Source organism: Parahoeflea halophila (assembly GCF_900220985.1).
Taxonomy (GTDB): domain Bacteria; phylum Pseudomonadota; class Alphaproteobacteria; order Rhizobiales; family Rhizobiaceae; genus Hoeflea; species Hoeflea halophila.
Genome location: NZ_OCPC01000003.1, coordinates 114,096 through 567,870 on the forward strand (window position 1 = coordinate 114,096; position 453,775 = coordinate 567,870).

At 61.6% G+C, this 453,775-nt stretch carries 434 protein-coding genes, 3 tRNA genes, 1 other RNA gene and 4 pseudogenes (2 of these 442 only partly in view); 186 read left to right on the forward strand and 256 right to left on the reverse strand.

Annotation, left to right across the window (positions count from 1 at the left end):
- Positions 1–983 carry the 3' portion of an undecaprenyl-phosphate glucose phosphotransferase gene (locus CRO46_RS11060; RefSeq protein WP_179759030.1) on the forward strand. 583 nt of this gene lie to the left of the window's left edge, so 983 of the gene's 1,566 nt are visible here — the last part of the coding sequence; its start codon lies off the left edge, out of view; its stop codon occupies positions 981–983.
- Complete coding sequence (locus CRO46_RS11065) at positions 980–2,242, forward strand: O-antigen ligase family protein (RefSeq protein ID WP_425479266.1); 1,263 nt, start codon at positions 980–982, stop codon at positions 2,240–2,242. Before CRO46_RS11060 ends, CRO46_RS11065 begins: the two co-directional genes overlap by 4 nt.
- A gap of 55 nt (positions 2,243–2,297) precedes the next feature.
- Here CRO46_RS11065 and CRO46_RS11070 read toward each other — a convergent pair.
- Together CRO46_RS11070 and CRO46_RS11075 are read right to left on the reverse strand one after the other, a co-directional pair.
- A tRNA-Pro gene (locus CRO46_RS11070) sits at positions 2,298–2,374 on the reverse strand.
- A 93-nt stretch (positions 2,375–2,467) separates the two neighbouring features.
- The gene (locus CRO46_RS11075) at positions 2,468–3,145 is read right to left on the reverse strand and encodes a nitroreductase (RefSeq protein WP_097107844.1); all 678 of its coding nucleotides are present in this window, start codon (positions 3,143–3,145) and stop codon (positions 2,468–2,470) included.
- Between the two features lie 356 nt (positions 3,146–3,501).
- On the opposite strand from CRO46_RS11075, the gene CRO46_RS11080 reads away from it, so the two are divergent.
- Positions 3,502–5,187: a pilus assembly protein TadG-related protein gene (locus CRO46_RS11080; protein WP_179759031.1), complete on the forward strand. Its 1,686-nt coding sequence runs from the start codon at positions 3,502–3,504 to the stop codon at positions 5,185–5,187.
- Between the two features lie 181 nt (positions 5,188–5,368).
- On the opposite strand, the gene CRO46_RS11085 is transcribed toward CRO46_RS11080, so the two are convergent.
- Both CRO46_RS11085 and CRO46_RS11090 read right to left on the reverse strand, forming a co-directional pair.
- The gene (locus CRO46_RS11085; RefSeq protein WP_097107846.1) at positions 5,369–5,635 is read right to left on the reverse strand and encodes a hypothetical protein; all 267 of its coding nucleotides are present in this window, start codon (positions 5,633–5,635) and stop codon (positions 5,369–5,371) included.
- On the reverse strand, positions 5,635–6,870 hold the full coding sequence (locus CRO46_RS11090) for a GNAT family N-acetyltransferase (protein ID WP_097107847.1): 1,236 nt from the start codon (positions 6,868–6,870) through the stop codon (positions 5,635–5,637). The genes CRO46_RS11085 and CRO46_RS11090 overlap by 1 nt, the downstream gene beginning before the upstream one ends.
- A gap of 85 nt (positions 6,871–6,955) precedes the next feature.
- Here CRO46_RS11090 and CRO46_RS11095 point away from each other — a divergent pair, with 85 nt between their 5' ends.
- The gene (locus CRO46_RS11095; protein WP_097107848.1) at positions 6,956–7,954 is read left to right on the forward strand and encodes a LysR family transcriptional regulator; all 999 of its coding nucleotides are present in this window, start codon (positions 6,956–6,958) and stop codon (positions 7,952–7,954) included.
- A complete protein-coding gene (locus CRO46_RS11100) occupies positions 7,951–8,154 on the forward strand; it encodes a hypothetical protein (protein WP_097107849.1) in 204 nt (67 codons plus the stop codon). The genes CRO46_RS11095 and CRO46_RS11100 overlap by 4 nt, the downstream gene beginning before the upstream one ends.
- A 15-nt stretch (positions 8,155–8,169) precedes the next feature.
- Here the strand turns inward: CRO46_RS11100 and CRO46_RS11105 are convergent, their stop codons facing one another.
- The 6 genes from CRO46_RS11105 to CRO46_RS11130 form a co-directional block, all read right to left on the reverse strand.
- On the reverse strand, positions 8,170–8,712 hold the full coding sequence (locus CRO46_RS11105; RefSeq protein ID WP_097107850.1) for a MerR family transcriptional regulator: 543 nt from the start codon (positions 8,710–8,712) through the stop codon (positions 8,170–8,172).
- Positions 8,713–8,988: 276 nt separating this feature from the next.
- Positions 8,989–9,315, reverse strand: a complete 327-nt coding sequence (locus tag CRO46_RS11110) for an integration host factor subunit alpha (RefSeq protein ID WP_097107851.1) — start codon at positions 9,313–9,315, stop codon at positions 8,989–8,991.
- A 171-nt stretch (positions 9,316–9,486) separates the two neighbouring features.
- Positions 9,487–10,458, reverse strand: a complete 972-nt coding sequence (locus tag CRO46_RS11115; protein WP_097107852.1) for a beta-ketoacyl-ACP synthase III — start codon at positions 10,456–10,458, stop codon at positions 9,487–9,489.
- Between the two features lie 9 nt (positions 10,459–10,467).
- Positions 10,468–11,526: a phosphate acyltransferase PlsX gene (gene plsX, locus CRO46_RS11120; RefSeq protein WP_097107853.1), complete on the reverse strand. Its 1,059-nt coding sequence runs from the start codon at positions 11,524–11,526 to the stop codon at positions 10,468–10,470.
- A gap of 97 nt (positions 11,527–11,623) precedes the next feature.
- Complete coding sequence (locus tag CRO46_RS11125) at positions 11,624–12,184, reverse strand: YceD family protein (protein ID WP_097107854.1); 561 nt, start codon at positions 12,182–12,184, stop codon at positions 11,624–11,626.
- Entirely contained in the window at positions 12,184–12,732 is a 549-nt protein-coding gene (locus tag CRO46_RS11130; RefSeq protein ID WP_097107855.1) for a ubiquinol-cytochrome C chaperone family protein, read from the reverse strand. The genes CRO46_RS11125 and CRO46_RS11130 overlap by 1 nt, the downstream gene beginning before the upstream one ends.
- A gap of 134 nt (positions 12,733–12,866) precedes the next feature.
- Between CRO46_RS11130 and CRO46_RS11135 the strand changes: the two genes are divergently transcribed.
- Positions 12,867–13,376, forward strand: a complete 510-nt coding sequence (locus tag CRO46_RS11135) for an outer membrane protein assembly factor BamE (RefSeq protein ID WP_425479279.1) — start codon at positions 12,867–12,869, stop codon at positions 13,374–13,376.
- Positions 13,377–13,505: 129 nt separating this feature from the next.
- Here CRO46_RS11135 and CRO46_RS11140 read toward each other — a convergent pair whose 3' ends face one another.
- The 5 genes from CRO46_RS11140 to CRO46_RS11160 form a co-directional block, all read right to left on the reverse strand.
- Positions 13,506–15,659, reverse strand: coding sequence for a sodium-translocating pyrophosphatase (locus tag CRO46_RS11140; RefSeq protein WP_097107856.1), 2,154 nt, complete (start codon positions 15,657–15,659; stop codon positions 13,506–13,508).
- 255 nt (positions 15,660–15,914) lie between these two features.
- Positions 15,915–17,153, reverse strand: coding sequence for an MFS transporter (locus tag CRO46_RS11145; RefSeq protein ID WP_097107857.1), 1,239 nt, complete (start codon positions 17,151–17,153; stop codon positions 15,915–15,917).
- Between the two features lie 7 nt (positions 17,154–17,160).
- Positions 17,161–17,667, reverse strand: a complete 507-nt coding sequence (gene nusB, locus CRO46_RS11150; RefSeq protein ID WP_097108246.1) for a transcription antitermination factor NusB — start codon at positions 17,665–17,667, stop codon at positions 17,161–17,163.
- Between the two features lie 5 nt (positions 17,668–17,672).
- Positions 17,673–18,128, reverse strand: coding sequence for a 6,7-dimethyl-8-ribityllumazine synthase (gene ribH, locus CRO46_RS11155; protein WP_097107858.1), 456 nt, complete (start codon positions 18,126–18,128; stop codon positions 17,673–17,675).
- A gap of 169 nt (positions 18,129–18,297) precedes the next feature.
- Entirely contained in the window at positions 18,298–18,753 is a 456-nt protein-coding gene (locus CRO46_RS11160; RefSeq protein WP_097107859.1) for a PilZ domain-containing protein, read from the reverse strand.
- A gap of 223 nt (positions 18,754–18,976) precedes the next feature.
- Here CRO46_RS11160 and CRO46_RS11165 point away from each other — a divergent pair, with 223 nt between their 5' ends.
- A complete protein-coding gene (locus tag CRO46_RS11165) occupies positions 18,977–19,714 on the forward strand; it encodes a DUF2161 domain-containing phosphodiesterase (RefSeq protein ID WP_097107860.1) in 738 nt (245 codons plus the stop codon).
- Positions 19,715–19,962: 248 nt separating this feature from the next.
- The gene (locus tag CRO46_RS11170) at positions 19,963–21,330 is read left to right on the forward strand and encodes an O-antigen ligase family protein (protein WP_097107861.1); all 1,368 of its coding nucleotides are present in this window, start codon (positions 19,963–19,965) and stop codon (positions 21,328–21,330) included.
- Between the two features lie 42 nt (positions 21,331–21,372).
- Here the strand turns inward: CRO46_RS11170 and CRO46_RS11175 are convergent, their stop codons facing one another.
- From CRO46_RS11175 to CRO46_RS11205, 7 genes are all read right to left on the reverse strand, one after another.
- Positions 21,373–21,987, reverse strand: coding sequence for a riboflavin synthase (locus CRO46_RS11175; RefSeq protein WP_097107862.1), 615 nt, complete (start codon positions 21,985–21,987; stop codon positions 21,373–21,375).
- Between the two features lie 4 nt (positions 21,988–21,991).
- Positions 21,992–23,095, reverse strand: a complete 1,104-nt coding sequence (ribD, locus tag CRO46_RS11180; protein ID WP_097107863.1) for a bifunctional diaminohydroxyphosphoribosylaminopyrimidine deaminase/5-amino-6-(5-phosphoribosylamino)uracil reductase RibD — start codon at positions 23,093–23,095, stop codon at positions 21,992–21,994.
- Between the two features lie 4 nt (positions 23,096–23,099).
- Positions 23,100–23,582 (reverse strand): transcriptional regulator NrdR, encoded by a 483-nt coding sequence (gene nrdR / locus CRO46_RS11185; RefSeq protein ID WP_097107864.1) that lies wholly within the window; start codon positions 23,580–23,582, stop codon positions 23,100–23,102.
- 6 nt (positions 23,583–23,588) lie between these two features.
- Positions 23,589–24,884, reverse strand: a complete 1,296-nt coding sequence (gene glyA, locus CRO46_RS11190) for a serine hydroxymethyltransferase (RefSeq protein ID WP_097107865.1) — start codon at positions 24,882–24,884, stop codon at positions 23,589–23,591.
- Positions 24,885–25,114: 230 nt separating this feature from the next.
- On the reverse strand, positions 25,115–26,386 hold the full coding sequence (locus tag CRO46_RS11195; RefSeq protein ID WP_097107866.1) for a L,D-transpeptidase family protein: 1,272 nt from the start codon (positions 26,384–26,386) through the stop codon (positions 25,115–25,117).
- 406 nt (positions 26,387–26,792) lie between these two features.
- A complete protein-coding gene (ldtR, locus tag CRO46_RS11200; protein WP_097107867.1) occupies positions 26,793–27,317 on the reverse strand; it encodes a transcriptional regulator LdtR in 525 nt (174 codons plus the stop codon).
- A gap of 125 nt (positions 27,318–27,442) precedes the next feature.
- A complete protein-coding gene (locus CRO46_RS11205) occupies positions 27,443–27,889 on the reverse strand; it encodes a DUF6163 family protein (RefSeq protein ID WP_097107868.1) in 447 nt (148 codons plus the stop codon).
- A gap of 248 nt (positions 27,890–28,137) precedes the next feature.
- On the opposite strand from CRO46_RS11205, the gene hemB reads away from it, so the two are divergent.
- The gene (gene hemB, locus CRO46_RS11210) at positions 28,138–29,193 is read left to right on the forward strand and encodes a porphobilinogen synthase (protein ID WP_097107869.1); all 1,056 of its coding nucleotides are present in this window, start codon (positions 28,138–28,140) and stop codon (positions 29,191–29,193) included.
- 441 nt (positions 29,194–29,634) lie between these two features.
- The gene (locus CRO46_RS11215) at positions 29,635–30,066 is read left to right on the forward strand and encodes an RDD family protein (protein ID WP_179759058.1); all 432 of its coding nucleotides are present in this window, start codon (positions 29,635–29,637) and stop codon (positions 30,064–30,066) included.
- A 127-nt stretch (positions 30,067–30,193) separates the two neighbouring features.
- Here the strand turns inward: CRO46_RS11215 and CRO46_RS11220 are convergent, their stop codons facing one another.
- Positions 30,194–30,664: an Lrp/AsnC family transcriptional regulator gene (locus CRO46_RS11220; RefSeq protein ID WP_097107871.1), complete on the reverse strand. Its 471-nt coding sequence runs from the start codon at positions 30,662–30,664 to the stop codon at positions 30,194–30,196.
- A 126-nt stretch (positions 30,665–30,790) separates the two neighbouring features.
- On the opposite strand from CRO46_RS11220, the gene CRO46_RS11225 reads away from it, so the two are divergent.
- The 5 genes from CRO46_RS11225 to CRO46_RS11245 all read left to right on the forward strand — a co-directional run bounded on the left by CRO46_RS11225 (position 30,791) and on the right by CRO46_RS11245 (position 38,895).
- Positions 30,791–34,210 (forward strand): indolepyruvate ferredoxin oxidoreductase family protein, encoded by a 3,420-nt coding sequence (locus CRO46_RS11225; protein ID WP_097107872.1) that lies wholly within the window; start codon positions 30,791–30,793, stop codon positions 34,208–34,210.
- 225 nt (positions 34,211–34,435) lie between these two features.
- Positions 34,436–36,256, forward strand: coding sequence for an SLC13 family permease (locus CRO46_RS11230; RefSeq protein WP_097107873.1), 1,821 nt, complete (start codon positions 34,436–34,438; stop codon positions 36,254–36,256).
- Between the two features lie 19 nt (positions 36,257–36,275).
- Positions 36,276–37,025: an arginyltransferase gene (locus CRO46_RS11235; protein ID WP_097107874.1), complete on the forward strand. Its 750-nt coding sequence runs from the start codon at positions 36,276–36,278 to the stop codon at positions 37,023–37,025.
- Between the two features lie 82 nt (positions 37,026–37,107).
- Positions 37,108–38,019 carry a DMT family transporter gene (locus CRO46_RS11240; protein WP_097107875.1) on the forward strand — a complete coding sequence of 304 codons (912 nt, stop codon included), beginning with the start codon at positions 37,108–37,110 and terminating at the stop codon, positions 38,017–38,019.
- Between the two features lie 123 nt (positions 38,020–38,142).
- The gene (locus CRO46_RS11245) at positions 38,143–38,895 is read left to right on the forward strand and encodes a DUF3750 domain-containing protein (protein ID WP_244577865.1); all 753 of its coding nucleotides are present in this window, start codon (positions 38,143–38,145) and stop codon (positions 38,893–38,895) included.
- Here the strand turns inward: CRO46_RS11245 and parC are convergent.
- Entirely contained in the window at positions 38,888–41,134 is a 2,247-nt protein-coding gene (parC, locus tag CRO46_RS11250) for a DNA topoisomerase IV subunit A (RefSeq protein WP_097107877.1), read from the reverse strand. The two genes, CRO46_RS11245 and parC, sit on opposite strands and share 8 nt — an antisense overlap.
- A gap of 246 nt (positions 41,135–41,380) precedes the next feature.
- On the opposite strand from parC, the gene CRO46_RS11255 reads away from it, so the two are divergent.
- From CRO46_RS11255 to CRO46_RS11265, 3 genes are all read left to right on the forward strand, one after another.
- Positions 41,381–41,731: a YciI family protein gene (locus CRO46_RS11255; RefSeq protein WP_097107878.1), complete on the forward strand. Its 351-nt coding sequence runs from the start codon at positions 41,381–41,383 to the stop codon at positions 41,729–41,731.
- 4 nt (positions 41,732–41,735) lie between these two features.
- Positions 41,736–43,040 carry an RNA polymerase sigma factor gene (locus CRO46_RS11260; protein ID WP_097107879.1) on the forward strand — a complete coding sequence of 435 codons (1,305 nt, stop codon included), beginning with the start codon at positions 41,736–41,738 and terminating at the stop codon, positions 43,038–43,040.
- A 92-nt stretch (positions 43,041–43,132) separates the two neighbouring features.
- Complete coding sequence (locus tag CRO46_RS11265) at positions 43,133–44,338, forward strand: hypothetical protein (protein WP_143439015.1); 1,206 nt, start codon at positions 43,133–43,135, stop codon at positions 44,336–44,338.
- 152 nt (positions 44,339–44,490) lie between these two features.
- Here CRO46_RS11265 and aspS read toward each other — a convergent pair whose 3' ends face one another.
- The gene (gene aspS, locus CRO46_RS11270) at positions 44,491–46,278 is read right to left on the reverse strand and encodes an aspartate--tRNA ligase (RefSeq protein ID WP_097107881.1); all 1,788 of its coding nucleotides are present in this window, start codon (positions 46,276–46,278) and stop codon (positions 44,491–44,493) included.
- Positions 46,279–46,533: 255 nt separating this feature from the next.
- Here aspS and CRO46_RS11275 point away from each other — a divergent pair, with 255 nt between their 5' ends.
- The 4 genes from CRO46_RS11275 to CRO46_RS11290 all read left to right on the forward strand — a co-directional run bounded on the left by CRO46_RS11275 (position 46,534) and on the right by CRO46_RS11290 (position 50,314).
- Positions 46,534–47,817, forward strand: a complete 1,284-nt coding sequence (locus CRO46_RS11275) for an MFS transporter (RefSeq protein WP_097107882.1) — start codon at positions 46,534–46,536, stop codon at positions 47,815–47,817.
- A gap of 15 nt (positions 47,818–47,832) precedes the next feature.
- Complete coding sequence (gene rnd / locus CRO46_RS11280) at positions 47,833–48,978, forward strand: ribonuclease D (protein WP_097108247.1); 1,146 nt, start codon at positions 47,833–47,835, stop codon at positions 48,976–48,978.
- A 661-nt stretch (positions 48,979–49,639) separates the two neighbouring features.
- Positions 49,640–49,924 (forward strand): hypothetical protein, encoded by a 285-nt coding sequence (locus tag CRO46_RS11285; RefSeq protein ID WP_097107883.1) that lies wholly within the window; start codon positions 49,640–49,642, stop codon positions 49,922–49,924.
- A gap of 87 nt (positions 49,925–50,011) precedes the next feature.
- The gene (locus tag CRO46_RS11290) at positions 50,012–50,314 is read left to right on the forward strand and encodes a hypothetical protein (protein ID WP_097107884.1); all 303 of its coding nucleotides are present in this window, start codon (positions 50,012–50,014) and stop codon (positions 50,312–50,314) included.
- Between the two features lie 254 nt (positions 50,315–50,568).
- Here the strand turns inward: CRO46_RS11290 and CRO46_RS11295 are convergent, their stop codons facing one another.
- From CRO46_RS11295 to CRO46_RS11320, 6 genes and pseudogenes are all read right to left on the reverse strand, one after another.
- Positions 50,569–51,864: an SAM-dependent methyltransferase gene (locus tag CRO46_RS11295; protein ID WP_097107885.1), complete on the reverse strand. Its 1,296-nt coding sequence runs from the start codon at positions 51,862–51,864 to the stop codon at positions 50,569–50,571.
- Between the two features lie 431 nt (positions 51,865–52,295).
- Positions 52,296–53,822 (reverse strand): Ppx/GppA family phosphatase, encoded by a 1,527-nt coding sequence (locus tag CRO46_RS11300; protein ID WP_097107886.1) that lies wholly within the window; start codon positions 53,820–53,822, stop codon positions 52,296–52,298.
- 284 nt (positions 53,823–54,106) lie between these two features.
- Positions 54,107–56,248 (reverse strand): annotated as a pseudogene (locus CRO46_RS11305) (RNA degradosome polyphosphate kinase); the annotation flags it as partial.
- A gap of 129 nt (positions 56,249–56,377) precedes the next feature.
- Positions 56,378–57,082 (reverse strand): DnaA regulatory inactivator HdaA, encoded by a 705-nt coding sequence (gene hdaA, locus CRO46_RS11310; RefSeq protein WP_097107888.1) that lies wholly within the window; start codon positions 57,080–57,082, stop codon positions 56,378–56,380.
- Complete coding sequence (locus CRO46_RS11315) at positions 57,082–58,206, reverse strand: AI-2E family transporter (RefSeq protein ID WP_097107889.1); 1,125 nt, start codon at positions 58,204–58,206, stop codon at positions 57,082–57,084. Before CRO46_RS11315 ends, hdaA begins: the two co-directional genes overlap by 1 nt.
- A 46-nt stretch (positions 58,207–58,252) precedes the next feature.
- Positions 58,253–58,798, reverse strand: a complete 546-nt coding sequence (locus CRO46_RS11320; RefSeq protein WP_097107890.1) for a CDP-alcohol phosphatidyltransferase family protein — start codon at positions 58,796–58,798, stop codon at positions 58,253–58,255.
- A 203-nt stretch (positions 58,799–59,001) separates the two neighbouring features.
- Between CRO46_RS11320 and purM the strand changes: the two genes are divergently transcribed.
- The 3 genes from purM (at position 59,002) to CRO46_RS11335 (ending at position 62,131) form a co-directional block, all read left to right on the forward strand.
- Positions 59,002–60,072 carry a phosphoribosylformylglycinamidine cyclo-ligase gene (gene purM / locus CRO46_RS11325; RefSeq protein ID WP_097107891.1) on the forward strand — a complete coding sequence of 357 codons (1,071 nt, stop codon included), beginning with the start codon at positions 59,002–59,004 and terminating at the stop codon, positions 60,070–60,072.
- Positions 60,069–60,695 carry a phosphoribosylglycinamide formyltransferase gene (gene purN / locus CRO46_RS11330; protein WP_097107892.1) on the forward strand — a complete coding sequence of 209 codons (627 nt, stop codon included), beginning with the start codon at positions 60,069–60,071 and terminating at the stop codon, positions 60,693–60,695. The genes purM and purN overlap by 4 nt, the downstream gene beginning before the upstream one ends.
- Before the next feature lie 164 nt (positions 60,696–60,859).
- A complete protein-coding gene (locus CRO46_RS11335) occupies positions 60,860–62,131 on the forward strand; it encodes an SAM-dependent methyltransferase (RefSeq protein ID WP_097107893.1) in 1,272 nt (423 codons plus the stop codon).
- Positions 62,132–62,189: 58 nt separating this feature from the next.
- Here the strand turns inward: CRO46_RS11335 and CRO46_RS11340 are convergent, their stop codons facing one another.
- Positions 62,190–62,612 carry an organic hydroperoxide resistance protein gene (locus CRO46_RS11340; protein ID WP_097107894.1) on the reverse strand — a complete coding sequence of 141 codons (423 nt, stop codon included), beginning with the start codon at positions 62,610–62,612 and terminating at the stop codon, positions 62,190–62,192.
- A 120-nt stretch (positions 62,613–62,732) separates the two neighbouring features.
- Between CRO46_RS11340 and CRO46_RS11345 the strand changes: the two genes are divergently transcribed.
- Positions 62,733–63,203: a MarR family winged helix-turn-helix transcriptional regulator gene (locus CRO46_RS11345; RefSeq protein ID WP_097107895.1), complete on the forward strand. Its 471-nt coding sequence runs from the start codon at positions 62,733–62,735 to the stop codon at positions 63,201–63,203.
- Positions 63,204–63,339: 136 nt separating this feature from the next.
- On the forward strand, positions 63,340–63,801 hold the full coding sequence (locus tag CRO46_RS11350) for an SDR family oxidoreductase (protein WP_097107896.1): 462 nt from the start codon (positions 63,340–63,342) through the stop codon (positions 63,799–63,801).
- Positions 63,802–63,853: 52 nt separating this feature from the next.
- On the opposite strand, the gene CRO46_RS11355 is transcribed toward CRO46_RS11350, so the two are convergent.
- On the reverse strand, positions 63,854–65,992 hold the full coding sequence (locus tag CRO46_RS11355) for a molybdopterin-containing oxidoreductase family protein (RefSeq protein ID WP_097107897.1): 2,139 nt from the start codon (positions 65,990–65,992) through the stop codon (positions 63,854–63,856).
- A gap of 84 nt (positions 65,993–66,076) precedes the next feature.
- Between CRO46_RS11355 and CRO46_RS11360 the strand changes: the two genes are divergently transcribed.
- From CRO46_RS11360 to CRO46_RS11385, 6 genes are all read left to right on the forward strand, one after another.
- Entirely contained in the window at positions 66,077–66,928 is an 852-nt protein-coding gene (locus CRO46_RS11360; RefSeq protein ID WP_097107898.1) for a 23S rRNA (adenine(2030)-N(6))-methyltransferase RlmJ, read from the forward strand.
- A 74-nt stretch (positions 66,929–67,002) separates the two neighbouring features.
- On the forward strand, positions 67,003–67,425 hold the full coding sequence (locus CRO46_RS11365; protein ID WP_143439017.1) for a hypothetical protein: 423 nt from the start codon (positions 67,003–67,005) through the stop codon (positions 67,423–67,425).
- 7 nt (positions 67,426–67,432) lie between these two features.
- Positions 67,433–68,140 carry a ribonuclease T2 family protein gene (locus CRO46_RS11370; RefSeq protein ID WP_097107900.1) on the forward strand — a complete coding sequence of 236 codons (708 nt, stop codon included), beginning with the start codon at positions 67,433–67,435 and terminating at the stop codon, positions 68,138–68,140.
- Positions 68,141–68,177: 37 nt separating this feature from the next.
- A complete protein-coding gene (locus tag CRO46_RS11375; protein ID WP_097108248.1) occupies positions 68,178–68,774 on the forward strand; it encodes a glutathione S-transferase in 597 nt (198 codons plus the stop codon).
- The gene (locus tag CRO46_RS11380) at positions 68,771–69,157 is read left to right on the forward strand and encodes a diacylglycerol kinase (RefSeq protein ID WP_097107901.1); all 387 of its coding nucleotides are present in this window, start codon (positions 68,771–68,773) and stop codon (positions 69,155–69,157) included. The genes CRO46_RS11375 and CRO46_RS11380 overlap by 4 nt, the downstream gene beginning before the upstream one ends.
- A 147-nt stretch (positions 69,158–69,304) precedes the next feature.
- Positions 69,305–69,958, forward strand: coding sequence for a DsbA family oxidoreductase (locus CRO46_RS11385; protein ID WP_097107902.1), 654 nt, complete (start codon positions 69,305–69,307; stop codon positions 69,956–69,958).
- 93 nt (positions 69,959–70,051) lie between these two features.
- On the opposite strand, the gene CRO46_RS11390 is transcribed toward CRO46_RS11385, so the two are convergent.
- Complete coding sequence (locus CRO46_RS11390; protein WP_097107903.1) at positions 70,052–70,690, reverse strand: outer membrane protein; 639 nt, start codon at positions 70,688–70,690, stop codon at positions 70,052–70,054.
- Between the two features lie 276 nt (positions 70,691–70,966).
- Here CRO46_RS11390 and CRO46_RS11395 point away from each other — a divergent pair, with 276 nt between their 5' ends.
- The 8 genes from CRO46_RS11395 to CRO46_RS11430 all read left to right on the forward strand — a co-directional run bounded on the left by CRO46_RS11395 (position 70,967) and on the right by CRO46_RS11430 (position 77,596).
- Positions 70,967–71,905: a calcium/sodium antiporter gene (locus CRO46_RS11395; protein WP_097107904.1), complete on the forward strand. Its 939-nt coding sequence runs from the start codon at positions 70,967–70,969 to the stop codon at positions 71,903–71,905.
- 47 nt (positions 71,906–71,952) lie between these two features.
- Positions 71,953–72,717, forward strand: coding sequence for an SDR family oxidoreductase (locus tag CRO46_RS11400; protein WP_097107905.1), 765 nt, complete (start codon positions 71,953–71,955; stop codon positions 72,715–72,717).
- 101 nt (positions 72,718–72,818) lie between these two features.
- Entirely contained in the window at positions 72,819–74,906 is a 2,088-nt protein-coding gene (gene uvrC, locus CRO46_RS11405) for an excinuclease ABC subunit UvrC (protein WP_097107906.1), read from the forward strand.
- 120 nt (positions 74,907–75,026) lie between these two features.
- On the forward strand, positions 75,027–75,611 hold the full coding sequence (gene pgsA, locus CRO46_RS11410) for a CDP-diacylglycerol--glycerol-3-phosphate 3-phosphatidyltransferase (protein WP_097107907.1): 585 nt from the start codon (positions 75,027–75,029) through the stop codon (positions 75,609–75,611).
- Positions 75,608–75,865 (forward strand): molybdopterin converting factor subunit 1, encoded by a 258-nt coding sequence (moaD, locus tag CRO46_RS11415; protein WP_097107908.1) that lies wholly within the window; start codon positions 75,608–75,610, stop codon positions 75,863–75,865. The genes pgsA and moaD overlap by 4 nt, the downstream gene beginning before the upstream one ends.
- 1 nt (position 75,866) lies before the next feature.
- Entirely contained in the window at positions 75,867–76,367 is a 501-nt protein-coding gene (locus CRO46_RS11420) for a molybdenum cofactor biosynthesis protein MoaE (protein WP_097107909.1), read from the forward strand.
- Positions 76,364–77,053, forward strand: coding sequence for a uracil-DNA glycosylase (ung, locus tag CRO46_RS11425; protein WP_097107910.1), 690 nt, complete (start codon positions 76,364–76,366; stop codon positions 77,051–77,053). The genes CRO46_RS11420 and ung overlap by 4 nt, the downstream gene beginning before the upstream one ends.
- Before the next feature lie 87 nt (positions 77,054–77,140).
- Positions 77,141–77,596, forward strand: a complete 456-nt coding sequence (locus CRO46_RS11430) for a GFA family protein (protein WP_425479267.1) — start codon at positions 77,141–77,143, stop codon at positions 77,594–77,596.
- Positions 77,597–77,693: 97 nt separating this feature from the next.
- Here CRO46_RS11430 and ndk read toward each other — a convergent pair whose 3' ends face one another.
- Both ndk and CRO46_RS11440 read right to left on the reverse strand, forming a co-directional pair.
- On the reverse strand, positions 77,694–78,116 hold the full coding sequence (gene ndk / locus CRO46_RS11435) for a nucleoside-diphosphate kinase (RefSeq protein WP_097108249.1): 423 nt from the start codon (positions 78,114–78,116) through the stop codon (positions 77,694–77,696).
- A 136-nt stretch (positions 78,117–78,252) separates the two neighbouring features.
- On the reverse strand, positions 78,253–79,170 hold the full coding sequence (locus CRO46_RS11440) for a LysR family transcriptional regulator (RefSeq protein WP_097107912.1): 918 nt from the start codon (positions 79,168–79,170) through the stop codon (positions 78,253–78,255).
- A gap of 94 nt (positions 79,171–79,264) precedes the next feature.
- Between CRO46_RS11440 and CRO46_RS11445 the strand changes: the two genes are divergently transcribed.
- Both CRO46_RS11445 and CRO46_RS11450 read left to right on the forward strand, forming a co-directional pair.
- A complete protein-coding gene (locus CRO46_RS11445; RefSeq protein WP_097107913.1) occupies positions 79,265–80,293 on the forward strand; it encodes a glutathione S-transferase C-terminal domain-containing protein in 1,029 nt (342 codons plus the stop codon).
- Positions 80,286–80,861, forward strand: coding sequence for a hypothetical protein (locus CRO46_RS11450; RefSeq protein ID WP_097107914.1), 576 nt, complete (start codon positions 80,286–80,288; stop codon positions 80,859–80,861). Before CRO46_RS11445 ends, CRO46_RS11450 begins: the two co-directional genes overlap by 8 nt.
- A 12-nt stretch (positions 80,862–80,873) precedes the next feature.
- Here CRO46_RS11450 and CRO46_RS11455 read toward each other — a convergent pair whose 3' ends face one another.
- Complete coding sequence (locus tag CRO46_RS11455; protein WP_097108250.1) at positions 80,874–81,566, reverse strand: glutathione S-transferase family protein; 693 nt, start codon at positions 81,564–81,566, stop codon at positions 80,874–80,876.
- A 127-nt stretch (positions 81,567–81,693) separates the two neighbouring features.
- Between CRO46_RS11455 and CRO46_RS11460 the strand changes: the two genes are divergently transcribed.
- The 3 genes from CRO46_RS11460 to CRO46_RS11470 all read left to right on the forward strand — a co-directional run bounded on the left by CRO46_RS11460 (position 81,694) and on the right by CRO46_RS11470 (position 85,367).
- Positions 81,694–83,577 carry an ABC-F family ATP-binding cassette domain-containing protein gene (locus CRO46_RS11460; RefSeq protein WP_097107915.1) on the forward strand — a complete coding sequence of 628 codons (1,884 nt, stop codon included), beginning with the start codon at positions 81,694–81,696 and terminating at the stop codon, positions 83,575–83,577.
- 276 nt (positions 83,578–83,853) lie between these two features.
- Positions 83,854–84,615: an isocitrate lyase/PEP mutase family protein gene (locus CRO46_RS11465; protein ID WP_097107916.1), complete on the forward strand. Its 762-nt coding sequence runs from the start codon at positions 83,854–83,856 to the stop codon at positions 84,613–84,615.
- A gap of 224 nt (positions 84,616–84,839) precedes the next feature.
- Positions 84,840–85,367: a DUF922 domain-containing protein gene (locus CRO46_RS11470; protein WP_179759033.1), complete on the forward strand. Its 528-nt coding sequence runs from the start codon at positions 84,840–84,842 to the stop codon at positions 85,365–85,367.
- 42 nt (positions 85,368–85,409) lie between these two features.
- On the opposite strand, the gene CRO46_RS11475 is transcribed toward CRO46_RS11470, so the two are convergent.
- Both CRO46_RS11475 and CRO46_RS11480 read right to left on the reverse strand, forming a co-directional pair.
- Positions 85,410–85,859, reverse strand: coding sequence for a DNA polymerase III subunit chi (locus tag CRO46_RS11475; RefSeq protein ID WP_097107918.1), 450 nt, complete (start codon positions 85,857–85,859; stop codon positions 85,410–85,412).
- 8 nt (positions 85,860–85,867) lie between these two features.
- Complete coding sequence (locus tag CRO46_RS11480; protein WP_097107919.1) at positions 85,868–87,355, reverse strand: leucyl aminopeptidase; 1,488 nt, start codon at positions 87,353–87,355, stop codon at positions 85,868–85,870.
- A 355-nt stretch (positions 87,356–87,710) separates the two neighbouring features.
- On the opposite strand from CRO46_RS11480, the gene CRO46_RS11485 reads away from it, so the two are divergent.
- From CRO46_RS11485 to CRO46_RS11515, 7 genes are all read left to right on the forward strand, one after another.
- Positions 87,711–88,913: an LptF/LptG family permease gene (locus tag CRO46_RS11485; protein WP_179759034.1), complete on the forward strand. Its 1,203-nt coding sequence runs from the start codon at positions 87,711–87,713 to the stop codon at positions 88,911–88,913.
- Positions 88,910–89,998 carry an LPS export ABC transporter permease LptG gene (gene lptG / locus CRO46_RS11490; protein ID WP_425479268.1) on the forward strand — a complete coding sequence of 363 codons (1,089 nt, stop codon included), beginning with the start codon at positions 88,910–88,912 and terminating at the stop codon, positions 89,996–89,998. Before CRO46_RS11485 ends, lptG begins: the two co-directional genes overlap by 4 nt.
- Positions 89,959–92,361, forward strand: coding sequence for an LPS-assembly protein LptD (locus CRO46_RS11495; protein ID WP_425479269.1), 2,403 nt, complete (start codon positions 89,959–89,961; stop codon positions 92,359–92,361). Before lptG ends, CRO46_RS11495 begins: the two co-directional genes overlap by 40 nt.
- A gap of 127 nt (positions 92,362–92,488) precedes the next feature.
- The gene (locus CRO46_RS11500) at positions 92,489–93,424 is read left to right on the forward strand and encodes a SurA N-terminal domain-containing protein (RefSeq protein ID WP_097107921.1); all 936 of its coding nucleotides are present in this window, start codon (positions 92,489–92,491) and stop codon (positions 93,422–93,424) included.
- 10 nt (positions 93,425–93,434) lie between these two features.
- Positions 93,435–94,484, forward strand: coding sequence for a 4-hydroxythreonine-4-phosphate dehydrogenase PdxA (gene pdxA, locus CRO46_RS11505; RefSeq protein ID WP_280176265.1), 1,050 nt, complete (start codon positions 93,435–93,437; stop codon positions 94,482–94,484).
- Positions 94,484–95,314 (forward strand): 16S rRNA (adenine(1518)-N(6)/adenine(1519)-N(6))-dimethyltransferase RsmA, encoded by an 831-nt coding sequence (gene rsmA, locus CRO46_RS11510; RefSeq protein ID WP_097107923.1) that lies wholly within the window; start codon positions 94,484–94,486, stop codon positions 95,312–95,314. The genes pdxA and rsmA overlap by 1 nt, the downstream gene beginning before the upstream one ends.
- Positions 95,315–95,377: 63 nt before the next feature.
- The gene (locus CRO46_RS11515; RefSeq protein WP_097107924.1) at positions 95,378–96,079 is read left to right on the forward strand and encodes an aspartate/glutamate racemase family protein; all 702 of its coding nucleotides are present in this window, start codon (positions 95,378–95,380) and stop codon (positions 96,077–96,079) included.
- Between the two features lie 74 nt (positions 96,080–96,153).
- On the opposite strand, the gene gmk is transcribed toward CRO46_RS11515, so the two are convergent.
- From gmk to fabD, 7 genes are all read right to left on the reverse strand, one after another.
- Positions 96,154–96,810, reverse strand: a complete 657-nt coding sequence (gene gmk, locus CRO46_RS11520; RefSeq protein ID WP_097107925.1) for a guanylate kinase — start codon at positions 96,808–96,810, stop codon at positions 96,154–96,156.
- 2 nt (positions 96,811–96,812) lie between these two features.
- Entirely contained in the window at positions 96,813–97,700 is an 888-nt protein-coding gene (locus tag CRO46_RS11525; RefSeq protein ID WP_097107926.1) for a YicC/YloC family endoribonuclease, read from the reverse strand.
- Between the two features lie 55 nt (positions 97,701–97,755).
- The gene (mltG, locus tag CRO46_RS11530; protein ID WP_425479270.1) at positions 97,756–98,970 is read right to left on the reverse strand and encodes an endolytic transglycosylase MltG; all 1,215 of its coding nucleotides are present in this window, start codon (positions 98,968–98,970) and stop codon (positions 97,756–97,758) included.
- A 112-nt stretch (positions 98,971–99,082) separates the two neighbouring features.
- Complete coding sequence (fabF, locus tag CRO46_RS11535) at positions 99,083–100,348, reverse strand: beta-ketoacyl-ACP synthase II (RefSeq protein ID WP_097107927.1); 1,266 nt, start codon at positions 100,346–100,348, stop codon at positions 99,083–99,085.
- A gap of 100 nt (positions 100,349–100,448) precedes the next feature.
- Positions 100,449–100,685 (reverse strand): acyl carrier protein, encoded by a 237-nt coding sequence (locus tag CRO46_RS11540; protein WP_097108254.1) that lies wholly within the window; start codon positions 100,683–100,685, stop codon positions 100,449–100,451.
- Between the two features lie 277 nt (positions 100,686–100,962).
- A complete protein-coding gene (gene fabG / locus CRO46_RS11545; RefSeq protein WP_097107928.1) occupies positions 100,963–101,700 on the reverse strand; it encodes a 3-oxoacyl-[acyl-carrier-protein] reductase in 738 nt (245 codons plus the stop codon).
- 68 nt (positions 101,701–101,768) lie between these two features.
- Complete coding sequence (gene fabD, locus CRO46_RS11550) at positions 101,769–102,713, reverse strand: ACP S-malonyltransferase (protein WP_097107929.1); 945 nt, start codon at positions 102,711–102,713, stop codon at positions 101,769–101,771.
- Between the two features lie 275 nt (positions 102,714–102,988).
- Between fabD and CRO46_RS19980 the strand changes: the two genes are divergently transcribed.
- The 9 genes from CRO46_RS19980 to CRO46_RS11595 all read left to right on the forward strand — a co-directional run bounded on the left by CRO46_RS19980 (position 102,989) and on the right by CRO46_RS11595 (position 110,730).
- Positions 102,989–103,285: a hypothetical protein gene (locus CRO46_RS19980; protein ID WP_097107930.1), complete on the forward strand. Its 297-nt coding sequence runs from the start codon at positions 102,989–102,991 to the stop codon at positions 103,283–103,285.
- Between the two features lie 116 nt (positions 103,286–103,401).
- On the forward strand, positions 103,402–104,328 hold the full coding sequence (locus CRO46_RS11560; protein ID WP_097107931.1) for a calcium/sodium antiporter: 927 nt from the start codon (positions 103,402–103,404) through the stop codon (positions 104,326–104,328).
- Between the two features lie 102 nt (positions 104,329–104,430).
- On the forward strand, positions 104,431–105,474 hold the full coding sequence (locus CRO46_RS11565) for an aldo/keto reductase (RefSeq protein ID WP_097107932.1): 1,044 nt from the start codon (positions 104,431–104,433) through the stop codon (positions 105,472–105,474).
- A 368-nt stretch (positions 105,475–105,842) separates the two neighbouring features.
- Positions 105,843–106,244: a 30S ribosomal protein S6 gene (rpsF, locus tag CRO46_RS11570; RefSeq protein ID WP_097107933.1), complete on the forward strand. Its 402-nt coding sequence runs from the start codon at positions 105,843–105,845 to the stop codon at positions 106,242–106,244.
- Positions 106,245–106,255: 11 nt separating this feature from the next.
- Positions 106,256–106,504 carry a 30S ribosomal protein S18 gene (gene rpsR / locus CRO46_RS11575; protein ID WP_007196805.1) on the forward strand — a complete coding sequence of 83 codons (249 nt, stop codon included), beginning with the start codon at positions 106,256–106,258 and terminating at the stop codon, positions 106,502–106,504.
- 126 nt (positions 106,505–106,630) lie between these two features.
- On the forward strand, positions 106,631–107,590 hold the full coding sequence (locus tag CRO46_RS11580) for a DUF2232 domain-containing protein (RefSeq protein ID WP_097107934.1): 960 nt from the start codon (positions 106,631–106,633) through the stop codon (positions 107,588–107,590).
- Positions 107,591–107,612: 22 nt separating this feature from the next.
- Positions 107,613–108,206 carry a 50S ribosomal protein L9 gene (gene rplI / locus CRO46_RS11585; RefSeq protein WP_097107935.1) on the forward strand — a complete coding sequence of 198 codons (594 nt, stop codon included), beginning with the start codon at positions 107,613–107,615 and terminating at the stop codon, positions 108,204–108,206.
- Positions 108,207–108,373: 167 nt separating this feature from the next.
- Positions 108,374–109,264: a uracil-DNA glycosylase gene (locus tag CRO46_RS11590; protein ID WP_097107936.1), complete on the forward strand. Its 891-nt coding sequence runs from the start codon at positions 108,374–108,376 to the stop codon at positions 109,262–109,264.
- Between the two features lie 179 nt (positions 109,265–109,443).
- Positions 109,444–110,730, forward strand: coding sequence for an MFS transporter (locus CRO46_RS11595; RefSeq protein ID WP_097107937.1), 1,287 nt, complete (start codon positions 109,444–109,446; stop codon positions 110,728–110,730).
- A gap of 9 nt (positions 110,731–110,739) precedes the next feature.
- On the opposite strand, the gene CRO46_RS11600 is transcribed toward CRO46_RS11595, so the two are convergent.
- Both CRO46_RS11600 and CRO46_RS11605 read right to left on the reverse strand, forming a co-directional pair.
- Complete coding sequence (locus CRO46_RS11600; RefSeq protein WP_244577883.1) at positions 110,740–111,684, reverse strand: DMT family transporter; 945 nt, start codon at positions 111,682–111,684, stop codon at positions 110,740–110,742.
- A gap of 246 nt (positions 111,685–111,930) precedes the next feature.
- A complete protein-coding gene (locus CRO46_RS11605) occupies positions 111,931–114,228 on the reverse strand; it encodes a xanthine dehydrogenase family protein molybdopterin-binding subunit (RefSeq protein ID WP_097107939.1) in 2,298 nt (765 codons plus the stop codon).
- Between the two features lie 447 nt (positions 114,229–114,675).
- Between CRO46_RS11605 and pepN the strand changes: the two genes are divergently transcribed.
- Together pepN and CRO46_RS11615 are read left to right on the forward strand one after the other, a co-directional pair.
- Positions 114,676–117,318: an aminopeptidase N gene (gene pepN / locus CRO46_RS11610; protein WP_097107940.1), complete on the forward strand. Its 2,643-nt coding sequence runs from the start codon at positions 114,676–114,678 to the stop codon at positions 117,316–117,318.
- 280 nt (positions 117,319–117,598) lie between these two features.
- Positions 117,599–119,941: a PAS domain-containing sensor histidine kinase gene (locus CRO46_RS11615; RefSeq protein ID WP_097107941.1), complete on the forward strand. Its 2,343-nt coding sequence runs from the start codon at positions 117,599–117,601 to the stop codon at positions 119,939–119,941.
- A 52-nt stretch (positions 119,942–119,993) separates the two neighbouring features.
- Here the strand turns inward: CRO46_RS11615 and CRO46_RS11620 are convergent, their stop codons facing one another.
- The 7 genes from CRO46_RS11620 to CRO46_RS11650 form a co-directional block, all read right to left on the reverse strand.
- Positions 119,994–121,052 (reverse strand): zinc-binding metallopeptidase family protein, encoded by a 1,059-nt coding sequence (locus CRO46_RS11620; RefSeq protein ID WP_097107942.1) that lies wholly within the window; start codon positions 121,050–121,052, stop codon positions 119,994–119,996.
- 300 nt (positions 121,053–121,352) lie between these two features.
- Positions 121,353–123,170 carry a methyl-accepting chemotaxis protein gene (locus tag CRO46_RS11625; RefSeq protein WP_097108255.1) on the reverse strand — a complete coding sequence of 606 codons (1,818 nt, stop codon included), beginning with the start codon at positions 123,168–123,170 and terminating at the stop codon, positions 121,353–121,355.
- Positions 123,171–123,414: 244 nt separating this feature from the next.
- Positions 123,415–123,780 carry a response regulator gene (locus tag CRO46_RS11630; protein ID WP_179759035.1) on the reverse strand — a complete coding sequence of 122 codons (366 nt, stop codon included), beginning with the start codon at positions 123,778–123,780 and terminating at the stop codon, positions 123,415–123,417.
- A gap of 212 nt (positions 123,781–123,992) precedes the next feature.
- Entirely contained in the window at positions 123,993–127,019 is a 3,027-nt protein-coding gene (locus CRO46_RS11635) for a bifunctional [glutamine synthetase] adenylyltransferase/[glutamine synthetase]-adenylyl-L-tyrosine phosphorylase (protein ID WP_097107944.1), read from the reverse strand.
- Positions 127,016–128,416 carry a sensor histidine kinase gene (locus tag CRO46_RS11640; protein WP_097107945.1) on the reverse strand — a complete coding sequence of 467 codons (1,401 nt, stop codon included), beginning with the start codon at positions 128,414–128,416 and terminating at the stop codon, positions 127,016–127,018. Before CRO46_RS11640 ends, CRO46_RS11635 begins: the two co-directional genes overlap by 4 nt.
- On the reverse strand, positions 128,416–129,093 hold the full coding sequence (locus tag CRO46_RS11645; RefSeq protein WP_097107946.1) for a response regulator transcription factor: 678 nt from the start codon (positions 129,091–129,093) through the stop codon (positions 128,416–128,418). Before CRO46_RS11645 ends, CRO46_RS11640 begins: the two co-directional genes overlap by 1 nt.
- Positions 129,094–129,236: 143 nt before the next feature.
- Positions 129,237–130,793 (reverse strand): Do family serine endopeptidase, encoded by a 1,557-nt coding sequence (locus CRO46_RS11650; RefSeq protein WP_097107947.1) that lies wholly within the window; start codon positions 130,791–130,793, stop codon positions 129,237–129,239.
- Between the two features lie 292 nt (positions 130,794–131,085).
- Between CRO46_RS11650 and CRO46_RS11655 the strand changes: the two genes are divergently transcribed.
- The gene (locus CRO46_RS11655) at positions 131,086–131,484 is read left to right on the forward strand and encodes a GFA family protein (RefSeq protein ID WP_097107948.1); all 399 of its coding nucleotides are present in this window, start codon (positions 131,086–131,088) and stop codon (positions 131,482–131,484) included.
- A 151-nt stretch (positions 131,485–131,635) separates the two neighbouring features.
- On the opposite strand, the gene CRO46_RS11660 is transcribed toward CRO46_RS11655, so the two are convergent.
- The 28 genes and pseudogenes from CRO46_RS11660 to CRO46_RS11790 all read right to left on the reverse strand — a co-directional run bounded on the left by CRO46_RS11660 (position 131,636) and on the right by CRO46_RS11790 (position 156,999).
- Positions 131,636–132,865 carry a bifunctional alpha/beta hydrolase/OsmC family protein gene (locus tag CRO46_RS11660; protein WP_097107949.1) on the reverse strand — a complete coding sequence of 410 codons (1,230 nt, stop codon included), beginning with the start codon at positions 132,863–132,865 and terminating at the stop codon, positions 131,636–131,638.
- Positions 132,866–132,900: 35 nt separating this feature from the next.
- Positions 132,901–133,386 carry a cytochrome c-type biogenesis protein gene (locus tag CRO46_RS11665; protein WP_097107950.1) on the reverse strand — a complete coding sequence of 162 codons (486 nt, stop codon included), beginning with the start codon at positions 133,384–133,386 and terminating at the stop codon, positions 132,901–132,903.
- On the reverse strand, positions 133,386–135,371 hold the full coding sequence (locus CRO46_RS11670) for a heme lyase CcmF/NrfE family subunit (protein WP_097107951.1): 1,986 nt from the start codon (positions 135,369–135,371) through the stop codon (positions 133,386–133,388). The genes CRO46_RS11665 and CRO46_RS11670 overlap by 1 nt, the downstream gene beginning before the upstream one ends.
- A 41-nt stretch (positions 135,372–135,412) precedes the next feature.
- Complete coding sequence (ccmE, locus tag CRO46_RS11675; RefSeq protein WP_097107952.1) at positions 135,413–135,883, reverse strand: cytochrome c maturation protein CcmE; 471 nt, start codon at positions 135,881–135,883, stop codon at positions 135,413–135,415.
- A complete protein-coding gene (gene ccmI / locus CRO46_RS11680) occupies positions 135,880–137,532 on the reverse strand; it encodes a c-type cytochrome biogenesis protein CcmI (protein WP_097107953.1) in 1,653 nt (550 codons plus the stop codon). Before ccmI ends, ccmE begins: the two co-directional genes overlap by 4 nt.
- 268 nt (positions 137,533–137,800) lie before the next feature.
- A complete protein-coding gene (locus CRO46_RS11685) occupies positions 137,801–138,250 on the reverse strand; it encodes a hypothetical protein (protein ID WP_097108256.1) in 450 nt (149 codons plus the stop codon).
- Between the two features lie 155 nt (positions 138,251–138,405).
- Positions 138,406–139,788, reverse strand: coding sequence for an ATP-binding protein (locus tag CRO46_RS11690; protein ID WP_097107954.1), 1,383 nt, complete (start codon positions 139,786–139,788; stop codon positions 138,406–138,408).
- Positions 139,785–140,471: a response regulator transcription factor gene (locus tag CRO46_RS11695; protein ID WP_097107955.1), complete on the reverse strand. Its 687-nt coding sequence runs from the start codon at positions 140,469–140,471 to the stop codon at positions 139,785–139,787. Before CRO46_RS11695 ends, CRO46_RS11690 begins: the two co-directional genes overlap by 4 nt.
- 143 nt (positions 140,472–140,614) lie before the next feature.
- On the reverse strand, positions 140,615–140,899 hold the full coding sequence (locus CRO46_RS11700; RefSeq protein WP_097108257.1) for a hypothetical protein: 285 nt from the start codon (positions 140,897–140,899) through the stop codon (positions 140,615–140,617).
- Positions 140,900–141,010: 111 nt separating this feature from the next.
- On the reverse strand, positions 141,011–141,217 hold the full coding sequence (locus CRO46_RS11705; RefSeq protein ID WP_097107956.1) for a hypothetical protein: 207 nt from the start codon (positions 141,215–141,217) through the stop codon (positions 141,011–141,013).
- 29 nt (positions 141,218–141,246) lie between these two features.
- Positions 141,247–145,095 carry a baseplate multidomain protein megatron gene (locus CRO46_RS11710; RefSeq protein WP_097107957.1) on the reverse strand — a complete coding sequence of 1,283 codons (3,849 nt, stop codon included), beginning with the start codon at positions 145,093–145,095 and terminating at the stop codon, positions 141,247–141,249.
- 15 nt (positions 145,096–145,110) lie between these two features.
- Complete coding sequence (locus CRO46_RS11715; protein ID WP_097107958.1) at positions 145,111–145,578, reverse strand: NlpC/P60 family protein; 468 nt, start codon at positions 145,576–145,578, stop codon at positions 145,111–145,113.
- Between the two features lie 11 nt (positions 145,579–145,589).
- Positions 145,590–146,480: a DUF2163 domain-containing protein gene (locus CRO46_RS11720; RefSeq protein WP_097107959.1), complete on the reverse strand. Its 891-nt coding sequence runs from the start codon at positions 146,478–146,480 to the stop codon at positions 145,590–145,592.
- Positions 146,477–147,118 carry a DUF2460 domain-containing protein gene (locus CRO46_RS11725; protein WP_097107960.1) on the reverse strand — a complete coding sequence of 214 codons (642 nt, stop codon included), beginning with the start codon at positions 147,116–147,118 and terminating at the stop codon, positions 146,477–146,479. The genes CRO46_RS11720 and CRO46_RS11725 overlap by 4 nt, the downstream gene beginning before the upstream one ends.
- A gap of 15 nt (positions 147,119–147,133) precedes the next feature.
- The gene (locus CRO46_RS11730) at positions 147,134–147,718 is read right to left on the reverse strand and encodes a phage tail tape measure protein (protein WP_097107961.1); all 585 of its coding nucleotides are present in this window, start codon (positions 147,716–147,718) and stop codon (positions 147,134–147,136) included.
- A complete protein-coding gene (locus CRO46_RS11735) occupies positions 147,708–147,944 on the reverse strand; it encodes a rcc01693 family protein (protein WP_097107962.1) in 237 nt (78 codons plus the stop codon). The genes CRO46_RS11730 and CRO46_RS11735 overlap by 11 nt, the downstream gene beginning before the upstream one ends.
- A gap of 2 nt (positions 147,945–147,946) precedes the next feature.
- Entirely contained in the window at positions 147,947–148,360 is a 414-nt protein-coding gene (locus tag CRO46_RS11740; protein ID WP_097107963.1) for a gene transfer agent family protein, read from the reverse strand.
- A 7-nt stretch (positions 148,361–148,367) separates the two neighbouring features.
- A pseudogene (locus CRO46_RS11745) lies at positions 148,368–148,774 on the reverse strand (phage major tail protein, TP901-1 family).
- A gap of 49 nt (positions 148,775–148,823) precedes the next feature.
- On the reverse strand, positions 148,824–149,222 hold the full coding sequence (locus tag CRO46_RS11750; RefSeq protein ID WP_097107964.1) for a DUF3168 domain-containing protein: 399 nt from the start codon (positions 149,220–149,222) through the stop codon (positions 148,824–148,826).
- Positions 149,219–149,554, reverse strand: coding sequence for a phage head closure protein (locus tag CRO46_RS11755; protein WP_097107965.1), 336 nt, complete (start codon positions 149,552–149,554; stop codon positions 149,219–149,221). The genes CRO46_RS11750 and CRO46_RS11755 overlap by 4 nt, the downstream gene beginning before the upstream one ends.
- Entirely contained in the window at positions 149,554–150,120 is a 567-nt protein-coding gene (locus CRO46_RS11760; protein WP_097107966.1) for a head-tail connector protein, read from the reverse strand. The genes CRO46_RS11755 and CRO46_RS11760 overlap by 1 nt, the downstream gene beginning before the upstream one ends.
- 89 nt (positions 150,121–150,209) lie before the next feature.
- A complete protein-coding gene (locus CRO46_RS20150; protein WP_244577885.1) occupies positions 150,210–151,454 on the reverse strand; it encodes a phage major capsid protein in 1,245 nt (414 codons plus the stop codon).
- A 252-nt stretch (positions 151,455–151,706) separates the two neighbouring features.
- Positions 151,707–152,177, reverse strand: a pseudogene (locus CRO46_RS20155) (HK97 family phage prohead protease); the annotation flags it as partial.
- A 59-nt stretch (positions 152,178–152,236) separates the two neighbouring features.
- A complete protein-coding gene (locus tag CRO46_RS11770) occupies positions 152,237–152,563 on the reverse strand; it encodes a DUF6107 family protein (protein WP_179759036.1) in 327 nt (108 codons plus the stop codon).
- Between the two features lie 67 nt (positions 152,564–152,630).
- Complete coding sequence (locus CRO46_RS11775) at positions 152,631–153,824, reverse strand: phage portal protein (RefSeq protein ID WP_097108258.1); 1,194 nt, start codon at positions 153,822–153,824, stop codon at positions 152,631–152,633.
- Positions 153,825–154,061: 237 nt separating this feature from the next.
- On the reverse strand, positions 154,062–155,399 hold the full coding sequence (locus CRO46_RS11780) for a DNA-packaging protein (RefSeq protein WP_097108259.1): 1,338 nt from the start codon (positions 155,397–155,399) through the stop codon (positions 154,062–154,064).
- A gap of 215 nt (positions 155,400–155,614) precedes the next feature.
- Positions 155,615–156,193: a hypothetical protein gene (locus CRO46_RS11785; protein ID WP_143439019.1), complete on the reverse strand. Its 579-nt coding sequence runs from the start codon at positions 156,191–156,193 to the stop codon at positions 155,615–155,617.
- Positions 156,194–156,801: 608 nt separating this feature from the next.
- Positions 156,802–156,999, reverse strand: coding sequence for a hypothetical protein (locus CRO46_RS11790; protein ID WP_097107970.1), 198 nt, complete (start codon positions 156,997–156,999; stop codon positions 156,802–156,804).
- Positions 157,000–157,176: 177 nt separating this feature from the next.
- Between CRO46_RS11790 and CRO46_RS19845 the strand changes: the two genes are divergently transcribed.
- A complete protein-coding gene (locus CRO46_RS19845) occupies positions 157,177–157,743 on the forward strand; it encodes a hypothetical protein (protein WP_143439021.1) in 567 nt (188 codons plus the stop codon).
- 181 nt (positions 157,744–157,924) lie between these two features.
- Here the strand turns inward: CRO46_RS19845 and CRO46_RS11795 are convergent, their stop codons facing one another.
- The 4 genes from CRO46_RS11795 to CRO46_RS11810 form a co-directional block, all read right to left on the reverse strand.
- Entirely contained in the window at positions 157,925–158,191 is a 267-nt protein-coding gene (locus CRO46_RS11795) for an addiction module antidote protein (protein ID WP_097107971.1), read from the reverse strand.
- A gap of 11 nt (positions 158,192–158,202) precedes the next feature.
- On the reverse strand, positions 158,203–158,598 hold the full coding sequence (locus tag CRO46_RS11800; RefSeq protein ID WP_097107972.1) for a hypothetical protein: 396 nt from the start codon (positions 158,596–158,598) through the stop codon (positions 158,203–158,205).
- 197 nt (positions 158,599–158,795) lie between these two features.
- Positions 158,796–158,957 carry a DUF1328 family protein gene (locus tag CRO46_RS11805; RefSeq protein WP_097107973.1) on the reverse strand — a complete coding sequence of 54 codons (162 nt, stop codon included), beginning with the start codon at positions 158,955–158,957 and terminating at the stop codon, positions 158,796–158,798.
- 92 nt (positions 158,958–159,049) lie between these two features.
- Positions 159,050–159,502, reverse strand: a complete 453-nt coding sequence (locus CRO46_RS11810) for a YcgN family cysteine cluster protein (RefSeq protein ID WP_097107974.1) — start codon at positions 159,500–159,502, stop codon at positions 159,050–159,052.
- 145 nt (positions 159,503–159,647) lie between these two features.
- Between CRO46_RS11810 and CRO46_RS11815 the strand changes: the two genes are divergently transcribed.
- From CRO46_RS11815 to CRO46_RS11825, 3 genes are all read left to right on the forward strand, one after another.
- On the forward strand, positions 159,648–161,873 hold the full coding sequence (locus CRO46_RS11815) for a transglycosylase domain-containing protein (protein ID WP_179759037.1): 2,226 nt from the start codon (positions 159,648–159,650) through the stop codon (positions 161,871–161,873).
- Between the two features lie 185 nt (positions 161,874–162,058).
- Entirely contained in the window at positions 162,059–162,646 is a 588-nt protein-coding gene (locus CRO46_RS11820) for a DUF1214 domain-containing protein (RefSeq protein ID WP_097107976.1), read from the forward strand.
- Positions 162,639–163,193 carry a DUF1254 domain-containing protein gene (locus tag CRO46_RS11825; RefSeq protein ID WP_097107977.1) on the forward strand — a complete coding sequence of 185 codons (555 nt, stop codon included), beginning with the start codon at positions 162,639–162,641 and terminating at the stop codon, positions 163,191–163,193. Before CRO46_RS11820 ends, CRO46_RS11825 begins: the two co-directional genes overlap by 8 nt.
- On the opposite strand, the gene CRO46_RS11830 is transcribed toward CRO46_RS11825, so the two are convergent.
- A complete protein-coding gene (locus tag CRO46_RS11830; protein ID WP_097107978.1) occupies positions 163,152–163,568 on the reverse strand; it encodes a TetR/AcrR family transcriptional regulator C-terminal domain-containing protein in 417 nt (138 codons plus the stop codon). The two genes, CRO46_RS11825 and CRO46_RS11830, sit on opposite strands and share 42 nt — an antisense overlap.
- A 100-nt stretch (positions 163,569–163,668) precedes the next feature.
- Between CRO46_RS11830 and CRO46_RS11835 the strand changes: the two genes are divergently transcribed.
- The 3 genes from CRO46_RS11835 (at position 163,669) to CRO46_RS11845 (ending at position 166,396) form a co-directional block, all read left to right on the forward strand.
- Positions 163,669–163,974, forward strand: a complete 306-nt coding sequence (locus CRO46_RS11835) for a hypothetical protein (protein WP_179759038.1) — start codon at positions 163,669–163,671, stop codon at positions 163,972–163,974.
- 8 nt (positions 163,975–163,982) lie between these two features.
- Positions 163,983–164,681: a helix-turn-helix transcriptional regulator gene (locus CRO46_RS11840; RefSeq protein WP_097107979.1), complete on the forward strand. Its 699-nt coding sequence runs from the start codon at positions 163,983–163,985 to the stop codon at positions 164,679–164,681.
- A gap of 515 nt (positions 164,682–165,196) precedes the next feature.
- Positions 165,197–166,396, forward strand: a complete 1,200-nt coding sequence (locus CRO46_RS11845; RefSeq protein ID WP_143439023.1) for a hypothetical protein — start codon at positions 165,197–165,199, stop codon at positions 166,394–166,396.
- Positions 166,397–166,442: 46 nt separating this feature from the next.
- Here CRO46_RS11845 and CRO46_RS11850 read toward each other — a convergent pair whose 3' ends face one another.
- The 4 genes from CRO46_RS11850 to CRO46_RS11865 all read right to left on the reverse strand — a co-directional run bounded on the left by CRO46_RS11850 (position 166,443) and on the right by CRO46_RS11865 (position 170,520).
- On the reverse strand, positions 166,443–167,225 hold the full coding sequence (locus CRO46_RS11850; RefSeq protein ID WP_097107981.1) for an MOSC domain-containing protein: 783 nt from the start codon (positions 167,223–167,225) through the stop codon (positions 166,443–166,445).
- A 178-nt stretch (positions 167,226–167,403) separates the two neighbouring features.
- Positions 167,404–167,745, reverse strand: coding sequence for a DUF1491 family protein (locus CRO46_RS11855; protein WP_097107982.1), 342 nt, complete (start codon positions 167,743–167,745; stop codon positions 167,404–167,406).
- Positions 167,742–168,665 (reverse strand): peptidoglycan-binding domain-containing protein, encoded by a 924-nt coding sequence (locus CRO46_RS11860; RefSeq protein WP_244577868.1) that lies wholly within the window; start codon positions 168,663–168,665, stop codon positions 167,742–167,744. Before CRO46_RS11860 ends, CRO46_RS11855 begins: the two co-directional genes overlap by 4 nt.
- Positions 168,640–170,520: a sensor histidine kinase gene (locus tag CRO46_RS11865; RefSeq protein WP_244577869.1), complete on the reverse strand. Its 1,881-nt coding sequence runs from the start codon at positions 170,518–170,520 to the stop codon at positions 168,640–168,642. Before CRO46_RS11865 ends, CRO46_RS11860 begins: the two co-directional genes overlap by 26 nt.
- A 466-nt stretch (positions 170,521–170,986) precedes the next feature.
- Here CRO46_RS11865 and CRO46_RS11870 point away from each other — a divergent pair.
- Both CRO46_RS11870 and CRO46_RS11875 read left to right on the forward strand, forming a co-directional pair.
- Positions 170,987–171,271, forward strand: a pseudogene (locus tag CRO46_RS11870) (DUF5330 domain-containing protein); the annotation flags it as partial.
- 338 nt (positions 171,272–171,609) lie between these two features.
- The gene (locus CRO46_RS11875) at positions 171,610–172,053 is read left to right on the forward strand and encodes a SufE family protein (RefSeq protein ID WP_097107985.1); all 444 of its coding nucleotides are present in this window, start codon (positions 171,610–171,612) and stop codon (positions 172,051–172,053) included.
- A gap of 64 nt (positions 172,054–172,117) precedes the next feature.
- Here CRO46_RS11875 and CRO46_RS11880 read toward each other — a convergent pair whose 3' ends face one another.
- From CRO46_RS11880 to CRO46_RS11925, 10 genes are all read right to left on the reverse strand, one after another.
- The gene (locus CRO46_RS11880) at positions 172,118–172,942 is read right to left on the reverse strand and encodes a DUF6456 domain-containing protein (protein ID WP_097107986.1); all 825 of its coding nucleotides are present in this window, start codon (positions 172,940–172,942) and stop codon (positions 172,118–172,120) included.
- Positions 172,929–173,516, reverse strand: coding sequence for a helix-turn-helix domain-containing protein (locus CRO46_RS11885; protein ID WP_179759039.1), 588 nt, complete (start codon positions 173,514–173,516; stop codon positions 172,929–172,931). Before CRO46_RS11885 ends, CRO46_RS11880 begins: the two co-directional genes overlap by 14 nt.
- A 340-nt stretch (positions 173,517–173,856) precedes the next feature.
- Positions 173,857–174,279, reverse strand: a complete 423-nt coding sequence (locus CRO46_RS11890) for a Ros/MucR family transcriptional regulator (RefSeq protein WP_097107988.1) — start codon at positions 174,277–174,279, stop codon at positions 173,857–173,859.
- A gap of 268 nt (positions 174,280–174,547) precedes the next feature.
- Positions 174,548–174,880, reverse strand: coding sequence for a monovalent cation/H(+) antiporter subunit G (gene mnhG / locus CRO46_RS11895; RefSeq protein ID WP_097107989.1), 333 nt, complete (start codon positions 174,878–174,880; stop codon positions 174,548–174,550).
- Complete coding sequence (locus CRO46_RS11900) at positions 174,873–175,301, reverse strand: cation:proton antiporter (RefSeq protein WP_097107990.1); 429 nt, start codon at positions 175,299–175,301, stop codon at positions 174,873–174,875. Before CRO46_RS11900 ends, mnhG begins: the two co-directional genes overlap by 8 nt.
- Positions 175,298–175,771: a Na+/H+ antiporter subunit E gene (locus tag CRO46_RS11905; protein ID WP_097107991.1), complete on the reverse strand. Its 474-nt coding sequence runs from the start codon at positions 175,769–175,771 to the stop codon at positions 175,298–175,300. The genes CRO46_RS11900 and CRO46_RS11905 overlap by 4 nt, the downstream gene beginning before the upstream one ends.
- Positions 175,768–177,336, reverse strand: coding sequence for a Na+/H+ antiporter subunit D (locus CRO46_RS11910; RefSeq protein ID WP_097107992.1), 1,569 nt, complete (start codon positions 177,334–177,336; stop codon positions 175,768–175,770). Before CRO46_RS11910 ends, CRO46_RS11905 begins: the two co-directional genes overlap by 4 nt.
- An 11-nt stretch (positions 177,337–177,347) precedes the next feature.
- Complete coding sequence (locus CRO46_RS11915; protein WP_097107993.1) at positions 177,348–177,725, reverse strand: Na+/H+ antiporter subunit C; 378 nt, start codon at positions 177,723–177,725, stop codon at positions 177,348–177,350.
- The gene (locus CRO46_RS11920) at positions 177,725–178,144 is read right to left on the reverse strand and encodes a Na(+)/H(+) antiporter subunit B (RefSeq protein WP_097107994.1); all 420 of its coding nucleotides are present in this window, start codon (positions 178,142–178,144) and stop codon (positions 177,725–177,727) included. The genes CRO46_RS11915 and CRO46_RS11920 overlap by 1 nt, the downstream gene beginning before the upstream one ends.
- A gap of 1 nt (position 178,145) precedes the next feature.
- A complete protein-coding gene (locus CRO46_RS11925) occupies positions 178,146–180,530 on the reverse strand; it encodes a putative monovalent cation/H+ antiporter subunit A (protein WP_097107995.1) in 2,385 nt (794 codons plus the stop codon).
- 396 nt (positions 180,531–180,926) lie between these two features.
- On the opposite strand from CRO46_RS11925, the gene CRO46_RS11930 reads away from it, so the two are divergent.
- Complete coding sequence (locus tag CRO46_RS11930; protein ID WP_244577870.1) at positions 180,927–182,189, forward strand: aminotransferase-like domain-containing protein; 1,263 nt, start codon at positions 180,927–180,929, stop codon at positions 182,187–182,189.
- A 5-nt stretch (positions 182,190–182,194) separates the two neighbouring features.
- Here CRO46_RS11930 and CRO46_RS11935 read toward each other — a convergent pair whose 3' ends face one another.
- Entirely contained in the window at positions 182,195–183,076 is an 882-nt protein-coding gene (locus CRO46_RS11935) for a LysR substrate-binding domain-containing protein (RefSeq protein ID WP_097107996.1), read from the reverse strand.
- Between the two features lie 106 nt (positions 183,077–183,182).
- Between CRO46_RS11935 and CRO46_RS11940 the strand changes: the two genes are divergently transcribed.
- Positions 183,183–183,887 (forward strand): SDR family oxidoreductase, encoded by a 705-nt coding sequence (locus CRO46_RS11940; protein ID WP_097107997.1) that lies wholly within the window; start codon positions 183,183–183,185, stop codon positions 183,885–183,887.
- A gap of 21 nt (positions 183,888–183,908) precedes the next feature.
- A complete protein-coding gene (locus CRO46_RS11945) occupies positions 183,909–184,157 on the forward strand; it encodes a DUF6552 family protein (protein ID WP_097107998.1) in 249 nt (82 codons plus the stop codon).
- Positions 184,158–184,169: 12 nt separating this feature from the next.
- Here CRO46_RS11945 and CRO46_RS11950 read toward each other — a convergent pair whose 3' ends face one another.
- The 13 genes from CRO46_RS11950 to CRO46_RS12010 form a co-directional block, all read right to left on the reverse strand.
- The gene (locus tag CRO46_RS11950) at positions 184,170–185,402 is read right to left on the reverse strand and encodes an acyltransferase family protein (protein WP_097107999.1); all 1,233 of its coding nucleotides are present in this window, start codon (positions 185,400–185,402) and stop codon (positions 184,170–184,172) included.
- A gap of 219 nt (positions 185,403–185,621) precedes the next feature.
- Complete coding sequence (gene ilvC, locus CRO46_RS11955) at positions 185,622–186,641, reverse strand: ketol-acid reductoisomerase (protein WP_097108000.1); 1,020 nt, start codon at positions 186,639–186,641, stop codon at positions 185,622–185,624.
- Between the two features lie 125 nt (positions 186,642–186,766).
- Positions 186,767–187,363, reverse strand: coding sequence for a TetR/AcrR family transcriptional regulator C-terminal domain-containing protein (locus CRO46_RS11960; RefSeq protein ID WP_244577887.1), 597 nt, complete (start codon positions 187,361–187,363; stop codon positions 186,767–186,769).
- Positions 187,364–187,547: 184 nt separating this feature from the next.
- A complete protein-coding gene (locus CRO46_RS11965) occupies positions 187,548–187,994 on the reverse strand; it encodes an RpiB/LacA/LacB family sugar-phosphate isomerase (RefSeq protein ID WP_097108002.1) in 447 nt (148 codons plus the stop codon).
- Positions 187,995–188,017: 23 nt separating this feature from the next.
- A complete protein-coding gene (locus CRO46_RS11970; protein WP_097108003.1) occupies positions 188,018–189,292 on the reverse strand; it encodes a TRAP transporter large permease in 1,275 nt (424 codons plus the stop codon).
- An 8-nt stretch (positions 189,293–189,300) separates the two neighbouring features.
- On the reverse strand, positions 189,301–189,768 hold the full coding sequence (locus CRO46_RS11975) for a TRAP transporter small permease (RefSeq protein ID WP_097108004.1): 468 nt from the start codon (positions 189,766–189,768) through the stop codon (positions 189,301–189,303).
- Between the two features lie 59 nt (positions 189,769–189,827).
- Complete coding sequence (locus CRO46_RS11980; RefSeq protein ID WP_097108005.1) at positions 189,828–190,820, reverse strand: TRAP transporter substrate-binding protein; 993 nt, start codon at positions 190,818–190,820, stop codon at positions 189,828–189,830.
- A 28-nt stretch (positions 190,821–190,848) separates the two neighbouring features.
- On the reverse strand, positions 190,849–191,598 hold the full coding sequence (locus CRO46_RS11985; protein WP_097108006.1) for a FadR/GntR family transcriptional regulator: 750 nt from the start codon (positions 191,596–191,598) through the stop codon (positions 190,849–190,851).
- 408 nt (positions 191,599–192,006) lie between these two features.
- Entirely contained in the window at positions 192,007–192,507 is a 501-nt protein-coding gene (locus tag CRO46_RS11990) for a hypothetical protein (protein WP_143439025.1), read from the reverse strand.
- Between the two features lie 171 nt (positions 192,508–192,678).
- Positions 192,679–193,428, reverse strand: a complete 750-nt coding sequence (locus CRO46_RS11995) for a pyridoxine 5'-phosphate synthase (protein WP_097108008.1) — start codon at positions 193,426–193,428, stop codon at positions 192,679–192,681.
- Positions 193,429–193,600: 172 nt separating this feature from the next.
- Complete coding sequence (locus CRO46_RS12000; protein ID WP_143439027.1) at positions 193,601–193,876, reverse strand: hypothetical protein; 276 nt, start codon at positions 193,874–193,876, stop codon at positions 193,601–193,603.
- Between the two features lie 213 nt (positions 193,877–194,089).
- Positions 194,090–194,755, reverse strand: coding sequence for a DNA-3-methyladenine glycosylase I (locus CRO46_RS12005; protein ID WP_097108010.1), 666 nt, complete (start codon positions 194,753–194,755; stop codon positions 194,090–194,092).
- A 262-nt stretch (positions 194,756–195,017) separates the two neighbouring features.
- The gene (locus CRO46_RS12010) at positions 195,018–195,710 is read right to left on the reverse strand and encodes a hemerythrin domain-containing protein (protein WP_097108011.1); all 693 of its coding nucleotides are present in this window, start codon (positions 195,708–195,710) and stop codon (positions 195,018–195,020) included.
- Positions 195,711–195,828: 118 nt separating this feature from the next.
- Here CRO46_RS12010 and CRO46_RS12015 point away from each other — a divergent pair, with 118 nt between their 5' ends.
- From CRO46_RS12015 to CRO46_RS12025, 3 genes are all read left to right on the forward strand, one after another.
- Complete coding sequence (locus CRO46_RS12015) at positions 195,829–196,752, forward strand: LysR family transcriptional regulator (protein WP_097108012.1); 924 nt, start codon at positions 195,829–195,831, stop codon at positions 196,750–196,752.
- A gap of 223 nt (positions 196,753–196,975) precedes the next feature.
- Positions 196,976–198,172: an alkane 1-monooxygenase gene (locus CRO46_RS12020; RefSeq protein WP_097108013.1), complete on the forward strand. Its 1,197-nt coding sequence runs from the start codon at positions 196,976–196,978 to the stop codon at positions 198,170–198,172.
- Positions 198,169–198,753 carry an HD domain-containing protein gene (locus CRO46_RS12025; protein ID WP_097108014.1) on the forward strand — a complete coding sequence of 195 codons (585 nt, stop codon included), beginning with the start codon at positions 198,169–198,171 and terminating at the stop codon, positions 198,751–198,753. The genes CRO46_RS12020 and CRO46_RS12025 overlap by 4 nt, the downstream gene beginning before the upstream one ends.
- 188 nt (positions 198,754–198,941) lie before the next feature.
- Here CRO46_RS12025 and CRO46_RS12030 read toward each other — a convergent pair whose 3' ends face one another.
- The 7 genes from CRO46_RS12030 to CRO46_RS12060 form a co-directional block, all read right to left on the reverse strand.
- On the reverse strand, positions 198,942–199,616 hold the full coding sequence (locus CRO46_RS12030) for a spermidine synthase (protein WP_097108262.1): 675 nt from the start codon (positions 199,614–199,616) through the stop codon (positions 198,942–198,944).
- Between the two features lie 164 nt (positions 199,617–199,780).
- A complete protein-coding gene (locus tag CRO46_RS12035) occupies positions 199,781–200,902 on the reverse strand; it encodes an autotransporter outer membrane beta-barrel domain-containing protein (protein WP_179759040.1) in 1,122 nt (373 codons plus the stop codon).
- Positions 200,903–201,143: 241 nt separating this feature from the next.
- Positions 201,144–201,902: an ABC transporter permease gene (locus CRO46_RS12040; protein ID WP_097108016.1), complete on the reverse strand. Its 759-nt coding sequence runs from the start codon at positions 201,900–201,902 to the stop codon at positions 201,144–201,146.
- On the reverse strand, positions 201,899–202,693 hold the full coding sequence (locus CRO46_RS12045) for an ABC transporter ATP-binding protein (RefSeq protein WP_097108017.1): 795 nt from the start codon (positions 202,691–202,693) through the stop codon (positions 201,899–201,901). Before CRO46_RS12045 ends, CRO46_RS12040 begins: the two co-directional genes overlap by 4 nt.
- 2 nt (positions 202,694–202,695) lie before the next feature.
- The gene (locus CRO46_RS12050; protein ID WP_097108018.1) at positions 202,696–203,697 is read right to left on the reverse strand and encodes an ABC transporter substrate-binding protein; all 1,002 of its coding nucleotides are present in this window, start codon (positions 203,695–203,697) and stop codon (positions 202,696–202,698) included.
- Between the two features lie 230 nt (positions 203,698–203,927).
- Positions 203,928–205,055 (reverse strand): ATP-dependent DNA helicase, encoded by a 1,128-nt coding sequence (locus tag CRO46_RS12055; RefSeq protein ID WP_097108019.1) that lies wholly within the window; start codon positions 205,053–205,055, stop codon positions 203,928–203,930.
- Between the two features lie 230 nt (positions 205,056–205,285).
- Entirely contained in the window at positions 205,286–205,675 is a 390-nt protein-coding gene (locus CRO46_RS12060; RefSeq protein WP_097108263.1) for an RrF2 family transcriptional regulator, read from the reverse strand.
- An 86-nt stretch (positions 205,676–205,761) separates the two neighbouring features.
- Between CRO46_RS12060 and CRO46_RS19985 the strand changes: the two genes are divergently transcribed.
- Together CRO46_RS19985 and CRO46_RS12065 are read left to right on the forward strand one after the other, a co-directional pair.
- Positions 205,762–205,920: a hypothetical protein gene (locus tag CRO46_RS19985; protein ID WP_179759041.1), complete on the forward strand. Its 159-nt coding sequence runs from the start codon at positions 205,762–205,764 to the stop codon at positions 205,918–205,920.
- Complete coding sequence (locus CRO46_RS12065; protein WP_097108020.1) at positions 205,913–206,362, forward strand: group III truncated hemoglobin; 450 nt, start codon at positions 205,913–205,915, stop codon at positions 206,360–206,362. The genes CRO46_RS19985 and CRO46_RS12065 overlap by 8 nt, the downstream gene beginning before the upstream one ends.
- A gap of 11 nt (positions 206,363–206,373) precedes the next feature.
- Here CRO46_RS12065 and CRO46_RS12070 read toward each other — a convergent pair whose 3' ends face one another.
- Genes CRO46_RS12070 through CRO46_RS12085 form a run of 4 tightly spaced genes read right to left on the reverse strand, consistent with a single transcriptional unit; the run spans position 206,374 to position 208,709 of the window.
- Positions 206,374–206,772 carry a nitrile hydratase accessory protein gene (locus CRO46_RS12070; RefSeq protein WP_425479271.1) on the reverse strand — a complete coding sequence of 133 codons (399 nt, stop codon included), beginning with the start codon at positions 206,770–206,772 and terminating at the stop codon, positions 206,374–206,376.
- Positions 206,759–207,418: a nitrile hydratase subunit beta gene (nthB, locus tag CRO46_RS12075; protein ID WP_097108022.1), complete on the reverse strand. Its 660-nt coding sequence runs from the start codon at positions 207,416–207,418 to the stop codon at positions 206,759–206,761. The genes CRO46_RS12070 and nthB overlap by 14 nt, the downstream gene beginning before the upstream one ends.
- On the reverse strand, positions 207,415–208,089 hold the full coding sequence (nthA, locus tag CRO46_RS12080; RefSeq protein ID WP_097108023.1) for a nitrile hydratase subunit alpha: 675 nt from the start codon (positions 208,087–208,089) through the stop codon (positions 207,415–207,417). The genes nthB and nthA overlap by 4 nt, the downstream gene beginning before the upstream one ends.
- Positions 208,090–208,115: 26 nt before the next feature.
- Positions 208,116–208,709 (reverse strand): LysE family translocator, encoded by a 594-nt coding sequence (locus tag CRO46_RS12085; protein ID WP_097108024.1) that lies wholly within the window; start codon positions 208,707–208,709, stop codon positions 208,116–208,118.
- 121 nt (positions 208,710–208,830) lie between these two features.
- Between CRO46_RS12085 and CRO46_RS12090 the strand changes: the two genes are divergently transcribed.
- Positions 208,831–209,676, forward strand: a complete 846-nt coding sequence (locus tag CRO46_RS12090) for an aldo/keto reductase (protein ID WP_097108025.1) — start codon at positions 208,831–208,833, stop codon at positions 209,674–209,676.
- A 186-nt stretch (positions 209,677–209,862) separates the two neighbouring features.
- Here the strand turns inward: CRO46_RS12090 and CRO46_RS12095 are convergent, their stop codons facing one another.
- From CRO46_RS12095 to CRO46_RS12105, 3 genes are all read right to left on the reverse strand, one after another.
- Positions 209,863–210,822: a sensor domain-containing diguanylate cyclase gene (locus tag CRO46_RS12095; RefSeq protein ID WP_097108026.1), complete on the reverse strand. Its 960-nt coding sequence runs from the start codon at positions 210,820–210,822 to the stop codon at positions 209,863–209,865.
- A gap of 342 nt (positions 210,823–211,164) precedes the next feature.
- A complete protein-coding gene (ilvN, locus tag CRO46_RS12100) occupies positions 211,165–211,737 on the reverse strand; it encodes an acetolactate synthase small subunit (RefSeq protein WP_097108027.1) in 573 nt (190 codons plus the stop codon).
- 24 nt (positions 211,738–211,761) lie between these two features.
- Positions 211,762–213,537, reverse strand: coding sequence for an acetolactate synthase 3 large subunit (locus CRO46_RS12105; protein WP_097108028.1), 1,776 nt, complete (start codon positions 213,535–213,537; stop codon positions 211,762–211,764).
- A gap of 327 nt (positions 213,538–213,864) precedes the next feature.
- On the opposite strand from CRO46_RS12105, the gene CRO46_RS12110 reads away from it, so the two are divergent.
- Complete coding sequence (locus CRO46_RS12110) at positions 213,865–215,790, forward strand: ATP-binding protein (RefSeq protein ID WP_097108029.1); 1,926 nt, start codon at positions 213,865–213,867, stop codon at positions 215,788–215,790.
- 158 nt (positions 215,791–215,948) lie between these two features.
- On the opposite strand, the gene CRO46_RS12115 is transcribed toward CRO46_RS12110, so the two are convergent.
- Together CRO46_RS12115 and miaA are read right to left on the reverse strand one after the other, a co-directional pair.
- Complete coding sequence (locus tag CRO46_RS12115) at positions 215,949–216,722, reverse strand: GGDEF domain-containing protein (protein WP_097108030.1); 774 nt, start codon at positions 216,720–216,722, stop codon at positions 215,949–215,951.
- Between the two features lie 104 nt (positions 216,723–216,826).
- Positions 216,827–217,726, reverse strand: a complete 900-nt coding sequence (gene miaA, locus CRO46_RS12120; RefSeq protein ID WP_097108031.1) for a tRNA (adenosine(37)-N6)-dimethylallyltransferase MiaA — start codon at positions 217,724–217,726, stop codon at positions 216,827–216,829.
- On the opposite strand from miaA, the gene serB reads away from it, so the two are divergent.
- Together serB and CRO46_RS12130 are read left to right on the forward strand one after the other, a co-directional pair.
- Positions 217,725–218,615, forward strand: coding sequence for a phosphoserine phosphatase SerB (gene serB, locus CRO46_RS12125; RefSeq protein WP_097108032.1), 891 nt, complete (start codon positions 217,725–217,727; stop codon positions 218,613–218,615). The two genes, miaA and serB, sit on opposite strands and share 2 nt — an antisense overlap.
- On the forward strand, positions 218,612–219,166 hold the full coding sequence (locus CRO46_RS12130; RefSeq protein ID WP_097108033.1) for a GNAT family N-acetyltransferase: 555 nt from the start codon (positions 218,612–218,614) through the stop codon (positions 219,164–219,166). Before serB ends, CRO46_RS12130 begins: the two co-directional genes overlap by 4 nt.
- 54 nt (positions 219,167–219,220) lie before the next feature.
- On the opposite strand, the gene CRO46_RS12135 is transcribed toward CRO46_RS12130, so the two are convergent.
- The 9 genes from CRO46_RS12135 to CRO46_RS12175 all read right to left on the reverse strand — a co-directional run bounded on the left by CRO46_RS12135 (position 219,221) and on the right by CRO46_RS12175 (position 228,483).
- Entirely contained in the window at positions 219,221–221,002 is a 1,782-nt protein-coding gene (locus tag CRO46_RS12135) for a B12-binding domain-containing radical SAM protein (protein ID WP_097108034.1), read from the reverse strand.
- A gap of 318 nt (positions 221,003–221,320) precedes the next feature.
- Positions 221,321–222,796: a DegQ family serine endoprotease gene (locus tag CRO46_RS12140; protein ID WP_097108035.1), complete on the reverse strand. Its 1,476-nt coding sequence runs from the start codon at positions 222,794–222,796 to the stop codon at positions 221,321–221,323.
- Positions 222,797–222,900: 104 nt separating this feature from the next.
- Positions 222,901–223,083, reverse strand: a complete 183-nt coding sequence (locus tag CRO46_RS12145; protein ID WP_097108036.1) for a DUF2065 domain-containing protein — start codon at positions 223,081–223,083, stop codon at positions 222,901–222,903.
- A 20-nt stretch (positions 223,084–223,103) separates the two neighbouring features.
- A complete protein-coding gene (hflC, locus tag CRO46_RS12150) occupies positions 223,104–224,075 on the reverse strand; it encodes a protease modulator HflC (RefSeq protein ID WP_097108037.1) in 972 nt (323 codons plus the stop codon).
- Complete coding sequence (gene hflK / locus CRO46_RS12155; protein WP_097108038.1) at positions 224,075–225,187, reverse strand: FtsH protease activity modulator HflK; 1,113 nt, start codon at positions 225,185–225,187, stop codon at positions 224,075–224,077. Before hflK ends, hflC begins: the two co-directional genes overlap by 1 nt.
- A gap of 143 nt (positions 225,188–225,330) precedes the next feature.
- The gene (locus CRO46_RS12160) at positions 225,331–225,858 is read right to left on the reverse strand and encodes a dihydrofolate reductase (RefSeq protein WP_097108039.1); all 528 of its coding nucleotides are present in this window, start codon (positions 225,856–225,858) and stop codon (positions 225,331–225,333) included.
- Positions 225,859–225,866: 8 nt separating this feature from the next.
- Positions 225,867–226,661, reverse strand: coding sequence for a thymidylate synthase (locus CRO46_RS12165; RefSeq protein WP_097108040.1), 795 nt, complete (start codon positions 226,659–226,661; stop codon positions 225,867–225,869).
- A gap of 186 nt (positions 226,662–226,847) precedes the next feature.
- Positions 226,848–228,008 (reverse strand): WD40/YVTN/BNR-like repeat-containing protein, encoded by a 1,161-nt coding sequence (locus tag CRO46_RS12170; RefSeq protein ID WP_097108041.1) that lies wholly within the window; start codon positions 228,006–228,008, stop codon positions 226,848–226,850.
- 166 nt (positions 228,009–228,174) lie between these two features.
- Positions 228,175–228,483, reverse strand: coding sequence for a DUF2853 family protein (locus CRO46_RS12175; RefSeq protein WP_097108042.1), 309 nt, complete (start codon positions 228,481–228,483; stop codon positions 228,175–228,177).
- 116 nt (positions 228,484–228,599) lie between these two features.
- On the opposite strand from CRO46_RS12175, the gene ssrA reads away from it, so the two are divergent.
- The 4 genes from ssrA to CRO46_RS12195 all read left to right on the forward strand — a co-directional run bounded on the left by ssrA (position 228,600) and on the right by CRO46_RS12195 (position 230,248).
- Positions 228,600–228,973: a transfer-messenger RNA gene (gene ssrA, locus CRO46_RS12180) on the forward strand.
- 247 nt (positions 228,974–229,220) lie between these two features.
- Positions 229,221–229,778, forward strand: coding sequence for an SspB family protein (locus CRO46_RS12185; protein ID WP_097108043.1), 558 nt, complete (start codon positions 229,221–229,223; stop codon positions 229,776–229,778).
- A gap of 11 nt (positions 229,779–229,789) precedes the next feature.
- The gene (locus CRO46_RS12190) at positions 229,790–229,984 is read left to right on the forward strand and encodes a DUF4169 family protein (RefSeq protein WP_097108044.1); all 195 of its coding nucleotides are present in this window, start codon (positions 229,790–229,792) and stop codon (positions 229,982–229,984) included.
- 3 nt (positions 229,985–229,987) lie between these two features.
- On the forward strand, positions 229,988–230,248 hold the full coding sequence (locus CRO46_RS12195; RefSeq protein ID WP_097108045.1) for a ribbon-helix-helix domain-containing protein: 261 nt from the start codon (positions 229,988–229,990) through the stop codon (positions 230,246–230,248).
- A gap of 67 nt (positions 230,249–230,315) precedes the next feature.
- On the opposite strand, the gene CRO46_RS12200 is transcribed toward CRO46_RS12195, so the two are convergent.
- Positions 230,316–234,188, reverse strand: a complete 3,873-nt coding sequence (locus CRO46_RS12200) for an AsmA family protein (RefSeq protein ID WP_342170986.1) — start codon at positions 234,186–234,188, stop codon at positions 230,316–230,318.
- Between the two features lie 44 nt (positions 234,189–234,232).
- Positions 234,233–235,648, reverse strand: coding sequence for an FAD-binding oxidoreductase (locus CRO46_RS12205; RefSeq protein ID WP_097108047.1), 1,416 nt, complete (start codon positions 235,646–235,648; stop codon positions 234,233–234,235).
- Between the two features lie 159 nt (positions 235,649–235,807).
- On the opposite strand from CRO46_RS12205, the gene CRO46_RS12210 reads away from it, so the two are divergent.
- The 4 genes from CRO46_RS12210 (at position 235,808) to CRO46_RS12225 (ending at position 238,767) form a co-directional block, all read left to right on the forward strand.
- A complete protein-coding gene (locus tag CRO46_RS12210) occupies positions 235,808–236,305 on the forward strand; it encodes a thioesterase family protein (RefSeq protein ID WP_097108048.1) in 498 nt (165 codons plus the stop codon).
- A gap of 3 nt (positions 236,306–236,308) precedes the next feature.
- Entirely contained in the window at positions 236,309–237,946 is a 1,638-nt protein-coding gene (locus CRO46_RS12215; protein ID WP_097108049.1) for a chloride channel protein, read from the forward strand.
- A gap of 37 nt (positions 237,947–237,983) precedes the next feature.
- A complete protein-coding gene (locus CRO46_RS12220) occupies positions 237,984–238,238 on the forward strand; it encodes a DUF2164 domain-containing protein (RefSeq protein ID WP_097108050.1) in 255 nt (84 codons plus the stop codon).
- Between the two features lie 112 nt (positions 238,239–238,350).
- Complete coding sequence (locus CRO46_RS12225) at positions 238,351–238,767, forward strand: MAPEG family protein (RefSeq protein WP_097108051.1); 417 nt, start codon at positions 238,351–238,353, stop codon at positions 238,765–238,767.
- A gap of 175 nt (positions 238,768–238,942) precedes the next feature.
- Here the strand turns inward: CRO46_RS12225 and CRO46_RS12230 are convergent, their stop codons facing one another.
- Entirely contained in the window at positions 238,943–239,227 is a 285-nt protein-coding gene (locus tag CRO46_RS12230) for a Flp family type IVb pilin (protein WP_244577871.1), read from the reverse strand.
- 213 nt (positions 239,228–239,440) lie between these two features.
- Entirely contained in the window at positions 239,441–239,572 is a 132-nt protein-coding gene (locus CRO46_RS20255; protein ID WP_280176266.1) for a hypothetical protein, read from the reverse strand.
- Positions 239,573–239,668: 96 nt separating this feature from the next.
- Between CRO46_RS20255 and CRO46_RS12235 the strand changes: the two genes are divergently transcribed.
- Complete coding sequence (locus CRO46_RS12235) at positions 239,669–240,532, forward strand: LysR substrate-binding domain-containing protein (protein ID WP_097108052.1); 864 nt, start codon at positions 239,669–239,671, stop codon at positions 240,530–240,532.
- 404 nt (positions 240,533–240,936) lie between these two features.
- On the opposite strand, the gene CRO46_RS12245 is transcribed toward CRO46_RS12235, so the two are convergent.
- From CRO46_RS12245 to CRO46_RS12265, 5 genes are all read right to left on the reverse strand, one after another.
- Entirely contained in the window at positions 240,937–241,383 is a 447-nt protein-coding gene (locus CRO46_RS12245; RefSeq protein ID WP_244577872.1) for a protein rhiC, read from the reverse strand.
- Between the two features lie 87 nt (positions 241,384–241,470).
- Positions 241,471–242,052 carry a tail fiber protein gene (locus tag CRO46_RS12250; RefSeq protein WP_097108054.1) on the reverse strand — a complete coding sequence of 194 codons (582 nt, stop codon included), beginning with the start codon at positions 242,050–242,052 and terminating at the stop codon, positions 241,471–241,473.
- Positions 242,053–242,215: 163 nt separating this feature from the next.
- Complete coding sequence (locus CRO46_RS12255; protein WP_097108055.1) at positions 242,216–242,911, reverse strand: protein rhiA; 696 nt, start codon at positions 242,909–242,911, stop codon at positions 242,216–242,218.
- Between the two features lie 303 nt (positions 242,912–243,214).
- Positions 243,215–243,574, reverse strand: coding sequence for a helix-turn-helix domain-containing protein (locus CRO46_RS12260; protein WP_179759042.1), 360 nt, complete (start codon positions 243,572–243,574; stop codon positions 243,215–243,217).
- A gap of 204 nt (positions 243,575–243,778) precedes the next feature.
- Positions 243,779–246,289, reverse strand: coding sequence for an ATP-dependent helicase (locus CRO46_RS12265; RefSeq protein WP_097108057.1), 2,511 nt, complete (start codon positions 246,287–246,289; stop codon positions 243,779–243,781).
- Between the two features lie 282 nt (positions 246,290–246,571).
- Here CRO46_RS12265 and CRO46_RS12270 point away from each other — a divergent pair, with 282 nt between their 5' ends.
- Positions 246,572–247,129, forward strand: a complete 558-nt coding sequence (locus CRO46_RS12270; protein WP_097108058.1) for a glyoxalase superfamily protein — start codon at positions 246,572–246,574, stop codon at positions 247,127–247,129.
- A 101-nt stretch (positions 247,130–247,230) separates the two neighbouring features.
- Here the strand turns inward: CRO46_RS12270 and CRO46_RS12275 are convergent, their stop codons facing one another.
- The 3 genes from CRO46_RS12275 to CRO46_RS12285 all read right to left on the reverse strand — a co-directional run bounded on the left by CRO46_RS12275 (position 247,231) and on the right by CRO46_RS12285 (position 249,382).
- The gene (locus CRO46_RS12275; protein WP_097108059.1) at positions 247,231–248,118 is read right to left on the reverse strand and encodes a polysaccharide deacetylase family protein; all 888 of its coding nucleotides are present in this window, start codon (positions 248,116–248,118) and stop codon (positions 247,231–247,233) included.
- Between the two features lie 165 nt (positions 248,119–248,283).
- A complete protein-coding gene (locus CRO46_RS12280; protein WP_097108060.1) occupies positions 248,284–248,757 on the reverse strand; it encodes a YchJ family protein in 474 nt (157 codons plus the stop codon).
- Positions 248,758–248,947: 190 nt separating this feature from the next.
- On the reverse strand, positions 248,948–249,382 hold the full coding sequence (locus CRO46_RS12285) for a carboxymuconolactone decarboxylase family protein (RefSeq protein WP_097108061.1): 435 nt from the start codon (positions 249,380–249,382) through the stop codon (positions 248,948–248,950).
- A gap of 466 nt (positions 249,383–249,848) precedes the next feature.
- On the opposite strand from CRO46_RS12285, the gene CRO46_RS12290 reads away from it, so the two are divergent.
- Both CRO46_RS12290 and CRO46_RS12295 read left to right on the forward strand, forming a co-directional pair.
- Complete coding sequence (locus tag CRO46_RS12290; protein ID WP_097108062.1) at positions 249,849–250,727, forward strand: dienelactone hydrolase family protein; 879 nt, start codon at positions 249,849–249,851, stop codon at positions 250,725–250,727.
- A 151-nt stretch (positions 250,728–250,878) separates the two neighbouring features.
- Positions 250,879–251,235: a DUF2780 domain-containing protein gene (locus CRO46_RS12295; RefSeq protein WP_097108063.1), complete on the forward strand. Its 357-nt coding sequence runs from the start codon at positions 250,879–250,881 to the stop codon at positions 251,233–251,235.
- Between the two features lie 232 nt (positions 251,236–251,467).
- Here CRO46_RS12295 and CRO46_RS12300 read toward each other — a convergent pair whose 3' ends face one another.
- A complete protein-coding gene (locus CRO46_RS12300) occupies positions 251,468–251,659 on the reverse strand; it encodes a hypothetical protein (RefSeq protein WP_210421522.1) in 192 nt (63 codons plus the stop codon).
- A 311-nt stretch (positions 251,660–251,970) separates the two neighbouring features.
- On the opposite strand from CRO46_RS12300, the gene CRO46_RS12305 reads away from it, so the two are divergent.
- The 4 genes from CRO46_RS12305 to CRO46_RS12320 all read left to right on the forward strand — a co-directional run bounded on the left by CRO46_RS12305 (position 251,971) and on the right by CRO46_RS12320 (position 255,585).
- The gene (locus CRO46_RS12305) at positions 251,971–252,570 is read left to right on the forward strand and encodes an SH3 domain-containing protein (RefSeq protein WP_097108065.1); all 600 of its coding nucleotides are present in this window, start codon (positions 251,971–251,973) and stop codon (positions 252,568–252,570) included.
- A 63-nt stretch (positions 252,571–252,633) separates the two neighbouring features.
- On the forward strand, positions 252,634–254,034 hold the full coding sequence (locus CRO46_RS12310) for a TIGR03808 family TAT-translocated repetitive protein (protein WP_097108066.1): 1,401 nt from the start codon (positions 252,634–252,636) through the stop codon (positions 254,032–254,034).
- A gap of 370 nt (positions 254,035–254,404) precedes the next feature.
- Positions 254,405–254,824 carry a PRC-barrel domain-containing protein gene (locus CRO46_RS12315; protein WP_097108067.1) on the forward strand — a complete coding sequence of 140 codons (420 nt, stop codon included), beginning with the start codon at positions 254,405–254,407 and terminating at the stop codon, positions 254,822–254,824.
- Between the two features lie 401 nt (positions 254,825–255,225).
- Complete coding sequence (locus tag CRO46_RS12320) at positions 255,226–255,585, forward strand: hypothetical protein (RefSeq protein WP_097108265.1); 360 nt, start codon at positions 255,226–255,228, stop codon at positions 255,583–255,585.
- A 64-nt stretch (positions 255,586–255,649) separates the two neighbouring features.
- Here the strand turns inward: CRO46_RS12320 and hpbA are convergent, their stop codons facing one another.
- Positions 255,650–257,686 carry an N-methyl-L-proline N-demethylase HpbA gene (hpbA, locus tag CRO46_RS12325; RefSeq protein WP_097108266.1) on the reverse strand — a complete coding sequence of 679 codons (2,037 nt, stop codon included), beginning with the start codon at positions 257,684–257,686 and terminating at the stop codon, positions 255,650–255,652.
- Positions 257,687–257,801: 115 nt separating this feature from the next.
- Between hpbA and CRO46_RS12330 the strand changes: the two genes are divergently transcribed.
- Both CRO46_RS12330 and CRO46_RS12335 read left to right on the forward strand, forming a co-directional pair.
- Positions 257,802–258,449, forward strand: coding sequence for a TetR/AcrR family transcriptional regulator (locus CRO46_RS12330; protein ID WP_097108068.1), 648 nt, complete (start codon positions 257,802–257,804; stop codon positions 258,447–258,449).
- A 241-nt stretch (positions 258,450–258,690) separates the two neighbouring features.
- Positions 258,691–259,314 (forward strand): LysE family translocator, encoded by a 624-nt coding sequence (locus CRO46_RS12335; protein ID WP_097108069.1) that lies wholly within the window; start codon positions 258,691–258,693, stop codon positions 259,312–259,314.
- A 92-nt stretch (positions 259,315–259,406) separates the two neighbouring features.
- Here the strand turns inward: CRO46_RS12335 and CRO46_RS12340 are convergent, their stop codons facing one another.
- On the reverse strand, positions 259,407–259,673 hold the full coding sequence (locus CRO46_RS12340; protein ID WP_097108070.1) for a hypothetical protein: 267 nt from the start codon (positions 259,671–259,673) through the stop codon (positions 259,407–259,409).
- Between the two features lie 323 nt (positions 259,674–259,996).
- Here CRO46_RS12340 and CRO46_RS12345 point away from each other — a divergent pair, with 323 nt between their 5' ends.
- From CRO46_RS12345 to CRO46_RS12355, 3 genes are all read left to right on the forward strand, one after another.
- Positions 259,997–260,599: a superoxide dismutase gene (locus tag CRO46_RS12345; RefSeq protein WP_097108071.1), complete on the forward strand. Its 603-nt coding sequence runs from the start codon at positions 259,997–259,999 to the stop codon at positions 260,597–260,599.
- A 197-nt stretch (positions 260,600–260,796) separates the two neighbouring features.
- On the forward strand, positions 260,797–261,243 hold the full coding sequence (locus tag CRO46_RS12350) for a c-type cytochrome (protein WP_097108072.1): 447 nt from the start codon (positions 260,797–260,799) through the stop codon (positions 261,241–261,243).
- Positions 261,244–261,283: 40 nt separating this feature from the next.
- On the forward strand, positions 261,284–262,207 hold the full coding sequence (locus tag CRO46_RS12355) for a cytochrome c (RefSeq protein ID WP_097108073.1): 924 nt from the start codon (positions 261,284–261,286) through the stop codon (positions 262,205–262,207).
- 38 nt (positions 262,208–262,245) lie between these two features.
- On the opposite strand, the gene CRO46_RS12360 is transcribed toward CRO46_RS12355, so the two are convergent.
- From CRO46_RS12360 to CRO46_RS12375, 4 genes are all read right to left on the reverse strand, one after another.
- Positions 262,246–263,340 carry a vWA domain-containing protein gene (locus tag CRO46_RS12360; protein WP_097108074.1) on the reverse strand — a complete coding sequence of 365 codons (1,095 nt, stop codon included), beginning with the start codon at positions 263,338–263,340 and terminating at the stop codon, positions 262,246–262,248.
- Between the two features lie 335 nt (positions 263,341–263,675).
- Positions 263,676–264,896: a VWA domain-containing protein gene (locus CRO46_RS12365; protein WP_179759044.1), complete on the reverse strand. Its 1,221-nt coding sequence runs from the start codon at positions 264,894–264,896 to the stop codon at positions 263,676–263,678.
- A gap of 185 nt (positions 264,897–265,081) precedes the next feature.
- Positions 265,082–267,187: a S9 family peptidase gene (locus tag CRO46_RS12370; protein WP_097108076.1), complete on the reverse strand. Its 2,106-nt coding sequence runs from the start codon at positions 267,185–267,187 to the stop codon at positions 265,082–265,084.
- Positions 267,188–267,403: 216 nt separating this feature from the next.
- Positions 267,404–268,408: an asparaginase gene (locus tag CRO46_RS12375; protein ID WP_097108077.1), complete on the reverse strand. Its 1,005-nt coding sequence runs from the start codon at positions 268,406–268,408 to the stop codon at positions 267,404–267,406.
- Between the two features lie 385 nt (positions 268,409–268,793).
- Between CRO46_RS12375 and CRO46_RS12380 the strand changes: the two genes are divergently transcribed.
- Positions 268,794–269,417: a transglycosylase SLT domain-containing protein gene (locus CRO46_RS12380; RefSeq protein WP_097108078.1), complete on the forward strand. Its 624-nt coding sequence runs from the start codon at positions 268,794–268,796 to the stop codon at positions 269,415–269,417.
- A 311-nt stretch (positions 269,418–269,728) separates the two neighbouring features.
- Here CRO46_RS12380 and CRO46_RS12385 read toward each other — a convergent pair whose 3' ends face one another.
- The 3 genes from CRO46_RS12385 to CRO46_RS12395 all read right to left on the reverse strand — a co-directional run bounded on the left by CRO46_RS12385 (position 269,729) and on the right by CRO46_RS12395 (position 272,430).
- Positions 269,729–270,484, reverse strand: a complete 756-nt coding sequence (locus tag CRO46_RS12385; protein ID WP_097108079.1) for an SDR family NAD(P)-dependent oxidoreductase — start codon at positions 270,482–270,484, stop codon at positions 269,729–269,731.
- The gene (locus CRO46_RS12390) at positions 270,481–271,647 is read right to left on the reverse strand and encodes an acetyl-CoA acetyltransferase (RefSeq protein WP_097108080.1); all 1,167 of its coding nucleotides are present in this window, start codon (positions 271,645–271,647) and stop codon (positions 270,481–270,483) included. Before CRO46_RS12390 ends, CRO46_RS12385 begins: the two co-directional genes overlap by 4 nt.
- A gap of 174 nt (positions 271,648–271,821) precedes the next feature.
- Positions 271,822–272,430, reverse strand: coding sequence for a glutathione S-transferase family protein (locus CRO46_RS12395; protein WP_097108081.1), 609 nt, complete (start codon positions 272,428–272,430; stop codon positions 271,822–271,824).
- Positions 272,431–272,592: 162 nt separating this feature from the next.
- Between CRO46_RS12395 and CRO46_RS19850 the strand changes: the two genes are divergently transcribed.
- The 6 genes from CRO46_RS19850 (at position 272,593) to betA (ending at position 279,320) form a co-directional block, all read left to right on the forward strand.
- Positions 272,593–272,976 (forward strand): hypothetical protein, encoded by a 384-nt coding sequence (locus CRO46_RS19850; protein WP_143439029.1) that lies wholly within the window; start codon positions 272,593–272,595, stop codon positions 272,974–272,976.
- 65 nt (positions 272,977–273,041) lie between these two features.
- Positions 273,042–273,734, forward strand: coding sequence for a L,D-transpeptidase (locus tag CRO46_RS12405; protein WP_097108083.1), 693 nt, complete (start codon positions 273,042–273,044; stop codon positions 273,732–273,734).
- Between the two features lie 260 nt (positions 273,735–273,994).
- Positions 273,995–274,588, forward strand: coding sequence for a transcriptional regulator BetI (gene betI, locus CRO46_RS12410; protein ID WP_097108267.1), 594 nt, complete (start codon positions 273,995–273,997; stop codon positions 274,586–274,588).
- Positions 274,585–276,129 carry a choline-sulfatase gene (betC, locus tag CRO46_RS12415; protein WP_097108084.1) on the forward strand — a complete coding sequence of 515 codons (1,545 nt, stop codon included), beginning with the start codon at positions 274,585–274,587 and terminating at the stop codon, positions 276,127–276,129. Before betI ends, betC begins: the two co-directional genes overlap by 4 nt.
- A 29-nt stretch (positions 276,130–276,158) precedes the next feature.
- Positions 276,159–277,622, forward strand: coding sequence for a betaine-aldehyde dehydrogenase (betB, locus tag CRO46_RS12420; protein WP_097108085.1), 1,464 nt, complete (start codon positions 276,159–276,161; stop codon positions 277,620–277,622).
- Between the two features lie 21 nt (positions 277,623–277,643).
- Entirely contained in the window at positions 277,644–279,320 is a 1,677-nt protein-coding gene (betA, locus tag CRO46_RS12425; RefSeq protein ID WP_097108268.1) for a choline dehydrogenase, read from the forward strand.
- Between the two features lie 80 nt (positions 279,321–279,400).
- Here betA and cysQ read toward each other — a convergent pair whose 3' ends face one another.
- Positions 279,401–280,222, reverse strand: coding sequence for a 3'(2'),5'-bisphosphate nucleotidase CysQ (gene cysQ / locus CRO46_RS12430; RefSeq protein ID WP_097108086.1), 822 nt, complete (start codon positions 280,220–280,222; stop codon positions 279,401–279,403).
- Between the two features lie 226 nt (positions 280,223–280,448).
- Between cysQ and CRO46_RS12435 the strand changes: the two genes are divergently transcribed.
- Genes CRO46_RS12435 through cysN form a run of 3 tightly spaced genes read left to right on the forward strand, consistent with a single transcriptional unit; the run spans position 280,449 to position 283,725 of the window.
- Positions 280,449–281,285 (forward strand): phosphoadenylyl-sulfate reductase, encoded by an 837-nt coding sequence (locus tag CRO46_RS12435; RefSeq protein WP_097108087.1) that lies wholly within the window; start codon positions 280,449–280,451, stop codon positions 281,283–281,285.
- 20 nt (positions 281,286–281,305) lie between these two features.
- On the forward strand, positions 281,306–282,238 hold the full coding sequence (gene cysD / locus CRO46_RS12440) for a sulfate adenylyltransferase subunit CysD (RefSeq protein ID WP_097108088.1): 933 nt from the start codon (positions 281,306–281,308) through the stop codon (positions 282,236–282,238).
- Positions 282,238–283,725: a sulfate adenylyltransferase subunit CysN gene (gene cysN, locus CRO46_RS12445; protein ID WP_097108089.1), complete on the forward strand. Its 1,488-nt coding sequence runs from the start codon at positions 282,238–282,240 to the stop codon at positions 283,723–283,725. The genes cysD and cysN overlap by 1 nt, the downstream gene beginning before the upstream one ends.
- Before the next feature lie 148 nt (positions 283,726–283,873).
- On the opposite strand, the gene CRO46_RS12450 is transcribed toward cysN, so the two are convergent.
- Entirely contained in the window at positions 283,874–286,060 is a 2,187-nt protein-coding gene (locus CRO46_RS12450; protein ID WP_179759045.1) for a PAS domain-containing sensor histidine kinase, read from the reverse strand.
- A 248-nt stretch (positions 286,061–286,308) separates the two neighbouring features.
- On the opposite strand from CRO46_RS12450, the gene sthA reads away from it, so the two are divergent.
- Entirely contained in the window at positions 286,309–287,703 is a 1,395-nt protein-coding gene (gene sthA / locus CRO46_RS12455) for a Si-specific NAD(P)(+) transhydrogenase (RefSeq protein ID WP_097108091.1), read from the forward strand.
- 67 nt (positions 287,704–287,770) lie between these two features.
- Here the strand turns inward: sthA and CRO46_RS12460 are convergent, their stop codons facing one another.
- The 3 genes from CRO46_RS12460 to CRO46_RS12470 are packed head-to-tail and all read right to left on the reverse strand — an operon-like array spanning position 287,771 to position 289,924.
- Positions 287,771–288,199, reverse strand: a complete 429-nt coding sequence (locus tag CRO46_RS12460; RefSeq protein WP_097108092.1) for a Fur family transcriptional regulator — start codon at positions 288,197–288,199, stop codon at positions 287,771–287,773.
- Entirely contained in the window at positions 288,196–289,041 is an 846-nt protein-coding gene (locus CRO46_RS12465; RefSeq protein WP_097108093.1) for a metal ABC transporter permease, read from the reverse strand. Before CRO46_RS12465 ends, CRO46_RS12460 begins: the two co-directional genes overlap by 4 nt.
- Positions 289,031–289,924, reverse strand: a complete 894-nt coding sequence (locus CRO46_RS12470; RefSeq protein WP_097108094.1) for an ATP-binding cassette domain-containing protein — start codon at positions 289,922–289,924, stop codon at positions 289,031–289,033. The genes CRO46_RS12465 and CRO46_RS12470 overlap by 11 nt, the downstream gene beginning before the upstream one ends.
- A gap of 103 nt (positions 289,925–290,027) precedes the next feature.
- On the opposite strand from CRO46_RS12470, the gene CRO46_RS12475 reads away from it, so the two are divergent.
- A complete protein-coding gene (locus CRO46_RS12475) occupies positions 290,028–291,188 on the forward strand; it encodes a zinc ABC transporter substrate-binding protein (RefSeq protein WP_097108095.1) in 1,161 nt (386 codons plus the stop codon).
- Positions 291,189–291,407: 219 nt separating this feature from the next.
- A complete protein-coding gene (locus tag CRO46_RS12480; protein WP_097108096.1) occupies positions 291,408–292,346 on the forward strand; it encodes a DUF808 domain-containing protein in 939 nt (312 codons plus the stop codon).
- Between the two features lie 58 nt (positions 292,347–292,404).
- Here CRO46_RS12480 and CRO46_RS12485 read toward each other — a convergent pair whose 3' ends face one another.
- A complete protein-coding gene (locus CRO46_RS12485) occupies positions 292,405–295,515 on the reverse strand; it encodes an efflux RND transporter permease subunit (RefSeq protein WP_244577890.1) in 3,111 nt (1,036 codons plus the stop codon).
- Between the two features lie 74 nt (positions 295,516–295,589).
- Complete coding sequence (locus CRO46_RS12490; protein ID WP_244577874.1) at positions 295,590–296,828, reverse strand: efflux RND transporter periplasmic adaptor subunit; 1,239 nt, start codon at positions 296,826–296,828, stop codon at positions 295,590–295,592.
- 406 nt (positions 296,829–297,234) lie between these two features.
- Here CRO46_RS12490 and idi point away from each other — a divergent pair, with 406 nt between their 5' ends.
- Positions 297,235–297,759 carry an isopentenyl-diphosphate delta-isomerase gene (gene idi, locus CRO46_RS12495; RefSeq protein WP_097108099.1) on the forward strand — a complete coding sequence of 175 codons (525 nt, stop codon included), beginning with the start codon at positions 297,235–297,237 and terminating at the stop codon, positions 297,757–297,759.
- Positions 297,760–297,779: 20 nt separating this feature from the next.
- On the opposite strand, the gene CRO46_RS12500 is transcribed toward idi, so the two are convergent.
- From CRO46_RS12500 to CRO46_RS12520, 5 genes are all read right to left on the reverse strand, one after another.
- The gene (locus CRO46_RS12500; RefSeq protein ID WP_097108100.1) at positions 297,780–298,943 is read right to left on the reverse strand and encodes an MFS transporter; all 1,164 of its coding nucleotides are present in this window, start codon (positions 298,941–298,943) and stop codon (positions 297,780–297,782) included.
- Between the two features lie 402 nt (positions 298,944–299,345).
- Positions 299,346–299,422: transfer RNA gene (locus CRO46_RS12505), tRNA-Pro, on the reverse strand.
- Positions 299,423–299,513: 91 nt separating this feature from the next.
- A complete protein-coding gene (mog, locus tag CRO46_RS12510; protein WP_097108101.1) occupies positions 299,514–300,041 on the reverse strand; it encodes a molybdopterin adenylyltransferase in 528 nt (175 codons plus the stop codon).
- Between the two features lie 106 nt (positions 300,042–300,147).
- Positions 300,148–301,761, reverse strand: coding sequence for a GMC family oxidoreductase (locus CRO46_RS12515; protein WP_097108102.1), 1,614 nt, complete (start codon positions 301,759–301,761; stop codon positions 300,148–300,150).
- A gap of 212 nt (positions 301,762–301,973) precedes the next feature.
- Positions 301,974–302,699, reverse strand: a complete 726-nt coding sequence (locus CRO46_RS12520) for a Crp/Fnr family transcriptional regulator (protein ID WP_097108103.1) — start codon at positions 302,697–302,699, stop codon at positions 301,974–301,976.
- A gap of 193 nt (positions 302,700–302,892) precedes the next feature.
- Between CRO46_RS12520 and CRO46_RS12525 the strand changes: the two genes are divergently transcribed.
- Genes CRO46_RS12525 through CRO46_RS12535 form a run of 3 tightly spaced genes read left to right on the forward strand, consistent with a single transcriptional unit; the run spans position 302,893 to position 307,209 of the window.
- Entirely contained in the window at positions 302,893–303,621 is a 729-nt protein-coding gene (locus tag CRO46_RS12525; protein ID WP_097108104.1) for an ABC transporter ATP-binding protein, read from the forward strand.
- Positions 303,618–305,993 (forward strand): ABC transporter permease, encoded by a 2,376-nt coding sequence (locus CRO46_RS12530; protein ID WP_342170955.1) that lies wholly within the window; start codon positions 303,618–303,620, stop codon positions 305,991–305,993. Before CRO46_RS12525 ends, CRO46_RS12530 begins: the two co-directional genes overlap by 4 nt.
- A gap of 4 nt (positions 305,994–305,997) precedes the next feature.
- On the forward strand, positions 305,998–307,209 hold the full coding sequence (locus CRO46_RS12535) for an efflux RND transporter periplasmic adaptor subunit (RefSeq protein WP_097108105.1): 1,212 nt from the start codon (positions 305,998–306,000) through the stop codon (positions 307,207–307,209).
- Between the two features lie 2 nt (positions 307,210–307,211).
- Here CRO46_RS12535 and CRO46_RS12540 read toward each other — a convergent pair whose 3' ends face one another.
- The 6 genes from CRO46_RS12540 to CRO46_RS12565 all read right to left on the reverse strand — a co-directional run bounded on the left by CRO46_RS12540 (position 307,212) and on the right by CRO46_RS12565 (position 310,327).
- On the reverse strand, positions 307,212–307,826 hold the full coding sequence (locus CRO46_RS12540) for an SCO family protein (RefSeq protein ID WP_280176267.1): 615 nt from the start codon (positions 307,824–307,826) through the stop codon (positions 307,212–307,214).
- 3 nt (positions 307,827–307,829) lie between these two features.
- Positions 307,830–308,378, reverse strand: a complete 549-nt coding sequence (locus CRO46_RS12545; protein ID WP_097108107.1) for a copper chaperone PCu(A)C — start codon at positions 308,376–308,378, stop codon at positions 307,830–307,832.
- A gap of 173 nt (positions 308,379–308,551) precedes the next feature.
- Entirely contained in the window at positions 308,552–308,929 is a 378-nt protein-coding gene (locus CRO46_RS12550; RefSeq protein WP_143439031.1) for a hypothetical protein, read from the reverse strand.
- 94 nt (positions 308,930–309,023) lie between these two features.
- On the reverse strand, positions 309,024–309,383 hold the full coding sequence (locus CRO46_RS12555) for a cupin domain-containing protein (protein ID WP_097108109.1): 360 nt from the start codon (positions 309,381–309,383) through the stop codon (positions 309,024–309,026).
- A gap of 73 nt (positions 309,384–309,456) precedes the next feature.
- Positions 309,457–309,530, reverse strand: a tRNA-Gln gene (locus tag CRO46_RS12560).
- Positions 309,531–309,745: 215 nt separating this feature from the next.
- On the reverse strand, positions 309,746–310,327 hold the full coding sequence (locus CRO46_RS12565; RefSeq protein ID WP_097108110.1) for a biotin transporter BioY: 582 nt from the start codon (positions 310,325–310,327) through the stop codon (positions 309,746–309,748).
- Positions 310,328–310,501: 174 nt separating this feature from the next.
- Here CRO46_RS12565 and CRO46_RS12570 point away from each other — a divergent pair, with 174 nt between their 5' ends.
- Entirely contained in the window at positions 310,502–311,410 is a 909-nt protein-coding gene (locus tag CRO46_RS12570; RefSeq protein WP_097108111.1) for an MBL fold metallo-hydrolase, read from the forward strand.
- A gap of 9 nt (positions 311,411–311,419) precedes the next feature.
- Here the strand turns inward: CRO46_RS12570 and CRO46_RS12575 are convergent, their stop codons facing one another.
- A complete protein-coding gene (locus CRO46_RS12575) occupies positions 311,420–312,337 on the reverse strand; it encodes a DUF1499 domain-containing protein (protein ID WP_097108112.1) in 918 nt (305 codons plus the stop codon).
- A 178-nt stretch (positions 312,338–312,515) separates the two neighbouring features.
- On the opposite strand from CRO46_RS12575, the gene CRO46_RS12580 reads away from it, so the two are divergent.
- The 3 genes from CRO46_RS12580 (at position 312,516) to CRO46_RS12590 (ending at position 314,689) form a co-directional block, all read left to right on the forward strand.
- The gene (locus tag CRO46_RS12580) at positions 312,516–312,956 is read left to right on the forward strand and encodes a hypothetical protein (protein ID WP_097108113.1); all 441 of its coding nucleotides are present in this window, start codon (positions 312,516–312,518) and stop codon (positions 312,954–312,956) included.
- A 75-nt stretch (positions 312,957–313,031) separates the two neighbouring features.
- Positions 313,032–314,273, forward strand: a complete 1,242-nt coding sequence (locus CRO46_RS12585) for an aconitase X (protein ID WP_097108114.1) — start codon at positions 313,032–313,034, stop codon at positions 314,271–314,273.
- Positions 314,270–314,689: an aconitase X swivel domain-containing protein gene (locus CRO46_RS12590; RefSeq protein WP_097108115.1), complete on the forward strand. Its 420-nt coding sequence runs from the start codon at positions 314,270–314,272 to the stop codon at positions 314,687–314,689. The genes CRO46_RS12585 and CRO46_RS12590 overlap by 4 nt, the downstream gene beginning before the upstream one ends.
- Here the strand turns inward: CRO46_RS12590 and CRO46_RS12595 are convergent.
- The gene (locus CRO46_RS12595) at positions 314,673–315,761 is read right to left on the reverse strand and encodes a YeeE/YedE family protein (RefSeq protein ID WP_097108116.1); all 1,089 of its coding nucleotides are present in this window, start codon (positions 315,759–315,761) and stop codon (positions 314,673–314,675) included. The two genes, CRO46_RS12590 and CRO46_RS12595, sit on opposite strands and share 17 nt — an antisense overlap.
- Before the next feature lie 180 nt (positions 315,762–315,941).
- Positions 315,942–318,614 (reverse strand): pyruvate, phosphate dikinase, encoded by a 2,673-nt coding sequence (gene ppdK, locus CRO46_RS12600; RefSeq protein ID WP_097108270.1) that lies wholly within the window; start codon positions 318,612–318,614, stop codon positions 315,942–315,944.
- Between the two features lie 469 nt (positions 318,615–319,083).
- Between ppdK and CRO46_RS12605 the strand changes: the two genes are divergently transcribed.
- Complete coding sequence (locus CRO46_RS12605; RefSeq protein ID WP_097108117.1) at positions 319,084–320,226, forward strand: DegT/DnrJ/EryC1/StrS family aminotransferase; 1,143 nt, start codon at positions 319,084–319,086, stop codon at positions 320,224–320,226.
- On the opposite strand, the gene CRO46_RS12610 is transcribed toward CRO46_RS12605, so the two are convergent.
- The 4 genes from CRO46_RS12610 to CRO46_RS12625 all read right to left on the reverse strand — a co-directional run bounded on the left by CRO46_RS12610 (position 320,201) and on the right by CRO46_RS12625 (position 326,337).
- A complete protein-coding gene (locus tag CRO46_RS12610) occupies positions 320,201–321,205 on the reverse strand; it encodes an alpha/beta fold hydrolase (RefSeq protein WP_097108118.1) in 1,005 nt (334 codons plus the stop codon). The genes CRO46_RS12605 and CRO46_RS12610 overlap by 26 nt on opposite strands.
- A 118-nt stretch (positions 321,206–321,323) precedes the next feature.
- Entirely contained in the window at positions 321,324–324,788 is a 3,465-nt protein-coding gene (smc, locus tag CRO46_RS12615) for a chromosome segregation protein SMC (protein WP_097108119.1), read from the reverse strand.
- 87 nt (positions 324,789–324,875) lie between these two features.
- Positions 324,876–325,631: a DsbA family protein gene (locus CRO46_RS12620; RefSeq protein ID WP_097108120.1), complete on the reverse strand. Its 756-nt coding sequence runs from the start codon at positions 325,629–325,631 to the stop codon at positions 324,876–324,878.
- 193 nt (positions 325,632–325,824) lie between these two features.
- Positions 325,825–326,337, reverse strand: coding sequence for a DUF721 domain-containing protein (locus CRO46_RS12625; RefSeq protein ID WP_097108121.1), 513 nt, complete (start codon positions 326,335–326,337; stop codon positions 325,825–325,827).
- Positions 326,338–326,512: 175 nt separating this feature from the next.
- On the opposite strand from CRO46_RS12625, the gene mutY reads away from it, so the two are divergent.
- Complete coding sequence (gene mutY / locus CRO46_RS12630) at positions 326,513–327,610, forward strand: A/G-specific adenine glycosylase (RefSeq protein ID WP_097108122.1); 1,098 nt, start codon at positions 326,513–326,515, stop codon at positions 327,608–327,610.
- Positions 327,607–328,239 (forward strand): HAD family hydrolase, encoded by a 633-nt coding sequence (locus CRO46_RS12635; protein ID WP_097108123.1) that lies wholly within the window; start codon positions 327,607–327,609, stop codon positions 328,237–328,239. The genes mutY and CRO46_RS12635 overlap by 4 nt, the downstream gene beginning before the upstream one ends.
- Positions 328,240–328,367: 128 nt before the next feature.
- Here the strand turns inward: CRO46_RS12635 and CRO46_RS12640 are convergent, their stop codons facing one another.
- The 3 genes from CRO46_RS12640 to CRO46_RS12650 form a co-directional block, all read right to left on the reverse strand.
- A complete protein-coding gene (locus CRO46_RS12640; RefSeq protein ID WP_097108124.1) occupies positions 328,368–328,526 on the reverse strand; it encodes a DUF3309 family protein in 159 nt (52 codons plus the stop codon).
- A 77-nt stretch (positions 328,527–328,603) separates the two neighbouring features.
- On the reverse strand, positions 328,604–329,722 hold the full coding sequence (locus tag CRO46_RS12645) for an AI-2E family transporter (RefSeq protein WP_179759046.1): 1,119 nt from the start codon (positions 329,720–329,722) through the stop codon (positions 328,604–328,606).
- 446 nt (positions 329,723–330,168) lie between these two features.
- Positions 330,169–331,302 carry a site-specific DNA-methyltransferase gene (locus tag CRO46_RS12650; RefSeq protein WP_097108126.1) on the reverse strand — a complete coding sequence of 378 codons (1,134 nt, stop codon included), beginning with the start codon at positions 331,300–331,302 and terminating at the stop codon, positions 330,169–330,171.
- Positions 331,303–331,663: 361 nt separating this feature from the next.
- Here CRO46_RS12650 and CRO46_RS12655 point away from each other — a divergent pair, with 361 nt between their 5' ends.
- A complete protein-coding gene (locus tag CRO46_RS12655; protein ID WP_097108127.1) occupies positions 331,664–332,353 on the forward strand; it encodes an HAD family hydrolase in 690 nt (229 codons plus the stop codon).
- 36 nt (positions 332,354–332,389) lie between these two features.
- Here CRO46_RS12655 and CRO46_RS12660 read toward each other — a convergent pair whose 3' ends face one another.
- Complete coding sequence (locus CRO46_RS12660) at positions 332,390–332,947, reverse strand: hypothetical protein (RefSeq protein WP_097108128.1); 558 nt, start codon at positions 332,945–332,947, stop codon at positions 332,390–332,392.
- 155 nt (positions 332,948–333,102) lie between these two features.
- Here CRO46_RS12660 and thrC point away from each other — a divergent pair, with 155 nt between their 5' ends.
- The 4 genes from thrC to CRO46_RS12680 are packed head-to-tail and all read left to right on the forward strand — an operon-like array spanning position 333,103 to position 339,395.
- On the forward strand, positions 333,103–334,506 hold the full coding sequence (thrC, locus tag CRO46_RS12665; protein WP_179759047.1) for a threonine synthase: 1,404 nt from the start codon (positions 333,103–333,105) through the stop codon (positions 334,504–334,506).
- A gap of 18 nt (positions 334,507–334,524) precedes the next feature.
- On the forward strand, positions 334,525–335,823 hold the full coding sequence (locus tag CRO46_RS12670) for a M16 family metallopeptidase (RefSeq protein WP_097108129.1): 1,299 nt from the start codon (positions 334,525–334,527) through the stop codon (positions 335,821–335,823).
- Positions 335,824–335,844: 21 nt separating this feature from the next.
- Positions 335,845–336,468: a GNAT family N-acetyltransferase gene (locus tag CRO46_RS12675; protein ID WP_097108130.1), complete on the forward strand. Its 624-nt coding sequence runs from the start codon at positions 335,845–335,847 to the stop codon at positions 336,466–336,468.
- Complete coding sequence (locus CRO46_RS12680; protein WP_097108131.1) at positions 336,465–339,395, forward strand: EAL domain-containing protein; 2,931 nt, start codon at positions 336,465–336,467, stop codon at positions 339,393–339,395. The genes CRO46_RS12675 and CRO46_RS12680 overlap by 4 nt, the downstream gene beginning before the upstream one ends.
- A gap of 113 nt (positions 339,396–339,508) precedes the next feature.
- Here CRO46_RS12680 and CRO46_RS12685 read toward each other — a convergent pair whose 3' ends face one another.
- Entirely contained in the window at positions 339,509–340,138 is a 630-nt protein-coding gene (locus CRO46_RS12685; RefSeq protein ID WP_097108132.1) for a YqgE/AlgH family protein, read from the reverse strand.
- A 275-nt stretch (positions 340,139–340,413) separates the two neighbouring features.
- Between CRO46_RS12685 and CRO46_RS12690 the strand changes: the two genes are divergently transcribed.
- Both CRO46_RS12690 and CRO46_RS12695 read left to right on the forward strand, forming a co-directional pair.
- Positions 340,414–341,154: a protein-disulfide reductase DsbD domain-containing protein gene (locus tag CRO46_RS12690; protein ID WP_179759048.1), complete on the forward strand. Its 741-nt coding sequence runs from the start codon at positions 340,414–340,416 to the stop codon at positions 341,152–341,154.
- 92 nt (positions 341,155–341,246) lie between these two features.
- Entirely contained in the window at positions 341,247–341,732 is a 486-nt protein-coding gene (locus tag CRO46_RS12695; protein WP_097108134.1) for a peroxiredoxin, read from the forward strand.
- A 48-nt stretch (positions 341,733–341,780) separates the two neighbouring features.
- On the opposite strand, the gene rnhA is transcribed toward CRO46_RS12695, so the two are convergent.
- The 12 genes from rnhA to coxB all read right to left on the reverse strand — a co-directional run bounded on the left by rnhA (position 341,781) and on the right by coxB (position 351,221).
- Entirely contained in the window at positions 341,781–342,218 is a 438-nt protein-coding gene (gene rnhA, locus CRO46_RS12700; protein ID WP_097108135.1) for a ribonuclease HI, read from the reverse strand.
- Positions 342,215–343,195, reverse strand: a complete 981-nt coding sequence (locus tag CRO46_RS12705; RefSeq protein WP_097108136.1) for a homoserine kinase — start codon at positions 343,193–343,195, stop codon at positions 342,215–342,217. The genes rnhA and CRO46_RS12705 overlap by 4 nt, the downstream gene beginning before the upstream one ends.
- A gap of 2 nt (positions 343,196–343,197) precedes the next feature.
- Entirely contained in the window at positions 343,198–344,196 is a 999-nt protein-coding gene (gene ispH / locus CRO46_RS12710) for a 4-hydroxy-3-methylbut-2-enyl diphosphate reductase (protein ID WP_097108137.1), read from the reverse strand.
- Between the two features lie 31 nt (positions 344,197–344,227).
- Positions 344,228–344,593, reverse strand: coding sequence for a DUF1304 domain-containing protein (locus CRO46_RS12715; protein ID WP_097108138.1), 366 nt, complete (start codon positions 344,591–344,593; stop codon positions 344,228–344,230).
- Positions 344,594–344,658: 65 nt separating this feature from the next.
- Entirely contained in the window at positions 344,659–345,402 is a 744-nt protein-coding gene (locus CRO46_RS12720; RefSeq protein ID WP_097108139.1) for an SURF1 family protein, read from the reverse strand.
- A complete protein-coding gene (locus CRO46_RS12725; protein ID WP_097108140.1) occupies positions 345,395–345,778 on the reverse strand; it encodes a DUF983 domain-containing protein in 384 nt (127 codons plus the stop codon). Before CRO46_RS12725 ends, CRO46_RS12720 begins: the two co-directional genes overlap by 8 nt.
- Before the next feature lie 99 nt (positions 345,779–345,877).
- Entirely contained in the window at positions 345,878–346,753 is an 876-nt protein-coding gene (locus CRO46_RS12730; RefSeq protein WP_097108141.1) for a cytochrome c oxidase subunit 3, read from the reverse strand.
- A 62-nt stretch (positions 346,754–346,815) separates the two neighbouring features.
- Complete coding sequence (locus CRO46_RS12735; protein ID WP_425479275.1) at positions 346,816–347,424, reverse strand: cytochrome c oxidase assembly protein; 609 nt, start codon at positions 347,422–347,424, stop codon at positions 346,816–346,818.
- Positions 347,425–347,434: 10 nt separating this feature from the next.
- On the reverse strand, positions 347,435–347,584 hold the full coding sequence (locus CRO46_RS19990) for a DUF2116 family Zn-ribbon domain-containing protein (RefSeq protein ID WP_179759049.1): 150 nt from the start codon (positions 347,582–347,584) through the stop codon (positions 347,435–347,437).
- Between the two features lie 2 nt (positions 347,585–347,586).
- Complete coding sequence (locus CRO46_RS12740) at positions 347,587–348,534, reverse strand: heme o synthase (RefSeq protein WP_097108142.1); 948 nt, start codon at positions 348,532–348,534, stop codon at positions 347,587–347,589.
- Positions 348,535–348,671: 137 nt separating this feature from the next.
- A complete protein-coding gene (gene ctaD, locus CRO46_RS12745) occupies positions 348,672–350,327 on the reverse strand; it encodes a cytochrome c oxidase subunit I (protein WP_097108143.1) in 1,656 nt (551 codons plus the stop codon).
- Positions 350,328–350,345: 18 nt separating this feature from the next.
- On the reverse strand, positions 350,346–351,221 hold the full coding sequence (gene coxB, locus CRO46_RS12750) for a cytochrome c oxidase subunit II (protein WP_097108144.1): 876 nt from the start codon (positions 351,219–351,221) through the stop codon (positions 350,346–350,348).
- 433 nt (positions 351,222–351,654) lie between these two features.
- Between coxB and CRO46_RS12755 the strand changes: the two genes are divergently transcribed.
- A complete protein-coding gene (locus CRO46_RS12755; protein WP_244577891.1) occupies positions 351,655–352,131 on the forward strand; it encodes an invasion associated locus B family protein in 477 nt (158 codons plus the stop codon).
- A 14-nt stretch (positions 352,132–352,145) separates the two neighbouring features.
- On the opposite strand, the gene CRO46_RS12760 is transcribed toward CRO46_RS12755, so the two are convergent.
- Together CRO46_RS12760 and CRO46_RS12765 are read right to left on the reverse strand one after the other, a co-directional pair.
- The gene (locus tag CRO46_RS12760; RefSeq protein ID WP_179759050.1) at positions 352,146–352,577 is read right to left on the reverse strand and encodes a DUF1801 domain-containing protein; all 432 of its coding nucleotides are present in this window, start codon (positions 352,575–352,577) and stop codon (positions 352,146–352,148) included.
- Positions 352,570–352,875, reverse strand: coding sequence for a DUF6958 family protein (locus tag CRO46_RS12765; protein WP_097108147.1), 306 nt, complete (start codon positions 352,873–352,875; stop codon positions 352,570–352,572). The genes CRO46_RS12760 and CRO46_RS12765 overlap by 8 nt, the downstream gene beginning before the upstream one ends.
- A gap of 81 nt (positions 352,876–352,956) precedes the next feature.
- Between CRO46_RS12765 and tldD the strand changes: the two genes are divergently transcribed.
- The 3 genes from tldD (at position 352,957) to CRO46_RS12780 (ending at position 356,730) form a co-directional block, all read left to right on the forward strand.
- A complete protein-coding gene (gene tldD, locus CRO46_RS12770) occupies positions 352,957–354,372 on the forward strand; it encodes a metalloprotease TldD (protein ID WP_097108273.1) in 1,416 nt (471 codons plus the stop codon).
- 131 nt (positions 354,373–354,503) lie between these two features.
- Positions 354,504–355,460: an AEC family transporter gene (locus CRO46_RS12775; protein ID WP_097108148.1), complete on the forward strand. Its 957-nt coding sequence runs from the start codon at positions 354,504–354,506 to the stop codon at positions 355,458–355,460.
- Positions 355,461–355,662: 202 nt separating this feature from the next.
- Positions 355,663–356,730 carry a polysaccharide deacetylase family protein gene (locus CRO46_RS12780; protein ID WP_097108274.1) on the forward strand — a complete coding sequence of 356 codons (1,068 nt, stop codon included), beginning with the start codon at positions 355,663–355,665 and terminating at the stop codon, positions 356,728–356,730.
- Here CRO46_RS12780 and pdxH read toward each other — a convergent pair.
- Positions 356,721–357,335 (reverse strand): pyridoxamine 5'-phosphate oxidase, encoded by a 615-nt coding sequence (pdxH, locus tag CRO46_RS12785; RefSeq protein WP_097108149.1) that lies wholly within the window; start codon positions 357,333–357,335, stop codon positions 356,721–356,723. The genes CRO46_RS12780 and pdxH overlap by 10 nt on opposite strands.
- 164 nt (positions 357,336–357,499) lie before the next feature.
- On the opposite strand from pdxH, the gene CRO46_RS12790 reads away from it, so the two are divergent.
- The 4 genes from CRO46_RS12790 to CRO46_RS12805 all read left to right on the forward strand — a co-directional run bounded on the left by CRO46_RS12790 (position 357,500) and on the right by CRO46_RS12805 (position 360,780).
- Positions 357,500–357,832 carry an RT0821/Lpp0805 family surface protein gene (locus tag CRO46_RS12790; protein WP_179759051.1) on the forward strand — a complete coding sequence of 111 codons (333 nt, stop codon included), beginning with the start codon at positions 357,500–357,502 and terminating at the stop codon, positions 357,830–357,832.
- A gap of 245 nt (positions 357,833–358,077) precedes the next feature.
- Complete coding sequence (locus CRO46_RS12795; protein ID WP_097108151.1) at positions 358,078–359,112, forward strand: DnaJ C-terminal domain-containing protein; 1,035 nt, start codon at positions 358,078–358,080, stop codon at positions 359,110–359,112.
- 111 nt (positions 359,113–359,223) lie between these two features.
- Positions 359,224–360,036 (forward strand): enoyl-ACP reductase FabI, encoded by an 813-nt coding sequence (gene fabI, locus CRO46_RS12800; RefSeq protein WP_097108152.1) that lies wholly within the window; start codon positions 359,224–359,226, stop codon positions 360,034–360,036.
- A gap of 153 nt (positions 360,037–360,189) precedes the next feature.
- Positions 360,190–360,780, forward strand: coding sequence for a histidine phosphatase family protein (locus CRO46_RS12805; RefSeq protein WP_097108153.1), 591 nt, complete (start codon positions 360,190–360,192; stop codon positions 360,778–360,780).
- A 48-nt stretch (positions 360,781–360,828) separates the two neighbouring features.
- Here CRO46_RS12805 and CRO46_RS12810 read toward each other — a convergent pair whose 3' ends face one another.
- On the reverse strand, positions 360,829–361,089 hold the full coding sequence (locus tag CRO46_RS12810) for a DUF1344 domain-containing protein (protein WP_097108275.1): 261 nt from the start codon (positions 361,087–361,089) through the stop codon (positions 360,829–360,831).
- Between the two features lie 223 nt (positions 361,090–361,312).
- Here CRO46_RS12810 and aroC point away from each other — a divergent pair, with 223 nt between their 5' ends.
- Both aroC and ribB read left to right on the forward strand, forming a co-directional pair.
- Positions 361,313–362,407 (forward strand): chorismate synthase, encoded by a 1,095-nt coding sequence (gene aroC, locus CRO46_RS12815; RefSeq protein ID WP_097108276.1) that lies wholly within the window; start codon positions 361,313–361,315, stop codon positions 362,405–362,407.
- An 11-nt stretch (positions 362,408–362,418) separates the two neighbouring features.
- Positions 362,419–363,519 (forward strand): 3,4-dihydroxy-2-butanone-4-phosphate synthase, encoded by a 1,101-nt coding sequence (gene ribB / locus CRO46_RS12820; protein ID WP_097108154.1) that lies wholly within the window; start codon positions 362,419–362,421, stop codon positions 363,517–363,519.
- A gap of 103 nt (positions 363,520–363,622) precedes the next feature.
- On the opposite strand, the gene CRO46_RS12825 is transcribed toward ribB, so the two are convergent.
- Together CRO46_RS12825 and CRO46_RS12830 are read right to left on the reverse strand one after the other, a co-directional pair.
- Positions 363,623–364,396, reverse strand: coding sequence for a gamma-glutamyl-gamma-aminobutyrate hydrolase family protein (locus tag CRO46_RS12825; RefSeq protein WP_097108155.1), 774 nt, complete (start codon positions 364,394–364,396; stop codon positions 363,623–363,625).
- A gap of 152 nt (positions 364,397–364,548) precedes the next feature.
- On the reverse strand, positions 364,549–365,745 hold the full coding sequence (locus CRO46_RS12830; RefSeq protein ID WP_097108156.1) for a winged helix-turn-helix domain-containing protein: 1,197 nt from the start codon (positions 365,743–365,745) through the stop codon (positions 364,549–364,551).
- 181 nt (positions 365,746–365,926) lie between these two features.
- On the opposite strand from CRO46_RS12830, the gene CRO46_RS12835 reads away from it, so the two are divergent.
- From CRO46_RS12835 to CRO46_RS12870, 8 genes are all read left to right on the forward strand, one after another.
- Positions 365,927–366,934, forward strand: coding sequence for a hypothetical protein (locus CRO46_RS12835; RefSeq protein ID WP_143439032.1), 1,008 nt, complete (start codon positions 365,927–365,929; stop codon positions 366,932–366,934).
- A gap of 54 nt (positions 366,935–366,988) precedes the next feature.
- Positions 366,989–367,915 (forward strand): histone deacetylase family protein, encoded by a 927-nt coding sequence (locus CRO46_RS12840; RefSeq protein WP_097108158.1) that lies wholly within the window; start codon positions 366,989–366,991, stop codon positions 367,913–367,915.
- A gap of 4 nt (positions 367,916–367,919) precedes the next feature.
- On the forward strand, positions 367,920–368,165 hold the full coding sequence (locus CRO46_RS12845) for an exodeoxyribonuclease VII small subunit (RefSeq protein ID WP_097108159.1): 246 nt from the start codon (positions 367,920–367,922) through the stop codon (positions 368,163–368,165).
- A gap of 26 nt (positions 368,166–368,191) precedes the next feature.
- The gene (locus CRO46_RS12850; RefSeq protein ID WP_097108160.1) at positions 368,192–369,112 is read left to right on the forward strand and encodes a pirin family protein; all 921 of its coding nucleotides are present in this window, start codon (positions 368,192–368,194) and stop codon (positions 369,110–369,112) included.
- A 123-nt stretch (positions 369,113–369,235) separates the two neighbouring features.
- On the forward strand, positions 369,236–371,167 hold the full coding sequence (gene dxs / locus CRO46_RS12855; protein WP_097108161.1) for a 1-deoxy-D-xylulose-5-phosphate synthase: 1,932 nt from the start codon (positions 369,236–369,238) through the stop codon (positions 371,165–371,167).
- A 96-nt stretch (positions 371,168–371,263) separates the two neighbouring features.
- Positions 371,264–371,725 carry a hypothetical protein gene (locus CRO46_RS12860; RefSeq protein WP_097108162.1) on the forward strand — a complete coding sequence of 154 codons (462 nt, stop codon included), beginning with the start codon at positions 371,264–371,266 and terminating at the stop codon, positions 371,723–371,725.
- A 72-nt stretch (positions 371,726–371,797) separates the two neighbouring features.
- Complete coding sequence (locus tag CRO46_RS12865; protein ID WP_097108163.1) at positions 371,798–372,577, forward strand: TlyA family RNA methyltransferase; 780 nt, start codon at positions 371,798–371,800, stop codon at positions 372,575–372,577.
- Positions 372,574–373,833 carry a class I SAM-dependent RNA methyltransferase gene (locus CRO46_RS12870; RefSeq protein ID WP_097108164.1) on the forward strand — a complete coding sequence of 420 codons (1,260 nt, stop codon included), beginning with the start codon at positions 372,574–372,576 and terminating at the stop codon, positions 373,831–373,833. Before CRO46_RS12865 ends, CRO46_RS12870 begins: the two co-directional genes overlap by 4 nt.
- Positions 373,834–374,005: 172 nt before the next feature.
- Here the strand turns inward: CRO46_RS12870 and mcpU are convergent, their stop codons facing one another.
- From mcpU to CRO46_RS12890, 4 genes are all read right to left on the reverse strand, one after another.
- Positions 374,006–376,105 (reverse strand): methyl-accepting chemotaxis protein McpU, encoded by a 2,100-nt coding sequence (gene mcpU, locus CRO46_RS12875; protein ID WP_097108277.1) that lies wholly within the window; start codon positions 376,103–376,105, stop codon positions 374,006–374,008.
- A 402-nt stretch (positions 376,106–376,507) separates the two neighbouring features.
- Positions 376,508–377,833 (reverse strand): alpha/beta hydrolase family protein, encoded by a 1,326-nt coding sequence (locus tag CRO46_RS12880; RefSeq protein ID WP_097108278.1) that lies wholly within the window; start codon positions 377,831–377,833, stop codon positions 376,508–376,510.
- Positions 377,834–377,994: 161 nt separating this feature from the next.
- Positions 377,995–378,753 carry a crotonase/enoyl-CoA hydratase family protein gene (locus CRO46_RS12885; RefSeq protein WP_097108279.1) on the reverse strand — a complete coding sequence of 253 codons (759 nt, stop codon included), beginning with the start codon at positions 378,751–378,753 and terminating at the stop codon, positions 377,995–377,997.
- A gap of 36 nt (positions 378,754–378,789) precedes the next feature.
- On the reverse strand, positions 378,790–380,571 hold the full coding sequence (locus tag CRO46_RS12890; protein ID WP_097108165.1) for an acyl-CoA dehydrogenase family protein: 1,782 nt from the start codon (positions 380,569–380,571) through the stop codon (positions 378,790–378,792).
- Between the two features lie 250 nt (positions 380,572–380,821).
- On the opposite strand from CRO46_RS12890, the gene CRO46_RS12895 reads away from it, so the two are divergent.
- From CRO46_RS12895 to CRO46_RS12905, 3 genes are all read left to right on the forward strand, one after another.
- Complete coding sequence (locus tag CRO46_RS12895) at positions 380,822–381,796, forward strand: L-threonylcarbamoyladenylate synthase (protein WP_097108166.1); 975 nt, start codon at positions 380,822–380,824, stop codon at positions 381,794–381,796.
- A gap of 108 nt (positions 381,797–381,904) precedes the next feature.
- Positions 381,905–383,338, forward strand: coding sequence for an FAD-binding oxidoreductase (locus tag CRO46_RS12900; RefSeq protein WP_097108280.1), 1,434 nt, complete (start codon positions 381,905–381,907; stop codon positions 383,336–383,338).
- A gap of 184 nt (positions 383,339–383,522) precedes the next feature.
- Positions 383,523–384,089 carry a DUF6101 family protein gene (locus CRO46_RS12905; protein WP_097108167.1) on the forward strand — a complete coding sequence of 189 codons (567 nt, stop codon included), beginning with the start codon at positions 383,523–383,525 and terminating at the stop codon, positions 384,087–384,089.
- 176 nt (positions 384,090–384,265) lie between these two features.
- Here the strand turns inward: CRO46_RS12905 and ubiA are convergent, their stop codons facing one another.
- On the reverse strand, positions 384,266–385,240 hold the full coding sequence (gene ubiA, locus CRO46_RS12910; protein WP_097108168.1) for a 4-hydroxybenzoate octaprenyltransferase: 975 nt from the start codon (positions 385,238–385,240) through the stop codon (positions 384,266–384,268).
- 70 nt (positions 385,241–385,310) lie between these two features.
- Entirely contained in the window at positions 385,311–385,913 is a 603-nt protein-coding gene (locus CRO46_RS12915) for a BLUF domain-containing protein (RefSeq protein WP_143439034.1), read from the reverse strand.
- An 86-nt stretch (positions 385,914–385,999) separates the two neighbouring features.
- On the opposite strand from CRO46_RS12915, the gene purD reads away from it, so the two are divergent.
- Positions 386,000–387,277, forward strand: coding sequence for a phosphoribosylamine--glycine ligase (gene purD, locus CRO46_RS12920; RefSeq protein ID WP_097108281.1), 1,278 nt, complete (start codon positions 386,000–386,002; stop codon positions 387,275–387,277).
- Positions 387,278–387,427: 150 nt separating this feature from the next.
- The gene (locus tag CRO46_RS12925) at positions 387,428–387,961 is read left to right on the forward strand and encodes a plant virulence effector HPE1-like domain-containing protein (protein ID WP_097108170.1); all 534 of its coding nucleotides are present in this window, start codon (positions 387,428–387,430) and stop codon (positions 387,959–387,961) included.
- Between the two features lie 137 nt (positions 387,962–388,098).
- On the opposite strand, the gene glyS is transcribed toward CRO46_RS12925, so the two are convergent.
- The 7 genes from glyS to CRO46_RS12955 all read right to left on the reverse strand — a co-directional run bounded on the left by glyS (position 388,099) and on the right by CRO46_RS12955 (position 396,314).
- Entirely contained in the window at positions 388,099–390,267 is a 2,169-nt protein-coding gene (glyS, locus tag CRO46_RS12930; RefSeq protein ID WP_097108171.1) for a glycine--tRNA ligase subunit beta, read from the reverse strand.
- Entirely contained in the window at positions 390,267–390,395 is a 129-nt protein-coding gene (locus tag CRO46_RS20260; protein ID WP_280176268.1) for a hypothetical protein, read from the reverse strand. Before CRO46_RS20260 ends, glyS begins: the two co-directional genes overlap by 1 nt.
- A gap of 96 nt (positions 390,396–390,491) precedes the next feature.
- Complete coding sequence (locus CRO46_RS12935; RefSeq protein ID WP_097108172.1) at positions 390,492–390,977, reverse strand: fasciclin domain-containing protein; 486 nt, start codon at positions 390,975–390,977, stop codon at positions 390,492–390,494.
- A 232-nt stretch (positions 390,978–391,209) separates the two neighbouring features.
- Positions 391,210–393,141 (reverse strand): DUF2207 domain-containing protein, encoded by a 1,932-nt coding sequence (locus tag CRO46_RS12940; RefSeq protein WP_097108173.1) that lies wholly within the window; start codon positions 393,139–393,141, stop codon positions 391,210–391,212.
- Positions 393,138–394,403: a 3-phosphoshikimate 1-carboxyvinyltransferase gene (locus CRO46_RS12945; RefSeq protein WP_097108174.1), complete on the reverse strand. Its 1,266-nt coding sequence runs from the start codon at positions 394,401–394,403 to the stop codon at positions 393,138–393,140. Before CRO46_RS12945 ends, CRO46_RS12940 begins: the two co-directional genes overlap by 4 nt.
- A gap of 35 nt (positions 394,404–394,438) precedes the next feature.
- Positions 394,439–394,996: a LemA family protein gene (locus tag CRO46_RS12950; RefSeq protein ID WP_097108175.1), complete on the reverse strand. Its 558-nt coding sequence runs from the start codon at positions 394,994–394,996 to the stop codon at positions 394,439–394,441.
- Positions 394,997–395,360: 364 nt separating this feature from the next.
- Complete coding sequence (locus CRO46_RS12955; RefSeq protein WP_097108176.1) at positions 395,361–396,314, reverse strand: glycine--tRNA ligase subunit alpha; 954 nt, start codon at positions 396,312–396,314, stop codon at positions 395,361–395,363.
- A 177-nt stretch (positions 396,315–396,491) separates the two neighbouring features.
- Between CRO46_RS12955 and CRO46_RS12960 the strand changes: the two genes are divergently transcribed.
- Together CRO46_RS12960 and CRO46_RS12965 are read left to right on the forward strand one after the other, a co-directional pair.
- On the forward strand, positions 396,492–397,073 hold the full coding sequence (locus tag CRO46_RS12960; protein WP_210421523.1) for a TetR/AcrR family transcriptional regulator: 582 nt from the start codon (positions 396,492–396,494) through the stop codon (positions 397,071–397,073).
- Positions 397,074–397,100: 27 nt separating this feature from the next.
- Positions 397,101–397,388 carry a YciI family protein gene (locus tag CRO46_RS12965; RefSeq protein WP_097108282.1) on the forward strand — a complete coding sequence of 96 codons (288 nt, stop codon included), beginning with the start codon at positions 397,101–397,103 and terminating at the stop codon, positions 397,386–397,388.
- 1 nt (position 397,389) lies between these two features.
- Here CRO46_RS12965 and CRO46_RS12970 read toward each other — a convergent pair whose 3' ends face one another.
- The 4 genes from CRO46_RS12970 to CRO46_RS12985 all read right to left on the reverse strand — a co-directional run bounded on the left by CRO46_RS12970 (position 397,390) and on the right by CRO46_RS12985 (position 399,725).
- Complete coding sequence (locus CRO46_RS12970; protein ID WP_425479276.1) at positions 397,390–397,584, reverse strand: hypothetical protein; 195 nt, start codon at positions 397,582–397,584, stop codon at positions 397,390–397,392.
- A 122-nt stretch (positions 397,585–397,706) separates the two neighbouring features.
- On the reverse strand, positions 397,707–398,564 hold the full coding sequence (locus tag CRO46_RS12975) for a S49 family peptidase (RefSeq protein ID WP_097108284.1): 858 nt from the start codon (positions 398,562–398,564) through the stop codon (positions 397,707–397,709).
- A 104-nt stretch (positions 398,565–398,668) separates the two neighbouring features.
- On the reverse strand, positions 398,669–399,496 hold the full coding sequence (locus CRO46_RS12980; protein ID WP_244577875.1) for a tRNA1(Val) (adenine(37)-N6)-methyltransferase: 828 nt from the start codon (positions 399,494–399,496) through the stop codon (positions 398,669–398,671).
- Positions 399,480–399,725, reverse strand: coding sequence for a putative signal transducing protein (locus tag CRO46_RS12985; protein WP_097108179.1), 246 nt, complete (start codon positions 399,723–399,725; stop codon positions 399,480–399,482). Before CRO46_RS12985 ends, CRO46_RS12980 begins: the two co-directional genes overlap by 17 nt.
- A gap of 134 nt (positions 399,726–399,859) precedes the next feature.
- Here CRO46_RS12985 and CRO46_RS12990 point away from each other — a divergent pair, with 134 nt between their 5' ends.
- The 3 genes from CRO46_RS12990 to CRO46_RS13000 all read left to right on the forward strand — a co-directional run bounded on the left by CRO46_RS12990 (position 399,860) and on the right by CRO46_RS13000 (position 403,910).
- The gene (locus CRO46_RS12990) at positions 399,860–400,876 is read left to right on the forward strand and encodes a polyprenyl synthetase family protein (RefSeq protein WP_097108180.1); all 1,017 of its coding nucleotides are present in this window, start codon (positions 399,860–399,862) and stop codon (positions 400,874–400,876) included.
- Positions 400,877–401,110: 234 nt separating this feature from the next.
- Complete coding sequence (locus CRO46_RS12995) at positions 401,111–403,054, forward strand: tetratricopeptide repeat protein (protein WP_097108181.1); 1,944 nt, start codon at positions 401,111–401,113, stop codon at positions 403,052–403,054.
- Positions 403,041–403,910, forward strand: a complete 870-nt coding sequence (locus CRO46_RS13000) for a 4-(cytidine 5'-diphospho)-2-C-methyl-D-erythritol kinase (RefSeq protein WP_097108182.1) — start codon at positions 403,041–403,043, stop codon at positions 403,908–403,910. The genes CRO46_RS12995 and CRO46_RS13000 overlap by 14 nt, the downstream gene beginning before the upstream one ends.
- Positions 403,911–404,061: 151 nt before the next feature.
- Here the strand turns inward: CRO46_RS13000 and CRO46_RS13005 are convergent, their stop codons facing one another.
- Both CRO46_RS13005 and CRO46_RS13010 read right to left on the reverse strand, forming a co-directional pair.
- The gene (locus CRO46_RS13005) at positions 404,062–404,310 is read right to left on the reverse strand and encodes a hypothetical protein (RefSeq protein WP_097108183.1); all 249 of its coding nucleotides are present in this window, start codon (positions 404,308–404,310) and stop codon (positions 404,062–404,064) included.
- Between the two features lie 591 nt (positions 404,311–404,901).
- Entirely contained in the window at positions 404,902–405,417 is a 516-nt protein-coding gene (locus CRO46_RS13010) for a glycosyltransferase (RefSeq protein ID WP_097108184.1), read from the reverse strand.
- A 173-nt stretch (positions 405,418–405,590) separates the two neighbouring features.
- On the opposite strand from CRO46_RS13010, the gene CRO46_RS13015 reads away from it, so the two are divergent.
- On the forward strand, positions 405,591–406,748 hold the full coding sequence (locus CRO46_RS13015; RefSeq protein WP_097108185.1) for a PA0069 family radical SAM protein: 1,158 nt from the start codon (positions 405,591–405,593) through the stop codon (positions 406,746–406,748).
- A gap of 211 nt (positions 406,749–406,959) precedes the next feature.
- A complete protein-coding gene (locus CRO46_RS13020; RefSeq protein ID WP_097108186.1) occupies positions 406,960–407,604 on the forward strand; it encodes a ribonuclease HII in 645 nt (214 codons plus the stop codon).
- 107 nt (positions 407,605–407,711) lie between these two features.
- Here the strand turns inward: CRO46_RS13020 and CRO46_RS13025 are convergent, their stop codons facing one another.
- The 9 genes from CRO46_RS13025 to CRO46_RS13065 form a co-directional block, all read right to left on the reverse strand.
- Complete coding sequence (locus CRO46_RS13025) at positions 407,712–408,191, reverse strand: F0F1 ATP synthase subunit B (RefSeq protein ID WP_097108187.1); 480 nt, start codon at positions 408,189–408,191, stop codon at positions 407,712–407,714.
- A 15-nt stretch (positions 408,192–408,206) separates the two neighbouring features.
- Positions 408,207–408,791 (reverse strand): F0F1 ATP synthase subunit B, encoded by a 585-nt coding sequence (locus CRO46_RS13030; RefSeq protein ID WP_097108188.1) that lies wholly within the window; start codon positions 408,789–408,791, stop codon positions 408,207–408,209.
- 66 nt (positions 408,792–408,857) lie between these two features.
- Positions 408,858–409,085 (reverse strand): F0F1 ATP synthase subunit C, encoded by a 228-nt coding sequence (locus CRO46_RS13035; protein ID WP_007196430.1) that lies wholly within the window; start codon positions 409,083–409,085, stop codon positions 408,858–408,860.
- 65 nt (positions 409,086–409,150) lie between these two features.
- Positions 409,151–409,900: a F0F1 ATP synthase subunit A gene (locus CRO46_RS13040; protein ID WP_097108189.1), complete on the reverse strand. Its 750-nt coding sequence runs from the start codon at positions 409,898–409,900 to the stop codon at positions 409,151–409,153.
- Positions 409,901–409,936: 36 nt separating this feature from the next.
- On the reverse strand, positions 409,937–410,344 hold the full coding sequence (locus CRO46_RS13045) for an AtpZ/AtpI family protein (RefSeq protein ID WP_097108190.1): 408 nt from the start codon (positions 410,342–410,344) through the stop codon (positions 409,937–409,939).
- A gap of 344 nt (positions 410,345–410,688) precedes the next feature.
- Positions 410,689–411,867, reverse strand: a complete 1,179-nt coding sequence (locus CRO46_RS13050; protein ID WP_425479277.1) for a cell wall hydrolase — start codon at positions 411,865–411,867, stop codon at positions 410,689–410,691.
- Positions 411,868–412,010: 143 nt separating this feature from the next.
- Positions 412,011–413,519 carry a ribosome biogenesis GTPase Der gene (der, locus tag CRO46_RS13055; protein ID WP_097108192.1) on the reverse strand — a complete coding sequence of 503 codons (1,509 nt, stop codon included), beginning with the start codon at positions 413,517–413,519 and terminating at the stop codon, positions 412,011–412,013.
- A 49-nt stretch (positions 413,520–413,568) separates the two neighbouring features.
- Positions 413,569–414,240: a tetratricopeptide repeat protein gene (locus CRO46_RS13060; RefSeq protein ID WP_097108193.1), complete on the reverse strand. Its 672-nt coding sequence runs from the start codon at positions 414,238–414,240 to the stop codon at positions 413,569–413,571.
- A 131-nt stretch (positions 414,241–414,371) separates the two neighbouring features.
- On the reverse strand, positions 414,372–414,959 hold the full coding sequence (locus tag CRO46_RS13065) for an NnrU family protein (protein WP_097108194.1): 588 nt from the start codon (positions 414,957–414,959) through the stop codon (positions 414,372–414,374).
- Positions 414,960–415,111: 152 nt separating this feature from the next.
- Here CRO46_RS13065 and CRO46_RS13070 point away from each other — a divergent pair, with 152 nt between their 5' ends.
- Positions 415,112–415,447, forward strand: a complete 336-nt coding sequence (locus CRO46_RS13070; protein ID WP_097108285.1) for a TraR/DksA family transcriptional regulator — start codon at positions 415,112–415,114, stop codon at positions 415,445–415,447.
- A gap of 150 nt (positions 415,448–415,597) precedes the next feature.
- Positions 415,598–416,551, forward strand: a complete 954-nt coding sequence (locus CRO46_RS13075; protein ID WP_244577876.1) for a polysaccharide deacetylase family protein — start codon at positions 415,598–415,600, stop codon at positions 416,549–416,551.
- A gap of 30 nt (positions 416,552–416,581) precedes the next feature.
- Here CRO46_RS13075 and sbmA read toward each other — a convergent pair whose 3' ends face one another.
- Both sbmA and CRO46_RS13085 read right to left on the reverse strand, forming a co-directional pair.
- Positions 416,582–417,910, reverse strand: a complete 1,329-nt coding sequence (sbmA, locus tag CRO46_RS13080; protein ID WP_097108195.1) for a peptide antibiotic transporter SbmA — start codon at positions 417,908–417,910, stop codon at positions 416,582–416,584.
- 197 nt (positions 417,911–418,107) lie between these two features.
- Entirely contained in the window at positions 418,108–419,301 is a 1,194-nt protein-coding gene (locus CRO46_RS13085) for a YbfB/YjiJ family MFS transporter (protein WP_097108196.1), read from the reverse strand.
- A 17-nt stretch (positions 419,302–419,318) separates the two neighbouring features.
- Here CRO46_RS13085 and CRO46_RS19995 point away from each other — a divergent pair, with 17 nt between their 5' ends.
- From CRO46_RS19995 to xdhC, 6 genes are all read left to right on the forward strand, one after another.
- Positions 419,319–419,486 carry a hypothetical protein gene (locus CRO46_RS19995; RefSeq protein ID WP_179759052.1) on the forward strand — a complete coding sequence of 56 codons (168 nt, stop codon included), beginning with the start codon at positions 419,319–419,321 and terminating at the stop codon, positions 419,484–419,486.
- Complete coding sequence (locus CRO46_RS13090) at positions 419,483–420,256, forward strand: 3-hydroxybutyrate dehydrogenase (RefSeq protein WP_097108197.1); 774 nt, start codon at positions 419,483–419,485, stop codon at positions 420,254–420,256. The genes CRO46_RS19995 and CRO46_RS13090 overlap by 4 nt, the downstream gene beginning before the upstream one ends.
- Before the next feature lie 32 nt (positions 420,257–420,288).
- A complete protein-coding gene (locus CRO46_RS13095) occupies positions 420,289–421,362 on the forward strand; it encodes a patatin-like phospholipase family protein (RefSeq protein ID WP_244577878.1) in 1,074 nt (357 codons plus the stop codon).
- Between the two features lie 99 nt (positions 421,363–421,461).
- Positions 421,462–422,946 (forward strand): xanthine dehydrogenase small subunit, encoded by a 1,485-nt coding sequence (gene xdhA, locus CRO46_RS13100; protein ID WP_097108199.1) that lies wholly within the window; start codon positions 421,462–421,464, stop codon positions 422,944–422,946.
- A 2-nt stretch (positions 422,947–422,948) separates the two neighbouring features.
- Positions 422,949–425,333 (forward strand): xanthine dehydrogenase molybdopterin binding subunit, encoded by a 2,385-nt coding sequence (gene xdhB, locus CRO46_RS13105; protein ID WP_097108200.1) that lies wholly within the window; start codon positions 422,949–422,951, stop codon positions 425,331–425,333.
- Positions 425,333–426,163: a xanthine dehydrogenase accessory protein XdhC gene (xdhC, locus tag CRO46_RS13110; RefSeq protein WP_097108201.1), complete on the forward strand. Its 831-nt coding sequence runs from the start codon at positions 425,333–425,335 to the stop codon at positions 426,161–426,163. The genes xdhB and xdhC overlap by 1 nt, the downstream gene beginning before the upstream one ends.
- Positions 426,164–426,323: 160 nt before the next feature.
- On the opposite strand, the gene CRO46_RS13115 is transcribed toward xdhC, so the two are convergent.
- Genes CRO46_RS13115 through ugpB form a run of 4 tightly spaced genes read right to left on the reverse strand, consistent with a single transcriptional unit; the run spans position 426,324 to position 430,450 of the window.
- The gene (locus CRO46_RS13115) at positions 426,324–427,346 is read right to left on the reverse strand and encodes a sn-glycerol-3-phosphate import ATP-binding protein UgpC (protein WP_097108202.1); all 1,023 of its coding nucleotides are present in this window, start codon (positions 427,344–427,346) and stop codon (positions 426,324–426,326) included.
- A 6-nt stretch (positions 427,347–427,352) separates the two neighbouring features.
- Positions 427,353–428,189 carry a sn-glycerol-3-phosphate ABC transporter permease UgpE gene (ugpE, locus tag CRO46_RS13120; protein ID WP_097108287.1) on the reverse strand — a complete coding sequence of 279 codons (837 nt, stop codon included), beginning with the start codon at positions 428,187–428,189 and terminating at the stop codon, positions 427,353–427,355.
- An 8-nt stretch (positions 428,190–428,197) separates the two neighbouring features.
- Positions 428,198–429,079, reverse strand: coding sequence for a sn-glycerol-3-phosphate ABC transporter permease UgpA (gene ugpA, locus CRO46_RS13125; RefSeq protein WP_097108203.1), 882 nt, complete (start codon positions 429,077–429,079; stop codon positions 428,198–428,200).
- 60 nt (positions 429,080–429,139) lie between these two features.
- Positions 429,140–430,450, reverse strand: coding sequence for a sn-glycerol-3-phosphate ABC transporter substrate-binding protein UgpB (ugpB, locus tag CRO46_RS13130; protein WP_097108204.1), 1,311 nt, complete (start codon positions 430,448–430,450; stop codon positions 429,140–429,142).
- A gap of 294 nt (positions 430,451–430,744) precedes the next feature.
- On the opposite strand from ugpB, the gene CRO46_RS13135 reads away from it, so the two are divergent.
- Both CRO46_RS13135 and guaD read left to right on the forward strand, forming a co-directional pair.
- Positions 430,745–431,998, forward strand: a complete 1,254-nt coding sequence (locus CRO46_RS13135; protein WP_097108288.1) for a urate hydroxylase PuuD — start codon at positions 430,745–430,747, stop codon at positions 431,996–431,998.
- Positions 431,995–433,284, forward strand: a complete 1,290-nt coding sequence (gene guaD, locus CRO46_RS13140) for a guanine deaminase (protein ID WP_097108205.1) — start codon at positions 431,995–431,997, stop codon at positions 433,282–433,284. Before CRO46_RS13135 ends, guaD begins: the two co-directional genes overlap by 4 nt.
- 226 nt (positions 433,285–433,510) lie before the next feature.
- Here the strand turns inward: guaD and uraH are convergent, their stop codons facing one another.
- The 5 genes from uraH to CRO46_RS13165 form a co-directional block, all read right to left on the reverse strand.
- Positions 433,511–433,891: a hydroxyisourate hydrolase gene (gene uraH / locus CRO46_RS13145; protein WP_097108206.1), complete on the reverse strand. Its 381-nt coding sequence runs from the start codon at positions 433,889–433,891 to the stop codon at positions 433,511–433,513.
- Between the two features lie 14 nt (positions 433,892–433,905).
- Positions 433,906–434,436, reverse strand: a complete 531-nt coding sequence (locus tag CRO46_RS13150) for an ureidoglycolate lyase (protein ID WP_097108207.1) — start codon at positions 434,434–434,436, stop codon at positions 433,906–433,908.
- Between the two features lie 3 nt (positions 434,437–434,439).
- Entirely contained in the window at positions 434,440–434,937 is a 498-nt protein-coding gene (gene uraD, locus CRO46_RS13155; RefSeq protein WP_097108208.1) for a 2-oxo-4-hydroxy-4-carboxy-5-ureidoimidazoline decarboxylase, read from the reverse strand.
- On the reverse strand, positions 434,934–435,857 hold the full coding sequence (gene puuE / locus CRO46_RS13160; protein WP_097108209.1) for an allantoinase PuuE: 924 nt from the start codon (positions 435,855–435,857) through the stop codon (positions 434,934–434,936). The genes uraD and puuE overlap by 4 nt, the downstream gene beginning before the upstream one ends.
- Before the next feature lie 135 nt (positions 435,858–435,992).
- Entirely contained in the window at positions 435,993–437,177 is a 1,185-nt protein-coding gene (locus CRO46_RS13165; protein WP_097108210.1) for an NAD(P)/FAD-dependent oxidoreductase, read from the reverse strand.
- On the opposite strand from CRO46_RS13165, the gene mnmC2 reads away from it, so the two are divergent.
- Positions 437,176–437,937 carry a tRNA (5-methylaminomethyl-2-thiouridine)(34)-methyltransferase MnmC2 gene (gene mnmC2 / locus CRO46_RS13170; RefSeq protein WP_143439036.1) on the forward strand — a complete coding sequence of 254 codons (762 nt, stop codon included), beginning with the start codon at positions 437,176–437,178 and terminating at the stop codon, positions 437,935–437,937. The two genes, CRO46_RS13165 and mnmC2, sit on opposite strands and share 2 nt — an antisense overlap.
- A gap of 55 nt (positions 437,938–437,992) precedes the next feature.
- On the opposite strand, the gene CRO46_RS13175 is transcribed toward mnmC2, so the two are convergent.
- Positions 437,993–441,754 carry a PAS-domain containing protein gene (locus tag CRO46_RS13175; RefSeq protein WP_143439038.1) on the reverse strand — a complete coding sequence of 1,254 codons (3,762 nt, stop codon included), beginning with the start codon at positions 441,752–441,754 and terminating at the stop codon, positions 437,993–437,995.
- A 286-nt stretch (positions 441,755–442,040) separates the two neighbouring features.
- On the opposite strand from CRO46_RS13175, the gene CRO46_RS13180 reads away from it, so the two are divergent.
- Positions 442,041–443,639: a trimethylamine methyltransferase family protein gene (locus CRO46_RS13180; RefSeq protein WP_097108212.1), complete on the forward strand. Its 1,599-nt coding sequence runs from the start codon at positions 442,041–442,043 to the stop codon at positions 443,637–443,639.
- Here the strand turns inward: CRO46_RS13180 and CRO46_RS13185 are convergent, their stop codons facing one another.
- Positions 443,640–444,527 (reverse strand): DMT family transporter, encoded by an 888-nt coding sequence (locus tag CRO46_RS13185; protein ID WP_097108213.1) that lies wholly within the window; start codon positions 444,525–444,527, stop codon positions 443,640–443,642.
- Positions 444,528–444,806: 279 nt separating this feature from the next.
- Between CRO46_RS13185 and CRO46_RS13190 the strand changes: the two genes are divergently transcribed.
- The 4 genes from CRO46_RS13190 to CRO46_RS13205 are packed head-to-tail and all read left to right on the forward strand — an operon-like array spanning position 444,807 to position 448,718.
- Positions 444,807–446,201 carry a circularly permuted type 2 ATP-grasp protein gene (locus CRO46_RS13190; RefSeq protein WP_179759062.1) on the forward strand — a complete coding sequence of 465 codons (1,395 nt, stop codon included), beginning with the start codon at positions 444,807–444,809 and terminating at the stop codon, positions 446,199–446,201.
- 2 nt (positions 446,202–446,203) lie between these two features.
- Entirely contained in the window at positions 446,204–447,148 is a 945-nt protein-coding gene (locus CRO46_RS13195; RefSeq protein WP_097108215.1) for an alpha-E domain-containing protein, read from the forward strand.
- A 4-nt stretch (positions 447,149–447,152) separates the two neighbouring features.
- On the forward strand, positions 447,153–447,947 hold the full coding sequence (locus tag CRO46_RS13200) for a transglutaminase family protein (protein ID WP_097108216.1): 795 nt from the start codon (positions 447,153–447,155) through the stop codon (positions 447,945–447,947).
- Between the two features lie 36 nt (positions 447,948–447,983).
- Positions 447,984–448,718: a proteasome-type protease gene (locus CRO46_RS13205; RefSeq protein WP_097108217.1), complete on the forward strand. Its 735-nt coding sequence runs from the start codon at positions 447,984–447,986 to the stop codon at positions 448,716–448,718.
- 30 nt (positions 448,719–448,748) lie between these two features.
- Here the strand turns inward: CRO46_RS13205 and ureG are convergent, their stop codons facing one another.
- From ureG to CRO46_RS20000, 4 genes are all read right to left on the reverse strand, one after another.
- Positions 448,749–449,381 carry an urease accessory protein UreG gene (gene ureG, locus CRO46_RS13210; protein WP_097108218.1) on the reverse strand — a complete coding sequence of 211 codons (633 nt, stop codon included), beginning with the start codon at positions 449,379–449,381 and terminating at the stop codon, positions 448,749–448,751.
- Positions 449,378–450,070, reverse strand: a complete 693-nt coding sequence (locus tag CRO46_RS13215; RefSeq protein ID WP_179759053.1) for an urease accessory protein UreF — start codon at positions 450,068–450,070, stop codon at positions 449,378–449,380. The genes ureG and CRO46_RS13215 overlap by 4 nt, the downstream gene beginning before the upstream one ends.
- On the reverse strand, positions 450,039–450,578 hold the full coding sequence (locus CRO46_RS13220; RefSeq protein WP_097108220.1) for an urease accessory protein UreE: 540 nt from the start codon (positions 450,576–450,578) through the stop codon (positions 450,039–450,041). The genes CRO46_RS13215 and CRO46_RS13220 overlap by 32 nt, the downstream gene beginning before the upstream one ends.
- A gap of 399 nt (positions 450,579–450,977) precedes the next feature.
- Complete coding sequence (locus CRO46_RS20000) at positions 450,978–451,145, reverse strand: hypothetical protein (protein ID WP_179759054.1); 168 nt, start codon at positions 451,143–451,145, stop codon at positions 450,978–450,980.
- Between the two features lie 370 nt (positions 451,146–451,515).
- Between CRO46_RS20000 and CRO46_RS13225 the strand changes: the two genes are divergently transcribed.
- Positions 451,516–452,472, forward strand: coding sequence for a tripartite tricarboxylate transporter substrate binding protein (locus CRO46_RS13225; protein WP_097108221.1), 957 nt, complete (start codon positions 451,516–451,518; stop codon positions 452,470–452,472).
- Positions 452,473–452,618: 146 nt separating this feature from the next.
- Positions 452,619–453,775 carry the 5' portion of a tripartite tricarboxylate transporter permease gene (locus CRO46_RS13230; protein WP_097108222.1) on the forward strand. Its footprint extends 358 nt past the window's final position, so the window shows 1,157 of its 1,515 coding nt (coding positions 1–1,157); its start codon is at positions 452,619–452,621; its stop codon lies beyond the right edge, outside the window.

Below are 453,775 nucleotides of genomic sequence, written 5' to 3' on the forward strand. Positions count from 1 at the left end.
CGGTTATCGTGGGCGGCGGCGAAATCGCAAAGGCCCTGATCCGCTCGGTGGAGCAGGATGAGGACAACGACATCCGCATCTGCGGCTTTTTCGACGATCGTGACGACCAGCGGTCACCGCCCATGATCGCAGGCTACCCGAAGCTCGGAAATATCGACGCGCTGGTGGAGTTCGCCCGGATCGCCCGTATCGACATGCTCATCATCGCCATGCCGCTGAACGCGGAATCACGAGTTCTCGAACTGTTGAAGAAATTGTGGATCCTGCCGCTCGACATACGGCTTGCAGCCCATGCCAACAAGCTCAGGTTCCGTCCCCGCGCCTATTCCTATGTCGGCGCGGTTCCGATGCTCGACATCTTCGACCGGCCGATCACGGACTGGGACTCGGTTGCCAAGCGGATCTTCGATGTCTTCTTCTCCATGCTTGCCATAGCCGCGCTGTGGCCGGTGATGCTCGGCACCGCCATTGCCATCAAGCTCGATTCCAAGGGGCCGGTGCTGTTCCGGCAAAAGCGTCACGGCTTCAACAACGAGGTCATTGACGTGCTCAAGTTCCGCTCGATGTACACCGACCAGTGTGACCCTACAGCGCGTGCTGCGGTGACCAGGGGCGACCCGCGGGTAACCAAGGTCGGCCGGTTCATCCGCAAGACATCGATCGACGAGTTGCCGCAGTTCTTCAACGTCTTGCGCGGCGACCTGTCTCTGGTGGGGCCGCGGCCACATGCGGTTGTCGCTGCCGCGCACGACCGTCTGTTTGCCGAAGTCGTGGATGGTTATTTCGCCCGCCACCGGGTCAAGCCCGGGGTCACCGGATGGGCCCAGATCAGCGGCTGGCGTGGTGAGATCGACAATGACGAGAAGATCAAGCAGCGCACCGCCTGCGATCTCTATTACATCGAGAACTGGTCCTTGCTGTTCGATCTCAAGATCCTGTTGCTGACCCCGCTGAAACTGCTCAACACGGACAATGCGTATTGACCAGCGCCGCCCTGACAGCCCCTGCCCCGTTTCTGCCGCAGCGCGCGGCGATCTCCATCATCGCCTCGTTGATGGTGGCGTTCGGGGTGTTTCTGTCGGGCTTCGTGATCAACGAGCCGGCGCCCTACGAGCTGTTCCTGGTGGTGCTTATCGGTGTCTGGGCGGTGTTCGGGCTGAGGCTGTCGAAACACATCGCACCGCTGATTGCGCTCTATGTGCTGTTCAATATCGGCGGAATGTTCTCGATCCTGACCATGGACGATGTCAAGGGCACGCCGATGTACATGGCGGTGTCGCTGTTTCTGGCCTTCACCTCGATGTTCTTCGCCGCCATCATCGAGGCTGATCAGCGGCGGTTGACACTGATCTTCCGCGCCTATCTGGCGGCAGCCATCATCACCGCGCTGCTCGGCATTCTGGGTTATCTGGGCATCCTTCCGAACGGCGAGGTGTTTACCCGCTATGGCCGTGCGATGGGCGCGTTTCAGGACCCGAACGTGTTCGGGCCATACCTGGTGCTGCCCGCGCTCTACCTCATGCACGGGTTGCTGACCGGGACGCTGAAGACCGCACCTCTGCGCGCCTTCGGCCTGACGATCCTGGTGCTAGGAGTGTTCTTCTCGTTTTCCCGCGCCGCGTGGGGCCTGCTCGCCATCTCCATAGTGCTTCTGGTGATAACCATGCTGATCAAGGAGCGCACCGGCGCGTTCCGACTGAAAATCCTGGTGATGACGCTGATCGGCGCGCTGCTGCTTGTCGGCGCCATCATCATTGCGCTGCAGTTCGACCAGATTGCCGACCTGTTCTCCGACCGCGCCAAGCTGGTGCAGGCCTATGACGGCGCCCGGCACGGCCGTTTCGAACGTCACGCTATCGGCTTCCTTATGGCGATGGAGCATCCGCTGGGCATCGGACCGCTGGAATTCGGACTGATGTGGGGCGAGGACACGCACAATATCTGGCTCAAGGCGCTGATGGATTACGGCTGGCTCGGCTTTGTCAGCTACGTCACGCTGATGGGCTGGACATTGCTGCTGGGCTTTCGCTTCCTGCTACGCGACCGGCCATGGCAACCCTATCTCATGATCGCCTACATCGTGCTGATCGGACACACGATGATCGGCAATGTCATCGACACCGACCACTGGCGGCATTTCTACCTGCTGATGGGGATTGTCTGGGGCTGCATCGCACTGGAAATGCGTTGGCAGGCTGGCTTGCGCAAGACCGGGCAAGCTCACGTGCCCCTGCCCGCCTGACCAGCAGCATCAAGGGCGCCGGGGCACAGGTTCGGTTACAGGACGAATTGAAAAATGGTCGGAGCGGCGGGATTCGAACCCACGACCCCTTGTCCCCCAGACAAGTGCGCTACCGGGCTGCGCTACGCTCCGACTGGGGACAGGGATTAGATCATCAGTGTTTTGCGGGCAAGGACAAAATCGCCTGACCGGAGGAAAAACCCAGAAAAGCCGGCACCACCCGTCTCAGTCGTCGAAACCTACAAACCGGGTCACGTTTTCGACCGGGCGGCGGCGGGAGACGACGGCGTTGGCGACAAAGTCCTCGTCGGGCCAGCCGAGCGCAACGCAGGTCAGGATGACCTGATCCTCAGGGATGCCCGCCACTTCCCGCACCACCGGGCTTTGCATGATGCCTTGGCCATTGATGACCGCGCCAAGCCCCTTGCTCCATGCGGCCAGAACGAGGCCATAGGTCATCGCACCGGTGTCGAAATGGGCGATCGTGTTGCCCAGCAGATCGCGGTCGAAACACACCACCACGGAGACCGGGGCATCGAACTGCCGGAATCCGCGCATCACCCAGTCCTGCCTGCGCTCGGCATCATGGCGTTCGATGCCCATGGCTTCAAACAGCTGCACGGCAATCTCGATCTGGCGCTTGCGGTGTTCTCCCTGATAGGCGGCGTAATCCTCGATCTCACGGCTCGGCGTCACGCCAGCAAGCATCCGCTCGGTGTTGCCCTGGCGCACTTTCTCCAGCGGCTCACCGCTCAGCACATGCAGATGCCAGGGCTGTGTGTTCATCGACGATGGCGCCCGGTTTGCCAAAGCGATGATCTCTTCAAGCAGTTCCCGGGGAACCGGCTTGTCGAGAAAGCCGCGGATGGACCGCCGCTCCTGCATGGCTTGATCAAGTTTCATTTCGCTGCCTCTCGAACGGCACCGAAGGAATTCGTGCCTTGGTCATGGATGCAATTCCCGCCACAGTTAGCTGACCCGCACCTCAATTTCAAAGCTAAAGGGCTGGCACCACTGCAAGGATGATCACCCCCACGTCACCAACGCGGCGGAAAAGAAGGACCGCGTCGCCGGTTTTGGAAACCCGCCAAGCGGCGAGCCGACAGCACTCGCGGGCCGCCGAAGCGAAACGCTCTGTTTGTTCAATCTGTTCGAATATTAGAAACAGGATTTTTAACCTTTTCACCTACAATCCAAGAAACAATGATGGTCGAGCGCCATCAAGAATACCTCAGTCAGCCAACTCAGGAGCGGAAGAAATGATGAAGAACAGGTTCCCGATCTGGACAGACAAATCTGGCAATTTCGCTTTGACATTCGGCATTCTTACCGTGCCTGTCATGCTGGCCGGTGGTCTTGCCGTCGATTATGTCAGCTTGAGCATGGAAAAGGGCGAACTGCAGAATGCGGCGGACTCCGCCGCGCTCGCCGTCGCACGCGAAGGCAAGATCACCAAAGCCTCGGCGCTCGAGGTCGCGCAAAACATCTTCGTCGCCAACTACGGTTTGACGGGTGCCCAGGTCTCGGTTGACCTTAATGACGGTGTAGCCACCGTCGAGGCCACCGTCGACAAGCCTCTGGTCTTTGGTGGTTTCATGGGACGGAAAACCGCACCGGTGTCCGTCACATCGGAAGCGACCTATGCCTTTACCAAATACGAAATCGCGCTCGTGCTCGACACCACCGGCTCGATGAAGGGCGGCAAACTGGCCTCCATGCAAGACGCAGTCATCGGACTCGTGAAAGGCATGGAAGACATGAAGCTGGACAAGGAGCAGATCAAGTTCGCACTGGTGCCTTATGCAGGTTTCGTCAATGTCGGGCCAGACTTTGGTCCGAAGGTCGACAAGTCTGGCCTGTACAAGAAACGCGGTGCGGAATGGCTCGACCACGACGCTGTTACGCCCATTCCTCAGTCGGATCTGCCAGCAGGGTTCAGCCGCTTCGCAATGTATGAACACCTGGGCGAGAAATGGCCGGGATGCGTCGAAACACGGGTGCCGCGCAAGCGGGCAGCCCACGATGTGGATGACACCGAACCGACCCTGAGCGACCCGAAGTCACTGTTTACCCCCTTCTTCGCCATTGATGAACCGGACGATCCACGCCGTTATGCCAATTCTTACCTTCCCGACGATGGTGTCCCGGTCAAGGAACGCAAGAAAGCCAAAAAGGGCGGTCGCGATGACGATGACGACGATGATGATGATGATGATGATGGTGAGAACAGCGCAGCGGTGAAGCGGTTGGAGCGCTATGGCAAAACGGGCGATTACCATGATCCCAAGGACGTGTGGGACGCCCTTGCAATGACCATCAAATGGAAAAAGCCGAAGATCGACGACTCGCCATCCTCGCTGTTTTACTCCCTGAGGCATCCTAAAGGCCCCGGTTTCGGCTGCGAAGTCGAGCCGTTGGTACCGCTGACGACAAAAGGGTCCGACATTATCAAGGTCGTGAAGAAGCTCGAGGCAAGCGGCTCCACCAACATGCTCGAGGGCGTCATGTGGGGTTGGCGGGTGCTGTCAAGCCGCGAGCCATTCACCGACGGCGCCAGTGAAGGCGACAGCTCGGTCGAAAAGATCATGATCTTTCTCACCGACGGCAAGAACTCGTTTGGCAACCTCAACAATTCCCTGGGTTCGCTCTATACCAGCATGGGATATCTGGTCGATGGTCGGCTGAACGGCCTGACGGCGGCCTCGAGCAGGCAGACCAACACTGCGCTCGACGAGAAGACCCTGACCGCGTGCACCAACGCCAAGAAAGACGGAGTTGAGATATTTACAATCCGTCTTGAGGAGTCAGACAGCGATACGGGCAGGCTGCTTTCGGAATGTGCCTCGAGCAAGAGCCACTATTTCGATGCCCCGTCGAGAAGCGATCTCGAGCCGATATTCGACACCATCAAGAAGGGCGTCGTCAAATTGCGGCTGAGTTCGTAAGCGACGCTAGCGCGCGTCCGCATACATCAAATACGGAAGGCCGGGATCACGCAGCGATCCCGGCCTTTCTTTTGGTTGGCAAGCTTTCCCGGCCCGCCGCCCCTTCGGGGTGAATAAAACCGGGCAGGCGCGCCGCGTGCGGTGGCGTCAACCCTGCGCCCGCCCGGTAAACCGCTGGTCGTTAGGCTTCCCCGGCGGTTTTGGAGTTCAGAACGAAGACATTGTCGCTTCGTTCTGAAAACGCGAGTTTCATTTTGAGCCGCAACAGCGCCTCGAGATTCGTATCGGAGACCTTGGAAGGCTCTTCGCCCTCCCAGTCCAGCGCCGTCTGCAGCACGGCCATGTTGATGAGCCGGCTGAGATCCCCCAACTTGAGACGATCGGCCTCTTCGCGGCAGGTGACGAGGGTGCGGATGATCCACGCGTAGGATCCGGTATCAGACATCATCAGTGCTCCGCTTCCAGTTGGGACCTTTCAGGCAACCGGGGTTTGCGAAGTGCCGAAGCCTCCAGCGGTCCACCGACATGCCAGGCACCTTCTGGCCGGATCAGCCGGTAGGGATCGTCCTTGAGCGACAGCGCGGTCGGTGACGGTTCGATGTCGTCGACCATCTCGACAAACAGGTGGTCGGAGAAGGCGAACGGTGCGCCGTTTTCCTTCAGCTTGAACCCGAAATGCTGCCAAAAAGCGAGATAGTCCTGGCGGGCGTGGCCGTAGATTCGCCGGAAACCCTTTTCCTTGCACAGGGCGACGCTGGCGCGCACCAGTTGGAATGCGGTGCGCGAGTTGCGAAACTCACGGCGCACGGCGAGACGTTCGAGCTTGGCAAAATCACCGAAAAATCTCAGCCGCATGCAGCCGGCAGGCTCATTGTTGACCAGCGCCAGCAGATGGGTGGCGGCCAGGTCGTTGCCGTCAAACTCCTCGTCATAGGGACAGGTCTGCTCGCCGATATAGACCGCCGAGCGCACCGCGGCGACGCGCATCATGTCCTCAAAACCAGTGACCACCTTGATGCCGGTGGGGCGCAGGGCCCGGTCATAGGTGGCATAGACCGGCTGCCGGGCAGCCAGCGTCCGGGGCCGGCGCGGGATCATATAGAAGTTCTTCAGCAGCCGCCCCTCGTGCAATACCCCCTCCTCGAAGCCACGTCGCACCATGGCGCGATGACCTCGCAAGGTGAAAGAGGTCGAAATGATGTCGGCCTCGCAATAGTGGGGGGAATCGAAGCGGTCCATCACCCGGTTGATACCCGCCGCAAGGACGCCGGGCGTGAAACTGGCCCAGACATAGATCGCAGCCGGGCGTTCATGCTGGCTGACCAGATACTGATCTTGCGGATCGAGCAGGTTCAGCGATCCATCAAACAGCGCCGTCCGGCCTGCCTCATTGAGCAGCAGGGCCGACATGAAGCCTTCCGGCCTGTTCCTGCCGCGGCGCATGAACAGCCACACCGCATCGGCGTTCTTATTGGCTACGCGGATGACGGTTTCCGGCGAGGCCAGGCGGCCGATCACGTTTCCGGCCGCCTCAAGAAGGCGCGGAACCTCCTGCTGTTCCAGGCGATTGGTGACGGTCACCATGGCGGCCGCACGTTGCATGCGCTCGGCTTCCAGCGCGGCTTCGGCAGCCAATGCACTTGCATTTGCTGAAGAAAGACTATTCTGTGATGTGACTGACATGATCGGGCATCCCTTCTAGTGGCTTGAGGATAACCAGGGTGTCCCGATTTGACTTTGGCAAAGAGTGTAACAGAGAGTTCCACCCATGGAACACCATTGGCGCAACGCCGATTGGAACAGTATTCGAGTTTTCCTGGCTGTCGCGAGAGATCACAGTTTCCGCAAAGCTTCGGAAGAGCTTGGCATGTCCGTCAATACGGCGCGGCGTACAATCTCGCGGCTTGAAGATCAGCTCGGTTACCCGCTTCTGTTTCGCGAATCCGAGGGCGTACGCCTGACCGATGAGGGCCGCCGGGTCGTGCTTGCCGCGCGCGATGTCGAAAACTCTGTCTCTGACATGTGGCGCGTGGCGGCCATGGCGGAACGCGAGGCAACCGGTCCAATTCGTCTTGCCATCACCGAAGGCCTGGGAAGCTTCTGGCTGACCCCGCGCATTGTCGAGTACATGAACGACACCCGCGCCCAGAACCGGATTGAACTGCAATGCGCCATGCGCTCGGTTGACGTGCTGCGCATGGAAGCCGATATCTCAGTCCAGCTGGAGATGCCCAACCGACCTGAACTCAAGGTCAAGCGGCTTGGCTATCTGCATCTGGTACCTTTTGCCAGCAGCAGTTACCTGGACCGGTTCGGCCGGCCCAAAACCGTTGCCGACATGGTCAATCATCGCGTGGTGGAACAGCAGACCGACCAGCTGCGCGGCTATGAGCTCGACAAGATCTTCGGCTCCAAGATCGCCGAGCGTATGGTGCGGATGAAGACCAACTTCTCATCCGCCCATTACTGGGCGGTCGCAAAGGGTGCCGGTATCGGACTGATGCCAAATTATGCGAAAGCCATCGGCGGCGATGTCGAGCATGTCGACCTGGGCTTCGATTTCCGTGTCGAGATCTGGCTCGCCACCCATCCGGAGGTGGCCAAAAGTGCAAGGCACCGCGCGTTTATCGACTTTTTGACCGAGAGTTTCGACGACCGGAGATACCCCTGGTTCGGGGCCGAAACGATGGCGCCGTCGGAAATCGAGAAACAATTTTCACGCGAGGATCTCAGATCCTATTTCGAGGGATTCACAGCTCGCTCATGACCCTTCGCCGCCAGCCCCGTGCCGTTCCGGAAACCGTCACTTTGGCGACGCAGGACGAACATGACCGTGTAGCAATGGTGATCATGCAGCTTGAAATGGCGCTGGCGCTGGCCAAAACCAAGAAACTCTCACAATTGTCATCGCATCTCGAGGCTGCGCTGGTGGAAGCGCGCAGCGTGCACGACAGACTGATCAACTAGACCAGCGGCTGCAATTCAGCGGACCTGATCAAGCAACCGCTTGCATTCAAGAAGATCATAAAGCGCTTCCTGAAGCAGCGCCCTGTCGTCGCGCTTGAGGCCGCCTCCCCCGTTCTCCTGCGCGTCGGCTCCGGGTTTGCCACTGTCTCCGCCAAGACCGAAGAAACGTCGCGTCGAAGGCGGCTTTGCCCTGCCGACCAGTTGATCCTCCTCACTGGCCTGCTTGGGGGGAGAAGGCATCTCTTCGGACATGCTGGCCGAAAGTGCCTCGGCCGCAGCCAGATCGCCGCTGCCGATGGCGATGACAAACTTGTTGCCGTTCTGCTTGAGAAGCTTCTGCACGCCCTTGATGGTGTAACCCTGGTCATAGAGCAGAATACGGATCCCCTTGAGCAGCTCGATGTCGTCCGGGCGATAGTAACGCCGGCCGCCACCGCGCTTCATGGGCTTGATCTGGCTGAACCTGGTCTCCCAGAAACGCAGCACGTGCTGCGGCAGATCCAGGTCTTCCGCCACCTCCGAGATCGTCCGGAATGCATCCGGGCTCTTGTTATCCATCAGGCAACTCCGTTTCATGAAGCTTCGCGCCGCCGAATGGTGGCATATGGCTTGGCAATGCAACCGACCTGCCCCCGATCGCTTCTACGAGGACCCGGATGGCACAGGCTATTGTGACGCTCCCATGACAGGGCGAATCGCATCGCAAAGCGCCCCTGCGGGAGACATATCAATGGTTTGGGATCGGAATATCAAGTGCTGCCCAAGCTGGCAAACCGGCTACGCACCGGTTTTCGCGCATTTCCAGACGCCCGGGCAAGACGCCTCCTCCGGTACTCAGGCCTTGTTTGCCTTGCCCTTGCGGCCAAGGTGGCCTTTGAGAACGCGGTTCTTGAGCACGTTCGACGCCTTGAAGGTCATCACGCGGCGCGGGCTGATCGGCACTTCCTCGCCGGTCTTGGGGTTGCGACCGATCCGCTCCTTCTTGTCGCGCACCTGAAAGGTCGCGAAGGAGGACAGCTTGACGCTGTCGCCACGCACGATGGCATTGCACACTTCGTCAATGACCATCTCGACGAGTTCAGCAGACTCTGTTCGAGAAAGCCCGACTTTGCGAAAAACAGCCTCCGCAAGATCAGCTCTGGTAATCGTTTTGCCGCTCATTTTATCCAACCAGACCGGTCAGCTTCCCCGCCGCCCATAAATGCAATTCGGTAACTTTATGGATCATGGCTCACAAGGTCAAGCAACTCGCATCCTCGTGGTCGTCGTGCCCTGTCACTATCCCGGCTGCCACTCCGGGTAGTTAATGGTCCGTTATGCAACGGCACTTCACTACCAGCGCAATATCACCGAACCCCAAGTGAATCCGCCGCCCATCGCTTCGAGCAAGACCAGATCACCTTTCTTGATCCTGCCATCGGCGGCTGCTTCACACAGCGCCAGCGGGATGGAGGCGGCAGAGGTGTTACCGTGGTGATCGACGGTGACAACCACCTTGGAATCATCGATACCAAGCTTGCGGGCCGACGCATCGATGATGCGGCGGTTGGCCTGATGGGGAACGAACCAGTCGATGTCGTCAGAGCTCACGCCGGTTGCAGCATAGGCCGCCTCGATCACATCGATGATCATGCCGACCGCGTGCTTGAACACTTCGCGGCCCTGCATGCGCAGATGACCGACGGTGCCGGTGGTCGAAGGTCCGCCATCGACATAAAGCTTCTCACGGTGGGCGCCGTCCGAACGCAGGTGCGTGGTCAGCACGCCGCGGTCGGCAGTGGTCCCCTCGCCGTTTTCAGCTTCGAGCACGATGGCGCCCGCGCCATCGCCAAACAACACGCAGGTGGTGCGGTCACTCCAGTCAAGGATGCGGGAGAATGTTTCCGCGCCAATAACCAGCACCCGCCTGGCCAGGCCCGACTTGATGTAGCTGTCCGCCGTGGTCACCGCAAAGATGAAGCCCGAACACACGGCCTGAACGTCAAAGGCCGCACCGTGGTGCATGCCGAGACGGTTCTGAATGTTGACCGCGGTGGCAGGAAAAGTGTTGTCAGGCGTCGATGTCGCGCAAATGATCAGATCGATATCTGCCGGTGTCATGGCGGCACGTTCGAGTGCCGCGCGGGCAGCCATCTCGCCCAGGAAAGCGGTCGTTTCGCCCTCGCCTGCAATGTGGCGCTGGCGGATACCTGTGCGTTGAACGATCCATTCGTCGCTGGTTTCAACCACGCCTTCCATATCACTGTTTTTCATGATGCGTTCGGGGAGATGAGCCCCGAAACCACGTACGACGGACCGGATCATGCTGGCATCCTAGCTGGAAGAAGTGTCGCCAACCGGAACGGCAAATGCTGCCCGGCGGTTGTGATAGAGTTTGAGATCATGTTCGATTTTGGCCTTGAGACCATTACGGGCCATATCGTAGCCAACGTCGACAGCAGCGGCAAAACCTTCCGCATCGGCTCCGCCGTGGCTCTTGATGACGATGCCGTTGAGGCCAAGAAATACACCGCCATTGACCTTGCCGGGATCCATTTTCTCACGCAGCAGGTCAAAGGCCCCCTTGGCGAACAGGTATCCGATGCGCGCCATCAAGGTCCGCGACATCGCCGCGCGCAGGTAAGAACCGATCTGGCGGGCCGTGCCTTCGGCTGTCTTGAGCGCGATGTTGCCGGAAAATCCTTCGGTCACCACCACGTCGACGGTTCCCTTGCCGATGTCATCGCCCTCGACGAAACCGAAGTAGTCAAAGCTCGGCATCGCCGCCTCGCGGATCAGGCGTCCGGCTTCCTTGACCTCTTCCTGGCCCTTGATTTCCTCGACACCGATGTTGAGGAGGCCAATGGTGGGTTTTTCGATCTCGAACAAGGCGCGCGCCATGGCGGCGCCCATCATGGTGAAATCGATCAGCTGCTGGGCATCGGCACCGACCGTAGCCCCGACATCAAGGACGATGCTCTCGCCGCGCATCGTCGGCCAGATCGCCGCAATCGCCGGCCGGTCGATATTGGCCATGGTGCGAAGGCAAAACCGCGACATTGCCATCAAGGCGCCGGTGTTGCCGGCGGAGACGCAGACATCGGCATCACCGGTTTTCACCGCCTCGATGCTCCGCCACATGGATGACCGGTAGCGGCCGTGCCGCAGCGCCTGGCTCGGCTTGTCGTCCATGCTGACCGCGACTTCGCATGGCACGAAGGTCGAAGCCTCACGCAGCGCCGGATGCTTGTCCAATACTCCACGGCATTCTGTCTCGAGTCCAAACAGGGTGAAGCGGATGTCCGGATGACGCTCCAACGCCTTTCCGACGCCGGGCACAACAACCTCGGGGCCATGGTCGCCCCCCATCAAATCAACCGCAATCCTGATCACGCCCCGTCCTTTATCCCCCGGCTCTAAGGGCCGGATTTGTGAGCAGAAAATACCCGTTTTCGCGCGCGGTACAACCGCTTTGTCATTTCGACGCGGCCTAGCCGTCGGATTTACCGCCCTTCAGACCCTGCAAAACCGCAAAAGGTGACGGTTTTTTGTCCGTCGATGAATCGCTTTCGATCCGGTCGGCGTACTCCAGCCCTTCCTTGCGGGGGTAGGCATCAATGGAAAGTGCCGCGAACTCTGCAGCTACAGCACCGACATCGATCGAATCGCCGCTGAATAACTCGGGCAGATCCGGGCCGTCGGGATCCAGGAACATCTCGCCATTGACATCAAGCGTGCGCTTGGTGAGCCGCGAATTCTCTGGCAGGAAAATGGTTTCGACCTCCTCTTCGATAGTCTGGGTGACGGGATCGAGTGTCACCACACATTCCTGAACGATGGTGGAGCGGACATGGCCTTTCACACGTACGCCGTCACGCTTCCAGCGCCCCAGTTCCAGTTCGGTTTCGAAGCTTTGCACCTCCGGCACGTGCCATTGCCGCGCCAGGCGTTCGAGATCGGCCGCATCAGCGGAAATCTTCACACTGATCGGATTGGCCGATACGTGGCTGACCTTGACCTCGTAACTGAAAACATCGTCCTGTTCACCCATTACATCACCTCTCTGTCGACCGGTCCGAATTCCAGCCCACCGGCTGCCAGCGTCTCGTCCGAAACCTCCTCAAGCGCGCGCGCCGTGGCAAAGGTCCAATCGGCAAGAGGCTCCATCGACGGCGCATCCTCGCCACGCTCAGGGTGGATGTTGCGCTTGAGCGCTTCGGCCAGGGCCTGCCGGTCACCGGCGTCGAGCGCCTGACTGTAGGATGTCACCCGCCCGTAGAACATCTTGGCGAGCTTTTTCATCCGCTTTGGCACGCCCATGTCGCCAATGCCTAATTCCCTGATCGAATGATCGACGTCTTCGAAAAACGCATCGACCAGATCCTGCGCAAGCCCCCTGGCGGCCTCGCCGGCCGAGCCGGTACGGCGCAGGTAGAGGAAAAGATGCAGCGAAATCATCTCGAAACGGCCCATCACGGTGTCGGGCACGCCCATTGCCTCGTAAAACACCTCTGACCGGGCAGCCGCGGTGATTTCGGCATACTGCTTCTCAACCAGAGCCTGATTGGCCTTTTTTCGCTTGAACAGGTTCCAGATCATGAAAATGCCTTCAATTGCCGATGGATATCACCGCACCTGCGGTCGACTGGCGTGTTGCATCCGTGCGGAAGCTGGTTTACCGAATGGGACGCAAAACGCAATGGCTGCGGCTGGCTGGTCGCATGCCAAAGGAGATGTCGTTGACGATAAGAGTTTTCAAGGCAACCGGACGGAAAATGCGTCTCGGCGCGGCTATTGCAGTTGTCTCAACGATTGCACTTGGCGGATGCACCACCAGTGAAGTCCTCAATCAGGGCTATGTGGTCGACGAGACAGCGCTGGCGCTGACACCGGTCGGTTCGAGCCGCGAGCAGGTCCTGCTTTCTCTCGGCACACCGTCGACCACGGCGACGTTCGACAATGAAGTGTTCTATTACGTGTCGCAAAAACGTGTCCGCGGGGCCATGTTCATGAAGCCCAAGCTGGTCGACCAGACCGTGCTTGCGGTCTATTTCGATGAGGAAGGCACGGTCAAGCAGATCGCAAATTACACGCTTCAGGATGGACGCGTGTTCGACATGATTTCGCGGACGACGCCCACCGGCGGCGTCGACAAGTCGTTCCTGGCCCAGGTGATGGAAGGGGCGACCAGCACGGAAGCCTCGCAGAACATGGCACGCAACATTCTCGGTGGCGGCAACTGACGGATCAAACGTGGCACGGTTGCGGGTTTTCCGCCCGGCTCTGGTTTCTGATCTGAACTGGCTATGTAAAAACCCCGCGGAGATTGCTCTCCGCGGGGTTTTCCATTCAGTGCGATTGCGCCATGCTTATCAATGCGCGAGCACCGCCAGCAGCAGCAGGGCCACGATGTTGGTGATCTTGATGGCCGGGTTAACGGCCGGACCAGCGGTGTCCTTGTAGGGGTCACCGACAGTGTCACCGGTCACCGAAGCCTTGTGGGCTTCCGAACCCTTCTCGTGCTTGATGCCGTCCTTGTCGACGAACCCATCCTCGAAGGACTTCTTGGCGTTGTCCCACGCGCCGCCACCCGAAGTCATCGAGATGGCGACGAAAAGGCCATTGACGATAACGCCCAGAAGCGATGCGCCGAGTGCTGCAAAGGCGGATGCCTTGGAGCCGGAGATCAGCAGCACACCGAAATAAACGAACAGTGGCGCCAGGACCGGCAGCAGCGAGGGCACGATCATCTCGCGGATCGCTGCCTTGGTCAGGATGTCCACCGCACGGCCGTAGTCAGGTTTTTCGGTTCCGGCCATGATGCCCGGCTTGGACTTGAACTGGGCCCGGACCTCTTCCACGATCGAACCAGCGGCACGCCCCACGGATGTCATGGCGATGCCGCCGAACAGGTAGGGAATGAGTCCACCGAAGATCAGGCCGGCGACGACATAGGGGTTGGACAGATCGAACGAGATCTCACCCATGTCCTTGAAGTAGGGATAGAGCGTCGAGCCTTCGGCGTTTGCCTTGGCGGCAAAGAACTTCAGGTCGTTCGAGTAGGCCGCAAACAGCACCAGCGCGCCAAGACCGGCGGAACCGATGGCATAGCCCTTGGTGACGGCCTTTGTGGTGTTGCCGACCGCGTCGAGCGCATCGGTTGCCTGGCGCACTTCCGGCGGCAGACCCGACATTTCGGCAACGCCGCCGGCATTGTCGGTGACCGGACCGAACGCATCGAGCGCCACAATCATGCCAGCGATTCCGAGCATGGCGGTGACCGCAATGCCGGTTCCGAACAGGCCAGCAAGCTGGTAGGTCGAGATGATGCCGCCAACGATGACGATCGCAGGCAGTGCCGTCGATTCAAGCGAAATGGCTAGTCCCTGGATCACGTTGGTGCCGTGCCCGGTGACCGATGCCTGGCTGATCGAGTTAACCGGACGCTTGTTGGTGCCGGTGTAGTACTCGGTGATCACCACGATCAGCGCGGTAACAATCAGACCGATGACGCCACAGGCAAACAGTGCCGTACCGGTGATGGACATGCCGTCGATCACCGCGATCTCATCCCAGCCGATGGTCAAAGAAGTGGCGGCGCCAAGCCCGACGATCGACAACAGGCCGGTGGCAATCAGGCCCTTGTAGAGAGCGCCCATGATCGAACCGTTTTGGCCGAGCTTGACGAAGAAGGTGCCAACGATCGATGTAAGGATCGACACGCCGCAGATGGCCAGCGGATAAAGCATGGCCGAACCAAGCACGTCCGTCCCGCCGAAGAAGATCGCCGCCAGAACCATGGTGGCAACGACGGTCACCGCATAGGTTTCAAACAGGTCGGCGGCCATGCCTGCGCAGTCACCGACATTGTCACCGACATTGTCAGCGATTGTCGCCGGGTTGCGGGGGTCGTCTTCAGGAATGCCGGCCTCGACCTTGCCGACCAGGTCCCCGCCGACGTCGGCGCCCTTGGTGAAAATGCCGCCGCCGAGGCGGGCGAAGATGGATATCAGCGAGGCGCCGAAGCCAAGCGCGACGAGCGCGTCGATGACCTGACGGCTGTCGGAGGCCAGGCCCATCGGGCCGGTGAGAACATAATAGTAGACCGCCACACCCAGGAGCGCGAGACCCGCCACCAGCATGCCGGTGATGGCGCCTGCCTTGAAGGCGATATCGAGGCCGCCGGCCAAGTTGACCGCCGAGGCCTGTGCCGTGCGCACATTGGCACGGACCGAGACATGCATGCCGATAAAGCCTGCCGCCCCCGACAACACCGCACCAATGAGAAAGCCGATTGCGGCGGTGGCGCCGAGCAACAGCCAGGTGATGACGAAGACGACTGCACCAACGATTGCGATGGTGGTGTACTGGCGGTTCAGATAGGCCTGAGCGCCCTCACGAATGTATCCTGCGATTTCCTGCATGCGTGCATTGCCCTGGTCGGCTGCCATCACCGATCTGGTCGCCCAGATGGCGTAGACAACGGAAAGCAATCCACAGGCGATCACAGCAAATAGAATTGTCATGCTGATATCCCTCCAATATGGCCGGAAACCTCCCCCCGGCCAGTCATTTAGCGGCGAAAGGAGCATGAACCACACGTCCGCACACCCTGCCGCATCGGGGCGGATGATTGCGACAGAGGTGGGGTGCCGTCAAGGGCGCATATGGCGTTAATGCCGGGGCGCAGCCAATATGCCGCTTGAAACGGTGGACAAGCGGCAACTGCATTCCCGATCTGCCAGTCACGGATACCATCCGGCCTGGCCGGCGGTAGTGCCTTACAGCGACCGGCGGCGTTCCCACAGGATCTGCGTGCCCAGCGCCAGCAAACAAAACAGCGCGACGGGCCAGAACAGGCTGTTGAGCGCATCCCAGCCCCAGGCATTGAGCACCTTGCCCGACATCAACGACGAAAAGGCAACGATGCCGAACAGGGTCACATCGTGGAAGCCCTGCACCTTGTTCTTCTCCGAGGGTCGGTAGGTCATGGTCACCATTGTGGTGGCGCCGATGAAGCCGAAGTTCCAGCCGATTCCGAGCAGCACCAGGGCGAGCCAGAAGTTCCACAGCTCGATCCCCATATGGGCGACCACGGCGCATCCGAGCAGGATCACCAGGCCCGCAGCGGTGATGGTGTCACGGCCAAAGCGGGCGATCAGCTTGCCTGTGAAGAAACTTGGCGCGAACATCGCCATCACGTGCCACTGGATACCCAAGGTTGCGAGTTCGGGAGAAAAGCCGCAGCCGACCATGGCCAGCGGCGCCCCGGTCATCATGAAGGTCATCAGAGCAAAGGTGCCGACACCACAGATCATGGCCGTGATGAAGCGCGGCTGGCTGATGATTTGCGCGAGCGGGCGGGCCGGTGTCTCGTCGTGCCCCTCGTCGCCCGGCCGCGTATCATTGGGGATGCGCAGGAACCACAGGATTGCCATCGTGATCATCGCCAAAGGCACCAAGGCCACGAAAGAGCCTGCGAACATCACCGGATCGAACAGCTCGCGGGTAAAGATCACCGTCTGCGGTCCGATGATGGCAGCGAAGACGCCACCGGCCAGGACCCAGGAGATCGCCTGCGCCTTGAAGTTGGCAGGCGAACCGTCAGCGGCGGCAAACCGGTACTGCTGCACGAACGAGCCACCAAAGCCGATGAAAGCCATACCAAGGGCGAACAGCCAGAAATCATGGCGGAACAGGGCAATGGCGGCGATGATACCGCCAAGCGCGGTCATTGCCATTCCCGACAGGAAACCGTGACGTCGGCCGATCTGGCGCATCAGCCAGGCCGCAGGAAGCGCTCCAATGGCCACGCCGAGGTTGAAGCCGGTTACCGGCGCGGTGGCGAGCGACTTGTCTGTGCCCAGAAGATAGAAACCGGCGAGACCTCCCATCGAGATGGCAATCGGTGCCGCCGAGCCGCCGAAGGCCTGAGCTCCGGACAGCAACAGCGCATTGCGCCGCGCAAGATTTTCGGCGTCCGTCGCACCGGCCAGGCCGACCCTGTCGAGAAACGCCATCGGGGGCTCAGTCCTTTTTGGGCTTCTGGTCTTCGCGGTACTTGCGCGCCAGGCGATCAAGCACCGCATTGACGATCTTGGGCTCTTCGCCGTCGAAGAAAGCCCGCGCAACATCGACGTATTCGGTGACGATGACCGCGACAGGGACATCCTTCTTGTTCGAAAGTTCCCATGCCCCTGCCCTCAGGATGGCACGCAGGGTTGCGTCCAGACGCGACAGCGGCCAGTCCTCGGTCAGGCCGGAGCGGATCACCGGATCAAGCGCACGCTGGTTTTCAACCACGCCGGAGACGACGGCGCGAAACCACGCAGGATCAGCCGGCCGGTACTGTTCGCCGTCGATTTCGCCGCCCAGCCGGTGGGCTTCATACTCGGCAACGATCTCGAGCACACCCGCGCCACCGATATCCATCTGGTAGAGCGCCTGAACAGCCGCCAGCCGGGCCGCTCCGCGCTGGTTTGCGGACTTGAATTCGGGTTTCGGTTCCGCTGATGGGGGGGTCTGTTCTGTCACCGTAATCAACCTGCCAGCTTGTCTTTCAGCGCGATCATCGTCAGCGCCGCACGGGCCGCGAAACCGCCTTTGTCGAGCTTGTCCATCTTGACCCGCTCCCAGGCCTGCGCAGCGTTCTCGGTGGTCATGATACCATTGCCAAGCGCGAGGGATTCCGAGATCGACAAGGTCATCAGGCCGCGCGCGGATTCATTGGCGACAATGTCGAAATGGTGGGTTTCGCCGCGGATAACCACGCCCAAGGCGACAAAACCGTCATATGCGGTGCCGCCTTCGTCCATCGCATCAAGCGCCATTGCGATGGCGGGCGGGATTTCCAGTGCGCCTGGCACAGTCACAACATCATAGGTCGCACCGCCCGCATCAAGCGCTGTTTTGGCGCCTTCGAGCAACGCATCGGACATGTCGTCGTAAAAACGCGCTTCGACAATGAGCAGGTGCGGAATCTTTGGCTTGGCCATGGCGAATTTCCTATTAGCGGGCAAGTTTGCCACGCGCGGGGTCCCAGCGGGACCCGGGAATTGGATCGGATCAGAGCGCGGTCAAACCATTTTGTCTGCGGCTTGGCAAGGAAAAAACCGCCCCTTGGCGATGCCGGGTCGGTTTTCGGTGCCCTCTGTCCGTCCGAGCCTACTTACGCGGAAGGATTCTGTTGTATTTCCACGGATTGCGCGGCTTAAAGGTGCGCGCGCCGCGCTGCTCCATCCCGGCGATTTTTTCAACCAGTTTTTCACTGATCGGCCGATCAAATTCGACAGCCGCTGTGAAGACGCCAACCCTGCGTATGGTGGCAATCCGGAGCAGATTCGACCAGGGCAGATACACCTTGCATGTGGTCTCGATAGTCGAGTACACGATTTCGTCAATATTGGACGGTTCAACATTTCTCCAAGGCAGATGCTCGCTCAGGATCAAGCAACCACCGAGCGATATGTTGATGAGACGCCCAATTACGGAAGCATATTGGGGCGTCTCGCTGAGATAGATCTCCAGGACGACCGGACAATTCGCATCAAGCCGGGCGTGAAGCCGGCGTTCATGCTCCGCTGGTGTCGAAACCGCCAGTCTTTCGCGAATAATGTCCACAACAGGCCTCCATCATACTGAGCTGGTTTCAATCAGTGATTGTTGCCTGCATTTGTTAATAAAAGTATGAATTGGGCGCTGATGTTTTAGATGATTGCGTTCGATCGAGGTCTTCCTGAACAGATATCAACTGCGGTTTCTGCACCTCGCGAGAAACGAGATGCCCTGCCCGTTGAGCGGGTTGGCATTTGACGTTCACGCGAGCCGGGCTATACCGCGTCGCATGAGCACACCTAAACCGCGCGAAACAGATCTCTATCTTCCCGTGAAAGCCCTGCTTGAGGCTCAGGGCTATACCGTCAAGGGCGAGGTCGGGGCGGCTGACATTGTTGCCGTGCGTGGCAAAGAGGATCCTGTCGTTGTCGAACTCAAGACCGGGTTCTCGCTGTCGCTGTTTCACCAGGGTATCGAACGGCAGGCGATCACCGACACCGTCTACATTGCCGTGCCGCGTGGCAGCGGACGGATGTTCCAGAAGGCAATTGCTGCCAATACCTCGTTGTGCCGCAGGCTGGGCCTGGGCCTGATGACCGTTCGGCTGAAAGACGGGTTGGTGGAAGTGCATGTCGACCCCTCCCCCTACAAGCCGAGAAAATCGAAAATCGAAAAGGCCCGGCTGCTGAAGGAATTCAACAGGCGAACCGGCGATCCGAATACCGGTGGCGCGACGAGGCAAGGTCTGATGACGGCCTATCGCCAGGACGCGCTTCGGTGTGCCCGCGTACTGCGCGAGCTCGGGCCGACCAAGGCCGCGCTGGTTGCCAAGGCCTGCGGGGTGGAACGCGCCAGAACACTGATGGCCGACAATCATTACGGCTGGTTCGAGCGGGTGGCGACAGGAATCTACGGGCTTTGCGCAAAGGGTGAGGAGGCGCTGGCCATGCTGGGGGACCCGGACGTTGCCTTGCCCACGCCGGACGAGAGAGCTGACGCAGACCCGCCACCCCACTTGAACGACTGAGACGTTATCCTCCCGCCAGCACCCGGCCAGTGAAGGTTGAACAGATCTGGACGCCCAGGAATTCAGAACGTCTGACACACGCCGGCGCGATTTTCCTTGCAATCAGCAAAGACAACAAGCCCTATCCACAACACTACGCCGAAAGGCACCTCGATCAGAGCCTTTCGAGATAGCAGACCGTTTTTTTACGCTCGGTTAACCATAAGTGGGGATGCTCGGAATCTCGAACTTCTTTCCCGGGCATCGGCATGCGCCACGTATCACCGTACATCTCCGGACCCCAGCGCCGGCAGGTTGCCTCCGCGCTGCAGGGCGGCATCGGTTTTGCACGGGCTGATGTGGTCTCTCCCGGGCTTTTGAGGCTGTCGGCGATTGTTCTGTCGGCGGCTGGGCTGGCATTGATGCTGATTTCGTTTCAGCCTTTCGCGCATTCGAGCCTGGTCAGCGAGACCGGGGGCGACGGCAATGTCGTCAATCAGGTCGGTTTTCTCGCAGCCGGACTGGTATTTGCGCTCTCGATGATGTGCCTGGCGAACCGCAGGGTGCTGGCCAGCCTGTTCACACCAGGTTTTCTGCTGCTGGCGATCGTCATAGCCTACATGGTTGCGACATCGCCTGATCCCGACGATGTCTTTCGTGGTGTCTCCTTGACGTTGATCGGCATGTTCATCGCCTTGTCCACCATCGTTCTGCCGCGCAGCGCATACGATCTTCAGCTGGCGCTGCTTGCCGGTTCGGCTGCGGTGCTGGCCATGTCCTATGGTGGTTTGCTGCTGGTGCCCGATCTGGCGACACATGGCTATGACGTCTATGAGCCACAGCACTCCGGGCTGTGGCGCGGCCATTTCAGCCATAAGAACATAGCCGGTCCGGTGATGTGCGTGATCGCCATCTTCGGGATTTATCTGGCCCGGTCGGGTCATCGTCTTGCCGGCTGGATAATTTTCCTGGCCGGGGCCCTGTTCGTGCTTGAGACCGGATCGAAGACCACGAGCGGGTTCTTTCCAATATCGATCATGATCGTCTGGATGGCGACCCTGTTCGGACGCAGCAGCGCAGCGGTTGTATGTTTCGTGCTCGCGCTTTGCACAGTTGCCGCGGTAACCCTGGGGTCTCTCTACAGCGATGCGATCCTGGCCATGATAGGCAACCTGCTCGGCGACGACACCTATACTGGCCGTGCCACCCTTTGGCAGTTCAGCATTTCCAAGATCCCGGAAGAGCCGTGGCTCGGGTTCGGGCTCTACAATTTCTGGAGCACCGACAACGTGTTTCTGCTGGACAAGCCGTTCGAAGACGCGTGGGACTACCGTTTCATTGTCCACGGCCACAACAACTACCTCGACATCCTGCTCAATCTGGGCCTTGTCGGCGGATCGGTGCTGATGTGGGTGCTTTATGTCGCCCCGGTGATCAATTACGTACGTGCTCGGAAAATTCGCGAAAACCGCAAACTCGCCGACATGTTCTTCACCATCGTGGTATTCATGGCGCTGCTGTCGTTTCTGGAAACATTCTTCCTGGCGCGCAACGACCCGCTTTGGCTGATGCACATCTTCGCCGTCTTCGGTCTGCATCTTGCAGCCCGCTTCAGCCTCGGCCAGATGCAGCGATGACGCGATGACAGACAAAACTACGCCCGGGCCTGGGCGCGACGATCAACCTGACGCCGCGGTTTCGGCCAGGCGGGCGGCATAGCGCGCCATCTGGTCGACCTCGAGATTGACATGATCGCCGGCCGCGCGCTGCCCCCAGGTGGTAACCGAGAGCGAATGTCGGATCAGCAGTACGTCGAAGTCGGCTCCCTTGACCGCGTTGACGGTCAGGGAGGTGCCGTCGAGTGCCACCGAACCCTTGGGGGCGATGAAGCGGGCCAGCGGCGCAGGGGCGCGCAGGGTGAAACGGCGGGCCTCGCCTTCATCCTTGATGGAGATGATCTCGGCTTGCCCGTCGATGTGCCCGGAGACCATGTGGCCACCGAGTTCGTCGCCCATCTTCAGCGAGCGTTCAAGATTGACCGGCGAGCCGACTCTCCAGCTCCCGATTGTGGTCAGGCGCAGCGCCTCTTCCCAGGCCTCGACCTCGAACCAGCGGGAGCTGTCGCCCTGTTCCGGCAGGGCTGTGACAGTGAGGCAGACGCCAGAACAGGCGATCGATGCCCCGATGTCGATTCCGGCAGGATCCCAGGCGGTCTCGATGCGCAGGCTCACGCCCTGGTCGAGCCTGGTCAGCGCGGCCACCCGGCCAATATCGGTGATAATGCCGGTAAACATGGTGTCAGGCCCTCTCGTATTCATCCATCTGGTCGGACCCGTATCTCATGGATGCGACCGGCCGGAAAGGCTCGGGCACGGTTTGCCGTGTGACCGGTGCGTTCACCGCATCGCCCTCGATCACCTCCTCGCCTGTCAGAATGATCAGGCGGTCGACAAGATCCTCGTCGAGGAAAGCCTGGGCCACTTCCGCTCCGCCTTCGACAAACACCGTCGAGAGCCCGCGCGCGGTTATGTCCTCAAGCAATTCGGGCAATGCCAGCCGGTCATCAAGCGCTTCACAGGCCAGGAACTCTGCGCCGGTTGCAGCAAGTTCCGCCCGGCGCGGATCGTCGGCATCGGCGGCTGTCGCGATCCACAGGGGAACATCGCGCGCTGTGGCCGCGAGCCTCGCGCTGACCGGCAGCCGCAAATGTGTGTCGAGCACCAGGCGCACGGGAGACCGGTGCTTCAGGCCGGGCAACCGGCAGGTCAGATCAGGATCGTCATTGATGGCGGTACCAACACCCACGAGGATCACGTCTGACTGGGCACGCAGGGCATGAACCTGGCTCCGGCTCACTTCGCCGGTAATTGCCACTTGCCCGCCGTCGCGGCGTCCGATCTTTTCATTGGCCGACACCGCGAGTTTGAGCGTCACGTGGGCGCGGTTGCTGGTGCGGCGCTTGAGATAACCGGCGAGATCACGCTCGGCTTCGCGAGACAGCACGCCCTCCACCACCTCGACCCCGCTAGCGCGCAGGATTTCATAGCCGCGTCCCGATACCCGCTCGTCGGGATCGGTGGCGGCCGCCACCACGCGGGCAACACCGGCAGAAACCAGCGTTTCAGCGCAAGGCGGAGTGCGGCCGTGGTGGGCGCAGGGTTCGAGCGTCACATAGGCGGTCGCGCCGCGGGCCAGCTCACCGGCTTCGGCAAGCGCCTGGGGCTCGGCATGAGGGCGGCCACCGAGAGCGGTGACACCGCGCCCGACGATGACCGGCACGCCGTCGATCTGACGCACGATCAAGGTTGCCACGGAGGGATTTGAACCGGTGCGGCCCTCATGCCAGCGCGCCAGGCGGATTGCCGCTGCCATGTAACGACGATCGAGCGCGCTTGCGGTCATGATCTCAATGATCCCCCACCTTGCTGTCCCCGGCAATGCGGGCCGTGAGTTCGGCAATGGTCCGCTCGAAATCCTCGGGACCGGAAAAATCCCGGTAAACCGAGGCGTAGCGGACAAAGCCGACATCATCGAGCGCCTTCAATGCCTCGAGCACCAAGAGGCCGATGCCGTCAGTGGCAATCTCGGTCTCCCCCGAGCTTTCCAGCCGGCGAACGATCCCCGAGACCGCGCGATCGATCCGCTCGGGATCCACCGGGCGCTTGCGCAGCGCGATATGGAACGACTTCGCCAGCTTCTCACGGTCGAACGGCACCCGCCTTCCGGTTTTCTTGAGCACCTGCAAATCGCGCAACTGCACGCGTTCGAAGGTGGTGAAGCGGCCACCGCAATCAGGACACACGCGCCGGCGCCGGATCGCGGAGCCGTCTTCGGCGGGCCGCGAATCCTTCACCTGGCTGTCTTCAGAACCGCAATAGGGACAACGCATCTGACCTTACCCGAGATGCGGGTAGAGCGGGAACCGATCGGTCAGCGCCATGACCTTGGTCTTAACCGCGGCCTCGACCTGGGCGTTGCCCTCTTCGGAATTCGCAGACTTGAGACCGTCGAGCACCTCGAGGATCAGCGCCCCGACCTCTCGGAACTCGGCCTGGCCGAAGCCGCGCGTGGTTCCGGCCGGCGTACCAAGACGGACACCCGACGTGATGGTCGGCTTCTCCGGGTCGTTGGGGACACCATTCTTGTTGCAGGTGATAAAGGCGCGGCCAAGTGCTGCCTCGGAGGCTTTGCCGGTCAGGTTCTTGGGGCGGAGGTCAACCAGCATCAGATGGGTGTCGGTGCCGCCGGAGACGATTTGCAGGCCGCCAGCCACCAGGGTTTCAGCCAGGACTTGCGCATTGAGCACGACATTGCCGATGTAGTCCTTGAATTCCGGCGTCAGGGCCTCGCCGAAGGCCACAGCCTTGGCGGCAATAACATGCATCAGCGGACCGCCCTGCAGACCCGGGAACACCGCCGAATTGATCTTCTTGGCAATATCCTCGTCATTCGTCAGCACGATGCCTCCACGGGGACCGCGCAGGGTCTTGTGGGTGGTCGAGGTTGCGACATGAGCGTGCGGGAACGGGCTTGGATGCGCGCCAGCGGCGACCAGGCCTGCGAAATGGGCCATGTCGACCCAGAGAATGGCGTCGACCGAGTCGGCAATTGCCCGGAATCGGGCGAGATCGATCTGCCGCGAATAGGCCGAGCCGCCGGCGATGATGATGCGTGGCTTGTGCTCCTTGGCCAAGGCTTCAACCTGGTCATAGTCGATGATACCGGTTTCCAGATCGAGCCCGTACTGCACGGCATTGAACCACTTGCCAGAGAGGTTGGGCCGGGCGCCGTGCGTGAGGTGGCCGCCTGCATCCAGGCTCATGCCGAGCAGCGTGTCGCCCGGCTTGGCCAGCGCCAACAGCACCGCCTGATTGGCCTGCGAGCCGGAATTCGGCTGCACGTTGGCGAAGTCGCAATCGAACAGCTTCTTGACCCGATCGATTGCCAGTTCCTCTGCGATATCAACGAAATGACATCCACCGTAATAGCGGCGGCCGGGATAGCCCTCGGCATATTTGTTGGTCATCACCGAGCCCTGCGCTTCCAGCACGGCCCGCGAGACGATGTTCTCGGAAGCGATCAACTCGATCTCGTGACGCTGGCGACCCAGCTCGCTCTCGATCGAGCCAAAGAGTTCGGGGTCTGCTTCGGCGAGCGGTCGATTGAAGAGGTCAGAAGTCGCGTTGGACATATTCCAGGTTCCTTGTCTGGCTCGGGTCTGGCAGGGCGGCCGCGCGGTTGTGGCGGCGCTTCGGGAAGTGCTCGAATCCGGCTTGGGTGGAGTGTCAGGCCGGAAGCGGCTGTTTACCCGTGTCGCACGGCAAGGGCAATATCCGCCGTCCCGATTGCGTCATTGCAGCGCGCCAACGAAAAAGGCCGCCCTCTCGGGGGCGGCCTTGATATCGTCTCGGGAACGAATGTTCAGCGCAGCGCCAGCTCCTCGACGCCATCGCGCTGATAGACATCGTCGCGGAACTGGACGACGCCATCTCCCGATGCCCAGGCCGAGAAATAGACGAAATAGACCGGCACTGGCGTCGACAACGCGATCTCCGTATTCTCGCCCGAAGCAATGGTGGCCTCGATCGCCTGACGGTTCCAGCCGGGCGTGTCGCGCAGCAGCCAGGTGTTAAGATCGCGGACGTTCTGCACCCGGACGCAACCCGATGATTCAAAGCGCATCAGCTTGTTGAAGACGCCCTGCTGCGGGGTATCGTGCATGTAGACGGCGTGCGGATTGTGGAAGTTGATCTTGGTCGAGGACATGGCATTGCCCTTGCCCGGGTCCTGGCGGAACATCAGATCCGGCGCCTTCTCGGCATGCCAGTCGACCATTTCCGGCGGCACTTCGTTGCCCTGATTGTCGAACAGGCGAATGTTGTTGCGCGCCAGATAGGTAGGATCCTTGCGCATCAGCGGAACGATGTCCTTTTCGATGATCGAGCGCGGCGAGGTCCAGTACGGATTGAGGATGATCTCGTGGATCTTCGAATTGAGGATCGGCGTCTGGCGGTCGATCTTGCCGACGATGGCCGTGTGACGCAGCACAACGGAGCCGTTTTCCACCGCCTCGATCTGGGCCGCCGGAATGTTGACCATGACATAACGGTCACCGAGGAAGCCCGACATCGAGCGCAACCTCACCAGGTTGGTTTCGAGTTGGCCGAGACGCACATCGGCAGACACGTTGAGGGCCTGATAGGTGTAGTTGCCCATAACGCCATCCGGCGGCAGGCCGTGACGCGCCTGGAACTTCTTTACCGCGCCATCGACATAGGAATCGAAGGCATTCGAAAGCCCGGCGCTGCGGACCAGATCGCCCGATGCGATCAGGCGCTGGCGCAGGATCTGGACTTCGGGCTCGGAAACGCCCATGCGCAGCTTCTTGGTCGGCGGCACGAACGGCCAGCCGCCCTGTGCGACGAGATTCTGGTAATCGAAGATGGCGCGTTCGACAAAGGCGATGGTGTCGGCACTTGCGATCGGATGCCGGGTTACCGTCGCCGCCACCGAACGCGAGCTCTTGGCATCAAACTGGTCGTCCCAGGCGCCGCGCCGCGGCGAATTGATGATTTCCTCGATCGCGGTCTGAGCCAACGCCGGACCTGCAGCCACTGTCGTGGCCGCCAGTGCTGCGGCGCGGCCAATGAAGCGGCGGCGGGAGATCGAGTAAGGACGGGTCGGGTTGCTCATGCGTTTTCCACCATGCATTCAGGTCTAGCGTTTGATCCTGCCACACCGGGTAGCATGATTAACGTTAAAAATTGGGGACCAGAACCGGTCCTTCAAGCCTGCCGCAGCACTTACGCTTGCACACGCGGAGAGAAGAAAAACCGATTGATCGGCTTCCTGATTTCAGGCTTTTTGATAGCACACTTGCTCCCACGGCAATATGGCTAATTCATGATCCGGGAAGGAATACCGGCCAGGCCCCTGCCCCCGCGCAACCTGCCCCTGCTTCCAGTGCATATCCCACGCACCGGTTTTCGTGGCCGTGCCGGTCTCGCGGCCGCTGGAACTTGAATCGGACAACGTCAAAAACCGAAAAGGCGGCAGGTTTCAGCCCGCCGCCATTAGGGTGCATATTATTTTTGCCGGTTTACAGGCGGTACTGGATCTGGTCGTTCCAGAACCGGTCGAGACGCTGCATCAGCTTGTTGAGTTCCTCGAACTCGTTGGTGCCGATGCCGCCGACCTTGGCGATCGAGCTGATGTGCCGGTCATACAGGGCCGCGACGGTTTCGGCGATTTCCACGCCGTGCTCGGTCAGGCTGATGCGCACCGCGCGGCGGTCGACCCGCGAACGCTGGTGGTTGATATAGCCCAGATCCACCAGCTTCTTGAGGTTGTAAGAGACGTTGGAGCCTAGATAGTAACCGCGGCTGCGCAATTCACCGGCCGTCAGCTCGGAATTGCCGATGTTGAACAGCAACAGGGCCTGGATGGCGTTGATGTCGGTGCGGTTGGCGCGGTCGAACTCATCCTTGATGACGTCGAGAAGGCGGCGGTGGAGCCGCTCGACCAGCTGGAGCGATTCAAGGTAGAGATCGCGCAGGACTTCGGAGTCGTCGTTTGCAACGGCCGGTTTCGACCCGGTGGCGACTGCTGAATTGGTATATGACATGATGACTGCCTCACTGTTTGTTGTGGCGGCTTTTGTTCCCGCCTTGAGACAGACCCTATCGAATACGGCTAAAATACTACTTAAAATGCAGGCTTAACAGGGGGTTACCGGCTTGCGAGTGGCCATCACGGTGAATCAGTCCTTACCTGCAGGGCATCGTGTCGGCGCTTGACGAACAACGCTACGCGAAAGCCTATATAGACGCAGACGACCACGGCATGGGCGATGACCAGCATCGGACGCTCGCCAAACCACAGCGGCAGCCCCCTGTGCATGATCGCCTCGGAGCCGGCAGCAACCACCCACAGAACCGGCCCCCACGAGACCTGCATCCACAGCCCGACCGCCGCCACCGGCAGCAGCACCGCCAGCGAGGCGGAGGCCAGTTGCCAGTAGGACGGAATGAGGTCAAAGCGGAAAGCGCCACCCTCGGAGTAGCCGATCAGCCGGCCCCAGTACTGCACCCCGGCCAGCAGGCAGCTCAGCGCGACCAGCCGCAGGAACAGCCGGAAACTGGCTTCGAGCGCACCGGTGCCAACTTCCGGCGAAGTGCCGATCTGCAGTATCGCCATGCAAGGCGTCTCCTGTTTTGGGGCCGGGGTTACTGTGGGGCTCCGGCGCATTCGAGGTCCGGCCACCCCGGCCGCGGTGCAGTCATAACCAATCGGCTGCTTGCGGCGCAAGCCCGCAGCCCTGGCGGGCTGGCCGCGAGGTCATTGCCCTGCTTGACCGCCCTGCCCTCGGTGGGGTCTAAAGCAGCGGACACAAACCGGGCGAGTCCGGACGGACACCGCGGGCACGGCAAACTGAGGACAGGACAATGGGCGAGAAACCGAGCAACACCGCGGCAGGACTGGCGGCAGCAGCGGCGAGCGACGTCGACGAGATCACCGGCCATCGCCGCATGCGTCGCACCCGGGTGACCGACTGGTCGCGCCGGCTGACCCGCGAGACCCGACTGACGGTCGACGATCTGGTCTGGCCGATCTTTGTTGTTCCGGGCACCAATGTGCTCGAGCCGATCAAGGCCATGCCCGGCGTCAACCGGATGAGCGTGGACCGGGCCGTGGAGGCCGCGAGAATGGCAGCGGATCTCGGCATTCCCGCCCTTGCCACCTTCCCCAATGTCGAGATGGACAAGCGCGACGACACCGGCTCGCATATTCTCGCACCGGACAATCTGATCAACCAGACCACCCGCGCAATCAAGCAGGCTGTCCCCACGATAGGCATCATCACCGATGTGGCGCTGGATCCGTTTACCAGCCATGGCCACGACGGCATTCTGCGCGACGGCGAGATCCTGAATGACGAGACCGTGCGGCAAATCGCGGCGGGTGCGGTGCACCAGGCCGACGCGGGCGCTGACATCATCGCACCTTCGGACATGATGGACGGGCGCATTGGCGCCATCCGCCGAGCGCTGGATGCGGCAGGCCACCATAACGTCGCGGTCATGTCCTACGCGACCAAGTTCGCGTCAGCCTGTTACGGCCCCTATCGTGAGGCGATCGGCACCTCGGGGCTGCTCAAGGGCGACAAACGCACCTATTATCTTGATCCGGCCAATGCCGTGGAAGCGATCCGCGACGCTGGCATGGACGTCGAGGAAGGCGCGGACATGCTGATGGTCAAGCCGGGCCTGCCCTATCTCGACATCTGCCGGGCGCTGAAAGACACTTACGGCCTGCCGACCTTTGCCTACCAGGTGTCGGGCGAATATTCGATGATCAAGGCCGGCGATGCCGCGGGCTATATCGACGGTGAGCGGGTGATGATGGAAAAGCTGCTGGCGTTCAAACGCGCAGGCTGTGACGGAATCCTCACCTATTTCGCCCCGGAAGCGGCAAGGCTGCTTGCCAAGGGTGGCTGGTGAGAGGTGGGCGAGCGGTTGAGCCTTTTACGGTCTTGAACAGCCCGGCCACTCCTCGATTCCCGTCATTCCGGCCTCCGAGCCGGAATCCAGCCACCGCGCGTCGGCGCGGTGAGAGACTCTCCTAGCCAAGCTGTCGGATCGGAGTGCGCACAAGTCCTCCGGCTCGCGGACGCTCGCCTGCCGGATCCCGGAGGCAACGACGTCGCTTCGCTTGTCTGGCTCAAGGCCGGGATGACGGCTGAAGATATGTCGGACTTTTCACCCCTAGCATTGCGGAGAGCTCACAATAGCCCAACCTGCCAAATCTTGTCGAACCAGCCAAACCCTTTAATTCCGGCATCTCAAATCCTACATCAGGGTGAACGCGAGCCCTTTGCCCGCGCCCGTTGACAGGAGAAACCGATGAGCCAGCCGATCCGCGAGAGTGCAGACAATCACGCCATGGGCGCGTATGACGACATCGCGCTTTATGACGGTGTCCGCACCAAGCGCGTGCTGGCGTTCTTTGTTGATTACGCCCTGGTTCTGGCACTGTGTGTGCCGGTGGCGATCCTGGTCTTCTTCATCGGCGTCTTCACGCTGGGGCTCGGCTTCCTGCTCTATCCAATCCTGTTCCTGCTGGTCGCCATTCCCTATATCGGCCTGACCATGGGCGGACCGAAGCAGGCCACGCCCGGGATGCGGCTGATGGGCATCCGCCTCGCCCGCCTCGACGGCCGCCCGGTCGACTTCATGCTCGCCGTCGTCCACGGGGTTCTGTTCTGGGCGTTGAACGCCGTACTGACCCCCTTCATCCTGCTCGCCACGCTGGTGCTCGACCGCAAGCAGACCGTGCACGACTGGATGCTCGGGACCGTGGTGGTGCGGAGCTGAGCTTTCCCGACGCGATACCTTTTCCTATCGGAACGGATCCTCAACTCCGTCATCGCGGACCTGAACCAGATACATTGTTGCCTCCGCGATCCAGCCACCGCGGGTCGGCGCTGCGCATGCCTCCGCCTCACACCTGCACCCGCGTCTCGTGCTTCAGCTGCCGCAGGATCAGATTGGTCTTGACCGTCGAAACGCCTTCCAGCGCGAACATGAAGCCTTCCAGAAATGCATTGTAGGCAGCCAGATCGCGGCAGCGGACACGGAGGTGGTAGTCGGCGTCGCCGGTCGTTGCGAAGCAGTCGAGGACTTCGGGACGGGTCATCACAGCGTCGATGAAATTCTCGACATGGCGGGCCTGATGGCGCGACAGCACCACGTGGACCATGGCGTGGAAACCGAGGCCGACGGCTTCGGGATTGACGAGTGCCGTGTAGCGCTCGATGACGCCGGCCTCCTCCAATGCCTTGACCCGCCGCCAGCAGGCCGAGGCCGACATGCCGGCGCGCTCGGCCAGGTCCTGATTGGACATGCGGCCATCGTTTTGCAGGGCGTTGAGAACCTGGCGGTCAACCTGCTGGATCTCGACCTTCTCCGTCATTCTGGACAATCCTTTCACCTGAATACTGTTCTTCGTAATTTCTTACCGAACTGATGCCTCAGAGCGGCCAATCTGGCAAGCTCTACCCCTAGAGCCGTGCTATGATCGCGGGCGGAGGACCTGCCCATGACATTTCACACATCCGCGCCATCCAGTTACGCCCTGTCCGACCGCTACACGCTTTCGAGCGGCCGGGTCTTCATGACCGGCACCCAGGCGCTCGTCCGCGCAGTGTTTGATCAGGCCCGGCGCGACCGCGAGGCGGGGCTGAAGACCGGCGGTTTCGTGTCGGGCTATCGTGGTTCGCCGCTCGGCGGTCTCGACATGGAATTGTGGCGGCAGAAATCACGGCTGGCAAAGGACGGGATCGAGTTCCTGCCTGCGGTCAACGAGGATCTGGCGGCAACCGCGGTGCTCGGCTCGCAGCAGGTGGAAACCAATCCGAACCGCACCGTCGAGGGCGTGTTCGGGCTCTGGTACGGCAAGGGGCCGGGGGTCGACCGGGCCGGCGACGCGCTCAAACACGGCAACGCCTATGGCTCCTCGCCGCACGGCGGGGTTCTGGTGGTGGCGGGCGACGATCATGGCTGCGTCTCCTCGTCGATGCCGCACCAGTCGGATGTGGCCTTCATGGCCTGGTTCATGCCGACGCTCAATCCGGCGAGCGTTGCCGAATATCTGGAATTCGCCGAATACGGCTACGCGCTGTCGCGCTATTCCGGCATGTGGGTGGGCTTCAAGGCAATCTCCGAGACCGTAGAGGGCGCCAGCTCCTTCCTGCTCAAGCCCGACCGCGTGTTTGCCAAACCTGATTTCCAGCCCCCCGCCACCGGCCTGCACTACCGGTGGCCGGATCTGCCGGGCCCGCAGATCGAGGAGCGCATGGAGGCCAAGAAGCATGCAGCCTTTGCCTTTGCCGAAGCCAACCCGATCGACCGGGCTATCTACGGCATCAGGGAGGCGCGCTTCGGTTTCGTAACCACCGGCAAGGCGCATCTCGATCTGATGGAGGCGCTGAGGCTGCTCGGGCTCGACGAAGCCCGCTGCCGGGCGCTCGGCATTGACATCTACAAGGTCGGCATGGTGTGGCCGCTGGCCCGGCGCGCCGCACTCGATTTCGTCCGCGGCAAGCGCGAAGTGGTGGTAATCGAGGAAAAGCGCGGCATCATCGAAAGCCAGTTCAAGGAGTATTTCTACGACTGGCCCGGCGACAAGCCGCAGCGCATGGTCGGCAAGCATGACGAGACCGGACGGCGCTTGATACCCTGGACCGGCGAACTGTCACCGAAACAATTGCTGCCGCTGATCGCCAAGCGGCTCGACGGCGTGTTCCGCGGCGAGAATTTTGCCGCCCGCGCCGCGGAAATCGTGGCCGAGCCGGCGGTCGCACTCAGCGATCCGGGCGCGACGCGAACGCCCTATTTCTGCTCCGGCTGCCCGCACAACACCTCGACCAAGGTGCCGGAAGGCTCAAAGGCGCTGGCCGGCATCGGCTGCCACTTCATGGCCAGCTGGATGGGCCGGGAAACATCCTCGCTGATCCAGATGGGCGGCGAAGGCGTCAACTGGGCGGCTTCCTCGCGCTTTACCGGCAAGGACCACATCTTCCAGAACCTCGGCGAAGGCACCTGGTACCATTCGGGCTCGATGGCGATCCGCCAGGCGATCGCGGCAAGGGCCAACATCACCTACAAGATCCTTTACAACGACGCCGTCGCCATGACCGGCGGGCAGCCGGTGGACGGGCCGGTGAGCGTGCAGGCCATCGCCCATATCTGCCGCGCCGAGGGCGTCGAGCGGATCGCCCTGGTCTCGGATGATCCGGACAAGTTCGCAGCCGGAGATTTCCCGCGCGGGATCACCATCCATGCGCGCGGCGAGATGGACGCGGTGCAACGCGAGTTGCGCGCGGTTCCCGGCGTCTCGGTGCTGATCTATGAGCAGACCTGTGCGACGGAGAAACGGCGCCGCCGCAAGCGCGGCACCTTGCCGGATCCCAAAAAGTTCGCCGTCATCAACGAACTCGTTTGCGAGGGCTGCGGCGATTGCTCGACCGAATCCAATTGCCTGAGCGTCGAGCCGAAGGAAACCGAATTCGGCCGCAAGCGGCAAATCAACCAGTCGAACTGCAACAAGGACATGTCCTGCCTGAACGGTTTCTGCCCGAGCTTCGTGACCATAGAAGGCGCCGAGCGACGCAAGCCGAAGCCCGTGGATCTCGACATCGAGGCGCTTGTGAAGGCGGTGCCCCTGCCCACGCTGCCCGCGCTTGAAACACCGTTCAACCTGCTGGTCACCGGCGTCGGCGGCACCGGCGTGGTCACTGTCGGTCAGCTGATATCCATGGCAGCGCATCTCGAGGGCAAGGGCGCCAGCATTCTCGATTTCACAGGCTTCGCACAGAAATTCGGCTCGGTGCTGAGCTTTGTGCGGATCAGCCAGAACCCGGATCAGATCAACCAGGTCCGGATCGACTCCGGCATGGCCGACGCGGTGATTGGCTGCGACGTGGTGGTTTCTTCCTCGCCCAAGGCATCCGGCACCTATTCGGCGCGCACACAGGTAGCGCTCAACACCGCCTCGATGCCGACCGGTGACCTGGTGCTCAAACGCGATGCGGATCTCAACATCGATGGCCGCGGCAAATCCATCGAAGCCGTTGTCGGAGCCGACAATCTTGCCTCCATCGATGCCAATGCGGCGTCCGAAGCGCTGTTTGGCGACGCGGTGTTTGCCAATGTGATGATGCTCGGCTTTGCGTGGCAGCGCGGGCTGGTGCCGGTGTCGCTAAATGCGCTGATGCGGGCGGTGGAGCTTAACAACGTCGCCATAGAGAACAACAAACGCGCGCTCGCCTGTGGACGGCTGATGGCCGCCGATCCTGCGGCGCTGGCCGCCCACCTCAATCCGAAACCGGATATCGCGACCTCGTTCGAGGATGTCGTCGCCCGCCGCGCGGACTATCTGGAGAGCTACCAGAACGCTGCCTGGGCCAAGCGCTACCGGACGCGCATGACGGATTTCCGCGCCAGCCTGCCGTCCGACCTTGCGGAAGATCTGGCGGTGAAGGCGGCGAAATCACTCTTCAAGCTGATGTCCTACAAGGACGAATACGAAGTGGCCCGGCTGCACCGTGACAAGAACTTTGTCGCAAGCCTGACCGACCGGTTCGAAGGCGATTTCAGGATCGTCCACCATTTCGCGCCGCCCCTTCTCGCAAGCGGAAAGGACGCACGTGGCCGACCTCTGAAACGTGAGTTCGGTCCCGCAATCCGGCCTGTCCTGTCAGTGCTGGCACGGCTCAAGCGGCTTCGCGGCACGGCGCTCGACCCCTTCGGCTACACTGCCGAGCGGCGGATGGAGCGGGAGCTGATCACCTGGTTCGAAGCCCTGATGGCGCGGTGCACGCAGGACGTCACCCCAGCAAATGCGCACACATGGGCGAAGGTGCTTGCTGCCCCCATGGAAATCCGCGGATACGGACCGGTCAAGGAGCAGGCTGCACTCGAGACACGGGCAAATGTGGACGCGCTTCTGGCCGGGTGACCGGCGGAAGCGAGCTGGCCCGCGCAGCCCGCGGGAGGCGTGGCCAGGCCCACGCCTCGGGTGCTCCGGCTGTACTGGGCCGAAATTTTCATCTCAGGCTGCGGGCCACCCTTGCTGTGTCCGTTGCGCGACACGTGCATCGCCGGAAATATTCGTCCTAGGCGCACGCCGCAGCGACGCGGTAAAGTGGTGTCGAACCCGCCTTACCGGAGTCGCACTGCGTCCATGCCAGATTTCCATCTCATTGCCACGTTTGTCATCATTGCGGCCACCATAGCCGCCTATGCCTCGGAACGCTGGCCTATGGAAACGGTTTCGCTGGTCTCGCTTGCCGCCGTGCTGATCCTGTTCGGCCTCCTGCCCTACAGCAGCACCGACGGCGCGACGCTGGAACCGGAGCGGCTTCTGGCCGGCTTCTCGAACCCTGCGCTGGCCACCGTCATTGCGCTGCTTATCGTCGGCCAGGGCTTGTTTGCCACCGATGCGATGGAAGCGCCGGCCCGTAAGCTGGGGCGGATGGGCGGCGCCAGCACGTTCCGGCCGATCCTGTTCATTTTGGTCGGGGCGGCGATCATCTCGGGCTTCCTCAACAACACGCCGGTGGTGGTGATCTTCATCCCGATCCTGGTGGTCATTTCCGCCCAACGGTCGATTTCTCCGAGCCGGGTGTTCATCCCGCTCTCCTTCATCACCATCCTGGGCGGCATGACGACTCTGATCGGGTCCTCGACCAATCTGCTGGTTGCAGGTGTGGTGCGTGACTATGGCTATGAAATCGGGTTCTTCGACATTACCGGCATGGGCACCATCCTGGCTCTTGTTGGAAGCGCCTATGTGCTCGGTGTGCTGCCGCGGCTGTTGCCAGAACGAACGGGCGAACTCACAGCAGGGGCAAAGTCAGGCGCGCAATTCATCGGCGAAATCACGCTGACGCGGGATCACCCCTTTGTCGGCATCTCGGCCAAGGCCGGCATGTTTCCCGGCCTTGGCGAACTGACGCTGAGACTGCTGCAACGGCGCGATGTTCCCGTGTTGCCGCCATTTGAGGACCTGACGCTTTCGGTTGGCGACACGCTGGTGGTAACCGGGACAAGACGGGCCTTCTCCAAGGCGCTCGCGCGCGGCAGCGCCGCGCTCGACAGCGACGACCGGCCCTTGGACGAAGCGCACCAGGAGCAACCGCCCGGCCCGGACTACCATCTTGCCGAGGCCGTGATTTCGCCGGGATCGCGCTATGCCGGGCGAACCATCCAGCTCTCCGGGCTGAGACCGCAGTTCGGCATCTCGGTTCTCGGCGTCCAGCGCAAAAGCCGCATGGCCCGCTCGGCAATGTCCGACATCCGGCTTGAACCCGGCGACACTCTGCTCATCGGCGGACCGATGGAAGCGATCAGGCAGCTGCGCGGCAACCACGATCTGCTGCTGCTCGAGTACTCGGCGGAAGCCGTGCCGCAGTCACGCAAGGCGCGCATCGCCGTGGCGATCTTTGCGGCGATCGTGCTGGCATCCGCCTTCTCGATCGTACCAATCGTGGTTGCGGCGATCTGCGGCGCGGTGTTGATGCTGCTGACCGGCTGCCTGTCGATCCTTCAGGCGGGCCGTGCCTTTGACCGGCAGATCTTCCTGCTTGTGGGGTCTTCCGTTGCGCTCGCCACGGCGCTTGAATCAACCGGCGGGGCGGCACTGATTGCCACAGGCGCCCTGGGGCTGATGGAGGGAGCTCCGGCCGGCGTGATCCTGTCGGGCCTGTTCCTCGTCATGGCGGTGCTGACCAATGTGCTGTCAAACAATGCCACGGCAGTGCTGTTTACCCCCATTGCCCTTGGAATAGCCAAGGGCATGGGCGCCCCGCCCGAACCGTTCATCGCGGCGGTGATTTTCGCCTCGAACGCCTCTTTCGCCACGCCGATCGGGTATCAGACCAATCTCCTGGTGATGGGCCCCGGGCACTACCGCTTCAGCGATTTTCTTCGGGCCGGAACGCCGCTTGTGATCATCATATGGTTGACGTTTTCGTTACTTGCGCCATGGTACTACGGACTGTGACCAGCTTCGTGCCGAAGAGATGATGAACCAACCGATCAATTCCCCGCAGTTCTTTCTGACCGCGCCGTCAGACTGCCCCTATCTTGAGGGGCAGAGCGAGCGGAAGGTGTTCACCCACCTGGTCGGCGAAAAGGCCCGTGACCTCAACGACTTGCTGACCCAGGGCGGCTTTCGGCGCTCACAGAACATAGCCTACCGCCCGGCTTGCGAAACCTGCCGGGCCTGCATTTCGGTCCGGATCCTGGCGAGTGAATTCGAAATCACCCGATCGATGCGACGCAACCGGGCGGCAAACAGGGATCTGGTTTCGACCGAATATCATGCGGAACCCTCCAGCGAACAGTACAGGCTGTTCAGGCGCTATCTCGACAGCCGACACAAGAGCGGCGGAATGGCCGACATGAGCATCGGCGACTATGCCATGATGGTGGAAGATTCGCATGTCGACAGCCGCATCATCGAGTACCGTCTGAGAAACGAGGGCGACGGGGTGCAGGAGCAACCGACGGGTGAACTGGCGGCCGTGGCACTGACCGACCGGATGGGTGACGGGCTATCGATGGTCTATTCCTTCTTCAACCCGGAGCTGAGCGAGCGCTCGCTCGGTACTTACATGATCCTCGATCATATCGCGCGGGCGCAGGCGTTGGGTCTGCCGCATGTCTATCTGGGCTATTGGGTCAAGGGATCGCGCAAGATGGAATACAAGACCCGGTTTCTTCCGCAGGAACACCTGATGATGCAGGGCTGGCAACGATATGAACCTTAACCGCCAGACGGCTCGCCACTCCCGATAGCTTATTCATTTCCATAACTGGAGCCGGGGCACCGGCTCTCACCAAGGCTTTTTCATGTCCGATTTTTCCCAGCAGGCCGCCGACCACCGCAAGGGGCTGCTGATCACCGCAATTGGCGGACTGGCGCTGACCATCGACATTCCGCTGATCAAGCTCTCCGGCGGAGAAGCCTGGTCCGTGGTCGCGGCACGCGGCGGTATGACCTTCCTCGCGGCACTGGTGATGTGGGCGGGATTGCGGCTCTTCAGCTCCGATCGGACACCGGTGATCCCGGGACGAACAGGACTTCTGGTGACCGGGCTCTACGGCATCGCAGCGATCAGCTTCATGTTGGCGGTGTTTCACACGACGACAGCCAACTTGGTGTTCATTCTCGCCTTCAATCCTATGTTTTCGGCTCTGATGGGCTGGTTGCTGATCGGCGAACGCCCCAAGCCGCAGACCTTCGTGGCGATGGCCGCGATGGTGTTCGGGGTCGGACTGATCGTTTCCGACGGGCTTCAGGCCGGCAACATGATCGGCAACGCTCTGGCGCTGTTCACCTCGCTGATGCTGTCGCTGATCATCACCATCAGCCGCAAGGCGCGTACCGGCATGGGTTTTGCGCCGCTCTTTGCAGCCATCGTACCCTGCCTGGTCGGATTGTTCATGGTCGGAGGCCCCTCGGGTGTCGTGCTGCCGCAACCGGGCTGGCTGGCGCTCAACGGCCTGGTGGTGATTCCGGTCGCGTTCTGGTGTCTTGCGACGGGACCGAAATATATCTCCGGTCCGGAAGTGGCAATGTTCTACTTGCTCGAGACCATTCTGGCGCCGGTCTGGATGTGGATGATCTTCTCCGAAGCGCCAACGCGGCTCGGTGTGATCGGCGGGGCGATCATCGTGGTGGCGCTGGTGACGCATTCGCTGTGGCAATTGCGCGAGCACCGGCGTGCAGCCAGAACGCTTGCACCACGTCATCCGATGTGAAGGGCTGAATTGTCAGGCGGATCCCGGCCCTGCCCTTTCCGGGTTCGCCGCGCGCCCTATTCTGGTCTCATGTCGGTGATCAACTGTGATCCCCGGAACCATTCTGGACGGACTCTATCCGCAATGAAGAAAATCGCGCTCGTCCTGCTGGTGTGTTTCGTGGCACCCGCGCTCGCGTCACTTGCGGTTCGTGCTGCAGGTTCCCAGCCGGGGTCCTGGCGAACGGCGGACTGGTCATCGTCCGGGCTGCTACCCGATCCAGCGCTGGACTCTGAAGCGGCAGTCTATGTCATGGCGGCACGCACCGGCGGCCTGAAAGGAGCGCTGGCCGTTCACAGCTGGATCGTCACGAAGTCCGCCGGCGCAGCGCGCTACAGCCGCTACGACAAGGTTGGCTGGGGAAGCCCCATTCGCACAAATGCCTATCCCGCGGACGGGCGCTGGTACTCCAATGCACCGGAAATCCTGACGGCACTGCATGGCGCGGATGCGGGCAAGCTGATCCCGAAAATCGAAGCCGCAGTAGAATCCTACCCGTTTTCGCACCGCGGCGACTACCGGATCTGGCCAGGGCCCAATTCCAACTCCTTCATCGCCCATGTGCTTCGCGAAGTTCCGGAGCTCGACGTCGCCTTGCCGCCGGAAGCCGTTGGCCGCGATTTCCGCAGCCTGGGCGATTTTGTCACGCTGTCGCCGGACTGGCGCAATCTCGAACTCTCGCTCGGCGGCTATGCCGGGCTCGCCGTCGGCACACGTTACGGCGTGGAACTGCGGCTGGCCGGGCTGGTCTTCGGCATCGACATCATGCGCCCTGCGGTGAAACTGCCTGGTTTCGGGCGGATCGGCATGGCGCGGGAGGTCGCGCTGGTCAGCTGAACTTGCCCGAGCGCGGGAAGCCTTTCGGGACCAGGCGGCCGGCTTGGGCGCGGTCGGCGATCCACTCGATCAGGTCTTCCTTCTTGCGGCTATGGGTGCGCCCGGCACTGTCTTCCCAGCTCAGCCCCTCCTCCATCGCAAAGCACCTTACATCGGACACGCCACCATCCTTGTAGCGCTGCAGGCGAACACCCTTGCCGCGGCTCATTTCCGGCAGCTGCTCAAGCGGGAAGATCAGCATCTTGCGGTTTTCACCGATGACGGCCACGTGGTCGCCGGTCACAGGCACGCAAAGCCGCATTTCCTGCGGCAGGCTGACATTCATGATCTGCTTTCCCTTGCGGGTGTTGGCAACCATGTCGCTCTCGGCCACGATGAAACCGTTGCCGGCGGTCGATGCGACCAGCAGCTTGCGCGCAGGATCATGAACGAAGGCTGTAAGCACTGCCTGGTCATTGTCCATGTCGACGATAATCCTGAGCGGCTCGCCATGACCACGGCCACCGGGCAGCTTGTCGGCGCCGAGCGTGTAGGCCTTTCCGCCGGTGGTAACAATCACCAGCTTGTCAGTGGTGTGGGCATGGAAGGCGACCTTGAGCTGGTCGCCGTCCTTGAACTGCAGGCCTGCGAAATCGGCCATGTGGCCCTTCATCGCCCGAATCCAGCCCTTCTCGGAAATCACCACCGAGATCGGTTCTTTCTCGATCATCGCCTGTTCGATGGCGGCAAGATCGGCGACCGGGGCTTCGGCGAAGCGGGTGCGGCGCGCGCCGAGCTCGGTTTCCTTCGAGAAGGTCTTGCGGACCTTGCCGATTTCCCAGGCCACGGTCTGCCATTGCTTGGAATCGGAGGCGAGCAAGGCCTCGATCTCCGCCTTCTCCTCGGTAAGACCGTCGAACTCCTTGCGGATTTCCAGCTCTTCGAGCTTACGCAGCGAGCGCAGGCGCATGTTGAGGATGGCCTCGGCCTGAACGTCGGTCAGTTCAAAGGCCTTCATCAATTCGAGCTTGGGCTCGTCCTCCTCGCGGATGATGCGGATCACCTCGTCGAGATTGAGATAGGCGATGAGGAAACCGGAGAGTAACTCCAGCCGGCGTTCGATCGCTGCCAACCGGTAACGTGAACGGCGCTGCAACACCTCGCGCCGGTGGGCCAGCCATTCCGACAGAACCTCGACCAGGTTCATCACCTTTGGCACCTTGCCCATCGACAGGACGTTGAGGTTGAGCGGAATGCGGTTTTCCAGATCGGACAGCCTGAACAGCGATTCCATCAGCAGGTTTGGGTCTACCGTGCGGCTCTTGGGAGTGAGAACCAGGCGGACGTCTTCCGCAGATTCATCACGGATGTCGTCGAGCAGCGGCAGCCGGCGCGCGATCAGCAGTTCGGCGATCTTCTCGATCAGCCGCGATTTCTGCACCTGGTAGGGTATCTCGGTAACGACGATCTGATAGCCGCCGCGGCCGGTGTCCTCGACCTCCCACTTGGCCCGAACCCTAAATCCGCCACGGCCGGTGCTGTAAGCCTCGAGCATGGATACGCGGCTGTCGATAATGACACCGCCGGTTGGGAAATCCGGTCCTTCGACGTATTGCAGCAGATCCTCGACGGTGGCACCGGGCTTGCGGATCAGCGCCAGGGCCGCATCACAGAGTTCTGCGGCATTGTGCGGCGGGATCGAGGTGGCCATGCCGACGGCGATGCCGGTGGCGCCATTGGCCAGAAGATTGGGGAAGGCGCCGGGGAGGACGACCGGTTCGCTGTTCTCCTCGTCATAGGTATCGCGGAAATCGACCGCGTCCTCGTTGATGCCTTCGATCAGCAGTTCCGCGACCGCGGTCATCTTGGACTCGGTGTAGCGCATCGCAGCGGCGCTATCGCCGTCGATGTTGCCGAAATTGCCCTGCCCGTTGGCCAGCGGATAGCGCACGGCAAAACTCTGTGCCAGCCGCACCAAGGCGTCGTAGATCGACTGGTCGCCGTGCGGATGGAAGTTACCCATCACCTCACCGACGATCTTGGCGGACTTCTTGAAGGAGCCGGCTGACCGCAGCCCCATCTCGTTCATCGCGTAGACGATCCGGCGATGCACCGGCTTCATGCCGTCGCGCACATCGGGCAAGGCGCGGTGCATGATGGTTGACAGCGCATAGGCGAGATAGCGCTCTTCGAGCGCTTTTTTCAGGTCGATGCCCTGAATGTCATCGCCGCCGCCGGGCGGTACCAAGCTTTTTCCCATGGGCCGGAGTTAAAGGAAGCGGTGATTCGGGGCAAGGGGTGTGGGCCCGCCCGCAAAGATGCAAGTGTTTTTCTGCTTTATCGAGCACTTAGCGACCTCTTGGCGGCTCTCGATGCCGTCACAAATCCGTGCGCCAGAAAATTTATTTTCAACGCCATGTCGAAACTGGATCGGCGTGTTCGTCCCTCTGACGTAAACTCGGGCTCGAACCGACCCCGGATCACACTGGATAAAGGAAAAACAACCATGAAGTATCTTGCACTCATCTACGCAGCCCCGGGAGCCGGTCCGGATTACGGCACGCCGGAATTCGGCCCCTACATGGACGGATACCGCAAGGCGACCGAAACCTATAAGCGCGATGGCGTCATGCTTGCCGGCGAAGCGCTGCAGGAAACCTCGACGGCGACGACCGTGCGGGTGCGCAACGGCAAGACGGAAACCATGGACGGGCCGTTTGCCGAAACCAAGGAACAGCTCGGCGGTTTCTACATGTTCGACTGCGCCAATCTCGACGAGGCGATCAAATATGCAGCGATGATCCCGACAGCCGAGCATGGATCGGTGGAAGTCCGGCCGATCATGGACATCGAATAGCCGCATGGCATCGGAGTGCTCCAGGCACGATAGCAGCGCGCGCAAGGCCCTCGAGGCGCTTGCGCGTGCCGACACCGGGCGCCTGCTTGGTGCGCTGCTGCGCGATGTCCGCGATTTTCAGCTGGCCGAAGACTGTCTTCAGGATGCGATGGAATCAGCAATGGCGCACTGGTCCCGCAACGGGCTGCCCGGCGCGCCTGCAGGTTGGGTGCTGCAGACGGCGCGCAGGAAGGCCATTGACCGGTTCAGGCGCACGCGCAACTTCGAGCGCAAGGCCGAGGAATACGGCCGGCTTATCGAGCTTGACCAGCAGGCAGTCGACAGTGACGAACCGCCGGCAATTCCCGACGAACGGCTGCGCCTGATCTTCACCTGCTGCCATCCGGCGCTTGACCGAAAGACCTGCGTCGCCCTGACCTTGCGCACCTTGTGCGGGCTGACGACAAGGGAGATCGCCCGCGCCTTTGTCGACACGCCGGAAACCATGGGGCAACGGCTGGTCCGAGCGCGCCACAAGATCACCAAGGCAGGAATTCCCTTCGAGATTCCCGAACCGGAGGACTGGACAGAACGGCTCAATTCAGTGCTGTCGGTGATCTACCTGATCTTCAACGAAGGCTATTCGGCAACCGAGGGTACGGAGCTGCTGCGTCAGGATCTGTGCCTTGAAGCAATCCGGCTGGGGCGGTTGATGCTGGAACTTGTTTCCGGCAACGCGGAATGCGAGGGATTGCTGGCGCTGATGCTGCTCAACCATGCCCGCGCCGCGGCAAGACTTGACGAAGACGGCCGTATGGTGCCGCTCGATCAGCAGAACCGAGGCCTGTGGCACCGGGAAAAAATCGAGGAAGGCAGCCGGATCCTCGACCGGGCGCTTGAACGCGGACACCCTGGCCTGTTTCAATCGCAGGCGGCCATCAGCGCGCTCCATGCCCAGGCCGCCAGCCACGCGGAAACGGACTGGCAGCAAATCGTGCTGCTCTACGAATCGATGCACAGGCTGGCAGACAACCCGGTCTACCTGCTCAACCGCGCCGTTGCGCTGTCCTATGCCCGCAGCGCGGATCAGGCGCTGGATGCTCTGGCCATGATCTCATCCGCACTTGACGGCTACCAGCCGTTTCATGCGGCAAAGGCGGATTTGCAGCGCCGCACCGGCCGGCACGAGGCGGCAAGGCAAAGCTACCGGCGGGCAATCGAGCTCAGCGGCAACGACAGCGAGAGGCAGTTTCTTGCGAGCCGGATCGCGGCCCTGGATCAGGCGGCCGAAATAGCTCCAGCGGCCTCACCCGCACCACAAAGCTGTTGACGATGACAGGATACGCGGCGGCCGCTAGGATGGGTGGCGTGTTACTTTCAGGATGCTGCCCTGGTCGGCATCGCCAGCAAAAGGAAGATCCGATGACGTTTCCCTATTCTCCCTCACGGATGCTTTGCGCATCTGCGTTTGTCGTAGCCTTTTCGGGCTTTACGGTTCCCGCCCTTGCGCTCGATGCGGATGATTTTGCCACCAAGCTTGCGGCGATCTCCAGCCAGAGCGGAACCAGTCTAAGTTTTTCTGCTGTCGAGCCCGATGGCAGCACGATTGTACTTAAATCAGTGCGGGTGCAGGCTCCGGGACAAGCACCCTTCAATGCCGGAGACATCACCTTCTATGGCGTCGAGGAAGTCAATGACGGCAGCTATCACGCCGACCAGGCGCTGTTTGAAGACATCCAAATTGTGGACGGCCCAACCAAGGTGTCAATAACCGGCATACAAATGTCCAATCTCAAGATCCCGCCGGTCAAGCAGGTCTACGATCCGGCTGACAACATCGGTTTCTTCCAGAGTATTTCAACCGGCCAGATCAATTTCGAACATGAAGGCGATAAAGTTTTTTCATTAGGGGGAACCAAAGTAAATTTGGACAGCGGAGATGACGGCAACCGGGTGGATATCAAGATGTCCGGTTCGGACCTGTGGATTGATCTTGACCGGCTTGATGATGCGAAAGCTCGCCAGGGGCTCGCCGAACTCGGCTACCAGACACTGACTGGCGACATCAGCGTTGACGGCATGTGGCAAATGGATACCGGCATCTTAAACGTGACCGAAATGTTCTCCCTGGATGATGTCGGCAGCCTCTCCTTAAGCATGCAGGTATCGGGCTATACGCGCGAGCTGGTCGAGGCCATGCAGCAGGCACAGAAGGCTGCAGCCGAGAATCCGGACAAGAAGGCGGCCGAACAGGCGCTCGGCCTGTCGATGCTGGGCCTGATGCAGCAATTGAGCTTCAACTCAGCGGCCATCCGGTTCGAGGATGCCTCGGTCACGGAACGGGCGCTGGCGTTCGCAGGCAAGCAGCAGGGTGTTTCGGGCGACCAGATGCGGATGGCGCTGAAGGGCATGCTGCCGCTGATGCTCGGCCAAATCGGCATTCCGGAGTTGCAGAAGCAGATCGCCGCCGCTGCGAACGTCTATCTCGACAATCCGCAAAACATCACGATTACGGCAAAACCGGAATCACCGGTCGCACTGCCTGTGATCATGGGTGCAGGCATGGGCGATCCGAAATCGCTGGTCGATCTGCTCAATGTCGAGGTCAGCGCCAACACATCCGATTGAGATCTGCTACCAGCGATCGGATCGCCGAACGGGGAAGTTTAAGGCTTGCTCGTTCCCACTGCCGCCCGCTCCTGCACAGAGTGGTGGCGAAGAAAAAGCCCGGGAAACAGAAGTTTGCCCGGGCTTGTTGATGAGTTGAGTCTGCTGGCGGCCTATTCGGCCTTTGGCGGAATGGCGCGCAGGGACAGCTCGCGCATCTGCGCCGGAGAGGCAGGGCTTGGCGCGCCCATCAGCAGATCCTGGGCCTGCTGGTTCATCGGGAACAGCGCCACTTCACGCAGGTTCTTGGCGCCGACGATCAGCATGATCACCCGGTCGACGCCAGCGGCCATGCCGCCATGCGGCGGTGCACCGTACTGGAAGGCGCGGTAGAGACCGCCGAAGCGCTCTTCGACATCGGCCTGGCTGAGACCGACTTTCTCGAACGCCTTGACCATCAGCTCTGGCGACTGGTTACGTATCGAGCCGGATGCAATCTCGAAACCGTTGCAGACGAGATCGTACTGGTAGGCCTTCAGCGTCAGTGGATCCTGGCTGTCCAGCGCTTCCATGCCGCCCTGGGGCATGGAGAACGGGTTGTGGGCGAATTCCACCTTCTTGGCGTCTTCGTCCCATTCGTAGAACGGGAAGTCGACGATCCAGCAGAGCTCGAAGCGGTTCTCGTCGACCAGTTTGAGTTCCTCGCCGGCGCGGGTGCGGGCGTCGCCGGCAAACTTGGCAAACTTGGCCGGGTCGCCGGCGGCGAAGAAACAGGCGTCACCGTCTTCAAGGCCCATCTGGGCGCGGATCGCTTCGGTGCGTTCCGGGCCGATGTTCTTGGCAATCGGTCCGGCACCTTCGAGAACATCACCTTCCTTGCGCCAGAAGATATAGCCAAGCCCCGGCTGGCCCTGGCTCTGGGCCCAGGAATTCATCCGGTCGCAGAACGCGCGGGAGCCGCCGGACTTGGCCGGGATCGCCCAGACCTCGACCTTCGGGTTATTGGCGATCATGCCGGCAAAAACCTTGAAGCCGGAGCCTGCGAAATGCTCGGTGACGGCCTGCATCTCGATCGGGTTTCTGAGATCCGGCTTGTCGGAACCATATTTGCGGATCGCCTCGTCATAGGGAATGCGCGGGAACTTCTGGGTAACCGGCTTGCCTTCGGCGAATTCCTCGAACACGCCGCGCATCACCGGCTCCATCGTGTCCCAGACATCCTCCTGGGTGACGAAGCTCATCTCGAGGTCGAGCTGGTAGAACTCGCCCGGCAGACGGTCGGCGCGTGGGTCCTCGTCCCTGAAGCAGGGCGCGATCTGGAAGTAGCGGTCGAAGCCCGCCACCATCAAGAGCTGCTTGTACTGCTGCGGCGCCTGCGGCAGGGCATAGAACTGTCCGGGATGAATGCGGCTCGGGACCAGGAAGTCGCGCGCGCCTTCGGGCGAGGATGCGGTGAGGATCGGAGTCGCATATTCCGCAAAACCGATATCCGACATCCGCTTGCGCATATCGGCGATCACCTTGGTGCGGGTGACGATGTTCTTGTGCAGGGTCTCGCGGCGCAGATCGAGAAAGCGGTACTTGAGGCGTACGTCTTCGGGATATTCCGGCTCGCCGAAGACCGGCAGCGGCAGCTCCTTGGCCGCGGACAGGATTTCGATCTCCTTAGCGAAGACCTCGATCTCGCCGGTACCGAGATTTGGGTTGATGGTGTCGGCCATGCGCTCCTTGACCACGCCGTCGACCCGGATCACCCACTCGCCACGCACCTTTTCGGCGGCCTTAAAGGCCGGCGAATCGGGGTCGGCGACCACCTGGGTCAGGCCGTAATGGTCGCGCAGATCGATGAACAGCACGCCGCCATGATCGCGCACGCGGTGCACCCAGCCCGACAGGCGGACATTGGCGCCGGTGTCGCTTTTTCGCAGAGCGGCGCAGGTGTGGGAACGGTAGGGATGCATGGCATATCCTCGATGGCTTGGACCAATGGGTGGAATCGGCGGATCGGCAGGTTGCGAGACGGGCTCGCATCGCCACCTCGGCGCACGGTAAAAATCGCGCGGAAAAGCGCATGACCCACCCGGTTTGTCAAGGTGAAAGGCCGCTTTGCTGCCGCCCTGGCGCTGACCGGCTGTCCGATGTCGGGATTTCGTGGCGACGGATCAGCGTTTTCGATGTAGGACTGGACGAACTGATTTTCTCATTTTCGGCATTTCATGCAATCGCTTCGCCCGTTGATCCCGCTCTTGACCACCGCCGGCATTCTGCTGGCGGGCAACGGCCTGCAGGGAACGCTGGTCAGCCTGCGCGGCTCGGCGGAAGGGTTTTCGCCCACCGTCATCGGCCTTGCCGGTGCGGGCTATTATTTCGGCTTCATCATCGGCTGCTGGATGACGCCATGGTTGCTCAGGACCACCGGCCACATCAGGGCGTTTGCGACAATGGCTGCTGTTGCGGCCTGCGCCTCGATGGCGCTGGTGATGGTGATCGATCCCTTCTTCTGGTTCCTGATGCGGCTTGTTACCGGCGTCTGCTGTGCCTCGCTGTTTGCCAATGTGGAAAGCTGGATCAACGCGCAGATCACCAATTCCAACCGCGCCCGTACGCTCGGGATCTACCGCTTTGTCGACCTGGGGGCAGTCACCTTGTCACAGTATCTGTTGCCGATCTTCGGCATTGGGGGCTTCGAGATCTTCGCGGTGATGACCATGCTGATGATCCTGTCAGTGGTGCCGGTGTCGCTTGCCGACCGCTCCAACCCTGCCCCGCCTGCCCCGTTCTCCTTCAGCCCGAAACGGCTGTGGCAGGTCTCGCCGCTGGCCTCGGCCGGTGCCATCACGGTGGGGCTGACAACAGCTTCGTTCCGGTCCGTCGGCCCGCTATACGCCGAGGGCCTCGGGCTGCAGGTGGGCGATATCGCCTCGTTCATGAGTGCCGGGATTGTTGGCGGCATCGTGCTGCAATATCCCCTGGGCTATCTGTCCGACATCATCAGCCGGCGCTCGGTGCTTTTGATGGCGACCACCGGCTCGACGCTCTGCGGGCTGTTCATGGTGTGGTTTGCCGGCTCCAGCGTGGCGCTGAACCTGATCGGAATCTTCTTGTGGGGCGCATTCACGATGCCGCTCTACTCGCTCTCGGCGGCGCACGCAAACGACAAGGCGAAGGCCGGTGAATATGTGCAGATCGCATCGGGACTGATGTTCTTCTGGGCGATCGGCGCCTCGATCGGGCCGCTGCTGTCGGCAATGCTGGTCGACTGGCAGGGACCGGTGGCGTTTTTCACCTTCGTCGGCGCCATGCACGGAGCCTTCGTTGTCTATACCGTCATGCGGATCATTCTGGGGGCACCCGACGAGCCCGATCGCGGCCGCTTCGCCGGTCTGCTGCGCACCTCGCCGGTTTTTGCCCGCATGGCTGCACAGGCGGTCGACCGGGATGCGCAACCTCCAAAGAAAGAGATGCACGGGGGAGAAGACAAACCAGAGAATTCCCGCTAAATGCCACGCATGGACATGATAAAAACGACCGAGGCGCTTGCCGCCTTTTGCGCCCGCCTTTCCAAACACGACTATGTCACCGTGGACACCGAGTTCCTGCGTGAGACCACTTACTGGCCCGAGCTCTGCCTCATCCAGATGGCAGGGCCGGAGGATGAAGGGGTCGTTGACCCGTTGGCCAAAGGCATTGATCTGACACCGTTTTTCGAGCTGATGGGCAACGCGTCAGTGGTCAAGGTGTTTCATGCCGCGCGTCAGGACATCGAGATCATTGTGAAGCTCGGAGACCTCGTGCCGCACCCGCTTTTCGACACCCAGGTGGCGGCGATGGTGTGCGGTTTTGGCGAATCGATTTCCTACGACCAGCTGGTCTCGCGGATCACCGGCGCGCATATCGACAAGTCGTCCCGGTTCACCGACTGGAGCCGCCGGCCGCTTACCGAAAAGCAGCTTGATTATGCGCTTGCCGACGTAACCCACCTGCGCGACGTCTATCACGAGCTGGTGGCGCGGCTCAACGCAGAAGGCCGCAGCCTCTGGGTTGCCGACGAAATGGCCGTGCTGGAAGCGCGCTCGACCTACGAGATCAACCCCGAAGACGCCTGGAAGCGGCTGAAAATGCGGGTCAAGAAACCAGTCGAGCTGTGTGTGCTGCAGCATGTCGCGGCATGGCGCGAACGCGAAGCCAAATCGCGCAATGTGCCGCGCGGCCGAGTGATCAAGGACGACGCAATCTATGAAATCGCCCAGCAGCAGCCCAGGGATGCAGAAGCGCTGTCGCGGCTGAGGACAATCCCGCGCGGCTGGGAGCGTTCGCAACAGGGTGCCACACTGGTGGAGATCGTCAACGAAGCACTTGAAACGCCAAAGGACAAGATGCCGCGGCTGCCACGGCAGAAACAGACGCCCGAAGGTGCCCAGGCCTCCATCGAGCTGTTGCGGGTGTTGCTCAAGCTCACGGTCGAGAAGGAAAACGTCGCCGCCAAGATCATCGCCAATTCTGATGATCTCGAAGCCATCGCCGTGGCCGGCGACGACGCCGATGTGGCAGCACTTCAGGGCTGGCGCCGCGAGCTGTTCGGGGAGCGCGCGCTCAAGCTCATTCGCGGCGAACTGGCGCTGCGTTTCGCCAACAAGCGGGTCGAAGCGGTCGAGCTCTGATTGCCGGCCTCTCATGGCAGGTGGCTGAGTTCAGGCAAGGGCAGCGGCTGGCCTGCCGGTTTCCCGTCTGCAGTCGCACCCGAAAACGGGGCAGATCCGCGCGTTCCGCAAATCCCACCAAAGCCCAGCCGGAGCGGCGGTCCGCTTTCTCTCGCCGGTCGATGACCGCGCTTTCCGCCTGGCGCAATTCTTCTCAAGGCTTCGCGTCCCGGAGCGAGGTCACGTCCGGACGCCCGCTTGCCCAGCCCACTTAGCCTGCCGATCTACCCTGCCCACTGGGCCTGACCATCCTTTGTTGCCTTATTCACCCACTGCAAGGCAGTTGCCTGAACGGCGCTCCCCCAAAGCGAGCGGGCCCGCCCGTCTGCGCTGCAGAGACGGCGCGACCGGGCTTCTGCGGGATTGGAAGAGCAGAAAGGCACACACGCGCAAACACAACCGAGGCGACATTACCACTGGTTAATCTATTTATAGTTGCGCTTCGGCCAATCTACCGCCATGAATTGTATTCGTTAGGCACAGCTCCGGCCGCACTCACCCGATAACGCGACCGGGATCTTCAATCGCTACATCCAGGGAGAAGACAAAGGCCAAGTATCACGAGTTCAGCGACGACAGGGTTGCCGCCGCGATTGACGCAGCGCGCAGCTACTATGCGGATATGGGCACCTACCAGGAAGGCGGCAAGATCGATCCGACCGACGACGGTCACATGAACATCGCCGCCGACTGCATCCAGGTCACCGTCGAAAATGGCAAGATCTGCCTGAAGCTTCCGGTTCTCGGCAACACGGTCTGCCTGCCGATCCCCTCTTTCATCCCGAACGGCACGGCGGCGGAAGCCTGCTTGAGCATCTGTTTCACCGGCCCATTTCCAACCGGCGTCACGGTCACCGTCAGCGTTCTCGGCAAGGTGATCATCACCAAGTCGTTCGGCAAATGCTGAACCGGTGAACAGCCCGCCGGAGTTAGCCCAGCTCCGGCCAATGCCGGCCCGTTGCCACACGGGCCGGCCCTTTGGGAGGATCAGGCCATGACACGCAGGTACACGCTTTTCATTTACAACACGTCCGGCAAGGAACAGGATTGGACCGTTTTCAGCGAAGGCGTGATCAACCAGGAATCAAAGGTCGGAGATATCCGCAAGTCCTTCACGCTGATGCTCAGCGGGGACGTCTCGATCCAGTTCGGCGTCGACCACACGGTCTATCTGAAGGCTGACTATCTTTACGATACCGACAGCTGGACCTACAAGACGGACACACCGAAGGACATATCCTTTTCGACCGGCCCAAACGCGATCACGGTCAGTTCGGATTTCAAGCCCGACGATTGACCTGAATGGAGCGTGTTCGGCGTTTCTGTCCGAATTTACCCGGGTACCCAGACAATCGTTCAGAAGCACCGACAAGGAGGACAGCAAGGAGATTGCCTCCCGCCTTGATATATTGGCAGCTTCGTCGAGGCAGATCAGTATGGTCGGTCTGAATTTCGCCCTGCCTTTTTGCATGGCTTTTGCTTGGCCGTTAGCTGCTCCAGGCCAACGGCGGCATCCTCACCAATGAAGCCGCGGCTGTCTCGAGGGCACGCTCACCGATAAAGGTCCGCACGCGTTGGCGGCAGGCCGGCGGGGCCGCGCCTCAGCTTGGTTGTCACCGTCTGATAGATCCGGACAGTGTTTCGCTCAAAGGCGATCGAGCAACCGCCGAGATAGACCAGCCAGAGCCGTGTCTTGACCTCGCCGACTTCCGCCACCGCCGCATCGTAATTGGCCAGAAGTCGGTCGTGCCAATGCCTGCAGGTGCGCTGGTAGTGTTCGCGCCAGTTTTCCACGTCATGAACCTCGAAACCGTGCTGTTCGAGCATCATCACGGTGTTGCCGATATGGTCGAGTTCGCCGCCGGGGAAAATGAATTTGGTCAGCAATGCGAACTCCTTGTTCTTCTTGCGGAAGGTCCTGGCGTCTTTCTTGGCTGGCCGGGTAATGGCGTGATGCAGATAGATCCCGCCCGGTTTGAGCACTCGTTGAATGGTGGAGTAATAGGTCGGGTAATTGTCGATGCCGATGGCTTCATGCATGCCGATCGAGGAAATCTTGTCGAACTCGCCCTCCACCTTGGCATAATCGAGCAGCATGAAATTGACCTGGTCCGACAGGCCGAGTGTTTCTGCCTTTTGCGTGGCAAACTCAAGTTGCCGTTCGGACAGGGTGACGCCGGTGACGTGGACACCGTAGTTTGCGGCCGCATAGAGCGCCAGTGATCCCCAGCCGAAGCCGATGTCGAGCATTTTCTCGCCGGATTTGAGCCTCAGCTTGCGGCAGATCATCTCCAGCTTGTCGCGCTGCAACTGCTGAATGTCATTATCCCAGTCGGTGCAATAGCCGCAGGTGTAGACCATCTGCTCGTCGAGAAAGAGCTGATAGAAGGCGTTGGAGACGTCGTAATGATAGGCGATGTTCTTCTGGTTTTCCTCGGCATTTCCGTCAGAGGGCTTTTCGTCCGGTTGGTCGCTCAGCGGCCAGGGCCCGCCCTTATCCACGAAGAGGAATTTGCGCAGGGTGTTTAACACCTGAAATTTGCTCAGTTGCTTGCGGATTTCGCGGGTGCGCACTTTCGGGCGCCGCGCGACCATCTCGAACATGTCGCCGTTTTCGAAATCGATCCGCCTGGCGACCCACAAATTGAGCAGGGTTTCGGGATTGGGGGCCCGCAGGAGTGCCGCGACCAGGCCCTCGTCGGCGAAACGGATGGTGAAGGCCCCGGGCGCAAGGTCCTCGGGAACCGTCGATCCGTCCCAGAGCCTGAAACCGATATCCAGTTCAAGGATCTGCCGGGCATGGGTCAGAAGTTTGCGAAAACTATTCAACCGACTGGTACTGCTCACGCACTCCCCTCCCGCAACCAAAAAATCCTGAACCCGTGTGCTTCCGGGTCACCGCGTCTTGAAACCGCTACATGATCCGGAAGGCAAAGCCTAGCATGATGTGAGCCGCCGGTGTGAAGGCCTAAGAAGGGCCGGTCTGGGTTATTCTCCGGCTCGACGGGGCAGGCGCTGTGCACTCTTTTCGGAGAAAACCCTGTTCGGCACCCTTGCAATCGCAAACCGGCACACCATATCAGGGTCAGCAAAGAAATTTGCCTCCAGCCTGACCACGGATGTACTGGCAGGTGTGTTGAGGCAGATCAGGAAGGTCGGTGCGAATTTCGCCCGGCCTTTTCCTTTGCCCGGTCTGCGGTGCGCGGATCGAATGCGCTTCCTTCAGCATGACCTCGCAGGTAGCTACGATATGCCGATCGCCCCCTCCTGGAGCGGCGTCAGCCGACGCGGAAGCCCAGCCTCTTGCCGGTCAGCTTGGCCAGTTGCTGGAGACGTCCCTCAAGCCGTTCGCCAACAAAGGCCTCACAGGACCGCGGTACCTTGAGCACAATGTCGACCTCGCCGTCCGAGGCAGCCGCAGGGACGAATTCGAGCTGCGGCACCATGCCCGGCATCGAGGCGGAGAAGAGATAGACCACCCGCAGCATGCCGCCAAGCAGTTTGGCATAGTCGAGATATTTGCTGCCTGCGATCGCCGCCAGCTCCGAAGACATGCCGTCATCATTGAGGCCTTCAAAACGAAAGTAATTGGCCAGTGCAATATAGGCCCGCCCGGCATGGCTGATTCCGGTGAAGGTGCCATGAGCGATGATGTTGAGCGCCTGGGGTCCGCGATAATCGGGATGGGCGCGCCAGGAGATATCGGCCAGCAGACAGGCCGCCTGGCGGTAACGGGCATCCTCCTCGCTTTCCTCGACACCGAAGACCGGGAACATGCGTCCGGTCCAGGCGGCGAGTTCGCGGGCGTGTTCGGGCGAACGGGCGCGCAGGATCGCCAGTTCGCCTGCCGCCGTCAGCAGCGGGTCACGTGCGGCCTCGGCGGCACCGAGCAGCGAGTAGAGAAAGCCCTCGCGCACGCCGAGCGCGGAGAAACTGACCCGCGCAGCCTTCATCGCAATCAGGGTTTCCTGCAAGGCGACGGCGCCATAAGGCAGGAGGCCACGGCGGTTGCGCGAGATAGCCTTGATGGCGTTGATCTTGGATTGTTTCATGGCGGCGACTTCGCCGAGGAACTCGATAGCGGGGGCGGCGTCGATCTCGTAGGCCTGCATCATGTGCAGCGGATAACCGGTGATCTCCATGTGCAGTTTGGCAATGTTTCGCCAGGTGCCGCCGACCGCGTAGAAGGTCCGCCCTGTCCCGCCCTTGAGCACTGCGGATTTCTTGAGCGCCCGGCGTGCTATGGTGCGCGCCTTCGAAACCGAGTTGCCAGACATTTCCGCCAGTCTCAGACCGCCAAGAGGCAGGGTCTGGCCGCCAGAATGCACGGTGTTCCTGACATCGACAAGCTCGAGCGAGCCGCCGCCAAGATCTCCAGCGATCCCGTCGGGTTTGTGGTAGCCGGCAATAACGCCGAGAGCGGAAAAACGGGCCTCTTCCTCGCCGGTCAGGAGCCGGATCTGGCAGTCGAGAATTGCTTCGGCAGCAGCTATGAAGGCGGCCCCGTTTTCAGCTTCCCGTGCGGCCGCTGTGGCAAGAACGTGAATTTCCGAGGCTCGCGCCTGTTCGGACAGCGCGCGGAACCGTTTCAGCGCACCGAGCGCACGCGCAATCCCGCTCTCGTCCATCCTGCCGGTGGCAACAAGCCCCTTGCCCAGCCCGCACAGCACCTTTTCGTTGAACAGGACCGAGGGCGCCCGGTTAAGTCCCTCATAGATGACGATACGCACCGAGTTGGAGCCAATATCGATGACGGATATGGGGTGAATTCCCGGCAACCGGCCCTGAGCTTCCGATTCCACCATGTCTAAGGCGCTCTATGGTTAGGGCGACGCGGTCCGCAGGCGCGGAGCGAAACCAGGGACACAATCTTGAGCGCCCTTATATAGAGCATCGTTGGGAACTTAAACCCGGCAGAAACGCCGCAGCACAAGTTTTCCCGATCACCGGGGACGGTTCTTGTCGCACAAACAGACGTGAGGCTGGCCTGTCCGGGACGATACACATCTCCCGCCCTGTCCGGCGGACAGGACAGCACGGCGTACGAGACGCTCCTGACGGGCCCGGACTGATCGGCGGAAGTCACAAATCAGCGGGAGCTGCGTGATGCCCGCGCCAGCCGATCGGCGATCAGCTTGGGCGCATTGGACTTCAGGGCTTCGCCTCTGCCAGAGAGGCTCGGATTGGTCATGAAATACACCTGTGCATTGAACGGCTCTTCATCCTCGCCCGGTTCGATCCGCCGCGAGGTTCCGTCGGGCAATATCTCGTAACTCTGCTGGTTATCAATCATGTTCCCGAGCATGATCTGCAAAAGCACCTGTTCATGCACAGTCTTGTTACTCAACGGCACCAGGGTCTCGACACGGCGGTCGAGGTTGCGCGGCATCAGATCGGCGGAGCTGATATACACCAGCGCCTCCGGCGACGGCAGGCCATGGCCATTCCCGAAGCAATAGATCCGGCTGTGCTCGAGAAACCGACCGACAATCGACTTGACATAGATGTTTTCGGATAGACCTGGAACCTGCGGCCTGAGGCAACAGATCCCGCGCACCACCAGATCGATCTCGACGCCTGCCTGGCTGGCATTGTAGAGCGCATCGATGACTTCCGGATCGACCAGGGAATTCATCTTCATCCAGACGGCCGCGGGCCGCCCGGCCCTTGCATGCTCGATCTCGGCCTCGATGTTGGCGAGAATACGTCCCCGAAGGTAAAGCGGCGAGATCGCCAGCTTGTTCATGTCCTTGGGTTCGCCGTAGCCGGTGATGAAATTGAAGACATGAGCCGTGTCGCGGGCCATGACCGGATCGCAGGTGAAATAGGACAGGTCGGTGTAGATCTTGGCGGTGATCGGGTGATAATTTCCGGTGCCAAGATGGCAATAGGTAATCAGCTTGCCCTCCTCGCGCCGGACAATCAGTGACATCTTGGCGTGGGTCTTGAGCTCAATGAAGCCGAAGACCACCTGGACGCCTGCACGCTCAAGATCCCGGGCCCAGCGGATATTGGCTTCCTCGTCGAAGCGGGCCTTGAGCTCGACCAGGGCCGTGACCGACTTGCCGGCTTCGGCCGCGTCGATCAGCGCGCGCACGATCGGGCTGTCGTTCGAGGTGCGGTATAGCGTCTGTTTGATTGCCAGCACGTCCGGATCGCGGGCCGCCTGAATCAGGAACTGCACCACGGCATCAAAGGATTCGTAGGGGTGGTGAACAACAAGGTCCTTTTCACGGATGGCTGCGAAGGTATCGCCGGCATGTTCGCGGATGCGTTCCGGAAAGCGGGCGTTGTAAGGCTCAAATCTGAGATCGTCGCGCGGTGCCTTGGTGATTTCCGACAGCGTGTTGAGCGCCAGCAGGCCGGGCAGCACGGCGACGCGGTTTTCAGGCACATTGGTTTCGTGGACCACAAATTCGCGCAGGCTTTGCGGCAGCTCCGAATCGAACTCGATGCGGATTACCGAGCCACGGCGGCGGCGCTTGAGCGCGCTTTCGAACAGCCGCACCAGGTCCTCTGCCTCCTCCTCGACCTCAATATCGGAATCGCGGATGATCCGGAACGTCCCGGAGCCCCGCACCTCATAGCCGGGGTAGAGCGAGCCGATAAACAGGCTGACCACGTCCTCGAGCGTGATGTAGCGAATGGCGCCATCGTGATCCGGCAGGCGCAGGAAGCGGTCGAGCGCGACCGGCAGGCGGATCAGCGCCGTCATCGGTTCGTTGGCCGCCTTGGACGCCAGCTGCAGGCAGATGGAAAAGCCCAGATTCGGGATAAACGGGAACGGATGCGCGGGATCAATCGACAACGGCGTAAGCACCGGGAAGATCGATTGCAGGAACTGGTCTTCGAGCCATTCCATATCGCCTTCCACCAGCGCAGAGGGGCGCACGATATAGATGTTCTCGGCGGCCAGGTTTTGCTGCAGGATCGCCAGCGACGCCTGCTGCTCAAGCTGCAGACCATCGATTTCACCGAGGATCTGGTCAAGCTGTTCGCTTGGCGAGAGGCCGTCGTGCGAGCGGTTGGTGATGCCTTCGCGGACCTGGCCTTCCAGACCGGCGACCCGTACCATGAAGAACTCGTCAAGATTGGCAGCCGAGATCGACAGGAACCTGATCCGCTCAAGCAGCGGGTGGGCGCCATTGAGGGTTTCTTCAAGCACCCGGCGATTGAATTGAAGCCAGGAGAATTCCCGGTTGATGAAGCGCTTGGGACTGGTCAAGAGCTCTTCGGGCGTGATGTCCGATGCAATCGGATCAATCCGCAACTCGTTTCCACTCACGGCCTCAAGATTGTCCATTGTGCACTCCAACGCCCCAATTCAGGATCGCCCGTCTATAGCACAAGAAAGAAGGAACTATGACACTTCAGTGTCGCTCATCCCGGCCTCCATTTCGGCCAGCACTTCGGCGGCCAGGGCACGGGTGATTTTCGTGCCGCGGGCCAAGGCCAGCTGGTCGAGGCGAGTGACGACAAGACGGGCGGCGGCAAGCGAACGTTCCATCCGTGCAACCAGCCAGTCTATGATCCTGTCATCGACGACCAGCTGGCGGTCCGAGAACAGCTTGACCAGAACCTTGGCCAGCAGTTCCTCGTCAGGCTCGGCGATTTCGACAACTGTCGCCGCCTTGAGCCGGGAGGCCAGGTCCGGCAGGCTGACCTGCCAGCCGGCGGGCCACAGCCGGCTGGTGATGAGCACGGCGCTGCCATGCTCGCGCACGGCGTTGATAAGGTGAAACAGGGCGGTTTCATCAAAGCCTGTGTGATCGATGTCCTCGACCAGCACCGGCCCCTGAGCCGCTGTTTCAAGCACCATCGGATCGGGCCTTGTGATGTTGACGGTGGTGGCGCCGACGCGATTGGCCCAGACCGTGGCCAGATGTGATTTTCCGGATCCGGTCGGCCCGGCCAGAACCACCACCGGCGACGGCCAGTCGGGCCAGCGGTCGACGATTGCCACCGCAGCGCTCAAGCGGTCGGAGACGATCAGATCGTCCCGGCCAGATGCGGAATCATGATCGAATTCGAGCGGCAATTGCCGGGTGACTGGCGGCTTGCCCATCACTGACCTGCAATGTCGTCGGATGATCCGCCATGCGGAACCGGCCGCTGGGTGCCGTGGTAGAGATCGCTGTCGAGGTAGCGCGATATTGCAAAGCGCACGAGCACGCCAATCGAGGCGGCGACCGGCACCGCCATCAGCATGCCGACAAATCCGAACAATGCGCCAAAGGCAAACAGCGCGAACATCAGCCAGACCGGATGCAGACCGACCGACTTGCCGACCAGACGCGGCTGCAGAATATTGCCTTCGAAAAACTGCCCCAGCGCAAAGACCGCGATCACAGCACCGATCATGACAAAATCCGGCCAGAACTGGACAATCGCCACAGTAACGGCCAGGACCAGTCCCACCATCGAGCCAACATAGGGAATAAAGCTGATCAGACCGGCGAAGAGACCGATCAACAGGCCGAAGTTCAGCCCAACCATAGACAGACCGATGGCGTAGATGAGACCGAGAATGATGCAGACACTGCCCTGCCCGCGCACGAAGCCGGCAATGGTCGCGTCTATCTGCTTGGCCAGGTTGCGCACCGTGCCGAGATGATCGCGCGGCACCCAATTGTCGACCTTGGCAACCATGTTGTCCCAGTCGAGCAGCAGGTAGAATGCAACAACCGGAGTGACCACGAAAAGGGCTGCGATATCAAGCAGCGCCATGCCCGAATTCCAAATCTGCTGGAAGATGGTTCCGACCAGCCCGGCGCCCTCTTTCAAGAGAGCAGCGAAACTGTCCTTGATCTGGCCAAGCTGATCGCTGACCCAGCCGGGCAGCAGGTTGGATTCCGACATCAACAGTGATTGCAACTGGGTGATGTAGCCGGGGATCCGGCCGCCGAGATCGGCCGCCTGGGTGACGAGGATCGGGATGATGACAACCAGCGAGATGGCAAACAAAGCAATGAAAGCGATCAGGATCGCTACCGTTGCCATCAAACGCGAAAACCCGCGGCGTTCCAGCCAGTCTGCCACCGGATCGAGGAAATAGGCCAGCGCCATCCCGGCGATGAACGGCAAGAGGATGGAGCGGAAGACCATCAGAAAGCCGATCGCGACGGCCAGCGCCAGCAGCCAGAAGAAGATTTGGCGGCGCAGCGCCGCGCGGTCTATGTGAGTGGTCATGATCCCTCGCTAGCAGACCCGGGTGAGCCGGCCATCTTCTTCTCCATCAATCGGCCCGTTCGTCGCTGGTCATATGCCTGAGCCAGGTGACGAGATAGGCGCCGGCCGAAGCAATGGTCAAGCCTGCGACCGCATAGATCATCCATCCGACGATCGCGTCAAGCCGGGGAAGTCCAGCCAGATCCGCCAGCACCAGCACCACGAGAATGATCTGAAACATGGTGTTGGCCTTGGAGACCAACAGCGGCCGTATCGCTACCGGATTGCCGAGCAGGCTGGAGAGCACCACCGCACCGACAATCATGGCATCGCGCGAGACCACGAAGATAATTAGCCATTCGGGCAGCGCGCCGAGCCAGCCGAGCATGACAAAGACACTGACCAGCAACAACTTATCGGCGATCGGGTCCAGCCAGGCGCCGAACTCGGATTTCTGATTGAACTGGCGCGCAATGAAGCCATCAAGCCCATCAGACACCCCGGCCAGCAGGAAAAGCATGAAAGCTGTCAGCATCTCGCCCTTGATCATCGCAAGGATGATGAGCGGAACCATAACGAAGCGAGCAATGGTAATGAGATTTGGCAAGGTCATGGGCAGCAACCGATCCTGAGTAATTTCGATATGGCAATTGATCGATGCTATTCCAACTGGTTTCGCATGGAATAGCATGTTTCAGCGCGGTTTTCCCGGAGTTTGTGCGTCAACCGGTCAAGCTTCGGCTTGCGGAACCGGACGCAAAATGCCATCCCGCTGGTCATACGAAGCTGCTTAGAAACCCAGGGAGGGGAAGCCAGATGGCTGATCCGAAGAATGGCCTCACCTATGCCCAGGCGGGCGTCGATATCGATGCCGGCAACGAGATGGTCAACCGCATCAAGCCGCTGGTGCGCTCCACCCGCCGTCCCGGAGCGGATGGCGAGATCGGCGGCTTCGGCGGTCTGTTCGACCTCAAGGCAGCAGGCTTCAGCGATCCGGTTCTTGTGGCTGCCAATGATGGTGTCGGCACCAAGCTTAAGGTTGCGATAGAGGCCGGCATCCACGACACGGTCGGCATCGATCTGGTGGCGATGTGCGTCAACGACCTCGTGGTCCAGGGTGCCGAGCCACTGTTCTTTCTCGACTATTTCGCCACCGGCAAGCTTGATCCCGAACAGGGCGCGGCGATTGTCTCGGGCATCGCACAGGGCTGCCTGCAGGCCGGATGCGCGCTCATCGGCGGTGAAACGGCTGAAATGCCGGGCATGTACCGCGATGGCGACTACGATCTGGCGGGTTTTGCCGTGGGTGCTGCCGAGCGCGGGCAGTTGTTGCCGTCAGGCAGCCTGGCCGAAGGCGACGTGCTTCTGGGCCTGGCCTCGTCAGGTGTTCATTCCAACGGTTATTCGCTGGTGCGCCGCATCGTCGAAATGAGCGGGCTGGAGTATGCCGCACCGGCCCCCTTCGATGCCTCGACCAGCCTGGGTGCGGCGCTTCTCGAACCGACCCGGATCTACGTCAAGTCGCTGCTAGCGGCGATCCGCGAGACCGGCGCGATCCGGGCGCTGGCCCATATCACCGGTGGCGGCTTTCCGGAAAACCTGCCGCGTGTTCTGCCCGAAGGGCTTGCTGCAGAGATCGATCTCGGCGCAATCCGGCCGCCGGCGGTGTTTTCCTGGCTGGCGCAGACCGGCGGCGTTGCGGCAGAGGAAATGCTGCGCACGTTCAATTGCGGTGTCGGCATGATCGTGGTCGCGGCGCAGGCCGATGCCGGGCGCGTTCAGGATGCGCTTGAAGCGCAAGGTGAACAGGTCATCCGGCTGGGCAAACTTGCCATACGCGCCAACAACGGCCCCGGCGTGATCTACCAGGGAACGCTGGCGCTGTGAGTTCCAGGCCGAAAGTTCCGGTTGCCGTGCTGATCTCGGGACGCGGGTCCAACATGGGTGCGCTGATCGCCGCATCGCTGCACACGGACTTTCCGGCCAGGATCGTGTCAGTCATCTCCGACAAGCCGAACGCCAAGGGCCTTGAGCATGCCCGGGGCTTCGGCATCGAGGCGATCGCGATCCCGCGCGCCGACTATGACAGCAAGGCCGAGCACGAAGCTGCCGTCATCGCCGCGCTCGATGCGGCAGGTGCGAAAATCGTCGCACTTGCGGGCTATATGCGGCTGTTGTCAGGCGATTTCGTCACCCGATATGCTGGGCGGATGATCAATATCCACCCGTCCCTGCTCCCGGCCTTCCCGGGCCTGGCAACGCATGAACGCGCGCTCGCAGCAGGATGCCGTGTGCACGGGTGCACGGTGCATTTTGTCACCGAGGGCATGGATGAAGGCCCGATCATCGAGCAGGAGCCGGTGCGCGTCGAGCACGACGACACGCCCGAAACGCTTGCTCAGCGCGTGCTCGAAGCCGAGCACAGGATATATCCGCTAGCCCTGGCGATGGTGGCCCGCGGCGAGGTCCGCATGACCAGCGACGGCCGGGCCCAGCACAGCCGGTCCTAAATCGGGTCCCATCCACTGGCATCGCCGTATCTGCGCCACACAACGCGAATGGACTGCCTCCTGGCTGGATCTTTACGCCGGCACCGCAACCTGCTTTCGTAGCACCACGGCAACGGGAACATCACCGACAGCTGCAAGGACACCCGTTTCAGAACGGAGAGACCATGCCTTCGCTTTACGGACTGCTCAACAAGGCCATCAGGGTTGGACGATTGACCATGACCGACGCCAAGGGCGCGGTGCATGTGTTCGGCGGCAAGGAACCGGGCCCCGAGGCCGCGATCCGCTTTACCCGCAAGACCGCGGAATGGAAAATCCTTCTCAATCCGGAGCTCAATGCAGCCGAGGCCTATATGGATGGCGAACTGGTCATGGACAGCGGCAGCATCCATGATCTGATCAAGGTGTTTTACGCCAACAAACGCCATTTCGACCTGTCGCCCAGCCAGATTTTCTGGCGAGGCATCTCGCGCAAGATCCGCCGGTTTCACCAGCACAATGTGCTGTCGCGATCGCGCGCCAACGCCAAGGCTCATTATGATATCGGCGAGGATCTCTACCGGCTGTTTCTCGACCGGGACATGCAGTATTCTTGCGCCTATTTTCCGGAGGGCACGGCAACAATCGAGGATGCCCAAACGCTGAAGAAGCGTCACCTGGCCGCCAAACTGGTTTTGAAACCCGGCCAAAAAGTGCTCGATATCGGGTGCGGCTGGGGCGGCCTGGCGCTGTATCTGGCCCATCTCGCCGATGTCGAAGTGCTCGGCATTACACTCTCGGAGCGGCAACTCGCCGTCGCTCGCAGGCGCGCGGAAGTTCTCGGCGTCAGCGACCGGGTCAGGTTCGAGCTGATTGATTACCGCGAGGTGACCGGAAAATTTGACCGGGTGATTTCGGTCGGCATGCTCGAACATGTCGGGGTGCAGTATCTGGCGCCCTATTTCCTCACCGTCCGCGACCGGCTGTCGCACGATGGAGTGGCGCTGATCCACTCGATGTCCAGCAAGGCGCCGCCCGGCGTGACCGGACCGTTCATCCGCAAATACATCTTTCCCGGCGGCTACGCGCCTTCGCTGTCGGAGACGGTGGAAGCGCTTGAACCAACCGGGCTGTGGCTGCTCGACTGCGAAATCTGGCGCTGCCACTACGGCTACACGCTGCAGCTCTGGCGCAATCGCTTCCTCGACAACCGAGAAGCTGCTGTGAAGCTCATGGGCGAGCGGTTCTGCCGGATGTGGGAACTCTACCTGTCGGTTGCCGAATGCGTGTTTCTGCAGGGTTCAAGCAATGTGTTCCAGCTGCAGATCGGCCGTGAGCGCGACGCGGTGCCGATCACACGCGACTATATCGGCGCGGAGGAAGCCCGGCTTGCAGGCCTGGAGCCCGAATTTCTGGAGCGGGTGGTGGCCAGCGCCGCCCAGGCGCTCGACGAATAGAAAACCCGGGCCGCAATGGACCCGGGCTTATGATGTCCGCTCAAGCCGAAGCTGGCCCTCACGCGAGCTCGGGCGTGATGCTGAGTGAACCGGAGGTGGCGTGCGAGTAAGGGCAGACCTTGTGGCCGCCGGCGATCAGGTCTTCGGCAACGGATTTCTCGATGCCCGGCAGATCGACCTTGATCTTGACGTCGAGACCGAAACCATTGTCTTCGCGCGGGCCGATGCCGACGGTCACGGTCACCGTGGCGTCGTCGGGCACCTTCACCTTCTTCTGGCCGGCGTAGAACTTCAGGGCGCCAAGAAAACAGGCGGCGTAGCCGGTGGCAAAAAGCTGTTCCGGGTTCACACCGCCACCGGGGCCGCCCATCTCGGTAGGAACGGCGAGATTGACATCCACTGCCCCGTCATGGGTTTTCGAGCGGCCATCGCGGCCGCCGGTTGCTGTCGCCGAGGTGCTGTAGACAACTTTTGTAACCATGGTCCATTTCCTTTGTTTGCGATTTAGTCGTGCTCGATATATACAGGTCCACAGCGCTTCCTGCAAGTGGCTGCACGGATGCGATGGCCGAAACAGATTTGGCTGAAAGGAGATTGCCAGATGGCTGATGACAACCTGCCCGGCGGAATGAGCTTGCGCCCTGAATCAATGCTGTGCTTCGACATTTACGCGACCCATCACGCCATCGGCCAGGCCTACCAGCCGCTGCTGTCGGAAGTTGGCCTGACCTATCCGCAATATCTGGTGATGATCGTGCTGTGGGACCGCGACGGCCAGAGTGTGGGCGACCTTGGCGCCCGGCTTGACCTCGCCTCCTCCACCCTGACTCCGCTGATCAAGCGGATGGAAAGCCAGGGACTGCTTGAGCGCAAGCGTGACAGCTCCGACGAGCGCAAGGTGCGGGTGACACTCACCAATGCCGGCCGTGAATTGAAGCAGAAGGCCAGCCATGTTCCGGCCTGCGTGGCCAGAGCATTCGGGTTGTCGATGGAGGAGTTTGTGCAGCTGCACGGAATGCTGGGGAAACTCAGGGCATCGCTCAGGAACGCAAGGGTAACCGGGACCGCCTAGGTCCTCTGACCGGCTAGCGGGTGACAGAAAAGCCCTTGATGCCGAGAAGGGTGCGGCTGGTTTTGTGTGCCAAAATCGGGTGTCGGGAAGGTTTCGCCTTGCCCAGGCAGTGGCTCTCGCAACACAGGAGAGCAACATGCGACTTGAGGGAAAGACAATCATCAACACCGGCGCCAGCAGTGGAATTGGCGCCGCTGCAACGGACCGGTTTGCGCCCGAAGGCGGAAATCCGGTACTCGGCGCGCGGTGGAAGACGAAGCTGGCGCAGATCTTCGGCAAGACCAGCGAGACAGGCCGCAAGGCGAAATGGCTGGCCGGCGACGTTGGTCACGGCGGCTATCACAAGGCGCTCGTAGATCTGGCAATCTCGGAGTACGTCGGGCGCGACGGCAGCTTCAACGTTGCGGGCACGACAGGCGAGATGGCGGGTGACGACTCATCGTTCCATGAATGGGTGGCAGGACTACATGCGCTGAAGCGAATGGCGGAGCCCGAAGAGATCGCGCGCGCAGCACTGTTTCTGCTGTCCGATGAATCAACCTTCGTGACCAGCGGCGCACTGGCGGCTGACGGCGGCAATTCAATCTACAAGACCTGAATTCATGGCGCGCCGGTCCACTGCCGGCACGCCATGCGAAATCCACCAAGGTTCAGGCCTTTTTCACCCATACCCGCGTATCGTGAAACGCCGCACCGCCATAGGGTGCGCAGGAATCGGCACCGGTGAGCGTATTGATGCCCTCGCCGCCCTCGAAGGCGGAATTGGGCCAGAGCCCTTCATGGATGACCACGCCGCGGCGCTGGCCTGCATCGAGTTTCGCAGGCATTGCCAGTTCACCGCGGCTGTTGCCGAGCCGCACCTTCTCGCCATCGGCAATCCCGAGTTCCGCCGCATCTTCAGGATGGATCAGCAATTCCGGCTGCTTCTCCCTGGCCTTCGAAGAGGGCGTTTCGGCAAAACTCGAATTGAGAAACGAGCGCGAGGGCGATGTTGCCAAGCGAAAGGGGTGAGCCTCATCGGCAGTCTCGATCAGCTCGACATGATCTGGAAATTCCGGCAACTGTGCCACCGGGCCCTGCGGACCCATACGCTTGGGCGGTTTGTTGGCGGCCGGCGTGCCGGTCCAGTCGGGGCGAAAGCGGTACTTGCCGTCCTTGTGGGCAAAGCCTTTGAGGAAGTGCGCAGTTTCGAAATCCACCTGCACGTCGGCCCATTTGTCGGCCTTGAAACTGTCGAAATCACCCAGATCGCGCTTTTTCAGCATTATATCGATGTGCTCGCGTTCGCTCAAACCGAAGCCATCGCGATCGCTGACGCCCAGGCGTTTTCCAAGCTCCTCGATCACATGATGGTTGGGTTTCGGGCCTTCGGGCGGGTCGACCAGCTTCGGGCCGAGCACAATGTGCTGATGTCCGCCGCCGCGGTAAATGTCGTCATGCTCGAGGAACATCGTCGCCGGCAGGATGACATCGGCAAGTTCCGCGGTGTCGGTCATGAACTGCTCGTGCACGGCGAGGAACAGGTCCTCGCGCTTGAGGCCTTCGATGACCTTGCGCTGCTCGGGCGCGACATTGGCCGGGTTGGTGTTCTGCACCAGCATGGCGGTGACCGGCGGTCCGCCGTCCAGCGCCTCGGCGTCGCCGGTGAGCACCCGGCCGATCTTGGACTGGTCGAGCCAGCGCAGGCCCGGATCGAAATACTTGCGGCCTTCGAGCAGCGATTTGTCGAGCCGGAACAGATCGGAGTTGGAATGAAATGCGCCGCCGCCTTCATACTGGTAGCTGCCGGTGCAGACGGCCAGCGAAAGTGCTGCGTGCATGTTGACGGCGCCATTGCGCTGCCGGGTAAAGCCGTAGCCGAGCCGGAAAAAAGTCCGCTTCGTGGTGCCGACCAGCCTTGCAAAGGCCTCGATCTCGGCCACCGGGACGCCGCAGATGGCTTCGGCCCATTCGGGTGTCTTATCCTGCAGATGTGATTCAAGACCTGCCGGGTCGTCGGTGAATTTGTTGAGATATTCGCGATCATCCAGACCTTCGCGGAACAGCACATGCATCACCGCGCAGGCGAAGGCACCATCGGTCCCGGGCTTCAGCAGTACCTTGATGTCCGCCTGTTTCATCGTCGGCGTGTCGTAGATGTCGATGACCACGATCTTGGCGCCGCGCTGCTTGCGCGCGCGCATGGCGTGGGTCATGACATTGACCTGGGTGGAGACCGCGTTGGTGCCCCAGATGACCACGCAATCGGACTGCGCCATTTCGCGCGGATCGGAGCCGCGCATGGTGCCGGCACCCATGGCGAAGCCGGTCCAGGCCATGTTGGTGCAGAAACTGTCGAACTGGTTGGAGTAGCGCTTGGCATGCCGCAAGCGGTGGATGCCGTCGCGCTGCACCAGCCCCATGGTGCCGGCATAATAGTTGAGCCAGACTGTCTCGGAGCCGAATTTCGCTTCCGCCTGCTCGAATTTCTCGGCGATCAGATCAAGTGCTGCGTCGAAGCTTGCTTCCTTCCACTGGCCCTCGCCTTTTGCGCCGGACCGGATCAGCGGCTTGAGCAGCCGCTCGGGGTGGTGAATGCGTTCGGAATAGCGCGCCACCTTGGCGCAGATGACGCCGGCGGTGTAGCTGTTGCCGGCATCACCGCGCACCCGGCCGATGCGGTTGTGCGAGAGCAGCTCCACCTCCAGTGCGCAGGTGGACGGGCAATCATGCGGACAGGCCGAGTGGCCGAGTGCAGTGGGAGCTGCGGATTCGCGCTGAGCGGAATCAATGGGGGTCGCGTCGTTCATGCTTTCTCTATATGAGAAAACATAGCACAGCGCCATGACATGCGCACGCGATCAGATCAAATCAGGGACAGAACACGCCAGACGATGAATTACCGTCACAGCTATCATGCGGGCAATTTCGCCGATGTGCTCAAGCATGCGGTGCTGGCCCAGATCATCACCTATCTCAAGCGCAAGGACGCCGCATTCCGGGTGATCGACACCCATGCCGGGATCGGGCTTTACGACCTGTCGTCAACAGAGGCGCAGAAGACCGGCGAGTGGCGCGAAGGTATCGGACGGATAAACGCCGCCGGGCTGTCCTCCGGGCTCAAGGCCTTCCTCGCGCCCTGGCTTGAGGCCGTCGAAGCGCTCAATCCTCAGGGCGGTGTCCTTCACTATCCCGGTTCACCGAAACTTAGCCGCGCGCTATTGCGCAAGCAGGACCGGCTGACAGCGATCGAGCTGCATCCGGACGATGCGAAACTGCTCAAGACTGTGTTTGAGGGAGATTACCAGACCCGGGTCATCGAACTCGACGGCTGGCTGTCGCTGGGCGCGCATCTGCCGCCCAAGGAAAAACGCGGGCTGGTGCTGGTCGACCCGCCGTTCGAGGCCGAAGGCGAGTATGACCGGATGATCGACGGGCTGGCGCGGGCCACGCGGCGGTTCCCCGGCGGCACCTACATGCTGTGGCACCCGATCAAGGCGGACAGTCCGCTTGCCGGTTTCGACAAGAAACTGGCTGCGCTGGGGCGGCCCAACACCCTGACGGTGCGGCTGATGATACGCGACAATACACACGCGCCGGGGCTGAACGGAACCGGGCTGGTGATCCTTAATCCGCCGTTTACGCTGGAGGCCGAGCTCAAGCGGGTGTTGCCCGAACTGGCCAAAATCCTGGCCCAGGGACCGGGCGCCGGTGCCGAAGTCGCCATGCTGGTTGGCGAGCGCTGACGGGCAATCCGGCTTGCCGAATAGCGCCGGGTCACCTTATACCGAGACTCGCATCGTGTTTGGAGGACCCGGTCGTGACCATGAAAAGCCTGATAATTGCACTTGCAACGACGCTTGGCGTGTCGCTGTCGGCTTATGCAAGCCCTGCCCCGGCCTTCGGCGGCAAGCATTTCCCCGCTTGCGACGCGCCACAGGTGCTCTCGCACATCCAGAAGCGTTTCTTGTGGAATGACCGTCACGTGCTCAAGCGCGGTCTCGCGATCGCGCGCATTGACCGGGCGCACCGCAATCGCAGCAGATACGGCACCGAATACTGGTCGATCCCCCGGCTCTACTGCCATGGTACCGCCCTCATGAATGATGGCCACAAACGGCAGATCTGGTGGCTGATCGAAGGCGGTCAGGGCTTTGCCGGACTGGGTGACAATCTCGAATACTGCATCTCCGGGCTCGATCCGCTCAAGGTTCACGGCGCCTGGTGCAGATCGGTTCGCTGATCAGGTGATGGCACGACCGACGTTCCTGAGAGTTCTGCTGGGCCTGACGGTGCTGATGCTGGGGGCGGCATGCTCCGACGACGGCACCCCGCCCGCGCAGGCCGAGACGCACCAGGCATCCGGCAGCAACGGCCTGCCGCTTGGCTCCGGCTTTGATTTTTACGTGCTGGCGCTGTCCTGGTCGCCGGCCTATTGCCTGGTCGAGGGTGACCGGGCCAACCGGCAGCAATGCGCCGAAGACCGCGACCTCGGGTTCGTCGTGCACGGCCTGTGGCCGCAATTCGAGAATGGCTATCCCGAGTTCTGTCCGTCGCGTGAGCCCGACCGGGTGCCGTCGCAACTGGGCCGGAATTATCTTGATACCGTGCCCTCCATGGGGCTGATCGGGCACCAGTGGCGCAAGCACGGTTCCTGTTCCGGGCTGACCCAGGCCGAATACCTGAAGGTGCTGCGGGCCGCGCGGGAACAGGTCGTGGTGCCCAAGGCCTTCGCACTCGACCGGTTGCCGGCGCGGGTAGACGCACTGGAAGCCGAAGATGCCTTCATTGCCGCCAATCCGGGGATGACGCGCGAGGGCATCGCGGTCAAGTGCCAGCGCGGGCTTCTGCGCGAGGTGCGGATCTGCATGACACCGTCTCTCGGCTTTCGCAGTTGCGGCGAGATTGACCGCAACGGCTGCACGATTGAAGATCTGAATGTTCCCGAGCCGGGCTGAGCGCTGCTGGCTGTTTTCACGAAAGAAGAAACCGATGATGAAAATCCTTTACTCGCCGGCCTCCCCCTATTCGGCCAAGGTCCGGATGGCGGCAAAGTTCGCCGGGCTTGAAGCCGAAGCCGTGCTCACCGACACCAATGCGGCGCCGGCAGAGCTGATCGACAACAACCCACTCGGCAAGATCCCGACACTGATCACCGCGGAAGGTCAGTCGATCTTCGACAGCCGCGCCATCATGCAGTTCATCGACCGGGCCGGTGGCAAGCGGATCTACCCGCGCAATGCCGCCAAGCGCACCGATGCGGAGGTGATGGAAGCGCTGGCCGACGGGACCTGCGATTGCCTGCTGGCGATCATGTATGAGCGGCGTTTCCGCCCGGCCGAGATCGTTCATCAGGACTGGATCGACAGGCAGTGGACCAAGGCAACGCGCGCGCTTGACCATCTCGAAGGCAATCTGCCGCGCATCACCAAGGCACCCAACGGCGGACATTTCGCCGTTGCCGCACTGCTCGGCTACCTGGCGCTCAGGTTTCCTGGCCAGTGGGAGCGCGGACGGCCGAAGCTCAAGCGCTGGAGCGCGAAATTCGCCTCCAGCTTTCCCGAACTCGACGCCTTGCTGCCCAAAGCGTGAGCCAGCGGCCGGACAAGGAAACCGGGATCGCCCATATTCTCGCCGCCACCCGCTACTCGCTGGGCGGGGTAAGGCGGCTTTTGCGCGAAACCGCTTTCCGGCACGAAATCGTAGCCTTCGTGCTGCTTCTCGGGCTGTTCGGCCTTTCCGGAGCTCCGCTGTGGGGATATGTGGGTGCGACGTTGCTGTTCTTGCTGACAATTTCGGTCGAGGCCCTGAACACCGCAGTCGAAGAGATCACCGATCACGCGTCGCCGGCCTATTCGGAAATGGCAAAACACGCCAAGGATCTGGGATCATTTGCCGTGTTCTGCCTTTTGCTCACCAACGGCATATGGGCGGCCTACGTCCTGGCGGCACTGTGGCTGCCGCTTGCCACGTAGGTGCCAGCATCCGGGACAAGGCTGTCAGGCTTGCACATGCCACGGTCTCGCCAGGCCAAAAAACCCCGGCATTGATGTGGCATTTCCGGTTTCAGTGATTATGTGAAGTTCCAAAACCTCCCTACACACTGGAACATTGGATTATTCATGACCGAGCAAACCCAGCCTTTACGGATCGACATCGTATCGGATGTCGTCTGTCCGTGGTGCATCGTCGGCTACAGCCAGCTCAAGCAGGCGCTGGAGAAAACCGGCACGGCACACGAGATTCACTGGCACCCTTTCGAGCTCAACCCCGAGATGGGCCCGGAAGGCCAGAACCTTGCCGAACACATCAGCGAGAAATACGGCAGCACCCGTGAGCAATCGCAGCAAAGCCGGGCACACCTGACGGCTTTGGGCGCAGGACTGGGATTCGCTTTCAATTTCACCGACGAGATGCGCATGCACAACACCTTCAACGCGCATCAGCTGATCCACTGGGCCAATCTGCAAGGACTCGGCAATGCGATGGAACAGGCTTTGTTTTCGGCCCATTTCACGCATCAGCGGGACCTGTCGGATACAGATGTGCTGGTGGAAATTGCCGGTGAGACCGGACTTGACAAGACCGAAGCGAAAGCCGTGCTTGAAGAGCAGCGCTATGCCGAAGACGTGCGCAAGATCGAGAGCTTTTGGGTGCAGCAGGGCATTCGCGGCGTGCCGGCCATCGTGTTTGATGGCAAACACCTGGTGACCGGCGCCCAGGGCACGGAGAATTACACCAGCATTGTCAAGCAGCTGACAGGCGCTGCCGCCTGACACGGCTACCGTTTCGCAGCATCATCGACCTGAAAACAGAAAAAGCCCGGACGATGGCTCGTCCGGGCTTTTTCCTTTTCAGGTTCTGACAAATCAGAACTTCATGCCGATACCGACGCGAACCGAGTGGTCGTCGAAGCCCGACGACACGTTGGTGCCACCGAGATTGTAGTTCTTCGACTGGTAGTCGGTGTAACGATACTCGAGACGGGTGGTGATGTTTTCGGTCAGGAAAGCTTCCGCGCCTGCACCGGCGGTCCAGCCGACATGGGTGTTGGTGTCCGAACCGGCTGCGTTGGTCAGCTCTGCCCGGGTGGCGGCAATACCGCCGGTCGCGTAGACCAGGAACGGGTTGACGTCGATACCCATGCGGGCACGCAGCGAGCCGTTGAAGCCCTGCTTGCCGGTCACACCGCCGGCAGAGAAGTCAGCGCCGGAGTAACCGATGTCGCCTTCCACACCATAGACAATGTTGTCAGACTGCCAGTTGTAGCCGCCATAGACACCACCGCCGAAACCATTGGCGTTCTGAGTCGGGGCAGCGTCGAACTCGCCCCACTTGTATTCGCCATAACCACCGAGATAACCGCCGGTCCACAGGTAAGCCTGCGGTGCAACTTCCGCGACAGGCGGCTCAGGTGGCTGTTCGATGATAGCGTCCGCGGCCAGCACGGGTGCGGCGAGCGACAGGGAAGCGGCTGCTGCCAGCAGTGCCAGTTTACGAATACGCATTTTATTCTCCTTGTTTTGACGGGCCCAACACAAACAGCGGACCTTCAGCCACGGGGGCATTGGGATGGATGCCTTCCGACAGGCTGCAAGATGGAGATCGAATGCGGCGGGTTAGCGCCGAGATTGTGAAGACTCCGCGGCAGAAAAAGGGCAGTCGCCGCTGTTGCTTTCGGGCAACATTTTTGCCGTTGCCTGCCCCTTGACTCCATTGCGAATGGACAGCCATCGCCTATATGGGGACTATCCGAATGAAACCGCGAGCGTTGATTTTACAGCATGTTGAGCATTTTGACCCTGATCGCGGGCTTGATCGTCCTTGTCTTTGCCGGTGACTACCTCGTGCGTGGCGCTGTTGCGCTGGCAGAGAAACTGTCTATCGACCCCCTGATCATCGGCCTGACCATCGTGGCTTTCGGCACCTCGGCTCCCGAGCTCTTCGTTTCGCTGCAGGCAGCATTCAACAATGTGTCCGGCATTGCCATCGGCAATGTCGTCGGTTCCAATATTGCGAATGTGCTGCTGGTGCTCGGCGCGCCGGCCCTGCTGATGACAATCAATTGCCGCGAGAACGGTATTGCGTCGTCACTGGCGGTGATGATCGTGATGAGCGTGGCGCTGATGGTGATGATGTGGTTCGGGCCGCTGAGCCGGATCGACGGCGCCATCCTGCTTGTGATGATCGTCGCCTATCTGGCCTGGCAGATCAAGGCGGCCCGCGACAGCGGCGTGGCAACCGTGCCCGACTACCATGACGAGGTCGCCAACCTGCCGCAGCAGGGCTGGAAGACGGGCCTGTTCATCGGCGGTGGCCTGATCGGCCTGCCGATCGGAGCATGGCTGACAGTCGAAGGCGCTTCGCACATAGCCCGTATGCTTGGCGCCACCGAAACTGCCATCGGGCTGACCATCGTCGCAGTCGGCACTTCGCTGCCGGAACTGGTGACCTCAGTGATGGCCGCCTGGCGCAAGTCAGGCGCTGTCGCGATCGGCAACGTGGTCGGCTCCAACATCTTCAATATCGGGCTCATTCTGGGTGCGACGGCAGTTATTCTGCCGCTCGAAGTCGATCCACGAATCGTCTCTGTCGACATGTGGGTGATGCTGGCCGTGAGCCTGCTGGTGGTCGCACTTGCGCACTGGAACGTGCCGATCAAAAAGCTTGGCGGCGCGGCTATGCTTGTGGCGTTTGCGGCCTATATCCTTTCGGTATTCTGAATTTGAAGGCGGCCTTCCGGGCGCAGCGACAAGGACCGAAAACCAGCATGACATCTTCCAGGGGAACAGTTCTTGTCACCGGCGCCGCGCGCCGCATCGGCAAGGCCATCGCATTGGATCTGGCCGCACACGGCTACCGGATCGCCATTCACGCCAACAGCAGCGGCAAGGAAGCCGAAGCCGTGGCGGGCTCGATCCGCGATCTGGGCGGCGTCGCGGAGGTATTTCTGGCTGACCTGTCGGACAGCAAGGCGACGCGTCGGCTGCATGACGAGGTGACTGCCAGGCTCGCCCCGCCCGACATCATCGTCAACAATGCCTCGGTGTTCGTGGACGACGACGTGCGCGACTTTGACGAAAAGAAATTCGACCGGCATTTCGCCCTTCACCTCAAGGCCCCGGCGATTCTGGCCGAAGCCATGGCCGCGAACCTGCCGGACGGACGCGACGGGCTGATCGTCAACATCATCGACCAGCGGGTGTGGAAGCTGACGCCCCGGTTCTTTTCCTACACGCTGTCGAAGGCCGGGCTGTGGACAGCGACGCAGACAATGGCCCAGGCTCTGGCGCCGCGAATCCGGGTCAATGCCATTGGCCCCGGCCCGACACTCGCCAATAACCGCCAGAAGAGCGATGACTTTTCCAAACAGGCTTCGGCGGTGCCGCTAGAGCACGGGCCGGAGCTCGCCGAATTCGGCGCCACCATCCGCTATCTGCACGACGCACGCTCGGTGACCGGCCAGATGATCGCGCTCGACGGCGGCCAGCATCTGGCCTGGGAAACACCCGATGTGACCGGCATCGGTGAATAGGCTGTTTGCGCTTGATAAACTCCACTGCTGACGCCAGATGACAGGTACTTGAGCAAACCCTCTCTTGCCCACACAGCGTCAGGAGTTGATAAGATCGGCCGATGACTCGCCAGCCCGACCAGACATCCCCGAAACCTTCCAAAGCCGCGGCGAAATCCGATGGTGGCGTGATCTATGCGGAAACCGACAGCGACGAGGACGAGCTGACGGAAGCCGAGGCTCCCCTCCCCGCCGATGTCGCCAACATTGCCGATATGGAGTGGAACGAAAGCCCCGGCCTTGCCAGGGGCCTGAAGGGCGCCGAGGTCATTCAGGCCTTCGTCAAGCACCTGCCCAATCAGCCCGGTGTCTACCGGATGATGAACGAAGCCGGCAACGTGCTTTATGTCGGCAAGGCGCGCAGCCTGAAGAAGCGTGTGACGAACTACGCGCAAGGCCGCGGCCATTCCAACCGCATCACCCGGATGATCGCGCAGACGACCAACATGGAATTCGTCACCACGCGCACCGAGACCGAGGCACTGCTGCTTGAAGCCAACCTGATCAAACGGCTGAAGCCACGCTTCAACGTGCTGATGCGCGATGACAAGTCGTTTCCCTATATCCTGATCACCGGCAACCACGAGGCCCCGGCGATATTCAAGCATCGCGGCGCACGCTCGCGCAAGGGCTCCTATTTCGGCCCCTTCGCCTCTGCCGGCGCGGTTGGCCGGACAATCAATGCGCTGCAGCGGGCATTTCTGCTCAGGACCTGCACCGACAGCGTCTATGAAAGCCGCACGCGGCCCTGCCTGCTCTACCAGATCAAGCGTTGCTCCGGCCCCTGCACCGGCGAGATCAGCGCCGAGGGCTATGCCGAACTTGTGAACGAGGCCAAGGGGTTTCTTTCCGGCCGCAGCCAGGCGGTCAAGTCGCAATTGTCGACGGCGATGCAGGCGGCTTCGAACGATCTCGATTTCGAGCGGGCGGCGATCTACCGGGACCGGCTGTCGGCGCTCAGCCACGTGCAGAGCCACCAGGGCATCAATCCGCAGACAGTTGAAGAAGCTGACGTTTTCGCCATCCACCACGATGCCGGCATGGCCTGTATTCAGGTGTTCTTTTTCCGCACCGGACAGAACTGGGGAAACCGCGCCTATTTTCCGAAAGCCGATCCGTCGCTGGCCTCGGGGGAGATCCTGGGTGCCTTTATCGGCCAGTTCTACGATGACAAACCGGCGCCGCGGATGATCCTGATTTCTGAAGATTTCGAGGACCGGTCACTGCTCGAGGAAGCGCTCAGCGTGCGGATGGAGCGCAAGGTCGCAATCAGCGTGCCGCAGCGTGGCGAGAAGCGCGAACTGGTCGACCAGGTGCTGAGCAACGCGCGTGAGGCCCACGGCCGCAATCTGGCGGAAACCGCTTCCCAGACGCGGCTGCTCAAGGGCCTGGCCGAAACCTTCAACCTGCCGCACCCGCCACGCCGCATCGAGGTCTATGACAACTCGCATATCATGGGCACCAGCGCGGTTGGCGGGATGATTGTGGCCGGGCCAGAAGGCTTTGCCAAGAATCAGTACCGGAAGTTCAACATCAAATCGACCGAGATCACCCCGGGCGACGATTTCGGCATGATGCGCGAGGTCATGCAGCGGCGGTTCTCGCGGTTGATCAAGGAGCACGGCGGTGCCGGGCCGACGCCGCCGGACGCGGCGGACGATGCCGATGCGGTGACGCAGTCGGGGATGCCGGCCTGGCCCGACTTGGTGCTGATCGATGGCGGCAAGGGCCAGATGAGCGCCGTGCGCGCGATTCTCGAAGAACTCGGGATCGCCGACAAGATTACCGCCATCGGCGTGGCCAAGGGTATGGACCGCGAGGCGGGGCGCGAACGCTTCTTCGTGGAAGGCAAGCCGGACTTCACCCTTCCGCCGCGCGATCCGGTGCTTTATTTTGTCCAGCGGCTGCGCGATGAGGCCCACCGCTTTGCCATCGGCACGCACCGGGCGCGGCGCAAGAAGGAGATGGTTGCCAATCCGCTGGACGAGATCGCCGGCATCGGGCCGACGCGCAAGCGCGCGCTGTTGCATCATTTCGGCACCGCCAAGGCGGTGTCGCGCGCTGGGATCGAGGACCTTGTTGCCGTGGAAGGAATTTCACGCAACGTGGCCGAGCTGGTCTACAATCATTTCCACGAGGATAATCGCTGAATGGAAGCAACGAGCGACACGAAACTGCGGCATTCGGGCGCTAATACGCGGCGGGACGGTTGACCTTTCGGCTTGGCCGCGCGCATCTTGCGCAGAATCCTGAAACGGATGGGGTGCCCCATGGCGTCACGTGCGCTTAACATACCGAATATACTGACCTATGGACGGATCCTGGCGGTTCCGCTGATCGTTCTGTGCTTCTTCATCGAAGGCCGGCTGCACGGCTCGGATCTGGCGCGATGGAGTGCTCTTCTGATCTTCATCATCGCATCGGTGACCGACTTCTTCGACGGCTACCTCGCCCGGATCTGGGACCAGACATCCAACATCGGCCGGATGCTCGACCCGATCGCCGACAAGCTGCTGGTCTCTGCAATCCTGTTGCTGGTCGCCGCCGACGGCACCATTGCCGGCTGGTCGATCTGGGCAGCAATCATCATCCTGTGCCGGGAAATCCTGGTATCGGGTTTGCGCGAGTATCTCGCCGCCCTGAAAGTGTCGGTGCCGGTGACCTGGATCGCCAAATGGAAGACCACGCTGCAAATGGTGGCTCTCGGCTTCCTGCTGGCAGGTCCTGCCGGTGACAAGGTGCTGCCCTACACAACGGAAATCGGCATCGGTTTGCTGTGGATCGCGGCGATCATCACGATGTATACCGGCTACGACTATTTCCGCGCCGGATTGAAGCATATGGTGGACGAATGAGCTTGAAGGTTGTCTATTTCGCCTGGGTGCGCGAGCGCATCGGCAAGGGATCGGAAGAGCTGGAGCTGCCCGAGAGCGTCGTCACCGTCGGTGACCTGATCGCGCATCTTGCGACGCTGGGCGAAGAATATGCGGCGGCCTTTGAAGTGCCGCAGGTGATCCGCGCGGCGATCGACGAGGAACATGCCGGACATGACGAGGCCATCGGCAACGCGCGGGAGATCGCGCTGTTTCCGCCGATGACCGGGGGCTGAGATGACGGCGGACAGCACGCCCCCGGCGAAACGGCCGGTGCAAGTGACCGTCCGGATCCAGAGCAGCGACTTCGACATCAGCGATGAGATCGGCGCGCTGACCGCCGGCCGTGCCGATGTCGGTGCAGTGGCAAGCTTTACCGGGTTGTGCCGTGACGAAGGCGGCCGGCTGTCCGCGCTTGAACTCGAGCACTATCCCGGCATGGCGGAACGCGCCATCCGCGCGATCGCCGAAGAGGCGGCCGAGCGGTTCGAGCTGACCGGCCTCACCGCCATTCACCGCTATGGCAAGATCGCTCCCGGCGGCAATATCGTTCTGGTGGTGGCATGCGCCTCGCACCGGCAGGCGGCCTTTGACGGCGCCGCTTTCCTGATGGACTATTTCAAGACCGATGCGCCGTTCTGGAAAAAAGAACATCTGAAAGACGGCGGCGCGGGCGAGTGGGTGTCGGCCAAGGATGCCGACGACAAGGCCAAGGCACGCTGGCGGAGCAGATCGTGAATACCACGGTCACGCTTGACGAGAGCTGGAAGGCTGCCCTGTCGGCGGAGCTTCAAAGCCCCTACATGGGTGAGTTGCGATCCTTTCTTAAAACCGAACTGGCGGAAGGCAAGGTGATTTTCCCCAAACCGTCCGAGTATTTCGCAGCCCTCGACCTGACACCGCTCGATGAGGTCAAGGTGGTCATCCTCGGCCAGGACCCCTATCACGGCGACGGCCAGGCACACGGGTTGTGCTTTTCGGTGCGGCCCGATGTACGCACGCCGCCATCGCTGAAGAACATCTACAAGGAACTGGAAGCCGATCTCGACGTCCCCAGAGCCCCGCACGGACATCTGGTCAGCTGGGCGCGGCAGGGCGTGCTGCTGCTCAACTCGGTGCTCACCGTCGAGCGCGGGCTTGCCGCCTCGCATCGCGGCCGTGGCTGGGAAAAGTTCACCGACGCGGTGATCGCCCGGGTCAACCAGCTCGAGCACCCGGTGGTGTTCCTGCTCTGGGGCGCCTATGCGCAAAAGAAAGCGCAATTCGTCGACAGCAGCCGCCATTTAGTGCTCAAGGCCGCCCACCCCTCGCCGCTGTCGGCGCATAACGGCTTTCTCGGCTGCAGGCATTTTTCCCAGGCCAATGAGTTTCTTGAGAAGAACGGTCTCGAGCCGGTCGACTGGCAGCTGCCGGAAAAGCTCTGAGCGGAGGCAACCGACCGCCAACACCCCGGCCCGATCGTCCAAGTCAACACGACCCCTCGACCCGACAGCCTGCACAGGAGAGCCAGCGTGAAACCGTCAATTCTACCCATGACTGGAAAGTGCCGCTGCGGCGAGGTCAGGTTCCAGATCACGCAGTCCCCGCTGATGACAGCCGCCTGCCACTGCACCGGTTGCCAGCGCATGTCCGGCAGCGCCTACTCCCTGACAGCGATGATACCGGTCGACGGGTTTTACGTCATCGAAGGCGATACGGTTGTCGGCGGCCTCAGGGGGCCGCAACTGCATCACAACTTCTGCCCGTCCTGCATGACCTGGATGTTCACGCGGATCGAGGGCGTTCACACATTTGTCAATGTTCGTCCGACATTGCTTGAGGATGCGAACTGGTTCTCGCCATTCATTGAAACAATGACCGTAGAAAAACTTGACTGGGCCACGACGCCCGCCAAACACAGCTTCCAGGGTTTTCCGGCAATGGACGAGATGCCGGACCTGATTGCCGAGTACGCAGCGAGCAGCTGAGAAGTGTAGCCTTGGAAACGAACGAAAAAGGCGACCCCCAGGCCGCCTTTCGTATCGTGTTCAAGCGCCGGATTGTCCGGCCGCAATTGAAGCGGGTTCAGCCGACGATTTCGGTGCCGGAGAACCAGTAGGAGATTTCCTGGGCTGCGGTTTCGGGAGCGTCCGAACCGTGCACCGAGTTCTCGCCGATCGACAGCGCGTAGGTCTTGCGGATGGTGCCTTCGGCGGCGTCGGCCGGGTTGGTGGCGCCCATGATCTCGCGGTTCTTGAGGATGGCGTTTTCACCTTCGAGCACCTGGACGACGGTCGGGCCGGAGGTCATGCCTTCAACCAGTTCGCCGAAAAACGGGCGTTCCTTGTGGACGGCGTAGAAGCCTTCAGCTTCGCGCTTGCTCATCCAGACGCGCTTGGAAGCGACCACGCGCAGGCCGTTGTCTTCGAATACCTTGGTGATGGCGCCGGTCAGGTTGCGCTTGGTGGCATCGGGCTTGATCATCGAGAAAGTGCGTTCAATCGCCATTGTGGTCTGTCCTGTCATTTGGTTGTGGTCACCAGACTTGAGCCCGGCAATTGCCTGCGCAAGATGTTCGGTGTGCGAAAAACCGGGTTGGAAGATCTCCGGCCCGGAGTTGGCGCCTAAATAGCCGCATGGCCTGTCATCCGCAAGGGGCGTCGGGCGCAACAGGCCAAACCCCTTCCACGGCCAGCGCTGTGCCGAGCCACCGCGCCACACGGTCGACCGGGCCGCGCCGGGCCGTGGCCGGATTGGGAACGAGCCAGATCGAGTTCGGCAGACGCACTGACTGGTTGCCAAACGGGGCAACAAGCAATCCAGACGCCAGGCTGTCACGGGTCAGCGACAGCCGCGCCAGTGCGACGCCCTCGCCGCACTCGGCCGCCCGCAACAGAACCTCGCCCGAGTCATAGCGTGGTCCCCGGCTGCAATCCATGCCAGTTGGACCATGCAGCCGCGCCCACGTCTGCCATTGCGCGCTGGGATCGCTGTCATGCAAAAGGCGCATGGCCGCAATATTATTCGCCGGACCCAGTGTGCGCAGATATCCTTGACTGGCCACCGGCAGCAGCAGATCGTTACCCAGTATCATGGCACCGGCTTCCGCCCAGGGGCCCGCGCCCAGCCTGACAGACAGGTCAGCGCCCTGACTCTGCGGAGGTGCCACTTCACGACTGACGGTGACCGAGACGTCGACACCGGCCAACACTTCCCGTGACGCGAGCATGCGCGGAAATAGCCAGCGGGCAGCAAAGGACGAGGTGGTGTTGATGACAACGCCGTTGCGGCCCGTAGGCCGGGCTATCGTGGCCAGTGCTGCCTCGATCCCGGCGATCGCGGCGATCGCCGCGTTGCCCAGTGTCTGGCCCTCGGGGGTGAGCTCGAGCCTGCGCCCCTGACCACGCCTCCGCACCATGGCAACACCGGTGGCGAGCTCGAGCTCGCCAAGCGACCGGCTGACCGCAGAATGGGCAATGCCCAGTCGCTTTGAGGCCGGTCGGACTCCGCCCTCCTCGATGACCGCAGCTAGGGCACGCAAATGGATGAAGGGTGGCAACATGGTCTATTTCATAGACCAGATTACACAGATTTTGAACCGGAATTTTCTGAAGTAACGCGGTATCCTGCAGGCACAATTTTCTCAGGAGGCGCACATGGGAATGCTAATAGACGGAGAATGGCACGACAACCCCGACCCGAAATCAACGGATGCGACGGGCCACAGCTTTCCACACTGGTCATCTCTGAGCACCAATAACGCTCTAGGCGATTTGGCTGCACGCTATGTTCTGGTGGCGTCCTACAGCTGCCCGTGGTCGCATGCGACGCTGGTTACCCGCGCGCTGCTGGGGCTGCAGCAGACGGTACCGCTGCATGTCGCCGGCGGGCCGCGGATTGAGGGATACGCGTTGTCGCCCGAGGGGCCGCTGTCTGCTTCGGCGACGACGGCGGACGCGACCACAGTTTACCGGCATCTCCACGAACTCTACACGGCGACGGCACCCGGTTTCACCGGCCGGGCCACGGTTCCGGTGCTCTGGGACCGCATGGAGCGGCGCCTGGTTCTGGCCGATTCCGGCGATATTCTGCGATGGCTCGACCTTCTGGGCGGCGCGGGTCCGGCCCGGTTGCACCCGGAGAGCGCGCAGAAGGAAACGGAGGAGTTGCTTGCCCTGCTCCGCGACCGGCTGGCGCAGCCGATCTATCGCGCCGGTCTCGCCACCACGCAGGCGGTCTACGACGCGGCGACAGACACGGTCTTTGCGACGCTTTCCGATCTCGAGGCTCGGCTGGCCGACCGGCGCTTCCTACTCGGCCCCGTCCTGTCTGTCGCCGACATCCGCCTGTTCTGCCTGCTGGTCCGTTTCGACACGGTCTATGGTCCGCTTTTCCGTCTCACCCGCCGGCGCCTGACCGACCACCCAGCGCTCTGGGCCCATACGCGCGACATCCTGTCTTTGCCCGGCGTTCAGGACACCGTCCAGATGCGGACCATCCAGGAGGGGTACTTCCTCAATGACGGCGCCACCAATCCACATCGCATCATCGCCGATCTGCCGGATCTTGACTGGACCCCGGACGCCGGGCGCGTGTTTGCCGGATGCGTGAGACGCGCCGTCCCGGCGCCGGCAGCCGCTGCTTGGATCACCAGTCGATCCGGGATAAAATCCTCCCATGTCTGACGCGGTGATAGCCTCGGGAGTTGTCGCTGTGGCGGTTTTCGGGTTTGCGCCTCAGAACCAGGCGATGCTGGCGGCGGGTGCTGCGCGAACCGTCAGGCCGGTGCTCGACACGATGTTTGTCAGCCTCTGCGGCTGGCTGCTGCTGTTCGGACTGGCGCTGGGCTTGTTGCGGCTGTTGCCCGCGTGGATCGGCGGGGCGGCGGTGATCTTCGCCTCGCTCTTGCTGGCGGTGGCCGGACTGAGCCGCTACATGGCCGATCCGGGAACCCGAAGGGATCCGGTGGCGGCCATCACTCACCCGGCGCTCCCGCGGCACTATCTGCAAAGCCCGGAAAGCTGGGCAGTGGCGTTCTTTCTCGCGGGATCCGCCGCCGGCGGCTCCGTGACGCTGGCCGCTGCCTTTGCCGGCTTGACGCTGCTGACCATCTTCAGCCTGGCGCTGTGGGCCACAGCGGGCTGGGCCGGATGTCAGTACCTGGCGTCACGCTGGCACCGGCGGCATCTCGACTGGGGCCTGGGCATCCTGATGTTCTTCGCAGCCATGGCCTCGCTCACTCCCTCGGGCTGAACGCCCGGCAGCTCAGACCGCTGCGGGAGCCGAGCGCCCCAGTCCATCATGCAGATCGAGGCAGCGCTCGAACCAGTCGCCCACCGGGTCTGCGGTTTCAACCAGGCTGATCCCGGCGGTCAGCCGCACCCATTGCAGGGCGCCAAAGACGATGTAATCGGCAAACAACGGCGATGAACCGCCAATCCAGGGCTGCCGCTTCAGGGTCGTGCGTAGTGGCAGGAGCGTCGCCGGCAGCGCCTCGAGCGCTTTCGCACGCCCTTCCGCCACCTGTTCCAGCGTCATGCCCATGCGGGCTTCGCGGCTGGTGCGGAAATACGCCTGGTCGGCCGGCGCAAGCGCATTGTGGATGTCCATCAGAGCGATATCGCGCATGGCGCCATGCAGCACCGTGTTGGTCCAGCTCTCGATGAAGCGGGCCATGGCCTGGCCGCCCTCCCCGCCAAACAAGCTCGGCTTGTCCGGGTGGGTTTCCTCCAGATAGGCGGCAATCATGAAGCTGTCGGCTATGACCTGGCTGCCATCACGGATGACCGGCACAGTCCTGGACACGCCGCCCTCTACCTCGGGCACCTTGGTGAAACACACCTGACGACGCTCGAACGGCAGACCCTTGTGGGCAAGCGACATCGCCGTCTTCCAGCAATGAGGGCTGAAGGGGCGTGACGAATCCGCGCCAACAAGTTCGTGAAAGATGATGGTCATGTGTTTGTCTCCCAACGCCAATTCAGCATTGTTGTGGCGCAACACGAAGCGGTTGTCACCCGGGTTGCGACCATCATTGCGTGGTTTCCCCTTGCCATTTTGGTTCAACATCGCCAGAAGCGCGGGCATGCTTACGATCACAGACCTTTCCGCACGCATTGCCGGGCGGCTTTTGATTGACAATGCCTCGTTGGCGCTGCCCGCAGGTATCAAGGCCGGGCTTGTCGGCCCCAACGGCGCCGGCAAATCGACCCTTTTCAGGATCATCACCGGCGAAATGGCGAGCGAGACCGGCCATATCTCGATCCCCAAGAACACCCGCATTGGCCAGGTGGCGCAGGAAGCGCCGTCGGAAGAGACTGCTCTGGTCGAGATCGTGCTGCGCGCCGACCTCGAGCGCACCAGGCTGATGAAGGAGGCGGAGACGGCGACCGACCCCAACCGCATCGCCGAGATCCAGACCCGGCTGGTGGATATCGACGCCCATTCGGCGGAAGCCCGCGCTTCCTCGATCCTGGCCGGCCTCGGCTTCGACCAGGACGCACAGCAGCGGCCGGCCTCGAGTTTTTCCGGCGGCTGGCGCATGCGGGTTGCGCTGGCTTCGGTGCTGTTTGCCGAACCCGACCTTTTGCTTCTTGACGAGCCGACCAACTATCTCGACCTTGAAGGGACCTTGTGGCTGGAAGATTATATCCGCCGCTATCCGCACACCGTGCTGATCATCAGCCATGACCGGGACCTGCTGAACACGGCTGCCAACGCGATCGTCCATCTCGACCAGAAGAAGCTGACCTTCTATCGCGGCGGTTTCGACCAGTTCGAGCGCCAGAAGGCCGAGCGCGACGAGCACCAGATGAAGGCGCGCGAGAAGAGCCTTGCCGCACGCAAGCACATGGAAGCCTTTGTCGAACGTTTCCGCGCCAAGGCGTCGAAAGCGCGCCAGGCACAGTCACGGCTCAAGGCGCTTGAGAGGATGGGCACGGTCGATGCGGTCGTGGAGACCAGTGTCAGCGGGTTCTCGTTTCCGCGGCCAGAGAGAGGCGTCGCCTCGCCGATCATCGCAATCGAGGACGGCTCGGTCGGCTACACGCCGGGATCGCCGGTGCTGAAACGGCTCGACCTCAGGATTGATGCCGACGACCGGATCGCCCTGCTCGGCTCGAACGGCAACGGCAAGTCGACCTTTGCCAAGTTCATCGCCGGCCGGCTTGAGGCCGAGGGTGGCCGCCTGCGGGTGGCACCGCAACTGCAAACCGGTTTCTTCGCCCAGCACCAGATGGATGACCTGATCCCCCAGGAATCAGCAGTCGCCCATGTGCGCCGGCTCATGCCCGATGCTCCGGAGGCGCGCGTCCGTGCGAGGGTGGCGCAGATGGGCCTGAAGCAGGACAAGATGAACACGCCTGCCAAGGATCTCTCCGGCGGCGAGAAGGCGCGGCTCCTTATGGGGCTTTCGGCCTTCCATGCACCCAATCTGATGATCCTCGATGAGCCGACCAACCACCTCGACATCGACAGTCGCGCTGCGCTGATCCGGGCGCTCAATGATTTTCCAGGTGCAGTGATCCTGATCAGCCATGACAGGCATCTGATCGAAGCCACGGTCGACCGGTTGTGGATCGTCAAGGACGGCACGGTCAGCGCGTTTGACGGCGATCTGGACGACTACCGCCAGGAAGTGGTGGGCTCCTCGAGCAAAAGCAAGAAGAGCTCGGACAATGACGGCGGCGGCTCCAAGGCGGAGAAGCGCAAGCAGGCTGCCCGCGAGCGTGCGAACCTTGCGCCGATGAAGAAAAAGATCAAGGAATTCGAATCCTTGGTGGAGAGACTTAGCAAACAGATTCAGTCGCTTGATGCAGAACTTGCGAACCCGGACCAGTTTGCCGATGCGCCCTACAAGATCGCGCAGAAGACAAAGCAGCGGGCTGATCGGGCAGCCGAACTGGCCAAGGCCGAGGAAGACTGGCTGGTGCTGACAAGCGAAGTCGAGGAAGCCGAAGCGTCCGAGTAAAATGCACAGTGGTTTCCGGGATTTCCTGCTCAGAAACCGTGGCGCTTTTGAAGCGACGTTCGTAACCCGACCGCGCGGAACTCTCCGGAGCTCTTTGTTGTTCGACGCGTGCACCAACCCGGACCGTTGTCCCTGCCGGTCACGCAAGGCCGTCTTCACCTATGCCGCCGGCTTTGATGGTTGGCCGGTGCAGTTGATTGACGAACGGTTTGGGCTGGATAATTGTGGCGCTTGGCAGTTCAAGCTTCAGCGTTCACGACCCCAGGGAGGTCCCGAATGACCCAGTCTGCAAAAGCCGACGAGTTTGCGACCCTTCACGTTCCCGGCCAACCGCTCGTGCTCTACAACATTTGGGATGCCGGCAGCGCCGCTGCCATTGCCGAAGCCGGCGCTTCGGCCATTGCGACGGGTAGCTGGTCGGTTGCCGCGGCTCAAGGCTATTCCGATGGTGAGCAGATTCCGCTGGAACTGCTCCTGAGCATCAGCGAAAGAATCGTTCATGCGACTGATCTTCCGGTCACGATCGATTTCGAGGGCGGCTATGCACGCGCACCCGCCCAACTGGCCGAAAACGTGACCCGGCTCATCGAAACCGGGGCCGTCGGCATCAATTTCGAAGACCAGATTGTCGGTGCTGATGATCTCTATGCGATCGCCGAGCAGACCGACCGCATTGCCGCAATCCGCGAGACGGCACACTCAGCCGGGATGCCGTTGTTCATCAATGCCCGAACAGACCTGTTCCTGAAGGAAAAGGACGCTTTGCGGCACGAGGGTCTTGTCGACAGCGCAATCGAGCGGGCACAGAGCTACGAACAGGCCGGCGCCAGCGGGTTCTTCATTCCAGGACTGTCCGAACCGGAACTGATCAGGCGCGTCTGCCGTGCGGTTTCCCTGCCGGTCAATGTCCTGCGTCCGGGTACAAGCCCATCCCGTGCAGAGCTGGGCGCGCTCGGGGTCGCGCGCATATCTGCCGGCCCGGCGCCTTACCGGAGCATGATTGCCGATCTTTCCGTACGCTTTGCGAAATTATCATAGCCTGAACTTGCTGCGGCAGCCTGTCACGAACCACGGCACAAGGCTAAACCGGCAGGCGATTTGTCCATCCAGTGTTTGCTGTTAGATTTTCGCTTCTCTCCGGCTTCGAGGCAGGGCGAATGGCAAAACATGCAACGAAGGTCGCTTGCCGACCGACCCATGGTGCAAGCCGGTTAGGGCCATTGGTCGCCCTTGGCCTTCAAAGTCGGCTGCAGGTTACGCTGTTGATCTGGATTGCCGCGGCACTGAGTGCCTGTACAACGGGAAAACCCGGCACAACGTACCGGCATTACATGGTCTACGCGGAAACAACACAAGGGTTTGCCCGCAGCGTACGGGCCAATGCGCCACGCGGTGGACGGGCCTTTGGGCTGGTCGAGATCACCTTTCACCCCGACTATACGTTGAAGCCGGACGGCAAAGCGTGCGCAGCCACGGTCAAGTCTGTCGGCCTTGAACTTGTGATCGTGCTGCCGAAATGGCGGGAAGGAAAACCCGTCCCGGCTCAGGTCAAGCGAACATGGGCCCGGTTCGACCGGACCATCACCGCCCATGAGAACGCCCATGTCCGCATTGCGCGGGCCTATGCTGCGCGGATGAAGAAATCCATCTCCGGCATGCGGTCGGCCTCAGGCTGCGGCGACCTCAAACGCAGGATCAAGGACCGCATCTCGAAGTTGAAAACGCAACATCTGCGCGCTCATGACCGCTTCGACGCTCGCGAGAGGAAGCGACTCAAAGCGTTGTTGTAATATGATCGTTCTGATCTGAAGCGGCCATGCGTAGGGCGTCAATCACGCCTTTTTCTGCCAGCGCCGATCCGGGGTTTGCTGCCAGTAAGTGAGCGTGTGGCCGCCAGCCTTGAGAGCCTTCCACTGGGCCCGGGCCGCATCGAGCTGGCTCTGGTCGTGACCGTCGAACATCATCACCAGGCGCTCAACACCGTCGAGTTCAGGCATATCCGCCCCGTCGGCGACAAATCGCACGGTGGCGCCGTTTGCCGGTTCGGCGGCCAAGGTCAGCAACACCGGCTGGCGTTCCGCGTGGGCAGATTGTGCGCTGCCATGCGGCAGAAAGCTGTCCTCACGGAAGGTCCAGAGGTGGGCATCCAGCGCTGCGCAGCGCTCCTCGCTGCCGACATGCACGGACACCCGCCAACCGCGTTCGAGGCTCTTCTCGAGCAGCGGCGGCAAGGCGTCCTCAAGCCGGGATTCGGTCAGATGGTAAAACAGCGCCTCGACCATCGGGCAAACTAGCTTTCGTAGTTGGCGCGCACCAACTCGTCGAGCAACCGGACACCAAATCCAGAAGCCCAGGACTGGTTGATGTCGGTGGCGGGCGACCCCATGGCGGTGCCGGCGATGTCGAGATGTGCCCAGGGCGTGTCGCCGACGAAGCGCTTGAGGAACTGCGCGGCGGTGATCGAACCGGCATAGCGGCCGCCGGTGTTCTTCATGTCGGCGAACTTGGAATCGATCATCTTGTCATAGGCCGGATCAAGCGGCAGGCGCCAGACCCGTTCCTGGGTGGCTTCGCCGGCCTTGCCGAGGGCTTCCGAAAGCTTCTCGTCGTTGGAGAACAGGCCGGCGTGATGCTGGCCGAGCGCCACCATGACGGCGCCGGTGAGCGTTGCCAGGTTGACCATGATCTCGGGCTTGAAACGCTGCTGACAATAGGTCAGCGCGTCGCACAACACCAGGCGGCCCTCGGCGTCGGTGTTGATGATTTCGATGGTCTGGCCCGACATCGAACGGACGATGTCGCCGGGGCGCTGGGCGGCGCCGTCGGGCATGTTTTCAACGAGCCCGATTATGCCGACAGCGTTGACCTTGGCCTTGCGGGCGGCAAGCGTGTGCATCAAACCGGTCACGGCGGCCGCGCCGCCCATGTCGCCCTTCATGTCTTCCATGCTGGCGGCCGGCTTGATCGAGATGCCGCCGGTGTCAAAAACCACGCCCTTGCCGACGAAGGCCAGCGGCTTGTCCTTGGGCTTGCCGCCCTGCCATTGCATGATTGCCAGCCGCGGCGGGCGCACGGAGCCAAGCGAAACACCAAGCAGCGCCTCCATCTTAAGCTTCTTCATTTCCTTCTCGGTCAGGATTTCGACTTCCATTCCAAGCGCTTCAAGCTCCTTGGCGCGGCCGGCAAACTCGACCGGTCCGAGCACATTGGCCGGCTCGTTGACGAGATCGCGGGCCAGCTTGACACCGTCGGCGACTGCCTGGCGGCTGGCAAAGGCCTTCTTGCAGCCAGCGGCGTCTTCGTGCTGAAAAACAACGGTGAGCTCGCGTGAACCGTTCTCCTCATCCTCGGCCTTCTTGGTCTTGTACAGATCAAACCTGTAGGCCCGGAGCAGCAGGCCCAGCGCCATGTCGGCCGCTGCTTCCACGCCGATGGCTGCCGTGTCGCCCAGCAGGACCGTGACCCTCTCGGCCTTGCCGATCAGCGTGAATGCCTTGCCACCGATGCGCATCCACTCATGTCCGGTGAGCTTGTCAGGCTCCCCTGCCCCAACCAGCGCTATGCGGTCGACGGGCGCGTCGACAGGGGCAATCACATCGGCGGTCGAGAAGGTCTTGCCGGTAAAGCCTGCGACCTTGACCGCCTTTTGCAACTGGCCCGACGGATCCACGCCGCTGACGGCGTGTGGTACCGGCTGGTTCAGCGATCCCAGGGCAACAACCAGTCCTCCAGAGGTTTTCGCTGTTTTGGAGAAACTGATCTTTATGCTCATCGACATGACGGCTCCCTTGAATTCAGATGATTTGCATGGCTGGCGATCTTCGCGTTTTCGCGGCAGAAGGCAAGAGTTGTGAATCGGATCAGGCGCGAAACGCGCGTTGGTTCAAGACGAACCCGTTTTGCGTCGAAAATTAGGCGCGTCCGGACAATCGTCGAATGAGGACTGAAGCGGATTTTGCAAGGAACATTGCATTTGCCGTCCGGCACCGCAATAAAACGTTAACTGTGTTTGTTTGCCACAGATTATCCAATTTGCGATTTGATAAGGCCGGTGCATGGTTGGGCTGATCCAACCGGAATTCCGCAGTGCCTGAAGAAACATGGTTCTGCCCGGCTTGCTCCGGAAAGGCACGATGAAGCAGATTGAACGCTACATATTCATCCGCATGGCACTGCTGACCTTCTGGTCGCTGTCTGCCGTGACCCTGCTTGTGATGACCACGCAAGTGCTTGTCCGCGTCAATGTGCTGACCACGACCGGCCAGGCATTCGGCGCATTCCTGTTGCTTGCCGCCACGCTCATACCCTCGGTTCTGACCATCGTGGCGCCGTTCGCGTTGCTGATCGGTGTCAGCCAGGTTCTGTCGAGCATGAATTCCGACAGCGAGCTGGTTGTCGTCGAAGCTGCAGGCGTTCCTCCGGCCACCGTTTTCAAACCCGTTCTGATGCTCTCGGCAACCGTATCGCTGGCCGTGCTTCTGATCAGCCATTTTGTCGAGCCCTGGTCGAACAACAAACTCCACGACGTCCTTGCACAGGCACAGTCGGATCTGTTCTCCGTCGCCGTGCGCTCGGGAACCTTCATGAAGCTCGTAGAGGGTCTCCACGTCCAGATCAACGAGAAGCTCGCCGATGGTCAAATGGGCGGAATCTTCCTGTCCGACAACCGCACCGAAGGCAATGAGACGATCTATTACGCGCGCAGCGGCGTGGTCAGGAAATCCGAAGAGACCGGCAGCAATATCCTGTTCCTGGTCGACGGCGAGTTGCAGCAGCGGGACCTGACCAGTGACAGGATCTCGATCGTCACCTTCACGTCCTACGCGCTGGACATGGCAGCCTTCATTCCGGCCGGCAGCGCGCCGGCCATGCGCCCCAACGAGCGGCCGACACAGTACCTGCTCCACCCGGATCCGGACGATTATTTCATGAACGGGCCCAAGAACGCCATAACCCAGGAGCTTGTTAAGCGATTTTCGACGTGGATGTATCCACTGGCCTTTGGACTGATTGCGTTTTCATTTCTCGGCAAAGCGCGCTCGAACCGGCATGAGCAGTTCCAGAACGGAGCGCTGGTAGCCGCCATTGCGCTTGGCAGCCGCGGGCTTGGATTTTACAGCACTGAAGCATCCGGAATAAACCAAACCATGGAAATTCTTTCCTATGTGGTTCCTGCGGTCCTGATCCTGGTCTTCGGCCTTCTGGCCCTGACCGGCAGAACGTTGACCATTCCGAAAGCCTGGGCGCAGTTGAATTACCGTGTCATGGACTTTTGTGCCGCACAGATCGCCAGACTTCAAGGCCGTGGCCGCGCGGGTGAAGGACACTCGACATGAGGCTGCCCTTCACCACCATGTCGCGCTATTTCTTCTACCGCTACATGGCGACTTTCCTGATCTACTGCCTCGGCCTGCTGCTGGTGATCCTGCTGGTGGATTTCAACGAAACCAGCCGGCGGCTTTCACGGGCGGAGGACTATACCGTGACGCTGGGGCTGCTTGTCTCTGCCCTCCGCGTTCCCACCGTGCTGCAACTGATTATCCCCTTCGTCGTGCTTATTGCATCCATTGCGACGCTGATGCAGCTCAACCGCAAATATGAGCTGGTGGTGACGCGCGCGGCCGGTATCTCGGCCTGGCAGTTTCTGGCGCCGCTGGTCGCTGCCAACGTGCTGATCGGGCTGGTTTCGGTTACCGTGCTCAATACACTGGCCGCCAAAGCCATGACCATGGCAGAGACTATCGCCGTCGACCGCAATCTTGGCAGTGCCCGCTCGTCAGACGTCCCGCCCTGGCTGAGGCAGCGAACGGAGGAGGGCGATACGGTCCTGGGCGCCCGTGCAAGTTCCGAAGGCGGCACCAGATTGTCGGGCGCCACCTTCTTCCTGTTCGACAAGGACCAGCGGATCAAGGAGCGGCTGGAAGCGGAAACGGCGGTCCTCGGCGACGGGGTCTGGGAGCTGACGAACGTCAAGCGGATTCGTGGTCAACAGCCGGTGGAACAGGTGGAAGCCGCAACAGTGCCCACAGCGCTGAAACCGGAGTTCGTCGGCGAATCATTGAGTTCGCCGGACACGGTCCCCTTTTTCGAGTTGCGCGGGAAGATCGCGACAGCCAAATCTTTCGGCCTTCCGGCAACCAGTTACCAGATGCAGTTCCACCGTTTGGTGGCCCTTCCGGCGCTTCTCGCGGCGATGACGCTGATTGCTGCAATGGTCTCGCTGAAATTTGTTCGCTTCGGCCAGTCTTTAACGGTCATCCTGGGTGGAATCCTGGCGGGCTTCGTGCTTTATGTCGTTTCCGAGTTGATCCAAGCGTTTGCCAACGCTGGGACCATTCCGCCGGTCGTGGCGGCCTGGCTTCCGGTGCTTGTCGCTTCGGCATGTGGTACGACAGTGCTTCTCCACAAGGAGGATGGATAGTGGCGGGTGTGCGCCGGTCTAGAGTAGATGTGTTTGCTGGCGTTCTTTGCGCCGGCGTGGCCGTTTGCACCATTTTTACGTTTGCCGCTGAGCAGGTCGCAGCGCAGGGCGTACCGCCTGGCAGTTTCGACATTGCAGAAGACGCAAAGATGCTGCTGGCCGCCGATGAACTGATCTACAACAACGATACCGGCGTCGTCGTGGCAAGTGGCGGCGTGCAGATCGATTACGGCAATTACAAGCTTGTGGCCGACCGGGTCGAGTATGACCAGAACACCGGCCGCATGCAGGCTTTCGGCTCGGTCGAAATGGTCGAGCCAAGCGGAAACCGGATTTATGCTGACAATCTCGATGTCACGGATGATTTCGCTGACGGGTTTGTCAACGCACTGAGAATCGAAACGCCCGACAACACACGCATAGCGGCCGAAAGTGCCGTACGCGGAGACGGCCAGACGACATTCAACAATGGCGTCTACACGGCTTGTGAAATTTGTGAGGAAAAACCCGAGCGCGCACCCTTCTGGCAGGTCAAGGCAAGGCGCGTGATCCAGAACGGCGAGACCAAGACGATCCGCCTCGAGCATGCGACTTTCGAACTCCTGGGCATGCCGATTGCCTACCTGCCTTTTCTCGAGCTTCCCGACCACGACAAGAAGCGCAAGTCCGGCTTTCTCACCCCCAGCTACCTGATCAGCGAGAATCTCGGTTCCGGGGTATCGATCCCGTTCTATTTGGCGATTTCACCCTATATGGATGCGACCTTCACAGGTACCGGCTACACCAAACAGGGTTTCCTCGGGGAAGTCGAATTCCGGCAAAACTTCGCCAATGGCGAGCACACTCTGCGCATGGCAGGCATTTCCCAGACGGACCCAAGCGCTTTTGCTGCAAACACATCGGACTCGCTGACCACCCGACGGGGCATGATCGCATCTCAGGGGCAGTTCAGGATCAATCCGCGCTGGACCTTCGGCTGGAACGGGATGATCCAGACCGACAACAATTTCTCAGAGACCTACGGCATCGCCGGCTACAGTGGCAGCACGGTCAAGTCGGAAGTCTATCTGAAGGGCCTGTCAAACCGGAGTCACTTCAATCTGCAAGCCTACAGGTTCGACATCCAGGACGCCGACGAAACCAATGCTGCTGAAAAGCTCCAGACCGTTGTCCACCCGTCGCTGGACTACAAACGGACGTTTTCCGAACCGGTCGCCGGCGGGGAATTGTCGCTCGACGTCAACGGATATTCGGTGTCACGGCAGGCAGACGACAAGACCGTGCGCAGTGGCTCCGCCTCCACCAACCCGCTGAATGCCGACCGTTACAAGGGCTTTGCCGGTTCGAACTCGCGGCTGAGCGCCGAACTCGAGTGGAGACGGACATTCACCTCCATGAACGGGCTCCGGCTCACTCCACTGCTGGCAGCGCGCGGCGATGTCAATTCGGTCGATGTCGACACCGCGCCGGACGATTACAACGGGACCTTCGCCGGAAATGGCTCGCATGGCCGCGGCATGGTCACCGCCGGGCTTGAAGCCAGCTATCCGGTGCTGGTTACCACGGCCGGATCCAGCCATGTTTTCGAACCGATTGCGCAAGTCTTTGTGCGCCCCGACGAGCAGTTGGCAGGCGGCATTCCGAACGAGGATGCCCAGAGCTTCGCATTTGACACGACTTCGCTGTTCGAACGGGACAAGTTTTCGGGTTTCGACAGAACCGAGGGTGGCACACGGGCGAATGTCGGTGTTCGCTACACCGGCAGCTTCGACAACGGCCTGACGACGCACGGCGCGTTCGGCCAGTCTTATCACCTTGCGGGCCTCAACTCCTTCGCCACGCCGGACCTTTCGCAGGCAACGCGAAATTCGGGCCTTGAAGACAATGTCTCCGATTTTGTCGGCTCGGGCGGAATGGCTTTCAAGGGCTTCTCGTTCGCAGCCTCAGCCCGTTTCGACAAGGATGACTTCCGCATCGAGCGCTCTGACCTGCGCGCCGGGTACTCTTCCGGACGGATCACCACATCGATGACCTACAGCGAAATCAAGGCGCCGCGGCCACTCGTTCAGGGCGACGAGGACCGCCGTGAGATCACCGGACTTGCCTCACTGAAGGTCCATGATTACTGGCGTGCGGCGGCCTCCGTGAGCTACGACCTGGTCGACAGGAAATTCAACAGCACGGCTTTTGGCCTGCTGTATGAGGACGAGTGCTATGCCTTTGCCCTTGCTTATGAAACGACGCGGGACGACGGCAACACATCGGCGCGCGATTGGAAAATCGGTGCCCGCCTGAGCTTTCGCACCCTCGGCGATATCGGCACGGGCGACGTGACAAATCCGTTGCTGAAGTCGAGCTTCTAGGGCCTGTGGACAGTTATGGTTGCGCCGGATACGCCTCGTTTTCGCCGCATGCGACAGGCATTTACGTGCGACATCGGATTTGCAAGACTGGTATCTTCGGGTTGACCGGACAAAAGGACTAGAAAGCATGAACTTCACCGCGATCTCTCGCCTGACCGGCCTGCTGCTTGCTGCCGCCGTCGCGCTGCCGGTCTCGTTGGCCGCAACACCTCCCGTTCGCGCTGCCAGCGAGATCAAGATCGTGGTCAACAACCAGGCAATCACAAGTGTCGATATCGCCCGGCGGGTGGCATTTCTCAGACTACAGCGCACCGGCGGCAACCTTGGACAGAAAGCGCGCGAGCAGCTCACCGAGGAGGCCCTGAAGCTGCAGGAGGCAGCGCGCATGCGCGTGATGGCCTCGGATGCCGAGGTTGACGCCGCCTTCGAACGCTTTGCCGCCTCGAACAACTTGTCCACCGCCCAGATGACCCAGGTTCTCAACCAGGCCGGCGTTACGCCAAAGCATTTCAAGAACTTCATCCGGGTTCAGATGAGTTGGCCGCGGGTTGTTGGCGCAATCGGTGGCGGTGGTCTGTCGACGCAGGAGCTGGTTACCAAAATGCTTGAGCGGGGCAACAGCAACAAGGCTTCGACGACGGAGTACATTCTCCAGCAGGTGATCTTTGTCGTCCCAGCCAGCAAACGCTCCAAATCGGTTTTGAACGCCCGCAAACGCGAGGCAGATCAGCTGCGTGCAAGGATCAGTGGATGTGACAACATAACTTCAATGATCACCGGACTCAGGGACGTGTCGCTGCGCCAGCTTGGCCGCGTAATGCAGCCGCAGTTGCCGTTGGACTGGAAGCCGCTGATCGAACGGGCCGACACCGGTTCGGCCACCTCGACACGGATTACAGAGCGTGGCGTGGAATTCATCGTGCTGTGCTCAGCAAAGACAGTCACGGACGACAAGGCAGCCGAGCTCGTGTTCAGAGCCGAGAACGAAGAGGCCGGCGAGTCCGAGGAAGCCAAGAAGTACCTCGCCGAATTGCGCAGACGCGCGATTATCGCAAACAAGTAAGGGCTGCTCGTTGACAAACGGACGCCGCCGCGCGCTGGCCTTGACCATGGGCGATCCAGCCGGAATCGGCCCGGATCTGGCTCTGGCGGCCTGGACGAACCGTGCAGCTCTCGAATTGCCACCGTTTCTGATCATCGCTGATCCGGCCATGCTTGCCGAGCGGGCTGAACGGTTAGGTCTCAATGTAGCGCTGGCCGTGACCTCGCCGGAGGACGCTGCGGTTAAGTTCGATACCGCACTGCCCGTCTTGCCGGTGACGCTGGCCAAGCCGGCCATACCCGGAACGCCTGACCCGGCCAATGCCAACACAATTATCGAAGCCATAAGGCTCGGCGTCGAATTGACCACCGGTGACAGAACCCGCGCCGTTGTGACCAATCCGATCGCCAAGAGCGTGCTTTACGCGTCCGGCTTCGGCTTTCCCGGCCATACCGAATACCTGGCGCATCTGGCGGGTGAGGCCGCGGGGCATGTTGTAACCCCGGTCATGCTGCTGGCAGGACCCGAGCTGCGCGTGGCGCCGGTCACGATCCACATTCCGCTCGGTCAGGTTCCTCAGGCGTTGAGTACCCGTGCCATCGTGGAAACCGGCCGGATCATGGCGCGGGACCTGGTTTCGCGCTTCGGGCTGAACGCACCACGCCTGGCGGTATCCGGCCTCAACCCGCATGCCGGGGAAGACGGCGCGCTGGGCAGCGAAGACGGCGACATCATTGCGCCCGCCGTGGCCGAACTGCGGGCCATGGGGATCGGCGCATTCGGTCCGCTCCCTGCCGACACCATGTTTCACGCCGAGGCCCGGGAAAGCTATGATGCAGCGCTGTGCATGTATCATGACCAGGCGCTGATACCGGCCAAGACGCTCGGCTTTCACGATTCGGTCAATGTCACCCTCGGCCTGCCCTTCATCCGCACATCGCCTGATCACGGCACCGCGTTTTCGCTGGCTGGACAGGGCGTGGCCCGCCCCGACAGCCTGATCGCCGCGATCAGGCTTGCGGCCAGGATGGCCGATACCGAGATCGAAACCAAAACGCCGCAAGCGTCGAGCCGGATCTGATGGCCACCACCCCAGACGGCCTGCCGCCGCTGCGCGAAGTTGTCGCCACCCACGGACTCGCGCCAAAAAAGGCGCTTGGCCAGAACTTTCTCTTCGACCTCAACCTCACCGCCAAGATTGCCCGCTCCGCCGGTCCGCTTGAGGGTTTTACGGTATTTGAGATCGGCCCCGGCCCGGGCGGGCTGACCCGCGCCCTGCTGGCGCAAGGTGCCTCACGCGTCGTGGCGGTGGAGACAGATCCGCGCTGCCTGCCCATCCTGGACGAAATCTCCAACCATTATGCGGGCCGCCTGCAGATTGTTCAGGGCGACGCGCTGAAGACCGACCTTGCGGCCATTGCTGCTGGCGGCCCGGCAAAGGTCGTCGCCAACCTGCCCTATAATGTCGGCACGCAATTGCTGATCAACTGGCTCACCGCCAATCCCGACGCCCCTTTCTGGACGTCGATGACGCTGATGTTCCAGAAGGAAGTCGGCCAGCGGATCGTGGCTGGACCAGGCTCCAACCACTATGGCCGCCTGGGCGTACTTGCGGGATGGATTGCGCACAGCGAGATCCTGTTTGACGTGCCGCCGCAGGCCTTCACGCCGCCACCCAAGGTCACCTCCAGTGTGGTCCAGCTTGAACCGCTCAAAGAGCGCCTGCCATGCGACCTTGCGAAACTCGAGCGCGTGACCCAGGCTGCCTTCGGCCAGCGCCGCAAGATGCTCAGGCAGAGCCTCAAGCCGCTCGGCGGGGAAAGCCTGCTCGAGCGCGTCGGCATCGACCCGGCGCGCCGCGCAGAGACCCTGAGTGTTGAAGAGTTCTGCCAATTGGCGCGGGCGATCTGACACAGCCGTGCCGCCTTTTGTTGCGCGAAGACCGGCTTGACCGAGGGGTGGGGAGTAGAAGCCATGAAGACAATCGGCATTCTGGGCGGGATGAGCTGGGAGAGCACGGCCACCTATTACCAGTTGCTCAATCGGATGGTCCGGTCGAGACTTGGCGGCTTGCACTCCGCCGACATCCTGTTGCGCTCCTTCGACTTCGCGCCAATTGCCCGCCTGCAGTCCAACGGCGACTGGGACGGCGCAGCAGAGCTGATGACCAAGGCGGCTCTTGCGCTTGAGAAAGCCGGCGCGGACTGCTTGCTGATCGGCACCAACACGATGCATATCTGCGCCGACCCCGTGCAGTCGAGACTGTCGATACCGCTATTGCACATCGCCGACGTGACAGCGGAAGCAGTAAAGGACCGTGGCTGCAGATCTCCGTTGCTGCTTGCCACGCGCTTCACCATGGAAAGGGATTTCTACAAGGGCAGACTGAGCCTGAAACATGGCGTCGAAGTGGTGATACCCGATGAGCAGCAGCGAGCGGACGTTCACCGCATCATCTATGACGAGCTGTGCCAGGGCTTGATCAGCAGCCAGTCAAAGGCGCTGTATCTCCAGATCATAGAGGCGGCGAAAACCCGCGGCGCCGATGGCGTGATCTTCGGCTGTACAGAGGTCGGCCTGCTCATTTCGGCCGACGATGTCGACGTGCCCGTGTTCAACTCGACTGAACTTCATGCCCAGGCCGCCGTGGATTTTGCACTCACCGATCAGATCTGACTTCTGACATCGGGAGCTTACTGTCAGGGTGTGCCCGCAATGGTGCGGAATAATCGGCCCGGCAAACAGCCCGGTCAGGTGTCGAGCAGATCCTTGACGAAATCGAACAGGCCCGGCCGACGGTCGCGGCGCAGGCGTTCGGCCTGGACAATGGCGCGGACGGCCGAATAGGCGCGGTCGAGATCATCGTTGACGACGACATAATCGTATTCGCGCCAGTGTTCGATCTCGGAGCGGGCATTGGCCAGCCGCTGTTCGATCACCTCGTCGGCGTCCTCGGCGCGGCGGTGCAGCCTTGCACGCAGCTCTTCCATCGACGGCGGAAGGATGAAAATCGAGACCACGTCGACGCTCATTTTTTCCTGCAGCTGCTGAGCGCCCTGCCAGTCAATGTCAAACAGCATGTCGCGGCCTTCAGACATCGCCACTTCGGCGGCTTCGCGGGGCGTGCCGTAACAATTGCCGTGCACCTCCGCCCACTCGAGCAAAGCTTCGGAATCACGCATGCGTTCGAAATCGCGGCGCGACTTGAAATGGTAGTGAACCCCTTCGATCTCGCTGCCACGGCGCGGGCGTGTGGTCACGCTGACCGACAGGCTGAGACCGGGGTCATTTTCCAGCAAGGTGCGGGCAATGGTGGATTTTCCGGCACCCGAGGGTGAGGAAATCACCAGCATGAGACCGCGCCGCTTGATGCGGGCCGAGGGAAGATGGGCGGGCGGCTGGCTCATCGCTACTCCAGATTTTGAACTTGTTCGCGAAACTGGTCTATCAAGACCTTCAAATCAAGCCCGATCGCGGTAACCGGCGCGGCATTGGATTTGGAACAGATGGTGTTGGTTTCGCGGTTGAATTCCTGGGCCAGGAAATCAAGGCGCCGGCCCGCGGGTGCATCTCCGGCGATCAGGGCGCGTGCGGCATCGACATGGGCCTTGAGCCGGTCGATTTCCTCACGCAGATCCGCCTTGGTGGCGAGCATCGCCGCCTCCATGTGCAGGCGGTCGCGGTCAAGGCTGGCGTTGGCGTCCATCAGGCTGGCTACCTGCTCGGCCAACCTTGCGCGGATAGCGTCGGGCGAGCGCGACGGCTCCTCCTCGACGGCACGCGTCAGCGCTGCGATGCGCTCGACCTGGGTTTTTAGAATTCTGGTCAGCGCCGCCCCTTCCGACAGCCGCATGGCCTTGAGATCTTCAAGCGCATGCATGAAGCCTGCAAGCACCGCCTGGTTGCGGGCTTCGCTGTCTTCAGCAGAAAGTTCGGGCTCGCGAAATTCGAGGACGCCCTTGATGTTGAGAATGCCGTCCAGTGCCGGTTTGCGGGCGTCGATACGCTCGCCAAGCCTGTCGACGAGGCTGATCACGGCTTCAAGGGCTGCATCGTTGATAACGGCTTCCACCGCATTGCTGACCACATTGGCAGAGAGCGACACTTGCAGATTGCCCCGTGTCAAAACCGCGGCCGCGGCCCTGCGAACCGGCTGTTCCAACGCCTCGAAGCCCTGGGGCAGCCGCAGCCGGACATCAAGGCTCTTGCCGTTGACCGAGCGGAGTTCCCACACGAAGCGCAAGCCGGCAGCTTCGCCCTCGTGGCGCGCAAATCCCGTCATTGACTGGATTGCCATGCTTGTCGCCCCCTGTTGGCCCCACGCCCGCCCTGCCCGGCCGGACGCAGGAAGATCAATCGCCCTGTGTGCCCGCTTCGCCCTCGGCAGCCTTGGCTGCTTCGGCCTCTTCCGCAGCAAGCGCTTTCGCCCGCTCGGCTTCAAGCCTGCGCCAGCGCGCGACATTCGCGTTGTGATCATCGAGTGTCTCGGCAAAGGCATGACCACCGGTGCCGTCGGCTACGAAGTACAGATCCTTGGTCCGCGACGGATTGGCAACGGCTTCCATCGCCTCACGGCCCGGATTTGCTATCGGGGTGGGCGGCAGACGGTCAATCACATAGGTGTTGTAGGCGGTCGGCTTTTCTATGTCGGACTTGTAGATCGGACGGTCGGCCGGTTTTCCAGCGCCTCCGAACAGGCCGTAGATGATGGTCGGATCAGACTGCAGCCGCATGCCGCGGTTAAGCCGGTTGATGAAGACGCCGGCGACACGCGGGCGTTCGTCAGCCCTTGCGGTTTCCTTCTCGACGATGGAGGCCAGGATCACCAGTTCATCGGGCGTTTCAAGCGGCAGATCCGGGGCGCGGCGGGCCCATACCTGCTCCAGCGCCCGGGTCTGGGCCCTGGTCATCTGCTCGACAATTTCGGCACGGGTGGTGCCGCGCGAGAACTTGTAGGTTTCGGGCAAAAGCGCGCCTTCCGGGGGCATCTCTGCCGGCAGGTCCCCCTGCAGCATCTCGTCGGCCTTCAGCCGGTCGAACACCTGCTGCACGGTCTGTCCTTCGGGAACGGTGAAGGAATAGAGAATCGACTTGCCCGACTGCAGCAATTGGACAATCTCGAGCATCGAAGCCCGGGCCTTGATTTCGTATTCGCCTGCCTTGAGCGTGTCTTCGCCGAGCACGCCCTTGGCGCCGATCGAAAAGATCCGCTGATTGTCGATGATGCCCTGGCGTTCGAGCGCGGCCGCGATCTGGTTGAGACCGGCTCCGTCCCGAACCATGAAGTTGGTGGTCTGGTCGAGCGGGCCATGGCCTTCAAACTCGGTCTTGCCATACCAGAAGACGCCGATACCGACGATGGCGACAAAGATCACCAGGGAGAGGATGAAGTTGAGGAACACCACCACCTGGCTGCGGGCACGGCGCGAGCGCCGGGGTGGAGGCGGGGCCATTTCGGGCTTCAATGCCTGTGACGGCGAAACCGGCACAATCGGCCCGGAATCGGCATTGTTCTTGCCACCAGCCCGGCCAAAAATGCCCTTGCCTTGATCAGTGCGGTCGTTCACGAGGTCAATCTCCGCAGGAATTGGTACAGGGTCAGCGCCCGATGCAGTGTTCTTGCCGCTCAATGTGGCGAAATACCGGTTCGAGATGCTCTCGATTCGAACCGGTTCGTCGTTACTGACCCGGAAAACGTTTCAGAACAAGGGATGCGTTGGTACCGCCAAAGCCGAAGGAATTGGACAGCGCGACATCAATCTGGCGCTTGCGCGCAACCTTGGGAACCAGATCGATCCTGGTTTCGACTTCGGGGTTGTCGAGGTTGAGCGTCGGCGGAGCCACATTGTCGCGAATGGCAAGGGCCGAAAACACCGCCTCCATGGCGCCGGCGGCACCAAGCAGGTGCCCGATGGACGATTTGGTCGACGACATCGAGATCTTGCCCGCGGCGTCGCCCACCAGCCGCTCGACAGCGCCAAGCTCGATGGTATCGGCCATGGTCGAGGTGCCATGGGCGTTGATATAGTCGATGTCGGAAGGCTCCAGCCCGGCGCGCTTTAGCGCCATCTGCATGCAGCGGTAGGCGCCGTCGCCGTCTTCGGACGGGGCAGTAATGTGGTAGGCGTCACCGGACAGGCCGTAGCCCACCACTTCGGCGATGATGTTGGCGCCACGCGCCAGCGCATGATCAAGATCTTCGAGGACCACGATTGCAGCGCCCTCGCCCATGACGAAACCGTCACGGTCGCGATCATAGGGCCGAGAGGCCTTTTCCGGGGTGTCGTTGTAGGCGGTGGACAAGGCCTTGCAGGCGGCGAAACCGGCCAGGCCGATGCGGCAGATGGCAGCTTCGGCTCCGCCGGCAACCATGACATCGGCATCACCCAGGGCAATCAGACGGGCTGCATCGCCGATGGCGTGTGCGCCGGTCGAGCAGGCGGTGACGACGGCGTGGTTGGGACCGCGCAATCCGTGCCGGATCGAGACCTGACCCGAGATCAGGTTGATCAGGCGGCCCGGAATGAAGAAGGGAGAAACCCGGCGGGGGCCCTTGTCGCGCAGGGTGTAACCAGCTTCGACAATGCCCTCGAGACCGCCGACGCCCGAGCCGATCATCACACCGGTGGCGATCTGGTCTTCACGGCTCTGGGGGTGCCAGCCGGCATCCTTGAGCGCCATGTCAGCCGCAGCAACGCCGTAGAGAATGAACTTGTCGACCTTGCGCTGTTCCTTGGGCTCCATCCAGTCATCAGGATTGAAGGCCCCTTCCACCGAAGGATCGCTGGGAACTGAACAGGCAATCTGGGCGGCGATGTCGCTGACGTCGAAATCGGTGACCCGTGAGGCACCGTTCTGGCTGTCGATCAAGCGCGACCAGGTGATCTCCGTGCCGCAACCCAATGGAGAAACCACACCAGTGCCGGTAATGACCACTCTGCGCATTTTTTCAAACCCCAGTCATGTCAAAATGCAAATAAACCGGCGCATATGCTGCGCCGGTCCTGACTACGGACATCAGGTCCGCCGGTCAACTTCAGTTCAATCAGGACTGGGCCTTGGAGATGAACTTGATAGCGTCGCCAACCGTCAGGATGGTGTCGGCCGCATCGTCGGGGATTTCGACGCCGAACTCTTCTTCGAATGCCATCACCAGTTCGACCGTATCGAGCGAGTCCGCACCGAGATCGTCAATAAAGCTTGCGCTTTCGGTCACTTTTTCAGCGTCAACGCCCAGATGTTCGATGACAATTTTCTTTACGCGGTCTGCGATGTCGCTCATGTCGTATTCCTCGACCTGTTTCACATTGTTGTTGCGCTTCGTTACCTGCGCAAGCATGGGTAATCAAGCTCGTTGCTCGTTTTTATGGGCAATACCCGCTTCCGTCAAAGCCGAAGCTGTGGATTTCAGCAGTTTTTGACCCAAGGAAACAGGCATGTACCGAGCCTAGAGAGGGGGCGAAGTACCATGGTTTGGCAACCGGGCAAAGACGGAAAATGCACCTTTGCGGTGATTCCCGGCAGCATGGTGAAGCCATGACATCCGTCCCGGATGCGGGTCACACCATCAGCATGCCGCCATTTACGTGAACCGTCTGACCGGTGACATAGGATGCTTCGTTGGAGGCCAGCCAAGTCACGGCAGAGGCGATTTCCATTCCGGTGCCCATCCGGCGCATCGGGATCGCGCCCATGATGGCTTCCTTCTGCTTGTCATTCAGCTTTTCGGTCATGGCGCTTTCAATGAAGCCGGGAGCGACGCAGTTGACGGTGACGTTGCGCGGCGCGACTTCCTGGGCAAGGCTCTTGGAGAAACCGATCATGCCCGCCTTTGCAGCGCAATAGTTCGCCTGTCCCGGATTGCCCGACACGCCGACGACGGAGGTAATGTTGATGATGCGGCCGTTGCGGCGCTTCATCATCGGATGCATCAGCTCCCGCGTCAGACGGAAAACGGCGGTCAGGTTGACCTCCATGACCTGGTCCCAGGCCTCGTCGCTCATGCGTACGAACAGCCCGTCCTTGGTGATGCCGGCGTTGTTGACGAGAATGTCGACGCCCCCGAGCTTCTCCTCGGCGCTCTTGCCCAGCTCAGAGACGGCATCACGATCAGACAGGTTGGCCGGAAACAGCTCGACCCGCTCGCCCAGTTCCGCAGCCAGGGCTTCCAGCCGCTCGACGCGGGTGCCGTGCAGACCGACTGTGGCGCCCTGGCTGTGCAGCTGGCGGGCGATGGCTTCGCCGATTCCACCGGATGCACCGGTCACGAGAGCCTTGCGGCCTGTCAGATCGAACATGGAAAGTCCTTTCGGGGTCTTCTTCAATTTGGGCCGTTGCAGGCCGTCGTGATGTGGTGCCGGCAGCTCTAGGCGTTGATTGCGGCCAGAAACGGATCGATGTCGTCGGGTCCGGTAACATTGATGCCGGTGAGCGAGCGGTCGATGCGGCGGGCGAGCCCGGTGAGCACCTTGCCCGCACCGATTTCGGCCAGCGCGTCGACGCCGTTGGCTGCGAACCAGGCCACCGTTTCGCGCCAGCGCACCTGGCCGGTGACCTGCTCGACCAGCAGACGGACGATTTCGTCCGGATCGGAGACCGGGGCTGCGCGGACATTGGCGATGACCGGCACAACCGGGGCCGACTTGGCCACGCTGGCCAGCGCTTCGCGCATGGCGTCGGCGGCGGGCTGCATCAGGCTCGAATGGAACGGCGCGGACACCGGCAGCATCAGCGCGCGCTTGGCGCCCTTTTCGGTCGCGGCGGCCGCAGCGGCTTCGACAGCCGGCTTGAGTCCGGATATCACTAGCTGTCCGCCGCCGTTGTCATTGGCGATCTGCACCGCGCCATGCGCACTGCCTTCCGCACACGCGGCTTCGACATCGGCGTTTTCCAGCCCGATGATGGCGGCCATCGCGCCCTCGCCCGCCGGCACTGCCGCCTGCATGGCGTTGCCGCGAATGCGCAGCAGCCGTGCAGTGTCGGAAATCGAGAACATGCCTGCAGCACACAATGCCGAATATTCACCCAGCGAGTGACCGGCGACATAGCTGGCGCTCTTTGCTAGATCGAGACCGCGCGCTTCGAGCACCCGGACCAGGGCCATGGAGACAGCCATCAAGGCCGGCTGGGCGTTGGCGGTCAGGGTCAGCGTGTCCTCAGGACCTTCGAAGATCACCGCAGAGAGTTTCTCGCCGAGGGCTGCATCGACCTCGTCGAAGACGGCACGTGCTTCCGGATAGGCGGCGGCAAGGTCCTTGCCCATGCCGACTGTCTGGCTGCCCTGACCTGGAAAAGTGAATGCTATGGCCATGTTCCGGCTCCATTGCTTGATATCCCGTTGCCGCTTCAATTCACATTCGGGTACCCGGTGTCAAGCTTGGGGCCGGTTTGGCGCCCTGCCAGAACCTGTGCTGCTGCCTGAAGGGCGCAATTTATGAGTGACAAGCAGATGCCGCACTACCGCACTTCCAGGAGAGCAAGAAATATTTTCACGCGAGCTTCCGGGGCCCTTGAATTCGCCGGGAAACGGGATCACATCCATGGCGTTGCGCTCGATTCCAGCAGCGCCTTTTCGGACTCTCCAAGATGTCGCATCCCGCGTCCTCACCGTTCCCCTCCGCGCCGGCCGAGGGCAGCGCCCCGCCTGCCCGCAGATCCAGATTTACCGCCTTCCTGACCGCCATCGGCGCCATCGTGCTGATCGGATCGGAAATCTGGCTTGCCGCCATCGCCAGCGTCTGGGCCCTGGACGGGGTCCTTGGTCTGTCCACCGTCGGCGACCTGGTGATGATTGCCATCGTCGCCCCAATTGCGCTCTGGGCGACATGGATGATAGCTAAGCTCGCCATCGCGGCAGAATTGAACCCCGAGAACGCTGACTGACGGTCAGCGACAAGCTGGCAGCCGTCTCCGGTTCCACTTTTTTGCGTGGCCCGACCTGATGCGTGCCGCCGTAGCCCCGTGCATATCCGCCGGGCGCAATACGAAAGACTTATCCCATGCTGATGAACCTGTTGACACTCGCCGCCGGGCTCGCGCTGCTGACGTTTGGCGCCGATTTCCTGGTGCGGGGCGCGATCTCCCTTGCCAACCGCTTTGGTATGCCGCCCCTGCTGATCGGGTTGACCGTTGTCGGGTTTGGCACCTCGATGCCCGAACTTCTCGTGTCGTTGCAGGCAGCGCTGGCCGGTTCGCCGGCAATCGCGGTGGGCAATGTGGTCGGCTCCAATACAGCCAACATCCTGCTGATCCTCGGCGCAGCTGCTGCTATCTCGCCGATCGCTGCCCGCATTGCCAATCTCAACCGCGACATGGTGATGATGCTGGTGGCCGCAGTGGTGATGCTTGGCCTGGGCTTGTGGGGCGTGGTGACGTTCTGGACCGGCCTTGCCATGTTCGCCCTGCTGGTAGCCTATCTCGCCTGGGTCACACACAGTGACCGCCGCCGCATGTCGGAGGCGGAATCAGAGCTGGTGGTCAAGCTGCCGGGCTGGAAGGAAGCGCTTTACATCCTCGGCGGTCTGGGCGGGCTTGTGATCGGCGCCAACCTGCTTATTCAGGCGGCCACGGCGATGGCGCGTGATTTCGGGGTTTCGGAAGCGGTGATCGGACTGACGATCGTCGCGGTCGGCACCAGCCTGCCGGAACTCGCCACCTCGGTGGTTGCCGCTTTCCGGCGCGAGGCCGAAATCGCGCTCGGCAATGTCGTCGGCTCCAACATCTTCAACATTCTGGGCATTCTTGGCATTACCGCCGCGGTTGTCCCGGTTCCGGTCGAAGCGTCAATGGCCACTTTCGACATCCCCGTCATGCTTGCCGTGTCGGTTGGACTGATGGCCTTGATCATGCTTGCCGGACGGATCGGGCGTGGCGCGGGGATCGGCATGCTGGCAATCTACGCGGGCTACGTCGCCTGGCAGTTCTGAAGTCGCGGGCAGCGGTGGACGAAACGTTTCGTCTCGGGTGGGTTGCGCCATCAAGCCCCACCGCTATTGTGCCCGCGACTTACCAGACAAGGAATGCGACTCATGAAGATGAACCGGCTCGGACGTACGGAGATTATGGTCAGCGAGATCTGCCTTGGCACCATGACCTGGGGCGAGCAGAACAGCGAGGCCGAGGCACATGAACAGATGGACTACGCGCTGAGCCAGGGCGTCAACTTCTTCGATACTGCGGAGATGTATCCGACCCAGCCGACACGGGCGGAGACACAAGGACGCACGGAAGAGTATATAGGCAGCTGGTTCCGCGCCTCCGGCAAGCGCAACGAGGTGGTGCTGGCCACCAAGATGGGTGGCAACGGCGTCGAATGGATCCGCGGCGGCCAGGGCTTCACCCGCGCTTCGGTGATGGAGGCCGTCGATGGCAGCCTGAGGCGCCTGGGCATCGATCACATCGATCTCTACCAGCTGCACTGGCCCAACCGCGGTTCCTATCATTTCCGCAAGCACTGGAGGTTTGACGCCAGCACCCAGGACAAGATGAGCACTCCGGCCGATATCCACGAGACGCTCGAGGGGCTGGGCGATGCGGTCAAGGCCGGCAAGATCCGCGCCGTCGGCCTGTCCAACGAGAGCGCCTGGGGCACGATGCAGTTCGTTCGCCTCGCCGAGCAGCACGGCCTGCCGCGGGTCGCCTCGATCCAGAACGAGTACAACCTGATCTGCCGCCTGTTCGATACCGACCTGGCGGAGGTGTCGCACCACGAGGATGTGGGTCTGCTGGCGTTTTCACCGCTGGCTGCCGGCATTCTGAGCGGCAAGTACCAGAGCGGGGAAATCCCCGAAGGCTCGCGCCGGGCCGCGGTGGAAAACCTCGGTGGACGCTGGCGGCCGGAAGCTGCTGCCGCGACCCAGGCCTATCTCGATGTTGCGGCCAAGCACGGGCTCGATCCATCCCAGATGGCGATCGCCTTCTGCCTGACACGCCCGTTCATGACCTCGGCCATCATCGGGGCGACGCGAATGGAACAGCTCAAAACCGATATCGCGGCCAAGGACGTAAAGCTGTCGGACGCGGTCCTGGAAGACATCGCAGCGGCACGACGGGCACATCCGCTGCCGATCTGAACGCCGTTCCCTGTCCACGATGCCGAATTTCAGCGCCGCCGGGACCGGTTCGGCCGGCGCGGCGGGCGGCGGTTTTCGGCATATCCATTGCTGCTTGGCAATCTCATGGCATGACCGGGTTGCAATGCGGGAAAAACCGCGTATAAGCGCGTCTGTTCGAACACCCGGTCAATCTGGCTGGTGGCTGAACGGAGGGTGCGATCCTTGAAGAAGGGTCCTAGGGGCAACAGCGCTCCGGCCTCCCGTGTCTCCGCTCACGACCGTCTCGACCTACGTCTTTCTTGCCCGGCCTGAATGGCCGCCAGGACAAGTCGCTGGGGCTTAGCGCCGGATCCGGGTGATGTTAAAGCAAGAAAGGCAAGTCAGTCATGGCTCTTTATGAACATGTATTCCTTGCCCGGCAGGATGTCTCCAGCCAGCAGGTCGAAGCCCTCGTAGAACAGTACAAGGGCGTGATCGAAGCTAATGGCGGCAAAGTCGGGCGCATTGAGCACTGGGGTCTCAAGTCCCTCACCTACCGCATCAACAAGAACCGCAAGGCGCATTACGCGCTGATGGACATTGATGCTCCGGCTCCGGCCGTGAAGGAAATGGAGCGCCAGATGCGCTTCAACGAAGACATTCTTCGCTTCATGACCATTGCCGTCGAAGCCCATGAAGAAGGCCCGTCGGCCATGCTGCAGAAGCGCGACCGCGACGACCGTCCACGCGGCGGCGACCGTGATCGTGGCGACCGTGGCCCGCGCCGTCCGCGCGAAGACCGCGAATAGGAGTTTAGACAATGGTTGATATCAATCAGATCCCGACGCGCCGTCCGTTCCACCGCCGCCGCAAGACCTGCCCGTTCTCGGGTGCGAATGCACCGAAGATCGACTACAAGGACGTGCGTCTGCTGCAGCGCTACATCTCCGAGCGCGGCAAGATCGTTCCTTCCCGCATCACGGCCGTGAGCCAGAAGAAGCAGCGCGAACTCGCCAAGGCGATCAAGCGCGCACGTTTCCTCGGCCTGCTGCCTTACGTGCTGAAGTAGGATAATACCGGATCCGGCGTGCAAGCGCCGGATCCATTTCCCATCCCGCGACGGGCGCGGGGTCTGGCTCGCCAAATCCCGGGTTGGGGCCGATGCCTCTAACTGCGTGACGCAGGACAGCGAAAGATGACACAGCAAAGCACATCGCTCCTCGTGGGCCTGCTCGCCGGCGTTTCCGCCGCGCTTCTGCTTGTCAGCGCCGGTTCTCCGTCCGGCATCTCCTTCATGCTGTTTGCGGCTGCCGCCCTCCCGATCCTGATTGCAGGTCTCGGCTGGTCCAACCTGGCCTCTATCCTGGCTGTGCTCGCGGCGATGGCCGTAATCGGCCTTGCCACCACACCGCAGGCCGCACTCGTGTCTACCGTCACCACACTGGCGCCGGCTGCGTGGATTGCCCATCTTTCCAATCTCGCCCGGCCGGCGGAGGAAGTGGGCGGCCCCGAAGGCGCGATCGTCTGGTATCCGTTGTCGGACATATTCGTCAACATCGCGCTTTGCGTGTGCGTCGCCCTTGTGGCGGTCGGGCTCGCACTGGGTTATGGAGCGGATTTCGTTGGCGAGCTTGTCGAGATTTTCGTGGCAACGCTGAAGGACAGCAATACCTCCTATCAGCCCAGCGCCGAAGGCCTGGCGGAGATGAAGCAGTTCTTCCTTTATGCCCTGCCCGCGATCCAGGCGGCGATGTGGGTGCTGATCCTGTTTGCTGGCTGGTATGTCGCCTCGGGCATCGTGCGCATGTCGGGCCGCTCCAAGCGGTCCAAGGACGATATCCCCTCGCAGCTGAGAATGCCGCGCATGGGTGCATTGGCTTTGGCTGCCGGCGTCGCGCTGAGCTTCATCGATGGCGGCATCGGCCTCATCGGCTGGACCATCAGCGGTGCCTTCGGCATGGGCTTCGTGGCGGCGGGCTTTGCCGTCGCGCATCACCGCACCCGCGGCAAGCCGGCCCGCGGGCTGCTTCTGTGGGTGGCCTATCTGGCGACAGTGCTGTTTACCGTGCCGCTGGCATTTTTTCTGTTCCTCGGGCTGTTTGACACCGCCCGATCTCTCACGGCGACCGGTTCCGGTCCCAACTCCAACACCTGACCCTCCTTGAAAGGACACACCAATGGACGTCATTCTTCTTGAACGCATCGCCAAACTTGGCCAGATGGGCGAAACCGTAAAGGTTCGCGACGGCTACGCCCGCAACTTCCTGCTGCCCCAGGGCAAGGCGCTGCGCGCCAACGCAGCCAACAAGGCCCGCTTCGAAGCCGAGCGTTCGGTGCTCGAAGCCCGCAACAACGAGCGCAAGGCCGAGGCCGAGCAGATCGCAGAAAAGCTCGACGGCAAGACATTCGTGGTGGTTCGCTCCGCCGGCGAAACCGGCCAGCTCTACGGTTCGGTTGCCGCCCGCGACGTGATCCAGGTTCTGGCCGACAACGGCTTCACCATCGGCCGCAACCAGGTCGACCTCAACAACCCGGTCAAGACCATCGGCCTGCACACCGTGCCGCTGGCACTGCATGCCGAAGTCAACGTCACCGTCACGTTCAACGTGGCGCGTTCGGCCGACGAAGCGGAACGCCAGGCCAAGGGTGAAGACCTGTCATCTGCAGACGCCATCTACGGCATCGACGAGGAAGCTGCCGCGGAAGCCGCAGAAGCTGCTGCCAATGACCCGGACTATCTCGATGATGAAGACGGCGAAGACAACGCCTGATTTCGCCGTCATCTGACTACAGTCGTGTCTACGCCCGAGAGCCTGTCTCCCGGGCGTTTTCATTTTTGTTTCGATGGTCTGTTCACGCCACGAAAACCAGCCGGCATACCGCCACCCGCTCCTGTGAGCCTCTTCCCACTCCTGAACCCTTGCGGTAGAACCAGCACATGGCGACACTGGCATCTGACATGGATACGGCCGAACTGGCGGCGCTCCTGCACTTTTACGCTGAATGCGGCGTGGCGGAACTGTGCGAAGACACAGCCATTGACCGGTTTGAGCAGTCAGCCGAAATCCTCAAGGCGCGTGCGCGATCACAATCGCAACCCAATGCCGCGACCAGCCAACCGGCCCAGAAGCCTGCGCCCAATCTGGCGCCGGAACGCAAGCCAGCAGCTCAGCCAATCGCGCCGGCCCCGGTGGCTTCGCAACTCACAATCCCCGGTGCCGCAGCGTTTGAGGACGCACGCGGTCTGGCTGCGAGCGCCAGTACGATTGCCGAGCTGCGGTCTGCGCTTGACGGATTTACCGGCTGCAATCTCCGTCACAGCGCCAAGTCGCTTGTCTTTGCCGACGGCAACCCGGAGGCCGAGGTGATGTTCATCGGCGAAGCACCGGGCCGCGAGGAAGATCTCCAGGGCGCACCATTTGTGGGCCGCGCCGGCCAACTTCTGGACCGGATGCTGGCGGCAGTCGGGCTGAGCCGCGATACCGCCTATATCACCAACATCATTCCCTGGCGTCCACCGGGCAACCGCACACCGGCAGCCCATGAAATCGAACTCTGCCGGCCTTTCGTCGAACGCCACATCGCGCTCGCCCAACCGCGGATCGTGGTCATGCTCGGCAATATTGCCAGCAAGTCCCTGCTCGAGACCGACAAGGGCATCCTGTCGCTGCGCGGGACATGGATGGAATACAAGCTGGGCGGCACTGCGACCCCGGCCATGCCGACCCTGCACCCGGCCTATCTGCTCAGGAACCCGGCACAGAAGCGGCTGGCCTGGGCGGATTTCCTGTCGCTGCAAGAGCGGCTCGAACAGCTCAAGGGCAGCTGATCCGGACCCGCAATTTTCGAATCCGATGGCGGAAATTTGCCAGTCGTGTCGCGATCCGGCCTTGCCGCCGCATCAAGGCATGACAAGGTTCAAACCAGAATCACATTTGCAAACAGGCCTGCAGGATCCGGTGAAACCGGATATTGCCGGGCCGCGCTCCGTTGGCAGGGAGAGCCGCCATGATCCAGTCCGTTCGATCGGTGGCGTCGCTGCTGCTTTCGACTTTTTTCCTGCTGACCGCGATGGGGCTGTCGGGCTACCTGATACCCGTCAGGGCCGTGGCCGAAGGCTGGTCGACCTTCTCGATTTCGCTGATTGCGACGGGTTATGCCATCGCGTTTACCGCCAGCTGCATCATCACGCCGCGGCTGGTGCTCAAGGTCGGACATGTGCGCGTGTTCGGGGCTCTGACCACCATCATGGCGATGTCCTATCTGCTGCATACGCTGATCGTGCACCCCGGCGTCTGGGTGCTGACACGCGCCCTGGCCGGGTTCTCGATCGCCGGCGGCTACATGATCATCGAAAGCTGGCTGAACGAAAAAGTCAGCAACGAAAACCGCGGCGCCCTGTTTTCGGTCTACATGATGGTGTCGATGTCAGCGGTGATGGTCGGCCAGTATATCGTCCCCTTCGGCGACCCTGCCACGCCGACCCTGTTCATGGTCTGCGCACTGATCTGCTCGATGGCGGTGATGCCGACGCTGCTATCGAGCGCGCAATCGCCACAGCCGCTGACGCAGGTGAAGTTCGATGTTCCGGCGCTCTATCGAAGGTCGCCAGCGGCAGTGGTCGGCACCTTGCTTGCCGGCCTGATCGCCAGCGCCTGGGGCGCGCTGGGGCCAGTCTATGCCTCGCAACTGGGTCTCTCGACCATCGAAGGCGCGTCAATGCTCGCCATCGCCATGATCGGCGGCGCCATCTTCCAGTATCCGCTGGGGCGTGTCTCAGACCGCATGGACCGCCGCCGGGTGATGATCTTTGCGGGCATTGTCGGAGTCATCGCCTGCGCGATCACCCTCAGCTTCGGAGTCGAGAACAGGATCATCTTCTTCGCCGGAATGCTGTTTCTGGGAACCGTGCTGCTGCCGATCTATTCGCTCAATGTCGCACATGCCAACGACCATGCCATGCCCGACGAGTTTGTCGAAGTGTCGAGCGGACTGATGATCACCTATGGCGTGGCCACCATGGTGGGGCCGCTGATCACCGGTGTCGCCATGGACTGGTTCGGGCCGCACGCGCTGTTTGCCTCGATTGCGGTGTTCTTTGCCGCCTATGCCGGTCACGCCGCCTGGCGTATCAGCCGCCGCGAGCAGCCGCCGGAAGAAACCCGCTCCGACTTCCTGGCGATGGGGGCACTGGCCGACCTGACACCGCAATCGGCAGAACTCGACCCGCGCTCCGACCCGAGCTGGGGTGAACAGACCGAAGAGGATGAAAAAGACGCCACTGCGGCGACTTGACAGTCCTTGTCAGCCCTGCGGGGTGACCAGCTTGCGCTGGGCCTTGCGCTCGAGGCCGAGCCTGTGCTCGCGCAGGATCACGAACAGCCCTGCCCCGATCACAATGGTTGTTCCCAGCAGCATGGACCAGGTCGGGACATCGCCAAACACGAAATAGCCGATGACAATGCCGAGCACGATCGAGGTGTACTCGAAAGGCGCGATCGTCGAGACCTCGGCATGGCGATAGCTCTGGGTCAATAGAATTTGCCCCAGCCCGCCGCAAAAGCCCGCCAGCGCCATGAGGCCGAGGGTCGGCCAATCCGGTACAATCCATCCGAACGGCAACGACACCAGCGAGAGCACCGTCGCCGTCAGCGAGAAATACAGCACGATCGTCGGCGTTTTTTCCGTCAGCACCAGTTTGCGAACGAGGATCATCGCTGTTGCACCGAGCGCGGCCGAACACAAGACGGCGATTGCACCCTGGGCCTCCCCGGAGCCGAATCCTTCGCCGAACAGGCTCAGCCGCGGCCAGGAAATGACAAGCACCCCGCCGAGGCCAACCGCGACCGCCGACCAGCGGAAAATCCGGACCTTCTCGCCGAGAAAGAGGGCCGCGAAAACCACCGTCAGAAGCGGCATCGCGTAGCCAATGGCGATGGCATCGGGCAATGGCAACCGCATGATGCCGTAAAAACCCAGTCCCATGGCGGAGACCCCGACCAGTCCGCGCCGGACATGCGAGAGCGGGCTTGCCGTTCGCCAGGCAGTCTGAAGCTGGCCGCGCAAGGCAAGGAAAACCAGAATCGGGACCATCGCGAAAGCCGAACGGAAAAACACGATCTGGCCTGCCGGCAACCCCTCGCCCGAAGCCTTGATCAGCGTCGACATGGTGACGAAGACAGAGACCGACGCCACCTTAAGCAGAATGCCGATCATCGGTGAGCCGCTTTGCTCACTGGAAGATTGCATCGGCGCCGACTGCGCTGGGCCGGATTGCGGCGAGGCGTTTTTCCGTTGGTCAGTGGTCGGGCGTTCGGTCACCTTGGTTCCTTCGTAGCAGCATTTCAGGCATGCGGGGATTTCGTCAGGCCCGACGGGCGTGTCGCTGCGACCATAGACTGAGTGTTGCTTGCCGTCCGATAAAAAAAGCTGATGACCTCACTATCTGGCACTGATGAATGGCGACGGCCGCCTGAGCACGGGCTCGTGCCGCGCTCAGCTGTTGAGCGCTTCCCAGATGCGCTGCGGGGTGGCCGGCATCTCGATGTGTCGCACGCCGCGGGCGCGGTCGAGCGCATCGACAAGCGCGTTCATCGCCGCCGGACAGGCGCCGATGGTGCCGGCCTCGCCCGCGCCCTTGATCCCCATCGCATTGGTGGTGGAAGGAACATTGCGGGTCTCGAAATCGAAGAACGGCATGTCGCCTGCGCGCGGTACGGCGTAATCCATGAAGCTTGCAGTCAGAAGCTGGCCGTCGTCGGAATAGACCACGCCTTCGCTCAGGCACTGGGCCACGCCCTGAACCACGCCCCCATGGATCTGCCCGAGCAGCAGCACCGGATTCACCGTCATGCCGAAATCATCGACGATGGTGTAGCGCACGATGTCGACATGGCCGGTCTCCGGATCGATCTCGACCTCGCAGACATGGGTGCCATTGGGATAGGTGGCCTCGTCCTGCACCACATCGGCCAATCCGGTGCGGTCCTCCTCGGTTTTGGCGGCCCTTGCCATGTCGGCATAGCTGATCACCCGGTCGGTGCCGACGATACGGGCAGAGCCATCGACGAGTTCGATATCGGCTGCGGAAGCCTCGAGTTCGTCGGCGGCGAGCTTCTTCATCTTCTCGGCCAGCACCTTAGAGGCTGCGGACACCGACACGCCGCCAAGCGGGATCGAGCGCGATCCGCCGGTGCCACCGCCCTTCGCCAGTTCGGCGGTGTCGCCCTGGCGCACGGTGATCCTGTCAAAGTCGATGCCAATCTGGTCGGCGATGAACTGGCTGTAGGCGGTGGCGTGCCCCTGCCCGTTGGTCTGGGTGCCAATGTAGAGGGTAATCCCGCCATCGGCATCAAGCGTCAACCGGGCCGGTTCGGAACCGGCAAATGCGCAGGCCTCGATATAGACTGCGGTGCCAAGGCCGCGCAGCTTGCCGCGGGATTGCGCTTCGCGGGCGCGGGCCGAGAAACCTGCGACATTGGCCTTTTCCAGGGCGCGGGTCATGTGGCCGTCGAATTCGCCGACATCATACGTGCGGCCGCCGGGCGTGTGATAGGGAAACTGCTCCGGGCGGATGAAATTGCGGCGGCGCAATTCAGCCACCGGCACGTCGATCTCGCGGGCTGCCGAGTCGATCAGACGTTCGATCAGAAACGCCGCTTCTGGCCGGCCGGCGCCGCGATAGGCATCGACCGGCGTGGTGTGGGTGTAGACGCCGCGCAGTCTGAAATCGAGGTTTTGAATGTCATAGACCCCGGTTGCCATGGAGGCGCCGAAAACCGGGATAAAGGGGCCGAACTGGCTGAGATAGGCCCCCATATTTGCCATTACATCGATCTTCAGGCCGAGAATGCGGCCCTCGTCATTCAAGGCCAGGGACGCAGAGACCTTGTTGTCGCGGCCATGTGCGTCGGCCAGAAAGTGCTCGGTGCGGTCGGAGACCCATTTGACCGGCCGGTTGAGCTGCCGTGCGGCCTCCAGCGACAGCGGATATTCGCGGTAGTTGAAGACCTTGGTGCCGAAGCCGCCACCGACATCGCGGGTAATGACCCGGAAGTCTTCAAGATCCATGCGGAAAATGTCCTTGGCGATGGTCTTGCGAATGCCGTGGACGCCCTGAGAGCCGAGCGTCAGGGTGAATTTCTTGCTCTCATCGTCCCATTCCGCCAGGCAGGCGCGAGTTTCCATGTAGTTCGAAACAAGCCGGTTGTTGGTGAACTCGATCGTGGTGACATGATCGGCTTCAGCGAAGGCCTGTTCCGTCTTGTCGATATCGCCGGTGCGATACAGGTAGGCCTGATTGGTTCCCAGATCGGGCCAGACCAGCGTCTGGCTATCTTCGAGTGCCCCCGCAAGATCAACCTGAGCGTCTTCAATGTCCCAGTCTATCTCGATCAGCTCGGAGGCTTCCTGCGCCTGGGCCAGCGTCTCGGCGACGATGAAGGCGACGGCATCGCCAACATGGCGGACTTCCCCGTCACACAACAGCGGGATGTGTTTCTGAGGATGGATGGTGCCGTCGGGCTGTTTGACGGTGGCCTGATTGACGACCGGTCCGAGATGAGCAACGTCACCTGCGGTGAGAACCAGATGAACACCTTCGGCCGCACGCGCTGCGTCGAGGTCGCCAATCTCGAACTTTGCAGCGGCGTACGGAGACCGCAACACGAAACCGCGCAATTCGCCTTCAATCCGAACGTCGTCGGTAAAGGAACCCTCGCCGGTGATCAGCTTTCGGTCTTCCTTGCGCAACGCTGAAGCGCCCACGCCGAATTTAGGTGTCGCGATGTTCATGGCAGGTCCTGGTGATGGATAGATTTCGATAATCGCGAAGGCGATCCTCGACTCATATTAGACTCCGGGCCCTGAAAGTCGAGTAGCGCCGGCCCGATTGCCTCCGGACTGCCTGCCGGTCTCGTCCTTATCACTGCCGGGACCACCGAATTTGCGACACGAAACCATGCGGATCAGATACATGCTTAACAAGTTGATAACCCGGCCGAGGTGCAAACGGTCCTCGCAACCGGCTAAATCCTGATAAATCGCCTCAGATTATGGAGAATTCGGCGCCTCGACACCACCCCACTCCCACTTCGGGTTGAAAACGAGGCCTGGACGCTATTTTCCTGTATTATCATGCCGTAACCCGCCACCGGGCCACGCGGGTTCATCTTAACCCGCTGTCAGGAACCAGCGTGATAGCTTCCGTCCCACAATGGGAAAATGCGGGACATTCAAAACATGCGGACTGAGACGGGACAGGTGTACAAGCTCAAGGATTACAAGCCCACCGATTTCGTGGTCGAACGGATCGATCTGACATTTGAGCTTGACCCCAGCGAGACGAAGGTCGTCTCCAGGGTGATCCTTCACCGTCGCGAGGGTGTGGCCGCGGATGCTGCTCTGGTGTTCGACGGTGACGAACTCACCCTCGACAGCGTGCAACTCGATGGCAACGATATCGATCCTTCGCTCTTCGACGTGGACGAGGAAAGCCTGACGATCCGTGGCTTGCCCGAAAGCGCACCGTTCGAGATCACCGTCAACACCACGCTGTCTCCCGACACCAATACCAAACTTATGGGGCTCTACCGCACCAACGGCGTGTATTGCACCCAGTGCGAGGCCGAAGGATTCCGCCGCATCACCTATTTCTATGACAGGCCGGATGTGCTGGCGGTCTACACCGTCACCATCATCGCCGCAAAGGACGATGCGAAGTACCTGTTGTCAAACGGGAACTTCCTGGGCAGCGGCAATTATGACGAAGGCCGCCATTTCGCCGCCTGGTTCGATCCTCACCCAAAACCCTCTTATCTGTTTGCCCTTGTGGGCGGCGATCTCGGCTTGGTCGAGGACACGTTCACCACCATGAGCGGCAAGGAAGTGGCGCTGAAGATCTATGTCGAGCACGGCAAGGAAGGCCGCGCCGGTTACGCCATGGATGCGCTAAAACGCTCGATGAAGTGGGACGAAGAGGTCTTCGGACGCGAATATGATCTCGATATCTTCCAGCTCGTCGCTGTGTCGGATTTCAACATGGGCGCGATGGAGAACAAGGGACTTAACGTCTTCAACGACAAATATGTGCTGGCCGACCCGGAAACCGCGACAGACGCCGATTATGCCAATATCGAAGCCATCATCGCGCATGAATATTTCCACAACTGGACCGGCAACCGCATCACCTGCCGCGACTGGTTCCAGCTGTGCCTGAAGGAAGGTCTTACCGTCTACCGCGATCACGCTTTCTCGGCAGATCAGCGTTCGGCGGCGGTCAAACGGATTGCCGAGATCCGGCTTTTGAAAGCCCACCAGTTTCCCGAGGATGCCGGCCCGCTGGCGCATCCGGTTCGTCCCGAAACATATAAGGAAATCAACAATTTCTACACTGCAACAGTGTATGAGAAAGGTTCCGAAGTGGTGCGCATGATCCGCACCATTCTGGGGGCTGACGATTTCCGCAAAGGCATGGATCTGTATTTCGAACGGCACGACGGCGATGCCTCGACGATCGAGGATTTCCTGGCTTGCTTTGCCGAAGCCAGTGGCCGCGACCTGAAGCAATTCGCCCTGTGGTACAGTCAGGCAGGCACGCCTTCCGTCTCGGTCTCGACCGACTGGAACGAAGCCGCGAAGTCCTTCAAGGTAACGCTCGAGCAGTCGCTGGCGCCGACGCCGGGCCAGTCCCGCAAGGCGCTGATGCACATCCCGCTGGCCTATGGCCTGATCCTGCCCGACGGCTCGGAGTTCAACGGTCAACCGCAGGGCGGCGAAGCCGGCAACGGTGTTTTCCATCTGACCAAGCGGAAGCAGACCTTCAGCTTTACCGATGTGCCGGGTCGGCCTGTGCTGTCGATCAACCGCGGCTTCTCGGCGCCGGTCAATATCGCCATGGAACAGAGTGCCGACGACCTTGCCCATATTGCGCGCCACGACAGCGATGGGGTGTCGCGCTGGCAGGCACTGAACGAACAGGCCATGCGGCATCTTGTGGCGGTGTCCAAACTGGCGCGTGACGGCCGCAAGCTGCCCGCGGCGAAAGAACTGGCGAAGATCCTTGTCGACACCGCTGCCGACGAAAGCCTGGAGCCGGCTTTTCGCGCCCAGGCACTGGCCCTGCCCGCTGAGAGCGACATCGCGCGCGAGATCGGTTCCAACATCGATCCGGACGCCATTCACACCGCACGGGAAGCAGTGCTTTCGGAAATAGCCACCGCCGGCCTCGCCGTCTTCAGCAAGCTGGCAGACCGTGCACCCACCGGCCCCTACAGCCCGGCTGCAGAAGATGCCGGACTGCGGGCGCTTGCGGGTACGGCGTTGGCCTACGCCTCGATCGCCGAAGCTGAGCCGGTACGCGCCAAGGCTGCGTTTGATGCCAGCAACAACATGACGGCGATGACGCAGGCGTTGCAGATCCTGGTGCATCAGTTTCCCGGGTCAGACGAAGCCGAGGCGGCTCTGGCAGCGTTCAAGAGCCGGTTTGCGGGCGACGCTCTGGCGCTCGACAAATGGTATGCGATCCAGGCCATGGCGCCGGGTGCCGGCACTTCCGCCCGTGTCGAGGCGCTGCTCGAAAGCCCGGACTTCGACCGCAAGAACCCAAATCGCATGCGCGCCCTGATCGGCTCGTTCTCGGCAGGCAATCCGACCGGCTTCAACGCACCCGACGGCGCAGGCTACCGGCTTCTTGCCCGTGAGGTCATCGACATCGACAAGCGCAATCCACAACTGGCTGCCCGCCTGCTCACTGCGATGCGGTCGTGGCGGTCGTTCGAGCCTCGACGGCAGAAGCTTGCACGGCAGGCGCTGGTGTCGATCCGCGAGGCCGGAAAGCTCTCCCCGGATGTCGGAGATATCATCGAGCGCATGCTGGCTGACTGATTCTTTCTTACAAATCGGCCATGTGCGCCTGCCCTGTTGTCCGGTTGGAACGGCGCGGCAGGCGCGTTCTTGCGCCGCCAGACAGGTGATTTGCGGACCCGGTGCCCCGTCCGGAGCATGAGACCTCTTCCGCAGCGCTCCGATTTTGGTGAAATGCAAGCAATTTCAAAATCTTAACGAATGGTTACTTTTAGCACTGGACAAGCCGAATCACCTTTGATTCACTAGGGCAGATCCGAAGATGCGGTAGTTCGGATGCTAACGGGGAAACAATTCAATTATGGCGGATGCGCAGCACCTACCTGCGGCCGGAGGGTCGAATCATGCTCGAAAACCTGGCGTAAAGCGCGCCGACGGGAGGCTGTCGGGTCACGCCAAGCTGTTCGCCCAACCGGCCTACGACCGGCTGATCAGTGCCGAGCCCTTTCTCAAGCGTCTCATTCCAGTGTTGATCGTTGCGTTTCTGGTGGTGGTCGCAGCGGCCCGCTACATGAACATCAGCGACTATCGAGACCGGCTTATGAATGCGGCGGAACACATCACGGCCCTGTCGCTGGCTGCCGCCCACGCAAGTCTTTCCACCGAGCTGAAGCCGGTCCAGCAATCCCTGCGCTGGGACACCGAGGCGCGCCTGAACCGTGCTGTAAGCGCCCTGCCCGACACCGCAGGCCGCTATCTGCTGGTGCTCAATGCTGAAAACCGGGCCTTTGCCGCGACCGCCGGCGGCTATCACCTCGTCGGCAGGCTGATGTCAACGCTGCTGCCCGAATCCTCGCCATTGCGCCTGTTCGGCGACCGGGCCGGGGTCCAGCAGATCAACCTCAATGGCGAGCAGGTGATGGCCGCCATGTCATTGCTGCCCGAAGGTGCCGGATCCGTGCTTTCTGTCACGCCGATCGCCGATATGAACGCGGCCTGGCGGCAGTCGGTCTCGGTCAATGTGACATTGTTCATCGCCACCTCCTCGATCCTGCTCGTCATACTCTACGCCTATTTCAGCCAAGCGGGCCGTGCTCAGGAAGCCGACGAGATCTATCTCGAGAGCCACCGCCGCGTCGACATGGCGCTGTCGCGCGGACGCTGCGGGCTGTGGGATTGGGACATGGCGCGAGGAAGGCTCTATTGGTCGCGATCCATGTACGAGATCCTCGGGCTCCCGCCGCGCGACAGCGTAATCTCGTTCGGCGAGGCCTCGTGTCTGATCCATCCGGACGACGGCGACCTCTACGAAATCGCGCAAAAGGTGGCGAGCGGTGAAATAAAGCAGGTCGATCAGCTGTTTCGCATGCGCCATGCAGATGGCCATTATGTCTGGATGCGGGCCCGGGCACAGGTCGTCGACCCCACCTCGGCCCAGACCCACCTGATCGGCATAGCCATGGATGTCACCGAGCAGCACCGCCTGCAGCAGCGCACCGCAGAGGCCGACCAGCGCCTGTTCGACGCCATCGAAAGCACATCGGAAGCCTTTGTGTTGTGGGACCGAAACGACCGGCTGGTTTTGTGGAACAAGCACTACCAGGAAATTCACGGCCTTCCCGCAGACAGCCTGGCGCCTGGCACGCCGCGCGAAACTGTCGAAGCGGCAGCCACACGACCGGTCGTCGAACGGCGACTGGCTGTCCCCTGCTCCAAGGGCCTGGCGCAGACCTATGAGGTCCAGCTCTGCGACGGACGATGGATGCAGATCAACGAACGCCAGACGCGCGACGGCGGGCAGGTTTCGGTGGGAACAGACATCACGCCGCTGAAGCGCAACCAGGAACGCCTGCGCGAAAGCGAGAAACGGCTGATGGCCACCATCGGCGACCTAACCGCATCGCAAAACGAACTCGAACGCAAGGCCGCGGAGCTGTCTGAACTCAACAGGGATTACCAGATCGAGACCGAACGGGCGGAAGCGGCAAACAAGGCAAAATCAGAGTTCCTTGCCAATATGAGCCACGAGCTGAGAACGCCGCTCAACGCCATCATCGGCTTTTCCGAAGTGCTGCAGGCGCGCATGTTCGGGCCGCTGGGATCGGACAAGTATTCCGAATATGCCGACGACATCCACAATTCCGGCATCCACCTTCTGACCGTCATCAACGACATTCTCGACATGGCCAAGATCGAAGCCGGGCAAATGCGCATTCATTGCCAGCAGGTCGATATGGCGCCGCTGCTCGACGAGGCTCTGAGGCTGGTTGCCATCCAGGCCGAAAAAAAGGGCATCGAGGTTCACCAGAAGATCTCGAAACACCTGTCGCTGAACGCGGACCGGCGGGCGATGAAACAGATCCTGCTCAATCTTTTGTCCAACGCCGTAAAGTTCACGGAAGCTGGCGGCCGGATCATGGTGCGGGCGCGCAAGACATCCTGCGCGGTGACCGTCAGCATCGAAGACACAGGCATCGGCATACCCAAGGCGCTGCTCAGCCGGATCGGCCAGCCGTTCGAACAGGTACAGAACCAGTTCTCGAAATCCACCGGAGGCTCAGGCCTGGGCCTGGCAATCTCGCGCAGCCTTGCCGAACTGCACGGCGGTGCGATGAAAGTCCGCTCCAAGGAGGGTATCGGCACCATCGTCAGCATCCGGATGCCGCTCGAATGCTGCGAAGACCGTCCGGCCACGGCGGCGTAGGCTTCACCGCTGCCTCTCTCGTGAGACACCTCCTGGTCGCTACAGACCCGCGTCAGCCGCGATCGTGGATGATGCCGTGGATGAACTCCAGCTTGGCAAAAATCGTGTCCGAGAGCACGAAGGGATAGAAATCGCTCAATCCGATTGACCGGTTCATGGCGTTCATCGCCACCGTCAGCGGCACCCATGCGTCCATCAGCGGCCGGAACTCCGCCGCACCGTAGGGTCCGGCGTCGGACCAGCCTCCGGGCGTACGCTTCAGGCCGGCATCGGGGGTGTGGCCGTCGAGCCCGTACCAGCCGGCCGTTTCCAGACCGTCGACAATATGAAAGTAGTGCGCCCAGGTTTCGGCGAAATCCTCCCAGGAATGCGCGCAGGCGTAGGAACTGACATGGGTTGCCTCCCAGCCCGCTGGCGCACCGTGCTCATAGTGACGTTTGAGCGCCTCGCCATAGTCCTCGCGTTCATCGCCGAAGATGGCTCGATAGGCATCGAGCTTGGGTGTGTTCCAAACCAGATGATCCCAGTAGTAATGCCCGGATTCGTGGCGGAAGTGGCCGATCAGGGTGCGGTAGGGCTCGCCCATCGCCTTGCGGTATTTTTCCCGTGTGGGATCGTCGGCCTCCGCCACGTTGATGGTGATCAGCCCGCGGTCATGGCCGGTGAGAACCCGCGTGGTCTTGCCATCCGGGGTCAAGGTGTCTGCCTTGAATTCAAACCGCAAGGCGGTATCGGGCTGGTGGACCAGATCGCCGACCCCCAGCTTGAACTTTTCGATGGAATAGAACAGGCGCCGCTTGGCTTCCTCGAGTGCTGCCCAGTGCTCACGGTTCTCGTCCGAGGACAGATCGGGGATTACCAGGGTGTGGCGGCAACTCAGGCAATGCTCTTCCTCATCGTCGCTCTCGACGAGCCAGTTGCAATAGATCGACTGCCGGTTGGCACAGGCCTTGTAGGCAGTCGCACCATCGTGCCAGAGCTGATCATCCGGACTGGCGTAAAACATCTGGTCCCATGCGGGAACATAGCCAAGCCGCGAATGACAGTTGACGCATTCGCTGTTGCGGAAATGGACTTCATTGGAGCAATTGGGACAGGCGTAGCGACGCATGGGGTCAATCCATTGGCTGGTTGGTGAAAGCCGTCAGCGGCAATTGTAGCAAGATGACGCCGGTTTTGAGGCAGATCATTTTTTTGTGCCGCCGCCAAACCGCGCCTGATCCGCACATACGTTTGGATCCGACAAAGGTTCCAGGCATCCTCGCAAATGTCGGCCATCTGCCCTGGCCACAGCCCCGGCCCCTGTTCCATGTCTCATAGCCGCCTCGCGGGTTCCAGACGAGGAAAACCCGGCGCCTGCAAAGGTGCGGGCGCCGGGCTGACTGTTTCAGACCATTCAGATTTCGATGGTTCAGGCCGCGCGAGACTGGCGCTGCTGTGCTCCACCGGCCTGTGGCAAACGGAAGTTGCGCAGCATGGAATTGAGCTGGCCGCTTTCCTGCGTCAGGGTCAAGCTGGCTGCACTGGTCTCTTCGACCATGGCCGCGTTCTGCTGGGTCATCTGGTCCATCTGATTGACCGCAGTGTTGACCTCGGCCAGGGCGCTGGCCTGTTCCTGCGCTGCAGTGGCAATCGAATTGACCTGTTCGTTGACTTGATTCACGAAGCGCTCGATTTCAGAGAGCGCATCTCCGGTGGACTGAACCAGCGACACGCCGTTCTGAACTTCGTTGGCCGAACTGGAAATCAACTGCTTGATTTCCTGTGCGGCTGTCGCCGAACGCTGAGCCAGTTCACGCACTTCCTGGGCGACCACAGCAAAGCCACGGCCGGCCTCACCGGCACGGGCTGCTTCAACACCCGCGTTGAGCGCAAGCAGGTTGGTCTGGAAAGCGATCTCGTCGATCACGCCGATGATCTTGCCGATGCGGTCGGACTCATCCTTGATCCGGTTCATCGCGGTGATCGCCTCGTTGACGATCTTGCCTGACTTGCTGGTGCTCTGGCGGGTTTCGCCAACCATGCGGTTGGCCTCGGAGGCACGCTCGGAGGAGCTGCGAACGGTCGAGGTAATCTCGTCCAGAGCCGCAGCGGTTTCCTCGAGCGAAGCCGCCTGTTGTTCAGTCCGGAGCGAAAGGTTGTTTGCGGCTTCGGCGATCCCGTCGGCGCTGGCGTTGACCACGTCGGTCGACTGCGCAATTGACACGATGACGCTGCCCAGCGCGTTGACCGCCTGGTTGAAATCATCCCGCAGCTTGGCGTATTCCGGCGAGATGTTGTCGATCTGCACCGTCAGGTCGCCGCTCGCAAGCTTCTCCAATGCACCGCCGAGCTTGGCCATGACATCGGCCTGTGACTGGCTGATGTTCTGCTGACGCCGGACACCATCTTCCCGCTCGGCATCGAGCTGCTGCTGCTGCTCAGCTTCGCGTGCACGCATCTCGGCGCGTTCCCGGACTGAATCCCGCAGCACCAGAACTGAGGCTGCCATCTCGCCCACCTCATCCTTGCGCTCGGCTTCAGGAACCTCGCCACTGACATCCTCGCGGGCAATATCCTGCATGGTGGCGTTAAGTCTGCGAATCGGGGTGACGACGCTGCGAACCACAGCCCATGCAACCAGAAGGATCGCCAAGGCGCCGAAGCCCAGGATGACCGCGGTGTTGGTTGCATTGTTCTTGAACAACGCCGCCAGGTCGTCGGCGTAAACACCGGTGCCTACAATCCACCCCCAAGGCGCAAAACCTTCCACATGGGAGTACTTGAGAACTGGTTCTTCGGCTCCCGGCTTGGGCCAATGGTAATCGACATAGCCTTCCCCGTCGGCCTGCACGACTTTCACCATCTCCTGGAAGATGAACTTGCCCGTCGGATCTTTCAGGTCGCCCAGATTCTGGCCTTCCAGCGCCGGCTTGATTGGATGCATGACCATGACTTTATTCATGTCATTGATCCAGAAGTAACCATCAGCCTCATAGCGCATCGGGCGAACTGCCTCGATGGCACGACTTTGGGCCTCCTCGCGCGTCAAAGCGCCCGAGGTTTCGAGGCTGTGAAAATGTTCCAGCATCGCAATGACGCTTTCGTCAAGCGCATTGAGCTTGGCCTTGCGCTCCGCAACCATCGCATTCTGAGAATCATACAGCTTGTAGACGGCAGCTGCCGCAAACACCGCCAAAGCCAGACCTACGAGGAAATACAGCCTCGTGGAAATCTTGAAGTTACCCATCATTGCCTGAACCGATCCTTGATAAACTAAAGGCTAGTGATCGAGGAAACTCGCAAACTAATCTTAATTTTACATAAATTGGCCGGGACAATAATTACCGGTAAAACGGGGACTTCACGGTGCTCACCCAGCTCATATCCGGGCCAGGATCCAGCCACTTGGCTCGCCACAGACGAGGCACGTCCGCCTCGCCCGGGGGCAACAGGCAGCGCGCATCGGTGAGAAACGGCTAGTCGCTGGCCTGTTACTGGCTGGGATGCCGGGCACGGCCGATCAGGCCATCCGATATGGCTTGCCGGAGTTCGAATTTGTCGATCACATCGACAATGCCGTGAGCTCTGTAATCTCCCAGCCTCTCACACTCGCGTGCAGCCGAAATCAGATAAATCCGGCTGTCGCCGCTCACCTCGCCGATCGCGCCAATGGTCTCAGTGTAGCTGTGATGGGGGCGCAACCGGTTGTCGAGGAGGATGATATCGAACGACTGAATGTGAAGTTCAGCAAGCGCCTCATCGAGAGCGTAGGCGGACACAAACGGACAGTCAGGGCCGAAGTTTTCATCAAGATAAAATGACAACAGTTCGTGTTGATGGGGGTCGTCATCGACCAAGAGGATTGTCTGCATGGGTACCCCCGCTACTATCTCGCACGTCTATGCATCGTGCCTGTCCCCGTGTCCATAAATGCCTCAAACAACTTGCCCCAGCCTTGCGCCCCCTGCAATTCTTACTGGTTTTCATGAGACGGGACAAGCGCAGCGAAAGAGTGGGCCCATCGCTTCGCTCGCAGCGTATCTGCCGGCTTGACAAGCGCCGGTCCTGGTCAGGCCATGATCTGCTGAAATACGGTCCGGACCCGTCTCGACGTAGCCTTGAACTCTGCCTCCAGGCTGGCCAGGCTGGGCGTCTCTCCGGATCGTGTAACAAGATCGATCAAGCCCGCCGGTGCTTCCTTCGGCGCGAAACCGCTCTCGGTGCAGAGCCTGACGATCTGGGCGTGACCGGACCACAGCGCCAGCGCATGGCGCAGGCTTTCGGTGATTTCCTCGCCGAGTGCGCCGGGACCAAGGACCTTGAGCATGGCATCGGTGCTGGTGCACTCATTGTGATCGACGGGCTGGGCGATCCGGTCGGGATCAGTGCCTGTGAGCAGTCCGGCGGCGCCATCGTCTTCCGGTGCCGGCTGCCACCCCTCAGCCCGGGCGGTGAGCGAGAGGTACTGGGCGATGAATTCGATATCGATAAGCCCGCCGGGGATGAGCTTGACGTCCCAGATGTCGCGCGGCGGCTTCTCCTGCTCGATCAGAGTGCGCATTTCTGTCAGGTCTTTGAGCAGTTTCGCCCGGTCGCGCGGCCTGGCCAGCACCTCGTCTATCAGCGCACGCGCCTCACCACACAAGCTCTTGTCGCCGCAGACCGCTCGGGCGCGGGTCAACGCCATGTGCTCCCAGGTCCAGGCTTCTTCCGCCTGGTACTTCGAAAAGGCCCGGATCGAAGTCGCCACCGGCCCCTTGTTGCCCGAGGGGCGAAGCCTCAGGTCGACCTCATAGAGGATACCCTCGGCGGTCGGCGCCGAAAGCGCGGCAACCAGCCGCTGGGTCATGCGGGTGTAGTAGCGCACAGGGTCGAGCGGCTTCGGGCCGTCTGAGTCATCGCCGTCGGGATCATGATCATAGAGAAGGATGATATCGACGTCAGACCCGGCGGAGAGTTCATAGCTGCCGAGCTTGCCCATCCCGAGCACGGCAACCCGGCCGCCGGGAATGCGGCCGTGGGCTTCTTCCATGCCTTCGCGAACCGCCTCGAGTGCCGCACCAATGATCAGATCGGCCAGATGCGAGAAACTGCGTGCGGCGCGCTCGGCCGAGATCGCTCCGGTGAGCAGCCTGACCCCGATAAGAAACTTCTGCTCCAGCGCGACAATGCGCAACCGGTCGAGAACTTCCTCATAGGCCTGGGCGCCTTCGAGAAAATTTTCCAGCCGTTCGGCGAGGTAGGCCCGGGTCGGCAACTCCGCCATCAGGCCGGGATCGAGCATGCCGTCGAAGACATGCGGCTTGCGCGAGATGATGTCGGCCAGCCGCGGGGCGGAGGCCATGATCGTGACCATCAGCGACATCAGGCCGGGATTGTTGCCGATCAACGAAAACAGCTGGATGCCGGCCGGCAGGCCCGAAAGGAATGCATCGAACCTGAGCAGCGCCTCATCGGCCCGTTTGGTCGCACCGAACACGCGCAACAGCTCCGGCGTCAGCTCCGTTAGACGCTCACGCGCCTCTTTCGACTGAGTGGCGCGATAGCGGCCGTAATGCCAGGTGCGGATGACGCGGGCGATATCCGAAGGCCGCTCGAAGCCGAGATCGGCAAGTGTCTTGAGGGTGCCGGGATCATCATCGTCCCCGGTAAAGACCAGATTGCCGACGCCGCCGGAAAGGCCCTGCTCCTTTTCGAAGAGGTCGGCATAGCATTGCTCGACATTTGTCAGCACCCTGACATAGGACTTGCCGAAACTCTTCGTGTCGACATCGCCCATCATCAGCGCGATGCGGGCGAGCTCGGCTTCGCTTTCGGGCAAGGTGTGGCTTTGCTCATCGCGCACCATCTGGATGCGATGTTCGACATCACGCAGATACCAGTAGCTTTCCACCAGCAGCCTTGCGGTCGTGGTGTCGATCCAGCGGGCACGCGCCAGCGCCACCAGCATCTCGTCGGTACGGCGCAGCCTGAGTTTCGGCATCCGGCCGCCGGCGATCAGTTGCTGGGTCTGCACAAAGAACTCGATCTCGCGGATTCCGCCTCGGCCAAGCTTCACATTGTGGCCCTTGACCGCAATGTCGCCAAAGCCGCGATGGGCGTGGATCTGCCGCTTGATCGAATGAATGTCGGAGATGGCCGCGAAATCGAGATATTTGCGAAAGACAAACGGAACCAGTTCCTGAAGGAAGCGCTCGCCTGCCTCGATGTCGCCCGCAACCGGCCGGGCCTTGATATAGGCCGCGCGTTCCCAGTTCTGGCCCCTGCTCTCATAATAGTTCATCGCCGCGTAAACCGGGAAGGCCAGCGGCGTCGAGCCGGGATCGGGTCTCAACCGCAGGTCGGTGCGGAAGACATAGCCATCGCCGGTGCGCTCCTGCATGATGCGGACGAGACGGCGGACCATGCGGGCAAACACCTCGGTCGCCTCGTCCCGGTCCTTGACCACGCCGGCAGCCGGATCGAAGAACACGACAATGTCGATATCGGAAGAATAGTTGAGCTCGTGGGCGCCATGCTTGCCCATACCCAGCACGATTAGCCCGGAATTGTCCGAGGGATTGTCCGGATCAGGCAAGGTGAGCTTGCCCGCTTCGTGGCCACCGCGCAGCAGATGATCAAAGGCAGCCCCCAGTGCCGCATCGGCAAGTTCGCTCAGTGCTGCCGTGGTATGTCTGGCATCAGTCAGCCGGGCCAGGTCATTAAGGGCAAGGGCCAGTGACACCCGGCGCTTGGCGCGGCGCAGATGCCGCATCAGTTCGGCCTCGGTGGCAAGCGTGCCATCCGCATTGCGCCAGCTGTCGCGCGCGTCCCCGATGGTGCTGGCAACGAGATAGGCCGCAGGCACGGATACCGCCAGCGCCAGCGACTGGGGATCGATCAGCGCAATTTCCCGCAGATAGGGCGATAGCGCCAGTGCCGCGAGCAGGAACTCGCGGGGCGCGCCGTCCGACGCAAGCACTGCGGCAATCTCGGAATGCTCCGCGGCCAGCGGCTTGAGATCGGCGGCCACGGATTTTGCAGCCTTCTGCGATGGCGCGCGGATGGGGCTGTTGGCGAGATGCTTGATCAATCCGGCGTCTGGCGTGTCTGTCATTTCCCCCCCGGCAGCGCCATGGTCGCGGCGAGGCCGGGATGGTCCCTGGCTTCCGGTGACGCGTCATCGAGCAACAAGTGCCCACCATGCAGCGCCGCAACGGCCTGGACAAGGCTCAATCCCAGTCCGGTTCCGGGTTTTGAACGGCTTTCATCAAGCCGGACGAAACGCTTGACCACATCTTCGCGACGGTTTGCGGGCACGCCGTGGCCATTGTCCGTCACAGCCAGCCGTATCTGGTTACCGGAGCGGCCGAGCGTGACGGCAATTCGAGGATCCGGCCCATCGCCGACATATTTGACCGCATTGTCGATCAGGTTCGACAGCGCCTGCGCCAGAAGCTCGCGGTTACCGCGGATGATTATCCCTGGTTCGACTTTCGCCGTCAGCTTCACCCCTTCCTCCTCGGCCACCGGCTCATAAAGGTCAGCGGCGTCCAGGGCGAGGCCCGACAGGTCGACGTCGGTCATTTGCGCGGTCGAGGAACCGGCCTCGACGCGGCTGATCATCAACAGCGCATTGAAGGTCCTGATCAGCTGATCGCTGTCGGCTATCATCTGTTCGAGCGCTTCGGTCTGGGCTTCAACGCCGCCATCGGCCAGGGCCGCTTCGGCCCGGTTGCGCAAGCGGGTCAGCGGGGTCTTCAGATCATGGGCGATATTGTCGGAAACCTGGCGAAGTCCTTCATTGAGCTGCGCGATGCGTCCCAACATGGTGTTGAGAGACAGGCTCAGCCGGTCGAACTCGTCGCCGGAACCGTTGACGGGCAGGCGCTGAGACAGGTCGCCGGCGAGGATCTTCTTGCTGGCTTCGGACATATGATCAATGCGCCGGAGGGCCCTTCGCCCCACAAGGAACCAGATCGCCAAGGCGCCGACGAACATGATCGCCAGCGCCATGACCAGCGCTTGACGCACCAGTCCGCGTACCTGCTCGCGCTCGCCGATGTCGCGGCCGACCATCAGCCGCATGCCGTTGCCCAGAAACACGACCTGGGCCAGCGCCCGGTGATCTTCGTCCACTCTTTCACCGATCCGCTCGTAACGAAACGGAACCGGGCTCCAGCCTTCGGAATCGAGAACACCTGGCTGCAGCGACGCGATGTTGCCGGCGATCAATTCACCGGTGGGAGCGGCAATGGCATAGAGGTTGGCGCCGGGTCGCCGCGAGCGGCGCTCGATGATCCGCACCAGCCCGGCCACTCCGCCGCCACGGTAAGCGCCTGCGACGATACGCAGCTCATTGGCGATGGCGTCCTGGGTACGGTCACGCTGCATCCCTTCGGAGATCGCAGTGACGTAAAACACCAGCGCGACGGCGCAGAGCGCAAACAGGCCGAGATAGAGCGCCGACAGGCGCACGGCCGTGGTCGACAACATGGCGCGAAGACGGGACATCAGCCTCCGGCTTTCATCATGTAGCCCGCTCCGCGGACCGTTCTGAGCAACGGTTCGCCAAAATCCTTTTCGATCTTCGAGCGCAGTCTGGAAATGTGGACGTCGATGACATTGGTCTGCGGATCGAAATGGTAATCCCAGACATGCTCGAGCAGCATGGTGCGGGTCACCACCTGACCGGCATTCTTCATCAGGTATTCGAGCAGACGGTACTCACGCGGCTGCAACAGGATCTGCTGTCCTGCGCGGCGGACTTCATGGCTCAACCGGTCAAGTTCGAGATCGCCAACGCGGTAAGTGGTCTCCTGCTCGCGCCCACCCTTGCGGCGGCCAAGGATCTCGATCCGGGCGAGCAATTCGGAAAAAGCGTAAGGCTTGGTGAGATAGTCGTCGCCGCCGGCCCGCAGGCCGGTTACGCGGTCATCGACCTGGCCCAATGCCGAAAGAATCAGGGCCGGCGTATCATCTCCCTTTTCGCGCAATTCACTGATGATCGACAGGCCGTCGCGCCTGGGCAGCATGCGGTCGACCACCAGCACGTCATAGCTGTTCTCGGAGGCCAGGAAGAAACCGGAATCGCCATCGCTGGCATGATCGACCGTGATACCTGCTTCGCGAAAGGCTTTTGACAGATAGGCCGCGGTTTCCAGATCGTCTTCGATAATGAGAATCTTCATGGCGTGATCCTAGGGCGCTTTGCGTCGAAATGGAATCATCCGAGATCCGGACACAAAAACGCGGCGGGCTATATGGGGCGGCCCGCCGCGTTTGGCACCCGGAGCACGTCACGTGCTCCGGAATGCAAGTCATTCAGGCCGGATTAGCCCTGGTCGATCGGCAGGGCGACGAAGCGCGACCGATTCTCGTTTTCGACCTGGAACAGGGCTGCCTTGCGGCCATCCTTGGCGGCGGCATCGATAATGCTCACCACATCGGCAGCCTTTGCGACATCCTGGTTGTTGACAGCCAGAATGACGTCGCCGGCACGCAGACCGCGCTCCTCGGCAGCACTGTCGGGCGCCACCGAAGTGATGACAAGGCCGTTACCGGTCTCAGCCGGAACCACAGTCAGGCCGAAGCTGTCGAGGGTGGCTTCCGCCTGAGGTTCGGACGGCACTTCGTCCTGGTCAGGCGCAAGAGCGGCCGTTTCGGTGGGAAGCGAGCCGAGTTCGACCTTAATGGTTTCACTCTTGCCATTGCGCCATACCGTGACATCGACGGTCTTGCCCGGATCCATCGCGGCGATCTTCTTGGCCAGATCACGCGGATCCTCGACCTTGTCGCCATCGACCGCGGTGACCACGTCACCCGCTTCGATACCGGCCTTGGCGGCGGGCGCATCCTCCTGCGGTTCGGTGACCAGAGCGCCTTCGGCATTGGAAAGGCCGAGGGATTCGGCGATGTCGGCGGTGACCGGCTGAATCTGGACGCCAAGCCAGCCGCGCTCGACCGAGCCACTGTCGATGAGATCATTGATCACCGCACGGGCGGTAGTTGCGGGGATCGCAAAGGCAATTCCGACATTGCCGCCCGATGGCGAGAAGATCGCTGTGTTGATGCCGATGACTTCGCCCGACAGGTTGAAGGTCGGACCACCGGAGTTGCCGCGGTTGACGGCCGCATCCACCTGGATGAAATCATCATAGGGGCCTGCGCCGATGTCGCGACCGCGCGCCGAGACGATACCCGCGGTCACGGTGCCGCCAAGACCGAAGGGATTGCCAACAGCTACAACCCAGTCGCCGACACGGATCTTACTGTCATCAGCGAAGTCGACATAGGTGAACTTGCGCTCTTCCTCGACCTTGAGAACGGCCAGATCGGTGCGGCTGTCGCGGCCGACCAGCTTGGCGTCGAGCTCGGTGCCGTCATCCATGATCACGGTGAAGGCAGAGCCGTTTTCAACCACATGGTTGTTGGTCACCAGCAGGCCGTCTTCGGAGATGAAGAAGCCCGAACCCTGGCTGACGGGACGCACCCGGCCGGGACGGCGCTTGCCTTCCGGCCCGCGGCGATCACGCTCGGCGCGGCGGTCATTGTCGTCGCCAAAGCCACGGCTGAACTGATCAAAGAAGCGCTTCATCGGGTGATCGTCCGGCAGGTCGTCAAAGCCGCGGCCGTTAAAATCGAAATTGAAGCCGCCATTGTTGGACACTGGCTTGACTTCGGCCTGGACGCGCACGGACACGACGGCCGGCGACACGGCTTCAACGACATCGGCAAAGCTCGGGGCCTGGGGTGCTTCAACGCGGACGGCGTCGGCGAAAGCGCCGGACACCGGCGCGGGCACGCCAGTGGTCAGCAGGGCAGCGGCGATACCGGCGATTGCGGTGGTGCCAAGGAAGCCCTTGGAGAATCTGCGGGGAGTGTTCGACATATCTCAACCTCTTGTTTGATGCGAAAGCCGTCAATCCGGCTCTTGCCGACGAGACATAGTGCGCAGCCGGTTACGACAAGCTTTCCGGATCATTAAACCTTTGTAATGTTGATTGCCTTGTCTTCGCCACATTGCGCATCGGGGTGTTGTAGAAGAGTCCCTCCTCGCCAGCACACAGGCCGCATGAAGACAGGACCGCGGCTTGCCAGGTTTGCGCGGGTCCTTGCCGCGTCCAGTTTGTTCTTGTATTGTTCCCCGCATCTCAAAGCGTTTTCACAAAGGGATTCAGGTGATGATCAAGGGTAGTTGCTGCTGCGGAGCGGTCAAATTCGAGCTCCTCAATCAACCATCGATGATGGGTACCTGCCATTGCTCGAGATGCAGGAAAGTGGGAGCCAGCACCATCGTTTTCGTCAGGAAGGAAGATCTAAAGTGGATCGTGGGTCGGGAGCATGTGCAGCTGTTCGAGCCGGTTTCGCCATATATTTACGGAAGGTGCTTCTGCAGGATATGCGGCACGTCGCTGGGTGAGATCCTGTCCGATGCAGACAGTTTCCCGATAGCAGCAAACGCACTGGACACCGAACTGAGTGTCCGGAACAGCCTGCACGAATTTGTCGATGAAAAGCCATCCTGGTACGAGATCTGTGATCAGGCAAAACAGTCAAAGGGTCATCCCGCGCCTTCATAGCCGGCTATTTTAACGACACCAGATTTCGCCCGCGGTTTCGAAGCCGGTCGGCGCTGTGATCTGACCGGTTTCGCAAATCACTTGCAAGACTGGCGCCGGACTCCATTACGGATGCCGGCATGCCTTGGCAATGCTCGCATTCACCGCGTTTTCAGTTGAGCCTTGTCACAACCTTGGCGCCATGTTCGAGCGTGCGGTGCACCGGGCATTTTGCGGCGATCTCGACAATTTTGTCGGCGAGGCCTGCGGGTGTTCCCCCGTCTATGGAAATAATGCGCTCAAATCGGTCGATCTTGCCGCGATCGGAGCGCTCCTCGTCGGTGCACTCCAGACAGTCGGCTGCATGGACCTTGTTGTGCCGGACCGTGACCGTCACGAGGCCAAGCTCGAGTTTCTTGAGCCGCACATACATGCGCAGCGTCATCGCCGTGCAGGCACCGAGTGCCGCCGCCATCAAATCATAGGGTGAAGGCCCGGTGTCGGCGCCACCGATATCGGCGGGTTCGTCAGCGAGAAAACGGTGCGGCCCGGCCTGTATCGACACCTGAAAACGCCCCTGCCCGGTTTCGCCAACCACAACGTCTTCCACCGTCTCATCCTCGCGCCGAGGCGCCTCGGCGGGCAGGTAGCGCGACGCCCAGGACGCAATGACATCGGCCACGTAATTGGCGTCAGTCGGGTCGGTCAGCAGATGATCGGCACCATCCAGTGACACAAAGCTTTTCGGGTGCTTGGCAGCGGTGAAGATCGCGGAAGCATTGTCAATGCCGACCATCGCATCGCGCGGCGCGTGCAGGACAAGCAGCGCCGTCTTCATGCGACCGACCAGGTCCGTCAGATGGGTGGCATTGAGGTCCTCGATGAACTGCCGCTGGATCGTGAAAGTGCGGCCACCCAGATCAACCTCGGCTTGACCCTGCGCATGGATCTCTTCGACATGGGCGGCGAAATTGTGGATCACATGGCTCGCCTCGGCGGGCGCGCCAAGCGTGGCCACGGCCTTGACTGATTGGAGTTCACCGGCAATTGCCAGCACGGCTGCTCCGCCAAGCGAGTGGCCGATGAGGATCTCCGGCGCATCGTAATGAACGGCAAGCCAATCGGCCGCCGCGCGGAGATCTTCGAGATTTGAGGAAAAATTGGTCGAGGCGAATTCGCCGTCGCTCGAGCCGAGCCCGGTGAAATCGAAGCGCATGACGGCAATGCCTGCACGGGCAAGTTCGCCGGAGATGCGCCGGGCGGCAAGCGAGTCCTTGGAGCAGGTGAAGCAATGGGCGAACAAGGCCCAGGCGCGGATTGTGCCTGCCGGCAGATCAAGCCTTGCGGCCAGTTTCGCCCCGGAATGACCTTCGAATTCCGCCTTGATCGTATGTGCCGTCATGCCCTGTCCCTTTCAGTTCTTCGGGCATCCTTCTATCAGGTCTGACGGTCACGGTCTTTCAACAGTTTCGCGAGTTCGGCTTGTTCGGCGTCGCTGAGTTCGCTGCCAGTGGCTGCGGCAACCGTCTTGCCGCGGCCGCGGCTGTAGACCAGCATCACTCCGGCGCCGATGAGAAAAATCGCGATCGGAGCGCCCCAGAGCAACACGGTCTGAACCGAAAAGCGGGGCTTGAGCAGCACGAATTCGCCATAGCGCGAGACGACATAGTCTATCACGTCCTCATCGCTGTCACCCGCCACCAGGCGTTCGCGCACCAGCACCCGCAAATCACGCGCGAGCTCGGCGTTGGAATCGTCGATCGACTGGTTCTGGCAAACAAGGCAGCGCAGTTCCAGCGACAGGGACCGGGCGCGCGCCTCCAGCGCCGGATCATCCAGCACCTCATCGGGATTGACCGCTGCCGCCGGCGCAATCAGCGCAAGCAGAAGCAATAGCGCGGCCAGCGCCTGGCGAAAGATCATCACGCGGTTGCCTCCGCAGGTTTTTGCTTCGACCGGGCCCGATTGGGCGCGCCAATGCGCAGACGGCGGTCAGTGAGCGACAGTAATCCTCCGAGCACCATGACGACCGTGCCGTACCAGATGAAGGTCACCCAGGATTTCCACCAGACCCGCACCACCAGGCCGCCATTGGCCTCGGGGTCGCCGAGCGCAACGTAGAGCTGGCTGGCGCCAAAGGTCAGGATACCGGCCTCGGTGGTCGGCATTCCCCGCGCCTGGTAGAACCGCTTCGACGAGGCAACCTGCGCCACTTCAACGCCACCGCGCGAAACGGTAAACTCGCCGGACTGGGCCGAGTAGTTCGGGCCATTGTAATCGCGGACGCCCTCGAAACGCAGCTCATAGCCGCCTGCCATGACGGTGTCGCCGGGTTTCATGGCGAGCACGGTTTCGGTGGAGAACACGCTTGCCGCGACAACACCGATCACAGTGACGCCCAGTCCCAAATGTCCCAGCGCGGATCCAAAGGCCGACCGCGGCAGGCCGGTCAGCCGGCCCCAGGCGATGCTCGGGCGCACCCGGCCAATACCGGAGCGCAGCGCCAGATCAGTCAGGGCACCAAGGATCAGGAAGACGCCAAGCGCGATGCCGAGCGCTGCCAGCACGGGCGCTCCGGTCTCAATAAAGACCACACCAAGCCCGACCAGCATGGCAATGCCGACAGCAAAGTAGAGCCGGTGCGCAGCACCTGCCAGATCACCGCGTTTCCAGGCCAGCAGCGGCCCGAAGGGAACCGCCAGCAGCAGCGGGATCATCAGCGGGCCGAAGGTCAGGTTGAAGAACGGCGGACCGACCGAAATCTTGGTCCCGGTGACGGCCTCCAGGAGCAGCGGATACAGCGTTCCAACCAACACCGTGGCTGCAGCCGTGGTCAGGAACAGGTTGTTGAGCACAAGCGACCCTTCGCGCGAGATCGGCGCGAACATGCCTCCGGCCTTCAAGGTACCGGCGCGGAAGCCGAACAGGGCCAGCGCACCGCCGATGAAGATCACCAGAATGCCCAGAATGAACACGCCGCGGGTCGGATCGGTGGCGAAGGCATGCACCGATGTCAGGACGCCCGACCGCACCAGGAAGGTGCCGAGCAGCGAGAACGAGAAGGTCAGGATGGCAAGCAGCACCGTCCAGATCTTGAGTGCCTCGCGCTTTTCCATCACCAGCGCCGAATGCAGCAAAGCAGTGCCCACCAGCCAGGGCATGAAGGAGGCGTTTTCGACCGGATCCCAGAACCACCAGCCGCCCCAGCCGAGTTCGTAATAGGCCCAGTAGCTGCCCATCGAGATCCCGGCGGTGAGAAAGATCCAGGCCGTCAGGGTCCAGGGTCGGACCCAGCGCGCCCAGGCCGCATCAATGCGACCCTCGATCAGCGCCGCAATGGCGAACGAAAAGGAAATCGAAAACCCGACATAGCCGAGATACAGCAGCGGCGGATGGATCGCCAGCCCGATGTCCTGAAGGATCGGGTTCAGGTCATTGCCTTCGGCGGGCGCCGGATCAAGCCGCAGAAACGGGTTCGAGGTCAGAAGCACGAAAAGCAGAAAGGCGACCGTGATCCAGGCCTGGACCGAAAGCACATTGGACTTCAACGTGTCCGGCAGATTGCGCCCGAACAGCGCCACCAGGCCCGAAAACAGCACCAGGATCAGCACCCAGAGCAGCATCGAGCCCTCGTGATTGCCCCAGACACCGGTGATTTTGTAAATCATCGGCTTGAGCGAATGCGAGTTCTCGACCACATTCTGCACCGAGAAATCCGATGTCACATAGGCGTTGGTCAGCGCCGCAAAGGAGATCGCAACCAGCATCAGCGAAGTGACCGCCGCCATGGGGCCGACGGCCATCAGACCCGCATCACGGCGGCGCGCGCCGATCAGGGGAACAACCGATTGCACGACCGCCGTCGCCAGCGCGAGGATCAGTGCAAAATGGCCGATTTCAGTGATCATGGCGTCTTCTCCCATGCCGCGCCGGCATGCTTTTCGTCCGTCTACTGCGTCTGCGTTTCGACCCCGGGGGCCGGATCCCCCTCCTGCCAGACCCCTTGTGCTTTCAGCGAGTCCGCAACTTCCTTGGGCATATAATTCTCGTCATGCTTGGCGAGAACGGAATCGGCCAGGAATGTTCCTTGCTCGGGCGAAAACGTGCCTTCGGTGACCACCCCCTGCCCTTCGCGGAACAGGTCGGGCAGGATGCCGACATAGCGCACCTTGACCGAAGCGTTGGTGTCGGTCACCCGGAAGGTCACGGCCGAATTCTCACCGCGCTCGACCGAGCCGTCCTCGACCAAGCCGCCAAGCCGCACGCGGGTGCCCGGCGCCATTTGCTGTGCCAGCACGTCCGTGGGCGAATTGAAGAACACGATCTGCTCGCGCAGCGCCGAGGCGACCAGCGCCGCTGAAGCGGCCAAAAACACCGCACCCCCGGCGATGATCGACAATCGTTTCTGCTTGCGGTTCATTGCTCCTCCTGAGCCTGTTCAAGACTGAGCTCGGAAGCAAGGCGTGCGAGTGTGCGCCCGGCCTCGCTGTCGGCGGGGAATGTGTCCCCGGCGCGCTCAAGAGCCGTGACAGCGGAGCCACGATCGCCCATCACCGCGTAGGATCTGACCAAGCGCAGCCAACCTTCGAGATTGTCGGGATTTTCCACCAGCCTGGCATTCAGGGAGTCGACCATCGAGCGGATCATCGCAACCCGGTCTTCAACCGTCATCTCAGCCGCCGCGGCAACATCGGCCTGTGTCGGACCGGCCGATGGCCGAGGGGTCGATGCAGCATCGGAACCGCCAGGCGGGACAGCTTCAGCAGGCCGGGGAGCCTGCACGGCCGCAGCCTCACCGCCCGCCGGCGGCAGGATGAAGGGGGTCTTGGTTGCGACCGGTGATTCGGCGGGGGAAATTGCCTGTGCGGCGGGCACATTAGGTGCCATCGGCACGCCGCCGAGTATCGGGGTCTCGCTGAGGCCAAATTCCCTGGCCAGCGTGCTGAGTTGCTGGAACTCGGGGCTGGCCGGTGCAAAGACGGCAAAGGCGCGGTCGAGAGCCGCCTGTGCCCTGTCACGGCCTCCGGTGACGACATGCGAACGGATCAGCCGCAGCCATCCGGCAACGTTGTTGGGATTGTCGGCCAGCTTGGATTCGAGGCTCTCGATCATCGAGGCAATCATCGCCTGCCGGTCCTCAGGGCTCATGGTCTGCGCCGCAGCAATATCAGCCGCGGTCGGATTGCCAGGGACCTGCGCGCCGGTCCCAGACAATGGCCCGGTGCCTGCTTGGGGCTGTAAGTCCGCGAGCTGACGCTCAACCGCGGGAATCCATGGCGCCCCCTCAGGTGCAGCCTCGAGCATGCCGTTGAAGGCCGCTCGTGCTTCACTTGTCTTGCCCGATTGGGCCAGCGCCACCGCCAGAAAGAACTGTGGTTTCGGGTCGGCGGAATCGAGTTCCCGCGCGGTCTGGAAGGCCAGATTGGCTTCTTCAGTGACAATGCCTCCCGACGCGGAGAACAAGGCCTCGCCAAGGCTCGACAGCCGTGTTGGGGACGGGCCCAGAATCGATATCGCCTTTCTGTAGGCTGTGGCTGCGTCCTCAAAGCGGCCGGTGCGCAGATAGATCGGGCCGAGCACGTCCCAGCCGCGGCCGTCATCGGGATTTTCCGCAAGGTGCTGCTCAGCCTTGGAGATCAGCATGGCGACGTCGCTGGCCTGCGGATCGGCCTGCAGCCTTGCCGAAAGCGGCAGCTGCGGCAAACCGGGCCTGCCGAGTTCGAGATAGGCCGTCAACGCTGCAACCGGCATGAAAAGCGCCATCATGATCACAACCGCACGGCGCAGACCGCGATTGCTCCCTGCACGGCCTTGAGATTCTGCCGCCTCGCTCTTGCGGGCGGCGCTAAGCAGGCGGCGGGAGATTTCCGTCTTGGCGACTTCGGCCTGAACCGGGTCCACCAAGCCTTCCGCCAGATCACGGTCGACTTCGCTCAACTGGTCGCGATAGACCTCGATATCATGCAATTCGGGCGCGTCAGGCGCCTCCGAACGAGCACGCGCCACCGGCCTCAGCAAGGCCAGGGTCGCAACGGCGGTCATGACGGCGGCGATTACCCAGAACAACATATGGCTTCAATATCCGAGCATTCTTTGTTTTCCAACTGCATTCGGCTTCGAAAGCCTGATTGGGGCGATTGGTCGCGTATCGGGCTTCTCAAGCAGTAACCGCCTGCACGATACCGTCCAGACTGGCCAGGCGAGACCGAGATTCAGTCTGCTGCAGAGGGCATTGGCTGCGCCCGGTGCTTCAACCCGCCAGTTGTGATCAGCGTGTAGGAAGCTTAACAGGGCTGCGGCGCATCGCCGTGATCGAGATCAATAAGAAAATTCGCAGTCAGCCGAGTGGTGTCCAGCTGCCATCATCATTGCGGCATGCTGCCCCCTGCCCCTTCACCGGGACGCCGCGAATGGTGGCAGTGTGGACATATTGACGGCAATTTTGCTGACCGACCTGATAGGGAGTACCCGCCGACACTTCGCCGGCCGTTCGCCCACTCTGGCTGCTCCAGGCAACCACCTGGCCGAGGGGGGCCTTTTCTAGTGCCTGATACTCGGCTTCCAGTGCCCGCAGCCGGTCCGCTCCGCTCAACCCGCTGGCAGCATCGGCCGGCAGGATTCCGCCATTCAGCGCGGACAGGATCGAATCGGTCCCGGCGACTTTCGAACCTGAAACCGGCGCAAAGGAAAGCGGCCGCACCGCGCCTGTGCCGGTGCAGCCGGCCAGCACAACGGAAAGACCCGCAATCGCGCCGTATTTCACCAGATTCCAGACTGTATATGCCATGCTGCCGTCGTCCTCATTGTTGCGCAGGTGCCAGCTCGATCGCCACATATTGCTACAGGCCGTAATTGCCTTGTCGCTGTGGCGGCATTGTGACGCAACGCCGGTTCTCTGCCTTGTTCTAGCGCAGTCGAATCCGAATTACGAACCACATTGGTTCAAGCCTCCGTGATCAGTGCCGGCAATGTCATCCGCGCTGAAAGTCCGCCGAGATCGGCCTTCGCCAGGGCAACCGAACCGTTGTACTCCGAAGCGATCTCTTCAACGATGGAAAGCCCCAGGCCTGTCCCCGGCTTTGACTCGTCAAGCCTGCGGCCCCGTTTCATCGCTTCGCGCATCGCTGCCTCGTCGAGACCGGGTCCATCATCGTCGATTTCGATGCGAAACATCGGCCTCTGGCCCTCATTGGCGGGGACGGTCCGCAACCTGATGATGACGCTCTGACGGGCAAACTTGGCCGCATTTTCGACCAGATTGCCGAGCGCCTCCTCGAGATCCTGGCTTTCCATGGCCAGCACCGCATCACGCGGCTCGATGTCGGTGGCAAAATCGAGATCCCGGTTGAGCTTGGCCATCACCCGGACCAGCCGCTCAATCACCGGTGCGGCCTCGGTGCGTGCAAGCACACTGCCGCGCTGGGCGGCAATGCGCGCCCGATCAAGATAGGTCTGAACCTGGGCCTGCATGGTTTCGGCCTGCGCCCGCACCAGCTTCTGATGGGACGGGGCCATGTCCCGGGACTCATTGATCAAAACCGCAATCGGAGTCTTGAGCGAATGCGCAAGGTTTCCCACCTGCATCCGCGCCCGGTCCACCACCCGGTGATTGGCTTCGATCAAGGCGTTGATCTCTCCGACAAGAGGCGCAATCTCGCGGGGAAAGCTCCCGTCCAGCTGCTGAGCCTCCCCCGCCCGGACCCGGCCCAAGGCCTGCCGTGCATGATCAAGTGGGCGCAATCCGTACAGAATGGCAACCGCATTGACCATCAGGCTGCCAATGCCGAACAGCGCCAGCACCAGATAGAGATTGGTCGAGAAGGCGGCGATTTCGGCTTCCAGCACCTCGCGGTTGCCGGCCACCCGGAAACGCGCCGCACGCCCCTGATCGTCCAGCTCCACCTCGGTCTCGATGACTTCAAGCTGATTGGCCTCGACATCGACGGCCGAGTAGCTTCGTTGATAGCGTTCGTTGAAGGGCAGGTCTTCCACCGGTGGCGAAGCCAAAGTGCCCGCATCGATCGAAATCGACGCGAGGCGCGGACTGTCCAGCTCCCCGAGAGGTTCGACCAGCCAGATCCAGCCACTGCCCGGTTGATCGAAAACCAGATCGCCCAGTTGCGGATTGCCTGAAAGCCGACCATCCTCATTGATCGTAACCGCGTTGATCACGCTGTTGAGGTGGGCGCGCAACAGGTCGTCAAAAGCGCGTTCGCTGCCGGCGCGATAGAGTTGCGAGATCACGATGGCGATCGCGACCAGGGCGATCACTGCCCAGACCGAAGCAAACAGCAAAACGCGTGCGGTGAGTGAACCGCCCTTCATCCCGACTTGCCGCTGGTTTCGCCGTCCGGTGCAACCATACGGTAGCCGAGGCCGCGCACGGTCTCGATCAGGTCAACGCCGATCTTCTTGCGCAAGCGGCCGACGAAAACTTCGATAGTATTGGAATCGCGGTCGAAGTCCTGGTCGTACATGTGCTCGACCAGTTCCGTGCGCGAGACCACCTCGCCCATGTGATGCATGAGATAGGACAGCAGCCGGAATTCGTGGCTGGTCAGTTTCAGCGTGGTTCCGTCGACGCTCGCCTTGGATGCCTTTGTATCGAGACGAACCGGGCCGCAGGCAATCTCCGACGAGGCGTGGCCGGAGGCACGCCGGATGAGAGCACGAATGCGCGCCAGCACTTCTTCGACATGAAACGGCTTGGTGACATAGTCATCGGCGCCCGCGTCGATCCCTGCCACCTTGTCGCTCCAGCGATCGCGGGCAGTCAGGATCAGAACCGGCATGGTACGGTTGTCGGCGCGCCATTTCTCGAGCACCGTGACCCCATCCATCTCCGGCAAACCGATGTCGAGAATGACGGCGTCATAGGGCTCGGTGTCGCCAAGAAAATGACCTTCCTCGCCATCATGGGCGCGGTCGACTACATAGCCCTGCTCGATGAGTGCTTCGGCCAGCTGGCGATTGAGATCCTTGTCGTCCTCAACAATCAGAATACGCACTTGGTTTGCTCCCGCTGTTGTGCCGCGGCGCCCACCACATCAACTGCACGACGCCGCCCCCTTACCATGCACCGACTCGCTCGATCCGCACCAGTTCGGAATCACGAAGTGCACAAACTCGCCGGGTTCCGTTGCTGAAACGCTTACTGCGGCACCGAAACGGTGACCTTTTTCGGACGGTCATTGCCATTGCCCGGCACCAGCACGGTGATCACGCAAATGGTCTGGCCGCCGCTGGACTGGGCTGAAGCCGACAGCAACTGCCCGCCGGTCTGGCCGACCACACGAGTTGCTGCCCCCGAACAATCGGCCGCCACCTCGACGATGGCAGTGCCGTCCGGCGCACGCAAATCCTGCGACACGGTGGCAACCGGGGTCATGGTCGCGGTCTGCGCGGCAACCAAGCCTATTGTGAGTGCGTTTGTGATCATGGTCTGCCCTGAAGCGGTTCGTATTTCATCCTGGAGCCAGTGATACAAGATCCTGTCTGAACCGCAAATGAATGGGAACCGGGATGATTCCGGCCTCCACCCTTGGGGTCAACCTATCCGGTCCTTTGCCTGGATGCGGCCGATGATGGCAATCACGCCGCCAAGCGCGGCGCCAAGCGAGGTCAGCAGGCCGGTCAGGGCCTCGCGGTCGGCGTCTCCAAGTTCGTATCCGAGCAGGCCGAGCGCTGCAGAGCCGATCGTCACGATGGCTCCCCACAGAGTCTTTGACTGCCACCAGGGTTTGATATCAATCATCGCACTCGTCCTTTCAAGGGTGAGGTAAATCAAAGTGTGCAGGTTGCGGTCCGGGTCACTCCCCAGGGCACACGCTTTCCCGCCTGGGAGACGCGGAAGGTCAGTGAGGATTGCGGCGCGCCGAAATCCTCGATCTCGAGCGCCGACGTGTATAGCCAGCCGGATGTTTCCGGCTCGACGGTTCGGATGACCGTGCCGGCATCGAGAATTTCCAGCCGGTAGCGCTCGAAACCTTCGTCATTGGCAATCTCGGCGGCGGTCCAGCTGTCAGCAGACAGACGCCCCCGCCGGATCCAGGAAAGGTCAATGCCCCCGGCCTGCCGGCTGGCGCGCAAATGCACCGGCGACAGCGGCGTCAGCGCCCTCTCTCCACCGGCGAAAACCATTGGCGCCATTGTGCCCGCGGCTGAGCCGGTGGCTTCGGCGATCCAGTTGAGCTCACGGGCCGCCTCTTCCAGCCGGAGATCGAGCGGCATGACGGCGCTGTCGAGCACGATGACGGTCGCACCTGACGCTGCACCAGCGCGCATTGCATCATCGGTTCCGCCTTGGCCGCGCAACAGGCTTCCAATCCGCCAGCGCCCGGCGGAAACCTCTTCGGCGGTTTCAAACTGAACCACCTCCCAGACGCCTGTATCAGAGTGGATTGCAAGAACGTTGGCGCCATTGAGGACCGCCTGACGGCTGGCGCTTGCCAGACCTCCAAAGGCCAGGTCGACCAGCAGCACAGCGCTTTCGTCAAACCGGCCTTCCGTGTCAGCGGGCGGCAGCGCTTCAGCCAATTTTCCGATTCGGGCGGGGGCGGAAAGGGTTGTGCGCGGCGTATAGCCTTCGGTTTCGACGGAACTCGACAGCAGCATCTGCCGCCACGGTGTTGCCAGGCCGGCAGCGCGCGCCCAGGCCGTTTGATCCTCGCCGGTCAGTACCGGCAGATCAAGAAAGACGATCGCCGGGGCAAAGGCCGCATTGGCGTCATTGGTCGCACGGCTGGTGAATGCATCCACAGCCGCAGGCCCAGCGCCGCCCGCATGCGCCACTGCCTCGATGCGGCGGATGTCACCGTCTTCGATGCGGCGGATATGAAACCGGCCTTGCGGCGCATTCCCCATGACGAAATGGATCGCATCCCCCGGCTGCACAGCCACCGACTGCGGTGGCAGGGCAAAACGCAATCGGCGGCGCTGCAGCCGGTGATCCTGCAGCCAGCGGTCGGCGCTCATGCGGGCCAGCCCAGGTTCAAGTGCGAGGCTCAGCGGCAGGTCGGTCTGGCGCACCGGCTCACGTTCGAGACGGCGTGAACGCGCCGAGGCCGGAGCGTAATCAGTCATCGGGTCTGCCGACAGCACCACCGCCTCATTGGCAAATTCGCTGAGTTCGCCGCGAACCTCCTCGAACAATGGCCCCTCGCCGGGTTCGGCCACCATTTCTATCTCTGCCGGGGCCGCGCCAGAAGTCAGCCGTGAGACGAATTCCAGACCTTCAGGACCTTCGCGGACATCGATGCAGAAAGCCTCGACCAGGGGCTGCAGCACGGCCCGCACCGAGGCAGGGCTCGAGATAACGTGGCCCGAGACCATGCCGTCGACCCGGTCGACATTGAAATCCGTGACCCCCGCATCGCTCAGAACACTGGCGACCAGATCCTTCAGCGCCACGGTTCCAAGGCGCCCGTTGAGCCAGTGGCCTGTGCGCCAGTTGGCTCCGTCAGACCACACCGACGACGACAGCGGAAAGGCCGGAAACGGTCGTGCATCCCAGGTCCAGAGGTGAATATGGTCGCTCGCAACCATGCCGTCGGCATTGTCCGCCCCGGCCCAGTGAGCGAGATGAGCCGCGAGAAACGCCCGCTGGGCGAGATCATCGCGGCCGCCATTCGAGAACCAGGGAACAGCGCCTTCCGACGATTTCGGATCGGGGAAAAGGTTCGGCTGATTGGCACCCTTGTCCACCGCCGGGCATCCGAGCTCGGTGAACCAGAACGGCTTGGAGCCGGGAACCCAGGCGCTCGGACTAGCCTCTTCCATTCCTCCGATCCGGTCGAAATGCTGATTCTCCCACCATCCGCGTAGATCCTTGACCCGGTAGACCCAGTCCTTGCCGGCAAATCCGTCCGAAATCGGCAGCCGCTCGCGTGCGTTCCTTGCGGTTTCGCTCGGATAGCACCAGTCGAAGCCTTCACCGCCTGTGATCGCTGTACGCATCGCCGCCTCGTCATTGGCAAACCCCGCCCCGTCCGGATTGCCAGCCGAGACGTCTGCGTCGCGCCAGTCGCTCAGCGGCATGTAGTTGTCGATTCCGATGGCGCCGATGGCCGGGTGCGCCCACAGCGGGTCAAGATTGAAATAGATGTCGCCCGAGCCGTCATCAGACCGGTGGCCGGCATATTCAGTCCAGTCGGCGGCATAGGTCACGGTCGTGGCGCCACCCAGCATCGCCTTGGTATCGGCCGCCAGTTCGATCAGCTTGCCGACAAAGGGAAACGCACCGGTCTCGTCACGCAGGCGGGTCAGGCCGATCATCTCCGAGCCGATGACGAAACCATCGACGCCGCCCGCAGCAATCGCCAGTGCCGCGTGGTGCAGGATGAAACGGCGGTAGCCTTCATCGCCGCCGGTCCATGTGACGCTGTCGCCCGAAACGACGACATCCAATACAAGCGTGTTCCCGCACAGTGCGTCGATCTCGCTGCCCATTGCTGCCGTGCCATCGGGAGTTCCGGGCAATCCCGGGGCAACGCTCGCGGTCAGCCGCCCGCGCCAGGGGTAGGCCGGCTGCCCGGTGCCGCCGGCGGGATTGGGCAGCCCATTGGCTTCGGGCAGGTCCATCAGCACGAAGGGATAGAGCACCACCTTGAGGCCGCGCGCCTTGAGGTCACGGATCGCCTCGATGATGGAGCTGTCATCCGGCGTGCCGCCATAGGCCGGGCCGCCATTGCTGGTGGAGACCAGGTGCGCGGTGGCGCGGCTCAGCCCACCGACTTTCCAAGGCCTGGTTTCAGCATTTCTGGCGACCACCTCGACGCCGGGGCGGAAGCGGCAATGGCTCGCGCGCAGGTCATCGCCAAACCAGGCAGAGACCAGCGCCACAGATTTCAGGTTCGGGCACAGCGCCTGCAGTTCGTCGATCGATTGCGACCAGTCGGTAGATGCCTGATGCATGTTGCGGTTGAGCGTTCGCACCGCGCCGACCCCGAGGCTTTCGCGCACGGGCGTGGTGGCATAGCCATGCTCGGTCGACCCCGGTATCAGTGCCACCGCCTCGATTGCCGGTTCCAGCCCGCCGACTGGGCGAACCACCTCGAACTGCAGCGCCGGAATACGGTTGCCGAAATCATCGAGCGGCAGCCGTTCGAAAACGACATAGGCAAGGCCGCGCCAGGCCGGCGCGCGGCCCACGCCCTGCTTGGCTTCGATCAGCGGATCGGGCAGTTGCGTGGCCGTGCCCCGGTAGATCCGCATATCCAGGCTGTCCAGATCAAGTTCGCGCCCGTCGGCCCAGACCCGGCGGATGAAGGCGATCGGTCCTTCGCACAGCCCGAGCGCAAAATTGGCATGATAGTGATAACTCTCCACTTTCGGCCCGCCGCCCTTGCCGCCCTGGCGCTCCCGGGTCACCGTCTCCTCAAACCGTGTCGCCCAGATCAGCACGCCTGCAATCCGCATCGAGCCGTGGACACGCAGGATCGGCGAACCTTCATCGGCGGAGGGAATGCGGGCCCCGCTGAGCCCGCGCCCTGCAATGGTACGGGTGGAGTTGATCAGGCTGGTGTCGAGCATGCCGCCGACAGTGGCGCCGATGGCGGAACCGATGGCGGTGCCGACCGGGCCGAAGACACCGCCCAGTGACGCGCCAGCCACCTGCAGCAGGATAGTCGCCATGTCTTGCCTCTCTTTTCAGGTTGTCGTCTTCGGTTCGGCGTTCTCAGGTCCGCGGGGAATCCGGTGCACCGCAGCTATCCGCCGCCGCCAGGAGGGAATCAGGGCGCTTTCGATCACACCTGCGGCCTCGTAGGCATGGATGAAGTGGTCGGGGCCCGAAAGAATGCCGGCATGCTTGGCCGAGACCCCCGCGCGCCAGCGAAACAGCACAATGTCGCCGGGCATGGCATCCGCCGGCGAAATGGCGTCCCCGCAGTGGTCACGCGCCGCGATAAGCAGGCGGTCGCAGCCGGAACGCTCGGCCCAGTCGGGCGCATAGGCTCCCGGATCCTGGGCCTGCCGCCCTGTCACCTCGGCCCAGACGCCGCGCACCAGACCGCGGCAGTCACAGCCCACCCCTTTGCGTACACCCTGGTGCCGGTAGGGCGTGCCGATCCAGCCTCTCGCCGCAGCGACAATGCGCTGGCCTCTGCCATCTTCCATCACGGTACCGCTCACGGCACGATCGGCCGGCCGTCATGGACGGTGTCTGCATCGGCATAGCCATAGGCAAAGTCGCTTCCGGGCAGGTAGGGAAAGCCCTGAAAATTGAGCCCGTTGGCGAATTTGGCTGAACAGGTTTCAAAGGCCTTGTCGCAGCCCGCGGACACGTCAAGCTGGTCGCCGGGCTGGGGCAGCCGCGCCAAAGGCGCCCAGAGCGCCAGCCGCGCCCCGCCCGGCTCAACCGTGTGGTGCGAAATGTCAGCCTGCAGTCCCGCGAGCAGTCCGGTGGCAAAGCGGATACGGCCATCGCTGAACCAGCCGGCGGGCCGGCCGGAAAGGCCGCTGACGATCAATGTCATCTCGTCGACCGCCTCGACAAGACTTCCAGTCAACCTATACGGAGCCGGCGAGATATTTTTCGTGCAACGGGCGTCGCCGAGATCGGCGTCGCAGCGACGGCCGTAGAGCCGCCCCTGCGGCTGATCCAGCTGGGCTGCGAGACTGCGTAACTCGACGGTGAAGGCCTGTCCCGCGCTCCGGACCTCGCCGAGCTGCCGCGTCGACAGCAGCACGTGGTCGCCGGGGCGTTGCCAATTGACCAGAAAAATCTCGACCCGTGCCCCGTCATAGTGTCCCAGCGCCAGATCATCGGTGCTGATCGCAGCGTCGGAGAAGGCGCCAGCCACATTGGCGGCATCCGCTTCCAGCCCGAGCCCTGATTCCACCTCGCTGGCGCGAAACCCGGTGGCGGCGGAAAACACCGTACCGTCAAATGCGAGGTCATGATCGTGCTCGGTAAAACCCAGCACCTGGCCGTCGGTGCGGGTCAGCCGCCAGGCATGGCAGGTGGTAGTCGATGTCTGCGCCAGGTGTGCAGCAAGTCCGTTTGGCAGGTTTCTCATGGCTTCATCTCCAGCAGTGGCACGCTCGGGACGGAGCCTGCCTTGAAGGCTGCCAGGCTCACCTCGATGCGGTCGGTGTCAAAGCGCACCGGAATGTCGAACTCGTAGCCCGCGGTCACGATCGCGCCCGGTCCCGGGACCGATCCGGGCCCGAACGTCACATGGCCCGTCACGTGATCGACTGTGAAATCGCCCCCAGCGAGCGCCAGACCGTCAATGGCCACCACCACGCTGCCCGCGACCGGCTTCTCGATCCGGCGGGTGCTCGAGCCTCCGGCATCCTCGTAGGTCTTGGTCAATTCGAACCCGGTCCGTACCCCGTCCCCGGTGCCGATCTGCTGATCGATTGCGGTGACCGCCTGGCCCGGCGGGGCGGAAGCATGATCCACAGGATCGCGGAAGCGGAAGCCGTAGAGCTGGCCACGCCGGGCCTCGAAGAACGCGGTCAGCTGGTAGAGATCCTCGATACCGCGCAGTCCGGTTCCGGCGTCATAACGCCGCCGTGCATCGGCCCAGCGCGCATTGCGGGTTTCGCCGCCATTGGACAGTGCCACGATGTCGGTGCGCCGCACCGGCCCGCCGCTGGCGCCGAGCGACAGCCTGAGCGGAAACCGTACTTCGTGAAAACCATTGCTCATCTGATCCCTCCCGGGCTAGAGCCCGCGCCGCCCGCGGCCGACCGCACGGGCCAGCATCGCGGTCACCTGGGCTTCGGATTTTGAGAAACTCGCCGCATCAGGTGTCGTCACGTTGAAGGTCACCTGCACCGGCTGAACGCCACCGCTTGTGGCCACGCCAAGCCTGCCATCCGGCCCGCGGCTAAGCGGCAGGATCGCTTCGGCTCCCGCTTCCCCCATCAGGCCGACATCACCGCCCGGCATCGGAAACAGCGAAGGGCCGCCGACCACGCCGCCATCGGCGAAGGCAGTGACGCGTCCCGGCACGCCGCCTCCGGCGAAAGGCAAGACACGCCCGAGGCTGCCCGACAGTCCGGCGATCGAGTTGCTGACCAGCTGGTTCAGTGGCCGCGTCCCCGCATCGACCGCAATGCCCACCATGCGCTTGCCCAGTGTGCGCAAAACATCGTCGAGACCACGCCCGTCGACGGTGGCGGATTTCAAGGCTCCCGACAGCGCCCCGCCGAAGGCATCGGCCTTCTGCGTCAGCTCGTCAAGCGCCCGGTCGGCGCCGTTTAGGTCCAGCTCCACATTGACATTCAGGTTCGGCTCATCGGGCATTGACGGGGTCCTTTGCAGTCGTGACGGGATCGCCGGGGGCGTCGGGGAACAGCGCCATCAGCGATTCAAGCCCTTGCCGGGTGGCTGTCGGGGGCATCCCGGTCGTTCCAATCAGCGCGCGGAGTTCGGGCAGGCTCAGCTGCCAGAACGCATCGGGTCTTAGCCGCAGGTGGCCGAGGCCGAAGCGGAGCACGGACGCCCAGGGGAAAAACGTCCGGTCCGGCATCGTCACCTCCCTGCCACCTGCGGCCCGGGAGGGTTTCCAGGCCTGTCCGGAGCCCGGCCCTCCCGATCTGAAATCTGTGGTGCGTGTCCGGCAGCTTCCGCGCTGCCAAAGCTGACCCAGAGCAGTTCCGTGGCAATGCGGGCAAAGCCTGCCGCCCCGTCCTCGGTCGACATTTCGGCCACGTCGTCGTCGCTCAACCGGTTGCCGGCGCCGCGCAGTCCGGCACCGACAATGCGGATGATGTCGCCAGCCGAAAGCTGGCCCGCCTCGAACCGGCCGGCGAGCTCGCCCAGATTGGCAACGTCAAAAGCGCTTTCGAGCTCGGCCAGTGCACCCAGCGTCAGGCACATCAGCCGGGTTTCGCCGTCAAATTTCGCGGCGATCTCACCGCGGTGGCGGTTGGGATAAATTTTCATTGCCGCCTCACAGCGCTGCGAAGCTCAGCGCGCCGGCCGATTCCAGCGCGATTTCGAACGTCATCTCGCCGTCATGGCGGCCGGCATATTCGAGCGCGATGATCTGGAACGGTCCCGTCACGGTGCCGAAATCCGGTATCGCCACCTGCCAGTCGCGAATCTCGCTGGCGAAAAAACGCTTCGCGTCAGCGCATCGCTGGCCTGGTCCTTGAACAAGCCGCCGCCCGAAAGCGACGCCCGCTGCACACCGGCGCCACCCAGAAGCTCACGCCAACGCCCGGCAGATTCGGCGTCGGTGATGTCGACGGCCTCGGCATTGAACGCCAGCCGCCGGGCCCGCAGGCCTGCAATGGTCACGAAACCCCCGCCATCATCAATCTTGATAAGCAGGTCCTTGCCTTTCTGCGCCGTCATGGAATTTTCCTTTCAGTTTCCGGATGGGCATTGACGGAACCGGCGGCTGCTATGGTTCGGTCACCGCGCGAAATCTCAGCCGCGCCACATGCAGCGCCGTTTTCGGCGCGCGGCGGCTCACAGTGCGTTCATGCCGAAGGTTGATCAGCACCGCGCCATCAAGGGTCAGTTCTGCATCATGGAGTGCGTCGCGAACCGCATCTGCCAGTTCCACGGCCTGACGGCGGCCATTCTGCCGGGTCCAGGCCTCGATCTCGAACCGGTGCACCGTGCCGTCCCCGTCACCGGTCGAATAATCGGCCATGGTCATCACACCAATCACCAGGTATGGCGGCTCGGCGCGGGTGATCTGCCGGTCGAAGATCCGGCCCGGCCCGGTAATCGCCAGCACATCCGGGCTGATGGACAGGCGTTCGACGACAGCACTCTGCAATGCGTTGGCGCTCATGGCCAGCACTCCTCGCAGTCGCACAGCAGGTAGCGGCGGCTCTCGTCGGGATCGCGCAGCGTGCGGATTTCGAGGACACGGCTGCCATAGACAAAGCGCATGGCGTGGTGGATATCGTCGCGGTGGCGGATGGTGACCCGGTGCGAGATCGGCGCCAGCACAGCGCCTGCCTGTTCCCGCGCGGCTGCCCGCAGCGGCTCGATCCGCCCCCAGAGCGTGGCGACCGGGGTCCAGCTTTCGCTCACCCCGCCCTGCCCGTCGTCCAGCCCCTCCGAAGTTTCAAGCACCAGCCGCGCGCTCAGACGGCCCGGATCGACCACCATGGCTCCCATCACAGAGCCCGCCTTTGCCAGGGCGCGATCAGCCGCTGATAGCCAGGCGGAACCGACGCCGGCTGCATCTCGGCCGTCACCGCACCGCGAAACACGTAAAGATGGGCAGCGTGAACGAGGATCGCCCGCTTGAGTTCGGGCGGCACCTCGGTGCCCGCGCCAAAGCCGGCCGTAAACTCGATCTCGATGCCATTGATCGGCTGGCTCGGTCGTGGCCGTCCCCGCACCACCAGCCGCGCGGGCTTGGCGGTCGCGTCGAGCAGGAGACCGCTCAGGTCCTGATCCTGCGCCACACCATCCGCGTCGTAAACCAGAATCGCATCAATGGTTTGAACCGGGGTTTTCATCAGCGGAATCACGTCACTTCGCGGCCAGTCGTCGAGCACAAGGCGGAAGCTCCGGGTCATCAGTGCGGTGCCCGTAACCGCTTCGAGGTGGGTGCGAGCGACACGGATCAGGCTTTCAAGCAGCTCGTTCTCGTCGTTGGCGTCGATCCGCAAATGCGCCTTCAGCTCGGCAAGCGTCACCGGTTCCGCCAGCGGCGGATCGGTCTCAATCAGGGTCATGGCAGTCTTCGGGAATAAAGGTCGTCAGGGATGGTTCCCTCCCCCGAGCCTGTCGGGAGAGGGCTGGTCCGGGAGGAGCGGACCTTGTGTCAGGCGGCAAATTTCAGAAGCTTGATCGCCTCGAAATTCTGCACCCCGCCACCGACACGCTTGGTGGTGTAAAACAGCACATAGGGCTTGGCCGAATAGGGATCGCGCAGGACGCGCACCCCGGTGCGGTCAACGACCAGGTAACCGCGGCGGAAATCACCAAAGGCGATCGCCAGCGCATCGGCGGCCACATCCGGCATGTCCTCGGCCTCGACCACCGGGAAGCCCATCAGCGAGGCAGCCTGTCCCACGCCCGCCGGTGGCACCCAGAGATAATTGCCGTCCGCATCCTTGAACTTGCGGATCTGGCTCTGAGTCTTGCGGTTCATCACGAAGCGCCCGTTCTGCCGATGCCCTGCTTTGAGCGCATAGATGAGTTCCACCAGCCGGTCGGACGGGTCGGCACCGAACGCGCCTGCCGATCCGGTGGCGATGTGACCGAGATTGCCCCAGCTCCAGCTGTCATCATCCACGCTGGGATAGTCGAGAAAGCCGCGCGGCTTGTTGACACCGTCTCCGGTCACAATCGCCGCGCCTTCCTGCTCGGCAAAGGCGGCTTCCACCTCGCTCGCAATCCAGCCCTCGATGTCGAGCGCGCCATCCTCGATAAGCGAGGCCGTTGCCGCCGGCATGGCGTAAAGCTCCATGGTCGGAAACTGCAGCTCCGCCAGCTGCGGCGCCGCCGTCTGCGGCCGGGCATCGGTCTCGCCGACCCAGCCGGTGGCCATGCCGTCGAGCGCAAACGGCTTCTTCAGCACCGCGCCCGAGACCTGCCGCACGGTGGCGATCGAACGTATCGGCGAGAGTTCCGAAAGCCTGCGGCCGATCTCGCTGTCGAGTTCGTCGGGCACCAGATAGCCGCCATCCGGATCGCTGCCGGCCGACATCGCCTTGAGTTCTGCCTGACGCAGCCCGGCCTCGTCGCCACGCCGCACATAGGCGTCAAATGCCTGGCGCACCGGACTGGGTGCGGCACCTCCGCCTCGTCCAAGGTCAGGGCGCGCGCGCTTGACCGCAAGCGCATCAAGCGCACGTTTCTGCTCGTCCAGTGCGGTGTCGATGCGCGCCATCTTTTCTTCCGTCACGATGTCGGCACTGCCGCGGCGTTCGATCTCGGCCAGGCGTTCGTCATTGGATTGCTTGTAGTGCTCGAAAGCGGACATGAAGTCCTCGAAGGCAGCGGAAACGTCGGCGTCGACGCTCTTGGTTTCCGGCGCTCGGGTGTTATCAAACGCGGTCGTCATGGTTAGTCCTTTCAATTTCTTGAGGTCGGTGAGCCAGGAGCTCCGGAACAAGGCGCCGGTCAGGCTGCGCATCCGGGTTATCAGGCGTTTGAGATCCTCCGGCGCAGCGTCCTGCCTGTCCGAAAGGGCGCCATAGCCCCGGGCGATCAGCCCGCGTGCCTGGCGTCTGGTCAGCCCCGCATCCCGCGTGAGCCTCCGTTCGAGTTCGCGCCGCGTCGGCGCAGCGACTCCCTGTCCGAGCGCCTTGACGGCAGTCACCCGCGCGCCCGGCTGCATCGGGAATGTCACCACCGAGATCTCCCAGAGATCGGCACTCATGATCCGCCGTATCCCGGCCTTGGCTTCGGTGCGGGCGCGCAGGGTCTGAAACCCGATCGACAGCCCGTCGAGCGCGCCGGATTTCATCAGCTCGTGCACCTCGCGGGCCCGGGCCACGCCGAGTGCCAGCTTTCCCTCGACATGCAGGCCGCGCGCGTCCTCGCGGATCGACAGCCAGCGGCCGATCGGCTGGTCCGGATCGTGCTGGTAGAGCATGCGCACATCGGTCGCGCCGCGGCGTTTGAGCGAAGCGGCGAAAGCACCGGGCTCGATCACGTCACGGCCGAGATCGACGGCGCCGAACAGGCTGGCATAGCCCGAAAAACTGCCGTCACCACTGACGTCCTCCAGTGCCAGATCGACGCGCTTGTGCTGCCGTCCGGATGCGCTCCAGTCCGTTGTCATGATTGCTGTCCTTGCTGTTCGTGAAGTGCCTGTTGCCCCGGCGGCGAGACCCGGGCCGGTTATTGTCTTGCCGCCGGTCCGCGCCCGGCCCGGTCGGCGATGCGGGCCAGCGCGCCGAGCACCCACCAGGCGGTCATGGAAGCGGCCGCCGATCCGGTGAGCAGGGTTTCGGTTGGCGAAAGCAGTCCGCTCACCCCCATCCACTGTGCCAGTGCCACACCGGCCGGCGCGCCGAAAACGAGCCCCGAAACGACACCGGCAATGGCCCGGGCCACAGCTTCGCGCGTGCCCTTGGGCATCATGTAGGCGAGTGAAACCAGCGCGCCTGCAACAGCCCCGGCGGTGCGGGCGGCCAGCATTGCCGGCTCCGGATCCATGCTCTGCATCGCGTTACCTCCGGCGGCCGGTTCCGCCTTGCAAATTGATTCAGGTTGTTGGGAATGTGAGTCCGGTTCAGCCCGCAACACGCTGATATCCCACGGCTTCCCGCTTTTCCTCGTCGGTGAGGAAGTCCGCTGCGCCGACCCGAGCCCAGAGCCCGTCGCGCTCGGCGGACAATCCCGGCAACCGGTCGGCGTCGTAATCGATCTTGAGCCCTGCGCCGTAGACCTGCTGCAACCAGGCGGTCAGCGCGGCGGCGGTCCGGTGCACCAGCGGCAGCACGGTCAGCCGGCAAAACGCGCGGTTGGCCTCCTGGTAATTGGCGTAGGTCAGATCGCCGGGAATGCCCAGCAGCATCGGCGGCACCCCGAGCGCCAGGGCGATGTCGCGGGCAGCCCCGTTCTTCGCCTCGATGAAATCCATGTCGCGCGGCGTCAGCCCCATCGCCTTCCAGTCGAGCCCGCCTTCGAGCAGCATCGGACGGCCGGCCCGGCGCGCCCCCTGATAGCCGTCCTCGAGTTCGGCCTTGAGCCGTTCATATTGTTCCGGCGTCAGGTTGCCCCCCTCCTTGGGCTGGTAGACCAGCGCGCCCGACGGGCGGGCGGAATTGTCCAAGAGCGCCTTGTTCCAGCTCATCGCCGCATTGTGCAGGTCGAGCGCCATCAGCGCTGCCTCCAGCGGCGCAAATCCCAGATGATCATCGAGCGGGTGAAACAGCTTGAGATGCAAAAGCCCAGGCCCTTCCTCCGGGCTCACAGCAAAGCGCTGCCGCCTGCCGCCGGCCTGGTGCTCATAGGCTGCCGGCCATCCGTCGCCCCCCTCGATGACCCGCATCCGGTCGGGCCGCAAAAGCTGCAACCCGGCAAGGTGGCCACCGGCGCTCACCGGGTTGATCCAGGCATTGCCCGAGAGCACCAGATGGCCGTAGAGCGTTTCGAAAAACCCGTCACCGGCCCCGTTCGGATCAGGCCTTTGCAACAGGTCAAGCACCGGGTGCCGCTCCTGCTCGCGGCCGCCGTCAAAAACCAGCCAGGGCACCGAGGCTGCGGCTTCTGCAATCATCCGTGTCGCGCGATGCGCCACCGGATTGCGCATGAACCCCTCGCGGGACATTGCCGGATAGCTGCGCGAACTCCACTGTGCGCCCGCGTCCGCGGACAGCGCCGCAAGCGCGCCCGGCAACCAGCTCTTGGCGGCAGGTGCGCGCATCCGGGACGGGTGGGTCCGCGCCTCGCCGTGCCAGGGAAGCCGAAATCCAAATGCCATTGCATTGCCCTTTCCTGATCGGGAATCAAAAACCCCGCCGGGCAAGCCAGGCGGGGCCATTATCCTCTCCGTCTTACCGGACTTGATCCAGACAAGCGAAGCGACGTCGTAGCCTCCGGTATCCAGTGGCCCTGCGTCCGCCGGGTCAGAAGCCTCTGTCCAGCCCGATGACCTGGGCGAGCTGGATTCCGGATCGGGGTCCGGCATGACGGAACCGCAATGTGTCCTGTTCACCCCTCACAGATGCCTGATCTGCGGTGCGCCCCTTTGGCCCAGAAGCAATTCGGTCAGCGCCCAGACCAGCGCATCGAGCCGGTCGGGCGAGCGGCCCGACGACAGCCCGTCCGGACCGAAATCGCACATCTGGTCCTCGAGACTGGCAAAATGGCCGGCATGAACCACCCTACCCTGCTCATAGAGGGCGGCCACCGGTTCGGCACGCAGCCATTTGCCGCGCGTCGCCCGCACGCTGCGCACCGGCAGCGTCGGCTCGACGGTGCGCAGCACGCTTGTCACCATGTCGCCGCCCTGGTTGATCTCGGCGACCACGCAATCGGCGTCAAAGCGCCGGTAGAGCCGGCTCACCGCATTGGCCCAGGCCGAGGGGCTCGCGCCCTCGACCGAACCGTCGGCCAGCACCACGGCGCGGCCTTCCGCATCGAGCCCGGCGGCAATGATGCCGCAGCAGGAATATCTGGCGTCGCTTACCGCCGGCGGATCGACGGCGACCACGATGCGGCCGAGCTGGCCGTGGTTGCGGACCACCAGCGCCTCGATCTGGTCGCGCCGCCACAGCCCGTCCTCGCGGTCGGCGATCAGCTCGCCGTCGAGTTCCTGCCGCCCGAGCCTTGTGCCGTCATAGCGGTCCCGGATGGCGTCGAGAAACCCCGCCGCCAGGTGCTGCGCATTGTCCTCGGTGCGGATCCGCGTCACCCGCGTCGCCTTGTCCTTGACCAGCGCCAGCATCAGCGGCGTCGCCCTCGGCGTGGTCGTCACCAGCTGCCGTGGCGAGGTGCCGAGCCGCAGGCCGAATTGCAGCATGTCCCAGGTCTCGCTGGCATGGCGCCATTTGCCGAGCTCGTCACACCAGGCGAGATCGAATTGCGGCCCGCGCAGGCTTTCGGGGTCTTCGGATGGAAACATCTGCGCCACCGCTCCCGAGGGCCAGACCAGCCTGCGCCGCGTCGCCTCGAAGACAGGCCGCCCGGTGCGCGCCACGCCCATGATGCCCGACACCCCGTCGATCATCACCTCGCGGGCATCGCCAAAGGTTTCCGCCACCAGCGCGATGCGGCCCTCCCTGCCAAGGCCAGCAATCTCGCCCGAGGCCAGCGCATGCACCCATTCCGCTCCGGCTCTTGTCTTGCCCGAGCCGCGCCCGCCCATCAAGAGCCAGGTGCGCCAGTCGCCTTCGGGTGGCAATTGCTCCGGCCGCGCCGCAAGCTGCCAGTCCTGCGCATTGGCCAGCAGCGCCCGGTCGTCGAGCCGGGCGAGATGGGCCGCCACCAGAGCGTCCACCGTCCTCGCACCAGCCTCAAAGCGGGGTTGCGAAATTGAGTCCGGCAATGGCTCCATGCCGTTGTTTTCCTTTACATTCGGGTCATTTTCTCCGGTGCAAATACCGGTCTCCTGCTCTTGCTCCGGTGGTTGCGGCTCGGCGGCATCGACAGGTTCGGGCTCCGGCGGTTCATTCGTTGCGGCTTCTGCTTTTGACCGATGCGGGGGTCTGGTAAAAATCACAGGCCTCGCCCAGACGCTGCTTCTCAACGCCAGCGCCATGCCTCGAATGATCATGCCTCGCGCCCGCGCTCGGCTGCCAGGCGTTCGGCAGCCGCAAGGATCAGCTGGCGCACGGTCTGGCGCAGTTGCTCGCGCTCTCCCGCACTGAGGTTCTGCTGCGAAGCACGCACCCGGTCCCCGGCAATCAGCCGCTCCATCTGGTCGATCTTTTCCAGCGTCCGGGCAATCAGCGCGACCTGATCCACCGCCGGCTTGCCTTCAACCCCGTCGGCGCCGAGCCGTGCGGCCTCGCGGTCAAGCACGGCACGCATCTGCGCAAGCATGCGCTGCGTGCTCTCGGCCACAAGCGTTGGCGCGGTCACACCGCCGGGCTGAGGCGCAGGCACTGCGCCGTCCGGATCCGCCTCGGTGTCATGCTGCTTGAGCTCCAGCGGCTCGAGCGCCAGCACCAGATCGATCAGGTGGTCGATCAGCCCGGCTTCGCCGGCACCGCCCGCCGGACAGGATCCCAGGCCGGCCACTGCCACAGGTCCCGGCACACCACTTGCCACACCGCGTGCAACTCCGGCCACCGCACCGCCCGCAGCAGACAGCATTTTCCACCCGCCAACCCGAAAGGTCTCGGTCATCACAGCCTCGCAAATTTCCGCAAAAACCCGGCCGCCTCCGGCCAACAAAAAAGCGCCCCGGAAAACCAGAGGCGCCTCACGCAATCATCGATTTCAAGCAGCGATCGAACCGGCCCAACCAGCCAACCAGCCCAACCAGCCGCCAGGGCCACATCACCCCGGCAAACCACCACCCTCGCCCCAGTCACCGCTTGCGGCGCATTTCTGTGACGATGACATAACCCTACCAAACCCCCGTGACACCGTCAAGGATTATTTTCCTATTTTTTGGCGGAGGTAACACTATGCGCCGCACCGTCAAGCACTCCCGTGTGGAGTATGTCGGCCGCAGAAGTGATGCAGTGACCCACCCCGATACGATTGAAGGCGTCTTCTCGATCTACAAGCGTGGCATGATTGGTATCTAACAGCGTTGCGGCAAAGCCGACCTGAATCGCTACCTTGCCGAATTTGAATTCCACTATAAACGCCGCTCGCCCCTTAAGATTTCAGACCGCGAACGTGCCGAAGATCCGATGGGGCTCAGCCGGCAAGCGATTTACCTATAATCAAACTGGTCGAGCCGCTTAAACCTACAGAAAGCACGGCGCTTTATGCGCTTGCGGAAATCACGACGAAAATAGTTGCACCACCTGCACCACGGCCATTATGGCCGTGGAAACCGCCGCAATAACGGCAGCCACCTGCACCCACCAAGGTAAAGCCATGGTCGTTACAATCTCCTTCCCGTCCCAATAAAGCCTTCCGCTCACTGTATCGACCGACATACGTTCGAAATCATCAATCGAAATCACTTTTATTGCCATGCTTGCCTCCTCCACCACTTCGGTGAGGGCAACATAGACTAGTTAGACGGCTCTCCCCAAATTAGGTTTGTCTTCCCCCTTCTCCGATTCCCGCTTAGGCTTCGGGGGCGTCGGTAATGCGCGGCGCACTGTTTTATCGCGACGTTTTCTTTTCCGTTTCGCTAAAAAGGTCACCTCATGTCTGACGAACAAGCAAACTCTTACCCACCAGATTCCGAACTAAATTTATACTATCTGCTCGTCGGCAGAGTGGCGATGGGTTGGGCCGCGTTTGAAACGCGAATCAATCACACAATTTGGCGTCTGGCCGGCGTAGAACAATACGCCGGAGCATGCCTGACCGCTCAAATTACCGCTCCCGTGCCTAGGTTCAAAGCATTGGTAGCTCTTGCAAAGTTTCGAGGCGCATCCGAAGAACGATGCAAAGCCTTGAATTCACTAAGCGCCGCCGCAGATGGGGTTGCGCGTCAGCGTAATAGACTAGTGCATGATCCTGCATACACGAACGATGGAAAGCCTTTTCGTCTTCACATTACAGCCGATAGAGCGATCGACTTTGAAATGAAACCGGTAGAACTTCAAGACTTCCAGAAGCTGGAACTGGAGATATCAAGAATAACGAACCGCTGCATCCAAGAGATCAGTTTGCTTTTCTCCGAGATTCCTCCGTACGATGATAAATCGTTCTGGCAAGGTGAGGGAATAGAACTGGGCCCCATGCCAGAAAGAGGTGATTCTACATAAGAATAGCTTCGTCCATCTCGGGGGCAACTTCAATCCCATCTGCCGGTTTGTCGCCTGCTGCCTTCTTTCGAGTTATTCACTTTTGTCACGCATGAAATTCGGACTATATGCCTATTCTCTTAATTTGGGTGTTGATGCGTAGCAACCATGCCTTAGAGCTCAGGTTCCCTCGGCTCCAGTTTCACTTGAGTCCCAATGCCTTGATCACCCCGATCAGCGTCGACAGGCGCGGGTCGCCGGTCTCGCCGAGCGCATTGTAAAGGGCTTCGCGGGTCACGCCGGCCTTGCGGGCGATGTCGCTCATTCCGCGCGCCTTGGCGATGTCGCCCAGAGCTGCGGCAAACAGCGCCGGATCGCCCTCGATAAGCGCCGCATCCAGATAGGCCGTCGCCATCTCCGGACTGTCAATAAACTCTGTGATATCAATTTGTTGCGTTTCGATTGCCATTCACCCACCCCTCAATGCCGTGGATCTTCCGCGATCCGGATCGCGTCCTCGATCTGGGCCTTGAGCACCGGCAGATAGGCCTTGTTCATGGCAATCGTCAGCTCGCCGCCGCCTTCCAGCGTCAGCATCAGCCCGAGCTCGCCCTGCGGATTCATGGCAAGGCCCATCCGGGTGGTCTTGAGCACCTGGTAATTGGGTTGCTCGTTTTCCGGCAGAGCCGAGACCACCTGGCCGAGATGACTGGTCAGCGCGGTGATGGTGGCGGGGACCATTTTGGCATCGAATTCGAGAGCGAATTTTTCGCCCTTCGCCGTTGCAACCACGAGCGCCACCGAGCCGTCGTCCGGCCGCGCCTCGCCGGCCACCAGGGTTTGGAAAATCGGGGCCTTGTTCATGGTCTCGGTCACTTGGCTGCGCTCCTGTGCTCACATCACGGCGCGGAACCCTTGTCCGCCCCCTTGGCATGTAGGCGGCCGCAGCAGGCATGTCCACCGCCGTCTCTTCCGCACACACCGCACTTCAAGGTCAGCACGCAAAAATACCGCCGGAGAAAATCTCCGGCGGTTGAGGTGCTTCAGCTTGGGAGGATGAAGAACGTGTCGCGCTAGGCGATGGCAACGATGCCGAGGACGGCAAGCAGAAACAGGATCAGCACGATGCCGATCAGCAGTTTCGCGCCGGTCATGGCGGCACCGGACAGGCGGCCAAAGCCGAGAAGGCCCGCGACCGCGGCAACAATGAGCAAAATCAGGATCCACTGGATCATGGGAAAACCTCCATTTGGCAATTACGGGGTCATAACGCCGCAGGCGGCGATTTGGTTCCCGGCAGGGCTCAAGTTTCTCGCGCCGGCGCGGCTCAGACGTCCTCGCCGGGCCAGTCGACGAGGTAATCCTCGAACTCCTCGACATCCACATCAGCCTCGCTGACCGTGCTGCCGCGTACCGAAACGCCGGCCTCGTGCACGGTGTTCGGATCGCCCGAAACCAGCGGATGCCACCAGTAGAGATCAGCGCCTTCACGCACCAGCCGATAGCCGCAGGTGGGCGGCAGCCAGGTGATGGTCTCGACCTGCTCGGGCGTCAGGCCGATGCAGTCGGGCACGGTGGCCTGGCGGTTTTCATAGTCCTTGCAGCGGCAGGTGTGGCCGTCAAGCAGGCGGCAGGCAATGTTGGTCCAGGCGATTTCGCCGGTATCCCAGTCTTCAAGCTTGTTGAGGCAGCAGCGGCCGCAGCCGTCGCAGAGGCTTTCCCATTCCGCCTCGGTCATCTGGGCCAGCGTCTTGGCCTTCCAGAAAGGCTTGGCGTCCATTGCCGTTTTCCTTTTTCATGTCTGCCTGCCTGCGAGCACGCGCTGGCGGCTTGTCCTTTGACTGAAAATACTTCAAAAGCATAGACCAAAGGGGCGAAACCGTGATGCTATCGTGCATCGCGGCAACACCAGTGCGCGGCGATGCATGCCGCCGCCGCCCGCAATGGACCTAAGACCCGTGCAAGACCCGTTCAACCAGGACAACAGGCCGCGCAAGCGCTCCAACCTCTTTCTGCGCATTGATTCGTGGATTGATTCCTCGATCTGGAATGCCGGTTTCCGCCTCGGCGAAATCTGGGAGGAGATCACCATCTTCTTCCGCCGCTTCCGCACCCGCGGGGCCTGGAAGGTGGTGTTCGAGATCGCCGGCGAAGGCATGAATGTCGGGGTTGCCGGTTTCGTGCTGCTTCTGGCGCTGGCGCTGCCGGCATTCGAGGAAACCGCCGGAAACTGGCGCACCCGCGACGATTTTGCCGTCACTTTCCTTGACCGCTACGGCAACGAGATCGGTCACCGCGGCATCATTCACGAGGATTCCGCCCCGGTCGACCAGCTGCCCGATCATTTCATCAAGTCGGTGCTGGCCACGGAAGACCGGCGGTTTTTTGATCATTTCGGCATTGATTTTCTCGGTCTCGCCCGCGCCATGACCGAAAACGTCAAGGCCAACCAGGTGGTTCAGGGCGGCTCCACCATCACCCAGCAATTGGCCAAGAACCTGTTTCTGACCAATGAGCGGACAATCGAGCGCAAGATCAAGGAAGCGTTTCTGGCCTTGTGGCTTGAAGCCAACCTGTCGAAGAAGGAAATCCTTCGGCTTTATCTCGACCGCGCCTATATGGGCGGCGGCACCTTCGGCGCGGCAGCAGCGGCTCAGTTCTACTTCGGCAAGGACATCACCGAAGTCTCGATCGCGGAGGCGGCCATGCTCGCGGGGCTGTTCAAGGCCCCTGCCCGCTACGCCCCGCACATCAACCTGCCGGCCGCACGGGCGCGGGCCAACGAGGTGCTGTCAAACCTGGTCCAGGGCAATCTGATGACCGAGGGCCAGGTGATCGGCGCAAGGCGCAACCCGGCCAGCGTGATCGACCGGGGCGCCCGCGACGCGCCGGACTATTTCCTCGACTGGGCCTTCGAGGAGGTCAAGCGCATCGCAGCCTCCTACGAACAGCATTCGCTGATCGTGCGCACCACGATTGATCCGGGCATGCAGGAAGCCGCCGATGCGGCGATTAAAACCACGCTGCGCCAGTACGGCGATCGCTACCGCGCCAGCCAGGCAGCCCTGGTGCTGATCGAGAACGGCGGCGCGGTGCGCGCCATGGTCGGCGGCCGCGATTACGGCGAAAGCCAGTTCAACCGCGCCTCCCGCGCGCTGAGGCAGCCGGGATCGTCGTTCAAGATCTTCACCTATTCGCTGGCGATGGAAAAAGGCATGACGCCGGAAACCTCGATTGTCGACGCGCCGATTTACTGGGGCAACTGGAACCCGAAGAACTACGCCGGCGGCTATTTCGGGCGGATCGACATGAAGACTGCCCTGGCGCGCTCGGTCAACACCATCCCGGTGCGGCTCGCCAAGGAACGTCTCGGCGAGGATCCGATCGGCCAGATCATGGCGCAGGCCAAGAAATTCGGCGTCGAGACCCCGATCCGCCGGGATGTGACGATTCCCATCGGCACCTCGGAAGTCACGGTGCTGGACCAGGCCACCGCCTACGCGGTCTTCCCTGCCGGCGGCTACCAGTCGCGCCGCCACGGCATCGCGCAGATCATGAATTACAATGGCGATGTACTCTATGATTTCGAGCGCGACGAGCCGCCCGCCGAACGGGTTCTTTCGGAAGACGCCGCCAACTACATGAACCAGATGCTCACCCGGGTTCCCTATGTCGGCACCGCCCGGCGCGCGGCCGTCGACGGTGTTCTGACCGGCGGCAAGACCGGCACCACGCAGGCCTATCGTGATGCCTGGTTCTGCGGCTTTACCGGCAATTTCACCGCCGCGGTCTGGTTCGGCAATGACGACTATACCTCCTCCAACCGGATGACCGGCGGCTCGCTGCCGGCGATGGCCTTCAAGCGGGTGATGGATTATGCGCATCAGGGCATAGAACTCAGAGCCATTCCGGGGGTCGACGACCCGCTTCCGGCCGACAAGGCGACGCCGCTTGTTGCCGGTTCTTCGACCGATGAGGATGGAAATGTAGTGCCGGCACGACAGCGTCTGAGGTCTCTCAACCGGGAGAGCACCGATGTGCTCAGGGATCTGGGGGAGAAGCTCAAGACGGCGCGGCCACTTGGCGCACGCGACCGCCTGGCCCAGGTAGACGCCACGCCGGAACTTGCTCCATCCACCGTCGAGCGGTAGGAGCTGCGGATGCGCCGCGGCAATGGTGCATATTACGATCTTTTCATGTCCAGCGTCTGGTTATTGAGACGGGATTGTGCTTTTTCCTGTCGCGTGGCGTGGTCTCGGTCATGATCTGACGCCGCAGAAGACGCCCTTGCGCGGCGCCCGCCACGCTCCCCTGTTTATCGAGGAAATCCGCCCCCGTGTTTCGTCTGCCCGTCCTGGTTGCTCTGACACTGGCGATCGCTTTCGGCGGCGGCGTCTGGTCCGCGTCCTGGACACTCCAGGCCACGTCCGGCTTCGGCGCCATCCGGCTCGGGCCGTGGAGCGCCTATCCCGAATTGCAGACCGCGAGTGCGGACCCCTTCGCCAAGGCGCATCGTGCGGGAGATGGCCGCTTGTTGCTCGGCCGCGCCGAAGGCCTGGTGTTTACCGCCAGCAGCGACGAAACAGGGACCCCCTTGTCGGGGCGCTGCAGCTACGAAGTTTCCGGTTCCACGCCGCCGGCACGGTTCTGGACCCTCAGGGTCATCGATGAAAACGGTGCAGCGCTCGAAGCTCCGCCGCGCGTGCCAACCAGCCTCAATTCCTGGACAACGCTGCGCAAGGCCGATGGCAGTTTCAGCATTCGGCTCGATTCTGTCGCAACCGCCGGCAACTGGATGTGGCTCGATGCAGAGGGTGAAATCAGCCTGGTGCTGACGCTGATCGACTCGCCGGCTGCGGCTTCGCTCAACATGGTCGAGCTCGACATGCCCAAGATTTCCCGGATCGGATGCACAGATGCGTAGCGTGTTGCTGGCCATCGCCATCGGCCTGGTGGGTGCGGCGATCATCCACATCGTCATCGTCCTTGCCCTGCCGATGTGGACGGGCAAGGACGCCTGGACGCGGGTTGAGGCACTGGGCGACACCAATCGCTTCTATTCGCTTGCCAATGAGCCCAACCTGACCGGGCTCTACAACGAGGACCCGTATCTCCGCAGCGCTGTCTGCCGCTTCGATGTCAGCGAAGGGCCGGTCAGGGTCGTCGCATCGGGCGACGTGCCCTACTGGTCGGTTTCGGCCTTTGACAGGGCTTCGAACGAAACCTACTCAATGAACGACCGCTCTTCCATCGGCAGTGGCGTCAACATTGTGTTCGTTACTCCGGCGCAGATGTTGCAGCTCAGACGGTTCATGCCGCGCGCGCTCGAACGCTCGGTTCTGGTCGAGCTGAAGCAGCCGGAGGGCTACGTGATCCTGCGTGCGGTGGCGCCGGCCTCGAGCCAGAGACCCGCAGCGCGGGCCTTCTTGTCAAATGCGGTCTGCACCAGCATCACCATCGACCCGGCCTGAGGGCTCCACAGCCGCGCAGAGCGTGAGAAACTGGCTGTAGGCATGGCCCGCGCGCCAGTTGAACTCGGTTTCCTCCATCGGCGGCAGCGGGGCGATCACGCGGCGAATTTGCAGGTCTCCGACCAGAAGGTTGAGATACAAGCCGACCGCATCCGTGGTGGTGTCAAACCGCAGCGCCCCTTCCGCCCGCGCGCGCTCCATGACCCTGCCAATCAGCGGCGCAATGGTCTCCCGGCCGCGCTCGGAGATAACCGCCCCCAGTCCCGGCGAGTCTGCTGCCGGTGAGTATTTTGGATCGCCTTTGACGAGCTCCCGAAACGATCCGGGAACAGGGCCTTCGTGCTCACAGAAACCGTGGGCGCGGGTGCATGACACTCTGTTGCCTTGCGTATGCAAAAGGTCCATATTCAACTGACAGCTTTTGGCAGTTGGGGTAACCTATATCGCTCTCGTCTACCAGCAAAGGAGATGAGACATGACCAAACATACGATTGAAACAGTAATTTTCCGGCTCAACGATGGCGTTTCCCAGCAGGAATTCGCCAAGCTGGCGCACAGCATCAATGATTTCGTCGCCAAACGAGACGGCTTCATCGCCCGTCGCCTGTCGAGCAGTGATGACGGACTGTGGATCGAGCACGTCGAATGGGCAACGCATGATGCAGCGATGGCCGCAGCAGCTGCGATCGAGAACGAGCCAGGACTTGAACCGGTCATGAAAGCCATCGACGGCGCGACGTTGAAAATGCACCATACCGCGTTGGAAGTTTCGGTGAACTAGGAAGCATCATGCGTCGCAGCGACCGTCTTTCACAGATCATCGAGATCGTCCAGGACGGTCGGCTGCACCTTGCACGCGATCTCGCAGCACGCCTGGAGGTCTCCGTGCGGACAATCTATCGGGATGTCGACACGCTGGTGGCGTCAGGCATCCCGATCGATGGCGAGCGGGGTGTGGGATACATGCTCCGCGAGCCCGTGTTTCTCCCGCCGATGAATCTTTCTCTCATGGAGCTCGAAGCCCTTCATCTGGGAATGGCGATTGTCGCCGAGGCCGCCGATCCGGAACTGCAACTGGCGTCGGTTTCGCTGGCCTCCAAGATTGCAAAGGTGGCCTCTGCCCGCGGCACGGTTCCCCGGAACTGGGGGTTTGGCGTCTACCCGTTTGCACAGGCCAGGGCAGGTTTCAAACACATGCCGAAAATTCGCGCCGCCACCCGCAACCGCACCAAGCTGGAAATCGACTATGTTTCGCTGGATGGCCAGGCATCGACGCGTCTGGTTCGACCGCTTGAAATCACCTATTGGGGCAGGGTCTGGACCTTATCGGCCTGGTGCGAAAAGCGGAACGATTTCAGGGTGCTCCGGATTGATCGCATGGAAAGGTGCGAGGCTACAAGCGAGTGTTTCGATGACGAACCTGGCCGCAATTTGGAAGACTACCTGGCGCAGGTAAACGCCGAAATGACCGGGACGAAGGACGGATAGGATCGTAGCGCAAGGATGCGGCGTCCTGATGAAACCCGCACAAGCGCAGATGCGCTCTCAAGAGCGGCCGCTTCCTTTTCCGGCACCTGTTCATTGCCCCGAGTGCCACGCGGCATTGAATAATCCGGGGCGCGGCCATGCCACCTTCAGCGGCGCTTTCTTCCACGCGGTTTGTCCGGCGTGAAATCGTCGAACATCGGCTGATGCCGGATTGGTTTCGGAAACCCGTCGTCGCTGTACAGCGGTTCACGCCGCACCCCGGTGAACATCAGTATCTTTGCAGAGGCTGAGGCGCGTTTGCTTGCACTGCCTGGCCGCTCTAGCTCCCGGCATCTTGATCGATCGAAGGTCAATATTGTCGCCATATCTGGACTCCAACATGGTGGAACAGGAAATACGCTCGACATTCTTCTCCTTGAAGTATTTCTTCTAGCGTCGACTTGGTTAACAGCTCGCTAACGCTTTTGCTGTAATTTGACCCAAGAGTGTTGTTGCGTTTGAGTAAGGTGTACCCCGTGTCAGACAGTTTCCGCGATCTCGAACGACCAGAAGGTGGTCGCCGCAAGGATGCCGTGATGATGGCCGCGATAAGCGGCCTCGAATGCCTGGATCACCCGACGCGCCAGGACCTGGTGCGGTTTTCACGGCTTTTCGTCCCACTTTACAAAACCGCAAGCCAGGAAGCCCGCCGCACCGCGTCGGCAACCCTGTCGCGGCTTTCGCAGGTTCCCGAAGACGTAGCGGAGATGCTGATAAATGAACCGATCGCCATCGCGGCACCGTTCATCGTGCACTATCCGCGGTTTAAGGAGACTGCGCTGGTCCAGGCGGTGATGCGCCATGGCGCACCGCATGCCCGTGCGGCGGCGCGCCGGTCGGACCTGTCTCCACAGGCCATCGCCAGGCTGCAGCAGCTCAAGGATCCGTCGGTCGACAGTCTGCTTGTGCTGCGGGGACTGATTCCGGCTCCCGCACAGCCGCAAGCGGCCTCTGAGATGCAGGCAGTACCTAAGATGCAAGCCCGGGCACCGGAAGCTGCAACTGCCAAGTCGTTGCCTTCACGCCCGAACGTCGCGGCGCCACCGCTCGATCCGAGCGAGCGGCTCAGGACCCAACTCAAGGCGCTTGTCGCTGCAAGCCCGGCGCCACAGGCGCCGCTCAACCGGCCGACGAGCCCGCACAAACGCGCCACCACACAGTCCTCCGCCGCCCCCGTGCTTGCCGAACCGGCGACTGCGTCAGCCAAGGCCAGGGCACAACGCCGGGTCGGCGACGTTCGGCTGGCGCAGCTGGCGCGCCATGCCCGGACTGACCAGGAATCCTGGTTTGCGACCGCCCTTGCCGATGCCATGGGTGCCAGTTTCGCGCTTGCCGAACGCATCATGATGGACCTGTCGGGACGGCAGCTGGCCACGGCGATGATCGGGCTTGGCGCCCCGGAAGCCACCATCAAATCGGCACTTGAGAGCTTTTTTCCGCATCTGGCCAATCCGTCAGCCCGCCACACGCTCGCCACCGACCTGATCGAGGAGCTCGACAGCGAAAATTGTGCTGCGCGGCTCCAGTCCTGGCAGCGCGCCGACAGCTACACAAATGGCGCCGCCTCCCATGTTCCGGCGCTCGCCGACGGCAAGCCGGTGCGTCAGGACCGCGACCAGCGGGTCTCCCCGCGTGATGTACGCGACCGGATGCTGCCCTCCCGCAAGACAGGCTGAAGAGGGCCGGGTCTGCCCGCCCGCGTGGCGCTGCGGCGAGCAACGCCTATGCGTCAAGCAGCCTGACCGGGCTGCCGACCTCGATGACGCCATCATTGAGCACCTCGGCGTAGATGCCCATGTCGAAATGGCCATAGGCCTTCTTCAGCAGCCTGGGCACCATGATGTCGCGTTCGGCGGTGTCGGGATTGACCTCGGTGGCCAGACAGCGCTGGGTCCGGTGCAGCACGTTGAAGGTTACCTCGCCCACCTGAATGCGGCGACCGACCAGTTCGAGCTCGCTGAAGGCGGGCCAGCCTTCGAATACGATGTTGCCGCGAAAACGGCGCACGTCGACTTCCTGCGAAATTTCCTCTTCGAACGCCCGCACCGAATCGAGATTGATGAAGGAAATCGCGTTCATCAGCGTGGTCGAAACGACCGAAGCATCGGTGAAACGGTGCGGAAAGGCCGAAGCGAAAAACGGGGCTTCCTCGTCCTTGAGATCGAGCAGCTCGGTGAGAAAGCGGCTGGCCTCGCCGGCGCCTTTCTCGGTATTCATGTCGAATTCAAGCTTCGGCTCTGAAGTGGTGCTGATCGTCAATATCCGGGTCCGGGCGTCAAAATCCGTGTTCAGACCGGCGAGCTTGGCGTGCTGCAACAGGACGATGAAGCGGCTCTTCTGCAACGGTTTCGGACTTGCGGGATCGAAGCCGCTGTTTTTCTTGGCAAAACCGAACAGGCGATCGCCGGGAAAGCCATCCCCGGTTGTGAGCGAGGCCTGCTCGTGAGGCTGCGGGCTGAGCCCCTTGATCGGGTAGCTCGACAACGACAGGACTTTTCCGTTCATTGAGATCTCTTTCCGGATTCCAGCAAGCTTCTGTTCAACAGCGATTCGACCGCGCGGCCGGTGCCACTTTACCAGAGCCTGTTCGGAAGAGATCCGTCTGCACGCCAAAACAGGTGCGCATATCTGGTCGCTCCGGACCTTTAGCCGGGCTGCAACCCGCGTTCGGGCAGGCGTTGGGCTATTCTTCGGCGAAAGCCAGATAGGTTTCGGGGCTGTCGGTTTCGATTTCCACCACCCAGATATCGGGGTCGAACCTCGCCTCGCGGGCAAGCAGCTCGGAGATTTCGCTTTCCTGAACCCGGGACTTTCTGATTTCGAACAGCCGGTCCTCGGGATGATCATCGTCAAAGGCCGTTTGCGGCGCCGGCGCGGCCAGGCTTTCGCTGCCATCGCGGTGGCGGATACGGATGAAGATTGCGCCTGCCTCTTCCGCCCCGCGGCGTTCAATCGCCGCCATACCGCCCTCGGCGAACAGCCGGCGCGTCAGTGCCGCGACGAACATGCCGGCTTTCAGTCTCACAGCGCGCCGATTTCGAGCAGTTTCTTCAGCACCGTCTCGTTGGGTTCGCCAGTCACGGGCAGGCGGTAGTGCTTCTCGAAGGCGCTGATGGCGGCACGGGTCTGTGATCCGGCCACGCCGTCGACGGTGATGTCGGCATAGGCTATGTTGGACAGACCCGACTGAATCTGTTGCACCAATTCGCTTGGACCTTCCACAGGTTCAGCGGGGACGGTGACCGGTTCGCCGGCGCGCGCATCGGAGGCAACGGCCGGGGCCGGCCTTGGTGCCGGGCGCGCCACCGGCTGGCTACTGGCAATCTCGGCCGGTGCGGCCGCTTGCCTGGTCTGTGCGCCGGCCTGCTCCATGATGGAAAGCAGCGATGCGCTGGGTTCACCGGTCTCGGTGTAGCCGTTGTTTCTCTCCCAGGCGCGAATGGCGGCTTCGGATTTGGGGCCCATCAGACCGTCGATCTCGCCCGAATACAGGCCCTTCTCGGCCAGCACCGTCTGAATTCGCGTCAGAACCCGGTCGGATGCAGGCGTTGCGGAGACTTCGGGCGTGACGGCCGGCGCTGCAGGAGCCGGTGGATTGGGTACCGGGATCGAGGCGGTCGGGGTCTCGTCGCTGCGCTCGATCCGGTACGTGGTGACGATACGGGTTGGCGCGCCCTTGATCAGCGGGCTCATGGTGTCAGACGGCGTGCGCACGCGCGCGCTTCCCGCAGATGCCACGTCGCGGGTCTTGAGGATCGGCGCGGGATGCTGTCCAGGCTGGTGCCACAGGGCATTGGTGGCCACAAAACCGAAAATGACCGCAAATGCCACGCTGCCGCCGGCGAGCGATGGGTGTGCCGATATGACCGATCCGAGCAACCCGAGGATGCCCTGGCCGTCGGTCTCATCGTCAATCAAGTCAGGCGATACGCGCTGTCTCGGCATAGTCTTCATTCCTGGTTTTTTCATCAATTCGGGCCGGCGTTGCGGCCGTTCTCCTGGCGGACTTGGGCAGCAGCGGCGGGAACACTACGGCGGAACTCGCCGCTTCGTCTTCCAGCTGCGGATTGGCGCCCGAACCGTCGGCGGGCAGACTGATGGTCACAATCGTTCCTTCGCCCTCGCGGCTTTCAATGGCGAAAGTGCCACCGTGCAGATCCACAAGCCCCTTGACCAGGGACAGGCCGAGGCCGGTTCCCTCGTAATGGCGGCCGAGTTCATTCTGTGCCTGGACGAATGGCTCGCCGATCGAAGCCAGTTTGTCCGCGCAGATGCCGATGCCCGTGTCGCTGACAATGAGCTCCAGCCTGCCGTCGCGGATCGCAGCGTCGACATTGACCACGCCACCGGCATCGGTGAACTTGATCGCGTTGCCGACGAGATTGATCAGGATTTGCTGCAGCGCGCTCTTGTCTGCCACCACCTCGGTCTCGGCGCCGCGGACCAGGCGGCGGGTCAGGGTGACACCGCGATTGGAGGCCTGCAGCCTTAGCATCGCATCGCAATTGTCGATGACATCGGCGATCGGGAATGCCTCGACAAAGACCTCATAGCGCCCGGCTTCGATCTTCGACATGTCCAGCATGGTGTTGACCAGCGCCAGCAGGTGCTGACCCGATTGATGGATCAGACCGACATATTCACGCTGACGCTCATCGCTGAACTTGCCAAACATCTCGCGGCCGAGAATATCGGAAAAGCCGATGATGGCGTTGAGCGGCGTGCGCAGCTCATGGCTGACCGCGGCAAGAAAGCGGGTCTTGGAATCGTTTGAACTTTCAGCCCGCCTGGCCAGAGCCTTGGCACGGTCATGATCGGCAATTTCCGCCGACACGTCACGTGTCTGGGCCAGAACGCCGCGGAAGCTGCCGTCAGCGCCGCGCTCGGCTGCAAGCGAGATTGCGACATGGAGAAATTGCGAAGCTTCTCCGGGGCAGTCGAAGCGCAGGTCGATCTGGCTGCGGGCGTGGCCGCGGCGGAGACTGTCGATAGCATCGAAGAAGGCGATACGGTCGGCGACATGGATGCGGTTGATGAAGCCCCTGCCCGACACATCTCCGATCTTGCGGCAAAACTCGGCCTGGTCGGCGCCCGAGATCCGGATCACATCGCCCCGCGCGTCATGCAAGGTCAGAAGCCCGGGCAAACGCTCGAGAACGTGTGTGCCGTCAGCCTGGCCCGGGTGATCCTCCGGCCGGGGAGCCGCTACTACGGATGAAGTTGCGGCCTCGACCGGCTGTCTGGCCACGAGGGCAAGACCACGGCCCAGCACATAGATGCCGAAGGCCAATCCCGCTGCTGCTGCGGTGCCGCCGCCGGGAGCCGACGGAACTGTGCCGAGCGCTGTGAAGGCGATGACGCCGAGCATGGCAACGCCGGCGGCCAGCACACCCAGCACCAGGCCGGAAAGCCTGCGGGTGTAAAGCGCGGCTTCTAGCGGCAACAAGGCCAGAAGCGGCAGAAACGGAGAGACAAACCCGCCGGTGCAGGCGACCAGAGCAAAAACTGCAGCTGCGACACCGGCAAGGGCCGCGCGCCCGGCAAGACGGGTCGAGCCGGTGGCGGCCAGCAACCCGGCGACAGCCACTGGCAGCGCCATTGCCGCCAGTGTACCTGCGACCGCGTGCGGCCAGGGAAATGCGGTCAGCAAAACCGGAGCGGCGATTACCGGGGCAGCGATGATGCTTGTCAGACAGGCTGTCATGGCGCGCACCTGGCCTTCGTAAGCCCTGTCGCCATGCGCGGCAGAACCCAACCAGGATTCGGCGGTCTGCCGTCCGGTCAGGATCATTCTGTCCATGAGATCGTCTAATTTTATCACTGCCGAATCCGTACACGCCGCAGTTATTTGTTGTTGGCGCAACATTGTCATTGCTGACTTAAGGAAAGGATAAGCAGGGGCGCCGGAGGCAGCCAAAACCAGTCGATTTCCGGCCTTCAGACGCCTGCCGAAACGGCTTTGGCGTTTATGGTTAATTGTTGCTTTCCCGGGAGCCAGCTGCAGCGGACCGGCATGAAACCGCGCAGAACAGGCTTTCGCCGGGACCGAACAACGCCAGGCCTGATGCAGGCCGGCCTGTTTCAGACAATGCGACAGGCTCTCAGGAGCGACATGATCAATTGCCTAAAGTTTTCGGCAAATTTGGCTCAAAAGCACAGGCCCAATTCAAATCCGCCTTGAAGTTTTTGTCTCATGGTGTGTGCAAGTTCGGGACAACCCGGACACCCCCGTCCAAAGATGGCGGGCAAACAGGAAGGGCCAAATGATGTGGTTTTTGATTAAGGGAAGTTTCTGGTTTTCACTTGTGCTGATCACCTTGCCGTTTCTCGACCAGTCCTCGCGAGAGACGCTTGAAGATGCGCCGCCGCTTGAGGTTGGCCAGAGCATGGCCGCGGCCGTGGAAGCAATTGATGACATCAGACAGATTTGCGTCCGCAAGCCTGAGGTCTGCCAGACCGGCAGCGAGACCTTTGCAGCCCTGGGATCCCGGGCAAAGGAAGGCGCACGGATTGCCTACCAGTTTCTCGATTCCAAATTCGCCGATGGCGAACCCGAACTGACGACAGGCTCGCTGCCGGTCGACAACTGATTTCCCTCGCTCGTCGTGCTCCATGAGGGAGCAGTGGCGGAGGGGGAAAGCCCGCACGTACATGATGCTTGAAATTGCCAACTCCAGTCGCGTCTGACGCGCCGCCGCCGGGAACAGCCCTTCCTCCCGGCGGCGTTTTCTTTTGTTCTGGCGCAGGCGCGCCTTCGCCGGCCGCGTCGCGACCGGACAGGTCCCTTGCGCCGCTTGGGGATGGGATCCGGGCCGTCAATTTGCATCGCAGCGGGGTGCATAAACGGGCAAACACGCCTATATGAGTTTGCGAGTTACAGGGAATACAGATGTCCACGTTGCAAACCATCATTGACGACTTCGAGTATCTTGAAGACTGGGAAGACCGCTACCGCTATCTCATCGAGATCGGCAAGGCGCTGCCGGACATGCCGGCCGCCGAAAAGACAAACGAAAACAAGGTCAAGGGCTGCGCCAGCCAGGTCTGGCTGGTGGCCGAAACCGAAGCCGGAGATCCTGCTGATCCGGTCATGACCTACCGCGGGGATTCCGACGCGCATATCGTTCGCGGGCTGGTGGCGATCATCCTGGCGGCGACATCGGGGCAGAAGGCGTCGGCAGTCGAGGCGCTGGATGAAGCCGCATTGATGTCGCAGCTGGGGCTGGGCGAACACCTCTCGACCCAGCGAGCCAACGGATTGCGGTCGATGGCGTTGCGCATCAAGGCACATGCGGCAGCAGCGCGGTCCGAAGCTGCGGCGCCGGGCGATTAACCAATGCATGTCGCGTTCAAATGGAATCATTCGAACGGTAACGTACATGCATTATTTCAAGGTGTTACAGCGAGTTTTGCGCATCCGATTGGTGGCGCGGCGCTGTAGAAGCTCCGGATCTTCGCTTCGGCCGCGCGTAATGGCGGGCAAGCGCGGCCAGCGCGGTCCGCAGCATCAGCTTGGCCGAGCGGGCGGGCCATTGCCGTTCCCGCTCGACCTCGGCGAGCCCCTTGAGAAAACAGCAGATATCTATCAGCACCCCGGCGAGTTCCGGGCCGACGTCAGCCAGGGCGGTTTCCACCCGCGTCCGGGCCGACATGGCGGTGTCGGTGAGTTCGGCAGCACCGCCGGCAAAGCCTGGCTGACGGCCTGCACGCACCGGTTCCCAGCGCTGGCCGAGTGAAGGCTGCAACTGCGCTCGGGTGAAATCAACGCGCAACCTTTCCCCCGCCTCAACCTGGGAGGGTTCGAGGAACAGACCGCCTCCCCTGCCCTTGATCCGCGCCAGAGCCGCCAGCGGCGATTCAGCCTGGTTGACCTGCAGCTGCCCGTGATCGGGATCAGACCGTGCCACCAGCAGCCGATGCTGGTTCTGGAACGCGCTGCCGGGATCGGCTAGCCAGCGCCTGAGTGCCGCGCGGCCCTCGGGCGTCACACGGCACGAAAGCTTGTCATCTCCCTGCGTCTTCACCTCGATCAGGCCCTGGCTCAGCGCCAGCCGGAACACCCGGGCGTCGGTTTTCCGCACTGTTCCGTCCTCGCGGACGAGCCGAAGCCGGCCTGAGCGCAGCCCGGCCCGGGCACCTTCCGTGTGTGCCGCGCCGCGCGTGACGAAATTGATCAGTTCGGCCAGCGCCTTGCGGGAACGTCGGGCCTCAGAGCTCTGCATTGTCGTGCTCCAGAGGTGCAAAGACGGCCTTCACACACCGCTCGCACCGTTCCACGAAACGGTCATAGGCAGCGTCATCACGACGGTCCTCGATCACGGAACAGGCGTGCATGACCGTGGTGCGGTCACGGGAGAAAGCGTTGGCAATGGTCTGATAGGGCACGGACAGCACGACATGGCAGAGATACATGGCGATCTGACGGATATGACAGCGCGGTCTGCGCCGTGCGGCGCCTTCAGGCAAGTCCCGCTCACAGGCTGCCGCGAACAATTCCGAAACCAGCCGCCAGGTCACCCGGCAACGCAAGGTGTCGGCGAAACTTGTGTTGCGCTTGCGACCGCAGCGGCGCGCGCGGCAGGCACCAAGGGCCAAGGAGGTGTCCGGCAAGCCTTTGCCGCCGACCTTCTCCTTATCCGCAGTATTGCCAGCCGGACCGGCAATGGCAGGCGCCGCCTCGCTGCCCAGGATGGTGCCCGACAAGGCCTCCGCCATCGAAAGCCGGGAGCAAACGCCACTGTCTCTCCGGGCCGCTGCGCTGTCGTACCTGCTGATCTTTACGGATTGACGAACCATGATGAAAATCTCCATTGATAGGAATATTTTCTTACATGATATGCAGATCTTGAGGACGTGCAGCCACCCACCAACTACAGCCTGACGTTGATATCACGTCGTTTTTGAGCTTTTTCCATCATTTACGAAGGATTTTTTTCCTCACTTCATACAGCCCCTCTGGCCGGCGCGGCAGAGATGGAAGCCGGACCCCACGCAAAAATAAAACCGCAGCCTCATGGGCTACGGTTTTTGCAGTCTCGCTTCGCAGTCGTTCTTGCGGTCAGTTGCGCCTGATTTGGCTTTCGGCTGTTGCGGTTCGGGTTGACGACAAAACCGCACTGGAGCCGGTGGCAGAGGCTTACTTGCCGCGCTTGCGCTTCTGCCCGAGGCCCATTTCCTTTGCCAAACGCGAACGCGCCTCTGCATAGGACGGGGCAACCATCGGATAGTCTGCGGGCAGATCCCACTTTTCGCGGTACTGCTCTGGCGTCAGCCCGTAATGGGTCATCAGATGGCGCTTGAGCGATTTGAATTTCTGTCCGTCTTCCAGGCAGATCAGATAGTCATTCTGGATCGAGCGGCGAACCGAAACTGCCGGCTTCGGCTTTTCGACGACTTCTTCCGCCGGCGCAGTTGCTCCACCAAGAGCGGCATGCACCTGGGTAATGACGTTGGGGAGATCATTGGCGGCTACTGAGTTGTTGCTCACATAGGCAGCAACAATCTCTGCGGTCAGCTCAATGAGCAGTTCCGCGCCATTGTCCGTGTTCGTTTCTGTCATAGTCTGGTCCTAACTCTTTTCTAATATACCAACTGCCCAGGCGCCGGAAAAATGGTTACAAATAACGCAAAATCCGACCTGACCGTCTGCGACACTGGATTTACATTGTTTTACACATGAAACAAGTACTATTTCTTATACAAAATTACCAGCATCAATACAATTTTAAAGAAATTTTACGACTAAATGTAATTAATACGGGAAACACCGATCAAAATAAATTTAAAAGTTGTGCTCAACATTGAACTACATTGGTGGTTTTGCTCACCTAATCTTCCGGCTTCATCTCATCCATGACGGAAATCGAAGCTAACCGGTATCCCACCGCATAGGCAGCCTTAGCCAGAAGATGCGACGAAACCGGGGCAGTGAGCAGGAAAAAGACAACGCCGGCAAGAGCCCGAGACATGGTTCCGACGTCGTTTGCTTGAACGGCCAGCGCGATCAGCATCAGGCAGGCCCCCATCGTTCCGGCCTTGGACGCCGCATGCATGCGCGTGTAGAGATCTGGCAGGCGCAGCAGACCGATTGAAGCAACGAGAGCGAAAACAGAGCCGATCACCAGCAGGGCGGCAGAAATCAATGTGACGACATCATTCATGGTCTTGCCTCCCGGAAATCTTGTTATCGCCTGACGACGGTGCGGTGGCGGTACGAGCCTTGGCGTCCGGTCCCGCGCTCAAGGCCGCCTTGCGTGCGGCTGCAGCAGCCTGGCGGGCTTCGGTAATGATGTCATCCTCGGTCTTGCCACGCGACAGCACGAATCGGGCAAAGGCAACGGTGGCGAGAAAGCCCACCAGACCCAGCGCAATGGCGACATCGACGTAGAGCGTGTAGCCGGTCTTGATGCCGATCACCGCGATGAAGCCGATGGCAATGGCAACAAGCATGTCGAGACCGAGGATCCGGTCGGGCAAGGTCGGTCCCTTGACGATGCGGTAGATGGTGACCAGGAACGACAGGCTCAGGATCGCCAGAGCAAGGGTGACGGCAGAATCAAAAATCGCGGCGACACTGATCATCGGAACGCCTCCATGATCTTGCGCTCGAAGCCTTCGGCAATGTCGCGGCGAGCGGCTTCCGGGTCCGAGGCATCGATGGCATGCACGTAGAGAATGCGCCGGTCGTCGGAAACGTCCACCGACAGCGTGCCGGGCGTCAGGGTAATAAGATTGGCCAGCATGGTGATCTCGAAATCGCGATCGACCCGCAACGGATAGGCGAAAATTCCCGGTTTCAGGTTCATGTTCGGCGACAGCACCATGACCGCAACGCGCCAGGCCGAGAGCACCAGTTCATAAACGAACAGCACCAACAGCGACAGCACCCGGCGGGCGCGCGAAAAATACCCGACCGACCCGACCTGCTCGCGAATCAGCGACAGCGCAAAGATCGCAAGCAGGAAGCCGAAGGCAAAGTTCAGGAAACTGAACGAACCGGTGACCGCCGACCAGCTCAGGGCGAGCAGAAGATTGACCAGGAACAGGCTCATTGCGACGCCTCCACGGGAAAGACCGACAGCACATAGGCGGAGGGATCAATCAGCCCGCGGGCGGCATCCTGCGCCAGTGCCATCACCGGCTCGGGCCAGACACCGGCGGCTATCGTGACGGCAACCAGGCCGGCAAGCGCAATGGTCGCGCCGGCCGATAACGAGGCCGGCACCATTGTTGCCGGGCCCTCGCCCGGAGCCGGACGCCAATAAGCCAACACCCAGATCCGCCCGACGGTAATCGTTGTCAGGAGCCCGGTCACGAGAATCGCTCCGGCCAGCCACCAGGCACCGATGTCGAGCGATGCCTTGACCAGCATGATCTTGGGCCAGAGCCCGGAGAACGGCGGCAGCCCTGCCACGGAAAGGAACAGGATCAGCGTCATCGCAGCGAGAAATGCGTTCCTGGCGTAAAGCCCGCCTGCGCTGGTGAGTTCGAAACTGCCGCCAAGCCGCGCACCGATGCCGGTGGCGAAATACAGCGCCGTCATCACCACCATCGAATGGGCGGCGTAGAAGATCGCGCCGGACAGGCCGGCCGGGCTGCCGAGCGCCAGGCCTGCCATCATCACCCCGATGCCGGAAATCACCAGAAAGCCGAGCGAGCGGCGGATGTCGTTCTGCGCCAGCGCCCCGACGACGCCGAGAATCATGGTCAAGGCGGCTGCGATCGCAATCAGGAACGACAGCTCCTCGCGCTCGAACGGAAACAGCATCCCGAGGATGCGGAGCAGCGCGTAGATGCCGACCTTGGTCAAGAGGCCGGCAAACAGCGCCGAAACCACCAGCCGCGGGGTGTGGTAGGACGCGGGCAGCCAGAAATTGACCGGAAACGCAGCCGCCTTCATGGCGAAGGCCAGCAGATAGAGCGTGACCAGCGTCATCAGCGGCGCCGTGCCGCGCAACTCCGACGCCTTGACGGTGATGTCGGCCATGTTGAGGGTGCCGAACAGGCCATAGAGATAGCCGGTCGCGACCAGGAACAGCGTCGTGGCGACCAGGTTGAGGAAGGCATATTTGACCGCCCCGTCCAGCTGCTTGCGCTCGGAGCCAAGCACCAGCAAGCCGAAGGACGAGATCAGCAGAACTTCGAACCAGACATAGAGATTGAAGATGTCCCCGGTCATGAAGGCGCCGAGAATACCGGCCATGATCAGCAGCAGGAACGGGTAGAAACCATAACGGCGGCCGGTGTCATCGACATCGGAGCGGCCGTAGATGCCAGCCCCCAGCGCCACCAGCGCAGAGGTTGCTGCAAAGAATGCGCCGAGCAGATCGACCGTGAAGGAAATGCCGAATGGCGGCAACCAGCGCCCCATGGTCATGGTGACGGTGCCGTTCTGGATGACATGGGCCAAAAGCGCAAACGTCATCAGCACCAGGATGCCAAGCGCCGGAATGGCGACCAACGGCTGGATATCGGTCCGCTTGCGCAGCATCAAAAGGATCGCGCCGAGCAGGATGCACCAGACCACAGGAGCCGCCACCAGCCAGTCAGCAGCCGGTACCTTGTCCATGGTGTAGGCGACGGAGAGGTCTGCCAGAGGTTCGCTTTTACCAGCCATACCCGGCTCCCTCAGTAACCAGTTGGCGGCGATGGCTCGGCCATCGGCTCAGCGACGCGCATCTCGTCGGAATTGTCGGTGTGCAGTTCCTGGAAGGCGCGGTAGCCCAGCACCAGCAGGAAGGCAAAGAACGAGAACGAGATCACGATGGCCGTCAGGACCAGGGCCTGCGGCAGTGGATTGGCGGCAAAATCGCTCAGGGCATCGCTGTCGCCGCCGATGATCGGCGGTACTTCCCGCGTGACCCGCCCGGCGGTGAAGATCAGCAGGTTGACGGCGTTGCCGAGAATGGCCGCACCCATCAGCACCCGGATGATGTGCTTGGACAAAAACAGGTAGATGGCGACGGTGAAAAATGCGCCCACCAGGATGGCGAAAATTGGTTCCATCAGTCGCGGTCCCTTTCCTCAAGCGCCAGCGCAATCGAGGAGATCGCGCCAACCACCACCAGATAGACACCGACATCGAAGACCAGCACGCTCGACAGGGCGACTTCCGCGCCGAAGATCTGCGGATAGATCCAGAGCCCCGACATGTAGGGAACGCCGGCAAAGACCGAAAGCACACCGGCCATGGCAGCCATGAACAGGCCGAAGGCGGCAATCGCCATCGGATGAAAATAGATGGCGCGGCGCACCGGAGCAACACCGCAGGCAATGCCGTAGATCGCCAGGGCCGACGCAGCGATCAGGCCGCCGATAAAGCCGCCGCCGGGCTCATTGTGGCCACGCAGCAGAACGAAGACCGAAAACAGCACCATCAAGCTGGTCAGGTAAGGCGCGATCGAGCGGAAGATTACCGTGCGCATGTCATCTTGCCTCCGCTGTCTGATCGGCGACGGCGATTCCGTCAGGATCATTATCCGCCACCCGGGCGCGCGGCGTGCGGATCCGGATCAGGGCCAGGATGGCCAGGCCTGCGACCATGACCACGGCAATCTCGCCCAGCGTATCTGTTCCGCGGAAGTCGACCAGGATGACGTTGACCACGTTGGTGCCGTGCGCGACGACCTTCGAATAGGCCGCGAAAAACTCGCTGAGAGCCGTGTTGAAGGGCTGCTGCGTCACCGCGATCAGATAGAGGGTGAAACCGATCCCGCAGGCAAGCGACACGCTCATGTCGAAAAGCTTTTGCAGCGTTGGCCGGTGGTCGGAAGCATGCAGCTTCAGGCGGGTCATCACCAGGGCAAGAATGACGACGGCGAGCGTTTCGACCATGAACTGGGTGAAGGACAGGTCCGGCGCGCCAAACAGCATGAAGATCAACGCCACGGCAAAGCCCTGGACGCCCAGCGAGACAATCGCGATGAGCCGGTCGCGCGCATAGAGCACGGCAAGCAGGCCGATCACACCGATGGCGATGACCACCAGTTCATGAAACTGAACATCGTCCGGCCAGACCGGAACAGCCGGCCATTCGCCGTACCAGGCCATGGGGCCGATCAAGGCGGCGGCGATCATCAGGAAGGTGACGGTCATGTAGATGTCCAGCCGGCCGGGCTGAAGAATCCTGGTCAGCGAGACCGAAAGCCGCACGAGACCGGAGACGAACTGGTCGAAACCCCGGTCCGGTCCCCAGCCGATGGCGGCAAGCAGCGACGCCATGCCGGCGCGCAGCCGGTCGAGCATGCGGTAGGCGATGATGCCGAAGATGACGGTGACAATCGACAGGATCAGCGCCGGACCCATGTGCGGGATCAGCGAGATGGTCACCTCTTCGGGCGCCCCGGCGACGGCGCTCGCCATCGGTGAAGAGATGAAGCGGTGGGTGAGCGGCGACACCAGCGCTGCCGCCAATGCTGCCAGGCTGAGCGTCAGAGGCCCGAGCCAGAGCAGTACCGGGCCTTCATGGGCCGCCTTCGGGGTTTTGACCGCGGGGCCAAGGAACGGCTTGATGGCAACGGCAAAGCCGATGACGAACATCAGGCCATTGCCGATGACCGCAACGGCGACAAAGGCCAGAGACCAGATATCGGTGGCCCAGAGCGCGTAGTAGATTTCCTCCTTGGCGAGAAAGCCGAAGAAGGGCGGCAGACCGGCCATGGAAATGGCAGCGGCGATGGCAGCAAAGAATGTGACCGGCATTGCCTTGCGCAGTCCGCCGAGCCTGGTCACGTCGCGGGTGCCGGCCTCGTGGTCGATCAGGCCGGCGACCATGAACAATCCGCCCTTGAACAGCGAATGCGCCACCAGATAGAGCACGGCTGCGGCGACGGCGTGCTCGGAACCGAAGCCGGTCAGCATGACCAGGAGGCCGAGCGAGGACACCGTGGTGTAAGCGAGCATCAGCTTGAGATCGGTCTGGCGGATGGCAAGCAGCGTGCCGACAATCAGCGTGGCGCCGCCAAAGACCGGCAGGATGGTTTCCCACCAGACGGTCTCGCCGAGCACCGGGTTAAGGCGCATCAGAAGATAGACGCCGGCTTTGACCATGGTGGCCGAATGCAGATAGGCCGAGACCGGTGTCGGCGCTTCCATGGCGTTCGGCAACCAGAAATGCAGCGGAAACTGTGCCGATTTGGAAAACGCGCCGCCAAGCACCAGGAACAGCGCCAGAAGGTAGAACGGGCTGGCGCGGAGCTCGTCGCCGTAGTTGAGCAGCAGCGACAGCTGGGTCACGCCGGTAATGTTCCAGATCACCAGCAGGCCTGCGAGCAACGCCAGGCCGCCGCCACCGGTCACCACCAGCGCCTGGACGGCGGCGCGGCGCGAGGCCTCGCGGGTGTGATCAAAGCCGATGAGCAGGAACGAGGTGATGGAGGTCAGTTCCCAATAGACAAACAGCATCAGGAAGCTGTCGGAGATGACCACGCCGAGCATGGCGCCCATGAACAGAAGCATGAACGAGAAGAAGCGGCCAAGCTGGGCGTGCCCCTTCAGGTAACCACCCGAATAGAGGATGATCAGCGTGCCGATGCCGGAAATCAGAATTGCGAAAGTGAGCGACAGGCCGTCTATCAGCCAGGAGAAGCTGACGTTGTAGGAGGGGACCCACTGAAAGCCGCCGGTGACGATGCCGCCATCGGCCACCTCGGCAGCAAAGCCAAGAAAATGGATGAAGATCGCCAGCGGCGCCAAGGCCAGAAGCCAGGCGGCATTGTGGCCAAGACGGCGCGTCAGCCACGGAGCAACCACCGCCGCCAGGAATGGCAGCATCAAGACAATAAAAGTCGCACCAGGCGCAGCTGCGCTCATCAATATTCCCCGGGGGACGGCCCTCTGATTTCCACTTGGCGTGAAATTATGTTCGTCACTTAGTCATCGCATTCGATCAGGACAAGCCAATCCTTTGCATTATTCGTGGAAAAGCAATGTCCGCAGCGGACGAAATGAACACCTGCGTCAATCTAACCGATTAGGATCGCGACAGGTGCGGCTGGCCAGCATCAATCGCCGGGATCTCCCTGAATCCGGTCACACCAAAATAGGTCAGCATTATTGACATAAATTCCGATTCGTGATCATTGTTTCCCCCGGGCCGCCTTGAGCGCATGATTGTTGCGCGAAATCCGCTCTGCCTGACGAATTGAAATCATGAGCTGCCGAAATGAGGGGCACGTCGCCCCTGGCATGGCAAATGGGGGAATGGAGATGAGCACTCAGATGCAGGCTGATACGACCGGCGCGCTTGCGGCTGGACACGGTCTTGACTGGCCACATCTGTTCGCCACGCGGGCGGAGCGGATGAAGGCATCGGAAATCCGCGAATTGCTGAAGCTGCTCGATCAGCCCGACGTGATTTCCTTTGCCGGCGGCATTCCCGACCCGGCGCTGTTTCCCGCCGAAGCTTTTGGCGCGGCGCTCCGCTCGGCGCTAACGGGGGACACGAAGGGCGCGGCGCTGCAATATTCGGTCAGCGAAGGCTACAAGCCGTTGCGGGACTGGCTGGTCACCCGCATGGGCTCGCTCGGCATAGCCTGCACCGCCGACAACATCATGATCACCTCGGGCTCGCAGCAGGCGCTCGACTATCTCGGAAAACTGTTCCTTTCGAAGGGCGACACCGCGCTGGTTGGCTGGCCGACCTATCTCGGCGCACTGCAGGCCTTCAACGCTTATGAACCGAACTACGACCGGCTCACCCCGCTCGGCAACCGTTCGGCGGGCGATTACCGCGAGACGGCGCAGGCAATGGGCGGGAAGGTGAAGTTCGCCTATGCCTCGGCCGATTTCGCCAACCCGACCGGCGAGACGCTGCCCGAAAGCGCGCGCACCAGGATCCTCGAGCTGGCCGAGGCGCTCGACATCGCCGTGATCGAAGACGCCGCCTACCAGTCGCTCCGCTATGACGGCGACGAGGTCCCTCCCCTGCTGGCGCTCGACATCAAGCGCAGCGGCGCGATCGACAACACCCGCACGATCTATTGCGGCTCGTTCTCCAAGACCCTGGCCCCGGGCTTGCGCGTCGGCTGGGTCTGCGCGGCAAAGCCGGTTGTTTCAAAACTGGTGCTGATGAAACAGGCCGCCGATCTGCATTCGGCGACGCTCAACCAGATGGCAATCCACACCGTCGCCTCCGAAGGGTTTTCGGCCCAGGTGGCGAAGATCAAGGCGACCTACCAGGCCCGCCGCGACGCCATGCTCGATGCCCTTGCCCGCCACATGCCCGAAGGCGTGAGCTGGACCAGGCCCGACGGCGGCATGTTCATCTGGGTCACCCTGCCCGAACAGTTCGACGGTGCGGCGCTGCTCGCAGAAAGCATCAGACGCGAACGCGTCGCCTTCGTCCCCGGCCGCGCCTTCTTTGCCGACGGCTCTGGCGCCAACACGATCCGGCTGTCGTTCTCCTGTGCCTCCGAAGCGATGATCGAGGAAGGGATCAAGCGCCTGGGCCGGGTGGTTCGGGGCGGTTAGAGCCCCTACGCCCACGCTTTGCCGAACTGCGCGCACAACCACTCCGCCAGATGATCCCGGTCTTTTGCCGGGCGGGCGGGTTTGATGGGGGCAACGGCGTGGTAGCCGATTGCGGGGCTGGCGTCGTCGCGCCAGACCACCACCAGATCTTTTGATTTGATCTCCTCTTCGATCAGCACTTCAGGCGCGATGGCGATGCCGCGGACGGAGCGGGCGGCGGCAATTGCAAGTGCCGTCTGGTTGAAGCGGGAGATGCGTGCGGACTTGCCGGCACCTTCGTCGCTGCCGAGCAGCTGACGCCAGTACTGGTGGCTGCTTTCGAGCAGCCGGTGGGCGCGGAAGTCTTCGAGGCTGCCTATCGGCGGCGCGGCTTGCAGATAGGCGGGACTGGCGACCGCCACCAGCTCGAGCGGCGCGAGTTCCACTGATCTGAGCTCTGGCGCGAAGGGCGGGCTTGCCTGCCGGACCACCAGATCAACGCCGTCGGCGCCGAAATCGGACAGCGCCTCGGAAGCAATCACCTGCAACTCGATCTCCGGATACAGCGCCTCGAATTCCGCGAGGCGCGGCATCAGCCACATCGAGGCAAATGACGGCGGCACGGAGAGCACGACGCTGCGGGTCTGGGGCGCCAGCCGTGCGGTGGCCTGATCAATGCGGGTGAGTGCGGCATGGATCTCGGTGAAATAGGCCGCGCCTTTGCCGGTCAGTTCCAACCCCCGTGGCCTGCGGACAAACAGCTTCTGGCCAAGCGCGGCTTCGAGATTGCGCACCTGCTGGGCGACCGCGCCCTGTGTGAGATTGAGCTCTTCGGCGGCGAGACGGAAATTGAGATGCCGGGCAGCGCACTCGAAGGCGCGCACGCCGTTGAGATTGGGCAGACGCATGCAGCGCTCCAACTGACAGTAGATTTTCTACAGTCTTAGCCAGAAAACATGATTGGTCAATCTTTCAGGCGCCCGGTAATTTCAGCGCAACCGAAGGAGACACGAAATGAGCGAACACAAGGTTGCCTTGATCACCGCAGGCGGCAGCGGCATGGGCGCGGACGCAGCCCGCAGGCTGGCGGAAGATGGCTTCAAGGTCGGCATCCTGTCCTCTTCAGGCAAGGGCGAAGCGCTGGCCGAAGAGCTTGGCGGGGTGGGCCACACCGGCTCCAATCTCGATGCCGACGCCCTGTCGGCCTTTGTCGACAAGGCGCTCAAGGCCTGGGGCCGGATCGATGTGCTGGTCAATTCCGCCGGGCACGGGCCGAAGGGCGATCTGCTGTCGATCAGCGATGACGACTGGCACAAGGGCATGGAATATTACCTGATGAACGTGATCCGGCCTGTCCGGCTGGTCACGCCGCAGATGGAGCGTCAGGGCGGCGGCACGATCATCAACATCTCGACTTTCGCTGCGTTCGAAGCCGATCCGCTGTTTCCCACCTCTGGCGTGTTCCGAGCCGGGCTGGCGTCCTTCACCAAGCTCTATTCAGACCGTTACGCGGCGAAAAACATCCGCATGAACAATGTGCTGCCGGGCTTCATCGATTCGCTGCCGGAGACCGAAGAGCGCAAGGCACGGATCCCGATGGGGCGTTATGGCCATCAGCGCGAGGTCTCGTCGCTGATTTCCTATCTGGCATCGGACGATGCCGCCTACATCACAGGGCAAAACCTGAGGATAGACGGCGGCTTGACGCGGTCGGTTTGACCGGCGCCCCCGGGGAAGTCGATGACCAATGCTGTTTTCAACGGGGTTACGGGCGAGCGGATCGCCTTCGCCATCAAGTGGGTGGCGTCGGCCATTCAGATCCTCGGCTACACCGCGACCGGTTTCGGCTTCACGCCCTGGAACCTCTACCTGTTTGTGATCGGCGTGTTCGGCTGGTTTGCCGTCGGCGTGTTGTGGAACGACCGGGCGATCATGCTAATCCACATCGTGGCGTTTGCAGCGATGCTGGCGGGCATGGGCGCGGGCTGAGCCTCTCTGTCCCTAGCTTCTCGCGGGGTAAGGGCGATCCGTCGCCATGTCGCTGCGCCGGACGGCCGCGCCGCCGCGTTCTGCGGTTGCCGGGAGCGGCCTGGCGCCCGGCACGGTCTTCCGCCTCACCCCGTTGAACACCAGCGTCAGCACCGCGCTGCGGCTGATGGCCAAGTGGACGGCATAGGAAATGAGGCCGGCGAAGTGCGCGATGATGGTGAATTCGACGACCGGCGGCAGGTCGACCATCAGAAACAGTGTTGCCAGCACATAGATCACCGGATGGTGGAACAGGTAGATGGTGAACGAGGCACCGACCAGCTTGCGCACGCGCGCGTCCGGGCGGTTGAAATGCCGGTGCGCCAGGCTCGAGATGTAGCCGACGATCAGGAGGGCTCCGAAGATAGCCGCCATCACCTTCAGGGTGTGATCGATCAGGTCGGTGTGCGGCGCCTGCGAGAACGTGACCAGGACCACCCCGGCGAGCGCGGCCATGGGGCCGGGCTTCCGCAGCAGCTCGTTGAGCCTGGGGCTCGCATAGACCAGCGCGCCGAAGCCGAAATAGACGACATAGAGATTGTAGTTGATGACCGCGTTTCCGTAATAGGGGCTTGCCGCAGCGACGATTTCCTGGGCGCGGGCGGCGAGTTCGCAGAGGGCGGCAAAGGCCGCCAGCGAGAGGATGCGGTTGTCAGCGACCCAGTCGACGAAGGCTTCCAGCCGGGCGCGCAAGGTGCCGCTGCTCAGTGCCTGCAGGAGCGCCAGCGCCATGCAATAGGCGATCAGCACCCAAAGAAACCACAGATGCGAAATCCACGGTTCGCCGAATTGGCTGAGCTGGGCCGCGATCAGGCCGGGAACCTCGGAGGCGGGCACCGTGCCCTTGACGGCAAGCGCCAGCTGCTGGACCAAGATCTGAAACGGCACGATGAGCAAGATCGCCGAAAGCAGCGGCAGTCCGAGACGGATGAGCCGGCCCCTGAGCCACGGCCAGGCCCCCTGCCGGTCGACGAGCATCATCGAGAACAGGCCGGCAAGCAGGAAGAAGCCGGGCATGCGGAAGCTGTGCAGGAAATCGGCGAGATGGGTGAGCGCCTGACTCTTGTCAGGCGAGGCGACCGACCATTCGTGGCTCAGCGAATAGATCACCGCAGCATGGAACGGGATGCCCAACATCAAAAACAACGCACGGGAAAAATCCCAGTGGTGCAGCCGCATTGCCGTTTTGCGCTGCCTCGAAGTCATCGGCTTTCCGATCGTCTTGATTGCCGCTCAGTCGAACCAGCATGATGGCTCACAAAAGGTTAAGACACGGTGGGAATAACCCGTAGGATTTCATTCAAATTTTAGCGTTCAGTCGCTCACGGCGAAAGGGGCTGCGATACGCGAGCCCAGCCTGTGCCAGAACGGGAAAGGCCGGGGTTTTCGCCCCGGCCTCTCTGATCAACGGTTTGTCACGAGGACTTAGTTCTTGGCCTTGTCGACCAGCGCGTTGCCCTTGATCCAGGGCATCATGCCGCGCAGCTTCTCGCCGACTTCCTCGATCTGGTGACGGTCGTTCATGCGGCGGATGCCCTTGAAGCGCGATGCGCCAGCCTTGTATTCCTGCATCCAGTCGCTAGTGAACTTGCCGGTCTGGATGTCGTGCAGGACCCGCTTCATCTCGGCCTTGGTTTCCTCGGTGATGATGCGCGGACCGGTCACGTACTCGCCCCACTCGGCGGTGTTGGAGATCGAGTAGTTCATGTTGGCGATGCCGCCTTCATAGATCAGGTCGACGATCAGCTTGACCTCGTGAAGGCACTCGAAATAGGCCATTTCCGGTGCGTAACCGGCTTCGACCAGGGTTTCGAAACCGGCGCGGATCAGCTCGACCAGGCCGCCGCAGAGAACAACCTGTTCGCCGAACAGGTCGGTTTCGCACTCTTCGCGGAAATTGGTCTCGATGATGCCGGACCGGCCGCCGCCGACGCCGCAGGCGTAGGAGAGTGCGAGGTCATGGGCGTTGCCGGAAGCATCCTGGTGGATGGCGATCAAGCAGGGTACACCGCCGCCCTTCTGGTATTCGCCGCGCACGGTGTGGCCGGGGCCTTTCGGCGCGATCATGACGACATCGACCGATGCCTTTGGCTCGATCAGGCCGAAATGGACGTTGAGGCCGTGGGCAAAGGCTATGGCAGCGCCGTCGCGGATATTGGCTTCGATGTGATCCTTGTAGATGTCGGCCTGCAGCTCGTCAGGCGTCGCCATCATCATAAGGTCGGCCCAGCCGGCAGCCTCGGCAACGCTCATCACCTTGAAGCCATCGGCTTCGGCCTTCTTGGCCGTGGCCGAGCCTTCGCGAAGTGCTACGGCGACGTTGCTTGCGCCCGAATCCTTGAGGTTGAGCGCATGCGCCCGGCCCTGCGAACCGTAGCCGATGATGGCCACCTTCTTGGACTTGATCAGATTGAGGTCGGCGTCACGATCATAATATACGCGCATGATAGTCTCCCGTTTGCGTATGGTGTCTTTGTCTTGCAAGGGCTGCAGGCACTCTGCCTGCCGCCAATTTCTGTTTCTTCTGTCTTAGCGTTTCCGTGCTGCGGCGTTGGCCTCAGCTCCGGGGTTCAGCCTCGTCCGTAAAGGCGCATGAAATGGGCTGCGGCGGTTGCGGATATGGTCCTGATTTCGGTGTCATCGGGGCGCCGGTCTTCGCCCAGAAGCGCACGGATCTGGGTGTCGGCCACCACCAGGCCGAAAAACGTGCGGCAAGCCGTATCAACCTCGTCGAAATCCAGCAAGCCCGCAGCCCTGCCCGCTTCAAACAAGGGCGCCAGCCGCTGCCGCATGGCAAACGGGCCGTTGGTTAGAACGATGGCACCAAGCCGGCTCTTGCCGGATCCGGCGTGGGAGACGGCGGCGCGGTTGAGCGCAATCGACAGGTCGCCGGTCAGCACGGTGAGCCAGTTCTCGGCAAAGCCGTTGAGTGCGGCTTCGAGGCTGTCGCGGGTCAGCTTGTCCTGCGGCAGCTTTGGCATCCGCACCTTCGACGCCTGCCAGCGTACCGTGGCGGTCAGCAGCCCATCACGGTCGCCGAACCACTTGTAAAGCGTCTCCTTCGAGCAGCTGGCAGCACGGGCCACCGCGGCAACGGAAAACCCGTCGCCCTCGGCCACCATCAGCTTGAGCACCGCATCAAGCACCTCCTGCTTCCGCTCGGACATCGCCTCGCCCGCCGATGCGCCAAAGGCGGCATCAGCGGGGGCTGCGGTCTGCTTGGGAGCAGTTTCGGAAGCTGGAGATAATGTCATGCAGAGGCTGTACCGTACCGTACGGTACTCTGTCAACAGGAGTTTGCGCACCGGTAACCGAATTCAGCCGGAACCGGGTTTCCGGTGCGCACAGATCTCAGCGTTCGGAATCCATCACGTGAAGTTTTTCCACCCGCCGGCGGAATTCCTCGCTGGTGGAGAATTCGGCTTCCAGGAAGGCACGGATCAGATCACTGGCGAGCCAGGGGCCGACAATCTGGGCGCCGATGCACATGACATTGACATCATCGTGCTCGACACACTGGTGCGCAGAGTGAACATCATGGCAGACGGCGGCGCGGATGCCCTTGACCTTGTTGGCGGCAATCGAGGCGCCAACGCCGGTGCCGCAGACCATGATGGCGCGGTCGGCAGTGCCGTCCGCCAACGCACCGGTCACCAGTTTGGCAATGTCGGGAAAATCCACTGGCTGATCGTCGAACGAGCCGACATCGGTGACTTCATGGCCCAGTGCCTTGATGGTTTCCAGGGCATGCGCCTTCATGGGGAAACCGGCATGATCGGAACCGACGACTATTCGCATTATGGATTTTCCTTCCAATGGGGCTAACGCAGGAAGCTGGGAAGCCAGAGTACAAGATCAGGGGCGAAGGTGATCACGCCGAGCGTCAGCAGCAGCGGGACATAGAACGGGGCAAGCGCCCTGAGCAGCTGACGCAGCGAAATGTCGGCGATCGAGCAGACCAGAAACAGCGACAGCCCCATGGGCGGTGTCAGCAGCCCGATCATCAGATTGAAGATCGCGACAATGCCCAGATGCACCGGGTCGACGCCGGCCAGCACCATCGGCGGTGCAATCACCGGCACCACCAGCAGCGTCGCGGTGGTGGAATCGAGGAACATGCCGGCGATGAAGAAGATCAGGTTGGCGATCAGCAACAGCACCAGCGGGTTGGTCGACAGCTGCAGGATCAGCGCAGCGAAATCCTGCGGCACCTGCTCGACGGCAAGGATCCAGCCGAACAGGGCGGCGGCGGCAACAATGATCAGGATCGCGCTGGTCGAGCGCACCGTGGCCAGCATCGAGTTCCACAGATGCGCCCATGTCAGCTCACCGTAAATCAGCGCGCTGATCAGGATGACATAGACCGCAGTCACAGCGGCAGCTTCTGTCGGCGTGAACAGGCCCACCAGCATGCCTGCAATCATCAGCACCGGCGCCAGGATCGCCGGAAGTGCCGGAAGCAGAGAAACCCAGACCTCCCCTAAAGTGGGCCAGCGTTCGGCCCGGGGCATGGCATGGCGCATCGAAAGCACAGCTGCGGTCAGCATCAGCAGGGCAACGCAGATGAGTGCCGGAACGATGCCTGCGAGCAGCAATTGCACGGTCGAGACGCTGGTCACCGAACCGTAGACGATGAGCGGGATGCTCGGCGGAAAGATCGGACCGACAACAGCCGACGAGGCAGTGACCGCAGCCGAAAACGGGGCGCTGAAACCACGCTTGCGCATGGCCTCGATCTCGATCTTTCCCAGTCCGCCGACATCGGCCAAAGCTGCGCCTGACATGCCGGAAAAGATGAGCGACGAGAATATGTTGACCTGGGCGAGACCGCCCGGCGCGCGTCCAACAAGGGTGTCGGCGAAACGGAAGATGCGGTCGGTGACCCCGGAGAGGTTCATCAGATTGCCGACAAAGATGAACACCGGCACGGCCACCAGCGGAAAACTGTCGAGCGCATAGGTGACGCGCTGGGCCAGCAGACCGAGCGGAAAGCCCTCGACAAGGATATAAACGATGCTCGGCAGCAGGATGGCATAGACCACCGGGAACCCGAGGATGAAGAGCGCCAGAAAGGCCAGAATGATGACAATACCCATGGCTGCTCTCAGATGCTGACGCTGGTGGCTTTCTGCGGCGGCCTGCGCAGATGGACAATGTGGACGACCGCCGCGGCAGCAAAACCGAACAGGGTGGAGCCGAGGAAGAGCCAGAATGGAATCTTCAGCGTCGGTGTAGCGTTGTTGAGGTTCTTGCCGATGGTGCCGAGCACCGCATAGGCAACCAGCCCGGCAATGAAGATCGCTGACAGCGAGGTCAGCAGGTCAAGGAACCGCCGGAACAGATCCGGCATCGCCTTGCGCAGATCCCCCATGACGATGTTCTCACCAGCCTCGACCACCAGCGGGAAGCTGATGAAGACAACGCAGATCAACAGAAAGCGTGTGAACTCTTCCGCACCAACTATCGGCGCGCCGAAGACCGAGCGCATGATGATCTGGGCGAATGGCACGAAGACCAAGGCGCCGAGCAAAAAAACGCTGGCGATTTCAACAATGCGTCTGGCAAGTTTCATGACACCCTTCCCCCGGTAAAGTGGCGGGCGCCCAAAGACGCCCGCCGGTCAGCACAGGGTTACTCGACCGCTGCGATCTGCTCGATATAGGGGGCAAAATCCGGGAAGTCGGCCCGGATCTGATCCAACACCGGGGTGCGGAAAGCATCCATGTCGAGACCGTCGGCTTCGGTGATAACGGTCATGCCGTTCTCTTTCAGCTCCTCGACCAGACCGGCTTCCGATTCCTGCGCCCAGCGCAGCGACTCGTCGGCCTTCTCATCGAGCACCTTGGTGATCTTGGCGCGGTTGTCTTCACTCAGGGCCTGCCAGACGTCTTCATTGACGAAGACAGCAAGCACGGAGTGCATGTGGCCGGTCATGGCGACGTGCGACTGCACCTCGTAGAGCTTGTTGGCCGAAATCATGGTCAGCGGGTTTTCCTGACCGACCACCAGACCGGTCATCAGCGCGGTGGGGAGTTCGGAGACTTCCACCGGGGTCGGGGTTGCGCCGAAGCCCTTGACCATCGAGACCCAGAGATCGAGCGGAACGGCACGGAACGGCTTGTCCTTCAGGTCGGCAGGCGACTTGACCTCGAAATTGGACGAAATGTGACGGGCACCGCGATAGATGCGGCCGATGATGCGGACACCGCCCTCTTCAATCAGCTTGGCGTTGATTTCCTGCAGCGCAGGCGATGAGTCCGGGTCAGTCGCCGCCAGCGCCTGTTCGGCGCTGCGGTAGATGAACGGCGCATTGAACACCGCCACGTCCGGCACGATGCGCGCCAGCGAGGCAAAGTCGTGGTGACCCATCGAGATCGAACCGAGACGGACGCCGTCGACCATTTCGGCGACGCCGCCGAGCTGGCTGGCCGGGAACACCTTGACCGTGACCTCGCCGCCGGTGGCTTCCGCGATACCGGCGGCTGCTTCTGCCGCATATTGGGTCTGGATATCGCCTTCGGAGCCGACATGGGCGTAGCGAAGTTCTTCCGCGACAGCCGGAGCCGACATCAGGCCAAGGGTCAGGATGGCGGACGCAATGCGCCCGGTTATTGAAGTGTACATGCTTACTCCTCCACTGTTGATTTTCAGTCTACTTCGCCATTCCACCACTGCTGAAAGCAGCAATGATGCTCTTGCGGCGCAGTTCGTCGCCAATCGCGAAGTGCTGGCGCAGCCGGTGATCGGCAGCATCTCCATCCCCTTCCACGATCGAAAGAAATACCTGGCGGTGGGATTCCACCAGGTCGTCAATCACCTCCGGTGTCTTGTGCGTGACCTGACGGCGTTCGACATGGTTCTGCTTGAGCAGTTCCGAGATCGCCTTGTAGAGCGTGATCAGCGCCTGGCTGTGGCTCGCCTGAACGATGGCCGCATGGAAGCGGAAATCGGCCATGCCGCCCTTTTCGGGATCCGACAAGGTGTTGATAAGCGCAGTCAGCGAGCCGCCGATCCGGTCGAGATCGCTGTCTGTGGCGCGTTCGCAGGCGAGCCGGATTGCCTGGCATTCGATCGCCATGCGGGCCTGCATGATGTCTTCGGAGACGTTCTGTTCCTGGGCCAGGCTGAAGGTGAAGAAATTGGTGAGCACCGAAATATCGGCTTTGCCGACGAAAGCGCCACTGCCGTGCCGGATATCGACGAGACCGAGCATGGCCAGCGACCGCATGGTCTCGCGCAGAAGCGGGCGACCGACATTGAGCTGGGTGGCGAGATCGCGCTCGGCCGGCAGCCGGTCACCGGTCTTGAGCTCACCCGACAAAACCTTGTCGCGGAAGAATGCGAACACGCGCTCGCTTCCGGTTTGCGGATCGGAATCTTCCCTGGTGACGTTATCGTTCATTGGTCTCCTCCAGTGGTCTTACCACTTTAGATCTTTTTTGAGAACGAGAGTCAAGTGGGTGATCTGTAGCGATCAAAACCCCTTGGATCCGTGGATTTATAAGCGAAATAGCGCCTCTCGCTCACATCTTGCGAGCAAAATTGTCCTGACCACTTTTGATCATCGACGATTGCGGCAAAGGAGTACGGCTCACCAAAATTGGCACGTCCCGGCCGTACGGCGGATCAATAGCAGAGAACCGACGTGTCCATGCCAGTATCGCACGCCACCCCAACCTACGGCAGGTGAGCCGGGAAGCATGTACTGGCCGTGCCCCTGGGGCACACATGCCCGGACGGACTGCGGGATCAATTCTTGCGAACAAACAGCCGGTCGCCGGGGTCACCCGCTCGACCTGTTGAACAGGCGCTAGTCGGGACTGACCGGGGTCGGCAGCAGGCGGCAGCGGACCATGGCGGTGGGTGGGGTGCCGGGCGTGGTGGTGAGAGCCATCTGGCGGCTCGATAGCATCCGGATGGAGATGTTCTTGCTCGTCGTCATGCTGCCGCGCGCCTTGCAGATGGCTTCAAGGCTGTTGACGGCAGAGCCGGGCTTCCCTTGTGAGATTTCGCAGGTTTCGTTCGAGCGGCGAATGCTGTCAGGTGTAATGACGGCAAAGCCTTCAAAGCTGGTCTGGTCCATCATCGCGCATTTGTCGCCATTGCTGGCCCACACCCCGACATAGGCAAGCTTGCTCTGACTGCGGTCATGTTTGAGCGCTGCAAGCGTGTCTTTGCGCAACAGGCTCTCGGGCGGCAATACAGCGTCGAGATTGACCGAAGGCTTCTTTGAGGATTTTGACGACGGCTCGGTGACGCATCCCGCCAGGACCAGCATTGCCATCGTTACGATTATCTTGATGCGACTCATGGTGACCCCGGTTGAAGCGTGACTGGTTTCTGGCCGAGCAATTTGCGAAATTCAAGAAATATCAGGACGTCTTGCCTGCACAATGTCGATAGTCGCTGCCTTGGCCCGGTCGAAACTGCTGGCCGGCCGGCTCGGCAGGACCGTGTTGAGGGAGGTCAGACCAAAACAGGATCACGTGTGACCGCAGGCCCTGACAAAACGGCGAACGGTTTCCGCCATGCCGTATTCGAGCGCATCCGCAGTCAGACCGTGGCCGATTGAGACTTCCAGAAGCTCCGGAATGGCGCGGGCGAGAGCCGGCACGTTTGCGACCGTAAGATCATGGCCGGCATTGACGCCCAGGCCCAGTTCGGCGGCAATCTTTCCCGAATTCGCGAGCTTCTCAAGCTCTTCGGCAGCACGGGCCGGATCGTCGAAAGTGCCGCCATAGGGGCCAGTGTAGAATTCAACCCGGTCGGCACCGGTGGCTTTGGCCGCCTCGAGCGCCGCCCTGGTGGCATCGGGATCGCAGAACAGCGAGACCCGTGCGCCACCCTTCTTCAACCGCTCGACCACCGAGCGCAGGAGATTGCCCTTGCCCTCGAAATCCCAGCCATGGTCGGAGGTTGCCTGCGACGGATCGTCGGGCACCAGGGTGACCTGTTCCGGCGCGTTGGCTTCGACCAGATCGAGAAACTCTTCCGTTGGGTAGCCTTCGATGTTGAATTCGGCTTGAGGAAATTCATCGTCAATCAGCGCCCGGATCTCGGGAAGGTCTGAAAAACGGATGTGCCGCTGATCGGGACGCGGATGCACGGTCAGTCCATGCGCACCGTTTTGCAGCGCGATGCGGCCGAGGCCGGTGACACTTGGCCACGGCAGGTCACGGCGATTGCGCAGCATGGCGACGGCATTGAGGTTGACGGAGAGTTGCGCAGGCATGGAGGCCCCTCGGAAATGAACGATCAGACGAGCCACAGGCTCTCAGAGGTTTCCTAAAGCATCTGTCTTCGATGTGAAAATGAATTTCGGGAAAGCCTGCATTCCGAAATCAGATCAGTGCCCCCTGTCGCGGCGCCGAACGGGCGGCGCCTGCGCATTCCCGGCCCATAGATCAGGATCTGCCGCGCCGCAGCCGCGTCGAGTACTCCTTGATGTCGGCATCGTAGTCCTCGATCATCCGGCGCTGGCGCTTCCTGCCGATCCGCAGCGCTGTCCAGAAAAACACCACGGCAAAGACACCGATCAGGACGAAGATCGGACCGCCAAGATCCTTTGGATCGGACGACCCGAAGACCTGCACAAGCAGATCATCAAAACCGATTGCTTGCGCGGGCCCTGCAGTCACAAGGATGGCAGGCAGTGCGGCGATTGCAGACAAAAGGCGCATGAACATCTTCCCTGTTCAGATAATCCGCGGTCAGCCTAAGGAAATAATGTTAAGGAACTGGGCACGGGCCTCCTTTCCCCCGACGGTAAGTTGCCGCACGCTCCCTCTGGCGGCCCCAGCCTACGGTGTGAGCGAAAATCGAAAAAACGCCGACAAACACGAAAATCCATCGCATTGGCATTCTCTCTCAGTTTTCTCCGGCCAAAAGCGCGGTCAGAGGCTCATCGCCAGCACCCGGCTGATTTCGGTCAGTGAGCGGCCCGATTGCTCCATCCACACATTGAAGGCTGACTGGACGTCGGCCAAAGCCTTCTTCGAGGTCGGTTGCTTGTCGACCACGCCCTCGGCAATCAGCCGGTCAACCACGCTCTGGGACAGGATGAAGCTGTCCCTGCCCTGGCTGCGGAGGCAATACTGCCCGGTTGTGCCGCCAAGCCGGCTGCCCCGTTTCTTGAACAGATCGAGAAGACCGACGAAATCCGTCGACGGCCAGGCGGCAATGGCTTTGCCGGCGCCGCCGGATTGCGCCGCAAGCTCGCGGACAAAGATGGCGTTTTCCTGAACCGATCTGATCTTGGCGCCATTGCGGATGATCCGCGTGTCGGCAACCAACCGGCCGAAATCCTCATCATTGAGCATGGCGCATTTACCCGGGTCGAAGCCGTCAAACGCCGCCTCGAAACCCGGCCACATGCTTTCGACAACCTTCCAGTTGAAGCCTGCCTGAAAAACGCCTCTTGTCATCGCTGCAAGCCACCGATCATCGGGAATGGCGGCCAGCTCTCCCGCGCGCTTTGGTAACGGCAGCATGGCGTTGAGCGCCTCTGCTCCGCCCTTGCGGTTGGCAGCAATGTCAAAAATCTCGTCGAATGAACGCATTTGCCCTCCGGTGCAATGTTTCTTTACGTCGACACTAGAGCGGCTGACCCGGGGTTGGAAAGGCCGTTTCAAGGAGATGCGGCAAGGATCGAAAAATCAGAGAGGCCGCTGACGCGGCCTCCAGGCAATCACCCGCCAGCTTTTGGTTCTGACTGACCCCGGTCAACTCTGCCCGAGCGAAGGCAGTTCGGACAGCCGAGGCAGGTACCGGTCCGGATCCTTTTGCAGAACAGGTCGGGCGCGCGGTCGTTTAATGCAGGTTTCAGCACAGCGAAGCCTCCAGCGCGTTCCAGTCGCCGTGCCGCCAGGGGTGCCCGACAACAGTCTCCATGAATGCCGCAAACACGTTGTCGGGCATGCCCGCATGCATGCCGGTGACCATGGCCACCCGCTCGGAGGGAGTTGCGGCGCCAAGCATGGCGCGCGAGTACAAGGCCATTTCTTCCGGCGGTATGTCCTGCACAATTCGGGTGCGGATGCCGACAATTTCATCTGCCGAGAAGTGCTTCTCGATCAAGGGCATCAGAACCGTTTCTTCCTCATTCATGTGTGTCAAGTCATCGGCAAAGTAAACCGCGAAGCGCTGGTACAGACTGCGCAACTTTGCCGGCCTGTCATGAGCCGCGGCAGCAACATCCGCAGCCATCCGGCGCATCTCGACGAAGGCCTGCTCGTGCTCGGCATGGTCATCGCCGGCATGGATTGTAGCGCCGGGCGCGCGTTCATCGAGCAGAATGTGAATCTTCTCGTTCTCATGGTGCAGATGGCTTGCCGAGACCATCAGATGGGTTTCAAACTGCTGGAGAACGGAAGTCACCGCCGCCTCGTCGGATGGCTCAACCGACCCGAGCGAAATCAACATCTTTGCATTGGCGAAACGGAGGCCTTTGTGGATGGCATAGTAGAGATCTTCCTTGGTCTCGGCGGCCGGTTCAATGGTGGATTGGGCGTTCATGTCTAAAACTCCTGTCAACACCGGTTCATCCGGTGTTCGGGAGCGGGCAATAGCGGATAGGAAACGCTTGAAAAACGCCTCCAGTTCGGATTGAGTGTCGGAAAATTCGAGACAATCGATGGACCATCTCAAGGCGATGAAAGTGTTTCAGCGGATCGCGGAGCGCGGCAGCCTAAGTGCGGCCAGCCTCGATCTCGGTTTGTCGCGTGGTGGCGCCAGCGCGGTCCTCAGTGAACTCGAAGCCTATCTCGGTGTCCAACTGATTGAACGCACAACCCGCAGACTGCGGTTGACGGAAGACGGACGGCATTACCTGGAGCGGTCGCGATCGATCACCGAGGCGGTCCAGATCCTCGAAGACGAGATCGGTGCAGCGGAAAGGCAACCGCGCGGCCGGCTCAGAGTGCAGATTCCGTCAGGGCTGACAGCTATGGCGCTGGCGCCGGCTGTAAACAGCTTCATGGAGACCTATCCGCATATCGAACTTGACATCCTGTCGGGTGACGCAGTGCCGGATTTCATCGGCCAGCAGATTGATGCTGCAGTGATCATCGGCTCTGTACCGGAGGCCGACATTGTCGCCCGCCCGCTTGGCAGGATTCCGTCCACAACCGCGGCGGCACCGCGATACATCGAGCGGCACGGCGTGCCCGCCACGGTTGCCGATCTGAGCCGCCACCGTTGCGTGGCTGCGATAATCCCGGGATCGGGCCAGCGGGCGCCCTGGCGCTTTCATATCGCTGGCAAGGATGCGCAGTTGCGCGTGGACGGCCGGCTGGCATTTGAATCCCCGATGGCTGCGGTCGCCGCTGCGGTTTGGGGAGCAGGGATCGTCCAATTCGCCAGCTATCTGCTCTATTCGGACATTCGTGCCGGCCGACTGGTGGAAGTGCTGGAAGATGCACGTCCACGCGGTGTCGGACTGCATCTTGTGCATCCCCGCCACCGGCTCAAACCCAAGAAGCTCAAGATTTTCGAGCAATTCCTCCGCCAGCTTGATGTTGAGACCCGGCAGAAATGGCGTATCAAGGCCGTCAGCTGAAGCGAAGAAAATGCCGTGGGTCGATTTGCTTCAGGCAGGACTGACGGCCGGCCGGATCATATGCCGCGCAGCGCGTTTCTTCGTGCTGACGCGGGTCGGGACCTAGGCGACCCCTAAGCCGGCCCGGCGCAGCTTGCCAATCAGCTTGCTCCCGTCCACCCTGCCGCCTACCATCAGGCAGGAGATGCTGCGCCAACTGCGTGGCCACCCAGGGAGCCGTTCGATGATCTTCATCAGCACCACAAAGACCGGTGAACAGATCAAATACCGCGACAACAAGCGGTGGCTCTGGGTTCTCTCGGTGCTGTCTCCGTCGCTGCCCGGTCTGGCCGCGGTGACCTATCTTCTGACCGGAGATGCCTGGTGGGTGCTTGCGCCGGTGGTGTTTTATTACGGCATCTACATTGTCGGCGATCACCTGGTCGGCACCGATCCGAACAACCCGCCCGAGGAGGTGGTCGAGGCGATGGCTTCGGATCAATACTACCGGGTGCTGCTGTTTCTATCGGTGCCGGTTTTCTGGTTTTCCTTCCTCGCCTGCGCAATCGCGGCAGGCCAACCGGGCACGCCGCTCTGGGCCTGGATCGGCCTGGTGGTTGCTGCAGGCGTGAGTTCGGGCACAGCCATCACCGTCGGCCACGAGCTGGGCCACAAGCCCAACCGGCTCGACCAGTGGGGCGCCAAATTCGCTAATGCGGTGTCGGGCTACGGCCATTTCTGCATCGAGCACAATCGCGGCCATCACGTCCATGTCGCCACGCCCGGGGACCCCGCCTCCGCCCGGCTCGGGGAAAGCCTGTGGCGCTTCGCATGCCGGGAAATTCCGGGAACCGCGCGGCGCGGCTGGCAGATGGAGCGGGCACGGCTTGCGCGCAAGGGGTTGCCGTTCTACCACTGGCGCAACGACATCCTGCTGGGCTATGCGATCACGCTGGTGGCGGACCTGCTGCTGGTCGCCGCTTTCGGCTGGACCATGCTGGCCTTCGTGCTGGTCCACAATCTGATCGCCTGGTTTCACCTCACGACTGCCAATTACATCGAGCATTACGGGCTCAAACGGAAGCTCAATGCCGATGGACGCTATGCCCCGTGCGAGCCACGGCATTCCAGGAACACAAACCACATCATTTCCAACCTGATGCTGTTTCACCTGCAGCGGCACTCCGATCATCACGCCAATCCGCTCAGGCCCTATCAGGCGTTGCGCTCTTTTGACGACCTGCCGACCCTGCCGTCGGGCTATCCCGGCACCTTCCTGCTGGCGTCATTTCCACCTCTGTGGTTCCGGGTGATGGATCCGAAAGTACTCGACTGGGCCGGGGGCGATCTCGGCAAGACCAATCTTGATCCGGGACGGGCCAGGGATTACCAGACGCGCTGGCCTGCCCCGGTTTCACTTGACCGTGAGGCCGCACAGTGACGGCGCTGCCCGAGCCAGCCCGAATCGCGGCAATCCTGAGTTTTCTCGACGAGGCCAACCGGCTCAAGGACACGCTGCGCAGCGGCCGCACACCGAAAGGACGGCAGGAGAGCACGGCCGAACACAGCTGGCGGCTCTGCCTGCTTGCGATCCTGCTTGCCGACACGCTCGAAGGCATCGACCTGTTGCGGCTGATCAAGCTCTGCATCGTGCATGATCTTGGCGAGGCCCTTTCCGGGGATGTTCCGGCAACCGACCAGCAGGCCGGCGATAACCGTGCCGCCCGTGAACGGGCGGACCTTGACACGCTGTGCGCGCCCCTGCCCGGTGATCTGAAAAGTGAGATGATCGCGCTCTGGGACGAATATGCGGAAGCGCTGACGCCGGAAGCCGTCATGGCAAAGGGTCTCGACAAGATCGAAACCATGCTGACCCATTCCACCGGCAGCAATCCGGCCGGTTTCGATTACGGCTTCAATCTGGGCTACGGGGTGGAGGCGACCAGCCGGCACCCGCTGCTGGCCAGCATACGGGAACAGATCGACGCCAGAACCCGCAGGCTCGCGTCAAGCCAAGGCTGAAATCAATCCCGAAGGCAATTTCCCAGTTAAACGCCTGGGGTTCAACCGGGCCGGGTTGCCCGCAGAACGGTGTCTCAGGCAACCTTTGCGAGCCGCGTCGGCTTCTGTCACGGTGCAACCGGGTTGCGTGATTGGTCGCTTTTGCCAGATCTTCTTGCCACACCTCCCCAGGGCCAAAACCCCGGCATTCAGGCAGGCTTGACGGCCAGCCAGATCATGTGGCGGGCACCGCGCTTTTTGGTGCTGGCCCGGGTCGGCACTTCGGTAACCTCGAAACCCGCCTGTTTCAGCCGCCGGGTGAAGGCCGCGTCGGGCGCGGACGACCACACGGAAAACACTCCGCCCGGCGCCAGGGCCCGGTTAGCAGCGCCAAGCCCGGCGGCGGAATAGAGCGCGTCATTGCCCTGCCGGGTCAGACCGTCGGGGCCGTTGTCGACATCGAGGAGAATGGCATCCCAGTCATCCCGGGCATTACGGATCAAGTCGCCAACGTCTCCCTGGTGCAGGCGGACCCGGGGGTCGCCGAGACAGCCGTCAAAGACTTCCGCCATCGGGTCTTTCGCCCAGGCGATGACCTGCGGCACCAGTTCGGCGACCGTGATACTGGCATCCGCCGGCAACGCCTTGAGAGCGGCACGCAGGGTGAACCCCATGCCGAGCCCGCCGATCAGCATTCTGAGTGCCGCCCTCCCGGCAAGCTTTTCAGCCGCAAGCCTGGCCAGGGCCTCCTCCGAGCCACTGAGCCGGCTGTTCATCAACTCGTTGGAGCCGAGCATGATGGAGTATTCAGTGCCGCGGCGCATCAGCTTGAGCTCGATGCCGTCTTCGAGTTGAACGGCGTCGAGCCGTTGCCAGGGAATCATGGGGCCATCCATCGCCGAGGTGAAAATGCTGTCCATCCCTACACGCGGGCGCAGCATTTTCACAGCCATCATGGCTTCAGGCTTCGGACCCTGTCCGACCCTGCCCCGAACTCTGGACCGGCTGCGGCAGGCATTGGGCCCGCGCCACAGCCTTGCCGCAGCCGTCAGAACTTTGCGGACAGCCGGGCATTGAAGCCGTGGCTCTTCGCATTGCTGGCAAACTGGCCCTGATAGCTTAAGTCGAGTTCGGCGCCGCTGTCGAATTTAACGGCAAGGCCGGCTTCAATAAGCGCCATGGCGCGAGCAAACGAGGCACCGTTGATCGTGAACGCACTGCCACCGGCAAAGCCGTGGGCGAAACTTGTGTTGCCGGCGCTGGCGTGCTGCAAAGCAGCACTCGCCTTCGCGGTCGCTTCGAGGCCCAGCAGCGACATTTCCGTCTCTGGCCGCAGACCGATCCAGGAGAAGGTAACGTTGTTGTGCTGACTTGCAGCCGCCAGCGCCGCAGAGCCGCCCTGTTCAGCGAAACCTGAGTTGCGCAGATGCACCTGAGCAAGACCGGCAAACGGCTCGAGCCTGGCCCCGTCGACGATGAAGGCATAGCCCGTCTCGACAAAGGCCTGGGCACTGAGGATTTCCTGAACCGAGTTCAAAGACTGGGAGAAGGCACCGGAGACGGCTGCCGTACGAACGGTGTCAACCGTGTTGTAGGCAGCCAACAGGCCCGCCTTGTAGCTCCACCCGCCATGGACTCCGCCGAGATTTATGCCGGCCTGGAGCGTTTCCAAATCGGCGTTGGAAGCCCGTTCGCTGACCGACATGCCGATCTGGGTGTAACCGCCCATAAGACCGATTGTAACGGCGTCTGAATAGGCGTGGTCCAAACCGTAGACAAATCCGCCGGTGGCGCTCGTGGCGGCGGCAGCATTTCCGTCGCCGGCAAAACTGTTCCAATTGCCGATGGCCTGCCCCCAGATCGGAGATCCGGCCTTGGCGGAGGCCAGATGCGAGAGCACCGCGCCACGCGACAGGCGGCTGTCATTGATCAGCACTGAACGAAGGCTTGCATTGATTTCGCTGGAGAGGCTGTTGTAGGCGGCCTGCGCCAGCGTATCGCTGGACACGGTCGCGACAACACCCTTGTAGATCGCGCTTGTGGCGCCGAGCGCTTCGATGGCCGAGGCGATCGAGGACTGGTTCCTTGTCCGGGCCGTGGAGGCAAAATCGATATCATTGCGCTCCAGTGTCAGGGCAAGATCATTGCCGGTGCCTGCTGCATAGTTCAATGATGGATCGAGAAACAGCAGATTGTCCTTGACCGATGCGAAGATGAGAGGTTGGAGGCAATCAGCCTTTAACCAGCACGATTGTCGAAATCGCGGTGCGGTGCCTCGACGTAAGGCATCTTGCCAATCGTCCAGGCATGGAGCGCCCTGGATTGTGGCTGCAACGTGCGCACGAGCCGGGTCATTCCATATGACGGTCAAGTCGCCGGAACTCGAGGTTCCGGCGGCGCATTGCCTGAAATCAAGCCGTGCGGTCGGCCCAGCCGGCGAAAATCCGTTCGAGTGCGACCACCACGTAGTAAAGCACGATGCCGAGGAAGGCCAAGGCGATCAGAACGGCGAACATCAGCGGGTAGTCCGAGTTGGTCTTGCCGCTGTCGAACAATGCGCCGAGCCCGCGGCCATGGGGCGAGACGATTTCCATCAGGTTGGTGCCGATAAAGGCCAGCGTGACCGCCACCTTGAGTGCGCCGAAAAACTCCGGCAAGGTCTTGGGCAACGCGATCTTCCAGAAGATCGTCGCCTGCGATGCACCGAGCGACCTCAGGATATCGCGGTATTCGGGCTCCAGCGTCGACAGCCCGATCGACACGGAAACCGCGATCGGGAAGAAGCTGATCATGAAGGCGATCAGCACGGTGTTGAAATCATGCGCGCCGACGAACATCAGGGCGACGATCGGCACCACGGTGGCCTTCGGCACGGCGTTGAAGCCGACCAGGAGCGGATAGAGCGCATCGCGCATCACCCTGGAAAATCCCATGATCATGCCAAGCGCGATGCCGAAGACGACGGCCAGCAACAGGCCCACAACCGTGCGCCACAGGGTCTGCCAGCCCATCACAAGGAACAGCTCCCAGTATTTTTGATAGGCCGGGATCAGGTCGCTCGGCGAGGCCATCTTGTAGTTGGGCCAGCCCATGACCCAGACCAGCGCTTCCCACAGCGCCAGAAACACGATCACCGCGAGAACGGGCACGTAGACCTGACGCCCCGTCATGCGGCGGCTCCCGCCGGCACCCTGCCCTGGGCAATCTCGATCTGGTGGCGCAAGGTGTTGAGCATGGCCGCAGCCTCGGGCGTATAGAGATGGTCGAGGGTCCGGGGGCCGGTGTCGGGAACATCGAGCACGAATTGTGTCTTTGCGGGCCGTCCGGACAACACCACGACCTGGTCGGCCAGGAAGATCGACTCGCGCAGATCATGGGTGATGAGAACGCCGGTGAACGGCTCTTCGGCTTTCACCCGGTGCATGATCTGCCAGAGATCCTCGCGGGTGAAGGCATCCAGCGCCCCGAATGGCTCATCAAGAATGAGAACTTCGGGCGAATGGATCAGCGCGCGGCACAGGGAAGCGCGCTGTTTCATGCCGCCGGAGAGTTCGGACGGACGCTTGTTTTCGAATCCCTCGAGGCCGACAAGGGCCAGCAGCCTGCGGGCGCGCTCTTCGCCCTCGGCCTTGGAGAGCTTCGAGGGCACGATCTCCAGCGGCAGCAGCACATTCTGCAGGATGGTCCGCCATTCGAGTAGGACCGGGTTCTGGAACGCCATGCCGACATTCGAGCGCGGCGCGGTGATCCGGGTGCCGTGAACATAGACCTCGCCATGATCGGGGATCAAAAGCCCCGCGACCAGTCGGGTGAGTGTCGACTTGCCACAGCCCGACGGGCCGACGACAGCCACGAAACCGCCTTCGGGCACCGACATCTCAAGACCGTCGAGCACCGGGAGCGGACCGGAAGCGGTGCGGTATGAATGCCGCACCGCCTTGATTTCAATCAGATTTTCCAAACTCAATCCGTCAGCTTGAAGCCGCCGGCCGGCAGATAGGCGTCGGTGAAGTACAGCGCCGCGTCCGGAGTCGTGGTGAAGCTGTAGGTGGTGGCAATCTGCTTGAGGGATTCAGCCATGCGGTCGCTGTCGATGACGCCGAATCCGTTCGCCTTGACCGCGTCGGTCAGCACATTCGCCTCGAGCGCCAGTTCCAGGCGGCGCTGCTCCAGCGCCGCATCGGCCGCCGGATTGCGCTCGATCAGCATCGGAATAACGGCTGCCGGATCGGCAGCGGCGGCTTTCCAGCCCTCGGCGGTCGCCGCCAGAAAGTCCTTGACGGCTTCGGGGTTCTTTTCGGCGAAGTCGGTGTTGACGATGATGACGTTGCCGTAGAGCTTCACGCCGTAATCGGCCATCAGCAGGGTGACCAGATCGTCCTCGGGAACGCCAAGACGCGCCGAGTTCAGATAGGAGGTGAAGGAAAAGCCGGTGATCGCGGCGACATTGCCTTCGGCCAGCATCGGCTCGCGGGTCGGAAAGCCGACCGGTTCAACCGTGATCTTGTCCATGTCGAGATCGTTCTCGGCGGCAAAGATCGGGAACTGGGCCCAGGCGCCATCCGGTGGCGGGGCACCGAGGACCTTGCCTTCGAGGCTTTTCGGATCCGTGATCCCGAGCGACTTTCTGCCGATCACCGCAAAAGGCGGCTTGTCGTAGAGCATCATGGCCGCAATCACCGGTGCATCCGGGTTCTGGTCGAGAAACTTGATCAGGCTGTTGATATCGGCAGAGCCAACCGGAAACGCTCCGGTCGCCACTTTCGGAATGGCATCCAGCGATCCGTTGCCGGCCTCGACGGACACGTTCAGTCCCTTGTCGGCGTAATAGCCGTTGTCAATAGCGGCAAAAAAGGGAGCAGCCGGTCCCTCGAATTTCCAGTCAAGGGCGAATGGCATGTCGGTTTCTGCGTGGGCAGCAGTTGCGCCGAGCATCGCGACGGCCAGCATTGTGCGAAGGAACATGGGTGAACTCCCGTCAGAATGAGGGTCAATGATAAGTACCGGAGTGAGAATAGGTACCGCCTCAAAGAGGAGTCAATAGACCGGAAGATGTCGTTAGCAAAAGTTTTGTGCAGTGCACATATTTAAGGCACCCAATCCAAATACCGTGCAGACCTGCGACAAGCGACAAGGCGGATCAGATATCCAGGTTCGGAGAAGCCGATCGCGGTCGGACAAGTTCTCGAAACGGTCTACCGGACGATCACCAACCGCTCGGCAGCGCGTGTGATCGCGGTGTAGAGCCAACGCTCGCGGGTTTCGCGGAAGGCGTAGCTTTCATCGAATAGGACGACGGAGTTCCACTGCGAGCCCTGCGCCTTGTGCACGGTGAGCGCATAACCATAGTCAAAATCGTCGTAGCGCTTCCTGGTCTGCCAGGGCACCTCGAGATCGGGATCGTCGAAGACGCTTTTGAGCAGCTTGATCTTGGCGGAGCCGCGATCCATGTCGTCGTCTTCGGGCCGGACCAGCAGGTTGATGCCGGGTTTGACGGTTTCCTTTGACGAGGTCATCACCTGCCAGAGCGATCCGTTAAGCAGCGCTTTCGAGGGATCGTTCCTGAGACACACCAGCTTGTCACCGGCCTGCGGGAAGGCCTGGGTAAAGCCCTTGAGCTCGCGCAGGCGCTGGTTGTAGCGGCGGCGGGTGCGGTTGGTGCCGACCAGCACCTGATCGGCTTCCAGTACCATGTCACGATCGACCTGGTTCTTGCCGATCACCTGGGCGGTGCCGTAGTCGCCATGCATGATCTCGTTGCCTTCACGCACCCGCATGGCCAGATCAATGATCGGGTTGTCGCGGGCCTGGCGATGGATCTCGGTAAGCAGGATATCGGGTTCGTGCTCGGTGAAGAAGCCCCCCCCGGAAATCGGCGGCAACTGGCCCGGATCACCCAGGACCAGGATCGGCGTGCCGAAGCTCATCAGGTCGCGGCCCAGCGCCTCGTCGACCATCGAGCATTCGTCGATGATGATGAGGGCCGCCTGCGCCAGCGGGCTCTGCCGGTTGATCGAGAACAGCGGCGAGACCGTGGTCTTGCCGGTCTCCTCGTCTGACACCTCTTCCTCCCCTTTGGGCCGGTAGATCAGCGAGTGGATGGTGCGGGCATTGGTAGCGCCACGGGCGCGCAACACCTGCGCCGCCTTGCCGGTGAAGGCGGCAAACAGCACCTCGCCATCGACATGCTCGGCGAAATACCTCGCCAGCGTGGTCTTGCCGGTGCCGGCATAGCCGAACAGCCGGAAGATCGGCGTGCGGCCGTCCTTGAGCCATCGCGAGACGGCCTTGAGCGCCTCATCCTGTTGCGGTGAAAACTTCATGGCCTCTCTTGGCAGATTCGCCGCGACGTGTCGCGCATGGGAATGGAGGCTGATTAATTCTTGCATGCAGCTTGGCCGAGTGCTGCTCCCCGACCCGGGCGCGCGACATTTTCTTCTTCCCGTCACCCCGGATCTGATTCGGAGTCATGTCCGCCCATGTCATTTTATGGAATGATTTTTTGATCCGGCGGACACAAATCGGGAGCATCCACGGGCTTCGCGGCCTTCAATCAGAGGATCGAGGCCAGGTTGTGCTTGCCGAGCGTTTGCAGGAAGGCCGATCTGGCCTGGCCGAGCACGCCCTTGAGCCCGCAGCCTGGAAGGAACACGCAATCGTCGCCGCCAAAACAGCCGGCGATGTTGAAATCGGGTTCCATATGTTCGGCCACCGCCCTGAGACCGATCTCACCCGGCGGCATGGCCAGCCGCAATCCGCCGTTGCGGCCACGCACCGGGGTGACGAAGCCGCCGGCGGTGAGGTTCTGTGCAACCTTCATCAGGTGGTGTTTCGAGACGCCAAATTCGCGCGCCAGATCATCGACCGACTTGACCTCGGCCGGCGCCCGGCCCAGCGCCATGAGAACGCGGAAAGCGTAGTCAGTGTGAAGCGTCAGGCGCATCATCTACCTCGATAGTGGTATTTCATATATTGCTTTTAGTCGTGCGAGCGAATAGTGGTAATCAAAATACCAGAAAAGAGGGTGCCATGAAAACACTGCTTTGGCTTTTTCTGCTTCCGGGCGATCTGGTGCGCCGCCAGCTCGGCATCAGCGTCGAACAGGATGGCGGCCTGATCCGCTCCTTCATCAACATGTGCGTCTGGGGAGCGGTGACGCTGTTGATCGCCTTGAAATATTATGGCTGACCGGCCCGATCCATTCGTCATCAACGCCCGGCCGGCGCCGCCGCGGGTTCCGGACGTCGCGATCACTCCGGACGAGATCGCGCTGCTGGTTGAGCGGTTTTACAGTGCGGTCCGCCAGCACCCACGGCTCGGCCCGCTGTTCGAGAACCGGCTCGCGGGCAAATGGCCCCCCCATCTTGAGCGGATGAACCTGTTCTGGCGTTCGGTGCTGTTGCATTCGGGCGAGTATTCCGGCCAGCCGGTGGTCAAGCACAATGGTTTGCCGGACCTGCAGGAGGGTGATTTCCGGCTGTGGCTGGAATTGTTCGAACAGACCACGGCGGAGCTGTTCGAGACCGAAATAGCAGCCCCGATCCAGGTGATCGCCCGGCGCATCGCCCGCAGCCTGTGGCTCGCACGCTTCGGCACACCGTTCAACAAGGCGCCGGACTGGCTGGATTGAAAGTTCGGGCCTTACGCCCGCTCCGGGTCGTTTTCCAGAAGGATCGGCTGGCCGTGCGGGGTGGCGTGGGCGGCGCGTTGCCAGGCGTGTGAGACCGCATCGATCATCTCGGAACCGGTCACACCCTTTTGCGACAGCAGCGCTTCGATTGCTGCGAGCCAGTGCTGGTAATAATCGCTGCCATCCTGTGCGGCATTCGGCCTGGCCACCTGGCGGGACAGTTCCGCCGCCCATTCGCTCCAGGTGAAGACACCGCGCTGATGCAGCGCCACGGCGAGCGCGAAGGCCTGGGCCTGCCAGGGTTCGGCGAAGACAGGCGCATCAGGTCCCGAACCGACAGGCAGGCGGAACGGCGTGTCGGCGGCGCCGGCATCTGGACCAGCCGCGGCGGATGGTTCAGGCCGGCTCAAGATAGCTCTCCCAAGCATCAATCGACACGGTCAGCGCCGGATCAGCCCGCTGCCCCCAGAGTTCGCGTCCGTCGAAACAGACGGTATAGACATGTTCGGGGTTTTCGCCCTTGCCGTGCGCATTGCTGTCGGGGAAGACGAAGCCTTCGCGCACGGCCTCGATGGTGCCTGTCTTGTCGCGCGCATAGCGCGGCAGCCGCGTGTGGCCTTCGGGGTGTTCATTGATGGTGCGGACCCGGTCGCCGGGCTTGAAACGGGGCTCAGTCGAAACGTCCCGGTTGCAGGGCCCGCCACGGGAAAGAACCGCGGCAACATCGTTTTCATGTAGCACCCGCTTTGGCGTGACGCCGGGCCAGATCTTGTGGCCCGCCAGCAGCTCGTCGGCCGCGACAAAGCCGTAACGTTCGAGCAGGGTTTCCAGCGCCCTGATCCAGATCTCGTAATAGCTGGAGGAATAATAGACTGCCGGGTGCAGGCTTTCGCGGGCATGGCGGCTTTCGTCAATGGTCCAGGCGCCGAACGCGCCGGTGGCCAGCGTCACGCCGAGCGCGCGCCTTTCCCAATCGGCATGAAACACCGGTTCGTTGGTTTCGGGCGCGACCGGGCCGAAGCCCATCTGTCCGCCAAGATCGTGCGGGCCGTTCATGATGCTGCCCCATTGCCGGCCTCCGGTGGCCACACAGCACCGGGTTCGCGCGACCCGGGCATGAGCGGCAGGCCGGTGCCGATCATGGCGTCGCGGGTGACCAGCCGGGCAAGCTCGTCTTCGCCGAGGCCTTCGGTTTCCACCGGGCGCGTCGGCACCACCATGTAGCGCAGCTCGGCGGTGGAATCCCACACCCGGATGCGGGTGTCCTCGGGAAGAATGAGACCGAATTCGGCCAGCACGCCGCGCGGATTGATGACCGCCTGGCTGCGATAGGGCGGCGCCTTGTACCAGACCGGCGGCACGCCGAGCACGGTCCAGGGGTAGCAGGAACACAACGTGCAGACGACGAGATTGTGAGTGTCTTCGGTGTTGAAGACCGCCTGCATGTGCTCGCCCTGGCGGCCCATGTAACCGAGCGAGGCGATGGCTGCGGTGGCGTCACGCTTGAGCCATTCCGCAAACTCCGGATCGGACCAGGCTTTCGCCACCACGCGGGCGCCGTTGCGCGGGCCGACCTTGTGCTCGTAGGTGTCGACGATGGCGTCGATGGCAGCGGGATCGATCAGGCCCTTTTCGACAAGGATCGTCTCCAGCGCCTTGACCCGGGCGGCGAAGGGATCAAGCTCGTTGTCGTGGTGGTGATCGTGGTCAGGATGGTCGTGTGTCATGGCGTGAGCGTAGTCCTTGCGATCCGCTACCGCAACATCGGCCAGAGGCTGAGGATCAGTAACACGGCCATGGTGATGTTGAACCATTTGAGCCGCAGCGGATCGGCCAGCCAGGACCTGAGCACGGAGCCGAACCCGGCCCAGGCTGCAACGCAGGGTATGGTGGCAAGCGCAAAGGCCAAAAAGATCAGCAGCACCGTGTCGGCGTAATGTGCAGGGTCGGTGTAAATTCCCATGGCGGTGACCAGCATCACCCAGGCCTTGGGGTTGACCCACTGGAACGCCGCCGCCTCGAGAAACGTCATCGGCCGCGCACCAGCCTTCGCTTCGGGCAACGTGTTCGATATTGCAATGCGCCAGGCGATATAGACGAGATAGCCACCACCCACGATCTTGAGAACCAGATAAAGCGACGGAAAGGCCGTCAGCAAGGTGCCAAGCCCGAAGCCGACGCCCAAAAGCAGTGCCAGAAATCCGATGCCGATGCCCGCCATGTGCGGCACGGTGTTGCGGAAGCCGAAATTCACGCCGGATGTGAACAGCATCATGGTGTTCGGGCCCGGCGTGCCGGAGGCAACGAAGGCAAAAGCGATCAGGGTGAGGAAGGTTTCGAGTGCCATGGTCTTTCCCGCCGGCCCGATGCCGGTCCCGATGTGATAAACCACCGTTGCCGCGAGACAAACAAATTGTCGTCATACCGGCATTCGAGAATGTGATGGCAACCCAACAAAGGAGACCTAAATGGGCCAAGCGCTACCAAAGGCGGCGTTCAGCGACGGACAGAGTGTTCCAGCGCTCGGACTCGGCACCTGGCACATGGGCGAACGCGGCGGCGAAAAGGCGGGCGAAGTGCGGGCGTTGCAGGCAGGCATCGCGTCCGGCATGACACTGATCGACACGGCGGAAATGTATGCCAATGGCGGTGCGGAAGAGGTCACCGGCGAAGCCATCAAAGGCCGGCGTGACGAGGTCTTTCTCGTCTCCAAGGTGCTGCCCTCCAACGCCAGCCGTCACGGCACCATCGCGGCCTGCGAGGCGAGCCTGAAACGGCTCGGAACCGATCATATCGACCTCTACCTGCTGCACTGGCCCGGCCGACATCCGCTCGGCGGAACCGTCGAGGCTTTTGAGGAATTGCGCGCAGCCGGCAAGATCAAGCGCTGGGGCGTTTCCAATTTCGACACGCTCGCCATGCGGCAGCTCTCCGCCCTGCCGCATGGCGACAATTGTGCCGCCAACCAGGTGCTCTACAACCTGTCGACCCGCGGCATCGAATTCGACCTCATGCCGTGGATGGCTGACAAGGCGATGCCTCTGATGGCCTATTCGCCGCTCGACGAAGGCCGGTTGCTCCGGCATCCGGGGCTGGGCAGAATGGCAAAACGGCTCGGGCTGCCGCCGGCGCAACTGGCGCTGGCGTTTCTGCTTCACCGCGATAACGTGATTGCGATCCCGAAATCATCGAGCCCGGAACGGGTGGCTGAAAACCGCGCCGCGGCCGACATTTCACTGACCGCGGATCAATTGGCGGAACTCGACAAGATCTTCCCACCGCCCCGCGCGCGCGAACCCCTGCAGATGATCTGAAAACGCCGCACGAAAAGAGGATCAAGACCCGGTCAGACACCCTACCTCGGACAGCACCGCGCCCAACCTGTTCGCCAACGAAGCCCCGGGAAAACGGCCGCGCACGGACAATCCCGGCTCTTCAAGAGAGCGGAAAACACCGGCTTCGTGTTGCGGAGATGGATGTACCTTGACCTTCAGCCAGGGTCAGTGCGCGACAACAACCCGGTTGCGTCCCGTGTTTTTGGCCTCATAGAGCGCCTCGTCTGCTCGCGCGACAATCTTTCCGAATTCCGTATCTTCAGGTGAACGGGTGGCCACGCCGACCGAGATCGAGAAGCGCAACGCACCGTCATTCGTCGGTATTTCGATGCGCCCGATTGATTTGCGCAGTTTCTCGCCAACGGCCGCAGCGGCCGTTTCATTCAACCCGGGAAGAAGGACAAGGAATTCCTCGCCACCGATACGCGCAAACACGCCTTTCTCCGGCCCGACGGCTTCGGCACCGCACCTGGCCAACGCGATGAGAGCCTGATCACCCAGCCCGTGGCCGTAGCTGTCATTGATTTTCTTGAAGTGATCCACATCCAGTAGTAGCACAGAGAGGTCCCGGTCAGACACGCTGGCATTCTCCATGCAATCGGCTGCGATAGCGAAAACATGGCGCCTATTGAACGCCCCGGTCAATTCGTCGGTGGTCGAGAGCCGCTCAAGCGACTGCTCCTTGAGCTTCAGGTCAGAAACATCTTGAAACAGAACCTGAATGACCGGCGTTCCGGCCCAGGGCAGGCGTGCGCTTATCAGTTTGATGTTAATGGGCGGCCCGTCGCCCGCGCTCAGGAGGGTCTCCTTGTTGATAACCTCAGCACCCTCTGCAAAGGAACGTTGCAACTGGTTCATAACAGCATCGAATTCAGTAGGATCTACAAAATCCAAGACATGCTGACCGACCAGCTCCTCTTTCCTGACGCCGAGCATTCGGCAGGCTTCTTGATTGCCAAACAGGATCCCTTGTTCAGTATGAATCAACAACCCCATTGGCATGATGTCGAGCATCATTCCCAGGCGTTGCTGAGTGTCAATCAAAGCCTGTTGGGTTGCCTCGGCTGCACCTATGGCATCATCATCAAGGTAAAACTCGCCGTTTTGGGCTTGTGCCGATCCCATAGTGCACCTCCTCGCAATATTTGAGATTTAGCACTCCCAATCTAAAGATTTGGTTTCGACACCGCCTCTCACCCTGCCGGCCGCAGCAGAAAATGATCACGTCAAGCAGAAAAAACTGTAACGCACTACTTCTCAGAAGCACTTTCAGCCGGATTTAATTATCATCTCAAATATTTTTTGCTCCCGGTCGAGCATTCGACCGGTATTTCACTAATACAAGGGCTTCTCTATCTGCAACTTCGCTAAATCTCGACTAGCGGAAAGAACAGAACCGTCCCCGCACAATTTACGCAAATTCGCCCGGTACGGATCTCGAAGCACAAGAGCGACAGGCCGGCGGCCCTACATGCCCTGAGGACCGCGATTCATGGCGGCGATGCCGGTGCGGCAGATCTCGACCAGGCCGAGGGGGCGCATGATCGAGATGAACTGTTCGATCTTGGAAACCCGGCCGGTGATCTCGAAGATGAAATGCTCGGTGTTGGCGTCGATCACCTGGGCGCGGAAGGCGTCAGCGAGCCTGAGCGCTTCGACCCGGTTGTCATTGGTGCCGGTGACCTTGACCAGGGCAAGCTCGCGTTCGAGCGGCTTGTCATGACCGAGTTCGGCCGAGCGCACGGTGAGATCGACCACCCGGTGCACCGGAACAATGCGCTCGAGCTGCGACTTGATCTGCTCGAGCACCTGCGGCGTGGCCGTGGTGACGATGGTGATGCGAGACAGATGCGCCTCGTGTTCGGTCTCCGAGACCGTCAGGCTCTCGATGTTGTAACCGCGGCCGGAGAACAGGCCGATGACCCGGGCAAGGACACCCGGCTCGTTGTCGACAAGCACCGAGAGGGTGTGGGATTCAGGCCGGGCGGTTTCGGCGGTCATGAAATAGGCCGAACCGGTGGGCTGATGCTGTGCGTTCATGAGATTGTTCCTCTAACAGGCGCTCTAAACGAGCGCGCGGCCTTTCGCATCGATGGCGTTGGCGACGGCTTCGTCGGATGCCTCGTCAGGCAGCAGCATGTCGTTGTGGGCCTTGCCGGACGGGATCATCGGGAAGCAGTTGGCAAGGGCTGCGACCCGGCAATCGAAGATCACCGGCTGCGGCGTGTCGATCATCGTGCGGATCGCATCGTCGAGATCATCGGGCTTTTCGCAGCGGATGCCGACGCCACCATAGGCTTCGGCCAGCTTGACGAAATCAGGCATGGATTCGGTGTAGGAATGCGACAGCCGGTTGCCGTGCAGCAGCTGCTGCCACTGCCGAACCATGCCCATATACTGGTTGTTCAGGATGAAGATCTTGACCGGCAGGCCGTACTGGACCGCACAGGACATTTCCTGGATACACATCTGAATCGAGGCATCCCCGGCGATGTCGATGACCAGGCTGTCGCGGTGTGCAACCTGCACGCCGACTGCCGCCGGGAAGCCATAGCCCATGGTGCCCAGACCACCCGACGTCATCCAGCGGTTGGGTTCCTCGAAGCCGTAGAACTGCGCCGCCCACATCTGGTGCTGTCCGACTTCGGTGGTGATGTAGGTGTCGTGGTCCTTGGTCAGCTCATAAAGCCGCTGGATCGCGTATTGTGGCATGATGACGTCCTTGTTGGACGCATAGGCGAGCGAATTGCGGCCGCGCCACTTTTCGATCTGCGCCCACCAGTCGGCAAGCTGGCTCCTGTCGGTCTTCTTCGACGCGCGCCACAGCCGGACCATGTCTTCGAGAACATGACCGACGTCGCCGACGATCCCGACTTCGGTGCGGACGATCTTGTTGATCGAGGACGGATCGATGTCGATGTGGATCTTCTTGGATTTCGGTGAAAACGCGTCCAGACGGCCGGTAATGCGGTCGTCGAAACGGGCGCCGATGCAGACCATGACATCGCAATCATGCATCGCCATGTTGGCTTCATAGGTGCCGTGCATGCCGAGCATGCCCATCCAGTTCTTGCCCGATGCCGGATAGGCGCCCAGGCCCATCAGGGTCGAGGTGATCGGGAAACCGGTGAGGTCAACCAGTTCGCGCAGCAACTGGCTGGCTTCGCGGCCCGAATTGACCACGCCGCCACCGGAATAGATGATGGGACGCTTGGCGCCGGCCATCAGCTCGATGGCCGCGCGAATCTTGTCGAGGTCGCCCGAGACCTTCGGCTGATAGCTCTTCTGCTCGATCACCGGCGATGGCGGCGTGTAGATGCCGGTGGCAAACTGGACATCCTTGGGAATATCGACGACGACGGGTCCGGGACGGCCGGTGGTGGCGATACGGAAGGCTTCGTGAATGATGCGGGAGAGCTGGTTGACGTCCTTGACCAGCCAGTTGTGCTTGGTGCAGGGCCGCGTGATGCCGACGGTGTCGCACTCCTGAAACGCGTCCGAGCCGATCAGCGAGGTCGGAACCTGGCCGGAGATACAGACCAGCGGGATCGAATCCATCAGCGCATCCTGCAACGCGGTGACCACGTTGGTCGCCCCCGGTCCGGAGGTGACGAGAACGACGCCGGGCTTGCCGGTGGAGCGGGCATAGCCTTCCGCCATGTGGCCGGCACCCTGCTCGTGGCGCACCAGAATGTGCTCGACATCATCCTGCTGGTGAAGTTCGTCGTAAATCGGCAGGACCGCGCCGCCGGGATATCCAAAGATATGTTCGACGCCATTGTCCTTCAGCGCCTGCAGAACCATTTCCGCGCCCGTCATTTCCATCTGCTTGCCGGCCATATCGCCTGACCCCTTGTGTCCGTCTGTTTGTCGAGCTCAATAGCCCGGTTTAAGCCATAAAAAAAGGCCCCCGAAGGAGCCTGTGTTTCGCGCATGGGAGCTTTCGCCGGGTGGCTACGCCACCCTGCCCATGCGCGGTCCTACCACGAGAATGTTCGCGATCTTGTTCATGTCAGAAGTGGTACCGTCTAGGTGCCGCCGCGTCAACGGATTAATTGCACGAATATGCGCTTCAAAAAGCGCGTAGCGGTGATTTCTGCAACTCCCCATTAACCTCGTGCTGCGATGGTGAGCCGGATGGATAATGGGCAAATCAGCAACACCGGAATGACAGCGCCGTCTCCCGCAGAGGATGACGGTCGCGGGCGCCGTGGCATCTACCCCCCGGGCAACCGGATGATGGGGCGCGTGGTCGGTTGCTCAGGCTCGAAGGCGACGGTGAGCGCAATTGCCAGCAAGGACGGCGGCGGTCTGGCCGAATTGTGGTCGGTAGGCCGGCTGATATCGATCAGTGTCGGCGAAAACCGGGTGGCAGCCCTCGTCTGCTCGATGACGACTGCAACCTCGGCGTGGACCGAAGAAACAGAAAACGTCATGCATATCGAGGTCGAGCTGGTCGGCGAGATCCGCAACGGAATCAACGGGAAACCGGAATTCAGCGCCGGTATCACCCAGTATCCCTATCTTGGCGCGGTAGCGCACCGGATGCGCACATCAGATCTTGCCGTCATTTACGATCCCGGCGTAGCCGATACGGCCATGATCGGCAAACTCACGCAAGACACGTCGCTGGGCGCGATGGTGCATGTGCCCTCGCTGCTGTCGCGGCACTTCGCCGTTGTCGGCACCACCGGAGTGGGCAAGACCACGGCTGTGACGCTGCTTCTGCACAAGGCACTGAAAGCAGATCCTTCGCTCAGGGTGCTGATCCTGGATCCGCACAATGAATTCGCCGCTGCCTTTCCGGAAAAGTCGGTGGTCATCGATACCGACACGCTGGACCTGCCATTCTGGCTGTTCAAGCTCGAGGAGTTCACGGAAGTCCTGTTCCGCGGCCGGCCGCCCATCGTCGAAGAAATCGACGTCCTGCGCGACCTGATCCCGGAAGCCAAACGGATGTTCAAGGGCACCACCGACACGACCCTGATCCGGCGCGCCCCGGAAAAATCCTCGCTTACGGCCGACACACCGGTGCCCTACCGCATCGCCGACCTGATGGCGCTCATCGACGAACGTATCGGCAAGCTCGAAGGACGCTCGGAGAAGCCGTATTTGCGGTCGCTGAAGGTCAGGGTGCAGGCCGCGATCAACGATCCGCGCTACGAATTCATGTTCTCGTCGAACACGATCCATGACACGATCCTGTCGACAATCAGCCACATCTTCCGCATCCCGGGCGAAGGCAAGCCGGTCACCACATTCCAGCTGTCGGGCATCCCGTCCGAAGTGGTCAATTCGGTCGCCTCGATCCTGTGCCGGATGGCCTTCGAGATCGCGCTGTGGAGCGCCGGCGGCGTGCGCATTCTGGTGGTCTGCGAGGAAGCCCACCGCTACGTGCCGGCGGACCCGAAACTCGGCTTCTTCCCAACCCGTCAGGCTATCTCCAGGATTGCCAAGGAGGGACGGAAATACGGCGTCAGCCTCGGTGTGATCACCCAGCGGCCCGGCGAGCTCGACCCGACGATCCTGTCTCAGTGCTCGACCGTGTTTGCCATGCGGCTGTCCAACGACCATGACCAAGATATCATCCGGTCGGCAATTCCGGATTCATCGGCTTCGACGATGAGCTTCCTGTCATCGATCGGCAACGGGGAAGCGATCGCCTTCGGCGAGGCCGTCGCAGTGCCGATGCGAATGGTTTTCGAACGGGTTTCCGAGGCCGTCCTGCCCCGCGCCAATTCGGGCCTGCAACCGGTCAACCGTGGCGACCCGAACAATGTCGACCTCGGCAAGATCGTGATGCGGATGCGCCATATCGACGAAACGCAGCGAGCGCCTGGCGCTGCACAGGCAGGCGAGGCCGTGAAACCGCAGCCGCCAACGATCACCCCGCAGGTGCCATCGATCGACCCGGCACAGGAGTTCGACGTGGCCGCGGCGCACCGGCGCCTGACCGACGCACAGGCCGGGCGGCAGAGCGGCTACCCGCCCAGGGAAAGCGCCAGCCCGTCGGCAGCTGCACCGCGCAGCGAGATGAGTTCGTTGCGATCGAGCCTTCTGAATAAACCGCTGTCCTCGCTGATCAAGAACTGAGGTTCCACTGCTCCCTCCAGTTGCTCCGCGTGAGCCAGGCACCGCCTTTACTTACCTTGGGTGCGGGCCCCTGCCCTTTTTTGGTGATGTCGTTGGAAGTTATGTTGCGCTGGAACCGGGTAGGCTGCGCTCAGGGAATGGCGCTGCCGCAAGAACTCTCAGGCGGCGCAGACGCGGTTGCGGCCCTGGCGCTTGGCTTCGTAGAGCTGCTTGTCCGCCCGGCGATATAGCTCTTCGCCGGATTCGGTTCGATCCCAGATCGCCAGCCCGGCGCTGACCGTTACCTTGAGAGTGACATTGCCATTGACAATGCGCAACTCGGATACGGCCTGGCGAATGCGGTCAGAGAGATTGTAAAGCTGCCGCTCAGTGATGTTGGGTGAGAGAATGGCAAACTCCTCGCCACCCAGGCGGGCGAGTACATCATGATAGCGGGTAAAGACCTGCAGGCATTCCGCCACTTCGCGCAGAACCTTGTCACCCACGTCATGGCCATGGGTGTCGTTGACCTTCTTGAAGTGATCCAGATCGAGAATAACCATGCCGATCGGCTTGTCGATATGTCCGAACGCCTCGAGATACTCCGAAAGGGCGTCGTCGAAATAACGGCGGTTGTACATGCCGGTCAGGCTGTCGGTAACTGCCGCGTGTTCCAGATTGAGCGAGCGGACAGAGAGAGATTCGGTCATCTGCTGCAATTTGCCACGTTCCCGCAGGCTGGACGACATGGTCGGGTAAACCAGAAGCAAGCCGCAAACCACCGACAGGCCCGCCAGCACGGCCCCCATGAGGGCGAAGTCTGCTGAAGTCTCGATGCCACCGACGACATGGCCACCGGTCGCGGCGGAGAAGGCCGCCAACGAGAAGACCCCGCCGGCAACTACAAGAATCATCAGCAGAAAAAAGAACAGTTCAGCCTTGTGAAAACGCATCGTCCCAACTGAAATCCATCATCGTGTAACAAAATCTAATGCCAACCCCTTAGAGTTCGCTTAACGAAACAGCAAAACTGCAACAAGTTGGAATACTTTTCGCCCTATGGCTGTATTCGCTGCCACTCTTCGCCCAATTGGTTCCTGAACCAGGTCATTTGCCGCTTGGCGTATTGGCGCGTTGCGGTGCTGGCCAGCTCGATGGCCTGCTCCCGCGACATACGCCCGGCCAGGTAGTCGGCGATCTGACGAACGCCAATGGCCTTCATCGCCGGGTGTTGCGGCGGAATATCGAATGCCAGCAACGCGCGGACCTCGTCGACGGCTCCATTTTCCATCATGTTGGCAAAACGCCCGTTGATCCTGGCGTGCAGCACTGGCCGCTCCGGTTCGAGCACCAGACAGCGCGCAGTCAGCGGATCGACAATCGTGGTGCCGCCGCGGCCCTGAAACCCCGCAATGGAGTGGCCGGTGGCGCGGACTACTTCAAGCGCCCGCAGGATCCGCTGGCGATCCGCCGGGCGAAGCCGTTCGGCCATTTCCGGGTCCAGCACCGCCAGCTCGGCGTGCAGCACCTCGACACCCTCCGACTCCAGCCGCGCGCGCAGCTCGGTACGGATGTCATCGGGGATGGGCGGCATGTCCGACAGGCCGCCGGTCAGAGCCCTGAAATAAAGCCCGGTGCCGCCGACCACCACCGGGATCGCGCCCCGCGCGCGGATACCGGCAATCACATGTGTCGCCTGTTCAAGCCAGATACCGGTGGAATAGATGTCGCTGGGTGCGACATGGCCGTAGAGATGATGCGGAACCGCCGCCAGATCGGCCGCATCCGGGCGGGCTGTCAGGCGGTCGAGCACGCTATAGACCTGCATCGAATCCGCGTTGACAATCTCTCCGCCCAGCTCGCGCGCGAGCCAGAGCGCCAGCGCGGACTTGCCGCTGGCGGTCGGCCCGGCTATCAGAAGCGCCGAGACATCCTGTTGCTGGAGTTTGTGTTCCATGGCCCTCGTTGCCACGCTTATCGCCAATCCGTCAAACCCTGTTCTTGCGCCGAAGCTGGGCGAAGCTGCCTTTGCTGCTGTCGACGGGGCGGGGCTTTACTGGCTTGCCGACGGCATCGCCTGCGACATTGCGCTTAAAGAAGGGATCGACGGACAATCCGCACTGGATACGTTAAGATCGGTGATTGGCACATTGCCTATCGACGTGGCCGTGCAGATGGCCGAGACACGACGCAAGAAGATCCTGATTGCCGACATGGACTCGACCATGATCCGCCAGGAATGCATCGACGAACTTGCAGCCGAGGTTGGTCTCAAGGACAAGGTCTCAGAGATAACCGCGCGCGCCATGAATGGCGAGATTGCGTTTGAACCGGCCTTGCGTGAACGCGTCGGCCTGCTCAAGGGGCTGCCGGTCGAGGTGATCGCGCAGGTGATTGATGCGCGCATCACACTGACCCCGGGCGGGCGTGAGCTGGTCGGCACCATGCGCGCCAACGGACATTACACCGCGCTGGTCTCGGGCGGATTTACTGCCTTTACATCGGTGGTCGCTGAGATGATCGGCTTTGATGAGAACCGCGCCAATATCCTCGAAAGCGAAAACGGGGTCCTGACTGGCATCGTGCGCGAACCTATCCTCGGCAAGCAGGCCAAGGTCGATGCGCTCGAAGAGATTGCTGCCCGTCTCGATCTTGATCCCGCCGACGCGATTGCGGTGGGCGATGGGGCCAATGATCTCGGCATGCTCGGCCGCGCCGGCTCCGGCGTGGCGCTGCATGCCAAGCCCTCCGTTGCGGCAGAAGCCGGTATCCGCATCGATCACGGTGACCTGACGGCGCTGTTGTATCTGCAGGGCTATCGCAAGACCGATTTCGTGACGCCGTGAACCCGCTCTCCACCCAACGGCTGATCCTGCGCAACTGGCAGGACCAAGACGGGGACCTGTTCCACCTGATCAATTCCGATGACAAGGTGATCGAATTCTTCCCGATGCGTCGCAGCCGGGCGGAGGCTGACGCGATGATGGACCGGATTGCGGCAGGCATTGCAAAGAACGGCTTCGGCCTTGCCGCCATTGAGATTGCCGAATCCGGGGAAGTGGCAGGATTTTCAGGCTTGCACATCACCGATGGGCTTCCGGTGGCCGAAGACGGTGCCATCGAGATCGCCTGGCGGCTGGCGCCGCAATTCTGGGGCAAGGGCTATGCCAGCGAGGCCGCGCGGCGCTGGCTCGACTACGGTTTTGCGGAGCTGGGCCTCGAACGCATCATCAGTTTCGCGGTCTACAACAACCACCGTTCGACGGCGGTAATGCGCCGCATCGGAATGCGTGCCCGCCCTGACCTCACCTTTGACCATCCAAAGGTTCCCGATACGCATCCGCAGCTGAAAAGACATGTGTTTTTCGAGATGCTGGCGGACGACTGGCAGGGTTGAGGCTCAACGACAGACGCGCGTTGCCTGATCATGACATGACAACCAAGCTCAAGTTCAACCGGCCCTGGCGACAGCAGTCAGCCGGGCAACGTTCTTCAGATGAGCCACCGCCGAGGTTCCACCGGTGGTTTTCGTGAGCAGATCGAGCGTATCTTCCTCCTCATCATCGACAGGCGTCAGGGCCTGGTCGGTATAGTGCATCGCCCCGTCTTTGCGCGAAATCCGGGCCGCCACTATCGTGAGGTGAACGATCTTGCTGGCAAAGAGAATGTTCTTGCGCAGCGACTGCCACAGAAAACGTGGCCAGAACACAAAGGGATTCTCGCTTGGAAGACCCGGGCGACGTTCCGAGGGGTGCCTGAGCCGGAGAATCCCGGTTTGCAACGGATGCACGTTTTCCAAAGGCACTGCGGTGGCAAATGTCACCAAAAGCTTCACAACGGAATGCATCGGAACGCCGGTCGCAACGGCGCGACGCAGCAGCGTGCGCATGTGTTCGGGCGTGTAGTACAGCGACCATGCCTCGCGATAGATGTTTTCCCATTCAGTCTTGGACATCGACGGATGCGGCATGCAGACATGTTCGACATCATAGATGTTCAGATCGGGATCCATCTCCCCGCCTGCCTTCCACAGCACCTGGTGATCTTCCGATCCGGGAAGCGGTGTCAGGCAGAAGAACTCGACGATGTCGAGCGGCAGCTCCTTCTGGATGATGGCGATGTCGCGCCGGATCGTTTCCGCCGTGTCCGCCGGAAAGCCAAGAATGTATCCTGCAATGGTGATGATGCCCTGGGCCTTCCAGGCCAGCAACATACGCCTGTACTCGGTGATCTTGTTCTGGCGTTTCTTGGCTGCGGCAAGATTGTCCGGGTTGACGTTTTCAAGCCCGATAAAGACGCGCGTCACGCCAGCGCGCTTTGCCTTCTCGATGAAGTTATCGATCTTGTGACAAAGTGTGTCGACCTGAATCATCAAGCCGAGTGGAATTCCTTCGTCTTCGCGCAATTCGATCAGGCGGTCGAAAATCGCTTCCCAGTCCCGGTTACGGGCGAAATTGTCATCGGTGATGAAGAATTTATGGATCCCCTGTGCCCAGTTCATCCGCACGAGTTTTTCCACGTCGTCGGCAGATCGGAACCGCGATTTTCGACCCTGGACATTAATGATGGTGCAGAACGAGCATTGATAGGGACAGCCTCTGCCCGCGTCGAAACTGGTGCTCAAGCCAAGTGTATGCTCGACATAGTCCTTCGGCAGGAAAGGGACCGGCGTCCCCTCGATGCCGGGAAGATCATTGAGGAAATTGTAAAGCGGCCTGAGCGCTCCCGCCGCCGCGTCGCGCAGAACCGTATCAAGGCGGCCTTCGGCCTCACCGGCGAACATCGAGATCCCCAATTCCCGGCACTGGTCCAGTTCCACTGCCTTGCCATCCAGCATGGCCAGACAGCCCGAGATGTGGAACCCGCCCATCATGACCGGCAACCCTGCCTGACGAAACGGACGCGCAATATCGAGCGCACGCGGATACTGGTTGGACTGGACGCCGACCAGGGCAACGAGCCCAAAATTGCCATTGCGTTCGAGACGGCGAAGCAGCTTTGGGATCTTGATGCGGGTGTTTACCTCGTCGATCGCCACAATGTCGATGGCGACCCCGGGGCCAAGCACTTCCCGCTCGGCACAATCGGCGGCTATGCCGTAGACAGCGGCCAGCGAATTCGACGGAATCATCGATCGCCACCAGCGAATGACATAGCCGTCATCGTCGTAATGTGACGGCTTGATGAGGATCAGCTGGAAACGTCTGCTCTCAGTGCTGCTCGGTTGGGTCATGGCAGGGTCTTTGTTCGAGGTCCACCATCAAAACAGAAACGAACGTAGCATGAAACAAAACAGGGCGCCACGCACAGCGCGTGCAAGTATCAAACGCGACAACAAGTACAACGAACCCAGGCACTTACACCTGACGCCGCTCGCAATTTCCGGACAGGAAGACGTCTCGCGCCTGAACGGCTGCATTTCTTGAGTTCGACAACCTTGCCGCTCCCGCTTAACTTACCACCCCGCAAGAAACGATTTCGGCCCCAGGAAACCGCACACAGAAAAGGCGGCCCGCAAGCCGCCTTCAATTTGCGCGTTCCTGTGGCTCTGTCAGTCCATGCGGACTGTGACAAAGCGCAGTTCGCCGGTGCGGCCAGCGAGCATCAACAGCGCGTTGCGGCGCCCGTCCTGTTTCAGCGCGGCAATCCGCTCCTCGACATCCTGCGGGGTCATGACGGTTTCCTGGGCGATTTCGACAATCACGTCGCCGGGCTCGATCCGCTTGTCGGCAGCCGCGGAGTCCGGATCAACAGCGGTGATCACAACGCCTTCGACATCATCGGAAATGGCAAATTCCTGGCGTCCCTCGTCGTTCAATTCGGCCAGTGTCATGCCCAACACGTCGACGGTCTCGAGGGCTTCGTCCAGATCCGGGTCCGTGCCATCTGCATCGGCGCTGGCCAGCTGATCGCTGTCTTCCAGCCGTCCGAGCGTGACCTTGACCGTCTGCTCCTCGCCCTTGCGGATAATGACGACATCGACGGCCTTGCCGACCGGGCTTTCGGCGACAACGCGCGGCAGGTCGCGCATCGCGTCCACATCCTTGCCGTCAAAGCGAATGATAACGTCGCCGGGCTCGATGGTTCCATCGTCAACGGGACCGCCGCGAATAACGCCGGCAACGAGCGCACCCTTTGCCCCATCCATTCCGAGGCTTTCGGCGATCTCATCGGTGACCGGCTGGATGCGCACGCCTAGCCAGCCGCGGCGGGTTTCGCCGAACTCACGCAACTGGTCGATGACATTGACGGCGAGTTCGGTCGGCACGGCAAAACCGATACCGATGGAGCCGCCGGACGGCGAAATGATCGCCGTGTTGATGCCGATGACCTCGCCGTTCATGTTGAACAGCGGGCCGCCGGAATTGCCACGGTTGATGGCGGCATCGGTCTGGATGAAATTGTCGTAGGGACCGGAATTGATGTCACGGCCGCGCGCGGAGATGATGCCGACGGTCACGGTGCCGCCAAGCCCGAACGGGTTGCCGATGGCCATCACCCAGTCGCCGATGCGTATGACGTCGGACTTGCCCAGCGGCACCTCGGTCAGCGGCTTGACAGGCTCGACCTTGAGCACGGCCAGATCGGTCTTGGAATCGGCGCCTACCAGTTCCGCCTTGAGCTTGGAGCCGTCCGCGAAATTGACCTCGATGTCGTCGGCGCCATCGATGACGTGGTTGTTGGTGACGATGATGCCTTCCTCGGCATCGATGACGAAACCGGAGCCCAGTGAAGAGACCTTGCGATTGCGCGGCCCGTCGCCCTGCCGGTCCCTGAAGAACTCGTCGAAGAAATCCTGAAACGGTGAGCCGTCGGGCGCCGGCATCCGGGGCTGGGCGCGGCCGCCGTCACCAATATTCTGCGAAGTCGAGATGTTGACCACCGCGTCAAGCAGTCCCTCGGCCAGATCTGCCACCGAAGCGGGGCCGTTATTGGACTGGGCATAGGCTGGCATCACGGCGGGCGATGCCAGCAGCATCGCTGCTGCGAAGGCCGCCGTGACGGCGCGGAAGCGAACAGGTCTCATCAAGATGGTCTCCTTCGGGAAGCTCTGACTATGCAGTTTGCAACAACTTACGGCGCAATTCCATCCGGTCCAGTCACGTGTTCGTCATGGCGCTAAAACTGCGGTCAGGAGAGCCGCGCCAGGTAGACCAGACCGACGCCGATCGCCAGCGCGACAACGCCGAACAGCCTCAATTGCTCGTCGCCGAGCTTGGGCAGTTCCTCCGCCAGACGGCGGATAAAGGAAGGGGCCAGCGCATAGGCCAGCCCCTCCACTACAAGCACAAGGCCGACCGCCAGAAAGAACATGCCCACTGGCGACCCCTTTATCAGTTTCCAGAGGCAGCAGGCGTCTGTGTCGACGATGCCTCTGGTGCTGCGGGGGACGCTGCTTCAGACGATGCCGCAGCCGCTGGCGCATTGCCGCCCGCCGCATTGTTGAAGTAGCGGAAGAACTCAGATGTCGGCGACAGCACCATGGTGGTGCCGCTGTCGGCGAGCGCATCGTTGTAAGCGTTCATCGAGCGATAGAACTCGAAGAATTCCGCATCCTTGGAAAAGGCTTCGGCGAAGATACGGTTGCGTTCACCATCGCCCTCGCCTCGGATGATTTCAGCATCACGGGCCGCTTCGGAGACGATCTCGACAACCTGACGGTCGGCGATGGCGCGGATACGCTGGGCAGCCTCGTTACCACGTGCGCGGATCAGTTCGGCTTCGGCAAGGCGCTCGGCCTTCATCCGCTCGAAGGTCTGCTGCGAAACTTCCTGCGTCAGGTCGGTACGGCGGATACGAACATCATCGATACGCAGGCCGAGCGATTCCGCTTCGGCACGAAGCTGGTCGCGGACTTCCCGCATCATCGATGTGCGTTCTTCGGACAACGCTGCCTCAAATCCGCGCAGACCGTAAACGGTACGCAGAGCCGAGTTCAGACGGGTACGGAGCCGGGATTCGGCTGCGACCAGATCGCCGGAGACGGTTTCGCGGAAGCGGCGAGCATCGGTGATCTTGTAGAGCACGAATGCATCGACTTCGTAGAACTTGCCGCCGGACACCTGAACGCGGATGTTTTCCAGATCGAAGCGCAGCACGCGGTCTTCGACATATTGCACCGTGTCGGCATCGATGAAGGCGAAAGGCAGCTTGAAGTAGAGACCGGGTTCGGTCTTCACATCCTGGATCTCACCGAAGCGGACAACGATGGCCTGCTGGCGCTCGTTGACGACGAAGATCGACGACCAGACGATGAAGGCGATAACGGCAAGGATAATGCCGATGATTGGAAGACGATTAGCCATTAATTGTTGCCTCCGGCATTCTTGCGGACTTCAGGCAGGGGCAGATAGGGCACCACGCCCGTACCAGCGCCGTCCTGGCTGATGATCACCTTTTCAGAACCGCCGAGAACCCTTTCGAGGGTCTCGAGGTAGAGACGCGAACGGGTGACTTCCGGAGCCTTGGCATATTCTTCGTAGACCGAGAGGAAGCGGCCTGCTTCACCGGTCGCCTCGTTGACGACCCGGTCCTTGTAGGCAGAAGCTTCTTCGCGGAGCTGGGCGCCTTCACCACGGGCCTGACCGAGCTTCTGGTTGGCATACTGGTTGGCTTCCTCGACGAAGCGGTCTTCGTCCTGCTCAGCGCGCTGCACCTCGTCAAAGGCGTCGGCCACTTCCCGCGGCGGTGCCGCATCCTCGATCGAAACCTGATTGACGACGATCCCCGACGGGAAGGTGTCCATCGTACTCTGCATAATGGACTGGACCTCAGCGGCGATGGCTTCACGATTGTCTCGGAAAATGTCCTGCGCCGGACGGCGTCCGACCACCTCGCGCATGGCGCTTTCGGCGACCTGGCGCAGCGTGTCTTCGGGACGGGCGATGTTGAACAGGAAGGCTTTCGGGTCCTGAACCGCGTAAAGCACCTTGAACTCGACATCGACAATGTTCTGGTCGCCCGACAGCATCAGGCCGTCGCTGGAGCCGGTGCGGGACGAGCCGCCGGTGTCCATCTCGCGTTCAACGATGGTGGCCAGTTCGACTGTTTCGAAGGGCCAGAAGATCATGTGAAGACCCGGCTGGGAAATCTCGTCCTTGGGCTTGCCGAAACGCAGCTCGACGCCACGCTCATCCGGCTGCACCGTGTAGATCGACTGCATCAGCCAGAGGCCTGCGAGGCCAAGAACAACCAGCAGAACGATCATTTTCGAACTGCCGCCACCGCCGCCACCGCCGGGGATGGCCTGGCGCAGCTTGTCCTGGCCGCGCCGGATCAGTTCCTCGAGATCCGGCGGATTGCCGCCACCGCGTGGTGGCTGGGGACCCTTGCCCCATGGCCCCTGATTGTTTCCTCCCCCATTGCCGCCGCCGCCCCAAGGGCCGCCGCCGCCTCCGTTTTGATTGCTCCAGGGCATCAATACCTCTTTCCAAACCGTGTTATGGCACGCCCCGGATCCTTGCCGGAGTACGCACGTTGTCCTCGTTATAGGTATCGCTTGCAGCGCTTTCAACGCGGCAGTGCCACATACGGGGCGGATTGACGCTTATTCGTGCCGAATTATCGGTCCCGCCGGCGCCAGACCGCAAAACGGACCGAATGGCTGTCCTTTTCGGTCTTCACCGGTTCCGAAAGGCTGATCCTTTTCCACAGGCTCGAATCAATATCAGGAAAGACGGTGTCGCCCTCAATCTCGGCATCGACCTCGGTTAGGTTGAGTTCGTCGGCGCGGCCGATGGCCTGGGCATAGATCTGGCCGCCACCAATGACCGAGACCTGGCGGGAGCCTGACTGTTGCGCATGGCTGTGCGCAAGCCTCAGAGCTCCGTCGAGACTGTCGACCGTCTCAATGCCGTCAGCCGTAAAGCCCGAGCGGGAGACAACAATGTTGGCCCGACCCGGCAGCGGCTTGCCGATAGAGTGGTAGGTCTTGCGGCCCATGATCACCGGTGTGCCCAGTGTGACCGCCTTGAAATGTTTGAGATCTGAGGGCAACCGCCACGGCATGTCCCCGTCCCTGCCAATCACGCCGTTTTTCGCATGGGCTGCGACCAGGACAATCTTTACGTCGGCGTCAGCGTCCGTCATCTATCTGGTCACACCGCAATAGGGGCGGAAATCGCCGGGTGCGGATCGTAACCCTCGAGCTTGAAATCCTCATAGGTGAAGGCGAACAGGTCTGTGATGGCGGGATTGATCTGCATCACCGGCAAGGCGCGTGCGTCGCGCGACAGCTGCAGGCGGGCCTGGTCGAAATGGTTCTTGTAGAGATGCGCGTCGCCCAGCGTGTGGACAAAGGCGCCCGGCCTGAGACCGGTTACCTGGGCTACCATCATGGTCAGAAGCGCGTAGGAGGCGATGTTGAACGGCACGCCAAGGAAGATGTCGGCGGAGCGCTGATAGAGCTGGCAGGAAAGCTTGCCGTCGGCGACGTAGAACTGGAACAGGCAGTGGCAGGGCGGCAGCGCCATGTTGTCGACCTCCGCCGGGTTCCAGGCGGTGACGATATGGCGGCGCGAGGCCGGATTGGCCTTTATCTGGCGAACGACGCCTGCGATCTGGTCGATGGTGGTGCCATCGGGCGCCGGCCAGGAACGCCATTGTGCGCCATAGACGGGGCCGAGATCACCGTTCTCGTCGGCCCATTCATCCCAGATCGAAACGCCGTTTGCCTTGAGGTAGCCGATATTGGTGTCGCCCTTGAGAAACCACAGGAGCTCGTGAACGATCGAGCGCAAATGCAGTTTCTTGGTGGTCAGCACCGGGAAACCGGCCGAAAGATCGAACCGCATCTGGTGGCCGAAGATGCTGCGCGTGCCGGTGCCGGTGCGGTCGTCGCGGTCGGAGCCCTGGTCGAGAACAAGGCGCAAAAGGTCGTGATACTGCTGCATGGCCGCCGCTTGATGATTCGAGGAAGTGCGATCCTAGCCGAGTTGGACGCTGGCTTAAACGCCGCAGGCCGGTTATCCCCTCTCCAGAGACGCGACCACTTGGCACTTTGAGTCCGGCCTTTTTCGCAAAGCTCTGTTTTACCAGATGTATCACCAGCTGCTGAAACAGGATCGGGCGGTTCGCGTCTAGCTGCGGTCGAGCACTTCCACGGCGAGAATGGTCGGCAGATGCCGGGCGATCTCGTTCCAGCTGTCGCCTTCATCCAGGCTGGCAAAGACGGAGCCCGAGTTGGTGCCGAAATAGATCCCGGCCGGATCGTGCGTGTCTCCCGCCATCGCCTGTCGCAGCACGGTGAAATAGCACGCTTGCTGCGGCAGGCCATCGCGCAGATCCTGCCAGCTCTGCCCGCCATCGCGCGAGCGCCAGACCGCGGCTGCGGCATCGGGCGGATAGCGGCCTTGGCTGTCGCCATTAAGTGGCAGCGTCCAGATGGTATGCGGATCGCGCGGATGCACCCGGATCGGAAAGCCGAAGCTGGACGGCAGCCCTTCGGTAATGTCGTCCCAGTTGCGTCCGCCATCCGCCGAACGCCAGACGCCGTGATGATTCTGCTGGTAGAGAAGATCCGCCACGCCCGGCGCACGCATCATGTTGTGGACGCAATGGCCGATCTCGCCATCGCGCGGCCCCGCTGGATGATCATGCTTAGCGCAACCGTCGGCGTTGGAAAGCCGGTTGCGCCGCTCCCAGCTGACGCCGCCGTCCTCTGTGGCAAAGACGCCTGCCGCCGATATGCCGATCCAGAGCTTTGTCGAATCGGAGGGATCGGAGACGATGGTGTGAAGCACCAGCCCGGCGGCCCCGGGGTTCCAGTTTTCGGCCGACGGGTGGTTCGTCAGGCTTTCTATCCTGTGCCAGCTCTGGCCGCCATCCCGGCTTGCAAGCAGGCCCGCGGGCTTTGTGCCAGCATAAAGCGTGCCGTGCGCATATCCAAGTGACCACACCTGCGAGAAGGTGTCGGCGAAAGGCAGCGGCTCGGCGGTCCAGCCGATCATGGCGGCAAAATCCGCGTCATTTGCGGCCCAGTCATCCATGGAGCCGCGGCTCAGGCGCGTGAGCTGCCAGCTTTCACCGCCATCCCGAGACCTCCAAATGCCGGCGCCGTTCCAGTCGCCACCCCCGGCTGCCCAAAGGTTGCCGCTCACCGGGTCGCCGATGATGTGATTTATCGGCCAGCCATCGCAGAATGGTCCGTTGACAGCCCAGCCGTCATGATCATCGTTGCCAGAGACAAGGAAGGCGCCCTTGGTGGTGCCGACGAGGATTGTCACGCTGCGAGAAGACATCTAGGTGCGCTCCATCAAGCTTCGCGCAGGTTATCATCGCGCCGCCTTATTGCCTAGTAACGCTCGCAGGCACGGGAAGCGGCAGGGATCGTGTCATGCATGCAGAAAAAGGCCCCGCCGCTGCAGCCTGCAGTGCGACGGGACCTTGCAACACCCAGTCGACAGATCAGAGATCGCCGAGCTTGCCGAGTTCCTTGGCGACCAGATAGTAGAAGGTAACGCGGGACTTGCTGTTGTCGGCCTGCATCATCTCGCAGACTTTGGCGACTGCATCGTCGGCAGCCTCACCGGTAACGCCGAGCTTCTTGCCGCACCATTTCTCCGAAACACGCGCGAGTTCCGAAGGATCAGAACAGGCAACCATTGAAGAGTCCCGGCTTCTGAGCGCAATGCCCAGGTGCTTGACGATCTTGTTGATGGTTTCGTCGGAAGCGCCGGCATCATATTTCTTCACATCGGCTGCGTAGTCGGTCATGGACAGTCCCCTTGTTGCTGGAAATAGGCCAACTCGAGCCGCATTCCGTTGGCAATTCAACGAGCGCATGTTTGGCATTGTAGCCGATGCTGTCAATAGCCATCCCTTTTCGATACCCCCTTTTCATCGGCTGACCGGCACCCTATATTAGGCATGCTGCGAAAGCAGCTATGACAATAAACGAGCGCTGCAATAAACCATTCGGACCCGGGGGCGGTACCCGGCGCCTCCACCATGATCCGGCCTGTTGCCGGCAAGCGGCCCTAGCGGCCGGATGATGATGGGGGCGAAACAGGATCGACGAGGGTGTAAAGAGCGACTTTTTGTTCGGCATTGTACCACCGTTATCGGGCTAAACTTGTAGTTGCAAACGACAACTATGCGGAAGCTCGTCTCGCTGCCTAATGGCGGTGTGACACTTCAAATTAAGTCCTAGAGGGTCGCACTTCTAGGCGGGGTTCGGAGGTACCTGGCAACAGAAACCTCCACTTTCCCGACCTGCATGAAAGCCGAGCGGACAGCCACTTTTCTCCTCTCACGCGGGATCAGCGGGTTGGCATCCCCTGAACGGTGCCATAATCGAACGATTATAGATGGTTTGGGGCATTATCCTGCAACATAGCTTTCATGGGCACCGGCTTTCCGGTAATAAAGCAGGATGAATCGGCGGCGAAAGACCGCGCACACAGATGAATTGCGGCCCACCGATCCGGGCCCAGACAGGAAAGAACGCGCAGATGCCGCAGGACCACATTCGATACGACATTCTTGCCCAGGAAGCGCTGCGTGGCGTGATCCGCAAGGTGCTGTCCGAGGTTGCGGTGACCGGCTACCTGCCGGGCGACCATCATTTCTTCATCACCTTTCTCACCGACGCTTCGGGTGTGCGGATTTCGACAGCGCTCAAGGAGCGGTATCCGGAACAGATGACCATCGTGGTGCAGCACCAGTTCTGGGATCTCAAGGTGACGGAATCGCTGTTCGAAATCGGCCTGTCTTTCTCCGACAAACCCGAAAAGCTGGTGGTGCCGTTCGCTGCGATACGCGGCTTTTACGACCCGTCGGTCAATTTCGAACTTGAGTTCGACACCGTGCTCGATGCCGCCGCCAATGACGGCGACGAAGACGACGAGCGTGGCGAACTGGCAGGCACGATCGAACGGCTGGTCGACCCGGCTTCGAAAGACGAGACAGCTGATTCCGCTGACGCGGGCGGCGATGACACAAGCCCCGATGGCGAGAAAAAGCCCGGCGCAGATGTCGTCTCTCTCGATTCTTTCCGCAAGAAAAGCTGACAGGCCGGCTGATGAGCGGCGACGTGGTCAATTTGCGGATGGCGCGGAAGCGTCGCGACCGCACCGCTAAGGAAGCCGAAGCGGAACGCAACCGCTTTGAACACGGACGTTCAAAGGCCGAACGCGACCTTGCCCGCGCACGCAACGAAAAAGCCGCGCGCGACCATGATGCGTCACGCCGCGAGCCCGGCGATGGCAGTTCCTGAGCCATGGCCGGCGGTCAGATCCGCAAGCACTCGGTCAGCATCCGCGGACATCGCACCAGCATAACCCTCGAAGACGCCTTTATCGACGCTCTCAGGCAAATGGCCGAGGCGCGCGGCTTGGCGGTGGCAGCGCTGATTGCAGAAATAGACAGTTCACGTGCCTCGCAGGGTGCGGAGCCGGTCAACCTGTCGTCTGCAATCCGTGTTGCGGTGCTTGACTGGGCGCTCAGCAACGCTGGCGAGACATCCTCCACCACCACTTAAGGCGAGACGGGAGCCTGGAGCTCGCAAAACCTCCAGTGGCGCGTCAAAGGCCAGATCGCCGCGCGGTTCAGCCGTCCGGCGTTATCAGCCGGCGGATCGGGTCGTCGACACCCGGAAGATCCTCGAACTGAAACTCGCGCATGTCGAAATCCGGTAGATCGTCGGCTATGGCGGAGGGTGGGTCAGCCGGCGGTTGCGGCAAGGGCCGGCGTTCGACTGCGCCCGACCCTGCCGAACCTTGCTGCCGGGCCGCCTCTTCAGCCGCACGCTGGGCGGCAGCCCTTGCTTCCCGCTCGCGCTCAGCCTGTTCTTTCTCGAGCCGCCTTTGCTCCTCGGCGGCACGTCGAGCAGCCTCTTCTGCCTGGCGGTCGCGCTCAGCCTGTTCTTCGGCCAGGCGTCTTTGCTCCTCTGCCGCAATGCGTTCGGCCTCTTCTGCGGCCAGGCGCGCGGCCTCTTCAGCCGCGATACGGGCTGCTTCTGCGGCCTCGCGCTGCTCCGCGCGCTCTTTCAGCAGGGCGATTTCCCGCCGCAGCCGCTGTTTTTCGACGACCCCCGCCTGAAGCAGTTCCACGTTGCGGCGCTCACGCTCAAAGGCGCGCATCGACAGATAATTGGTCATCTGTGCGGCATCAATCGAAACTGTTGGATCAACGAGAAGTCCACCGAAGCTAAAGACCACCGAAGGATCGCCGCCGGCAACAGCCTCGACGCCGGGCTCGAAGCCCAGGCGCCAGTCTGCCTCAAGCCGCAGGCCGACCAGATCGACGCGGGCATCACCCGACAGCTCGGCATCCTGATCGGTAAATCCGCTGTTGGTAAAGCGCATCACGCCCCCGGTGAGTGTAAAGGGAAGCTGCAGCGTTTCCGCCTTCATTTCACCGCCGGCCATCAGCCGGTCGACCATTCCGGCTACGGCACTGGTCTCGATTTCGAAGCCTTCACGGTCGGCCGAACCAAGAATGCGGCCAAAGCCGGCGGGATCCAGCCCATCGATGACAAGATCGGTCGCCGTCAGCTGGCCACCGCCGGCAAGCGAGGCGATGAGCTCGCGCATGGATTTGCCGGTTCCCTCGATGCTCGCGCTCGCTCCGGCTGTCCCGGAAAAGATGGATCCACCGCGCAGCGTCTTTTCAAGCGCTGCGAGACCGGCTCCCTCCACCTCGATTCTCGCGGACAGGAACACCGATCCATTGGCATTGCTCAGCGACAATCGCCCGCCCAGGCGGCCTCCGAACCAGTCGGCTTGTGCATTCTCCAGAGCCATCAGCCCGGTCGCGGTCGACAGGTCGGCCTTGAGGTTCTGCGCCACCCCACCGCGTCCAAGGTCAATCCGTCCGGCTTCGAGCGCGATCTGCATTTCCGGCTGGCCGGGAGACGGCGGCAAAAATGGCTGATCGTTCCAGGCCGCGCCATCAGAGCTGAAAAGCTGTGGCCCTAGCGCCAGCTCACCCAACCAGTCGAGATCGGCATGGTCGATCAGCAGATTGCCTTCGGCGGACAGGACCGAGGCCGCGCGATCAAATTTCAGCTCGCCCGAAAAGGCATTGTCTTCGGCCTTGCCGGCGATGGAAGACAGCTCGGCTGTTGTCTCCTCGAGCGCAAGCTTCGCGCTCATAGAGAACGGCAAGCCCGCACCGGCCTGCGGGATGGTATGGCCGGACATGATGATCAGCGGCTCGATATCGGTGCTTTCGACTTCCAGATCGAAACGGCCGGTGACCGGTTCGGAGGCCGGGACAGCGGCGTTGCCCTCGAGCCGGATCCGGGTTCCCGCCGCGGTCAGCTGCAGCTCGATGCCGAGCTCGTCGTCATTGGCTCCGCCGGAGGCCCCCAGTTCGAGAGATGCCGGCCCCTCACCTTCCAACGGCAATACGCTCAATCCCAACTGCTCAAGTATTTGATAGGCTTCCGGATTGTCAGCCTTCAGCGTCATCGTGCGCGGTCCGTCGCCGCCGGGCGTCAGGCCGGTTCCCAGTGCGGTGGCCGTGAAACTGGATCCACCCGTCACACCGCTGAGGCTCAGCGAGGGACCGGCATCGGGATCGAGCGTCAGTTGCAGGTCGGCGCTCAGATCGTCAAAGGCGGCACTGTTGGCGCCAAGCCGGCGGATGAGCTGGTGGCCGCCACTGAGCTGTTCGGCCAGGGCAAACAGGCCTGCAGCCGATTGCGCGGCGAAACCACCGCTGATTTGCCCCCTCGGAGCGGCGAACGAACCTGCCAGCGAGCCGGTAAACTCGCCCGATGCGCCACCGAAATCGGCAAATTTCAGGCGCTCGATGGTCAACTCTCGGTCACGCCAGAACATCGAGGTGTCCAACCCCTTCAGACTGTAATCCCCAAGGGTGAAGATGTCGGCGGTAATGCGGGTGGCAAGGTTGTATTCTTCGAGAGGCTGGAGCGAATTGCCCTGCCCCTGTGCAAGCAGCACCAATGCCTGGACGGCATCGACATCGAACCTGTCACCCGCCAGTTCAACCGATAGCGCTGGCGTTCCGGCCTCCGGTGTCTGACGTTCCAGACGTCCCCTGAGAATGGCCGGTCCGACCGCGACCTCGAGCGCCTCGAACCGCTGCAGGGCGGATGACAGGCTGACATCGGCGGAAAAGCCCGCTGCACCCAGGCGCCGGATCACAGGATCGACCTCACCGACCAGCCAGTTGGCCAGACCCGAGGGCTGGGTCGATGCCACAGTCAGGCGGCCGTCGAAGCTGGCGTCGCTGCCAGAGACCAGACGACCGCGGGCCTCCACCGTCGTGCGTCCCGGCAGGTTTGCCGAAAAGCTGTCGACCTGCCAGGCGTTGCCATCAGGCCGGGCCTCCAGCTTGATTTCCCGGAGCGTGGTGTCGCCAGCAACAATGGCCGGCAGGTTGAGCGAGACGCGGCCGGGCAGCGGTGGCGGCGGCAGCCGGTCGATGATCTCGTTGACCATGGCCAGCCGCTCTCCAAGCGGCACGGCGGCAACAGCTTCTTCCGGAGCGCTTTCCTCGCCTGCAAGCCGGTCCATGTCGATCTGCTGACCATCGGCCAGAAGCAGGAAATCCGGATCGGGACCAGTGTCGATGGCAGCTTGCCCGGTGACGATGTAGGGGTCGGCGGAAAGGCCGATTTCGGCGCGCCATTCCTTGATCGACAGCCGCTCGTTGGTGGCGGCGAAATCGCCCTTGGCGACAACCAGCGGCTTTGCGTCTGCGGCAGCACCCGGTGCTGTATCGGAGAGTGCCGTGAAGGTGAAGAGGCCGTCATATAGCGGCTTGTTGTTCTCGATCCTGGCTTCGCCCTCGGTCTCCAGCAGCACCGGCCACTCATCCGGCACGATCCTGAGGCGCATGCGGATCGAACCATTGTCCTGGGCAATCCCGGTGGACAGCGACAGACCGCCCCGCTGACCCGCGATTTCTCCTTCGGCCTCGACAAGCCACGGGCCGGAGAGCGATTTGGCCGAGACGAGCGCATTGATGTCCCTTGCACGATGGGTGCGGTCGTTCTGATCATCAATGATGGTGATGTCGGCATTGCTGATGGTCACGCGTTCAAGCACCACGAGATCGCCGGGCGGAGTCGGCTTGCGCTTGAGTGCCCAATCAAGCCGGCCGTCTTCAAGCACCCGCACCACGGCCTTGGGGGCCTCGACCCGCATGTCGAAGATCAGAACCTCACCGGAGAGGAACGGTGCCAGTTCCGCATCCATCGAAAACCGGCTGATTGTCATGGAAGGCTGAGCCTCGTCGCCGACCACGACATCGGAAAAGCTCACCGACGGAAACGGAACCAGCCGGGCATCGGCATCGCCGCGCACCTTGACCGGCTGGCGGATGATGCGGCTTGCCTCGGCTTCGAATGCTGTCCGGTAACTGCTCCAGTCGATGAAATAGGGAGCAATCAGCGCTGCAAACAGCGCCATGACCAGCAGACCGCCAATGGCGACGAACAGACGAACCAGTTCTCAATCCTCCAGTGCGGCCGGGATTTGCGAGTGTGAATATGTCATGATTCGAACGAAAACAGTTTGCCCGGGTTCATGATGTTCATGGGATCAAGCGCCTGTTTGATCTGGCGCATCATCGAAACGCCCTCGCCCATTTCGAGCGCAAGATAGGGCCGCTTGCCCTGACCTATACCATGTTCACCGGTGCAGGTTCCATCCATCGCCAACGCGCGGGCATTGAGCCGCTCGACGAAATCTTCCGCGGCGGCGACCTCAGCGGAAACATCGGGATCCAGCAGTATCAACACATGGAAATTGCCATCGCCGGCATGGCCAACGATCGGCGCGATCAACCCGTTCGCCGCGATGTCCTCCTGGGTTTGCACGACACACTCGGCCAGCCGCGAGATCGGCACACAGACGTCGGTGGAGATTCCCTTGGCGCCGGGCCTGAGCTGCAGCGAGGCCCAGTAGGCGTTATGGCGCGCCTTCCACAGCTCGCTGCGCTGTTCGGGGTTGGTGGTCCAGAGAAATTCGCCGCCGCCGCATTCGGTGGCGATCTCGGCAAACAGTGCCGCCTGTTCGGCCACGCCGGCCTCGGTTCCGTGGAACTCGAGAAACAGCGACGGGCTTTCGGGATTGTCGAGCTTCGAATAGGCGTTGCAGGCTTTCATCTGCAGCGCGTCGAGCAGTTCGATGCGGGCGACGGGAATGCCCATCTGGATGGTCATGATCACCGCGTTGCACGCTGCCTCGACGCTCGGGAACGGGCAGACACCACCGGAAATGGCCTGGGGAATTCCCTGGAGCTTGAGGGTCACAGAGGTGATTACCCCGAGCGTGCCCTCGGCACCGACGAACAGGCGCGTGAGATCGTAGCCGGCGGAGGATTTGCGGGCGCGGCGGGCTGTGCGGATTTCTTCGCCAGACGCAGTAACGGCGGTGACGGCGATTACGTTGTCGCGCATGGTGCCGTAGCGCACGGCATTGGTGCCGGAGGCACGGGTCGACGTCATGCCGCCGATCGAGGCATTGGCGCCCGGGTCGATGGGAAAGAAAAGCCCGGTGTCGCGCAGATAGGTGTTGAGCTGCTCGCGGGTGACGCCAGGTTCAACGGTGCAGTCGAGATCCTCCGAGTTGACTTCGAGCACCTTGTCCATGCGCGACATGTCGATGGAAATGCCGCCACTGGGCGCGTTGACCTGACCTTCCAGCGAGGACCCCGTCCCGAACGGGATGACGGGGACACGGTGATCGGCACAGGCCCGCACGATCAGCTTGACCTCGTCCGCCGAACCCGGGAAGACCACCGCATCGGGCAACTGGCCCGGGATGTAGGTGGCCGTGTGGGCATGCTGCGCGCGAATCGCTTCACCGGTCTGCAATTTCTCGCCAAAACGCTGGCGCAGGACACCAATGACCGCGGCAATGCCGTCTTCATTGCGGATACCCGGTTCGATGTCACTCAGACCCATGCGATTTGCTCCGTTCGCTCGTATCCACGCCAAAAGTGTCACAAGCTTGCTGCAACGGCGTGATGAGGTAATGTGCAAACTGAAGCGCTCTTGTCCAGTGTGGGCAGCGCCGCAGAACAACAATAGTGGCCAGCGACCACTGTTAGTAAGGGAGAAGCCATGTTGTTTGATGCTCCGGTGATCGCGCCCGCGCGCGGACTGGATCCGGCCTGGCTCGATTACAACGGCCATCTGAACATGGCCTATTACCATGTGCTGTTCGACAAGGCGGTCGATCAGGTGTTCGACCAATTGGGATGCGGACCGGGCTATCTCGCTGCGCGCAACATGAGCTTCTTCACCGCTGAAACCCATGTCTGCTATGTCCGAGAGCTCAAGCCCGACGCAATCGTCAGCGCGAGCACCCAGCTCATCGATTACGACAGCAAGCGGATCCAGCTGTTTCAGGAGCTCAGGCATGCTGACGGATGGCTCTCGGCCACCTGCGAAAGCATGCTGCTGCATATCGACATGAACGGCCCAAGGGCCATACCCATGCCGGACGAGATCCTGGCCACCGTTGCCCGCATGGCCGAGGCTCACAAGCACCTGCCCCGGCCCGAGCGCGCTGGGCGCTCGATCGGCATCCCGCGACGCCAAGCCCAAGGGCCAGACTGATCCATGCTGCTTGATATTCTACGCGCGATGCCGGGACGTATCCGAAGCTGGGTGCTCCCCAACATCCGGGCCTTCATCGAGCACCGGCAGCCGGTCATCTGGCTGTTGTCGCTGATCATCGGGCTCTCGGTTGCCTGGGCGGCGATCGGGTTCCGGCAACTGATCGGCATTGTACAGCTCTACTGGCTCGGTGACACTTCGGAACAGGTGCTGACAGCGGCAAGCCGCGCACCCTGGTACATGATCATCGCCGGGCCGACCCTTGGCGGTGTCGTGGTCGGGATCCTGATTTCGCGCTTCATTCCCTCGCGGCGGACGAGCGGCGTTGCCGATGTGATCGAGGCGCGGGCGCTGACCGGGCGCCGGCTCAGCCTGCGCGAGGGCATCATGAGCGCCGTGACCACCGCAATCTCGCTCGGCGCCGGCGGCAGCGCTGGCCGTGAGGGGCCGGTGATCCATCTCGGCGCCACGCTGGCAAGTGCCGTGGGTGACCGGCTGAACCTGCCGGACTATGCCCGCCGCACCCTGCTTGCGGCCGGTGTCGCCTCGGCGATCTCGGCAAGCTTCAATGCGCCGATCGCTGGCGTGCTGTTTGCCCATGAAGTGATCCTGGGCCACTACGCCTCGCGCTCGTTCGTTCCGATCGTCATTTCGTCGGCGGCCGGCGCAATCGTGTCACGGCTCTGGTTTGGCGACGCGGCGGCCTTCATCGTGCCGGTCTACCAGATCACCTCCTACTGGGAGTTTCCTGCCTTTGCGCTGCTCGGCGTCGTCTGCGCCTTCGTGGCGGCTTCGTTCCAATTTGCACTGCTGTCGGCGGAGTATCTGGCGCGGCGCACACCGATTCCCATCTGGGCGCTGCCGATCTGCGGCGGCTTCGCGGTCGGGCTGATGGCCATCGCCTTTCCGCATATTCTGGGCGTCGGCTACGAGGCTACCGACCTGGCGCTATGGGGCCAGTTGTCGCTGGGGCTGATGCTGACGCTGATCGTGGTGAAGACACTGGCCACCGCCATCACCCTGTCGTCCCGGTTTGGCGGCGGGGTGTTTTCCCCCTCGCTCTATCTCGGCGCCATGACCGGCGGGGCTTTCGGCATCATCGCCGCAGGCGTCTTCCCAGAACTGGCATCGAGCCAGGCACTCTACTCGATCCTTGGCATGGGGGCTGTGGCAGGCGCTGTGCTTGGCGCGCCGATTTCAACCACGGTGATCGTGTTTGAACTGACGGGCGGCTACGCGCTGTCAATCGCGCTTCTCCTGACCGTCGCCATCGCCCATGGCGCCAACCTGGCGCTGCATGGACACTCTTATTTCCAGTGGCAGCTGGAGATGCGCGGACTGTTTCTCAAGGACGGGCCGCACCGCAGTGAATTGCGCAATGCACGAGTGATGGATTTCATGACGTTGCCGGGCGATAACACAGAGGCGGAGTATTATGATCCGGAATCCGAGGTTCCCTCGCTTAAAGCCAGGGACACGCTGGAGACCGCGCTGCGGGTATTCGACTCCAGCGGCCACAAGCGGTTGCCGGTGATTGCCGATGACGAAAAGAGGCGGATTGTCGGCTGGGCCGAGCAGGTCAAGGCGGTCAGTCATTTCAACCGCCGCCTGATCGCCGCCAGCGAGGAAGAGCACCGGTAGACGCCGCACACAAAACCCGACAGGACAAAGGTCTCAAATGAATCCAATCAGCTTCACCCGCGAGGAAACCAAGGCCATGGCCAGCGAATTACAGGAGTATTTCCGTGAGGAACTGGATTTCGACATCGGCCTGCTGCCGGCCGAGATGCTGATGCGGTTCTTCGGCGAGAAGATGGGCGCCTATTTCTACAACCGCGGCCTGTATGACGCGCAGGAGCTGATCGCCAAGCGGATGGTCAGCCTGACCGACGAGGTTTTTGCGCTGGAGCAACCGACCGGTCACCTGCGCTGACCGGCGAGACCTTCGGCAACGCAGCTCATTCTCATGCCTTGCCAAAGGCGGCATCGGCGTTCCACCAAGATCTGCCGGCCCCTTCGTTTTGGCCCCACGATGGAGACCTGAAATGCAAAACCTGGCACCAGCGCTTTCGGCTGTCGGTATCTACGCGGCGCTCAACATGGCCATATTGTTCTGGATCGCCACCGTAACCGGAGAACTACACCGCAAACACAGAGTTCTGGTAGGCGACGGCGGGGTCATGCATCTCATCCGCATCAACCGCGGCCATGCCAATGCGATCGAGAACATGCCGTTGTTCTTCATCATGCTGCTCACCGCTACGCTGATCGGCATGCCGGTTATCGCCGCCCATGTGCTCGGTGCTGTCTTCACCATAGGCCGCGCGCTGCACGCCTGGCACTTCATCCAGGAAGACGCGCCTGGCTGGCAGCGCGGCGGCGGTTTCGGCCTGGCGTTCCTGGCGCAGGTGGTGCTGCTGGCAGGATTGCTTGGACACGGGCTGTGGACGCTGGCGGGCTGACACCGGCCCCGCGCGCCTGGAAAATTAGGCGTTCCAACGTCTCGGGCCACGCGTTCATCAGGAACACGCGGCCCTCTTCCCGATAATTTGAGCAAACCCACGTATCTTTCCCGAGGTCAGCATATCAGCTTTGCTGATGCCGGTCAGGACCGGCTCGCTCAAAAGCGCTTGCGGGCTATGGTTGGTGTCCGTCAGCGTCACCGTCGACGCTGCCGATGGCCCGTGCCGGCGAGGCGGTATCGAGGGCCACCAGACTTGTGCCCCCGGCGGTATTCGACCGGTCCGGCGCGGCACTGTCCAGCTTTTGCGACATGGAGGTGAATGTGGTGTCGAATGCTTTGCCGAGCGTCTCGACGCCGGTGAAAAGCAACACGGCAAAAATCGCCGCTGTGAGGGCATATTCGATAGCTGCTGCGCCGGAATCGCAATTCACGGCGCGGGTGCAGAGTACCTTCATCATGGAGGTCCCTTCAAAACATTGTGCACGCTTCCGGTCTCTCATTGACCGGATCAGGGCAATCATTGGCCTGACGCGTCACGGTTGCACAGCTCCTCTTTCAAAGCCGTTGACGCGAGTGATTAACAATGTGCCAAAACGAAACATCAGCTTTATTCCGGATCAACGCGGCTCTGTCCGGCCGGGTTTGCACGGGACGGTTGCAAGCTGAAAGGATCAGCTCGCCTTGCGGCCAAGGCCCTTCAGTCTTGATGCGAGGGTCCGGAACCAGCGTTTCTGCGCAGGGCCTGGAGCCGGTGTGGCGGTGCGAGTGGCCTCGAACATGGCATTGGCGATCAAAAGCAACATGGTCCTATCTCCTGTGCGACCTGATACTAGCCCGGCGCCTTACATGTCCAAAACGAATTCAATTGATGTTTATGATGATAATTCCTAATAAGGGTTATGCAACGTGATCTCGAAATCGACCTCCTGCGCTCCTTCGTGGCGATCGCCGCGCACCGCAGTTTCACCCGCGCGGCGGAAGCCATCGGACGCACGCAGTCCGCCGTCAGCCTGCAACTCAAGCGGCTGGAACAGATTACCGGTGAACGGCTGTTCGAGCGCAGCCGCAATTCTGTCGAGATCACGCCGACCGGCGAAGCGCTGCTGGTGCATGCCAACCGGATTCTGATGGCCAACGAGGCGGCGCTGGCGCATATCAGGCGGCCGGAAGCGGAAGGCCTGATCCGCTTCGGCGCACCGGATGACTATGCCAGCTACCTGCTGGCGCCGATCCTGGCGGGGTTTCGGGCCGAGTATCCGCTGGTGGAGTTCGAGCTCACCTGCGAAAGCTCGATCGACCTTGTGCCGATGCTCGAGCATGGCGAAATCGACATCATGCTCGGCACCCACCAGTCAGACCAGGTCAATGGTCGGATTGCGCGCTATGAATCCCTGCACTGGGTGGCCGGCCCCGATTATGTCGACGATCCGGCCAAGGGGCTCTCGCTGGCGCTGTTTCCTCAAGGCTGCGCGGTGCGCCATGCCGGACTCGTGGCACTCGAACAGATCGAACGGCCCTGGCGCATCGTCTGCTCGACCCGCAGCGTCGACCTGATCGAGAAAACCGTGCTCAACGGCGCCGGCGTCTCGGTGATGGAAGCCTCCATCATCCCCGGGACCCTGCGCGTACTCGATGGCCAGCCCGGCTTCCCGCCACTGCCCGAAATCGCCATGAGCGTGCACTACAACAAGGCAGCCTGCCCGCCACATGTGGGGATATTCGCGGATTACCTGGTGGGGGAACTGGGGAAGCGGCGCGTGTAGTCCGGATGGCGCACTGGCACCCAGGCGCGTGGCAAATGCCACATGCAGCTATGGGCAATGATCTATCCACCGTCATGCCGCACTTGATGCGGCATCCAGCCAGTTTTAGTCCTTGTGCTGAACGTGTCTTACCCCCCGGCAGAAACCGGGTCAGGTTTGGCCTGAGAAACAGACGGTCAGCTTTTTGGCGTCGAGTGCAACGATGTTGCAGTAGTCGAACTTGTAATGGTGGCCGATGGAACGTCCGGGATCTGTGCCGGTGGATCTGGCAACCAGTTGGCCCGAGTCGGTGGCGCCACGCGGTTGAACCCGAGGAAGCCGGTTCTTCGCATCAAGCAACAATTCACCCGGCCGGCAACGGGCCGCCCGGGTGAACTGTCTTTGTGGAGCAGGCACTCTGACTTCTAACGCCAGATTGAGCCCTTGAACTGGCCGGTGGCGTCTCCCGGGGTTATGCCGGACAGGTCACAATGGTTGGGATTTCCCGGCACATCGGCCTCGATCAGCCGGGCGCTTTTGACCGGCGCGTTGATCACGCAATAGGCGTCGAAGCGGACCGGCAACCCCTGCAGCGTGTTTTCGCGATTGCCACCCGGACGGCAGTTGACGCTGGCGCCAAGCATGCGCCCGGTGATGTCAACCTCTTCGGTTCCGAAACTGCAGACTTCGCCGGTTTTCGTTCCGGGCGTTCCGCCGGGGCCACCGATGGTGACGCCGCGGATGACGACGCCGGTCGTCACCGGTGTGACGCCGGACATCAGACCGGCTTCTTCCGCGAGGGCATGGGAGGTGATCGTCGCGGCCAGGGCGAAGATCATCGAGGGCAAGGGATGCTTGTATGGCAAGTTCATCACGGGTCTCCTTTCAAGGTTTCGAGGCATTCTCCCACGCAGCTGCATGGCGTCGTGAAGCGGGGCTTTGGTTATCGGCTCCGGCGATCAGCGGAACTTGATGATGTAATTGACGGCAATGTTCTTGGGGCGCGTTTCGGACGAGAACCGGGCCGGTGATGCGAGCCCTTCGGTCTGTTTCTTCGTCACATTTGTTCCCGCGGCCGGACCTGATTGCGAGACGGCCGCCGGGCTGGTGATGTCATATTGGTGGGTGTGATCCTGCAAGGCATCGCACTGAAGCGAGCCGACAACATTGGCGGTGTTGTTGCCGGTCGGGTCCCACCGGGCCTTGGCATCAGGATCCATGCCGGCGCCGGCATCGAGCCCTCGCAGGAAAACCCCGCGATAGTCCGGAATGCGGAAGTCGGCGCCGGAGTTTTTCTCGCCGTAAAGAAAGCCGATCACCGCATGCAATTCGGGGTAGCTGGCAACGCTGAGATAGCGTCCGTCGCACAGCATCCAGCCCTGGCTTTCGATGTGATTGAGCGGACTGGCGGCCTTGCCGCCCTCGACAGGCGTGATGGCTGCGCAGGCCGCATTTGACCAGATGGCATTCGGGGCGCCGGAGACAGGATCGACCTGCCCGGCGAAGGGGCTCACGGACCCGACGGGCATGGCGAAAGACATGACGGTTTCCTTACATGATCGGCACGATGGAGACCGGGAGCGGAGTGGCGCGCCCTGGCGGGCGGTGCTGTGGCGACGCGGTCTGATGGCAGTCGCCTGGGCGCAACTTTCTCCGCTCCCGGCCGGCTCTGCGAAGTCGCAAGCAGAGCCGGAGAACGGTTGTTCAGGCCGGGTTGATATCCCAGGTGTTGTCGCCACCGAGCACACAGTCGAGCGCGAACACGGCCGACTTGAACTTCGCCTCGGCAGTCTGCGTGATTGTGTTGATGTTCAACACCGTGCCAATCCTCGTGTTGGTTCCTGCTGCCACCCAGTAGCTCGGCGTCGGCGTGAACACGTGCTGGAGATTGGTGCCGGCCTGCACGGCATAGGAACCGGTGCCGGACATGCCGATGCCGACAGAGAACTTGTTGTTGGGGACATCTGCCGCATCATTGATGATCAGCGATCCGTCCGGCGGTCCCTTTACCGGATCGGAAAGCCCGGGACCAGGGGTGAGCGAGAACTCGGTCGTGTTCTTTCCGCTCGGGCTGCAGTCCTTGGGGCCGCCGGCATCGAATGTCACGCCGGGGATCAGTTGGCCGGTATCGCTCCAGACGAAGTTATACTCGATCTCCCAGGTGAAGCGGATGTGGTCGCCAACACGGATCATGTAGGGTGAGCAGAACCAGGCTAGAGAGAACACGTCGGCCACCTGGGCGGGCATCTTCTGGTAGACGTAGAATGTCCAGGGCTGTGCAGACTGGTTGATGAGCTTGAGCGAATACTGGGTACCCTGCCCCATGGCCTCCGCGTGGGACTGCGACATGAGCGATTCGAACGGCATCGTCTGGTCGGCGTAACTGATATGAATGGACATCTGCTTATCCTCTGCTGTGAAGCCCTTTCAGGCCAATGGTGGAAGGACCCACACCGGATTGGTGGCGTGGCCGGACCCTTAGGAGACACCGCACCCGGAACGAATTCCGATGATCTCTGACATCTTCGGTCACCTTGCCCGATTGCCACGTGTGCTCGGCGCAACTGTTTGAAACTGCAGAGCTACCGCAATTCCAGAGGGTGCATTCACAAACTTTAAACCATAACGTGTATATTTGGTATTCAATGCAATCAACCGGCAGTTAAATGCCAGCGATCGCTTCACCGCTGGTCAAATCCCCCGTCAAAGCGGGGAATCCCGCTCGGGAATTTCAGCAAGTATCGCCAGGACTGGCTCCAGGATTCGTGGCGGTCGTTGCCTGAGCATTTCGAGCAGTTCCAGCTCCTCATCGGTCAGATGCTCCCTGCGTTGCCAGTCCGGCGCGTTTCGCCCCAGCGCGAGCCAGTCCAGAGAAACATCCAGGGACCGTGCCAGCAGGCAGGCATTGTCGAGCGTCATGGGGTGGCCGTGGATCCATTTGGACATGGCCGCAGGAGACACTCCGATTTCAACGGCAAGCGCCATGGCCTTGTTGTGACCACGCTGTTTCATCGCCCGGACGATGCGCTTGCCGCGTTGCGTGTCGATGGGTTGGTTTGGCATGCGACGATCCTTCACTTCGAGACGGCCGCCTGCCATTAAATGTATCTTAGGTTGTATTTGTTAATAATAAAGCAACTATAAGTTTCAATACCAAATAAATGCATCCGCAATGTCTGGCGAAACCTCCGGTCTGTCGGATTGAGCGTGAGCAGACTTCAATCGCTTATGTTGTCGTCCGTGAACATCAGCTGTGTGCAGGTGCTCTCATACCCGCTCGACAAAGCCTTCGAGCACTCGCTTCTGGCCGGCCTTGTCGAAATCGATGGTCAGCTTGTTGCCATCGATCCCGGCGATGTTGCCATTGCCGAATTTGAGGTGGAAGACGCGGTCGCCGATGGAAAAGGCCGATTCGGTGCCCGTTGAACGGGCCACCAGTTCGCCTTCGATGGTGGAACCGCGGGGACCGGACTCTCCGTAAGCGATGCGTTCGACTGCGTGGCCGGAGCGAGTGCCCCAGTTGTCTCGGGCGGCGTCGGTCTTGTTGGCCTGGGCACGCTTCCAGCCGGGCGTGTTGTAATTGCCGGAAAACGGCTCGGCCCTGTCGAAACGCGAGGCACCGTAGGGGCCACCCGAATGTCCGGAACCGCCAAAGCGTCCACCACGGCCATAGCCGCCATACCCGGTGTCCATCTCGGCCACTTCGACATGGGCCTCGGGCAGTTCGTCAAGGAATCGCGAAGGCAGCGTCGATTGCCAGAGCCCGTGGATACGGCGGTTGGAGACGAACCAGACGTGGCAGAAAAGTTTGGCGCGGGTCAGCCCGACATAGGCGAGGCGCCGCTCCTCCTCAAGGCCCGAGCGGCCGCCTTCATCAAGTGCGCGCTGATGCGGGAAAAGGCCTTCTTCCCAGCCGGGCAAGAACACGGTCTCGAATTCCAGCCCCTTGGCCGAGTGCAGCGTCATGATCGAGACGGCGTCAAGATCGGGGTTGTTGTCGGTGTCCATGACCAGCGCCACGTGCTCGAGGAAGGCACGCATGGATTCGAAACCGGAGATGGTCTCGACCAGTTCCTTCAGGTTTTCGAGCCGCGTCGGCGCGTCGGCGGAGCGGTCGTTCTGCCACATCTCGGTGTAGCCGGATTCCTCGAGGATTGTCTCGGCCAGCTCGTGGCCGGGGGTTGCTTCCATCATCCCCTGCCAGCGGGTGAACATCTCGACCACATCAGTCAACGACTTGCGCGGCTTGGGCTTGAGCTCATCGGTGAGGATGAGTTCGCGGGCGGCCGCCAGCATCGGGATACCGCGGGCGCGGGCAACATCGTGGATCTGGCGCACCGCAGCCTCGCCGAGGCCACGCTTGGGAACATTGACAATACGCTCAAAGGCGAGATCGTCGGCTGGCTGGGAGACAACCCGGAAAAACGCCATCGCGTCGCGGATTTCCTGGCGTTCATAGAAGCGCGGGCCGCCGATGACACGATAATTCAGCCCCAGCGTGACGAAGCGCTCTTCGAACTCGCGCATCTGGAACGAGGCGCGGACCAGGATCGCCATGTCGTTGAGCGCCCGGCCCTTCCGCTGTGCCTGCTCGATCTCCTCGCCAATGGCGCGGGCCTCCTCCTCAGAGTCCCAGGCGGCATGAACATGCACGCGCTCGTGATCGGGGTCGGACTGTTCGGTGAACAGGGTTTTGCCGAGCCGGCCCTCATTGTGCGAGATCAGGTGCCCGGCTGCGCCGAGAATATGCTCGGTCGAGCGGTAGTTGCGCTCGAGCCGGATGACCTTCGCACCGGGGAAATCCCTCTCGAAGCGCAGGATATTTTCGACCTCGGCGCCGCGCCAGCCATAGATCGACTGGTCGTCATCGCCGACACAGCAGATGTTGGGCCGCTCGCCCTCGGGGCGCTGGGCCAACAGTCTCAACCACATATACTGCGCGGTGTTGGTGTCCTGGTACTCGTCGACCAGGATGAAGCGGAATTTGCGCTGGTACTCCTTGAGTACATCGGGATGGGCACGGAACATGCGGATCGGCAAACAGAGAAGATCGCCGAAATCGACAGCGTTCAAGGTTTGCAGCCGTTCCTGGTAGGCCTTGTAGAGCGCCCTGCCTTTCCCGTTGGCAAACCCGCGGCTGTCGCCTTCAGGGATGTCTTCGGGGCCATAGCCCTTGTTCTTCCAGCCATCGATCATATTGGCGAATTGCCGCGCCGGCCAGCGCTTGTCGTCAATCCCCTCGGCCTGGATCAGCTGCTTGCAGAGCCGGATCACGTCATCGGTGTCGAGAATGGTGAAATCGGAGCGCAGATTTGCCAGTTCGGCGTGACGGCGCAGCAGCTTGACACCGATCGAGTGGAAGGTGCCGAGCCAGGGCATGCCCTCGACCGCGCCGCCGACCAGAACGCCGATGCGCTCCTTCATCTCCCGCGCCGCCTTGTTGGTGAAGGTGACGGAGAGGATCTGCGACGGGTAAGCCAGTCCGAGATTGAGGATGTGGGCGATGCGGGTGGTCAGGACCCGGGTCTTGCCGGTCCCCGCCCCGGCCAGAACCAGCACCGGCCCCTCAATGGATTCGACGGCATCGGCCTGCTCGGGGTTGAGGCCGGAAAGGTAGTTCGGCGCGGGCCGCGCGGCGTTGCGCGCCTGCTGGTTCGCCGCGAGCGCACGGGCCGCGATCGAGCCGCCCGCACCGGACGGTGCCGGAGCGGCTGGCGGCGTACGCGGCGCCGGATCGTCGTCGCCGAAAAACGGAATGTCATCATCTGCTGAGCTCATAGCGAGTGAATGTAGTGATTCGGCGCCGAAAGACCAGCGTTCGCGGTTTATTCCGGTCCCTCGGGCACCGGGTTCAACAGCAAATGCGCTCTACAGGCACCAGTTTTTGCCTTGTCTCGCGGCGGGATGTCGGAAATACTCGGCTCACGGCCAGCGCTGCCGGCAGTCCGCGCCTCCTTGAGGTCTGGCGAAAGCGCGTCTTGTTTTTCCGGTTCTCCTGATCGGCGAAAAAGTCAGCAATGCGGACACTGATCATCCCTTCGCCGCAGACAGGACGAAACGATGCGAACCTATCTCGATGCAAAAGCGATGGCTTCGGTCATGCGCGAGCGGCTCGCCAACACCGGTATTTCCATCAACCACAGCCAGGCGCTGGAAATTGTCGCCCGGCAATTCGGCTTCGACACCTGGAACATATTGGCGGCCAAGATCGCCGAAGGTGCCCAAGGCCGGGATGATGGCGGTGTCGGACTGCAAGCGGCAACGCCGATCATCCGGATTTTCGACGAAACCAAGGCGCGCGAATTCTATCTCGAGTTTCTCGGCTGCAGCGTCGACTGGGAACATCGTTTTGAGCCCGATGCACCACTTTACATGCAGGTCTCGCGCGGGGCGATGGTGCTGCATCTAAGCGAGCATTCGGGCGATGCGACACCGGGCGCCAATGCGGTGGTGTTTGCACGCGACGTGGAAAAACTGAATGGCGAACTCTCGGCCCGCAATTACCGCTACAACCGGCCCGGCCTACAGAAGCAGGACTGGGGGCTCGAGATGCAGGTAATCGACCCGTTCGGCAACCGGCCGCGATTTATCCAGCAGGATCAAGCGCAGGACGGCTGACCGGCCGCTTGAGCAATGGGCCGCCTGCGTTCCCGATAGTGCAGCCGAACAGCCAGCCCGGTGCTGCCAGGGTGGTTCGCCGTCCCGGCCGGATTGCAGGACTACATCTGACGGGAGTTTCCGCGAACTGTTCCGGCGGAAACCATCGCTTCTGGCATTCTTGAACGCCGGTACTGCAGAGCCACGACCTTGTAGCCGCCGGACCTGAGCTGCGACAGGAGCAAAGGCAGCATGGCGGCAGTGCGGTGATGGATGTCGTGCATCAGGATGACGCCTTTGCGCCTGTCGCGAAGCTGCGCCATGGTGCGCGCCGCAATGGTTTGCGGGCTCAACTTGAAATAATCCTTGGTGTCGATGTCGACATCAAGAATGACCATGCCACGCGCGGCAACCGAGTTCCGCAGAGCGACCGTGTCGGCGAGATAGGGGAAACGGAAGAAGCCGATCGGGGCGCCGGTTGCCCTGGTCACTGCCGCATTGCCGGTTGCTATATCAGCAAGAGCGCGGTTGGTGTCCGTACTTGCCAGATTGGCATGATTGTAGGTATGACCGCCGACGGAATGGCCGTGATTGACAACTCTTGCCGCCACCGCGGGATAGCTGTTCGCCATCTGGCCGACCATAAAGAAGGTTGCCTTAACGCCGAATTGATCAAGGATCTCCAGCACCCGGTCGGTCTTGCCCGGCATCGGGCCGTCATCAAAAGTGAGGATGACCTCCTTGTCTGCCAGCCGGATCTCGGACAGTGACGAGACTTCCAGGGTCCGTCCGGCGAGCGATCCGAACTCCTTGCCGCCCGGCGCCCTGCCGAAACGGGCAAAGGCCTGATTGTCCGCCACAACAACCTTGTCGCGGCCGGGCCGCGCGTGCTGATCGCCGGCAGGCACATAGGCGGTTTGCGCGGCCCCGGAAGCAGAGGGCGGCTTCGAAGTGCACCCGGCCATGGCAAGGCAGAACAGCATACACAAAAGGGCAAGACGCGGAACCATGGCTCAATCAACTCTGAAAAGTGACGTTGCCGGATTTTTGCCGATCATGGTTAACCGAGCGTTGACATTCACTCCGCCCGCACGTTTGAGGCGAGGCAGGGCATCACCGGCTGATGCACGTGCGCGGATATCAACGGCTCCGCTTCAGCCCCGCTGGCCTCTCTCTCAGCCGCAGCATTTCTTGTATTTCCTACCCGACCCGCAGGGGCACATGTCGTTGCGGCCGGCGCCGCTGCCACCCAGCGCAGCCGACTCGCGATACCGCTCCCAGTAGAACCAGCGGTCATCGATGCGACGGAACAGCGAGGTCTCCCGGAGTTTACCCTCCGCGCCGTTCTGGCTGAAACGGGCGATGAAGCTGACCGTACCCTCGCCGTCGACTTCCCTGCCCTTTCGTGAGCGCAGGATTTCAAGTCCGAGCCAGCGCGTGCCGAGCTGGGAGCGCTGGGCTTGCAGCAGGTTGAATTCGGCAGCGGCGGGACCGGCACAGGTGGCGGCGATATAGTCAAGCCTTGAAAGCGCGTAGGCTGCGTAACGTGCGCGCATGAGAGTCTCCGCCGTCGGCGCAGGTTCCCCCGCATGATACCGCCCGCAACAAACGTTAAGGTCGAGATTGGAGCCACAAGGGCATTGAGGCATGGGTCTGTCCTTGACCAGTTGCAGAGATGGCTTGGCAGCCGAAAAAGCGGAAAGACGGTATCAGGTGGAGATTGCCCGGGGCTGGTACTCCTTCAAACAAGCGCTTGCCTCGGGCCAGCGACGGGGCCACGCACCGAGCCGGCCTGGGTGATGCGTTGCCGACCGGCAGATCAATCCTTCGCAACCTCAATCACGATCCCTCTGCTGCCGTCCGACGGACGGTCGCACTTGCATCAAAAGCATCATCGACCGGGACCTGCAAGGCCGTGGCCAGCTGATTGGTCTTACCCGCCAGTCCGATGATCGCCAGCAACTCGCCATACTGCTCTTCGGTCATGCCCTTGGCGCGGGCGGCTGCCGTGTGGGAATGAACACAATAGCTACAATTGTTGGCGACCGAGACGGCGATGTAGATCATCTCCTTGGTCAGCGGATCGATCGAGGACGGCTTGCCGATCACCTCCTTGACTTCCGTCCAGGTGCGTTCGAGCAGGGCCGGATCGAAGGCCAGCCAGAGCCACATATTGTTGATGAAGTCTGTCTTGCGGGTCGAGCGAATGTCGTCAAACACCGCCTTGACGCGGGGATCGGATTCAAGGTTTTCGGTGGGGACCTGCGTGCTCATGGCGTCATGGTTTCCTTTGTCGGGTCTGCTGCTGCGGCAGGACCAGAAGATCGAAGTGGTCCGGCGGTGATGTAGGCAATGGAAATCTGCAAACGTCATCGAAACTATCCATTTCGAACAGTCCTGGTGCAAGCTCTACTGGCCGGTCTGCTGTTTTTGAGGCGTATCCTGTAAAAACCTGCTCATCGCGGGTTCGTGTCACCAACGCGGGAACAACCGCTGAAACTTCGGCGATGAGACGAGAGCGGCCTGACGACTGTGAGCCAGCTCCCGTTTACACCCAGCCCGCAGGCTATTCGGGCAAGGCGCAGGGACCCTTGCAAATGCCAGTCTGCAAGATCTGTCAAAACATATATTCTTCATGATGCCGGCAGAGGCGGATGAAACTGCCTTTTCTCTGGCCTTTCGCAAATACTGAATTACAAATATTGCGTAAGACCCTGTAATCGGATTCGGGAGAACGACCATGGCAGACAAACCTACTGTTACACAGGCCATGATCCAGGCTTATGACGAGTACACGCATCTGACACTGGACCGGCGCGGCTTCATGGACAAGCTCTCAAAACTGGCCGGATCCGGTGCAGCAGCGGCTGCCATTGCCCCATTGCTCGCCGCCAACAGCGCACAGGCAGCGATCGTGGCGGAGGACGACAAGAGAGTTGCGACATCTGAGGTGCGTTTCAGGGGTGCCACCGGCGTCATGACCGGCTATCTGGCGATCCCGGCCTTTGCCGACAAGCCAGTCCCGGGCATTATCGTGGTGCATGAAAACCGTGGCCTCAACGATCACATCCGCGACATAGCACGACGCCTTGCGCTGGAAGGCTATGCTGCCCTGGCGGTGGATTTTCTCTCCCCGCTCGGCGGCACCCCGGCCGACGAGGACACCGCCCGAGAGATGGTCAGCGAATTGATCAGCTCCGATACGGTCGCCAATGCCGCGGCCGCACGAAGCTGGCTTTCCGGACACCCAAGAACCACCAAAAAGGTCGCGGCAATCGGATTTTGCTGGGGCGGTGGGCTGGTCAATGATCTGGCCGTGGCGGATCCGGAACTGCGCGCGGGCATTGTCTATTACGGACGTCAGCCGGACACAAAGGATGTCCCGGCGATCAAGGCTGCAATGCTGCTGCATTATGCCGGTCTCGATGAACGCATAAATGCCGGCCTTCAGGCCTACCGCTCGGCGCTTTTGTCCAACGGAAAGGTGTTTGGCCTGCACGTCTACCCACGAGTCAACCACGCCTTCAACAATGACACCTCGGCAGCACGCTACAGCAAGGAGGCCGCGGACCTGGCGTGGGAGCGCACGCTGGCATTCCTCAAGGGAACAATGTTCTAACCTGCCGCCATCCGGTCATGTCCGGCTGCTATCGGGAGGGCAGCCGCGTGTTGTGGCGGATAACCTGCGAAAATCAGTCCGGCGCGGCTTGCAAAGGCGATTTTCGCCGTTTACGCTTACGTTAACGTCACTTAATCTCGGAGAATAGTCCATGAACGATCTCGTTTCCCGCATCGCGACCAATGTCGGCGTCGATCCGGACGTCGCAGCCAAGGCCGTCGGCGCCATTCTGGAATTCCTGCAGTCGGAAGGCCCGGCGGACAAGGTCCAGGAAATGATGGCTGCCGTTCCCGGCGCCGCAGACCTGATTGCGCAGGCTCCAAGCGGCGGCATGATGTCGATGGGCGGCGTCATGGGCCTCGGCCAGAAACTGATGGGCATGGGCCTCGGTATGGGTGAAATCTCGAGCGTTGCCAAGGAAACCATGGCCTATGCCCGGGAAAACGGCGCCGGCGATTCGATCGATGAGATCGTGGCTTCGATCCCGGGCTTGTCTCAGTTCGTCTGAGGCTCCACTGAGCCGGGCGCAAGCCACGGCAAAACACCAGAGTTTCAATCCGGCGATGCGAATCGCCGGATTTTTTGTGCTTAAGGCAAACTGCCAGATGCACTTTGAAAAATCAGCAGCGGAGCGGCCCACCTCCCGGGCCAGCCCCGCGCTCCTCCCCTCTTCGGCCTCCTTGCAACTCGTTCACCGGTCCCGGCCTGATGAAGGCGAGACGGATCCGTGCGAGCCGGTGTCAGGCCGGGCGGATGGATCTGTTCAGTTTCGCGGCGATCAGCCAGGCAACCGGCAAGGCGGTCAATGCGCCAAGCACCGCCGCGACCGAGATGGAAACAGCCTCCATCCTGCCCAGGGTCAGCGTGGCGACAACAAAACTGCCCGCGAACATGCTGCCGACCACGATGTAGATCATTGCTGCCAGTTTCAACACGATTCCCCCTTCCCCAACTCATCAAAACTCCTGCGCATCCGCGGGAGATTCTCTGAGGCGCAGTTTACACCTTCGCAGGTAAGAGATTTTGATCTGGCTCAATGGTTCTGCGCTTTCTCAAGGCCGGATACGGCACCTGACCGGAGGCCATAGCTGCCGCCATCTCACCGCAACAGCAACCAAGTCGGCCGCGTGGCTGCTGCGGATTCGTGGGAAAACAAGGCCTGCACTGAATCAAAGGCTTGCGGTGATGTCCCCGCCGGGTTTCATTGGCATCAACCCCGGCCTTGCTGAAAGGATAGTCACGCATGTTCTTGCTACCCCGAACCGCCGGGCCGTTGCTTGCCGCCACCTGTTTCATGTTGATGGGTGGTCAGGCGCCTGCATCGGAAGCTCGCGGTTTCCAATGCGGGGGCGCCATCATCAGCATCAACCCGGAACCCGAAAACGGAACGGCGAGGATAGTCAGCCCGCGCGGCACGGAACAACTGCGCGCCGAAGCGGACGGGGTGTGGCGCGACGCGACCCAGGACCTGCAGTTTTACGCTGACGAAAATCCCCCAACGATGTGGATGGGCTCGGAGCAATTTTCCTGCAAACAGATCTTCCCCGGCAGGGTGGAAGTCCGCGCCTACGGAACCGCTGACAGCACTGAAACGCCAGTCGATTCTGCGGGCAAGTCCCTGGGCGGGCGGCTTCGCACCGGGCCCGGGACCAACTTCGGCGTGGCGGGCAGCCTTGCCGAAGGAACGCCGGTCACGATTGTCACCAATACCGGGGTGCGGTTTGATGGCTATGACTGGTTTGAAATCCGCACCGGTAACGGTGTGAGCGCCTACCAGTGGGGCGGCATCATGTGCTCGGAAGCCCGGCAGATTGCCGGCATCTACGAGCAGTGCCAACCCTGATACCTCCGACCTGTCCCATTCCGGGACACAAGGGTCTGGCACGGATCCTGCTCTGTCTTGTGCATGAGCAAGAACCGTCACGTTCTGAGCCGCCGCGCGCTTCTGGGCAGCCTTGCCGGAATTGGTGCGGCAGGTCTTGTCACACCGCCGAGCGCCACTCGCGCCGCCGCCGGCAATCTGTTTACGCAGATCGATCTGCGCGGCGGACACGATGCCGATCTCGCCGGGCTGCTGCCGGACGCGGTGGATGACCAGAGCCGGCTGTTTCAGCGCGCCATAGACGAGGCAGCCGCTCTGGACCGGGTTCTCAGTCTTCCGCCCGGGCGTTTCGTGGTCTCCAACATTGACCTTCCCGACGGCGCCCGGATCGCAGGCGTGCCCGGCGCGACGCGGCTGATCTACGGCGGGCGCGGCCATTTCATGCTGGCGGAAGGTGCACGCCGCATCGAGCTGTCCGGGTTGGTGCTTGACGGTGTCAACCAGCGGCTTGGTGATCACGTCTCGTCGCTGGTGCATCTGCGCGGTGTCAGCGAGGCCATCGTCGACGATCTGGTCATCGCCGGTGCGGACGGGCATGGACTGACGCTGGAAGCCTGCGGCGGACGGATCAACCATTGCGAGATTTCCGGCGCACGGCTGGCCGGCATCTACGCTGTTGAAAGCCACGGACTTTCGATCACCCGCAATGTGGTGCGCGACTGTGCCAATGGCGGTATCCTGGTGCATCGCTGGTCGGTGGGCGAAGACGCGACGCTGATCGACGGCAATCGGGTGACGCGGATTGCGGCGCGAGCCGGCGGCACCGGACAGAACGGCAACGGCATCAACATCTTCCGCGCGGCCAATGTGATGGTGACCAACAACCATGTCTCCGACTGTGCGTTCTCTGCAATCCGCGCCAACCAGGCCAGCAACATCCAGATCGTCTCCAACCAAGCGATCCGCTCGGGCGAGACTGCGATCTATGCCGAGTTTTCTTTCCAGGGCGCGGTGATCGCCTCGAACCTGGTCGATGGCGGCACCGTGGGGATCTCGGTGGCCAATTTCAACGAGGGCGGGCGGCTGGCTTCCATTACCGGCAACATCCTCCGCAACCTTTCATCCAAGGGCCCTTACCCAGCTCAATATGCCGGTTTCGGAATCGGCATGGCAATCGAGGCGGACGCCGCGGTTTCGGGCAATGTCATCGAGGGCGCGCCGAAATGGGGCGTGCTGATGGGCTGGGGGCCATTCCTCAGGGCGGTCAATTTCTCCGGCAACACGATCCGCGATTGCGGTGCGGGCATCGCCGTTTCGGTGGTCGAAGGCGCCGGCACCGCACTGATCTCCGGCAACTTGTTCGACGCCACGCCGGACGGTGCCATTATCGGTTGCCGCTGGAATGAAGTGGTGACAAAGGACCTGGCCCGGGTTGGCGCGGGCCGGTTCAAGCATCTGACGCTGGAGCGCAATGCGGTGGCATAAGGACTGCTCGCGGAGATCTGCCCGAAGCGGATGAAGCGCCCGAAGGCAATCGTGTAAATGAAGTCGGGCAAAAAGAGATACAGGTTTATTGGCCGGTCGCCGCTCTGGACGATATCCAAGCTTCAGTGCTTGGTGATCCGTTTCCGTCGGACCACCGGCACGGGCGCTGGCTCCAACTGACCATGTTCCTGCCAGACAACACTGACGAAACAAAAGTGTTTTGAATACAGTAACTTACAGCCAACGGGGCCAGGTTTCCCAAAAAAATGCGGAACAATCTCCGATGTAGTGGAGTTGGGATAGCGAATGCGGTTGTCGAACGAACTGGTCACGCCGCATCGCAAAATTGAAATCCAACTTGGAGGAACCCATGAAACGCCTTCTTCTTGCCACTGCTGGCGCACTTATGATCTCGGCACCCGTCGTGGCCCAGATGACGGACTATTCCGACCTCATCCGGACTCGCGACATCACCGGCGGCACCATCTACACCATGAACGCGTCCTATGATGAAGGTTCCTGGGGCACGGACCCTTACTACACCAGTGCCGACACTGAGTGGAACGATATCGGGGAAATTGAAGACGTGATCCTCAACCGCGAGGGCAAGATGGTCGGCATCGTCGCCGAGATCGGTGGTTTTCTCGACATTGGCGATAAGCATGTAATGCTGCCAGTGGAAGACGTGAAGCTTGTCGCAGTTGACGACAAAAGCTATTCGTACGTCACGCGTCTTTCCGAGGAACAGTTGGAAGAGCTGGAGAGCGTTGACGAAGCATGGTGGAACTAACACCCTGAAGCGTCTTGAACAAGGTGAAGCTCTTGAACCCCGCCGGTGGACACCGGCGGGGTTTATCTTGTCTGAAGCCAGGCTGGCGCTCCGTTTGGGTAGAAAAATTTCATCCTTGAATCTGTCGGGCGGAATGCAAGAGGCAGAGCCAACCTAGAATGACGGCGGTCATCGGGCTCCTCATGCGGCGCGGGCCGGTTCAGGCATCTGACGCTGGCGCGCAACGCGGTGGCTTGGCGGCGCCGTCCGGCCATCGCGAAATGTGGGATTATCTCCAAGGTCCAAGCAGTGCGGAAATAAACTTCGCCCGCCCTATTGCCGCCAATTGACACTTTTTCAGGCCGGGAGGATCCTTATTCTGTCCACCGGGATTGCCGGTGTGGTCAACAGAGGTCAATCACATGAAAAAGATGATTTGGGTTGGTCTTGTGGCTGCGCTCAGCCTCTCGACTGCAGGAAAGGCGCAAGTCGCCACCGGCACTTACACAGTTGAAGGAACCAATCTCGACGGCAGCAGATATGACGGCACCGCGACCATTGAGCTCAGTTCGGAGACGACCTGCCATATTTACTGGAACACGGGCACAGAATCCGACGGCATCTGCATGCTATACGACAATGTGTTTGCCGCAGGCTACGTGTTCCGCAACGGGGGGGTCGGGCTCGTGGTCTATCAGGTAATGGATGACGGCACGCTGGAAGGGGCATGGACCATTGACGGTGTCGACGGTTCCGGCACCGAAAGGCTGATACCGCAGTGACCGGATGGAGCGACAGCCCGGTTAACGCCCCAGCCACGAATCCGGGACGGCTGCCTGCGGCTGATCAGATATCCTTGACCAGGCGCAGCGCGTCGTAGATCGCGGCGTGGGTGTTGCGCGCGGCCACCGCGTCACCGATGCGGAACAGTCGAAACGTGCCCTTCGGGTTCGGCCTGAGTTGCTGGATGCCGCCGGTGGTGAGCGCCTCGTAATCAACCTCGCCAAGATTTGACGATTGCGGCTTGAGCTCGAAGTAGAGCTCATCGAGCGGCCTCGTGCCGTGGTTGACAATCACCTGATCGACCAGCCGTTCGCGGCGGATGTCGCTGTAATCGCTGCCCAAAGTGGCGCGGAGCTGATTGCCTTCGCGTGCGACTGAGAGCACCCGCCAGGTGACGGTGAAGGTGGTGTCGCGCTTTTGCAGTTTGCGCATGTAGGGCACCAGGTTCATCGCCATCACCTCGGGTGCGAAACTGCGATCCGGAGTGACAATCTCCACCCGGCCGCCCCGGGCCGAAATCAGGTCGGCGGCCTGAAGTGCAGCATGATCGCCCGCGTCGTCGAAGATCAGCACGTCAGACCCGGGTTTCACGTCGCCCGACAGGATATCCCAGGCGGAGTGCACCAGATCGTTGCCGGCGCGAAGCACCTTTGTATGTGGCAAGCCGCCGGTGGCAATGATGACCTCTTCGGGTTCTGTTTCAAGGACTTTTTCGGCATCCGCAAAAGTGTTGAAACGGAACGTGACGCCGTGCTTTTCGCATTGCTGCATCCGCCAGGCGATGATTGAGATCATCTCGCGGCGACGCTCGTCCAGCGCGGTGAGACGTATCTGTCCGCCCGGCTGGTCCGCCGCCTCCAGCACCATGACCGCATGGCCGCGCTCGGCGGCAACTCGGGCAGCCTCCATGCCGGCGGGACCGGCACCGACAATGGTGACGCGTTTGCGGACAGGAGCCGCCCCGATCGTCTGCGGCATGGTCTCTTCGCGCCCGGTGGCGGCATTGTGCAGGCAAAACGCCATACCGCCCTGATAGATCCGGTCGAGGCAGTAATTGGCACCGACGCAGGGGCGGATATCGTCTTCGCGGCGGTCGATGATCTTGCGCACCAGATGCGGGTCGGCGATGTGGGCGCGGGTCATGCCGACCATGTCGAGCTTGCCGGAGGCGATGGCATGGCGCGCAGTCGCGACATCGGGTATCTTGGCGGCGTGAAACGTGGGAAAGCCGGTGGCTGCGCGAATTTCACCGGCGAAATCGAGATGCGGGGCGTTCTTCATGCCCTGGATCGGGATCAGGTCGGTGAGGCCCGGATCGGTGTCGATATGGCCTCTGACGACGTTGAGGAAATCGACCAGGCCACTGGCCTTGAGCTTGGTCGAGACTTCCAAGCCCTCAGCTTTGGTCATCCCACCCTCAAGCACCTGATCGCCGGTGTAGCGCAGGCCGACGATGAACTCGTCGCCGCAACGGGCGCGGATCGCGCGCAGCACGTCGAATGTGAATTGCAGCCGGTTGTCGAGGCTGCCGCCATAAGGCGCCTCAAGGTCATTGGTCAGCGGCGACCAGAACTGCTCGAGAAGATGGCCGTAGGCTTCAAGCTCGATACCGTCGACGCCGGCTGCCTTCATACGCTCGGCGGCATCGGCGAAATCACCGATGATCCGGGTCATGTCCCAGTCTTCCAGCCGCTTCGGAAAGGCCCGGTGCGCGGCCTCGCGCTCGTGGCTGGGGGCGACCACCGGTAGCCAGTCGGCCTTGTCCCAGCGCGTGCGGCGGCCGAGATGGGTGAGCTGTATCATCACCGCCGCGCCGTGGTCGTGGCACTCGTCGACAAGCTGCCTCATCCAGCCGACGACCTCGTCCTTCCAGGCCAGGATGTTGTTGAACACCGGCGGGCTGTCGCGCGCGACAGAGGCCGAACCAGCCGTCATCGTCAACGCGACACCAGCCTTCGCGCGCTCGACGTGATAGGCGCGGTAGCGGCCCTTGGGCATGCCGTCTTCGGGATAGGCCGGCTCGTGGCTGGTGATCATGATGCGGTTGCGCAGTGTCAGGTGCCTGAGCGTGTAGGGCTGCAGCAGCGGATCGTTTGACATGAGGCGGCTCCCGTTGGCTGACGCAATTTCTGACGCGAAATGTACATAGGTGTCAATTATAAACTCAGTGGTGAACATTCTTGCGGTCCCGGGATGCATCTGCTTAGGCTGCAGCATGGAAAAGGCACACGGGACAGAGACGGAAACAGGCTGGCGCGGATCGCGCGAAGGATGGCTGGAGGCCGCCTATGGCGCACTGATCAGCGAGGGGATCGATGCGGTCAAGATCAAGCCGCTGGCCGAAAGCCTGAAGCTGTCACGGACGAGCTTCTACTGGTTCTTCGACTCCCGTGCGTCTTTGCTGACAGCGCTTGCCGACATGTGGGAGGCGCGCACCACCTCGCCGCTGACCAAGGCCGCGCGCGACTATGCCGAGACCGAAGCCGAAGCCGAAGCCATGCTCAACGTCATCGGCTGTTTTCTCAAGCCTGAAACATTCGATGCCAAACTGGAATTTTCGATGCGCGGCTGGGGGCTGAAGGATCCGGCAATCATGGCTCGGATTGTCGAGGCCGACCGTGTCCGGCTCGAAGCCCTGTGCGGAATGCTGGAGCGCTGGGGACACCCGCCGCAGGATGCCGATGTACGGGCGCGCACGATCTATCTTGTGCAGATCGGCTACATCTCGATGCGGGTCGAAGAGAGCCTGGAAACCCGGGTGGCCCGGATTCCCAACTATGTCGAGGTTTATACCGGCCGCCCGCCCGAGCCCCGCGAGGTGGTACGGTTCCGGGCGCGGTTCGGGTTAGGCAGCGGCACCTGAGATACTATGGCGCGATGCTGGATCTGATCCGATCGGCCGAGGACCGGCTCTTGGCGGCGGCACGTCAGGTCAATATTCCCGCCTGCACCGGACCTGGACGCAGAACCGGTGAAGTCCTGCTCCGCCGGTAAATCACGGCAGAAATGCCCTCGCCGACAGAGTGCTTGTCGATCCGCGAGCAATTGACACGCACCGCCGGCTGCGGCCACTCTGCACGTGTTCGTCCCACCGGAGATCCCTCATGAGCATCGAATTCCTTCTGACAACGCTGATTGTCGTGCTGCTGCCCGGTACCGGAGTGATCTACACACGGGCTGCCGGGCTGACGCAGGGCGCACGTGCCGCGCTGCTTGCGGCAACGGGATGTACGCTGGGGATCGTACCGCATGTGGCGGCGTCGATTGCAGGGCTGGCGGCGCTTTTGCATGCCAGCGCGCTGGCATTTCAGACGCTCAAATATCTCGGAGTCATCTATCTGTTCTACATGGCGTGGCAGATGTGGCGAGATACCGGGGCGCTGAAGATTGATGGCGGCGACGGTCAAAGATGGCCGACGCAGTCCGGGCGCAAGATCATCAGCGCCGGGATCCTGCTCAATCTGCTCAATCCGAAACTGACGCTGTTCTTCCTCGCTTTCATGCCGCAATTCATCGACAGCGGCGCTGCAAATGCCAGCCTACAGGCACTCACTCTTGCCGGTGTGTTCATGGCAATGACCTTCATGGTGTTCGCACTCTACGGGCTGCTGGCGGCACAGGCGCGGGACCATGTGATTTCCCGCCCCAGGGTTCTGCGCATGGTAAAGCGGTCATTTGCTTCCCTGTTTGCCCTGATGGGGCTGCGTCTGGCGCTGGCGGGACGCTGAGCCAGCGCTGCAAGGGGCGCAGACACGCAAACGGCGGCGCCGAAGTGGCACCGCCGCACTCAATGGCGACTGTGAGGTCTTGATCAGACCGATCAACCGGCCGGTTCTGCGTCAACTGTCGGGACGGTGACGGTTTCCTTTTCCATAACCACCTTGGGAACAAGAACTTCCTTTTCGGTGGTCCCGACTTCGACTTCGCCGGTCTGGACATCGAATTCCGGGGCCTGGCCGCCTTCGACGCTGACGTCGACATCGGGAAGGCGTGCCTCGCGGGTCTGATCAACATCAATGAAATAGAACGCGCCTGCGGCAATGACCACCGCTGCGAGGGAAAGTGCGACGACAGAACTGGTTTTCATGTGTTTGTTCCTTCTGCTTGCTGCGTGTTGACTTCTCAACAAAAGTCTCATGGCACCAACACCTGATCAGCAAAATGGTTCCCGTCTGACGTCAGGTGCGCACCTGCGGCACTGAGGTTTGCCGAACAGCCGCCGCGCTTGTGGCATGTCTTCCCAACGCGCCCCTGAAGCCGGATTCGGATGCGCGAACTGCCGGTCCAGAAGGCCGCTCGAAGGAACCTTTTTGACATGCCCCCGTTGCTTGGTTGCGATCGCGCGCCTATGTTCTGGCGACGCAGCGGAGACGTTCCGCCGCCCATCCAAATACCAAGAGGAGAGACGCCATGGCCCTCGAATTGCCAAGCCTGCCTTACGACTATGACGCCCTTGCGCCCTACATGTCGCGCGAGACGCTTGAGTTTCACCACGACAAGCACCATCAGGCCTATGTCACCAAGGGCAACGAGCTGCTCGAAGGCAGCGCGCACGCCAACAAGTCTCTCGAAGAGATCTGCAAGGCAGCCTATGACGAAAAGAACGCCGGGCTGATCAACAACGTCGGCCAGCATTACAACCATCTGCATTTCTGGCAGTGGATGAAAAAGGGCGGCGGCGGCTCCAAGATGCCCGGTTCGCTCGAGAAGGCGATCAACTCCGATCTCGGCGGCTTCGACAAGTTTCGCTCGGACTTCGTCGCCGCCGGCGTCGGCCAGTTCGGCTCGGGCTGGGCCTGGCTCGCCGTCAAGAATGGCAAGCTCCAAATCATGAAGACGCCGAATGGTGAAAACCCCCTGATGCACGGCGCTTCCCCGGTTCTGGGTTGCGACGTGTGGGAGCACAGCTACTACATCGACTACCGCAACGCGCGGCCGAAATATCTCGAGGCGTTCGTCGACAATCTGATCAACTGGGATCATGTCGCCGAAATGTACGAAAAGGCGGTCTGATCCGCCCCTCGTTCCTGCCGAGAGGCTTGAAACCCGGTGCCCCGCGCGCCGGGTTTTTTCGTGCCGGGTTTCCTGCTCCGGCGCACTGAACAGCGAAACAGACTGTTCACAAATTTTTGACTTCCCTGACAAGTCCTGCATGCAATCATGCGCCGGGGCAACCTATCAATATGATCAACCGCTCAGGGAGAAGCTTCATGAAATTCCGGACTTTGTTTGCCGCAGCCGTAATCGGCGCCGCGGGTTTCGCACCGGCAATTGCTGCCGATGAGCCGCAGGTGGTTCGCCAGGAAATGATGAAGAAGGTTGGCGGCGCCACGGGAGCCATGGCCAAAATGGTCAAGGGTGAAAGTGATTTTGACGCCGATGCGACGCTTGCCGCGCTGACCACGCTGAGCGAAGTTGCCGCCGGCATCGGCGAATACTTCCCGGAAGGGTCGGAGACCGGATTTGAAACCGAGGCGGCACCGGCGATCTGGTCGGACCGGGCAGGTTTTGAAGCCAAGTTAGCCGCCTTCAAGGCCGATGCCGATGCTGCCGTGGCCGCAGCACCCGCCGATCTGGACGGTCTGAAGGCCGTATTCGGACCGCTGACCAAGAACTGCAGCAGCTGCCACGAGACCTATCGCCTTAAGAAGAGCTGATGAGCCAAGGCGTAATTTCGACCACACTTGGGCGCCGGTCGTGAAACGGCTGGCGCTTGGCCTTGGCCTTGCGGCCATTGCCGGCGCGGGCGTCGGCCTGTTGTTGACGGCGCCCCGGCCTGTAGCGTCGGAGCGGCTGGAAGTGATCGCGGCACTTGAAGGAGATGCGGCAGCGGGCGAAACCCTGTTCTGGGCCGGCGGCTGTGCTTCCTGCCATGCCGCCCCGGGCGCGGAAGATGACGCCCGGCTGGTGATGTCGGGGGGTGTGAAACTGACCAGCGACTTCGGCACCTTCGTCGCGCCAAACATCTCTCCCGACCCCGATGCCGGCATCGGCGAGTGGTCGGTGACCGATTTTGCCAATGCCATGCTCGCAGGCGTATCGCCGCGCGGTCAGCATTACTATCCTGCTTTTCCCTACACCTCCTACACACGGATGTCGGACCGCGACATCGCGGACCTTTTTGCCTTCATGCAGACGCTGCCGGTAAGCCAGGTCGCTTCGCTGCCGCACGAAGTCGGATTTCCGTTCAATATCCGTCGGGCACTAGGCGGCTGGAAGCTTCTGTTCTTCACTGAGGAGCCACGCGTAACGCCTGCCGAGGCCGATACGCAGATCGCGCGCGGGCAATATCTGGTCGAGGGCCCGGGCCATTGCGGCGAGTGCCACACGCCGCGCAACCCGATCGGCGGCTTTGTCTCAGATGCCTGGTTGGCGGGCGCCCACAACCCGGAAGGCGAAGGCGTGATCCCCAATCTGACGCCAGGCGGAAAATCGATCCGCAGCTGGAGCGCCGGCGACATCGCCTATTATCTCGAAAGCGGCTTCACGCCGGATTTCGACAGCGTCGGCGGGTCTATGGTGGATGTACAGAAGAACATGGCGCAACTGACGAGCGGCGACCGCAATGCGATCGCTGCCTATCTCAAGGCCCTGCCCGAACGGGCCAATGGCTGGGAGTGAGTGGCAGCCGAAATGACCGGCCGCCAGACTGCGAGCCGTTACTGGGTGAGCCGTGAGGCGACCGTAGAAGCCTGCCTGCCGATGCTTTCGAAGGCGGCAATCAGAGCGGCGCTGCTGTTGGCATCATAGAAGTGATCGGCGCTGCTTGCACAGTAGGCAAGCAATTGCTTGCCTCGGGTCGGCGCTGCAAAGGCGACCGTGTAGATCTCGATGCCTTCGTCCTTGGCTTCGTCACACAGCAGTTTCGTCGAGGAATCGGCGGAGTTGTAGTTGTTGTCACCGTCCGTCATGAAGACGATGAACTTCTGCGGTTCTTCGCCTGACTTCTTCTCGTGCTTCTTGTCTTCCTTTTCGGAGCTGAGCTTCTTCAGAGCCCAGTTGAACGCCTCGGTGGAATCGGTACCGCCGGATGCCGGAAGTGCGTTGACGAAGTCGCGGGTCTTCTTCGGCTTCCAGTGCAGGTTCTGGTACCCTGTCATGTAGGTGCTGTAGCTGGAAGCGCCCAGACGCACATATTTGCGCTTGGGATCAGCCGTCTCAAACTGGCTGATGAGGTTGCCGACCGCTGTCTTGAGCACGTCGATCTTGCGCTGCCCGTCGAGGTCCCAGTCCATCGAGCCGGAGCGGTCCAGCACCAGCGCCATGGAAAGTGCACCCTGTGCTGCCGCGGTGGAGGCACTTTGGGACTTGCCGACGACACCGACACGCAGGCTCTCCTTCCCCATCAACCGTGCCAGTGGCGTGACCGTCTGGGTGCCCGTCAGGGAAATCGCCACCGTCCAGACCGTGGTGCCATCATCTTCAACAGGGGTTATGGTGATGGTAGGGTCGACCTTCATGTCGGCAAACACCGGCATGTCCTCTTTCATCTGGCCTTCGAGAAAGGTGGCGGCGAATGCCCGTGCCTCTTCCAAGGTGAGGTCCTCTTCCTGGCTCAGCCGCGTGGAGGTTGCCAGCGCAGCGCTGTCGACCGCGTTCTGCATCCGGGTCTTCATCGACATTGCATTGGTGGTATCGAGGGCGAGACTGGCCGCAACCACCGCCACAGGAAGGGTCAAGCTCAGCATGATGGCAAAGTTGCCGTCATTGTTGCTCAACAATTCCCTGAATTTCCTGATCGATGAATTGGTCATTTCGTGATCCTGACTTTTCTGTCGCTCATGACAGCAACAAATACATCGGAACCCACCAGCGTTGCCTTAAACCAGACGCTCAAATTTTATGAATTACCAAATTGGTGCAGGAACGAGGCGGATTCCACCATCAGCCGGGCAAATTTACCCCTTCTGGCACAGCGGCATCACTCCCGCAGCGGTGAAGACGAGGTCAATCCTGTCTTGGGGCAGTGCCTGATACTCCGCGGGCTGCTTCACCGCTGTACCGGAACAAGATTAAAGCCGCGCAACCCGGAGGTTGGCGGCCTTGGTGGTACAAGACTTGTTGTGACTCTACCGGGCCGTTTCATTCATCAATCGGTCAGGCGGGTGACAAGCTTGACCGCCTCCTCGCCGATATCCTTGAAGGCCTGCTTGAGCTCGTCCGCACTGTCGGCAGTGTAGTAGAATCCACTTCCCGAGGCGCAGGAACTCAGTAGCTGCTTGCCCCGGTCCGGCGCCTGGAATGCGACGGTGAAGATCATCACGCCCTTGTTTTTCGCCTTGGTGCAATACTTTAGTGTCTGGCTATCGGCATAGTTGTTCCAGTAGGACGACCCGGTCGAGTTTTCGCCGTCTGTCATGAAGACGATGAAGGTCGAGGGAACCTTGGAACCGTTCCTCGAGTAATGCGCATTGATCTCGGTGCTGTCGGTGACCTGCTCGTAGGCCCATCTCATGGCGTCTTCCGAGTTCGTGCCTCCGGTGGCTTCGAGCGCGTTGGCAAAATCCATTACGTCAGATTTGGTCCAGGAAATCCTCTGCTTGTCGGAATTCCTGGTTTCGGAATTGTAGGCGACCGCACCCATACGGGCGTATTCGTCCGTGGGATCAGACTCTTCGATATGTGCGGTCAGATCGGCAACGGCTTCCTTGAGAACGTCGATCTTGGGGACATCCGTCTCGACTTTCTTGGTTCCGCACTGATAGGTCTTGCGTCTCCAACCATAACGGTGATCGTACACCCATCTCCGGCAATATTTTGGAACAACCTCGGTCGTCGTCCGGCCCGACGACCAGTCCATCGAGCCGGAGCGGTCGAGCACCAGCATCATGGAGAGCGGGTTTGAACCGTCACGCGCGGATGCGGAAGTGCCATTGATGGTCACATCAATGGTTTCCCTGCCGGCAAAGCGGCCCATGACCGACGATCTTTGCGAACCGACAGCGGTCACATCCACCTTCCAGACAGTCTTCTTGCCGCTTCCCGTCTTGCTCAGGGTGACGGACGGTGTGGCGGAGAAGCCATCAAATGCAGCGGCATCGCCTGAAATCTGCGCGGTGAAGAAATCTGTCGCATAATCGACGGCTTCACTCTCGACGATGTTCTCTTCAGCCAACTGGCTGGCGGTCGCAAGCGCGGCACTGTCAGCTGCATTCTGCAGCCGAACCTTCATTGAAAGCGCGTTGCTCGTGTCAAGTGCGAGACTTCCGGCAACGATAAGTACAGGGGTCAGCAATGCCGTGAGCATGGCAAAATTGCCATCGTCGGCCCGAAGAATGTTTCCGATCTTCATGATCGTCGATTTAAACATTCGTAGACTCCACATCATTGGAATACGATGCGGACAAATCTAGGCGCCAGTCATGAGGATTTGCTTAAGGCGGTAGGTAAAGCTTTCACAAATATCGCCGGGAAGTCCAGGTCCTGTGGACAGTCATGGTTGCGGTGGACGCAACCCAAAGGACCGACCTCCCGTCCAATATTGTCCAGTCCGCCTTAGACCTTTCCAACCACCTTGAGTGCGAAAGCATATTCAAAGGCGATTTCTTCAAGCCGCTGGAAACGGCCCGACGCGCCGGCATGGCCGGCGGCCATGTTGATCTTGAACAGCACCGGATTGCCGCTGGTGGAGGCTCCGCGCAAGCGCGCCACCCATTTTGCCGGCTCCCAATAGGTCACCCGCGGATCGGTCAGGCCCGCAATCGCCAGGATTGGCGGGTAAGGCTGAGCCGTGACATTGTCGTAGGGCGAGTAACCGGCGATGGTCCGGTAATCCTCAGGCGATGCGATCGGGTTGCCCCATTCCGGCCATTCCGGCGGCGTCAGCGGCAAGGTGTCGTCAAGCATGGTGTTGAGGACATCGACAAAGGGAACGGCGGCAATGATCGCGCCGAACGCCTCGGGCGCCATGTTGGCGACCGCCCCCATCAGCATGCCACCGGCGGACCCGCCCTGGGCGACGATGCGGTCGTGCGAGGTGAACTTCTGCTCTGCGAGATAACGCGCCGCGGCGATGAAATCGGTGAATGTATTGGTCTTGCTGCCGCGCTTTCCGGCCTCGTACCAGGCAAAGCCCTTTTCCTTGCCGCCGCGAATATGGGCGATGGCATAGACGAAGCCGCGATCGACCAGCGACAGGCAGTTGGTGTTGAACCCGGCGGGAATAGCAATCCCGTAGGACCCGTAGCCATAGAGCAAGCACGGGGCGGAGCCATCGAGCGGCGTGTCCTTGCGGTAAAGCAGCGTGACCGGCACCAGCTCGCCGTCAGCGGCCGGCGCCATGACGCGTCTTGTCATATAGTCTTCCGGCGTATGGCCTGACGGCACCTCGTCACGCTTAAGCAGCGTGCGTTCGCGCGTGGCCATGTTGTAATCGTAGAGCTCGGACGGGGTTGTCATCGAGGAATAGCTGAAGCGGACGACGTTCGTGTCATATTCCATCGAGCCCTGGAAACCGAGCGAGTAGGCCTCCTCGTCAAAGGCGATGGCGTGCTCCTCACCCGTGGTGCGATCAAGAATAACGATGCGCGGCAGGCCATTTTCCCTCTCCATCCAGACCAGATGGTTGCGGTAGGCGCTGACCGACAGGATCAGACGGCCCGGCTTGTGCGGGACGACCTCGCTCCAGTTTGCAGGTTCCGGGCTCTCGACCGGGGTCTGCATGATCTTGAAGTCCTTGGCGCCGTCGGCATTGGTGAGAATATAGAAAACATCGCCACCTTCGCTGAGCGAGTATTCGACGCCGGTCTGTCGTTCCGCCACCAGCCGCGGTTTTGCGGAAGGATCATCGGCCGGCAAAATCCAGCATTCCGAGGTTTCGTGATCATTGATGCCGATCAGGATGAAATCATCGAGCCGGGTTCCCGACACGCCCATGAAGAAGCCGGTGTCGGTCTCTTCGTGAACCAGCACGTCTTCACTCTGCGTGGTTCCGAGCCGGTGATAAAAGATCTTGCTGGGGCGGTGGTTGTCATCGACGGCGGTGTAGAAGAAGCCGGTGCAATCGGCCGACCAGGCGGCGCCGCCTCCGGTGTTCTCGATCAGGTCCGGGTGGTCCGTGCCCGATGCCAGATCGCGCACCTTAAGAGTGAAGAATTCCGATCCCTTGTCGTCATAGCCCCAGATGGCTGCCGTGTGATCGGGCGAATGGCCCGTGCCGGCGAGCCGGAAATAGGCCTTGCCGTCGGCTTCCTTGTCACCATCAAGGATGATCTGCTCATCGCCGCCAGCCCGCGGAATGCGGAAGTATTTCGGCTGTTCACCGCCGGTGACATAGCGTACGCCGTAAAGCCAGTCGCCGTCGGGGGACGGCACGGAACTGTCGTCTTCCTTGATGCGGCCGCGCATTTCGGCAAACAGTGTCTTCTGAAGCTCCTCGGTGTCGGCCATCGCAGCCTGCTGGTAGGTATTCTCGGCCTCCAGGTGGGTCCGGATTGCCGGATCAAGCAACGAAGGATCCTTGAACATCGCCTGCCAGTTGTCATCGCGCATCCAGGCATAGTCATCGGACCGCGTCACGCCGTGACGGATGTCCTCAACAGGGCGCTTTTCGGCAACAGGGGCGTCTGGCAAATTTTTGAATACGGACAAGAAGGGCTCCATGAAGGGGATGGGCGAGGCTCGCGAAGAACTGCTCACCCGACATAGAGGCCGTGGCGGGCCTGATCAAGGCAATGGGCCGGAAAACCGCGAGGCCAGCGTCACCCGGATGGACAGGATCATGAGCCTAGAGCGCATCATGAAATCAGAGCGCTCAGGGAACACTCCGCCCATGCGGCACAGGCGAACAACGATGCTTGGCGTGCGGGACCCGGCCGCTCAGGCCAGCGCGCCGCCCGGTCGGATGCGGCCGACTTCGGTGCCCTTCCAGTTCTTCAGACTCTTGTCAGACCATCCGGCAAGCTTCGCCGAGACTTCCTCATCATCGGCAAACAGTTTCGCCAGCAGGCCGCCGATCATCGCCTCGGCGCCGCGTGTGGAGCCATCCTCGCATTTGAGCGCAATGCCGTAGCCCTTCTCCGGCAGCGTGGCGCAGAACACGCCCTCCGCTCCGGTCTTGGCGAAGATCCGGCCCGGTGCGATGCTCATCAACTCGGTGCAGGCGCGGCCGGTGCCCGCGACATACCAGGGTTCGGCCATGCAGGCCGACATCAGCCGCCGGGCTGCCTTGGCGCGCTCGGGGCCGAGGTCCGTACCCGAGGCCATGCGGGCAAAGCCGTGGGCAATCCTGTTCAACGGCGAGGCATAGGTCGGGATCGAGCAGCCGTCGATGCCGCAATTGTCCTGCCCCAGAGCCGTGCCGGTGAGATCGGCCATGACATCCCGGATCGAGGCCTGAACAAAATGATCATATTCGCCATAGCCGTGGTGATCGACGCCCGCATGGCAAGCAAGGCAAAGAAAGCCTGCATGCTTGCCCGAGCAATTGTTGCCAAGCTGGTCGGGCTTGTCGCCGGCACGCACCTGATCGATCAAAACCTTGGTCTCGAAACTCCAGTGACAACCGCATTCGAAATCGGATTCGCCCAGTCCGGCGCGGCCTGCAATCTCGCCGGCCAGCTGCATGTGACCCGGCTCGCCGGAGTGCGATGAACAGGTGAGCGCCAGTTCTTTCTCGCCCAGACCATAGCGGTCGGCGGCGCCGGTTTCGACAAGCGGCAGGGCCTGCATCGACTTGATGGCAGAGCGCGGAAACACCGGCGCCTCGACTTCGCCCAGGCTCATGACCACAGATCCGTCGCCGTCCATCACCACGGCCATGCCGCGGTGCCGGCTTTCGACCATCTGGCCACGGGTGACTTCAACGAGAACGGGATTTTGCATGGATATTTCCTGGAGTGGGTTGCGGGGCCCGGCGCTGCGTTTGCCCGCCGAATGCTTTCACGAGTGATCGCAGAAGCCGGGCTTTCGGGCAAGAGGTGTGGACGAAACCGGCAGCCGGCCGGGCGGCTTCGTCCGGCGTCTTGATCCAGTGGCACGCGATGCGATGGAGAAGCACATATACATACATGCAGCGCTATCTCTTTGGAATAGAGATGTTTTTCGCCGCCAATCCCGCGAGACATGAATTACGAATAGCGGGTGTGGAGGCGCGTCGATCTCAGCTTCCCCACCAAGCCGGGGCTGCCACGATATCCACGTCCGGTCCCACCGTGCCTAGACTCGTCCCAGCACGTTTCACAGCCCATAACCTCAGTCTGGAGACATCATGGCCCGGTTTTCCCCTTTCACATCGCTGTTTTCGTGGTTGCCGGAAAAGCTCTTGCCATGTGGGCAGCCCGCCTCCCCCACCCCGCCTCCGGGGCTGTCTTCTGATGACAGGCCGAAAGCGATTGCCTGGGGTGCCCGGGTCTCTTCAGACTTCAAGCGAAAGGTCGTCGCGATTGCCGCGCGGTTGGACATGAACCCGAACCACCTGATGGCAATCATGGCGTTCGAGACCGGCCGCAGCTTTGATCCCGCTGTTACGAATCAGACCGGATCAGGCGCCACCGGGCTGATCCAGTTCATGCCAGCAACCGCAATTGCGCTGGGAACCACAACCACAGAGCTTGCCCGGATGGATGCCATTGCACAGCTTGATTACGTGGAAAAATATCTCGCCCCCTATTCAGGCCGGATGAAGGACCTGCCGAGCGCCTATATGGCGGTGCTGTTTCCACGCGCAGTCGACAAGGCAGCGGATTACGTGCTGTTCCGTAAAGGCTCGAAAGCCTACAAGCTGAACCGCGGGCTCGACATCGACGGTAACGGCCTGGTGACGAAGGCAGAAGCTGCAACAAAAGTGTTGGCTCTGCTCGTTGAGGGAAAGCGGCCGGGATTGATTGGGTAAGTCGAGGATTGATGGATTCTGGCTGGCTGATGCTATCCAGTACGGTTTTTTCCTATCTCGTCTGGCTCTCACCAGATCTTATTGACTTGTTTACCGTAACATCCGGAATTTCTGTAAAACTTCACATGAGACTGAAACTTTATGGATATCAGCTGCTTATGCTCAGTTGACTCGAGTGGCGGCGCCATCCGTTCGCAGATTTTGCTCCGGATGGTAAACAGCTTTCACCAGACAGCGCGCTTTTGCAGGTGCTGTGTTCCCCTGGATGAGCCGCAGCTGCGCTTCCGCGCGACAGCGGCGAGCTTAATGGCCTATCGCCCGGCCGTCACTCCTGATGCGGAAAAGCCGCCATCGACGGTGAGCACGTGACCATTGATATAGCTCGACTGCGGCGAGAGCAGGAACAGGATGGCATCGGCGATTTCACCGGGTTGGCCGTAGCGGCGCAGCGGGATCTGTGCGGTCCAGCGCTTGCGGTCCTCGACCGTGTGCAGCCCCGCGATCAGCGGGGTGTCGACAGGGCCGGGCGCCACGACGTTGACCCGGACACCGCTTGCGCCCCACTCGTTGGCGAGCACCTGGCTCATCAGGATGACGCCGGCCTTGGAGGCGCCATAGGCCACGCGGCCTGCATTGGCCCTTATGCCGGAGGCGGAGGAGAGATTGACGATCGAAAGCGTATCGCCCATCTGCTCGAGACAGGCGCGGCAGGTGATGAAGCTGCCGGTCAGATTGACGTCGAGGATCTGGCGGAAGATCTCGGCGCTGGTTCTTTCCGCCGGTATATCACGCGCGATTCCGGCGCAATTGACGAGACCTGTTACCGGGCCGAACGCGTCGACGGCTTGGCCCAGACACTCCGCGACCTCGTCCTCGTCGGTGACATCACAGCAAAGCGCCAGCACGTCCTCACCTTCCAGCCGTTCCTCGGCACGGGCGACTGCTTTGGCGCTGGCATCGAGAATGGTCACGGTGGCGCCCTGGTCGATCAGCGCCAGCACCGTCACCTCGCCGATGCCGGATCCGCCGCCGGTGACGACAACGTGACCGGCGGCAGCGGCATTCACCGAATGCGCTCGAGGATGGAGACGTAATTGGCCACTGCCGCACCGCCCATGTTGAAGATGCCGCCGAGTTTCGGGTCCTTGACCTGAATGCCGCCGGCTTCACCGGTCAGCTGCATGGCCGAGAGCGCGTGCATCGATACGCCGGTAGCGCCAATCGGGTGCCCCTTTGCCTTGAGGCCGCCAGAGGGGTTGACCGGCAGGCGGCCGTCCTTCTGGGTCTCTCCGCTCAAGGCAACGGCCGCGCCCTGCCCCGGCTTGGCCAGCCCCATGGCTTCGTACTCGATCAGTTCGGCGATGGTGAAGCAGTCGTGGGTCTCGACAAAGGACAGGTCGTTAAGCGAGGTTCTGGAACTGGCGAATGCCCGCTTCCAACCCTCGGCGCAGCCTTCGAAGGCGAGGATGTCGCGCTTGGACATCGGCAGGAAATCCTGCACGTGTTCGGCCGCGCGGAACAGGACGGCACGCGGCGCCTGCATGGCGGTGGTGACGTCCGAAAGCACGACCGCCGCCGCGCCATCGGAGACGAGCGAACAATCGGTGCGCTTGAGCGGTCCTGCCACGAACGGGTTCTTGTCGCTCTCCGTGCGGCAGAATTCGTAGCCGAGATCCTTGCGCATCTGCGCCCAGGGGTTTTCGACGCCGTTCTTGTGGTTCTTGGCGGCAATGGCGGCGAGACCATCCGACTGGTCGCCGTATTTCTGGAAATAGCTGTCGGCAATCTTGCCGAAGACGCCGGCGAAGCCGGCAGGCGTGTCGCCATCCTCGGGGAGGTAGGAAGCCTTGAGCAGGTTGGCGCCAATCTGCGGACCGGGCGTCGTAGTCATCTGCTCGACGCCGACCACCAGCACGCGGCGGGCACTACCTGCGCGAATGGCCTTGATACCCTGGTGCACCGCGGCCGAGCCGGTGGCGCAGGCGTTTTCAACCCGTGTGGTCGGCTTGAAGCGGAAGCCGTCATCGGCCTGCAGCACCAGGCTGGCGGTGAAATCCTGTGCCGAAAACCCGGCATTGAAGTGGCCGAGATAGATCTCGTCGATATCGTGGGCTTCCAGCCCTGCATGTTCGAGCGCCTCGCGGGCCACTCTCGTGACCAGGCTTTCGACGGTTTCTTCGCTGTGTCTGCCAAAGGGCGTATGGGCCCAGCCAATGATGCAGGCGGTCATATGATCTTTCTCCTGGGGACGCTTAAATGTGTTGCCGCGCATTTTGAGCCCGCCGACGGCTTTGTAAAGGGCAGAATAGGTCGCATGTGGTGAAGCAGGCCGTGAAGCAGACCAATCCGGGCCAATAGTCACCGTTAACAGGATCATTGCAAACCCGGACGAACGCTGCCGGGCTCAGGCTTTCACAGCGGCCTGATCGAACTCCGCGGCTGCCTGAGCCGACGGAAGCGCCTGGCAACGCGCAATCCAGTCCCGGACGAGTTCAACATCGGGAGTGGCATGCTGAGCCCAGACAAAAGGCGATACCAGCAGCAGATCGGCTGCGGAAAAGCTGTCGCCGAGCAGAAACGGCGTCTTTTTCAATTGTGCGGTCAACCGCGCCACAACCTCGGGCATTCCGCGAAACGTCACCTGGCAAATCGGATGGCTGAGCTCGGCCGCCTGCAGGACGATGACCGGCTCGACCACATTGCCGTACCAGGCCAGCCAGCTGAGATAGCTGCCACGGTCGGGCTCTCCCACGGAACGACCCAATCCCGCAGCGGGAAACATGTCTGTCAGATAAAGCATGATGGCGTTTGATTCCCAGATCTCGACACCATCGTGCACCAGCAACGGCACCTTGCCTTCGGGATGCGGGTTTTCGGGATCGGCACCGCCGGAGCCGTCATTGCGGGCCACATCCACAATCCGGATGTCCACCTGATCTAGAATGCCAAGCTCCATGACCAAGCGAATGATGCGGGACGAGCGAGAGTACGGGGCATGATAAAGGGTCAGCATGGATGGTCTCCTGGACTGGTTGTTGAGGACGCAGGCGGGGTAGCATCAGCATGCTGCCAGTTTCCGTCAGCATTGCGCTGAAACGATGCACCAATCTGATCCCCGCGCATCCGGGCGCAATGAAAGCCGCGCGCTCACCACTTGTTGATCGGGACAAACCAATTGAAACTGGTTTTGGCCACATTTCGAAGTATCAAAGCCATTATGTCTACTCGCCGCCTGCTGTTTCTGTGTCTTCTTGCCGTCAGCCTCGGATTTTCGGGGCCGCTGACGCGCGTCCTGTCATCGCAGGCAGCTGCCGTCCCCCAGACGATGGCTGTTTCCGTCGCCATTGCGGCAACCGACATGAAAACCAGTGCAACACCTTCCAAGCGATGCCAGCGCAGCGTTTCCGTCGGCTCGAACTGCCATATCGATTTCGGGGCCGCGGTATCTGTAGCGCAGCCGACCCATGCCGTGGCGGTTTCCGCTCTCGAGATCCGGAATTTGCAGGCCGTTTCCACGCCTCCGGCCACCCGGGTCTTCCGGCCTCCAAGGGTGGGTTGAACAGCGAACCAGAACCGTCGCCCGAGCGACAGTTCCCGTCATACCAGCACCCAAGGCCCAAAATCATGATTACCAGACGCCTGTTTCTGAGCTCAGCCACACTGGCTGTGCTGTCGGGCTGCTCTTCCATCGGCAGCCGCACACAAACTCTCCCCGCACCGGCCATCCAGCCGGAACCAGAAGTCATGCCAGCATTCTATGGCGCTATTGTCGATGAACCTTACCCGATCGAGGCCGTGCCGCGCGGCGTGGTGGCAGAGCGGTTCTGGCGGCAACAGGTGCCCAATCCCTACCCCGGCGAGGCAGCCGGAACGATTATCGTCGATCCAAGCGCGTTCTATCTGCACCTCGTCGAAAACAGCCAGACGGCGATGCGCTACGGCATCGGTGTGGGCCGGCAGGGCTTCTCCTGGTCGGGCGATGCCAAGGTGCAATACAAACGCAAATGGCCGCGCTGGAAGGCGCCCGACGACATGGTGGCGCGCAATCCGGAGCTCGCGCCCTATTCGGTTGCCAATGGCGGGATGGATCCCGGGCCGCTCAATCCGCTGGGCGCGCGGGCACTGTACCTGTTCCAGAACGGGGAAGACACGCTCTACCGGATCCACGGCAATCCCGAAGCCGACTCGATCGGCCGTGCGGTGTCATCGGGCTGCATAAGGTTGCTCAACCACGACATCATCGATCTTCATGACCGTGTCCAGAACGGCGCCAAGGTCATCGTCAAGCCGTCGGCTATGCCGGCGATGCTGAGCTGAAGCATCGCGATCTCGGCTTTGTGCCGAACCAGACTGCAATCCCAGTCTCCCCCTGCCGAACGCATTAAAGGCCGCGCGTCACCCTATCCCGCGCGGCCTTTGCGCGCGCTCAAACCTCTGTCGCATCGATCGGCACAGCAAAGGGCCGCCATGTCACCTGAAGAGACTTCGCTCATTTTTTGTTGATTGATGGATCAATCAAAACTAGATTGACGGTCACACCCGAAAACAAGCCCTCAAAGGGCGCCAAGAGAGGCCGGATGCCCAAAATCGGCATGGAAACCATACGTCGCAAGGCGCTGACCAACGCGGCCATTGAAGCAATCGGCGCGCGCGGATCGATGGGGGTGACGATGTCTGACATCGCCGGCCGGGCTGGCGTCTCACCGGCGTTGGCGCACCACTATTTCGGATCGAAAGATCAGCTGATTACGGCTTCGGTGCGCGCCTTGCTCGGCGATCTGCGGACAGACGCTGTGAATGCCCTTAGGGCAGCCCGCAGCCATCGCGGCCGGGTGTCGGCGATCATTGCCGTGAGCTTTTCCGAAAAACAGTTCTCCGAAGACGTGGTTGCGGCCTGGCTTGCGTTTTATGTCGACGCCCAGCGTGCATCCGGCATCAGGCGGTTGCTGTCGGTCTACGCGCGGCGGCTGCATTCCAACCTGATGAGCGGCCTCACGCCTCTCGCCGGCGCCTACGACGCCGAGCGCATTGCCGAAGGCGCTGCGGCGATGATCGATGGTCTCTACATCCGCAAGGCGCTCGGCACCGGACCGGCCCGGCATGATGCCGTGGCACTGGTCGAGGATCATATTGAAACGCAACTGCTCGAGATCCGGGGGAGACCCTTATGAGCGAAGGCCAGGCAGCGGCGCGGCAGCCCAATATTCTCATCCTTATGGTCGATCAGCTTAACGGCACCCTGTTTCCCGATGGACCGGCTGAGTTTCTGCACGCGCCGAACCTGAAGCAGCTTGCCGCACGCTCGGTCAGGTTTTCGAACAACTACACCGCTTCCCCGCTCTGCGCGCCGGGCCGCGCGTCGTTCATGTCGGGCCAGTTGCCAAGGCGCACCCGCGTCTATGACAATGCGGCGGAATTCGCCTCCGACATTCCCACCTATGCGCACCACTTGCGGCGTGCAGGCTACTACACCTGCCTGTCAGGCAAGATGCATTTTGTCGGGCCGGACCAGATGCACGGTTTCGAGGAACGGCTGACCACCGACATCTACCCGGCCGATTTCGGCTGGACGCCGGACTACCGCAAACCCGGCGAGCGGATCGACTGGTGGTACCACAATCTCGGCTCCGTCACCGGTGCCGGCGTGGCCGAAACCTCCAACCAGATGGAATATGACGATGAAGTCGCGTTCTTCGCCACGCAGAAGCTGCACCAGCTGTCGCGGTTGAGCGACAACCTCGACGCGCGGCCCTGGGCGTTGACTGTCTCCTTCACCCATCCGCACGACCCTTACGTGGCGCGGAAGAAATACTGGGACCTTTACGAGGGCTGTGCCGAGCTGACGCCACGGGTGCCGCCGATTCCCTATGCCGACATGGATCAGCATTCGCAACGGCTCTACAAGGCCAATGACAGCGAGCGGTTCGAGATAACCGATGAGAATGTCCGGCGGTCGCGGCAGGCCTATTTCGCCAACATCTCCTATCTCGACGACAAGATCGGCGGAATACTGGCAACCCTCGAGGCGACGCGGATGGCTGACAACACCATCGTGGTGTTCTGCTCCGACCATGGCGACATGCTGGGCGAGCGCGGCATGTGGTTCAAGATGAGCTTTTTCGAAGGCTCGGCCCGGGTACCGCTGATGATCGCCGTACCCGGAGCGGACGGCCGCCTCGTCGTCGCGCCGACCTCCAATCTCGACATAACCCCGACGCTTGCCGAGCTTGCCGGCGTATCGCTGAACGAAGTGGCGCCCTGGACGGATGGCGAAAGCCTGAGCCGCCTCATGGCCGGGGATGAGCGCAGCTCGCCGGTGCTGATGGAATATGCGGCGGAAGGCTCGGAAGCGCCGCTGGTGGCGATCCGCGACGGGCGCTACAAGTTCATCCATTGCGAACTCGATGCGCCGCAGCTTTTCGATCTGGACGCCGATCCCGACGAGCTGACCAACCTCGCCGCCGATCCCGCCCATGCCGACCGGGTGACAGGCTACATGACCGAGGTCCGGTCCAGATGGGACATGGCGCGCTACGACGCCGAAGTGCGCGAAAGCCAGGCGCGGCGCTGGGTGGTCTATGAGGCGCTGCGCAACGGCAACTATTACCCATGGGACTTCCAACCGCTGCAGAAGGCGTCCGAGCGCTACATGCGCAATCACATGGACCTCAACATCCTCGAAGATTCACAACGGTTCCCGCGCGGCGAATAGCCCGGATCCGGCACTCACGGAGAGAGACAATGAATGCACAACCCAAAGCCTCCCATCACATCGGCGGCACCTATGTCGAGGATGATGCCGGTGCGGTGATCGAAAGCGTTTACCCGGCAACGGGCGAGCTCAATGCACGGCTCCATTCAGCGACGCCGGCGATCGTCGAGCAAGCCGTCCAGGCAGCGAGAGCAGCGCAGCCGGCCTGGGCTACGCTGAAGGGTGTGGAGCGCGGCCGTATCCTGCTACGCACCGCGCAGCTGCTGCGCGAGCGCAACGAGGAGCTCTCCCGGATCGAGACGCTCGATACGGGAAAGGCGATCCAGGAGACGCTGGTGGCAGACGCAGCATCGGCCGCCGATGCGCTTGAGTATTTCGGTGGCCTGGCCGGTGCGATCACCGGCGAGCATGTCGATCTGGGGGGCGATTTCGTCTACACCCGGCGCGAAGCGCTCGGCGTCTGTGCCGGCATCGGTGCCTGGAACTACCCGATCCAGATCGCCGCGTGGAAATCCGCACCGGCGCTCGCCTGTGGCAATGCATTCATCTTCAAACCGTCGGAAATGACGCCGCTGACGGCGCTGCTTCTGGCCGAGGCTTTCAAGGATGCCGGCCTGCCCGACGGTATCTTCGGCGTCGTGCAGGGCTATGGTGATGTCGGTGCCGCACTCGCCAGCCACCCGGATATTGCCAAGGTGTCGCTCACAGGCTCGGTGCCGACCGGCGCCAAGGTGCTCGGTGCAGCCGCCGAGACCATCAAGTCCGTCACCATGGAACTTGGTGGCAAATCGCCGATCCTGGTGTTTGACGATGCGGATCTGGAAAGCGCCATCGGTGGCGCGATGCTGGGCAATTTCTACTCGACCGGGCAGATCTGCTCGAACGGCACCCGCGTGTTCGTGCAGCGCGGTGTCTACGACGCTTTCCTCGAGCGGCTGAAGATCCGCACCGAGGCGATCCGGCTTGGCGATCCGCTCGATCCCGACACCCATCTGGGGCCGATGGTCTCAATGGCGCAGCGGGACAAGGTTCTGGGCTACATCGAAGCGGGCAAGCGTGAAGGTGGCCGACTTGTCACCGGCGGCGGCGTTCCGGAAATGCAGGGCTTCGAAAACGGCGCGTGGATCCAGCCGACCGTCTTTGCCGACGTCAGCGACGAGATGACGATAGCGCGCGAGGAAATCTTCGGTCCGGTGATGAGCGTGCTGGTGTTTGACGACGAAGCCGAAGCACTGCGCCGTGCCAACGCGACCGAATTCGGCCTGGCTGCGGGCGTGTTTACCGCCGATCTGAGCCGCGCGCACCGCGTTGTCTCACAGCTCGAGGCCGGCACGACCTGGATCAACACCTACAATCTGACACCGGTGGAAGCCCCCTTCGGCGGCGTCAAGCAATCGGGCATCGGGCGCGAAAACTCCCGCGCCGCGATCGAGTACTACACCCAGCTCAAAAGCGTCTACGTGGCCACCGGGCCTGTCGACAGCCCGTACTGAGGACGATGACACATGAGTGAAATGCAAGCAGATTTCGTCATCGTCGGCGCAGGTTCGGCGGGGGCTGCCATGGCCTCGCGACTGAGTGAGGATGGCAAGCATTCGGTCATCGTCATCGAACATGGCGGCTCGGATTTCGGACCCTTCATCCAGATGCCCGCTGCCCTGTCCTACCCGATGAACATGGGGATCTACGACTGGGGCTACACCACCGAGCCGGAGCCGAACCTGGGCAACCGGCGGCTGGCCGCCCCGCGCGGCAAGGTGATCGGCGGCTCCTCCTCGATCAACGGCATGGTGTTCGTGCGCGGCCATGCCGAGGATTTCAATCACTGGGCCGAGCAGGGCGCGCAGGGATGGTCCTTCGCCGATGTGCTGCCCTATTTCAAGCGCATGGAAACCTCGCACCAGAATGGCGGCATTGGCGGGGAAGACGGCTGGCGCGGCACCGACGGTCCGCTGCATGTCCGGCGCGGGCCAGCGGTCAATCCGCTGTTCACGGCCTTCATCGAGGCCGGCCGTCAATCCGGTTACGGTGTCACCGACGATTACAACGGTTCGCGCCAGGAAGGCTTCGGCCTGATGGAGCAGACCATCCACAAGGGGCAGCGCTGGTCGACGGCAGAGGCCTATCTCAAGCCCGCGCTCAAACGCAAGAATGTGAGTCTTGTCAGGGGCCTGGCGCGGCGTGTTACGATTGAGAATCACCGGGCGACCGGGGTTGAAATCGAAGCTCACGGATCGATTCAAAGCGTTCAAGCACGGCGTGAAGTGATCATCGCGGCCTCGGCCTTCAACTCACCCAAGCTCTTGATGCTGTCGGGCATCGGCCCGGCTCGGCATCTGGCCGAGCACGGCATCGAGGTGGTGGCCGACCGGTCCGGTGTCGGAGCCAATCTGCAAGACCATCTCGAGGTCTATATCCAGCAGGAATGCATCCAGCCGATCACGCTGTATTCGAAGCTCAACCTGTTCTCCAAAGCCATTATCGGAGCGCAGTGGCTGTTCCTGCGGCAGGGGCTCGGTACCTCGAACCAGTTCGAGGCGGCGGGTTTTGTCCGGTCTGCGGCAGGTGTCCCCTACCCCGACATCCAGTTCCATTTCCTGCCCGGCGCGATCCGGTATGACGGCAAGGCGGCCGCTCCTATGCACGGGTTCCAGGCCCATGTCGGGCCGATGCGCTCGCCTTCGCGCGGCGCGGTGAGCTTGCGTTCAGGAGAGGCCAAGGACGCCCCGGTGATCCGCTTCAACTACATGAGCCACGAGGAAGACTGGCGCGATTTCCGCCGTGCCGTGCGGATTACCCGCGAGGTGTTTTCGCAACCGGCGTTCGATCCCTACCGTGGCATGGAGATCCAGCCGGGCGGCGATGTGCAGAGCGACGACGAGATCGACGGCTTCATCCGCGAACACGCGGAAAGCGCTTATCACCCCTGCGGCACCTGCCGGATGGGGCGGGCCGACGATCCCAGTGCGGTGGTCGATCCGGAAACAAGGGTCATCGGCGTCGACGGCCTGCGTGTCGCCGACAGCTCGATCTTCCCGCGGGTGACCAATGGCAATCTCAACGGCCCCTCGATCATGACCGGCGAGAAGGCCGCAGACCACATTCTCGGCCGCACCCCGCTGGCGCCAAGCAATTTGGAGCCGTGGATGAACCCGGACTGGGAAACGACCGACCGTTTGAAACAGGACTGAAGACACACAACTGCGAAGGCCCGGTATCGGGCCTTTGGCCATTTCAGGGGGATATGGTCAGGCCCGAGGCGGGTGAGGTATCAGGCGTCGGGCGCGCTGCCCCAGCCGACGAAGCGCGAACAGCCGAAGTCCGAGCCTTCCACACCATAAAGCAACGGCGTTCCCTCGAGAGTCAGGGTCATGCCGCCGGCTGCACGCAAGACAGCGTCTCCGGCTGCAATGTCCCATTGCTTGAGGCAGACCATGCGGGGATAGACATCCGCGCGGCCCTCGGCCAGCAGGCAGAATTTCAGCGATGACCCGACACTGGCGGTTTCGTGTTCCGGCAGACGCTCGAGCCAGGCTGCTGTTTCCGGCTCCCGGTGGGTCACGCTGATCAGTGCCACGGGCGTTTTCGGGCGCTGCCTCGTACGGATTGGCTTCTGATGCACGATCTCGCCCTCCGGCGTCACATCGGCGACCTGGGCTTGCCCTGTCACTCCGCTCCAGATCTTACCAAGCGCCGGTGCATAGACAACACCCGTCACCGGCGTCTGACCACGGATCAGGGCGATGTTGACCGTGAACTCGTTGCGGCCGGCGATAAAGTCTCCGGTGCCGTCCAGCGCATCGACGAGAAAGAACATGTCCCTGGCATGGCTGGGGCAGCGCCCGGCTTCCGCCAGCTCTTCGGCGACCACCGGAATGCCAGGAAACTCCGTGGTCAGAAAATCGAGAATCAGCGTTTCAGCCCGCCGGTCGGCCTGGGTCACAGGGGTGCAGTCGGATTTGACGATCACCTGTGCACCCTCGGCGCGGACTGCCAGTATTTCCTTGCCAGCGGCGATGGCGACCGATTCAAGCGCTTCGATCAAGGACCGGGCTGAACCGGCGGAAGGATCATCAAAGTCAAACGCGCCCATGACAGGGCTCCGTGGTACTGGTTACTGGTCTGAACTGGCGTGACATGTTTGCCGATCCTGGTCAATGCGGAGACGGCTGTATCATCGGTGTGATTTGGGCAGATTTTGCGGCAAGCCGCGCGAAATGCGGAACAGGCTGCCTGAACTGTGCCGACAAAAAGACATTGATACCTCGTTTTAATGTGCACACGCGTCAAAAATTGAGACTTCAATTGGAGCCGCTATCATGACCCTGCACCAGACATCCCATGCGATCAGCCAAGCCGAGGAATTTGGGCCGGAGCTTGCCGCCAGGCTCAATGCAGAGCTCGCGGCGATGGCGCTGCCGGGCCGGATCCTGCGCATCGCCGCGCTCGGCCGGGCGGTGTTTACGTCCTCGCTCGGGCTCGAGGATCAGGTGCTCACCTCGATTATCGCCGCAACCAATGCCGATATGCGAATCGTCACGCTCGATACCGGGCGGCTGTTTGCCGAGACGGAAACGCTGATCGGTGACACCGAGGCGCAGTACGGCCTGACGATCGAAGTGTTCAAACCCTGGAAAGACGAGGTCGAAGGATTTGTCGCGCTGTACGGCATGAACGGGTTCTATGACAGCGTCGAGGCGCGGCACGCCTGTTGCCATGCGCGCAAACTGCAGCCGCTGGGCCGCGCGCTGGCAGAGGCCGACATCTGGGTTACCGGCCTGCGCCGCGGCCAGTCCGGCAACCGCGCCAACGCACCGCTGGCCGAGTGGGATACCGACCGCAGCCTGTTGAAAATCAATCCGCTGGCTGACCAGTCACTGGAAGCGCTGCAGGCGCGCGCCAAGGCCGATGACGTGCCGGTCAACCCGCTGCATGCCAGGGGCTTTCCGTCCATCGGCTGCGAGCCCTGCACCCGCGCCATCAAGCCGGGCGAGCCTGAGCGTGCCGGACGCTGGTGGTGGGAACAGGACGAGCGCCGCGAATGCGGGCTTCACCTGTCGGCATCGGTCTCGGGATCGCGTGCCCAGTCTCAGGGGCGTTCCCGGGTCCGGTCCAGGACTCACGGTCAGCCCAAAGTCACAGCCTCCACCACCTGATTTCTTGCAAGGACACTTTTATGAACGTGATTGAACACGGGCGCGGCAAGCCGCCGCTCGACCCGCATCTCAAGGCGCTTGAAAACGAAGCGATCCACATTTTTCGTGAGGTTGCGGCCGAATTCGAGCGTCCGGTGATGCTCTATTCCATCGGCAAGGACTCATCGGTGCTGCTGCACCTCGCGCTGAAGGCGTTTCATCCGGGCAAGCTGCCGTTTCCGCTGATCCACATCGACACCGGCTGGAAATTTCCCGAAATGATCGCGTTTCGCGATCAGGTGGTGGCGAAACACGGGCTGGAGCTGATCTCGCACACCAACCCTGACGGGTTGCGCGACAACGTTACTCCGTTCACCCATGGCTCGGCGCGCTACACCGACATCATGAAGACCCAGGCGTTGAAGCAGGCGCTCGACATGGGCCGCCACGACGCAGCCTTCGGCGGCGCACGGCGCGACGAGGAGGCGTCGCGGGCCAAGGAGCGGATCTACTCGTTCCGCACACCCGATCATGCCTGGGATCCGCGCAACCAGCGGCCCGAACTCTGGTCGATCTACAATGGCATGATTCATCCCGGCGAAAGCGTGCGCGCCTTTCCGCTGTCAAACTGGACCGAGGTTGATATCTGGCGCTACATCCAGGCCGAGCAGATCGAGCTGGTGCCGCTCTACTTCGCCAAACGCCGCAAGGTTGTCGAACGCGACGGCATGCTGATCTGGGCAGAGGACAAGCGGCTCGAACTTCTTCCCGGCGAACAGGTGCGCGAGGAAATGGTGCGGTTCCGCACACTGGGTTGTTTCCCGCTGACCGGTGCCGTGCGGTCTGAAGCAACGGATCTGGACGAGGTGATCGCCGAACTGGAGATCGCCACAGTCTCGGAACGGCAAGGCCGGGCAATTGATCGCGACCAGTCCGGATCGATGGAAAAGAAAAAACGCGAAGGCTATTTCTGATGAGTTCTCAAACACTTTCGCACGCTGCCCAATCCATTGATTCCAGTGACGAGACACCGCTTGCCGGTGCACAAGCAGCATTGGCTGGGCGCCAGGCGCGGCCGCTCAGGTTCATCACCTGCGGCTCGGTCGACGATGGCAAATCGACGCTGATCGGCCGTTTGCTGTGGGACACCAAGGCGGTCAAGGAAGACCAGGCCGCAACACTCAGGCGCGATTCCACCGGCAAGCAGAACGAACTCGGATTGCCGGATTTTGCACTGCTGCTCGACGGGCTGCAGGCCGAGCGCGAACAAGGCATCACCATCGATGTCGCCTACCGCTATTTTGCCACCGACCGGCGCTCCTTCATCGTTGCCGACACGCCCGGCCATGTGCAGTATACCCGCAACATGGCGACCGGCGCCTCGACCGCGGATCTGGCGGTGCTGCTCGTCGATGCCCGCGCAGGCATTCTCGAACAGACACGGCGGCATGCGACGATTGCGGCGCTGATGGGCATCCGGCAATTCGTGCTGGCGGTCAACAAGATCGACCTGGCAGACTACGAGGAGGCGCGGTTCCGGGCAATTTCGCGGGAATTCAGGGAAATCGCGCTGTCGCTCGGCGTTCGTCAGGTCACCGCCATTCCGGTCTCAGCGCTGAAAGGTGAGAACATCGTGTTGCGCGGCGACGGAGCGATGCCCTGGTATGACGGCCCGACGCTGGTCGAGGTGCTGGAGAAAGCCACCCAACGCACCGGCCAGACAACCGGGTTCCGGTTGCCAGTGCAGCGGGTCTCGCGGCCCGGCGAAGGGTTTCGCGGCTATCAGGGCACCGTTGCCGGCGGCTCGATCAAGCCTGGCGACAGTGTCGTCGTGCTGCCTTCCGGGGTCGAGGCCAACGTCAAGGCCATCGTGACCTATGATCTGGTGCGCAACGCGGCAGTGACCGGCGACGCCATCACGCTGGTCCTCGACCGTCCGGTGGACGTGGCGCGCGGCGACATGATCGCGGCGATCGATCAGCGGCCGCAGACCGGACGCGCCTTCAATGCCCGCTTGGTGGCGCTGTCGCCGGATGGCATCGTGCCGGGCAAGCGCTACTGGCTGAAAGCCGGCGCACGGCGTCAGCGGGTGATGGTCAGGCCGACCGCGTCGCTCAATCTTACATCCGGAAACTGGGACGACGCCACCTTCCTGTCGGTCAACGGCATTGGCACGGCCGAGCTCGATTTCGAGGACACGGCGATCTTCGATGCCTATGAGACCAACCGCGAAACCGGCGCCTTCATCCTGATCGATCCGGAAACGCTGAACACGGTTGCCGGAGGCATGATCGACGGAAAACGCTCGAGAGCAGGCTGTTTCGACGCTCTGCCTGATGCCGACCGCGCCAGCATCACCCTGCCCGCACGGCTTCTGGAAGCTTTTCTGAAGACCGAATTTGCCCGCTCGCATGCAGGCGAGATCCGGGTGAACGGGCCTGAACAGGTGGACGAGGAGTAGGATCCGCTCCACGGCGGCTTGGGCAGAGGTCGTCGTGGGCGACATCGCCCAGCGGAGACAAAACCGGTCCGGTTTCAACGGTCGGACCGGTTGAGACCGCTGCACTTGCCTTGTTGAGCCGGCGGCGTCCTGTCGGGGTTGTCAGGCTTCAGCCCTCGCCACGGGCCTTGATCAGTTCTGCGGCAGCGGCGGTCAGCGCGACTTCTTCCATAGGGGCCGTGAGTTGCCATTGAACACCTTCCGGCGCGTAATCCAGTTCCACCGCACCACCGACGGAAAGTGCGGCCATGCGTTCGATCACTGTGCGCCCGAAGCCGCTGTGCTCAGGCGTGCTCACCGGCGGGCCGCCCGCCTCTTTCCAGCGGATGGTGAAGGACTTGCCATTCCCGGTGGTGGACCAGTCAATGAAGACGGTTCCGCCGGTTACCGAGAGCGAGCCGTATTTCATCGCGTTGGTCGACAACTCGTGCAAAGCCATGCCGATACCCTGTGCTGCCGTCGGGGTCAGGGTCACGTCGGGTCCATTGAGCCTGATGCCGTTGGCCTGCAGCCCCTCGCCCAGATGCCGAAGCTGGGACTTAACCAGATCCCTGACGCCGACACCGCCCCAGTTGCCCTGAACGATCAGATCCTGCGATCCCGACAGGGAATAGAGGCGCTTGGAAAACCGGTCGATGAAATCCTCCGGCGGGCTTGACCGCGCTGTCTGTCGCGCCATGGACAGAACCACTGTGAGCAGGTTCTTGGAGCGGTGATTGACCTCGCGCATCAGGTAACGAATATGCTCGTCATAGCGCTGCCGCTCGGACAGATCATAGAAGTTGCAGACAACGCCGTAACGCCCGTCGGGCATCGTTATGCGGTCGATTTTCCAATCGTAGGATTCGACTTCCTCCAAGTCATGGCGGCGTTCGATTGTGGAGGGCGAATGATAGGATTCTCCGGTCGCAAGGGTGTGTCTGAACAGGTCGACCACTTCACGGGCAAAAGGCTCGGGCCAGATGATCCTCAACGCCTCGCCGAAATCGCGTCCAATCAGGGGCCGGACATTTTCAAACACCTTCTGAGCCCCGCTGGAGACATGGGCGAGGCGGAAATCCGCATCCACCGTGTAGATACCGAAGGGTGACCCCGCGACAAGGTTCTTGAAAGTATCGTGAGACGTTTCCAGAGCCGCGATCATGGCCTTGCGGTCAGAAATATCGATGCCTGAGGGGATCAGGTTGATGACTTCACCATCTGAATCGAACAGCGGTGCGAGCTGAAAATCGATCCACAGCAACTGTCCGCCGGCTACCTGGACCTGGATATCGTAGCGCAGAACCTCGCCGGCCCGGGCACGCGCGCAGGATTGGCGCAAGCGGTTCTGGGTTTCCGGCGCGTAGTTCCACCAATAGCAATCCCAGAATTTTTTGCCCAAAACGTCATTGGCCTCGATGCCGGCAGCTTCCAGCGGCGCACGGTTGGCTTCCACCAGCGTGCCGTCGGGCTCGAGCACACCAACGAACGAGAAGAGGTTGTCGAGAACGCTGCGCAGCCTCTGTTCCGCCAGGCGCTCTTCGGTCACGTCGCGATGCACCGTGGACACGCCGATCACGTCGCCGGTGGCTGACAGGATCGGCGCTGCGGTGACCGCTATGGTGCGCAGCTCGCCGGATCGTGTCTGACGGACCACGTCAAAATGGGAGATCTCGCTCTTGACGATCTCGGCGATGTAATCGCTTGCAGCCTGGGGCCAGTCGGAAGGATAGAGCATCTCGATGGACTGGCCGAGCATGCCGCCGCGCTGATAGCCGTAGAGCTTTTCGGCAGCGGCATTCCAGCTGGTGATCCGTCCCTGAAGGTCAAAGGCGATCACTGCATCGGGCATGGTGGCGACGATGGCCGAGAGGTTCCGGGTGTTCTGCTCGGCATCGTTGAGGTCTAGCCTGGCGCGCTCCAGCGTGGTCACATTGCGATGGGTGATGAGGATGTAGCGTTCGCGCTCCAGCACCAGCGGCGTCGTCACCAGTTCGAACCAGCGCTGCTGGGTGTCGGAATGGCAGGGATACTGGATCCGGAAGTCTGCGCCACTGGCCAGCGTCTCGGTAATACCGGCCTCGACCTGCCCGGCCAGGCGGTCGCCCTGCTCCGCGCTTTTGCGGCAGATTCCGAGATAGTTGGTGCCGACATAATGGCGCTCCGGATCGCCGCCATTCTCGATCGCGAATTGCCGCCAGGTGGTGTTGACACAAATGATGGTCCCGTCCTGCGACAAGACAGCTATGCCGTCGCGCATGGCATCGATCAGTGGCTGCAACGCGGGTGCATCAGACAGCATAACCCGCTCGCTCATTCTGTAATCACCCCGGAAACCCTTCTCAACTCGAGCCATGCGACGAAAGTTATAGGATCATGGTCGTCTTGACCACCGGTCGGAGAGGCCGAACGCACCGATTGGGTGGAGCAAACGAGGGATGCTCGAGTGTCGGTTTCCTGTGCGGCCCCGAATTTTCTGCCGCAGCGCAGCAAGGTTTCATTAGACAGTTCGTGCTCAAACTAATCAAAGCTCTCGTCAACTCCGGATCCGGACGCCTCTTTCCCATGGAACACTACAACTTCATCGTTATCGGCAGCGGTCCGGCCGGCCGGCGCGCGGCGATCCAGGCCGCCAAACTCGGCAAGAAGGTTCTGGTGGTGGAGCGCGGCTGCCGGGTTGGCGGCGTCTCTGTTCACACCGGCACCATTCCGTCCAAGACCCTGCGCGAGACGGCGCTGAACCTTTCGGGCTGGCGCGAACGCGGATTTTACGGCCGCTCCTACCGGGTCAAGCAGGATCTGACCGCGCAAGACCTGCGTGCGCGGCTCGACATGACGCTGAACCACGAGATCGAGGTGCTGGAGCACCAGTTCGCCCGCAACCAGGTCACCACGCTGAGGGGAGATGCACGGTTCAAGGACAGGAACACCATCGAGGTCGAGGGCGAACAGGGCGAGAGCTTCGAATTCTCCGCGGATTCCATTCTGCTGGCCGTCGGCACCGTTCCCTTCCGCCCCGACTATGTGCCGTTCGACGACAAACAGATTTTCGACAGTGACGGGATCCTGACGCTCGACCACCTGCCGCGCTCGCTCACGGTCATCGGCGCCGGGGTGATCGGCATCGAATACGCCACGATCTTCAGCTCGCTCGACGTCCATGTAACGCTGATCGAGCCGCGCGAGACGATGCTCGACTTCATTGATCAGGAGCTGATCGGCGACTTCACGCACCAGCTCAAGGACCGCGGCATGGTGCTGCGTTTCGGCAAGAAGGCCGAGAAAATCAGCAAGCTGGACAACGGCATGTGCGAGATCCAGATGGAGGGCGGCAGGCACATCCGCTCGGAAATGGTGCTGTTTGCCGCCGGACGAATGGGCGCCACATCGAGTCTGAACCTGGAGGCTTGCGGTCTTGAAAGCGATGCCCGCGGCCGAATCCGGGTCGATCCGACCACCTTTGCCACCGACGTGCCGGGCATCTATGCTGCCGGTGACGTCATCGGGTTTCCGAGCCTGGCCTCGACCTCGATGGAACAGGGCCGGATTGCCGCCTGCCATGCACTCGGCATGCGGGCGCATGAACCGCCGAAATTCTTCCCCTACGGCATCTATTCGGTACCGGAAATATCGACCGTCGGCATGACCGAGGAAGAAGTCATGGAACGCGGCATTGCCTATGAATGCGGCGTCGCCCGGTTCCGGGAAACCTCGCGTGGCCACATCATGGGCCTGAACACCGGGATGCTGAAGATGATCTTCTCGCTCAAGACGCGACGGCTGCTGGGGTGCCACATCGTCGGCGAAGGCGCGACCGAGCTGATCCATATCGGCCAGGCGGTGCTCAACCTCAAAGGCACGCTCGAATATTTCGTCGAGAACACCTTCAACTATCCCACGCTTGCGGAAGCCTACAAGATTGCCGCACTGGACGCCTGGAACCGGATGCCGGTGGAATAAAGGTCCGCTGCTCCACCATCGCTGGCATCAGCGATGTGCCAATGGGGGAGCGTGCGCGTAAACAGGTTTACGCCTGGCTGCAGGCCGCACAGAGGCCGCGCAGTTCCACCACCGCGCGCTTGACGCTGAAGCCGTCCTTGCCGGCCAGTTCGCGTATGCGCTCTTCCAAGGGCTCGTCCGAGATCTCGGCAACCTTGCCGCAGGTCTCGCAGATGGCGAAGGCGATGGTCTCGTGGCTGTCGCAGCCCGGATGCGAACAGGCGACAAATGCGTTGAGGCTTTCAAGCCGGTGCACCATGCCGGTCTCGACCAGCTTGTCGAGCGCGCGGTAGACCTGCAGCGGCGCGCGAAAACCGTCATCGCGCAGCTGGTCCAGGATGGTGTAGGCCGAAAGCGGCCCCTCGGCGCGGGAGAGCGCGCCAAACACCAGCGACTGGTTCTTGGTCAGTCCGGCCGGGGCGCGCCCGTGATCATGGCTGTGAGTTTCCCGTGTCATGAGGAGCTCCTTTCCGTACTGGATAGCTGTTTGCGGCCACGCGCCAGGCGCCCGATCCATCCCCCCACAGGTGACATGGCAAGCAGAAACAGCACAAGGGCTGCCACCACAATACTCGGACCAGACGGCGTGTCCCATCTGAGCGAACTCTCAAGCCCGAGCACGATTGACGCCATTCCGGCAAGTGCGGCAAAGACTGCCATCTGTTCCGGGCCTGAGGCGAAACGCCGGGCGGTGGCAGCCGGGATGATCAGCATGGCGGTGATCAGAAGCACACCGACGATCTTGATCGACATGGCGATGACGGTGGCCATCAGGATCATGAACACGAGATTGGCGCGGTCGGGATGCATGTCTTCTGCTTCCGCCAGTTCGGCGCTGACGGTGGCGGCAAACAGTGGTCGCCAGATCAGCGCCAGCACGGCGAGTACGGCGATGCCGCCGGCCCAGATAATGGCGATATCGGCCTTGGAAACAGCCAGAATGTCGCCGAACAACAGCCCCATCAGATCCATGCGGACCCAAGTCATGAACGCAAGCGCGACAAGTCCCAGAGCCAGCGCCGAGTGCGACAGCAGACCGAGCAGTGCGTCGGAGGAGAGCGTGGCGCGTTTCTGCAGCAACAGCAGCGCCAGCGCGATCATCACGGAAACGGCGAAAACGGCAAGCGTGATGTTGACCTCGAACAGAAAGGCCAGGGCCACGCCGAGCAGGGCGGCGTGGGACAGTGTGTCGCCGAAATAGGCGAGCCTGCGCCAGACGATGAAACAGCCGAGCGGCCCGGCAACGAGCGCAACACCGAGGCCCGCAACAATGGCACGCGTGAAGAAATCATCGAGCATTGTGGGCGCCCTCCCCCGGATTCGCAGAGTCCCCTGCATCAGCACCGCTCAGCGGCGCCGGATGGTGGTTACCGTGGTGGTGATCACCGTGATGATGCCCGTCATCGGGATGGCAGCTGTCGGTGATCGAGCCATCGGCATGGCGCACGGTTCCATCAGGCAGATGGGTGTGATCATGGACGTGCTCATAGACTGCCAATGCCGGATCGACCCTGTCGCCGAACATCCGGCGGTACTCCTCGCTCGAAGCGACCGCAACCGGCGTGCCTTGGCAGCAGACATGGCCATTGAGGCAGATCACACGGTCAGTCGCAGCCATCACCACATGCAGATCATGTGAAATCAGCAGCACGCCGCAACCGATATCGTCACGAATCTGCTTGATGAGATTGTAGAGCGCGATCTCGCCCGAGTAATCGACCCCTTGCACTGGCTCATCGAGCACCAGCAGATCCGGTTTGCGGGCTATGGCGCGGGCCAGCATGGCGCGCTGGAATTCGCCGCCAGAGAGATTGCGCACTTCGGAGGCCAGCAGGTGGGAGATGCCGGTGGCTTTAAGAGCCTGGTCGGCTGCTTCCTGCGATACGCCGCCGGTGAGACGCATGAAGCGCGCCACGGTCAGCGGCAAGGTCCAGTCGACCGAAAGCTTCTGCGGTACGTAGCCGACGCGCAGGCCTGCCTTGCGGTGCGCGGAACCCTCGTCCGGTTTGATGATGCCAAGCGCGATTTTGGCGGTGGTAGACTTGCCTGAGCCATTGGGTCCGATCAAGGTCACGATTTCGCCCTTGTGCATGGTCAGGTCGACCCCACGCACCAGCCAGCGCCCGCCGCGTATAGCACCGGCGCGCTCCAGCGAAATAAGAGGCGGTTCTGGTTGCAGCATTTCAATTCCTTGTAAAAAATCGGCTGTCCGATCTTGTCCGACGGTATGCCACACGTTATACAGTTACACAACATTGTAACTATATTACATTTTGGAGATCTCAATGGCTTCGCGTCGTTTTCTTACGGTCAGCACCACGCTTTCGCTGGCGCTTCTGCCACTCCTCTCCGCCCAGGCGGCGGCTGAGCCGAAGGTGGTCGCCTCGATCAAGCCGGTTCATGCGCTGGTAGCATCGGTGATGGAAGGCGTGGGCACGCCGGATCTTATCGTCGGCGGTGCCGCCTCGCCGCACGCCTATGCGCTCAAGCCAAGCCAGGCGCGGGCGCTGGAGAATGCCGACCTGATTTTCTGGATCGGGCACGAACTCGAGAGCTTTCTGGTAAAACCGGTTGAAACCATCGGATCCAAGGCCCGCGCGGTGGAACTGATCGACAGCGACGGTGTAATTCAGCTGCCCTTCCGCGAAGGCGGGTCGTTTGATGAACATGCCCATGAAGAGCATGCCGATGGCCACGATGATCATGGGGACGAAAAGCATCAAGAGCACGCCCATGACCATGAAGATCACGAAGGCCAAGTGCATGATGAGCATGCTGAGGGTCAAGGAGATCATGACGGCGAAAAACACGAAGGTCACGCTCACGGCCATGATGACCATGAAGGCGAGAAGCATGAAGAGCATGCAGACGGCCATGGCAAACACGAGGGCGAGAAGCACGAAGGTCACGCTCACGACCATGCGGGTGGCTTTGATGCCCACCTCTGGCTTGATCCACTCAACGCCAAGATATTCGTCAAAACCATCGGCGAAGCCCTGTCGGACACGGATCCCGAAAATGCATCAACCTATGCGGCCAATGTCGCCAAGACAAACCAGAAGCTCGACGCGTTGATCGAGGAGGTCAACACCAACCTCGCCCCGGTTCGCGGCAAGCAATTCATCGTCTTTCATGATGCCTACCAGTATTTCGAAAAGCGCTTCGACATGGTGGCGGCGGGCTCGATCACGGTCAATCCGGAGGTGCGCCCGAGCGCCGAACGGGTTGCCGCGATCCGCGACAAGGTCCAGAAACTCAACGCCGCCTGCGCGTTTTCAGAGCCGCAATTCGACGGCCAGTTGATCGATGTCGCGATTGAGGGTTCCGAGGCACGCACCGCCGTTCTTGATCCGCTTGGCGCAACGCTGGATGACGGGCCGGAGCTCTACTTCGACCTGATCCGCAACCTGGCCACCTCCATGCGCGACTGCCTGGCTGCCGGCTGAGGCATTGTTGCCTAAGGTCGAGCCCAACGGCCAGCCGGCCTGACCTCCGCAGCCCGACTGCGATGGCAAACAGAGCTTGCGGAACCATTGTGGATTTCGCAAGTTTGCTTTCACAGGGAACCACCCGCGTTGCCCGGACGGCTGACATCGGTTAACCGGTTGCTATCGCAGCGACGACCAGAACGGCGTCTCGACAAGCATGGATAGGACACTGATACCATGAGCGGACTGCTTGCCCTTCTCGACGACGTCGCCGCACTGACCAAGCTCGCCGCAGCGCAGCTCGACGATGTCACAGCGCAAGCGGCCAAGGTTGGCGTCAAGACCGCAGGCATTCTGATCGACGACACGGCGGTGACGCCGAAATACGTCACCGGCCTTCCGGCAGCGCGCGAACTTCCCATCGTCTGGCAGATCGCACGCGGTTCGCTGTTCAACAAGCTGGTCATCCTGCTGCCGGTTGCGATGCTGCTCAATGTGTTCGCACCCTGGCTGCTGTCACCGCTGCTGATGATCGGTGGCGGGTACCTGTGTTTCGAGGGCGCGGAGAAGATATGGCACCTGTTCCATCCGCAACCGCTGCCACTCGATGACGACAACCCGATCGATCATGCACATCTGGAAAAGAAGCGCGTCAGCGGTGCAATAAAAACCGACTTCATCCTCTCGGCCGAAATCATGACGATTGCGCTGTCCACGATCGAATCAAGCACCGTGTGGATGGAAGCCCTGGTGCTGGCGGTGGTGGCGGTGGGCATCACCGTGCTCGTCTATGGCAGCGTCGCGGTGCTGGTCAAAGCCGATGATGTCGGCCTGAAGATGGCGCAGGGCGCTTATTTCGAGGCCACCCGCAGCCTTGGCCGGGCGATCGTGCGCGGCATGCCGACCTTCATGGAAATCGTGGCCGGTATCGGTACGATCGCCATGCTCTGGGTGGGCGGGTCGATCATCATTCATGGCCTGGAAGAGTTCGGCCTGACATTCCTGGGCCACCTGGTAGCGGACTCGTCGGCCGCCGTGCGCGAGGCGGTTGCCTTTGCCTCGGGCTTCCTCGGATGGGCCACGGAAGCCCTGATCAGCGGCCTGTTCGGCCTCGCCGTCGGCTTCGTCATCCTGGCTATCATCAGCCTGGGCAAGCGGCTGTTCAAGCGGGCCTGACACGGCCTTTACCCGAGATCGCATGGCAGGCAAACGAGCTGCGTGCCCTTTCCGATGATCACTCGCCCGGTGACAATTCCGGCTGCTCGGCCTTTCGTCTCTCCATGTCCTTGACTTCGCGCAACTCGCTGTCGAGGCGGCGCTCCTCTTCGGCCGAAGGCGTGGCGAAGCGCGCCAGCATCAGATAGGCGACCGGGGTCAGGAACAGCGTGGCGATCATGGCAAGACCAAGCCCGCCGACGATCACCCAGCCAAGAGCAATACGGGCCTCGGCGCCCGCGCCGAAGGCCACCAGCAAAGGCACAGAGCCAAGCACGGTGGAAATCATGGTCATCACCACAGGCCTCAAGCGAATGTTAGAGGCCTCCTCGATCGCAGAGCGAATATCCATGCCCTGATTGCGCAGCTGGTTGGCGAATTCGACAATCAGAATACCGTTCTTGGCCATTACCCCCACCAGCAGGACCAGCCCGATCTGACTGTAGACATTGAGCGAGCCCCCGGTCATGGCCATGGCGAAGACCGCACAAGCCAGGCCCAGCGGCACGGTGGAGATGATGATGAAGGCGCTGACGAAGCTCTCGAACTGTGCCGACAGCACCAAGAGCACGACGATGATGGCGATGCCAAAGGTAACCAGCATGTCATTGGAGGACTGATCCAGGGTCGCGGCTTCGGCCAGTGGAATGATCCGCACACCGCCCGGCATCAACGGTTCGGCCATTGCGACAGCTTCGGCCCAGGCATCTCCCAGCGCAAAGGCCGGCGACAGACCAGCCGTGATCGAGACCGATCGCATCTGGCTCTCGCGGCGCAGGTCGGGCGCGACCGCTTTCTCGGTCAGGGTGGCAATGGTCGACATCGGCACGATGCGGCCGTCGCCAGCCTTGAGATAGATCGATTCCAGATCCGTCGGATCGTTGATCGGGTTGTTGGTCGACAGCAGCTTCACCGGATAGGCCCGGTCCTCGATGAATACCTGCGCGACCTCGCGGCCGTCCAGCAGCGCCTGCATGGCTTCGGCCAGACCATCGATGTTGACGCCGAGGTCGGACGCGCGGGCGCGGTCGATCTGAACCGAAATCTGCGGCTGGGTGGTTTCATAGGACAGCCGTATCTGGTTGAAGCGCGAATCCTGCTCGAGCTTCTCGACCATCTGCTGGCCGACTTCAGCCAGTTCGTCATAATTGTTGCCGACAATGGCAAATTGCAGACCGTTGCCGGCGCCGCGGATGCCCAGGCTGTTGGGCTGGATAGCAAAGGCGCGCAGACCTGGGACGCTGGCGATGGCACGGTTGAGCTCGGCCACGATGTCGGCCTGGCTCCGCTCGCGTTCGCCCCAGGGCGCCAGCGTGAGCACCATGAAGCCGTTGTTTGCCGATCCGCCGATACCAGCAATGGCAAAAATGTTCTGCACCTCGCCGCTGTCGCGCAGCGGCGAAACCAGACGCTCGATCTCGGTCATGCGGGAGCGGGTGTAGTCAAGACTGACGCCCTGCGGCGCGGAAATCCGCACAAGGGCGACCGCGCGGTCTTCGGGCGGCGTCAGTTCCTGGGGGATGGTGGGGAGAAGGGCGAAAGCCGACGCTGCCGCCAACAGAGCGATAACGATGACCACCAGCGGTGCATCGAGCGCCCGGCGCAAAATCTCGGCGTAGATCCCCGTCATATGGTCACCAAATGCCACGAAGCGGCTCGGCTTCGAAATTGCGGCCGACATCTTGCGCCGCTTGATCAGCCGGGACGCCAGCATCGGGCACAGCGTCAATGCGACGACACTGGAAACCATCACCGTGAACGCCAGCACAAATCCGAATTCCGTGAACAGTCCGCCGGCCTGCCCCGGCAAAAAGGAAATCGGAATGAAGACCGCGGCGAGTGTCGCGGTGGTGGTGACAACGGCGAAAAACACTTCGCGCGTGCCGATGACGGCAGCGGCGCGAACGCCCATTCCCTCATTGCGCTTGCGGACAATGTTTTCGAGCACAACGATGGCGTCATCGACGACCATGCCGGTGGCAAGCACCAGCGCAAGCAGCGTCAGGATATTGACGGAGAAGCCCGCGAGCCAGATCGCCGCAAAAGCGCCGATCAGCGAGACCGGAAGCGTCACCGCCGGAATGATGGTCGCCCGCCAGTCGCGCAGGAACAGGAAGATGATGGCGATGACGATCAGGACGGCAAGCACGAGCGTGTTGCGCACTTCGTCGATGGCGCCGCTGATGAAGGTCGCATCATCGCTGGTCACCCGTATGTCGACGCCTTCGGGCAATATGGCCCGAATGCCCTCGGTGGCCGCGCGGACGCCCCGTGAAATCTCCAGCGTGTTGGAGGCGGACTGGCGGATGATGCCCATGCCTATGCCGGTACGGCCATTGGCGCGCAGCACCGAATCGCCGGGATCGGCGCCCAGCGTCACATTGGCCACGTCACGGAACCTGACCCGGTCGTTGATGTAGAGGTCCTCGAAACCTTCGGGCGTGGTCACGTCTGCGGTGGCGCGGACGACGATGTCCGAGGTCTGTGCGGTCAGGGAGCCCGCCGGCACATCCAGCGCCACATTGCTGAGCGCGCTGCGCAGATCCGCCAATGTCAATCCGTAGGCCGCGAGCCGCGTCTGGTCGACGTCGACGCGGAAAATCTTCTCACGGTCACCATAGACATTGACGTCTGCAACACCGGGGACTGCGGCCAGGCGGTCGACCACCAGATCTTCGACAAGGATGGTCATGTCCTGGACATTGTAGCGGTCCGACGTCACCGCCAGGCGCATCACCGGATCGGAATTGGCGTCGGCCTTGACGATGCGTGGTTCGTCGGCCCCGTCGGGCATGTTGTTGGTCACCCGCCCCAAGGCATCGCGCACGTCGGAGGCTGCGACATTGAGATCGGTGCTGTCGGAAAACTCGACCGTGACTCGGCTGCGCCCGAGCGTCGAGGTCGACGACATCGAGGCGACACCGGCAACGCGGGCCACAGCGCCTTCGACAATCGCGGTGAGTTCACGGTCGACGGTTTCCGGCGAGGCGCCGCTGAACCCGGTGGTGACGGTGATCACCGGACGGTCGACATCCGGCAGTTCACGAATTTCGGCGCCATAAAGCCCGGCCAGGCCGGCGACGACGATGAGCAGGCTGACAACCGTCGCCAACACCGGCCGGCGCACCATGAGTGCGGTGCCGCCACCGGTTTCCACCACGCCATCGGGATGTGCATCGGCGACATAATCCTGATTGTCCGCGCTCATGCCCCGTTTCCGCCCGCTGCTTGAGCGGTTGAACGCTGGGCTGTCGGCTCCCGGGCCGCACCTTGCTGCCGGTTACCCGCCGGCGGCTGGCTGCCGTCAATCACGCGCACGGTGGCGCCGGGCCTGACGCTCTGGACGCCTTCCGTGACCACCTCATCCCCCGGGGCCAGCTCAGCCTTGACCAGAACGGAGTCAGAGTTGCGCTGAATGATGGCGACATCGACCCGCTCGGCAGTGCTGTCGGTGATTTTCCAGACATAGGGGCCTGCTGAATCCCACTGGATTGCCAGCGGATCGACAGCCGGCCAGCGCTCCCCTTCGAACTTCATGCTGACTTCGAAGGACATGCCGGCGCGCAACGTGTCCTCATCATTGGCGATCCGTGCGCGGACACGCAGGGTCCGGCTGGTCTCGTCCACCCGGTTGTCGACAGCGGAAATCTCTCCGCTGAAGCGCTCGCCCGGACGGGAACTGGCCAGTGCTGTAACCTGCTTGCCGATTTCCATGCCCGACGCAAAGCGCTCGGGCACGTAGAACTCGATCAGGATCTGGCTGCGGTCATCAATGCTGGCAATCTCGCTCTGGCTGGTCACATAATCGCCGGTGTTGACGGCGAGAATACCGAGCGATCCGCTGATCGGCGCGGTAACGGTGCGGCGGGACAGCTCCAGTTCGGCTTCCTTCAGTGCCACCTTCGCCGCATCCAGCGCATTTTGCGCCTGGTCGGCCTCAACACTGGACACAGCGCTGCTGGCCACCAGGCTTTGAAGCCGCGTCACCTTGGCTGCCGCATCCTCGACTATGAGCCTGGCCCGCTCGACGGCGAGTTCTTCCTCCGCTGCATCAAGCCGGATCAGCACATCGCCACGCTCGACCCTGCTGCCCGGGCGCACCGGAATATCGGCAATCTGACTGGAAACAAGCGTTCTGACCGAAACAGATTGAACGGCCTGGCCAGTTCCGATGGCGGTCAGCCTGTCGTTGACCACACCTTCGCTGACCGGTGCAACGACCACGATCGCCTCGCGCCCGCCGCGGCGCCCCCGCTGACCGGCACCGTTCTTCCCGGCCGCCGAGCCGGCCCGATCCGCTTCGGTTTCAGGCGCGAACAGCGAGATCCGCTCGAGTCCGTTGCGGACGAGCACCTCATGGGCGCCGGGATAGGCCCAGGACCAAGTCACGAATGCGACCGCGATCAGAGCCAGCGACAACAGCGTTTGTTTCCAGAGCTTCAAATTCGTGTCTTTCAATTCTGTACCGCGAAAACCATCACCAACGCCCCTCTTGCCTCGGGACCGGCAATACGGCCAGCCGTGCCGGCCAATGCAGTTGCGAACGGAACATTTCAAGTGTTCAACATAGCGCCTTGTCAGCGGAAGGCACCTTAGCATTTGGACAGGACTTGAAAATCTGGCCACCAGTATCTTTTGACAGCGGATTATCGCGCGCCATGCCCCGGAGGAAACAGAAATCCCCTCCTGAATCAGCCTGCAACATGGACGTATGACAGAGACGTTCCTAGATAGACGAAAACCGCCAGACGCGAATGCCTGTCACCTCACGCTTCGCGTTTCCGACCCGGATCGGATTTCGGAGGGTGACCGAGACCCCAGATGCTTACGGGAAAGACGACCAGTATTCATGAACCCAGACCAGATCTTCATTCCCGCGATTGCCCAGGACGGGTCCCTGTATCCGGTGGAGAAACTCCAGGTCCATAAAAGCGGGCTGCTTCACCTGGCGGTTTCGGTTTTCATCTTCGATGACGAACACCTTTTGATCCAGAAGCGCGCCAGTACGAAATATCATTGCGGCGGGCTCTGGGCCAACAGCTGCTGCACCCATCCGAACTGGGAGGAAGCGCTCGAAGTAGCGGCGCACCGGCGCCTGACCGAGGAACTCGGAATCGAGGTTCCCGTGCTGGCGCAGCGGGTGGTCGAGTATTCCGCCGATGTCGGCGACGGTTTGCACGAACACGAGAGGGTGACGATGTATACCGGGACAGCGGACCGCACCTCGCTGAAGATCGCGCCCGATCCGCTTGAAGTCGAGGAGACGCGCTGGATCACGAAGGACGCACTCCACGCCGAAATTGCCCACACCCCTGAGCGCTTTACGCCATGGTTCCGGATTTACGCGCAGCGCCATCCGGATCTGAGGTTCTGACCGGAGCCTTGTCGTTCGGATCAGTCCGACGGATCGGGTCCGCGCATCCTGAGCGAAATCTGCACCATCAGGATCGCCAGGGCCGAGAGCGCCACGCAGATCCAGAAGGCGTTAACCCCGACCACGCCGAAAGCGATGCCGAAGCTTGCCACGATCAGGATCGAAAAGCCCTGCATCATGACACCGAACAGGCTCTGCGCCTCGGCCGAGATGTCTTCGCTGGTGCGCTTTGCAATGAAATAAAGACAGCCGAGATAGGAAAACGTGAAGGTGACGGCTTGGCCAAGCTGCATCAGCACAATGACCCAGAGCGGCGGCGACAGCGTCATGCCGACCCAGCGGACGACCGAGACGATACCAGCCATCAGAATCAGCACACGGGCGGCAAAACGGATATTGATCCGCTTCCAGGCAAACATGGTGGCTGCTTCCGCTCCTGCTCCCAGCGCAATCAGCACGCCGATTGTGGACTCGGAGAGGCCCTGCTGTTTCCACACCAGCGACGAGAACGCGTTCATGACCATGTGATTGGCAAACAGGATCGCGCCGGCAATCACCGGCAGCAGAACCCAGGGTCTGAACGCGGCGATGACGTCGCGCGACAGGAACGCCCCTTCGGCTTTCGTGCGTGGCTGATCGGCGTCCCGCAAGCGCGGCAGGCCGACCGCAGCTAGGAAACGGGAAAAACAGGCCAGTGCAATCAGCCAGACAAAGGCAGACGCGCCGAGCCACAGCACCACGTAGCCGGTCACGAAGCACATGGCGAGGAAACCGATGGTGCCCCAGGCGCGGACAGCACCGAAGGAAAATCCGAGCCGCAGCGACAGCCGCATGGTGGCGGCATCGGCGACCGGGCTGACCAGTCCGGCAGGCAGCGTTGCCATGGTCCAGACCAGCAGGATCATCCAGAAATCTTCCGCAAGGCCGAGCAGCAGCGAGCTGAAAGCCGCAAGCCCAGTGCCGAGCATGATCGCCTGCTTCCAGTCCGGCGCACGGTCGGCAAGCCGGCCGACAAGCACGCTGAACAACAGCATGCCGGCCATTGGCAGCGTGTTGATCAGCCCGATACCGGCATCGCTGATGCCGCGCTCATTGAGCCAGATCGGCAGATAGGTGACGGTGACCGCAGGCGCCCAGAACGCCAGGGCGTAATAGCGGGTCGCCGCAAATTCCGGCTTTGACATCGGCAACAGGCCTTGAACGAAAATGTATGGTGCAAAACGCGTGCGGGGAACAGACGATCCCGCAAGCACAGTCGCGGGAATCGGATCAGCCTTAATCCATCCCGCCGGACAGCGCCATGCCCGTTTGCGGTCTTCAGCTGTCAATTCACCTGCCGGCCCGCCTGCCGCTGCAGGGGCTGGCAACCGTTCTTGCGCAATGCTTGGACATCTCTGCGCCAGCCAGGCGTTTTATGGCTTCCATTCGCTACCGGTTGAGCCGAGGGGCGTCTGGTCACGCCACGCTGCAACCGGACGCGGTGTCAAGTGTTGCCTGGTATTCTGAATTCTGCGGGAGTTGATGTGCGCACCACCTTGGGCGCCGCACTCCAGTCAATCTGATGCATCGGACTGATTTGAAAAGACTGGTCGGAGTGAGAGGATTCGAACCTCCGACCCCGTCGTCCCGAACGACGTGCGCTACCAGGCTGCGCTACACTCCGTGACCAGCGGCTGGCTTATAAACCGGCTCAAACCATGCCACAAGCCCCTTCGAACATCAAATTTTCAAAGAAGATGCCGCACGGCCACCCGTCACTTTGAAGGGCGAAATGCCTTGAGGATCTCGTCATGGGTTTCGATCCGCCCTGCCCCGATAAGGTCAAGACAGAAGGGAATGGCGGGGAACACCGCGGTAAGGCATGTGTCAATTGAACCTGGCTTGCCGGGCAGATTGACGATCAATGTCTTGCCGCGGGTACCGGCTGTCTGGCGCGACAGGATGGCGGTGGGCACGAAATCCAGGCTGACCTTGCGCATCAGTTCGCCAAAACCCGGCAATTCCTTCTCCATCACCACCTTCATGGCTTCCGGCGTCTGATCGCGCGGCGACGGGCCGGTACCACCGGTGGTCAGTACCAAGTCGACGCCGTCCTCGTCACACAGACGGATCAGCATGTCTCGGACGCTTTCGACTCCGTCGGGGATGACGTGCACGACGATGTCAGCCGGGCTCGACATCACCCGTTCAAGCCAGGCCTTGACTGCCGGGCCGCCCAGATCCTCGTACTCGCCACGGCTGGCGCGGTCGGACACGGTGAGGACGGCGATGCGAACGGTCATGGGATGTTCCGGTTTTTGGGAAAGACGGCTCCGTTTCTAGCAATCGCCGCATGACCCGGCAACCGCTTCCAATGCCGCAATTCGTCAAAACGCCCCCGCCGCCGTTCTATGGCCGCGCTTCGGCCTTGATCAGGTCCGCTGCCTTTTCGGCGATCATGATGGTGGGCGCATTGGTGTTGCCGCCGATCAGGGTCGGCATCACCGAGGCGTCGACGACGCGCAAGCCCTCGACGCCGTGCACCTTCAGTTCCGGATCCGTGCCCGCCATGCCGTCGCGGCCCATGCGGCAGGTACCGACCGGGTGGTAGATGGTGTCGGCGCGCGCCCGGATTTGCTGCATCAATTCTTCGTCGCTCATGCCCTCGCGGGTATAGATTTCCCTTGTGCGGTATCTTCGCAATGACGGTGCATCCATGATCTTTCGGGTAATTTTGGCCCCCTTCAGCAGCAGCTCCGCATCGCGCTTGTCGGAGAGATATTTCGGGTCAATCCGCGGTGGGCGCATCGGATCGGGGCTCGCCAGCCCGACCTCGCCGCGCGAATGCGGCCGCAGTACGCAGACATGACAGGAATAGCCGTAGCCCATATGCAGTTTGCGCGAGTGATCATCGACCAGGGCGGCGACGAAATGCAGCTGCAGATCGGGCCGGTCGAGACCGGGTTCCGACTTCAGGAATGCCCCGCCTTCAGCACCCGGTGAGGACACAACCCCGGAGCCGTTTCGCCGCCAGCGCACGATGTCCCGGAGCAGCTTGTAACTTCCGATTGCCCCCAGGCCCAGCACATCCGTGTCGCGGGTCTTGGCGATGTAGATGTAATCGAGATGGTCCTGCAGGTTACGGCCGACACCGGGGAGATCCTTGACCACATCGATGCCGCGCGAACGCAGATGTTCGCCCGGCCCGATGCCGGACAGCATGAGCAGCTGCGGTGAGTTGAACGCGCCACCACAAAGGACGACCTCGGCGCGCGCGGACACCTTGTGCTCGGACTTTCCCTTGCGATAGGCGACACCGGTTGCCTTTCTGCCCTGCATCAGGACCCGGGTGGCGTGTGCCTGGGTGATCACCGTCAGGTTGGGCCGGTGCATGACCGGATGCAGGTAGGCTGCCGCGGCGGAACAGCGCTCACCAAGCCTGCCGTTGCGCCAGAACTGGGTAACCTGGTAGAGGCCCGCCCCCTCCTGCTCCGGCCCGTTAAAATCAGGGTTGCGGCGGATCTGAACCTCGGCGGCAGCATCTACAAAGGCCTGGCTGATCGGGCGCGGGCTTAGTTGCTCGGCGACTTCCAGCGGACCTTCATTGCCGTGCAGCGCGTCGGCGCCACGGATATTGCCCTCGGAGCGCTGGAACAGCGGCAGCACATCGGACCAGCCCCAGCCGTGGCACCCCGCCCGGGCCCAGTCGTCATAGTCGGACGGGTGGCCGCGAACATAGAGCATGGCGTTGATGGCACTGGACCCACCCAGGCCACGGCCACGCGGCAGGTAGCCGCGCCTGCCGCCAAGGCCTGGTTGCGGCACCGTCTCATAGGCCCAGTTGTTGAGCTTCGGCTTGCCCGGCAACATTGCCACTATTCCGAGCGGGGCGCGGATCAGGATGCCTTTGCCGTCGCCGCCGGCCTCAAGCAGGCAAACCTGCAGCTTCGGATCCTCGCTCAACCTTGCTGCAAGCACCGAACCGGCGGATCCGCCGCCGACGATGACGTAGTCGAACTCCATCAATGCCTCCTCCCAAAGACCGTCAGGACGCGAGCCTAGAGCAGAAGCATACCGGCTCCAACAGGTTTCAAATGGGAAGCTCAAAGGCGCGTGGCCGGGGATCCCGGGCAACACTAACAGGCCGATGCCCGCAAGCATCCACCACCGGCGTCGCGGGCATTCCCGCTCGGGCCGACTGGCGGACCCCAGACAAAGACCGGATATGCGGTATCCTAAGAGCCGGCGCGTTCAGACAGGCGGCTGAGGTCTGGGACGGAGACATGGCGGTTGTTGAGAATGTGGATGACGTCATCCTTGCGCAGCTTGGTCAACTGCCGGCTGACGGTTTCCATGGTCAGGCCGAGAAAATCGGCAATGTCGGTGCGGCTCATCGGCAGATCGAACGTCACCGAATCGCTTTCATTGTCCGGGAACGCGTGAGTGGCGATCAGCAACAGAAAGCTAGCCACCTTCTCGCCGGCGGTCTTGCGGCCGAGTGTCAGCATCCAGTCGCGCGCTTCATCCAGCTCGGCCAACGTCTGCTCGAACAGCTTGTGCTCGAGTTCCGGCATTTCGCTGATCATGCGTTCGATCGCGGCCTTGGGAAAGGAACAGACCTTAACCTCGGTCGCGGCTTCGGCGCTGACGCCATTTTCGGACCGGAACGGACGGCCGAGAAAATCGGGAGCAAACTGCAGGCCGACAATCTGCTGACGGCCATCTGCCATCATCTTGGAAAGCTTTACGACACCGGAAATGATGTTGGAATAGCTCGTTGTTTTCAAACTTTCGCCCACCAGTTCGGTACCGGACTCGACAGCCCGGCGGGTCGAGTGCCTGCTCAATTGCAACAGCTGATCGGGTGTCAATGCTCCGCAGACGCCGCGATGGCGGCTCTCGCAGGCCCGACAAAGGACCGGTGTCTCCGAATTGTGGACGTCTTTGCGTTGAATATCCATGGCGCTCCCCAATCGGAACTACTCTACTTCACCGCGTAATGCTTAAACAGACACAAAAAGTCGCATACGTATTTGCGCCTCTTTCCGTATCCGCTGCCATTCCAAAGTGACGCCGTGAGCATGAAGACGGGTCTGCTTTGCCCGATTTGACGCGTATCAAAGACATCGTCGCCGGGTCTGCTAGTCTCAGACCATGGAACCCGAACCTGCTTCCAAAACGTCCGCGATTTTCGAGATTACCGGTGTTACCAAGATCTACCAGACCGGCGAGGTCGAGGTGCGTGCCCTCAATGGCGTGGAACTGAAACTGCAGCGAGGCGAGATGGCGGTGCTGCTCGGTCCCTCGGGCAGCGGCAAATCCACGCTCTTGAACATCATCGGAGGGCTGGACCGGCCAACATCGGGCTCAGTGAAGTTCAAGGGCGAAGAACTGGCCGCGGCCAGTGACAGGGAGCTCACCCTTTACCGGCGCAACCATGTCGGCTTCGTCTTCCAGTTCTACAATCTGATCCCGAGCCTGACGGCCTGGGAGAACGTGGCGCTGATCACCGAGGTGGCAACCAGCCCGATGTCTCCCGCCGATGCGCTGGCACTGGTGGGGCTCGAAAACCGGATGCATCATTTCCCTGCACAGCTTTCCGGCGGTGAGCAGCAACGCGTGGCCATTGCCCGGGCCATTGCGAAGCGACCGGAAGTGCTGCTCTGCGACGAACCGACGGGGGCCCTTGATTCGGCCACCGGCATCATCGTGCTCGAGGCGCTGGCGCGGGTGAACGCGGAAACCGGCGCCACCACCGCGATCATCACCCACAATGCCGGAATCCGCAAAATCGCCCACCGGGTCTACTCATTCCTCGATGGCCGGATCGCCTCGTGTGTGGTCAATGAAGTGCGGATCCAGCCCTCGGAGGTGAGCTGGTGAACCCGCTGAGCATGCTGGATCGCAAGATTGTGCGGGATCTCGTCCGGCTCTGGGCACAATCGCTGGCGGTGGCGCTGGTGATGGCCTGCGGGGTGATGACGCTGATCCTGGCGCTGGGTGCGGCGCGGGCGCTGGATGACACCCGCACCGCATTTTATGATCGCACCCGGTTCGGCGAGATCTTTGCCTCGGCCACCCGTGCACCGGAGAGCATCAAGGCCGCGATTTCTGCCATCGACGGCGTTTCCGCCGTGGCGACACGGATCGTCAATCCGGTGATCATCGACATTACCGGCATGGCGGAACCGGCAACCGGGATGCTGATCTCGATCCCCGATCACGGCGACCCCGCTGTCAACCGGCTATATCTGAGGTCCGGGCGCCTTCCCGAACCGGGCCGCGACAACGAGGCCACCGTCATTGAGGCCTTTGCCGAAGCGCACGGGTTTAGGCCGGGCGATACTTTCGATGTGCTGATCAACGGGCGGAAACGGTCGCTGTCGATCAGCGGCATCGTGCTGTCGCCCGAATATGTCTACGCCATAGGTCCCGGCGACATGGTTCCAGATCAGAAACGCTTCGGCGTCATACACATGCACCGGTCAGTGCTCGATGGCGCCTATGACATGAAGGGCGCGTTCAATGATGTGTCCCTGACGCTGTCGCGATACGCCGACCGGAAGGACGTGATCGCACGGCTCGACCGGTTGCTGGAGCCGCATGGCGGCACAGGCGCCTATGGCCGCAAGGAGCATGTGTCGGATGCGTTTCTTGATACCGAACTGAGCCAGCTACGAGCCATGACGCAGGTGATCCCGCCGATCTTCCTGTTCATCGCGGCGTTTCTGATCAACATGATCCTCAGCCGGCTGATCGCGCTGGAACGCGAGCAGATCGGGCTTCTGAAGGCAGTGGGATACACCAATGCCGCCATAACCTGGCACTATGCCAAGCTGACACTTGCAATATCGCTTGTCGGCATCACGATCGGCGCTGTTGCCGGAACCCGGCTTGGCCACGGCATGGCGTCGCTCTATGGCGAGTTCTATTCGTTCCCCTTCCTGGTGTTCTCGCAGAAGCCGGATCTTTACGTGATCTCGACGCTGGTGACCTTCGCCGCCGCCCTCGCCGGGGCCGCCAACGCCATTCATGGGGCAGTACAGCTGCCGCCGGCGGTGGCCATGCGCCCGCCGGCACCGACGCGCTACCGAAACCTGTTCAACGCATCGGCAGGCGGTTTCCGGTTGCCGTTTTCGCAATTGACCGTGATGGCGCTGAGACATCTCGTGCGCTGGCCCTTGCGAACCGCCCTGACTACGCTCGGCACGGCGCTTCCGGTGGCGCTGCTGATCACATCGCTGTTCGCGTTCGATTCGGTCGAACACATGATCGACACCATCTGGTTTCAGGCCGACCGCCAGGATGCGACGCTGACATTCGCCTCGGACCGCTCCGGAGACGCAATCCGGGAGGTTTCGCGGTTGCCCGGCGTCATGGCTGCGGAGCCGTTCCGCGCCACTGCCGCCACGCTTCGGAACGGTCATAGGTCGCGCAACATCCAGATCCTGGCCTCCGATCCCGTTACCGACGTAAGCCGGGTACTCGACCGGGAATTTGCTGCCATCGCGCTGCCACCGGCCGGTATCCTGCTTACCGAGCGTCTGGCCCGGCATCTTGAACTGATGGCGGGCGACCAGGTCGACACCGAACTCCATGACGGTCAGGGGCGCCGGGTCCTGGTGCCCCTGGTCGGCGTCACCAACAGCTATGTCGGGCTCAACGCAAACATGAGCCGGCAAGCGCTGGACCGCCTGTCCGGCCGCGGCGGGCTCATTTCCGGCGCCCGCGTGATCGTCGATGAAAGCCGTCTCGACGACCTCTATGCCGAGGTCAAGCAAACCCCGGCGATCGCATCAGTGGCGCTTCAGGGGATCTCGCGGCAACGCTTCCGCGCGGTGATCGAGGAAAATATCGGCATCAGCATCACCATCTATGTCACGCTGGCCGTGATCATCACCTTCGGGGTGATCTACAATTCGGCCCGGATCCAGCTTTCCGAGCGGGCCCGCGAACTCACCAGCCTGAGGGTCTTCGGCTTCACCAGCGGCGAAGTCTCCAGCGTGCTGATGACCGAGCTCGGCGTCATGGTGATCTTGGCGCAGCCGCTGGGCTGGTTGATCGGACACACATTCTCGGTGCTGGTGGCCCAGGGCTTTGCAACCGACCTGTTCCGGATCCCGCTGATCATCAACCCGTCTACCTATGCGGTCTCGAGCCTTATCGTGCTCAGCGGCGCGCTGGTCTCGGCGCTGATCGTGCGCCGCCGCATCGACCGGCTCGATCTGATCCGAGTGTTGAAAACAAGGGATTGAAACCATGGCCTCTGTACTTGCCAAGAGTCTCGCTGGAGTGGCGGTCGCCGCAGCGATCGGCGGCGTGCTCTATGTCGCCTTCGGCGAGAAGCCGATCCTTGTCGACCTCGCCGCGGTCGAAACCGGCCCGCTTCAGGTCGTGGTCGCCGAGGACGGGATTACCCGTATCCGCAATGTCTACGCCGTCTCCTCCCCCATTGCTGGACATCTCGACCGGATCGAGTATTCGGTCGGCGATCCGATCGCGGCGGGCGAGAGCATCGCCGCGATCCATCCGCTCGATCCGCCATTTCTCGACACCCGCACACGCACGGAACTGATGGCGGCGATCGATGCGGCGCGTTCGAGCGTTGCGGTGGCCGAGGTCGAACTCACGCGCGCCCGCACCGCTGAGGTTCTGGCGCGTGCCAGCCACGACCGGGCCATCAAGCTTGCCGCGACCAACATCGTCTCGCAAAGCCAGCTCGAAAAGATCGAGGGTGAGCTCGATCTCGCCGAAGCTCAGGTTCGTTCCGCAGAAGCGATGATCACGCTGCGGCAGGCGGAACTTGCCGGTGCCCAGGCACGGCTGGCCCAGCCCGGGCAAACAAGCCCCGACGAGGCAAACGGCGATTGCTGCGTCAACATCGCCTCGCCGATTGACGGCATCATCCTGTCGCTCAACGCCAAGAGCGAACAGCCAGTCACAGTCGGTCAGCTGATCGCGGAGGTGGGCGACCCCTCGGATCTTGAAGTCACCGTCGATGTGCTGTCGGCCGACGCCGTGCGGGTCCGCCCCGGCAGCCCGGTGGAGATTACCGACTGGGGTGGCCCGACTGCGCTTGACGCCACTGTCGAGCGCATTGAACCCTCGGGCTTCACCAAGGTCTCGGCGCTCGGAATCGCTGAACAGCGGGTCAACGCCATCATCGCGCTGAAGAACCCGCCGCCGGCCGATCTTGGCCATGGGTTCCGGGTCATCGCCAGGCTGATCATCTGGTCGTCCGAGGCCGTCACGCAGGTGCCTGTCAGTGCGCTCTATCGCGATGGCGGCGACTGGGCTGTATTCAGGATGATGGATGGAAGGGCAAGGGTCACGCCGGTCAGGATCGGGCACATGACCGATCGCCGCGCCGAGATCCTGTCCGGGCTGAGCGATGGCGACCAGGTGCTTTTGTATCCCGGCGACGCGCTGGAAGACGGGAGCCTGATCGCCGACCGGGCGGCGGCTGACTGAACCTATCCGGCCAGCCGTTTCAACTTGGCGATGGCCATCTCGCGATTCTCGCCATAGGCGATGGTGCCCTTGAACGCACCGTTCTCGTCGATCAGGAACACCGATGCTGTGTGGTCCATGGTGTAATCCCCGTCGCCGGTAGGGATCTTTGCGGCATAGACATGCCAGGCCGCAATGACCTTTTCGATCTCGTCCGGGTCACCGGTGATGCCGGTGACCCTGTCCGTCATGGCTTCGGCATAGGCCTTCATGATCTCCGGGGTATCGCGTTCCGGATCGACGGAAATGAAGAAGGCTTGCAGATCGCGGCCCTCCTCCCCCAGCGTCTCGAGCCAGCCCGCCATTTCATAAAGCGTGGTCGGGCAGACCTCGGGACAATGGGTGAAACCGAAGAACACCATGGTGGGCCGCCCGGCGAAGGCTTCCTGGGTGATCGGATTGCCATCGTGGTCGACAAGCGTGAAATCGGTTCCGAGCTTGAGGGCGGCGGTGAGCAACTGGTCGGTGCCCCGGACCGAATATTGCCAGCCGAGAAAACCCGCAATCAGCAGGAAAAGGGCGGCCAGCGCCGCCCCGATCCCGGTTCTCATCGCCCGGTTTGAACCAGAGTTCGACATCGCCTAGTGGTCCTGCTTCATCTTGCCATGGTCCATCTTGCTGTGGTCCATTTCACCGTGCTCCATGGCCTCGTCACCGTGTTTTTTGCCGTGGCCATGCATTGCCCTCATGTCCTGGATCTTGAATTCGACCTCGATGCTGCCGGCCTTTTCGAAGGTCAGCGTCGCTGAGCGGGATTCCCCGTCCTTGAACTGGCTGTCGATGCCGATGAACATGATGTGATAGCCACCGGGCTTGAGCTCGACCTCGCCACCGGCCGGAATTTCGAGACCATCGGTGAGCTGGCGCATCTTCATCACGTCGCCTTCCATTTTCATCTCATGGATTTCGAGGCGGTCGGCAAAGCTTGCTTCGCCGGAGATCAACCGGTCGGCTTCCTCACCGCTGTTGTGAATGGTCATGTATCCACCCGAAACCGGGGCGTTGGGCGGTGTTGCGCGCGCGAAGGGGTGTTCGATCTCGAGCGCGCCGAGCTTGTAATCATGGGCCGAGGCAACGGCCGACGACAGGCCGAGAATGGCTGCGGAAAGGACAGTGGCGAAGCGTTTCATGGGTTTTGACTTTCTGATGAATGCCCTTTTCGGGGCGGGATTGATGACAGCCGGGTCACGTCAACCGACGCAGAACAGGCTTTGAAAACAGGGGATTGGCTGGCGTGCGCCTGTATCGAACCGGTAACGCGCGATGTCCGCAGCAGTCGCGGATCATGGCGATCGGACGACGATCAGGCGTGAGAGAGAGGCGGCCCGCGCGGCGAGGCGCCGGGGCTCAAAATCGAGCGAACAGGACGCTCATCCTGCCGAGATGTCAGGTGCTGAGCCGGGCTCAGGGAATTGACGAGGTAACCGCCAACGGGGGCCGGAATATCGGCCGAGCCGAAAATCCGGCAGGCTTCGCAATGATCGGGGCCGGAATGGTGGCCATCTTCTTCGCCGCTGAGGCAGAGATCGGGAAGCGTGCCGTCCGGCAGCACATAGTCGGCAATATCGACGCCGGCATAGGCGGACGGGGCTGCAGAAGCAGAAACGGGCTTGTGGGCAAAGCCGACAAGCAGCAGCGACAGCGCGCACAGCAGGCGCACCAGTCCAGATCTGCTCAACAATTGCCGTGTCCCGACCATATTCCTCGCCCGCTTTGCGACCGGCCAAGGATTACAGGCCGCGGAGAACAGCTGCAAGCCTGCCAGCGGGCCTGCGTCAAGATGCGCTGGTGAGCACGTAGGTCTTGCGCAGCTGCTCGTGGATGGTCCACTCGCCTTCCCAGCCGAGAGGGAGGACAAGTACGTCGCCAGGGCCGATCCGGCGCTCGTCACCGCCCTGCTTGCCCACGACCGTCGCAGAACCGGAAAGAATGTGGCAGATTTCCGAGGATTTGGTCCGGTCAGCGGAAAAACGCCCTGGCGTGCATTCCCACACGCCCATCTTGGTAAAGCCATTTTCCGACACCCAGAGCTGCTTGGCAGCCTCGACCTGACCTTCGGTGAATGTGGTGGGCTTGGGCGCAAATTCGCCCAGGTCCAGTGCCGAGAGGTCGCCGAAGCTGTCCAGACCAATCATCGCAATTCCTTGAAACTACTCCGCTCCGCGCAGATGCGGTCCGGAACGGCAGTGCTCAGCATCAATGAGAGAGTGGCTGGGGTACCTGGATTCGAACCAGGGATGGCGATACCAAAAACCGCTGCCTTACCGCTTGGCTATACCCCAACATCGTGACCGGACGGAGATTTGCGCCGGTCCGCGTTCCGGAGATGACCGGAAGCAAGGCGGGGATAGCAAAAGACGCGCGCTATCACAAGCACCGAAACTCTTCGAGTCTGAGGATTTTCCATCAAAAAAGAAACCCGCACGGCGCGGTCGCGGTGCGGGTTTCAAAATCCTCAATCGCCGGCCCTTGCGGGCCTTGAGGCGAATGGCAGTCTTCAGCGGCGGAACAGGTTGGCGATCTGCCAGCCGGCGGGAACCACGGCCGCGGCCAGCGCTGCCTTGATCACGTCGGTGGCGATGAACGGACCAACGCCCCAGGCCAGCGCCTTGTCGGCTCCGAACACAATAGCGATCCAGGCGGCACCGAGCAGCAGGATGATGGCGGTGCCGAGAAGGTTGACGGCAAACAGCTTGAAGGCATTTCGGTCAAACCCGCGGTCGGCGGCCCAGCCGGTCAGGCCGGCGGCAATAACGAAGCCTGCGAGATAGCCGGTTGTGGGACCTGCAAAATAGGCCAGCCCGCCGCCATTGGTGAAGACCGGCAGACCGGCAGCGCCTTCGACCAGGTAGGCAGCCAATGTCGCCAGCGCCAGCTTGCGGCCGAAAGTGGCTGCGATGACGAAGATGGCCAGCGTCTGCAGCGTTGCCGGGACCGGCCAGAACGGAACGGTCACCTTACCGGCGACCGCAATCAGCATGCTGCCGAACAGGACAAGCGCGCCATAGGTGGCGTAACGGGCGGCGGCACCTTCAGGCGCCATGGATTGCACGAAGGAACGGGCAGGAACAGTAGCCATGGATCGGTCTCCAGAAATTTCGCAAGAGCTGGCCAAAGCGGCCGCTCGTTCAAATCGGTATATTGACTTCACCGCCTGACAGCAAGACAGTCCGGCGCAAATCCATGCCCGTCCACAAATGGCGGCGCCACCCGGCCTGATGCAGCCGCATGCGGCCGGAAACCGGAGACACGTGTGACCGAACCGGAATTTGACAAGACTTTCGAGCCCGCTCACGGCGAGGCCGTTGCTGTTGGCAGCAACATCCTGCGGGTTACGGCCCCCAATGCGGGGCCGCTGACCTTTCACGGCACCAACAGCTATGTGGTCGGACGCGACACGCTTGCGGTCATCGATCCCGGTCCGGACGACGAAAGCCACTGGCGCACATTGCTGGCAGCAATCGCCGGGCGTCCGGTCAGCCATATCTTCGTCAGCCACACCCACCGGGATCATTCGCCGCTGGCTGCGCGGCTGAAGGCCGAAACCGGGGCAACAATCGTTGCCGAAGGACCGCACCGGGCAGCGCGTCCGCTTTACACCGGCGAGGTCAATCCGCTGAAGGAAAGTGCGGACATGGATTTCGCGCCCGACATCGCCGCCGCTCATGGACACGTCGTATCAGGCGACGGCTGGTCGATCGAGACGCTGCACACCCCCGGCCACACCGCCAACCACGCAGCTTTCGCGCTTTCCGGCACGGGGGTGGTGTTTTCCGCCGACCATGTGATGGCCTGGGCGACATCGATCATTGCGCCGCCGGACGGCGCGATGAGTGATTTCTTGGCCTCGCTCGACATGCTGTCGGAGCGCGATGACAGCCTCTACCTGCCCGGTCACGGTGGCCCGGTGCGCAAGCCACGTCAGTTCGTGCGCGCACTGAAAACCCACCGAATCATGCGCGAACGCGCGGTGCTGAGCCGTGTCGAAAAAGGCGACCGTCTGATCGCCGACATGGTCAAGGTGATATACCGCGAGACCGACCCGCGGCTGCATGGTGCGGCAGCGCTGTCGGTGCTGGCGCATCTTGAAGACCTGGTCGGGCGCGGCGAAGTGATCACCAACGGCCCGCCTTCGATCGAGGGTGAATACCGACCCGCCTGACTTGCCTTCTCAGCCGCCGGCGATGCCGAGAAGCTGCAGATCGAGATCCCGCAGGAAGCCGCGAATCAAAGCGGCATTGATGCCGAAATCATGGTCGCCATCCCGCGTGGCTGCGCGCATATCGACAAAGGTCGTCTGCTCTTCTTCGGAGAGGCGGATCAGAACATCCTGCGGAATCCCGAGCACCAGCGTTCTGGTGCGGTACTGGATCACCGCAAAATTCGGTATGGGGGCAAGCGCCAGATCCTCGACATCGGGCCGTGGCGCGGGCAATGGTGCGCGTGCCGGGTCGGCCTCACCACTGGAACTACGAGCCTCCTCTCTTTTCTCTGCGTCGTCCGTGTTCGGCTCGAGACCATCGGCCAGCGCCTCGACACCGACATTGGCAACCTGGGTCCATTTCCTGTCACGGGCCACGGTCTGAACAGCAAGCAACACGCGATCGATCGCGCCTTCGTAGCGCCGGCCTGTGATCTGTGGGTAGGCCTCTGTTTGCTGCTGGCGCGCTTCCGGCCGGGTGCCGTCGGCACGGGGAATCCAGGAAGGCTCGAATTCCGGCTTTTCCAGCCATTCGGGCGGGTTCTTCACATCGGTCGCAATGTCGTGAATAGGGGGAAGCAGCACGAAACGGCTTGCCGCCAGGCCAACGGGAATCAGAATGATGAGTGCCATGACCATGCCGCTGAAGGATGCATGACCGCCCTTGGCACCGATATGCCAGAGCATGAAGAACCCGATGACGGACAGGCCCAGCACAATTGTTGCAAGCACGGTGGCGAGCAGCACAGCCGCGACGGTGTTCGGCAGTTCAAGCATGCCCACGCGGTGCAGGATCACGGCAACGAGGGCAAGCAGAACGGCAAACCGTCCCAGCCTGCGCGACCAGGCAGCGGCAATCGAACGTGGTCTTTCGGGTCGGAACGGCATGGCGCGGCCAAGTCTCCGGGAGATATGGAGCGCGGGATGCGCGTCTGATTGTGGTTGAATTCATTAGCGCTTCGCGGCTGCCGCGGCAAGCGCCTCACTTCAGCCACGCTTGCGGGCAAAAATTGACCCGGGGGGCAGATGAGACCAAACAGGTTTCACTTTGCGAAGGAGATCCGCCATGGCGGCAGACACCCAACCGATGCCGATGCAAGGCTTGCCCAGGCCTGCACCTGAGCACAGGACTGCACAGGCTCACAGTTCCTCCCGACTTCAAAAAGAGCACACGCCCGCACGGACAACACCGCTGGCGCTGGAACTGGTCGAGCTCGAGCTTGCACTCGATCTCAGCGACATCGCCGACCGCGGATTTTCCGACGCCGTGCGCGATGCAGCCAGGGAGATCGGGGGCGAATACCTGTTCGACCTCCCTGCTTCCGGACTTGTCGAGGATGCACAGCGGATCGCGGTTGTCTGCCTGTCGCGCGATCAGGGCGGACGCTTCGGGCTGGTTTTGCTCAGCAGCAATGGCGACCGGGTAGAAGCGGTCGAGGCGGATGAATCAACATTGGGCCTGGTCCAGTTTGCCCGGGCCTTCGTTTCGGTGCTGGAAAAACTTTGAGCGCCGGCTCCCAGCCTTTTCGAGAAGCGGCGTAGCGGTTAGTGTCCCGCCGAAGGCAGGCGGCGGGGATGAGCAGTGGAGCTGAGTACAACCGACCACGAGATTCTTGACGGCGACCACGGCCCCGCCGCTGCGGATGCAATGCAGCTGGTATTGAGATTTGCCGAAGCGGTCGGCGCGCCCCGCTTGCTGGCCTGCGCCAGCGCTCATGTCGACGGCTGCCTCTATCACGGCCAGGCGAGCCTGGATTTTGTTGAACGGTTCGTGGCTCTCAAGGGCCGGGTCAAGGTTCCCACCACGCTCAATGTCGGGTCGGTCGACCTCATCCATCCAGAGCTGTTCATCGGAGATGCAGAGCTCGGCGCTGCCGGCCGGCGGCTGATGGAAGCGCATGTCGACCTTGGCTGCACGCCGAGCTTTACCTGCGCACCGTACCAGACCCTGCTCCGGCCGCGGTTCGGGGATCAACTCGCCTGGGCAGAATCCAACGCCATCGTGTTTGCCAATTCGGTGATCGGCGCACGGACCAACCGTTACGGGGACTTCATCGATCTTGCCTGCGCGCTTACGGGCCGGGTGCCGGATTACGGGCTGCACCGCCGCGAGAACCGGCGCGCCCGGGTGGTCGTGGACATCGATGGTTTTGAACATGCCGGGCCGGATCAGGCCGGCGGCCTCGCGGTTGCCGCGGGGCTCTTCGTCGGCAAACATTGCGGCGATGCCATCGCCGCGATCACCGGCCTGCCCCGATCAACCAGCGAAGACGATCTCAAGGCGCTCGGTGCCGCGGCGGCATCAGCTGGCAGCGTTGCCATGTTTCATGCAGTCGGCCTGACACCCGAGGCGCCGGACCTCAAGACAGCGACCGGCGGACAGGAGGTGCCTGTGGTGGCGCGGCTGGGGCCAGGAGAGGTTTTAAAGATTCTGAAGAATCTCAGCACCGTGCAGGATGCTGCCGCGCTGACAGCGGTGGCGCTTGGGACACCACATTTCTCGCTCAGCGAATTCGACCGGCTGATGCCGATGCTCGATCTCGCGCCGTTTGCGGTTCCGGTCTATATCAACACCGGGCGGCATGAATATGAGCAGCTCAGTCGCGACGGGCAGGCGCAACGACTGGAGGCGGCCGGTGTCACATTGGTGGTAGACACCTGCACCTATGTCACTGCGATCATCCGCGATCTCTCGGGCGCGGTGATGACCAATTCCGGCAAATGGGCCTATTACGCGCCCGGCAATCTCGGTGTCGACGTGGCCTTTGGGACACTTGCCGACACGCTTTTGTCGGCCAAGGCCGGGCGGGTGGTCAGAGCATGAGCGCGCGCAGCCTGGTATCCGGCAACGCAGCCGGGCCGGTTCTGGCGCTGGATGAGCCTTTGAGCTTCTGGGGCGGGTTCGACAGCTCGAGCGGCAAAGTCATCGACAGGTTCCACACTCAGCACGGCGCCTGCCTCAGCGGCACGGTGCTGTTCATGGAACGCGGCCGCGGCTCGTCCTCCGGGGCGTCCGTGCTGGCCGAGGCTATCCGGCTGGGGACGGCGCCAGCGTCAATCATCCTGCTCGACGAGGATGCCATCATCACCACCGGTGCGCTTGTGGCGCAGATGCTCTACGGGATCGACTGTCCGGTGGTGGCGATCAAGGACCGGGCCGCGTGGGAACGGCTCTCCGCCCTGCCCCGCCTTGCTGTCGAAGCCGGAGCAGAAAGGCTTGTCATCACTCCGCCGGAATAACCTGGGCTGTGCCTGCCTGTTGGCGCACTGTCGAGCGCAGCACCAGCTGGGCCAACGCCGCGCCGGACATCATCGAGGCCAGTCCGAGCAGCGACGAGATGGCGAGCACCGAACCGCCGGTGAGGCCAGCACCGATGGTGCAGCCGACTGCAAGGATGCCGCCAAAGCCCATCAGCACCGATCCAGCGGCGTAGCGCCAGATCGACGGCACGCCAGGCTCGGCAAAGGTCGAGATGCGGAATTCGCCCGACAATAGTGCGGCCACGAACGCTCCCACGATTGCACCGATCAGCACACCCTGGTCGAGACCGGCAAAACCGCTTTCCAGCGCCAGTTCGCCGGTAGTGGCCAGAGGGCGGATGAAGGACAGGCTTTCGGCCTGGATCGGCTCGAACACCTGGGTCGAAAGCTGCCAGGTAAAGTACCAGCCGGCGGCCACCGTAAGGCCGATCATGATGCCGCCGAACAGCCTCCAGACCGAGAGCTTTGACCTGAATGCGAAGCCAAGCGCAATGACGGCAAGCACACCGCCAAGCGCGGTGCCGGCCCAGCGTTCAAGGCCAGCGTGGACGAGCAGGTCGTTGCCACCAATGGCCGCTGTGCTCCAGAGGCTGCCGATACCATCACGCAACGGCACAAGCACGCCGCTATAGGTCGCAAGCGCGGTCACACCAATGATGACAATGGAGAAGATGCCGCGCAGATTGCCCGAGGCGCCGAGCACCAGAAGCCGCGAGACGCAACCGCGCGCCAGCACCATGCCGATGCCGAACAACAGGCCACCGATCAGGGCGCCGGACAGGCTCTGCGCAGTGGAGAAGAAGCGGGTCTCGTCGACATTGATCATATCGGCGCCGAGCAACAGCTGCACGGCCAGAACGGCGGCGGCAAAACCGGCAGCCCAGGTGGCAAACGGCTTGAGGTCACTTTCCCCCATGACGGAGAGAACAGCCGAGCGGGTGCAGTAGCGGCTGCGCTGGGCGAAGACGCCGAAGACCAGTCCGAGAACCAGGCCGCCCACGAGTGCGGTCTGCGGCTCGCCGATGAGGTCGATCAGAGGGACGAGGTCCATTGCTTCAATCTCCGTGAATTGCATCTGTAAAATACAATACGTTGAGACCCATTGGAGGGGCCGGACTTACAGCCCGGACACTCCGACAGGTTTTTTCTTCCTCAATAACGAGCTTTCTTGGAACGCAATTCCTTGCGGGGATATATCACCGCACTGAAGCTCCGCCGCTTCTCCGCTCGATCAGGGATGGCGGGTCTTTTCGATGGCGGCCTGTGCAGCGGCCAGCCGGGCAATCGGCACGCGGAAGGGCGAGCAGCTGACGTAGTCGAGGTCGATCTGCTCGCAGAATTTTACCGAAGCCGGGTCGCCGCCGTGTTCGCCGCAGATGCCCAGCTTGATGTCGGGCCTGGTCGCCCTGCCCTTGTCGGACGCGATCCGCACCAGTTCACCAACGCCGTCTATGTCGAGCGTGACGAACGGATCCTGCTCGATGATGCCCTTTTGCTGGTAGGTCATCAGGAAGGAGGAAGCATCGTCGCGCGAAATGCCAAAGGTGGTCTGGGTCAGGTCGTTGGTGCCGAAGGAGAAGAATTCGGCGACTTCAGCGATCGCATGGGCGCGAATGGCCGCGCGCGGCAGCTCGATCATGGTGCCGACGAGATAGGTGATGTCGACCCCCGCTTCACCGATGACTTCGCGGGCGACGGCATCGATCCGGGCCTTGACGAAATCAAGCTCCTCGCGAAGGCCGACCAGCGGCACCATGATTTCCGGCACCACAGGCGCACCGGTGGACTTGGCGGCTTCGACGGCGGCCTCGAAGATCGCGCGTGCCTGCATCTCTGCGATTTCCGGGTAGGAGATCGCCAGGCGGCAGCCGCGATGGCCAAGCATCGGATTGAATTCGTGCAGTTCATCGACCCGCTGGCTGAGCTTTTCAACCGAAACCCCGATAACGCCCGCCACTTCGGCGATCTCTTCATCAGTCTTGGGCAGGAACTCGTGCAGCGGTGGATCGAGCAGGCGGATGGTGACCGGCAGGCCCTTCATGATCTCGAACAGCTCGATGAAATCCGAGCGCTGCATCGGCAAGAGCTTGGCAAGTGCGGTGCGGCGACCACCTTCGGTACCGGCCAGGATCATCTCGCGCATGGCGGTGATGCGGTCGCCCTCAAAGAACATGTGCTCGGTGCGGCACAGACCAATGCCTTCAGCACCGAAGGAGCGCGCAGCGCGCGCATCGGCTGGGGTTTCGGCGTTGGTGCGGACCTTCATTCTCCGCGCGGCATCAGCCCATTCCATGATCCGGCCGAAATCGCCCGATAGTTCCGGCTGCAGCATGGCGACTGCGCCCTTGAGCACCTGTCCGGTGGAGCCGTCGAGCGTGATGACGTCGCCGGCCTTGAGCGTGGCGCCAAGGGACACCAGCGTTCCGTTTCGTGCATCGATGCGCAGGCCGCCTGCCCCCGAAACACAAGGGGTTCCCATGCCACGGGCGACCACCGCCGCGTGACTGGTCATGCCGCCGCGGGAGGTGAGAATGCCTTCGGCGGCGTGCATGCCGTGAATATCTTCCGGGCTGGTTTCCACCCGCACCAGAATGACCTTGCGGCCGGTCTTGGCTGCCTCGACGGCCTCGTCGGAGGTAAAGACGATTTCGCCGGTGGCCGCCCCGGGGGATGCCGGCAGGCCGGAACCGATGATGTCTCGGGCGGCATGCGGGTCGATGGTCGGGTGCAGCAACTGGTCGAGCGACGATGGATCGATGCGCAAGACCGCTTCCTCGTGTGAGATCAGCCCTTCGCCGGCCATGTCGACGGCGATCTTCAGCGCCGCCTTCGCCGTCCGCTTGCCGGACCGGGTCTGCAGCATCCACAGCTTGCCCGACTGGATGGTGAATTCGAGATCCTGCATATCGCGGTAGTGGTTCTCAAGCCGGTCGCAGATGGTCAGAAACTCGGCGAAGGCCTCCGGCATCAGCTTTTCCAGCGAAGGCCGGTCTGAGCCGGATTCGATGCGGGCCGCCTCGGTGATCGACTGAGGCGTGCGAATACCGGCGACCACGTCCTCGCCCTGGGCGTTGACGAGAAACTCGCCGTAAAGCTCCTTGGCGCCGGTCGAGGGATTGCGGGTAAAGGCCACACCGGTGGCGGACTGATCCCCGAGATTGCCGAACACCATGGCCTGGACATTGACGGCCGTTCCCCAAGTGGCAGGAATGTCGTGCAGCTGACGGTAGGTGATGGCGCGGGCATTCATCCAGCTGGCAAAAACGGCGCCGATCGCGCCCCAGAGCTGCTGATGCGGATCCTGCGGAAAGGGAACCCCCAGCTCTTCCTCGATGGTGGCCATGTAGCGGGCGATGACTTCGCGCCATTCCCCGGCGCTCACATCGGTATCCAGTTCATGGCCGAGCCGGGCCTTCTCGTCCTCGAGGATTTCCTCGAAGACCTCGTGGTCGAGCCCCATCACGACATCGGCATACATCTGGATGAAACGGCGATAGCTGTCGAAGGCAAAACGCTCGTCGCCGGAATCACGCGCCACGGCCAGTACCGTGTCGTCGTTGAGGCCAAGGTTGAGTACCGTGTCCATCATTCCCGGCATCGAAGCGCGGGCACCGGACCGAACGGACAGCAGCAGCGGCTTTTCGGGATCGCCAAAGGCGCGGCCGGCGATCTTGCCGACCTTGACCAGTGCATCGGTGACCGCCGCTTCAAGCCCGTCGGGCATCTTGCGGCCATTGTCGTAGTACCAGACGCAGGCGTCGGTGGTGATCGTCAGGCCCGGAGGAACCGGGAGTCCGAGATTGCACATTTCCGCGAGGTTGGCGCCCTTGCCGCCCAGCAAATTGCGATCGGCGGCGGAACCTTCAGCCTGCCCGTCCCCAAAAGTGTAGACCCACTTCGTCATCAGTCGACCTTCCTCGTCCAATACCGGCCTCGTCCGAAACCGCCACCGCTGCCAGTCCGAGGCTGCCATTACCGGTTTTCCGGGCGGCGGCCGAACCGGCAGGACGCAGTTTTCCATAACCCCTGTCTGGGGTGCTTAGCGTATGAGACGTGAATTACAATGCGCAATCTTGCCAATAAGCCGACTAAATCGATCAAACCAGCCCACGCGCGGCAAGAGTTTCGCTGTCACATTCGGGGCCTTTCAAGGCGAGTGCCGAGCAGTGGCAATACCCGCAGTTCTAAGGCAGCTGTCACGGGGCATCACCAGAAGCAACGCAAAGTGATGGCATCGGCAAGGTTTTCCCGGCCATCGGAAAAACTCACACTGGACCCGGCAAGCACAGCGCATTAACAGGAGACGATTCCGGCCGCCTTGAGGGCTCGCGGGCGGAAACCGGATCCGGTGAGAGCCCCGAGGCACTTGCATCATGTCGTCTGCACCCCTTCAACCAGTCCCCTTCGTTGATCTCGGCGCCCAGAAGCTGCGCATCAGGGACCGTGTCGATGCAGCCATAAGTGCAGTGCTGGATCATGGTCAGTTCATTATGGGGCCCGAGGTTGCAGAGCTTGAATCGCAGCTCGCAGCTCATTGCGGCGCCAGCCACGCCATCGCCTGCTCCTCGGGCACGGACGCGCTGGCAATGGTGCTGATGGCCAAGAACGTGCGTCCGGGACAGGCGATCTTCTGCCCGGCCTTTACCTTTGTTGCGACCGCCGAAGTGGTGGCCTGGCTTGGGGCGCATGTCTGGTTTGTCGATGTCGACGCAGACACCTTCAACATGGATCCCGCTTCGCTTGAAACAGCCATTGCTGATGCACGCGACGCAGGTCACGAGCCGGTGGGCGTGATCCCGGTCGATCTGTTCGGGGTGCCGGCCGATTACGACGCGGTTTCGAAAATCGCTTCGCGCGAAGGGCTGTGGGTGCTCGGTGACGGCGCGCAGTCCTATGGCGCGCGCTATCACAACCGCCGGGTCGGGACGCTGGCGATGGCGACGGCGACCAGCTTCTTCCCGGCCAAGCCGCTTGGCGCTTACGGGGATGGCGGCGCGATCTTCACCGACGATGCCGAGCTCGCCGAGGTGCTGCGCTCGATCCTGTTTCACGGCAAGGGCGCCAACCAGTATGACAATGTGCGCGTCGGTATGACCGGCCGCATCGACACCATGCAGGCGGCGATCCTGATCGAGAAGCTGAGGATCTTCGACGACGAAATCGAAGCCCGCAACCGGATTGCCGCGCGCTACACATCGCTGCTCAAGAACCATGTCGCCACGCCGGTGGTGCCGGAAGGGCTGCAGTCGGTCTGGGCGCAGTACACCATCAAGCTGCCGGAAGCCGCCGACCGCGACGCCATCCAGACCAGGATGAAAAACGAAGGTGTGCCGAGTGCGGTCTACTACGCCAAGCCGCTGCACCGCCAGGATGCCTATAGCCACCACGGCATCGCCGGTGGCGAACTGCCTGTGACGGACATGCTGGCCGGCAGCGTTCTCAGCCTGCCGATGCATCCCTACCTGGACGACGAAACCCAGGACCGGGTGGTCAACGCGCTGATAGTGGCACTGTAATATCCTGGTCCGACGGCCCGACAGCCACCGGCTGTCGGGCTACGGCCGCCATCCGCCGGATAAAGTCGGCGCAGGCCTCCGGTGCGGTGATGAGAAGCATATGCCCGCAACCGGGCACTTCCTCGAACTCAAGCCCATGGGCCTGCATGGGCCGTCCGTGCTGAGCCGGCGAGAGCAACGCATCCTCCGCCGCGAAGAGAATCCCGCCCGGAACTCTTAGGTCAGCTGCGTAACGGGCTTCCTGGGCGGGCATAGACCGGGTCACTCCGTGCAAGTCGGCCGAGGCTCCGATGAAGGACGAAGGCCGCATGCCAAGAACGCCGCCTCCCCGGATGAGAAAATCTGCAGGTGCCTTTTCCGGTGCGAAGACCTGCGAGACGACCGTCGCGCTGGTCAGCTTTGCGATCGGGACGGAAATCGTGTTGCCAATCAGCCGGCGGAGAACCGCTGACCGGATCACCAGGGGCTTGAAGACGTCAGGTGGTCCCGGCATGGCTGCCGTGAGCGGGCTCAGCAGTGCCAGCGCACCTATCCGGTTACCCTGGTCAAGGGCTATTGCCAGCGACAGCGCACCGCCAAGGGAATGGCCTACCAGAACCGGCCGCTCGATACCGAGCTTGTCAAGGAACTCGCCGATCATCGCAGCCTGGGCAGGCAATTCCGCCAATTCGTCGCGGTCGCGGGTGGAGTAGCCGGACCCGGGCCGGTCGATGGTGATCACCCTGAAATCGGAAGCCAAATGGTCGGCGAGTGCATAGCTGAAATTGTGCATGTTGCCGGCGAGACCGTGGATCAGAACCAGCGGCTGACCATCGCGGGGCCCCTCATCGGTGTAGTGGATCACGCCGCCTGTCACCGGAATGCGCTGCCCTGCGGCGGGAACAGCTTTCTCCGCCCTGGCTGCGATACTTCTCGTCCAGAGCCAACCGACAGCGAGCAAGGCCAAAAGAACAAACAGAATCCAGAAAACAAAAGTCATGAAATCCCCCAGCACGTCTTTGAAACGTCAGGATAGACCTGAGCCGCAGAGCAGAAGTATCTGCATTGGGTAAAAGCGGTCAATCCATTTGCAAGCGGCAACGCCAGCACGGATAGGTTTAACCAGCGTCGCGCATCTGTTCGGCTGTCTGCAGGTCTACGGACACCAGCTGGCTCACGCCCTGCTCGGCCATGGTCACGCCGAACAGGCGGTTCATGCGGGCCATGGTGATCGGATTGTGTGTGATGATGACGAAGCGGGTCTCGGTGGAGGCTGCCATTTCGTCCATCAGGTTGCAAAAGCGCTCGACATTGTGGTCGTCGAGCGGCGCGTCGACCTCGTCAAGCACGCAGATCGGCGCCGGGTTGGTCAAAAACACCGCGAAGATCAGGGCCATAGCAGTCAGCGCCTGTTCGCCGCCCGACAGCAGCGTCATGGTCTGCGGCTTCTTGCCCGGCGGTCGCGCAAGGATCTCGAGACCGGCTTCCAGCGGATCGTCGGATTCGATGAGCTGCAGTTCCGCTGTGCCGCCACCGAACAGATGGGTGAACAGGCGTTGGAACTGGGCATTGACGATGTCGAAGGCGACGAGCAGCCGGTCGCGGCCTTCCTTGTTCAGGCTCTGGATGCCGGCGCGCAGTTTCTTGATCGCGTCGATGACGTCCTCGCGTTCCGTGACAATCAGATTGAGCCGGTCGGAGAGTTCGGTCTGCTCTTCCTCCGCGCGCAAATTGACCGCGCCCAGGCGTTCGCGTTCGATCTTCAGACGTTCGAGATTGCGCTCGACCTGCGCCGGATCGGGCAAGGGCGCATCGGCGGTCAGGCCGGAATGTCTCAGCGCTTCGTGCGGTTCGCAATTGAGCGCCTCGCGAATGCGCGCCTCGCCCTCATCGCGCCGTTCCCTGGCTGCCATCAGACGTTCCTCGGCGCGGCCGCGGCCTTCACGTCCCTGCGACAGCGCGCCGATGGCCTCGGTGGCCGCCTTGTCGGCTTCACGAGACTTGCTCTCGGCCAGGGCCAGCTTGTCGGCGGCCTCCTGACGGCGTTTTTCGGCTTCGGAGAGCTGGTTCATCAGCTGACGCCGGCGGGCGGCGAGTTCATCGGGGGCCTCGGCAATCCCTGCCACTTCCGCCGCCGCCTCGTCGGAACGGGTGCGCAAGGCGGCCAGATGGTTTTCGGCATTGGCGGCCCGTTCAAGCCAGCTGGTGCGCTCCGTAGCAATCGCGGCCAGTCTGCGGGCGCGGGCGGCGTTCTCGCGCTCGAGCCCTTCATGGGCGGCACGGGCCTCGGCAACAGCGCCGCGATCGGTGGCAACCTGAGCATTGACCTGGGCAAGGGCTGCATCGAGTCCGGCGAGATCCGGGCAGGCTCTGAGCGACTGCTCAGCCTGTTCAAGTCCCTCGACGGTTTCGGTCAGCTGTGCGCTGACCTGAGCGCGGGATTCGGTCAGCACGGCCCTGCGGTTCGCAAGTTCGCCGGAGGCACGTTCGGCGCTCGCCAGTTCGTCACGGGCCCGGGTCAGGCTTTGGCTGGCCGTGCGAATGTGATCGCGCGCCGCGCGGCTTTCATTGACCCTGGCTGTGACCGCGGCCTCGCTGCGTGCCAGGTCCTCTTCCACCCCGCGCAACGTCCTGGTGGCAACGCCGACTTCTTCGTTGAGGTCGGCCAACCGGTTTTTCTGCTCCAGCCTGAGGGCTGCGGGGGTGGGCGCATCGGCGGACGCGACATAGCCGTCCCAGCGGAAGACAGCGCCGTCACGGGTCACCAGACGCTGCCCGGGCTTGAGAGACGAATGCAGGCGCTTGCCGTGATCTTCATCAGCGACCAGCCCAATATGGGCCAGCCGGCGGGCTAGCTCTTGTGGTGCGCGAACATGGATGGAGAGCGGCGCGACACCATCGGGCAGCGCTGCATCCTGTGCTGCGGTTTCCATTCTGGCCCAATGAGCCGGCGCTGCGGAATCCAGCGGCAGATCAAGATCATCGCCAAGAGCTGCGCCAAGCGCGGTCTCGTAGCCGCGGTCGACCTTTATCTGCTCGACCACGGGCGGGAACTGGTCCGAGCCCTGCCCCGCATTGAGCATGCGGGCGATGGTCTTGGCCTCGGTCTCGATGGCATTGAGCCGGGCTCTGGCCTCGGTGACCGGCTGCCTGGATGCGGTCTCGGTCTCACGTGCGGCTTCAAGAGCCTGTTCGCTTTCGGCCAGCGCCTTTTCGGCATCGGCAAGCACATTCTCGGCGGCCTCGGTCTCCCGCCGTTTCTCTGCCGGATCGGGCAGCCCGGCGATCTTTCCGGCGATCGCACCAAGGTCGGCATCCTGGCTGGCGATCTGGCGTTGCAAACGGGCCTTGCGTTCGGATGCCTCGCGGATCAGCCGTTCAAGCTGCGTGCGCTCGGCTGAGGCTTCGGCGCGCTCGGCGGTGACGATGCCAAGCGAGGCCTCGCTTTCTGAAAGCCTGGCCTGCGCTGCCTCCAAGGCTGCCTTCAAAGCCGCGGAGCGTTCGCCGCTGCCTTCCAGTAGCGACTTGAGCTCGGCCTCTTCTTCGGAGAGCCGCTTCATGATGCCGTCATTGTCGGCGATCAGGCGCTCCTCGCGCTCGATATCGGCCTTGAGCAGCGCCATACGGCGGTCGAGTTCCTCGCGGCGGCGGGCAATGCGCTCGGCTTCCTCATCGATTTGGGTACGGGCAATCTGCAGCCGCTGCAAGGCTGCCGCGGCGGAGGCTTCGGCTTCGCGCAGTTCGGGCAGCTTGTGGGCCGCGACGGCCTGGTCCTTGGCAGCCTCCATCTGCGCCTGCGCCAGTTCGGCGACCCGGGATGTGGCCTGGGCGAGCGCGCTCTCGGCCTCGCCTTCCTGACCCTTGGCGATCGACCAGCGCAGATGCAGAAGCGTTGCCTCCGCCTGGCGCACTTCCGCCGAAAGGATCTTGAAGCGGTTGGCCTGGCGGGCCTGGCGCTTGAGGCTTTCGACCTGCGATTCAAGCTCGGAGGTGACGTCGTCGAGCCGTTCGAGATTGGTTTCCGCCGCACGCAGTCTGAGTTCCGCCTCATGGCGGCGGGAATGCAGGCCGGAAATGCCGGCGGCCTCTTCGAGCAGCTGCCGGCGGGCCTGCGGCTTGGCCTGGATCAGTTCACCGATACGCCCCTGCCCGACCATCGAGGGCGATCGCGCCCCGGTTGAGGCATCGGCAAACAGAAGCTGCACATCCTTGGCGCGGGCTTCCTTGCCGTTGATGCGGTAGACCGAGCCGGATTCGCGCTCGATGCGGCGGGTAACCTGGATCTCGTCGGAATTGTTGAAAGCTGCGGGCGCGGTGCGGTCGGAATTGTCGAGATAGAGCCCGACTTCGGCGGTGTTCCGGGACGGGCGGTTGCCGGAGCCCGAGAAGATCACGTCGTCCATGCCCGAAGCGCGCATGTTCTTGTAGGAGTTTTCGCCCATCACCCATCGCATGGCTTCGACAAGGTTGGACTTGCCGCAGCCATTGGGTCCGACGACACCGGTCAGGCCGCGTTCAATGATGAATTCGGTGGGCTCAACGAAGGACTTGAAGCCCAGGACCCTCAGCTTGGTGAACTTCATGACCGGATCCCCCGGTCAGGCGCATTCATCGGCATGGCAACGAATCCCTTGCGGTCAAACCACAAGGGATCGATGCACAGTGCCCGCTCAGAGAAGCGGGTCGATGATTGCCGACATGACGTCAACCGACAGATTCCCCGGATACCGCTTGCCGTTGATGAAGAAGGTTGGTGTCGACTGCACGCCAAACTCGTTCGCGGCCTTGGATCTTACAGCATTGACATCATCCAGAAGTTCTTGGTTCGTCAAGCAAGCCTCAAAGGACTCCTGTGTAAAACCGGCCAAACGGGCGATTTGGAGCAGTGCTTCACGTCCATCGGACGCTGTGGCCCAGCTGCGTTGCTGTTTGAAGAGAACATCGACCATGGGGAAAAACTGATTTTCCGGGGCGCAACGAGCCAGCATGATGGCGGCCGCGGCACGCGGATCGAATGGAAACTCGCGCAGTACGAAACGCACCTTGCCGGTGTCGACATATTTTTCGACCAACGGCTTGAAGTTGCTTTCGTGGAAGGCTGCACAGTGCGGACAGGTCATCGACATGTATTCGACGATGGTAACAGGCGCATTTTCATCGCCAAGCGTCATTTCCTTGAGCGGGCCGGGCTCCATCAGCTTGGCCATGTCAACCACACCGTCTGCCGCCGGTGCGTCGACGCTGCTTTCAGTCGAACCCGTGGTTTCCGCCGACACGTTTGCAGATGCCGTTTCGGTGGATACTGCAGCGGCCGAATTGTCGGATGCCTGCGGTGTCTGTTCAGACGAGTCCGAGCACGCCGTCAAGGTCAGTGCGAGCAACGAAACACCCGCAACGGCGGACAGTCGGGAGGTCAAACGAAACATGCAATTCACCCATTGTCTGGAAACATCGATACCACCACACTCAAAACCAGTTTCCTGCCCTCTCGCGCGGTCGGCGCCGGGTGCCTTTCGGCAAACGCCACAGCTTGCCTATTTCCTATAGCGTCAATTGTGGCCAAACAAGTGCAACATGTTCACGCAGCCGTGATCATGGCGCGCGCCGGCGGCTGACGTATCAACGCGGCCGCTTGGGCTTGCTGCCAAGCACTCCGGTGCCAAGGCGCTCCAGTGCTTGGCGCAGACCCGGGTCCTCGATCTCGGACAGCATGCCGGCAAGACGGCTCTTTTCGCGCGGGTCGAGCGGCCGTGCCTTGGGTTTGCGCTCCGGCACGTGGATCGCCTTCTGGATGATCCTGATCTGCGAAATGGCCTGGAAACCGAAGAAACTGTTGACCCTTGAGATCAGCTCGGCCTCCTGGTGCGCCAGGAACAGTGCGCGGGAACCTTCGCAGGCAATGGTCAGAAGTCCCGGGGTGAAGCCGCCGCCGGTTTCGTCCGGTCCCTCCTGACGCGGCCAGCGAATCCGCTCGGGCCGTGAGCAGTCGGCGAACTGCTCACCGGCGATCTCGTCCCAGGAGGCCAGCAGCAGCGTGTTGATGCCGGCCCGCCTGGCCAGGATCGGATCGATCAGGTCGTTGGCGATTTCGGCGATCTGCAGACTGCCCTTTCGGCTGAACGGCTTGGCCATTCGACTAATACTCCCTGAACCCCACCTGTCAGAGCCTGTCCGCCGATCCAATCACTGGACAGACCTTGCTGGCTGATTGCGCCGGGCCAATTGGCAGGACATGATCCGGCATTGTGTTTCTCTTGAAGCGCACTACTTCACAAGCATATTACCTTCCTATCGCTGCACGAGTTCAATGTCATCTGCCGAGCAACCCAAAACCGCGCATGAGATCGCGTCCGCGCTGCTTGCCTGGTACGACAAGCACGCCCGCGCGCTGCCTTGGAGGGTCAGCCCCACCGAGCGCAGCCAGGGGGTGGTGGCTGATCCCTACCGGGTCTGGCTGTCGGAGATCATGCTGCAGCAAACCACCGTGCAGGCGGTGAAGCCCTATTTCGAGAACTTTGCCACACGTTGGCCGACGGTTGCAGACCTCGCCGCTGCCAGCACGGAAGACGTGATGAAGGCCTGGGCCGGACTCGGATACTACTCCCGCGCCCGGAACCTGAAAAAATGTGCCGACGTCGTGGCGAACGAACATGGTGGGCGGTTTCCGCAGACCGAGGACGGGCTGCGCGCACTGCCCGGCATCGGCCCGTATACGGCCGCAGCGATCGCGGCGATTGCCTTCAATCAGCCGGCGGCCGTGGTCGACGGCAATATCGAGCGGGTGTTCACGCGGCTCTTCGAGATTTCAACGCCGCTGCCATCGGCGAAGGCCGAGATCCGCGAGGTGGTCGCCAGGGCCACACCCGCTTACCGCCCTGGTGACTTCGCACAAGCGCTGATGGATCTTGGCGCCACCATCTGCACGCCAAAGCGGCCGGCCTGTGCGCTGTGCCCGATCAATGAGCAGTGTCAGGCGCGGCAGTCGGGGAACCAGGAACAGTTTCCGGTAAAGCTGCCGAAGAAGGCCAAGCCGGTCCGCCTTGGCGCTGCGTTTGTTGCCGAGCGTGACGACGGAGAGGTGTTGCTGGTCAAGCGCCCGGATACCGGCCTGCTCGGCGGTATGACCGGTGTTCCCACAAGCAACTGGACAGTGCGTGCCGACGGCGAAACCGGTAGGAATGCAGCGCCATTCGAGGGGAACTGGCGCAGCAAGGGCGTGATTTCACATGTGTTTACACATTTTGAATTGCGGCTTGAGGTGTTTCATGCGGTTGTCACCCACAAGCCCGAACATGAGGGCTGGTGGAGTAACCCCGATTCGCTTCCTGGTGAAGCGCTGCCAACGGTGATGAAAAAGGCGCTGAGCGCGGCATTCCCGGGATTGTTCAAAAAAGGCAAGACATGAGCGAGACAAACAGGCCAGCGGCGCAACCAGTCCGGCACATCGTGTTCGACATCGGCAAGGTGCTTATCCATTACGATCCGAACATTCCCTACAGCCGGCTGATCCCCGATGAAGCGGAACGCGAGGCGTTCTTCGCCAATGTCTGCACCCATGAATGGAACCTTGAACAGGACCGGGGACGCAACTGGGACGAAGCCGAGGCGCTGCTGATTGCAGAACATCCGGACAAGGAGGACCTGATCCGCGCGTTTCGCCTGCACTGGCACGAGATGGTCAGCCACGCCTACCACGACAGTGTCGACATCATGCTTGACCTGATCCAGCAGGGCCGGGACGTGACCATGCTGACCAATTTTGCAGCCGACACGTTCAAACAGGCGCAGGAAATGTTTCCGTTCCTGAAAGTGCCGCGGGGTGTGACCGTGTCAGGCGAGATCGGCATGATCAAGCCGGACCGGGAGATCTATGACACGCATGCCAAGAGCTTCGGTCTGGACCCGGAAGCCTGCCTTTTCATTGACGACAGTGAAAAGAATGTCGAAGGCGCCGTCGCCGCGGGATGGCAGGCGGTGCATTTTACCGGTGCCGCAAAACTTCGCGAGGACTTGGCGCGTTTGGCCGGTTTTTGAGAGCTCCCGGTCTAGCGGGCCGCATCGGCGCGATAGCAAGATTGTGGTGCAACCTGCCCCTCGCGCACCTGGCCGGGCCTTCCCACCAGACGTCCGGCGGATCGAGCCGCCGGACGTCCATGTACGGGTCAGAGGTGTCCCAACAGCGCCAGAATGATGACGACCAACAGGACCAGCCCGAGAATGCCGGACGGGCCATAGCCCCAGTTGCGCGCGTGCGGCCATGTCGGCACGGCGCCGATCAGCAGGACGATCAGGATGATGATGAGCAGAGTTGAAATTGCCATGGCGATCACGCCCTCCGTTGTTGCAGTTGCCCGCAACAACACCTGAGCGGCAAGTTTGTTCCGCCACGGTTTATCGGTCAGGCAGGCCTGATCTCGTCCGGCCCATCGTGCACCTCCGCGGCCGGCCTACCCGAAAGGAACTGACCGAAAGCGTGCATCGATTCGAAGTTGTCGCAGAGCACCTTGATACCGACCAGAATGGGCACCGCCATCAAGGCTCCGAGCAGACCCCAGAGCCAGCCCCAGACCGTCACGGTCAGAAAAACGGCAACAATGTTGAGCTCGAGCCTGCGGCCCACGATCAGCGGTGTGAGAAAATTGCCTTCGATGGCGGTAAGACCGAAATAGATTGCAGGAGCAACCATGGCGGTTCCAAGTGTCGGATAGACCACCATCGCCGTGGCAGCGACCGCCGCGGTGCCAGCCCAAGCGCCTATGAAAGGAAGGAAATTCAGGACCGCGGCGATGCAGCCCCACATAACCGGGTTAGGCATTTCGTAAAGCCACAAACCAATGCCGATTGCGGTGCCCAAGCCGGCATTGATCAGGCTGATGGTGAACAGGTACCGCGACACCTGCCGTTCCACATCATAGATAACCCGCAAGGCCCGTTTCTTCTCGCTCAACAGCGGCATGATGGCGACGACCTTCTCGTAGAATAGGGTCCCGGTGGAAAGCAGGAGAAGAGCGAGGATCAGGGCGACCACGAAAGTGGTGAGACTGCTGAATGCGTTTGAAGCAGCGGCTGTGAGCAGGGCCGGCTGCTGGACGACAACCTTCTGGGCTTCCTCGGCATCGGTGCCCTGCGCCAGCGTCTCGACCTGTTCGGATGCCTCTTTGACGGCTTCGATCTCATCGCGGTATTCGGCAAATTTCGCCCGGATCTTGACGCCTGTTTCGGGCGCGGAGGCGATCAGATCGGTAATCGGCCCCGACATCGAGTAGGCGCCAAATCCAAGGCCGCCAGCGAGGCAAACTATTACCATAAAAGCAGAAACTCCAGCGGGAATGCCACGCTTTTCGGCAAAGCGGACAACCGGCCTCAAGGTCAGGGCGATCAACAGACCCAGAACCATCGGCATCACCACTTCCTGGGCCACGAACAGGACCTGGGCAATGATGACAATGAAGATGCCGATCAATACCCGCTTGATCGTCGTGATTTCCGGATGGCCGAGTGGCGACTGCACATTCATGATCAACCCCTCCCGAAAGGGGAAAGGCCACATCAGGCGCAGAATGTGACCAGCTTGCTAAACATTGAAACCGGGCGTCACACCGTCTCGCCCATCAGCTCTCTCGCAGACCTGTTGTCGGCGGACTGCGTTCCGTCGATCAACATTCGCATCCCCAGATCTCCGCTTTGCTCCGCCGAAAGCGGAGCTGGTCACGCAAAAGCTTTCTTGTTTGTCCAACGTCAGAGAAGGGATTTGGTTCAAACCAGATTGCACCAGGACGCAACGGCGGGACGGGTTGAAGCGGCGCGCGTTCGCAGAAGCGGTCGTGCCCGCTCGCTACCTGGAACTCTTTCGCCCTTCCCGGGACATAAAGCGGACGCCCGGGATGTGCGACACATCCCGGGCGCTGCATTACCGGCGGTGACTGAAGGTACTTGACGCCCGCCGGATCCGGTAAGCGGCACTCAGCCGGCGCGCGCCATTTCCAGGCGGATGCGGGCGCGAAACTCATCGATCAGCTTGAGACCATCCGGTGTCTCGATGTGCCAGAAGGTCCATCCATTGCAGGCGTCAAAACCCTGCACGATCGCCCCGACCTTGTGAATCGACCCGGCCTGACCATTGGCAACCAGCGTGCCATCGGCACGAACGATCGCCTGATGCTTGCGCTTGGCGTCGTGCAGCACATCGCCTGGCTTGATGTGACCGGCCTCGATCAGAACGTTGAAGGCGACGCGCGGTTCGGCGCGCTTGCCGGTCATAATTGTCAGTTCGTTCTTGCCCAGCGGCTCAACCGCGTCGATACGCGCGCGGGCGGCATCGATATAATCCTGCTCGCGTTCGATGCCGACGAAATGCCGGCCGAGACGACGGGCAACGGCTCCGGTGGTGCCGGAGCCGAAGAACGGATCAAGCACCACGTCACCGGGCTTGGAAGAAGCCATCAGCACGCGGGCGAGCAGCGCCTCGGGCTTCTGGGTCGGATGCACCTTCTTGCCGTCCTCGCCCTTGAGGCGCTCGGCGCCGGTGCAGATCGGAAACAGCCAGTCGGAGCGCATCTGCACATCGTCATTGGCGGCCTTCATGGCTTCGTAGTTGAAGGTGTAGCTCTTGGCGTCCTGGTCGCGCGAAGCCCAGATCATGGTCTCGTGGGCGTTCTGGAAGCGCCGCCCCCGGAAATTCGGCATCGGATTGGTCTTGCGCCAGACAACATCGTTAAGCAGCCAGAATCCAAGGTCCTGCAACTGCGTGCCGACGCGGAAGATGTTGTGGTAGGAACCGATCACCCAGATGGTGCCGTTGGGTTTGAGCACCCGGCGGCAAGCCAACAGCCAGGCGCGGGTGAAGGCGTCGTAGGCGGCGAAGCTTTCGAACTGGTCCCAGTGATCATTGACCGCGTCGACCATTGACTGGTCAGGACGGGCAAGATCGCCACCAAGCTGCAGATTGTAAGGCGGATCGGCGAATATGACGTCGACGGAGTTCGAGGGCAGCGCTTCGAGTGCCGCCACACAGTCCCCCTTGATGATGGTATCGAGCCACGACTGGCGCGTGTCATTGACGGCGGAAATTCCGGAAAGCGAAATAGGTCGGGCCATTTGATACTCACATTACTCAGACGCAACAACTGGGCATCATGGTTACCGAACAGGGTAAACATCTGATGAATGGAGAACCGCCTGGTGTGCCTAAAGTGTGCCGGGCCGCGGCCGTACAGGGATCGTTGCCTGGGCGGCGGGCGTACCGGTAAGGTCTCGCGGGATCGCATTTGGCACCGCAGTTTCAATGATTTCAGCCGCATAGCGATTTCCGAAGGAACCAGTCGGTGGTCTGTTCTTCACGGCTTGCGCATTTCGGTGCCGAGAGTTGAATTGTCCTGCACTTGTCTGCCGCCAAGCCATGCTGTAGGTCCGGGCGCATCTCCAAACTCCCCGCCTCCCCCAAAACAGGACCTTTTCCATGGCTGGTTTCGACCTCATCATCTTTGATTGCGACGGCGTTCTGGTCGACAGCGAAATCATTGCGGCGCAGGTAGAGTCAAAACTTCTCAGCGATGCCGGGTACCCGATCACGGCCGAAGAGCTGGCCGAGCGCTTTGCCGGCCTGACCTGGAAGGACATCCTTTTCGAAGTCGAGCGTGAGGCCAGCATTCCGTTCTCGGCCACATTACTTGATGCCTCCGAAACGCTGCTCGACAAGAAACTGGGCAAGGAAGTTCGTGCCATCGAAGGTGCGGTTCAGGCGATCGCGCGCATCCCCGGCCCGCGCTGCATCTGCTCGAACTCGTCGGCGCACCGGCTGAAGGCGATGCTGGCGCGGACCGGATTAAACCGGCTGTTCGGCGCGCATGTCTATTCGGCCAAGGAACTCGGTGAAGGCCGCACGAAACCGGCTCCGGATGTGTTTCTGCATGGCGCCAAACAGTTTGATGCCAAGCCTGGCAATGTGCTGGTGATCGAGGATTCGGTGCACGGCGTCCACGGGGCAGTGGCTGCGGGCATGCGTGTTGTCGGCTTCACCGGCGGTTCCCACAGCTATCCAGGCCATGCCGACCAGTTGACTGAAGCGGGAGCCGAGACCGTGGTCAGCCGGATGGCGGATCTCCCGCCCACCGTGGAAGCTCTTGCCGGCTGGTCCGAACTGCTCTGAACAGGCCGACGGCTTTCAGACGTTATGCAGACGGGATCAAGGCGTGTTGTATGGCCCTGGATCGAAACCGGCATAGAGCTTGGCAGTGCGCGAGGCTGAGGCCGGGAACGTGACGGTGGCGTTGGTGTAGATGAATTGCTCGGCGGGTCCGCCCTCGACGATCGAGACCGGGTGCTTCTGCAGCTCCGAATAGAGAACCGACTCGCCATCGAGGACGGCTACGCGGAACGGCAGTTCAACCACACCGGTCTTGGCCTGCGGGCCGCCAACCACGCGCCCGGAAACCACGACCGTCATCACCAGCTGATCGCCACTGATGCGGCACTGGCGTGTGGTGTCACTTATCGACGCCTGGTGGACTATCTTGGCCGCATCGCCATCGCCGCCCTTGGAATAGGTGGTGTAGTAGGCCGTGCCTTCGCGGAGGGTGACGACCGGACAGGCGCCCTGCACCACCGCTGCGTTCACCGCCGCATCAACCGCCGGCTGCTGGTTGGCGCCGCCAAGCACTGACTGGGGGCCGGCGGCAGTGCAGCCGGCAATTAGCGCAGCGCTGATCAAAACCGGGGCGATACGCAAACAACTTTGTGACACGATAACCTACCTTCATTCACCCGATGCAAAAGACCACCCCTCCTACAGGTGTGTGGCCTTTGCATGACGACCGCCCATGGTCTATATCAGCCGCGCGGCGGAAAATCGACCGGCGTTATCTCATCTTGCGCGATCCGCGTCCACCACCGGAGAACATGTCTGTGGACTATATTTCGACACGGGGCGAAGCACCCGCACTCAAGTTCAGCGATGCGCTTCTGGCCGGTCTCGCCCGCGATGGCGGCCTGTATGTGCCGCGGGAATGGCCGCAATTTTCCCGCAAGGAGATCCGGGCCTTGCGCGGCCTGAGCTACCAGGAAATCGCCTACCGGGTAATCGAGCCGTTTACGGCCGGTGAAATCGAGCCGGAAGCGCTTCGCTCGATGATCAACGAGGCCTATGCGACCTTCCGTCATCCGGCAGTCGCTCCGCTCGTGCAGAGTGGCCCGAATTCCTTCGTGCTCGAGCTGTTTCACGGCCCGACGCTAGCCTTCAAGGATGTGGCCATGCAGCTGATCGCCCGGCTGATGGACCACGTGCTGGCCAAGCGCGGCGAGCGGGCAACGATTGTTGGCGCGACATCGGGCGATACCGGAGGGGCTGCGATCGACGCCTTTGCCGGCCGTGACCGGACCGATATCTTCATTCTGTTTCCCGAAGGCCGGGTGTCACCGGTACAGCAGCGGCAGATGACGACGTCCACGGCATCCAACGTCCATGCGTTGGCGCTCAAGGGCAATTTCGACGATTGCCAGGATCTGGTCAAAGCCATGTTCAACCATGCCGGATTCCGCGACCAGGTGCGCCTGTCCGGCGTCAACTCCATCAACTGGGCACGGATCATGGCCCAGATCGTCTATTATTTCACATCCGCGGTTTCGCTCGGTGCGCCGGACCGAAAAGTCTCGTTTACCGTGCCGACCGGCAATTTCGGAGATATTTTCGCCGGCTATTGCGCCAAGCGGATGGGATTGCCGGTTGCCAGGCTGGTGATCGCGACAAACGAGAATGACATTCTCGCCCGCACCATGAGAACCGGGCGCTACGAGATGCGCGGCGTCAGCCCGACCACCTCGCCATCCATGGACATCCAGATCTCGTCCAACTTCGAACGGCTGCTGTTTGATGCCCACGACCGTGACGCCGAAGCCGTCCGCCGGGCCATGGGCGGACTGAAGCAATCGGGTGCCTTCGACATTGCCGAGCCGGCGCTCAAGACCATTCGCAAGGAGTTCCGGGCCGGCCGGGCGAGTGAACGCCAGGTCAAGGCGATGATCCGCGATGTGCAGGCCGAAACCGGCTACGTGCTCGATCCGCATACCGCCGTCGCCGTTCATGTTGCCGCGCGAATGGAAAAACCAACGGCGGCGATGATCACATTGTCAACCGCGCATCCGGCCAAGTTCCCGGAGGCCGTAAAAAACGCCTGTGGTATTGACCCCGCGCTCCCGTCGTGGCTCTCTGACCTGATGCAACGGGAGGAACGGTTCAGCGTCGTGCCCAACGACCAGGATGCGGTTGAAAGCCATATTCTGTCACTCACACGGGCCACGCGATGAGCCGGGGAAAGTGACATTATGACAGTCAAGACGACACGCCTGAGCAACGGTGTCACGGTGGTAACCGAGACAATGCCGCACCTGGAGAGCGTGGCTCTCGGTGTCTGGGTAAAATCCGGTTCCCGCGACGAAAGTCCGCAAGAGCACGGTATCGCGCATCTGCTTGAACACATGGCGTTCAAGGGAACGCACAAGCGCAGCGCCCGGCAGATCGCTGAAGAGATCGAAAATGTCGGCGGTGAGGTCAACGCTGCGACCTCGACCGAAACCACTGCCTATTACGCCCGCGTGCTCAAGGACAACGTGCCGCTCGCAGTCGACATCCTGCATGACATCCTGACCAATTCAGTTTTCGACGAGGCTGAACTGACGCGCGAAAAACATGTCATCCTGCAGGAAATCGGTGCGGCCAACGATACGCCGGACGATGTTGTCTACGACAAGTTCACTGAAGCGGCCTTCCGCGACCAGACCATCGGCCGGCCGATCCTGGGCACACCCGAGACGGTGAAGGCGTTTACACCGGACCAGATCCGGTCCTATCTCACGCGCCACTATACCGGTGACCGCATCGTCGTAGTTGCCGCAGGTCATGTCGATCATGAAGCCTTCGTCAAACTGATCGACGACAGCTTCGGCAAGACCATCAAACCGACAGGCAAACTTTTGCGGACCATTCCGACCGCGAGCTATACTGGTGGCGATTACCGCGAGGCCCGCGACCTGATGGACGCACAGGTGCTGATCGGCTTCGAAGGCCGTGCCTATCAGGTACGGGACTTCTACTGCTCGCAGCTGCTTGCAAACATTCTGGGCGGCGGCATGTCGTCACGGCTGTTTCAGGAAGTGCGGGAAAAACGCGGCCTTTGCTACTCGGTCTACGCCTTTCACTGGGGCTTTTCGGATTCGGGATTGTTCGGCGTCCACGCAGCGACTGGCGCAGAGGATCTCGAAGAGCTGGTCCCGGTGATCCTGTCCGAACTCGCCAAGACGGCTGACGGGGTCGAGGAGCAGGAAATCAACCGGTCACGGGCGCAGGTCCGCTCCGGTCTGCTGATGGCGCAGGAGAGCCCGGCTGCGCGGGCGAGCCAGATTGCACGCCAGATGCTGCTGTTCGGCCGCCCGGTGAGCAATGATGAACTGATGGAACGCCTGGCCAATCTCACGCCGCAGAGACTGTCCGATCTTGCCGGCAAGCTGTTTTTCGATACGCCCATTACCGTGTCGGCCATCGGGCCGGTGGACAAGCTCCTGAAGGTCTCCGACATGGCGCAGCTGCTTGGCCAGCACGGCGGGCGAACGGCCGCGGCCGAATAAAGCCCGAGGATTTTCTCTATCATGGCGCATCCGGTGTTTCGATTCCGCAGCCGGACCCAGGAAGACTTCCGGATCGAAGGGCGCACGACCTTTCTCCGCTACCCGGTGATCGGCGATTTTTCCGAATGGAGCCGGTTGCGCGCGGAGAGCCGGGTTTTCCTCGAACCCTGGGAGCCGAGCTGGGCCGACGACGAACTGACGCGTTCCGCCTTTCGTTACCGGATCCGCCGCTACGAAACCGATCGCGAAGCCGGCGTGGCACTGCCGCTGTTTGTCTGCCTGAAAGGCAGCGGGCGTATCGTCGGAGGTGCGACGCTGAACTCGATCAAGCGCGGCGTGGCGCAAAGCTGCGCGCTCGGCTACTGGATGGGAGAACAACATGCCGGCAAGGGCCTGATGGCCGATGCGCTTAATGGTCTCATTCCCCATGTCTTTGGCCGGATGCAGTTGCACCGGATAGAGGCGGCCTGTATTCCCGAGAACTCAAGAAGTCAGCGCCTCCTTGAAAAGGTCGGTTTTCAGCGTGAGGGATATTTGAGCGGCTATCTGAAAATCAACGGCGCCTGGCGTGATCATCTGCTCTACGCGCTGATTGCCGAGGATTGGCAGTCCATACGCGCGAAAGGACCCGGTTCCGGCGAATGAGTTACGATTTCCGTTTCAATCCAGGAAGACGCCTCGGCGCTTTGGCAGGCACTTGGGTTCAGGCAGCGCTGAGCCTGCTTGTGGTGTTCGTGGTGCTGGGGTATGCGCCGGCTGCGCAGGCGATCGAGCCGGTCAAGATCAGCCGCGAAGACACCGCGCTTGACCTGACAGCAACGACCGAAGTCTACAAGCGCCGCGGTGAAGCCTTCCAGGTGTCGACGGCCGCAGGGGCTGACGGTATCGTCCGACGGATCGAGGTGCGCTCCAGCTCTCCCGAACATTCAGGCGACTGGGCGGTGTTTGCGCTTGCAAATGTCACCGACGAGCAGATCGACCGCCTGATCGTTGCTCCACATTTCCGGCTGGTCGGGTCGGGTCTGTTTTGGCCCGATCTCGGTTCCACCCGGATTCTCAGCATCACGCCCAGCGAGGGCTTTGCGCTCGACCAGATCGAAAACAGCGAGGACGATGTCTTCCGCATCACCCTCAACCCGGGCACTGTGATCACATTCGTGGCTGAACTGGCGTCCCCGGAGCTGCCACAGCTCTACCTGTGGGAACCGGAAGCCTACAAGGACACGGTCAATGCCTACACGCTTTACCGCGGCGTTGTGCTGGGAATTGCAGGTCTTCTGGCAGTGTTTCTGACCATCCTGTTCGTGGTGAAAGGTACCTCGATGCTGCCGGCCACGGCGGCGCTCGCCTGGGCGGTGCTGGCTTATGTGTCGGTTGATTTCGGGTTTCTGTCGAAACTCATCAGTGTCACCCCAGGTGACGAGCGGATCTGGCGCTCGGGCACAGAGGTGCTGCTGGCGACCGGGCTGGTGGTGTTCCTGTTTACCTACCTCAACCTCAATCGCTGGCATACCAACCTGTCTTACGTAACGGTGGCCTGGATCCTGGGATTGGGAGCGCTGTTTGCGGTGGCAATCTATGACCCGCAGCTGGCATCAGGGATCGCCCGCATGTCGTTTGCCGCAACGGCGGTGGCCGGGGTGGCACTGATCGCCTATCTCGGCTTCAACCGCTACGACCGGGCGGTCATGCTGATCCCGACATGGGCGCTGATACTATGCTGGTTGTTTGGCGCCTGGCTGACGGTAACGGGACAGCTGGCCAACGACATCGTGCAGCCAGCCCTTGGCGGCGGACTGGTGCTTATCGTTTTGCTGATGGGATTTACCGTTATGCAGCACGCCTTTGCCGGCGGCGCCTATCACCAGGGCCTGTTCTCCGACATGGAACGCCAGGCCATGGCGCTGGCTGGATCGGGCGACACGGTGTGGGACTGGGACGTGGTCCGCGACCGGGTCGTTACCTCCCCTGATCTCTCTCCGCAACTGGGGCTTTCACCCGGCGCGCTCGCAGGGCCTGCGCGCAACTGGCTGCCGCGAATTCATGCTGATGACCGCGACCGCTTCCGCACCACGCTCGATGTCTTGCTTGAGCACCGCAAGGGCCGGCTAAATCATCAGTTCCGGATGCGCGCCGAGGATGGCCATTACCACTGGATGGCGCTCAGGGCGCGGCCGGTGCTGGGCTCCAACAGCGAAGTCATCCGCTGCGTCGGCACCATCATCGATGTAACCGAACAGAAGACCTCCGAGGACCGGCTGCTGCACAATGCGGTGCATGACAATCTGACCGGCCTGCCGAACCGGCAATTGTTTCTCGACCGGCTCGAAACCGTCATCAGCCTGGCCGAACTCAATCCGAATGTTCGTCCCAGCGTGTTCATGATTGACCTCGACCGCTTCAAGCAGGTCAATGACAAGCTGGGCATGTCGGTTGGCGATACCATCCTGCTGGCCCTGACACGCCGCCTCAAGCGGTTGCTCAAGCCGCAAGACACCCTGGCGCGGATTTCGGGAGACCAGTTCGGCCTGGTGCTGGTTTCGGAGCGTGACGCCGTCAAGGTCGCAGCCGTGGCCGAGGCGATTTCCAAGGCTATTTCCGCGCCGATCGATTTTGCCGGACAGGACATCCGGTTGACGGCTTCGATCGGACTTGTGACCTGGGTCGAAAACAACGCCATCCCCGCCGACCTGGTGAAGGACGCCGAACTGGCGATGTACCAGGCCAAGCGCTTTGGCGGCAACCGGATCGAGCCGTTCCGCCCGGCTTTCCGGACCGTGGGTTCCGACAGGCAACGGCTGGAAAGCGATTTGCGGCGGGCGCTGGAGCGCAATGAGCTGTCACTGGTCTACCAGCCGATCGTGGAGTTGAAGGATGCCGAGGTCGCAGGCTTCGAAGCGCTGCTGCGCTGGGAAGACCCCAAGCGGGGAACGGTGCCTCCGTCAGAATTCATACCGGTGGCTGAAGCATCCGAGCTGATCCTGGAACTGGGCATGTTCTCGCTCAGGCGCGCCGCTGAAGACCTGGCGCAATGGCAGGCGGCAATCGGCGAGCTTCCCGTCTTCATGTCGGTCAATCTTTCCAGCGCGCAATTGCTCAAGAGCGACTTGTGCAACGATGTGATCAAGGTCATTTCCGCAGCACAGACTGACCCGGCGCATTTCCGGCTTGAGCTGACCGAATCCCTGGTCATGCACAATCCGCAGCAGGCCCTGATGACCCTGTCGCGGCTGGCTGACGCCGGCATCGGTCTCACGCTGGACGATTTCGGAACCGGACATTCCTCGCTGTCCTACCTGACGCGGTTCCCGTTCAAGACCATCAAGATCGACAAGTCACTGGTGATCGACCAGTCCGACAAGGGCGGCATTCTCATCCGCTCGATCGTCAACCTTGCCAAACGGCTGGACATGCAGGTTGTTGCAGAAGGCGTTGCCTCCGAGACAGATGCGATGACGCTTTCGGAAATCGGTTGCGACTTCGGCCAGAGCTTCCTGTTCGGCCCGCCGATAGGCAGCGAGTCGGTGCAGAAGCTGCTTCGCGAACGGTTTCCGGTGGCCAAGCCGAACTGAAGGCTGCTTACAGTCGACGCTGCCCAGTTCCACCAGTTGACAGACGCTCATATGCCCTTTCAGAGCGTTACAGCGGCCTTTGTGCATCCAATTGGTTGTGCAGCGCTGTCATGTCAGGCGTGACCGGCCTGGTTGGACAACATCGCCGGATGGATGCCCATATGAGCCAGCACCCGGTCGTATTTCCCGGAATGATCCTGATCGAAGACGATATCGTCGCGCCCGGGACAGCTGAGCCAGGTGTTGGTAGCGATTTCGGTCTCAAGCTGACCGGCTGCCCAGCCGGCATAGCCGAGCAGCATGATCCCCCGCCGCGGCCCGCGACCATCCTTGATGGCGCGGAGGATGTCGACGGTGGCCGTGAGGCACAGGTCGTCATTGATTGGCATTGTGGATTCGCTCATGTAGTCGTCGGAATGGAGCACAAACCCACGTCCGGAATCAACCGGCCCGCCGATCTGGATAGGGAAGTCTCGCGCGCATTCGCTCACATTATGCTTCAGGCTCTCTCGCTCACCTGTTCCCGTGGCGCTGTCAAGATCGAGATTGTCGAGCAATTCGTGGAATTGAACCGGCTGCGGGCGATTGAGGATGAAACCCATGGCACCATCCTCCGAATGGGCACAGATAAAGATGACGGTGCGTTCAAAACGCTCGTCATTCATGCCCGGCATGGCGATCAGGAAATGTCCGTCCAGACATCCCCGGCTTGCGCGAGACAGCTGTTTTTCGATCCCTAACATCAGTCAAGCCTAGCAAGTTTCAGTATTTTGGAAAGTCCCTTCATGCAGATGAATGACCATATGGGACGCTCACGGAAAAATGACACAAGCCGGGGTCTGTTGATTGGATTTGAAGCACAGTCCTCCGCTAGATTGCCGGCATGTTCAAACATCACCTGTATCACGTTTACCGACTGCTGACATCTGCTCTCCTGGCACTGGCCGCGGCACTGCCTCTCGGTTCCATTCCCGCCTGGTCACTGGACAGCGGCTGGGCCGAAACCGAAGGCGGACGCATGCGGCTGGTGGTCGACCCGGTCGTCCGTGACGACGGCACCATCAGGGGTATCCTGGATGTTGCGCTGGATCCCGGCTGGAAGACCTATTGGCGCGACCCGGGCAGCGCCGGTATTCCGCCGACGCTTGATTTCTCGCAAAGCCAAGGTATCGACTTCGACAAGATGGAATATCCCGCCCCCGTCCGTGTCGATGATGGATATTCAGTCTGGGCGGGGTACACCGCTCCGGTCCAGTTCCCGTTGACCTTTCGGCGGACGCTCTCCGGCGAAGCGCGCATTCACGCGCAGGCATTTATCGGCATCTGCGAGAAGATCTGTGTCCCCTTTCAGGCCGAGCTGACCGTCGAGCTGCCTCGGAACCAAGCCGCCGGGGATCCGGACAGCGAAGCCGTCCATGCCGCATTCGCGCATTTGCCCGAGCCCGCCGGCGTTGATTTCAGCATCGAAACTGCAAGTCTCGATCTGAACAGCAAGCAGCTCGACGTCACGGCCAGTTTGCCGGCGTTCCGACCCTTGAACGCTAACGCGGAGTTGTTTGTCGCCGGACCGCAGGGGTTTGCCTTCGGTCCTCCGAAACTCGTACGAGATACAGGCGGCGTGGCCGAATGGACAGTACGGGTCGACCCGCCGGCCGGGTTCGGGAAGAATTCAGAAAAAATGGATCTCGATGTGGTCATAACGCTCGGCCAAAGGGCTATAGAACAGCGTGTCACGGTCAATCCCGGCGCCGACAAGTGATCAATCCCGTGGATATCGCGAGCAGGACTCGATATTTCCGGCGCTCTGCCTAGATTGAGGCTGACATCAAATCCACGCAAGGGAGCGCTGACATGACGATTTCAATTGGGGACAAACTGCCCGACGCCACGTTCAAGGAAAAGACCGCCGATGGGATGACCGAGACGACCACCAGCGATCTGTTTGCCGGCAGGAAAGTCGTGCTGTTTGCTGTACCGGGCGCCTTCACGCCGACCTGCCATCTCAACCACCTGCCAGGTTACCTGGAAAATCGCGATGCGATCCTGGCCAAGGGTGTCGATGACATCGCCGTGGTCTCCGTCAACGATGCCTTCGTCATGGGTGCCTGGGAAAAGGCCACCAACGGCACCGGCAAGCTGCGATACCTGTCGGACTGGGATGCCAGCTTCACCAAGGCAATCGGCATGGAAGCCGATCTTTCGGCGGGCACGCTGGGGATTCGATCGAAACGCTATTCGATGATCGTGGAAGACGGCACCGTAACCGCGCTCAATATCGAGGATACGCCCGGCACGGCTGTGACATCCGGTGCCGCAGCACTGATCGAACAGCTCTGATCTTTTCCGATTATTCCGGGACTTGAACGGCGCTCAATGGGGCGCCGTTTACTTTTTGAACGGAGCCATGCCCGCACGCGCCAATTCATCGGCACGTTCGTTTTCCGGATGACCGGCATGCCCTTTGACCCAGTGCCACTTGACCTTGTGGCGCTGGTTGGCCTGGTCCAGCGCCTGCCAAAGCTCGGCGTTCTTGACCGGCTTCTTGCCCGCGGTCTTCCAGCCGTTCTTCTTCCAGCCGAATATCCATTTGGAAATGCCGTCCATGACATATTTGCTGTCGGTGTAGAGATCGACCTCGCAGGCGCTCTTGAGCGCGTTCAGCGCCGAGATCGCGCCAAGCAGTTCCATGCGGTTGTTGGTGGTCACCGCCTCGCCGCCGGACATTTCCTTTACATTCTCGCCATGGCGGAGGATGGCTCCCCAGCCCCCCGGGCCAGGGTTGCCCGAGCAGGCACCGTCGGTGAAAATCTCAACATGCTTCAAGATATCAAGTCCTTGGCGCGAAGTCCGTATTCGGAGCCAGAGGCAACTTGGCGGTGGAAGCGCAGCTTGCGCAGATACTCGATTGGATCCTTCTTGACCACCAAAGCACCTTCAGGTGTGGTCAGCCAGTCATGGAGCCGGGTCAGAAAGAAGCGCAGGGCTGCGCCGCGGGCGAGCAGCGGCAGAGCCCCGGCTTCCGCCGGCTGCAGCGGACGGACCGTGTTGTAGCCGTCAATCAACGCCATGCCCTTGGTGTGGTTGAACGCGCCGTCGGCCTCGAAGCACCAGGCGTTAAGGCAGATGGCGACGTCATAGGCAAAGAAATCATTGCAGGCGAAATAGAAATCGATCAGCCCCGACAAGCGGTCCTCGATGAAGAACACGTTGTCGGGAAACAAATCGGCATGGATGACGCCTTCAGGCAGACCGGAGGGCCAGTTCTGCTCCAAAGCCGCCAATTCCTCGTCGATCTCGTCGCGCAGGCCCGGCTGAACCTCGTCCGCGCGTTCCCGCGAGCCTTCCCAGAGTGGCCGCCAGTCAGTGACCGTCAATCCGTTTTTGCGGCGAATGGCAAAATCGTGTCCGGCGTTATGCATTTCGGCCAGCGCACGGCCGACCTCGCGGCAATGCTGGACCTGGGGCTTGCGCAACCAGGCTCCATCAAGGAATGACACCATGGCGGCCGGACGTCCCGCCAGTTCACCCAGATGACCACCGCCACGGCGCTCGATCGGCAGCGGACAGCTCAGGCCCTTGAGTGCCAGGTGATCCATCAGGCCGATGAAAAACGGCAAGTCGTCCCGGTTCACCCGCTTCTCGTAGAGCGTGAGGATGTAGGTGCCGCCACTGGTGCGGAGCAGGAAATTGGAATTCTCGACCCCTTCGGCAATGCCCTTGTAGGACAACAGCGTGCCGACATCATACTCAGCAAGGAAGGCCCTGAGCTGGTCCTCGTTCACATCCGTATAAACGGCCATACTCAACGCACTCCGTTGACAAATGCCATGTCGGCAGTGGTCAGTTCCACGTCGCGGAGTTCGCGGTTGACCAGAAAATTCTCGGTTTCCTGCACTGTCTCGGCCAGCTCGATGGTGGCATCGAACCGGGCCTTGAAGGCGTCGATGATCTCGGCGACCACGACTTCGGGTGCGGATGCGCCGGCAGACAGGCCGAGCAGGCGAATGTCGCCGATGGCATCCCAGTCGATCTCATGGGCGCGCTGCAGCAGGATGGACTTCTTTGCCCCGGCCTTCAGCGCCACTTCGACCAGCCGCTTGGAATTGGACGAATTGGGAGCGCCGACGACCACGAACAGGTCGCAGCCGGGTGCCGCCTGCTTGACCGCATCCTGCCGGTTGGTGGTGGCGTAGCAGATCGATTCCGCAGCCGGTGCCGTAATTTGAGGAAATTTGGCGTGAAGCCGGGCAATCACATCTGCCGTGTCATCCACCGACAGCGTGGTCTGGGTGACAAACCCGAGTGCCGAAGGATCTGCGGGTTCGAAGGCATCCACATCCGCCACGGTCTCGACCAGCGTCACGGCGCCGGGCGGCAGTTGCCCCATGGTGCCGATCACCTCGGGATGCCCCTTGTGGCCGATCAGCACCACATGACGGCCCAGACGCTCATGCCGCATGGCCTGCTTGTGCACCTTGGAAACCAGCGGACAGGTGGCATCGAGGTAAAACAGATTGCGCGCCTCGGCATCGGCCGGAACCGACTTGGCAACGCCGTGAGCGGAAAAGATCACCGGTTGGGCGTGATGCTCCTGCGGGATCTCATCGAGTTCCTCGACAAAGATCGCACCCAGCGCTTCCAGGCCTTCAACCACGAAACGGTTGTGAACGATCTCGTGCCGGACATAGACCGGCGCACCGTATTTCTTCAGCGCCAGCACGACGATCTGGATGGCGCGGTCGACACCGGCGCAAAATCCGCGCGGACCACATAGCCTGATTGTCAGTGGAGTTTTGTTCATCGGCTTACCAACAGTTTCATTCAGCACAGCATCAGCCCGCAATCAGGACCACTATCAGCGCAATTGCGGCCGGAAGCGCCTGGATGATGAATATCTTGCGCGACGCGGTGGCGCCACCATAGAGGCCGGCAACGAGGACGCAACCCAAGAAGAAGAGCTGCAGCTGAAAGGCAAATTCAGCATCCGGGTGCAGCAGTGACCAGATCAGGCCGGCGGCGAGGAACCCGTTGTAGAGACCCTGATTTGCCGCCATCACACGTGTCTGGGCTGCTTGCTCGGGCCGGGTACCGAAAGCCTTCATGCCGCGCGGCTTGGTCCAGAGGAACATCTCCAGCACGAGAATATAGATATGCTCGAAAGCGATCAGCGCAACCAGGATCAATGCCAGAACAGCCATATCAACTTCCCATCCGTTTCATCCTCTGGGGCTACCATGCCATGGCCCGCAAGCGCCAGCCGCGATCAGGATTTTCGCTTCCACCAGGCAAACACACTCACGCCGAGAAGCGCCAGGGCCAGGCCATACCAGGTCACCGCATATTGCAGGTGACTGTTGGGCAGGTCGATCACCGTCACCCCTCCCCTTGGCAATCCACCCGGAACCGGGGTTGCGTCGGCATCAAGGAAGAACGGCAGCACATCCTCCGCCTGCAGCCCGGCGGATGCGGCCATCCGATCGAGATCCTTCCAGTAGAAAATGTTTGCCGCTTCGTCATTGTCTGGCACCATAAAGGACGGCCGTTCGGACAGCCGCTCGCGCGCCAGGCCCGTGACCCGCTGTTCCCCCTCGAGCAGGCTTTGAGGCCGGGTCTTGGGGTCTTTCAGATCGTAAGGCACAAAGCCGCGATTGACGAAGAGGTAGCGGCCGTCACCGATCTGCATCGGCGTATACACATAGTAGCCGATCTGCCCGTTGAAGGTGGCGAAGAAGTGGCGTTCGCTGTCATGGAGATACCGGCCGGTGGCAAAGGCCGTGCGGTACTCGATCGGCTCACCCGCCTGATGCGCTGTCTCGATTTCTGCAATGCTGACCGGCTCGGCATTGCTTCGCTGTTCGATGGCGGCAAGCAGGCTTTCCTTCCAGACCAGCCGCTGCACCTGCCATGTACCCAATGCGAGCAGCACGGCGAACGCCGCGGGCAGCAGGATAAGCACGGCCCAGAAACGCCAGCGCGGCGACGCTGTCTTGACGTCTGTTTCAGCCACGATCGATCGCTCCCTCGGCTGCCTTGTTGCGGAACTGGAGTGCGATCAGCACCCCCTTGGCGATGCGCAGGAACACGAGCGTGAGCACGGTGGAAAGCGGAATCCACAGGGTCAGGTGCACCCACAGCGCCGGGCTGTAATTGACTTCCAGCCAGAGTGCGAACCCGACGACCAGAAAGCCGATGATCATGATGCCGAAGACGGCCGGTCCGTCGCCGGCATCGGCAAAGCCATTGTCCAGGCCGCAAACGCCGCATTTCGGTTTGACGCTCAACAACCCGTCATACAGCGCGCCTTCGCCGCAACGCGGGCAACGGCCGCGCAGACCGACCTGCACCGGATCAACCGGCGGATAATGTGCCTCGTCGCTGCTCATTGTTGCTGTTCCTTGTCTCCGGCCTCAGTTCCCCGGCTGAAATGCACAGGGCGGCAGGTTTCCCCGCCGCCCTGTAGTCTAGTTGGATCCTGGACTTGATCAGCCGTGGTAGATCGGCGCACCCCAGGAAGCCCAGATGTAGATCGAGAAGAACAGGAACAGCCAGACCACGTCGACGAAGTGCCAGTACCAGGCAGCTGCCTCAAACCCGAAATGCTGCTTGGGCGTGAAGTCACCCTTCATGGCGCGAACCAGGCAGACAATCAGGAAGATCGTGCCGACAAACACGTGGAAGCCGTGGAAGCCGGTGGCCATGTAGAAGGTTGCACCGTAGATCGAATCCTTGAAGGCGAACGGAGCGTGGCCGTATTCGTAGACCTGAACGATCGAGAACAGGATGCCGAGCAGGATCGTCAGGATCAGGCCGTTGACCAGGCCCTTGCGGTCGCCATGCAGCAGCGCATGGTGCGCCCAAGTGATCGTGGTGCCCGACAGCAGCAGGATAATGGTGTTGTAGAGCGGCAGGTGCATCGGGTCGAGAACCTCGATGCCTTCGGGCGGCCACTGCCCACCGGTAAAGGCGACGCGGGCGACCTGACTGGCTTCATCGGGAAACAGGCTGGCGTCGAAGAAAGCCCAGAACCAGGCGACGAAGAACATCACTTCCGAGGCGATGAACATGATCATGCCATAGCGCAGGTGCAAACCGACGACGCGGGTATGGTGACCCTCATGAGCCTCCTTGATGGTCGCGCCCCACCAGCCGAACATGGTGTAGAGAACGATCGCCAGACCGACGAGGAACATGACCGGATTGGCAATCGGCAAGCCGAGCAGTGAATCCGCGCCCTTCAGCCCCTGCATCCAGCCGATGCCGCCGAGCGCCATAACGAGCGCCCCGATCGAACCGACGAGCGGCCAGGGGCTCGGGTCGATGATGTGATAGTCATGGTGTTTTTGATGTGCGTCGGCCATGTCAGCTTTCCCCGATGGTCATCATACCCGCCCCGGACCACCCGTCCGGCGCAGTGTTGGTCTTACAAGGTATTCCTGTCTTGCACCGGCTCTTCCACCGCTGCAACGGGTTTTTCCGATGCATGGGGGAAGAATGTGTAAGACAGCGTGATTGTTGTTACGTCCTTGGCATCCAGATCGTCGACGATCGCAGGATCGACGAAGAAGACGACAGGCATGTCGAGTGTTTCGCCCGGTTTAAGCTCGGTCTCGGTGAAGCAGAAACACTGGATCTTGTTGAAATAGGCACCAGCCGACATCGGCGTGACATTGAAGGTCGCCTGGCCGAATGTCGACTGATTCGACGTGTTCTCGGCCGTGTAACCGATCTGGATGGTCTCGCCGATACGAAGTTCAACCTCGCGCTCGACCGGCTTGAAATCCCACGGCAGGCCGCCCGCGGTGTTTGCGTCAAACCGGACCTTGATCTTGCGGTCCAGAATTGTCTCGGACATCTGCTCGACGCGCTGCGTGGTACCCCCGTAACCCGTCACCTGGCAAAACAGCTGGTAAAGCGGAACAGCGGCGTAGCTGACACCGATCATCGAGGCGACAAAAGCCGAACACGCGACGACGATACGCATGTTTGCGCTGCCCTTTGTCTTGCCATCGCCGGTTTCATTCGCGCTCACGGAATTCTCCTCACATCGCCCGGTCAAAGATGCCCGGGCCGATCTTGATGATGGTCACGACATAAAACATTACCGCCAGGACGGCCAGCACGATGCCCAGCGCAACATTGCGCGAGCGCCTGGCCTTCTTCTGCTTTTCGGTCAGATCGATCTGGTTCATGATTACACCGCCATGCCGGTAAACTTGGTCACCAGCGCACTCACCAAAAGTGCTGTAAAGATGCAGAACAGATAGACCAGCGAATAGGCGAACATCTTCTTGGCCGGCACCATTTTGCTGTCGCCGTCCGGCATGCGCCAGACCTTGACGGCATGCCAGATGAAGACGGCGCCCAGAATGGCTGCAAAGGCACCGTAGACCATGCCGGCAAAGCCCAGAACCGTCGGCACGACGCCGCTGATGGCCGTCAACACGGCATAGAGAACGATCTGGTGCTTGGTGGTGCGCTCACCGGCGACATTGGGCAGCATCGGAATTCCGGCGCGGCCGTAATCCTCAGACTTGAATAGCGCCAGCGCCCAGAAATGCGCCGGTGTCCAGAGAAAGATGATGGCGAACAGAACGATACTCTCGAGCGAGATCGAGTTTGTGACGCAGGCCCAGCCAATGATCGGCGGAAATGCGCCTGCGGCACCGCCGATGACGATGTTTTGCGGCGTCGAACGCTTGAGCCACATCGTGTAGACGACGGCGTAGAAGAAAATCGTGAAGGCAAGCAGGCCGGCCGAGAGCCAGTTGACCATAAGGCCAAGCGTCGCGACAGAAAAGACCGACAGGAACATGCCGAATGCCAGCGTGGTGTCGGCGGAAATGCGGCCGGCGGGGATCGGGCGCTTGGCGGTGCGGCCCATCAGGATGTCGATGTCGGCGTCATACCACATGTTGAGCGCGCCCGACGCACCGGCGCCCACGGCGATCGACAGGATCGCGATGAAGCCCAGAACCGGGTGGATCTCGCCCGGCGCCATCAGCAGGCCGACGAGGGCAGTGAAGACAACGAGCGACATGACGCGCGGCTTGAGCAGCGCGAAGAAATCACCCGCATCGCCTTCCAGGACATCCACGGAAGCAGGCGTGGCCAGAGCATCATGTTCGTCGGTCATTGCCATGGGCAATTTGCCTTTCCTACATTTTGCCGGTTCTGGGGGACCTGCCTATTCTGCGGTCCGCGTCCCATGTCCGGGCTTTACGCGCCAAACCGCCGGATGGTCCCGGCGGCCTGGCAATTTTTATCTGCTGCGCGCTGTTACTTGATGCGCGGCAGCTGTTCCCACTGGTGGTAGGGCGGCGGCGAAGACAGCTGCCATTCCAGCGTGGTCGCACCCTCGCCCCATGGATTATCGCCCGCGACGCGCTTCTTGGAGAAGGCTTCCCAGACACCCCAGAGGAAGATCAGAACACCGATGCCGGAGATGTACGAACCGTAGGACGAGATCGCGTTCCAGCCAGCGAATGCATCGGGGTAGTCGATGTAGCGGCGCGGCATGCCGGCCAGGCCGAGGAAGTGCTGCGGGAAGAACACCAGGTTCACGCCCACGAAGGTGACCCAGAAATGGGTGCGCGCGATCATCGGGCTGTACATGTAGCCGAACATCTTCGGAAACCAGTAGTACCAGCCGGCGAAGATCGCGAAGACGGCACCCAGCGACAGCACGTAGTGGAAGTGGGCAACGACGTAGTAGGTGTCGTGCATGGCGCGGTCGAGGCCTGCATTGGCGAGCTGTACGCCCGTCACACCGCCGACGGTGAACAGGAAGATGAAGCCGATCGCCCAGAGCATCGGAGTACGGAAGGTGATCGAACCACCCCACATCGTTGCGATCCAGGAGAAGATCTTCACGCCGGTCGGAACAGCGATCACCATGGTGGCGAAGACGAAGTAGCGCTGCGTGTTGAGCGACAGACCGACCGTGTACATGTGGTGGGCCCAGACGATGAAGCCGACGGCACCGATCGCGACCATGGCATAGGCCATTCCGAGATAGCCGAAGACCGGCTTGCGCGAGAAGGTCGAGATGATGTGGCTGACGATGCCGAAGGCCGGCAGGATCAGGATGTAGACTTCCGGGTGACCGAAGAACCAGAACAGGTGCTGGAACAGGATCGGGTCGCCGCCGCCTTCAGGCGCGAAGAACGCGGTGCCGAAGTTGCGGTCGGTCAGCAGCATGGTGATGCCACCCGCCAGAACCGGCAGCGACAGCAGCAGCAGGAAAGCGGTGATCAGCACCGACCAGGCAAACAGCGGCATCTTGTGCAGGGTCATGCCCGGCGCGCGCATGTTGAAGATGGTGGTGATGAAGTTGATCGCACCCAGGATCGACGAGGCACCGGCCACGTGCAGCGACAGGATGGCGAAATCCATGGCAGGACCAGGCTGTCCGCTCGTCGACAACGGCGGGTAGATGGTCCAGCCACCACCGGTGCCGTAGGCGCCTGCGGGACCTTCGACGAACATCGAAAGCAGCAGCAGGATGAAGGCAGGTGGAAGCAGCCAGAACGAGATGTTGTTCATGCGCGGGAACGCCATGTCGGGCGCGCCGATCATGATCGGAACCATCCAGTTGGCGAAGCCGCCGATCAGGGCCGGCATCACCATGAAGAAGATCATGATCAGGCCGTGGGCGGTGGTGAACACATTGTACATGTGCTTGCCGCCGTCGATGGCGGCATCGCCCTCGAAGCCATAGACCATTGCCGCAAGGCCGTGGAAAATCTGGATGCCCGGCTCCTGCAGCTCCATGCGCATGGCGACAGAGAGCAGACCGCCGATGATGCCCGCGATGATCGCGAAGATCAGGTAGAGCGTACCGATGTCCTTATGGTTGGTGGAGTACATCCAGCGACGCACAAAGCCCTTGGGCATGTGGTCGTGGTCGTCATGAGCGACAGTTGAACCGGCCATTGGTCTCAGTCCCCTCTCTTAATTCTGATCGTTTGCGGCGACATCAACCGACTTTGCATCGGCTTCGATGGCGGCAACAAGGTTGCGATTGGCGGCTTCGACATCGTCGGCAGCGGCGGTCAGCCACGCATCGAACTGCTCCTGCGAAACCACGCGGATCGCGATCGGCATGTAGGCGTGGTCCTTGCCGCAGAGCTCGGAACACTGGCCGTAATACATGCCTTCGACCTCCGCCTTGAACCAAGTCTCATTGAGACGGCCCGGAACGGCGTCCATCTTGACGCCGAAAGCCGGCATGGCGAAGGCGTGAAGAACATCGGCGGCGGTCACGAGCAGCCGGACCGTCTTGCCGACAGGAACGACGAATTCGTTGTCGACAGCCAGCAGGCGCGGATAGGCAGCGACATCTTCCTTGCCGGCAGCGACACGGTCGGCTTCCTGCAGCATCAGCGAATCAAAAGAGACTTCATTTTCGGTCTGGTACTCGTAGCCCCAGTACCACTGGTAGCCAGTCGCCTTGACCGTGTAATCGGCCTCCGGCGGCGAATACTGCGCTGTCAGCAGATTGAAGGACGGAATCGCGAGCGCCAGAAGGATGACGACCGGCCCCAAGGTCCAGATCACCTCGATGAGGGAATTGTGGCTGGTCTTGGAGGGAGTGGGATTGGCGCTGGCGCGGAATTTCACCATCGCGTAGACCAGAAGGGCCAGCACGAAGAGTGTAATCGGCACGATGAACCAGAGCGTGTAGTTTTCGAAGCTGCGAATCTGCTCCATGATGTCAGTGGCAGCAGGCTGGAAGCCCATCTGCCAATCAACTGGCTGCGCGGCCAAGGCGGGGCTCGTGCCCAGCGAAGCGAGTGCGGCAAGCCCTGCGGAAAGCTTGTTGGTCACGTTGGTGTCTCCCTCGAGTATCGTTCCGCCTGCGTGACCAGACGGAATCCCTCAATTTGATTGGCGCTTCAAACCACAGAATGACACCGCCCGCAACTGCCGTCACCTGTTGATGATGCGGCATTTTTGCGCGGGCGCCCGGGCACGAGGTGTTTGGGACGACAAAATGCGCTCCATCGACGCTTAGCCTTTAAACTTGCAACAAACACCCGTGCTGGCTTCGTTGCCGACGCCGTTGGGGGCTCGCAATGAGCAAGCCAAGACGGCCCGAAGCCGCATTTTTGCCGCACAAAGCAGCTGAGAGTGCCGTTAAAGGGTTCCATTTTGGTCCCGCCCATCTACAAATTGAGCGATGATTCGGCCGTTCCATGGAGTTGAAATGGCATTTGCACCAAAATTGAACCGTTGTGCTGGCGCCGTTCTGGCCGGCCTGATGCTCACCAGCTCTCCGGGACTTGCGACCCAGGCAGCGGCGCAGCAGGCCGGGAAAGTCAAATCCTCACACGGATCGTGGTCGATCGTCTGCGACACTCCGGCCGGTGCACCGTCAGAACAATGCGCCCTGATGCAGAACGTCATTGCCGATGACCGGCCAGAGGTCGGACTTTCCGTCGTGGTGTTGAAGACCGCCGACCAGCAGGCGCGAATCCTCAGGGTGCTGGCGCCGCTCGGTGTATTGCTGCCTTCGGGGCTGGGGCTGAATGTCGACGGCAAGGATATCGGCCGGGCCTATTTCGTGCGCTGCTTCTCGGACGGCTGCTATGCTGAAGTGATCCTCGACGAAACGCTGCTGACCACCTTGCGCGGCGGGACCACGGCCACCTTCATCGTGTTTCAGACGCCTGAGGAAGGCATCGGCATTCCAGTCGATCTGGCCGGCTTCACCGAAGGCTATGCTGCCCTGCCGTAAAACCGCTCTCCGGGTCAGGCATTTTCCCGAACCGGGTAGCGTTCGTCCATGACCGCCAGCGTTCGGGAAAGCACGCGCTCTAGAACACCCATGTCGATGGCGTCGAGCTTTTTGAGATACAGACAACATTTGCCTGTCTTGTGCGGGCCGAGGCGCGAAAGATCGTCCTCGAGGCCTTCGAAGCCGGGCATCAGGTAGAGCACGAGGTCCCGACTTCTCAACGCGAAACCGCAGCGGAACAATTCTCCCTCACGGCCTGAGGCATATTTATAGCTGTATTTTCCGTAGCCGAACATGGCCGGTCCCCACATCACCGGGCGTGAACCGGAAAGCCGGCGCAACAGCTTGTCCAGAGCTGTCACTTCAGCCCGGCGGCCGTCGTCCGAGATCTCGGCAATCACAGCATCGGGGTCCAGCGACAGGGGCTGGGTTTTGTTTTCAGCCATTGCCATCTTCCTTTGTCAGATAAAACCGCAGCGGCTTGTCGCTGGTGCGCGCAAGCTTGCCTTTGGCCTCCAGGTCGAGCTGTACACATTTCACCCACCAACCTGATGTGGCTCCGCCTGGAAAAAGGGCTTGCGGAAGCAGCGGTTTGACGGCTTCCTTGATGGTAGTTTGATCCACCGGTTCTGACTTTCGGCTCAAAACCGACAGCATCGCATCGCGCATGGCGAGGTACTTCTCACCGTTGACGCGCTCGGTTTTGCCCGGGTGATTGACATTCTCGACTGTGAGTTTGTCCAATGAGCTGCCTCCCCCAGTGTTTCATTCCGGGTCCGAACACCTATATACACCGGCAACACCGCTTTAGAAATGGACATCACGATGCAGGACCCGCTCGCCAGCCAATTCGACATCTCCGAAGCCAAGGTGGAGAGAATCGTCGCCGACGCGCTCAAGGACGCCGACGATGGTGAACTCTATCTCGAGTACGAAGAAACGGAATCGCTGCTGTTTGACAATGGCAAGCTGAAATCCGGCGCCTATGCCACCGACCGTGGCTTCGGGCTGCGATCGGTGCTCGGCGAAACATCCGGCTATGCGCATGCGGGCGAACTGTCCGAAGCCGCTTTGATGCGCGCGGCAGATGCGGTTTCGGCCGTGACCCGGGGTGCCATCGGGACCTATTCGGCCGCGCCGCAACGCACCAACAAACTTCTCTATACCGCAGACAATCCGCTGGCCAACCCCGGCTTCGAGGACAAGGTCAAGCTGCTTCAGACGATCGATCAATATCTGCGCAACAAGGATGAGCGGGTCCGTCAGGTTTCGGTTTCGATGGCCGCCAACTGGCAGGTGGTTGAGATCCTGCGGGCCGATGGCCACCGGGTGCGCGATGTCCGTCCCCTCACCCGGCTCAACATCTCGGTGGTGGCCGGTGTCGGCGACCGGCAGGAAAACGGCTCCTACGGCATCGGCGGGCGCAAGCTGTTCGGCGATTTTCTCACCGACGAGAGCTGGCGCCACGGCGCCGACGAGGCGCTTCGCCAGGCGTTGGTCAATCTCGACGCCGTGCCGGCACCGGCGGGCACCATGGACGTGGTGCTTGGCGCAGGCTGGCCGGGCGTGATGCTGCACGAAGCAGTCGGTCATGGCCTTGAAGGCGATTTCAACCGCAAGAAAACCTCCGCCTTTGCCGGGCTGCTGGGCGAGCGGGTAGCCTCGAAAGGCGTCACAGTGGTCGATGACGGCACCATCGAGGGACGGCGCGGATCGCTGTCGGTCGATGATGAGGGTACGCCTTCAGGCTACAACGTGCTGATCGAGGACGGCATCCTGGTCGGCTACATGCAGGACCGGCAGAATGCCCGGCTGATGGGGATGAAGGCCACTGGCAACGGGCGGCGGCAGTCCTATGCGCATCAGCCGATGCCGCGCATGACCAATACCTACATGCTGTCGGGCGACAGAACCAAGGACGAGATGATCGCTTCGGTGAAAAAGGGGCTTTACGCGGTCTCCTTCGGCGGCGGCCAAGTTGATATCACATCGGGCAAGTTCGTCTTCGGCTGCACCGAAGCCTACATGATCGAGGACGGCAAGGTCGGCGCGCCGGTGACCGGTGCGATGCTGATCGGCAATGGCCCGGAAGCCATGCAGCGGATCTCGATGGTGGGCAATGATTCCGCACTCGACACCGGCATCGGCATGTGCGGCAAGGCCGGACAAAGCGTACCGGTCGGCGTCGGTCAGCCGCATCTGTTGATGAATGCCATGACGGTGGGCGGAACCCAGGCGTGACGCAATTCCCGGGTTGGTCCGCATCGTTCTGACGGGCACATCGCGCAGGTTACCATGCGGCTGGCCGGCCAGCGGTTGCCAATCTGCCTGTTGCGGTATCTAAGCGACTGAAGACAAATCGTTCTTCAGTCATGCTTGATATCATTTCAGTTACCGCCCCAGTCTTCATCATGATCGCAACCGGCTATGCCGTGGTGCATTTCGGTATACTCGAAGCCTCTGCGATGCGCATTCTCGGCAGCTATGTCGTCACGCTGGCGCTGCCGGCGCTGCTGTTCAAAGCTGTCTCGCAGCGCCCGATCGCCGAAATCGCCAACTGGAGCTACATCGCGGCCTATCTCGGCGGCTCGCTGCTGGTGGTGGCTGCGGGATTATTCTACATCCGGAAGTTCCAGAAAGCTGACGCCACCGCTGCGGCGTTCAGCGCACTCGGGATGGTCTGCTCGAATTCAGGCTTCATCGGCTATCCGATCCTGCTTCTGACGCTGCCATCGATCGCAGGTGTAGGTCTGGCGTTGAACATGCTGGTTGAAAACATCGTGTTGATCCCGCTGATGCTGGCCATTGCCGAAGCCGGTCACGGCGTCCCCTCTCCCGTGGGCAAGACACTTGCACGGACTCTCCGCAGCCTGATCCGCAATCCGGTCATCATCGGTCTGGGGGCGGGATTGGTTGCATCGGTGCTCCAGCTCAAGATTCCTCAGCCGCTGATGAAGCCCGTGGACATGCTGGCTGCATCCAGCGCCGCAGTCTCACTGCTGGTCATCGGCGGCACGCTGGCAAGCGTGTCGGTGCGCGGCCTGAGCGGTGAAATCGCACCGACGGTTGCCGGAAAACTGGTGCTTCATCCGATAGCCGTGTTTCTCGCCACCTGCGCGCTGCCGCTCGCGGGCATGGCTCCACTGTCACCCGAGATGCAGGCAGCAGCAGTCATCCTGGCGGCCGTACCGATGATGGGGATCTACCCGCTTCTGGCACAACGTTTTGGCCGCGAGCGGTCAAGTGTCGTTGCGATGCTGATGGCGACCGTGCTGTCCTTCTTTTCGCTCAGCGCCGTGCTCTGGATGGTCGCCCGCTACATCCTGTAGGCGCTGCAGTCTCGAAGAAGACCGATTGTTTCCAGCAGTTTCGCGCCTGTGGAACCAATGTGTTCCGGCTGCGAGCGAGACTTGATAGGCTAAAAATCGCATAGCTGTACTGCGAAGCCAGTAACGTGTTCAACAACAGTTAAGCCGGAAGTGGTAGGAGATGTACCTGCATGGCGCTGGTTGCGTCCATCGGATGGGGAACATGTTCAGACCAACTACCGTCGCTGCTCGTCGAATTCTCAAGCGCGCCGCCATTCAAAGCACGCTTGAGGCAGTGTCGCTGTGCTCCAGGGCCGGATTTATGCCGGAAGCCCGCGGTCTGGGCGCGATTTTCACCCTGCACCATGTCCGCCCTGCGCTCCGCAAGAAGTTCGATCCCGCAGCGCACCTTACCATCACGCCCGACTTTCTCGATGCCAGCATCACCCGGCTCAAGGCTCGCGGCTATGTGCCGGTGGCACTTAAAGACGTGCCAGAATATCTTGCAAGGGAGGACCGGCCCGGCCCGGCAATGGTTTTCACGCTGGATGACGGTTATCGCGACAACAACCAGTTTGCCCGGCCGGTGTTCGAAAAACACCAGGTTCCCTACACGATCTTCATCGCGGGAGGCTTCGTCGACCGCAGCCACTCGATCTGGTGGGAGACGGCCGAGATGCTTCTCGGCCAGGTCGACGCATTCACATTCGATTTCGGCGACGGCGAGGAGACGCTTGCAACGCGCAGCCTGATGGAAAAATACGCGGCCTTCGACCGGCTGAACAACGCCCTGACTTGCGCACGTCAGCAGGCGATTGTTGAACGCCTTGATGAGCAGGCACGTGCGGCCGGCATCTGCCCGACCGCCATTGTCGACCGCGAAGTGATGAACGAGACCGAACTGCGTGAGCTGGGCGCCTCTCCCCTTGCAGATCTGGGAGCGCATACGATTTCGCATCCCAACCTGGCCCAGTTGCAAGCCGACGAGATGACAGCGGAAATCCGGCGCTCGGCAGAGCGCGTCGCCGAAATCACCGGCACCACACCGCAGGCATTTGCCTATCCCTATGGCGACCGCTGCGCGGCAAAGGTCCGAGAATATCAGGCCGCGAATGATCTCGGCTTCAAGCTCGCCGTGACCACCAATCCCGGAACTCTAAAGGCCGAAAGCCTGCACAGCCGGTTCTCGCTACGCCGGATATCGCTGAACGGCTACTACCAGAAAAGCCGTTACGTCGACGCATTGGCCTCGGGGATCCCCTTCAGGTTGCGTGGCTCCGATCACGGATAGAGCCGGGTCTTGGCCCAACTGTCCTCAGAGCGGGTGAACTTGATCCGGTCATGCAGGCGGAACGGCCGGTCATGCCAGAATTCTATGGATTGCGGGATGATGCGAAAGCCGGACCAATGGGGCGGGCGCGGGATTTCGCCGATGGCATATTTGGCCGTGTATTCGGCGACCGCCTTCTCGAGCGCGAAACGGCTCTCCAATGGCCGCGACTGTCTTGACGCCCAGGCGCCGATCCGGCTGCCGCGCGGCCGCGAGGCATAATACTCATCGGCTTCCGCGTCACTGACCTGCTCGACTTCTCCGCGGATCCGGACCTGGCGGCGCAGGCTTTTCCAGTGGAAGCACATCGCGGCCTTCATGGAGGAGAGGATTTCCTCTCCCTTGGCGCTTTCGAAATTGGTGTAGAAAACAAATCCGCGCTCATCGACTCCCTTGAGGAGAACCATTCTGACATCCGGCATGCCATCGGTATCTACTGTCGCGAGCGCCAGCGCGTTGGGGTCGTTCGGCTCGGATGCCGTGGCGTCTTCCAGCCATTGCGAAAAAAGCCGGAAAGGTTCGGCTTCTTCAGTAAAGTCACCAGTCGTTAACCCTGTTTCTGTCATAGTCTTCCCTCATGCCTCCAAGCCGGAGTAGCAGTGTCTTGAAACCTGACCTAACAGAAGCAATTGAACGGGAAAAGACAAGGACGGCCCCCCGCGCCGTTATGGCGCTGGCATTGCCGGTCTGCCTTGCCTTGTCCGGATGCATGGGAGGAGGCTCTTCGGCCATGTCCGCGCTCGTGATCGACGAAACCACAACAGCCGCGATTACGCCCCTGTCTGCCGATAGCGAGATCCTGTCAGACGAGACCGTCATTCGCGATCTTGTCGCCAATCTGAGCGCGGACGAACTCGTTGTCTCCCGGCCCTGGTCCAACACGCTGACCGGGTCCGCGGGAGTGGTCTCCAACTTCACCACCCAGACCGACGGCGTCAGAACCTGCAGGCTTTTCCAGACCACCCGGCACAGCTTCGACGGCGTGGCACTTTTCAATGGCCGGGTCTGCCGCCGCCCGGACGGCGGATGGGATCTTGTGAGCCTCGACCGGGCAAGCGGTTGATCCTATTGGTATAATAGCGACTGCCCGAGCCTCGGGAACACGCCCGCTCCGGTCGAAAATGGCCTCATGGCACGCGCCATATCGGCAAAATCCGGGTTCCGACACCCCGGCGCCCGGGTCTGACCGGAGGAGGTAGCCGGTTGGAATATTTTTCCGATTTTTCGGGCGAAACACTCTTTTTCATACACTGATGGTTAGCACATCTTCGCTAGGCTTTCCGGATTAGGCCCATACGGGGATGTAACATGCGTAGTCCGTACACGGTGCTCGGCGTCAGTTCGACGGCGAAAGCTGGAGATATCAAGAGCGCTTACAGGCAGCTCGCGAAGATTTGGCACCCGGATCAAAATCCGGACGATCCGCAGGCGGGTACCCGGTTCGCGGAAATCGCCCATGCCTACAAGCTTCTTATCGATCCCGAACTGCGGATGCGGTTCGACAATGGTCATATCGACGCTCGTGGGCGGCGCCAGAAGCCACCAGCGCGCGGTTTTTCTCCCAATCCTTTCAAGACATTCAAGGACTCGCCAGGTGCGGCTCAGGCCAAGCCGCGGCCAACTGCTGCCAATCAGTCATCCGATGCCCTGGATGAGGCAAAATTCGAGGACATGGTTGTCCATATCTTTGGCGACGCGGCAGCCAAGAACGCGCGGGAGCGGTCCGCGCAAAGCAAGGACCAGACCGGCCAGCGGACCAAGACCGATGCGCCCGGGATCGACGAGGATCCGCTGACGACGCTCGATACCTTGTTCAAGAAATGGAAGTCGCGCTACAGGCCGAAGACGGTCTTGCCGGTGACGCAGCACCAGATCGAGATCAGCCTTGAAACTGCCTTTGCGGGCCACGAAGACGAGATCGTGTTCGGTGAGAACGAGACTGTCAGCTACGAGATCCCGGCAGGGACCGTCGACGGGACCGAGATCATCGTAGCCTCTCCAAATCCGCAGATGTACGGTGATACGGTTGTTACCGTTCGGCACCAAAAACATGCGAGATTGCGATCATCGGGAAGCGACCTTCACGGCGACCATCCGATCGAACTTGCCGAAGCCGTGCTGGGCGGCTCCTTTGTGTATGAGGGCATCGACGGTCCCTTACGAATCGACGTGCCTGAGTGGTCAGGCTCCGATACTGTGCTGGAAATCAAGAACAAGGGACTTCCCACCAGGTTCGGCAAGCGCGGGAAACTGCATGTTCACCTGCGCGTGATGCTGCCGGAGAAGCCCGATCCGCATCTCAAGGACCTGATGCGATCGAGCAAGAAGGCGTGGTATCTCTAGCCCGGCAAGCCGCGCAACCGATCCGGGCAATTAACCCAATCGCGTGTGCCTGACTTGCAGTAGCACGTGCTGTATGCCATAGCCTGCGCGACAATTTCGATGGAGAATGCAATGGCTGACACTTCCGGCCTTATGAAAGGCAAACGCGGCCTGATCATGGGCGTGGCGAACAATCGGTCTATTGCCTGGGGCATTGCCAAGGCTTGTGCCGATGCAGGCGCCGAACTGGCGCTGACCTATCAGGGTGATGCGCTGCGGAAGCGTGTCGAACCGCTGGCCAATGAACTCGGCGCCATCGTCGCAGGACACTGTGACGTGACTGATCTCGATACCATCGATGCCGTCTTCGCCGACCTTGAAAAGCGCTGGGGCAAGCTCGACTTCGTGGTTCACGCAGTGGCGTTTTCCGACAAGGATGAACTCACAGGCCGTTATGTCGAGACCACGCGCGAGAATTTCAACCGCACGATGGACATATCGGTCTATTCGCTGACGGCTGTGGCCAAGCGGGCCGAGCCGTTGATGACCGATGGCGGCTCGATCATCACGCTGACCTATTATGGTGCCGAGAAGGTGATGCCGCACTACAACGTCATGGGCGTTGCCAAGGCTGCGCTGGAAGCCAGCGTGCGTTATCTCGCGGTGGATCTTGGCAGCTCCAACATCCGCGTCAATGCCATCTCCGCCGGTCCGATCAAGACACTGGCGGCGTCGGGAATCGGCGACTTCCGCTACATTCTCAAGTGGAATGAATACAATTCCCCGCTCAAGCGCACCGTCACGATCGACGAGGTTGGCGATTCGGCACTTTACCTTGTTTCCGATCTGTCACGCGGCGTCACCGGCGAAATCCTGCATGTCGATTCCGGCTACCACACGATCGGCATGAAGGCCGTGGACGCGCCCGACATCAGCGTGGTCTGACGCCGAACCGGCACTGACAGAAAGCGGCTCCTTGCAATGCGCCCGGGTGGCTTCACTTGGGCGCATTTTGCATCTATTCAGGGAAGAACATCCCCTGCCGGTCTGAGCCAGCACCAAGGGGGACGGTCAATGTTCTCCAATGAGGAATAGTGCATGCTTCTCTACGTGATCCGCCATGGGCAGACGGACTACAATCGGGAGGAGCGGTTGCAGGGCTCACGGGATATCCCGCTCAACGACACCGGGCGGGGTCAGGCAACGGGCAATGGGCGGGCGCTGGCAGCCCTGCCCTCTCTCGAATTGCCGCTGGGTGAATTTGACTGGGTGGCAAGCCCGCTGGGACGGACGCGGGAGACGATGGAACGGGTTCGGAGCGCAGCAGGTCTTGAGCCTTCAGATTATCGCACCGATCCGCTTCTGGTGGAGCTCTCCTTTGGAGACTGGGAAGGCCAGACGCTGGTCGAGGTCGAGGCCCATTCACCGCAGCTCATCGACCAGCGCAACAAGGGCAAATGGCACTTCAGGCCGCCCGGCGGCAGCGCCGAGAGTTATGCCATGCTGGCGGAACGGACAGCCAAGTATCTCGATACGATTGAGCGGCCGACCATCTGTGTCGCTCACGGCGGCGTGATTCGGACCCTGTTCCACCTGATCGGCAAGGTCGATGGCGATGATGCAGCGGTGATCGACATTCCGCAGGACCGGATTCTCAAGACAGACGGATCTACAATCGGCTGGATCTGAAATTTTCCGGCAGCACAGAGCTGGAATCACATCCGCGGCTGACGACGACTACTGGATCAGTTCCAGATCGTTGATCATACGCTTGCCGTCGACGACGGTGTAGAAGATGACGACTTCGACATTCTCGTTAAGACCTTCGAAATTGAACTCGGCAGGGGTCTGGTAGACCTTGCCGTCATCGAGCTTGATAGTCTGCTCGGCCGTGGAGACTGCGGCGATCTTGCCGGTGGCGTCGGCGCTTTGCGCCCAGGCTGAGAAGGGAGCGAGCATGGCGGAAACAACCAATAGAGCGGAAATTGCAATACGCATCGGACAGTCCTTGATCATTGTTCTGAGTTGTCCCCTTGAAGAGGCAGATTGTGGCAAAATTGATGGCGTCATGTGAGCGGTAAACAGTTGCATTGTCAACGAAACAGCTTCGCTCAGCGGCCAGATCAACAAAAAGGCTTTCCCCTCCCCCCCTCCATCCTCTAGAAGTCAGCGTGAACCCTCAAATGCGGGCATGATCCGCGCTTTTTCATGGTTGCACTGCATGTCGCACAACACCTTCGGCCACCTGTTTCGCGTGACCACCTGGGGCGAAAGCCACGGGCCGGCTCTTGGCTGCGTCGTTGACGGCTGCCCTCCCGGTATCCGTTTCAGCGAAGCCGGGTTGCAGCACTGGATGGACAAGCGCAAACCCGGCCAGTCGCGCTTCGTGACACAGCGGCGCGAGGAAGATCTGGTCAAGGTACTGTCTGGCGTCATGCGGGAGGACGACGGCACACTGGTGACCACCGGCACGCCTGTCTCGATGATGATCGAGAACACCGACCAGCGTTCGAAGGACTACTCGGAGATCGCCAAGCGTTACCGGCCCGGCCATGCCGACTATACCTATGATGTCAAATATGGCGTGCGCGACTATCGCGGCGGCGGGCGGTCCTCGGCCCGGGAAACCGCAGCGCGGGTCGCCGCAGGCGGACTGGCGCGTCTGGTGCTGCCGGGCGTCACGGTGCGCGCCGCGTTGGTGCAGATCGGCGAACACAAGATCAACCGCGACAACTGGGACTGGTCGGAAGTCGACAACAACCCGTTCTTTTGTCCAGACCCCGAGACTGTTCCGGTGTGGGAAGAGTATCTCGACGCGGTCCGCAAGGCGGGTTCTTCGGTCGGCGCAGTCATCGAAGTGGTGGCAGACAATGTGCCCGCCGGACTCGGCGCGCCGATCTATGCAAAGCTCGATCAGGACATTGCATCCAACCTGATGTCGATCAACGCCGTCAAGGGCGTCGAGATCGGCAATGGTTTTGAAGCAGCACGGATCAGCGGCGAGGAGAATGCCGACGAAATGCGGATCGGGGACGACGGCAAGCCGGTGTTTCTGTCCAACAATGCCGGCGGCGTACTGGGTGGCATCTCGACCGGCCAGCCGGTTGTGGCGCGGTTCGCGGTCAAGCCGACCTCCTCGATCCTCAACGAACGGCGGTCAATTGATTCCGACGGCAACGAGGTCGACGTGCGGACCAAGGGCCGGCACGACCCCTGTGTCGGCATCCGCGCGGTCCCGATCGGCGAAGCCATGGTTGCATGCACACTTGCCGACCATTACCTCAGAGACCGCGGCCAGACCGGCCGCCTGGATTGAAAGAGTGCCCCATGAGCTATGATCAAGCCCGCGTCGTTGAAGCCATCCGCGCCTTTGAGGCCGGCGAAATTGTCGTTGTCACCGATGACGGCGGTCGCGAAAACGAAGGCGATCTGATTGTCGCCGCGGTTCACTGCACGCCCGAGAAGATGGCTTTCATCGTGCGCCACACCTCCGGCATTGTCTGCACGCCGATGCCACGCGAGGAAGCCAAGCGGCTGAACCTCAGCGCCATGGTGGCGGAAAACGATTCAGCCCACACCACCGCATTCACCGTCTCCGTCGACTACAAGCACGGCACCACCACCGGCATTTCGGCCGATGACCGGACGCTGACCGCGCGCAACCTCGCCAACCCCAATGCCGGCCCCGACGATTTCACCCGTCCCGGCCACATCTTTCCGCTCATCGCGCGCGAAGGCGGCGTGCTGATGCGCTCCGGCCATACCGAAGCAGCTGTCGATTTGTGCCGACTTGCCGAACTGCCGCCGATTGCGGTGATCTGCGAACTGGTCAATGACGACGGTACGGTGACGCGCGGAGAGCAGGTTGATGCCTTCTCCGTCAAGCACGGCCTCAAGCAGGTCTCGGTTGCCGATCTGATCGCCTACCGGCAGCGCAAGGAAACGCTAATCGAGCATATCGACAGTTTCGACGTCGATACCATCGCCGGCAAGGCGAAAGCCTTTACCTACAAGTTGCCCTGGGATCCGATGCATCACCTCGCCGTGGTCTTCGGCGACATTCGTGATGGCGTCGACATCCCGGTGCGGCTGCATCAGGAATCGGTCGTTGACGACGTGTTTTCCAAACAGGAACCGATGACAGCGATCATGAATCGCATGGCTGCGGAAGGCCGCGGCGTGGTAATCTATCTGCGCGAAGGTTCGGTCGGTGTCGGTCCGCAGACCTCGCGGCGGGTGCCGGCGGTCGAGGGCGAAGGCCATGCCGAGGCGAAGGCGCGCGAGGACGAATGGCTGGAAATCGGGCTGGGTGCTCAGATCCTCAAGGATCTGGGCATTTCCTCGATCAAGCTCTACGCGTCGCGTGAACGGCACTATGTCGGGCTGGAAGGATTCGGCATCCGGATCTCGTCGACCGAGATCATCTGATGAATCTCGCGTTCATAAGGCTTCAATTGAACGCGACATGCATCATTTCAATGCGTAACAGAGCGGCGTATGCGAGTGGGTGCGCGGCGCGATAGCTCAGGATCTATTTGCGCTTTGCCTGGTAGGCCCTGACAGCATCGCCGAAAGCTTCGAACAGGGCCCGGTTGACCGGGTTGTGCTGCGGGTCGTATTCGGCGTGCCACTGAACGCCGAGGGCGAAACCTTCGGCGTCTCTCACGCGGATGGCTTCGATGGTTCCGTCCTCAGCGACGCCTTCGGCCACGATGCGCGCGCCGAGATCGAGAACACCCTGGCCGTGCAGCGAGTTGACCCGGATCTTGTTGCTGCCGAGAATACGCGCGAAGACGCCATCCGGCGTCAGTTGCACGTCATGACGGTCGGCAAAGACGACCGTCGGATCCGGATGAATTTCGCCGGTTTCGAGCCGCGGCATGCGGTGGTTCATGCGGCCGGGCAGTTCGCGAATTTCCGGATGCAGCGAGCCACCGCCGGCCACGTTCATTTCCTGAAATCCCCGGCAAATGCCAAACAGCGGAACGCCGCGCTCGACACAGGCGTCGATCAGCGGCAGGGCTAGCGCATCGCGGCGCTCGTCATAGGGCTCGTGCCGGGGATGGGGATCAACGCCAAAGCGGCTCGGGTGCACATTTGCCCGGGCGCCAGTCAGCAGGATGCCGTCCGCAACGTCGAGCAAATCCTCCAGGTTGGTGATTTTCGGATCACCGGCAAAAATCAGCGGCAAGGCATCGAGCACGTCGGCGACAGCCTGCAGGTTGTTCTCGCCCGCCAGTTGGACCGAAAAGCGGTTTTCCAGATTGTAGTTGTTGCCGATAATGCCAATGACAGGCCTTGCCATGAATTGATCCCGCTTACGCTTGCGGCCGCGCCGCTCGCGGTCCGGTCAGCCCTTGTTTTTCACACAAGGTACCAATCAACAACTGCAGACATTCAAAAAAGTGGGTTCTTCCGCCGCCTGAAGTCACCGCATCAATGAGGGAGGCCGAACGGCTACACCACCGGGTTCCATCCCGGGGCGTAAACAACCTCGTCGACACCCGTAAAACGGGCTACGCGAGCGAGTTCGGCCTCAAGCCTGTCAATACGACCGGCCGAGGCGCGGACTTTCGGTTCCAGCCACAGGCGCGTCACATTGAGTGTGCCGGCCTTGCGGTCGGCCTTCATGTCGATACGGCCGATCATGCCGTCGCCTTCGAGCAGCGGGAAGACGTAATAGCCATATTCACGTTTCCGCTCCGGGACGAAGACCTCGATTCGGTAGCGGAAGCCGAACAGGCGTTCGGCGCGATTGCGATCGCGCAGCAGCGGATCGAAAGGGCTCAACACACGGATGCGGCCTGGCGGTTCCGGCCAGTCCTTCATCTCCGGGGAAAGGCCGGCCAGCGCATATGATGCACGCGGTTTGGCCCCTCCCGTGCACTCGATCTCGACTTCATCCAACTGGTCGCGATTGGCAGCAACCCAGGTTTTGGCCTCATCGGGCGAGACCAAGTCCCAGAAAGCGGCGATCTCGCCATGGGTGGCAAAACCAAGCCGTTCGAGCGCACTGCGGCAAGCCCAGTCGATAAACGCGTCATGGGAAATTTCGGTCTCGAGATACTCGGGCGGAATCACCCTTTCGCTCAGATCGTAGATCTTCTGAAAGTTCTTGCGCCCGCTGATCGCCAGCTTGCCGGTGTGCCAGAAGAACTCCAGTGCCTTTTTCGACGGATGCCATTGCCACCAGCCGCCGGACCTGTGCCCTGCCTGCTTGACCTCGCGGGCCATCACGGCGCCGTTCTCGACGATGCGGTCATAGGTCTCGCCGAAGGCCTTGTCGAAGTCCTCGCCCTGCCATTTGGCCCACCGCTCGCGCATCGGCGCTTCCGAACGCCGAAACTTGTGCTTCCAGTAGGGATAGAATGCCGACGGCACAATTGCAGCATCATGGGTCCAATGCTCGAACAGCGCCCGGTCGTCTTCCAGCAATTGTCTCAGATGCTCCTTGCGGAAGGTCTGGTTGCGGGAAAACAGGATCTGGTTGTGAGCCCGCTCGACGGTGGAAATGCTGTCGACCTGGACAAAGCCGAGATCATGGATGAGCTGTAACAGATCGGGTTTGCCCATGGCGCGGGTGGGCGAGGCGGACAGCCCCTGTCTGGCAAGGAAGATCCGCCTTGCGGTTCTGTTGGAAACGGGAATCACCATGGCCCGAGCTTACATGCGTTCCCTACTTGTTGGAGCGGCGCATCAGCGGTTTGACGCCACTGCTGACAAAAGCGGGCGCAAGCCGATTTCTCAGCAGCACTGGCTTCACGGGTCTTACAGCGGTAGACATTGTGACATGGCCTCCTCGATTGCACTGCCCGGGTCCTTATGGACCAACCACTTGCCGCCCACCCGAAATGACAGCCGGGGATCAGGTTTCTCCGCCCGGACGGCGTTGTTTGCTCTCGGAGCGCTCGCTTTATTCGGCTTCGCAACGGCCACCCCTGCCCAGACGGTTCATCAGATCCGAACCGCGGCGCCGGTCGACAAGATCATCGCCGAGGGAGAACAGGTCCATGTTCGTGCCGGGGGCCAGGTGCTGAAGGTCGTTTCCTGTACTGCGAAATCCGGGCTCTGCCTCGAGCCTGCAGCTGTATTTCCGGTTCAGGACCCGGCACCGGGTGTCGCGCTGCCTGACGGACGCATCGCTACCACGATCAGCGGCGACATCCGGCAAGCCTGGTTTGCCCGGCCCACACAGCGCTATGCCCATGGTGTGCTTGGCGATGCGGTGGAAGCCGGATCGCTGGTTGCCGTATCGGTTTCAGGACGTCTCGTCGAAGCCGTACTGCCGGATGACCAGGTGTTCGAGGACATTACCCCGAGGATCGCGGATCTTGACGGCGACGGCACCAATGAGGTGATCGCCATCCGCTCTTCCGTCGCTGGCGGAGCTGCGGTAGCGATATACGGGCTTGCCGACGGCGCACTGCAATTGCGTGGCGCGGGAACCGAGAACGGCCGGCCCAATCGCTGGCTCAACATCGCGGGCTTCATGCCGCGGGCTGATGGCGGGTACACACTCTACGGTGTCCGAACACCGCACATCGGCGGCAGGCTGTTCTCGCTGGATTTCCGCAACGGAACCGTGAGCGAACGCAACGATATTGCAACCGATCTGTCCAACCATATTATCGGTTCGCGTGAGCTTGGCATGTCGGCCACCGGCATGTTCGGCGGCCGGGTCGAGCTTGTGCTACCCTCGCAGGATCGCAGACGGCTGCGGTTCCCGCTTTCGGACCGCGTCGACATTCCCCTGCCCGGCAGCATTGACAAGGCGATTGCCCTGCTGGCGGGACGGGTGATCACGGCCACCGAAGACGGAACGCTGATTATCGTGTCTCCCTGACTGTCTTGGCGCTCACCTCTGGTATCTGACACGGATCACCGCTAGATACGGTACATGACAACTTTTTATTACTCCAATCCCATCTGCCTCGAACACCTGGTTCCCGCCGGCCATCCCGAGCGGCCGGACCGGATGAAAGCACTCGAGGCGGTCTTCGAACACGAGCATTTCAACACGCTTGTCCGGCATGTGGCCCCTGAGGCCGCCGCCGAGACAGTGTTGCTGGCGCATCCCGAGAGCTATCTCGAGAAGATCCGCAAGGCCATTCCCGAGACCGGCTTCTCCAGGATCGATTCCGACACAACCGCCAGTCCGCGCTCGATGGAATCGGCGCTGATTTCCGTCGGCGGCGCGATGGCAGCGGTTGATGCGGTCTTCAGGAAGGAGGCCGACAACGTCTTTGTCGCCACCCGTCCGCCCGGCCACCATGCCGAGAAGAACACCTCGATGGGCTTCTGCCTGTTCAACCAGGCGGCCATTGCGGCACGGCATGCGCAGAAAGCCCACGGCGCCGAGCGGGTGGCGATCATCGACTGGGACGTACACCACGGCAACGGCACCCAGGACATTTTCTACGATGATCCGAGCGTGGTCTACTGCTCGACGCACCAGATGCCACTCTACCCGGGTACCGGTGCGCTGCGCGAAACCGGCAAGGGCAATATCTTCAACGCACCGCTTTCGACCAATGACGGCAGCGATCATTTTCGCGAAGCCTTCAGAAGCCGTATTCTGCCTGCACTCGAGGAAGCCCGTCCGGACCTGATCATCATCTCAGCCGGATTTGACGCCCACCACCGCGATCCGCTGGCCGAAATCAATCTGGTGGCCGATGATTTCGACTGGGCCACCGGCAAGGTGATGGAAATCGCCGGACGCCATTGCGGCAACCGGGTCGTCAGCCTGCTGGAGGGCGGCTATGATCTGGTGGGCTTGGCCGAGTCGGCAGCTGCCCACGTGATCCGGTTGCAAGAGGGTTGAACAGATGAGCGAAGCCAATGACATTTCGGCGATGAGTTTTGAGGCGGCCGTGGCTCAGCTTGAAGGCATCGTCGAGCAGCTTGAACGCGGTGACGTTCCTCTGGACAGATCGATTGAGATCTATGAACGCGGCGAAGCGCTGAAAGCACATTGCGAGAAGCTCCTGTCGGCAGCCGAAAAGCGGATCGAGAAAATCCGGCTCGACCGTCAGGGGCAACCGGCCGGTACGGAACCGCTCGACGCGGAGTAATCCACTGTAACACGGGAGGAGTGCGCATGAGCTTTTTTCCCGGAAGTGACCCGCAACCCGGCGATGCCCGCTCCTGTGACGCGGTTGAACACCTGATCATCCCTTCATCGCGCGATATCGGCGGATTCCCGGTCAAGCGGGCGCTGCCAACCGCGTGTCGGCGCATGGTCGGGCCGTTCATCTTCTTCGACCGCATGGGGCCGACGGTCTTGCGGGCCGCCACGGCGATGGACGTGCTGCCTCACCCGCATATCGGGCTTTCCACCGTCACCTATCTTTTTGATGGCGCCATCCGTCACCGTGACAGCCTGGGCACCGAGATGGTGATCAGGCCCGGCGACGTGAACCTGATGACCGCCGGACGCGGCATCGTGCACTCCGAACGATCACCGGAAGAGCTGCGCGGCAGCGACATGCCGATTTCGGGCCTGCAGACCTGGCTTGCCCTGCCCGATCATCTCGAGGAAACTGACCCGGTGTTTTCCCACACCGCCACGACCGCCTTGCCCGAAATCACAGACAAGGGCGTTCATGCGCGCATCGTGATGGGCAGTTTTGGCGGGTTGGCGTCTCCGGTGCCGCAGCATGTGGGCACACTCTATGTCGATCTGGCACTGTCGCCCTCGGTCTCGGCGCCGTTTGACGCCGACTGGGAAGAGCGCGCACTCTATCTGCTTGAAGGCGAGATCGAGATCGCAGGCGAGCGTTTCGGCCCGGACCAATTGCTGGTCTTCCGGCCCGGCGACGCCATCACCGTTACCGCCGGAGCGGCTGGTGCGCGGATGATGCTGTTTGGCGGCGACAGCATACCGACCAAGCGCCACATATGGTGGAACTTTGTCTCCTCATCGAAAGAGCGGATAGAGCAGGCCAAGGCCAAATGGCGCTCCGGCCGGTTCGACATCGTGCCGGGTGACGAGGACGAGTTCGTTCCATTGCCGGAGTGAAGAAGCATTCGCCCGCAGCCGGTGCGGCAACAGTGCAAGCCTACAAACGAGTGTCCCGGCGGTGGTACGGGTTTACAGGCGCAGCCTTCCGCGTTACCTCCAAACTACAGAGAGGTTTACTGCGTGACCCAAAACCCAAACACACCGTTGCTCGATACGGTTCATTATCCCGCTGACCTGAAAAATATCGACGACAAGCTGTTGCCGGAACTTGCCGCCGAGTTGCGGGCCGAGATGATTGACGCCGTGTCGCGGACCGGCGGGCATCTTGGCGCAGGCCTTGGCGTGGTCGAGCTGACGATCGCCATTCACAAGGTGTTCGACACACCGCACGACCGCGTGATCTTCGATGTCGGGCACCAGTGCTATCCCCACAAGATCCTGACCGGCCGCCGCGACCGGATCCGCACGCTGAGACAGGAAAACGGGCTGTCGGGTTTTACCAAGCGCGCCGAGAGCGAATATGACGATTTTGGCGCGGGCCATTCCTCTACCTCGATTTCCGCGGGACTTGGCATGGCTGTCGCAAGTCAGCTGCAGGACACGAAACGAAACGTGATCTCGGTGATTGGCGATGGTGCGATGTCGGCGGGCATGGCGTTCGAGGCGCTCAACAATGCCGGCGCGCTGGATGCGCGGCTGATCGTCATACTCAACGACAACGACATGTCGATTGCACCACCGACCGGAGCGATGAGCGCCTATCTGGCACGGATGGCGTCGGGCCGGACTTATATGGGGTTCCGCGACTTCGGCAAGAAACTGACTGCCTATCTGGGCAAGAATGTCGACCGGGCGATCACCCGCGCCGTTGAACATGCCCGGGGCTATGTGACCGGCGGGACCATGTTCGAGGAGCTCGGCTTCTATCACATCGGGCCGATCGACGGGCACAATCTGGACCATCTTCTGCCTGTCTTGCGCAATGTGCGCGACAACGGCGACGGGCCGGTGCTCATTCACGTGGTAACGCAGAAAGGCAAGGGCTACGCGCCTGCGGAAGCCGCGTCGGACAAGTATCACGGTGTGTCGAAATTCGACGTCGTCACCGGTACCCAGGCCAAGGCCAAGCCGAACGCGCCGAGCTACACGGCCGTGTTCGGCGAGACGCTGGCGCAGGAGGCGAGCCTCGACGACAAGATCGTGGCGATCACCGCGGCGATGCCGGGCGGTACAGGCGTCGACAAGTTCGCCAAGGTGCATCCGACCCGCACTTTCGATGTCGGCATTGCCGAACAGCATGCCGTGACCTTTGCCGCCGGGATGGCGACAGAGGGCATGAAGCCGTTCTGCGCGATCTACTCGACCTTCCTGCAGCGTGGTTACGACCAGGTGGTTCACGACGTGGCGATCCAGAAACTGCCAGTACGGTTCCCGATCGACCGGGCAGGGTTCGTCGGGGCAGACGGCGCCACCCATGCAGGCTCGTTTGATACCGCCTATCTCGCCTGCCTGCCCGGCTTCGTGGTGATGGCAGCGGCCGACGAGGCAGAACTCAAGCACATGGTGCGCACCGCAGTCGCTTACGACGAAGGACCGATCTCGTTCCGGTATCCGCGCGGCGAAGGCGTCGGGGTGGAAATGCCCGAGCGCGGACAGATTCTCGAGATCGGCAAGGGCCGGATCATGCGCGAAGGCTCCAAGGTGGCGCTGTTGTCGTTCGGGACCCGGCTGGCCGAGTGCCAGGTGGCGGCGGAAGATCTCAATGCCGCCGGACTTTCGACCACGGTGGCCGATGCACGCTTTGCCAAGCCGCTCGATCATGACCTGATCCGGCAACTGGCACGGCATCACGAAGTCCTGATCACCATCGAGGAAGGCTCCATCGGCGGATTTGGGAGCCATGTGCTGCAGTTCCTGGCCAATGAAGGCCTGCTTGACGGCGGCTTGCGGGTGCGGTCGATGGTGATGCCCGACATCTTCATGGACCACGCCTCGCCTGATGCGATGTATGCCCGTGCCGGGCTCGACCGCAAGGGCATCGTCGACACGGTTTTCAAGGCGCTGAACCCCGAAAACCGCGCCGAGGCGCAGGTTACCGTTTTGAAACCATAGTCGTTTGCCCGATCCTAACCACGTCCCTTGGGCGTTCTGAAAGGTCCCTCTGCTAGTCTTTTTGCAGGGACAAAGGGACATCGGGACGTTTCGACAATGGCGATCAACAGGATCAGGCGATGTCATGGGCGCGCGATCGCAGCGGCTGTACTTGTCGTGTCCGGCCCGACAACCCACGGCATGGCCGAGACCACACCAACCTATGACAAGCGCATTGAGGAAGCCGCAATCCGGATGCTGATTCCAAAGCTCGGAGACATGCGCGGAGGTCTGGAGCTCAAGTCTAACGAATATCTCAGACCGCTGGCAAACGAGACGGTGATCGAAAGCCCGCAAGCGGCCATGATCCCGACGCCGGTCGAGAAGCCGCGTCCCCCGGAAAGCCGTCGTGCGCCCAAGGATCGGAAGGTGATCACCAGCCGCCATGACAGCAAGGATCTACCGACGGTAAAGGCCATACCAGCCCCCCAGAGCGCAAAACTGAATGAAGACCAGCCTGCCAAGCAGGCAGCTCCGAAAGCGGCGCGACGAAGCGAAGGCAGCTTTCTGTTCTTCTGAAGCCTGACCGGTAGACCAGCGGACGCACACAAAGCGCTTGCCCTCGTGCGGCTTCCGGGTCAAGACACTGTCATGGCCGACCCATCCTCGCATAGATTTTCTCAGGCCGGCCCCGAGCGGGACCGGCTGGACCAGATCCTGGTCCGGCTCGGCTATTACGAAAGCCGCTCGCGGGCGCGTGACGCGATTGCGCGCGGTGCGGTGATGGTGGATGGCAGGGCGATCACCAAACCGGGTGCCCTGATAAGCGGAACCGCTACCATCAGCCTTTCGGACCCTGCGCGGAACTACGTCTCGCGGGCGGCGCTGAAACTCAAGGCGGGGCTCGAGGCGTTCGGGTTCGATCCCCGCGGCCGGGTGGCGCTCGACATCGGGGCTTCGACCGGCGGCTTTACCCAGGTGCTGCTCGAACACGGTGCCGCCCACGTGCTGGCGGTCGATGTCGGCCATGATCAGTTGCATGCGAGCCTTGCCGAAGATAACCGGGTGAGTAACCTCGAAAATCTCAATGCGCGCGAGCTCGGCCGGGATCACCTTCGCAGCCGGGAGATCGGCGCGGTGGTGTCGGATGTGAGCTTCATCTCGCTGAAGCTGGCGCTGCCACCGGGACTTGAGCTGGCCGCTCCCGGGGCCTTTGCCGTTCTGCTGGTCAAGCCGCAATTCGAGGCGGGGCGACGGGCCATCGGCAAGGGCGGGCTTTTGAAAGATCCTGCGCAAGGACCGGCAATTGCCGAAGAACTGGCCGAATGGCTGGGCCAGCAGCCCGGATGGCGAGCTACCGGACCGATCCCGTCGCCGATTGAAGGCAGCGACGGCAACCATGAATTTCTTATCGGAGGCGTCAAAGCATGAGCGCTCGGAAACTTGACATCACAAGGCTCGGCGGACAGGGCGACGGCATCGCCGAAACAGATTCCGGCCAGATTTTCGTGCCGTTCACCGTCCCCGGAGATGTCGTCACAGCGGGCGTCGAGAAATCCCGCGGGACGCTGATCTCGGTCCTCGAACCATCACCGGACCGGGTGACACCGCCCTGCCCGCATTTCGGCCCCGACGACGATGAAGCCGGATGTGGCGGATGCGCGCTGCAGCACGTCGCCGATGGCACCTACCAGGACTGGAAGCGCGGGCTTGTGGTGGCAGCGTTGGACGCGCGCGGCATCACCGCCGAAGTTGCGCCGCTGGTGAGCTGCGCCCCGCACGCACGGCGGCGGGTGGTGTTTGCGGCGCGGCGTACCGACAAGGGCGCGATTCTGGGGTTCAACCGGGCACAGAGCCATCACATCGTCGCCATCGAGACCTGCGTGGTCGCCACCACCCGCATCAGCCAGGCGCTCCCGGCATTGAGACGGCTTGCAACCGCCGTCGCGGTCGGCAGGGAGGCCTTTCGCATCTCCGTGCTCGACGCGGTACCTGGGCTTGATATTGCCGTGGATGCGCCGTTCAAGCTGACAGAGCAGGACCGGCTCAGGATCATCTCGGCAGTGCGCGCGGAACCACTGGCCACCCGGCTCACCTTCAATGGCGAGAGCCTGATCGAGAAGCAGCCGCCGGAACTCGAATTCGGATCGGTGACCGTCAACCCGCCACCCGGCGGTTTCGTGCAGGCGAGCAATGCGGCAGAGATGGTGATGGGCGATCTCGTCACCGGACATCTGAAAAAGTCAAAGCGGGTCGTGGACCTGTTTTCCGGCTCCGGAACCTTCGCACTCAGGCTGGCGCAGCAATCTCACGTGCATGCGGTGGAGGCCGATGCGGCATCGCTCGCAGCCCTCGACAGGGCGGCGCGGCGGACGCAGGGGCTGAAACCGGTCAGCGTGGAAAAGCGAGACCTGTTCCGCCGCCCGCTGATGCTCTCCGAACTGAAAGCCTATCAGGGCCTGGTGTTCGATCCGCCGCGCGCCGGCGCGGAAGTGCAGGTGGCCGACATCGCCCGTTCGACAATCAAGCACATCGCCGCCGTCTCCTGCAATCCGGTGACACTGGCGCGCGACCTCGAGATCCTGATCAAGGGCGGCTACCGGCTCACTTCGGTGACCCCGATCGACCAGTTCCTGTGGTCAAGCCATGTCGAAGTTGTGGCGCTTCTGGAACGGCCGAAGCGATAGCAGGCCCCGCCACCCACACCAGAACCCCGCGCGAAATTATTGCGATAGGTCTGGAACAGTTTCATCCCCCACCACTCCAAACGGAAAAGGCGGCTCATCTTGTGTGCCGCCTTGATCCGCGTGGGCTTGCGAGCGCTATTTGCCGCTCGCAAGCAGGTTGTTGCTTTCGGCTTCAGGCCGCGCGGCGGCCGGTTGCCGGTTTGTGGTTCTTGGTCGCAGCGGTACTGTCTATCCGGAAGCGCGACAGCAACTCGTTCAAGGACGCGGCCTCGGCCGCAAGCCCGTGGCTTGCCGCTGTCTGTTCCTCGACCATCGCGGCGTTTTGCTGTGTGCCCTGATCCATGGTGTTAACGGCGGTGTTGATTTCCTGCAGCCCGGTGGACTGTTCGCGGGCAGCGGTGACGATGGCCCTGATGTGGCCATTGATCTCCTGAACTTCCCGGACGATGACTTCCAGCGTCTCGCCGGTTTCGTTGACGAGAGACACCCCGCCCCTCACCTGCTCACCCGAGGCTGTGATCAACGCCTTGATTTCCTTGGCAGCATTGGCGGAGCGCTGGGCCAGTTCACGCACCTCCTGGGCCACGACAGCGAAGCCTTTTCCGGCTTCCCCGGCGCGTGCGGCCTCGACCCCGGCATTGAGTGCAAGCAGGTTTGTCTGGAAGGCGATATCATCGATGACACCGATGATGTTGGAAATCTCGCCAGACGATTTCTCGATGTCCTGCATGGCCTGGACCGCCCGGCTGACAACCTCGCCGGATTTCTCGGCACCGCTTCGGGTGCGCGCCACAAGCGTTGCAACTTCTTCAGCCCGGGTCGCGGAATCCTTTACCGTCGTGGTTATTTCCTCAAGTGCAGCCGCGGTTTCCTCGACCGAGGCTGCCTGCTGTTCGGTGCGGCGCGCCAGATGATCGGCTGCATTGCGGATTTCGCTGGCGCCGGCGTTGATGGCCTTGGCGTTTTCCCCAACGGAAGCCATGGCCGCGTTCAGCTTGGTGACGGAATCATTGAAGTCGATGCGCAGCCGGTCGAGGTCACCTTCGAATGGCGTGTCGATCCGGTGCACAAGATCACCGTCGGACAGGCGGCCGAGGCCGTCGGCAAGCACCTTGACGATCTGCTGCAGGGCTTGCGCCTCGACCTGCTTGGCGTGTTCGCGCTCACGCCGTTCGCGCTCGGAAAGAGAGCGGTTCTCGTCCGCCTCGGCTTCCAGCCGGCGGCGTTCCAGCGCGTTCTCCTTGAAGACATCGACTGCGGCAGCCATGTCGCCGATCTCGTCGCGCCGGTTCTTGCCGGGAATTTCGGGCGTGAGGTCGCCGGAGGCAAGTTTGCCCATGACACCGGTCATTTCCGAGACCGGGCGAACAACCATGCGCGACAGCAACAGGGCAAGCGCTGCGGTCATCAGAACAACGCCGACAATGGTGGCAATCAGGGCCGCGATGCGGAACGCGCCGACGCTGGCGAAAGCAAGGTCCCGGTCGATGACGACGCCCAGGTGCCAGTCGACCGAGTTCAGGCCGCTGATCGGCAGGAAGCTGACCAACACGTCGCGCTCGCCGAAGCTGGTCTCGCTGAGCGAGGCCGAAAGCTGCGGTGTGGCGGCCGGAAAAGCGTCGCCCAGCGTCTTGGTGACCAGCGCCGGGTCCTGGTGAACCAGGATCGTTCCCTTTCCGTTGATCAGGAAGGCAGAACCCTTGCCGCCCATGTCGACCGAGGCGACCATCTCAACCAGCGACTTGAGCGAGAAGTCCGATCCGGCGACGCCAAACAGGGCGCCGTCGCGCTTGACGGGAACGGCGGAGCTGATGATCAGATCGTTGCTGGAAGCGTCGTTGTAGGGGTCGGTCAGTACCGGTCCGTCGGCAGCAATTGCGTCCTTGTACCAGGGCCGCTGGCGTGGATCGTAGCCCTCAGGCAGGTCGAGCACCGGCCAGGTGATGAAGTTGCCGGCCTCATCTCCGACATAGGTTGAGAGAAATTCGCGGATCAGCACCGTGTTCTGCAAGTCAGCCTGGATCCCTTCCGCATCGGGCGCGCGGGCGGCGGCATCGGCGGCCAATTCGGTCAGCGCCAGCCGCGCGTTTATCCAGTTGGCAATGCTCTGCGCCGACTGCATACCGGTCGAGGCGATTTCTTCCTCGACCGCCCGGGTGGCGGTATTGCGCTGCAGGTTGTCGATGTAGAGGGCGAAGCCGGTAAATGCGGCTATCACCACGAGTGACGCCACCAGAAGAATGCGCGTCATGAGATTGAGACGACGTGTCACGGCAAATCCTTCACCGATATGTTCCGGCACAACTGCACGCAGCTCGACAGACGCCGGTGCGGCCATGCTACGGAACCAAACTGTAAACAAACATCGAGTTTTCGGGCGAATACCATCCTGGCACCGCTGACGGATCCAGCGGATCACGCTGCTACTCGACCTATCCATTAGAATATCATTATTAATAGGCTGTGAATCAGAGACGCTGACTTTGCCATCTGTGCGATAAACTTATGGAACCGCCCAGAAAGACTGGCGGGGCACCTCCGTTGTGACAATAAACACCGACGCGGCGCTTTTGATCCCCCCCCCTTTGTCCACGCCATGGCTGCCGAAAGTTCCGGCAACGAAAAAGGCGGCGCACAGGGTGCGCCGCCTTTCCATCGTCCTCAGACGTAAGCCTTATTCGCCGGCGTTCAATACTTCGTAACGAAGGCCCTTGGCAGTGCGGTTCTGGAAGCCGTGCCAGTGGGTGTGTTCGGGCTTGTTGGTGCCGTCATCTTCCTTGGCCCAGACTCCGTCATTGGAGTTTGGCACCAGATCGAGGAAGGCTGCCTTGGACTCGTCGCCCTTGAGGTGCCGGTCGAGCCAGGCGGTGACGAAATGCTGCGAGATGTTGTTCATCCGCACCGAGTCCCAGACCGCGTCATTGTAGTGCTCGGCCAGATTGAAGCCCAGTTCCTCGTCGACCTTGTCGGCCTCGGCTGGTGCCGGCATCGGGGCGCCTGCATTGTGGTTGGCGTTGTCAAAGGTCAGCAGTGCCCGGTCAACGCCGGTCGCACCCTGCCAGATAGCGCGAACGCCCTTCTCGTAGCCCGAAACATCATCGATCGAACCGGCGATGAAGAGAGCCGGCTTCTCGATGCCCTTGAGGGTTTCGTCATCCCAGAAGTTGAGCACCCTGCCCCAGGGGCCGAAGGCGACGATGGTCTTGACGCGCGGATCAGGCAGCGCGTTGTGGCTGTCGGAACCGCTGAGATGAACGCCGAGCGTACCGTGCGGGCCGCCCCAGCTGTAGTCGACGGCGGTTTGGGTGACGCCTCCGCCAGCACTGATGATCGCTCCATAGCCACCCATGGAATAACCGACTATGGCGGCATTGCCGGCATCGACGAGACCGTTCAGGAAATTGCCCTCCTCATCGGCGAGGCCGGCAATTTCATCGAGCACGAATTTCTGGTCGATCGAGCGGTTGACCAGGGTGGAGCCAAAGGCGGCCTTGGTGCGATATGTCGAATCGGTGTGGTCGATCGAGGCGACGACATAGCCCTTCGAGGCGAGATTTTCGGCCAAGTGCGAAAGCAGGAAGCGGTTGCCCGGATAGCCATGCGAAATGATGACCAGCGGGAACGCCTCGGTGGCTGCCAGAGGCGCCGCGTCGCGCATGGCTTGGCCAACCAGCGTGACCTCGGTCTTGCCGTCGCGGAGAAACGCCTTGAACTCCTGCGAGCCTTCGGCCGCACTGTCGGCCGGATACCAGACCTCGACCGTCAACGGACGATCATAACGTGGCCATTCGGCAGGCTTCTCGGCTGCGGGGTCGATGGCGAGAATATCAATCTGGTCCGGGTTGACCATTTCCAGCGTGCGGACGCCAACCCTGTGCTCGCCATAGGCGGAGAGTTCGGGCGCATCATGGCGCTGCGTGTCGATCCGGTTGGTGGCAGGCGCAGGCGCGCCTTCGTGGCTGGCGGCCTGAGCAGTCCCTGTAAAGGTTGCAATTGTCATGGCCGAAGCCGCAATGAGTAGCGAAAATTTGAACATGGAACACCTTTCATATCTACGTTCCCAACCTGCGGCAATTGCATCACCGGCAGGCCCTCCCAACGAATATGCGACGCTAACGCAGCGCGCCGCGCGGCACCAGATCAATACTGAACAATAATCGGCTACTTTTTTCGCGCCATGAAGGCCTGAAAGGCCGCAAGCGCCTCCGCGCTCTTGAGCTGATTGGCAAAATGTTCCGCCTCCTCCCGCATCCGGGCCACGACCGGAGCCGGGTCCGGCTTGACGAGACGGCGGGAAATGGCGAGCGCCTTGGGCGGTTTTTGCGCCAGATGCTCGGCTGCGGCAAAGACTGCCGGTTCCAGCTCTGCAGCGCTGACGGTCTTGTAGATCAGGCCCGCGCGCTCGGCCTCCTCGCCGGAAAACGGAATGCCCGCGGCCAGCAGCGCGAAGGCCTTCTGATGTCCCATGGCCGTTGGCGCCAAGAGGCTGGAACCCGCCTCGGGCACCAGCGCCAGATCGGTAAACGGGGTGTGAAAGCGTGAATCCGGCGTTGCAAAGGTCATGTCGCAATGCATGTGAATGGTTGTTCCGATACCGATGGCAAGGCCATCGACGCCGGTGACGATCGGCTTTTCGAGGCTCGCCAGGCAACCCAGGAAGTCAAAAACCTCGGTGCCATTGTCGCCACCCATGGCAACCGCCATGAAGTCCTGCATGTCATTGCCGGAGGTGAAGACGCCCGGCGTTCCGAGCATGACATGAACGCGCACCTTTTCATCGCGCTCGCCCTCGATCAGCGCCTTTGCCATGGTGGCGTACATGGCGCGGGTGATAGCGTTTCTCTTGTCAGGCCGGTTGAAGCGGATGACGTTGATGGCGCCGGTCTCGCCGGCACGCTCGGTCAGAATGTGGTCAGTCATGGATGTCCCCTCGGAAATGGCGATGGATGCGATCAATCAGGCAAGAGCAGCGGAGGCATCCGCAAGGCACGCGGCACCGGCTGTTGCGCTTGCAGCAAGCCCCCTGGTTTCCGGAGCCAGGTTGGCCGCGGCAAAGCGTGCCAGCGCTGCCCGCCCGGCCGCTTCCGGCGCTTCCATGTCTGCCAGGGCTCCACGGGCCAGCATGGCGACGGTCGCGGTCACACCGAACAACCGCAGGTAAGGCGTCGCCCCCGACAGGGCATCGGTCTGGCGGCCGTCACCGAGTGCCGATTGCATGTAGGCGGTGGCGGTTTCGAGATCGGCAATGGCCTGGTCGAGATGATCGGCAACACCTTCGAAGACCAGTGAGTTGGAGGCGCGAGCGGCCTCGGCATCGGCCTTGAAGTCGGCGATCAGGGCGGACACGGTGGCGCCGCCGGACAAGGGCAGCTTGCGCATCACCAGATCAATCGCCTGAATGCCGTTGGTGCCCTCATAGATCGGCGCAATGCGGGCATCGCGCAACAGCCGGGCGGCGCCGGTTTCCTCGATGAAGCCCATGCCGCCGTGCACCTGGACGCCGAGTGAGGCAACCTCGAAACCGATATCGGTGGCAAAGGCCTTGGCGATCGGGGTGATCAGACCGGCCCGTTCTGACCAGGCTTTTGCCTCCTCGCCTTCGCTGACGCGGGCCATGTCGAGCGCTTCGGCACAGGAATAGCAGATGGCGCGCGCACCCTGCGTCAGCGCCTTCATGGTCATCAGCATGCGGGCGACATCGGGGTGTTCGATGATCGGGCTCATGCCCTCGCCCTTGTGACCGGGCGCGCGGCCCTGGGTGCGTTCCTTCGCATAGGCAAGCGCCTTCTGGTAGGCGGTCTCGGCGATAGCGACACCCTGCATGCCGACGGCCAGCCGAGCGTTGTTCATCATGGTGAACATGCAGGCCAGGCCCTTGTTCTCCTCACCGATCAGCCAGCCGATGGCGCCGGGCTGATCGCCGAACTTGCCATCGCCGTAGATCATGGTGCAGGTGGGTGACGCGTGGATGCCGAGCTTGTGCTCGAGGCCGGAGCAGAAGACGTCATTGCGCTCGCCGATCGATCCATCGTCACCAACAAAGAACTTGGGCACCAAGAACAGCGAGATCCCGCGGGTGCCGGCAGGCGCATCGGGAAGCCGCGCCAGTACGAGGTGAATAATGTTGTCGGTGAAATCATGCTCACCATAGGTGATGTAGATCTTCTGGCCGAAAATACGGTAGGTGTCGTCACCGACCGGTTCGGCACGGGCCTTGAGCGCGTTAAGATCGGAGCCCGCCTGCGGCTCTGTCAGGTTCATGGTTCCCATCCATTCGCCGGTGACGAGTTTCTCGAGATACTTGGCCTTGAGCTCATCGGAGGCATGTTTTTCCAGCGCTTCGACCGCGCCCATGGTCAGGGTCGGACCGATGCCGAAGGCGAGGGATCCGGAGTTCCACATTTCCAGCGCCGCCACCGAGAGCAGCATCGGCAGGCCCTGTCCTCCGAACTCCTCGGGCCCGGTCAGGCCGTTCCAGCCGCCCTCGATCCAGTCTTGATAGAGTTTTTTCCAGCCCGGCGGCGTGGTGACGGCTCCATCCTCGAGCACGGCGCCATGCTTGTCGCCGGTTTCGTTGAGAGGGGCAATCTCGTCGGAGGAGAAGCGTCCCGCTTCGCCAAGAATGGCATCCACCAGATCTTCACCCAGATCGCCGAAACGGCCTGTTTCCAGAGCCTTGCGCAATCCCGCAACGGATTTGAGTGTGTGAGCGATTTCGTCGACCGGCGCACGATACATGTAATCTTCTCCCTGCTGTCCGCCTCTGTCTCGACGCGGATCCGAACCAGGCTCATGGCTAAGTGGTTTTTACGTAAACGTCAATTTCTGACCTGCAGATTGACGGTGATTTCCGGATAATCACATATGCGAGAAGGATGAGAAATCAATGCTGCCAGGCACGCCTGGCTAGACTTGTGGCGAAACAACTCACCTTGATTGCGTGGCTCCGTGGGGGCTGATAGAGCGTGCTATGAAACCTGGACATATTATGACGCGCATTCTCCCCATATCCGATACGGGCACACGCGAGGCCGCTCTCGAGGTCCTGCGGCGTGGCGGGCCGGTGGCACTGCCGACCGAAACCGTCTACGGGCTGGCAGCGGATGCGACCAGCCCGGAAGCGATCGCGACGATCTACGAGACCAAGGGCCGGCCGCGGTTCAATCCACTGATTTCTCACGTCGCCGACATCGAGATGGCCTGCGCCCATGTCACATTCTCGCCGCTGGCCGAGAAGCTGGCGGAAGCATTCTGGCCCGGTCCGCTGACCCTGGTCCTGCCGCTCCGGGATGACAGCAAGATCCATTCCCTGGCCTCCGCCGGCCTTGCCACCGCGGCTGTCCGGATGCCGGAAGGATTTGCACGCGAACTCATAGCCGGGTTCGGCCGCCCGCTGGCAGCACCCAGTGCCAATCGCTCGGGCCGCGTCAGCCCGACCACGGCGCAGCACGTCGCGGACGATCTGGGCGACAGGATTGATCTGATCGTCGATGGCGGTCCTTGCCGGGTGGGTCTGGAGTCGACCATCCTTGCTGTCGACGGAGCGCAATTGCGCCTGCTCAGGCCAGGCGGGATTCCGGTGGAAGTGATTGAAGCGGCAACCGGCATACCGGTCGGACGCACCACCCCACAATCCCTGGGCGATGGCGTTATCGCTCCAGGCATGCTGGCTTCCCATTACGCACCGAATGCCGGCGTGCGGCTGAATGCGCGCAATGCAAGTCCCGGCGAGGCGGTCATCCGCTTTGGCGGCGAGCAGCTTGAGGGTGAAGCAGGCGCGATAGCCGTCCTGGATCTCTCGCCAGCAGGCGATCTGCGGGAAGCTGCGGCAAACCTCTTCGACATGCTCAAGCGCGCGGATGCGACAGGCGCAACCCGCATTGCCGTGGCGCCGGTCCCCGGTCACGGCTTGGGCGAGGCCATCAATGACCGACTGAAACGGGCGGCAGCTCCGAGGACCTAAGACCTTTGGGAAGTCATGATCGTGGTGTCGGCAAGACGTGCAGATGGAGCGGTCAAAAACAACAGCCCGACGCTCGACTTGGTGACAGGGCAAAGCTAAATGCTTTGCATGACGATACCATTGACAGACCCCGCACTTATCGAACGCTTTGCAGCCATAACAGGCGAACAGAACGCACTGACCGCCGACGCCGACATTGCACCGCACCTCATCGAGTTGCGGGGACTCTACAAGGGCGAAAGCCCCCTGGTGCTGCGCCCGGCGGACACGGAGCAGGTCTCAGCCATCCTGCGGCTTGCGCATGAAACCAATACGGCAATCGTGCCGCAGGGCGGCAATACAGGACTTGTGGGGGCGCAATCCCCGCGTCCGGGCAAAGGCGAAGTGGTGCTGTCACTCTCCAGGCTCAACAAGATCCGCTCGCTTGATACGGTCGGTCAGACCATGGTTGCCGAAGCCGGGGTCGTCCTCGAAAGGGCTCAGCAGGCAGCGGCAGACGCCGATCTGTTGTTTCCGCTTTCGCTCGGATCGGAAGGTTCCTGCCAGATCGGCGGCAACCTGTCCTCCAATGCCGGCGGAACCGCGGTGCTTGCCTATGGCAACATGCGCCAGCTCTGCCTCGGCATCGAGGCCGTCCTTCCCGATGGCGAGATCTGGCATGGCTTGCGAGCGCTGAAGAAAGACAATACCGGCTACGACCTGCGGGATCTGTTCATCGGTGCGGAAGGCACGCTCGGAATCATCACCGCAGCGGTGCTGAAGCTGTTTCCTGCCCCACGCGGCCACGAAACCATTTATGCAGGCGTCGACAGCCCGGAAACGGCGCTGAAACTGTTCCGGCTGGCACAGGATTTCTGTGGACCTTCACTGACCGGGTTCGAACTGATGCCGCGCATCGGCATCGAGTTCACCACCCGCCATATCGAGGGCGTGCGCGATCCGCTGTCGGTGGCACATCCGTGGTATGTGCTCATCGACATCACCTCGGGCCGGTCGCAGGAGGCAGCACGCGACATGCTGGAAGGCCTGTTCATCGCGGCCGATGAAAAAGGGCTGATCCGCGACGCGGCAGCTGCCGAGACCGAAGCCCAGCGTCAGTCGTTCTGGAAGCTGAGGGAATCAATGTCCTGGGCTCAGAAACCTGAGGGCGGCTCGATCAAGCACGACGTATCGGTGCCTGTGGCGCTGGTGCCGGAATTTCTCGCCACCGCCGATCAGGCGGTGCTCAAGGCCATGCCCGAGGCGCGGATCGTCGCCTTCGGGCACATGGGCGACGGCAATATCCATTACAACATCTCCCAGCCCAAGGGCGCAGACAAAGAGACATTTCTTGCCCGCTGGAAGGAAATGAACGAGATCGTTCATGCGATTGTCCTGAAATTGAACGGTTCGATCTCAGCCGAACATGGCATCGGACAGCTCAAGCGGGATGAACTGGCCGCCATCCGTACGCCTGTGGAAATGGCGATGATGCAGCGCATCAAGGATGCATTCGATCCCAGGGGGATCATGAATCCGGGCAAGGTGATAGCCTCCCGGTAACCTTTCCGAATTGCAAATGGGACGGTCGTCTTTCGCTAACCATTTCCGATACATAGGTTTTCTTAACCCAAAACCTTAAGCCGACTGGAACGGCTGTGGGCCATTTTGCTTGCTGTGAGAGGGCGAAAAGCCCCGGATGAGAAGACCGGATAACCGGCTCTCAAGAGTTACAGAGGCGATTAACATGACCAACCCGGTATTGAAGCCCGAATGGGCCGGTTTCGAACTACGGCTCGACCCAGGAAGCTTCCCGCAGCGCGTTTCCTATTCGGTGGGCGAGGAGCAGGATGAGATCTCCGTCACGCTCGACGGGCGCGGTGCCGTGCTCAAGAAGATGCTTTCGAAATCGGGGCTTCCGCTGTCCATCGCGCTGCCGGCACGCGCCTTCGAGGGTGTCGCAGCACGGGCAATTGACCATGGTGACGGCACAGTCACGGTGACGCTTGAGCTGCATCACAGTGATGCCGCCATGTGCGTACCGCTTCTGGTGGCCCACAATCTCGATGACATTGCCGCCGACTGGCGCGCCTGGGCGGAGCTGTATCAACTGCCGATGATGATGGTTGAAGCCGATGGCGTCGCCCGCCCGCTTGACGACGGGTCGGCACAGCCCGCAACTGGCGCACCGACGCGTCGCCGCCGCCACAGCCAGATCGCCGACCGGCGGCCGCGCTTCCTGGTTCGCCGTTCAACCGGCAAAATTGGCATCCGCATGAAAATCGAAGGCCGCGAGATCATCGCACGGCGCTAATGCATGTCGCGTTCAAATGGATTCATTTGAACGATAACGTACATGCATCATTTCAAAGTGTTACAGCGACCTTTGCGTATCCGACTGGATGCGCAGCGCTGTAGAGCGTCGTCCGATTGACTAGACGCAGCCTATCGGCCCGGTCGCCTGCCCCACACAGGCGACCGGGCTCTTTTTCATATGAGGAGGGCTGCGACGAGGCCCAGAAACACGATCAGACCGACATGGCTGTTGGCCTTGAACAAGGACAGGCACTGATCTGCATCATCGATGTCGATCACCTTGATCTGCCAGCCAAGCATGGCGACCGCAATCGCAAGCCCGGCGTAGGCGGGCCAGGACACACCGCTGAGCCAGAACGCTGAAAGCGCCATGGCCGCAAACAAGCCGTAAAACAGGACAAGCCAGATCTTGGTGTTCTCGGCAAACAGACGCGCGGTGGAACGAACGCCGACAAGCGCATCGTCCTCCTTGTCCTGGTGGGCATAGATGGTGTCGTAGCCGATGGTCCAGGCAATGGCGCCAGCATAAAGCAGAACCGGGGGCCAGGCCAGTTCACCAAACACCGCTGCCCATCCCATCAGCGCGCCCCAGGAAAACGCAAGCCCGAGGAAGAATTGCGGCCAGTCGGTAAAGCGCTTGGCGAACGGGTAGATCGCCACCACGCCGAGCGAGGCTATTCCCAGCAGGATCGCGAAGCTGTTGAACTGGATCAGAACCAGCAGTCCGACCAGCGCCTGCACGACGAGGAACGCCGTTGCTGCAAAGCGCGAAATCCGTCCCGAAGGCAAGGGCCGCGAGCGGGTACGCGCCACCTTTGCGTCGATCTTTTGATCGACGAGATCATTCCAGGTGCAGCCGGCACCGCGCATGGCGATGGCTCCGGCCATGAACAAGAACAGATGCCAGAGCATCAGGCCCGGCGACCAGACCGTGCTGATATTGGTGGGCGAATTTGCGACATTGGCGGCGAGCGCCGAAGACCAGAAGCATGGCCACATCAGCAACTGCCAGCCGATCGGCCGATCCCAGCGCGCCAGTTGAGCGTGCGGCCAGATCGCGCGGGGCAGGACGCGGTAAACCCAATTGCCCGAGGGTGCATCGGCAACGCGGGCGTTCATCTCGTCTGTGGTGTGTGACCTCTTGCGCATGACCGCGAGTGTTGCCACCGCCGCGGTGGCAGGTCAAGACGAGCGAAGCCAGGCCTGGAGCAAATGGCGATTATGCGCTTATCGCTCTCACTGGCCTCTGGGTATCGGCAATAAAATCGCGGCTGAATGCGACAACCGTGTCCAGCAACATCCCGCTGTCATCGTTTGTAATCCGTTCGGCCAGAGTGTGGCGCGATATCTGGAACAGCTTGCGATCAGCTGCCCTGTTTGCATCAAGCTGCTTGAAACCCATGCTCCATCGGCTGAACAAACGCTTCCCGGCAGCCTGCTCGAGCACAAGCATCAGGTTGCGATGCCGGTCGTCAGCCTGAATGCGGCGGTAGAGGCTGCGAACCGTATCGGGTTCACCTTCAAGAACCTGTATGAACACGCCATCAGCCCACAGCAGCATGCCGGTGACGCAGTTACGCAGATTGTTGCGCCGGGAAGCTGTCAGAATGTCCTCAATGTCGGTATCGCTCATCTGGGAGGATGCACCGCTGACGTACAACATTTGCAACATCGAGCTCACTCCGTTTGCTAGTCGTGGCAAGGCGGGGCCTGCCGCCCGCATATTCGCATGTTTAACAATGGAACCGTTGCGAAAGCCTGAAGCAAGCGTCTCGAATTGCTGGCAAAACGCAATGAAGCAGAATGCGCGCGGCAAGTTCACTTGACCATCCGCACGCGATTTCCTAACCCGATGCAAACTCGACCCCGCGCTGCCGGGACAAGGCCAACCGATGGAGATTTCCGATGTTGAATGTGCTGTTGATCGGGTCTGGCGGACGCGAACATGCGCTGGCCTGGAAGATTGCCCAGTCGCCGATGCTCGGCACGCTCCATGCCGCGCCGGGCAATCCGGGGATCGCCGAGCATGCGACGCTCAGCGCACTCGATGTCAGCGACAATGAGGCGGTCACCAGATTCTGCAGGAACCAGGCTATCGACCTGGTGGTGGTCGGCCCGGAAGCGCCTCTGGTGGCGGGGCTGGCCGACGCACTGAAGGCTGACGGGATCGCCGTCTTCGGCCCGTCGGCGGCAGCGGCACAGCTTGAGGGATCAAAAGGCTTTACCAAGGATCTGTGCGCGCGCGAAAACATTCCGACCGGCGCCTATCAGCGATTCAACAATGCGCCCAAGGCCAAGGCCTATGCCCGGGCGCAGGGCGCGCCAATCGTGATCAAGGCCGACGGGCTTGCCGCCGGCAAGGGTGTCACCGTGGCTATGACCATGGAGGAAGCGCTGGCAGCCATCGAGGATTGCTTCGAAGGTGCCTTTGGCGCGGCTGGCGCTGAAGTGGTGGTCGAGGAATTCCTGCATGGCGAAGAAGCCAGCTTCTTCTGCCTGTGCGACGGCAAGACCGCCCTGCCCTTCGGTACGGCGCAGGACCACAAGCGGGTTGGCGACGGCGACACCGGCCCCAACACCGGCGGCATGGGTGCCTATTCGCCTGCCCCGGTGATGACGCCGGACCTGGTCGAGCAGACCATGCGCGAGATCATCGAGCCAACCATGCGTGGCATGGCGGCGCTCGGCGCTCCGTTCACCGGTGTGCTCTATGCCGGCCTGATGATCGACGAGAGCGGGCCGAAGCTGATCGAATACAATGTCCGCTTCGGCGATCCCGAATGCCAGGTGCTGATGATGCGGCTGAAGGACGATATCCTGGTGCTGCTCAAGGCAGCGGCGGAAGGCGAGCTGGCACATGTTTCGGCGCGCTGGAAGGATGATGCGGCGCTGACCGTTGTGATGGCCGCGGAAGGCTATCCCGGCACGCCGAAGAAAGGCACGCCGATTGCCGGTCTGGCCGCGGCAGAAGCCAGTGGCGCCAAGGTGTTTCATGCCGGCACGAAGCTTGAGGGCGATCAGCTGGTGGCCAATGGCGGGCGGGTGCTCAACGTCACGGCGCAAGGCGTGAGCGTGACCGATGCCCAGGCGAAAGCCTATCAGGCGGTTGACACCATCGACTGGCCGGGCGGGTTTTGCCGCCGTGACATCGGCTGGCGGGCAGTCGAGCGCGAAGCCGAAAATTAACGCCCTGTTTACCGCTTCCAAAAACCGGATCGTAACGGCCCCTTGCTAGAGTGCACTCACCAGAACCGGAAATCCGGTTGTTGCAAGTGCTGGAGCGGCCCGGGTGCATTCGAATGGAATGTGCTCCGCTCCGAGAGGGGAGTAGATACGATGCAAAGACTTATCCTTGCCGCTGCGTTGTGCCTTGGCGCAGGTCAGGCCGGCGCCTCGTCGATCCAGCCCTACACCCCGAGCGCAAATGCACGCACCAGCATCGTCGAAATCGGCTGCCCGGCCTGTGCACGCGCGGCCGCAGAGAAAGCCGCCGCCGAAGCCGAGATACGGCTGGAGCCGGGCGAGCAGATCGTCGAGGTGCACGAAGTCGACGGCCAGATGATGATCTACCGGACCGAGAACCTGCTTGGCGGTTCGCCGGTGACGATGGTCCGCAAGGCAAGCGAGGCGGATCTCATCGCGCTGGGCTATGCGAAGCCGGAAGCCAACCAGAGCGCCGAAGCGAAGGAGCCGGTTGCAAAAACCGCTGACACGCCAGTGATCGCCGAACCCGGAAGCGGACCGAAACTGTTCGAGCCGGTGACGGCCAACAGCGCCCCGGGCGTTGACCAGGAGACCATGACCTCTGCCCTGGGCGACGACGCAAAAGCGGAATTCGATCCGTCGAAATTCGAGCTCCGGCTCAACTGACATTATTCATCAGGACGGGAATTCGATCACCCGTCCCTGCCCCGCAAGCCCTCGTTCCGGGTCACGCGAAGGCACCCAGCCGGCGCCCGCCTCCAGGGGTTGCCGGCTTCGGGCATTCAAGATACCTCTAAATCACCTCAGCCCGCGATGCGGGAAAAATCGGCGACAGCGCCGGTGGCCTGACGGATCATCGCGAGCAACGCCAGCCGGTTGGCACGAACCGAGTCGTTTTCGGCATTAACCAGCACCGCCTCAAAAAATGAATCAACAGGTTCACGCAACGTCGCAAGTGCGCTCATGGCGGCGGAATAATCTTCGCTTTCAATGGCTTGAGTTGCCTGACTGACAGACTGATTCACCGCCGCGAAGAGCTTCTTCTCTTCATCAAGCTCGAACAGGGACGGGTTTACCGATTCGGCAACCGCCGTCCCCTTCTTCTCTTCAGCTGCAAGAATGTTGGCGGCACGCTTGGTTCCGGCCAGCAAGTTCTTGCCGTCCTCGGTGTCGAGGAATGCACCGAGAGCTTCGACACGGCGGGTGATATCCAGAAGATCATCGGACTCGGCCGTGATCACCGCGTCGATAAGATCGTGGCGGGCGCCCTGATCGCGCAGATAGACTTTCAGGCGGTCGTGGAAGAAGAAGAGGAGGTCGGTAGCCAGACCTTCAGGCGCAGCTTCCACCCGCTTCTGGCTGACAAGAGATTCCAGGCTCTTGGCAATTTGCGACAAGAGATCCAGCTCGACGGCATTTTCGACCAGAATCCGGATCACGCCCAGCGCAGCACGGCGGAGCGCATAGGGATCCTTCGAGCCTGTGGGCTTTTCGTCGATGGCCCAGAAGCCCACGAGCGTGTCGAGCTTGTCGGCCAGAGCGACCGAAATCGAGACCGGGTCGGTCGGCACCTTATCGGACGGACCCTGCGGCTTGTAATGCTCCTCGGCGGCCAGCGCGACGCTCTCGTTCTCGCCCTGAAGGCCGGCATAGATGCGCCCCATGACGCCCTGCAGTTCGGGAAATTCGCCGACAACCTCGGTGGTCAGGTCGGCCTTGGCGAGCATGGCGGCACGGGTGGCGAGTTCCGGATCGGAGCCGACGACAGGCGCAAGTTCCGCAGCCAGCCTGGCGATGCGCTCCACGCGTTCGCCCTGGGTGCCCAGCTTGGCATGGAAGGTGACGCCCAGCTGATCGAGCTTGGCCATGCGCTGGTCGAGCGGCTTGGCCAGATCAAGCCCGAGCTTTTCAGCCGACGCTGTCAGCTTGTCGCGGTCGGGCAGATCGGCCTGGTCGGTGTTCCAGAAATAGAGCGCATCGGACAGGCGCGCTCGCACCACCTTGGCGTTGCCAAGCGCGATATCCTTGCCGCCGTCGCTGGCCTCGATGTTGGAGACCAGGACGAACTTGTTCGACAAGCCACGACCGGGCTTTCTCAGCACGAAGCATTTCTGGTTGGTCTTGATGGTGAGCCGGATGATGTCGTCGGGGATCTCGAGAAAATCCTCCTCGAACTCGCCCATCAGCACCACGGGCCATTCGACCAGGCCGGAGACCTCGTCGAGCAGGCCTTCGTCCTCGACCAGCTCGAGGCCTGACGCGAAAGCCAGATTGCGGGCGTCCGAGGCGATGATCTCCTTGCGGCGCTCGGCGTCGAGAACCACGTGCGCGCGCTCGAGCTTTTCGGAATAATCATCAAAGCGGCGCACGGTGAAGCTGTCTGGCGCGTGGAAACGGTGGCCGGACGTGGTATTGCCGGACACAAGCCCGTCGATCTCAAAAGCAATGACTGTCGGCTCTTCGGTTTCCGGACCGAAAGTGCAGATGATCGACTGCAGCGGACGCACCCATCTGAGCGAACCGGGCTTGGACGAGGCCTCGCCCCAGCGCATCGACTTGGGCCAGGAGAAGCCGCGAATGATGCCGGGCATCACCTCGGCAATGATTGCTTCCGCATCGCGGCCGGGTTTGGAGATATGAGCGACGTAGAAATCGCCCTTCTTCGGATCGGTGTGCACATGGGCTTCGGAAATGTCGTTGAGCCCGGCCTTGCGCATGAAGCCGGCCAGAGCCTGTTCCGGCGCTTTGGTCGACGGGCCCTTGATCTCCTCATGCACATCGGCCGATTTCGGAGTCAGGCCGCGGATATCAAGCGTGAGCCGGCGCGGAGTCCAGTATTCGCGTGCTGCCTCATAGGTGAGCCCGGCATCGACCAGCGCATCGGTGATGGACTTGCGCAGATCGCCGGCAGCCTTGCGCTGCATGCGTGCGGGTATCTCTTCGGAGCGAAGTTCAATCAGAAGATCGGGCATCAGTATTGCTCCACCATGGTGCTGCGCACGCTGTTTCCATGCTTGCCCGTCCTCGCGGCTCCGCCGCTGCGGGCGAGCGGGCGTGCGGGTATCTCTTCAGAGCGAAGTTCAATCAGAAGATCGGGCATGGCACTTTCCAGAAAACAGATTTCGGGCGGGACTTAGCAAGCCCCGCCCGAAATGTCATCCATCGATTGCCACATATGCGTGGCCGGTGCCGCTGATCAGCTTGACGGCAGCATGACCGTGTCAATGACGTGAATGACGCCGTTGTCGGCCTTGATGTCGGCCTGAACCACAGTGGCATCGTCGACGGTCACAACCGCGCCGGACTTGGCGACAGCCAGCGTGCGGTCGCCACCGGACTTGATGGTGCGAACATGAATCGGCCCGGCAGGAAGCTGGTTGGACACGAGTTCACGCGGCAGCACATGGTAGCTCAAGATCGCGGCCAGCTTGTCCTTGTTTTCGGGCTTGAGCAGATCTTCGACGGTACCGGCAGGAAGTTTGGCAAATGCGTCGTCGGTAGGTGCAAAGACGGACAGGTTTTCGCCTGTGGCCAGTGCATCTGCGAGACCAGCGGCCTTCGCGGCAGCCAGCAGAGTTCCAAACACGCCTGCTTCCTTTGCGGTCTCAACGATGTTGGCGGCGTTGGCTGCCGGCGCGGAAAGGGTGAGCACCATAGCGGCGGCAAGAAGGGACTTTCTCATAGCGGTTCTCCAAGGTCTGGTGGGTTGTTTCGTTGGCAGCTTTGCTGACGACAACACCGTCTACGCGCCGCAACCGTCTTGGATCGGACAGGTGGCTTCACAGCATTGTCAGAACGAAAAGATGATCCGGATTCCCAAATGAGCGTAGGGGCGGCATCGAAGCGGCTGTCTTCAACCAGCGAAGACCCGGTCAATCGGGCGTCCGTTCACGGCGTAGCGCCGCCTGATACGCCTACCAGCCGCCGCCGCCACCACCACCGCCGCCGCCACCGGAGGAGCCTCCGCCGGAGGAGCCCGAAGAGCTCTTGGGTTGCGGCATCGAGGCCGCCATCGCTGCAGAGACCGCCGCGACCGAGGATGCAGCCGCAGCCCCGATATCGCCGGGCGACCAGGATCCGCCGTGATACCATTGCGGCCGGTAGTCGTCCTTCCTATCCGGGGCTATGCGCGCCAGTTGTGCCGCCCAGGCTTCAGACCATGGTTCTTCCACGCCAAGGCCCGCCGCATAGGGCAGATAACGCTCGAACAGTTCCTCCGACATCTTTGGCGCATCGCGCATGTTGAGCCGGTTGGTTTCGGCTGTTTCGAGATAAAGCTTGAAGCCCTTGATGTCGGCAAGCACCTTGGCGCCAGATTCGGTGGGTGCGCCGAGAAGAAGAACCATGGAGAATATGACCGCAATACCGATGACCAATAGCAGGCCTGCAAACTGATAGACAGGCATTTCTCCGGACGAGAGGAGGGTGACAATGCTGCTCAGGAAGAGCCCGCCCCCGAGCACGACAAGCATCCCAGCAAGCAGACGTCTGGCTCTCCCCGCACCGGGGCCACTGCGCAATATGCGACTGGCAACGATCACGCCGCCGCCAAGCAACGAGGTCAGGAACGCCGGCAGCAGATAGATCACTGCAGCTTCCGGCGGATTTTGGAGTGCCGCTCCGACGATAAGTGTAATCGCTGCGATCAGCACACCCAAGATCAGCCAGCCGGTGTTGGAGCTGTAGTATCGCCCCGCATATTCGCCCGAGACTGCGGCATGCAACGCGTTTCTGGCTGAAAGCAAACGCTGGCCATTTGCGGACGTCATTGGAAATTGATCGCTGTTGTCAATCGTACCACGGAACAGAGCTGCTTCGCCGCCCGGCAAATCCTTGTACTTGTCGGCGGCAGGGCCGCGCATGAGCGTGATATCCCCATCCTGATCTTCGTGGATGGTCAGCATTCGCTTCACCCCCAACGACAGCAGGGCCGCAATGAATGCAACATCCGAACCGCCAGCGCCGGACCGAAACCCGTTGAAATGTGCATAGGACAATGCCGCGGGCGAAAGGTTTTCCGGTGGGTGGAACAAGGGGATAACCGGCGGTGAGGGAGGATCGCGGCCAACCTTGTTCCACGCATAGAGAAAATACACGGGTACGGCCAGCCAACCAAGGATCACCAGAAAGATTCCGGCATTGCTGCCAAGCGTCGCCATCGCACCGCCGGCATCGGGCGTGACCACGCCTTTGGTGAAGCCGACGGCGATCGTCATCCCGGCGAAAGCCTCAAGCGGCCGGGTCAGGATGAACTGCGGTGTGGAGGTTCCTTCGCCACTGGCGCGGTAATCCGAACCGGTTGATCCAAACCCACCTGTGTAAGCCGCGAGCTGCTCGGCTTGGGCGCCTTCGGGCAATCGCACATTCGCCTCGGCGGCAAGGATCGGAAAGCTCCAGAAACTGCCGGTCACATTCCAGTAGAGTTCGTCGTACCCTTCGAAGAAGCGCAACTGCCGGGTGGTCACATAGCGGATCGTGTAGGTGTGTTCCCCGCGCGGAATGAAGACGTCTGCATCCCCAATCAGGATCCGGAAGAACCGGCCCTGCCATTCAGTGTGATAAGGCGACGGTTCACCGTTGTGGAGAACCTCGACGAGATCGAAACCATTTTCCGACCAAAGGCCCCGGTCATCAAGCGTGCGCAAGGGAATGTCGCGGTAGATGCCTCGGCGGATATTGTGACCCTCGGCGTTGACGGTAATGGTTTCGGTGACTTCGATCGACGCATCAGTGCGGACCTCGATATCGGCCCTGAAATTGCGGATCTCTTCCCTCGCTAGGGCGCCGCCACCTGTCAGCCCGAGCGAGACAAGCAGTGCAAAGGCGAGGGAAAGGAACCGTGTCATCTGGGAATCTCCTGCTGATAGCTCACACCCAGCGATGCCAGCGCATCCCAGTAGCCGGGATAGGTCTTACCGACGCATTTCGGGTCCAAAATGGTGATGCCGGCGGTCTTCAGCCCGGCGAGCGCGAAGCACATGGCGATGCGGTGATCCGCGAAGGTGTCGATTTCGGCAACGCAGGTCTGGCCGGCAAGTGCGGGGTCGGCATTGACGATGAGATCATCGCCCTCCTCGCGTGCAAGGCCGTCGCGGATGGCGTTGAGGCCGAGCGACAGTGCGCGCACCCGGTCGCATTCCTTGACGCGCAGATTGGCGATGCCGGTGAAGCGCACCGTCTGATTGTTGTAGGCCGCAAGCACCGCAATCGTGGGGATGGCGTCCTGCATCTGCGAGCCATCAATGACTGCCGGCATGTCGGGAAAGGCCGAGATCACCTCGTAGGCCCTGGCGTCGGGCTGGGTGAAATCCTGGGCCCTGGTGCCGATATCGATGCGGCCGGCAGTGAGCGCCTCGGCGCCCCAGAGATAGGTCGCCGCCGAGGCGTCCGGCTCGATGTGGAAATCGGTTGCCCGGTAGCCTGTCGGCTCGATCCGCCAGATGGAGGGTGTGACCTGTTCGACATTGGCTCCAAATGCCCGCATGGCAGCAAGTGTCAGATCGATATAGCCGCGTGCGCCGATGTCATCCCCGGCGAGCTCGACGGTAAATGGTTTCCCCGCGCAGGGGGCCGCCATTAGAACGGCGGAGACATACTGGCTCGACAAGCCGGCGTCGATGACGACGTGATGGGAGGAAAACCCGCCCTTGCCCCGGATGCTGACCGGGGGACAGCCTGACGGCGCCTCGATGTCGACGCCCAATGACCTGAGTGCATCGACGAGCGGCGTGATCGGCCGCTTGCGCATATGTTCATCCCCATCGACGATGAATTCGCCTTTGCCGAGGGCCACGGCCGCTGTCAGGAAACGGGTCGCGGTGCCGGCATTGCCAAGGAACAGCGGCGCTGAGGGCGGATTGAGTGTGCCGCTGCCGGTGACCACGAGGGACGTCGCATCGGGCTCTTCGATGCTCACGCCCATGGCACGCAGGGCATCGGCCATGTAGCGCGTGTCATCGCTCTTGAGCGCGCCGGTCAACCGGCTTGTGCCATTGGCCAGGCCCGCAAGCAACAGGGCGCGGTTGGTGATCGACTTCGATCCCGGAGGATTGACGACGCCCGAAAGGCTCCGGCGCGGCGGCACGATGGTAAGTTTTTCAGTCTGCATGTGTCATTCTCGATGTGGTCGGCCTTGCGGCACGGTCAGAACTTGACCTTGGGGGCGGCGCGGTCGGCCTCGTCCTCGATCTCGAAATACTCCGCCTTGACGAAGCCGAACTGGTTGGCAATCAGTACCGACGGGAAGCTCTCGACGGAAACGTTGAGATTGCGGACCGCGCCGTTGTAATAGCGGCGCGACATGGAAATCTCGTTTTCGGTTTCCTCCAACGCCTGCTGGAATTCCTTGAAATTCTCGTTGGCCTTGAGGTCGGGATAGTTTTCGGCCACGGCCATCAGCCGTCCCAGCGCGCCGCTGAGCGCGCCTTCGAGCGAGGCCCGCTGCTCCGGCGAACCGCTGCTGCCGGCAACGGCCTGGCTGCGCAGGCGCGTGACCTCCTCGAGCAGCTCCCTTTCATGGGTCATGTAACCCTTGACCGACTCAAGCAGGTTGGGGATCAGGTCAGCGCGGCGTTTGAGCTGGACATCGATCCCACTCCAGCCTTCGCCCGCCATCTGCCGGTTCTTGACCAGCGTGTTGTAGAGCGAGATCGCGTATAGCACGATCCCCGCCAGCACCGCCAAGATGATCCAAGTCCCCATGCGCCCACTCCCGGCTTTCCAACAATCTGAACATAAGTGCACAGGCCCGACCTGGCTGCGCGACGACCTTACGCACACTGACTGGAAAAATCCACGCAATAGACCGGCGACGAAAAGCCAAGGCCGGCGTTTTACCCTGGAAGCCTGTCGCTGGATCCCGACTTCATAAACGCTGAAGTTGCGCTGAAATCGAAGTTCGCTGCAGATCTCGCAATGTACGAGGACAAGCGGTTGCATCACAAGGGAGGCGCAACGGTGGAACAGAAAGCCAGGAGCGCGTCCGCCCTCGCCAGTTGATCCCACAACCCGGGCTCAGCTGAGGCCGGATCGAGCAAACCGTTTGCCGGATGCGGGTCTGTTCCGGTTACTCGGCGGCCTGCAGGAAACCGTGGCCACCCGCCTCAGTCAGCAGGAAGGCTTCACCGCACTGACGCGACAGGTTGCGCACGCGCAGGATATAGCCCTGACGCTCTGTCACAGAGATGACGCCGCGGGCATCCAGCAGGTTAAAGACATGGCTTGCCTTGATGCACTGGTCATAGGCCGGCAGCACACATTTGTGCAGACCACCGGGCTCTGAAGGCGCACCGGACTTGAGGATGGCTTCGCACTCCCTCTCGGCGTCCTCGAAATGCTTGAGCAGCATTGCGGTGTCGGCGATCTCGAAATTGTAGCGCGAAAACTCCTGCTCGGACTGCAGGAAGACATCGCCATAGGTCACTTTCTCGGCACCTTCGCGGCCATTAAAATTGAGATCGTAGACATTGTCGACGCCCTGGACATACATTGCCAGGCGTTCGAGGCCGTAGGTCAGTTCGCCGGCCACTGGCGCGCATTCGATGCCGCAGACCTGCTGGAAATAGGTGAACTGGCTGACTTCCATGCCGTCGCACCAGCATTCCCAGCCCAGACCCCAAGCGCCGAGCGTCGGGCTTTCCCAGTCATCTTCGACAAAGCGGATGTCATGCAGCAGCGGGTCGACGCCGATTGCCTTGAGCGAACCGAGATAGAGCTCCTGCAGGTTGGAGGGATTGGGTTTGAGGATCACCTGGTACTGGTAATAGTGCTGCAGCCGGTTGGGGTTTTCACCGTAGCGGCCATCCTTGGGACGGCGCGAAGGCTGGACGTAGGCCGCGTTCCATGGCCGTGGTCCAAGCGCACGCAGGGTGGTCGCCGGATGGAAGGTGCCTGCACCGACTTCCATGTCGTAGGGCTGAAGCACGACGCAACCATAATCGGCCCAGTAGCGGTGCAGCGCGAGAATGAGCGCCTGAAACGAGCGGGTCGGCTGCATGTGGTCTGGAAGGGCTTCGGTCATGGCTTGAGATCCGGATGGCGCATCATGGGTTCGCGTGCCGCCTCTTGAGCGGCCCTGAATGTGCGGCGACAGGTGCCATGAAGGGAATGACCGGTCAAGTCTACAGCAAATGGCTTGACAGATTAGGGCGATCGTCCTAGCAATTTAGGACGCTTGCCCTAATATGGAATGTGTGCTGTGAAAGCCGATGAAACCCGCCGGAAGATAGTGGTCGCAGCTGACAAGCTCTTTTACGAACAAGGGTTTGACACAGCGTCCTTTGCCGACATCGCCCGGGTGGTCGAGATCTCGCGGGGCAACTTCTATTACCACTTCAAGACAAAGGACGCGGTTCTGGCCGCGGTGATCGAACACAGGCTTGATGAGCGCAAGGCGATGTTGCGCCATTGGGAGCAAGAGGAAGACAATCCCGCGAACCGGGTAAAGCGCTTCATCAACATCCTCATAACCAACCAGACCAATATCATGGCCTTCGGCTGTCCTGTCGGTACGCTTTGCACCGAACTCGCCAAGCTCGACCATACCCTGAAATCTGAAGCCGCCGGGTTGTTTACCCTGTTCGCGGAGTGGCTGGAACGACAATTCGTCGAACTCGGATGCGGCGGCCAGGCCCCCGATCTTGCCATGCATCTGCTCATGCGCAGCCAGGGTGTCGCCTCCCTTGCCAACACTTTTCAGGACGCGGAGTTCGTCCGCCGCGAGGTTGAGGCGATGTATCAATGGCTGGACAACCAGCTCTCACCAAAGCGCCCGACATGAACCGTGGGCCAAGAACAGGAGATTCCGGTGTTTCTCATCATGCTTCGCTTTTCCGACAACAAGTCAGCAGCCGCCGAGTATATGCAGGCGCACAACGCCTGGATTGCCAAAGGCTTTGAGGAGGGTGTGTTCCTGCTAACCGGCAGCATCGAGCCAAAACAGGGCGGCGCTGTGCTGGCTTACAACATCGCACGCGCCGAGCTCGAGAAGCACGTGACTGAAGACCCCTTTGTCGCCCACAATGTGGTGACGGCGGAGATTACCGAGATAACGCCAGGGAGGACTGATCCAAGACTGGATTTCCTCAACGAATGAATTACTCGTCGGGTTTTCTGAGCCGGTATTCGCCGGTTTCGGGGTCCTCGATCAGCGTCCCCTGCGCCCCGGTGCGGCTTTCCTTCTCCGCATCCCGGACCCTGGAGCTGACGCGTTCGGCCTCAGCGATGAAGCGCCTGTAGCCAAGCCAGGCAACAGCACCGACTGCGGCGAGCAAAAGCAATTGCGGCATCATAGCGGTCCTTTCCTCACCCCGAGACCCGGGTTCCCATCTGCAGATGATGGCGGTCTGCGCGCCCACCTGCCCTCAAACTTTTCGAGGCTGCCTCGGCAACCCGCAGATTCATCCGTCCGAATTCAGAGGCCGTAGCGGGACCAGAGCGCCCGGTCTTCCAGCGCATTCAACCCTGCTTCACCGATCCCTGCAAGCGTCCCGGCGGCAATCGACGTGCTCACGCCCGGCACCCGGCGGCCAAACAACCCGCGCTGAGCGCTGATCAGTCGCATCTTGACCTTGTCGCCATAGCGCGCCCGCAGTGCGGACCGAAGGTCGCCCAGCTCATCGACCAGGCCCAGTTCCTTGCCGCGAATGCCGGTCCAGAATCGGCCGGTAAACAGGTCGGCATCTTCCTTGAGCCTGGCGCCGCGGCTCTCCTTGACCAGATCAATGAAGACCTGATGAACCTCGAGCTGCAGGTCCTTCAGCCGCGAAACATCTTCGGGATTTTCCGGCTGGAACGGATCAAGCACCGACTTGTTTTCACCGGCAGTGTAGACACGGCGCTCGACGCCGATCTTGTCGATAAGGCCGGTGAAACCGAAGCCTGCCGAGATGACGCCGATGGAACCGACCACGGAGGATGGGTCGGCAATGATCTCGTCCCCGGCACAGGCGATCATGTAGCCGCCAGACGCTGCGACGTCCTCGACGACAATGAAAACCTTCTTGTTCTTCTCGGCCGCCAGATCGCGGATGCGCTTGTAGATCAGCCGGGACTGGACCGGCGATCCGCCGGGCGAATTGACCATGATGGCAACAGCCGGCGCCTTCTTGTCGGAAAAGGCCCGCGCCAGCAAGGGCGCTACGGTGGCGATGTTGAGGTTCTGCCGAAACTGGTTGCCCCCGGCCGCGATGGTTCCATGCAACCTGACGACCGGGATTGTGGTGATATCCTTGCGAAAACGGGCGGGATAGAAAGAATTCAAAGAAACCATGTCGGGCCAATCCTGTTGTCGGCGGCAATCCATGCCGGCATTTCCATGCACCACGCCATGTATGTCTTTTCTCACCCAGTGCAATGGTGGCGAAGACGCCTGCGCTATTTTGGTGACCGGTTTTTCGTGCGCCGCGGCAAGGCACTGCGACCATTGGCCAGATCGCTCATCCGGGCAGAAAACTCACGGCCCTGCCCTTCATGTATGAAGAGCCCGTCGCGCAGGCCCATGCGTGCCTGGCTGCCCTTGATTGCCGTGACGAGGACCCGGATCGCGTCGCTGCCGGCGCGCGGGATGACCGGGGTGATTTCAATGCCGCCGAAGCGCTTTCCCAGAGCGGCAAAGATCTCCGCCAGCGATTCCGGCCGGGCGATGACCGACACCTGGCCGCCCGGCTTGAGGATGGCGGCAGCGGTGCGAAGCCAGCGCTCGAACATATCGTCCGTTTCCATCGCATGGGCTTCGGCTTTCAACGGATCGGGCGTCCGGCGGTCGTTTCCAGCGTTGAAGGGCGGATTGAGAATGACGTAATCATAGGCATAGTCGGCCAGTCCCGCGTCACGGCGACGGTTCCCGGTCAGGGTCACATCAGCCTCGAGGATGCGCGTGCGAGAGGCAAGATGAGCGTTCTCGCGCAGAGCCAGGGAGCGTCGCGCGCAGTCGGCCATTGCTGTCGATCGCTCGATGAGCACAGCGCTGAGATCCGGCAACCGGTTGAGGGCGGCAAGCCCGGCAGCACCCGCGCCTGCACCGAGATCAGCCAGCACGCCGCCGGCGCCCTCGGGCACCGTTGCAGCCAACAGCATCGCGTCCATACCGGCACGATGACCGCTATCGGCGGGCTGGACCAGGAAAAACCCGCCATTGTGGAAGGCGTCGATCGTGGTGGCAGGTCTAGCGTCTGCGGTCTTGCTGTCAGGCGCTTGTGTCACGGTCGGTCCAGGGCCTGAGTTCTTCCTCCAGTCCGGCATCTATGACGATCCGTCGGGCCTGGGCGGCCATGGCGGGATCGACCAGGATGCGGCGCGGGATAACCCCCACCGAGCCTTCAAGAATGCTCATCCCGTTGTCGGCCACCATGCAGCCGATTCCGGCATCGCGCATCAGGCTTTCAACGAAGGAAATAAGGACCGGGTCGTTTGTGCGTATGAGGTCGTGCATGCGTTCTCCCTGTGTCTTCCCAGTTTCATGCAAATGTATCGGTTAGCAAGCCTGACCCGCGTCAAATCGCAGCTTGCCGTAGGGGGATGCCCTGCATAATGTGCACGGAAAAGATCAAACAGGAGTCCCTACCCGTGGGCGTAGTCATATCACTGGACGAAGGAAAACAAAGAGACGCATCGGTCAAGCCGCTGGTGGAAAACACCAAGGCCGACATGGAACGCGTCAACCAGCTGATCCTGTCCAAGGCGGGTTCCGACGTCGCCATGATTCCAGAGGTGGCGAACCACCTGATCTCATCAGGCGGCAAGCGGCTGAGACCGATGCTGACACTGGCTTCGGCAACGATGTTCGGCTACCGGGGCGAAGCCCACGTCAAGCTCGCGACCTCCGTCGAGTTCATGCACACGGCGACGCTGCTGCACGACGACGTGGTCGACGAGAGCGATCTTAGACGCGGCCGTTCCACGGCGCGGATGATCTGGGGCAACCAGGCCAGCGTCCTGGTCGGCGACTTCCTGCTGGGTCAGGCTTTCAAGATGATGGTCGAAGTGGGCTCACTGGAAGCCCTCGACGTGCTTTCGACCGCCGCTTCGGTGATCGCCGAGGGGGAGGTGCTGCAATTGTCGGTCGCCAAGAACATGGAAACGACGGAGGATGACTATCTTTCTGTGATCCGGGCGAAGACGGCAGCGCTGTTTTCAGCCGCCTGCGAAGTCGGGCCGATCGTGGCAGGCGTCAGCAAAGCCGAGCGCAATGCGCTGCGCTCCTACGGCATGAATCTCGGGCTTGCATTTCAGCTGATTGACGATGTGCTCGACTACGGCGGGTCGGCAAAGGATCTTGGCAAGAATGTGGGCGATGATTTCCGTGAAGGCAAGATCACCCTGCCGGTGGTGCTCGCCTACCGCCGGGGCTCCGAATCAGAACGGGCATTCTGGCGTGACGCCATCGAGAGTGGCCAGACCGATGATGCGGCGCTCGAAAAAGCAATGGGGCTGATCACCAAACATGGCAGCCTGAAAGACACCACCGCCCGGGCCGAGCACTATGCCTCGATCGCGCGCGACGCCCTGGCGCCACTGCCTGATTCGGCAGAAAAATCGGCATTGCTCGAAGTCATCGCGTTTTGCCTGGACCGGGCCAGCTAGGGCCGGAGACGCCTTGAGGCTTCTTGAACGCAGGCGCGTGCGTGACGGGCTTTTTTCTGCAATTTGCACTGCAAAACAGCGTTCACATGACCGCATTTGAACGTGAGGTGTTTCAACCTTGATCTGCGACGCGCTGGAGTCTTGTCGCTCTGCGCCAAAAAAGCCATTGTGTTGACTATATATGCTTCGGCACGTGGCCGACGCATGGCCAGAACGAACATGAGGCAAGACTTGATGCGGCGAAATTTGAAAGCCCGGTTTGCGGCCAGCGTTGCGCTGGGTGTTATTCTAACCCTTGGCGGAGCGGTGGTTTCCGGAGAGAGCCGTGCCGAAGCGGCAACAGCCCAGGAACAGGAAACGCAACCCAATTTCCTCGGTTTCGCCGGGGCCTATCTGGCGGCCCGCACCGCCGATGTCGACAATGACACCAGCCGTGCGATCGAATTCTACAGCAAGGCACTGGAATTTGACCCCAAGAATGTCGAGGTCAAGCAGCGGCTCATGGTGGCACTGTTCAGCGGCGGGCGATTTGCCGAAGGCGCCGTTCTTGCGCGCGAACTCAAGGATGACCCGGCGGTGGCGCAGATTTCCCGCCTGGCGCTGATGGTGGAAGCAACCAGCAAGCGCGAGTACCGCAAGGCCGCCAGCCTGCTCGATCCCGATGACAGCAATCCGATCGACCGTCTGCTCAACACGCTGATGAAGGCCTGGGCCCAGTTCGGTTATGGCGAGGGTGATGCGGCGCTTGCGTCGATCACGTCGCTTGAAGGGCCGCCGTGGTATCCGGTCTTCACCCGCTATCATGCCGGCGCCATGGCGCAGGCCATGGGCAAGAAGGCCGAGGCGCGGCAACACTTCACCGACCTGATCGCCGATCCGCAGTCGGGGGCTGCTGCGCCGGACACCTATATTCGCGCCGTGATGGCCTTGGCCGGGCTGGAAGCACGCGAAGGCAACAAGCGGGCAGCCCTTGACGCACTGGCCGCCGGCGAGGAATTTTCCCCCGGCTACGCCCCGCTCGCGGCCCTTGGGCAACTGATTGAAAGCGATGGCAAACCCGAACCGGGCGTGATGACCGCGCAGCAGGGCGCGGCGGCGGTTCTGTTCACCTTGGGCAGCGCGCTCAATCGCGAAGGCGCGGAAGAGACGGTAGCGGTCTATCTGCAGTTTGCCCGCACGCTTGATCCGCAAAACGCCGCGACGCTGGTCATTCTTGGCGGGTTGACCGAAAGGCTCGGCAAGCCCGAGGAAGCCATCAAGCTCTATGAGACCGTTCCTGAAACCTCGCCGATGCGCCGGGTGTCGGAGCTGCAGCTGGGTCTGGCGCTGGCCGATCTTGGCCGCAACGGGGAAGCCAAGGATCACCTCAAGGCGTTGATTGCGTCCGATCCGAAGGATATCCGCAGCTACCTCGCCTATGGCAGCGTGCTGTCCCAGGACAAGGATTACGTGGAAATGGCGCTCACCTACGAGACTGCCATTTCCGTCGTCGGGCCGGTGCCGACGCGCAATGACTGGAACCTGTTCTTTCAGGCCGGCATTGCCAATGAGCGGCTCAAGCGATGGCCGAAGGCCGAGGCGCATTTCAAGCGGGCGCTGGAACTTTTTCCCGACCAGCCGCAGGTGATGAACTATCTTGGCTATTCCTGGATCGACATGAACATCAATCTCGAAGAGGGCATGGACCTGATCCGCGCCGCGGTCGATCTCAGACCCAATGATGGCTACATCGTCGATTCGCTGGGATGGGCGCATTACCGTCTGGGTCAGTATGAAGATGCGGTGCGCGAACTCGAGCGCGCGGTCGAACTCAAGCCGGCGGATCCGACAATCAATGATCACCTCGGCGATGCCTATTGGCGGGTGGGACGTGAGCTGGAGGCGACCTTCCAGTGGAAGCGCGCACTCAGCAATGATCCGCCCGAGGACCTGTTGCCGGAGATCGAGCGCAAGCTGAGTGAGGGCATGCCGGATGAGGAAAAGGCCGTGCCGGCAACGGCGAATGGGACCGATGACGCTGACCGGGACGATCAACCTGCGGCAATACCCGGGGACGGCGCCGATGCGGACAAGAAGGGCTTTCTCGCTCCTGCCGAGGCTTTGAAGCAGCATGCGTGGGTGCCTGCCGGTTCCAGTGAAGCGACAGCGATCTCCCCGGAATTCGATGCTGAGAATTGACGCACCCGCCAAGATCAATCTGGCGCTTCATGTCACCGGGCGGCGGGCAGATGGCTATCACCTGATCGAAAGCCTTGTCGTCTTTGCCAGACTGGGTGACCTGGTCTCGGTGCAAGCTGCCGATCGCGACAGTTTCGAGCTCCGCGGGCCGGAAGCGGCTGCCCTTTCGAATGAGGCGAGCAGCAGCAATCTGGTTGTTCGCGCACGCGACGGCCTGCGTGAGGCGGCGCGGCAGTCCGGGGTGGATCTGCAACCGGTCAAGATCGTCCTCGACAAGCGGCTGCCTGTGGCGTCCGGCATCGGCGGCGGGTCTGCCGACGCGGCTGCGACGCTCAAGGCGCTGTGCCAGCTTTGGGATTTTCATCCCGGGCCCGATATCCTCTCCAAACTTGCGCTGGAACTTGGCGCCGATGTGCCGATGTGTCTTGACGGGCAGGCACTCGTTGCGCGCGGGATCGGCGAGAAACTGTCCCCGGTACACCTCGGTTTCGGGCTCGACCTGGTGATCGTCAATCCGCGCGTCGGCGTCTCCACGCCTGCGGTGTTTTCCGCGCTTGAGAAACGCGACAATGCCCCCCTGCCCGCGCCTGATGGCGTTGACGACAAGGAGCGGTTTCTGGAGTGGCTGGGCACCGCCCGGAACGACCTGCAGCCGCCGGCTGAGCGCATGGTTCCCGCCATCGCGAACTGCCTGTCTGCGCTTGAGCTCGCAGGAGCACGCTTCTACCGAATGTCGGGATCCGGCGCCAGCTGTTTCGGACTGTTTGACAGCGCGGAAGCTGCCCGGCAGGCCGCAACACGCCTGCAGCAGGATCATCCAGGCTGGTTCGTCGCCGCCACCGAGACGGTGCGCTAGCTGACGGCACTGCCACCAATCGGCTTGCAACAAATGACAAGACCCCCGGCCTTCTGGACGGGGGGCTTGCGTGTGACGCCTGAGCTTGTGTCAGGTTTGGGGTGAGGCCGGTCGGGTGGGGGAAACGGCCCGGCTCCATCCTGTCGTCAAATCAATGTTCGTAGAGGCGTATCTGCATCTGTTCGGACATCTGCTCGGTCTTGGGAGCGTCGTTGACTGAGGCGGTTGCGGTGCAGTCGATACCGGACCGGGCGGCGGCTGCGGGGCTATAGTCGGAAAACTCATCGACAATTGATTCGGGATGCCCGGAAATATTCGGGCCGCGCTGGAAGCCGTCATCGGCCTGGACTGTGGCAAAGGCGCCGGTGGAAGCGGCAAATGCGATAGGGGCCTTCTCCATGGACTCGCTTCTGCGAAGGGTCTCTGTGTTGTCTTCGGCCTTTTCTTGACAGCGCGCCGGGGAACCTGTCTTGATCCAGTGTCCGGTTTGCCGTCCGATGAGTTAAAGATCGATCCGCCGCGTGAACGCTGCGACAGCACGTGTGACCGTAAGGGATGCCCGGCGGCCGGAGAGGTCACTAACCAAAGTAATATCAACGGTTTAACCTACACGTGACCGCAAACACCGTGTGTCGCCACCTATCGCTGAGCCCTTGCACCGTTCACAATTTCGTTCACGCGGCTTGGCCAAAACCGCACAAGACCGAGAATTGCGAAAAGCAGGAAAATCGTTGCCGCCGGAAGGTTCTTGCCCTGCAGCAAGCCAATCGCGCCCATTCTCACAGCTGATCATGCAACTCGTAATCAGTGACAACCGGATGTGATCGATATCGGCCATGATTTGCCGCCCGAGTGGCCCGGTCCGCATCTGAAACCGATCTTCAAGAGCTGGCTGGTGAGTTTCTAGGGTGGGAGTCAGGCCGGGTTCCAGGTGATGATCACCAAGTTGGGAACTTGATGGGACCGGCCATGCGGCCGGATCGCGCAGGCGCTATTGCAGTGCAAGGACCGAGGCGGGAACGATCTCGCATTTCAATCTGGTCATGGCCAGGCCACGTCCAAGGCTTTCGAGCGACTGACTGGACCTGCCGTTGGCGATCGCCTGGCTTTTCGGAAGCAATACACCGTGCTCGAGGGCTGAAAGGCGGCGGCGAAGGCGCTTGAAAAACGGCAACCGGTACTCCCGTGACGGCTGCATGCGCGCCGGCATCCGCCCGGTATTCATGTGCTGGCCGATATGGTCCACCCAGCCCAGCAGCGGCCTCGCACCGGGTTCAATCAGCAAGAGCCAGTCGCCACGGGCTGAACGTACAACGTCACTCAGATCCGGATCCTCCAGGAAGCGGCAACCAGCGGCATCAGCCAACCGGGCGGTGTTGTCCCGCGATCCCCGGTCAAGAATGACGACTTCGGCTACAAGACCTTCCACGGCACCATGGACAAGGGCGGCGAGCGTGACAGCCAGGGCTTTTTCCTGATTCCTGCATTCAATCAAGACACTGATCATGCCCCCTTCTAGTTCAAGTCTGGCAGCTGCGCCAGATGGCCGGTCGCCTGCTCTCTGGCGGTTTATCAACAGCCCTCACACATTGGTTCTTGCTTTGTTCCACTACTTACGCTAGGAATATAGTCACGATCACCGACCGCTTCCTACTCACTCCCGATGGTCATGGAGGTTTCATGCCGAGCCTTGCAACTTTGAAACAGACTGCCCTGGCTCCCTCACTGGGAGCACCCGAAGCCGATGCGCTGATGTCGGCAAGCGGGGTGCGGGTTGCCGATAAACGGGTGCGCGGCCGTGGCGCCGGCCTGAACATGTCGGGCCGTTTCGAGGTTACCACGCGCGAGGTCTTCGACGATGGCTGGAGCAGCCTTGAGGAACTGGCGCCGTTCAAGACCGAGGTGCAGGTGGAAAAGCCGCGCACGGTCATCACCCGCAACCAGTCCCCTGATCTTTCCTTTGACCGGTCGATCAATCCCTATCGTGGCTGCGAGCATGGCTGCGTTTACTGCTTCGCCCGGCCAACCCATGCCTATATGGGATTGTCTGCTGGGGTGGACTTCGAGGCGCGGCTGTTCGCCAAGCCGGATGCGCCACGGCTTCTGGAACGGGAACTGTCAAAACCGGGCTACAAGGTTCAGCCGATCGCCATCGGCACCAATACCGATCCCTATCAGCCGGTCGAGAAGCAATGGCGCATCATGCGGCAATTGCTCGAGGTTCTCGAAGCGGCAGGACATCCGGTGGGCATTGTCACCAAGTCAGCGCTGGTGATGCGCGATATCGACATCCTGTCGCGGATGGCTTCGAAAGGCCTGGCGCGGGTGGCGCTCTCGGTGACCACGCTCGACCGCAAGCTGGCGCGCACAATGGAGCCGCGCGCAGCGACGCCTGAGCGCCGGCTTGAGGCCATGCGTGCCCTCTCAGAAGCCGGCATTCCCGTGTCGGTGATGGCAGCGCCTGTCATTCCTGGCCTCAATGATCACGAGCTCGAGCGCATTCTGGATTCAGCCAAGGCCGCCGGTGCGGATGCGGCAGGCTATGTCATGCTGCGGCTGCCGATTGAAGTCAGCCCGCTGTTCAGGGACTGGCTGCTCCGGCATTACCCTGACCGCTACCGTCACGTCATGTCGCTGGTACGGTCGATGCGGGGCGGCAAGGATTATGACGCCGAATTCTCCAAGCGGATGCGTGGCACCGGACCCTATGCCTGGCAGATTGCCCGCCGCTTCGAACTGACAGCAAAGCGGCTCGGGCTGAACATGCGAAAGGCACCCTTGAGAACAGACCACTTCGTCGCGCCCAATGGCGAAGGGGTTCAGTTGAGCCTACTGTAGGCCTCTTCCGCGCGGATGGGACTATGTCAGCGCGCTCACAGAAGGCGAGATTTTTGAATTGAACAGCGCGGTGATCCGCTCTTGCGGATGGCGCTGTCAGAAAACCGGACCGTACCCCGCCCCATAATGCGGTCCGGCGTCCGTGCGGCAATCCGTCCCCCGCCGCCGGACCTTGCAGAGGATCGGGCGGGTGTGCGAGCTTCGCCGCAATATGGCTCGCACCCCGCCCGATTCGCTGTTTCCCGATTACCCTGCGGTACCCGACTACCGCTTTGAGGAGCACTGTGTCCAAGACGGCTTTCGTCTGGTCGCAGGCCTTGATGAAGCCGGTCGCGGCCCGCTTGCCGGACCCGTAGTCGCCGCCGCGGTTATCCTCGACCCCGCCTGCATTCCCGTGGGGCTTGACGATTCAAAAGCGCTGACGGCCGCGCGGCGGTCCCTGCTGTTTGACCTGATCATGGCCTCGGCGCAGGTGTCCGTTGCCAGCGCATCCGCGCGTGAGATCGAAGCAACCGATATCAGGGCTGCAAGCCTTGCTGCGATGCGGCGCGCATTGTGTGCGCTGCCGGTCAGGGCCGACTACGCGTTGGTGGACGGACGGGACATTCCCGTGGGGCTGCCCTGCCCGGCACGCGCGCTTGTCAAGGGCGATGCCCGCTCATTGTCGATCGCCGCCGCGTCTATTGTCGCCAAGGTGACACGGGACCGGCTGATGATACGTGCCGCGACCGTTTACCCCGTTTACGGCTTCGACAAGCACAAGGGCTACGGCGCCAAGCTGCATCTCAAGGCCATTGCCGATGACGGCCCCTGCCCCCTGCACAGGATGACCTTCCGGCCGATGCGCAAGGGCTGAGCCAGAAGACTGCTGCATTCGCAACTTCGACCGGTCGCGGCCTGGCACTGGATACAAAAAAGGCCGGGAGGTGATCCCGGCCTTGATTACAGTCCCTGAGAGCAAACTCAATTGAGACGTGTCTTGAGCTCACCGAGCGAAGACTTGAACAGCTCGCCAGAGGCCTTGCTGTCAACCTTATCACCGATCAGCCGTTCGGCTGCAGCGATCGCCAGATCGACGGCGGAGGCACGAACCTCGTTGATGGCATCGGCTTCGGCCTGACGGATCTTCTGTTCAGCCATCGCGGTGCGGCGGCTGACATAGTCTTCGGTCCTGGCCTTGGCTTCCTCACGCAACACTGCGGCTTCCTTCTCTGCAGCGGTGAGAATGTTCTCGGCTTCAGATTCGGCTTCCTTGCGTTTGCGCTGGTACTCGGCAAGCAGTTGCTGGGCTTCTTCGCGCAGCTTCTTTGCTTCCTCGAGCTCGTTGCGGATCTGGTCGGCGCGCTTGTCGAGCGAGCCGGCGATCATCGCAGGCACCTTCACATAGGCAATGATGCCCAGAAAGATGATGAGACCGATAAATGCCCAGAATGTAGCGTCCATGAACGTCTCCCCTGCTTACTTGCCGGATGCGGCACGGATCGCCGCGGCGACCTCGGCCTTGGTCACGCTGCCGCCCAGGAGATGCTTGACCACATCGGTGGCGGCATCCTCGGCAATGGTGTCGACGTCGGCCAGGGCCTTTGTCTTGATGGCAGCGATGCTTTTCTCTGCTTCGGCCATCTTGGCACCCAGTTCCGCCTCGGTCGACGCCCGCTCTGCTTCTGCTGCGGCCTTGGCCTTCTCACGCGCTGTTTCGGCAATCGCCGACGCTTTCTTGCGTGCATCCGCCAGCTCCTGCTCATAGGCAGCGATGGCGTTGTCAGCCTCTTCCTTCAGACGATTGGCCTCATCGAGATCCTGGGCAATCCGGTCACGCCGGTGCTCCAGAATGCCGCCGATGCGAGGCACAATGACCCTGGACATGAGCAGATAGAACAAGCCGAAGGTGATCGCCAGCCACAACAGCTGCGATGCGAAGGTCGATGAATCGAAGGGCGGGAAAACACCGCTCGCGGGGGCACCGCCCTCGAGTGCGCCGGTTTCCGAATTGGTCCCTTCGGTGGGGTTGGACTGGGCGTAAGCCGTGGTCACAACAAACATGGTCACCTCCAGATGAAATGCCACGCCGGGGCATCCGGCGTGGCAAACCTAACTCTCGTTCGTCGATTAGACGGCGAAGAGGAGAAGGAGGGCAACGAGCAGCGAGAAGATGCCCAGAGCTTCTGTCACGGCGAAGCCGAAGATCAGGCGGCCGAACTGGCCATCAGCTGCCGACGGATTGCGCAGCGCGCCCGACAGGTAGCTACCGAAGATGTTGCCCAGGCCAATGCCTGCGCCGCCCATGCCGAGGCAAGCGATGCCGGCGCCGATGTACTTTGCTGCTTCTGCTTCCATGATTAAACTCCTTTGGAATGGGATGGATGCGATTTCGTTGGCGGCGGACCGCCGGTGAGTGGATCCTAGTGGCCGGGATGCAGGGCGTCGTTGAGGTACATGCAAGTCAGCACCGCAAAGACATAGGCCTGAAGAAAGGCGACAAGGAATTCGAGACCGGTCAGCGCCACGGTCATAACCAGCGGCAGGATTGCCGTACCGACACCGAGCGCGCCGAGGCTGCCGAGCGACACAACAAAGCCCGCGAAAACCTTCAGTGTGATGTGGCCGGCCAGCATGTTGGCGAACAGACGAACCGAAAGGCTGATCGGACGCGACAGGAAGGAGATCACTTCGATCATCACCACCAGCGGCAGCAGCACGCCGGGAACGCCAGAGGGTACGAAAAGCTGGAGGAAATGCAGACCATGCTTCCAGAAACCGTAGACCACGACGGTGCCAATGACGAGCATGGCGAGCGCGAAGGTAATGATCAGGTGGCTTGTAACGGTAAAGAAGTAGGGGAACATGCCCAGAAGGTTTGCCACGAGGACAAACATGAACAGCGAAAACACCATAGGGAAAAAGCGCATTCCTTGGGAACCGGCACCGTCCCGCAGCATTGACGCCACAAATTCATAGGACATTTCCGAGATCGACTGCAGACGCGAGGGAACAAGTCCGCGATTGGCAGTGGTCATAAACAGGAAACCGGCGGCAACACCAACGGTTGCCACCATGAACAGGGAAGAGTTGGTGAACGACAGATCCAGCCCGCCGATCTCGATCGGCACGATATTCTTGATCTGAAACTGACTAATCGGATCGTTTGCCACCTAGAACCTCTTTTCGCTACCCGGCCAAGCCGGACATTATTTTCCGTCGTCTTCGCTGCGCTTGCCCGCCTGGCTGCCCGCTGCCGGACCCGGCTGGGCAACCGCCCCGGTGGAGCGCAGCACGTTCAGCACGCCGGCACAGAAGCCAAGCAGCAAAAACACGATCAATCCCCACGGCGATGTGCCGAGAAACCGATCAAACAAGTAACCCAGTATCACCCCCACGACCACGCCGGCGATGAATTCGCTCGACAGCTTGACCGCCAGTGCGTAGCCCTTCGAAGCCTCCCTGCTGGATCCATTCTCAGGCTCTACCTTGCGGCGGGCCAAAAGTTCGGCATCCAGGCGCTTTCGACGGGCGTCCAGGTCTTCCGAACGGCCTGGATCCGGGTCACCGCCATTGCCCGGACCATCCGGGCCGCCAGAACCGCGCTTTTCATCCATGAATGCGCCCCCTGACTCGCCAGCGACGACCGGAAAAAGTCCGTATCGAAGTCGGGCGCAACATAGTTTTAGGGCAGATCATAGTCAAGGCGCTGAAAGGCCTTCATGTGGAACGATTTTACGCATTATTTTCAATGTGTTGAGACGACTTCTCAGACACCCGCTACAGAAGTATCAGAAAAACTTGGCCGGCTGCGCAAGACTCACGCGGACCGCGACGTGGCTGGCGGCGACACCAGGGCACGCGCATCGGGGTGTGAAGTTGGCGGTCAAATGCCCGCACACTTCGCCAATTCCAGCCTGTTGGCGCGTTCTTGGCATGAGCTGTCTGGCTGGTGATAAGATCAGGACCAGCCGCCGCCATGGGTGACATAGAAGATATGGAGACCGATCTTGCCAACCTTGCGCATCTTGCGGGCCCAGGGCGGGCTGACATAGGTGGCATGGTAATGGGTGGAGGAACCAACTTCGGTGAGCCAGATCTTGCCTGCAGTGGTCGCCAACGCAATCTCCTCGGCCATATCCCAGTGCTTCGGAGAGCGGACACGGTCCTTGATGCCATCGCAGGCGAAGGAAAACTGGCAGCGGTTGCGCCAGCTCTTGTTCTGGTACACCACACCGCACACGGTGTCGGGATAGGTCGGATTGCGGACACGGTTGAGAATCACCTGGGCGACAGCGGCCTGTCCCTTGACGCTTTCGCCTCTTGCCTCAAAGTAGATCCCCGCTGCCAGGCAGCGCTGCTCGGCTGCGGAGAAAGTTGCTGCCGGAAGCGCCGTGCCTGCCCAGTCGTGATCGTCCTTGTCGACCGGCGGGATAAAGCGCCCGCGCTTGGTTTCTTCGCGCAGCACCGAGCTGAATGGCGATTGCTTGGCATAATCGGGCGACGGCGGCGCGTAGGCTGTGGCCAGAACATCTGGATTATTGTTGGTGACCAGGCTCGCCAGAACCGGAGAAACCTGAGACTTGGAGACGCTCCTGCCAGTCGGATAGAACGCCGTCGCAATCTCGTATTCCTTGCCGCGGATGCTGGGCTTGAGAAATGCCATGCTGGTCTTGAGATCGGGTTCTGGACGCAGCAGTCGGGATTGCCGTTCAAGCACGGAGCCCGCTGAAAAACCCTTTGGCGGCTGCACGGGTGCGACAGCGATGACGCGACCCTTCTTGAGATGACGTGTGACGCGCTCGGCATCGGGACGCGGATCGGCTGTGCCAATCTTGCCGAGAAAGGCGATCTTGTCGCCGTTGGGCAGGGTGACACCCGCACCCGAGGTGATCGACGACGTCAGAATCGGGTCGGCGAATTCGAGCTCCGCCGTCTGGATCGAGCCTGCCGGTGAGGCGGTCAGGTGGGTCTTCCAGCGCTTGTCAGCGCTCTCGCTGCCGCCCAACATGGTGGCCATATCGGCGTGGGAGGTGACTGTCGGGCTGGAAAGGAATGCCGCGAGGCCGAAAACCATTGGCGCGGACAGGCGGCCAAGCCAGGAATGGCCGCGGTCGGGCGAACGACGCTTCTGACGCAAAACAACTACTCCAAACTCAAGACACATACGCGATACTGTGCTTGAGAATGGAGCATTAACCTTGATGGAGCGTTAATGAGCGATTCCGAAAAAGCGCATCACATGCCGGCACTCGAAGGCGGCGATAGCCCGGATGCTTCTCGTCAGCCGCTGCGCTTTTTCGGCGCCAGCTTGCCCGACACCGTGCGACGCGTGGATTTCTTCGGCATCACAGACGCGCGCTTCGGCTTGCTGTCCTTTGAGTCGTAGGGATTGTCGCCGCTGCGATAGACCACACGCAGGGGAACGCCGGGCATGTCGAAATCCTTGCGCAGCGAATTGACCAGATAGCGGGTATAGGATTCCGGCACCGCCTCCGGCCGGGTGCAGGAGATCATGAAGCCCGGCGGGCGCGACTTGATCTGGGTCATGTATTTGAGCTTGAGCCGGCGCCCCGAAACGGCCGGCGGCGGGTGATGCCCCTGGGTATGGTCGAGCCAGCGGTTGAGCTTGGCCGTGGAAACCCGCTTGTTCCAGACCCTGTGAACGAAGGCGATGTTTTCCATCAGCCGCTCTAGTCCGTCGCCGGTCTGACCGGCCACCGTGACAGCGCGGATCCCGCGGATCTGCGGCAGCAGTCGCTCGGTCATTTCGCGCAGTTCCGCCAGTTTTTCCTGCCGGTTGTCGATCAGGTCCCACTTGTTGAAGGCAATCACCGGCGCCCTGCCCTCGCGGACCACCAGATCCGCGATCTGCAGATCCTGCTTTTCGAAGGGGATGGTTGAATCAAACACGATCACCACCACTTCGGCAAAGCGAATTGCACGCAGCGCGTCGGCGACCGAGAGCTTTTCGAGCTTTTCCTGCACCCGGGCCTTGCGCCGCATCCCGGCCGTGTCGAACAGCTTGATCTTGCGGTTCTGCCATTCGAAATCCACGGCGATGGAATCGCGGGTGATGCCGGCTTCCGGACCGGTGAGCAGACGTTCCTCACCGAGGAACCGGTTGATCAGCGTCGATTTTCCGGCATTCGGACGGCCGACGATGGCAACCCGCAGCGGCTTTGTGTCGTCATATTCGGGGCCTTCGTCTTCGTCATCCGCGCTGTCGGGAATGGCTATGTCGACATCGGTGACGGCTTCGGCCAGCGGACCGTTTTTCGGCGGAAAGCAGCGCTCCTCGCCAAAGGTTTCGACAATCGCGTCGCGCAGATCGAGCATGCCGCCGCCATGTTCGGCGGAAATCGGGCAAGGCTCGCCGAGGCCGAGACGGAAGGCATCATACATGCCCGACTCCGAGCCCTTGGATTCCGCCTTGTTGGCAACCAGCACCACCGGTTTGCCGCGCTTTCTCAAGATATCGGCCAGCAGTTCATCCGCCGGCGTCAGCCCGGCCTTGGCGTCGATCAGGAAAAGCGCGCCGTCGGCCTCATCCATCGCCGCTTCACTCTGGGCGCGCATGCGGCCTTCCAGCGTGTCGGGCCCGGCAACCTCGAGACCGGCGGTATCGATCATGCGGAACCTGAGGTCGACGAGCTTGGCATCGCCGGGGCGACGGTCGCGGGTCACGCCCGGTGTGTCGTCAACAAGCGCCAGCTTGCGGCCGGCAAGCCGGTTGAACAAGGTGGACTTGCCGACATTCGGACGCCCGACAATGGCGAGGGTAATGGTCATGGTTGATCCTTGCCCGCAGGCATCGTCATGGTCCGGGATGGACGTCCGGTCAGGACGCACCACCCTTGGCCGCAATCATCTCCAGCATCAGGCTCGCCCGTGTCCTGACGCCATTCGGGGTCTGGCGATCGGCGTCGATCTCGCCGAACCACTGCGCCGCCTGTTTCAATTCGCCCGCCTTGTAGGCTGCAATGCCGAGCGCTTCGCGGGCCGAATGGCGGGCCGGATTCGACGGCACTGCCAGCACCTCTACCTCGGCCTGAACGTCGGCATAGCTGCCATGGTCGATCAACAGGTAGGCTGCACGCAGGCGCGCTGCATCGCGGATGGCAACCGGCAGGGAGACGTCCTTGCCGATCTCGGAAAATGCGGCAATGGCACCGGCGGTATCGCCCTTGTCCGCGAGAACCGTCGCCGCGCGCATCCGCGCCAGCACAGGGTAAGAACCGTAACCGGTCTGCTCCAGTTCCTGGAACTCGGCCAAAGCCGCGTCCGTGTCGCCGCCACGGGCTTTTTCCAGCGCCGCCAGAAAGACGTCACCGGACCTGGCTGCGGTGGTTTCCTTCCAGTACTGCCAGCCGCGAAGCCCCGCAGTCACCGCCACGACGCCAATCGCAAGCGCCAGCAGGACGAAGCGAAAGCGCTTCCACAGCGCCTTCATATAGTCCGAGCGCAGATCCTCATTGACCTCGCGGATGAATGTTGAATTGTCGTCTGTCATCGCGTCACCGACCGAAACCGGCCCTCTCAAAATCCTGCCGCTTGCGGCGTTGTATGGGGCCTTCTAGCCGATTTTATGTTTTCTGTAAGGGGGTAGCGTCCCGAAAGCTTGCAGACTTAGGTGCAATCCGCTCACTTTCCGATGAACGGCGACACGCCGATCAGCCATTTGTGCAGACCGCCGACAAACAGCACGTAAAGCACGAGGCCTCCGACAATTGCGATGACATCCCACTTTACCGGCCCTGCAACGGGATTGCTGGCGATGCCGGCACGCAGCCGCCGCTTCTCGGATATCCGGTCGATGACGGCCCAGACCAGAAATCCGCCAAACAGCAGCAGCGATGCCAGGTCACCATTGGCCAGAAGGTGGAGCAAGGCCCAGATCTTGACCGCAAGCAGCATCGGGTGCTTGACGGCAGCCTTGATGCGACCGGCCGGCACCTGCGAGGCAACCAGCAGGATCATGGCGGGGATCATCCCCAGCGCAACCAGATGGCTGATCCAGGCCGGGGCCACCCAGAACACCACCGGGTCAAGACGTGCCAAACCATAGCCCCAGACCAAGATGACGAAACCGATGATTGCGACCACCGAATAGATGCCTTTCCAAGCGTTCAACCCGCGCTGATCGATTTGCGCCTGACGAAATCCCGGTGCAGCGATCCGCACCGAATGTATCCCCAGAAACAGCACCAGTCCGACAATGAGCCAGATCATCATTCTTCTCCAATCACGCTAAGCCATTCGCAGTCCGTCAGCGCGGCGACCATAGCCCGGACAGGTCCGGTTTAGAAGCAGTGCATGGCGGGTATTTATGTCGCGCCTGCCTGGCATTTGTGTTGCTGCACGGGCTGGTCCAAGATGGCATGATGGAACCGGATCTGGAGACCGCCCGGCGGCGGCTTGTTGAGAAGAAGCTTGATCTCGAGAACATGTCGGCGCTGAGCCAGGAGGCCCGGGCGCCGGTCACGCTCGACCAGCAATCGGTGGGCCGGCTGTCGCGGATGGACGCGATGCAGCAGCAGGCGATGGCCGAGGCGCAGGAGCGGGCGCGCAAACGCGATCTGGTGCGCATTGACATGGCAGAACGGCGGCTGTCGCAAGGTGAATATGGCTGGTGCACCGAGTGCGGAGAGGCGATTCCGGACAAGCGGCTGGCGATCGACCCGATGGCGGAAAAATGCGTTCGCTGCGCGTCCGGTTAGGACCTTTTCACATCCGCGCCGCATTTGGCCGTCACAGCTTCACGATCACTCCTTGTCACGCGTAACACCGGATCGCACAGCCCTATGTCTTGTTTGAATCTTCGCCCTGCCCCGTGGCCAAGACAGTGCCGCGGAGCCCTGGTCACCGCCATGCTGGCAGGGTTCGGTGTCCTGGCCACTCCGTCCGCCCAGGCGGAATTCCGCCCGGAACAGCTGGTGCTGATTTCCTTTGACGGTGCGCATGATAACCGTTTGTGGGAGCGGAGTCTGAAGATGGCCGACCGCAGCGGCGCCCGCTTCACCTATTTTCTGTCCTGCACCTTCCTGATGAGCAAGGCGCAGCGCGAAGCCTACAAGGCACCGGGATACTCGGCGGGCCGCTCGAATGTCGGCTTTGCCCAGGACAAGGCCGAAGCGCTGACACGGCTTGAACATATCTGGTCGGCTTATCAGGCGGGTCACGAGATCGGCAGCCACGGCTGCGGCCATTTCGATGGCAAGGACTGGAGCAAATCGGACTGGCTTTACGAGTTCGACCAGTTCAACGCGGCACTGACCGGGGCGTGGGAGAAAAACGACGCTGAAACCCCGTCAGGCTGGCAGCAGTTTGCAACATCGGCCATCAAGGGATTTCGCGCGCCCTATCTCGCGACCGGTGACGGGCTGTTTGCCGCGCTGGAAAGCCGCGGCTTTGCCTATGATGCGAGCACGGTATCGAAAGGGCCGGTTTGGCCGGACTTCAGCAGGCCGACCGCGCATTTCGCGCTGCCGCTGATCCCGGAAGGGCCGAAGCAGCGTGCCATCATCGCCATGGATTACAATCTCTTCGTTCGCCATTCGGCCGCGATCGAAACCCCTTCGAAGTCGGAAGAGTTCGAACACCGCGCGCTGGAGGCGTTCCGGGCGGCCTTCGAGGCTGAATATTCAGGCAAGCGGCGTCCACTGCAACTGGGGTTTCACTTCGTCGAAATGAACGGCGGCGCCTACTGGAACGCGCTGGAACGCTTTGTCGAGGAGACCTGTGGCCGCGCGGAGGTCGCCTGCGTGACCTACCAGGAAGCGGTCACGCGGCTCAAGGCGAAGACCGAAGGCTCAGCGAGCTGAAAGCAAAGCCGGGGCGTTCGCTTTCAAACCTCACCTCTTCGGGTCTTGCACGGTCTGGACCGGATCAGGACCGCCGCCGCCGGGAGCCGGATCGGCAACATGCTGGGCGTAGCCATCGCCCTGCTCCTCGAGATACTTGCGATCGATTTCAGCGAGTTCCTGGCCGCGGAATACGGCCTCGAAGGCATGCAGACGCTTGTAGATCGAGATCAGTTCGACAATCGTGGTCCATGAGTTGATCAGGAACTGGAACGAGTTCGACACCTGGCCGAAGGCCGTGAGGATCTGCTGCCAGATGCCCAATGTGATCCTGCCCGTGACAATGGTCGGAACAAGCAGGATATGGACGTATATGTTGTCAGCCTGGAGATAGAAGCCGCGAGCGATGTTGAAATACATGTAGTGGAAATAGAGCCGGAAATAGTTTCGCCGGACATTGTCAAAAAGCTCACGGGTGGTCGGCGGTTGGGCGCGCGATGGATCATCCTCGCCATAGACCAGTTCCTTGCGGTAGGCCGCCTCGACACGCTGGTTGCGAAACTCGAGCCCGGGTAGCTTGATGCCAACCAGTGCCAGCAAGCCGGTGCCGAACGCGGCCCAGAACAACAACGCAATAAACAGGGCATGCGGAATTTCACCAACCAGCGGCAGTTCGGTGACGTATTGCGACAGTGACCACAGGATCGGCAAGAACGCCACCAGCGTCATGATCGCATCGACAAAAGCCACACCGAGGCCTTCCATGATCGAGGCAAAGCGCATGGTGTCTTCCTGCACACGCTGCGAGGCCCCTTCGATGTTACGCACCCGCGGCCAGCGCTCCATGTAGAAATTGTTCATCGCCGTGCGCCAGCGAAACACATAGTGGCTGACGAAGAAGCGGGTGACGACGAAGACGACAGTCGAAATGAAGGCGATCTGACAGAAGATGATGATGAGGTTGTAGAGATCGTCCTGCGAGACGGTGCCGTCACCGGTCAGCGCCTGCTGGAACTGGTCAAAGAACGGACGGCGCCAATTGTTGAGCGCAACCGAAACCTGCACGCCGAAATAGGTGGTAAACAGAATGAAGGCTGAGCCGAGGATCGACCACCATTGCCATTTGTGCGGCGAGTAGAAGAACCAGAAGGCGGCGAAGGCCACCGACCAGACGATGTAGTAGACGTAAAACCAAAGAAAGGACGAGGTGTAGAAATAGCTCAGGCCGACAATCGGCTCACCTTCCGGCTCGGGCAACGCAAAGCCAAGGGCCGCACCGATGCTGTCCCCTGCCCCGTACCATATGGCGATCGCCAAAGCCGTCCAGATCAGGACCGAGGTGAAGAAGATTTTCGGCTTCGGGAAGAATGATTCAAACACGGGCGGGATCCTGGACTGTGCCCTGCAAGACAGGGCGTGATTCGTCGTGGTTTGCCGGACTACCTATGACACCATGCCACAGACGGCAATCCGGCCGGCCCTATGCTCACGTCAATGTGCTGAAACGATGGCCCAAACAAGCTCGATGGCCCAGTGTTGCTTTCCAATTGCGCCGAAAGCTTTTTGCCTGCCGGGTGTCACGCAGCCCTGGGCCGACAATAGATCAGCACGATGGCACCGGATGCAAGCAGGCCTGCAGCGGCTGCAAGACTTGCCCAGGTGTAACTTCCCGACCAGTCGGCAAGGTAACCGGCGACCACGGGACCCAGAATCTGACCGGTGCCAAAGGCAGCAGTCATCAGCGCCAGCGCACGGCGCGGGCTTTCATTGGCAAGTTGCCGGCCGAGCTGAAGGCCGAACGCGGTGACCATGATAAAGGTGCCGCCCAGAAGGATGCCGCCGATGACGGGACCCGCCGGCAACGGCACGAGAACACTGGCCGCCACGCCGATGGCTTCGACCAGGCAGCCCAGGGCAAAGACATTGGCGTGGCCGACCCGCCGTACCGCAGGCATCCAGTATGCCACCGAGGGCGCTGCGGCAATGCCGGTGGCAAGCCAGACGCCGGCCTCGAACAACGACGAGCCGCCGCCAACGCGGACGATGGCAACCAGAAAGGTTGCGGTGACGATGTAGCCGAAACCGAAGATGCCATAGGCGATGGTCAGCGCCGCCAGTGACGGGGTCCAGGCGAGCGGCGGTTCCTTCCTCGCAGGACCCGTGCGCACGATATCACGGGGCAGATAACGCATCACCACGGCCAAGCCGGCAAAGGCAAGGACGGCAGCCATGATCCAGGCCGTACGCCAGCCGCTGTCGGCGAGGATGATCAGGCCGAACATGGCCGCCGAAATGGTTATGCCGGCGCCTACACCGCCGAAATGGCTGGACTGGACCCAGGGCTTGCTGGCAGCCAGACCGTGCGACAGCACGATGGCCGAGGTGAAGACCATGACAAATGCGCTCGCCAGCCCCGCCAGAAACCGGATGATGGCCAGAACCAAGACATTGCTGGAAACACCCATGGCCAGCAGAAGCAGCGCAGTCGCCACCAGGCCTGAAATCGCGACCTTGCGCTCGATGCCTTCCGCCCAGCCATAGGCCGCGAGAACGGCACCCAGCAGATAGCCGACATAGTTGGCCGATGCGATCCACCCGGCTTCCGCCGGTCCGAGCCCGAGGCCGGTCATCATCGCCGGCAGCACCGGCGTGTAGAAGAATCGCCCCAGCCCCATGGCCACAGCCATGGCCAAGGCCCCGGTGATGGCGGTCATCAGGATCGTGCGGTCCTGTTGCGGTGAAGAACTTGAATAGTCAGCGGGTCGAGACATGAGCGAGGGGCTTGGCGGTGGGAACGATCGAATTCGCTTTCTCCATGAACCCGATCAACCCGGGTGACAACCCGGAAGCCGCCATTGCTCCGCATTTTGCCGATAGGCTGACAAAACTGGACTGGAACTTTTCCGGTGATCGACTATTGTGCGTTGCAGCAATTCCAAAAAGGATCTCCTTATGAAAACAGTGATCGTTACCGGCTCCACCAGCGGCATTGGCCTGGGAATAGCCGAGAGTTTCGCCACTGCAGGATACAACGTGGTGCTCAACGGGCTGGGCGATGCGGCTGAAATCGAGACCACATGCGGGCGCCTGGCCGAATTGGGCGCAGGTGACGTGATTTTTCACGGCGCGAACATGCTCAAATCTGATGAGATCGCGGATCTGGTGGCCTCGACCGAGAAGCATTTCGGTTCTGTTGACGTCATCGTGCCCAATGCCGGAATCCAGCATGTCGAGAAGATCGAGGATTTCCCCATCGCCAAATGGGACGCGATCATCGCCATCAACATGAGCTCCGCTTTCCACCTGATCCGCGCCGCCATGCCCGGCATGAAAAAGAACGGGTTCGGCCGGATCATTGCGATCGCTTCCGCGCATGGCCTGATCGCATCGCCGTTCAAGAGCGCCTATGTCACCGCCAAGCACGGGGTTGTCGGCCTGATCAAGACCGTGGCGCTGGAGGGCGCAGAATTCGGCATTACCGCCAATGCGATCTGCCCCGGCTATGTCGAGACGCCACTGGTCAGCGGCCAGATCGCCGACACCGCAAAGGCGCGCGGCATGAGCGAAGAAGCGGTAATCAGTGATGTTATCCTCAAGGCGCAACCGACCAAGCAGTTCGTGCAGGTAAGCCAGATTGCAGCGCTCGCCAATTATCTCGCCTCCGATCAGGCCGCCCAGATCACCGGTGCAGCCCTGCCGATGGACGGCGGCTGGACGGCGCAATGAGCCCCCGGTCGGCGGGAGGGAACAAACCTAAAATGATCAACCTGGCGCTTCAGGGCGGCGGCTCGCACGGCGCGTTCGCCTGGGGCGTGCTCGACCGGCTGCTCGACGAAACCGACATCGGCTTCGAGGGGCTTTCAGGCACCAGCGCCGGGGCGGTCAACGCCGTCGTGCTTGCGCACGGCATGATGTCTGGCGGGCGCAAAGGCGCGCAGGAGGCGCTGGAAAATTTCTGGCGCAGAACAAGCCATGGCGGTTCGGTGTGGTCGCCGATGCACCATCTGCCGCAGATCGAGATTCCCGGCATGGAAGTCTTCAATGCTGCAAGCTATGCAGTGCTCGATACGCTCACGCGCACATTCTCGCCCTATGAACTTAACCCGTTTGACGTCAATCCGCTCAGAGACCTGCTGATGGATACCGTGGACTTCGATGGTCTGCGCGAGCACTGTGACATCAAGCTCTTCCTGAGCGCAACAAATGTGCGAAGCGGCCGGGTGCGGGTGTTCAAGACCGGCGAAGTCAGCGTCGACGTGGTGATGGCCTCGGCCTGCCTGCCATTTCTCTACAAGGCTGTCGAGATCGGCAACGAGCACTATTGGGACGGCGGTTACATGGGCAACCCGGTGCTGTTCCCGTTCTTCTACGAATGCGACAGCCGCGACGTGATGATCGTCCACATCAACCCGATGGAGCGTCATGACCTGCCGATGACGGCGCCGGAAATCCTTAACCGGATCAACGAAATTTCCTTCAACTCGTCGCTGATCGACGAGATGCGGGCGATCAATTTCGTCACCCGGCTGATCGAAGAGGACTGGCTCAAGGAGGAGCACAAGGGTAAGCTCAAGCACATTCTGGTGCATTCGGTTCGCTCGGATGAAGCGCTTGCGAACCTTCCTGTCTCTTCCAAATTCGATGTGCGGTGGTCGTTCCTCACAGACCTTAGGGATCGCGGACGCGCAGAGGCGGAAAACTGGCTGAAAACCAACCGGGATGCGATCGGAAAGCGGTCTACAGCCGATCTTCAAAGCCAGTATCTTGGCCGGGCGGGCACGCACCCGCTGGACGGGGTCCCTGAGGATAATGCGATAAATGAGGGTAATTGACCGGCTTTGCCTGAAACTGTCTTATCCTGCGGGCGGTCTTTCCCGTCGCGACCGGCTGGGATAAGTTTTGTCCAATTGGTTTAAAACTACAGAGGTGACATGACACAGTCGCATCGCAAGTCGATCCGCTTCCGGCTCAACGACCAGACGGTTGAATTGTCGAACATTGCTCCTGACCAGACGCTGCTTGACTGGCTGCGGCTGGACCGGCGGCTGACCGGCACAAAGGAAGGCTGTGCGGAAGGCGATTGCGGCGCCTGCACCGTTCTGGTCGGGCGGATCGACAGCGGATTGCTGACCTATGAAACGGTCAATGCCTGCATCCGGCTGACGACCTCGCTCGACGCCACCCATGTGGTGACGGTGGAATATCTCAACCGCCCCGATGGCGCCTTGAGCGCCGTGCAGCAGGCGATGGTCGACAATCACGGCTCGCAGTGCGGCTTCTGCACACCAGGCATCGTGGCCTCGCTGCATGCGCTGTGGCTTGCGGAACCAAACCCGAGCGAAGCCGACATTGAACGTCAGTTGCAAGGCAATCTGTGCCGCTGCACCGGCTATGAGCCGATCGTCAAGGCGGCGGTTGATGCCGCAAAGACCATTCCGTCTGCGGATAACGACCGGCTGGTGGCCGCATATGATGCCACCACCCAGGCGCTTCTGGAGTTTGCCGACGGTACAGGGGCGATCATCGAACATGACAGCGGCACGACATTCGTGCCCGCCAATGTGGATGACCTGGCGGAGATCTATGCGACGCATCCGGAGGCGACGATTGTTGCCGGATCGACCGATGTCGGCCTGTGGGTAACCAAGCACATGCGCGACATTTCCCCGGTGATCCATGTCGGCCATCTGGAGGAACTCAAGCAGATCAAGATCGACGAGACCGGCATCATGCTGGGTGCCGGCGTCTCCTACACATCGGCGCGTGGCGCGCTGGTGTCGGTGTTTCCGCAGATGGCGGAACTGTGGGACCGGATCGGCGGCGAACAAGTGCGCAACATGGGGACCGTCGGCGGCAATATCGCCAATGGTTCACCGATCGGCGACACGCCGCCGCCGTTGATCGCGCTTGGTGCAACCGTGACCCTGCGCAAGGGAGAGACACGCCGCAGCATGCCGCTGGAGGAATTCTTCATCGATTACGGCAAACAGGACCGTCAGCCGGGCGAATTCGTCGAGAGCATCTTCGTACCTCCGCTTGCGGAGGACGTGTTTTATGCCGTTTACAAGATTTCCAAGCGCCGCGACGAGGACATCTCGGCGCTGTGCGGCGCGTTCCATCTGGACACGGATGCCGACGGTGTCGTCACCTCGGCGCGGATCGCCTTTGGCGGCATGGCCGGCACACCCAAGCGCGCACCCAGGACCGAAGCGGCGCTGATCGGGCAGCCCTGGTCATGGGAGACGGTGCAGGCGGCACGGGCGGTACTGGCTGAAGATTACCAGCCGCTGACAGACTGGCGGGCCAGCGCGGAGTACCGGATGCTGACGGCGCAGAACCTGCTGATCCGGTTCTTCCTGGAAACTTGCGGAGCGCCTGCCCGCATCGAACGCCACCCTGCACTGGCGGAGGTCTGATCATGGACGCAGCAACCCCACGCAGCCGGACCGAAATTACCGGCGGGGCCCACACGCCGCGCAAGCACGATTCCGCCCACAAGCACGTGACCGGCAGCGCCGACTACATTGACGACATGGCCGAACCCGCCGGCACACTGCACGGCTATCTCGGTCTTGCCGAACGGGCGCATGCGCGGATTACCGCAATTGATCTGGATCCGGTCCGCGCCGCTAAGGGGGTGGTGGCAGTGCTTACGGCGGTTGATGTGCCGGGCAGCCTGGATATCTCTTCCAATGGCTCGGGCGACGAGCCGATGTTTGCGACCGAGACCGCGCTGTTTCACGGCCAGCCGGTGTTTGCTGTAGTCGCCGAAACCCGGGAATTGGCCCGCCGCGCCGCCAAGAAGGCGGTGATCAGCTATGAAGACCTGCCGCATGTCACCGATGTGCGCGCCGCGATGGAAGCCGAGTATCCGCTGGTCACCGAGCCGCTGAAGCTTGAGCGCGGCGACATCGAGGCCGGTCTCGCCGCTGCTCCGCGTCGGCTCAAGGGTGAGATGCGAATTGGCGGGCAGGATCATTTCTATCTCGAAGGCCACATCGCCCTCGCCATTCCCGGCGAGGACGACGAGGTCACCGTCTGGTCCTCGACGCAGCACCCGAGCGAGGTGCAGCACATCGTGGCGCATGCGCTGGGCACGGTTTCGAACGCGGTGACCGTGCAGGTACGGCGGATGGGCGGCGGCTTCGGCGGCAAGGAAACCCAGTCGAACCTGTTTGCGGCCATTGCCGCGATTGCCGCCAAGAAGCTCAACCGCGCGGTCAAGATCAGGCCGGACCGCGACGACGACATGATCATCACCGGCAAGCGGCACGACTTCCTCGTGGAATACGATATCGGTTTTGACGACAACGGTGTTATCCATGCTGTGGACGCGAGCTTTGCGGCGCGCTGCGGGTTTTCCTCCGACCTGTCGGGACCGGTCACAGACCGGGCGCTGTTTCACGCCGACAACTGCTATTTCTACAAGGACGTGCGGCTGGTCTCCAAGCCGATGATGACCAACACGGTCTCCAACACCGCGTTCCGCGGTTTCGGCGGACCGCAAGGCATGCTCGGCGGCGAGCGGATGATCGAGGAAATCGCCTATGCGCTGGGGCGTGACCCGCTGGAAATCCGCAAGGCCAATTTCTACGGCCAGGGGGATGATCCCGAAGGCCGCAACCTGACGCCCTACCACCAGAAGGTAGAGGACAACATCATCGGCCGCATCGTCGAGGATCTGGAAGCCTCGTCAGACTATCAGGCGCGCCGGGCCGAAATCATCGAGTTCAATAGAAACAGCCCGGTGATCCGACGCGGCATCGCGCTGACCCCGGTCAAGTTCGGCATCTCGTTTACCGCCACCTGGTTCAACCAGGCCGGTGCGCTGGTGCATGTCTATCAGGACGGTTCGATCCATCTCAATCACGGCGGCACCGAGATGGGCCAGGGATTGAACACCAAGGTGGCGCAGGTGCTGGCCGAGGAGTTCCAGGTCGATCTCGATACCATCCGCATCACTGCGACGACCACTGGCAAGGTGCCCAACACCTCGGCGACCGCTGCGTCTTCCGGCACCGATCTCAACGGCATGGCGGCGGCCAATGCGGCGCAACAAATCAAGACCCGGCTGGTGGCTTTCGCGTCCGAGAAGTTCAACATTCCCGAAGATCAGGTGGCGTTCGAGCCCAATCACGTGCGGGTCGGCAATGAATTGCTGCCGTTCGGTGACTTCATCAAGCTCGCCTACCAGGCACGAATTCAGCTTTCGGCCGCCGGCTTTTACAAGACACCGGACATTCACTGGAACCGCGCCACCGGCAAAGGACGGCCGTTCTACTACTACGCCTATGGCGCGGCGGTGTCGGAAGTCTCTATCGACACGCTGACCGGTGAATACCAGGTCGACCGGGTCGACGTGCTGCATGACGCGGGCAAATCGCTCAATCCGGCGCTGGATATCGGCCAGATCGAAGGCGCTTTCGTGCAGGGCATGGGGTGGCTGACGACGGAAGAGCTGTGGTGGGACGACAAGGGCCGGCTTCGTACCCATGCGCCGTCAACCTACAAGATCCCGCTGGCCTCGGACCGGCCCAAGATCTTCAACGTCAAGCTTGCAGAGTGGGCCGAAAACCGCGAACCGACCATCCGGCGCTCGAAGGCCGTGGGCGAGCCACCCTTCATGTTGCCTATCTCGGTGCTGGAAGCGCTCGGAATGGCCGTCGCTTCGATCGCCGACTACCAGGTTTCGCCGCGTCTTGACGCGCCGGCAACGCCCGAGCGGGTGCTGATGGCGGTGGAACGGCTCAAGGCCATGGTTTCGGAAACCGAGATTTCCGGAGAGGACGGGGCGGACGCCTGATGGCGCGGCTCGAAGCCTTCCGCAGCTTTGCAGCCAACGCCGCGCAGCACGGATTTGTGCTGGTCCGGGTTATCGAGGCCAAGGGCTCGACGCCGCGCAACACCGATGCCTGGATGCTGGTTTCCACAACCTCGTCTTTCGGCACCATTGGCGGCGGCCGGCTGGAACTGGAAGCAATCGAGAAGGCGCGAGAGATTATTGCCGGAGCAAGCGCCGAACCCATGGCGCTGCCGCTGGGTCCGGCAATCGGGCAATGCTGCGGCGGCCATGTGACGCTGTCCTTCGAAGTCATCGCCCCGGCCCGTTTCGGCGAGATCGAGGCCATGGTGGCGGCCGAGGACGCCAGTGACCCCGAGGTCTGGCTGTTCGGCGGCGGTCATGTCGGCCGGGCGCTGACCAACACGCTGCTCTTGCTGCCGGTGAAGGTGCATGTTGTCGAAACGCGGGCCGACGAACTCGGTCTGACACCCGACGGCGCAGCGCGCCATCTGACGGCCCTTCCTGAAAGCCTGGTCCAGAAAATTGCGCCAGGCAGCGCGGCAATCGTTCTGACCCATGATCACGCGCTGGATTTCTTGATCGTTTCGGCAGCTCTCAAGCGTGATGATCTGGCCCAGACCGGCATGATCGGATCGGACACCAAGCGGGCCACGTTCGAGCACCAATTCGTCCGAGAAGGCGGCGACAGGGCGCTGCTTGCAAAGCTCATCTGTCCGATCGGCCGAAAGATCGCCGACAAGCGGCCCGAGGTGATTGCGGCCACGGTGGCGGCGGACATTGTTGCCGCACTGGCCGAGTGGCAGGCCGCCAACCGTCAGGCGTTGTCCTGAAGCACATGCTCTGACGCCCGCCCACCAGTGGCGATGGCTGCGGCATTGGTGTTGCCGCAGGTGAGGTTGTCAGCTTTGTCCACAAAACCTGAACTTACCCGCACCCAGCCCGCATGATGCAAAGCATGCAAGCGGCAGCCGCCGCAGCCGCAGCATGTTTTCAGGTTTCAATTCGGCGTCCTGAGGCGTCGAAGACCAGAATGCGGGCCGGATCGATGGAAAGCCCGATGCGGGTGCCGTCGGCGGGAAGCTCGACCTCTCCGTCGATGCGCACGACAAGCTTGTCCCCCGCAGCGGTGGTGCCGTGAACCAGCGTTTCGGCCCCAAGCGGCTCGCAGAAGGCGACGTCAAGATCGATCAGTCCAGCACCAGGTGCGACGAGATCGATATGCTCGGGCCTGACCCCGATCACCGCGCCGGGATCGAGTGCTCCCCTGCCCGGACGGATATCATGACTGAGCACGTTCATCGGGGGCGAACCGATGAAGCCTGCGACAAAGAGTGTTGCCGGGTTGGCGTAGACATCAAGCGGCGCACCTATCTGCTCGGCCACACCGCCATTCATGACAATCATCCGGTCGGCAAGTGTCATCGCCTCGACCTGATCGTGTGTCACGTACAATGCTGTCACGCCGAGTTTGCGCTGCAGCGCCTTGATCTCGAGCCGCATCTGCACCCTGAGCTTGGCATCGAGATTGGACAGAGGCTCGTCGAACAGGAAAACGGCCGGTTTGCGGACGATGGCGCGGCCCATGGCAACGCGCTGCCGCTGGCCGCCAGAGAGTTGGCGCGGCTTGCGGTCGAGGTAAGGCTCGAGTTCGAGCATGCGGGCAGCTTCAGCCACGCGTGCCTGGATTTCGGCCTTGGGCACATTTGCGATCTTGAGGCCATAGGCCATGTTGTCGAAGACGCTCATATGCGGATAGAGCGCGTAGTTCTGGAACACCATGGCGATGTCGCGCTCGCGCGGTTCGAGCCTGTTGACCACCCGGTCACCGATGTGGATGTCGCCGGAGGTGATGGATTCGAGGCCTGCAACCATGCGCAAGAGCGTGGACTTGCCGCAGCCGGACGGGCCGACGATGACGATGAATTCGCCATCGCTGATCTCGGCGTCGATGCCGTGAATGACTTCGGTCCGGCCGTAGCTTTTTCTGATCGATTCAAGTTTGATTTCAGCCATGGGAATTCATTTCTCGCTTTCGACCAAGCCTTTGACGAAGAGTTTCTGCATGCCGAGCACGACCAGCACCGGCGGCAGCATGGCCAGCATGGCGGTGGCCATGATCACCGGCCATTCGACGGTCTGGTCGCCGGTCGGCAGCATCTGCTTGATGCCCATGACGACGGTGTTCATGGAGGGATCGGTGGTGATCAGCAATGGCCAGAGATACTGGTTCCAGCCATAGATGAAGAGGATGACGAAGAGGGCTGCGATGTTGGTGCGCGACATTGGCAGCAGAATGTCGATGAAGAACCGGATCGGCCCAGCGCCATCGACACGGGCGGCCTCGGTCAGCTCGTCGGGAATGGTCATGAACAATTGGCGGAACAGGAAAGTTGCCGTCGCCGACGCAATCAGCGGCAGGATCAGGCCGGTATAGCTGTTGAGCAGGCCGAGATTGGCCACCACCTCATAGGTCGGCACGATGCGCACCTCGACCGGCAGCATCAGCGTCATGAAGATCAACCAGAAAAACAGCATCCGGAACCGGAACTTGAAATAGACGATGGCATAGGCCGACAACAGTGAGATGATGATCTTGCCAATGGTAATGCCCAGCGCCATCACAAGCGAATTGAACAGCATCTGCCACACCGGGGCCGCACCGCCGGTCAGCAGCGCCTCGAGGTAGTTGTCAAGCAGATGCGGTCCAGGCAGCAGCGGCATCGGCGGGCGAACCAGATCATCCTGTGTCACCGTTGAGGCGACGAAGGCGATCCAGATCGGGAAACAGATCACCGCAATGCCGAAGATCAGTCCGCCATGGGTGAGCCAGGTGCCGAGCCCGCGTTTTTCGACCATGCCGCTCATCAGTAGTGCACCCGTCGTTCAATGAAGCGGAACTGGACCACGGTCAGAACCCCGACCAGTCCGAGAAGTATGACTGACTGGGCAGCCGAAGAGCCCAGATCCTGACCAACGAAGCCATCCGAGAAAACCTTGTAGACCAGAATCGTTGTCGATTGTTCCGGCCCGCCCTTGGTGATGGTGTGGATGACGCCGAAGGTGTCGAAGAAGGCGTAGATGATGTTGACCACCAGCAGGAAGAACGTGGTCGGCGACAATAGGGGAAAGACGATGGTCCAGAACCGGCGCCAGAAGCTGGCGCCGTCGATTGCGGCTGCTTCGATCACACTTTTGGGGATCGCCTGCAGGCCGGCAAGAAAGAACAGGAAATTGTAGCTGATCTGTTTCCAGGCCGAGGCGGCGACAACAAGCGCCATGGCCTGCCCGCCATCGAGCGTGTGATTCCAGGTGTAGCCGAGCTGGGCCAGCATCCAGGCGATGATCCCGGTGAAGGGATTGAACATGAACAGCCAAAGCACACCGGCGATTGCCGGAGCTACGGCATAGGGCCAGATCAGCAGCGTGCGATAGGCGCTCGACCCCTTGATGACACGGTCGGCGAGGACCGCGAGCCAGAGCGCGAACGACATCGCCGAGACCGTCACCAGCACGGAAAAGACGGCGGTGGTGAGAAAGGACTCGCGGTAGTAGCGGTTGCCGAAGAGATACTCGAAATTGCCCAGTCCGACAAACTGGGTCTTGAGCCCGAACGGATCAGGGATGAAGGCGGACTGGTAAATCGCCTGGCCGGCGGGCCAGAAGAAGAACACAAAGGTGACGAGCAATTGCGGCGCGACCAGCAGATAGGGCAGCCAGCGATTGTCGAATACGACACGTTTTTCCATGATTCACCGAGCGGGAAAAAAGCCCGGCGGGACCAGTCAGGCCCCGCCGGATCAGTAATGTTAGCGGTTGGCCTGCTCGAAACGGCGGAGCAATTCGTTGCCGCGTTCGGCAGCGGAATCCAGCGCTTCCTGGGCAGACTTGGAGCCGTTCCAGACACCTTCGAGTTCTTCGTCGATGATGCCGCGGATCTGGTCAAAGCTGCCCAGACGCAGGCCCTTGGAATTGGCGGTCGGCGCCTTGCCGGTCATCTGGATGATGGCAATGTCGGTGCCCGGGTTTTCGTCATAGTAACCCGACGCCTTGGTTTCCTCATAGGCTGCCATGGTGATCGGCAGATAGCCGGTATCCTGGTGCCACTTGGCCTGGATCTCGGAGCTCGAGAGGAAGTTGAAGAAAGCGGCAACGCCCTTGTACTCTTCCTCGGTCTGGCCCTGCATCACCCACAGCGACGCGCCACCGATGATTGTGTTCTGCGGCGCGCCTTCAACACCGCTCCAGTAGGGCAGCGGGCGGATATCGAAGTCGAAAGTGGCTTCGTTCTTCACACCGGCATAGCCTGCCGAAGATTCGGTGAACAGCGCGCACTCACCGGCACGGAACGGTGCACCGCCTTCATTGCGGCGGCCCGAATAGATGAATTTGCCGTCCTTGGCCCACTGTCCGAGCGTATCGATATGTTTGACCTGAACGTCACCATTGAGGCTGAGTTCGGTGTCGACGCCTGCAAAACCGTTCTCCTTGGTGGCGAAGGGAACATTGTGATAGGCGGAGAGGTTCTCGAGGTGAACCCAGCTCTGCCACGCAGTCGTCAGCGGGCACTTGTGGCCCGATTCCTTCAGCGCGTCGAGCGCGGTGCCGACCTTGTCCCAGGTGGACAGATCCATGTCCGGATCGAGACCGGCAGCTTCAAGCGCATCCCTGTTGACGTAAAGGACAGGGGTCGACGAGTTGTAGGGCAGTGACAGCATCTGACCGTCAGTGGTGGTGTAGTACCCGGCGACAGCTGCCAGATAGGCGGACTGGTCGAATGGCAGGCCTGATTCAGCCATGACTTCGTAGACCGGCTTGATGGCGCCCTTGGCTCCCATCATCGTGGCGGTGCCGACTTCAAAAACCTGCAGAATGTCAGGTTGTTCGCCTGCGCGGAACGCGGCGATACCGGCGTTGAGCGTCTCCGAATAATTGCCCTTGTTGGTGGCAACCACGGTGTACTCGTCCTGCGATTCGTTGAACTTGGAAACCTGCTCGTCGAGCAGTTCTCCCAGGCGGCCGGTGAAGGCATGCCAGAAATCGATTTGCGTGGCGGCAGTTGCAGGTGCAACGCCCGCCATGAGTGCGGCGACAACGCCGGCTGCGACGAATTTTTTCATGTAAACTTCCTCCCTTGATGGGAAACGCGTGAAAACGAACGTAACCCGAAAGGGAAACGTAACCCCACGAGGACTACAGCGCAAATGAAATCAGTTTTATGACAGCGATTGTGGAAAACGAAACCGGGAGTGAACCTCTTCGGTTCTGCCAAACAAACGAGCTGATTATCAGGAAAAACCCGCAACTGATTTAAACCGCGCAAAAGCAAACCGGGCTTTTCATTCCGTCCCGCTTTGCGCATCATGTGCACTGCAAAATGAACCGAAGTGCGAGGGGCACCGATGTCCGAATTCCTGTACGAGTACCCGGTCTTGTGGGACTGGATCAGCTTTGCCGTGCGCTGGCTGCATGTGATCACGGCGATCGCCTGGATCGGATCATCGTTCTATTTCATCGCGCTGGATCTGGGGCTGGTGCAGCGGCCCGGCCTGCCCGAAGGGGCTTACGGCGAAGAATGGCAGGTCCATGGCGGCGGATTCTATCATATCCAGAAATACCTGGTGGCGCCGCCAAACCTGCCCGAGCACCTGACCTGGTTCAAATGGGAGAGCTATGTCACCTGGCTGTCAGGCTTTGCCCTGTTGTGCGTTGTTTACTACGCCGGTGCCGAGCTCTACCTGATCGATGTCAACGTGCTCGATGTCTCGGCGCCTGTAGCAATCGGCATTTCCGTAGCATCCATCGTTTTTGGCTGGGTCATCTATGACCTTCTGTGCAAGTCGCCGATCGGGCAGAACACCACGGGGTTGATGCTGGTGCTGTTTGCCGTGCTGGTGGCAATGGCATGGGGTTATACCCAGGTGTTCACAGGCCGGGCAGCGCTTCTGCACCTAGGCGCGTTTACCGCGACCATCATGAGCGCCAACGTGGCAATGATCATCATACCGAACCAGAAGGTGGTGGTGGCCGACCTCAAGGCCGGGCGGACACCGGATCCGAAATATGGCCGCATCGCCAAGCAGCGCTCGCTGCACAACAACTATCTCACCCTGCCGGTGATTTTCCTGATGCTGTCGAACCATTATCCGCTGGCGTTTGCCACCCAGTGGAACTGGCTGATCGCGGCTCTGGTGTTCCTGATGGGGGTCACCATCCGCCACTGGTTCAACACCGTACATGCACGCAAGGGCAAGCCGCACTGGACCTGGGCGGCGACCGTGGCGCTGTTTCTTGCCGTGATCTGGCTGTCGAGCCTGCCGCGAACCGATGAAGTCATCGAGGAGGCCTCGCTGGCGCCGGTGCATCAGCGGTTTGTCGACAATGCGCATTTTGAGGCCGTGAGCGAAACAATCATGGGCCGCTGCTCAATGTGTCATGCGGCGGAGCCGTTCTGGGATGGCATCGCACACGCCCCCAAGGACGTGAAGCTGGAGACGGAAGCCGATATCGCCCGCCACGCGCGCGACATCTACCTGCAAGCCGGGCGAAGCCACGCGATGCCGCCCGGCAACATTACCTATGTCGAGCCGGAAGAGCGGGCGCTTTTCGTCGCCTGGTACGAATCCGCGGTCGCCGGCGGGACCAAAGCTGACGAGGCAGGGCAATGACAGCAAGGCTGCTGCGCGGCCGTACGCTGAGTTTCAAGTCCCGCCCGCAAGCGCGTGACGATCATGCAAGCTATATCTACGAAGAAGACGGCGCGCTGCTGATCGAGAACGGGCGGATTACCGCAGCCGGGTCCTATGCCAATGTCAACACCAAGGCGCCCATCGGCACCGAGGTTATCGATCACCGCCCCTACCTGCTGATGGCCGGCTTCATTGACCCCCACATCCATTTCCCGCAGATGCAGGTGACAGCAAGCTACGCTGCCAATCTGCTCGAATGGCTCAACACCTACACCTTCGTCGAAGAACAGCGTTTTGCCGACGCCTCGCATTCCGCTCGCTTTGCCATGCTGTTCTTTGACGAGCTGTTGCGGCACGGCACAACGACTGCTGCCGCCTATTGTTCGGTTCACAAGGGATCGGCCGACGCCTTTTTCGCCGAGGCCCAGCGCCGCAACCTGCTGATGGTCGGCGGCAAGGTGATGATGGACCGCAACGCGCCCGAGGCGCTGACCGACACGGCGCAATCAGGTTACGACGACACCAGGGCGGTGATCGAGGCCTGGCACGGCAAGGGCCGCAATCACGTGGCAATCACACCCCGGTTCGCGATCACCTCGACGCCTGAGCAGCTGGAAGCGGCAGGCACCCTGGCGCGCGAGAATCCCGAGCTTCTGATCCAGACCCACCTGTCGGAAAACAATGCCGAGATTGCCTATACGCTGGAACTTTACCCGGAGGCCAAGGACTACACCGACATCTATGCCCGCTATGGCCTGTTGACGCGCAAGATGCTGCTCGGCCACGCCATCCACCTCGCCGACCGTGAGATGGAGGCCATTGCCGAGGCCGGCTCCGTGGCCGTGCACTGCCCGACTTCGAACCTGTTCCTGGGCTCCGGCCTGTTCGATCTCAAGCGGATCAGGGAACATGGGGTGCGCATGGCGATCGCCACCGATATCGGCGGCGGATCGAGCTACTCGCTGCTGCGGACGCTTGACGAAGCCTACAAGATACAGCAGTTGCGCGGCAACCGCTTGGCGCCGATCGAAAGCTACTGGCAAGCCACACGCGGCAATGCAGAAGCCTTGGGACTCGTCGAGCGGATTGGAACACTGGAGCCGGGAAGCGACGCGGACATCATCGTTCTCGACGCGTGCGCCACACCCGCCATGAAGATCCGGATGGAAACCGTTCAGACGCTGGAAGAAGAACTCTTCCTGATGCAAACAATGGGTGACGACCGCTCGGTCCGGGCGGTCTATGTTGCTGGCGAAGCGGTTTAGGCGTTCTTGGGGAAGCGGGTCGGGATCTTGTCCCCTGCGCTGTCACAAATCCGTCTTAACCATTCGTTAACGATCTTCATGCAAGCTGTGTATCAGCAGCGGTTCTTTTGGGGATCGTTAATAAGGTCGCGTGAGCACGGATGTACTGCCACGCGGCTTTTGCTTTTTCCGGGCCTTTTCCCCACCGCTCCAACCATGACACTGCTGCCAGTGAGGCCTGCCGGCCTCAGCTTCCGCGATAGGTCGAGTAGCCGTAAGCCGAGATCAGCAGCGGGACATGGTAATGCGCAGCCGTGTCGGCAATGCCGAAGCGGATCGGAATCACGTCGAGAAAGGCCGGATCGGGCAGCGTCTCGCCGGTCGAGCGCAGATAATCGCCGGCATGGAATTTCAGCTCGTAGACACCAGCTTCAAGCTCTGTACCCGACAGCAGCGGACCATCGACCCGTCCATCTGAGTTGGTGCTGACAGTCTTGACCAGGTGATGCTCTTGTCCCTCGATGCGGGTGAGCTCGATGGCCAGCCCGGCTGCAGGCCTGCCGCGCGCGGTATCGAGCACATGGGTGGTCAGGCGTCCGGTTTCGGTAGCAAGTGGCTGGGCGGACATTGGCATCTCCTTGTTCAGTGTACGGACGTTTGGTGGGCCGGCGGTGAATCGGCCGGATCGGCGATCAAATAGGGTGTGTCGTAGTCAGCTTCTTCAAGGTTGATGCCGCCGCCTTCGCGGTCCATCACCATAAAATCACTGACCTGGCCGACGGCAATCAGCGGGTGATGCCAGACATTGCGGTCATATTGCAGCCCGACATGTCCGGGCACCAGAAATGCGCGTGGTTCACCCGGGCGGCCACGGTCATCGGGCGCCACCACGGCAATCCAGTCGCCCTGGGTGACCGGAAAGAACGCCTGGCTGCCCAGCGGATGGCGCTCCATCATGTCGACGGTGTAGGGAAACTGACGCGGCTGGCCGCGAAACAGCGACAGGATGGTGTGCCCGCCTTCGGCCCCGGTATCGGCCATGGCCAGCGCGTGAAACCGCTCGGTGGTGCCGCCATTGATCATGCGCAATTCAGCCGCAGCGGCGTCCATGACGGCGCCAAACGGAGCAAAGGCTTCGGCGGTCAGCGCTTCAAGCTTCAACATGGCAGTCATTGTTCAGCCTTCCGGGAGAAGCGCATGGATGCGGAAACCGGCGATCTTCTCGACTTCGGCACAGGCAGTCGCGAATTCAGTCTCCGTATCATTTTCGACGCGGGTCTCGAAGGCCGCCAGAATGCTGTTCTTGTCGTGCCCCTTGACTGCAATGATGAAGGGAAAACCGAAATCGGCCATGTAGCGGCTGTTGAGCTTGGTGAAACGGGCGTGCTCATCGGCGCTGAGACGGTCAAGACCGGCACCGGCCTGCTCGGATTTCGATTCTTCGGTCAGGCCTCCGGCGATCGCCAGCTTACCGGCAAGATCGGGGTGGGCGCGCAGAACGCCCATGCGCTCGTCGGAACTGGCCGCGCGAAACTCCGCGCACAAGGCTTCATGAACGGGACCGGCGTGGAGCGGGGTGACAATCCGGCCATTGTCCCAGGCGCGCTCTGCGATCCAGGAGGAATGCTCGAACACGCCACCAAACCGGGTGACAAACTCATCGCGATTGCTCATGTCTTGTTCTCCGGATGATGGTGGCGGTGCCAGTGATTTGCGATGTCGATGCGGCGCGTCACCCAGGCCTTGTCGTGAGTGGCGACATAGTCGAGGAACCTCGCCAGCGCCGCCGCACGGCCGGGACGTCCAACCAGGCGGCAATGCAGGCCGATCGACATCATCTTCGGGCTTCCGGCGGCACCCTCGGCCATCAGCACGTCGAATGTGTCCTTGAGATAGGTGAAGAACTGGTCGCCTGAATTGAAGCCCTGCGGCGTGGCAAAGCGCATGTCGTTGGCGTCCAGCGTGTAGGGAACGATCAGATGCGGCCCCTTGGGCCCCTCGACCCAAAAAGGCAGCTCATCGGCATAGGAATCGGCCGAATAGACAAATCCGCCCTCCTCCATCACCAGCTTCAAGGTGTTGACGGAAGGCTTGCCCTGGTAGATGCCGAGCGGACGCGACCCTGTCACTTCGGTGTGAATGCGGACGCAGTCGGCGATGTGACGGCGCTCTTCCTCCTCGGAGAAGTCCTTGTATTCGAGCCAGCGCAGTCCGTGACTGGCGATCTCCCAGCCGGCTTCGTTCATGGCCGCGACGGCTTCGGGATTGCGCTGCATCGCAAGGGCGACACCATAGACCGTGACCGGCATGTTGCGCTCGGTGAACAGGCGCCAGAGCCGCCAGAAGCCGGAGCGCGATCCGTACTCGTAAAGCGATTCCATGTTCAGGTTGCGCTGACCGGGCCAGGGCTGCGCCCCGACGATTTCCGACAGCAGGCTTTCGGACGCCGGATCGCCATCAAGAATGCAGCTTTCACCGCCCTCCTCATAATTGACCACGAACTGCACCGCGCAATGGGCACCCGATGGCCATTGCGGGTCTGGCGGGTTGCGGCCATAGCCGATCAGGTCGCGGGGATATGGTGTCGTGTTCATTGCTCGGTCCGTGATGATTTCGGCGCAAACGGTAGCAGCACCGCCTCAAAAGTCGAGGCCCCGACTTTGAAGAAAAACCGCAAGCTGTTGCGGCATTTCTTGCCGGTCAGACGGCCCTCCGCGCACCTTCCAGTTCTATTGAAGCGTCTGGTTCTTGGCGGCCTTGGCCAGGTGATAGGCGACGGAAAAGCTCTGCGGGGCCTTCGGGTCGTCACCCCCGGTAATTCCGGCAACGAGGCAGTCGGCCATGCGATGGGCGATGCCGAAACTTATCTTGAAACCGCCGGCCATTGCCAGTACGCCCGGTGCGCCGGGAACGGGCCCCAGCATGGGATCGCGCCCGATCGCTCGGGGGCGCACCCCGGCCCAGCGGCGAATGACCGGAGCTTCCTTGATAAGCGGGCAGAGCTTGCGGGCGCGCTTGAGGATCTGGTCGAGCTTGTCGTCGGTGGCTGCCGGGTCATCAAACGTGTTCTCGCTGGTCGACCCGACGGCAACGTGACCGTTTTCATGGGCAATGACATACACGCCGTCATCGTAAACCAGCGGCAGATCCGGCGGCGCCTTGGCGTCGAGGAGCGCCGCCTGGCCCTTGACGCCGCTGCCAATTGCGTTGAGCGGCATCCCTGTCAGACGCGCAATCTGGGAAAAGGCGTCGACCCCGCTGGCAATCGCAACGTGACCAAACCCGATCCGGGCGCCGTCCGACAGGGTTGCCCGTTTCGACTGCGGATTGATATCGATGACAGACGTTCCCAAACGCAGATCGAAGTTTGGCTTCAGGGCGAGGCTGTGCAGCAAGGCAGCAAGCAGCCCCGGAGGCGAAACCCGTGCCGAAAGCGTCTCATGCACAATGCCCTGCGGTGCGCGTAGAATATTGGGCCAGTCACTACGGGCCGGCGTGTGGTGCACCTCATAGCGGAAGCGCCCACCCCAGTTGGTTCGGGCATCGGCCACACGATCCAGGGCGGTGAAACGCCCGCGCTCACTGAGCAGCGGCAGGATGCGGCCCACGCGGCGATAGGCGCAATATTCGCCAGTCTCGGATTCCAGTTGCCGGATTTCTGTTTCGAGATCGACCAGGGCGCGGAACTGGAAATCCTTCTTTTCGTTCCAGCGCTCGGGGCTGTGGGGCATCAGCGCGCCGAGAAATCCGCCACTGGCACCTCCACCGGGATTACCGCGCTCCACCAAAGTCACCGACAGGCCGGCACGTGCCGCCTTGACCGCCAGCCACAGCCCGGCCACCCCGGCCCCGGCAATCAACAGATCGGGTGCTGCTTGACCGGTGTGCGATGCGCCGTTATCGGCAACAGTCATGATTGATCCCCCTGATCCCGATGCAAAGCACGCAGCGCAGCAGGCCGCACTGTCCTGGCACGAGGGCGATATGCCTTATTCAGAGGAATTTGGCGACTTTTATTATTCCAGGGCCGATGGCCGCGCGGAATGCCGCCACGTCTTCCTCGCTGCAAACGGGCTGCCTGACCGCTTTGCCGTAAGACCGAACTTCGTCATCGCCGAGCTGGGATTTGGCACCGGGCTCAACTTCATAGAGACCTGGTCGGCTTGGGAGACCACCGCGCCAAAGGGCGCGCGGCTCGACTTTCACTCGTTCGAACTGCGGTTGCTCAGCCGGGAGAATATCGAGCGGGCGCTCTCGGCCTGGCCGGATCTCGCCAGCAAGGCGCGCGAGCTGACCTCCCGGTGGCCGGACAAGCCGGCAGGCGATGTCAAAATCGATTTCGCAGGCCAGGACAAATCCATCCGGCTGCACGTCCATTCAGGTCTGGCGCTGGCGCGGTTGAATGCGGCGGCATTTGCCGCCGATGCGTGGTTTCTCGATGGTTTTTCGCCGGCCCGCAATCCCGGAATGTGGTCAGCTGAGCTGATGCGTGCTGTCGCAGATCATACGGTCGATGGCGGAACATTTGCCACCTATTCAGCCGCCGGCTGGGTGCGGCGCAACCTTCAGGCGGCGGGATTTCGCGTGGAGAAGCGTCCCGGGCATAGCGGCAAGCGCGACATGAGCGCGGGTGTGCTCGTGAATGCACTGCAAATGCCAGAGACCCTGGGCTGAACCGGCAGGGTTGATCCCCGTCGTCAGGCATTCAATACCGTTGCGCCGCGCCTTGTCAGTAGGAGATCCGTTCCGCGATATCGGCGGGCAGCCATTCGCGGATTTTTGCCTCGAGCTTCTCAGGGCTGATCGGTTTTGACAGGTAATCGTCCATGCCCGCCTCGAGGCACCGTTCCCTGTCGCCTGTCAGCGCATGGGCGGTCACGCCGACAACCGGTGTATGAGAGCGGTCGGGATCCTCCTGTTCCGCCTTGCGGATTGCCTGGGTCGCCTGATGTCCGTTCATGACGGGCATTGAGACATCCATCAGGATCATCGCCGGATACTCGCTCTTCCAGACCTCAAAGGCGCTGCCGCCATTGTCGACGATTTTGTAACGCAGCCCCAGCTCATCCAAAATCTGGGTGAAGACGATCTGGTTGACTTCGTTGTCTTCGGCAACCAGAAGTTCGAGGCTGCGGGCTGCCGGTTTGCCATCGGCAGGTTTGAGCCCGGGAGCGGCCTTGGGCGCAACAGCCACGGGCTTTGGAACGTCGTGGGACGGCACAGCCACTTCATCAGCCGACCGCTCGGTGGACACTCGGGGCTGGGTCGCGGCGGCAGTTTCGCTCCGGCCTGCCGACTGTGCCGCAACCTGAAGAACGCTGACGATCGTTTCCAGAAGTTGCGAAGACCGCGCCGGCTTCATCAGTGTGGCGTGCACGGACGCCTTGCCAAAATCGGCATCCGACGACGTGAGGTCCATCGAGGTCAACATGACGATCGCGGGCTTTTCCGGACCAAATTGCTTCCGCACCTCCCGTGCGGTCATGATGCCGTTCATGTCAGGCATGTGGTAATCGAGAATGATCGCATCGACGGGCACACCGAAACGATCTGCCGCAGTCAGCACATCCAGCCCCTCCTGGCCAGAGACCGCAGCGCAGGAGTCAAAACCCCATGCGGTCAACTGCTCCATCAGGATGGCCCGGTTGACCGGATTGTCGTCGATGGCAAGCACCCTGGCTCCGGTGACGTCGACCGGCGCAATCCGAACCGGTCCTGCACTGCTGTGGTCCACCGGCAGGCTGACTTCCATCGTGAAAATCGAACCCTCGCCCTGCTTGCTTTCAGCGCTGATCTTCCCACCCATCAGCGCAACCAGGCGTGAGGTGATTGCCAGTCCGAGCCCTGTGCCCTCATGACGACGGGTTGAGGAGTTATCCACCTGGGAGAACTTGTCGAACACTGCCTCGAGTTTTTCCGGTGGTATACCAATGCCGGTATCGTGCACGCGGATGGTCAAATCAAGCCGGTCCGCTGTGCTCAATGCGCCGGTCAGTTCGATGAGCACGTGCCCTGCCTCTGTGAACTTGATGGCGTTCCCGGCGAGGTTGGTGATGATCTGGCGAAACCGCCCCATGTCGCCGACAACCCGCGACGGCAGCGTTGGATCTATTCGGACGATCAGTTCGATGTCTTTCTCCGCCGCACGGCTGGAGATCAGCGACGCCACATCCTCGACGGTCTCGGAGAGATCGAAGGGGCTTTCGTCGAGTACCATCTGGCCCGCATCGATTTTCGAGAAATCCAGGATGTCATTGATGATGGTAAGCAGTGAATTGCCGGATTTGACAATGATGTCGATAAAGGTCCGTTGGCGTGTGTCCAGTTCGGTACGGGCCAGAAGCTCGGCCATGCCCAACACGCCGTTCATCGGTGTGCGGATCTCGTGGCTCATATTGGCGAGGAACTCGGACTTGGCACGATCGGCCGTTTCCGCCTTGACCAGCAGATACTGCAATTCCTCTTCGCGCATCTTGGCTTCGGTTATATCGGTATAGGTGATGATCATCTTACCGTTGTCAGTCGGCTGCGCATCTATCCGCAACCAACGACCAGAGGTTGTCTGGCGTTCAACCGTATGAGCTTCCTTTTTCATGTGTGATGCATTGACGTCTGCGCGGGTTTGCGCTGCCTTTTCATCGCTTCCATAGTCGCCGCGGGCCTGGCAATAGTCGAAGAAATCATTCAGATCCTTGCCAACGGCGGCAACTTCATGGGGAACTTCGAGAATCTCGAAGAAAGTGTCGTTGGCAAACTGGATGATACAATCCTCGGTGACCATCATGCCCTGGGCCATCGCACCAGCCGCGCCGCTGAGCAATTCGCTGGCCCGCTCGATTTCCATGCGGGCGAGATCCAGCTCCTTCTCGCGCTGCTTGAGTTCGGTGACATCGAAGTAGGATATCATCCGCTTGCCTTCCGACAGCGCGCGGACCGAGTAGATCATGGTGCGGCCATCCGCACGTGAAAATTCGCGTGGTTCGACATAGCCCGCACGAATTTCCTCAAGTCTGGCTTCGACATATCCCTCGAAGTCGGCATCGCTGACATCGTAGATGCCGTTGTGCCTGTTCACGTCTATGAGTGAGCGGAATGGAGAGCCGATGAAATTGCCTTTGTCCGCTATTTTCCAGATCCGGAAAAACGCACCGTTGATCAGTTCAATGGTGCTGTCGCGGTCAACCACGACCACGCCCATGTGCATGGCCTCGATGACTTTTTCCAGATCCGCCTTGTGCAGCTCGGCGCGCCGTTGCGCCTCATAGACCTCGCGCTCGCGGCGCTTCATGTCACTGATATTAACGGTGGTTCCGAGAAGATGACGCCGACCGCCAGGGTCGGTGAAGCCGACCTTTCTGTCGATCAGCTTGAGTGTTTCGCCCCGAGCACTTTGAAGCTCGATTTCGCGCTCCATTGTCCGGTCACCGCTGATCGCATCGGTGTCGGCCTGGCGCAGTTCCTCTCCCTTGTCGCCGAAGATCTCGAAATCATCCTTGCCGATCATGTCGGCGCCAGGGATGCCGGTCAACTCGGCGTGGGCACGGTTGGTGTAGGTGTAGCGGAAATCCTCGTCCTTGACGAAACTCGAAACCGGCATCTCGTCGAGGATTGCGCGGAACAGTTGGTTCTCCGAGACCTGGCTCTCAAGAGCGGCTTCGCGTTGCTTGAGTTCGGTCACATCAATGCGCAAGCCGAGCGTGTAGCCATCCTTGAGCGCGCGGTTGATGATGCGAATCCAGCGCCCGTTGGTAAGCCGCTCGACTGTGGCCTTGCCGTAATCACGATGGACCCGTATCCGTTTTTCGATCCATTGCTTGCGCGCATCCGGTTCGTCCTGCGCACTGAAGCTGCAACTGACTTCCAGCACGGCGCGCAAGGATTTTCCCACTTCCAGCTGGTAATGGGGCGCAGTCAGTGCGTCCATCGCGGGATTGACGTAGATGAGAACATCGGACGGATCGTAGAGCACGATGCCGACATCCATACAGTCGAAAATCTCGTTGAAACGGTCGAGCAGGGATTTGTCTGCTGACGCGCTGGCCTGCAGGTCCTGCCGTGGCTCAGGATGCGCATCACCGGTCAGCAAATCTACCGGCTGATTCCCATCTACCTGCGTGGTTTCAAAACGAATGCCGGCGATCGGCTCGAATTGGCCGATTATGAAAGTCTTGCCTGAGGCCTGACGATTTCGCTGGATGCGTACCCGGTAGCGACCGCCCTTGAGCGGGTGTGCGAACAAGGCCACCTGATCCTTGCCGAACACCAGACTACGGCGCTCCTTCTCATCACGATCGTTCTGTTCGGCGGAATCGAAGTGCTGGTGGCTCTGTTTGCCGATCAGGTCCGTCGGCTGGCAATCCCACAATTCGGCATAGGCAAGATTGACCGCGACATAACGCAGTTCCGAATCCTTGATGAAAGAAGGGTTGGGGTCGCTGGAAACCTGCTCACAGGCAATTGCCAGCGAATCGTCACTCTCTTTGCTTTCCACGTCACCCACCCGGCAGCCCCCTCGATGCAGGCATTCGCCCTGTTCCGCGCCCACCAATTTGCACAATTGCCTTAAATAAAGCGTTAACCATCGTTTACGGAGTAAGACAGCCGGCTTTCGCGAAACTGTCTGCGAACTTCAGTCTTTGATTGCATAGACCGACAGCCCCGTCCCAATCCGACTTGCCGGAAGGCTTTGTCCGGCATAGCGTCACCCTTAACGAGCCTGCAGCCAGGCGATTGCAGCTGATTCAGGCGGTATGTCGAAACGGAGGGGGCGCAGCGAAATGAGCAAGATCGAGGATGTCGTCGCCACTGCAATCGAGAACACCGCCGGCGCTGCGGAACGGCGCAGGCGAACAGGAGGCGGACGCGGCGGCGATCGCGGCAAGGGCAGAAAGAGCCCCGCAACCCTGCGCTACCGCTCCATTCTCAACACGCAGTCCCCCTCCCTGATCCTGTCTGACGAGGGACTGGAGGCGATCCACGACGCCTCATTGAGCGTGCTCGAGCAAGTCGGCTTGGATTTCATGCTGCCTGAAGCCCGTGCCTTGCTTGCCGCTGCCGGCGCGCAGGTTGTCGCCGGGACGGAGCGGGTGCGGATGGATCGCGGCCTGATCATGGAACTGGTCGCAAAAGCGCCGGGTCCGTTCACTTTGCATGCCCGCAATCCGGAGCGCAATGTGGCCATCGGCGGCCCGGCGATGGCGTTTGCCCAGGTCGCCTCTGCGCCCTATTGCTCGGATCGGGACAATGGCCGCAGGACAGGAACGCAGGAGGATTTTCGCAACCTGGTCAAGCTGGCGCAATCCTACGACATCATCCACATGACCGGCGGCTACCCAGTCGAACCGACCGATCTTCACGCCTCGGTGCGTCATCTCGATTGCCTGTCGGACCTGGTCAAGCTGACAGACAAGCCGTATCATGCCTATTCGCTGGGCAAACAGCGCAATCTCGATGCACTGGAGATCGCGCGCATCGGACGCGGCGTAAGCGCTGAGCAGATGGAAGCCGAGCCGTCGCTGTTTACGATCATCAATGCTTCTTCGCCGCTGCGCTACGACGCACCGATGCTGCAGGGCATTATCGAGATGTCGTCGCACAACCAGGTGGTGGTGATCACGCCCTTCACGCTGGCAGGGGCGATGGCGCCGGTTACCGTTGCCGGGGCGCTGGTGCAACAGAATGCAGAAGCGCTGGCCGGGATCGCCTTTACCCAAGTCGTGCGGCCAGGCGCCCCGGTGGTGTATGGAGGTTTCACATCGAATGTCGACATGAAATCCGGTGCGCCGGCTTTCGGGACGCCGGAATACATGAAAGCGGTGATGGCCGGGGGGCAGCTGGCCCGGCGCTACGGACTGCCCTACCGGACATCCAACACCTGTGCCGCCAATACGCTCGATGCCCAATCGGCCTATGAATCGATGATGTCTTTATGGGGGCTGGTTCAGGGCGGGGGCAACTTCATCATGCACGCCGCAGGCTGGATGGAGGGCGGGCTTACGGCGTCGTTCGAAAAGTTCGTGATGGACGTCGACATGCTGCAGATGGTGGCCGAATTCCTGGTGCCGCTGGACACAAGTCCGGACGCGCTGGCCATGGACGCCATCTCCGAAGTCGGCCCCGGAGGACATTACTTCGGGACGGCCCACACCCTGTCTCGCTACGAGACGGCGTTCTATTCGCCGATCTTGTCGGACTGGCGAAATTTCGAGAGCTGGAGCCTCGCCGGCCAGCCGACCACCTTCGATCATGCCAACAAGGTCTGGAAGGAAACGCTGGCCAGTTACGAGCAGCCGCCGCTCGATGCGGCTGTTTCGGAAGAGCTCGACGCATTTGTTGCCCGGCGCAAGGAAGAAGGCGGCGTGCCGACCGATTTCTGATCAGGCGACGACGCGGGTCTTGCGATTGGTCAGCCAGACGCCAAACACCACGATCACCGTGCCGACAATCATGGGGATGGTCAGGGCTTCGCCGAACAGGAACCAGCTTTCGATCGCAACCGCAGGCGGCACCAGATAGGTGAGCGACGCGGCGCGGGAGACCTGGCCTCGGCGGATGAGATAAAGCAGCAGCATGATGGAAATCAGCGACAGGCCGAACACGGACCACGCCATGGCGAGCGCGAATTCCAGATTCCAGTCAATCCGCATCGGTTCGATCAATAGCGCCAGCGGCATCACCACCAGAAAGCCTCCGACATATTGCAGGGCTGCAATGGCCCGCAGGTCGCCCTGCTGAAGGTAGCGTTTCTGATAGATGGTCCCTGCAGTGACCGAGGCCATGGCAAAAACATTGACCAGCAAAGGCACCAGCGCGATCTGCAGCGTTGAAGTATCGAGCGCGGTCAGCCGCGGAAGGATTGCCACGCTGAGCCCGGCAAACCCCAAGACAATGCCAAGCCGCTGAGAACCGGTCAGGCGCTCTCCGACGAGGAACGGCGCAACCATAGCTGTCAACAAAGGCTGCAGGGCCGCGACGAGACCCGAGATCGAAGACGGCACGCCTTGCGAAATCGCCCACCAGACGCCGCCCAGATAGATGCCGTGCAGGAACACGCCGGACAAGAACGCATGCCCCCATCCGGCGCGGGTCGATGGCCAGGCCGCGCTGCTAAAAAGAACAATGGCGGCAAACAAAACGGCGGCAAGCGTGAAGCGCAGCCCCAGGAAGGTCAGCGGGTCGGCGTGGGGGCTTGCGTATTTTGCCACGATCCATCCGGTGGACCAGAGCAGAACAAACAGTGCCGGGGCAATGCGATCGAGTGTCATTGTTGATCCAGCCGCTTTGGAAGCCACAGGTCGCGCCCGTGATGGGGAGAGTTTTTCAGCGATAGCCGCGGAGAAGCGGAGACGCAACCCCGGGCTCATGGAGGCGGCACAAATGCCCCACCGTCAGCACAGCAGCGGCTGTCTGCCTATAAAAAAATGATGGAAAAAAATGTGAGATTTCAGCGAATATCAGAATTTGCGCATGGTTCTTGCTTTCTCCCACATGATGCGATCTTATGGCTTCAAAAGGGGAGCACCAGACACGTGCCTTTCGACGAAATGCTGACTGCGGACAACCTCCCGCGTGCGCCCTACAAGGGCTACTTCAACTGGCACTCGGAACAGAAAACGTCCGATCTGATCAAGAAATCCCGAGACGCGGAGAACATCTTCCGCAAGACCGGCATCACCTTTGCTGTCTATGGGAAGGAAGACGCCTCGGAGCGGCTGATCCCGTTTGATATCGTGCCCCGGATCATCTCAGGCTCCGAATGGCGCAAGCTGGCGCAAGGCATCGAGCAAAGGGTGATGGCGCTCAACGCGTTCCTCGATGACATCTACCACAAGCAGGAAATCATCAAGGCCGGCCGGGTGCCACGCGCACTGATCGAAAAGAACGACGCGTTTCTGCCTGAAATGATCGGCATGCGGCCGCCGGGCGGGGTCTACACCCACATTATCGGGACCGACATTGTCCGCACCGGCGAAGACCAGTTCTACGTTCTGGAAGACAATGCGCGGACGCCGTCGGGCGTGTCCTACATGCTCGAAAACCGCGAAACCATGATGCAGATGTTCCCAGAGCTGTTTCATCTCAACAAGGTGCGGCCGGTCGAAAACTACCCCAAATTGCTGCGTCAGAGCCTGGCAGCGGTGGCGCCCCCGGGTTGCGATGGCAGGCCGCGGATTGCGGTGCTGACGCCCGGCATATTCAACTCCGCATTCTATGAGCATGCCTACCTCGCCGACCAGATGGGTGTCGAACTGGTGGAAGGCTCGGATCTGCGGGTGATGGACGGCAAGGTGGTGATGCGGACGACGCAGGGCTATCAGGCAATCGACGTGCTCTACCGGCGCGTCGACGATGATTTCCTTGATCCGCTGAGCTTCCGCCCGGATTCGGCCCTCGGCGTTCCCGGCATCATGGATGTCTACCGGGCCGGCAACATCACGATTGCCAATGCCCCGGGGACCGGCATTGCCGACGACAAGGCCATCTATTCCTACATGCCGGAAATCGTCGAGTTCTACACCGGCCGGAAGCCGATCCTCGAAAATGTGCCAACCTACCGCTGCTCGGAGCCAGACACACTGAAATATGTGCTCGAGAACCTCCCCGAACTGGTGGTCAAGGAAGTACATGGATCCGGCGGCTACGGCATGCTGGTGGGGCCGGCTGCAAGCAAGCGCGAATGCAAGGAATTCGCCGAGAAGCTCAAGGCTCGGCCGGGCAATTACATCGCGCAGCCGACCCTGTCGCTGTCCACGGTTCCGATACTTACCAAGAAAGGCCTGGCGCCCCGCCATCTCGATTTGAGACCATTCGTGCTTGTCTCCGACAAGATCCAGATCATCCCGGGCGGCCTGACCCGCGTGGCGCTGAAAGAAGGTTCCCTTGTGGTCAACTCCAGCCAGGGAGGCGGCACCAAGGACACCTGGGTGCTGGAGGACTGAGCATGCTGGGAAGAACCGCAAATGGCCTGTTCTGGATGTTCCGCTACATCGAGCGCGCAGAGAACACGGCACGCCTGATCGACGCTGGGTTGCGCATGTCGCTGACCCGGATGCACGGTCACGAGGAGGAATGGGAGTCAGTGCTGCGCAGTTCGGGTGTGTTCAGCGCCTATTGCGAGAACTATCCCGAAGTGACGAGTTCTGATGCCATCAATTACCTGTTGCGCGACAGATCCAACCCTTCGAGCATTGTGTGTGCCATCGAAGCCGCCCGCAACAATGGCCGCATGGTGCGCACGGCGCTGACCCGGGAAGCCTGGGAAGCGACCAACGAGTGCTATCTCGACATCAAGTCGCAACTGGCACGCAAGCCCTCGAATGCAGACCTGCCGGCGATCATCGACAATATCAAACAGCGAACGGGACTGATCCGCGGCGCGTTCCACGGCACCATGCTGCGCAACGAGCAATACAATTTCTGCCGCATCGGCACGTTCATCGAGCGGGCCGACAACACCGCGCGCATACTGGACGTCAAGTATTACGTGCTGCTGCCGGCGGCATTCCAGGTCGGCTCGTCACTCGACAATGTGCAATGGGAATCAATCCTGAGATCGGTGTCGGCGCACAGGTCCTATGGCTGGGTCTATGATGACGACTACAAGCCAGCCAATATTGCCGATTTCCTGATCCTGAACGGACGCATGCCGCGCTCACTGGCCTATTGCTACGACAAGATCAATGCGAACCTTTCCTACCTCGAACGGGAATATGGCAAGGGCGCCGCCTGTCATGAAACCGCAAAGGCCACGCTTGGCATGTTGCGCGAACGGGAGATACAGGCAATCATGGACACAGGGCTGCACGAGTTTCTACAGGGTTTCATCAGCCAGAACAGCCGGGTTGCTGCCGAGATTTCGGAAGCCTACCGGTTCTACCAGGACTGATCTGATGCAGCTCAAGATTTCCCACATCACCGAGTACGCCTATGCGCATCCCGTGCGCTACGCCTTGCAACGCCTCAGGCTGACACCACAAAGCAGCCAGTTGCAGAGCGTGGAATCCTGGTCGACGGAAGTTGAAGGCGGCACGGTGGAGGCGCGCTATATCGACCACTTCGGCAATGTCGTCGAGCTCGTCAGTGCAAGCCGCGACACAGAAGCCATCAAGGTGGTGGCCTCGGGCCTGGTGGGAACCAGCGACAACAGCGGCGTTGCCGGACCGCACCGGGCATACATGCCGCTCTGGCTCTACCAGCGTGAAACAGCGCTGACCAGGCCGGGCAAGATGATCCGTGAACTTGTGCGCAGCGTCGGCAAGGGTGAACCGCTCGAACAATTGCACGACCTGATGCGGACGCTCAACAAGACCATGGCCTATGTTCCGGGTGCGACCCAGACCAAGACGATCGCCGAGGATGCATTGGCGGCGGGCCAAGGCGTCTGCCAGGATCATGCCCAAGCCTTTGCGGCGGCAGCAAGGGTGATGGGATATCCGGCGCGATACGTTTCGGGTTACCTGATGATGGAAGATGGCACCGACCAGGCAGCAAGCCACGCCTGGGCGGAAGCTCATGTCGAGGGGCTCGGATGGGTCGGCTTCGACCCGGCCAACAATATGTGCCCCGATGACCGCTATGTGCACATTGCCCATGGCCTCGACTACAAGGATGCGGCACCAATTTCAGGCATCCGCACCGGCTCCGGCGAAGAACAGCTTGCAGTCCGCATTACTGTGGAGCAATAAGAATCCTGCTTAATCTTCGGAGCTGATTCGCACATCATGACTTATTGTGTTGGGCTGCGCCTCAACAAGGGCCTCGTGTTCATGTCCGACACCCGCACCAATGCCGGCGTCGACAACATTTCAACCTTTCGCAAGATGTATACCTGGAGCGCACCTGGCGACCGGCTGATGACCCTGTTGTCGGCGGGGAACCTGGCCACGACGCAGACCGTGGTAAGCATGCTGGAAGAGCATTCAAAGGCTGCTGAAGAGCGGCAACCCGACATCATGAAAGTACCTTCGATGTTCGAGGCGGCGCGGCTGATCGGGCAGACGGTCCGCGAGGTGATCAAGACAGCATCGGATGGTGGATACCAGAGCGAGGCCGGCTTCAGTGCGACATTCATCCTGGGTGGACAGGTGGCCGGCGGCGCGATGCGCCTGTTCCTGATCTATCCCGAAGGCAATTTCATCGAAGCCACCGATGACAACCCGTTCTTCCAGATTGGCGAGCACAAATACGGCAAGCCGATCCTGGTTCGCGCCTACGACCCGGAAATGAGCTTCGAGATGGCCACCAAGCTGCTCTGTGTCTCGTTTGACTCGACGCTCAAATCCAACCTCTCGGTGGGGTTGCCGCTGGATCTGCAGTTCTACGAGATCGACAGCCTGACCAAGGGGTATGAGCGGCGGATCCAGGCCACCGATCCCTATTATCGCAGGATTTCAGACGGGTGGTCTGATGCGCTGCGCTCGGCCTTCAACAGCCTTCCGGAATTCGAACGGGACTGAAGCTCGCGTTCTTCGCTTCGAACGCTTTGGCTATTGCGCTGCTGCGGCGGGTCGTAGACCGCCGGTTTCCTCGATGAATGCTACAACATCCTCGATGCCGGCGCCACGACGCATGTCTGTGAACAGGTACGGACGCCCCTTTCGCCCGGCAGCTGCATCGCGCTGCATGACCGATAGATCCGCGCCGACATGGGGGGCAAGATCCAACTTGTTGATCAGCAGAAGATCTGAACGGGTGATGGCCGGTCCGCCCTTGCGCGGGATTTCCTCGCCCTGGCATACGGAGATCACATAGATCGTCAGATCGGCAAGATCGGGTGAGAAGGTGGCAGCCAGATTGTCGCCGCCCGATTCGATGAAGATCACATCCAGATCCGGATGCTTCTCGGTCAATGCATCGATGGCGCGCAGATTGAGTGACGCATCCTCACGGATGGCCGTGTGCGGGCAGCCTCCGGTTTCCACGCCGACAACCCGATCCGACGGCAGCGCCTGCATGCGCACCAGTGCCTCGGCGTCTTCGCGGGTGTAGATGTCATTGGTGATCACAGCGACGGAATAGGTCTCGCGCATAGCCTTGCAGAGCTTGTCGGCAAGCGAAGTCTTGCCGGAACCGACAGGGCCACCGATGCCGACGCGGAGGGGACCATTGGATGAGGTCATGACAGGAACAGCCGTGGTTCGAGGGTCTCGTGATTCAGTGAGGCAATATCGGCCATAAAGGTTGCCGCGCCAAGATCTTCCAGTGTCGATGCCGTCGCACGAAGCGCTGTTGCCTCGACCACCGGCTCGAGGCCGGCAAGAATTTTCGCAGCACCATCCTGCCCGGTGACCGACAGCCTGATGGCGCATTGCAGCTGGTTGGAGACAAAGGCATGAAGATAAGCGCCGGCAGTCAGGCTGAGTTCGATGCCGTCCACTCCAGCCGCGATGCCGATTGCGACCGGCAGCGGCGTGTCCCTGTCTGGAAAGTGCGCTGGGCTCACCCAGTGAGAGACGGCCCGAATGAAGGAGGTCCCCTGCCCCCTCGCCTCGTCGAGACGTTGTTGTCCGACACAAAGTGCCAGGCAAAGATCGGTGACCTCTTCAAGCTCGGGCTTTTGACCCACACGACGGTGCGCTTCGGCCAGCAGCACCGAGTCGTTCCACTGCGCGCCTTGCGTGATCTGAACGCGGATCCAGTCGGAAAGAGAGGATTGATCGCTGACATGGCTGCTCTGGACAGCCTGCTCCAGTCCGGCGGAATAGGCGAAACCGCCAATCGGGAACACCGGCGACAGCCAGCTCATCAGCTTGAGCAACTGCGCTGCGTTGGTCGTTTCAGTCATGGCGATGGCCATGTTCGTGTTCATGTTCATGTTCATCAAAATGGATATGATCATGGACTTGACCGGCGTGATGATGGTGGGCTTCGTGCGCTCCGCCATAGGCACCGCCTTCGGGATCAAAAGGCGCGTCGATATCCTCGACCGATGCGCCAAGCCCAATAAGCATTTCGCGGATGACATGATCGCGCCGGATACGGATCGCCGTGTCGGTGATCTGTGCGGCCAGATGCCGGTTGCCGATCTGCCAGGCCAGTGACAGCAAATGACGGGTATCTTTGCCGCGGACTTCCATCAATTGCTCGGGCGCGGCGCAGACCTCTATGATCCGGCCGTCATCAAGCACCAGCCCGTCGCCGTGCCGCAACAGCCGCGCTTGCGGCAGATCGAGCAGGAAGACGATGGCGGCCCCGTTGTCGAGCCGGTCCGACACCATCCGCATGCGGCGGCGATGCCGCGCGGTTTCATCCAGAGTTATATGTGCGGCGGGATTATCAAAATACCGGGTGACGGAAGTAGCTGTCGGCAGATTCATGCAGGCTCCCTGTCCAACAGGCGGTCGTTACGATTCGGGCATCTCAACGCGCCGCTACGCCCGGGTTACATCCGGAACAGCTCTGATCTTAGGCGGCAAATGTCGTTTGGCCAAGCGAGGGTGAGCGGTTTTGTGCACCGCACTTTTCTGCGCTCTGTCGGATGTGGCTGCCCATCCACGAAATGGGCTGACGCATGCAAAGGCAGGGTCTTCAAAAGGAGGGCGCGAAATGCGGCTGAAGCGAGCAGTGCTAGAGCTTCGCAAGCGATTGCTGCAAACCATGGGCAGATCGCGATTGAACCCTAACGACCCGGTTCGTCCGCAGGCGATGAGCTACGCCTTTGCAGCACCTATCTTTTTACTGAGCAGTTCGTATCCGGACGTCTTCTGCACACACTCTCAGAGCTGATCGGCGAGATTTCGAAGAGCCTGCTGGCGGGTGGTCCCGAGCGCCTTGAAGGCGGCATCCGGTGTGTGCGCAAGGCGTTCGGCCTGAAACGCGAAATTGAGCGACTGCCTGGCTGCGCTGAAAAAGCGGCTTACACAATTGGTGCTTTCAGTGGTCATGTCATGACTCCTTATATTGCAACGCAATACTATTCCCGTATCGCAGCGCAACAAAGCGCTGAGCGGATCTGGCAGCCATGCGCGAGAATCATGGCTCGGCAGACGGCCGCCGCCGGATCGAACGGTGGTCTTTCGCCGCGGCATGAATGCGAACCGGAAAATGGTGGAGACGCGGAAGACCTCATTGCTGTTGCGCATGTCGGGCCATTGCCAAAATCGACAACCGGCATGACAAACCGATTTTCAGGTGATTAAATGATGTGGCCGCCATGTCTTCCGGTCTGGGAGAAGGGTTGGACAAGGGGTCCTGCGGCTTCACTGCAAGCACTCATGAAAGCGCTTGCATCAGAGGACTTTCTGGGAGGAAAGCATGTTGAAACTGAAATCCGTCAAAACGTTTGTGTTTGCATCAACAGTCTCGCTTGCCGCGGCGACTGGCGCTTTGGCGTTTCCGGACAAACCGATCGACTATATCATCCCGTTTGGCCCCGGGGGGGAATCCGACATTTCGGCGCGCTTCCAGCAGCCCTACTTCAAAGAGAAATTCGGCCAGGATCTGGTCGTCTCCTACAAGCCCGGCGGCGGCGGTGCGGTCGGCTGGGCGCAGCTCAATTCGATGACTGCCGATGGCTACACCATCATGGGCGTCAACCTGCCGCATATTGTCATCCAGCCGGCGCAGAAGGATGTTGGCTATACCACTGACGACATTAACACTTTCTACATGTTCCACTACACGCCCGATGCGATCGTGGTTACCGCTGACAGCCCCTACCAGAGCCTTGACGACCTGATCGCGGACGCCAAGGCCAACCCGGGCTCGGTCACCATGTCGGGTTCGGGCAAGGCAACGGCAAACCACCTGGCCCAGATCCGCTTCGACAAACTGGCGGATATCAAGACCACTTATGTTCCGTTCAAGGGCACCGGCGCCTCGACGACAGCCAATCTCGGCAAGCAGGTCAAAGCGCAATGGGGCTACACCACCGTAGGCGCTGCCCAGGGCGATGCCGTCCGGATGCTGGCGGTTGCGATGGAAGAGCGGCATCCGCTTTTCCCGGACGTGCCGACCTTCAAGGAACTCGGTTATGACATGGTCGGCGGTGCCTACCGTGGCATGGCCGCTCCAAAGGACACACCGCCCGAAACGATCAAGGCGCTTTCCGATGCCTTCGGCGCGATCAACGCCGACGAGGCCTTCCGCAAGCAGATGCTTGATGGCGGCTTTGCCATGCTCGACGTTGATTCCGCAGGTATGGCCGACTTCATGAAGGCCCGCAAGGAGGAGTACCTCCAGGCGGCGACTGAGGCGGGTCTGCTCAACTGAGCCGCCCCTGAAAGCCCGGCCCGGGCTGACCGGTCCGGGCGTTTACCGAAAATGTGGGACCGACTGCCGAACTTGTCCGGCTACGGCCGGCACGGTCGGGGGCCGCCGCAAGCAGAGCGCACGCTCCCAATTGGGTATGGAACACTATGGGACTTGAACATCTGGCCAATGCGCTGACGCTGACCAATCTGGCGCTGGCGCTGTTCGGTGTGGTCGCGGGGACCGTCATCGGATCGATACCCGGGCTGTCGGCAACCATGGCGGTGGCCGTACTGGTTCCGATCACCTTTTCGATGGCGCCGGCCTCGGCGCTGATCCTGCTCGGGGCCATCTATACCGGCGCGATCTATGGCGGCGCCTATTCCGCCATTCTGCTCAACACGCCCGGCACGCCATCGGCCATCGGAACGACGTTTGACGGTTATCCCATGGCCAAGCGCGGCGATGGCGATCTGGCTGTGGCCATTGCCTGCTTTGCCAGCGTCTTCGGCGGCATAGTCGGTGCCTTGGCGTTGCTGCTGCTGGCGCCGCCGCTGTCCTCGGTGGCCCTGGCCTTCGGCCCTGTGGAGTATCTCTGGCTGTCGATCTTCGGGCTGTCGCTGATCGCCTCGCTGTCGACCGGAAACGTGCTCAAGGGGCTCGCCGGCGGTGCGTTGGGCATGCTCTTGTCCTGTGTCGGCGTTGCCGAGATTTCAGCCGATATCCGTCTCACATTCGGCGTTTCCCCCATGATCGGCGGCATCGAAGTGGTCGGGGCGCTGATCGGGCTCTATTGCATTCCGGTTCTGATAGACCTGGTGGCTACGCCGGAGCGGCATCTCAAGGTGGAACAGGGCGTGCGTGCGGTCCGTGTCCGCGAGGCCGCCCTTATCGCCTGGCGCTCGCGCCTCAACCTGCTGCGGTCTTCGGTCATCGGTACGGTGATCGGGATCCTGCCGGGCGCGGGCGGTTCGGTTGCCGGTCTGGTCGCCTATTCCGAAGCCAAGCGCACCGCGCGGCCGGATCAGAAATTCGGCGACGGCGAGCCCGATGGCATCATGGCGACGGAATCCGCCAACAATGCCACCGTCGGCGGCGGCTTCATTCCAACGCTGGTGCTCGGCATTCCCGGGACGCCCCCCGATGCGGTTATTCTCGGTGCGCTTCTGGTGCAGGGGGTTCGCACCGGCCCGACGTTGTTCGACGGCGGTGGCTCGATCGTCTATACCTTCATTTTCGGCCTGTTCATCGCCACCATCCTGATGCTGCCGACCGGACTGCTGATCGGCCGTTACGCCTACAAGACCATTGTCACCATCCCCAA

Coding starts and splice junctions, on each gene's coding strand:
- CRO46_RS11075 (WP_097107844.1), bottom strand. CDS start 3,145: ATGAAACTTGATCAAGCCATGCAGGAGCGGCGGTCCATCCGCGGCTTT.
- CRO46_RS11080 (WP_179759031.1), top strand. CDS start 3,502: ATGATGAAGAACAGGTTCCCGATCTGGACAGACAAATCTGGCAATTTC.
- CRO46_RS11085 (WP_097107846.1), bottom strand. CDS start 5,635: ATGATGTCTGATACCGGATCCTACGCGTGGATCATCCGCACCCTCGTC.
- CRO46_RS11090 (WP_097107847.1), bottom strand. CDS start 6,870: ATGTCAGTCACATCACAGAATAGTCTTTCTTCAGCAAATGCAAGTGCA.
- CRO46_RS11095 (WP_097107848.1), top strand. CDS start 6,956: ATGGAACACCATTGGCGCAACGCCGATTGGAACAGTATTCGAGTTTTC.
- CRO46_RS11100 (WP_097107849.1), top strand. CDS start 7,951: ATGACCCTTCGCCGCCAGCCCCGTGCCGTTCCGGAAACCGTCACTTTG.
- CRO46_RS11105 (WP_097107850.1), bottom strand. CDS start 8,712: ATGGATAACAAGAGCCCGGATGCATTCCGGACGATCTCGGAGGTGGCG.
- CRO46_RS11110 (WP_097107851.1), bottom strand. CDS start 9,315: ATGAGCGGCAAAACGATTACCAGAGCTGATCTTGCGGAGGCTGTTTTT.
- CRO46_RS11115 (WP_097107852.1), bottom strand. CDS start 10,458: ATGATCCGGTCCGTCGTACGTGGTTTCGGGGCTCATCTCCCCGAACGC.
- CRO46_RS11125 (WP_097107854.1), bottom strand. CDS start 12,184: ATGGGTGAACAGGACGATGTTTTCAGTTACGAGGTCAAGGTCAGCCAC.
- CRO46_RS11130 (WP_097107855.1), bottom strand. CDS start 12,732: ATGATCTGGAACCTGTTCAAGCGAAAAAAGGCCAATCAGGCTCTGGTT.
- CRO46_RS11135 (WP_425479279.1), top strand. CDS start 12,867: ATGTCGTTGACGATAAGAGTTTTCAAGGCAACCGGACGGAAAATGCGT.
- CRO46_RS11140 (WP_097107856.1), bottom strand. CDS start 15,659: ATGACAATTCTATTTGCTGTGATCGCCTGTGGATTGCTTTCCGTTGTC.
- CRO46_RS11145 (WP_097107857.1), bottom strand. CDS start 17,153: ATGGCGTTTCTCGACAGGGTCGGCCTGGCCGGTGCGACGGACGCCGAA.
- ribH (WP_097107858.1), bottom strand. CDS start 18,128: ATGGCCAAGCCAAAGATTCCGCACCTGCTCATTGTCGAAGCGCGTTTT.
- CRO46_RS11165 (WP_097107860.1), top strand. CDS start 18,977: ATGAGCACACCTAAACCGCGCGAAACAGATCTCTATCTTCCCGTGAAA.
- CRO46_RS11170 (WP_097107861.1), top strand. CDS start 19,963: ATGCGCCACGTATCACCGTACATCTCCGGACCCCAGCGCCGGCAGGTT.
- CRO46_RS11175 (WP_097107862.1), bottom strand. CDS start 21,987: ATGTTTACCGGCATTATCACCGATATTGGCCGGGTGGCCGCGCTGACC.
- ribD (WP_097107863.1), bottom strand. CDS start 23,095: ATGACCGCAAGCGCGCTCGATCGTCGTTACATGGCAGCGGCAATCCGC.
- nrdR (WP_097107864.1), bottom strand. CDS start 23,582: ATGCGTTGTCCCTATTGCGGTTCTGAAGACAGCCAGGTGAAGGATTCG.
- glyA (WP_097107865.1), bottom strand. CDS start 24,884: ATGTCCAACGCGACTTCTGACCTCTTCAATCGACCGCTCGCCGAAGCA.
- CRO46_RS11195 (WP_097107866.1), bottom strand. CDS start 26,386: ATGAGCAACCCGACCCGTCCTTACTCGATCTCCCGCCGCCGCTTCATT.
- ldtR (WP_097107867.1), bottom strand. CDS start 27,317: ATGTCATATACCAATTCAGCAGTCGCCACCGGGTCGAAACCGGCCGTT.
- CRO46_RS11205 (WP_097107868.1), bottom strand. CDS start 27,889: ATGGCGATACTGCAGATCGGCACTTCGCCGGAAGTTGGCACCGGTGCG.
- hemB (WP_097107869.1), top strand. CDS start 28,138: ATGGGCGAGAAACCGAGCAACACCGCGGCAGGACTGGCGGCAGCAGCG.
- CRO46_RS11215 (WP_179759058.1), top strand. CDS start 29,635: ATGGGCGCGTATGACGACATCGCGCTTTATGACGGTGTCCGCACCAAG.
- CRO46_RS11220 (WP_097107871.1), bottom strand. CDS start 30,664: ATGACGGAGAAGGTCGAGATCCAGCAGGTTGACCGCCAGGTTCTCAAC.
- CRO46_RS11225 (WP_097107872.1), top strand. CDS start 30,791: ATGACATTTCACACATCCGCGCCATCCAGTTACGCCCTGTCCGACCGC.
- CRO46_RS11230 (WP_097107873.1), top strand. CDS start 34,436: ATGCCAGATTTCCATCTCATTGCCACGTTTGTCATCATTGCGGCCACC.
- CRO46_RS11235 (WP_097107874.1), top strand. CDS start 36,276: ATGATGAACCAACCGATCAATTCCCCGCAGTTCTTTCTGACCGCGCCG.
- CRO46_RS11240 (WP_097107875.1), top strand. CDS start 37,108: ATGTCCGATTTTTCCCAGCAGGCCGCCGACCACCGCAAGGGGCTGCTG.
- CRO46_RS11245 (WP_244577865.1), top strand. CDS start 38,143: ATGAAGAAAATCGCGCTCGTCCTGCTGGTGTGTTTCGTGGCACCCGCG.
- parC (WP_097107877.1), bottom strand. CDS start 41,134: ATGGGAAAAAGCTTGGTACCGCCCGGCGGCGGCGATGACATTCAGGGC.
- CRO46_RS11255 (WP_097107878.1), top strand. CDS start 41,381: ATGAAGTATCTTGCACTCATCTACGCAGCCCCGGGAGCCGGTCCGGAT.
- CRO46_RS11260 (WP_097107879.1), top strand. CDS start 41,736: ATGGCATCGGAGTGCTCCAGGCACGATAGCAGCGCGCGCAAGGCCCTC.
- CRO46_RS11265 (WP_143439015.1), top strand. CDS start 43,133: ATGACGTTTCCCTATTCTCCCTCACGGATGCTTTGCGCATCTGCGTTT.
- aspS (WP_097107881.1), bottom strand. CDS start 46,278: ATGCATCCCTACCGTTCCCACACCTGCGCCGCTCTGCGAAAAAGCGAC.
- CRO46_RS11275 (WP_097107882.1), top strand. CDS start 46,534: ATGCAATCGCTTCGCCCGTTGATCCCGCTCTTGACCACCGCCGGCATT.
- rnd (WP_097108247.1), top strand. CDS start 47,833: ATGATAAAAACGACCGAGGCGCTTGCCGCCTTTTGCGCCCGCCTTTCC.
- CRO46_RS11285 (WP_097107883.1), top strand. CDS start 49,640: ATGGGCACCTACCAGGAAGGCGGCAAGATCGATCCGACCGACGACGGT.
- CRO46_RS11290 (WP_097107884.1), top strand. CDS start 50,012: ATGACACGCAGGTACACGCTTTTCATTTACAACACGTCCGGCAAGGAA.
- CRO46_RS11300 (WP_097107886.1), bottom strand. CDS start 53,822: ATGGTGGAATCGGAAGCTCAGGGCCGGTTGCCGGGAATTCACCCCATA.
- hdaA (WP_097107888.1), bottom strand. CDS start 57,082: ATGGGCAAGCCGCCAGTCACCCGGCAATTGCCGCTCGAATTCGATCAT.
- CRO46_RS11315 (WP_097107889.1), bottom strand. CDS start 58,206: ATGACCACTCACATAGACCGCGCGGCGCTGCGCCGCCAAATCTTCTTC.
- CRO46_RS11320 (WP_097107890.1), bottom strand. CDS start 58,798: ATGACCTTGCCAAATCTCATTACCATTGCTCGCTTCGTTATGGTTCCG.
- purM (WP_097107891.1), top strand. CDS start 59,002: ATGGCTGATCCGAAGAATGGCCTCACCTATGCCCAGGCGGGCGTCGAT.
- CRO46_RS11335 (WP_097107893.1), top strand. CDS start 60,860: ATGCCTTCGCTTTACGGACTGCTCAACAAGGCCATCAGGGTTGGACGA.
- CRO46_RS11340 (WP_097107894.1), bottom strand. CDS start 62,612: ATGGTTACAAAAGTTGTCTACAGCACCTCGGCGACAGCAACCGGCGGC.
- CRO46_RS11345 (WP_097107895.1), top strand. CDS start 62,733: ATGGCTGATGACAACCTGCCCGGCGGAATGAGCTTGCGCCCTGAATCA.
- CRO46_RS11350 (WP_097107896.1), top strand. CDS start 63,340: ATGCGACTTGAGGGAAAGACAATCATCAACACCGGCGCCAGCAGTGGA.
- CRO46_RS11355 (WP_097107897.1), bottom strand. CDS start 65,992: ATGAACGACGCGACCCCCATTGATTCCGCTCAGCGCGAATCCGCAGCT.
- CRO46_RS11360 (WP_097107898.1), top strand. CDS start 66,077: ATGAATTACCGTCACAGCTATCATGCGGGCAATTTCGCCGATGTGCTC.
- CRO46_RS11370 (WP_097107900.1), top strand. CDS start 67,433: ATGGCACGACCGACGTTCCTGAGAGTTCTGCTGGGCCTGACGGTGCTG.
- CRO46_RS11375 (WP_097108248.1), top strand. CDS start 68,178: ATGAAAATCCTTTACTCGCCGGCCTCCCCCTATTCGGCCAAGGTCCGG.
- CRO46_RS11385 (WP_097107902.1), top strand. CDS start 69,305: ATGACCGAGCAAACCCAGCCTTTACGGATCGACATCGTATCGGATGTC.
- CRO46_RS11390 (WP_097107903.1), bottom strand. CDS start 70,690: ATGCGTATTCGTAAACTGGCACTGCTGGCAGCAGCCGCTTCCCTGTCG.
- CRO46_RS11395 (WP_097107904.1), top strand. CDS start 70,967: ATGTTGAGCATTTTGACCCTGATCGCGGGCTTGATCGTCCTTGTCTTT.
- CRO46_RS11400 (WP_097107905.1), top strand. CDS start 71,953: ATGACATCTTCCAGGGGAACAGTTCTTGTCACCGGCGCCGCGCGCCGC.
- uvrC (WP_097107906.1), top strand. CDS start 72,819: ATGACTCGCCAGCCCGACCAGACATCCCCGAAACCTTCCAAAGCCGCG.
- pgsA (WP_097107907.1), top strand. CDS start 75,027: ATGGCGTCACGTGCGCTTAACATACCGAATATACTGACCTATGGACGG.
- moaD (WP_097107908.1), top strand. CDS start 75,608: ATGAGCTTGAAGGTTGTCTATTTCGCCTGGGTGCGCGAGCGCATCGGC.
- CRO46_RS11420 (WP_097107909.1), top strand. CDS start 75,867: ATGACGGCGGACAGCACGCCCCCGGCGAAACGGCCGGTGCAAGTGACC.
- ndk (WP_097108249.1), bottom strand. CDS start 78,116: ATGGCGATTGAACGCACTTTCTCGATGATCAAGCCCGATGCCACCAAG.
- CRO46_RS11440 (WP_097107912.1), bottom strand. CDS start 79,170: ATGTTGCCACCCTTCATCCATTTGCGTGCCCTAGCTGCGGTCATCGAG.
- CRO46_RS11445 (WP_097107913.1), top strand. CDS start 79,265: ATGGGAATGCTAATAGACGGAGAATGGCACGACAACCCCGACCCGAAA.
- CRO46_RS11450 (WP_097107914.1), top strand. CDS start 80,286: ATGTCTGACGCGGTGATAGCCTCGGGAGTTGTCGCTGTGGCGGTTTTC.
- CRO46_RS11455 (WP_097108250.1), bottom strand. CDS start 81,566: ATGACCATCATCTTTCACGAACTTGTTGGCGCGGATTCGTCACGCCCC.
- CRO46_RS11460 (WP_097107915.1), top strand. CDS start 81,694: ATGCTTACGATCACAGACCTTTCCGCACGCATTGCCGGGCGGCTTTTG.
- CRO46_RS11465 (WP_097107916.1), top strand. CDS start 83,854: ATGACCCAGTCTGCAAAAGCCGACGAGTTTGCGACCCTTCACGTTCCC.
- CRO46_RS11475 (WP_097107918.1), bottom strand. CDS start 85,859: ATGGTCGAGGCGCTGTTTTACCATCTGACCGAATCCCGGCTTGAGGAC.
- CRO46_RS11480 (WP_097107919.1), bottom strand. CDS start 87,355: ATGTCGATGAGCATAAAGATCAGTTTCTCCAAAACAGCGAAAACCTCT.
- CRO46_RS11485 (WP_179759034.1), top strand. CDS start 87,711: ATGAAGCAGATTGAACGCTACATATTCATCCGCATGGCACTGCTGACC.
- lptG (WP_425479268.1), top strand. CDS start 88,910: ATGAGGCTGCCCTTCACCACCATGTCGCGCTATTTCTTCTACCGCTAC.
- CRO46_RS11495 (WP_425479269.1), top strand. CDS start 89,959: ATGTGGTACGACAGTGCTTCTCCACAAGGAGGATGGATAGTGGCGGGT.
- CRO46_RS11500 (WP_097107921.1), top strand. CDS start 92,489: ATGAACTTCACCGCGATCTCTCGCCTGACCGGCCTGCTGCTTGCTGCC.
- rsmA (WP_097107923.1), top strand. CDS start 94,484: ATGGCCACCACCCCAGACGGCCTGCCGCCGCTGCGCGAAGTTGTCGCC.
- CRO46_RS11515 (WP_097107924.1), top strand. CDS start 95,378: ATGAAGACAATCGGCATTCTGGGCGGGATGAGCTGGGAGAGCACGGCC.
- gmk (WP_097107925.1), bottom strand. CDS start 96,810: ATGAGCCAGCCGCCCGCCCATCTTCCCTCGGCCCGCATCAAGCGGCGC.
- CRO46_RS11525 (WP_097107926.1), bottom strand. CDS start 97,700: ATGGCAATCCAGTCAATGACGGGATTTGCGCGCCACGAGGGCGAAGCT.
- fabF (WP_097107927.1), bottom strand. CDS start 100,348: ATGCGCAGAGTGGTCATTACCGGCACTGGTGTGGTTTCTCCATTGGGT.
- CRO46_RS11540 (WP_097108254.1), bottom strand. CDS start 100,685: ATGAGCGACATCGCAGACCGCGTAAAGAAAATTGTCATCGAACATCTG.
- fabG (WP_097107928.1), bottom strand. CDS start 101,700: ATGTTCGATCTGACAGGCCGCAAGGCTCTCGTGACCGGTGCATCCGGT.
- fabD (WP_097107929.1), bottom strand. CDS start 102,713: ATGGCCATAGCATTCACTTTTCCAGGTCAGGGCAGCCAGACAGTCGGC.
- CRO46_RS19980 (WP_097107930.1), top strand. CDS start 102,989: ATGTCGCATCCCGCGTCCTCACCGTTCCCCTCCGCGCCGGCCGAGGGC.
- CRO46_RS11560 (WP_097107931.1), top strand. CDS start 103,402: ATGCTGATGAACCTGTTGACACTCGCCGCCGGGCTCGCGCTGCTGACG.
- CRO46_RS11565 (WP_097107932.1), top strand. CDS start 104,431: ATGAAGATGAACCGGCTCGGACGTACGGAGATTATGGTCAGCGAGATC.
- rpsF (WP_097107933.1), top strand. CDS start 105,843: ATGGCTCTTTATGAACATGTATTCCTTGCCCGGCAGGATGTCTCCAGC.
- rpsR (WP_007196805.1), top strand. CDS start 106,256: ATGGTTGATATCAATCAGATCCCGACGCGCCGTCCGTTCCACCGCCGC.
- CRO46_RS11580 (WP_097107934.1), top strand. CDS start 106,631: ATGACACAGCAAAGCACATCGCTCCTCGTGGGCCTGCTCGCCGGCGTT.
- rplI (WP_097107935.1), top strand. CDS start 107,613: ATGGACGTCATTCTTCTTGAACGCATCGCCAAACTTGGCCAGATGGGC.
- CRO46_RS11590 (WP_097107936.1), top strand. CDS start 108,374: ATGGCGACACTGGCATCTGACATGGATACGGCCGAACTGGCGGCGCTC.
- CRO46_RS11595 (WP_097107937.1), top strand. CDS start 109,444: ATGATCCAGTCCGTTCGATCGGTGGCGTCGCTGCTGCTTTCGACTTTT.
- CRO46_RS11600 (WP_244577883.1), bottom strand. CDS start 111,684: ATGCAATCTTCCAGTGAGCAAAGCGGCTCACCGATGATCGGCATTCTG.
- CRO46_RS11605 (WP_097107939.1), bottom strand. CDS start 114,228: ATGAACATCGCGACACCTAAATTCGGCGTGGGCGCTTCAGCGTTGCGC.
- pepN (WP_097107940.1), top strand. CDS start 114,676: ATGCGGACTGAGACGGGACAGGTGTACAAGCTCAAGGATTACAAGCCC.
- CRO46_RS11615 (WP_097107941.1), top strand. CDS start 117,599: ATGGCGGATGCGCAGCACCTACCTGCGGCCGGAGGGTCGAATCATGCT.
- CRO46_RS11620 (WP_097107942.1), bottom strand. CDS start 121,052: ATGCGTCGCTACGCCTGTCCCAATTGCTCCAATGAAGTCCATTTCCGC.
- CRO46_RS11625 (WP_097108255.1), bottom strand. CDS start 123,170: ATGGGTAACTTCAAGATTTCCACGAGGCTGTATTTCCTCGTAGGTCTG.
- CRO46_RS11635 (WP_097107944.1), bottom strand. CDS start 127,019: ATGACAGACACGCCAGACGCCGGATTGATCAAGCATCTCGCCAACAGC.
- CRO46_RS11640 (WP_097107945.1), bottom strand. CDS start 128,416: ATGTCCCGTCTTCGCGCCATGTTGTCGACCACGGCCGTGCGCCTGTCG.
- CRO46_RS11645 (WP_097107946.1), bottom strand. CDS start 129,093: ATGAAGATTCTCATTATCGAAGACGATCTGGAAACCGCGGCCTATCTG.
- CRO46_RS11650 (WP_097107947.1), bottom strand. CDS start 130,793: ATGTCGAACACTCCCCGCAGATTCTCCAAGGGCTTCCTTGGCACCACC.
- CRO46_RS11655 (WP_097107948.1), top strand. CDS start 131,086: ATGATCAAGGGTAGTTGCTGCTGCGGAGCGGTCAAATTCGAGCTCCTC.
- CRO46_RS11660 (WP_097107949.1), bottom strand. CDS start 132,865: ATGACGGCACATACGATCAAGGCGGAATTCGAAGGTCATTCCGGGGCG.
- CRO46_RS11665 (WP_097107950.1), bottom strand. CDS start 133,386: ATGATCTTTCGCCAGGCGCTGGCCGCGCTATTGCTTCTGCTTGCGCTG.
- CRO46_RS11670 (WP_097107951.1), bottom strand. CDS start 135,371: ATGATCACTGAAATCGGCCATTTTGCACTGATCCTCGCGCTGGCGACG.
- ccmE (WP_097107952.1), bottom strand. CDS start 135,883: ATGAACCGCAAGCAGAAACGATTGTCGATCATCGCCGGGGGTGCGGTG.
- ccmI (WP_097107953.1), bottom strand. CDS start 137,532: ATGTTGTTCTGGGTAATCGCCGCCGTCATGACCGCCGTTGCGACCCTG.
- CRO46_RS11685 (WP_097108256.1), bottom strand. CDS start 138,250: ATGGCATATACAGTCTGGAATCTGGTGAAATACGGCGCGATTGCGGGT.
- CRO46_RS11690 (WP_097107954.1), bottom strand. CDS start 139,788: ATGAAGGGCGGTTCACTCACCGCACGCGTTTTGCTGTTTGCTTCGGTC.
- CRO46_RS11705 (WP_097107956.1), bottom strand. CDS start 141,217: ATGATTGATATCAAACCCTGGTGGCAGTCAAAGACTCTGTGGGGAGCC.
- CRO46_RS11710 (WP_097107957.1), bottom strand. CDS start 145,095: ATGGCGACTATCCTGCTGCAGGTGGCTGGCGCGTCACTGGGCGGTGTC.
- CRO46_RS11715 (WP_097107958.1), bottom strand. CDS start 145,578: ATGGAAGATGGCAGAGGCCAGCGCATTGTCGCTGCGGCGAGAGGCTGG.
- CRO46_RS11720 (WP_097107959.1), bottom strand. CDS start 146,480: ATGAGAAACCTGCCAAACGGACTTGCTGCACACCTGGCGCAGACATCG.
- CRO46_RS11725 (WP_097107960.1), bottom strand. CDS start 147,118: ATGAGCAATGGTTTTCACGAAGTACGGTTTCCGCTCAGGCTGTCGCTC.
- CRO46_RS11730 (WP_097107961.1), bottom strand. CDS start 147,718: ATGCCCGATGAGCCGAACCTGAATGTCAATGTGGAGCTGGACCTAAAC.
- CRO46_RS11735 (WP_097107962.1), bottom strand. CDS start 147,944: ATGCCGGACCGGACGTTTTTCCCCTGGGCGTCCGTGCTCCGCTTCGGC.
- CRO46_RS11740 (WP_097107963.1), bottom strand. CDS start 148,360: ATGAAAATTTATCCCAACCGCCACCGCGGTGAGATCGCCGCGAAATTT.
- CRO46_RS11750 (WP_097107964.1), bottom strand. CDS start 149,222: ATGAGCGCCAACGCATTGCAGAGTGCTGTCGTCGAACGCCTGTCCATC.
- CRO46_RS11755 (WP_097107965.1), bottom strand. CDS start 149,554: ATGGGAGCCATGGTGGTCGATCCGGGCCGTCTGAGCGCGCGGCTGGTG.
- CRO46_RS11760 (WP_097107966.1), bottom strand. CDS start 150,120: ATGACCCTGATTGAGACCGATCCGCCGCTGGCGGAACCGGTGACGCTT.
- CRO46_RS20150 (WP_244577885.1), bottom strand. CDS start 151,454: ATGACGACCGCGTTTGATAACACCCGAGCGCCGGAAACCAAGAGCGTC.
- CRO46_RS11770 (WP_179759036.1), bottom strand. CDS start 152,563: ATGCAGAGCATGGATCCGGAGCCGGCAATGCTGGCCGCCCGCACCGCC.
- CRO46_RS11775 (WP_097108258.1), bottom strand. CDS start 153,824: ATGGCATTTGGATTTCGGCTTCCCTGGCACGGCGAGGCGCGGACCCAC.
- CRO46_RS11780 (WP_097108259.1), bottom strand. CDS start 155,399: ATGGAGCCATTGCCGGACTCAATTTCGCAACCCCGCTTTGAGGCTGGT.
- CRO46_RS11785 (WP_143439019.1), bottom strand. CDS start 156,193: ATGACCGAGACCTTTCGGGTTGGCGGGTGGAAAATGCTGTCTGCTGCG.
- CRO46_RS11790 (WP_097107970.1), bottom strand. CDS start 156,999: ATGGCAATAAAAGTGATTTCGATTGATGATTTCGAACGTATGTCGGTC.
- CRO46_RS19845 (WP_143439021.1), top strand. CDS start 157,177: ATGTCTGACGAACAAGCAAACTCTTACCCACCAGATTCCGAACTAAAT.
- CRO46_RS11795 (WP_097107971.1), bottom strand. CDS start 158,191: ATGGCAATCGAAACGCAACAAATTGATATCACAGAGTTTATTGACAGT.
- CRO46_RS11805 (WP_097107973.1), bottom strand. CDS start 158,957: ATGATCCAGTGGATCCTGATTTTGCTCATTGTTGCCGCGGTCGCGGGC.
- CRO46_RS11810 (WP_097107974.1), bottom strand. CDS start 159,502: ATGGACGCCAAGCCTTTCTGGAAGGCCAAGACGCTGGCCCAGATGACC.
- CRO46_RS11815 (WP_179759037.1), top strand. CDS start 159,648: ATGCCGCCGCCGCCCGCAATGGACCTAAGACCCGTGCAAGACCCGTTC.
- CRO46_RS11825 (WP_097107977.1), top strand. CDS start 162,639: ATGCGTAGCGTGTTGCTGGCCATCGCCATCGGCCTGGTGGGTGCGGCG.
- CRO46_RS11835 (WP_179759038.1), top strand. CDS start 163,669: ATGACCAAACATACGATTGAAACAGTAATTTTCCGGCTCAACGATGGC.
- CRO46_RS11840 (WP_097107979.1), top strand. CDS start 163,983: ATGCGTCGCAGCGACCGTCTTTCACAGATCATCGAGATCGTCCAGGAC.
- CRO46_RS11850 (WP_097107981.1), bottom strand. CDS start 167,225: ATGAACGGAAAAGTCCTGTCGTTGTCGAGCTACCCGATCAAGGGGCTC.
- CRO46_RS11860 (WP_244577868.1), bottom strand. CDS start 168,665: ATGCCGAGACAGCGCGTATCGCCTGACTTGATTGACGATGAGACCGAC.
- CRO46_RS11865 (WP_244577869.1), bottom strand. CDS start 170,520: ATGGACAGAATGATCCTGACCGGACGGCAGACCGCCGAATCCTGGTTG.
- CRO46_RS11875 (WP_097107985.1), top strand. CDS start 171,610: ATGTCCACGTTGCAAACCATCATTGACGACTTCGAGTATCTTGAAGAC.
- CRO46_RS11880 (WP_097107986.1), bottom strand. CDS start 172,942: ATGCAGAGCTCTGAGGCCCGACGTTCCCGCAAGGCGCTGGCCGAACTG.
- CRO46_RS11885 (WP_179759039.1), bottom strand. CDS start 173,516: ATGGTTCGTCAATCCGTAAAGATCAGCAGGTACGACAGCGCAGCGGCC.
- CRO46_RS11890 (WP_097107988.1), bottom strand. CDS start 174,279: ATGACAGAAACGAACACGGACAATGGCGCGGAACTGCTCATTGAGCTG.
- mnhG (WP_097107989.1), bottom strand. CDS start 174,880: ATGAATGATGTCGTCACATTGATTTCTGCCGCCCTGCTGGTGATCGGC.
- CRO46_RS11900 (WP_097107990.1), bottom strand. CDS start 175,301: ATGATCAGTGTCGCCGCGATTTTTGATTCTGCCGTCACCCTTGCTCTG.
- CRO46_RS11905 (WP_097107991.1), bottom strand. CDS start 175,771: ATGAGCCTGTTCCTGGTCAATCTTCTGCTCGCCCTGAGCTGGTCGGCG.
- CRO46_RS11910 (WP_097107992.1), bottom strand. CDS start 177,336: ATGGCTGGTAAAAGCGAACCTCTGGCAGACCTCTCCGTCGCCTACACC.
- CRO46_RS11915 (WP_097107993.1), bottom strand. CDS start 177,725: ATGGAACCAATTTTCGCCATCCTGGTGGGCGCATTTTTCACCGTCGCC.
- CRO46_RS11920 (WP_097107994.1), bottom strand. CDS start 178,144: ATGCGCACGGTAATCTTCCGCTCGATCGCGCCTTACCTGACCAGCTTG.
- CRO46_RS11925 (WP_097107995.1), bottom strand. CDS start 180,530: ATGAGCGCAGCTGCGCCTGGTGCGACTTTTATTGTCTTGATGCTGCCA.
- CRO46_RS11930 (WP_244577870.1), top strand. CDS start 180,927: ATGAGCACTCAGATGCAGGCTGATACGACCGGCGCGCTTGCGGCTGGA.
- CRO46_RS11935 (WP_097107996.1), bottom strand. CDS start 183,076: ATGCGTCTGCCCAATCTCAACGGCGTGCGCGCCTTCGAGTGCGCTGCC.
- CRO46_RS11940 (WP_097107997.1), top strand. CDS start 183,183: ATGAGCGAACACAAGGTTGCCTTGATCACCGCAGGCGGCAGCGGCATG.
- CRO46_RS11945 (WP_097107998.1), top strand. CDS start 183,909: ATGACCAATGCTGTTTTCAACGGGGTTACGGGCGAGCGGATCGCCTTC.
- CRO46_RS11950 (WP_097107999.1), bottom strand. CDS start 185,402: ATGACTTCGAGGCAGCGCAAAACGGCAATGCGGCTGCACCACTGGGAT.
- ilvC (WP_097108000.1), bottom strand. CDS start 186,641: ATGCGCGTATATTATGATCGTGACGCCGACCTCAATCTGATCAAGTCC.
- CRO46_RS11960 (WP_244577887.1), bottom strand. CDS start 187,363: ATGTCCGAGCGGAAGCAGGAGGTGCTTGATGCGGTGCTCAAGCTGATG.
- CRO46_RS11965 (WP_097108002.1), bottom strand. CDS start 187,994: ATGCGAATAGTCGTCGGTTCCGATCATGCCGGTTTCCCCATGAAGGCG.
- CRO46_RS11970 (WP_097108003.1), bottom strand. CDS start 189,292: ATGGGTATTGTCATCATTCTGGCCTTTCTGGCGCTCTTCATCCTCGGG.
- CRO46_RS11975 (WP_097108004.1), bottom strand. CDS start 189,768: ATGAAACTTGCCAGACGCATTGTTGAAATCGCCAGCGTTTTTTTGCTC.
- CRO46_RS11980 (WP_097108005.1), bottom strand. CDS start 190,820: ATGTACACTTCAATAACCGGGCGCATTGCGTCCGCCATCCTGACCCTT.
- CRO46_RS11985 (WP_097108006.1), bottom strand. CDS start 191,598: ATGAACGATAACGTCACCAGGGAAGATTCCGATCCGCAAACCGGAAGC.
- CRO46_RS11990 (WP_143439025.1), bottom strand. CDS start 192,507: ATGAGTCGCATCAAGATAATCGTAACGATGGCAATGCTGGTCCTGGCG.
- CRO46_RS11995 (WP_097108008.1), bottom strand. CDS start 193,428: ATGCCTGCGCAACTCTCCGTCAACCTCAATGCCGTCGCCATGCTGCGC.
- CRO46_RS12000 (WP_143439027.1), bottom strand. CDS start 193,876: ATGCGCCTTTTGTCTGCAATCGCCGCACTGCCTGCCATCCTTGTGACT.
- CRO46_RS12005 (WP_097108010.1), bottom strand. CDS start 194,755: ATGCGTTCATTCGACGAGATTTTTGACATTGCTGCCAACCGCAAGGGC.
- CRO46_RS12010 (WP_097108011.1), bottom strand. CDS start 195,710: ATGAACGCCCAATCCACCATTGAACCGGCCGCCGAGACCAAGGAAGAT.
- CRO46_RS12015 (WP_097108012.1), top strand. CDS start 195,829: ATGGACCATCTCAAGGCGATGAAAGTGTTTCAGCGGATCGCGGAGCGC.
- CRO46_RS12020 (WP_097108013.1), top strand. CDS start 196,976: ATGATCTTCATCAGCACCACAAAGACCGGTGAACAGATCAAATACCGC.
- CRO46_RS12030 (WP_097108262.1), bottom strand. CDS start 199,616: ATGATTCCCTGGCAACGGCTCGACGCCGTTCAACTCGAAGACGGCATC.
- CRO46_RS12040 (WP_097108016.1), bottom strand. CDS start 201,902: ATGACGGGGCGTCAGGTCTACGTGCCCGTTCTCGCGGTGATCGTGTTT.
- CRO46_RS12050 (WP_097108018.1), bottom strand. CDS start 203,697: ATGTTCCTTCGCACAATGCTGGCCGTCGCGATGCTCGGCGCAACTGCT.
- CRO46_RS12055 (WP_097108019.1), bottom strand. CDS start 205,055: ATGAAGTTTTCACCGCAACAGGATGAGGCGCTCAAGGCCGTCTCGCGA.
- CRO46_RS12060 (WP_097108263.1), bottom strand. CDS start 205,675: ATGCGCCTGACGCTTCACACTGACTACGCTTTCCGCGTTCTCATGGCG.
- CRO46_RS19985 (WP_179759041.1), top strand. CDS start 205,762: ATGAAAACACTGCTTTGGCTTTTTCTGCTTCCGGGCGATCTGGTGCGC.
- CRO46_RS12065 (WP_097108020.1), top strand. CDS start 205,913: ATGGCTGACCGGCCCGATCCATTCGTCATCAACGCCCGGCCGGCGCCG.
- nthB (WP_097108022.1), bottom strand. CDS start 207,418: ATGAACGGCCCGCACGATCTTGGCGGACAGATGGGCTTCGGCCCGGTC.
- nthA (WP_097108023.1), bottom strand. CDS start 208,089: ATGACACACGACCATCCTGACCACGATCACCACCACGACAACGAGCTT.
- CRO46_RS12085 (WP_097108024.1), bottom strand. CDS start 208,709: ATGGCACTCGAAACCTTCCTCACCCTGATCGCTTTTGCCTTCGTTGCC.
- CRO46_RS12090 (WP_097108025.1), top strand. CDS start 208,831: ATGGGCCAAGCGCTACCAAAGGCGGCGTTCAGCGACGGACAGAGTGTT.
- CRO46_RS12095 (WP_097108026.1), bottom strand. CDS start 210,822: ATGGGATCGGCACAAGCCCAAAACGGCGAGTTTTACCTTGATGATGAT.
- ilvN (WP_097108027.1), bottom strand. CDS start 211,737: ATGAACGCACAGCATCAGCCCACCGGTTCGGCCTATTTCATGACCGCC.
- CRO46_RS12105 (WP_097108028.1), bottom strand. CDS start 213,537: ATGGCCGGCAAGCAGATGGAAATGACGGGCGCGGAAATGGTTCTGCAG.
- CRO46_RS12110 (WP_097108029.1), top strand. CDS start 213,865: ATGACAGCGCCGTCTCCCGCAGAGGATGACGGTCGCGGGCGCCGTGGC.
- CRO46_RS12115 (WP_097108030.1), bottom strand. CDS start 216,722: ATGCGTTTTCACAAGGCTGAACTGTTCTTTTTTCTGCTGATGATTCTT.
- serB (WP_097108032.1), top strand. CDS start 217,725: ATGGCCCTCGTTGCCACGCTTATCGCCAATCCGTCAAACCCTGTTCTT.
- miaA (WP_097108031.1), bottom strand. CDS start 217,726: ATGGAACACAAACTCCAGCAACAGGATGTCTCGGCGCTTCTGATAGCC.
- CRO46_RS12135 (WP_097108034.1), bottom strand. CDS start 221,002: ATGACCCAACCGAGCAGCACTGAGAGCAGACGTTTCCAGCTGATCCTC.
- CRO46_RS12140 (WP_097108035.1), bottom strand. CDS start 222,796: ATGAGACCTGTTCGCTTCCGCGCCGTCACGGCGGCCTTCGCAGCAGCG.
- CRO46_RS12145 (WP_097108036.1), bottom strand. CDS start 223,083: ATGTTCTTTCTGGCGGTCGGCCTTGTGCTTGTAGTGGAGGGGCTGGCC.
- hflC (WP_097108037.1), bottom strand. CDS start 224,075: ATGGCTAATCGTCTTCCAATCATCGGCATTATCCTTGCCGTTATCGCC.
- hflK (WP_097108038.1), bottom strand. CDS start 225,187: ATGCCCTGGAGCAATCAAAACGGAGGCGGCGGCGGCCCTTGGGGCGGC.
- CRO46_RS12160 (WP_097108039.1), bottom strand. CDS start 225,858: ATGACGGACGCTGACGCCGACGTAAAGATTGTCCTGGTCGCAGCCCAT.
- CRO46_RS12165 (WP_097108040.1), bottom strand. CDS start 226,661: ATGCAGCAGTATCACGACCTTTTGCGCCTTGTTCTCGACCAGGGCTCC.
- CRO46_RS12170 (WP_097108041.1), bottom strand. CDS start 228,008: ATGTCTTCTCGCAGCGTGACAATCCTCGTCGGCACCACCAAGGGCGCC.
- CRO46_RS12175 (WP_097108042.1), bottom strand. CDS start 228,483: ATGACCGACTACGCAGCCGATGTGAAGAAATATGATGCCGGCGCTTCC.
- CRO46_RS12185 (WP_097108043.1), top strand. CDS start 229,221: ATGCCGCAGGACCACATTCGATACGACATTCTTGCCCAGGAAGCGCTG.
- CRO46_RS12190 (WP_097108044.1), top strand. CDS start 229,790: ATGAGCGGCGACGTGGTCAATTTGCGGATGGCGCGGAAGCGTCGCGAC.
- CRO46_RS12195 (WP_097108045.1), top strand. CDS start 229,988: ATGGCCGGCGGTCAGATCCGCAAGCACTCGGTCAGCATCCGCGGACAT.
- CRO46_RS12205 (WP_097108047.1), bottom strand. CDS start 235,648: ATGGGTCTGAGTGACATCGAACCGGGTATCCGCAATGAAGACGGCATT.
- CRO46_RS12210 (WP_097108048.1), top strand. CDS start 235,808: ATGTTGTTTGATGCTCCGGTGATCGCGCCCGCGCGCGGACTGGATCCG.
- CRO46_RS12215 (WP_097108049.1), top strand. CDS start 236,309: ATGCTGCTTGATATTCTACGCGCGATGCCGGGACGTATCCGAAGCTGG.
- CRO46_RS12220 (WP_097108050.1), top strand. CDS start 237,984: ATGAATCCAATCAGCTTCACCCGCGAGGAAACCAAGGCCATGGCCAGC.
- CRO46_RS12225 (WP_097108051.1), top strand. CDS start 238,351: ATGCAAAACCTGGCACCAGCGCTTTCGGCTGTCGGTATCTACGCGGCG.
- CRO46_RS12230 (WP_244577871.1), bottom strand. CDS start 239,227: ATGATGAAGGTACTCTGCACCCGCGCCGTGAATTGCGATTCCGGCGCA.
- CRO46_RS20255 (WP_280176266.1), bottom strand. CDS start 239,572: ATGTTGCTTTTGATCGCCAATGCCATGTTCGAGGCCACTCGCACCGCC.
- CRO46_RS12235 (WP_097108052.1), top strand. CDS start 239,669: ATGCAACGTGATCTCGAAATCGACCTCCTGCGCTCCTTCGTGGCGATC.
- CRO46_RS12245 (WP_244577872.1), bottom strand. CDS start 241,383: ATGAACTTGCCATACAAGCATCCCTTGCCCTCGATGATCTTCGCCCTG.
- CRO46_RS12250 (WP_097108054.1), bottom strand. CDS start 242,052: ATGTCTTTCGCCATGCCCGTCGGGTCCGTGAGCCCCTTCGCCGGGCAG.
- CRO46_RS12255 (WP_097108055.1), bottom strand. CDS start 242,911: ATGTCCATTCATATCAGTTACGCCGACCAGACGATGCCGTTCGAATCG.
- CRO46_RS12260 (WP_179759042.1), bottom strand. CDS start 243,574: ATGCCAAACCAACCCATCGACACGCAACGCGGCAAGCGCATCGTCCGG.
- CRO46_RS12265 (WP_097108057.1), bottom strand. CDS start 246,289: ATGAGCTCAGCAGATGATGACATTCCGTTTTTCGGCGACGACGATCCG.
- CRO46_RS12270 (WP_097108058.1), top strand. CDS start 246,572: ATGCGAACCTATCTCGATGCAAAAGCGATGGCTTCGGTCATGCGCGAG.
- CRO46_RS12275 (WP_097108059.1), bottom strand. CDS start 248,118: ATGGTTCCGCGTCTTGCCCTTTTGTGTATGCTGTTCTGCCTTGCCATG.
- CRO46_RS12280 (WP_097108060.1), bottom strand. CDS start 248,757: ATGCCTCAATGCCCTTGTGGCTCCAATCTCGACCTTAACGTTTGTTGC.
- CRO46_RS12285 (WP_097108061.1), bottom strand. CDS start 249,382: ATGAGCACGCAGGTCCCCACCGAAAACCTTGAATCCGATCCCCGCGTC.
- CRO46_RS12290 (WP_097108062.1), top strand. CDS start 249,849: ATGGCAGACAAACCTACTGTTACACAGGCCATGATCCAGGCTTATGAC.
- CRO46_RS12295 (WP_097108063.1), top strand. CDS start 250,879: ATGAACGATCTCGTTTCCCGCATCGCGACCAATGTCGGCGTCGATCCG.
- CRO46_RS12305 (WP_097108065.1), top strand. CDS start 251,971: ATGTTCTTGCTACCCCGAACCGCCGGGCCGTTGCTTGCCGCCACCTGT.
- CRO46_RS12310 (WP_097108066.1), top strand. CDS start 252,634: ATGAGCAAGAACCGTCACGTTCTGAGCCGCCGCGCGCTTCTGGGCAGC.
- CRO46_RS12315 (WP_097108067.1), top strand. CDS start 254,405: ATGAAACGCCTTCTTCTTGCCACTGCTGGCGCACTTATGATCTCGGCA.
- CRO46_RS12320 (WP_097108265.1), top strand. CDS start 255,226: ATGAAAAAGATGATTTGGGTTGGTCTTGTGGCTGCGCTCAGCCTCTCG.
- hpbA (WP_097108266.1), bottom strand. CDS start 257,686: ATGTCAAACGATCCGCTGCTGCAGCCCTACACGCTCAGGCACCTGACA.
- CRO46_RS12330 (WP_097108068.1), top strand. CDS start 257,802: ATGGAAAAGGCACACGGGACAGAGACGGAAACAGGCTGGCGCGGATCG.
- CRO46_RS12335 (WP_097108069.1), top strand. CDS start 258,691: ATGAGCATCGAATTCCTTCTGACAACGCTGATTGTCGTGCTGCTGCCC.
- CRO46_RS12340 (WP_097108070.1), bottom strand. CDS start 259,673: ATGAAAACCAGTTCTGTCGTCGCACTTTCCCTCGCAGCGGTGGTCATT.
- CRO46_RS12345 (WP_097108071.1), top strand. CDS start 259,997: ATGGCCCTCGAATTGCCAAGCCTGCCTTACGACTATGACGCCCTTGCG.
- CRO46_RS12350 (WP_097108072.1), top strand. CDS start 260,797: ATGAAATTCCGGACTTTGTTTGCCGCAGCCGTAATCGGCGCCGCGGGT.
- CRO46_RS12360 (WP_097108074.1), bottom strand. CDS start 263,340: ATGACCAATTCATCGATCAGGAAATTCAGGGAATTGTTGAGCAACAAT.
- CRO46_RS12365 (WP_179759044.1), bottom strand. CDS start 264,896: ATGTTTAAATCGACGATCATGAAGATCGGAAACATTCTTCGGGCCGAC.
- CRO46_RS12370 (WP_097108076.1), bottom strand. CDS start 267,187: ATGGAGCCCTTCTTGTCCGTATTCAAAAATTTGCCAGACGCCCCTGTT.
- CRO46_RS12375 (WP_097108077.1), bottom strand. CDS start 268,408: ATGCAAAATCCCGTTCTCGTTGAAGTCACCCGTGGCCAGATGGTCGAA.
- CRO46_RS12380 (WP_097108078.1), top strand. CDS start 268,794: ATGGCCCGGTTTTCCCCTTTCACATCGCTGTTTTCGTGGTTGCCGGAA.
- CRO46_RS12390 (WP_097108080.1), bottom strand. CDS start 271,647: ATGACCGCCTGCATCATTGGCTGGGCCCATACGCCCTTTGGCAGACAC.
- CRO46_RS12395 (WP_097108081.1), bottom strand. CDS start 272,430: ATGCTGACCCTTTATCATGCCCCGTACTCTCGCTCGTCCCGCATCATT.
- CRO46_RS12405 (WP_097108083.1), top strand. CDS start 273,042: ATGATTACCAGACGCCTGTTTCTGAGCTCAGCCACACTGGCTGTGCTG.
- betI (WP_097108267.1), top strand. CDS start 273,995: ATGCCCAAAATCGGCATGGAAACCATACGTCGCAAGGCGCTGACCAAC.
- betC (WP_097108084.1), top strand. CDS start 274,585: ATGAGCGAAGGCCAGGCAGCGGCGCGGCAGCCCAATATTCTCATCCTT.
- betB (WP_097108085.1), top strand. CDS start 276,159: ATGAATGCACAACCCAAAGCCTCCCATCACATCGGCGGCACCTATGTC.
- betA (WP_097108268.1), top strand. CDS start 277,644: ATGCAAGCAGATTTCGTCATCGTCGGCGCAGGTTCGGCGGGGGCTGCC.
- cysQ (WP_097108086.1), bottom strand. CDS start 280,222: ATGGGCGCGTTTGACTTTGATGATCCTTCCGCCGGTTCAGCCCGGTCC.
- CRO46_RS12435 (WP_097108087.1), top strand. CDS start 280,449: ATGACCCTGCACCAGACATCCCATGCGATCAGCCAAGCCGAGGAATTT.
- cysD (WP_097108088.1), top strand. CDS start 281,306: ATGAACGTGATTGAACACGGGCGCGGCAAGCCGCCGCTCGACCCGCAT.
- cysN (WP_097108089.1), top strand. CDS start 282,238: ATGAGTTCTCAAACACTTTCGCACGCTGCCCAATCCATTGATTCCAGT.
- CRO46_RS12450 (WP_179759045.1), bottom strand. CDS start 286,060: ATGAGCGAGCGGGTTATGCTGTCTGATGCACCCGCGTTGCAGCCACTG.
- sthA (WP_097108091.1), top strand. CDS start 286,309: ATGGAACACTACAACTTCATCGTTATCGGCAGCGGTCCGGCCGGCCGG.
- CRO46_RS12460 (WP_097108092.1), bottom strand. CDS start 288,199: ATGACACGGGAAACTCACAGCCATGATCACGGGCGCGCCCCGGCCGGA.
- CRO46_RS12465 (WP_097108093.1), bottom strand. CDS start 289,041: ATGCTCGATGATTTCTTCACGCGTGCCATTGTTGCGGGCCTCGGTGTT.
- CRO46_RS12470 (WP_097108094.1), bottom strand. CDS start 289,924: ATGCTGCAACCAGAACCGCCTCTTATTTCGCTGGAGCGCGCCGGTGCT.
- CRO46_RS12475 (WP_097108095.1), top strand. CDS start 290,028: ATGGCTTCGCGTCGTTTTCTTACGGTCAGCACCACGCTTTCGCTGGCG.
- CRO46_RS12480 (WP_097108096.1), top strand. CDS start 291,408: ATGAGCGGACTGCTTGCCCTTCTCGACGACGTCGCCGCACTGACCAAG.
- CRO46_RS12485 (WP_244577890.1), bottom strand. CDS start 295,515: ATGGTGCGCCGGCCGGTGTTGGCGACGGTTGTCAGCCTGCTCATCGTC.
- idi (WP_097108099.1), top strand. CDS start 297,235: ATGAACCCAGACCAGATCTTCATTCCCGCGATTGCCCAGGACGGGTCC.
- CRO46_RS12500 (WP_097108100.1), bottom strand. CDS start 298,943: ATGTCAAAGCCGGAATTTGCGGCGACCCGCTATTACGCCCTGGCGTTC.
- mog (WP_097108101.1), bottom strand. CDS start 300,041: ATGACCGTTCGCATCGCCGTCCTCACCGTGTCCGACCGCGCCAGCCGT.
- CRO46_RS12515 (WP_097108102.1), bottom strand. CDS start 301,761: ATGGAGTTCGACTACGTCATCGTCGGCGGCGGATCCGCCGGTTCGGTG.
- CRO46_RS12520 (WP_097108103.1), bottom strand. CDS start 302,699: ATGGATATTCAACGCAAAGACGTCCACAATTCGGAGACACCGGTCCTT.
- CRO46_RS12525 (WP_097108104.1), top strand. CDS start 302,893: ATGGAACCCGAACCTGCTTCCAAAACGTCCGCGATTTTCGAGATTACC.
- CRO46_RS12535 (WP_097108105.1), top strand. CDS start 305,998: ATGGCCTCTGTACTTGCCAAGAGTCTCGCTGGAGTGGCGGTCGCCGCA.
- CRO46_RS12540 (WP_280176267.1), bottom strand. CDS start 307,826: ATGTCGAACTCTGGTTCAAACCGGGCGATGAGAACCGGGATCGGGGCG.
- CRO46_RS12545 (WP_097108107.1), bottom strand. CDS start 308,378: ATGAAACGCTTCGCCACTGTCCTTTCCGCAGCCATTCTCGGCCTGTCG.
- CRO46_RS12555 (WP_097108109.1), bottom strand. CDS start 309,383: ATGATTGGTCTGGACAGCTTCGGCGACCTCTCGGCACTGGACCTGGGC.
- CRO46_RS12565 (WP_097108110.1), bottom strand. CDS start 310,327: ATGGCTACTGTTCCTGCCCGTTCCTTCGTGCAATCCATGGCGCCTGAA.
- CRO46_RS12575 (WP_097108112.1), bottom strand. CDS start 312,337: ATGCCGTTCCGACCCGAAAGACCACGTTCGATTGCCGCTGCCTGGTCG.
- CRO46_RS12580 (WP_097108113.1), top strand. CDS start 312,516: ATGGCGGCAGACACCCAACCGATGCCGATGCAAGGCTTGCCCAGGCCT.
- CRO46_RS12590 (WP_097108115.1), top strand. CDS start 314,270: ATGAGCGCGCGCAGCCTGGTATCCGGCAACGCAGCCGGGCCGGTTCTG.
- CRO46_RS12595 (WP_097108116.1), bottom strand. CDS start 315,761: ATGGACCTCGTCCCTCTGATCGACCTCATCGGCGAGCCGCAGACCGCA.
- ppdK (WP_097108270.1), bottom strand. CDS start 318,614: ATGACGAAGTGGGTCTACACTTTTGGGGACGGGCAGGCTGAAGGTTCC.
- CRO46_RS12605 (WP_097108117.1), top strand. CDS start 319,084: ATGTCGTCTGCACCCCTTCAACCAGTCCCCTTCGTTGATCTCGGCGCC.
- CRO46_RS12610 (WP_097108118.1), bottom strand. CDS start 321,205: ATGACTTTTGTTTTCTGGATTCTGTTTGTTCTTTTGGCCTTGCTCGCT.
- smc (WP_097108119.1), bottom strand. CDS start 324,788: ATGAAGTTCACCAAGCTGAGGGTCCTGGGCTTCAAGTCCTTCGTTGAG.
- CRO46_RS12620 (WP_097108120.1), bottom strand. CDS start 325,631: ATGTTTCGTTTGACCTCCCGACTGTCCGCCGTTGCGGGTGTTTCGTTG.
- CRO46_RS12625 (WP_097108121.1), bottom strand. CDS start 326,337: ATGGCCAAGCCGTTCAGCCGAAAGGGCAGTCTGCAGATCGCCGAAATC.
- mutY (WP_097108122.1), top strand. CDS start 326,513: ATGTCATCTGCCGAGCAACCCAAAACCGCGCATGAGATCGCGTCCGCG.
- CRO46_RS12635 (WP_097108123.1), top strand. CDS start 327,607: ATGAGCGAGACAAACAGGCCAGCGGCGCAACCAGTCCGGCACATCGTG.
- CRO46_RS12640 (WP_097108124.1), bottom strand. CDS start 328,526: ATGGCAATTTCAACTCTGCTCATCATCATCCTGATCGTCCTGCTGATC.
- CRO46_RS12645 (WP_179759046.1), bottom strand. CDS start 329,722: ATGAATGTGCAGTCGCCACTCGGCCATCCGGAAATCACGACGATCAAG.
- CRO46_RS12650 (WP_097108126.1), bottom strand. CDS start 331,302: ATGGCCCGACCTATTTCGCTTTCCGGAATTTCCGCCGTCAATGACACG.
- CRO46_RS12655 (WP_097108127.1), top strand. CDS start 331,664: ATGGCTGGTTTCGACCTCATCATCTTTGATTGCGACGGCGTTCTGGTC.
- thrC (WP_179759047.1), top strand. CDS start 333,103: ATGTCTGTGGACTATATTTCGACACGGGGCGAAGCACCCGCACTCAAG.
- CRO46_RS12670 (WP_097108129.1), top strand. CDS start 334,525: ATGACAGTCAAGACGACACGCCTGAGCAACGGTGTCACGGTGGTAACC.
- CRO46_RS12675 (WP_097108130.1), top strand. CDS start 335,845: ATGGCGCATCCGGTGTTTCGATTCCGCAGCCGGACCCAGGAAGACTTC.
- CRO46_RS12680 (WP_097108131.1), top strand. CDS start 336,465: ATGAGTTACGATTTCCGTTTCAATCCAGGAAGACGCCTCGGCGCTTTG.
- CRO46_RS12685 (WP_097108132.1), bottom strand. CDS start 340,138: ATGTTAGGGATCGAAAAACAGCTGTCTCGCGCAAGCCGGGGATGTCTG.
- CRO46_RS12690 (WP_179759048.1), top strand. CDS start 340,414: ATGCGGCTGGTGGTCGACCCGGTCGTCCGTGACGACGGCACCATCAGG.
- CRO46_RS12695 (WP_097108134.1), top strand. CDS start 341,247: ATGACGATTTCAATTGGGGACAAACTGCCCGACGCCACGTTCAAGGAA.
- CRO46_RS12705 (WP_097108136.1), bottom strand. CDS start 343,195: ATGGCCGTTTATACGGATGTGAACGAGGACCAGCTCAGGGCCTTCCTT.
- ispH (WP_097108137.1), bottom strand. CDS start 344,196: ATGAACAAAACTCCACTGACAATCAGGCTATGTGGTCCGCGCGGATTT.
- CRO46_RS12715 (WP_097108138.1), bottom strand. CDS start 344,593: ATGGCTGTTCTGGCATTGATCCTGGTTGCGCTGATCGCTTTCGAGCAT.
- CRO46_RS12725 (WP_097108140.1), bottom strand. CDS start 345,778: ATGAGCAGCGACGAGGCACATTATCCGCCGGTTGATCCGGTGCAGGTC.
- CRO46_RS12730 (WP_097108141.1), bottom strand. CDS start 346,753: ATGGCCGACGCACATCAAAAACACCATGACTATCACATCATCGACCCG.
- CRO46_RS19990 (WP_179759049.1), bottom strand. CDS start 347,584: ATGAACCAGATCGATCTGACCGAAAAGCAGAAGAAGGCCAGGCGCTCG.
- CRO46_RS12740 (WP_097108142.1), bottom strand. CDS start 348,534: ATGGCAATGACCGACGAACATGATGCTCTGGCCACGCCTGCTTCCGTG.
- ctaD (WP_097108143.1), bottom strand. CDS start 350,327: ATGGCCGGTTCAACTGTCGCTCATGACGACCACGACCACATGCCCAAG.
- CRO46_RS12755 (WP_244577891.1), top strand. CDS start 351,655: ATGCTCACCAGCTCTCCGGGACTTGCGACCCAGGCAGCGGCGCAGCAG.
- CRO46_RS12760 (WP_179759050.1), bottom strand. CDS start 352,577: ATGGCTGAAAACAAAACCCAGCCCCTGTCGCTGGACCCCGATGCTGTG.
- tldD (WP_097108273.1), top strand. CDS start 352,957: ATGCAGGACCCGCTCGCCAGCCAATTCGACATCTCCGAAGCCAAGGTG.
- CRO46_RS12775 (WP_097108148.1), top strand. CDS start 354,504: ATGCTTGATATCATTTCAGTTACCGCCCCAGTCTTCATCATGATCGCA.
- CRO46_RS12780 (WP_097108274.1), top strand. CDS start 355,663: ATGTTCAGACCAACTACCGTCGCTGCTCGTCGAATTCTCAAGCGCGCC.
- pdxH (WP_097108149.1), bottom strand. CDS start 357,335: ATGACAGAAACAGGGTTAACGACTGGTGACTTTACTGAAGAAGCCGAA.
- CRO46_RS12790 (WP_179759051.1), top strand. CDS start 357,500: ATGTCCGCGCTCGTGATCGACGAAACCACAACAGCCGCGATTACGCCC.
- CRO46_RS12795 (WP_097108151.1), top strand. CDS start 358,078: ATGCGTAGTCCGTACACGGTGCTCGGCGTCAGTTCGACGGCGAAAGCT.
- fabI (WP_097108152.1), top strand. CDS start 359,224: ATGGCTGACACTTCCGGCCTTATGAAAGGCAAACGCGGCCTGATCATG.
- CRO46_RS12805 (WP_097108153.1), top strand. CDS start 360,190: ATGCTTCTCTACGTGATCCGCCATGGGCAGACGGACTACAATCGGGAG.
- CRO46_RS12810 (WP_097108275.1), bottom strand. CDS start 361,089: ATGCGTATTGCAATTTCCGCTCTATTGGTTGTTTCCGCCATGCTCGCT.
- aroC (WP_097108276.1), top strand. CDS start 361,313: ATGTCGCACAACACCTTCGGCCACCTGTTTCGCGTGACCACCTGGGGC.
- ribB (WP_097108154.1), top strand. CDS start 362,419: ATGAGCTATGATCAAGCCCGCGTCGTTGAAGCCATCCGCGCCTTTGAG.
- CRO46_RS12825 (WP_097108155.1), bottom strand. CDS start 364,396: ATGGCAAGGCCTGTCATTGGCATTATCGGCAACAACTACAATCTGGAA.
- CRO46_RS12830 (WP_097108156.1), bottom strand. CDS start 365,745: ATGGTGATTCCCGTTTCCAACAGAACCGCAAGGCGGATCTTCCTTGCC.
- CRO46_RS12840 (WP_097108158.1), top strand. CDS start 366,989: ATGACAACTTTTTATTACTCCAATCCCATCTGCCTCGAACACCTGGTT.
- CRO46_RS12845 (WP_097108159.1), top strand. CDS start 367,920: ATGAGCGAAGCCAATGACATTTCGGCGATGAGTTTTGAGGCGGCCGTG.
- CRO46_RS12850 (WP_097108160.1), top strand. CDS start 368,192: ATGAGCTTTTTTCCCGGAAGTGACCCGCAACCCGGCGATGCCCGCTCC.
- CRO46_RS12860 (WP_097108162.1), top strand. CDS start 371,264: ATGGCGATCAACAGGATCAGGCGATGTCATGGGCGCGCGATCGCAGCG.
- CRO46_RS12865 (WP_097108163.1), top strand. CDS start 371,798: ATGGCCGACCCATCCTCGCATAGATTTTCTCAGGCCGGCCCCGAGCGG.
- CRO46_RS12870 (WP_097108164.1), top strand. CDS start 372,574: ATGAGCGCTCGGAAACTTGACATCACAAGGCTCGGCGGACAGGGCGAC.
- CRO46_RS12880 (WP_097108278.1), bottom strand. CDS start 377,833: ATGACAATTGCAACCTTTACAGGGACTGCTCAGGCCGCCAGCCACGAA.
- CRO46_RS12885 (WP_097108279.1), bottom strand. CDS start 378,753: ATGACTGACCACATTCTGACCGAGCGTGCCGGCGAGACCGGCGCCATC.
- CRO46_RS12890 (WP_097108165.1), bottom strand. CDS start 380,571: ATGTATCGTGCGCCGGTCGACGAAATCGCTCACACACTCAAATCCGTT.
- CRO46_RS12895 (WP_097108166.1), top strand. CDS start 380,822: ATGACGCGCATTCTCCCCATATCCGATACGGGCACACGCGAGGCCGCT.
- CRO46_RS12900 (WP_097108280.1), top strand. CDS start 381,905: ATGACGATACCATTGACAGACCCCGCACTTATCGAACGCTTTGCAGCC.
- CRO46_RS12905 (WP_097108167.1), top strand. CDS start 383,523: ATGACCAACCCGGTATTGAAGCCCGAATGGGCCGGTTTCGAACTACGG.
- ubiA (WP_097108168.1), bottom strand. CDS start 385,240: ATGCGCAAGAGGTCACACACCACAGACGAGATGAACGCCCGCGTTGCC.
- CRO46_RS12925 (WP_097108170.1), top strand. CDS start 387,428: ATGCAAAGACTTATCCTTGCCGCTGCGTTGTGCCTTGGCGCAGGTCAG.
- glyS (WP_097108171.1), bottom strand. CDS start 390,267: ATGCCCGATCTTCTGATTGAACTTCGCTCCGAAGAGATACCCGCACGC.
- CRO46_RS20260 (WP_280176268.1), bottom strand. CDS start 390,395: ATGCCCGATCTTCTGATTGAACTTCGCTCTGAAGAGATACCCGCACGC.
- CRO46_RS12935 (WP_097108172.1), bottom strand. CDS start 390,977: ATGAGAAAGTCCCTTCTTGCCGCCGCTATGGTGCTCACCCTTTCCGCG.
- CRO46_RS12940 (WP_097108173.1), bottom strand. CDS start 393,141: ATGACACGGTTCCTTTCCCTCGCCTTTGCACTGCTTGTCTCGCTCGGG.
- CRO46_RS12945 (WP_097108174.1), bottom strand. CDS start 394,403: ATGCAGACTGAAAAACTTACCATCGTGCCGCCGCGCCGGAGCCTTTCG.
- CRO46_RS12950 (WP_097108175.1), bottom strand. CDS start 394,996: ATGGGGACTTGGATCATCTTGGCGGTGCTGGCGGGGATCGTGCTATAC.
- CRO46_RS12955 (WP_097108176.1), bottom strand. CDS start 396,314: ATGACCGAAGCCCTTCCAGACCACATGCAGCCGACCCGCTCGTTTCAG.
- CRO46_RS12970 (WP_425479276.1), bottom strand. CDS start 397,584: ATGATGCCGCAATTGCTTTTGCTCGCCGCAGTCGGTGCTGTTGCCTGG.
- CRO46_RS12975 (WP_097108284.1), bottom strand. CDS start 398,564: ATGGTTTCTTTGAATTCTTTCTATCCCGCCCGTTTTCGCAAGGATATC.
- CRO46_RS12985 (WP_097108179.1), bottom strand. CDS start 399,725: ATGCACGACCTCATACGCACAAACGACCCGGTCCTTATTTCCTTCGTT.
- CRO46_RS12995 (WP_097108181.1), top strand. CDS start 401,111: ATGCGGCGAAATTTGAAAGCCCGGTTTGCGGCCAGCGTTGCGCTGGGT.
- CRO46_RS13000 (WP_097108182.1), top strand. CDS start 403,041: ATGCTGAGAATTGACGCACCCGCCAAGATCAATCTGGCGCTTCATGTC.
- CRO46_RS13005 (WP_097108183.1), bottom strand. CDS start 404,310: ATGGAGAAGGCCCCTATCGCATTTGCCGCTTCCACCGGCGCCTTTGCC.
- CRO46_RS13010 (WP_097108184.1), bottom strand. CDS start 405,417: ATGATCAGTGTCTTGATTGAATGCAGGAATCAGGAAAAAGCCCTGGCT.
- CRO46_RS13015 (WP_097108185.1), top strand. CDS start 405,591: ATGCCGAGCCTTGCAACTTTGAAACAGACTGCCCTGGCTCCCTCACTG.
- CRO46_RS13020 (WP_097108186.1), top strand. CDS start 406,960: ATGGCTCGCACCCCGCCCGATTCGCTGTTTCCCGATTACCCTGCGGTA.
- CRO46_RS13025 (WP_097108187.1), bottom strand. CDS start 408,191: ATGGACGCTACATTCTGGGCATTTATCGGTCTCATCATCTTTCTGGGC.
- CRO46_RS13030 (WP_097108188.1), bottom strand. CDS start 408,791: ATGTTTGTTGTGACCACGGCTTACGCCCAGTCCAACCCCACCGAAGGG.
- CRO46_RS13035 (WP_007196430.1), bottom strand. CDS start 409,085: ATGGAAGCAGAAGCAGCAAAGTACATCGGCGCCGGCATCGCTTGCCTC.
- CRO46_RS13045 (WP_097108190.1), bottom strand. CDS start 410,344: ATGGATGAAAAGCGCGGTTCTGGCGGCCCGGATGGTCCGGGCAATGGC.
- der (WP_097108192.1), bottom strand. CDS start 413,519: ATGACCATTACCCTCGCCATTGTCGGGCGTCCGAATGTCGGCAAGTCC.
- CRO46_RS13060 (WP_097108193.1), bottom strand. CDS start 414,240: ATGACAGACGACAATTCAACATTCATCCGCGAGGTCAATGAGGATCTG.
- CRO46_RS13065 (WP_097108194.1), bottom strand. CDS start 414,959: ATGATCTGGCTCATTGTCGGACTGGTGCTGTTTCTGGGGATACATTCG.
- CRO46_RS13070 (WP_097108285.1), top strand. CDS start 415,112: ATGGAACCGGATCTGGAGACCGCCCGGCGGCGGCTTGTTGAGAAGAAG.
- CRO46_RS13075 (WP_244577876.1), top strand. CDS start 415,598: ATGCTGGCAGGGTTCGGTGTCCTGGCCACTCCGTCCGCCCAGGCGGAA.
- CRO46_RS13085 (WP_097108196.1), bottom strand. CDS start 419,301: ATGTCTCGACCCGCTGACTATTCAAGTTCTTCACCGCAACAGGACCGC.
- CRO46_RS13090 (WP_097108197.1), top strand. CDS start 419,483: ATGAAAACAGTGATCGTTACCGGCTCCACCAGCGGCATTGGCCTGGGA.
- CRO46_RS13095 (WP_244577878.1), top strand. CDS start 420,289: ATGATCAACCTGGCGCTTCAGGGCGGCGGCTCGCACGGCGCGTTCGCC.
- xdhA (WP_097108199.1), top strand. CDS start 421,462: ATGACACAGTCGCATCGCAAGTCGATCCGCTTCCGGCTCAACGACCAG.
- xdhB (WP_097108200.1), top strand. CDS start 422,949: ATGGACGCAGCAACCCCACGCAGCCGGACCGAAATTACCGGCGGGGCC.
- xdhC (WP_097108201.1), top strand. CDS start 425,333: ATGGCGCGGCTCGAAGCCTTCCGCAGCTTTGCAGCCAACGCCGCGCAG.
- CRO46_RS13115 (WP_097108202.1), bottom strand. CDS start 427,346: ATGGCTGAAATCAAACTTGAATCGATCAGAAAAAGCTACGGCCGGACC.
- ugpE (WP_097108287.1), bottom strand. CDS start 428,189: ATGGTCGAAAAACGCGGGCTCGGCACCTGGCTCACCCATGGCGGACTG.
- ugpA (WP_097108203.1), bottom strand. CDS start 429,079: ATGGAAAAACGTGTCGTATTCGACAATCGCTGGCTGCCCTATCTGCTG.
- ugpB (WP_097108204.1), bottom strand. CDS start 430,450: ATGAAAAAATTCGTCGCAGCCGGCGTTGTCGCCGCACTCATGGCGGGC.
- guaD (WP_097108205.1), top strand. CDS start 431,995: ATGACAGCAAGGCTGCTGCGCGGCCGTACGCTGAGTTTCAAGTCCCGC.
- uraH (WP_097108206.1), bottom strand. CDS start 433,891: ATGTCCGCCCAGCCACTTGCTACCGAAACCGGACGCCTGACCACCCAT.
- CRO46_RS13150 (WP_097108207.1), bottom strand. CDS start 434,436: ATGACTGCCATGTTGAAGCTTGAAGCGCTGACCGCCGAAGCCTTTGCT.
- uraD (WP_097108208.1), bottom strand. CDS start 434,937: ATGAGCAATCGCGATGAGTTTGTCACCCGGTTTGGTGGCGTGTTCGAG.
- puuE (WP_097108209.1), bottom strand. CDS start 435,857: ATGAACACGACACCATATCCCCGCGACCTGATCGGCTATGGCCGCAAC.
- mnmC2 (WP_143439036.1), top strand. CDS start 437,176: ATGATTGATCCCCCTGATCCCGATGCAAAGCACGCAGCGCAGCAGGCC.
- CRO46_RS13165 (WP_097108210.1), bottom strand. CDS start 437,177: ATGACTGTTGCCGATAACGGCGCATCGCACACCGGTCAAGCAGCACCC.
- CRO46_RS13180 (WP_097108212.1), top strand. CDS start 442,041: ATGAGCAAGATCGAGGATGTCGTCGCCACTGCAATCGAGAACACCGCC.
- CRO46_RS13185 (WP_097108213.1), bottom strand. CDS start 444,527: ATGACACTCGATCGCATTGCCCCGGCACTGTTTGTTCTGCTCTGGTCC.
- CRO46_RS13190 (WP_179759062.1), top strand. CDS start 444,807: ATGCTGACTGCGGACAACCTCCCGCGTGCGCCCTACAAGGGCTACTTC.
- CRO46_RS13195 (WP_097108215.1), top strand. CDS start 446,204: ATGCTGGGAAGAACCGCAAATGGCCTGTTCTGGATGTTCCGCTACATC.
- CRO46_RS13200 (WP_097108216.1), top strand. CDS start 447,153: ATGCAGCTCAAGATTTCCCACATCACCGAGTACGCCTATGCGCATCCC.
- CRO46_RS13205 (WP_097108217.1), top strand. CDS start 447,984: ATGACTTATTGTGTTGGGCTGCGCCTCAACAAGGGCCTCGTGTTCATG.
- ureG (WP_097108218.1), bottom strand. CDS start 449,381: ATGACCTCATCCAATGGTCCCCTCCGCGTCGGCATCGGTGGCCCTGTC.
- CRO46_RS13215 (WP_179759053.1), bottom strand. CDS start 450,070: ATGAACACGAACATGGCCATCGCCATGACTGAAACGACCAACGCAGCG.
- CRO46_RS13220 (WP_097108220.1), bottom strand. CDS start 450,578: ATGAATCTGCCGACAGCTACTTCCGTCACCCGGTATTTTGATAATCCC.
- CRO46_RS20000 (WP_179759054.1), bottom strand. CDS start 451,145: ATGACCACTGAAAGCACCAATTGTGTAAGCCGCTTTTTCAGCGCAGCC.
- CRO46_RS13225 (WP_097108221.1), top strand. CDS start 451,516: ATGTTGAAACTGAAATCCGTCAAAACGTTTGTGTTTGCATCAACAGTC.